The sequence below is a fragment of the Endozoicomonas sp. Mp262 genome, assembly GCF_025643335.1.
Classification (GTDB): Bacteria; Pseudomonadota; Gammaproteobacteria; order Pseudomonadales; family Endozoicomonadaceae; genus Endonucleibacter.
Window position 1 is genome coordinate 3,049,901 of the sequence record NZ_CP092489.1, and the last position, 461,373, is coordinate 3,511,273.

At 46.2% G+C, this 461,373-nt stretch carries 375 protein-coding genes, 2 tRNA genes, 1 other RNA gene, 4 pseudogenes and 1 CRISPR repeat array (2 of these 383 only partly in view); of the genes and pseudogenes, 221 read left to right on the forward strand and 161 right to left on the reverse strand.

The window, feature by feature from the left end; all coding sequences use genetic code 11:
* The 4 genes from MJ595_RS13385 to MJ595_RS13400 all read left to right on the forward strand — a co-directional run.
* Nucleotides 1-436: the end of a U32 family peptidase gene (locus MJ595_RS13385; protein WP_263078432.1), read on the forward strand. It extends 560 nt beyond the left edge of the window; the window shows 436 of its 996 coding nt (coding positions 561-996); the start codon falls outside the window, past its left edge; it ends in the stop codon at nt 434-436.
* Nucleotides 437-448: 12 nt separating this feature from the next.
* Nucleotides 449-1,339, forward strand: coding sequence for a U32 family peptidase (locus tag MJ595_RS13390; RefSeq protein ID WP_263078433.1), 891 nt, complete (start codon nt 449-451; stop codon nt 1,337-1,339).
* Between the two features lie 164 nt (nt 1,340-1,503).
* On the forward strand, nt 1,504-2,658 hold the full coding sequence (locus MJ595_RS13395) for a hypothetical protein (RefSeq protein WP_263078435.1): 1,155 nt from the start codon (nt 1,504-1,506) through the stop codon (nt 2,656-2,658).
* Between the two features lie 105 nt (nt 2,659-2,763).
* Nucleotides 2,764-3,021 (forward strand): hypothetical protein, encoded by a 258-nt coding sequence (locus tag MJ595_RS13400; protein ID WP_263078436.1) that lies wholly within the window; start codon nt 2,764-2,766, stop codon nt 3,019-3,021.
* Between the two features lie 78 nt (nt 3,022-3,099).
* Here MJ595_RS13400 and MJ595_RS13405 read toward each other — a convergent pair whose 3' ends face one another.
* On the reverse strand, nt 3,100-3,582 hold the full coding sequence (locus tag MJ595_RS13405; protein WP_263078437.1) for an SCP2 sterol-binding domain-containing protein: 483 nt from the start codon (nt 3,580-3,582) through the stop codon (nt 3,100-3,102).
* Between the two features lie 9 nt (nt 3,583-3,591).
* Nucleotides 3,592-4,428, reverse strand: coding sequence for a hydroxyethylthiazole kinase (gene thiM / locus MJ595_RS13410; RefSeq protein ID WP_263078438.1), 837 nt, complete (start codon nt 4,426-4,428; stop codon nt 3,592-3,594).
* Between the two features lie 332 nt (nt 4,429-4,760).
* Between thiM and MJ595_RS13415 the strand changes: the two genes are divergently transcribed.
* The 5 genes from MJ595_RS13415 (at nt 4,761) to MJ595_RS13435 (ending at nt 8,794) form a co-directional block, all read left to right on the forward strand.
* Nucleotides 4,761-5,213 carry an L-alanine exporter AlaE gene (locus tag MJ595_RS13415; RefSeq protein WP_263078440.1) on the forward strand — a complete coding sequence of 151 codons (453 nt, stop codon included), beginning with the start codon at nt 4,761-4,763 and terminating at the stop codon, nt 5,211-5,213.
* 122 nt (nt 5,214-5,335) lie between these two features.
* Nucleotides 5,336-6,511, forward strand: coding sequence for a glycosyltransferase 87 family protein (locus MJ595_RS13420; protein ID WP_263078441.1), 1,176 nt, complete (start codon nt 5,336-5,338; stop codon nt 6,509-6,511).
* Between the two features lie 89 nt (nt 6,512-6,600).
* On the forward strand, nt 6,601-7,194 hold the full coding sequence (gene hemG, locus MJ595_RS13425) for a menaquinone-dependent protoporphyrinogen IX dehydrogenase (RefSeq protein ID WP_263078442.1): 594 nt from the start codon (nt 6,601-6,603) through the stop codon (nt 7,192-7,194).
* A 420-nt stretch (nt 7,195-7,614) separates the two neighbouring features.
* A complete protein-coding gene (locus tag MJ595_RS13430; RefSeq protein ID WP_263078443.1) occupies nt 7,615-8,043 on the forward strand; it encodes a hypothetical protein in 429 nt (142 codons plus the stop codon).
* On the forward strand, nt 8,018-8,794 hold the full coding sequence (locus MJ595_RS13435) for a hypothetical protein (protein ID WP_263078444.1): 777 nt from the start codon (nt 8,018-8,020) through the stop codon (nt 8,792-8,794). Before MJ595_RS13430 ends, MJ595_RS13435 begins: the two co-directional genes overlap by 26 nt.
* A 22-nt stretch (nt 8,795-8,816) precedes the next feature.
* On the opposite strand, the gene MJ595_RS13440 is transcribed toward MJ595_RS13435, so the two are convergent.
* Nucleotides 8,817-10,172 carry a TolC family outer membrane protein gene (locus MJ595_RS13440; RefSeq protein WP_263078445.1) on the reverse strand — a complete coding sequence of 452 codons (1,356 nt, stop codon included), beginning with the start codon at nt 10,170-10,172 and terminating at the stop codon, nt 8,817-8,819.
* 164 nt (nt 10,173-10,336) lie between these two features.
* Between MJ595_RS13440 and MJ595_RS13445 the strand changes: the two genes are divergently transcribed.
* Nucleotides 10,337-11,176: a M23 family metallopeptidase gene (locus MJ595_RS13445; protein WP_263078446.1), complete on the forward strand. Its 840-nt coding sequence runs from the start codon at nt 10,337-10,339 to the stop codon at nt 11,174-11,176.
* Nucleotides 11,177-11,554: 378 nt separating this feature from the next.
* Complete coding sequence (msrA, locus tag MJ595_RS13450; protein ID WP_263078447.1) at nt 11,555-12,190, forward strand: peptide-methionine (S)-S-oxide reductase MsrA; 636 nt, start codon at nt 11,555-11,557, stop codon at nt 12,188-12,190.
* Between the two features lie 153 nt (nt 12,191-12,343).
* On the opposite strand, the gene mnmC is transcribed toward msrA, so the two are convergent.
* A complete protein-coding gene (mnmC, locus tag MJ595_RS13455) occupies nt 12,344-14,368 on the reverse strand; it encodes a bifunctional tRNA (5-methylaminomethyl-2-thiouridine)(34)-methyltransferase MnmD/FAD-dependent 5-carboxymethylaminomethyl-2-thiouridine(34) oxidoreductase MnmC (RefSeq protein WP_263078448.1) in 2,025 nt (674 codons plus the stop codon).
* Between the two features lie 20 nt (nt 14,369-14,388).
* Complete coding sequence (locus MJ595_RS13460) at nt 14,389-15,369, reverse strand: tRNA-dihydrouridine synthase (RefSeq protein ID WP_263078449.1); 981 nt, start codon at nt 15,367-15,369, stop codon at nt 14,389-14,391.
* Nucleotides 15,370-15,495: 126 nt separating this feature from the next.
* Here MJ595_RS13460 and MJ595_RS13465 point away from each other — a divergent pair, with 126 nt between their 5' ends.
* Nucleotides 15,496-16,902 carry a metallophosphoesterase gene (locus MJ595_RS13465; RefSeq protein WP_263078450.1) on the forward strand — a complete coding sequence of 469 codons (1,407 nt, stop codon included), beginning with the start codon at nt 15,496-15,498 and terminating at the stop codon, nt 16,900-16,902.
* 97 nt (nt 16,903-16,999) lie between these two features.
* Here the strand turns inward: MJ595_RS13465 and MJ595_RS13470 are convergent, their stop codons facing one another.
* Nucleotides 17,000-18,592, reverse strand: a complete 1,593-nt coding sequence (locus MJ595_RS13470; protein WP_263078451.1) for a hypothetical protein — start codon at nt 18,590-18,592, stop codon at nt 17,000-17,002.
* A 157-nt stretch (nt 18,593-18,749) separates the two neighbouring features.
* On the opposite strand from MJ595_RS13470, the gene MJ595_RS13475 reads away from it, so the two are divergent.
* From MJ595_RS13475 to MJ595_RS13490, 4 genes are read left to right on the forward strand one after another with little or no spacing between them, the layout of a single operon-like run.
* Nucleotides 18,750-18,983 carry an OadG family transporter subunit gene (locus MJ595_RS13475; RefSeq protein WP_263322507.1) on the forward strand — a complete coding sequence of 78 codons (234 nt, stop codon included), beginning with the start codon at nt 18,750-18,752 and terminating at the stop codon, nt 18,981-18,983.
* Nucleotides 18,984-19,009: 26 nt separating this feature from the next.
* Entirely contained in the window at nt 19,010-20,791 is a 1,782-nt protein-coding gene (oadA, locus tag MJ595_RS13480) for a sodium-extruding oxaloacetate decarboxylase subunit alpha (protein ID WP_263078452.1), read from the forward strand.
* Between the two features lie 17 nt (nt 20,792-20,808).
* A complete protein-coding gene (locus MJ595_RS13485) occupies nt 20,809-22,113 on the forward strand; it encodes a sodium ion-translocating decarboxylase subunit beta (protein WP_263078453.1) in 1,305 nt (434 codons plus the stop codon).
* A gap of 22 nt (nt 22,114-22,135) precedes the next feature.
* On the forward strand, nt 22,136-22,759 hold the full coding sequence (locus MJ595_RS13490; RefSeq protein WP_263078454.1) for a LysE family translocator: 624 nt from the start codon (nt 22,136-22,138) through the stop codon (nt 22,757-22,759).
* Between the two features lie 219 nt (nt 22,760-22,978).
* On the opposite strand, the gene MJ595_RS13495 is transcribed toward MJ595_RS13490, so the two are convergent.
* On the reverse strand, nt 22,979-23,347 hold the full coding sequence (locus MJ595_RS13495; RefSeq protein WP_263078455.1) for a hypothetical protein: 369 nt from the start codon (nt 23,345-23,347) through the stop codon (nt 22,979-22,981).
* Between the two features lie 735 nt (nt 23,348-24,082).
* Here MJ595_RS13495 and pflB point away from each other — a divergent pair.
* The 3 genes from pflB (at nt 24,083) to MJ595_RS13510 (ending at nt 29,608) form a co-directional block, all read left to right on the forward strand.
* On the forward strand, nt 24,083-26,365 hold the full coding sequence (gene pflB, locus MJ595_RS13500) for a formate C-acetyltransferase (RefSeq protein WP_263078456.1): 2,283 nt from the start codon (nt 24,083-24,085) through the stop codon (nt 26,363-26,365).
* Between the two features lie 440 nt (nt 26,366-26,805).
* Nucleotides 26,806-27,537 carry a pyruvate formate-lyase-activating protein gene (gene pflA / locus MJ595_RS13505; RefSeq protein WP_263078457.1) on the forward strand — a complete coding sequence of 244 codons (732 nt, stop codon included), beginning with the start codon at nt 26,806-26,808 and terminating at the stop codon, nt 27,535-27,537.
* Nucleotides 27,538-27,832: 295 nt separating this feature from the next.
* Entirely contained in the window at nt 27,833-29,608 is a 1,776-nt protein-coding gene (locus tag MJ595_RS13510) for a hypothetical protein (protein WP_263078458.1), read from the forward strand.
* A gap of 74 nt (nt 29,609-29,682) precedes the next feature.
* Here the strand turns inward: MJ595_RS13510 and MJ595_RS13515 are convergent, their stop codons facing one another.
* The 3 genes from MJ595_RS13515 to MJ595_RS13525 all read right to left on the reverse strand — a co-directional run bounded on the left by MJ595_RS13515 (nt 29,683) and on the right by MJ595_RS13525 (nt 32,146).
* Entirely contained in the window at nt 29,683-30,720 is a 1,038-nt protein-coding gene (locus tag MJ595_RS13515; protein ID WP_263078459.1) for a GMP reductase, read from the reverse strand.
* A gap of 352 nt (nt 30,721-31,072) precedes the next feature.
* Entirely contained in the window at nt 31,073-31,693 is a 621-nt protein-coding gene (udk, locus tag MJ595_RS13520; RefSeq protein WP_263078460.1) for a uridine kinase, read from the reverse strand.
* 75 nt (nt 31,694-31,768) lie between these two features.
* Nucleotides 31,769-32,146: an acyl-CoA thioesterase gene (locus MJ595_RS13525; protein ID WP_263078461.1), complete on the reverse strand. Its 378-nt coding sequence runs from the start codon at nt 32,144-32,146 to the stop codon at nt 31,769-31,771.
* Nucleotides 32,147-32,312: 166 nt separating this feature from the next.
* Here MJ595_RS13525 and MJ595_RS13530 point away from each other — a divergent pair, with 166 nt between their 5' ends.
* Both MJ595_RS13530 and MJ595_RS13535 read left to right on the forward strand, forming a co-directional pair.
* On the forward strand, nt 32,313-33,386 hold the full coding sequence (locus tag MJ595_RS13530; protein WP_263078462.1) for a class I SAM-dependent methyltransferase: 1,074 nt from the start codon (nt 32,313-32,315) through the stop codon (nt 33,384-33,386).
* 244 nt (nt 33,387-33,630) lie between these two features.
* Entirely contained in the window at nt 33,631-35,205 is a 1,575-nt protein-coding gene (locus tag MJ595_RS13535; RefSeq protein WP_263078463.1) for a hypothetical protein, read from the forward strand.
* Nucleotides 35,206-35,339: 134 nt separating this feature from the next.
* On the opposite strand, the gene MJ595_RS13540 is transcribed toward MJ595_RS13535, so the two are convergent.
* Nucleotides 35,340-36,053 (reverse strand): methyltransferase, encoded by a 714-nt coding sequence (locus tag MJ595_RS13540; protein WP_263078464.1) that lies wholly within the window; start codon nt 36,051-36,053, stop codon nt 35,340-35,342.
* Nucleotides 36,054-36,123: 70 nt separating this feature from the next.
* A complete protein-coding gene (locus tag MJ595_RS13545) occupies nt 36,124-36,810 on the reverse strand; it encodes an OmpA family protein (protein WP_263078465.1) in 687 nt (228 codons plus the stop codon).
* Nucleotides 36,811-37,075: 265 nt separating this feature from the next.
* Between MJ595_RS13545 and MJ595_RS13550 the strand changes: the two genes are divergently transcribed.
* On the forward strand, nt 37,076-38,443 hold the full coding sequence (locus MJ595_RS13550) for a transposase (RefSeq protein ID WP_263078002.1): 1,368 nt from the start codon (nt 37,076-37,078) through the stop codon (nt 38,441-38,443).
* Between the two features lie 339 nt (nt 38,444-38,782).
* On the forward strand, nt 38,783-39,832 hold the full coding sequence (dusA, locus tag MJ595_RS13555) for a tRNA dihydrouridine(20/20a) synthase DusA (protein WP_263078466.1): 1,050 nt from the start codon (nt 38,783-38,785) through the stop codon (nt 39,830-39,832).
* Here dusA and MJ595_RS13560 read toward each other — a convergent pair.
* From MJ595_RS13560 to MJ595_RS13570, 3 genes are all read right to left on the reverse strand, one after another.
* Nucleotides 39,829-40,374 carry an STAS domain-containing protein gene (locus tag MJ595_RS13560; protein ID WP_263078467.1) on the reverse strand — a complete coding sequence of 182 codons (546 nt, stop codon included), beginning with the start codon at nt 40,372-40,374 and terminating at the stop codon, nt 39,829-39,831. The genes dusA and MJ595_RS13560 overlap by 4 nt on opposite strands.
* A gap of 2 nt (nt 40,375-40,376) precedes the next feature.
* On the reverse strand, nt 40,377-41,555 hold the full coding sequence (locus MJ595_RS13565; RefSeq protein WP_263078468.1) for a response regulator: 1,179 nt from the start codon (nt 41,553-41,555) through the stop codon (nt 40,377-40,379).
* Nucleotides 41,556-41,655: 100 nt separating this feature from the next.
* Nucleotides 41,656-42,366: a VacJ family lipoprotein gene (locus MJ595_RS13570; RefSeq protein ID WP_263078469.1), complete on the reverse strand. Its 711-nt coding sequence runs from the start codon at nt 42,364-42,366 to the stop codon at nt 41,656-41,658.
* Nucleotides 42,367-42,839: 473 nt separating this feature from the next.
* On the opposite strand from MJ595_RS13570, the gene MJ595_RS13575 reads away from it, so the two are divergent.
* Both MJ595_RS13575 and MJ595_RS13580 read left to right on the forward strand, forming a co-directional pair.
* A complete protein-coding gene (locus tag MJ595_RS13575; RefSeq protein WP_263078470.1) occupies nt 42,840-43,049 on the forward strand; it encodes a hypothetical protein in 210 nt (69 codons plus the stop codon).
* 89 nt (nt 43,050-43,138) lie between these two features.
* Nucleotides 43,139-43,215 (forward strand) — tRNA-Arg (locus MJ595_RS13580).
* Nucleotides 43,216-43,619: 404 nt separating this feature from the next.
* Here the strand turns inward: MJ595_RS13580 and MJ595_RS13585 are convergent.
* Nucleotides 43,620-44,240 (reverse strand): RecQ family ATP-dependent DNA helicase, encoded by a 621-nt coding sequence (locus MJ595_RS13585; RefSeq protein WP_263078471.1) that lies wholly within the window; start codon nt 44,238-44,240, stop codon nt 43,620-43,622.
* 451 nt (nt 44,241-44,691) lie between these two features.
* Here MJ595_RS13585 and MJ595_RS13590 point away from each other — a divergent pair, with 451 nt between their 5' ends.
* From MJ595_RS13590 to MJ595_RS13600, 3 genes are all read left to right on the forward strand, one after another.
* The gene (locus tag MJ595_RS13590; protein WP_263078472.1) at nt 44,692-44,949 is read left to right on the forward strand and encodes a hypothetical protein; all 258 of its coding nucleotides are present in this window, start codon (nt 44,692-44,694) and stop codon (nt 44,947-44,949) included.
* 160 nt (nt 44,950-45,109) lie between these two features.
* The gene (locus MJ595_RS13595; protein ID WP_263078037.1) at nt 45,110-45,583 is read left to right on the forward strand and encodes a helix-turn-helix domain-containing protein; all 474 of its coding nucleotides are present in this window, start codon (nt 45,110-45,112) and stop codon (nt 45,581-45,583) included.
* The gene (locus tag MJ595_RS13600) at nt 45,505-46,158 is read left to right on the forward strand and encodes an IS630 family transposase (RefSeq protein WP_263322427.1); all 654 of its coding nucleotides are present in this window, start codon (nt 45,505-45,507) and stop codon (nt 46,156-46,158) included. The genes MJ595_RS13595 and MJ595_RS13600 overlap by 79 nt, the downstream gene beginning before the upstream one ends.
* 27 nt (nt 46,159-46,185) lie before the next feature.
* Here the strand turns inward: MJ595_RS13600 and MJ595_RS13605 are convergent, their stop codons facing one another.
* Nucleotides 46,186-47,112, reverse strand: coding sequence for an IS30 family transposase (locus MJ595_RS13605; protein WP_263078473.1), 927 nt, complete (start codon nt 47,110-47,112; stop codon nt 46,186-46,188).
* A gap of 209 nt (nt 47,113-47,321) precedes the next feature.
* Between MJ595_RS13605 and MJ595_RS13610 the strand changes: the two genes are divergently transcribed.
* The 3 genes from MJ595_RS13610 (at nt 47,322) to MJ595_RS13620 (ending at nt 50,738) form a co-directional block, all read left to right on the forward strand.
* Nucleotides 47,322-47,690, forward strand: a complete 369-nt coding sequence (locus tag MJ595_RS13610; RefSeq protein ID WP_263078474.1) for a hypothetical protein — start codon at nt 47,322-47,324, stop codon at nt 47,688-47,690.
* Between the two features lie 173 nt (nt 47,691-47,863).
* On the forward strand, nt 47,864-50,029 hold the full coding sequence (locus MJ595_RS13615) for an ATP-dependent RecD-like DNA helicase (RefSeq protein ID WP_263078475.1): 2,166 nt from the start codon (nt 47,864-47,866) through the stop codon (nt 50,027-50,029).
* Between the two features lie 115 nt (nt 50,030-50,144).
* Complete coding sequence (locus tag MJ595_RS13620) at nt 50,145-50,738, forward strand: hypothetical protein (RefSeq protein WP_263078476.1); 594 nt, start codon at nt 50,145-50,147, stop codon at nt 50,736-50,738.
* A gap of 164 nt (nt 50,739-50,902) precedes the next feature.
* Here the strand turns inward: MJ595_RS13620 and MJ595_RS13625 are convergent, their stop codons facing one another.
* A complete protein-coding gene (locus MJ595_RS13625; RefSeq protein ID WP_263078477.1) occupies nt 50,903-51,403 on the reverse strand; it encodes a hypothetical protein in 501 nt (166 codons plus the stop codon).
* A gap of 236 nt (nt 51,404-51,639) precedes the next feature.
* On the opposite strand from MJ595_RS13625, the gene MJ595_RS13630 reads away from it, so the two are divergent.
* The 4 genes from MJ595_RS13630 (at nt 51,640) to MJ595_RS13645 (ending at nt 56,896) form a co-directional block, all read left to right on the forward strand.
* The gene (locus tag MJ595_RS13630) at nt 51,640-53,505 is read left to right on the forward strand and encodes a hypothetical protein (protein ID WP_263078479.1); all 1,866 of its coding nucleotides are present in this window, start codon (nt 51,640-51,642) and stop codon (nt 53,503-53,505) included.
* Nucleotides 53,506-53,807: 302 nt separating this feature from the next.
* Nucleotides 53,808-53,948 carry a hypothetical protein gene (locus tag MJ595_RS13635; RefSeq protein WP_263078480.1) on the forward strand — a complete coding sequence of 47 codons (141 nt, stop codon included), beginning with the start codon at nt 53,808-53,810 and terminating at the stop codon, nt 53,946-53,948.
* Between the two features lie 511 nt (nt 53,949-54,459).
* A complete protein-coding gene (gene clcA / locus MJ595_RS13640) occupies nt 54,460-55,836 on the forward strand; it encodes a H(+)/Cl(-) exchange transporter ClcA (RefSeq protein ID WP_263078482.1) in 1,377 nt (458 codons plus the stop codon).
* 517 nt (nt 55,837-56,353) lie between these two features.
* On the forward strand, nt 56,354-56,896 hold the full coding sequence (locus MJ595_RS13645) for a hypothetical protein (RefSeq protein ID WP_263078483.1): 543 nt from the start codon (nt 56,354-56,356) through the stop codon (nt 56,894-56,896).
* A 501-nt stretch (nt 56,897-57,397) separates the two neighbouring features.
* On the opposite strand, the gene MJ595_RS13650 is transcribed toward MJ595_RS13645, so the two are convergent.
* Nucleotides 57,398-58,642: a saccharopine dehydrogenase NADP-binding domain-containing protein gene (locus MJ595_RS13650; RefSeq protein ID WP_263078484.1), complete on the reverse strand. Its 1,245-nt coding sequence runs from the start codon at nt 58,640-58,642 to the stop codon at nt 57,398-57,400.
* Nucleotides 58,643-59,335: 693 nt separating this feature from the next.
* Here MJ595_RS13650 and MJ595_RS13655 point away from each other — a divergent pair.
* On the forward strand, nt 59,336-59,596 hold the full coding sequence (locus MJ595_RS13655; RefSeq protein ID WP_263078485.1) for a hypothetical protein: 261 nt from the start codon (nt 59,336-59,338) through the stop codon (nt 59,594-59,596).
* A gap of 37 nt (nt 59,597-59,633) precedes the next feature.
* On the opposite strand, the gene MJ595_RS13660 is transcribed toward MJ595_RS13655, so the two are convergent.
* The gene (locus MJ595_RS13660) at nt 59,634-61,307 is read right to left on the reverse strand and encodes a transposase (RefSeq protein ID WP_263078486.1); all 1,674 of its coding nucleotides are present in this window, start codon (nt 61,305-61,307) and stop codon (nt 59,634-59,636) included.
* 82 nt (nt 61,308-61,389) lie between these two features.
* On the opposite strand from MJ595_RS13660, the gene MJ595_RS13665 reads away from it, so the two are divergent.
* Nucleotides 61,390-61,734, forward strand: a complete 345-nt coding sequence (locus tag MJ595_RS13665; RefSeq protein WP_263078487.1) for a hypothetical protein — start codon at nt 61,390-61,392, stop codon at nt 61,732-61,734.
* Between the two features lie 212 nt (nt 61,735-61,946).
* Here MJ595_RS13665 and MJ595_RS13670 read toward each other — a convergent pair whose 3' ends face one another.
* Nucleotides 61,947-62,879, reverse strand: a complete 933-nt coding sequence (locus tag MJ595_RS13670; protein WP_263322508.1) for an endonuclease/exonuclease/phosphatase family protein — start codon at nt 62,877-62,879, stop codon at nt 61,947-61,949.
* 223 nt (nt 62,880-63,102) lie between these two features.
* Between MJ595_RS13670 and MJ595_RS13675 the strand changes: the two genes are divergently transcribed.
* Nucleotides 63,103-63,678, forward strand: a complete 576-nt coding sequence (locus MJ595_RS13675; RefSeq protein WP_263078488.1) for an HNH endonuclease — start codon at nt 63,103-63,105, stop codon at nt 63,676-63,678.
* 28 nt (nt 63,679-63,706) lie between these two features.
* Nucleotides 63,707-63,973 (forward strand): hypothetical protein, encoded by a 267-nt coding sequence (locus MJ595_RS13680; protein ID WP_263078489.1) that lies wholly within the window; start codon nt 63,707-63,709, stop codon nt 63,971-63,973.
* A gap of 75 nt (nt 63,974-64,048) precedes the next feature.
* On the opposite strand, the gene MJ595_RS13685 is transcribed toward MJ595_RS13680, so the two are convergent.
* Nucleotides 64,049-64,927 (reverse strand): IS982 family transposase, encoded by an 879-nt coding sequence (locus tag MJ595_RS13685; protein ID WP_263078216.1) that lies wholly within the window; start codon nt 64,925-64,927, stop codon nt 64,049-64,051.
* A 72-nt stretch (nt 64,928-64,999) separates the two neighbouring features.
* On the reverse strand, nt 65,000-66,193 hold the full coding sequence (locus MJ595_RS13690; RefSeq protein WP_263078490.1) for a lytic murein transglycosylase: 1,194 nt from the start codon (nt 66,191-66,193) through the stop codon (nt 65,000-65,002).
* Nucleotides 66,194-66,916: 723 nt separating this feature from the next.
* Between MJ595_RS13690 and MJ595_RS13695 the strand changes: the two genes are divergently transcribed.
* Complete coding sequence (locus MJ595_RS13695) at nt 66,917-67,468, forward strand: hypothetical protein (RefSeq protein ID WP_263078491.1); 552 nt, start codon at nt 66,917-66,919, stop codon at nt 67,466-67,468.
* A gap of 740 nt (nt 67,469-68,208) precedes the next feature.
* Here the strand turns inward: MJ595_RS13695 and MJ595_RS13700 are convergent.
* Nucleotides 68,209-69,534, reverse strand: coding sequence for a transposase (locus tag MJ595_RS13700; RefSeq protein ID WP_263078492.1), 1,326 nt, complete (start codon nt 69,532-69,534; stop codon nt 68,209-68,211).
* Between the two features lie 107 nt (nt 69,535-69,641).
* On the opposite strand from MJ595_RS13700, the gene MJ595_RS13705 reads away from it, so the two are divergent.
* Nucleotides 69,642-69,980, forward strand: coding sequence for a hypothetical protein (locus MJ595_RS13705; RefSeq protein ID WP_263078493.1), 339 nt, complete (start codon nt 69,642-69,644; stop codon nt 69,978-69,980).
* 23 nt (nt 69,981-70,003) lie between these two features.
* Here the strand turns inward: MJ595_RS13705 and MJ595_RS13710 are convergent, their stop codons facing one another.
* Together MJ595_RS13710 and MJ595_RS13715 are read right to left on the reverse strand one after the other, a co-directional pair.
* Complete coding sequence (locus MJ595_RS13710) at nt 70,004-70,657, reverse strand: IS630 family transposase (RefSeq protein ID WP_263322427.1); 654 nt, start codon at nt 70,655-70,657, stop codon at nt 70,004-70,006.
* Nucleotides 70,579-71,052, reverse strand: a complete 474-nt coding sequence (locus tag MJ595_RS13715; protein WP_263078037.1) for a helix-turn-helix domain-containing protein — start codon at nt 71,050-71,052, stop codon at nt 70,579-70,581. Before MJ595_RS13715 ends, MJ595_RS13710 begins: the two co-directional genes overlap by 79 nt.
* A 119-nt stretch (nt 71,053-71,171) precedes the next feature.
* Between MJ595_RS13715 and MJ595_RS13720 the strand changes: the two genes are divergently transcribed.
* The 6 genes from MJ595_RS13720 (at nt 71,172) to MJ595_RS13745 (ending at nt 77,921) form a co-directional block, all read left to right on the forward strand.
* Nucleotides 71,172-72,962, forward strand: a complete 1,791-nt coding sequence (locus tag MJ595_RS13720) for a hypothetical protein (RefSeq protein WP_263078494.1) — start codon at nt 71,172-71,174, stop codon at nt 72,960-72,962.
* Nucleotides 72,963-73,042: 80 nt separating this feature from the next.
* Entirely contained in the window at nt 73,043-74,383 is a 1,341-nt protein-coding gene (locus MJ595_RS13725) for a YihY/virulence factor BrkB family protein (RefSeq protein WP_263078495.1), read from the forward strand.
* Nucleotides 74,384-74,544: 161 nt separating this feature from the next.
* Nucleotides 74,545-75,177: a hypothetical protein gene (locus tag MJ595_RS13730; RefSeq protein WP_263078496.1), complete on the forward strand. Its 633-nt coding sequence runs from the start codon at nt 74,545-74,547 to the stop codon at nt 75,175-75,177.
* Nucleotides 75,178-75,475: 298 nt separating this feature from the next.
* Nucleotides 75,476-75,964 (forward strand): NYN domain-containing protein, encoded by a 489-nt coding sequence (locus tag MJ595_RS13735; RefSeq protein WP_263078497.1) that lies wholly within the window; start codon nt 75,476-75,478, stop codon nt 75,962-75,964.
* A gap of 130 nt (nt 75,965-76,094) precedes the next feature.
* Nucleotides 76,095-76,391 carry a hypothetical protein gene (locus tag MJ595_RS13740; protein WP_263078498.1) on the forward strand — a complete coding sequence of 99 codons (297 nt, stop codon included), beginning with the start codon at nt 76,095-76,097 and terminating at the stop codon, nt 76,389-76,391.
* Nucleotides 76,392-76,583: 192 nt separating this feature from the next.
* A complete protein-coding gene (locus MJ595_RS13745) occupies nt 76,584-77,921 on the forward strand; it encodes an IS1380 family transposase (RefSeq protein ID WP_263078015.1) in 1,338 nt (445 codons plus the stop codon).
* 234 nt (nt 77,922-78,155) lie between these two features.
* On the opposite strand, the gene MJ595_RS13750 is transcribed toward MJ595_RS13745, so the two are convergent.
* Both MJ595_RS13750 and MJ595_RS13755 read right to left on the reverse strand, forming a co-directional pair.
* The gene (locus MJ595_RS13750; RefSeq protein WP_263078499.1) at nt 78,156-85,289 is read right to left on the reverse strand and encodes an autotransporter domain-containing protein; all 7,134 of its coding nucleotides are present in this window, start codon (nt 85,287-85,289) and stop codon (nt 78,156-78,158) included.
* A 59-nt stretch (nt 85,290-85,348) separates the two neighbouring features.
* Nucleotides 85,349-86,173, reverse strand: a complete 825-nt coding sequence (locus MJ595_RS13755) for a hypothetical protein (protein WP_263078500.1) — start codon at nt 86,171-86,173, stop codon at nt 85,349-85,351.
* A 341-nt stretch (nt 86,174-86,514) separates the two neighbouring features.
* Between MJ595_RS13755 and MJ595_RS13760 the strand changes: the two genes are divergently transcribed.
* From MJ595_RS13760 to MJ595_RS13780, 5 genes are all read left to right on the forward strand, one after another.
* Nucleotides 86,515-87,096: a thymidine kinase gene (locus tag MJ595_RS13760; RefSeq protein ID WP_263078501.1), complete on the forward strand. Its 582-nt coding sequence runs from the start codon at nt 86,515-86,517 to the stop codon at nt 87,094-87,096.
* A 244-nt stretch (nt 87,097-87,340) separates the two neighbouring features.
* Nucleotides 87,341-88,063: a sulfite exporter TauE/SafE family protein gene (locus MJ595_RS13765; RefSeq protein ID WP_263078502.1), complete on the forward strand. Its 723-nt coding sequence runs from the start codon at nt 87,341-87,343 to the stop codon at nt 88,061-88,063.
* A 269-nt stretch (nt 88,064-88,332) separates the two neighbouring features.
* The gene (locus MJ595_RS13770; RefSeq protein ID WP_263078503.1) at nt 88,333-89,364 is read left to right on the forward strand and encodes a methionine ABC transporter ATP-binding protein; all 1,032 of its coding nucleotides are present in this window, start codon (nt 88,333-88,335) and stop codon (nt 89,362-89,364) included.
* Nucleotides 89,354-90,007 (forward strand): ABC transporter permease, encoded by a 654-nt coding sequence (locus MJ595_RS13775; RefSeq protein WP_263078505.1) that lies wholly within the window; start codon nt 89,354-89,356, stop codon nt 90,005-90,007. Before MJ595_RS13770 ends, MJ595_RS13775 begins: the two co-directional genes overlap by 11 nt.
* Nucleotides 90,008-90,061: 54 nt before the next feature.
* Nucleotides 90,062-90,889, forward strand: a complete 828-nt coding sequence (locus MJ595_RS13780) for a MetQ/NlpA family ABC transporter substrate-binding protein (protein WP_263078506.1) — start codon at nt 90,062-90,064, stop codon at nt 90,887-90,889.
* Between the two features lie 102 nt (nt 90,890-90,991).
* On the opposite strand, the gene MJ595_RS13785 is transcribed toward MJ595_RS13780, so the two are convergent.
* Entirely contained in the window at nt 90,992-92,317 is a 1,326-nt protein-coding gene (locus MJ595_RS13785; protein ID WP_263078507.1) for an anaerobic C4-dicarboxylate transporter, read from the reverse strand.
* 460 nt (nt 92,318-92,777) lie between these two features.
* Here MJ595_RS13785 and MJ595_RS13790 point away from each other — a divergent pair, with 460 nt between their 5' ends.
* The 3 genes from MJ595_RS13790 to MJ595_RS13800 all read left to right on the forward strand — a co-directional run bounded on the left by MJ595_RS13790 (nt 92,778) and on the right by MJ595_RS13800 (nt 95,344).
* The gene (locus MJ595_RS13790; protein ID WP_263078508.1) at nt 92,778-93,407 is read left to right on the forward strand and encodes a glutathione S-transferase N-terminal domain-containing protein; all 630 of its coding nucleotides are present in this window, start codon (nt 92,778-92,780) and stop codon (nt 93,405-93,407) included.
* Nucleotides 93,408-93,493: 86 nt separating this feature from the next.
* Nucleotides 93,494-93,913: a ClpXP protease specificity-enhancing factor gene (locus MJ595_RS13795; protein WP_263322509.1), complete on the forward strand. Its 420-nt coding sequence runs from the start codon at nt 93,494-93,496 to the stop codon at nt 93,911-93,913.
* Nucleotides 93,914-94,228: 315 nt separating this feature from the next.
* Entirely contained in the window at nt 94,229-95,344 is a 1,116-nt protein-coding gene (locus MJ595_RS13800; RefSeq protein WP_263078509.1) for a hypothetical protein, read from the forward strand.
* 125 nt (nt 95,345-95,469) lie between these two features.
* Here the strand turns inward: MJ595_RS13800 and grcA are convergent, their stop codons facing one another.
* From grcA to MJ595_RS13830, 6 genes are all read right to left on the reverse strand, one after another.
* A complete protein-coding gene (grcA, locus tag MJ595_RS13805) occupies nt 95,470-95,853 on the reverse strand; it encodes an autonomous glycyl radical cofactor GrcA (protein WP_263078510.1) in 384 nt (127 codons plus the stop codon).
* A gap of 612 nt (nt 95,854-96,465) precedes the next feature.
* Entirely contained in the window at nt 96,466-97,038 is a 573-nt protein-coding gene (locus MJ595_RS13810) for a BON domain-containing protein (protein ID WP_263078511.1), read from the reverse strand.
* 44 nt (nt 97,039-97,082) lie between these two features.
* Nucleotides 97,083-97,667 carry a phosphoheptose isomerase gene (locus MJ595_RS13815; RefSeq protein WP_263078512.1) on the reverse strand — a complete coding sequence of 195 codons (585 nt, stop codon included), beginning with the start codon at nt 97,665-97,667 and terminating at the stop codon, nt 97,083-97,085.
* Between the two features lie 55 nt (nt 97,668-97,722).
* Nucleotides 97,723-98,097: a YraN family protein gene (locus MJ595_RS13820; RefSeq protein WP_263078513.1), complete on the reverse strand. Its 375-nt coding sequence runs from the start codon at nt 98,095-98,097 to the stop codon at nt 97,723-97,725.
* Entirely contained in the window at nt 98,066-99,955 is a 1,890-nt protein-coding gene (locus MJ595_RS13825; protein WP_263078514.1) for a penicillin-binding protein activator, read from the reverse strand. The genes MJ595_RS13820 and MJ595_RS13825 overlap by 32 nt, the downstream gene beginning before the upstream one ends.
* Nucleotides 99,956-100,129: 174 nt before the next feature.
* On the reverse strand, nt 100,130-101,701 hold the full coding sequence (locus MJ595_RS13830; protein WP_263078515.1) for a hypothetical protein: 1,572 nt from the start codon (nt 101,699-101,701) through the stop codon (nt 100,130-100,132).
* A 245-nt stretch (nt 101,702-101,946) separates the two neighbouring features.
* Between MJ595_RS13830 and rsmI the strand changes: the two genes are divergently transcribed.
* The 22 genes from rsmI (at nt 101,947) to MJ595_RS13940 (ending at nt 128,875) form a co-directional block, all read left to right on the forward strand.
* Nucleotides 101,947-102,789, forward strand: coding sequence for a 16S rRNA (cytidine(1402)-2'-O)-methyltransferase (gene rsmI, locus MJ595_RS13835; protein WP_263078516.1), 843 nt, complete (start codon nt 101,947-101,949; stop codon nt 102,787-102,789).
* Between the two features lie 34 nt (nt 102,790-102,823).
* Nucleotides 102,824-103,203: RNase P RNA component class A (gene rnpB, locus MJ595_RS13840), an RNA gene on the forward strand.
* A gap of 311 nt (nt 103,204-103,514) precedes the next feature.
* A complete protein-coding gene (gene mraZ / locus MJ595_RS13845; RefSeq protein WP_263078517.1) occupies nt 103,515-103,970 on the forward strand; it encodes a division/cell wall cluster transcriptional repressor MraZ in 456 nt (151 codons plus the stop codon).
* 3 nt (nt 103,971-103,973) lie between these two features.
* A complete protein-coding gene (rsmH, locus tag MJ595_RS13850) occupies nt 103,974-104,897 on the forward strand; it encodes a 16S rRNA (cytosine(1402)-N(4))-methyltransferase RsmH (RefSeq protein ID WP_263322510.1) in 924 nt (307 codons plus the stop codon).
* A gap of 3 nt (nt 104,898-104,900) precedes the next feature.
* Nucleotides 104,901-105,197 carry a cell division protein FtsL gene (gene ftsL / locus MJ595_RS13855; protein ID WP_263078518.1) on the forward strand — a complete coding sequence of 99 codons (297 nt, stop codon included), beginning with the start codon at nt 104,901-104,903 and terminating at the stop codon, nt 105,195-105,197.
* On the forward strand, nt 105,194-106,921 hold the full coding sequence (locus MJ595_RS13860; protein WP_263078520.1) for a penicillin-binding transpeptidase domain-containing protein: 1,728 nt from the start codon (nt 105,194-105,196) through the stop codon (nt 106,919-106,921). Before ftsL ends, MJ595_RS13860 begins: the two co-directional genes overlap by 4 nt.
* 218 nt (nt 106,922-107,139) lie before the next feature.
* A complete protein-coding gene (locus tag MJ595_RS13865; protein ID WP_263078521.1) occupies nt 107,140-108,645 on the forward strand; it encodes a UDP-N-acetylmuramoyl-L-alanyl-D-glutamate--2,6-diaminopimelate ligase in 1,506 nt (501 codons plus the stop codon).
* On the forward strand, nt 108,642-110,048 hold the full coding sequence (gene murF / locus MJ595_RS13870; protein ID WP_263078522.1) for a UDP-N-acetylmuramoyl-tripeptide--D-alanyl-D-alanine ligase: 1,407 nt from the start codon (nt 108,642-108,644) through the stop codon (nt 110,046-110,048). The genes MJ595_RS13865 and murF overlap by 4 nt, the downstream gene beginning before the upstream one ends.
* Nucleotides 110,049-111,131, forward strand: coding sequence for a phospho-N-acetylmuramoyl-pentapeptide-transferase (gene mraY / locus MJ595_RS13875; protein WP_263078523.1), 1,083 nt, complete (start codon nt 110,049-110,051; stop codon nt 111,129-111,131).
* Nucleotides 111,132-111,166: 35 nt separating this feature from the next.
* Entirely contained in the window at nt 111,167-112,540 is a 1,374-nt protein-coding gene (gene murD / locus MJ595_RS13880) for a UDP-N-acetylmuramoyl-L-alanine--D-glutamate ligase (RefSeq protein ID WP_263078524.1), read from the forward strand.
* Nucleotides 112,534-113,712 (forward strand): putative lipid II flippase FtsW, encoded by a 1,179-nt coding sequence (gene ftsW / locus MJ595_RS13885; protein ID WP_263078526.1) that lies wholly within the window; start codon nt 112,534-112,536, stop codon nt 113,710-113,712. The genes murD and ftsW overlap by 7 nt, the downstream gene beginning before the upstream one ends.
* Nucleotides 113,699-114,802: an undecaprenyldiphospho-muramoylpentapeptide beta-N-acetylglucosaminyltransferase gene (murG, locus tag MJ595_RS13890; RefSeq protein WP_263078527.1), complete on the forward strand. Its 1,104-nt coding sequence runs from the start codon at nt 113,699-113,701 to the stop codon at nt 114,800-114,802. Before ftsW ends, murG begins: the two co-directional genes overlap by 14 nt.
* The gene (gene murC / locus MJ595_RS13895; RefSeq protein WP_263078529.1) at nt 114,795-116,231 is read left to right on the forward strand and encodes a UDP-N-acetylmuramate--L-alanine ligase; all 1,437 of its coding nucleotides are present in this window, start codon (nt 114,795-114,797) and stop codon (nt 116,229-116,231) included. The genes murG and murC overlap by 8 nt, the downstream gene beginning before the upstream one ends.
* 11 nt (nt 116,232-116,242) lie before the next feature.
* Nucleotides 116,243-117,217, forward strand: coding sequence for a D-alanine--D-alanine ligase (locus tag MJ595_RS13900; protein ID WP_263078530.1), 975 nt, complete (start codon nt 116,243-116,245; stop codon nt 117,215-117,217).
* Nucleotides 117,218-117,402: 185 nt separating this feature from the next.
* Nucleotides 117,403-118,071: a cell division protein FtsQ/DivIB gene (locus MJ595_RS13905; RefSeq protein WP_263078532.1), complete on the forward strand. Its 669-nt coding sequence runs from the start codon at nt 117,403-117,405 to the stop codon at nt 118,069-118,071.
* Between the two features lie 60 nt (nt 118,072-118,131).
* On the forward strand, nt 118,132-119,367 hold the full coding sequence (gene ftsA / locus MJ595_RS13910) for a cell division protein FtsA (protein WP_263078534.1): 1,236 nt from the start codon (nt 118,132-118,134) through the stop codon (nt 119,365-119,367).
* Nucleotides 119,368-119,690: 323 nt separating this feature from the next.
* A complete protein-coding gene (gene ftsZ, locus MJ595_RS13915) occupies nt 119,691-120,878 on the forward strand; it encodes a cell division protein FtsZ (protein WP_263078535.1) in 1,188 nt (395 codons plus the stop codon).
* Nucleotides 120,879-120,984: 106 nt separating this feature from the next.
* Complete coding sequence (gene lpxC, locus MJ595_RS13920) at nt 120,985-121,899, forward strand: UDP-3-O-acyl-N-acetylglucosamine deacetylase (RefSeq protein ID WP_263078537.1); 915 nt, start codon at nt 120,985-120,987, stop codon at nt 121,897-121,899.
* A 168-nt stretch (nt 121,900-122,067) separates the two neighbouring features.
* Nucleotides 122,068-123,066 carry a M23 family metallopeptidase gene (locus tag MJ595_RS13925; RefSeq protein ID WP_263078538.1) on the forward strand — a complete coding sequence of 333 codons (999 nt, stop codon included), beginning with the start codon at nt 122,068-122,070 and terminating at the stop codon, nt 123,064-123,066.
* Between the two features lie 549 nt (nt 123,067-123,615).
* On the forward strand, nt 123,616-126,360 hold the full coding sequence (secA, locus tag MJ595_RS13930; protein WP_263078540.1) for a preprotein translocase subunit SecA: 2,745 nt from the start codon (nt 123,616-123,618) through the stop codon (nt 126,358-126,360).
* Nucleotides 126,361-126,729: 369 nt separating this feature from the next.
* The gene (locus MJ595_RS13935; RefSeq protein WP_263078543.1) at nt 126,730-127,686 is read left to right on the forward strand and encodes a Nudix family hydrolase; all 957 of its coding nucleotides are present in this window, start codon (nt 126,730-126,732) and stop codon (nt 127,684-127,686) included.
* Between the two features lie 22 nt (nt 127,687-127,708).
* Complete coding sequence (locus tag MJ595_RS13940; RefSeq protein WP_263078544.1) at nt 127,709-128,875, forward strand: hypothetical protein; 1,167 nt, start codon at nt 127,709-127,711, stop codon at nt 128,873-128,875.
* On the opposite strand, the gene yacG is transcribed toward MJ595_RS13940, so the two are convergent.
* The 3 genes from yacG to MJ595_RS13955 all read right to left on the reverse strand — a co-directional run bounded on the left by yacG (nt 128,856) and on the right by MJ595_RS13955 (nt 130,318).
* Entirely contained in the window at nt 128,856-129,059 is a 204-nt protein-coding gene (gene yacG, locus MJ595_RS13945) for a DNA gyrase inhibitor YacG (protein ID WP_263078545.1), read from the reverse strand. The two genes, MJ595_RS13940 and yacG, sit on opposite strands and share 20 nt — an antisense overlap.
* A 181-nt stretch (nt 129,060-129,240) precedes the next feature.
* Complete coding sequence (locus MJ595_RS13950) at nt 129,241-130,122, reverse strand: outer membrane protein assembly factor BamD (RefSeq protein ID WP_263078547.1); 882 nt, start codon at nt 130,120-130,122, stop codon at nt 129,241-129,243.
* Nucleotides 130,088-130,318: a hypothetical protein gene (locus MJ595_RS13955; protein WP_263078548.1), complete on the reverse strand. Its 231-nt coding sequence runs from the start codon at nt 130,316-130,318 to the stop codon at nt 130,088-130,090. Before MJ595_RS13955 ends, MJ595_RS13950 begins: the two co-directional genes overlap by 35 nt.
* Before the next feature lie 152 nt (nt 130,319-130,470).
* Here MJ595_RS13955 and rluD point away from each other — a divergent pair, with 152 nt between their 5' ends.
* The 8 genes from rluD (at nt 130,471) to MJ595_RS13995 (ending at nt 139,237) form a co-directional block, all read left to right on the forward strand.
* On the forward strand, nt 130,471-131,442 hold the full coding sequence (gene rluD / locus MJ595_RS13960; RefSeq protein ID WP_263078549.1) for a 23S rRNA pseudouridine(1911/1915/1917) synthase RluD: 972 nt from the start codon (nt 130,471-130,473) through the stop codon (nt 131,440-131,442).
* Nucleotides 131,426-132,181, forward strand: coding sequence for a peptidoglycan editing factor PgeF (gene pgeF / locus MJ595_RS13965; protein ID WP_263078550.1), 756 nt, complete (start codon nt 131,426-131,428; stop codon nt 132,179-132,181). The genes rluD and pgeF overlap by 17 nt, the downstream gene beginning before the upstream one ends.
* A 267-nt stretch (nt 132,182-132,448) precedes the next feature.
* On the forward strand, nt 132,449-132,979 hold the full coding sequence (locus MJ595_RS13970) for a hypothetical protein (RefSeq protein WP_263078551.1): 531 nt from the start codon (nt 132,449-132,451) through the stop codon (nt 132,977-132,979).
* A gap of 383 nt (nt 132,980-133,362) precedes the next feature.
* Nucleotides 133,363-135,951: an ATP-dependent chaperone ClpB gene (gene clpB, locus MJ595_RS13975; protein ID WP_263078552.1), complete on the forward strand. Its 2,589-nt coding sequence runs from the start codon at nt 133,363-133,365 to the stop codon at nt 135,949-135,951.
* 259 nt (nt 135,952-136,210) lie between these two features.
* Nucleotides 136,211-136,843: a DUF480 domain-containing protein gene (locus MJ595_RS13980; RefSeq protein ID WP_263078555.1), complete on the forward strand. Its 633-nt coding sequence runs from the start codon at nt 136,211-136,213 to the stop codon at nt 136,841-136,843.
* 133 nt (nt 136,844-136,976) lie between these two features.
* Entirely contained in the window at nt 136,977-137,777 is an 801-nt protein-coding gene (locus MJ595_RS13985; RefSeq protein ID WP_263078556.1) for a Cof-type HAD-IIB family hydrolase, read from the forward strand.
* Nucleotides 137,778-137,957: 180 nt separating this feature from the next.
* Nucleotides 137,958-138,221: a helix-turn-helix domain-containing protein gene (locus MJ595_RS13990; RefSeq protein ID WP_263078558.1), complete on the forward strand. Its 264-nt coding sequence runs from the start codon at nt 137,958-137,960 to the stop codon at nt 138,219-138,221.
* A gap of 23 nt (nt 138,222-138,244) precedes the next feature.
* Nucleotides 138,245-139,237, forward strand: coding sequence for an IS630 family transposase (locus MJ595_RS13995; RefSeq protein WP_263322511.1), 993 nt, complete (start codon nt 138,245-138,247; stop codon nt 139,235-139,237).
* Here MJ595_RS13995 and rnt read toward each other — a convergent pair.
* Nucleotides 139,154-139,753 (reverse strand): ribonuclease T, encoded by a 600-nt coding sequence (gene rnt, locus MJ595_RS14000; RefSeq protein ID WP_263078559.1) that lies wholly within the window; start codon nt 139,751-139,753, stop codon nt 139,154-139,156. The two genes, MJ595_RS13995 and rnt, sit on opposite strands and share 84 nt — an antisense overlap.
* 33 nt (nt 139,754-139,786) lie before the next feature.
* Nucleotides 139,787-140,827 (reverse strand): dihydroorotase, encoded by a 1,041-nt coding sequence (gene pyrC / locus MJ595_RS14005; protein ID WP_263078560.1) that lies wholly within the window; start codon nt 140,825-140,827, stop codon nt 139,787-139,789.
* 364 nt (nt 140,828-141,191) lie between these two features.
* On the opposite strand from pyrC, the gene MJ595_RS14010 reads away from it, so the two are divergent.
* A complete protein-coding gene (locus MJ595_RS14010) occupies nt 141,192-142,403 on the forward strand; it encodes an argininosuccinate synthase (RefSeq protein ID WP_263078561.1) in 1,212 nt (403 codons plus the stop codon).
* 67 nt (nt 142,404-142,470) lie between these two features.
* Here MJ595_RS14010 and MJ595_RS14015 read toward each other — a convergent pair whose 3' ends face one another.
* Both MJ595_RS14015 and MJ595_RS14020 read right to left on the reverse strand, forming a co-directional pair.
* The gene (locus MJ595_RS14015) at nt 142,471-143,874 is read right to left on the reverse strand and encodes a ubiquitin carboxyl-terminal hydrolase (protein ID WP_263078562.1); all 1,404 of its coding nucleotides are present in this window, start codon (nt 143,872-143,874) and stop codon (nt 142,471-142,473) included.
* A gap of 225 nt (nt 143,875-144,099) precedes the next feature.
* Nucleotides 144,100-144,687, reverse strand: coding sequence for a YIP1 family protein (locus MJ595_RS14020; RefSeq protein WP_263078563.1), 588 nt, complete (start codon nt 144,685-144,687; stop codon nt 144,100-144,102).
* Nucleotides 144,688-144,989: 302 nt separating this feature from the next.
* Between MJ595_RS14020 and MJ595_RS14025 the strand changes: the two genes are divergently transcribed.
* Complete coding sequence (locus MJ595_RS14025; protein WP_263078564.1) at nt 144,990-145,835, forward strand: glucosaminidase domain-containing protein; 846 nt, start codon at nt 144,990-144,992, stop codon at nt 145,833-145,835.
* Nucleotides 145,836-145,921: 86 nt separating this feature from the next.
* Here the strand turns inward: MJ595_RS14025 and ttcA are convergent, their stop codons facing one another.
* On the reverse strand, nt 145,922-146,860 hold the full coding sequence (gene ttcA, locus MJ595_RS14030; protein WP_263078566.1) for a tRNA 2-thiocytidine(32) synthetase TtcA: 939 nt from the start codon (nt 146,858-146,860) through the stop codon (nt 145,922-145,924).
* Between the two features lie 375 nt (nt 146,861-147,235).
* Here ttcA and MJ595_RS14035 point away from each other — a divergent pair, with 375 nt between their 5' ends.
* A complete protein-coding gene (locus tag MJ595_RS14035) occupies nt 147,236-147,565 on the forward strand; it encodes a TraR/DksA family transcriptional regulator (RefSeq protein WP_263078567.1) in 330 nt (109 codons plus the stop codon).
* A gap of 54 nt (nt 147,566-147,619) precedes the next feature.
* On the opposite strand, the gene MJ595_RS14040 is transcribed toward MJ595_RS14035, so the two are convergent.
* From MJ595_RS14040 to ccoG, 9 genes are all read right to left on the reverse strand, one after another.
* On the reverse strand, nt 147,620-148,120 hold the full coding sequence (locus MJ595_RS14040; RefSeq protein ID WP_263078568.1) for a hypothetical protein: 501 nt from the start codon (nt 148,118-148,120) through the stop codon (nt 147,620-147,622).
* Between the two features lie 88 nt (nt 148,121-148,208).
* Complete coding sequence (locus MJ595_RS14045; protein ID WP_263078570.1) at nt 148,209-148,751, reverse strand: adenine phosphoribosyltransferase; 543 nt, start codon at nt 148,749-148,751, stop codon at nt 148,209-148,211.
* Nucleotides 148,752-148,882: 131 nt separating this feature from the next.
* A complete protein-coding gene (gene fnr, locus MJ595_RS14050; protein ID WP_263078571.1) occupies nt 148,883-149,644 on the reverse strand; it encodes a fumarate/nitrate reduction transcriptional regulator Fnr in 762 nt (253 codons plus the stop codon).
* 217 nt (nt 149,645-149,861) lie between these two features.
* Entirely contained in the window at nt 149,862-151,253 is a 1,392-nt protein-coding gene (hemN, locus tag MJ595_RS14055) for an oxygen-independent coproporphyrinogen III oxidase (RefSeq protein ID WP_263078572.1), read from the reverse strand.
* 396 nt (nt 151,254-151,649) lie between these two features.
* Nucleotides 151,650-152,351, reverse strand: coding sequence for a sulfite exporter TauE/SafE family protein (locus MJ595_RS14060; protein WP_263078573.1), 702 nt, complete (start codon nt 152,349-152,351; stop codon nt 151,650-151,652).
* On the reverse strand, nt 152,344-152,532 hold the full coding sequence (gene ccoS / locus MJ595_RS14065; protein ID WP_263078574.1) for a cbb3-type cytochrome oxidase assembly protein CcoS: 189 nt from the start codon (nt 152,530-152,532) through the stop codon (nt 152,344-152,346). Before ccoS ends, MJ595_RS14060 begins: the two co-directional genes overlap by 8 nt.
* Nucleotides 152,533-152,534: 2 nt before the next feature.
* The gene (locus tag MJ595_RS14070) at nt 152,535-154,985 is read right to left on the reverse strand and encodes a heavy metal translocating P-type ATPase (RefSeq protein ID WP_263078576.1); all 2,451 of its coding nucleotides are present in this window, start codon (nt 154,983-154,985) and stop codon (nt 152,535-152,537) included.
* Nucleotides 154,986-155,029: 44 nt separating this feature from the next.
* Nucleotides 155,030-155,575 (reverse strand): FixH family protein, encoded by a 546-nt coding sequence (locus tag MJ595_RS14075; protein WP_263078577.1) that lies wholly within the window; start codon nt 155,573-155,575, stop codon nt 155,030-155,032.
* Nucleotides 155,575-157,017, reverse strand: coding sequence for a cytochrome c oxidase accessory protein CcoG (gene ccoG, locus MJ595_RS14080; protein ID WP_263078579.1), 1,443 nt, complete (start codon nt 157,015-157,017; stop codon nt 155,575-155,577). Before ccoG ends, MJ595_RS14075 begins: the two co-directional genes overlap by 1 nt.
* A 327-nt stretch (nt 157,018-157,344) precedes the next feature.
* On the opposite strand from ccoG, the gene MJ595_RS14085 reads away from it, so the two are divergent.
* Nucleotides 157,345-158,544 (forward strand): baculoviral IAP repeat-containing protein, encoded by a 1,200-nt coding sequence (locus tag MJ595_RS14085; protein WP_263078580.1) that lies wholly within the window; start codon nt 157,345-157,347, stop codon nt 158,542-158,544.
* 18 nt (nt 158,545-158,562) lie between these two features.
* Here the strand turns inward: MJ595_RS14085 and MJ595_RS14090 are convergent, their stop codons facing one another.
* Complete coding sequence (locus MJ595_RS14090) at nt 158,563-159,198, reverse strand: arylesterase (RefSeq protein WP_263078581.1); 636 nt, start codon at nt 159,196-159,198, stop codon at nt 158,563-158,565.
* Between the two features lie 37 nt (nt 159,199-159,235).
* Here MJ595_RS14090 and MJ595_RS14095 point away from each other — a divergent pair, with 37 nt between their 5' ends.
* Together MJ595_RS14095 and MJ595_RS14100 are read left to right on the forward strand one after the other, a co-directional pair.
* Nucleotides 159,236-159,934, forward strand: coding sequence for an ABC transporter ATP-binding protein (locus MJ595_RS14095; protein WP_263078583.1), 699 nt, complete (start codon nt 159,236-159,238; stop codon nt 159,932-159,934).
* The gene (locus MJ595_RS14100) at nt 159,931-162,435 is read left to right on the forward strand and encodes a hypothetical protein (RefSeq protein ID WP_263078584.1); all 2,505 of its coding nucleotides are present in this window, start codon (nt 159,931-159,933) and stop codon (nt 162,433-162,435) included. The genes MJ595_RS14095 and MJ595_RS14100 overlap by 4 nt, the downstream gene beginning before the upstream one ends.
* 137 nt (nt 162,436-162,572) lie before the next feature.
* On the opposite strand, the gene ccoP is transcribed toward MJ595_RS14100, so the two are convergent.
* From ccoP to MJ595_RS14130, 6 genes are all read right to left on the reverse strand, one after another.
* Entirely contained in the window at nt 162,573-163,478 is a 906-nt protein-coding gene (ccoP, locus tag MJ595_RS14105) for a cytochrome-c oxidase, cbb3-type subunit III (RefSeq protein WP_263078585.1), read from the reverse strand.
* Complete coding sequence (locus MJ595_RS14110; RefSeq protein ID WP_263078586.1) at nt 163,475-163,687, reverse strand: cbb3-type cytochrome c oxidase subunit 3; 213 nt, start codon at nt 163,685-163,687, stop codon at nt 163,475-163,477. Before MJ595_RS14110 ends, ccoP begins: the two co-directional genes overlap by 4 nt.
* Nucleotides 163,687-164,298, reverse strand: coding sequence for a cytochrome-c oxidase, cbb3-type subunit II (ccoO, locus tag MJ595_RS14115; protein ID WP_263078587.1), 612 nt, complete (start codon nt 164,296-164,298; stop codon nt 163,687-163,689). The genes MJ595_RS14110 and ccoO overlap by 1 nt, the downstream gene beginning before the upstream one ends.
* Before the next feature lie 18 nt (nt 164,299-164,316).
* Nucleotides 164,317-165,762, reverse strand: a complete 1,446-nt coding sequence (gene ccoN / locus MJ595_RS14120; RefSeq protein ID WP_263078589.1) for a cytochrome-c oxidase, cbb3-type subunit I — start codon at nt 165,760-165,762, stop codon at nt 164,317-164,319.
* Nucleotides 165,763-166,367: 605 nt separating this feature from the next.
* Nucleotides 166,368-167,294: a Dyp-type peroxidase gene (locus MJ595_RS14125; RefSeq protein WP_263078590.1), complete on the reverse strand. Its 927-nt coding sequence runs from the start codon at nt 167,292-167,294 to the stop codon at nt 166,368-166,370.
* 82 nt (nt 167,295-167,376) lie between these two features.
* Complete coding sequence (locus MJ595_RS14130) at nt 167,377-168,453, reverse strand: C45 family peptidase (protein ID WP_263078591.1); 1,077 nt, start codon at nt 168,451-168,453, stop codon at nt 167,377-167,379.
* Between the two features lie 80 nt (nt 168,454-168,533).
* Here MJ595_RS14130 and MJ595_RS14135 point away from each other — a divergent pair, with 80 nt between their 5' ends.
* On the forward strand, nt 168,534-169,184 hold the full coding sequence (locus tag MJ595_RS14135) for an alpha/beta hydrolase (protein ID WP_263078592.1): 651 nt from the start codon (nt 168,534-168,536) through the stop codon (nt 169,182-169,184).
* Nucleotides 169,185-169,278: 94 nt separating this feature from the next.
* Here the strand turns inward: MJ595_RS14135 and brnQ are convergent, their stop codons facing one another.
* On the reverse strand, nt 169,279-170,667 hold the full coding sequence (gene brnQ / locus MJ595_RS14140; protein ID WP_263078593.1) for a branched-chain amino acid transport system II carrier protein: 1,389 nt from the start codon (nt 170,665-170,667) through the stop codon (nt 169,279-169,281).
* A 348-nt stretch (nt 170,668-171,015) separates the two neighbouring features.
* Between brnQ and MJ595_RS14145 the strand changes: the two genes are divergently transcribed.
* The 4 genes from MJ595_RS14145 to tusA all read left to right on the forward strand — a co-directional run bounded on the left by MJ595_RS14145 (nt 171,016) and on the right by tusA (nt 174,122).
* Nucleotides 171,016-171,765 carry a hypothetical protein gene (locus MJ595_RS14145; RefSeq protein WP_263078594.1) on the forward strand — a complete coding sequence of 250 codons (750 nt, stop codon included), beginning with the start codon at nt 171,016-171,018 and terminating at the stop codon, nt 171,763-171,765.
* Between the two features lie 304 nt (nt 171,766-172,069).
* Nucleotides 172,070-172,417, forward strand: a complete 348-nt coding sequence (locus tag MJ595_RS14150) for a hypothetical protein (RefSeq protein WP_263078595.1) — start codon at nt 172,070-172,072, stop codon at nt 172,415-172,417.
* A 121-nt stretch (nt 172,418-172,538) separates the two neighbouring features.
* Complete coding sequence (locus MJ595_RS14155) at nt 172,539-173,870, forward strand: MATE family efflux transporter (protein ID WP_263078596.1); 1,332 nt, start codon at nt 172,539-172,541, stop codon at nt 173,868-173,870.
* 3 nt (nt 173,871-173,873) lie between these two features.
* Entirely contained in the window at nt 173,874-174,122 is a 249-nt protein-coding gene (gene tusA / locus MJ595_RS14160) for a sulfurtransferase TusA (RefSeq protein WP_263078598.1), read from the forward strand.
* Here the strand turns inward: tusA and MJ595_RS14165 are convergent.
* From MJ595_RS14165 to MJ595_RS14175, 3 genes are all read right to left on the reverse strand, one after another.
* Nucleotides 174,119-174,808 carry a hypothetical protein gene (locus tag MJ595_RS14165; RefSeq protein WP_263078599.1) on the reverse strand — a complete coding sequence of 230 codons (690 nt, stop codon included), beginning with the start codon at nt 174,806-174,808 and terminating at the stop codon, nt 174,119-174,121. The two genes, tusA and MJ595_RS14165, sit on opposite strands and share 4 nt — an antisense overlap.
* Before the next feature lie 163 nt (nt 174,809-174,971).
* Nucleotides 174,972-177,068: a protein-disulfide reductase DsbD family protein gene (locus MJ595_RS14170; protein WP_263078600.1), complete on the reverse strand. Its 2,097-nt coding sequence runs from the start codon at nt 177,066-177,068 to the stop codon at nt 174,972-174,974.
* A 75-nt stretch (nt 177,069-177,143) separates the two neighbouring features.
* Entirely contained in the window at nt 177,144-177,665 is a 522-nt protein-coding gene (locus MJ595_RS14175; RefSeq protein WP_263078601.1) for a hypothetical protein, read from the reverse strand.
* Between the two features lie 46 nt (nt 177,666-177,711).
* On the opposite strand from MJ595_RS14175, the gene pdxB reads away from it, so the two are divergent.
* A complete protein-coding gene (gene pdxB, locus MJ595_RS14180) occupies nt 177,712-178,860 on the forward strand; it encodes a 4-phosphoerythronate dehydrogenase PdxB (protein ID WP_263078602.1) in 1,149 nt (382 codons plus the stop codon).
* A gap of 103 nt (nt 178,861-178,963) precedes the next feature.
* On the opposite strand, the gene MJ595_RS14185 is transcribed toward pdxB, so the two are convergent.
* Nucleotides 178,964-180,499: a hypothetical protein gene (locus MJ595_RS14185; RefSeq protein ID WP_263078604.1), complete on the reverse strand. Its 1,536-nt coding sequence runs from the start codon at nt 180,497-180,499 to the stop codon at nt 178,964-178,966.
* 996 nt (nt 180,500-181,495) lie between these two features.
* Entirely contained in the window at nt 181,496-182,569 is a 1,074-nt protein-coding gene (locus MJ595_RS14190; RefSeq protein WP_263078605.1) for a YdcF family protein, read from the reverse strand.
* 417 nt (nt 182,570-182,986) lie between these two features.
* On the opposite strand from MJ595_RS14190, the gene MJ595_RS14195 reads away from it, so the two are divergent.
* Nucleotides 182,987-183,847, forward strand: coding sequence for a serine protein kinase RIO (locus tag MJ595_RS14195; RefSeq protein WP_263078606.1), 861 nt, complete (start codon nt 182,987-182,989; stop codon nt 183,845-183,847).
* Between the two features lie 290 nt (nt 183,848-184,137).
* On the opposite strand, the gene MJ595_RS14200 is transcribed toward MJ595_RS14195, so the two are convergent.
* The gene (locus MJ595_RS14200) at nt 184,138-185,505 is read right to left on the reverse strand and encodes a transposase (RefSeq protein ID WP_263078607.1); all 1,368 of its coding nucleotides are present in this window, start codon (nt 185,503-185,505) and stop codon (nt 184,138-184,140) included.
* Between the two features lie 621 nt (nt 185,506-186,126).
* On the opposite strand from MJ595_RS14200, the pseudogene MJ595_RS14205 reads away from it, so the two are divergent.
* Nucleotides 186,127-186,732, forward strand: a pseudogene (locus MJ595_RS14205) (SulP family inorganic anion transporter); the annotation flags it as partial.
* 151 nt (nt 186,733-186,883) lie between these two features.
* Here MJ595_RS14205 and MJ595_RS14210 read toward each other — a convergent pair.
* Both MJ595_RS14210 and MJ595_RS14215 read right to left on the reverse strand, forming a co-directional pair.
* Nucleotides 186,884-188,218 (reverse strand): transposase, encoded by a 1,335-nt coding sequence (locus tag MJ595_RS14210; RefSeq protein ID WP_263078000.1) that lies wholly within the window; start codon nt 188,216-188,218, stop codon nt 186,884-186,886.
* Nucleotides 188,219-188,273: 55 nt separating this feature from the next.
* On the reverse strand, nt 188,274-188,396 hold the full coding sequence (locus MJ595_RS14215) for a hypothetical protein (protein WP_263322573.1): 123 nt from the start codon (nt 188,394-188,396) through the stop codon (nt 188,274-188,276).
* Between MJ595_RS14215 and MJ595_RS14220 the strand changes: the two are divergent.
* Nucleotides 188,339-189,235: pseudogene (locus MJ595_RS14220) on the forward strand (SulP family inorganic anion transporter); the annotation flags it as partial. The gene MJ595_RS14215 and the pseudogene MJ595_RS14220 overlap by 58 nt on opposite strands.
* A 92-nt stretch (nt 189,236-189,327) precedes the next feature.
* Here the strand turns inward: MJ595_RS14220 and MJ595_RS14225 are convergent.
* Both MJ595_RS14225 and MJ595_RS14230 read right to left on the reverse strand, forming a co-directional pair.
* On the reverse strand, nt 189,328-190,536 hold the full coding sequence (locus tag MJ595_RS14225) for an IS256 family transposase (RefSeq protein WP_263078608.1): 1,209 nt from the start codon (nt 190,534-190,536) through the stop codon (nt 189,328-189,330).
* A 69-nt stretch (nt 190,537-190,605) separates the two neighbouring features.
* On the reverse strand, nt 190,606-191,736 hold the full coding sequence (locus MJ595_RS14230; RefSeq protein ID WP_263078609.1) for a hypothetical protein: 1,131 nt from the start codon (nt 191,734-191,736) through the stop codon (nt 190,606-190,608).
* 61 nt (nt 191,737-191,797) lie between these two features.
* On the opposite strand from MJ595_RS14230, the gene MJ595_RS14235 reads away from it, so the two are divergent.
* Nucleotides 191,798-193,135, forward strand: coding sequence for an IS1380 family transposase (locus MJ595_RS14235; protein WP_263078015.1), 1,338 nt, complete (start codon nt 191,798-191,800; stop codon nt 193,133-193,135).
* Nucleotides 193,136-193,355: 220 nt separating this feature from the next.
* On the opposite strand, the gene MJ595_RS14240 is transcribed toward MJ595_RS14235, so the two are convergent.
* From MJ595_RS14240 to MJ595_RS14250, 3 genes are all read right to left on the reverse strand, one after another.
* Nucleotides 193,356-195,149 carry a hypothetical protein gene (locus MJ595_RS14240; protein WP_263078610.1) on the reverse strand — a complete coding sequence of 598 codons (1,794 nt, stop codon included), beginning with the start codon at nt 195,147-195,149 and terminating at the stop codon, nt 193,356-193,358.
* Between the two features lie 556 nt (nt 195,150-195,705).
* Nucleotides 195,706-196,278, reverse strand: a complete 573-nt coding sequence (gene ddpX, locus MJ595_RS14245) for a D-alanyl-D-alanine dipeptidase (RefSeq protein WP_263078611.1) — start codon at nt 196,276-196,278, stop codon at nt 195,706-195,708.
* A gap of 98 nt (nt 196,279-196,376) precedes the next feature.
* On the reverse strand, nt 196,377-197,099 hold the full coding sequence (locus tag MJ595_RS14250; protein WP_263078613.1) for a TerC family protein: 723 nt from the start codon (nt 197,097-197,099) through the stop codon (nt 196,377-196,379).
* Nucleotides 197,100-197,314: 215 nt separating this feature from the next.
* Here MJ595_RS14250 and MJ595_RS14255 point away from each other — a divergent pair, with 215 nt between their 5' ends.
* Nucleotides 197,315-197,677: a hypothetical protein gene (locus MJ595_RS14255; RefSeq protein ID WP_263078614.1), complete on the forward strand. Its 363-nt coding sequence runs from the start codon at nt 197,315-197,317 to the stop codon at nt 197,675-197,677.
* Between the two features lie 21 nt (nt 197,678-197,698).
* On the opposite strand, the gene gltA is transcribed toward MJ595_RS14255, so the two are convergent.
* On the reverse strand, nt 197,699-198,988 hold the full coding sequence (gene gltA, locus MJ595_RS14260; protein ID WP_263078616.1) for a citrate synthase: 1,290 nt from the start codon (nt 198,986-198,988) through the stop codon (nt 197,699-197,701).
* A 386-nt stretch (nt 198,989-199,374) separates the two neighbouring features.
* On the opposite strand from gltA, the gene sdhC reads away from it, so the two are divergent.
* From sdhC to MJ595_RS14310, 10 genes are all read left to right on the forward strand, one after another.
* Complete coding sequence (sdhC, locus tag MJ595_RS14265) at nt 199,375-199,749, forward strand: succinate dehydrogenase, cytochrome b556 subunit (protein WP_263078617.1); 375 nt, start codon at nt 199,375-199,377, stop codon at nt 199,747-199,749.
* On the forward strand, nt 199,743-200,111 hold the full coding sequence (gene sdhD, locus MJ595_RS14270) for a succinate dehydrogenase, hydrophobic membrane anchor protein (RefSeq protein ID WP_263078618.1): 369 nt from the start codon (nt 199,743-199,745) through the stop codon (nt 200,109-200,111). Before sdhC ends, sdhD begins: the two co-directional genes overlap by 7 nt.
* A 3-nt stretch (nt 200,112-200,114) precedes the next feature.
* Nucleotides 200,115-201,887, forward strand: coding sequence for a succinate dehydrogenase flavoprotein subunit (sdhA, locus tag MJ595_RS14275; protein ID WP_263078619.1), 1,773 nt, complete (start codon nt 200,115-200,117; stop codon nt 201,885-201,887).
* 7 nt (nt 201,888-201,894) lie between these two features.
* Complete coding sequence (locus tag MJ595_RS14280; RefSeq protein WP_263078620.1) at nt 201,895-202,608, forward strand: succinate dehydrogenase iron-sulfur subunit; 714 nt, start codon at nt 201,895-201,897, stop codon at nt 202,606-202,608.
* 128 nt (nt 202,609-202,736) lie between these two features.
* Complete coding sequence (locus MJ595_RS14285) at nt 202,737-205,568, forward strand: 2-oxoglutarate dehydrogenase E1 component (protein WP_263078621.1); 2,832 nt, start codon at nt 202,737-202,739, stop codon at nt 205,566-205,568.
* Between the two features lie 52 nt (nt 205,569-205,620).
* Nucleotides 205,621-206,838: a 2-oxoglutarate dehydrogenase complex dihydrolipoyllysine-residue succinyltransferase gene (gene odhB / locus MJ595_RS14290; protein ID WP_263078622.1), complete on the forward strand. Its 1,218-nt coding sequence runs from the start codon at nt 205,621-205,623 to the stop codon at nt 206,836-206,838.
* Nucleotides 206,839-206,896: 58 nt separating this feature from the next.
* Entirely contained in the window at nt 206,897-208,336 is a 1,440-nt protein-coding gene (gene lpdA, locus MJ595_RS14295; protein WP_263078623.1) for a dihydrolipoyl dehydrogenase, read from the forward strand.
* A 234-nt stretch (nt 208,337-208,570) separates the two neighbouring features.
* Entirely contained in the window at nt 208,571-209,737 is a 1,167-nt protein-coding gene (gene sucC / locus MJ595_RS14300; protein ID WP_263078624.1) for an ADP-forming succinate--CoA ligase subunit beta, read from the forward strand.
* Complete coding sequence (gene sucD, locus MJ595_RS14305) at nt 209,737-210,609, forward strand: succinate--CoA ligase subunit alpha (RefSeq protein ID WP_263078625.1); 873 nt, start codon at nt 209,737-209,739, stop codon at nt 210,607-210,609. Before sucC ends, sucD begins: the two co-directional genes overlap by 1 nt.
* A gap of 252 nt (nt 210,610-210,861) precedes the next feature.
* Nucleotides 210,862-211,737, forward strand: a complete 876-nt coding sequence (locus tag MJ595_RS14310; protein ID WP_263078627.1) for a prenyltransferase — start codon at nt 210,862-210,864, stop codon at nt 211,735-211,737.
* Between the two features lie 82 nt (nt 211,738-211,819).
* On the opposite strand, the gene gspD is transcribed toward MJ595_RS14310, so the two are convergent.
* On the reverse strand, nt 211,820-213,889 hold the full coding sequence (gspD, locus tag MJ595_RS14315) for a type II secretion system secretin GspD (protein ID WP_263322512.1): 2,070 nt from the start codon (nt 213,887-213,889) through the stop codon (nt 211,820-211,822).
* A gap of 34 nt (nt 213,890-213,923) precedes the next feature.
* Nucleotides 213,924-214,574, reverse strand: a complete 651-nt coding sequence (locus MJ595_RS14320) for a hypothetical protein (protein WP_263078629.1) — start codon at nt 214,572-214,574, stop codon at nt 213,924-213,926.
* A 320-nt stretch (nt 214,575-214,894) separates the two neighbouring features.
* Between MJ595_RS14320 and gspE the strand changes: the two genes are divergently transcribed.
* The 15 genes from gspE (at nt 214,895) to MJ595_RS14395 (ending at nt 227,423) form a co-directional block, all read left to right on the forward strand.
* On the forward strand, nt 214,895-216,364 hold the full coding sequence (gspE, locus tag MJ595_RS14325; protein WP_263322513.1) for a type II secretion system ATPase GspE: 1,470 nt from the start codon (nt 214,895-214,897) through the stop codon (nt 216,362-216,364).
* Nucleotides 216,365-216,392: 28 nt separating this feature from the next.
* The gene (gene gspF / locus MJ595_RS14330) at nt 216,393-217,613 is read left to right on the forward strand and encodes a type II secretion system inner membrane protein GspF (protein WP_263078631.1); all 1,221 of its coding nucleotides are present in this window, start codon (nt 216,393-216,395) and stop codon (nt 217,611-217,613) included.
* 118 nt (nt 217,614-217,731) lie between these two features.
* Nucleotides 217,732-218,190, forward strand: a complete 459-nt coding sequence (gene gspG / locus MJ595_RS14335) for a type II secretion system major pseudopilin GspG (protein WP_263322514.1) — start codon at nt 217,732-217,734, stop codon at nt 218,188-218,190.
* 60 nt (nt 218,191-218,250) lie between these two features.
* Nucleotides 218,251-218,781 (forward strand): type II secretion system minor pseudopilin GspH, encoded by a 531-nt coding sequence (gene gspH, locus MJ595_RS14340; protein WP_263078633.1) that lies wholly within the window; start codon nt 218,251-218,253, stop codon nt 218,779-218,781.
* A 116-nt stretch (nt 218,782-218,897) separates the two neighbouring features.
* On the forward strand, nt 218,898-219,329 hold the full coding sequence (gene gspI, locus MJ595_RS14345; protein ID WP_263078634.1) for a type II secretion system minor pseudopilin GspI: 432 nt from the start codon (nt 218,898-218,900) through the stop codon (nt 219,327-219,329).
* Nucleotides 219,326-220,063, forward strand: a complete 738-nt coding sequence (gene gspJ, locus MJ595_RS14350; RefSeq protein WP_263078635.1) for a type II secretion system minor pseudopilin GspJ — start codon at nt 219,326-219,328, stop codon at nt 220,061-220,063. The genes gspI and gspJ overlap by 4 nt, the downstream gene beginning before the upstream one ends.
* Nucleotides 220,060-221,055, forward strand: coding sequence for a type II secretion system minor pseudopilin GspK (gspK, locus tag MJ595_RS14355; protein ID WP_263078636.1), 996 nt, complete (start codon nt 220,060-220,062; stop codon nt 221,053-221,055). The genes gspJ and gspK overlap by 4 nt, the downstream gene beginning before the upstream one ends.
* Before the next feature lie 9 nt (nt 221,056-221,064).
* Nucleotides 221,065-222,468: a type II secretion system protein GspL gene (gene gspL / locus MJ595_RS14360; RefSeq protein WP_263078637.1), complete on the forward strand. Its 1,404-nt coding sequence runs from the start codon at nt 221,065-221,067 to the stop codon at nt 222,466-222,468.
* A gap of 4 nt (nt 222,469-222,472) precedes the next feature.
* Complete coding sequence (locus MJ595_RS14365) at nt 222,473-222,988, forward strand: type II secretion system protein M (protein ID WP_263078638.1); 516 nt, start codon at nt 222,473-222,475, stop codon at nt 222,986-222,988.
* Between the two features lie 125 nt (nt 222,989-223,113).
* Nucleotides 223,114-223,992 carry an IS982 family transposase gene (locus MJ595_RS14370; protein ID WP_263078216.1) on the forward strand — a complete coding sequence of 293 codons (879 nt, stop codon included), beginning with the start codon at nt 223,114-223,116 and terminating at the stop codon, nt 223,990-223,992.
* Nucleotides 223,993-224,039: 47 nt separating this feature from the next.
* Nucleotides 224,040-224,753, forward strand: a complete 714-nt coding sequence (locus MJ595_RS14375; protein WP_263078639.1) for a DUF637 domain-containing protein — start codon at nt 224,040-224,042, stop codon at nt 224,751-224,753.
* A 35-nt stretch (nt 224,754-224,788) separates the two neighbouring features.
* On the forward strand, nt 224,789-225,286 hold the full coding sequence (locus MJ595_RS14380) for a hypothetical protein (RefSeq protein ID WP_263078640.1): 498 nt from the start codon (nt 224,789-224,791) through the stop codon (nt 225,284-225,286).
* 218 nt (nt 225,287-225,504) lie between these two features.
* Entirely contained in the window at nt 225,505-226,488 is a 984-nt protein-coding gene (locus MJ595_RS14385; RefSeq protein WP_263078642.1) for a transposase, read from the forward strand.
* A 67-nt stretch (nt 226,489-226,555) separates the two neighbouring features.
* Nucleotides 226,556-226,906, forward strand: a complete 351-nt coding sequence (locus tag MJ595_RS14390; protein WP_263078643.1) for a hypothetical protein — start codon at nt 226,556-226,558, stop codon at nt 226,904-226,906.
* A 199-nt stretch (nt 226,907-227,105) separates the two neighbouring features.
* Nucleotides 227,106-227,423: a DUF1778 domain-containing protein gene (locus tag MJ595_RS14395; RefSeq protein WP_263078645.1), complete on the forward strand. Its 318-nt coding sequence runs from the start codon at nt 227,106-227,108 to the stop codon at nt 227,421-227,423.
* A 205-nt stretch (nt 227,424-227,628) separates the two neighbouring features.
* Here MJ595_RS14395 and MJ595_RS14400 read toward each other — a convergent pair whose 3' ends face one another.
* On the reverse strand, nt 227,629-228,621 hold the full coding sequence (locus MJ595_RS14400) for an IS30 family transposase (protein WP_263078067.1): 993 nt from the start codon (nt 228,619-228,621) through the stop codon (nt 227,629-227,631).
* A 165-nt stretch (nt 228,622-228,786) separates the two neighbouring features.
* On the opposite strand from MJ595_RS14400, the gene MJ595_RS14405 reads away from it, so the two are divergent.
* The 3 genes from MJ595_RS14405 to MJ595_RS14415 all read left to right on the forward strand — a co-directional run bounded on the left by MJ595_RS14405 (nt 228,787) and on the right by MJ595_RS14415 (nt 231,038).
* Nucleotides 228,787-229,080, forward strand: a complete 294-nt coding sequence (locus MJ595_RS14405; RefSeq protein ID WP_263078646.1) for a GNAT family N-acetyltransferase — start codon at nt 228,787-228,789, stop codon at nt 229,078-229,080.
* A gap of 377 nt (nt 229,081-229,457) precedes the next feature.
* Complete coding sequence (locus MJ595_RS14410) at nt 229,458-230,576, forward strand: ETS domain-containing protein (RefSeq protein WP_263078647.1); 1,119 nt, start codon at nt 229,458-229,460, stop codon at nt 230,574-230,576.
* A gap of 138 nt (nt 230,577-230,714) precedes the next feature.
* Complete coding sequence (locus tag MJ595_RS14415; RefSeq protein ID WP_263078648.1) at nt 230,715-231,038, forward strand: hypothetical protein; 324 nt, start codon at nt 230,715-230,717, stop codon at nt 231,036-231,038.
* Between the two features lie 16 nt (nt 231,039-231,054).
* Here MJ595_RS14415 and MJ595_RS14420 read toward each other — a convergent pair whose 3' ends face one another.
* Nucleotides 231,055-231,552 (reverse strand): hypothetical protein, encoded by a 498-nt coding sequence (locus MJ595_RS14420; protein ID WP_263078649.1) that lies wholly within the window; start codon nt 231,550-231,552, stop codon nt 231,055-231,057.
* Between the two features lie 368 nt (nt 231,553-231,920).
* Between MJ595_RS14420 and MJ595_RS14425 the strand changes: the two genes are divergently transcribed.
* Nucleotides 231,921-232,634 (forward strand): SapC family protein, encoded by a 714-nt coding sequence (locus MJ595_RS14425; RefSeq protein WP_263078650.1) that lies wholly within the window; start codon nt 231,921-231,923, stop codon nt 232,632-232,634.
* A 19-nt stretch (nt 232,635-232,653) separates the two neighbouring features.
* Here MJ595_RS14425 and MJ595_RS14430 read toward each other — a convergent pair whose 3' ends face one another.
* A complete protein-coding gene (locus MJ595_RS14430) occupies nt 232,654-233,346 on the reverse strand; it encodes an RNA pseudouridine synthase (protein ID WP_263078651.1) in 693 nt (230 codons plus the stop codon).
* Between the two features lie 304 nt (nt 233,347-233,650).
* On the opposite strand from MJ595_RS14430, the gene MJ595_RS14435 reads away from it, so the two are divergent.
* Nucleotides 233,651-234,865 carry a cytochrome P450 gene (locus tag MJ595_RS14435; RefSeq protein WP_263078652.1) on the forward strand — a complete coding sequence of 405 codons (1,215 nt, stop codon included), beginning with the start codon at nt 233,651-233,653 and terminating at the stop codon, nt 234,863-234,865.
* Nucleotides 234,866-234,908: 43 nt separating this feature from the next.
* Here the strand turns inward: MJ595_RS14435 and MJ595_RS14440 are convergent, their stop codons facing one another.
* Nucleotides 234,909-235,442, reverse strand: coding sequence for an NAD(P)H-dependent oxidoreductase (locus tag MJ595_RS14440; protein WP_263078653.1), 534 nt, complete (start codon nt 235,440-235,442; stop codon nt 234,909-234,911).
* Between the two features lie 181 nt (nt 235,443-235,623).
* Between MJ595_RS14440 and MJ595_RS14445 the strand changes: the two genes are divergently transcribed.
* Entirely contained in the window at nt 235,624-236,997 is a 1,374-nt protein-coding gene (locus MJ595_RS14445) for a L,D-transpeptidase family protein (RefSeq protein ID WP_263078654.1), read from the forward strand.
* A 374-nt stretch (nt 236,998-237,371) separates the two neighbouring features.
* On the opposite strand, the gene MJ595_RS14450 is transcribed toward MJ595_RS14445, so the two are convergent.
* Entirely contained in the window at nt 237,372-239,627 is a 2,256-nt protein-coding gene (locus MJ595_RS14450) for a carboxy terminal-processing peptidase (RefSeq protein ID WP_263078656.1), read from the reverse strand.
* A gap of 904 nt (nt 239,628-240,531) precedes the next feature.
* The gene (locus MJ595_RS14455) at nt 240,532-241,824 is read right to left on the reverse strand and encodes a M18 family aminopeptidase (protein WP_263078657.1); all 1,293 of its coding nucleotides are present in this window, start codon (nt 241,822-241,824) and stop codon (nt 240,532-240,534) included.
* A 145-nt stretch (nt 241,825-241,969) separates the two neighbouring features.
* Between MJ595_RS14455 and MJ595_RS14460 the strand changes: the two genes are divergently transcribed.
* Entirely contained in the window at nt 241,970-243,292 is a 1,323-nt protein-coding gene (locus MJ595_RS14460) for a TRZ/ATZ family hydrolase (RefSeq protein ID WP_263078658.1), read from the forward strand.
* A gap of 17 nt (nt 243,293-243,309) precedes the next feature.
* Here the strand turns inward: MJ595_RS14460 and MJ595_RS14465 are convergent, their stop codons facing one another.
* The 3 genes from MJ595_RS14465 to yedF are packed head-to-tail and all read right to left on the reverse strand — an operon-like array spanning nt 243,310 to nt 245,029.
* Nucleotides 243,310-243,528, reverse strand: a complete 219-nt coding sequence (locus tag MJ595_RS14465; RefSeq protein WP_263078659.1) for a DUF3343 domain-containing protein — start codon at nt 243,526-243,528, stop codon at nt 243,310-243,312.
* Nucleotides 243,529-243,563: 35 nt separating this feature from the next.
* Nucleotides 243,564-244,679: an aminotransferase class V-fold PLP-dependent enzyme gene (locus MJ595_RS14470; protein WP_263078660.1), complete on the reverse strand. Its 1,116-nt coding sequence runs from the start codon at nt 244,677-244,679 to the stop codon at nt 243,564-243,566.
* A complete protein-coding gene (gene yedF / locus MJ595_RS14475) occupies nt 244,679-245,029 on the reverse strand; it encodes a sulfurtransferase-like selenium metabolism protein YedF (protein ID WP_263078661.1) in 351 nt (116 codons plus the stop codon). Before yedF ends, MJ595_RS14470 begins: the two co-directional genes overlap by 1 nt.
* Nucleotides 245,030-245,235: 206 nt before the next feature.
* On the opposite strand from yedF, the gene MJ595_RS14480 reads away from it, so the two are divergent.
* The 4 genes from MJ595_RS14480 (at nt 245,236) to melA (ending at nt 249,495) form a co-directional block, all read left to right on the forward strand.
* The gene (locus MJ595_RS14480) at nt 245,236-246,234 is read left to right on the forward strand and encodes a substrate-binding domain-containing protein (RefSeq protein ID WP_263078662.1); all 999 of its coding nucleotides are present in this window, start codon (nt 245,236-245,238) and stop codon (nt 246,232-246,234) included.
* A gap of 2 nt (nt 246,235-246,236) precedes the next feature.
* Nucleotides 246,237-247,010 carry an ATP-binding cassette domain-containing protein gene (locus MJ595_RS14485; RefSeq protein ID WP_263078663.1) on the forward strand — a complete coding sequence of 258 codons (774 nt, stop codon included), beginning with the start codon at nt 246,237-246,239 and terminating at the stop codon, nt 247,008-247,010.
* Complete coding sequence (locus MJ595_RS14490; protein ID WP_263078664.1) at nt 247,007-248,029, forward strand: ABC transporter permease; 1,023 nt, start codon at nt 247,007-247,009, stop codon at nt 248,027-248,029. The genes MJ595_RS14485 and MJ595_RS14490 overlap by 4 nt, the downstream gene beginning before the upstream one ends.
* A gap of 98 nt (nt 248,030-248,127) precedes the next feature.
* Nucleotides 248,128-249,495, forward strand: coding sequence for an alpha-galactosidase (gene melA, locus MJ595_RS14495; protein WP_263078665.1), 1,368 nt, complete (start codon nt 248,128-248,130; stop codon nt 249,493-249,495).
* Nucleotides 249,496-249,844: 349 nt separating this feature from the next.
* Here the strand turns inward: melA and MJ595_RS14500 are convergent, their stop codons facing one another.
* From MJ595_RS14500 to minC, 5 genes are all read right to left on the reverse strand, one after another.
* Nucleotides 249,845-252,943 carry an efflux RND transporter permease subunit gene (locus tag MJ595_RS14500; protein WP_263078666.1) on the reverse strand — a complete coding sequence of 1,033 codons (3,099 nt, stop codon included), beginning with the start codon at nt 252,941-252,943 and terminating at the stop codon, nt 249,845-249,847.
* Nucleotides 252,940-254,022, reverse strand: coding sequence for an efflux RND transporter periplasmic adaptor subunit (locus MJ595_RS14505; protein ID WP_263078668.1), 1,083 nt, complete (start codon nt 254,020-254,022; stop codon nt 252,940-252,942). The genes MJ595_RS14500 and MJ595_RS14505 overlap by 4 nt, the downstream gene beginning before the upstream one ends.
* 239 nt (nt 254,023-254,261) lie before the next feature.
* Nucleotides 254,262-254,528 carry a cell division topological specificity factor MinE gene (gene minE, locus MJ595_RS14510; protein WP_263078670.1) on the reverse strand — a complete coding sequence of 89 codons (267 nt, stop codon included), beginning with the start codon at nt 254,526-254,528 and terminating at the stop codon, nt 254,262-254,264.
* Nucleotides 254,525-255,340 (reverse strand): septum site-determining protein MinD, encoded by an 816-nt coding sequence (minD, locus tag MJ595_RS14515; RefSeq protein WP_263078671.1) that lies wholly within the window; start codon nt 255,338-255,340, stop codon nt 254,525-254,527. Before minD ends, minE begins: the two co-directional genes overlap by 4 nt.
* Nucleotides 255,341-255,388: 48 nt before the next feature.
* Nucleotides 255,389-256,141, reverse strand: coding sequence for a septum site-determining protein MinC (minC, locus tag MJ595_RS14520; RefSeq protein WP_263078672.1), 753 nt, complete (start codon nt 256,139-256,141; stop codon nt 255,389-255,391).
* A 34-nt stretch (nt 256,142-256,175) separates the two neighbouring features.
* Between minC and lpxL the strand changes: the two genes are divergently transcribed.
* From lpxL to MJ595_RS14535, 3 genes are all read left to right on the forward strand, one after another.
* Nucleotides 256,176-257,195, forward strand: coding sequence for an LpxL/LpxP family Kdo(2)-lipid IV(A) lauroyl/palmitoleoyl acyltransferase (gene lpxL / locus MJ595_RS14525; protein ID WP_263078673.1), 1,020 nt, complete (start codon nt 256,176-256,178; stop codon nt 257,193-257,195).
* Nucleotides 257,196-257,358: 163 nt separating this feature from the next.
* Nucleotides 257,359-260,985 carry a hypothetical protein gene (locus tag MJ595_RS14530; RefSeq protein WP_263078674.1) on the forward strand — a complete coding sequence of 1,209 codons (3,627 nt, stop codon included), beginning with the start codon at nt 257,359-257,361 and terminating at the stop codon, nt 260,983-260,985.
* 423 nt (nt 260,986-261,408) lie between these two features.
* Nucleotides 261,409-263,550, forward strand: a complete 2,142-nt coding sequence (locus MJ595_RS14535; protein ID WP_263078675.1) for a C2H2-type zinc finger protein — start codon at nt 261,409-261,411, stop codon at nt 263,548-263,550.
* A gap of 129 nt (nt 263,551-263,679) precedes the next feature.
* Nucleotides 263,680-263,887: a CRISPR direct-repeat array (repeat unit 28 nt; unit sequence TTTCTAAGCTGCCTGTGCGGCAGTGAAC).
* A gap of 152 nt (nt 263,888-264,039) precedes the next feature.
* Here the strand turns inward: MJ595_RS14535 and cas1f are convergent.
* The 9 genes from cas1f to MJ595_RS14580 form a co-directional block, all read right to left on the reverse strand.
* On the reverse strand, nt 264,040-264,996 hold the full coding sequence (cas1f, locus tag MJ595_RS14540; RefSeq protein ID WP_263078676.1) for a type I-F CRISPR-associated endonuclease Cas1f: 957 nt from the start codon (nt 264,994-264,996) through the stop codon (nt 264,040-264,042).
* Nucleotides 264,997-265,183: 187 nt separating this feature from the next.
* The gene (locus tag MJ595_RS14545) at nt 265,184-266,626 is read right to left on the reverse strand and encodes a hypothetical protein (RefSeq protein ID WP_263078677.1); all 1,443 of its coding nucleotides are present in this window, start codon (nt 266,624-266,626) and stop codon (nt 265,184-265,186) included.
* Nucleotides 266,627-267,148: 522 nt separating this feature from the next.
* Nucleotides 267,149-270,034 (reverse strand): RNA polymerase-associated protein RapA, encoded by a 2,886-nt coding sequence (gene rapA, locus MJ595_RS14550; RefSeq protein ID WP_263078678.1) that lies wholly within the window; start codon nt 270,032-270,034, stop codon nt 267,149-267,151.
* 269 nt (nt 270,035-270,303) lie between these two features.
* Nucleotides 270,304-270,594, reverse strand: a complete 291-nt coding sequence (locus MJ595_RS14555) for a YebG family protein (RefSeq protein ID WP_263078679.1) — start codon at nt 270,592-270,594, stop codon at nt 270,304-270,306.
* 554 nt (nt 270,595-271,148) lie between these two features.
* Nucleotides 271,149-272,108, reverse strand: coding sequence for a 23S rRNA pseudouridine(2605) synthase RluB (rluB, locus tag MJ595_RS14560; RefSeq protein WP_263078680.1), 960 nt, complete (start codon nt 272,106-272,108; stop codon nt 271,149-271,151).
* Nucleotides 272,109-272,188: 80 nt separating this feature from the next.
* Entirely contained in the window at nt 272,189-273,019 is an 831-nt protein-coding gene (gene scpB, locus MJ595_RS14565) for an SMC-Scp complex subunit ScpB (RefSeq protein ID WP_263078681.1), read from the reverse strand.
* A gap of 30 nt (nt 273,020-273,049) precedes the next feature.
* Nucleotides 273,050-273,877: a segregation/condensation protein A gene (locus MJ595_RS14570; RefSeq protein ID WP_263078683.1), complete on the reverse strand. Its 828-nt coding sequence runs from the start codon at nt 273,875-273,877 to the stop codon at nt 273,050-273,052.
* Nucleotides 273,874-275,088, reverse strand: a complete 1,215-nt coding sequence (locus MJ595_RS14575; RefSeq protein ID WP_263078684.1) for a tryptophan--tRNA ligase — start codon at nt 275,086-275,088, stop codon at nt 273,874-273,876. Before MJ595_RS14575 ends, MJ595_RS14570 begins: the two co-directional genes overlap by 4 nt.
* A gap of 129 nt (nt 275,089-275,217) precedes the next feature.
* Nucleotides 275,218-275,838 carry an L-threonylcarbamoyladenylate synthase gene (locus tag MJ595_RS14580; protein WP_263078685.1) on the reverse strand — a complete coding sequence of 207 codons (621 nt, stop codon included), beginning with the start codon at nt 275,836-275,838 and terminating at the stop codon, nt 275,218-275,220.
* A gap of 612 nt (nt 275,839-276,450) precedes the next feature.
* Between MJ595_RS14580 and MJ595_RS14585 the strand changes: the two genes are divergently transcribed.
* On the forward strand, nt 276,451-278,019 hold the full coding sequence (locus MJ595_RS14585) for a hypothetical protein (RefSeq protein ID WP_263078686.1): 1,569 nt from the start codon (nt 276,451-276,453) through the stop codon (nt 278,017-278,019).
* Nucleotides 278,020-278,080: 61 nt separating this feature from the next.
* Here the strand turns inward: MJ595_RS14585 and MJ595_RS14590 are convergent, their stop codons facing one another.
* From MJ595_RS14590 to MJ595_RS14600, 3 genes are all read right to left on the reverse strand, one after another.
* Nucleotides 278,081-279,571, reverse strand: a complete 1,491-nt coding sequence (locus MJ595_RS14590; RefSeq protein WP_263078688.1) for an autotransporter outer membrane beta-barrel domain-containing protein — start codon at nt 279,569-279,571, stop codon at nt 278,081-278,083.
* 124 nt (nt 279,572-279,695) lie between these two features.
* Nucleotides 279,696-280,472: a hypothetical protein gene (locus MJ595_RS14595; protein WP_263078689.1), complete on the reverse strand. Its 777-nt coding sequence runs from the start codon at nt 280,470-280,472 to the stop codon at nt 279,696-279,698.
* A gap of 133 nt (nt 280,473-280,605) precedes the next feature.
* Nucleotides 280,606-281,493, reverse strand: coding sequence for a PHP domain-containing protein (locus tag MJ595_RS14600; RefSeq protein WP_263078690.1), 888 nt, complete (start codon nt 281,491-281,493; stop codon nt 280,606-280,608).
* A 211-nt stretch (nt 281,494-281,704) separates the two neighbouring features.
* Here MJ595_RS14600 and ispZ point away from each other — a divergent pair, with 211 nt between their 5' ends.
* From ispZ to MJ595_RS14620, 4 genes are all read left to right on the forward strand, one after another.
* Nucleotides 281,705-282,280 (forward strand): septation protein IspZ, encoded by a 576-nt coding sequence (gene ispZ, locus MJ595_RS14605; protein ID WP_263078691.1) that lies wholly within the window; start codon nt 281,705-281,707, stop codon nt 282,278-282,280.
* A 3-nt stretch (nt 282,281-282,283) separates the two neighbouring features.
* Nucleotides 282,284-282,583: a YciI family protein gene (locus MJ595_RS14610; protein ID WP_263078692.1), complete on the forward strand. Its 300-nt coding sequence runs from the start codon at nt 282,284-282,286 to the stop codon at nt 282,581-282,583.
* Nucleotides 282,580-283,257 (forward strand): TIGR04211 family SH3 domain-containing protein, encoded by a 678-nt coding sequence (locus MJ595_RS14615; RefSeq protein WP_263078693.1) that lies wholly within the window; start codon nt 282,580-282,582, stop codon nt 283,255-283,257. The genes MJ595_RS14610 and MJ595_RS14615 overlap by 4 nt, the downstream gene beginning before the upstream one ends.
* 256 nt (nt 283,258-283,513) lie before the next feature.
* Entirely contained in the window at nt 283,514-284,149 is a 636-nt protein-coding gene (locus tag MJ595_RS14620) for an O-methyltransferase (protein WP_263078694.1), read from the forward strand.
* Between the two features lie 68 nt (nt 284,150-284,217).
* Here MJ595_RS14620 and MJ595_RS14625 read toward each other — a convergent pair whose 3' ends face one another.
* The 3 genes from MJ595_RS14625 to MJ595_RS14635 form a co-directional block, all read right to left on the reverse strand.
* Nucleotides 284,218-284,397 carry a hypothetical protein gene (locus MJ595_RS14625; protein ID WP_263078695.1) on the reverse strand — a complete coding sequence of 60 codons (180 nt, stop codon included), beginning with the start codon at nt 284,395-284,397 and terminating at the stop codon, nt 284,218-284,220.
* 54 nt (nt 284,398-284,451) lie between these two features.
* Entirely contained in the window at nt 284,452-284,766 is a 315-nt protein-coding gene (locus MJ595_RS14630; RefSeq protein ID WP_263078696.1) for a BolA/IbaG family iron-sulfur metabolism protein, read from the reverse strand.
* 75 nt (nt 284,767-284,841) lie between these two features.
* Nucleotides 284,842-285,402, reverse strand: coding sequence for a 2Fe-2S iron-sulfur cluster-binding protein (locus tag MJ595_RS14635; protein ID WP_263078697.1), 561 nt, complete (start codon nt 285,400-285,402; stop codon nt 284,842-284,844).
* Between the two features lie 249 nt (nt 285,403-285,651).
* Between MJ595_RS14635 and MJ595_RS14640 the strand changes: the two genes are divergently transcribed.
* Complete coding sequence (locus MJ595_RS14640; protein ID WP_263078698.1) at nt 285,652-287,169, forward strand: fumarate hydratase; 1,518 nt, start codon at nt 285,652-285,654, stop codon at nt 287,167-287,169.
* Nucleotides 287,170-287,243: 74 nt separating this feature from the next.
* Here the strand turns inward: MJ595_RS14640 and MJ595_RS14645 are convergent, their stop codons facing one another.
* Together MJ595_RS14645 and MJ595_RS14650 are read right to left on the reverse strand one after the other, a co-directional pair.
* Nucleotides 287,244-293,681, reverse strand: a complete 6,438-nt coding sequence (locus MJ595_RS14645) for a hypothetical protein (RefSeq protein WP_263078699.1) — start codon at nt 293,679-293,681, stop codon at nt 287,244-287,246.
* Nucleotides 293,682-294,165: 484 nt separating this feature from the next.
* A complete protein-coding gene (locus MJ595_RS14650) occupies nt 294,166-297,021 on the reverse strand; it encodes a valine--tRNA ligase (protein ID WP_263078701.1) in 2,856 nt (951 codons plus the stop codon).
* Nucleotides 297,022-297,421: 400 nt separating this feature from the next.
* Between MJ595_RS14650 and MJ595_RS14655 the strand changes: the two genes are divergently transcribed.
* Nucleotides 297,422-299,224, forward strand: coding sequence for a hypothetical protein (locus MJ595_RS14655; protein ID WP_263078702.1), 1,803 nt, complete (start codon nt 297,422-297,424; stop codon nt 299,222-299,224).
* 51 nt (nt 299,225-299,275) lie between these two features.
* Here MJ595_RS14655 and MJ595_RS14660 read toward each other — a convergent pair whose 3' ends face one another.
* Nucleotides 299,276-299,707 (reverse strand): DNA polymerase III subunit chi, encoded by a 432-nt coding sequence (locus MJ595_RS14660; protein ID WP_263078703.1) that lies wholly within the window; start codon nt 299,705-299,707, stop codon nt 299,276-299,278.
* A gap of 102 nt (nt 299,708-299,809) precedes the next feature.
* Nucleotides 299,810-301,300, reverse strand: coding sequence for a leucyl aminopeptidase (locus MJ595_RS14665; protein ID WP_263078704.1), 1,491 nt, complete (start codon nt 301,298-301,300; stop codon nt 299,810-299,812).
* 219 nt (nt 301,301-301,519) lie between these two features.
* Here MJ595_RS14665 and lptF point away from each other — a divergent pair, with 219 nt between their 5' ends.
* From lptF to MJ595_RS14685, 4 genes and pseudogenes are all read left to right on the forward strand, one after another.
* The gene (gene lptF, locus MJ595_RS14670) at nt 301,520-302,638 is read left to right on the forward strand and encodes an LPS export ABC transporter permease LptF (RefSeq protein WP_263078706.1); all 1,119 of its coding nucleotides are present in this window, start codon (nt 301,520-301,522) and stop codon (nt 302,636-302,638) included.
* Complete coding sequence (gene lptG / locus MJ595_RS14675) at nt 302,625-303,683, forward strand: LPS export ABC transporter permease LptG (RefSeq protein WP_263078708.1); 1,059 nt, start codon at nt 302,625-302,627, stop codon at nt 303,681-303,683. The genes lptF and lptG overlap by 14 nt, the downstream gene beginning before the upstream one ends.
* Nucleotides 303,684-304,360: 677 nt before the next feature.
* Entirely contained in the window at nt 304,361-304,543 is a 183-nt protein-coding gene (locus tag MJ595_RS14680) for a hypothetical protein (protein WP_263078709.1), read from the forward strand.
* 197 nt (nt 304,544-304,740) lie between these two features.
* Nucleotides 304,741-305,484 (forward strand): annotated as a pseudogene (locus MJ595_RS14685) (tryptophanase); the annotation flags it as partial.
* A gap of 24 nt (nt 305,485-305,508) precedes the next feature.
* Here the strand turns inward: MJ595_RS14685 and MJ595_RS14690 are convergent.
* A complete protein-coding gene (locus MJ595_RS14690) occupies nt 305,509-305,979 on the reverse strand; it encodes an RDD family protein (RefSeq protein WP_263078710.1) in 471 nt (156 codons plus the stop codon).
* Between the two features lie 207 nt (nt 305,980-306,186).
* On the opposite strand from MJ595_RS14690, the gene gspM reads away from it, so the two are divergent.
* The 3 genes from gspM to tilS all read left to right on the forward strand — a co-directional run bounded on the left by gspM (nt 306,187) and on the right by tilS (nt 309,178).
* The gene (gspM, locus tag MJ595_RS14695) at nt 306,187-306,639 is read left to right on the forward strand and encodes a type II secretion system protein GspM (RefSeq protein ID WP_263078711.1); all 453 of its coding nucleotides are present in this window, start codon (nt 306,187-306,189) and stop codon (nt 306,637-306,639) included.
* 199 nt (nt 306,640-306,838) lie between these two features.
* On the forward strand, nt 306,839-307,792 hold the full coding sequence (locus tag MJ595_RS14700; protein WP_263322515.1) for an acetyl-CoA carboxylase carboxyltransferase subunit alpha: 954 nt from the start codon (nt 306,839-306,841) through the stop codon (nt 307,790-307,792).
* Nucleotides 307,793-307,795: 3 nt separating this feature from the next.
* Nucleotides 307,796-309,178, forward strand: coding sequence for a tRNA lysidine(34) synthetase TilS (gene tilS, locus MJ595_RS14705; RefSeq protein ID WP_263078712.1), 1,383 nt, complete (start codon nt 307,796-307,798; stop codon nt 309,176-309,178).
* 21 nt (nt 309,179-309,199) lie between these two features.
* On the opposite strand, the gene MJ595_RS14710 is transcribed toward tilS, so the two are convergent.
* Both MJ595_RS14710 and MJ595_RS14715 read right to left on the reverse strand, forming a co-directional pair.
* The gene (locus tag MJ595_RS14710; RefSeq protein ID WP_263078713.1) at nt 309,200-310,879 is read right to left on the reverse strand and encodes a hypothetical protein; all 1,680 of its coding nucleotides are present in this window, start codon (nt 310,877-310,879) and stop codon (nt 309,200-309,202) included.
* 198 nt (nt 310,880-311,077) lie between these two features.
* A complete protein-coding gene (locus MJ595_RS14715) occupies nt 311,078-311,911 on the reverse strand; it encodes an SDR family oxidoreductase (protein WP_263078714.1) in 834 nt (277 codons plus the stop codon).
* A 196-nt stretch (nt 311,912-312,107) separates the two neighbouring features.
* Between MJ595_RS14715 and MJ595_RS14720 the strand changes: the two genes are divergently transcribed.
* From MJ595_RS14720 to rpoS, 12 genes are all read left to right on the forward strand, one after another.
* A complete protein-coding gene (locus tag MJ595_RS14720; protein WP_263078716.1) occupies nt 312,108-313,259 on the forward strand; it encodes a hypothetical protein in 1,152 nt (383 codons plus the stop codon).
* Between the two features lie 275 nt (nt 313,260-313,534).
* Nucleotides 313,535-315,163: a CTP synthase gene (locus tag MJ595_RS14725; protein ID WP_263078717.1), complete on the forward strand. Its 1,629-nt coding sequence runs from the start codon at nt 313,535-313,537 to the stop codon at nt 315,161-315,163.
* 123 nt (nt 315,164-315,286) lie between these two features.
* On the forward strand, nt 315,287-316,141 hold the full coding sequence (gene kdsA / locus MJ595_RS14730; protein ID WP_263078718.1) for a 3-deoxy-8-phosphooctulonate synthase: 855 nt from the start codon (nt 315,287-315,289) through the stop codon (nt 316,139-316,141).
* Between the two features lie 381 nt (nt 316,142-316,522).
* On the forward strand, nt 316,523-317,815 hold the full coding sequence (gene eno, locus MJ595_RS14735; RefSeq protein ID WP_263078719.1) for a phosphopyruvate hydratase: 1,293 nt from the start codon (nt 316,523-316,525) through the stop codon (nt 317,813-317,815).
* A gap of 233 nt (nt 317,816-318,048) precedes the next feature.
* Complete coding sequence (locus tag MJ595_RS14740; protein ID WP_263078720.1) at nt 318,049-318,321, forward strand: septum formation initiator family protein; 273 nt, start codon at nt 318,049-318,051, stop codon at nt 318,319-318,321.
* Between the two features lie 9 nt (nt 318,322-318,330).
* Nucleotides 318,331-319,065 (forward strand): 2-C-methyl-D-erythritol 4-phosphate cytidylyltransferase, encoded by a 735-nt coding sequence (gene ispD, locus MJ595_RS14745; protein WP_263078721.1) that lies wholly within the window; start codon nt 318,331-318,333, stop codon nt 319,063-319,065.
* Nucleotides 319,065-319,535, forward strand: coding sequence for a 2-C-methyl-D-erythritol 2,4-cyclodiphosphate synthase (gene ispF, locus MJ595_RS14750; protein WP_263078722.1), 471 nt, complete (start codon nt 319,065-319,067; stop codon nt 319,533-319,535). Before ispD ends, ispF begins: the two co-directional genes overlap by 1 nt.
* Nucleotides 319,536-319,880: 345 nt before the next feature.
* Nucleotides 319,881-320,942, forward strand: a complete 1,062-nt coding sequence (gene truD, locus MJ595_RS14755) for a tRNA pseudouridine(13) synthase TruD (protein WP_263078723.1) — start codon at nt 319,881-319,883, stop codon at nt 320,940-320,942.
* Complete coding sequence (surE, locus tag MJ595_RS14760; protein WP_263078724.1) at nt 320,920-321,669, forward strand: 5'/3'-nucleotidase SurE; 750 nt, start codon at nt 320,920-320,922, stop codon at nt 321,667-321,669. Before truD ends, surE begins: the two co-directional genes overlap by 23 nt.
* Nucleotides 321,666-322,340, forward strand: coding sequence for a protein-L-isoaspartate(D-aspartate) O-methyltransferase (locus MJ595_RS14765; RefSeq protein WP_263078725.1), 675 nt, complete (start codon nt 321,666-321,668; stop codon nt 322,338-322,340). Before surE ends, MJ595_RS14765 begins: the two co-directional genes overlap by 4 nt.
* A gap of 292 nt (nt 322,341-322,632) precedes the next feature.
* Nucleotides 322,633-323,364: a peptidoglycan DD-metalloendopeptidase family protein gene (locus MJ595_RS14770; RefSeq protein WP_263078726.1), complete on the forward strand. Its 732-nt coding sequence runs from the start codon at nt 322,633-322,635 to the stop codon at nt 323,362-323,364.
* A 97-nt stretch (nt 323,365-323,461) separates the two neighbouring features.
* Nucleotides 323,462-324,496, forward strand: coding sequence for an RNA polymerase sigma factor RpoS (gene rpoS / locus MJ595_RS14775; protein ID WP_263078727.1), 1,035 nt, complete (start codon nt 323,462-323,464; stop codon nt 324,494-324,496).
* A gap of 89 nt (nt 324,497-324,585) precedes the next feature.
* On the opposite strand, the gene MJ595_RS14780 is transcribed toward rpoS, so the two are convergent.
* The 3 genes from MJ595_RS14780 to MJ595_RS14790 all read right to left on the reverse strand — a co-directional run bounded on the left by MJ595_RS14780 (nt 324,586) and on the right by MJ595_RS14790 (nt 333,086).
* Nucleotides 324,586-324,909, reverse strand: a complete 324-nt coding sequence (locus MJ595_RS14780; RefSeq protein WP_263078728.1) for a ferredoxin family protein — start codon at nt 324,907-324,909, stop codon at nt 324,586-324,588.
* A 438-nt stretch (nt 324,910-325,347) separates the two neighbouring features.
* Nucleotides 325,348-327,918: a DNA mismatch repair protein MutS gene (gene mutS / locus MJ595_RS14785; protein WP_263078729.1), complete on the reverse strand. Its 2,571-nt coding sequence runs from the start codon at nt 327,916-327,918 to the stop codon at nt 325,348-325,350.
* Nucleotides 327,919-328,226: 308 nt separating this feature from the next.
* Entirely contained in the window at nt 328,227-333,086 is a 4,860-nt protein-coding gene (locus MJ595_RS14790) for a hypothetical protein (protein ID WP_263078730.1), read from the reverse strand.
* Between the two features lie 497 nt (nt 333,087-333,583).
* Between MJ595_RS14790 and MJ595_RS14795 the strand changes: the two genes are divergently transcribed.
* From MJ595_RS14795 to MJ595_RS14805, 3 genes are all read left to right on the forward strand, one after another.
* The gene (locus MJ595_RS14795; RefSeq protein WP_263078731.1) at nt 333,584-334,825 is read left to right on the forward strand and encodes a hypothetical protein; all 1,242 of its coding nucleotides are present in this window, start codon (nt 333,584-333,586) and stop codon (nt 334,823-334,825) included.
* A 101-nt stretch (nt 334,826-334,926) separates the two neighbouring features.
* Nucleotides 334,927-336,147, forward strand: a complete 1,221-nt coding sequence (locus MJ595_RS14800; RefSeq protein ID WP_263078733.1) for a hypothetical protein — start codon at nt 334,927-334,929, stop codon at nt 336,145-336,147.
* Nucleotides 336,148-336,409: 262 nt separating this feature from the next.
* On the forward strand, nt 336,410-339,826 hold the full coding sequence (locus tag MJ595_RS14805; protein WP_263078735.1) for a PAS domain S-box protein: 3,417 nt from the start codon (nt 336,410-336,412) through the stop codon (nt 339,824-339,826).
* 53 nt (nt 339,827-339,879) lie between these two features.
* Here the strand turns inward: MJ595_RS14805 and thrC are convergent, their stop codons facing one another.
* From thrC to rpsP, 7 genes are all read right to left on the reverse strand, one after another.
* Entirely contained in the window at nt 339,880-341,274 is a 1,395-nt protein-coding gene (thrC, locus tag MJ595_RS14810) for a threonine synthase (protein ID WP_263078736.1), read from the reverse strand.
* A 134-nt stretch (nt 341,275-341,408) separates the two neighbouring features.
* Nucleotides 341,409-342,713, reverse strand: a complete 1,305-nt coding sequence (locus MJ595_RS14815) for a homoserine dehydrogenase (RefSeq protein WP_263078738.1) — start codon at nt 342,711-342,713, stop codon at nt 341,409-341,411.
* 126 nt (nt 342,714-342,839) lie between these two features.
* A complete protein-coding gene (locus tag MJ595_RS14820; RefSeq protein WP_263078740.1) occupies nt 342,840-343,775 on the reverse strand; it encodes a DsbC family protein in 936 nt (311 codons plus the stop codon).
* Between the two features lie 272 nt (nt 343,776-344,047).
* Nucleotides 344,048-344,401, reverse strand: a complete 354-nt coding sequence (rplS, locus tag MJ595_RS14825) for a 50S ribosomal protein L19 (protein ID WP_263078741.1) — start codon at nt 344,399-344,401, stop codon at nt 344,048-344,050.
* A gap of 99 nt (nt 344,402-344,500) precedes the next feature.
* Nucleotides 344,501-345,292, reverse strand: coding sequence for a tRNA (guanosine(37)-N1)-methyltransferase TrmD (gene trmD, locus MJ595_RS14830; protein WP_263078743.1), 792 nt, complete (start codon nt 345,290-345,292; stop codon nt 344,501-344,503).
* 5 nt (nt 345,293-345,297) lie between these two features.
* On the reverse strand, nt 345,298-345,852 hold the full coding sequence (rimM, locus tag MJ595_RS14835) for a ribosome maturation factor RimM (protein WP_263078744.1): 555 nt from the start codon (nt 345,850-345,852) through the stop codon (nt 345,298-345,300).
* 25 nt (nt 345,853-345,877) lie between these two features.
* Nucleotides 345,878-346,120 carry a 30S ribosomal protein S16 gene (gene rpsP, locus MJ595_RS14840; RefSeq protein ID WP_263078745.1) on the reverse strand — a complete coding sequence of 81 codons (243 nt, stop codon included), beginning with the start codon at nt 346,118-346,120 and terminating at the stop codon, nt 345,878-345,880.
* A 433-nt stretch (nt 346,121-346,553) separates the two neighbouring features.
* On the opposite strand from rpsP, the gene MJ595_RS14845 reads away from it, so the two are divergent.
* Complete coding sequence (locus MJ595_RS14845) at nt 346,554-346,952, forward strand: hypothetical protein (protein ID WP_263078746.1); 399 nt, start codon at nt 346,554-346,556, stop codon at nt 346,950-346,952.
* 78 nt (nt 346,953-347,030) lie between these two features.
* Here MJ595_RS14845 and ffh read toward each other — a convergent pair whose 3' ends face one another.
* Nucleotides 347,031-348,446 carry a signal recognition particle protein gene (ffh, locus tag MJ595_RS14850; protein ID WP_263078748.1) on the reverse strand — a complete coding sequence of 472 codons (1,416 nt, stop codon included), beginning with the start codon at nt 348,444-348,446 and terminating at the stop codon, nt 347,031-347,033.
* Nucleotides 348,447-348,997: 551 nt separating this feature from the next.
* On the opposite strand from ffh, the gene ccsA reads away from it, so the two are divergent.
* Together ccsA and MJ595_RS14860 are read left to right on the forward strand one after the other, a co-directional pair.
* A complete protein-coding gene (gene ccsA / locus MJ595_RS14855; protein WP_263078749.1) occupies nt 348,998-349,789 on the forward strand; it encodes a cytochrome c biogenesis protein CcsA in 792 nt (263 codons plus the stop codon).
* A 54-nt stretch (nt 349,790-349,843) separates the two neighbouring features.
* Entirely contained in the window at nt 349,844-351,100 is a 1,257-nt protein-coding gene (locus tag MJ595_RS14860; protein WP_263078750.1) for an HlyC/CorC family transporter, read from the forward strand.
* 7 nt (nt 351,101-351,107) lie between these two features.
* Here the strand turns inward: MJ595_RS14860 and MJ595_RS14865 are convergent, their stop codons facing one another.
* Both MJ595_RS14865 and MJ595_RS14870 read right to left on the reverse strand, forming a co-directional pair.
* Nucleotides 351,108-351,725: a CoA pyrophosphatase gene (locus MJ595_RS14865; RefSeq protein WP_263078751.1), complete on the reverse strand. Its 618-nt coding sequence runs from the start codon at nt 351,723-351,725 to the stop codon at nt 351,108-351,110.
* Nucleotides 351,726-351,921: 196 nt separating this feature from the next.
* Nucleotides 351,922-353,085 carry a 1-acyl-sn-glycerol-3-phosphate acyltransferase gene (locus MJ595_RS14870; protein WP_263078752.1) on the reverse strand — a complete coding sequence of 388 codons (1,164 nt, stop codon included), beginning with the start codon at nt 353,083-353,085 and terminating at the stop codon, nt 351,922-351,924.
* A 268-nt stretch (nt 353,086-353,353) separates the two neighbouring features.
* Here MJ595_RS14870 and MJ595_RS14875 point away from each other — a divergent pair, with 268 nt between their 5' ends.
* Together MJ595_RS14875 and MJ595_RS14880 are read left to right on the forward strand one after the other, a co-directional pair.
* Nucleotides 353,354-353,926, forward strand: a complete 573-nt coding sequence (locus MJ595_RS14875) for a hypothetical protein (protein ID WP_263078753.1) — start codon at nt 353,354-353,356, stop codon at nt 353,924-353,926.
* A 264-nt stretch (nt 353,927-354,190) separates the two neighbouring features.
* On the forward strand, nt 354,191-357,520 hold the full coding sequence (locus MJ595_RS14880) for a PAS domain S-box protein (RefSeq protein WP_263078754.1): 3,330 nt from the start codon (nt 354,191-354,193) through the stop codon (nt 357,518-357,520).
* Nucleotides 357,521-357,602: 82 nt separating this feature from the next.
* Here MJ595_RS14880 and MJ595_RS14885 read toward each other — a convergent pair whose 3' ends face one another.
* Both MJ595_RS14885 and MJ595_RS14890 read right to left on the reverse strand, forming a co-directional pair.
* On the reverse strand, nt 357,603-358,100 hold the full coding sequence (locus tag MJ595_RS14885) for a YchJ family protein (RefSeq protein ID WP_263078755.1): 498 nt from the start codon (nt 358,098-358,100) through the stop codon (nt 357,603-357,605).
* A 4-nt stretch (nt 358,101-358,104) separates the two neighbouring features.
* Entirely contained in the window at nt 358,105-358,803 is a 699-nt protein-coding gene (locus MJ595_RS14890) for a 7-cyano-7-deazaguanine/7-aminomethyl-7-deazaguanine transporter (protein ID WP_263078756.1), read from the reverse strand.
* Between the two features lie 165 nt (nt 358,804-358,968).
* On the opposite strand from MJ595_RS14890, the gene MJ595_RS14895 reads away from it, so the two are divergent.
* Complete coding sequence (locus MJ595_RS14895; protein ID WP_263078757.1) at nt 358,969-359,268, forward strand: DUF1145 domain-containing protein; 300 nt, start codon at nt 358,969-358,971, stop codon at nt 359,266-359,268.
* Nucleotides 359,246-361,414, forward strand: coding sequence for an ATP-dependent DNA helicase DinG (gene dinG / locus MJ595_RS14900; RefSeq protein ID WP_263078758.1), 2,169 nt, complete (start codon nt 359,246-359,248; stop codon nt 361,412-361,414). The genes MJ595_RS14895 and dinG overlap by 23 nt, the downstream gene beginning before the upstream one ends.
* Nucleotides 361,415-361,525: 111 nt before the next feature.
* Here the strand turns inward: dinG and MJ595_RS14905 are convergent, their stop codons facing one another.
* Both MJ595_RS14905 and MJ595_RS14910 read right to left on the reverse strand, forming a co-directional pair.
* Nucleotides 361,526-362,782 carry a hypothetical protein gene (locus MJ595_RS14905; RefSeq protein WP_263078759.1) on the reverse strand — a complete coding sequence of 419 codons (1,257 nt, stop codon included), beginning with the start codon at nt 362,780-362,782 and terminating at the stop codon, nt 361,526-361,528.
* Between the two features lie 362 nt (nt 362,783-363,144).
* Nucleotides 363,145-363,429: a hypothetical protein gene (locus MJ595_RS14910; protein WP_263078760.1), complete on the reverse strand. Its 285-nt coding sequence runs from the start codon at nt 363,427-363,429 to the stop codon at nt 363,145-363,147.
* A 211-nt stretch (nt 363,430-363,640) separates the two neighbouring features.
* Between MJ595_RS14910 and prfB the strand changes: the two genes are divergently transcribed.
* From prfB to ung, 4 genes are all read left to right on the forward strand, one after another.
* Nucleotides 363,641-364,739 (forward strand): peptide chain release factor 2 gene (gene prfB, locus MJ595_RS14915; protein WP_263078761.1). Its coding sequence is split into 2 segments (ribosomal slippage): nt 363,641-363,715 and nt 363,717-364,739, totalling 1,098 coding nucleotides; the frame shifts between segments, so codons are not numbered across the junction.
* A 105-nt stretch (nt 364,740-364,844) separates the two neighbouring features.
* Complete coding sequence (lysS, locus tag MJ595_RS14920) at nt 364,845-366,338, forward strand: lysine--tRNA ligase (RefSeq protein WP_263078762.1); 1,494 nt, start codon at nt 364,845-364,847, stop codon at nt 366,336-366,338.
* Nucleotides 366,339-366,746: 408 nt separating this feature from the next.
* Nucleotides 366,747-367,439 (forward strand): TetR family transcriptional regulator, encoded by a 693-nt coding sequence (locus MJ595_RS14925; protein ID WP_263078763.1) that lies wholly within the window; start codon nt 366,747-366,749, stop codon nt 367,437-367,439.
* A gap of 177 nt (nt 367,440-367,616) precedes the next feature.
* Nucleotides 367,617-368,303: a uracil-DNA glycosylase gene (gene ung / locus MJ595_RS14930; protein ID WP_263078764.1), complete on the forward strand. Its 687-nt coding sequence runs from the start codon at nt 367,617-367,619 to the stop codon at nt 368,301-368,303.
* 171 nt (nt 368,304-368,474) lie between these two features.
* Here ung and ansA read toward each other — a convergent pair whose 3' ends face one another.
* Together ansA and nhaC are read right to left on the reverse strand one after the other, a co-directional pair.
* Nucleotides 368,475-369,488, reverse strand: coding sequence for an asparaginase (ansA, locus tag MJ595_RS14935; RefSeq protein ID WP_263078765.1), 1,014 nt, complete (start codon nt 369,486-369,488; stop codon nt 368,475-368,477).
* Nucleotides 369,489-369,675: 187 nt separating this feature from the next.
* Nucleotides 369,676-371,130, reverse strand: a complete 1,455-nt coding sequence (gene nhaC, locus MJ595_RS14940; protein WP_263078766.1) for a Na+/H+ antiporter NhaC — start codon at nt 371,128-371,130, stop codon at nt 369,676-369,678.
* Between the two features lie 584 nt (nt 371,131-371,714).
* Here nhaC and MJ595_RS14945 point away from each other — a divergent pair.
* Complete coding sequence (locus MJ595_RS14945; protein WP_263078767.1) at nt 371,715-372,386, forward strand: hypothetical protein; 672 nt, start codon at nt 371,715-371,717, stop codon at nt 372,384-372,386.
* 41 nt (nt 372,387-372,427) lie between these two features.
* Here the strand turns inward: MJ595_RS14945 and recD are convergent, their stop codons facing one another.
* Genes recD through MJ595_RS14965 form a run of 4 tightly spaced genes read right to left on the reverse strand, consistent with a single transcriptional unit; the run spans nt 372,428 to nt 381,792 of the window.
* Complete coding sequence (gene recD, locus MJ595_RS14950; RefSeq protein ID WP_263078768.1) at nt 372,428-374,443, reverse strand: exodeoxyribonuclease V subunit alpha; 2,016 nt, start codon at nt 374,441-374,443, stop codon at nt 372,428-372,430.
* The gene (recB, locus tag MJ595_RS14955) at nt 374,428-378,141 is read right to left on the reverse strand and encodes an exodeoxyribonuclease V subunit beta (protein WP_263078769.1); all 3,714 of its coding nucleotides are present in this window, start codon (nt 378,139-378,141) and stop codon (nt 374,428-374,430) included. Before recB ends, recD begins: the two co-directional genes overlap by 16 nt.
* A complete protein-coding gene (recC, locus tag MJ595_RS14960) occupies nt 378,141-381,455 on the reverse strand; it encodes an exodeoxyribonuclease V subunit gamma (protein WP_263078770.1) in 3,315 nt (1,104 codons plus the stop codon). The genes recB and recC overlap by 1 nt, the downstream gene beginning before the upstream one ends.
* Nucleotides 381,456-381,504: 49 nt before the next feature.
* Nucleotides 381,505-381,792: a hypothetical protein gene (locus MJ595_RS14965; protein WP_263078771.1), complete on the reverse strand. Its 288-nt coding sequence runs from the start codon at nt 381,790-381,792 to the stop codon at nt 381,505-381,507.
* A gap of 232 nt (nt 381,793-382,024) precedes the next feature.
* Here MJ595_RS14965 and MJ595_RS14970 point away from each other — a divergent pair, with 232 nt between their 5' ends.
* Complete coding sequence (locus MJ595_RS14970; protein WP_263078772.1) at nt 382,025-384,469, forward strand: transporter substrate-binding domain-containing protein; 2,445 nt, start codon at nt 382,025-382,027, stop codon at nt 384,467-384,469.
* Nucleotides 384,470-384,674: 205 nt separating this feature from the next.
* Here MJ595_RS14970 and MJ595_RS14975 read toward each other — a convergent pair whose 3' ends face one another.
* Complete coding sequence (locus MJ595_RS14975) at nt 384,675-386,075, reverse strand: IS1380 family transposase (protein ID WP_263078773.1); 1,401 nt, start codon at nt 386,073-386,075, stop codon at nt 384,675-384,677.
* Nucleotides 386,076-386,253: 178 nt separating this feature from the next.
* Between MJ595_RS14975 and MJ595_RS14980 the strand changes: the two genes are divergently transcribed.
* Entirely contained in the window at nt 386,254-389,613 is a 3,360-nt protein-coding gene (locus MJ595_RS14980; protein WP_263078775.1) for a response regulator, read from the forward strand.
* A 135-nt stretch (nt 389,614-389,748) separates the two neighbouring features.
* On the opposite strand, the gene MJ595_RS14985 is transcribed toward MJ595_RS14980, so the two are convergent.
* Nucleotides 389,749-390,792 carry a hypothetical protein gene (locus tag MJ595_RS14985; RefSeq protein WP_263078777.1) on the reverse strand — a complete coding sequence of 348 codons (1,044 nt, stop codon included), beginning with the start codon at nt 390,790-390,792 and terminating at the stop codon, nt 389,749-389,751.
* Between the two features lie 184 nt (nt 390,793-390,976).
* On the opposite strand from MJ595_RS14985, the gene MJ595_RS14990 reads away from it, so the two are divergent.
* Nucleotides 390,977-391,246: a succinate dehydrogenase assembly factor 2 gene (locus MJ595_RS14990; RefSeq protein ID WP_263078778.1), complete on the forward strand. Its 270-nt coding sequence runs from the start codon at nt 390,977-390,979 to the stop codon at nt 391,244-391,246.
* Nucleotides 391,227-391,691: a hypothetical protein gene (locus tag MJ595_RS14995; RefSeq protein ID WP_263078779.1), complete on the forward strand. Its 465-nt coding sequence runs from the start codon at nt 391,227-391,229 to the stop codon at nt 391,689-391,691. Before MJ595_RS14990 ends, MJ595_RS14995 begins: the two co-directional genes overlap by 20 nt.
* A gap of 47 nt (nt 391,692-391,738) precedes the next feature.
* Here MJ595_RS14995 and nadB read toward each other — a convergent pair whose 3' ends face one another.
* Nucleotides 391,739-393,364 carry an L-aspartate oxidase gene (gene nadB, locus MJ595_RS15000; protein ID WP_263078780.1) on the reverse strand — a complete coding sequence of 542 codons (1,626 nt, stop codon included), beginning with the start codon at nt 393,362-393,364 and terminating at the stop codon, nt 391,739-391,741.
* A 511-nt stretch (nt 393,365-393,875) separates the two neighbouring features.
* On the opposite strand from nadB, the gene rpoE reads away from it, so the two are divergent.
* From rpoE to acpS, 13 genes are all read left to right on the forward strand, one after another.
* Nucleotides 393,876-394,463, forward strand: a complete 588-nt coding sequence (gene rpoE, locus MJ595_RS15005) for an RNA polymerase sigma factor RpoE (protein WP_263078782.1) — start codon at nt 393,876-393,878, stop codon at nt 394,461-394,463.
* A gap of 85 nt (nt 394,464-394,548) precedes the next feature.
* On the forward strand, nt 394,549-395,232 hold the full coding sequence (locus tag MJ595_RS15010; RefSeq protein ID WP_263078783.1) for a sigma-E factor negative regulatory protein: 684 nt from the start codon (nt 394,549-394,551) through the stop codon (nt 395,230-395,232).
* Nucleotides 395,233-395,267: 35 nt separating this feature from the next.
* Complete coding sequence (locus MJ595_RS15015; protein WP_263078784.1) at nt 395,268-396,272, forward strand: MucB/RseB C-terminal domain-containing protein; 1,005 nt, start codon at nt 395,268-395,270, stop codon at nt 396,270-396,272.
* A 7-nt stretch (nt 396,273-396,279) separates the two neighbouring features.
* Nucleotides 396,280-396,750, forward strand: coding sequence for a SoxR reducing system RseC family protein (locus MJ595_RS15020; RefSeq protein ID WP_263078785.1), 471 nt, complete (start codon nt 396,280-396,282; stop codon nt 396,748-396,750).
* A 119-nt stretch (nt 396,751-396,869) separates the two neighbouring features.
* Nucleotides 396,870-398,282, forward strand: a complete 1,413-nt coding sequence (locus MJ595_RS15025) for a DegQ family serine endoprotease (RefSeq protein WP_263078786.1) — start codon at nt 396,870-396,872, stop codon at nt 398,280-398,282.
* A gap of 186 nt (nt 398,283-398,468) precedes the next feature.
* Nucleotides 398,469-400,286, forward strand: a complete 1,818-nt coding sequence (lepA, locus tag MJ595_RS15030; protein ID WP_263078787.1) for a translation elongation factor 4 — start codon at nt 398,469-398,471, stop codon at nt 400,284-400,286.
* A 129-nt stretch (nt 400,287-400,415) separates the two neighbouring features.
* Nucleotides 400,416-401,231, forward strand: a complete 816-nt coding sequence (lepB, locus tag MJ595_RS15035; protein WP_263078788.1) for a signal peptidase I — start codon at nt 400,416-400,418, stop codon at nt 401,229-401,231.
* Nucleotides 401,232-401,347: 116 nt separating this feature from the next.
* Complete coding sequence (locus MJ595_RS15040; RefSeq protein ID WP_263078789.1) at nt 401,348-401,716, forward strand: DUF4845 domain-containing protein; 369 nt, start codon at nt 401,348-401,350, stop codon at nt 401,714-401,716.
* Nucleotides 401,713-402,399 (forward strand): ribonuclease III, encoded by a 687-nt coding sequence (gene rnc, locus MJ595_RS15045; RefSeq protein WP_263078790.1) that lies wholly within the window; start codon nt 401,713-401,715, stop codon nt 402,397-402,399. The genes MJ595_RS15040 and rnc overlap by 4 nt, the downstream gene beginning before the upstream one ends.
* Nucleotides 402,396-403,418 carry a GTPase Era gene (era, locus tag MJ595_RS15050; protein WP_263078791.1) on the forward strand — a complete coding sequence of 341 codons (1,023 nt, stop codon included), beginning with the start codon at nt 402,396-402,398 and terminating at the stop codon, nt 403,416-403,418. The genes rnc and era overlap by 4 nt, the downstream gene beginning before the upstream one ends.
* 26 nt (nt 403,419-403,444) lie before the next feature.
* Nucleotides 403,445-404,149: a DNA repair protein RecO gene (gene recO / locus MJ595_RS15055; RefSeq protein WP_263078792.1), complete on the forward strand. Its 705-nt coding sequence runs from the start codon at nt 403,445-403,447 to the stop codon at nt 404,147-404,149.
* Nucleotides 404,150-404,167: 18 nt separating this feature from the next.
* A complete protein-coding gene (gene pdxJ, locus MJ595_RS15060) occupies nt 404,168-404,914 on the forward strand; it encodes a pyridoxine 5'-phosphate synthase (protein ID WP_263078793.1) in 747 nt (248 codons plus the stop codon).
* Entirely contained in the window at nt 404,911-405,291 is a 381-nt protein-coding gene (gene acpS / locus MJ595_RS15065; RefSeq protein WP_263078794.1) for a holo-ACP synthase, read from the forward strand. The genes pdxJ and acpS overlap by 4 nt, the downstream gene beginning before the upstream one ends.
* 61 nt (nt 405,292-405,352) lie before the next feature.
* Here acpS and MJ595_RS15070 read toward each other — a convergent pair whose 3' ends face one another.
* A complete protein-coding gene (locus MJ595_RS15070; RefSeq protein ID WP_263078795.1) occupies nt 405,353-406,375 on the reverse strand; it encodes a hypothetical protein in 1,023 nt (340 codons plus the stop codon).
* A gap of 549 nt (nt 406,376-406,924) precedes the next feature.
* Here MJ595_RS15070 and rlmD point away from each other — a divergent pair.
* The 3 genes from rlmD to mazG all read left to right on the forward strand — a co-directional run bounded on the left by rlmD (nt 406,925) and on the right by mazG (nt 411,404).
* Complete coding sequence (rlmD, locus tag MJ595_RS15075) at nt 406,925-408,250, forward strand: 23S rRNA (uracil(1939)-C(5))-methyltransferase RlmD (RefSeq protein WP_263078796.1); 1,326 nt, start codon at nt 406,925-406,927, stop codon at nt 408,248-408,250.
* A 69-nt stretch (nt 408,251-408,319) separates the two neighbouring features.
* Complete coding sequence (gene relA / locus MJ595_RS15080; RefSeq protein WP_263078797.1) at nt 408,320-410,575, forward strand: GTP diphosphokinase; 2,256 nt, start codon at nt 408,320-408,322, stop codon at nt 410,573-410,575.
* Between the two features lie 19 nt (nt 410,576-410,594).
* Nucleotides 410,595-411,404 carry a nucleoside triphosphate pyrophosphohydrolase gene (gene mazG, locus MJ595_RS15085; protein WP_263322516.1) on the forward strand — a complete coding sequence of 270 codons (810 nt, stop codon included), beginning with the start codon at nt 410,595-410,597 and terminating at the stop codon, nt 411,402-411,404.
* A gap of 155 nt (nt 411,405-411,559) precedes the next feature.
* On the opposite strand, the gene MJ595_RS15090 is transcribed toward mazG, so the two are convergent.
* From MJ595_RS15090 to MJ595_RS15135, 10 genes are all read right to left on the reverse strand, one after another.
* Nucleotides 411,560-412,231: a hypothetical protein gene (locus tag MJ595_RS15090; RefSeq protein WP_263078798.1), complete on the reverse strand. Its 672-nt coding sequence runs from the start codon at nt 412,229-412,231 to the stop codon at nt 411,560-411,562.
* A 114-nt stretch (nt 412,232-412,345) separates the two neighbouring features.
* Nucleotides 412,346-413,680, reverse strand: coding sequence for a transposase (locus MJ595_RS15095; protein ID WP_263078000.1), 1,335 nt, complete (start codon nt 413,678-413,680; stop codon nt 412,346-412,348).
* A 55-nt stretch (nt 413,681-413,735) separates the two neighbouring features.
* Nucleotides 413,736-414,101 carry a hypothetical protein gene (locus tag MJ595_RS15100; RefSeq protein ID WP_263078799.1) on the reverse strand — a complete coding sequence of 122 codons (366 nt, stop codon included), beginning with the start codon at nt 414,099-414,101 and terminating at the stop codon, nt 413,736-413,738.
* Nucleotides 414,102-414,486: 385 nt separating this feature from the next.
* Nucleotides 414,487-415,032: an oligopeptide:H+ symporter gene (locus tag MJ595_RS15105; RefSeq protein ID WP_263322517.1), complete on the reverse strand. Its 546-nt coding sequence runs from the start codon at nt 415,030-415,032 to the stop codon at nt 414,487-414,489.
* Nucleotides 415,033-415,046: 14 nt separating this feature from the next.
* Complete coding sequence (locus MJ595_RS15110; RefSeq protein WP_263322427.1) at nt 415,047-415,700, reverse strand: IS630 family transposase; 654 nt, start codon at nt 415,698-415,700, stop codon at nt 415,047-415,049.
* The gene (locus MJ595_RS15115; RefSeq protein WP_263078037.1) at nt 415,622-416,095 is read right to left on the reverse strand and encodes a helix-turn-helix domain-containing protein; all 474 of its coding nucleotides are present in this window, start codon (nt 416,093-416,095) and stop codon (nt 415,622-415,624) included. The genes MJ595_RS15110 and MJ595_RS15115 overlap by 79 nt, the downstream gene beginning before the upstream one ends.
* 137 nt (nt 416,096-416,232) lie before the next feature.
* On the reverse strand, nt 416,233-417,186 hold the full coding sequence (locus MJ595_RS15120) for an oligopeptide:H+ symporter (protein WP_263078800.1): 954 nt from the start codon (nt 417,184-417,186) through the stop codon (nt 416,233-416,235).
* A gap of 150 nt (nt 417,187-417,336) precedes the next feature.
* Nucleotides 417,337-419,196 carry a DUF3858 domain-containing protein gene (locus MJ595_RS15125; RefSeq protein WP_263078801.1) on the reverse strand — a complete coding sequence of 620 codons (1,860 nt, stop codon included), beginning with the start codon at nt 419,194-419,196 and terminating at the stop codon, nt 417,337-417,339.
* Nucleotides 419,197-419,424: 228 nt separating this feature from the next.
* Complete coding sequence (gene trmJ / locus MJ595_RS15130) at nt 419,425-420,159, reverse strand: tRNA (cytosine(32)/uridine(32)-2'-O)-methyltransferase TrmJ (protein WP_263078802.1); 735 nt, start codon at nt 420,157-420,159, stop codon at nt 419,425-419,427.
* 124 nt (nt 420,160-420,283) lie between these two features.
* The gene (locus tag MJ595_RS15135) at nt 420,284-421,459 is read right to left on the reverse strand and encodes a flagellin (RefSeq protein ID WP_263078803.1); all 1,176 of its coding nucleotides are present in this window, start codon (nt 421,457-421,459) and stop codon (nt 420,284-420,286) included.
* 773 nt (nt 421,460-422,232) lie between these two features.
* Here MJ595_RS15135 and MJ595_RS15140 point away from each other — a divergent pair.
* The 3 genes and pseudogenes from MJ595_RS15140 to MJ595_RS15150 all read left to right on the forward strand — a co-directional run.
* Nucleotides 422,233-422,706 (forward strand): annotated as a pseudogene (locus tag MJ595_RS15140) (flagellin); the annotation flags it as partial.
* A gap of 54 nt (nt 422,707-422,760) precedes the next feature.
* Nucleotides 422,761-423,405, forward strand: a complete 645-nt coding sequence (locus MJ595_RS15145) for a flagellin (protein WP_263322518.1) — start codon at nt 422,761-422,763, stop codon at nt 423,403-423,405.
* Between the two features lie 233 nt (nt 423,406-423,638).
* Nucleotides 423,639-425,312 (forward strand): transposase, encoded by a 1,674-nt coding sequence (locus MJ595_RS15150; RefSeq protein WP_263078486.1) that lies wholly within the window; start codon nt 423,639-423,641, stop codon nt 425,310-425,312.
* Here MJ595_RS15150 and MJ595_RS15155 read toward each other — a convergent pair.
* Nucleotides 425,295-427,082, reverse strand: coding sequence for a hypothetical protein (locus MJ595_RS15155; protein WP_263078804.1), 1,788 nt, complete (start codon nt 427,080-427,082; stop codon nt 425,295-425,297). The two genes, MJ595_RS15150 and MJ595_RS15155, sit on opposite strands and share 18 nt — an antisense overlap.
* Before the next feature lie 29 nt (nt 427,083-427,111).
* On the reverse strand, nt 427,112-429,178 hold the full coding sequence (locus MJ595_RS15160) for a hypothetical protein (protein WP_263078805.1): 2,067 nt from the start codon (nt 429,176-429,178) through the stop codon (nt 427,112-427,114).
* Nucleotides 429,179-429,438: 260 nt separating this feature from the next.
* On the opposite strand from MJ595_RS15160, the gene cydD reads away from it, so the two are divergent.
* The 3 genes from cydD (at nt 429,439) to MJ595_RS15175 (ending at nt 434,000) form a co-directional block, all read left to right on the forward strand.
* Nucleotides 429,439-431,226 carry a cysteine/glutathione ABC transporter permease/ATP-binding protein CydD gene (cydD, locus tag MJ595_RS15165; RefSeq protein WP_263078806.1) on the forward strand — a complete coding sequence of 596 codons (1,788 nt, stop codon included), beginning with the start codon at nt 429,439-429,441 and terminating at the stop codon, nt 431,224-431,226.
* The gene (gene cydC / locus MJ595_RS15170; RefSeq protein ID WP_263078808.1) at nt 431,219-432,940 is read left to right on the forward strand and encodes a cysteine/glutathione ABC transporter ATP-binding protein/permease CydC; all 1,722 of its coding nucleotides are present in this window, start codon (nt 431,219-431,221) and stop codon (nt 432,938-432,940) included. Before cydD ends, cydC begins: the two co-directional genes overlap by 8 nt.
* A 79-nt stretch (nt 432,941-433,019) precedes the next feature.
* Entirely contained in the window at nt 433,020-434,000 is a 981-nt protein-coding gene (locus MJ595_RS15175; protein WP_263078809.1) for a Tim44-like domain-containing protein, read from the forward strand.
* Nucleotides 434,001-434,558: 558 nt separating this feature from the next.
* On the opposite strand, the gene MJ595_RS15180 is transcribed toward MJ595_RS15175, so the two are convergent.
* Together MJ595_RS15180 and MJ595_RS15185 are read right to left on the reverse strand one after the other, a co-directional pair.
* The gene (locus MJ595_RS15180; protein WP_263078810.1) at nt 434,559-436,034 is read right to left on the reverse strand and encodes a hypothetical protein; all 1,476 of its coding nucleotides are present in this window, start codon (nt 436,032-436,034) and stop codon (nt 434,559-434,561) included.
* Nucleotides 436,035-436,118: 84 nt separating this feature from the next.
* Nucleotides 436,119-436,241, reverse strand: coding sequence for a hypothetical protein (locus tag MJ595_RS15185; RefSeq protein WP_263078811.1), 123 nt, complete (start codon nt 436,239-436,241; stop codon nt 436,119-436,121).
* A gap of 155 nt (nt 436,242-436,396) precedes the next feature.
* On the opposite strand from MJ595_RS15185, the gene MJ595_RS15190 reads away from it, so the two are divergent.
* Nucleotides 436,397-436,870, forward strand: a complete 474-nt coding sequence (locus MJ595_RS15190) for a helix-turn-helix domain-containing protein (RefSeq protein ID WP_263078037.1) — start codon at nt 436,397-436,399, stop codon at nt 436,868-436,870.
* Nucleotides 436,792-437,445, forward strand: a complete 654-nt coding sequence (locus MJ595_RS15195) for an IS630 family transposase (protein WP_263322427.1) — start codon at nt 436,792-436,794, stop codon at nt 437,443-437,445. The genes MJ595_RS15190 and MJ595_RS15195 overlap by 79 nt, the downstream gene beginning before the upstream one ends.
* 23 nt (nt 437,446-437,468) lie before the next feature.
* Here the strand turns inward: MJ595_RS15195 and MJ595_RS15200 are convergent, their stop codons facing one another.
* Nucleotides 437,469-437,621 carry a hypothetical protein gene (locus MJ595_RS15200; RefSeq protein WP_263078812.1) on the reverse strand — a complete coding sequence of 51 codons (153 nt, stop codon included), beginning with the start codon at nt 437,619-437,621 and terminating at the stop codon, nt 437,469-437,471.
* A gap of 287 nt (nt 437,622-437,908) precedes the next feature.
* A complete protein-coding gene (locus MJ595_RS15205) occupies nt 437,909-441,868 on the reverse strand; it encodes an AsmA family protein (RefSeq protein WP_263078813.1) in 3,960 nt (1,319 codons plus the stop codon).
* A gap of 426 nt (nt 441,869-442,294) precedes the next feature.
* Between MJ595_RS15205 and MJ595_RS15210 the strand changes: the two genes are divergently transcribed.
* From MJ595_RS15210 to MJ595_RS15220, 3 genes are all read left to right on the forward strand, one after another.
* Nucleotides 442,295-442,468, forward strand: coding sequence for a hypothetical protein (locus MJ595_RS15210; protein WP_263078814.1), 174 nt, complete (start codon nt 442,295-442,297; stop codon nt 442,466-442,468).
* Nucleotides 442,469-442,569: 101 nt separating this feature from the next.
* Complete coding sequence (locus tag MJ595_RS15215; RefSeq protein WP_263078002.1) at nt 442,570-443,937, forward strand: transposase; 1,368 nt, start codon at nt 442,570-442,572, stop codon at nt 443,935-443,937.
* Between the two features lie 173 nt (nt 443,938-444,110).
* Nucleotides 444,111-444,860 (forward strand): DMT family transporter, encoded by a 750-nt coding sequence (locus tag MJ595_RS15220; protein ID WP_263078816.1) that lies wholly within the window; start codon nt 444,111-444,113, stop codon nt 444,858-444,860.
* A gap of 235 nt (nt 444,861-445,095) precedes the next feature.
* Here MJ595_RS15220 and MJ595_RS15225 read toward each other — a convergent pair whose 3' ends face one another.
* From MJ595_RS15225 to MJ595_RS15240, 4 genes are all read right to left on the reverse strand, one after another.
* Nucleotides 445,096-446,088 (reverse strand): IS30 family transposase, encoded by a 993-nt coding sequence (locus MJ595_RS15225; RefSeq protein WP_263078067.1) that lies wholly within the window; start codon nt 446,086-446,088, stop codon nt 445,096-445,098.
* 103 nt (nt 446,089-446,191) lie between these two features.
* The gene (locus MJ595_RS15230; RefSeq protein WP_263078817.1) at nt 446,192-446,482 is read right to left on the reverse strand and encodes a hypothetical protein; all 291 of its coding nucleotides are present in this window, start codon (nt 446,480-446,482) and stop codon (nt 446,192-446,194) included.
* Between the two features lie 173 nt (nt 446,483-446,655).
* Nucleotides 446,656-448,926: a hypothetical protein gene (locus MJ595_RS15235; protein ID WP_263078818.1), complete on the reverse strand. Its 2,271-nt coding sequence runs from the start codon at nt 448,924-448,926 to the stop codon at nt 446,656-446,658.
* Nucleotides 448,927-453,033, reverse strand: a complete 4,107-nt coding sequence (locus MJ595_RS15240) for a hypothetical protein (RefSeq protein WP_263078819.1) — start codon at nt 453,031-453,033, stop codon at nt 448,927-448,929. It abuts the gene before it with no gap.
* 301 nt (nt 453,034-453,334) lie between these two features.
* Here MJ595_RS15240 and MJ595_RS15245 point away from each other — a divergent pair, with 301 nt between their 5' ends.
* On the forward strand, nt 453,335-453,571 hold the full coding sequence (locus MJ595_RS15245; RefSeq protein ID WP_263078820.1) for a type II toxin-antitoxin system Phd/YefM family antitoxin: 237 nt from the start codon (nt 453,335-453,337) through the stop codon (nt 453,569-453,571).
* Between the two features lie 5 nt (nt 453,572-453,576).
* A complete protein-coding gene (locus MJ595_RS15250; protein WP_263078821.1) occupies nt 453,577-453,795 on the forward strand; it encodes a hypothetical protein in 219 nt (72 codons plus the stop codon).
* Nucleotides 453,796-454,220: 425 nt separating this feature from the next.
* On the opposite strand, the gene MJ595_RS15255 is transcribed toward MJ595_RS15250, so the two are convergent.
* Nucleotides 454,221-454,307 (reverse strand) — tRNA-Leu (locus tag MJ595_RS15255).
* A gap of 298 nt (nt 454,308-454,605) precedes the next feature.
* Here MJ595_RS15255 and MJ595_RS15260 point away from each other — a divergent pair.
* The 6 genes from MJ595_RS15260 (at nt 454,606) to secF (ending at nt 460,847) form a co-directional block, all read left to right on the forward strand.
* Nucleotides 454,606-454,956 (forward strand): hypothetical protein, encoded by a 351-nt coding sequence (locus MJ595_RS15260; protein WP_263078822.1) that lies wholly within the window; start codon nt 454,606-454,608, stop codon nt 454,954-454,956.
* A 149-nt stretch (nt 454,957-455,105) separates the two neighbouring features.
* Nucleotides 455,106-456,131, forward strand: a complete 1,026-nt coding sequence (gene queA, locus MJ595_RS15265; protein WP_263078823.1) for a tRNA preQ1(34) S-adenosylmethionine ribosyltransferase-isomerase QueA — start codon at nt 455,106-455,108, stop codon at nt 456,129-456,131.
* Between the two features lie 105 nt (nt 456,132-456,236).
* Nucleotides 456,237-457,358, forward strand: coding sequence for a tRNA guanosine(34) transglycosylase Tgt (gene tgt, locus MJ595_RS15270; protein WP_263078824.1), 1,122 nt, complete (start codon nt 456,237-456,239; stop codon nt 457,356-457,358).
* Nucleotides 457,359-457,536: 178 nt separating this feature from the next.
* Nucleotides 457,537-457,872 (forward strand): preprotein translocase subunit YajC, encoded by a 336-nt coding sequence (gene yajC / locus MJ595_RS15275; protein WP_263078825.1) that lies wholly within the window; start codon nt 457,537-457,539, stop codon nt 457,870-457,872.
* A gap of 109 nt (nt 457,873-457,981) precedes the next feature.
* Nucleotides 457,982-459,850 (forward strand): protein translocase subunit SecD, encoded by a 1,869-nt coding sequence (gene secD, locus MJ595_RS15280; protein ID WP_263078826.1) that lies wholly within the window; start codon nt 457,982-457,984, stop codon nt 459,848-459,850.
* 28 nt (nt 459,851-459,878) lie between these two features.
* Complete coding sequence (gene secF / locus MJ595_RS15285) at nt 459,879-460,847, forward strand: protein translocase subunit SecF (protein WP_263078827.1); 969 nt, start codon at nt 459,879-459,881, stop codon at nt 460,845-460,847.
* Nucleotides 460,848-460,943: 96 nt separating this feature from the next.
* On the opposite strand, the gene MJ595_RS15290 is transcribed toward secF, so the two are convergent.
* On the reverse strand, nt 460,944-461,373 hold the 3' portion of the coding sequence (locus MJ595_RS15290) for an inositol monophosphatase (RefSeq protein ID WP_263078828.1). The gene runs 389 nt beyond the window's last position; 430 of the gene's 819 nt are visible here — the last part of the coding sequence; the start codon falls outside the window, past its right edge; the stop codon is at nt 460,944-460,946.

Consider the following 461,373-nt stretch of genomic DNA (forward strand, 5'->3'; position numbering starts at 1 on the left):
CAATACTTCCGGTGCCTGCTCTCCTGCTTCTGCTGTACGCTGGCAGGAAACCCCACAGGGAATGGAAACCCGTCTGGGTGGTAAGTTAATTGACCGGTTTCATCAAGATGAACAGGCAGGATACCCCACTCTCTGTAAAGGGCGCTTCAGAGTGGAAAATCGCGTTGGCCATGCCCTGGAAGAACCAACCAGTCTGAATACACTTGACCTGATACCGCAGCTTGCTCAAATGGGAATCAGCGCCGTTAAAATTGAAGGCCGTCAAAGAAGCCCGGCCTATGTGGCAGAAGTAACCCGAGTTTGGCGGCAGGCTTTGGACAGCTACCAAAAAAGCCCAGCCAGCTATAGACCAAAACCGAACTGGGAACAGAGCCTGGAAAAACTTTCTGAAGGCTCTCAGACAACACTGGGCGCATACAGCAGGCCCTGGCAATAACCGGAGAGACGCATGAAACTGGCACTGGGTCCGTTGCTTTATTTTTGGCCGAAAGAAGACGTTTTATCCTTTTATAACAGCGTGGCTGATTCTGTCTTTGACCGAGTCTATTTAGGAGAGGTGGTGTGTTCGAAGCGCAGGCAACTTCGTTTTAATGACTGGATGGGCATTGCCTGTCAATTGCAGGAGGCGGGAAAGGAGGTGATCCTTTCATCCATGACATTGCTGGAGTCAGAGTCAGATTTTGCCCAGGTCACCAAGGTCAGTGAAAACAGCCAGTTCCATATTGAAGCCAATGATATGTCGGCAGTTCAGCTGTTAGTTTCAAAAGGGTTACCTTTTTATACAGGCCCATCGGTGAATATCTATAACGGCCATACCCTGAGGCTATTATTTGAACTGGGTCTCAAAGGTTGGGTACTGCCACTGGAGCTATCCGGTAATAATTTAACTGAAATTCTTCACCAGGCTGAAGCCTTGGGAGTCCGCGGCCTGGAAACAGAAGTGTTCAGCTATGGCTATATGCCATTGGCCTATTCTGCCCGCTGTTTTACTGCAAGAGCCAATGGCCTGGCTAAAGATCAATGTGAATTTTCCTGTATACGATCACCGGCAGGTATTCCCCTGGCCACTCAGGAAGATGAACAGCTGTTTACCATTAATGGTATTCAAACCATGTCGGGACAGTGCCTCGATTTATTGGATCAGTGGCAAGTCATGAAAGATAAAGGGGTATCGGTTATGCGCTTATCAGCGCATTCTGATGATATATTTACTGCTGCTGACCGTCTTTCTCAGAGCATGCAGTTAAGGACGGTGCCAGAACACCCTATACAAGATAGCTATTGCAGCGGTTATTGGTATGGAGATGCGGGTATAAAATCCGGTTCTGGCATTGTCTAAACCGCCCCGAATCTTGCGCAGGATTTTGCTGCTCTTGGTAGCTACTCCTGCGCGGCCTTTCTGCAGTCGTACGGTATCAGAAAACGGGTGTAATATTTCATCAGCAAATTTTCCTCGAGGGTAGTGCTAATATTGTTTGAAGGTCTTTGTAGCAAGAATTAGTTATGTCTTATTATGGGATGATTAGATTTTTTTTCTTATGTTGCTTCCTTGTTTTTAGTCAGCCTGTGTTAGCTGGTAAGAACAGTTCAAAATTTTTGTTGGGAAGCCAAAGTACTGAAATCTATGGCGATAATATAATTGATTCCAGAAATCATCTTATTAGAAGTGGAGGTGGTCCCAGTGAAGGTTTGGACGAGGATGATGAATATATTTCTTGTCGAAAAGGTATTGGAAAGGTAAAAAAATTTTATCATTTGGGTGAATTTTCAAAGGCTATTGAATGGTTGAAAAAAATTGAAAGAAATGAATGCATATCATCACTTAAGATTGAAATTAGAAAAGAGTATTATGAATGGTGTTATAAAAATTTTGAAAAGCTAGGGTGGCATTATTTTTGTGAAGAAAGATATGCTGACTCTGCTGGTTGTTACGATGAGGCTTATCTGTACTTGATGACAATAAAGAAATCTAAATATAAAACTGAGGACGATATTTTATGGAGAGAAGCAAGGCTTCTTCATAAGCGATTTTTGGCTTCCGAAAAACGATGGGGAATAGGAACAGCGATAGTACGTGAACTGGAAAATATAAAATTAAGAGCAATAGAGGTTTTTTATAAGTATGGGCTTTATGAGTTTAATTGTTTTGATAGTTTACATGGGTTACATAAGTTACATGATTTTTTGTTGTCGGGATCATATGAATCCAAAGCATTAACTTTGTATCAACAATATCCGGAGTTTTTTAGAAACTTCTATCCGGCTATTTCGGATATATTTATGGATCTTTCTATTGTTGCCACAGATGCTGAAGACAAAACCCATTATGGACTTTCTGCTATTGCATTTATTAATCTGGCCTATCTTTTTTATACTCACAACTATTGTTATAGTTATGATTCTGCTTTTTATGAGGCGTTTAACCTGGCTGTTAGAAGAGCTGAGTTATTATATTGTTTTGTTTCTCGGGTTATTTCTGAATCGGGCTTAAACAAAGAAAATTCTCGTTTATGTGATGGGTTGAGGGGTTCTGCTTATGACTGTTTAATACATTATGCTAACCAGGATGAGCGACTTCATGCTTTTGATGAGAATGCCTCCAAGACCTTTAAGAATGCTTGTGACATGTTAGACTCTGTTGTGCATATGTTAAAATAACCGATTCTTTAACCCTAGCATCATAGAAGGGCATTTTTAATATTGATGATTTTCCTGATGCTGATTATCCTTGAAGAAAGACCTTGAGAATCGGGTATCAGGGATATGACAAAAATTAAGACAACCCAGGCTATTGTTGATGGCACAGAGTTTGCGCTTTCTATCTTCTATGACCCTGAAGATGGTGTGCTGACAATAGCTGGAAAGGATGGTATTTCTGATGATGCGGAGGTTGAAGTGTCATTGGCTGATATTATTGCCATAGATCCTTCCATGGAGGGGATTGAAACCCTTCCCAGGGACTGGCAGGCCATAAGGAAAACGGCAGGTGATGCCTGGTCTATTGGCCCGGTCAGTGATTAGCCCCGTTGGCCGGGAGTGATCCCGGTTTCCTTACAAGGTCGTTGCAAGAATACAAGCCCTTTTTATCGCACCTTATCCTTAGTGAATCAATTTACTCAGGCCAGATTGGACTTTATTGCTTAAAGTGAGTATTGCCCGGATTTCAGCGGGAAGCTGCTCCATCTCGAGGCTATCCAGCAGGTTTTTAATTCCCAGACCCAGCTCGGTATCGCCTTCAATCATTAATTTTCTCTGGAAAAACAGAGTGTCAGGGTCTTCCTTACGGGTAGCCAGTGATATAAAGGCAGGAATGGTTCCCCTGAACTCAACATCACAGGGACGGGGTTCCACAATGTTAAGCCGGGTTCCATCAAATCCCAAATGAATATTAAAGTTAATATCACTGAAATGTATCTTTAGCCAGCGATCTTCGAGAAAATCAAAGTCACCTTCTTCTACAGGAACCTTGAACAAGCGGTTAATCAGGCGCTCAATGGGTGCCGCAATAACAGTTGTTGGCAGTAGCTTGATTGGTAAACCAAGAATGGATGGGTCTGGAACCGGTGGAAGCATTTTGACCATATTGACTCCTTAGTATTCTAATTTTAGATATTGCTCAATTTTTTCCTGACTCAGGCCATAAAGCTGATCCAGTAAGTTAACCTGAAGTGAACCTGGCCCCTTACTCTCTTTAGCTGCCAGTTCACCGGCAATGCCAAGGCAGGCAAGGGCTGATACTGACGCCTGCCAGGGCGATGGGCAGGTAGCCAAAAAGGCGCCTATCAATGCTGTTGCAGTACATCCGGTGCCTGTGACCCGAGCCATCATCGGGTGACCATTTTTGATACGGGCTAACCGCTTACCATCAGCAATCAGATCGGTTTTTCCGGTGACAGCAATGGTGAGATTGTACTCGCCTGCCTTTTCATTCAAAAACTGGAGCGTTGATTCGCTGGATATACTGCTATCCACGCCCTTGCCACCGGATTGGCCGGAAAATAATGCCATAATTTCGGAGGCATTGCCTCTGACTACGGAGGGTTTCAATCCAAGTAAGCGCTGGTTTGACTCGAGGCGAAAAGGGGTGGCACCGGCACCCACAGGATCCAGAATCCAGGGTTTATTTTGCACGCTGGCAGTATTTGCAGCAGCTAACATGCTTTCCAATCGGGTTGCAGTGATCGTGCCTGTGTTAATCACAAGACTGCCTGCCAGTCTAACCATATCGCTGACTTCTTCAATGGCATGGGCCATTACCGGGGAGGCTCCAATAGCCAGTAAAGCATTGGCAGTGGAGTTTTTAACTACCTGATTGGTAATGTTATGAACAAGTGGCTGTATAGACCTTAATTGCTCAAGGCTATTGGAAATCTCACTATGCATAAGCCTACTGTGAATTTTCATCATTAATTGAAGAAGCTTCAACATACACGCCTTGTTGCTGTATGCAAGTGAAAAGTGGTTTGAGCTGAGCCTGTAGCTTTTGAGGGCAGAATAACGGGAGCGCTGATAAAACGCTACTGCCAGCTATCCAGCTAATTTCTAACAATAAATAACAATAAGTGACTTTTATTTTCTGGGGTTAATAACTGTATTATGTTTATTTTCTGGTTTATAAGTCTGTGTTATTTAAAATAATAAGAGCTTAAAACTGTTGAAATGTTCCTTGAATAGTTATATTTTTTGCACGCTTTTTATCTATTGTATCTCAATAAATCAAGACCAGCAGGCTCACTGAAATGAAGTGGCCATAGGTATGTATGGCTGTTTCCGAGGGTAATATGGCGATCAAAAGGGAAGTGCTGGCAGATATATTTGCCTTGATAACATTCAGCCTGGTGACAGGTTTATTTATAGAAATCATGATAGCAGGGCTTAGTATTGAGCAATCAATGATGTCACGTCTGCTCAGCATCCCTGTCAACCTTATGATTGCCCGACCCTATGGCTTGTACCGGGACTGGATTATGTGCAAAGGTAGAGCGAGTGGGGCAAGCCAGCTGCGTTTAACCTTTTTGGATGTTATTGCCTATGTTACCTTCCAGTTGCCAGTCTATGCAGGACTGGTTGCCAGTGCAGGTGCTTCTGTTGACCAGATTGTAGTGGCTTGTGCCATGCAGGTGGGGGGATTTGTTTTACTTGCCCGCCCTTATGGTCTTTACTTGCAGGGTTGTCGTAACTGGATGTTGAGGGCTTTTTTGCAGCCAGTATGAGGTCAAAATATCCAGGTTAGAAAAAATGGTTATAGCTTTGCTATAACCGTTTTTTATTTAATTATAATTTTCATGGATAATACTGATAACTTTAACTTAGCAACACATTCAAGATGTCTCATATGCCACTGATACAACCTGTGTCAAAGGGGTGGAGCACCCTTAGCAAAGCGGAAAAGTTTACCTGGCTATTCTGGGGGCTGGTCACAGCTTTTATTTTTTATAAATGTATTAGTGACCCTTCTGGAAGGACGGTGGTCAATAATTACCTGGAAGCTGCCCGGTTCTGGATTGCGGGGGAACCCGTTTATTTTGGCAATCATGGTTTTCTTTACCTGCCCCAGTTTGCTTTTCTGGTGTCTTTTATCGCAGAGTTGCCACGATGGCTGGCGGAGGTGATTGAGCGGATGGTTCAGCTTCCCCTGTTACTGGCAGGGTTGTTTACCTTTTGTCGCTTTATCGCCAGGGAGAAGGAGAAAAGCTTTTTCCCCCTGATGACCCTGGTTGTTTTTCTTATCAGCTTTTCAAGCTTCAGGAATGGCCAAACCAATATAGCCACCCTGGGATTGATGCTGTTGTCTATAGTGGCCTTAACCTCCAGCCAGTGGAATAGGGCCGCTGTATTTATGACCTTGGGAATAGTCTTCAAGCCCACATTTATTGTGTTCTATTTACTGTCCGGTGCTCTTCATCGGCCCATGTACTGGCGATTACCCTTGGGGCTGCTGGTGGCATTTTTGCTGCCAATGCTTTTTGCAAGTCCCGGGTATGTCATTGATCAGCATCTGGGGTTCATACAAACCCTGGTGGATGCGGTGGAGCTGGGTGTCCATAAAGCGGACTGGGCCAGTTTCTTTGGCATTTTTCCCCAGGTAATGGGGGTCTTTGTTCCTGAAAAGTTTCAAACGGTGGTTCGACTGATACTGGCTCCTGTCACCTTATGGCTGGCCTGGTATGCCAAAAAACACTACAAACCGGAAATGGCTGCTTACTATATGTATGCGCTGCCAGCCTGTTACCTGATGCTATTTAATCCCCGCAATGAAAACAATGACTATGCCATTTTGTCGGCGGCCATTGGCTTTTGGTTGGCGGCAGCCACCCATCGCTATGGTAGTGGTGTCTTGAAAGGTTTTTCCTGGTTCATTTTATTGGGAATTATCGGTGCCTATGAAATTTCAGTGCGCTTGACTCCCGGTATGGATGCCTGGGTATCACCGATAATGGGGACAGTGTTTACTCTCTTTCTGCTAATGCGCCTTTTTCTGGGGCGGGATGAACGCTTGCCTGGAAAATGAACAGTTCCGGCTTGATCTGCGTAATCGTTTTTATAGGACAGTTTTTTGATAGACTGTCCACTTGTTTCCGGGATGGAGTGATTGTAAACATGTCTCGTATAGCGCTGTTATATATGAGCCGTGAAGGCCAGACAAAGAAAATTTCTGAAAAAGTAGCCCTCTGCCTTCGGCAAGCGGGACATGGGGTTGAAGTATACTCAATAGATAGCATGACCGGGTCTTTTGCATGGGATGAGTTTGATGCAATAGTTTTGGGGTGTTCCATTCGTTATGGTAAGCACCATGCGCCTTTTAGAAAATTTGTTGATCAATATGCACGGCAGTTAAATAGCAAGCCCAGCTTTTTTTTCTCTGTAAACCTCACCGCAAGAAAGCCCGAACGGGCACAGCCATACAATAATCTGTATTTGAAGAAATACCTTGAGTCTATCCAATGGCAGCCTGATAAGGTAGAGGTCTTTGCGGGTGCTTTGCTGTATTCGCAATATGATTTTTTTAATAAAGGTATGATCCGATTGATCATGAAAATGACCGGAGGACCCACGGATACAAGTGTTGATACGGAATTCACGGACTGGAGTCGTGTGATAAGTTTTGCCCGTGATATAGATATTTTTCTTAGCCGGTCTTCTGACGCTATGGATGAAGATTATAACCATTTACACCGCAGGGTTGCTTCTTAAGTCACTGCTTTATACTGGTAATAAAGAGCTTGCCCAGCGGCCAGGACGCTGGGCATTATAGAAAAACACTATTTTTCAGGGGAGAGTGTGATACCCAGTAAAAGTGCCATGCCATAGCATGTGGGGATAATTAATGAGATGGCCAGAATGATATAGTCTATAGCCATGCTATTTCTCCTGGTTTTTATTGTTGTTTGTATATGACTCGTTTTAAACCTGTGATCAGATCTTATATGAGCATGCGTGACTACTTATACCATGAATTCACGTAAAAAATACACTTCTTGCTTTTGAATAATGGACTCTCTCAATAGGGCTTTAAAATGTGCGATTGATATTACTATAAATTGAATGGCTTAATGATCTGTTAACTACAATCATATGATTTGCATATCTGATCTTGTGTTCAAGGAGGCCGTCATGTTTAAGCGAGTGAAGGCTGTTATCTGTATTTTTTTTCTTGGTTTCACATTATCAATGGGCATTACATTTGCTGGAGCACCTATTAAACTGGATCAGTTTGGGGACTTGGGAGAGATCATCGGCCTCGAATTTTATAATGAGAATTATATATTTCTTATTTCCCGGAAAAAACTTTTTGTTTTTATCAGAGAAAATAATGAAAGCGATATTTTTCCAGCTCATCAGTATAGATATTATGAATTGAGTGATGATGCTATCAGGGCTGAGTTTTCCAGGAAAAAACAGCGAATAATGATCATTCATAAAAACGCAAGCTACACAGTCTGTCCTGTGGATGAAGAAAAAGGAGTGCTAGAAGATGCTTTCGAAACACTTGAAATTGAAGTTGGGAGAGGTATAGGTGATATTAAAGAAAGCCAGTGTTGATGCATATAGTGGTGTAATTATAGTGCCAGGAGTAGGCCCTGATACCCTTTTAATCAGGGATTATGATTGCAATTCCATCACTGAGTGTAAGATTGGTTTTGTTCCACAGGAGGGTAGTTCGATTTATATGACCCCAAACTATCGGCAGTTGCTTCATATCCAAGGAGAGGTGTTTCATGTATGGGGGAACCATCGGTTAAGGCGTCGATTGTATCTCTGGGAATACGAATATGGGGGTAAATTATTTGGTTTAAAATTTAGAAATAAACCTATTAAATGCTCAACAGTAAGTGAGAATAAGGATCGGGTAGCTTTATCATTAGATGATGGTCAAGTGTTAATATTTCAAAGAAATATCTCGAATGCAGGGTGGTCAACGACCGGTCACTTGTGTGGTACGATGCCAGATAATCCTGTAGCAAGCTTCAGGCATCCAGGGGAAGGTAAGATTAATTTTGCGAAGTTTGGTCATAAAGATCAACATTTGCCGACATTGCAACAACATATTGAAGCGAGTAAAAGTACAGCCTATATCTGGCGAAGGCAACATAAACATGAATTGAATCCCATTAAAGGGAATCCGGGAGGGAAGATACTTTATCCGGTAGAGGAGTATCCATGGTTAACAGACACTTCTACTGTTTTGAATTTTGACGTGCCAATGCTTCAAGCTGCATTAAGTCCATGTGGTCGTTATGTAGTAACGGTTTCTACCGCAGAGCTTCAAATCTGGAGAGTTCCACAGGAGTAGGGTGTATAAACGTCAACAGCCCCTAATTATTGCTATTATAAATTCCTTTGACATGCCAGCTTGTTGGAATATGCAGTTTTAGCTTATTCAGAATCTGCCCCATACAGGCGAGAACATCAAACTGTGCCGCGAGTACCTGATATTGTGCCTGGGTGTACTGGCCTTCTGCCTGATAACTTTCGCTCTCACTGTTGAGCAGGTCAATCAGGCTGCGTCTGCCAATATCGTATTGTTTTTTGTAGGAGTCAGCGGTTTTTTGGCTGGCATCCTGATACTTTGCCAGGTGAGGTTCCTGCTCCAGGGTTAGCTGAAGCCTTGCCCAGGCGTGACGGAGTCGAACCAGGATATCCCGGTGTGTTTCCTGTTGGTTGGCCCTGCTTTCTTCGGCTCGGTAGGCGGCTGCCTGACGTTTTGCCGAGTGGGCACCACCGCTAAACAGGTTGTAGGATAATGATACGACGGCCATGGTATCGTCATGCCGCCCTTCCATGCCATTGACATTTTTATCCCAGCGTTTGGTGACAGACAGGTTGACGGAAGGCAGGAAAAGGCTGCGGCTCTGGTCATAGGCGGCCTCTGATGACTTCACCTCATGGCCCATGGCGAGGAGTGCCGGGTGTTCACTGACGGTAATCTTAATGGCTTCATCCAGACTTTCAGGCAGATAGGCGTATTCGAAAGAAGGGGGCGTCAGTTCGCCAGGAAACTGGTTGGTTAACTTGATATAGCTGCTTTCAGCATCTTTCAGGTGATGAGTGGTTTTAATCAGTTCTGCCTGTGCACGGGCAAGTCGTCCATCAATCTGATAAAGCTCGGACTCGTTACTAATGCCCTGTACTGATCGATGCAGTATAAAACGATGTATGCGTTGATGAACTTCCAGATTTTTTTGGGCTATCTCTACTTGTTTTCTTGAGTTGAGTACATCGAAGTAAACCTCACTGACTTTTTGGGCCAGTGATTCAGCTGTGACCCTTAGTTTTTCCTGGTCGGCATACTTTTGTTCTTTCGACTTCTCAAGCTCATGGGTTGTAGAGAAACCGTGAAAAAGGTTTTGGTTAATGGAAAGTGAGTTTTGGTGAACCTTGAAATTGTGCTGGTTGAGGGGTGGCTTATCGCCTCTGTCACGGGTTAAGGGGCTATCCAGTCGTTGGTAGCCAATGCCGGTGTGGATATCTACCGTGGGCAGATAACCGCTTCGTGCTTCATTCACTGCCGTTGCGCTGGCCTGGAAACGGTTGAGGGATGCCTGGGCCTGGGGGTTATTCTCAAGGGTTGTGTTTATAGCTTCTTGCAGGGTTTCAGCCCATGCAGTATCAGATTCAAATAGCAATATCATCAAAAGCGTGACTATCGAAGTAGACAATTTTTTATTCATTGAGAGTAAAGCCTGCTATGAATTTGATATATCCGGTTATGACATCTGGGGGTTTGCTTTTAATCTATGGCTGTATGAGGCTAGCACAAATGTAGTATTTGTCAGGAAGGAAGTGATTTAGGAATATTGTAATAAATAAAATAAAGAAATAAGGATGTAAAAAAATGAGAATTTTAAGCTATAAAAAATTATTGATCACAGGATTTTTGGCGTTAGTGGCTATGGCTGTCAGGGCTTCACCGGTTCTGGATGAGCGTGGACTCAGCTCTGAGCTGGTTCCAGGAGGGATTTACATTGGCCATGCCGAGCCGGGAACCCAGATATTCTATGAAGGAGAGGCGGTTAGAGTTTCAAAACAGGGGTGGTTTATACTGGGATTTGGTCGTAATGCTGAACTGGTACAACACTATCAACAGGTTTTACCCGGTAAGCCCCCTGAAGAGGTCGAGCTAAAACTGCAACCCAGGGAATATAAAATTCAAAGGATTAATGGCGTAGCAAAAAAGTATATTCAGCCAGCCAAGGCTGTACTTGCCCGAATTCAACTTGAAAATGGTCTTGTTAAAGAGGCAAGAACCCTTGATTCCGGTTATACCGATTTTTTTGAAGGGTTTAGCTGGCCATTAACAGGGCCTGTAACCGGTGTTTACGGGAGTCAGCGATACTTTAATGGCAAGCCTCGCAGACCCCATTATGGTGTGGATGTTGCGGCTCCGGTGGGTACGCCAGTGGTTGCTCCTGCTGATGGTGTAGTCACTCTGGCAGAGTCAGATTTATATTTTTCCGGGGGAACGGTGATTATGGATCATGGCTTTGGCCTCTCTTCCAGTTTTTTGCATCTTAGCCGGGTATCTGTGGCCAGGGGGCAGGTGGTTAAAAGGGGGGATACGATTGGTCTGGTTGGAGCGACAGGTCGAGTTACCGGGGCACACCTGGACTGGCGTATAAACTGGTTTGATAAGCGCCTTGATCCCCAATTGCTGGCAGGGGCGCAGAATCGTTAATAAGTAGTTAGGGACTGTTGACGTTTGATCGTGAACTCAGTGGCTCGTAAAGCGGTTTTCCGCAATACCCAATGGGGCACGCCGGGCGGACTGGTGCAGGCATAGTTGTTCTACGTCAAGCCAGTCCAACGCAGTCGGAAAGCCGCTTTACGAGCCACCCGAAGGGCCAAAACCAGCGATTCCGTGCCGTCGTTGCAGTAGCTTGAAAGACGTGAGTATTCCTGCGCTACTGCGTCTAGCCACGAAACCGCTGGTTTTGGCTGAGCTCACGATCAAACGTCAACAGTCCCTAGCAGTAGCGCTAATATCCTTAAACAGGCAGTAGGGAATGGGAGGTCAGTATTCCCCACTCTCTACTCCAGTATCAGGTTAATTGAAATGGCTGTTTTTGATAAACAACGACTGCCTTCGGCAGAAGAGGCGCTGCCAGGCCGGTCAACCCCTGTTTCTGTGCCATCAAGACACTTTATTAACGGGCACTCATTAGCACCTCCCTTTCCTGATAATATTGAATTGATTTATCTGGGAATGGGGTGCTTTTGGGGGGCAGAAAGGCTCTTTTGGCAGCAGGGAGGTGTTTGGACAACGGCTGTGGGTTATATGGGAGGGTATACAGCCAACCCCATCTATGAAGAGGTGTGTTCAGGGCTGACGGGGCATGTTGAGGTTGTGCTGGTGGGATATGATCCACAGATCATTGCCACCGATAGTGTTATCCGGCTCTTTTGGGAAACTCATGACCCCACCCAGGGCATGAGACAGGGGAATGATAAGGGCTCCCAATACCGGTCAGCAATCTTTGTGACCTCCCCGGTGCAGCATGAGCTGGCCATAAGATCGCTGGAGCGGTATCAGAAAGCTCTCAGTACGCAGGAAGGTGGCAAAATAACCACTGCTATCGAGCAGGCTGGCACGTTTTACTATGCGGAGGAGTACCATCAGCAGTATCTGGGAAAAAATCCAGGAGGTTACTGCGGTATTGGGGGAACTGGAGTCTGTTTGCCTAACGAATAAAAAAAGCGGGTAACCCGGGAAATAGATACAGGCTACCCGAACGCAGTTTGCTGAGTTAAAACCCTTCAGAATTTAAATGAACATGCCACTTAAGATAGTCGTGTTCTTCAAGTTTTCCGTAAGTGAATATCCGTAATTTGTTGTGAATAATTCTTATTTTGGCTGAGTGGTGGTTGCCGGGGGCTCATTTCTGGATAACCCCCTGACAAGGTATCTGACAGGGTTAAGGTGAGCCAGTATATCCTGTGGAACCGGACTGGGGTCCCCATTGATCATTGCTGCCAGAATTTCTCCTGCTAACGGGCAGGTGATCAGTCCCCTGGAGCCATGCCCTGCGGTTATATAGAGTCCACTGAGAAATTCAGGGGCCTTGCTAAAGGGGTGCTTTCGGTTTTTTCTTAGTGGTGCAAAGTCATTCAAAAAGACTTTCCTGTCAACAATGGGGCCAACAAGAGGGAGATAGTCGGGGGTTGTGGAACGGAATCCTGCTTTTCCTCCTTCTATCTGACAACGGCCTTCATCAAGAGCCTGGGTAAATGACGGTAGCCATGCTGATTGCATGGTTAGGTTTCGTTCATGATCAGCATCACTGACCGACAGGTCGTCCGAGTGAAAATCAAAGGTGGCTCCCAGGGTATGGGCCTGTTGCCAGGCCGGTGCCACATAACCCTCACCACAGACTACGCTGCCAAGCTTGCTGCTGTGTTCAGTGGCTTTAACCCGGGTGACCTGTCCGCGAATTCCCTTGATGGGTAAGTGGGATAACTGGGGCAATTGTATGCTGGATAATCCGCCAGCGATAATCACGGTATTCGCTGTCATGAATGGCTGTTCCTGGCTTTTTAATAGCCAGTTATTAGTGGTTTTAATCAGCTCATCAATAGCCACCCCGGTTTTGACCGTAATATGGGGATGGTCAACCAGGGCCTGGCAAACAGAGGGAGGACTGACCCAGCCGGCTTCAGGAAAATACAGCCCGTTATGCTCAATAGGCAAGCCGGCGATGCTGGAGAGTTGCTTTTTATTCAGTAACTGCAGAACCTCATCCGGTAACTGATAGTGCAACTGTTGATAGCGGCGAGTGATTGATTCAGAGGTACATAGCTGGATGACCCCACAGGGATGTTGCAGGCCGGGATGCTGTTTCTCCAATTGCCTTAACCGGTTGAGTGTAAAGCTATAGCCCTGTAATACCAGTTGGCTTAGCGGAGTGTTATTTGCCGATAGCTTGGCGTAGAGGATGCCCTGGGGGTTGCCGGAGGCTTCAGTGGCTAACTGCGGGTGCCGTTCCAGTAGCGTGACCTTCCAGCCCCGTTCAGCAAGGGAGCGTGCACAACTGGTGCCTGCCAGGCCACCACCGATAACAACTGCACTCCGGTCAGGGGAATGGTGACTGGGTATTTGGTTCCATACTGCCTGAGGTACTGCTTGTTCTGGCATTTGCTGAAGTTGGCCGCAAATCATATGGCGCTTTCGACCAAACCCCGGGGTTTTCTCAATAGAAAATCCGGCTTGCTGGAGACCATTCCTTACCATTCTGGCAGCGGTAAACGTGGCATAAGTGGCATTTTCAGCACTTTTCTCAGCCAGGGTTCTGAATAATCCGGGTTGCCACATACCCGGATTTTTGGAAGGGGCAAAACCATCAAGAAACCAGGCGTTAACTTTGGCTTCAATGCCGGGAAGGGTGTTCAGCGCGTCTCCCACAAGCAGGGTCAGGCGGATGCGACCTTCGGCAAATATCAGGTGGTGGAATCCCTGGCAAGCAGGCATATAGGCCTCAAGGAGCAAATGGCTGTATGTGGCAAGCTCGGGCCATAGTGATAAGGCTTTTTTCAGGTCACGGGTGCTTAGTGGGTACTTCTCTGTGGAAATAAAGTGCAGCTGGCCTGTTGCTGGCGCATGTTGTTCAAACAATTGCCAGGCGCATAAAAAGTTCAGGCCGGTGCCAAAACCTGTTTCCCCGATTACAAAGGTTTGATTAGGGGTCTTTGCCCTGTGTAGTTGGCTAAAGCGCTCTTGAAGTTTGTTGTGGTCCAGAAAAACATAACGGGTTTCTTCAATGCCTGAGACTTTGGAGAAATAGACATCGTCAAACTGGCTCGACACGGGCTGACCGTTATCATCCCATTCCAGGGTGGCGTTCATAGTGGCATGGGTAGAAGAGCTATTAGGCATTATTCAGGTCTTCCGGATTCTCAGGAGGTGAAAAGTCTATCTGAAATGGCTTGGGAACAGTTTAGTCGCTTTATTTGCTGGAATAGAGCCATAGCCTGTTCAGAGTTTTTACTCATCATGCCCAGCCACTGCTTGAGGCGGCCGGTGATATAGCGGTTGGTGTCGGTAATAAAGTAAGGATGCTCTTGCGCAGGATAATGGCTGAAATCCATTACTTTTTTGACAAATCCTTGCAGCAGGGGCAGAGCCTGGCTCCAGAGATGGTCTTGGGACAGGCCTGCCTGGTCAGTTTTGATCTGTAGGGCCAATAACGGGTTTCTTAAAATTCCCCGCCCTATCATGATCCGGTGACAACCCGAAACTTTCTGGATTTGCCGGGCGTCTTCCACCGTCCAGATATCACCATTGGCAATCACCGGGATACCAATGCTTTCCCTGATACGGGCAAGCCACTGCCAGTGGGCGGGTGGACGGTAAGCCTGGACTTTGGTTCTGGCATGAACCGCCAGTGCGGAGGCGCCAGCGCTGGCGATGGCGTGGGCATTTTCCAGGGCCAAATCCGTATTATCATAACCCAGGCGCATTTTTGCAGTGACCGGGACTGATTCAGGTACTTGTTGCCGGATGGTTTTGACAATGCGGTGAATCAGCTCTGGTTCTTTCAACAGGACAGCACCCCCTTTATGTTTATTAACAGTGCGAGCCGGACAGCCGAAATTTAAATCAACACCCAAAGCTCCCATTTTGGCCGCTTTTTCTGCGTTGAGAGCCATCATTTCCGGGTTATTGCCCAGCAATTGAATATGAACCGGAGTTTGATTTCTGGTGGTGCAACCATGACGAAGCTCCGGACAAAGCCGGTAAAAGGTGGAGGATGGGAGTCTGGTATTGGTAATACGGACAAATTCTGTGACGCAGAGGTCAAGGCCGCCTGCCTCTGACAGAAGTTCCCTCATCAAATAATCAACGACGCCCTCCATTGGGGCGAGGGTTATATGCATGCTGTAAACGGGTATTCTGAAAATGGGAAAATTTAGCAGAAGTGCCGGTGTCAGGGAATGAGGAGTAATGCGACTCCCCTCCCTATTTGTGATTTGCCAGAAAGTAAGGTAACAATGAATGAATCAATGAATAAAAAAATAATACACTTCCCCATGAATTTTAACCTGTTCTTTAGTGCCCGGCGGTATGCCACCACATTTTTATTGATGATCTGTTGCCTGTCTCTACAGGCTGAAACCATTGTCAGCTGCCCCCGGGGAATGCAATACCAGTCCGCCACCTGTTATTCCGTTTGTCCGGAAAATTATGATCAGGAAGGGGTTTATTGCAGGGCGCAATGCCGGGATGGTTACAGTTATAATAACCTGACCAGCCAATGTTCAAAGGGCTTCTTTGGTGCTTTTTATACGCCGGATCGAAAACAGCGGAGCATTGCTTACCCCAGTACCTGTGAGTCCACGAGTTTTACCCGGGCAGTGGATACCCGTGCTGATCCGGAGGTTTTTACTTTGCTGATAGCCTCTGATACCCAGTTACCCTGGGGTCCTCCCGGTCGTCGTAGTTCAGCAGATTCAGAGCTGGTGTTTGGGAAAAAAAGCAATCACCAGCAAGTGGAGGCAATGAATGCCATTCAGCAGGTGGCTCACACCCATGGCGGTACCAATATTACCGGTCAGTGGCCAAATACATCCTACGTTACCAGGGGGGGAGGCGCTGTTACTAAACCGCTTGGTTTGATTTTGAATGGTGATTTGACCGCCTACTGGCATGACTGGCAGGTGGATCTCTATAAACAGTATTACCATACAGCGGCCACTGATGAGCCAGGTGTTGCCAATTTAAAACTAAAGTTATTTCCGGGGCTGGGTAACCATGACTATGCCAATAACCTGAATAGGGGGGGGCAGGGTTGCTGGTGGAACCGTAACCTGGAATATATGGCCCTTGGTTATAATGGCTGTGCTAAAAATGCCACCCATTATATTAAGACTATGGTGAGTTGTAATGGCGTACCTAACTTTGAAAGCAACAGGGTTACCAGTTTTGATGAGGGGAGTTTGGCTTACTCTTTTGATATCGGGCGTTATCATTTTATCCAGTTGAATAATCATCCCGCCTATACCGCTTCAGAAATAGGTATCACCGATGCTTTTGAATGGCTGCGACGGGATCTGGATAGTGCCTCACGGGCTGGTAAATATATCGTGATCAATTTCCATGATTATGGCGAGCATATGGGAATTTATAATCCCCAGTTTGTTAATTTGATGGCATCAAATACTAAAAATGTTATTGCGGTGTTTGTTGGTCATGTGCATCAGGTCTGGGGGCATACATACACAGTACCCCGCACCAATATACCGGTCTTTAGAAGTGGTGCTGCGGAGTATAATACGTTCTTGTTGGTCCAGTTTGGTAAGGACTATATGAATGTGGGGGTGGTTAGCAGTTTGCTGGGCACTCCCAGGTTTCTTAACCATAGTAGTCAGAGAAACTTAAAGACCTGGGAGTATTCAGATATTCTCAATTGAGCAAGCCTGACAACAGCCCCTATGGTGAAAGGAAAACATTTTGCACCATGAAAAACGGAGGAGCAAAATGTTTTTCCCAACAGAGTGGGAGAAGGCTTTATGAGTTATCCTGTGAGACGTTCTCCAGTAACTTTGCGGAATCAGCAGTGCTACAACCGGTAAAGCTGATATCCTGTAGCGTTACTGGTGCGGCGGGAGAAAAACCTTCTTTTCCTGTATCAAGCAAAATAGTTTCATCATCCACAGGTGCAAGTTGCTCGGGAAGGCTTTTTATTTTTTCCCATGTTTTTCTTTGGTCTGTGGGTACTTCAAGAGCTGTGTCGAGGGTTCGTATAATCTTGTCATAGTTTTTCTTCTGTGTGCTATCTGATAGTGCCTCTTTTTTCTCTGTGGCCATGCCTTTTAATGTTTTAATCTGTTCAAGGGTTAAAGGTGTTTTTTTGACCAGTGCGGCAAAGGTATTGGCATGACCCCTGTGACAAGCCCAGTGGAGAGCGTGCGCAGGTTTTTCTTTGGTATCTGTGTCCCTCGGCATGTTTTCATCAGGGTGTAGCGGGTCTGCCCCTGCTTCCAAATGAAGTGTTACCTGTTTTATGTCTGGTTCAGAGCCTTCTTTTTTGCACAGTTCACACAGCTGGTTAGAGCAGTTTTCCATACTGTCCTTCATCTGTTCCAGGGTTTTATGAATGGCAGCCTGCCCTTCTATTAAAAGGCTATGGTCAAGTGGTTTAATGGTATGTAATAACGTCTTTATTGTTGCCAGGCTTGGGTAGTTACCTTTTTCTTCTGCTGCTTTTAGCATGATTTTAAAGCTCTTTACATCACCCATACGGCATATTTGTAATAGCGGGGCATTACCCCCATCTGCGGAATCAGAGTGAACAAGCATAAAGGGATCAGCCCCTTTTTCGAGATGTTTTTTTATGGCTTTGTGGTGTGGCCCAGGGTTACTTTGTAGAGTCTCCAATAATTTTTTGGTTTCTTCCTCTGCCTTATTGTAACGCCATGCCTGGATTCCCATTCTTAGCCCCTGAATGTCAAGCCAGAGTGATTTAAGCTTGCTAATGTACTGACCTTCTTCGGCTCTATTGTTTTTTATTGCCAGTGCTATTTTATTGTAATCTTTCATTAGGCGTTTAAGCTGAAGCAGTGCTTTGGCTTCAGGGTTGGCAATTAAATAGTATGCAGACCGGCATAATCCAAGCAGTGCTCCAACCCCGGCACCGGCAATACCGCCAATACCCGCAAACATCAGGCCGGGGCCAATAAGTCCTGCAATGAATCCTCCCGGGCCAATGGTGGCACCAGCACCCAGGCCTCCAACAACACCCAGTGCCAGGCCAGTACCACCACCAATAGCCGCTCCTGTTAAGGCACCCCACTTGGCATGATGTTTGACATTGGCCTTTATTTCGCTGGCTCCTTCCTTGAGTCGCTCCCAGGCGGAACCTTCGCTGGAGAAAATAGTATCAATATTGACCGCCTCTGCCTTTCTCTCATCAAGGGATGCATCGAATAGAGGGTCTTTATCCGTAAGCAATCTGGCAGCATCTGCCAAAATAGCACCAAGAGGGTCGTGTTTGCGTAACCGACGTGATCGCCAGCGGTGAGAAATAGCCTGTCCAATCTTTGATTGTGTGACTCGATGAAAAAAGTGACGCTGGGAGGGCGATGTGCCAAGAGTAGGCAATTTATACCTCCTTGTATAATAAAAGCCTGAATTAATTGTTTCTATAGCTGGTTTGGGTAAAATAACGGTTAAACAGACCGTACTCCATCTCAGTTATCAATTTGTACGTCATCTATTAAATATAAATAACAAATGCCTTAATTGGTACATGGATTTGATGATTATGCCAGATAGCATTACAGAGGGACTTTATCTTCTTGGGATGGGAATGGGTGTTGTCTTTTTATTTTTGACATTGCTGGTTATTTTAACCGGACTGATGTCAAAAATGGTCGGTTATTTCTATCCTGAGCCTGCCGCTAATACCGGGAAAGTTAATAAGGATGCTGATAATGAAGTCATAGTGGCCATTAGTGCAGCCATTCATCAGCACCGCAAGCTAAAAAAATAACAAAAACAAATGGAGCTACACGCTATATGTCAGAGGCAACCCGTCCTTTAGGGATCACTGATGTGGTTTTTCGAGATGCACATCAGTCGCTGTTTGCAACTCGCTTGCGGTTGGAGGATATGTTACCTGTCGCAGAACAGCTGGATGATATAGGTTTCTGGTCCCTGGAAACCTGGGGCGGAGCTACCTTTGATGCCTGTATCCGTTTTTTGGGCGAAGATCCCTGGGAGCGCCTTAGGGAGCTGAAAAAGGTGATGCCGAAAACCCGCCAGCAGATGCTGCTCAGGGGACAAAACCTCCTGGGATACCGGCATTATGCGGATGATATGGTGGATAAATTTGTTGAAAGGGCGGTAGCCAATGGCATGGATGTTTTCAGGGTTTTTGATGCCATGAATGATCCACGAAATCTGGATCGGGCAATGAGGGCGGTTAAAAAACAGGGAGCACACGCTCAGGGAACCCTATCCTATACGACAAGCCCTGTGCACACCCTGGATAGCTGGATAGATTTGGCCTGTGAAATTGAAAGCCTTGGCGCTGATTCGCTTTGCATTAAAGATATGGCGGGTATTATGACGCCCTATGATGCCTATGAGCTGGTTTCAAAATTAAAGCAATCTACCAGCCTGGAAATTCAGCTACATTGTCATGCCACTTCTGGCCTTTCATCCATGACAATTCTAAAGGCAGTCGAAGCCGGTGTGGATCGAGTGGATACTGCAATCTCATCCATGTCCATGACCTATGGCCATTCCCCGACAGAGTCAATTATCGCCACATTAAAAGGTACAGAAAGGGATACAGGACTGGACTTAAAGCCTCTCGAGGCTATTGCATCCCATTTTCGCGGTGTTCGAAAAAAATATGCAGGATTTGAAGGGGCCCTTAAGGGGATTGATTCCCGTATATTAACTGCCCAGGTTCCCGGGGGAATGTTAACTAATCTTGAAAGTCAGTTAAGGGAGCAGGGAGCCAGTGACCGGTTTGATGAGGTGCTTAACGAGATTCCACGGGTCAGGGAAGACCTTGGGTTTATTCCACTGGTCACCCCCACATCACAGATTGTTGGAACCCAGGCTGTTTTGAATGTATTGACCGGGCAGCGCTATCAGACAATATCAAAGGAAACCCGGGGAATATTAAAAGGTGAGTATGGTGCAGCGCCCGCACCTTTCAACCAGGAATTACAGGCACAAGTATTGAATGGTAATAAACCGGTTACCTGCCGTCCCGCCGACTTGCTTGATAATGAAATGGATAAGATCACGGCCGAGCTTCAGGGTATTGCTAATGATAAGGGGGTTAGCCTGGCCGCTGACAGGGAAGATGATGTTTTAACCTATGCCATGTTCCCACAGGTGGGCTTGAAGTTTTTGGAAAATCGCAATAATACCGCTGCCTTTGAGCCTGCACCTGATATTAAAACAACGGCAGTGACTGCTTCGTCCGGTCATGACTCAGAGTCATCTGAACCGGGTATTTACACGGTGAAAGTTAATGGCAATGCCTATCTGGTTGAAGTCATGGAAGGGGGGGAGTTAACCCGGGTTGAAAATCAAGTCGTGGCCGCTTCTCCACAGAATGCCTCGGGTGCTGAGGTATTGCCAGCACCTTTAGCGGGTAATATCTGGAAAATTTTGGTGAAGGCCGGAGATACAGTTAGTGAAGGTGATGTGCTGTTAATTCTGGAGGCCATGAAAATGGAGACAGAGGTAAAAGCTCCCAGGGCAGGCCAAATTACCAGTGTTAATGTGAAAGAAGGTGCCAGTGTTGCCGTGGGTGATTCTCTACTTTCGCTTTCATAAACAGGGAATGGGTTGAAATGGAAAAGCTGTTAAATCTTTGGTATGGCTCTGGATTATACAACCTGACCGGTGGTCAGTTAATAATGATTGTGGTTGGGATATTGCTGCTCTATTTGGCCATTCACAAGAAATTTGAGCCTTTGCTGCTTGTGCCAATAGGGTTTGGGGGGATTCTGGCCAATATTCCCGAGGCAGGCTTGGCTCTCTCTGCTGTTGAGCAGGCGGTTTATCAGGGTTCTCAGGCTCTTATGCTGGAAATTGGCTCATTGCTTGGTGTTAGCTCTCTGTCGCCCGGGGATTTGTTGACGGGCTATTCTGAAGCTCCCTTTTCTATACGGGAGGCTGTGGATGGCATCGTTGAGGATTATGGCTTTAGTCATGGAATTCTATATCAGTTCTATAATGTTGCAATTGCCAGTGGTGTGGCACCTTTATTGATTTTTATGGGAGTGGGGGCAATGACCGATTTTGGCCCTTTACTGGCTAATCCGAAAACCTTATTGTTAGGGGCGGCGGCACAATTCGGAATTTTTGCTACAGTCTTGGGAGCCTTATTGCTCAATACTTCCGGAGTCATGTCATTCGGCCTTGCTGATGCTGCGGCTGTAGGAATTATTGGTGGAGCGGATGGTCCTACCGCCATTTATGTTTCCAGTGTTCTGGCACCACATTTACTCGGCGCTATTGCTGTTGCAGCTTATTCCTATATGGCGCTGGTACCGCTTATTCAGCCTCCTATTATGCGACTGCTGACTACAGAGGCGGAGCGTCAGATTATCATGAGTCAACTCAGGCCGGTGAGTCGTCTTGAGAAAATAATTTTCCCGTTGCTGTTATTATTGCTGGTTGCCATGCTGTTACCTGATGCGGTGCCGTTATTAGGTATGTTCTGTTTTGGCAATTTAATGCGAGAGTGTGGGGTGGTGGATAGATTATCAGACACAGCTCAAAATGCACTGATTAATAGTGTGACTATTTTTTTGGGGTTATCTGTAGGTTCAAAGCTGGTTGCTGACAAATTTTTGCAAATAGAAACTTTGGGTATTCTTATGTTGGGAGTGGTTGCCTTTTGTATAGGAACGGCTTCAGGCATTCTGATGGCAAAGGGGATGAACAAAGTGAGTCGCAGCAAAGTCAATCCTTTAATTGGCTCGGCGGGGGTTTCTGCTGTGCCTATGGCTGCAAGGGTATCTAATAAGGTTGGGCTGGAAGCAAATCCCCACAACTATCTTTTAATGCATGCAATGGGACCTAATGTGGCCGGGGTTATTGGATCAGCGGTGGCAGCTGGTGTGATGATCAGGTATATAACAGCATCATAAGCACCAGAGAATAAGGGCTGCTATGGTAGACTTGTCGGTTTTAGTGTTATTTATTCCTACATTTTTTCTGGTATCGGTGACGCCGGGGATGTGTATGATGCTGGCAATGACAATGGGGATGACAATAGGTATACGTCAAACCCTATGGATGATGCTGGGAGAGCTTACCGGTGTGGCACTAGTGGCTGTATCTGCGGTGATTGGTATAGCAGCCGTCATGTTGGCTTATCCATCGGTTTTTACAGTATTAAAGTGGCTTGGGGGTTGCTATCTGGTCTTTTTGGGGATACAGATGTGGCTATCCAGGGGGCGGATGTCGATTCCTCAGGGTCAGGAAAAAAGTCAGGCCGTTTCAGCTAAGGAATTGGCAGTGCAGGGGTTTGTAACCGCTGTCGTTAACCCTAAAGGCTGGGCTTTTTTTATTGCTTTGTTACCTCCGTTTATACGTGCTGACTATGCCCTGGTTCCACAGCTTGTGGTCTTGATTAGCCTGATACTGCTTTTAGAGTCAATATGTTTGTTGATCTATGCCAGCGGGGGTAAAACCCTGGGATATCTGCTACAAAAAAGTTCCCATGTTCGGGTAATGAATCGCGTTGCCGGAAGTTTGATGCTGCTGGTTGGCTTGTGGTTAATACTTGGCTAATGCTGTTAGGTAAGAAGGGATATTTCATAATAATTAAATGTGTTAATAAAGGTTTGTTTACTTTGGATATGGATAAATAAGAACCTTTCGTAAAACAAGTGACGTAAGGTTAATGAAAAATACTTACCTTAATAAGCAAACCCGTAGAAACACTTTATGGATATAATGAAAAAATGCTTTTTAAAGCATTGTTATGAAATATCCAGGTGGTATGCACGCTTAGTTCAATGTTTCGCTCTGCATATTTGACAGATTATAGTGGCGACGTTTTTTATAAGTTACCTTAGGTGTGTGGTGAGGGTTATGATGTGAATGACTACTTTCATCTAACCTGCTGCTAGTATCAGGGTTTCTTGACTGAGAAGTTCTAAAAATTGACCTTGGCTGATGATCGGTGGCTTCAAATGATTTTTCTGGCTGTTCCCCCAGATTATTTTCCAGGTTTGGTTGAGCTTCATCCTGCATATTTAACCGCATTCTATAAGGGTGACCATAGCCCCTTCTTCTTCGTGGCTTGCTGGTTTTGGGTTCGGGTGGCTTTAATCCAGTAAATTCTTCATAAACTGTTGTATATGAGTATTTGCTCATGGGTGCCTCCAGGCTAAATGCATTCCACTATAATGTTGTTGAATTATTACTTTGATAGTAGACAATAGCATCAGATCCATGAATAGGTAACAGTACCTAAAGAGATTTGAAAGATGCAATTGTTCTATTTGCCAAATTAAACGGTTAATTCGATCAACTAATGACCATCGTTGAGGTATAAGCTTTCCTCTTTGTAAGCTACTGGAAAATACTGAGGAATTCTGGGGTAATACTGTCTCCCCTTCTTTTGCTATTCTTGTATTTCATGGTTTTTGGTTAGTTACTGCATAGCATAGCAGTATAGATTCTAATTAATATGTATGTTTCATAATATTTTTGAATGTAGGTTGTGTAGTAATAACTAATTCGTTGTTTATGAAAAATTTGGGGAAAAAACTTATCAAGCGTCTTTTTTTAAGATTTTCTGTCTGACAGTTGACGTGTGTATTTATTGAATAACAGGGGGAGGATAGATTTTAATACCAAGTTAAGTATTAGCACTAATAGTGGAATAACCGTACATAAGATAATGTTTTTGGTGTACTGGAGCGCGCTGGGTTCTCTAACAATAGCTGTGTACGAGCAGTAATATCTCGAGTTGATATAGTTCAACAATACTTCAATGACTGCTTTCATGTTTTGACATGAGTCAAGCAGTTGTGTGCTCGACATCGGCTGAAAAAAGAGTAATTTTCGGCACTCCCAAGGATTTCTCAAAAACGAGGAGCCAATCAAATGAGCATTCAAGGTACCGATCTGCCAGCAGGTTGGGAAGGTTTTAAACTGGGTGACTGGGCAGAAGAAATCAATGTCCGGGACTTTATCCAGAAGAACTACACTCCCTTTGAAGGGGACCATTCATTCCTGGCTGGTGCCACTGACGCAACCACAACCCTGTGGGCTGATGTCATGGAGGGCATCAAGGAAGAGAATCGTACCCACGCACCTGTTGATTTTGATACAGACCTGCCTTCTACTGTTAATTCCCATGATGCTGGATACATTCGTCAGGATCTGGAGAAAATTGTTGGTCTGCAAACCGATAAGCCCCTGAAGCGTGCTATTATCGCTAACGGTGGTATCCGTATGGTTGAGACTTCTTGCGAAGTGTATGGCAAGAAGCTTGATCCCCAGGTTAAGAAAATCTTCACTGAATACCGCAAGACCCACAATGCGGGTGTATTTGATGCCTATACACCTTCCATTCGTGCTTGCCGTAAGTCCGGTGTTATCACTGGTCTGCCTGATGCTTATGGCCGTGGTCGTATTATTGGTGACTACCGTCGTGTAGCCCTGTACGGTATTGACCATCTGATCGCTGACAAGAAAAAGCAGCACGCTAGCCTGGACGCGGTTCTGGAAACCGGTGAAAACCTGGAAGATACCATCAAGCTGCGTGAAGAGATCATGGAGCAGATCCGTGCCCTGATGCAGATGAAAGATATGGCAGGCAAGTATGGCTGCGATATCAGCAAGCCTGCCACCAATGCACAGGAAGCTGTTCAGTGGACTTACTTCGGTTACCTGGCGGCTGTTAAATCCCAGAATGGCGCTGCCATGTCTCTGGGTCGTGTAGCCAGCTTCCTGGATATATACATTGAGCGTGACCTGAAAGCCGGTCATATTACAGAAACCGATGCTCAGGAAATGATCGACCACTTCGTCATGAAGCTGCGTATGGTTCGCTTCCTGCGTACTCCGGAATACGATCAGCTGTTCTCCGGTGATCCAATCTGGGCAACAGAATCCATTGGTGGTATGGGTCTGGACGGCCGCACACTGGTTACCAAGAACAGCTTCCGTTTCCTGAACACCATGTACACCATGGGTCCATCTCCTGAGCCTAACATCACTGTACTGTGGTCTGAGCAACTGCCTCAAGGCTTCAAGGAATACTGTGCCAAGGTTTCCATTGACACCAGCTCCATCCAGTATGAAAACGACGACCTGATGCGTCCGGATATGAGCAGTGATGACTACGCCATTGCCTGCTGTGTATCGCCAATGGTTGTTGGTAAGCAGATGCAGTTCTTCGGTGCCCGTGCAAACCTGGCCAAGACCCTGCTGTACGCCATCAATGGTGGTATTGATGAGAAGCTGAAGATTCAGGTTGGTCCTAAAGAAGCGCCAATTACTGATGAAGTGCTGGATTACGATACTGTCTACGCGCGTCTGGATAAACTGATGGACTGGCTGGCAACTCAGTATGTCACCGCCCTGAACTGCATCCACTACATGCACGACAAGTACTCCTATGAAGCGGCTCAGCTGGCTCTGCATGACCGTGATGTATTCCGCACTATGGCTTGTGGTATTGCGGGTCTGTCCGTTGCTGCTGACTCCCTGTCTGCGATCAAGTATGCCAAGGTTAAGCCTGTACGTGATGAAGACGGTGTTGCTATCGACTTCGAAATCGAGGGTGATTATCCGAAGTTCGGTAACAACGAAGAGCGTGTTGATACCATTGCCTGTGAGCTGGTTGAAACCTTCATGAAGAAGGTGGCATCTCACAAGATGTACCGCAATGCCAAGCCAACCCAGTCTATCCTGACCATTACCTCTAACGTGGTATACGGTAAGAAGACCGGTACGACTCCAGACGGACGTCGTGCAGGCCAGCCTTTTGGCCCGGGTGCTAACCCAATGCACGGTCGTGACACCAGTGGTGCGGTTGCATCCCTGAGTTCTGTGGCCAAGCTGCCATTTGCCTATGCAAAAGACGGTATTTCCTACACCTTCTCCATCGTGCCTAAGGCACTGGGTAAGGATGATGACGGTCGTCGCAAGAACCTGGTAGGCCTGATGGACGGTTACTTCCACCATGAAGTGGATCGTGAAGGTGGCCAGCACCTGAACGTTAACGTCCTGAACCGTGAAATGCTGGAAGATGCAGTAGAGCATCCAGAGAAGTATCCTTCCCTGACTATCCGGGTATCCGGCTACGCTGTACGTTTCAACTCTCTGACACCAGAGCAGCAGCGTGACGTTATCACCCGTACCTTTACTTCTGCCCTGTAATTGCCTCAGCGTAGACAGTAAATCGAGAAGGCCGGCTTAGCCCGGCCTTCTGCTATTTATAGAAATACCATCAGTGTTATTTCTTTTGGGTTGGATTAGGGGTTGTTGATGTTTGCTCGTGTACTCAGCCAAAACCAGCGGTTTCGTGGCTAGACGCAGTAGCGCAGGAACACTTACGTCTTTCAAGCTACTGCAACGACGGCACGGAATCGCTGGTTTTGGCCCTTCGGGTGGCTCGTAAAGCGGCTTTCCGACTGCGTTGGACTGGCTTGACGTAGAACAACTATGCCTGCACCAGCCCTCCTTGCGGAAAACCGCTTTACGAGCCACTGAGCTCACGATCAAATGTCAACAGCCCCTAAAAGAAATAACTATTGTATGAAATACTGTGGATGCCTCATGAGAGGTGTCCCGCTTTCTTTGTATTCAGGAGATGAATCATGGCTTTGGGACGTGTCCATTCCATGGATTCCTTTGGCACTGTTGATGGGCCGGGTATTCGTTACGTTGTCTTTATGCAGGGCTGTCTGATGCGCTGCCGCTATTGTCACAACCGGGATACCTGGGATCTTCGTGAGGGTGGGGAAATCATGTCCCATGAAGAGGTACTGGATAAGATTCTAAAGGTGCGCACCTTCTTAAGTGGCGGCGTGACGGTAACCGGTGGTGAGCCTCTTTTACAGGCAGAGTTTGTGGCTGACCTTTTTGATGCCTGTCGCAAAGAGGGAATTCATACCTGTCTGGATACTAATGGCTTTACCAAGTCCATTACCCCCCAGGTGGTGCGTCTTTTGGATAACAGTGATATGGTGATGCTGGATATCAAGCATATGGATGAAGAACTCCATAAAAAGCTCACCTATGTGACCAGTCACCATACCAAGCACTTTGCCCAGTATCTTCACGAAATCAATAAACCCACATGGATTCGCTATGTGGTGGTGGATGGCTACACTGTTGATCCGAAATACGCCCGAATGCTGGCCGAGTTTATTGAGCCGATGAAAAATGTAGAAAAGGTTGAGATTCTGCCTTATCACAGTCTGGGTGTGCATAAATGGGATGTGTTAAATGATTCCTACGATCTGGAAAGTGTAAAGCCACCGTCTAATGAGCAGTTGGATGCAATTAAGGCGGAGTTTGAGCGATTGGGGATTAATGCACAGTATTGATGGGTATTGTTGTATTTATTTGAACGTGTGAATCTTTAGGCGGACATTCTATGAATTTTAATAGGTATGAATGTTCAGCCTTTTTTGAATAAATAATGAAGTTAAAAAATAGTTGTAGTTGTATTTTTGGTCTATATTTCGAAAGCTTGATATAAATAATAATTAAAGAAAATAATTTTTTATACTGGGTAGGCTTTTTTGGCGTGAATAGCCGGTTTTTGGGAAAGTGAAAATGCAGCGGTCGAAGCTATATTTTATTGTTTTTTTGATAGGGTTTTGTTCTTCGGTTTTAGCAATGCCTCAGAAAGAAAAAGAGGGGGGGGATGTTAAGTCTATTGAGGAGGGGGTTGGACAGCTGTTGATTGGAAGTCAGGAAAAAACGGATGATAAAGCTGGGTATGTAAGGTATGAAGTTGGTTTGGATGATGATTATGCCAGCACTGAAAATGGGAGTATGGATTTAAAAAGAATCTCAAAAAAAACCGTTTATTCAGTTCAGCAGCGCTTAGCTGATTTGCCTGATAGCTTTAAAATGAGCTTTGCAGATGTTGCGTATAATGAAAGGGTAGCTGCCGAGTTTATTGATCTGCTTAGTCGGGAAGATTTTGGTGATCGTATTTTAAAGTTGATCAGGCTGGAACCCAGGCAGTTGATTTTAGTTTATGCATATACGTTTGAAAAATCCAAGAGGTATAGGGGAAGGCGGTTTTCCCAGAAGGTTTTAAGTATTACAAACTATAATGAAAACCCTGATGCGGTTATTGAGCAGAGGATTCACCGTTTCTTTGATGAAAGTTCACGTATTGAGTTGATGCTTAAAATAGCTATCGCTTTTGGCGTGAGTTTTGCCGAAATCTCATTAATTGAGGCTCTGGGAAATTTAGGAGGAACTATTGGTGTTTATGAGGGAAAAGTAGGAGCCTGCAAACATATTAATGACCAGATTTATGTGATGGGGGAACCTGAGGCTCAGTTTCGAGATTATATTGCAGAGACATTTCATGGAACACGATTTTTAACAAAGTCTGGTGTGCAGTTTTGTGTTGCTTTTTTATACCCCTTTATTGATTATCTAGGTGACTGGTGTTATCAAAAATTAGAAAGAAAGTGTGCAGGTATGCCTGGTTTGCTTTCCTGTAAGTCGGCATATAAAAAGCAGCTTGAAAGGCGTGATGAAGAGATAAAGAGGTTGAATCTTATACGCTATATCTGTGCTGTTGGTCGTGCAGAGGAACTAAGTCAAATACAGGGTGCTGAAGGAGGTGTAGGGCTGTATGGAGAAAATGGGAGGGACAGCAAAAAACGCTATAACTTGAATGATGACCAGTTGGATAAGCTGTATGCTCTTGCAAAAAAGAATGAAGTTGTGGATGGCGTGGTGGTCAGTGGAGAGGAATTTTTTATTGATGCTTCTAATAATTTCACAGTGAATTTTATTTCTACTGGTTTGCTGGATATGACTACTGGGGATATAGAAGAGATTCTTGACTTTGCTGAAAATAATCCTGATATAGAGAAATTGGAGTGTGCGTTGGAGCTTGATGATGAGGACTTTATTTTTAATGAATCACAATTTAAGGTTTCCAATTATACTATTGTTGAAAGGATTGATCAGAGGCTGAGAGATAGAAATACAAGGAAGTGGGCGAGAATTGTAACTCGTTATGGCCAGACATATCTTTTAGCTAGTCTTCTTTTTGTTGGTTTGGAAATGCCAATGCAGGCTGTTTTTAATTTGTCAGTTATGAAGTGGGGTATGGCTCTTATCAAATATAGCCCTGAAAGAAACGGGCTTAACTGTTCTTTTTTTGATGGCACTATACCTTTTACCAATGAAAGTTATCATAGGATGAAAGCGGTGACTGGAGAGGAGAAATTCATTGTTCGTGGTGAGGTTGAGGAGATTTCTCAAAATGAGTATTTAAAAACAGCCGAGACTATTTTTAATGGCTTGAGTATTACCTCTTATGGTTTATGGTGTGATTACTTTCAAAAAAAATATCAAAAGGAAAGGGTTGTGAAAAAATTAAGGTCGGTTGTGCCAAGGGTATTTATGAGAGAGTTAAAATAACAGTGCTATCTGATGATTTAAGCCCCATAGATTTAATCTATGGGGTATGTTGTTTTGTTATTATTTGATTTTGCTTAATTAAATACCCGGTTTTCTTGCTCTTGCACTCGAATAAAAGTGGTGCGCTTGGTCAGCTCTTTTAGCTTGGCAGCACCAACATACGTGCAGGTAGAACGAATTCCACCCAGAATATCCTGTACGGTTTCTGCCACGGGGCCACGGTAAGGAACTTTAACGGTTTTGCCTTCAGAAGCGCGATAGTTGGCGACACCGCCTGCATGTTTGCCCATGGCGGTTTCAGAACTCATGCCATAGAATAGGCGAAATTGCTTGCCATCTTGTTCGATAGTTTCGCCACCGGATTCATCATGACCAGCAAACATGCCGCCAATCATCACAAAGTCGGCACCGCCACCAAAGGCTTTGGAAACATCCCCGGCACAGGTGCAGCCGCCGTCAGAGACTATTTGGCCGCCAACGCCATGAGCGGCATCTGCACATTCAATAACTGCGGAAAGCTGGGGGTATCCGACACCGGTCTTTACTCGTGTAGTGCAGACGGATCCAGGGCCAATGCCGACTTTGACAATATCTGCGCCTTTGAGAATTAACTCCTCCACCATTTCTCCGGTGACAACATTACCCGCCATAATGACTTTGTCAGGGTGTTGCTGGCGGACTTTGGCAACAAACTTTACGAAATGCTCGGAATAACCGTTAGCAACATCAATGCAAATAAAACGCAGCCTGTCGTTTGTAGTTAAAATATCATTGAGTTTAGAGAAGTCGCTATCGGATGTGCCGCAGCTCACCATTATATATTCTTCAATGCCTTCCGGGGCGTTATCCAGAAAAGCTTTCCATTCATCAGTGGTGTAATGCTTATGAACAGCTGTCAGCATTTTGCACTCAGCTAGCGCCAATGCCATGGAAAAGGTGCCAACGGTGTCCATATTGGCAGCGATGACTGGGACTCCTGTCCATTCAGTATTAGTGTGAACAAAGCGGAAAGTTCGTTCCAGGCTGACCTGGGAGCGACTTTTCAGGGTTGAGCGCTTGGGCTTGAACAGAACATCCTTAAAACCCAGCTTGATATCGGCTTCAACGCGCATAACGTTCTCGTACACTCTCTTGAGAGTTTATTAACAGCCAAAAAAACACCCTGCTTCATTGCTTCTGCAGATTAAGAAGGATGAATGGCAGAGTATTGATGTAACCTTTTGTGTACAAGCTACAGGCTTGATTGTTATGGGCAGCCTGGAAGCGCCTGGAGGGGCGATTGACGCTTATACCGGTCGAGTATACATAATCGTTTGGAGGGGGGCAATTTTGCTTTTTACAGCGGCAGGTTGATGATTTATGGGTGTTTTATTGTATTTGCTACCTTCCATGGTAGCCAATAGGTGAGCGTATTTTCAGAAAAATACAGGGTGGACAGTCCTAAACAACTATCACTTCCTGTTGTTAGTGGATCAGATCCAGAACTTTCGTTTTAATCAGGTCGATGGCAATGCGGTTCTTGCCCCCATGGGGAATAATCAGGTCAGCATGCTGGCGGGAAGGCTCAATAAACTGGAGGTACATGGGCCTGACGGTTTCCAGGTATTGTTTGATGACAGAGTCAACATCTCTGCCCCGGTTAAGGATATCCCTTTTCATCCGGCGGATCAGACAGATATCCAGAGGGGTGTCCATGAAAAAGCGCAGGTCAAAGGCATTACGGATCTCCGGGTTGGTAAACAGCAGTATCCCTTCAAAAATAACAACCCGTGCCGGGTTAATATGACGCGTTTCCTTTGACCGGTTGTGCTGGGTGTAGTCGTATATGGGTACTTCAATGGACTGATCTTTCCGGAGGGTTTTCATGTGCTCCAGTAGCAAGTCATGATCCATGGATTCCGGGTGGTCATAGTTGGTCCGGATGCGATCTTCCATGCTCAGTTCAGTCTGGTCTTTGTAGTAAGAGTCTTCTGAGATAACGCACAGGTGCTCGGACTGTAGCTCTTCAACCAGGGTTTCTGCCAGTAAGCTTTTTCCGGATGCAGAGGCGCCGGCAATGCCGACCAGGATGGTTTTCTGTTTCATGAAGCTATTCCACTACGTACAGGTGTATACCTGCAATGCTATTCAGGTGGTTTGATATTGGATTGATGGAAAGGGTTAGCGGTCTACAGGTATGGGGCGACCTTTGTCGTCAATGGCGACAAAAGTGAACACACCTTCTGTAACCTTGATTCTTGTCTTTTCATAGGGGAAGGATTTGATCCAGACTTCCAGTTTAATACGCATGGAAGTAGTGCCGACCTTTAAAAACTCTGCGTAGCAGCAAATCACGTCACCTACTTTCACGGGGTGATGGAAACTCATGGATTCAATCGCTACAGTGGAAACCCGGCTGTTACATCGTTGTTTGGCAGCCAGGCCTCCGGCAATATCCATCTGCGACAGCAACCAGCCGCCAAAAATATCGCCGTTAGGGTTAGTATCTGCAGGCATAGCCAAGGTTCGTAGAACCTGCTCACCTTTTGGTTGATCCATGGGGTGGTCTCCAGACTGGGGTGGCGGGCAATGCTAAGAGCCAAACGGTGGCTTGTAAATTGGTAGTTACTCTTTATCATGCAAAAATACCGTAATTATCCAGTTTTCTTACTGGAGTGATTCCGGTATAAGGGGAGCATTTTTTTATTTGGTTAATACACTATCTATGATTTCTGAGGTTTTGTCTAACTCTTCCCAGCTTGTGTTGCGAAATGCCGAGTCTCTCCATTGTAAGCGGTTGTTGATGGTGGGAATGCCGGCGGATGGTTTGGCGGCTACCCTGCTGGCTGATGATAGGGTGTCAGAGCTACAGGGTTTGACCCGGGATTTTTCTGTATTTCGTACATTGAAATCTGCCTGGGCAGATGCTGGAGATCGCCAGCACCTGTGCTTTGGTAGTGTGCTAGAAGGCATTCAAAAGACATCTTATGATGGCGTATTGATATTTCTTCAGAAAAGTAAGCCATTAATGGATTTTTGGCTCGATATGGCGCTTTCTGTATTGGATTCAAGCGGCTGCATTTGGCTGGTGGGTGAGAATAAAGAAGGTATTAAATCCTGGAGAAAGCGATTAAAACACTACTTTGGTGATGTCAGAAGTCTGGATAGCGCCCGTCATTGTGGTTTGCTGGAAGGGTCACAGCCAGTAAAATCGGTTGATAACTTTAATCGTCAGGATTACTTTCAGGGCTACGCTGTTCAGTTAGCTGATAAAACAATAAAGGTATCCACTCTACCGGGTGTCTTTAGTCACGGTCGGCTGGATCGGGGAACAGATGTACTTTTGGATACCTTTAAAGGTATTGCTAAAAAGAACAGGGTGCTGGATTTTGGTTGCGGAGCAGGTGTTGTGGCGACTGCCCTGGCTTCAGTCTTCCCTGAAGCTGATTTTACATTAATTGATTGTGATGCCCTGGCTTTGGAAAGCAGTCGTAAAACATTGCAGGACAACGGGGTAGGCCAGTTTAAGGTGTTAGCCAGTGACGGGCTTTCTGAAGTGACCGGTCAGTTTGACCTGATTGTCTCTAACCCTCCTTTTCATCAGGGGGTGAAAACCCATTATGAGGTGACTGAGCAGTTTTTGGTTGAGTCTCGCCGACACCTGACTGTTGGTGGCGAGCTAAGAATTGTGGCCAATAGTTTCCTTCGCTATCAACCCATTATCAAAAAAGCTTTTGGCCACTGTGAAACCCTGGTCACTCGGGATGGTTTTTCTGTATATAGTGCCAGACGTTGCTAGCAGTCGCATTAATTTATTGGCTGCTTGTTGTTTTGCACTCGTGGGGGTAAAAGAGGGTTGGAAAAAATCGGGAGGGCTTATTCGGTAGGTTAAGTCTTTTTTGTTTTGGCAGGAGGGAGATGGTTAAATCAATCTCTCCTGTCAAAGAGTTGACATAAATGTTATATAAATTCCAAATTTTACTTTGTTTTTTTATCTATAATAAGCATTAAATATGTGAATACTTCATCATGGAGCAGATGATATGCCTAACCCAATTAAAAGATCCCTGGGTAATGTATTAAGGTTTCAGGCACCAAGACTTTTTAATGCGGCATCAACAATTAAATATAAGTTTTTGAGTTGGGGCGTCAAAAGGCATGTAGTGACTGCTTTTGCTTTTTTGGGTAGAAAAGCAAAAGGATTTTATCTTGAGGTGAAAGTTGGATTTAAACAATTAAGATCAAGAACCGCAAGGCCCATTGTCGTGGCTAAGAAAGAAGGTTCCTATGTTATGGCTAAAATAGCCAGTGGTAAGCGTTTGTCCAGTATGAGTAAGACGGATGGTATTCCTTTAAAAGAGGTGGGGCAATTATCTGATCGTACCAAAGAGGCGGTCTTCTGGAATGTCAATCACGATCTTATTCTGGGCATGGATCCTTCATATGAAAAAAACGTGGAAAAAGAGTATAAGGATGCCTTTGTTAGATGTCGCAGAGCACAGCAATCTAAAAGTGAAGCGATGTCGAGCAGGGATAAACATTTAATTGAAGAGGCTCAGAGAGAGCTTGATGATGCGAGAGATGCCCTGGAGGAGGCTGCGCGTTTAGCTGGAGAAGCGGCGGCTATTCTAGCTAGAATTGAGGTGGCGAATGATGCACGGAATCGTTTAACCGATAGCTATGATGTTAACCTGGCGTTATCAGGTATTCGCGCAGCTGCCGCAGGACAAGCCATGACTTACGGTCTTCATCAGGTAGCAAGAAATAAACTTAAGATCAAGGAGCAGGGCCAGCAAATACTTGATGAATATAACAGGCTGGTAAGAAGAGCCAGAGTGAAAAATACAAGAGATATGGTTGCTTTTATGGATAGCCATGAAGCTAAAGCGGCCATTCTTGATCAGTCTGCCAGGATGTTTTTTGCTGGTACCAGGGGATTAGCTTCTTTCTTTAAAGAGAAGGGACTTCCCGGTGATATGATGGTTCACGGGCTTGATTTCTATGTTTTAAAAGCAAAAGAAATGAAGATTCCCAGGGATCTTCAAGTTAAAAAGGCTATGGAAATGCAATGTGAAGACCTGGAATATTTGTATCCAATGGTTAAGAAAGAAATGGATACTATCCTCGAAGAGTCTGAAGGGGATGAAGATGTATTTGATTTTAGTAAGAGTGAACGTATGCACTACTGTTTAGCATTTGAAAAAATGGCAAAAAATGCCCAGATGTTATTTGGAGAAGGGCAAACAGAAGAGGGGATAAGTTTAGATGACCTTATTGAGTCCAATGGTAGTCATATTGGTCGAGGTCTTGGTATTGGAGATGATTTTGATGCCAAGGTTAGGCAGAAATATAATATAGGGTCAGGAAAGACTCCTGTTACTTTAAAAGAAAGAACAGAGGGTGGTGAATTAAAGTGGCCTGATGATTTAGAGGATGATGGCTCATTTAAAGATGCACTGGATTCGCTGCCTTCTGATATGGGCTATAGTTCAGGTAAGAGTTCCAGGCGTTCACCTTCAGATTACACAGCAACATCAGAAAATGATGGTATCAAACCTCAAAGGAAAAGAAGTGATCCTGGAGAGACTGGTAATTTGGTTGATGTTGATTTAAATTAGAAATAATTTATCATCAGCGGCGAGCGAATATATCAAGTATGTTCGTTCTAGAATCAATAGTCAGGTTTTAAATGTTTCTAATTTAAGATTAATAGATTAAAGCCTCCACCGATTTGGAGGCTTTTTATTGTTGGCTAGAAAAATAGATAGTAGGGATTTAATAAGTGGCTAAAACCATCACTGTATTGAGGGTGCTGTTTATAAATACTCAGTACTTCATCAATAGCCACATCACAGGACTTCCCAATCACAGTGATATGCCTATGGGGTTTGTGTTGATCAGAAGAACGTACGCTGATTATTTTGTTTGGCTTTAACCCATACCTGTTGGCCGCTTCTGCAAATAGATGGCTAAAATCCACCGGGAGCATGACCCAGGCTAGCCCTGTATCCCTCAGCAGCTTACTGATTGCACTTGCCAGTTCTTCAAAAGTGAGTGTATCCGTATGTCGTGCCTGGGATCGTCGTTTTTCGGATGCTTTATAGCAGTTATGGAAAAAGGGAGGATTACAGATAATACAGTCAAACCGTTGAGTGGCAGTCGCCGCAAAATCCTGTATAGTGCTGTTAATGACGGTGAGCTGGTTTGGCCAGGGACTATTATCAAAATTCTCTGAGGCTTGCTGACAGGCTTGGGGATCAAGTTCTACGGCAGTGATGTTTGCTTGAGAACGCTGGGCTGCCATCAGACTGAGAAGCCCGGTACCTGCACCAATATCAAGAATACTTCCAGTATTTTCTACTTCTGTTATGGCGCCAAGTAAACAGGCGTCGGTGGTTACCTTCATGGCACACTGTCCCTGTTCAATCCTGAACTGTTTAAACTGAAAGTAGCTGTTTTTTGCCATTCGGCGCTCCTAGGGGCATAGTAACTGGAGCGCCATGCTATCGATTTGCCTGATGGGCTGCCAGCTTAATTTACTGGCTTGCAGGTGGATCCGTTGGATCCTCATCTGCATGGGTGCCAATAATATTTACCCTTCGGTTTTGAGCGCGATCTTGTTTTGTTTCATTATCCCGCTCTATTACTCCACCGGCACCCATAATAATTTGAACTCTGGGCAGCTTGAGGGTTTCCCTGAGATAGAGTTTGACAGAGCGGGCTCGACGCCTGGCCAGGTCTTTGTTGTAAATCACTGACCCTGTACTGTCCGTAAAACCATTCAGGACTATCTTCATATCTTTTTCTTTGCGAGCGGTTTCAGCCACTTGCTTCAATTTCTCTTTATATTCCGGACTCAATTTGTCAGAGTCAAAGGCAAACAGGACATATCCCAAATGCTCAGTAACCGGTGGCAGTTTGGGGGGCTCTTCAACCACCACCACCACTTCTTCCTGTTTGGGTTGGGCCGATACGGTCTTCGCTTCTTTCTCCCCGGACATGGCACATATAATCCCGCCTATAATAGCTCCGCCAGCGGCACTGATGGGGCCGGCGACACTGCCGTTAGCTGCTCCGGCAATACCGCCCAGCCCTCCGGCAATACCGCCTCCAGCAAGTGCGCACTGACCCCATCGGGGTAGGCCGCTATCTTTTGCGCAGCCGGAAATGATCAAGCTGAGCAGTACCAGAACTGCTACTTTTCCTGTTAGTTGAAATCGCATGGGCTGAACTCCAAGGATGAGGTTAAAACGGTTTTTTTTTGAGAAACGGTATCAATCATGCGTCATTAGGATGATGCCTTTTCTGAAAATGTCGCTAAATGGCAGAAGTATAGGTCAATATTTGACGATGCTATGGGGGCAGCTATTCCCGTGACATCAATTAAATCACTGCAACAGCAAGGCTTACAGTAAATTCCAAATGGAGTGATTTCGCACAAAATAACGTCTACTTTTGATAGGGATACTTTATCAATGGCTGTCTCTCATGGCTTATCCATTCCAAAAAAGTCGTAAGCATCTTTGTGCAAACAGTTTAATTACTACGATTTCTGAAAGTTATGAGCAAATTCCAGATGTCCGACCAAACAAGGATTCCAGAAAAATAACAATACATGATGCCTCCATGTCCGCTTTTGCCATGATGCATCTCAAGTACCCATCGCTCCTCTCGTTTGAGCGTGATAAAACAGAGCAAGAAGTAAGGCATAACCTTGAGCACCTGTATCAGATAAAAAAACGTGCTCCCTGTGATACCAGTATGCGGGAAATCCTGGATCCAATAGATCCCGTAGAGTTCAAAAAGCCTTTTAAGACATTGCTGTCTAACGTCCAAAGGGGCGGATTACTGAAGGCATTCGAATTTCACTGCGGGAACTTGAAAAATCACTACTTGCTCCCGATCGATGGAACTGGGCTATTTTACTCCTGCAATAATAAAAAACCTTGTCAGGAGTGCTGTACTAAAAATAAGGGAAAGGCCAACGAAGCTCACTACCACCAGTTAATGGCAGCATGCATTGCTCACCCGGATCAAAAAACAGTCTTGCCATTGGCACCGGAAGCCATAGTTTGCCAGGACGGTTCGACCAAAAATGACTGTGAAAAAAATGCCATTAAACGGTTGTTTGCCACCATACGAGAGCATCACCCACGTCTAAAGTTCGTTATTCTTCTGGACAGTCTTTATGCTGACAACCCCACTGTCCAACTGATTAAGAGTTATGGCTGGCATTACATCATTGTCGCGAAAGATGGCAACCATGCCTCGCTGGTTGAAGCGATGGATGAGCTGGATAAAGAAGGAAAAGTTCACCGTGCTGAAAAAGTTAATGAAGAGACTGGAATTAAGTGGTGGTTTCGCTATGCCAATGACGTCAGGCTGAACAAGGCAAAATATGCAGAACAGGTTAATGTGCTTGATTTTGTCGAAACCGATAAAAAAGGTAAACAGCATATCTGGTGCTGGGTGACTGATATTCCGCTTAACGAAGAAACCATAGAACCCGTCATGAAAGGAGGGCGCTGCCGATGGCATATTGAGAACCAGACGTTTAACACCCTGAAAAATCAAGGCTACGATCTCGAACATAACTACGGTCACGGTGAGAAGCACTTAGCCACAAATCTGGCCTATCTGACGATGCTTGCTTTTCTCGTAGATCAAATACAGGAACTGTGCTGTCCCCAGTTTCAGGAAGCTTTAAGAACCCGCTCAAAAGGAGTCCGTATAGCATTATGGAAATGGATACAGGGCTATTTTTTGCATTGGCTGATAAAAACGTGGGAGGGGCTTTTTTACACAGTAACTCATGGTATTGAAGAGAAAAGGGTGATTCCATTCGATACATCATAACCGGCCATATCGTAGCTACGTTCAGGGGTGACATTTTTTCTTTAAAGCTCCGCTTTGTTAATTGGCGGCTCAGTTTTGATCGGCTTCATTATTTTTGCTGCCTTATTGTCAATACCAACGATCATCGACGTTCATCATGCGGGAATAGCTGCTATGGGGGATAACTGCTGAATAATAAATAGCCCCGGGATTATGGCACCACTTGAGAACACTCGCTGGGTAGGGAAGAGTGTTAGTATTGCGGTATACACAGCTTAACGAATAAGCTTTTTCGTTTTAGTATGTTTTCTTTTCATTGTTTTGGCGCAGGGCTGCTTAGGGTGTCATTACAGTGGCTCGATGTTGTTCTGGATTTACGGGTTGAATTTTTTGACAGGTACAGAAAAAAACGGGAAATCGCTTAACAGGGCCTTTTCAGTGGCACCGATGCTGGATTGGACGGACAAACATTGCCGGTACTTTCATCGGATTTTGTCCAAACATGCAGTGCTTTACACAGAGATGGTCACTACAGGTGCATTGATTCATGGTCATAGGGATCGCTTTCTGGAGCATGATGCCTTTGAATATCCCCTGGCATTACAGTTGGGAGGCCACGATCCGGTTGATTTGTCTGCCTGTGCCCGCATGGCTGAGGAACGGGGCTATCAGGAAGTGAACCTGAATGTGGGTTGTCCCAGTGATCGGGTTCAAAATGGCCGTATTGGTGCTTGCTTGATGGCTGAGCCACAGACAGTGGCTGAGGCTATTAAGGCAATGAGGGATAGTGTTGATATTCCGGTAACGGTGAAACACCGCATTGGTATTAATGGACGTGAATCCTACGGGGAATTAACAGACTTTATTGGGCAGGTTGCCGAGGCAGGTTGCCAGACCTTTATTGTTCATGCCCGGATTGCCATTCTTGAGGGACTGTCCCCTAAACAAAACAGGGAGGTGCCACCACTGAAGCCTGAATGGGTCTATCAGGTAAAAGAGGATTTTCCTGAGCTTGAAATTACCATTAACGGTGGTATAGCCTCCTTTGACGAGATTGCTATCCATAGGGAGAAGCTGGATGGGGTCATGGTTGGGCGGGAGGCTTATCAAAATCCCTATATGCTGGCTAAGGTGGACCAGCAGCTTTATGGCTGTGATCGTCCGATAAAGCAACGGTTCGAGGTTATTGAAGAAATGGTGCCTTATATTGAGGCCCAGCTGAGACAAGGTGTTTACTTAAGTCATATCACCCGCCATATGCTGGGTCTGTACCAGGGCGTACCCGGAGCCCGGCGTTTTCGCCGACATATTAGCGAAAACGCCCATCGACAGGGGGCAGGTGCAGATGTGCTGATTGATGCGGCCCGGCAAGTAGAACAGCTTATGAGAAATATAGAAGAGGCGGTTTAACCTGTGCCTGATTTCTTCAGGGGCTTTTTGAACTGATCACAGTTGATGCCGCCGTATTGCTCGAGTTGTTTGACCAGTTCACTGAATGCCTGGCGGTTTTCATCGCTTAAGTTCATCAGTACCCGGTGGGCATCCAGCACCTGGGCGTGGGTAGCCTGCTCATTACTGCTGGTGCCTTCACAGGGTATCTCTTTCATCACAACGGGGATGGGATCTTTTAACGTTTGAACAATAATAAAGACCTTCTCAAACCCCATGCTGAGCAATATTTTGGTGATATCTCCTTGAGGGGAGATAAGTATCGGAGTTTGTCCCAGTTTTTGGTTTACCCTGATTGAGAGCTTTGCCAAAAGTCCCAGCGATGTGCTGTCAATGGTATCCGTTTCCGAGAGATCAATAATGATACAACCAAAACCGGGTTCATTCAGTACCCTGTCAAGGAAAGCTTCCAGAGTAGGGCATAGGGTCAAACGAACTTCGCCGAGAAGCTTTAGCAGGTAGGTACCTTCGCTTTCGGCAAATTGAATTTTTCCTGGATTCATTCTCAGCTCCGGGCCAGCATCAGGATGGCGATATCGTCAGGCGCTTCGCTTAAATTGCGTAAGCCAAGCTTTTCTGTCAGCGCATCGACGGTGTTGGCTCCTTCTCTGATTACAGATAATAGGTGATTTTCTTTATCCTGGAGGCTTTTTTGAGGCAACACTTCCAGGATGCCGTCGGAGAAGATAGTTAAAGTAAAGCGGGAGGGCAAGTCAATGGTAGTGTCTTCGAAGCTGGCATCTTCAAAAAGTCCCAGGGGCAGACCGCGCCCTTCTATGAAGTGAGCCTTGTTGTCATACGCCAGAATAGGTAAAGGGTAGTGCCCGCCAAATGAATAAGTCAGTGTTTGTTCCTGTATATCAACAATCCCGCCAAAGACCGTCACATGCTTGCCAAGATCCGTTTGTAGCAGGTTTTTGTTAATATAATTGAGCACATGAGAGGGTTTGACCTTGATCTTGCTTCCGTGGGACTGATAATCCTGTAGCAGGCTAATGGACATATGTTTCAGTAGAACTGTGACAAAGGCAGAGGACGCACCATGGCCGGAAACATCAGCCAGGTAGAAGGCGATCCGGTTTTTGTCCAGGAGAAAATAGTCTACAAAGTCGCCGCTTAGATACAGGGATGGAATGATCTGGTGATCAATTTTAAAGCCGCAATATTCCAGAGCAGAATGAGGCAGCATTTTCATCTGCACCTTACGGCCTGCTTTTTGGTCTTCTCTTAGTAAATGAAGGCTGCTTTCAAGGGAGCGGATGGCATTTTCCAGGCTCTCCCGGTAGCGCTTGTTTTCTTCAGCCAACTGGGCATTTTCCAGGGCCCGGTTGATGGCATATTCCAGAACTTCCAGGTCAGGGATGGGTTTAGTGATAAAGTCGTTGGCACCGAGCCGGAGGGCTTCGACGACATCGGCCATAACCCCGGCTCCTGACACGACAATAAAAGGGGTATCAGGAGATGCTTCACGAACCTCTCTGAGCACAGATAGCCCATCCTTCTGAGGCATCCTTAGATCGCAAAGGATGAGATCAGGGTGGCATTCATGAAAAGTGGCAAGCCCCTGGTTACCATTCTCTGCTTCAAGGATGTTGAAGCCACTGACTTTTAGATAGGCCACGATACTCTCTCTGACGACAGTGTCATCGTCAATGACCAGAATCGTGTTGCTGGCCACACTCATAGAATTTGCTAGCTCCTGACTGGATAGCGGTTGTCGATTCAGCCGAAAGTGAACCGTGGACTCAAGAATGATCCAGAGGTGGCATAAAGTCAAACTGCCCCTAAAAGTCATCTTCAGGAATTTCACCGGTAATAAGATACTCCCGACGTTGCAGGTAAGCATCACGAATAAACGAATAGCGGTCTCCCATAATCAGGTCTTCGGCATCCAGGAGAGAAGACCGGGTGTTAATAATATTAACGCCCAGTGCTGACCAGCGGTCACTGTCATGTTTAACGAAATTCAGAGGGTTGACATAGGCATCAGGTAAAATACCCGTACTACTCCTGAGCGTTCGGGAACCCAAAAAGGGAATAACAACATAAGGGCCAGACGGGATGCCCCATTGGGCCAGTGTTAAGCCAAAGTCCTCGTATTTTTGTTCGATACCAAGAGGTGAGGCAACATCAATAAGACCCAGCATGCCAATGGTGGAATTAACGGCAAATCGCCCGAAGGATATCATAGCCTTAGAGCCTTTAAGCTGTAGCAGGGAATTGACCGTATTACGGACTTCACCCAGGTTATTGAAGAAGTTAGTGACAAGCCCCTGCACAGGCTTGGGGGTTACCGTATTATAGCCCCTGGCAACAGGCTTGAGAGCATAACGGTCAAGGGTATCGTTAAACGTAAAGATGGTTCTGTTCACGGGTTCCCAAGGATCATCATAGGATACTGGCTTGCCTGTGGGCGCTGCAGAGGCACTGCAAATAAAGCAAGTGAGCAGTAGAAATGCAGCATGGCGGGCATAGTCTATTAATGAATTATACAAAATCCGATCCTCATCATTCCCTGCTTTATAGCAGCACTGGCCGCAATGGTGATAACAGTTGATTAAACTATTCTATATTATCGGCGCTTATAAAGTTGAGCTTATAGACAGTCGTTACAAAAATAATAGAGCTAACTACTCACAGCTGCAGGCAGTGTAAGCCACTCTATCCTATAAACTGAACTAATAACCACGGTTAAAGGGTGTTGAATGCAGGTTGCGATAGATTCCGGCTAATTAGTGCGTGAATCCAGCCGATGAATGAATCATGGCTGAAAAATATCATCCCGGACTATTGTGGCAATTCTATAATCAAAATAATTTGTTGATTGTTATAATGAGAAAGAACTGATATCTCGTCATTCTGTTCAGATACTAACTATCAGCCAGGGTAATATTGCTTAACCAATTTAGAATAAAGAAAGTATCAGGGTTTATGATGCCCGGGTATTTGCTGACGGAGTCAGGATAGTATGAAAGAACCATCTGAGCCTGAATATCAGCCAAAGGATACAGTGGTCGTTGAAGCGGCAGAAGAGCGATTCAGGTTAATGAGAGAAGCCTATCTTGAGGGGCGGCTTACCGTTGACAGCCGTCGGTTGGCAGAAAAAATAATGAATTTTGAGCGTCGGTTGTCTGAGGGAAATGGCTCAACCCAAAGAAAAAGTGGAAAATCCCCTTAATACCGATGAGCAGTTGTTGGAATACAGGAAAAATTTCGTTAGAATGCATCCACGCCAGCACGGACAGACTCTCCAAAGCTGGCTGTAAAGCTCCCGTGGCACAGCTGGATAGCGCGATCCCCTCCTAAGGGATAGGTCACAGGTTCGAATCCTGTCGGGAGCGCCAGTAAAATCAAAGGCTTACGTAAAAGTAGGTCTTTTTTTATGCCCTGTAAAAAGCCTGTGCTATCACGGTGCTATCATTGAATCCTACATTGCACCCTACTTTTGATAACGTGTGCAAAGATACAATAAGTCAAACTTTTTGATCTTTTCTGATTTTATGGAAGCTCCTTCATATCTTACTAACCACTCGTCAAGTTATGATGCTGGAAGGGTTTATGCGCCTGCTATGTACGAGACAAAACATATAGCAAATCCCCAAACAATACCTGATCGCTTTTTGAATACATTGAAGTGTTTTATAATCGCCAGAGAAAGCACTCAACTAACGGCTACCTGGCTCCGTTCAAGTATGAACAGGAGCTTGCCAAGGCAGCCTAAAAAAGTGTCCGGAAAACTCTTGCCAGATCAGAAGAGGTTGGTCCGGTTAAAGCTGGCGATAAAGGCATTGGCATCGGACATGTGCAGGATGTTTTTTATATCCTGTTGTACCCGTGGCGTTGCGGTGGCCGTGAGTGCTACACAGACCGCATCAGGGTACTGTTGACGTACATGGGCAAGCTGCCGGTACTCTGGTCGAAAGTCATGCCCCCATTCCGAGATGCAGTGAGCTTCATCAATGGTCAGACAGTCGATGTTGACCGTACCCAGTAGTTGTTGGGTACGCTCTAGCATGAGGGTTTCCGGTGCCATATAAAGCAGCTTAACGGAACCACTGTGCACCTTGCTCAGGGTATCATTATACTCTGCAGCGCTTAATGTACTGTTAAGCAGTGCCGCAGAAACACCCAGGGCTGTTAATTGATTCACCTGATCTTCCATCAGTGAAATCAGGGGTGAAATCACCAGTGTCAGGCCGGGAAACAGCAGGGCAGGAATCTGGTAGCAAATGGATTTGCCACCGCCGGTGGGCATAATTGCCAGGGTATCGTTCCTGCGTAAAACATTCTCGATGATGGCCTGCTGGTGGATGCGGAATTCATCATAACCAAAGACCGAGTGCAGTATTTGTAGCGCTTGTTCAGACATAGTCAACGGCTGCTTGAGGTTTTTCACCGCATTATTATTGATTGATGAGCATAGTGTAAACCGGGCCGGTCAACCAGTGTCCCTCCAAAATTATGGTTTGTCTGGCGTTCCCTGCTTCACCATCCAGAACTCCGTAGCCCCAAGCCTTCCGCCCCTTTTGGATCGAAAGAGAAGCTGTTGAATTTCAATGCTACTTAACACTTTTGTTCAATATTAAAGTCGATTGTACTTATTGTATTCACTTAAAACGCAGTGAGAAAATAGCTGGAGATTTATTCTGCTGATATGGATTGATGTGTTTTTGGCGGCTAATTTTGTGTTTGGTTTTCAAATTATGTTGACAGTATCGTTTATATGCTCTTTTGCAAAAAATACCAATCAGTTTGCTATTTGATGCTTGAGCTTGGATTGATGATTATTGAAAGGCAGCTGCATTTAGCGGGGTAAAGTAATGAAACGACACGGTAGTTTCATATTTTATATTATTTTTTTACTGTTTTTTTTCCTGGATGGGGCGGAAAAAAACTGCAATGATAATTCTCATGATTTATCCAGGGATGTAATAAAATTACTGATTCAGAGTGAAATCACCAGTCCTCAAGATGAACTTGCCACGTATGTAGAAAATAGTATTGACCTGCAAATAAATAACCTGAATTCAAGTCATAAATGCATAACCCATGACTTTTCTTGCATTCACTCCAGTTAACTCTTTGAATGCCTCATAAGTAGGTCATAGTTTGGTTTCAAATAAACTGGATGTTCGGCCAGTACGAGAAATCTACTTCTTGATCTAACGATCAGATAGCTATTGAATGATACATTTACTCTATTATAAAGAGAGTACTGGTCTTTAAATCCCTCTCCCTATGAAGTACGTCACTACAATCACTGATGAAGCTGTTTTATTAACTTTGAAATTCGCCAAACACTACGGACCTCTGAGATGTATAAGGGAAAGAGCCCATAGCCTTTTATTGAGCAATCGTGGCTTTACCCTTGAGCAAATTGCCGAAATACTTGAAATTAGATATCAAACTGCTTCTCAGTGGATTGATGATTGGGAAGAATATGGTATTCGTGCCTTGTACAAGGGGCATGGTGGCGGTAGGCCGTGCATATATGACGAATCCGAAGTGCAACGCATAAAAGAATTAGTGGCTGAAGAGCCTCGTCGCTTATCGTATGTCAAATCCAAGATCGAGGATGAAACCGGTAAATCTTCATCAAAAATTACTCTGGCAAACATTGTAAAAAAGCAGGGCTGGTTTACAAAAGACTCCGTAAATCATGCAAACATAAACGGGACGAAGAGCAATTCCATGACTGTAAAACTGCTCTGAAAGATGCCCAGGAAGCCGAGAGCAAAGGGTTAATCAATTTATTTTATTTTGATGAGTCCGGCTTTACCCAGGAACCTTGTGTGCCATACGGTTGGCAGGAAAAAGGAAAGCAGCTCAGAATACCATCAGTCAAAAGTAAACGCATCAACGTACTGGGGTTTATGAACCGAAGCTGTGAGCTATTTCATTATCCTGTTGTGGGTTCAGTGAATAGCGATACGGTGATTGCGGCCTTTGATGACTTTGCAGAGAAAATGGCAGATGAAAAATACAGCTCAAATGATCGTTACACGGTAGTTATGGTGGATAATGCCAGCATTCACACCAGCAAAAAGTTTTGTGCCAGAATTGATGACTGGATGATTGAAAAGAAATTGCTGGTCTGCTTTCTGCCAACATATTCACCTGAGCTCAACCTGATTGAAATCCTGTGGAGGAAAATAAAGTATGAATGGCTCAACCTCTTGTCAATCAAGAGCTTTGCGGAATTTGAAAAAGAAGTTGAACGGGTGCTTTTTTCATTTGGAGAGGAGTATATGATCTCATTTTCTAATACTGTCCGACTGGATGGTTAAATTATTCGAAAGCAATCTATACACTACTTATGGTGTTTTGTAACCGAGGCATTTCCTGGGCCTGCTGTTCAGCTTGTCTACCGCAATGATAACGTCTCTTTCTTTGACGTTATGAAGCTCCATTGATTTGGGAAAGTACTGCCTGAGCAGCCCATTGGCATTCTCATTCTGGCCTCTCTCCCAAGAGTGGTAGGGCACAGCAAAGTAGCTGTCGCAGCTCAAGGCTTTGTTGATTGCTTCATGCTGAGCAAATTCCTTACCGTTGTCGTAAGTGATCGTTTTAACAAACCTTTTCAGGGGCTTGAGTGTATCAATCACTGCCTGTTTAACCGCTTTTGCTTTCTTTCCTGGCAGCGGAACAGCAAGGCGCAGTTTAGTCTTTCGCTCATCCAGTGTGGCAATGGCACCCTTATGGTTTTTGCCGATTACGGTATCCGCCTCCCAGTCACCAACACGCCCCCTGTTGTTGACGATCTCCGGGCGCTCTTCAATACCTACCCGGTTAGGTATGCCTGTTCGGTTATGAGCTGAACCATATCGCTTTCGGTACGTTTTTTTCTGATGGCGCAAGTGTTTATACAGGGTACCGTCAGTGCGCTTATCATCCTCTATGAACTGGTAAATCGTCTCATGATGCAACTTGATTATCCCTTCTTTTTCAAGCCTTCCAGCCACTTGCTCAGGACTCCAGTCAGCCCGGATATCTTGAGCAATCCGTCGCTTAATATCTTCCGTCAACTTCACCGCCTTGGGTTTTTCCTTATGACGCTGTTGAGCCTTACGATGAGCCTGCTGGTGCCTGTAACCACGCTGCCCTGTGTTGCGTCCTAACTCCCGTGACAGCGAACTCTGTGAACGCCCGAGTTTTTCTGCAATTTTATTTTGAGAAGTCCCATTTTTCAGTTCGATTTCGATATAATGTCTCTCTTCAGAGCTAAGGTGCTTAAAGGCCATCCTTGGCGTCCTCTGTTTGGTTTGGTTGCTTAACAGAGTACCCCTGAGTTCTGATTCACTTCAAAGGCTCTGTAACAACCCTCTGGTTACAGAGGTTATGCATTTATGATACAAATTCAGGTAATGTAAATATCTTCACGGCTACAAAAAAAGGAATAGTTGATGTTGATAGAAAAGACCCTTATGGCTATCAGCAGTTGATAGGGGCCTTGAAGAAAAATGATATTCGGTCTATTGAGACCATTCACTATTTTACAAAACACAATATTGCCATTATCGGCAGGCTAACAGATACGGATTATTATAGAAAGCTTCGTTTTTGTGATGTGCTGAGTGAGAAAGGGTGGACAAAAGCTATTAACATTCAATGGCTGCAAAATATTGCGAGCCATCATCAATGGGTCTATGTTGCATCTCCATTGAATATTAAAAATATTTTCACCATGGATGATCAAAATAATAACATTACTTTTTTTGCTGTGGAGTTGAGCTTTTTAATAAAATCAGGTTATAAGATATTGGGGAACTGGCTTATACCCGTAAAACCTTATGAGCCTGTTATAAATGCGACTGGCTGAACGAAAGTATACAGCTGAGCATGGCCACTAAACTGCTGGCTGTGGCTGAGTATATGATCAAAAGAATATTCCCACTTTTTTCTGCCATTTGCTCTGTTATGATCGGGTATTTCTCCTTGTTGTAATAGACTGCTATGTATCAAACCAATTCCCCTCCACAAAAACGTGCGACGATGACTGATCATCAACCGATATTACGGTTAGAGGGAGCAGTGGAGCGAGTTACTTTTCATAGTGAAGAATCCGGTTTTTTTGTGATTCGGGTCAAGTGTAAGGGGCAACGGGATCTGGTAACCATGACCGGGAGTACACCGTCCATTACCGCGGGGGAATATGTAGAGACCACGGGAATATGGTTTAACGATCCCCGTCACGGTGTGCAGTTTAAGGTTCAGCAGATTAAAACAGTGACCCCAACCACCATTGAAGGGATTGAGAAATACCTGGGATCAGGAATGGTGAAGGGTATTGGCCCTCATTTTGCCAAACGGCTTGTGAAAGCCTTTGGTGAACAGGTGTTCGATATTATTGAGGAGGCACCTGACCGGTTAATGGAGTTGGAGGGTATCGGTAAAAAAAGGCGGGAGAAAATCACTTCAGCCTGGTCTGAGCAAAAGGTGGTGCGGGAGATCATGGTGTTTCTCCAGTCTCATGGTGTGGGTACGGCCAGGGCTGTTCGAATATATAAAACCTATGGCGATCAAGCGGTGGCAAAAGTTCGGGAAAATCCGTATCGGCTGGCACTGGATATTCACGGTATTGGTTTTAAGACCGCGGATCAGCTGGCCATGCAACTGGGCATTGACCGGGTGTCATTGATTCGTGCCCAGGCTGGTGTTCGCCATGTGCTTCAGGAATTTTCCGGGGAGGGGCATTGCGCCCAGTTTTTTCAGAAGCTGGTGGATTCATCGGTTAAGCTACTGGAAATCCCTGAAGAAACCATTAAGGATGCCATTCAGGCCGAGATCAAAGAAGGGCATTTAACGCCGGAAACCATTAATGAAGAACCCTGTGTGTTTCTGACGCCTTTACATCGGGCGGAACTGGGTGTTGCCAATCATGTTACCCGGTTGCTAAAAGGAAAATCAGCCTGGTGTGATATTGATCTGGAAAAAGCCGTTCCCTGGGTGGAAAAGAAAAATACCATTCAATTATCCGCTTCCCAAAAAGAAGCGGTTGAGCAGGCTGTGCGTAAAAAGTTCTGTATTATTACCGGTGGCCCTGGTGTGGGTAAGACCACTGTTGTTAACAGTATTTTAAAAATTATTGTGGCCAAGCGTGCCCATGTCACCTTGTGTGCCCCAACAGGACGGGCGGCTAAACGGTTGTCCGAATCTACCGGGCAGGAAGCAACCACCATTCACCGGCTGCTGGAGTTCGATCCATCCACATTTGACTTTAAAAAGAATGCAGAGAACCCATTGGAAACGGATCTGCTGGTGGTGGATGAATCCTCTATGGTGGATGTGGTGCTGATGAATCAGCTATTGCGGGCGGTGCCTGATAATGCCGCTGTATTGCTGGTGGGTGATGTGGATCAGCTGCCATCGGTGGGGCCAGGGGCGGTGCTTAGTGATTTAATTGATTCTGATAAGGTGCCTGTTGCTCGATTGACAGAAATTTTCCGCCAGGCAGCCACTTCCCGGATTATTACCGGAGCCCATGCTATAAACCGGGGGCAGGCTCCCCGTCAATCAAAAAAAGGGGAGGAAACGGACTTTTTCTATATTACCGGTGATGAACCAGAAGAGTTATTTGCCAAACTGATGTCTGTTGTCACTAAACGCTTGCCGGAAAAGTTTGGCTTTGATCCGGTAAAAGATATTCAGGTGCTGGCCCCTATGAACCGGGGAGGATTGGGGGCAAGAAGTCTGAATATTGCCTTGCAGGAAGTATTGAATGCTGACGCCCATCCTAAAGTCACCCGTTTTGGCTGGACTTTTGCTCCCGGTGATAAAGTGATCCAGACCGTTAATAACTACGATAAGGAAGTCTTTAATGGTGATATTGGCACGGTGTCGGCCATCGATGTGGAAGAAGGTGAGCTGATGATTAGTTTTGAAGGCCGGGAGGTGAACTATCAGGTGAGTGAGCTGGATGAGGTTTCTCTGGCTTATGCCACCACCATCCATAAAAGTCAGGGGTCTGAATATCCCTGTGTGGTGATTCCTATGGCCATGCAGCACTTTACCCTGCTGGAGCGAAACCTGCTTTATACGGGTGTTACCCGGGGTAAACAGCTTGTGGTGCTGATCGGGCAAGCCAAGGCTGTAGGTATGGCAGCCCGTAATGTTAAATCGGCCCGGCGGTTGACGAATTTACAGGAGCGACTGGGTTAAGGCGGCTTTTGAAGGGTTGTTGTAGAGGATGTTAGTAAAACGAACAGGGTTGTTATGAACTCTTTTGCTGAAACGGCTTACTGTGGTGTGATTTTTCAACCAAGCAGGAACCGTTATGTTACCCAATACAACGAACAGTCAGAATGCAGCATTAATCAACTCGATTTCAGGAGAGACCCAAGCTCCTGCGAGAGCTACCTTAAGGTCTGCCAAAAGGCGTCTGTTTACTCCCGATGATGATGCACAGGGAACCCAGGGTCTCGGTGGTGTTATAGATCCGTTACGCTCAAACCCTTCTAATCAAATACTGTCAGCAAGAGTGACTCAAGTTATCAGTACCGATTGCAGGGGAGCCAGCTCCTTAAACCCTTCTGCTGGTGAGCCAGAGCCTAAAAAAGCACGGATTGAAGCAGCGGCTGATGTCTTTGTTATCAGTGGAGATAAAACCGAAGACTCACCCTTTAAACCCATAAGTCCCAAAAAATCGGTGATAACTTTAACTGTAGTGAAGCCTCAATTAAGAGCAGGAAAGGAAGGGGGCTGTAGGGATAGCTCACCAATTAAAGAAAACGTTTCAAGTCAACCTGGCCGGAGGGTTTCACCCAGAAAGAAACATAAGGTTTCAGGTCCCAGAGCGGATATACACCCAGAGACAGCGAGTCCAAAAGCATTCGTTAAATACGGTATCGGAAAAAAAACGATTAACTAAGACATCGTCTTAAAAGTCTGAATCTAAACCGCGCCCAGTTAGAGAACTGGAATTTGATAGAGCTGTGATGGGCGTGCTTTAGTAATCGCTTCGCTTGATGATAATAGACTAAAAGAAACAATGGAGCCTGCGGCAGTCCGGCTGCTGCAGGCGTTATTGCTATATCAGGCAGCACTCTTTAGTGTCTGTGCTACCCACTGTCCGAACTCGACACCATCCATTTTTAGCTCATCTCCGCCCATGAGGTCGGCCTGGATGCGGAAGAAGTTGACATACAATGTGTTACCCTTAAGGTAGAAGTCATCCATGTGCAGAGGCAGAGTTACCACTTCATAATCACCCTCTAAACCCGGATCTTTAAATGACATGACTTTCAGGGGGGCCATCATAGCCTCCATCAGCCCCATATCCTCCATGGCCCACATATTGTTATTCCAGAAACGTGATTCACACTTGTGATCAGCGCTGAATCTTTCCCGGTTACTGATGGCGCTCAAAGCCCGGCGTACAGACTCGGATGTAAACTGTTCGGTGTATACCGGCTGCATTAACTCATGATCCGCAATGGACATGATGAATTCTTCCCCAACCTTATCCCTGTCACTGGTAGCCTGCCAGAAGTAATAAACCAGCTCCATAACTTCCATATTCATTTTGATCGCCATGACTGCTCCTTACTAGTGCTCTCGTCCGTGGCATAACTGCTTATTGGCTATGCCTCCCCAGACTCATTTAAGGGTTATGCCTATCACTCTTTCAAGTTACGGTGCCGTTACTCTTTAGAACTGACTCAATATCGGACAGAAGGAGTGATTGGTATAAGTACGGCAGTTATCCTAAACCTAATAGATGCTCTATTTTTATGATGGAAGGCAATAAAAGGTGAATAAAAATACACTGATTGAGTCTGTTAGCAGGGAAATCAACTATCAGCTTAGTAAAGCTGGATGATCTGTCTTTGAATCAGGTGATACCTATCCATAAAAAGTATAGATTGGCTATAGGGTTAAATGGATTAACTCTATACTCTATAAATTATTCTGTAGAAGTGTGGATAAGTTTTATGATCACAAACTTACCGCAGGTAAAAAATAAAATAGCAACCACGATTATCAGCCTATTAATTTTTTTCAATTCTTTAGCATTTAGCTGTGAAAAACACCCTGATGCGAAAATTATAGAAAAAAGCGATGGCTCGGGATATATCTGTGAGGTGTGTTATCAAGAGTCTTTAAAACAGTCCAATAGTGTTTTGGATTATAAGCCCCAAGGTAAACCCATTGGTGATTCAGCTCATGTTTCAGATGTCTTTAGTAATATGGCGACATGGAAAAATGATATAGTAGAAATATACCCAGAGAGCAGTACTGAAAAAGCACCTTCTGATCATGCGCTTAGGTCATTTTCACAAAAAACAGAAGTATGGGAGGAATGGGGAGATGCAGTGCAATATGTAGGCTATAGCCCTGAAGGTATATCAACTGGTTTACAGTGTACAGGGGTTGATGAAAATGCAATCTCGCTTATACATGACTGCCTTTTTAGTATTGGCCTGCACTTCAATAGCTCTGTAAAAGATGTGGCCTATCTAGAGACAAGGATGAACTTGCTAGAAGATTATTTTGATTTGTTGGGCAGGCGATATTTATATGGAGATATCAATGTTGGGGGTAAATCGGTGAGGCTACAACATCTTGATGTGCCGGTAAAAGGAGCAGGGGTAGGAATGTTACCGGAATTTGATCAGATTGTAGAAAGGTTATCAGATGAAAAATGTGCAATTTTAGAGATTAAAATAGAGCGTACATCTTGTTATTTTTTAATGGTTGTAGATCTGCCTGAGGAAGCGGTTTATCTATTGAATAGGAGAAAGTCTGTTGCTGTTGCAATGGGTAAAGATTTAATTGAAGGGTTGGAGACATTATATTTTGACGTTAATGTTTATAATATAGAACCTGTTGCCAATACAGTTTTTTTTAGGAAAAACCTTCTAAAATCAGGTGAACTGGCTAAAAATAGTAGAATGCCTGTTGGTCAAACAGATGATGATAAAGCGGACTATCAGTCTGTAATCGATATGTTTGGCAGGTTGAGTTTGAGTGAGGAGTCTGGAAAACATCATCGGTTATTAAAAAAAATTGCCAGAGGAATAAATGGAAAAAGAAAAACATTTGAGCTTTCAAAGCCTTGTAAATTTGAAGCTATACCATTGAACTCATTATTAAGTCAGGCATTTTCTGTAGAACCTCCGCTAGTAAATCCCGAGGTTGGAATTATCAGGTTTGCTCTTGAATGTCCTTATTTTTGCAGGTTTGAGATGAATGGGGATACTTATATGAAGCAGTGTGAGAAGAATAATAAACAAAACTTTATTGGTTATGTTACCACGTTAATGGGCGATACGCTTGAAGGTCGGAAAGAGGGTGTTTTATGTGATTTTGTTGAGGAGGTAAAAATAAATAAAAAGAAAAGCTGGCTACTGAAAGCTCATGGAATGACTCCTGATGAAGTGATGCTTGAAGTTTTTATTGTACGGATACGGGATGGAAAGTGGAATATTATTCAGCCATTTACAGGCTACTGGACTATTCCTGATGATAAACGTCACTTAACCGATGTTTATAAGGTTTTAACTATTTTATTTGAAGATAACTCTCCTATTGAGTTTTATGATGTTACTCATATGTCAAACCCCCATACCAAAGGCCTGGAGGCTCAAGGAAGTAGCTATGACTCTTTACCCGAACTGGTTAGCGATTCAGATTAGTTAAAAAGTCAAGCCATATATTTTCCTGTTATGCGGGTTGTGCAATACCAAAAATTCTCCCGCCATTACTTTGATCGCTATTTATCCTCAGGATTAGATAATCTGGAATACTGTGTTTATATACAGTATTATTCCGTTGGGATATACTTTTACCACTGTGAGAATAGCCTATAGCTACACGAGCACTCCCCATGATGGGTGCTTTATTCCAAAAATTTTACAGAACAAGAAAAGAGGTTGTCCTTAACTCCCTGTTGGGGTCAGGTCAAAGGGCAGGCAGAAGAGATACGAGGAACACTCTTATGAGCCGTGAAATCTATCATATGTCCATTTATCGTGCGATACGCCAATTATCTGTTGCCCAGTTAACCACTCTTTTTGCGGATAATCCGCCTCTGCTGGCTGCGGTGGTGAGGGCGCATGTCAGGGCGAGGATAGGGTGATATTTATTGGCTGGAGAGGGCTGTATGATGGCCGTGGATAGAAGCTGGGGGTGGTTCTGTCTTTTTGGGTGAAGTGTCAAGGGTTTTTCAGCTATAGAAAATAGAGTGCGCATGGTTATGATATTCAAACGTTATTTCTGTGCTTTCATAGTGACTGGATAGTTCTTGACAAAAATTTCATTTGGTATAGTTCTTATCCGTACCATCCGCTATTGTCGCAACCTGATAATCAGGTTATCTTCAATTGAAAACGGCAACAATGATCGGCTCCTTCTGGCAAGGCCAGGTAGGTTTCTGCTGGTTAGATACCCTTAAACTATAGCTATGCCGTACGGTTCTTTTTTTCAGGTCAAAAGAACATAACCCCGGATGCTTGATATCCGGGGTGAACTATTGTCTTCGCACCCAAACTCCAATATTTAACAACCATATTCGTATGCTGCTACAGGACCAGTCTGTAAATGGCCAGCGCTGTAGTGTGCGTTATTTTTTACGAGGGCATTGAATTTCTATGCAGCGACAAAGGATGCGGCCAGAAAATAGCAAAAAGAACTTCTCTTTTAATCCGGTAAGAGAGCGGTCACCTGCATTATTTATCATGGCATTGTTGGCCGGATTGATTGGTGGAGCTTTTGCCGGAATGTATGCCTGGGTGGAGTCCTGGCTAACGGAGTTTCGGATAATATTAGCCAGTAGTGGTGAGACTAGCGAAGTGGTGCTGGTATTTGGCGCTGGATTGCTGGCAGGGTTTGGCTTTTGGCTGGTGTTTCGGTTTGCTCCTGTGGCTGGGGGCAGTGGCATTCCAGAGGTAGAAGGTGCCCTTGAGGATATTCGTCCGGCACCCTGGAAACGGGTTCTGCCTGTGAAGTTTATTGCGGGTATCTGTACTATGGCCAGTGGCATGATTCTCGGTCGGGAAGGACCTTCGGTTCAAATGGGGGCCTATTCCGGAAAAATGATTGCTGATTTGTTTCGGCTCAGCAATAACAGCAGTCATATACTATTAGCCACTGGCGCAGCCGCAGGACTGGCTGCCGCTTTTAATGCACCTCTGGCGGGTATTTTATTTGTTATCGAAGAGATGCGTCTGCAGTTCCGTTATGGCTTTACCTCTGTGAAAGCGGTGTTTATCGGTACCATTGCCGGAGCCTTGGTAGTACAAATGTGGATGGATCAATCACCAGCCCTGTCCATGCCCGTGTTCCATGAGCAGCCGCTTCAATCTCTTTGGTTGTACCTCGGTCTGGGAACTTTGTTTGGTTTTCTGGGAATTTTCTTTAACAAAGTATTGCTGGTGGTTTTGGATGGTTATGCCAAGCTAGTCGCTGGCAGTGTGTATCGCTTTGTGATTCTGGGCTGTTTGCTGGGTATGCTGGCGGCTGGCTTAAGTATTACAACACCAGAGCTGACCGGTGGTGGACTGGAAGTTATTAATGATGTTGTTCAAACACCGCTTTCGCTCTTCACATTATTTAGCCTGTTTATATTGCGATTTGCCTTGACCATGGTCTTCTATGGTTCAGGTGCTCCCGGAGGTATTTTTGCGCCTATGCTGGCTCTGGGAACCCTGGCTGGCTTGTTTTTTGGTTATATAGCGAACGCCCTGGTTCCTGAGTTGGTGACAAGCCCGGGTGTCTTTGCCATTGCCGGTATGGGAGCGCTATTTGCTGCAACCGTCCGGGCACCATTAACCGGCACTGTGCTGGTACTTGAAATGACGGATAATTATTCACTGATATTACCTATGATTATTACGTGTCTGGGAGCTACACTGGTTGCCCAGTGGTTGGGTGGTCGTCCAATCTATAGTCAACTACTTGAACGAACCCTGCGTATCAAGGCAGAAAAAGAGCGGAGCGAAGCGGTAAATCCAGTGCTTGGGATATAATCCAATCCATGAATATTACTGTATTTCGCGCCTTCAACAGCCCCTAGAGGCTGTTTGACAGTAGACTGCCCTACTGTAGTCATAGTACAAGGTATTTTATACCAGGCAGAGGTACGGAGGTTTATATTTGGAGAATATAAAAATTTTGTATTTCCAGAGCCTCCGTCGTGATGAAAAGACACCTTTCCACTGCTCTTGTGGATAAGCCATTGGAAAAGCACTGAGTTAGTTTCTGCAAGACGGTAAAAAAAGCATTAAACAGATTAGGTTGTTTTTTGATCGATTATTGATAGAAGACGATGCCCTATTTATAAAAAACAGTTAATTCTACGAGATTGCTAGGGTGTTTAGGCAATATGTGATAATAATTTGAAGGGAGGGAGCCACTGAGCTCACGATCAAACGTCAACAGCCCCTAGGCATTTTACCCGGAATATTCGGGTTGACGAGTGGAGTGCTTTCAGGAATAGCGCACTGAAGGGGATATCCGGTGGCAGCAGGGAATAAGGACAATAAGATGAGCATGCATGAAAAAATATGGAGCAAGCTTCCAGAAAAGTTTAATTTTGTCGTATGGGATGAGGGTGGATTCAGTGGCTTTTGTCAGCGACCTGTTTTTGATCGGGAGGCCAACTGCTGGATCTCGGGAAATTCAAAACAGCCTGATTGGCAGGATATACGCTGCAGTGCGTTACCACGACCTTTTCAGAGGTTAAGCCGATTGAGTGCCAGAGTGGCCATATTGCAAAGGCCGTCATCATGGGATGGTGAATTAAGGGCAGGCGATGCCGTAAAGGTAAGGCGGGTCGACCATATGTTTACCGTCAATGGTTTCTTTAATAATGAAAAAATATGGCTTGAAAGTTCTCAAACCAGCAAAATAACGATTACTGCACTGGATAAGATCGTTCTGGTTAATGGAATGGGAGCAAAAGGAAAGTTATTTGCCCGGGTTGAGATAGCAGATGATCACCCTGGCCTTCCTCCTGAGGTTTATAATAATGCTGTCGTAGATGCTGATAAAGCTATGGATATATTAAGAAGAATGTGTCGGAACTAGATACATTAAAAGACTCTTTTTTTACTTAAATAAAGGCATCAGGCCGAGCATTATGCTTCCAACAATGACTTTTGTATTCTATACAGACCTGTTTTGCGGCCAGAATGCCTGTGGGAATTCTATTACTTTTCTTATCCTGTCAGATAACACCAGTCACTCATTCTAACCACAGTTTATGCAACTGTTATGGGTGATTGGCATTAATCATTCGCAACAGTGAATAAATTTTCAGGGCTGGTGTGAATAAAATCCTTCCTATTTCCTATATTGACTAATTTCAGTGGTTTATCCAAGGGTGTCTAAAAAATAGACAGTTTTGTTTTATACGATAATTTACGTTATTTTTGTTGCAACTAACGGGTTACCCAATGCTTTATCCACAAAATCTGTGACTCGTGTATAACCGTGTGAATATCCATTGAATAAAACCACGCCCAGTTGGGGAGCTGCTGTTTGATAGGTCAGGGCAAGGCGTGGTTTATAAAAATAGGTTTTTTCAATTTAATCGCTGTTAGCCATAATCTGGAAAGTCAGTCCTGCATACTCCGTTAAGCGATCAATCAGTTTGTGGCCAAACAAGGTGGCCGGCGTCCAGAAACCACCTGGTTGATCACTCTTTGCTATGTCGTAGGCAAGACAAATGGCAGCTTGACCCAGTATTTTTGCTGTTGATCCATACCCGGGATCCCGGTCACCTGTTACGCGTGTGTAGACTGTTTTGCCACTTTCAGTTGAGCCAAGGAAATGCAGGTCATAAAAGCCTTTAGCTTGCTTCCTTGGGGATGGGCCTTCTCCGGGCTTGGGGAGTATGAACTTTTTGAGTGCCCAGCGGCTGGGTTTTATTGCTGCGCCTACCATAAGTGCTGTCAGTCCTGTCGTTAATAGTGCTGCATTTTTTTTGCCTCTGAGTCCCCTGCCTGTCAGCATGGCCTCATCGTATTTGAAATTACCGCCATAAAGGTTATTGGCCAGGGCGTTGGAGCGGTGAACGATGCGGGTATTAATGCCAGACATGATGAATGGTGCTGACCAGGATTTAAAGTCATCATCGTAACGGGGGGATTTAATATTGAATTGCATGGCGCTATAGCGGTGTCCTTCGGGGCATAGCACAAAAGGATTGGCCAGGTCTTTTCTGAGCTGGGGGCTTTTGCTTGCTTCTTTTACGATGTTAACAATACTGGCGGCAGTCCCCCCGGAAAACCCTCCTTTTAATTTTTTTACCCGCATCTTGATAGTGGTACAGGGTTCCTTAAAAGCATTGAGTGCATATTGCTGTAAAAAATAGACGCCCAGGTCCGAGGGCACAGAGTCAAAACCACAGCAGTGAACAATCCGGGCACCAGACTCTTTTGCTTCACCTTGATAAAACTCAATCATCTGCTTGATCCACTGTACTTCACCGGTCAGGTCGCAGTAGTCTGTACCGGTTTCAACACACGCTTTTATCAAAGGTTCTCCGTATAGGGCATAGGGGCCGACAGTGGATATGATAACACGGGTTTGGTTACAAAGTGCTTTTAGGGATGTTTCATCCTTTGCATCAGCGATCAAGATAGGCAGTTCTTTCGCGGAGTCACCTAGTTTTCGTTTGAGCTTTTCAAGCTTGTCTTGGGATCGTCCGGCAATGGCCCATTTGCAGTTATCAGAACCGTTACTAAAGTATTCGAGTAAATACCGGGTCAGAATTTTTCCAACAAAGCTGGTGGCGCCAAAGACCACGAGATCATAGTTTGAGCTGTTCAAAAGTTGTCCTTTGTTATAGTGCTGACAAATTCACTGACAGCTAGGCAGCTAACTTTAGCAGGCTGTGAATTGTCTAAGGTTATTGTGGGATTCAGCTGCTACGTATTGTGTAAAAAACGACATTCGTCGGCAAGTATATTGCTTGTTGAAGATGATAAACTGTGGTGCTGTTTCTGTTCGTGACAGTCATCGACCCCAACTACCCGAAATCACCTATGGTGATTTTTGAGGGTTACTCCCTCAGGCGTTGATAATGGGGAGGTTTATAAAGTTGGCACAATGTGTGCTTTTAATAAACTGCAAATCAGGCATATGGCTTTATGGATGAAGCCCCGCAAGGAAGCAAAACTATAAGAAACGGAGTGCCTGGTCTGGCTTTATCGATAGCATCTTGCAAGGATGCGTTGAAAAAAACAACAATAAGGACGACCTGGAAACAAGATATTATCGATAGAGAGTGCATGGATGCCTCGCTCATAACAAGGATAGGCGTTTAAGTGGCCCCTGGTTCCGTTGACCGGAAGGGGGCTTTTTTTTGTTTTTCTAAAATAGCCATAAAGTAGCTCTGGAAAATAGCATGAAAAAAGATTTTCTGTTTCTTTGTCATAGGTGTAAATGTAGAAAAGCTTAATCATCGATGGGAGATGAAAATACGCTATAATCGGTCTTTGTAACTAGAAAATTGAAATAAAAATGCAAAAGATATTTTTATTTGTTTTAGTTTTATTTTCTTCAGCTTGCCTGGCTGGTAACTATGATGGTTTAGAACAATTAATAGCCGATATGGATGTTGTTGGAGTCCAAAGCTTTATAGACCAGGTTGAAGATAAAGCAGACTTAAAAAAATATTTTAATAGAATAGAGCAGCCTATTCTAGAATATTTCTTTTCATTACCCTCTATGGGGGGAAAAAACGGTGGAGATGCTTTCGATTTTGTTATTCTATGGGGCTGATCCAAATGCTTTCTTAATAAATGATGATCGTAAGTTCTCAATAACTGCTGGTTAACCCACACGAAAAGTCGCTGGATGCTTGTTCTATCAGGTCGGGCAACCAGGGAAAACTGCCACTGCCCATGATTCGATCTTTCAGATAATGCCAAAACGATAAACCGTACAACCGGCAAGTTTTTTTCAGGCTGGCAAACGTATCCCGGCACTTTCTTCCCGCTTTGCTTTTTGTGCCGCCGCTGATTTTTCGTCGTTTCACGTATTCCCGTATTTGGCTTTCGCTCAGGTTGTTATGGAGCGGAAGGCTTGGAGCATCGAGTACCTGTAGCAATTCCTTCTCTATAACGACCAGCCCTGACAGTGCGTCCTGTAAATCAGGAAAGTCTACCTGGGTATTAGTCAGGGCCTTGAAATCGCGACGTATGTTTTGAGCTTTACTTTTATCGGGGCTGGCCTTGAAGACTTTTAAATCGTTGTAGATAGCCCAGAACCATGTACGACACCAGTACTGTGCACTGGCTTGCTGCTCATTGACCGGGTGGACTTTAGCCAATCCCCGCTCCGCATGAACCCAGCATTGAGCATGGTTGAATACGTTGAACTGCTGAGCACCATCACTGAATGTGGTCAGGTGTCCCATACCATGAGCCATTAAGCTGCTGTAAATAAGCGCTTCTGCTGCTTGCTTGCGCCGGGTCTTTCCCGTTAGCCCATGGTCGTTAAGGGCTGCTTCCCAGGCTTCCCGGTTTAAAAACGTAACGCCCATGTATTGCCTGATGATGCTTAGCCACTTCTCCGGGTAATCAAATTTTTCCAGATAGTCCAAGGCGTCCTGCGTGACGGAATAAGTCTTCCAGGGGCGATGCAAGAGGCTCAGGAAGTTTTCCCTACTCTTACTGCCTGTGCTCTCAAACCAGGCAAATAGCTCATTGTTGATAATGGTACAGTAGCCATTTTGTCCTTTATGCCTAGCTCCGGTGTCATCGGTCTGGATGTAGCGGGAGCATTTGAACCCTGTTGCCAGCAAAGCGTCTTTTTCTTCATGAAAGTCAGTATGACCTTCAGTGAGTAGCCGATGAAGTTCTCCCGCGGACATTGAGATTCCTATATCCCACAACCAGTCCAACAGCTGCGGCTGAGTCACCGAGCAACCGTGATGCTGGTACAACAAATAGGACTGGAGTTGTGGTCCATAGTGATGTCCATGCAGGCTTTCGGGAGGTTTTGCTGTGATGGTTTGTCCGTCGGGCGTCTGCCATTGCTCCAAATGATACTCGACCGTGAACGCCTGAATAGTCAGCTCTTGTACAGAAAAAGAGCTAAATCCGTTTGGTGTCGAACCAGACGGGACATCAGATACTTCTACGGTGATGATTTTTTCTGTTGCTGGCTTATCAGGCTGTTGGCGATTTTTTCGTGTTCGTTCGCCAGGCTTCTCAACCTTACGTTTCCCTGAATTATCAGGCGGTTCGTTGTCATCACCGGGACCATTATCACCCTTTTTACCATCATCTTTTGGTTTTGTATTGGGTCTGATATCAGGCTTTGGCGGCAGTTTTTTAAGACGACGAATCTGCGCTTGCAGTGCCTCAACAAGCGCTTGAAGCTTCGCTATCTGCTCTTGCTGCTGAGTAATCTGCCCTTGCTGCTGAGCAACAAGATTCAGTAATCTCGCAGGTGAGTACACTTGCTCTTGATTGATTGGGGGTTGCATGAGGGAAGGATAGATGTATATCAGAATTTTGCAGCTATCCAGCAGTTATTGAGAACTTACTGATGATCATTATTATCATATTTTGAGCTATGCTCAGAAAGTTGATGAAATACTAATTTTATTAATTTATGGTGCGGATGATACGGTACATTTCAGTTGGGAGTATTCTGATGCTCTGGTAAATGAAAGATATACGCACATAGTTTTATATAATGTATTTAGAAAATTTCACTTCCGTGAAAAACTAGCCTGGTTAAAAAAATATGGAAGGCCAGTAAAAAATAAAGAGCTTAAGGTCATTAAGGAGGATTTTCCCTTGCGGGAAATAGATGAGTTGGAAAAGTTTATGCAATCTAACAGGCCTTTCTGTGAAATGGCGGAAAAGTTAAGGCTGTTTATGGGAGAATATGGTGTTCCTGTAGATTAGTTAGAATATTTTAAATAAAAACTCCTTTTTCATAATAAAAAGGAGCTTTTTTGGCATTATCAATTAGAGCTTTAAATCAACCCAAACCATCCTATGGTCTGAGGCGACTTCTTTCCCATAACAATTTTTTTCCATGGGATTCTTGCAGTCCTGTTTTTTGACCAGATAGTGATAGGGTTCATCTGATGCAGGCCAGAATACGCCTGAGCCGGTTACGCTAAGGCCGGAAGAGGGTAAAACATGGTCCAGATGGAGGTTGCTGGTATTGGTGATGCTTTCCGGATAAACAGCTTGCGGCTATCTACGCCCAGCTGAACATACTCAACGGCTCCCGAGGAGGTTGGAATATTACCTGAGCTGATTTGCTGATTAATTCGCTCATGGTTTAGCAGGTTGTTTATAGGGCCTTTATCGCCATCCCCCACATAAGCATCGGCATTCATATCCCCGGCAATTACAAAAGAGGCATTGGGCATCAAGCCGCCGTTAGTGCCTTTGTCATCATAGATATAGATGCTGTCGGCAGGGTTCCCGGATATATAGTCAACCCAGAATTTGACTTCATCCGCATTACGCAATGTATTGTGCTTGATGGGGTTATCAGAAATAGGGGGAGCAGGGTGGGATACCAGGAAGTGTACAGTCTTGTTATTGGGAAGTTTGACTGGCAGGTCAACATGGTTTTTTGATGAGAGCGGCAGGTTGTTCCACTCTTCCTCGGTATACCAGGCGTTACCGATATTTTTCAGGCAATAGTTATAGATTGGACCATTGTCTTTTTTATCCCTGGCGGCATTGCAGCTTTCTTTATCTGCTATTACCGGGTTGGTTGCGCGGATATCTTTCCATTTAAAATTCTGGAATGTCCGCATGTTGTCCGTATCCAGAGGGTAGCGTGACAATACGGTAAATGCATATTGGCCATGGTATTGGCCAAAGCCTATGGCATCATCGGGGCTACCGACTTTGCCATCCTTATCCAGATCCATACCGGTTATTTGTTTACCGGTATTGGTGGCAAAGTTATAGGTATAGGGATAATCAATAGGGGTTGATCCATTCTGGGCTACTGCCAGGTAATTTTTGCGGAAACCGTCAATGGCTTGCATATCGGAACCGGTTCCATCATTGTTGAATTCATTCAGACAGTCTTGTTACTTAAGCCAGTAAATTTGCCATTATATTTTTGCTGCGATAAAAAAACACTGATGCTGATCATGATTTGATCAATAAATAACAGGTTTAAACTGGCCTGAATTTTCGGTACAACTAGAGAAAGTAGGTCGAGGTTTTGTTGGTATTACAAGCTTATGTTAACAGAGCACGGTATCTGCAAAAAAATCGTTATGGAAAACGGAAGTCGTACTTATGCATATTCTCCGGCTAAATAAAGCCGGGCAACCTATTGACTGGTTGACCTGGCAGGAAGCGGTCTGTTTATATTCGAGAGATCTTGTCTGTTGGAGTATGGGGGATATTATTTACCGTATTCGTGGAGGTACTAATCGCATCAGTGGCTATAAAACAGTGATTGAGTTACCCAGTATCATTGCCTGTGGTGGTGCAAAATTGGTGCGTCCCCGTGATAACCCGGCGCTGAGTAATCCGGCGTTGTTTGAGAGGGATGGTTACCATTGTATGTACTGTGGCAAGCCATTTCATCGCAGTATGCTGACTCGTGATCATATTATTCCCAGTTCCAGGGGAGGGCGGGATGTTTGGGAAAACGTGGTGGCAGCCTGCAAACGGTGTAATCAGCACAAGGATAATCATTTGCTGGAGGAGACGGGGATGTCCCTGATTGCGTTGCCATATCGCCCAAATACTGCGGAATACCTGGCTTTGGTCAATAGTCGAAGAATTCTACCGGATCAGGCTGACTTTCTCAGTCGGCAGTTTTCTTCCAACTGTCGTTGGAAAAGGTCCGGAGCATGGCTTCAATAAACTTGCCGGTTAAATAATGGGGAAGCCTATGAAGCTGTTGATTAAGTTATTTTGTGGGGCAGCCTTTGCTATTTTGATTTGGCAAATGTCTCCGTATGTCTCATGGGATGGCTCTGCCGCTACCTTTGCCATTGATGGCAACTCTTCAGGGAATGGTAGTAGTCGACAAAAAATGCTAATTATCCTGTTTAGTCCGGTAACTATTATTGGGTTAACCTTCGCGATGATGGGGTGTTTTATCTCTACTGTAGCGGAAATCTATAAGTGGGCAAGCCGACCATCAATAAAAGCCTAGGGAGTGTTTTATCCTGTGCTCTTTGTGTTTCTGTGGTGAATCAAAACACCTCTTGACCTGAGTTCGACATAACGGTTAAGCAACCAACTCAACCAGCCCCGTATGCTGAATGCTCAGAGAAGGCTTCTTTTTTTGAAACGTATAGGCTATAAGCCCTGCCAGCAAGTTCACCATAAAATTGAACTTTGAGCGGTGGCGGGTGTGCTCTATCTGAGAGATATTTTTCAACTGATCGTTGACCGTCTCAATGATTGCACGCCCTCTCAGCAGTACTTTATCAAAAGCAGGCAGGTTCTGAGGTTTCATGTTTTTCCTGCGCGTCGTAATCAGGTCAACATCGTATTTTTCTTTTAAAAGCTGGGCTTTGGCCTTGGATATATAGCCTTTGTCGCCGAACAGCTTACCAAACAAGTGGCAGCACATATCTTCAAGAACAGCACGATCATCGGTATTACCTGATGTACACTTAACCGCCAGCAACTCACCGGTATCATTGATAATCAGGTGAAGCTTAAAGCCGTAATACCAGTGTGTAGAAGACTTACCCCAGCCTGCTTCATCTTTAAACACTTTATGGCGCAGAGCCCGACTTTTTTCACAGACAGCGATGCCGGTTGAATCTATATAAGAAATGCCAGACACCTTGCCATATCGTGTCTGCAAGAAAGCTGAGAGTACCATAAGCGCTTGTGGCATCAGCTCAACAAACCGATTGTAGCTGACTAGCCCGTGAAAGTGCTTATGCCAGTATTTACAGACATGATTAATATAGAAGTGCTTCAGACAACGATAGCCTTTAGCATGAAATAGGATGACGATCGTTGCCACTTCGCTGATTGATAGAGACTGTTTACGAATGCGCTTGCGGCCACAATGCTCGATCAGATACTGGTTTAGCTTTGGTTCAAATTGCTTGCAAAAATCGTCTACCCTGCAAAATACCTTGGTCAGCACAGCACTACTCCACCCCTAATCAGCGTGGTAGCTATGCTATATAAAATCAGTTCCTTATGTCGAACTCAGGTCCTAGAGATTTAGCTTTATTCCCAGTGCTTCAAAGACTTCTTTTCCTGGATAGCCATCGGCAATCATGTTCCGTGATAGCTGGAACTTAGCAATTGCTTGGTGGGTTGCAGCACCTGTTAAGCCATCGACTTTGCCACAATTAAAGCCTATGGCATTTAGTTTGGTTTGCAGGGCTAGAATGTGGGATTTGCTTAAGGTGAGTTCTGGTTTTGGAGGACTGCTTAGAGGACGGTGGCCATTAAGCCTGTCAGCCAGATAACCAATGCCAATGGCATATAGAATGGAACGGTTCCATTTCATGATAATTTCAAAATTGGGATAGACCAGAAAGGCCGTGTTTTGGTGCCCGGCAGGGATAAGAAGTGATGCGGACACATCATGGGGAGGAATGGGGCCATTAAACACTGTTCGAACACCTAACTGCTGCCACTCACCCAATGTTTTTTTATGGTTCAGGCCGGTCAGGCTGAAATTGAAATTCTGAGGAATATTAATCTCTCGTCCCCATTTCCAGCCTCTTTGCCAACCTAGCTGGTTGAGAAAATAAGCGGCGGAAGTCAAGGCGTCGGGAATGCTTCCCCAGAGGTCTGGGGGAGAGCCATTATCTTTGGCTGCTATGGCATATCGCAGATAGTTTGATGGCAGAAATTGGGTATGACCGATAGCCCCAGCCCAGGAGCCTATCAGTTCTTCCCGGCTAAAACCGTATTGATCCATCAACCTTAAAGCAGCTATAAGCTCAGAGGTAAAAAATGCACTACGCCGGTTGTCGCATGCCAGGGTAGTAAGGGAATCAATGATGTTGAAATGTCCCATATTTTGACCAAAGTTGGATTCGAGTCCCCAAAATGCAATCAGTGTATGGGGAGGAATGCCGTATTGTTCCCTCAGTTTGTTGAGCAGAGTTTGGTACTTGCTTAACATTCGCTTTCCCGTTGCCAGGCGTTCATCTGATACTGCGATTTCCAAATAACCGGAAAGCGTTTTATTAAACTCAGGTTGATAGCGGTCAAGTCGAATGACTTCAGACAAGAATTTAGCTTCGGTGAGGCCTTCCCTTATCGTTTTTTCCGAGATACCCGACTGGCTGGCCTGTTGCTTAAGCCTGGATAGGCATTGATTAAATTCGTTCGCATGTAAACGGTTATTTGCCCCTAATAATAAAGCCAGAATTAGAACTATAAACAGCTTCATCGCTAAGTATCTCAAACGGTAGAAAGTTTTGAGCAAGACAGTATCTTATGACAGCTGACTCTTTGAAATAGTTAATAGAATGATAGTCGTTCATCACAGGTACTTCCTGTTTGTCCATTGAGCCGGAATACTGACTATATATTTATAATAAAAAATTATTTGATAGATTTATTTAATGCTTATAAGTTATATTTAAACGACAATGTTCCATAAAATGCTCTCTCAGGCTTTCGGGATATATAATATATCTTTTCTTATATGTCAGGAGGAGTAATTATTACAATTACTGTGGTTTGATCTTTCTGTCTTTTTTGGGGTAATTTTTGCGTGATTTGCGGGTAGAACTGGGCCAACCCTATCATTTGCTTTCATGTTGAGGTGAGAGCTGGATCTAATATTCAGGTAAGAAGGTTTGGGACGTGGAGGCGGTTGCCAATTTTCATATCACTTTGGGATCTGGTATCATACAGAATGACCGTGCAGGAAAGTATCCGGCTATTCTGCCAGTGATGGGGAAGTGAGTAGGCTTACTATGAGTTTATTCATGGTTGTTGCTGCTTGTTTTAATGGATATTGGAATATAAAGAGGAGCAGGAACCTGCTGATGAATCTGTGCTACAAGCAGAAAATTATCCTTATCTAATAAAATGTGCCAAATTCTGATTGAAATAAGGGGCTGTACACGGATATTATGATAACGTCTAGTAAAAAACAGAGTTATAAGTGAAATACGCAGAACTGGATTTTCGTTTTATCAGGGATCTACTGTCTAATCTGAATGAGATCAGCCCATATCAGTTTTACATTGATCGCCGGGATAACAAAACATTTGAAATTAACCTTGCTGGGTCTACAGTCGCTGTTGAAGATGCTGAATCAGCATTAATATCGATTATGTTTTCAGCAAAACGTTTAGGTCTTGAAAATGATACCAAGCGTTTTATGAACGGTTACCGTAATCGAAAAGGGTTGACTTTATCTTTGGCGGATATTGGCAGCCTGGAGCGCTTGTTACATATTTCTCCTGGCCGCAGTCAAGAGGAGGAGCCTGTATGGGAGCAGCCGCAGCGTCGTAGACAAACAAGGTATGCTAATAACCGCTCATCGCGAAATGATCGCTATCATGGAGGGCGGCAGACTCGTTATGGGGGGCAATATGATCAACGTTCCCGGAGTAGCCAAAACAGGACTCCAGAAAAGCCTGACAGTCCCTTTACCAGAGAGTTTGATGATGCTGATAAGCAGCTTCAGGATGCTTTGAGCTTGTTGGGGTGAAGTTTGATAATCAGGGATGTTTTATTCAGGGTGTAGACTGATTTCAAACGTATCAAAATAAGCGTCTCAAGCGAGTCAACGGTGTGATTGCTTTTTAAATATATTGGCAGCTAATTATGTGAATAGAGTTGATAACCGTGTCAGTCTTTCTAGCAGAAAAGGACTTTATTCTTTGTTGGGTGGTCATGCATTATATTATTGATAATGGCATGAGGCTATGTTGTGTTAGAAGGAGTGGATCCTGAAGGCGAAAGTGTGTTTAGAGGGACTGGCTCGGATACTTATGAAGAGAGTAGATGAAAAGCATGTCTCTCGTTACGCTATGTGAGTCTTGGTGATTTGAATGACTGTTTGCCTGGTTAAAAGAACTATTGTGGTATATATCGCGGTTTTTATATTTTAGCCAAGTATTTTTCATTTCTTATTCTGTTTTTGTAAGTGTAGGAAGTGATAGTACAATTACTGCATATTTTGTTTGCTACCACTATTTAATTGACGGAAAAATTAAGGGTGGTTATACGGCAAAGTATTTTTAAAAATGAGCGGGCAGTTATGTATTTTGTTACAGTATGTGCATCTATAGGCTATATTTGTTTTTCTTACAGGTGTTAAAAGTATCTTAACTTTAGAGTTAGTATGACATGAACGTTTGGTTATATTTTAAAAATTGTGTGCAAAAATACATCCAAACGTTTTTTCAGATTCGGTATTATTCTTGATTATTGCGTTGTTGCCGCTATTTATGCCGCTTTTTTCTTTTCTTTGACTATTCCGTCAGTCAAACTATTAAAATTGAACTCATATTTTTGGCTATATCGGTTCCAGCCCTCACGAATAGGTAATCTGGGGATAATTCCTGCGAGTGCAAATCTTAGCATGCCAGCGGTGGTTGTATCCTGATCCCGCCAAGGAATCCTTGAAATGCCCACGCTTGCTTGATTTTTACAGACGGTCAACAGTTGCAATAATGCGTATCCAGCCATCTTCAGATGCATCCACCGCAACAGAGTTCTCAGCTTTTGCTGCCATAACTGGCGGCAACCAAATGAATGTTTAATTTGCTGAAACATGGGTTCAACCGGCCATCTTTTCGCATAAATACGAAGGATGTCTATACCTTCAAGTCCAGTATTGGTTGCAATGAATATACGGCTTTCTGTCAGTCCTTTATCATTTTCAAACCGACCCCAGACAACCCGAACCTTGCGGCCTTTCAGGAAGCGAGCCCGACATACCCGGGTGCGATAACGTATCTTTCGAAATCTGCCGTATATTCTTACGGTTGTTTGATATTCCGGTAGCTTCTCCACTTCCGGGGGCGTCATTTTGATGCCATACTTTTTGGGTCGCCCACGTTTTTTTGCAGTGGACTCCAACGGTAAGGCATACAATGCCCGGTTTAACGGGATTTGCCCTACTACTTCATAGCCCATTTCCAGAACGGGTTGCATTAGCGTCCAGTTCATATACCAACAGTCTGTCAGCAAGCGCAGTCCTTGCACCTTCACCTCTTGCCTCACTACTTTTAGCATGGCAACAGCGATTTTTAGCTTACTGGCATTGCCTGAAGCAGGAGATGGAAAGGAAAGCACAGGGATGGCAGTAAATACTTCATCTTTAGCCCGCTCAAATACAACAGCCAGGGATACCCAGCATTGTCCCCAGATATACGTTGGCCGGTTCCTTTTTTTACTGTGCTGGTGATGGGTTCGGCAAGCGGGAGCCTTGTCAGAAAAACGCTCCACCACCCAATCATCAAGACCAATGTTGATAAGTTCACCCCGTGGTACTTTTGAGCATACCAGCTGAATGAGCCGGCATGCGAGGCTCCTCCACCGCCACTTGCCTTGAGAGAGCCAATGGTGGTAACTGCTCCATACGCATTGAAAGTTATTAATAGATAACAGCGCCTGAGTGACAAAGCCTTGCCCGGATAGCATGCAGCCAAAAAGAAGTTCGCAGAACGTAGGTACTGCTGTTGGGGATAGCGCTGAAGCAAGAAACGTTGTATATAAGGCAAGCTCCCGGAGGATCTCTTTATGATCTGAAGTGAGCATAGCAACCATCTTTGTATTTTGTTTGGAGATGGTTGCTATTAACCGATTTCAGATGAAAATCGTACTATTGTTCTTTGGTAACTCTAAAGTCGAGAAAAGTATGAATGCTGGTTGTTATGTTATTCAAATATTGGGTATTAAACTATTATTTAAATGCTTTGTTGTTTCTGGCATTGGTAATGATTGCGCTCACTCCTTGTAAGAGTAAGGCTATGGGTGAGGAGGAGTTGGAGGGTGAATTAAAAAATATCCCTTTTTTTCAATATGATCTTCCAGATAAAGGCGAAGAAGATCTTATGGTGAAAGTTATTATTATCTCAAATCCTAGATTATATAGTTTATATGAGATTGGTATAAAAAAAGAGAGGCGGATACAGTTTCAAACTTCTTGTTTACGTTGTGAAGAGCAATTAATGGTGCCTGTAGAGGGTGGGGTTTTTGTTTATAATAAGTAGTGTATAGATTGCTTTCGAATAATTTAACCATCCAGTCGGACAGTATTAGAAAATGAGATCATATACTCCTCTCCAAATGAAAAAAGCACCCGTTCAACTTCTTTTTCAAATTCCGCAAAGCTCTTGATTGACAAGAGGTTGAGCCATTCATACTTTATTTTCCTCCACAGGATTTCAATCAGGTTGAGCTCAGGTGAATATGTTGGCAGAAAGCAGACCAGCAATTTCTTTTCAATCATCCAGTCATCAATTCTGGCACAAAACTTTTTGCTGGTGTGAATGCTGGCATTATCCACCATAACTACCGTGTAACGATCATTTGAGCTGTATTTTTCATCTGCCATTTTCTCTGCAAAGTCATCAAAGGCCGCAATCACCGTATCGCTATTCACTGAACCCACAACAGGATAATGAAATAGCTCACAGCTTCGGTTCATAAACCCCAGTACGTTGATGCGTTTACTTTTGACTGATGGTATTCTGAGCTGCTTTCCTTTTTCCTGCCAACCGTATGGCACACAAGGTTCCTGGGTAAAGCCGGACTCATCAAAATAAAATAAATTGATTAACCCTTTGCTCTCGGCTTCCTGGGCATCTTTCAGAGCAGTTTTACAGTCATGGAATTGCTCTTCGTCCCGTTTATGTTTGCATGATTTACGGAGTCTTTTGTAAACCAGCCCTGCTTTTTTACAATGTTTGCCAGAGTAATTTTTGATGAAGATTTACCGGTTTCATCCTCGATCTTGGATTTGACATACGATAAGCGACGAGGCTCTTCAGCCACTAATTCTTTTATGCGTTGCACTTCGGATTCGTCATATATGCACGGCCTACCGCCACCATGCCCCTTGTACAAGGCACGAATACCATATTCTTCCCAATCATCAATCCACTGAGAAGCAGTTTGATATCTAATTTCAAGTATTTCGGCAATTTGCTCAAGGGTAAAGCCACGATTGCTCAATAAAAGGCTATGGGCTCTTTCCCTTATACATCTCAGAGGTCCGTAGTGTTTGGCGAATTTCAAAGTTAATAAAACAGCTTCATCAGTGATTGTAGTGACGTACTTCATAGGGAGAGGGATTTAAAGACCAGTACTCTCTTTATAATAGAGTAAATGTATCATTCAATAGCTATCTGATCGTTAGATCAAGAAGTAGATTTCTCGTACTGGCCGAACATCCAGTTTATTTGAAACCAAACTATGACCTACTTAGAGTGTTTTCAGGAAAGAAAAAAGATGATAGCAAAACCAGGAAAGAGGTCTATTTTGTCTTCTATCATGATCGTATAACTGAGGTTCCGAGAATTAAAAAATTGCTTGATAAGAGTATGAGGAAAGGGATTTCTGTCGATGGTAAGGGTGAGATTGATAAAGGAGTTCAAAATAAAGTTTTTAAGTTTTTAAGTAATAACGGTTGTGAAAAAGTTGGATTTCAGGTGCTTCTTTTTCCAAAGGAAATGAGTGTTACTGCTAGAGATGAGGTGAAAGTAAGAGAGTTTAGTATTCCATTTGAAAATACAGAGCTTTGGGGAGAGCGATTGTTTGATTTTATGTTGAAGTGTGCACCTGAAAATATAATAAATCGTAGTGAAAGAAAAGATTATACAGAGCCTGGAAAAGATGTTGATGAAATAGATGATACAAATGATATGGGGAAATTGACTCGTCAGTTTTCTGTTAAAGCACAGTTTTCAGAGAATAAATTTGCCGATAGAAAAGAGGTGGCTAAGAATAGTTATAGGATTTATAAGATGAAAGAGCTACTTTATATGTGTTATCAAAAAAGGCATGTTGAGTTTTATGGTAAGCTACTGCCAGATTATGAAGAGATGGCCAAAATAAGTGGAGAGAGTATTACTGTTGATCGAAGATATACAGTTTCACCTAAGGTTGATCTTTTTTTGAGTCACTGCTTTGTAGGCTGGAGTGGACCACTGCATAATTTAATGGTGCTCTATTCTTCATCACCAAAAACGATTAGTATTGCTTTTAGGCCTGATGAGCCTCTTCATTATGCCAGATGTGAAAAAGGGTTTGAAGAGGGTTTTCATGATGGTATTTGGAGTGAGGTTGTTGATTCCTATTGGAATGATTGCTTGGTTAACAGATTTAAGACTGCTATTCAAAATAGCCCTTCAGAGGAAGTTGTTGAATCAGTTAAAATTCAAGATAAGAAAAGTCAGGTAGCTATTATGAACTCTACTTCAGAAAAGCAGTCTGATTTAATAAAAGTAAAGAAAGGGGCTGCATTATCTGGTTCAAAGGTTCCAGTTAAAAGAATAAATCCTGAAGCTAAAGTGATCTCTGAGGCAGATTCATCGGTTAAATTGCAGGTGAGCAAAGAGAGTGAGAAAAAAGTTACTGTACTAAAACAAGTTAAATTTAAAAAAAATGCCCAATCATCAAACGTTGATAGAGTCCTGCTACAACCTGTATCTCCGGTTACTACTTCTTCTGAGAAATCTACTGTATGTGTATATTGTGAAAAGCAAAAAAAAGATAGTGAACAATTGAATAAGTCATTAAAATTAGAAGTAGAGCGATTGAAAGTAAACAGCAATATGGCCAGGGCTGATGCTAAACGTGCAGAAAATAAGAAAAAAGAATTGAGTGAAAAGTTGAGGCAGGCTCACTTGGAAAAGCAGGAACTGATTAATGAAAAAAATAAATTGACTGCGCAACTGGCGGCGAGTGAAAATAAAGTAGTAGCAGAAAATAAAAATTTTACGGATATGCAAGCTAAATATATTAATCTTCAAGACACATTGCTTAAAGCAAGAGAGGAGGTTTCTAAGGAAAAGATTACTGTAGAAAGATATAAACGTACAATTAATCAGCTTCGGAAAAAAGAAGACAAAGAGGGTCATGAGGGTAATAAACGTGCCAGGAAGGATGAACAGGAGGGTATTCCAGTTTATGCAAAAGGTTTAGTTCCACAACAGAAAATGAACTACTACACTCCTCGTGAAAATCATTGACTCTCTTGTTATTGCTGACGGAAGAGGGCTTTAGTTGTTAAGGTATTAGCATAAATAGTTAGTGGTAATGCCAGAAATCTATGAAACTTGCCAACCCCCATGAGTTAGCAGCTCAGCTAAACCAGTGGCTCTGGGAAACAGACTTAACCAGAAAACACAGGCCTCAGCGATTATTATTGTATACTTTGCGTATTATTTATGCAGTAAGCCGAGATCTGACTAATGGCCAGCTCAGCCTGCGGGCAATGAGCCTGGTGTATACCACCATCATTTCTTTGGTGCCTTTGTTGGCACTTAGTTTTTCAGTCCTGAAAGGTTTTGGGGTCCATAACCAAATTGAACCTGCTCTTAATAACTTGTTGGGGCCGTTGGGAGAGAAGCGGTTTGATGTGGTCTCTAACATTATTGGCTTTGTTGATAACATCAAGGTAGGGGTTTTAGGTGCTGTAGGTCTTGGTCTGTTGCTATATAGTGTTATAGCCATGATGCAGAAAATCGAGGGGTCATTTAATTATACCTGGCAGATTCGGCGGGGGCGGACCTTTTCCCAGCGGTTTAGTGACTACCTGAGTGTCATACTGATAGGCCCTTTATTAATCTTTCTTTCTATTGGTATTACGGCAACGGTAAGAAGTCATGCCGTGGTAGAATACATAGCCGCTTTGCCATTAATGGGTAACCTGATAGCCTTTGCAGGTTTTTTGGTTCCGTGGTTTTTGATGGCCTTTGCTTTTGCCTTTATCTATTTTTATATCCCTAATACCAAAGTCAACATTGGTTCTGCCTTTATTGGCGGTCTGGTGACTGCTATTGCCTGGAAAATGATGGGGCTGATATTTTCTACTTTTATTGCCAGCTCCAGCAACCAGACGGCCATTTATTCGGCTTTTGCTTCTGCTATTGTCTTTATGGTATGGCTTTATCTTGGCTGGCTGATGCTGCTGGTAGGAGCCAGTATTGCCTTCTATCACCAAAATCCGCAGAACCAGCTAATTCGCAAAGATGAATTTCGCTTGAGTCCGGCACAGGACGAACGGTTGCTGCTGACAATCAGCTATCTGGTGGCCAAACGTTTTGTCTCTGGAGAAATGGGCTGGAGCGCCAGGGAGCTGTCCCGGCATTTAAATCTACCGGCAGATTTAATGGAAGACTGTTTTGATAAATTAATGAATATTGGCTTCCTGATACGTACTGTAGACAAAGTACCTCGCTGCCAGCCAGCAAGGCCCTTGAATCAGTTAATGGTTAATGAGGTAGCCAGTCAAATTCATCAGTTATGTCCCTTTGGAGCCAGGGGGCTTGAAAGTGAGGGGGGTGAAGAGAGTATTGAAAGCTATCTCCGAGAGAGAGAGCAGGTGTTGAACAGCCGGTTTGGTGATATCAGTTATGATCAGTTAGTCCAGCAAGTAGATAATAAATAGAGGAAAAAATGCATTTTCTAAGCAAACAGCTATTTTTGCGCTTTTCCTGTAAAGTAAACTCTGGAGCTAAGGATTAATTCGGGTTTGGGCTCTAGATCTCGAGCCTGTCTGATACAAAAACAATAAGCAGCCTTATAAAGCTGCTTCTAAAGGGGATAGTGGTGGAAAAGGTAAAGATTACGGTGTTTAAATGGGCCGGATCCTGGGGGCCTTTTACTATTAAAATCCCCTGCGGTGAATGTGCCCTGACAAAAGATGTTATTCAGGACACCCTTGACAATGAACTATCGGGCATACCGGTTGAGCTGGATATGCGTGACTGGCTCTGTGAATGGTGGAAGCCCCTGAAAAAGGGAGGGTGGCATGCCCCCATTATTATGGTTGAAGACAGGGTTATTTCCCAAGGGGCAGCGCTAAACCGGGGGGTGCTGACCCAGGCAGTGATCGAGCATTATAGCCGATCCTCAGCCATTGAGGGGAATCATGTTTTTGGCAAGGAAAACTGTCCTCACTGTATCAGGGCAAAGCAGTCCATGGATGAAGCAGGTATTGAGTACCAGTACCATGATGTGATCCGTGACCCCAGGGCGCTGTATGAAATGTTGGCCAGGGTAAAACCTATTATTGGCACCAAAACCCCGGTGACTGTTCCCCAGATTTGGATCGATGGTCATTATATTGGTGGAGCAGATGAGCTTGGCAAGATTGTTAATAAGGAAGTAGAACCCAACTTCGACCGGGGGCAGTGCTCTATTTCTCCTCCCGGGAGATTGGAACCGAAAACTGATAGCTAGGGGCTGTTGAGGTTTTATCATGTGCTCAGCCAAAGCCAGCGGTTTCGTGGCTAGGCGCAGCAGCGCAGGAATACTAATGTCTTTCAAGCTGCTGTAACGACGGCACAGAAGCGCTGGCTTTGGCCCTTCGGGTGATTCGTAAAGCGGCCTTTCGGCTGTGTTGAACTGGCTTGGCGTAGAATAACTACGCGCTGCGCCAGTTCGCCTTGCGTAAGGCCGCTTTACGAACCACTGAGCGCATGATAAAACCTCAACAGCCCCTAATACACCATTACTTTTATGAATTGGAGAAGTGCCATTGCCCGATAAAATCAGTGTGTTTGTAGATGTTCAAAATATTTATTACACCACCCGGCAGGCTTATGGTGCCCATTTTGATTACAATGCATTCTGGGCAAAGATTACTCAGGGAAGAGAAGTGATTAATGCCTACGCCTACGCGATTGACAGGCAGGATGAAAAACAGAGGCAATTTCAGAATATATTGAGAGCGATTGGTTTTACGGTAAAACTCAAGCCTTATATTCAGCGCAGTGATGGTTCCAGCAAGGGAGACTGGGATGTGGGTATTACCATTGATATGCTCGAGTGTGCTTCGGAATCTGATGTTATCGTTTTGGCCTCTGGCGATGGGGATTTTGACATACTGGTACACACTTTGAGGCAGAAGCATCAAGTGGGTGTTGAAGTGTATGGGGTGCCTATGTTTTCGGCCACCTCACTGATTAACGCCGCTAGCCGGTTTATGCCTATTGAGCAGCCATTACTGATACAACCCCGTGGCTAGGAGCCTTACCGGGAATAGACAGAGTAGCAGTAAAAACTCCATACTGTAGGAAAAACCCCGGAAATAACTGGAAGGATGGATGGCTTTCCTCTGTTTCCGGTTTCTATTAAACCACGTTTGAGTTGACTCCATGGCGTCCTGCAAGCCTTTTGAGGTTCAGTTTTCCATTGAAGCGGAATCCTTGTACCATAAAATTTCAGATTTGATGGATAAAAATAATGGTCAGATGTCCGGGGATCCGTCAGCGGGTTCTTTTATTGTTCCCGTGTCGTCCTTTGGTCGTGTAGAGGGGGAGTACTCTATTAGTGGCAGTTCTATCCGCCTAACCATTACTAAACGGCCAAGGTTGTTACCCTGCAATATGATTGAGTCCTTTTTCAGGAAGAATCTTCCGCGGTTGGAAGTATCGGACACCAGAGTGGATTAGGGACATTGACCTTTGAATGTATGATAGATAAGGCAAAGAAATAAAAAGGCCCGGTATAACCGGGCCTTCGGTGGTTTACAGCAACCTGAATCCGTGAGTTCACTGTAGCCCAACTCCTCTGGATCAACCACAAAACGTAAGTTCCAAGTTAAAATGCACCCACTCTAATTTTCACCACCTGGGTGCATTTTTGTGAAACTGAAAATTGAACAATCACAGACGGAATTTTATACACCGGTCGCAGGGCTTTATTTCGTTGGTCATGCACTCAACAAAAAGACAGCGTTAAGCAAATCCCTGCGCAAAATAAAAAAAAGGCACCGTATCACTCATATCGACCTGATCAGAGCTTACTGCGGCCAACTGGCTCAGGGTAAAAGTGATTTTGATAATGTTGATAATAACCGGGATAACGACTGGTTCCGGTTGGCAATGGGCATTAAACAAATGCCTTCAGCCAGCCGCTTAAGACAGCGTTTCAATGAAGATGCCGCCCAACTGATTCCTTTCATCGAGGACAGCCTTACCGATGTCCTGGTTAATCTTCAGGTGCCCGTCACACCCCTTCCGAAAAAACTCGATAAGAAGCAGCACATACCACTGGATATCGACGTATTCCCTATGGATAACAGCAATACCAAAAAGGAGGGGGTCGAGTACACGTATAAAAAATTCTTTGGTTATGCCCCTATTGCCGCTTACTTTGGCTGCGAAGGCTGGTGCCTGGGATGTGAATTACGCCCAGGCTCTCAGCACTCCCAGAATGATTTTATTGGCTTTTTACAAGCAGTGCTGCACCGCAGCCGACGTTTGACCCGAGCGCCTATTCTGGTTCGCCTTGATAGTGGCCACGATGCTGAGGAATCGCGCCGGGAAATCGCCGGGTTCAAAGGTGTGAATCACATTATCAAGCTCAACCCAAGAAAGTATCACACCAAGGAACACTGGCTCCCCATTTTTGAAGAAAAGCAAGTCAAATGGGAGGAGTCGCGTCCAGGAAAGAGTTATGCGACACTCTCAACCGTCTATGAAACCAACTATGGTAACCAGCGTCTGATTATTCGCATTATCAAGCGTACCACTGATACTGTAGGGCAGAGATTTCTGACACCCGATTATGAGCTGGAAGGATGGTGGACAACACTCAGCGAAGCTGACTACAGCGATGATCAGATCATTAATCTTTATGAGGATCATGCGACCAGCGAGCAGTTTCACAGTGAGTTGAAGACTGATATGGATTTAGAGCGCCTGCCTTCAGGCAAGTTTGACACCAACGACCTGGTGATGTGTTTGGGTGCACTGGTCTATAACATTCTGCGCTACATGGGGCAGAGTTGCTTGCTCGGGCCAGATGCGCCGGTACGTCATAAAGCCAAACGACGCCGGTTAAAAACCGTGATACAGGAACTCATCTACCTGGCTGCCCGTCTTCTGAAAAAAGGACATCAATACCGGCTACGCTTTGGTCGTTACTGTCCTGGTTTCAGGTCTTTCCATCAATTAATAAGCCAGCATGCACTTTGTTGATTGAATAGCGAGATAGAAAAAAATGCCATAAATGAGAAAGTACTGTATTGATAACGGTAGGGCTTCTTTCAACCTGTCTTCAAGTTTGATGATATTTTGATCAGCATTTATGCTTAAAAACGACATAAAAACACTTCAATCAATAACCCGAGTTATTTTCAAAGGAAAAAATTAATCAGCACATTTTCAAAACTGCCGGGCAAATCAAGAAATCACGGATTCAGGAGCAAGTTATCAGAACTTCTTTTCATAGGTCAGCTGAAGGCTGTTGCTTCGGCTGCGTTGGCTCAGATTCCCGGAGAAATCAAGCTTGAAGTTTGAGGTATCCGAGAGTAATCGGGTGATACCCAGCCCATAATAAACACCATTGTCATGAACGCGTGGCGTTGTATATGGGTTATTTGAGGCATGTTCAGCGGAACTTTGATAATAATCATAAGTGCCACTGTGCTCATTCATCACCTGGCGCTGAAGCCCAAGACTGACGTTTATTTCAGTGGGTTTTTCCAGGTCAGGCAGTAAATAAGTGAGTTCTGCACCTGCCCGCGTCGTTACCTGATAACGTTTGCGAGAACGGTTCTTGATAGCCTGTGGGCTGTTACCTTTTTCCTTAAGACCCTTAATCTCACTGTTATAGTATAAAACACTGAATGTAGGTGTCAGGGTTAAGCCAGGTACTGTATCATCCAGGTGGATATCGTAGCCAACACCCAGATAGGTACTCCAGTCCATACCACTCACGTCATCTTTTAGCTTGTTGCCCAGGGCATCCTGGCGTTCGATAGCATAGTTGTTTTGAATAATTGTCAAAGCGCCATCAATATGCCAGTTGTCTTTTGACCATGAGGCAAAGGGGCCAAATATGATGCTATCAATTTTTGTTTTGGCTGAACTTCTCTCCATGCTGATATTCGTTGTTCGGTTGCCAAGCATGATGCCTGCCATCCAATGCTCATCCAGCTCCCTGAAGAGACCAACAGTCAGTCCGTAACCTGTAAATGACTGTCCGGGAAGGTTTTGCTGCTGTCTCCAGGATCCCTTGGTGCCATTAACCTGAATAAAGGTATGCCAGTTGCCGGGTCCTTTATTAAAGGCAGGGTCATGGCTAGTTATACTTCTCGAGGCCATCAGTTCTTCAGTGGACAGATTGTCAAGACTCAGGGATTTGGAAGCGAGTCGAGGTAAATAGCTTTTACCCTGTATAATATGCAGCGCAGCCAAAGGACCCAGGTCAAGGGTTCCCTGAAGCAGTTTAGACTGTGTCAGGCTGATAGCCCCAAACTGCTCCATAAAGTCTTTATCAGGTCGTTCCAGCTTTGCTTTTGCCTCTGCTATATGAGACTTATATCGATCTACAGCTTCAGTCTGGTCTGCATCCCTGTCTGACACCAGGTCAGCAGCACACTGGCCAGGATTGGACCCTTTAAAGCACATTTGAAGCTCTTTAAAGAATTCGCCGTAATGCATGGCAAGAGCAGTATTACCACCACTTGTCTGGTTGGGGTGGATTTTTGATGCGACTTGTCGCCAAACCCATCTAACCGTGTTTTTATCGGTTGAGATCAGCCACTGGAACTGCTCTTTATTAAATACACTAAGGTCATATTTACTCAAATCAAAGTCGGCCCTGTTGAACTGTGGCTGTGGCGGAATGGGCGTTGTGCCATTATCAACAAACACGTTTTTATAGGGAACCAATGCCGTTGTGCCTTTGTACTCAGGTTTTGGTGTTACTCCATGATCAACAAGCCAGTCTTTGTGGCGAACCAGTGCTGTTGTGCCTTGGTATCCTGGTTCAGGTGGCACAATAACATTGATATCGTCCACAGACTTCCCGTTAAGTTGAGCCAACAATTGAGCCCGTTCTTTCCTATCTTTTGTATAGGCATCCTGACAGGCTGCTTTATTATCATCTGAGCAGCGGGCAGGGTGATTTTTTTCAGCTTTCTTTTTAAAGTACTCCTTTACACTCTTTTTCAAATACTCCCTATCCATGATAGAGGTTGCCTTTTTTGAAAGATTGAGCAGATTCTGACCGGCCTCCCAGGCTTCTTTCTGGCGCTGTTCTTGTTGCTGGCGTTTGCGCTTATCTTCCTGGTGGGTGTCGTCCATTGGCTTTGGGGGTTCAGGTGGCACAATGACATTGATGTCATCCACAGATTTCCCATTAAGTTGAGCCAACAGTTGAGCCCGCTCTTTCCTATCTTTTGTATAGGCATCCTGACAGGCTGCTTTATTATCATCTGAGCAGCGGGCAGGGTGATTTTTTTCAGCTTTCTTTTTAAAGTACTCCTTTACACTCTTTTTCAAATACTCCCTATCCATAATAGAGGTTGCCTTTTTTGAAAGATTGAGCAGATTCTGACCTGCCTCCCAGGCTTCTTTTTGGTGCTGTTCTTTCAGCTCGAGGGCCTTGCGCTTTTCTTCAGCCAGTCGGTTCTGCTCGGCAATGCGTTGCTGTTCGTCGATTAGCGCCTGCTTTTTCAGCTGACGGTTGCGCTCACCTGCCTGATGGATATCCAGGATCTCTTTCTGGACTTCCTTTTGGGTTTTCTGGCGTTTCTCCCAGGCGTCTTGCTGGCGTTGTTCTTCCAGTTGCTGAGCCAGTTCAAGAGCCTTGCGCTGTTCTTCAGCCAGTCGGTTCTGCTCGGCAATGCGTTGCTGTTCGTCGATTAGCGCTTGCTTTTTCAGCTGACGGTTGCGCTCACCTGCCTGATGGATATCCAGGATCTCTTTCTGGACCTCCTTTTGGGTTTTCTGGCGTTTCTCCCAGGCGTCTTGCTGGCGTTGTTCTTCCAGTTGCTGAGCCAGCTCAAGAGCCTTGCGCTGTTCTTCAGCCAGTCGGTTCTGCTCGGCAATGCGTTGCTGTTCGTCGATTAGCGCCTGCTTTTTCAGCTGACGGTTGCGCTCACCTGCCTGATGGATATCCAGGATCTCTTTCTGGACTTCCTTTTGGGTTTTCTGGCGTTTCTCCCAGGCGTCTTGCTGGCGTTGTTCTTCCAGTTGCTGAGCCAGCTCAAGAGCCTTGCGCTGTTCTTCAGCCAGTCGGTTCTGCTCGGCAATGCGTTGCTGTTCGTCGATTAGCGCCTGCTTTTTCAGCTGACGGTTGCGCTCACCTGCCTGATGGATATCCAGGATCTCTTTCTGGACCTCCTTTTGGGTTTTCTGGCGTTTCTCCCAGGCGTCTTGCTGGCGTTGTTCTTCCAGTTGCTGAGCCAGCTCAAGAGCCTTGCGCTGTTCTTCAGCCAGTCGGTTCTGCTCGGCAATGCGTTGCTGTTCGTCGATTAGCGCCTGCTTTTTCAGCTGACGGTTGCGCTCACCTGCCTGATGGATATCCAGGATCTCTTTCTGGACTTCCTTTTGGGTTTTCTGGCGTTTCTCCCAGGCGTCTTGCTGGCGTTGTTCTTCCAGTTGCTGAGCCAGCTCAAGAGCCTTGCGCTGTTCTTCAGCCAGTCGGTTCTGCTCGGCAATGCGTTGCTGTTCGTCGATTAGCGCCTGCTTTTTCAGCTGACGGTTGCGCTCACCTGCCTGATGGATATCCAGGATCTCTTTCTGGACCTCCTTTTGGGTTTTCTGGCGTTTCTCCCAGGCGTCTTGCTGGCGTTGTTCTTCCAGTTGCTGAGCCAGTTCAAGAGCCTTGCGCTGTTCTTCAGCCAGTCGGTTCTGCTCGGCAATGCGTTGCTGTTCGTCGATTAGCGCCTGCTTTTTCAGCTGACGGTTGCGCTCACCTGCCTGATGGATATCCAGGATCTCTTTCTGGACTTCCTTTTGGGTTTTCTGGCGTTTCTTCCAGGCGTTTCGCTGGCGTTGTTCTTCCAGTTGCTGAGCCAGTTCAAGAGCCTTGCGCTGCTCTTCAACCGTATTAATGGCAGTAGTAACTGTCTGAATGCTTTGACTCAGTAGTGAGTGAATGTCCCCTTTAGGGTCAGTTACCTGGTTGCCATGTGCAGTGATGTCTTGGTCGAGTTGCTCCAGGTTGAGTTGGGGGTCGTTCTGCATTGTTGTCCAAAGCGCTTCAGCCTGTCGGGCTATGTCTTCAGGTGTTTGATCCTTGATGTTAGAAAAATCAAGGTTATAGTGGGTTTTCAGGTGCGTAGTAACCCCTTCAATATCCTTGGTGAGGGTCTTCTGTCTTTCCCTGGCCTTGGAGAGCAGGGTGTTATCCAGTGTTATGCGCTGGTTTTCAGCGAGTTTATTATTGTTATGCTCAATGGTTTTCCAGGCACTATCATGGGTTGAAAGTTCATTTTCAGTGGTAACTAGGCGTTGGTTAAAGCCATCTAAATCACCATTAACCTGAATGACCTTTTGATTGATTAGCTCCTGAGTCTGAGCAATAGTCTGCTGTAACTCTTTTAAGGTTTGCTGCTCCAGGTCTTTATCGACAGTTGTTATCAACTCAGCTTGTTTGCTCTTTTGCTCTTGAGCTGTAGTGATTAGGGATTTAAAGTTTTTGTTAATTTCTTTTGTATTCTTTATATGGATATTTATCTCATCAATAAGTTTTTCTGTTGTGGAAATTAATGTTTTCCACTCTCTGTTAAAGCTATTGACTTTATCCATTTTCTCTATGCTTTCTTTTAAATCACTGCTTTTTTTAGATAGGTTATTTATTTTATCTTTTATGCTGGTAGTTAGCGCTTTATTATCTATATTGTCTGTAAGTTCTTTTGTTTTCTTGAAAAGTGAAAACAAAGGACTCAGCCGGGTTCCCTTTTTACTGTCAGCTTCTCTTTTTTCATCTTTTAGCGTTTTTAGCTGTTGTGTCAGGGATTCTTTCAGGTCGTTTAAGTCCTCTATTTTTTTACTGGTTGCCGGTTCTTGTAAGGTGGCACTTTCCAGTATTGTGTCCAGACGACTGTCATCATCCATTATCTGTTTTTTTAGTTGCTGTATTTCGCTACTGGATAATGTTTTGTTAGAGCTGATAATGCATGGTATCCATCCATCACACTGGTGCATTTCACTGCTTGTTTTAGAGCTGGCAGTTAATGTTTTTTGTAATTCTTGATGCTCATTTTTCAGTTTGTTGTAGCCTTCTAATGCCTCTTCATTTATTTTTTCAAGGTCTTTGATATTTTCAGTTGTTTTTATATAGTTGGTTCGAGTATTTTTTTGAGCATTGTTGAAGAATTCTCTAGCCTCTGAATAAATAGATGCTATATCTGAAATCTCATACTGGGATGCTTTTTTATTGTATTGCTCCAGGGTTTCAATAATGTGGATTACATCGTTATTATCATTTAAAAAGTTTGTGATAATACCATTTTCCGAAGCCACTGCAGTCTCATGAGCGCTGAGTTTCTGTTGTAGTGATTCCAGGTTGAACCGGGAATCTTTTTGCAGGCTCTGCAAGAGGTCATTGGCCTTCCGGGTGATGTTGCTATGGTCAGTGCCCTTAAGCCCCGACAGTTTGCTACTATAGTGGGTTTTCAGGTGCGTGGTAATCCCCTCAATATCCTTGGCAAGAACATTCTGTCTATTCCAGGCTTCAGAGAGAGGTGTTTTATCCAGGTCGGTGCGCTGGTCTTTGGGTAGCTGGCTGTTGCCCTGCTCGATAATTTGCCAGGCCTGATTATGGTTTAACAGGCTGCTGCGGGTATCAGTCAGGCGCTTATTGAATGCCGCCATGATATCCCCGAGTTTATCCACTTCTATCTGGAGAGTGTTGATACTAGTGTGAGCTTGTTGCTGCTCAATTAGCGCTTGTTCTGCCTTAGCCTTGCGCTGTTCCTCAGCCAATCGGTTCTGTTCGGCAACCCGTTGCTGTTCGGTAATCAGCTGGCGGTGATATCTGGAGCGCTCTTTATTTTTGATATCCCGTGTGATGCGGTTTTCACGACGTTGTTGCTCAGCCAGTGCCTGACGGTTTTGGTTGTCGATGATGGTAGCGATCGGTTGATTGCTTTCATCCAGCCAGTGCCGGATCGCCCCTTCCTGAGCACTCACTGCGGTCTCATGAGCGGTGAGCTTTTGTTGCAATGACTCCAGGTTTAACCGGGGATCCTTTTGCAGCTGCTGCAAGAGGGTATCCACCTGTGTATGGTCAGTGCCTTTTAGCTCATGAAGCTTGTTGCCATAGAGAGCCTGAAGGTGTGTACTGATCTCTTTGCTATCCTCAGTCAGGGATTTCTGTGTTGCTCTGGCTTTGGACAGTGGAGTACTGTCAAGATGGGTGCGCTGGTCTTCAGGCAACTGGTTATTACTTTGCTCAATGATTTTCCATGCCTGGTCATGGTTAGACAGGTGGCTATTGGTGCCAGTCAGGCGATCATTGAAAGCTTTTATGACTGCCTGGATTTTGTTGACCTCCTCCTGTAGCTTATCGATAGATTTATTTGTTAACTGTGTATCCAGAGCCATTTTCTGGTCTGTGGTAAGCTGATTCTGGTCTATGGTGGAGGTTTGTACTTGCCTGTCAAAAACTGAGGAGGTAGTTGATGGCGGTTTTATAGTTAGTAGTTCCCCGGAATCGTCGAACATGAAACTATCATCATCTTTATGTAAGTTTTCTGGAGCCATATAGTTGTACTCCATCGTTTTATACAGGCTTTTTAGCGCATCTAAAAAATAATTGAATATACGGTTAATAAGGCTTTGGTTTTCAGTGTTGCCAGAATTAGGATAATTTTTACATTGTTTAGGGTTCTTTAGGCAGTAAGCACGACTCATTATTGAGTTTTTCATTTTTAAATCAATATGCATGACCATGTTTTTCAGAAAACTGTATTGTAGCTGCTTGCTATCCAGGGTATCAGTATTTTTGCTGGTTTTGCTATTATGATGGTACTTAACCAGGTTAAAATATTTTGATCCTTTGCCTAGTATTTTCCGCGTTTTTCTTTCGAGGTCTTTTGTTATAGTGTTTTGCTGAGTATTGATATTCGGATTTTCTTTTGCTGCCCTCTCTAATTCAATTTCCTTTTCGGCTGCCTTATCTATTTGGGCAAGGATGTCATTTATCTCTTTCTCACTGATAGTTAATAGGTGAAAGAGTCTGTCATCACCCAGTTCATTAAAAAGGTTTTGTAACTCAGTATTGTCCAAGTCGCTTATTTTTTTTCCTAGGTCACGGTCGCCGACTTCTTTAAGTAGTTCATCCAAGGATAGGGTTCTTAGTTTATCAATATCGGTTTCTGTGATTATATTACGGCATAGCCAGCTAAATGCTACATTATTTCCAAGACTCCAGCCAAAAGCACCACGACATCCTGCATTAACTGCTTTACTAGCTCCATTAAGAACTGGGTTGTTTTTAGGTGACCAGCCTTCTTCAGACCACACATTTTCAGTAATAGTCAGCAAACTTAGTATAGAGATGAATAACAATTTCGGTAAGATCGTTGCTTTTCTCTTGACTGTTTTCATGGTTAAACTCCTTTTTATTGGGCAGTGCAATAGACACCGCCCTTTTTTATGATTTAGAACTATTCACTTGTATCCATCGTTCCATTAGCTGGATCTGGATTATCAGATGTGTGGTGGATTGGTTGCTCTGGGTCGATATAATTAGGTGCTTCATGGGTCTTTATTGTACGACCAGCCCAAACCGTTCCTACGGTAAGGCTACCCCATGCAACACCTTGTGCTAACATGCTGGGAAGGCCACCAAACACGCAAAAGGGAATAAAACCTGTTAGAAAGCGGCGTCCTGCTTTCCAGCGCATGGTTGATAGTGCCTGTTTGTTTTCAAGCTCTTTACTGTGGCGTGTTGTTTTTGTTAATTGCTGGTTTAGTTCATCTCTTTCTTTTTCTAATTTTTCAACCTCGTTTTCTAAACCATTTAGCTCATTATCCAAATCTTCTATCTGTTTTGTTAAATCTTCTTTTTCTCTCTCGGAAATTTCTTTGTTTTCTAATTGTGAGCGGAGGTCAGCAAGAGCTTCTTCTGTATCTTTTATTTTTTTGTTTTTTATTTCTAATTCTTCATTTTTATTTTTTAACTCTTTGTTCTTGCGCTTTTCGTTTAACTCTTCTTTCCTGGCAGTTTCAATTTTTTTAGCTTCTGATCGAAAATGATCAAACTCGGTTTGTTTTCCAAGATAAGGTTTTTTTCCTCTGGTATTTTTAGCAGGTGTCGGGTGTTTTTGAATGCCACCTTTCACGAGGCTATGTAGATTCGTATCTGCATGACTAACCTGTTGCCCACGTCTGCTTTTTCCTATATTTTTAGGCGTGTCCGGGGCAGTGCTTCCACCTGTACTTGTACTTGGTTGTGGTGAGCTTTGTCGATTGGTTTGAATTGCTGGCATAGTAACCTCCATTACATGTTGTGCTATTTACCTAATCCTCCATGATTAGTGTCCTGATAATGGCGTTATCAAAAAGTAAGGATTAGATCTGTTTTTAAACCACCTGGAAAGGTGTCCTTTGCTGCATAACTACGGCCCTGTTTATACAGGGAAATTTTTATGCTGTACTGTTTTGACTGGAGGAACAGGGTTTAGTTTTAAAGTTGTTATTGCTGCTTGCATTTTTGTTAGTTGGACAAACAAACAGCTGTTTCGGGAACCCCCATAGATTGAGGTGCCGGGTTTCTATAAGCTAGGAGGCTTTATAAAGTACGGTGAGTCACCGCAAGACTGGACGAACGATGGCATCTCTCTATTTTTATTATTCCTCCATGGATTCAGGAAAAAGCACCTATCTGTTACAGGCTGCCCACAACTATCGCAGTGCCGGTAAGCGGGTACTGCTGTTGACGCCTTTTATTGATGATCGCTTTGGTGTGGGGAAAATCACTTCCCGTATTGGTTTGCAAAGCGACGCGGCAGCCATTAGTGAAAGTGATAACCTGTTTCACCAAGCAGGCCGTGAACATGCAGAGGCAAAGCTGTCCTGCATTATGGTGGATGAAGCCCAGTTTCTCACCAGTGAGCAGGTGTGGCAGCTTTCTGATGTGGTGGATCATCTGAAAATCCCAGTGCTGTGTTTTGGCTTGCGGACAGACGCTTTTGGCCAGCCTTTTCCAGGCAGCCAGACATTGTTGGCAATTGCCGATGAGATGACAGAGCTTAAAAGCATCTGCAAAAAATGTGAAAAGAAAGCCAATATGGTGCTGAGGCTGGATGAAACCGGTGAGCCTGTGCGTTCCGGTGGTCAGGTGCAGATAGGTGGGAATGACAGCTATCTATCGGTGTGCAGGAAGCATTATAAAGAGATGTTAGGGATTTGATTCTTGCTCGGGAATGGTGAATGGGGAATGGTTATTTCTTGTTCCCGTTATCCTGCCAGGAAGCCATTGCTGAGATGTAAAGACTCGTTACAACTCGAATATTTCTTCAACGATTCCCTATTGCCCCATTCCCTATTCCCGATTACTAACAATAGTGGAACTACAGCTCTATTTTTATATTCTAAAAATATATAATTGGATTCCAAAAAAATATATCTGACTATTAGGTCGTGGAATCCTCCCCATGGAACTCTCTGCTGTAGAACTACTTTTAGCCATAGCTGCGGTTGCTGCTGGATCTCTGGTTCAGGGATCCATCGGTTTTGGACTGGCTGTGGTGGCTGCACCCATTCTTTATGCCATTAATCCGGTACTGATACCGGGGCCGATTATTGTGACTGCCTTATTCATTGGCAGTTTGACCACGCACCGTTATATCAGTGCATTGCGTATTCAGGATATTCGCTATGCCATTGTTGGCCGGATACCGGGTTCAGTCCTTGGGGGGCTGCTGTTATCCCTGGTGTCAGCGCGATCCATGAGTTTGCTGCTGGGAGGCTCCGTTCTTATAGCCGTGGCTGCCAGCCTGACACCGTTTAAGTTTCAGGCAAATCCACGCTCACTGTTTACTGCCGGTGTGTTATCCGGTGTCATGGGAACTGCATCATCCATTGGTGGTCCCCCCATGGCACTGGTGATGCAAAATGAGCAGGGGGATCGTATTCGAGCCAATTTGTCAGCCTTTTTTGTGGTGAGCTGTATTATTTCCCTGGTGGTATTATGGGCTGGAGGAATGTTTGGCATTCAGCATTTGTTGTATGGTTTGTCCATGGTGCCGGGGGTGTTTATTGGCAACTGGCTGGCGGGAATGGTTGCTCCCAGGGTTAACCGAACCGTTATGAAGCGGGCTTTGTTATTTTTATGCAGCTTTTCCGGGGTCAGTGCCATTTGGGCAGCGCTTCATTAATATTTGCCTGTTAAAGAGATAAATACAGAGTTAATTGTTTTGAATCATGGGAAAAATGGACTTTTATAATGGTTGACAGCCTCCATGCTTTTGGGTAGGTTGTTTTTTGCGCTGATTTGACTTCGGATTGCGGGCGCTTAACAAATGTTGCTAAAAGAAGGGTTTTCAGGATAAAAATTTCGGAAAAACCACTCTGATTAGCACAGAGTGGTTTTTTTTTGCCCGCCCGAAATCGATTAAGATGGGTTGGAGTGGCAGCCGGAGTACCAATGATTGAATTAAATAATCTGAATAAAGTGTTTACCTCGGGTGGGGTGAAGGTAAAAGCGCTGGATGGAATCAGCCTGAAAGTGCCTGAAGGTAGTATCTATGGGGTTATTGGCTCCAGTGGCGCGGGAAAAAGTACCCTGATTCGTTGTGTCAATCTGCTGGAAAAACCTTCATCGGGTAAAGTGATCGTTGATGGCAGGGATTTGACCCGCTTATCCGATAAAGAGCTACGCCAGGCCCGTCACAATATGGGAATGATCTTTCAGCACTTTAATCTGTTGTCCAGCCGTACGGTTTATAACAATATTGCCCTGCCTCTGGAGTTGGCAGGGGCCAGTGCCCGGGAAATAGAATCGGCCGTTATGCCGCTGCTGGAGCTGACCGGGCTGAAGGAAAAGCGTGACAGTTATCCTTCCCGGTTATCCGGTGGTCAAAAACAGCGGGTTGCCATTGCCAGGGCACTCGCCAGCAAACCCAAAGTATTATTGTGTGATGAGGCCACTTCCGCGCTTGATCCTCAAACCACAAGGGCCATTCTGGATCTGTTAAAAGACATTAACCGTACACTGAAAATCACTATTTTAATGATTACCCATGAGATGGATGTGGTGAAATCTATCTGTGACCGGGTGGCAATTTTAAGCCATGGCCAGCTCATTGAAGAAAATTCCGTGGAATCTTTTTTTGTTAATCCGGAAACAGAGTTGGCAAGGTCATTTGTGCGCAGTGCTACCCATGAAAAACCCGTGGCTGAAATTGAAAGCCGGTTTCAGCGGCAGCCGGAGCCGGGTGCCAGGCCGGTGGTCAGGATCACTTTTGTGGGTCAGCGGGTTGTAGAACCGCTGATTACTCAGGCTTCCCGGCACTATGAGGTTGACTTTGTTATCTTGCAGGCAGATATAGAAACAGTGGGCGGTAAGCCTATGGGCTTTTTAATGGTGGAAGTGGCAGGGGATGATACCGCCATTGCCGCGTCCCTGGCTTTTCTTGAGGAGCGTGTAAAGGTGGAGGTGCTGGGTTATGTCAGCTAATGCCTGGATGCTGTTATTACAGTCCCTTTGGGAAACCTGCTATATGGTGGCCATTTCCGGTGGCTTAAGTTTTCTTCTGGGTATTCCCCTGGGCGTTCTTCTATATACCACACGTCAGGGACGGATTAATGAAAGCCCTCTGGCTAATCAGTTACTGGGAGGAATTGTTAACGCGGGTCGTTCAGTACCCTTTATTATCCTGATGGTTGCCATTATCCCTTTGACCCGTTTGTTGACCGGAACTTCCATAGGTACTACCGCTGCCATTGTCCCCTTGACTGTGGCTGCCATTCCGTTTGTGGCACGTATTGCAGAAAGTGCCTTAAATGAAGTGCCTTCAGGTCTTGTTGAAGCCGCCCAGTCCATGGGAGCCAGTTCCTGGCAAATTATTACCCGGGTTTTATTGCCGGAAGCACGGGGCGGACTGGTTAACGGGATGACCATTACCTTGGTGACGCTAGTGAGTTACTCTGCCATGGCGGGCGCTATTGGCGGCGGCGGACTGGGGGACCTGGGCATCCGCTATGGCTATCAGCGCTTTGATGGCGTAATTATGCTGGCCACTGTGGTGGTGCTGATTATTCTGGTTCAGTTGATCCAGATGGCAGGTGATTATTTGCAGCGGCATTATGACAAACGTTAGTAATCTTCCCTGAATGGACACTGATGTGGAAAAAAGGGTGGATGAGGAGATTTTATGGACTATTTGACATCGGTTAAGACGTTGAAAGCCCTGGCCGGTTCGTTGTTGGTTGCCACTGTGGTACTGATGGCTGGCTGCGGCGACAGGAAGGCAGAAGATAATGTATTGAAGGTGGGTGTGATAGCCGGGCCCGAAGCGGATGTGATGCAGGTGGCTGCTGATACCCTGAAGAACGAAAAGGGTATCGACGTTAAGCTGGTTGAGTTTTCTGATTATGTGTCACCCAATATTGCTCTCTCGGATGGCAGTATTGATGTGAATGCTTTTCAGCATCGCCCCTATCTGGACAGTATGGTGCAGGATCGGGGATTTAAGCTGGTGGCTGTGGGCAATACCTTTATTTACCCTATTGGAGGCTATTCCAAAAAAATCACCCATATAGACCAATTGAAGGAAGGGGCTAAAGTTGCCATTCCCAATGATCCCAGCAATGAAGGTCGGACGCTTATTCTGCTCCATAATCGGGGGCTTATCACCTTAAAGGATATTAATAACCTTGAGGCAACCCCGGCTGATATTGTCGAGAATCCAAAAGGACTCAAGTTTATTGAGCTGGATGCAGCCCAGCTACCCCGTTCCCTGGACGATGTGGATCTGGCATTTATTAATTCAACCTATTCTGTTCCAGCAGGTCTTTTGCCCAGTAGGGATGCATTAATTATTGAAGGTAAGGAATCACCTTACGTCAATATTATTGTATCCCGTGAAGATAATCAGGCGGACCCTAAGGTTACAGCCTTGGTAAAGGCCTATCAGACAGAAGCCGTGGAGAAACTGGCCGCTGAATTATTTAAAGGAAGTGCCATGGCGGGCTGGAAATAATACTTTTTTATTAATGCGTTTTTTTTGAATCCTGTCGTTTAAATGGGTTTTTTTAGTCTGACTGCTGCATCCAGGGATGCAGCAAACAGTTTATGCTATTGACTAGAAAATAAAACCTGCCAATCCGTAGCCGAAAATACAGGCCGTAACAACACCAATCATCCCGGGAACCATAAAGCTGTGATTAAAATAGTATTTCCCGATTTTAGTGGTACCGGTGGTATCAAAGTTGCAGGTTGCGATATCTGAAGGGTAGTTGGGGATAAAGAAGTAACCGTAACAGGAAGGCATAATGCCTACCAGTAATTGCGGTGGCAGACCCATTCCCAGAGCCACAGGTAACATCATACGACAGGTGGCTGCCTGGCTGTTAATGACCACAGATACAACAAACATGGCCAGGGCAAAGCTCCAGGGATAGGTGCCCACCATCTCCAGAATGCCAGCCTTGAATTCGGGCATGGCATACTGGAAGTAGGTATCACTCATCCAGGCAATACCAAAGATGGCGATGGCTGCGGTCAGGCCTGATTTAAAGACAACCCCTTCGGTGATTTTGGCCACCTGTACTTTACTGGCCAGCATAATAATGCCGCCAAAAGCCAGCATCATCATTTGAATCACAACGGACATGCCAATGGGTTTGCTGCCTTCCGCTATGGTTCGAATTTCTGGCGTCATGGCAATGGCGACAATGGATACCAGGGCGAGGATAAAAAGCAGAACCGAGTTTCTTGCTGATGTGGGCAGCTTTTCATCAAGGCTGGTGGCCGTGGTAGAGAGGATTTTTTCTTTCCAGAGAGGGTCTTGGAGGCGGCGTTGATATTCAGGATCATCCTCCAGTTCAACACCCCGGCGCATGCTATATAAAGCAATGGCGATGGTGCCAATGAGGGTAGAGGGGATGGTGACACCAATAATATGTATCAGGCTGATGGTGTGATCCAATCCTCCCAGCTGGGTCAGGTAGTAGACCACGGCAGCAGAGATAGGGCTGGCTGTAATGGATAGCTGTGAAGCTACTGAGGCCGCGGCCATGGGGCGCTCAGGCCTGATTTTATTTTTTAGGGCAACATCTCCGATAATGGGCATGATGGAGTAGACAGCGTGACCGGTACCTAAAAGGAAGGTCATGGCGTAGGTAACCAGCGGTGCAATCAATGTGACGCGCCTGGGGTTTTTCCGGAGAATTTTTTCAGCAATTTGCAGCATGTATTTCAGGCCGCCAGCGGTTTCCAATATGGCAGCGCATGTGACCACCGCCATAATGATCAACATGACGGTTACCGGGGGTGAGGTGGGAGGCATTTTGAACAGAAATACTTCAATTACCAGGCCAAGCCCTGATATGACCCCCAGGCCGATGCCACCAAAGCGGCTACCGGTATAAAGCATCAGCAGTAAAAACATAAACTGAAGAATGAGCACAGAGTCCTCCCATGCCAGTGAATAAAAAAAACAGTGGTTGCCAGGTTTTATATAGCCTTATAGCTCTGACTGAACAGGAAATAGGGGGTGCTGTGGGGGGGATAGTATGAGGGGCTAATTTCCCCCCAATCCATATCAACTGTGTAGATGGAAATCTGGCAATACTAGCCTGGAGATTGTACATCTTACTTGGATTGACCGTATTGATGGTGATCAATGGTTGGTATTAGCCTGGTTAATACGGCTCAATAGGTGTTCAAAATAGGCGGGTGAGTTCCTGTGATTCATGGTGAAATTTAAAAATTAATGGCAGTTAGTGGTAGCGGGCTGTCCTATCAGGTGAAAAATTTGCTAATATAATCCGTTATTTCGTTAGGCGGCTTGCTTCTCTCTGTGGTTTAGTCCCAGGAGAGGATATTGCCGAAATCTCTCAACCTTTGCATGAAGGCGGGGGTACTTCATGGCCGTAGTTGCCAAAAAGTCATCCATGATCTTTTTCTCGGACCCGGCAGATCATTACTGTCACAGGGTTCGTATTGTTCTGGCAGAAAAAGGGGTTGCGGTAGACGTACAAAACGTCAATCCGGAAAATCTTCCCCAGGAGCTTTCTGACCTGAATCCCTATAATAGCCTACCCACCCTGGTGGACAGGGACCTGGTTCTATATGAACCCAATGTGATGATGGAATATCTGGATGAGCGTTTCCCTCATCCACCATTATTGCCTGTTTATCCTGTGAGTCGGGCTCAGAGTCGGTTGATGATGCATCGAATCCAGAAGGACTGGTGTGCACTTGTCGATACTATTCTGGATCCAAAAACCAAGGAAACTCCGGCTAATCGCGCCCGTAAAGAGCTGCGTGAGAGCCTGATGGCCATTGCGCCCATCTTTGCTGAAAAGCCATTCTTTATGAGTGATGAGTTTACCTTGGTAGACTGTTGTGTCGGACCGATATTATGGCGTTTGCCTGCCATGGGTATTGAATTGCCTAAGCAGGGTAAGGCCATTTTACAGTATGGCGATCGACTGTTTGAGCGCGACTCTTTCCAGGAAAGTCTCTCGGAAGTAGAAAGAGAAATGCGCGAATAAAGTCCGGGGCACCTGAAGCCTGAAATATTGCCGGTTTGGAATAAACAGGGTGTGCAGGTGCTCTTGGTCTGGAGAAAACAATGAGTATGACTAGCAGTCGTCCTTACATCGCTCGTGCGTTGTATGACTGGATTCTTGATAATGACTGTACACCTTATATTCTGGTGGATGCCAATAGGGAGGGTGTTGCAGTTCCTGGTGAATATGTGCAGGATGGCCAGATCGTCCTGAATATTTCTCCAGTGGCTGTCCGCGCCCTTGATATAGGCAATGATGCATTGACCTTTGATGGTCGTTTTGGTGGTGAAGCACTCACCATTTATGTGCCAGTAGAGGCGCTAATGGCGATTTATGCTCGTGAAAATGGGCAGGGCATGGTGTTTGAAGTAGAAACTGCCGCTGTCCATGGAGAGGGTGAAGTGATAGAAGAGCCGGAAGCGCCCACTCCACCTAAACCACCCAGGCCTCCAAAGCCGGGAAGGCCCAGTTTGAAGGTGGTGAAATAAATCATTATTTCATACAGGAAAAAAGCTGCCGTTTCTGGCGGCTTTTTTTATATAAATAATAATTGTTTTTATAAGCGACATTTTCTGTCTACGTATTAATAATATTTTTATTTTAGTGTTGTTTTATTTTTGTACGTCATTGCTTTTGTTTTTATTGTTATTTTATTGACTTTATTATTCTTTTGGTTAATTTTAAGGCTGTATTTTTTAATTAAAAAGATAATTTTTGTTTATATAAATTATGGAAAATATTTTTATTTTTAGTTTTGTGGAGAGATTTAAGATCGACTGTAATCTGGGTGAGAGGTTGTAGAAATGAATAAGGTTTTTAGCTCTATTTTTGTGCTGTTTGTAAGTTGTTTTTTAGTTTTTTTTTCTTCATGTCTGAGGGCATTGCTTATGGAGGAAGTGGATGAGCCGGTGGTTTTTGAAGCGCCTGATAGGTTGAATGAAAAGATTGATGATCATCTTGATGGTGGTGCGCATTATGTTTTAAATGCTGATCACCTGAATGGTGAGATGCATTATCTTTTAAGTGATGAGTATCGGGAGGTTATTGAAAAATATGATTCGGATTTAAGTTTGGCTAAAACCGTTTCCTTGATGGATCAATACCATAAAGGTACGCTAACTTTTATAAGGTTTTATGATAATAGAAAAGACTCGGAGCAAGTGGGGGGAGGGCTCCATTTGATATTGAGAAAAATGGGGCGATATGAAGAATACTTTATACTCTCCAAGTTTGAATTAATTAAACCGGTTAAACCTTATAGTCATGGTCATGTTCACGATACAGTAAAGCTATATGTAGGAGATCCATCAGAATTGCTTGATTCTGATATGATAGAAAGGTGGCGAGCCATTACTTATGTGATTAATGGTGCCATGAATAAAGCCCATATTATTGATCAACACATGATGTCGAAAACATACCCTGGCACTGAGTCTCATGGGGATTCTGTAGAGGTTCTGTTGCCAAGAGGTGAGTGGGTTATTAACTCGCGAACTTATGATGGCGATGGAAAGCCAAGATACGGGCGTTTTGATCCTGGTATAAGTAGTTTTCTTTATAAACGCAGCTTTTTCTACGACTACGTATTCCAGTCGTTTGCTGATTATTTTCGTGGCAGTCTACTGGAGACGCTTGTAACAAGTCGCTTGGTACAGATACCTGTGCTTTCAGCAATGTTAAGTAAGCCAAAGATTTCTCTTGCGGCTACCTGTTACCTAGGAAAGACTTTGTGGGTTGCTGGTCGGAGTGGAGGTAAGATGGGTGCGGATTTTTTGCACAAAGTGGCAGTGGAATCTGGAGCTGCTCCAGCTGTAATGAATGCGATGACCGCTGTAATATCTCTTCTATCCCGGCAGTTAATTGGGATGGAGCATTATTCCAGTAGATATTTGTTGAAGTCTTTGACGAGAGGTGGATGAGCTTCTTTTTTCTGGTATTGACCGTGACAGGTCTACTGTGGGTGTTACTGAATAGTACTGAAGAGGGTATTGTATTGATAGGGCGTGGAAGTGCCTGTCAGGAAAACAGGCACACATGCCGATGATTACATCTGCTGGGTAAAGGTGCGGGTGATAACGTCGCGCTGCTGCTCAGGAGTCAGGGAATTGAAGCGCACGGCATAACCGGATACGCGGATAGTCAGGGATGGGTACTTCTCTGGATTGGCTGCTGCATCTTCCAGCATTTCGCGGGACAGAACATTTACATTCAGATGCTGACCGCCTTCACGAACGGTTTTTTCTTCTGTAGCCAGTTCCAGTTCACGATACTCGAACTGACCCAGTTGATCCATGGCAACAACCTGGTCTTGTTCAAACTGACCTGTCTTACCACATACCAGGCGAGCTTCTTTAGCCGCCTCATCCAGTAGCCAGATGGAGTTTACCAGGGCTTCATTGGAGGATGTGGTGATCTGGATACCTTTCATATCAGTAACCTTTTTCTCTGTACTGTTATTGATCGACTCATCATACCAAGGCGCACTGCTTATAAAACTAAGTAATATCCGAGTAAGTGGCATTTTTTATATAAAAAATGCTTTGACCTGGCTCAAAATAAAGAGGTGTGGTGGTTGCGGCTTTTAACTAGTTGTGGGGGCGTTTGTTGTTGCTTTGCCGTACTAAAGTGCGCCCGGTTAGAGAGCCATAATTTGATAGAGCTGTGATGGGCGTGCTTTAGTAATCGCTTCGCTTAATGAATAAGTCAGGAATATCCGGTTTTCAAACGAGTTTTGGTTTAGCCACGAAACCGCTGGTTTTGGCTGAGCACACGAGTAAACGTCAACAGCCCCTAATGCGTTTGACGTGTTCAATCTGATCGGGAGGTTTTCCTCTCGTTCCCAGTGTCCTGAGGGTGTCGCGAAAGTCTGAATTTTCTCCGTCGTCATCCCGTACAAGGACTGTACAGGGTGACGGCATTGAGTCTATTTCAGACTTTCGCGACACCCTCTCCTCGCTGGGAATGCATATGGGAGTTTCTGACTTTTACGGCTTGAAGAGGTATGCATTTCCAGGCTGGAGAGCGGTATGCCCTTTGTAAATCAGGGTGTATATTCAAACACCTTGACAATTTTCTGAACCCCATGGGTATTGCGAACAACGCTAACGGCTGCCTGAGCTTCTTTCGGGCTGACAATTCCCATCAGGTATACAGTGCCTTTTTCTGTGTTTATCTTAATGCGGTCTGCTGACACGCGTTTTTCTGAAATCAGGCTGGTTTTTATTTTGGTGGTGAGCCAGGAGTCATTGCTCTGTACCAGCAGATCTGCTGCCGGGCTAACCGTGAGTTCGTTGTAGACCTGCTTGACATGGTCAAGGTTTTTAACGGTTTCTCCTGCCAGGTTTTTTAACTCGGGACTGGGTACCTGTCCAATAATCAGTAAGGTGCCATTGAAGCTGACCACCTTGATGCGGGCTTGTTTTAATAAGGGGTCTGCTTTCTGGATATTGACTGTCGCAACGGTTTCCAGGGTCTGGTCATCCAGCCAACTGCCCCAGGTTCTTTCGGCAGGGTCAATTTTGATGGGATCTTCATTGATACTGCCAACAATGGTGGAGCAGCCGGATAAAAAGATGACCATTCCGGCCAGAATCCATGTAATCACTCGTTTCATTAATGAACTTTCCTTAGGCTCTGCCTTAGCAACCTGACAGTGAATTACTCACCTGAAAACAGGTATTCATCAATAAGGTCACACAAACAATGGATAACCACTGTATGAACCTCCTGGATGCGTGGAGGAATGGCAGAGGGTACCCTTATTTCTACATCTTCAGGGTGTAGCAGTCGAGCCATATCACCACCGTCTTTACCGGTCAGGGCTATGATTTGTATATCCCGGTCATGGGCAGCCTGAATAGCCTGAACGATATTGGGGCAGTTGCCTGTGGTAGAGATGGTTAATAAAATATCCCCCTGCTGGCCTAGCGCTCGAATCTGTTTGGAAAATACTTCGTTGTAACTGGAGTCCGAGGCAATGGAGCTAATGGTCAGGCTGTCAGCGCAAAGGGACAGTGCGGGCAGTGCAGGTCGCTCCCGTTCATAGCGATTGAGTAGCTCGGAGACAAAATGTTGGGCATCACCCGCAGAACCGCCATTGCCGCAGGCAAGAATTTTTCCTTCATTTAGCAGTGACTGAACCATCAGTTCTGAAGCCTCAGCAATATGGGGCGGTAAGGTATCTGCCGCCCTGATTTTAGCGTCAATGCTATCTGAGAAGTGACGGGTTATACGGTCGTGCATATAAAATGTCCTGACTATTCTAAAACGACCTGTTCTCTGCCGTTTCTAATCCTGCTTAAAAAGCACCCTGAATCCATTCTAAGCGATTTTGCCTGCTGCCGTCATCGGTTGAAATCGCAACCACATCGTAACGGCACTCCCTGTAGGCGTGTTTCTTATGGTGCTGAAGAAAACACGCTGCTGATTTTTTTATTTTATTGACTTTTTGTGGAGTGATGCTGCTTTTGGCATCAACCATCTGGTGTGCTGAACGGAAGCGAACCTCAATAAAGGTCAGGACATCTGCATCCAGCATGACCAGATCCAGTTCACCCAGTGGACAGGCAAAATTGCGGGCAACCAGCCTAAGGCCCTGCTTTTTTAAATAATGCAGGGCGGATTTTTCTGCCTGTGCACCTTTATGACTGAGTTTTTTTAGCTGCCACGGCATCAAAATGACTCTTTTTAGGTTGTTTGACGGGCAGTGGAACTAACCGGCCGTTTTTAAAGATTTGCCATGTCAGTTCCCGGTCAACCCTGCGTCCGGCGTTAATGCTGAGCCAGCCGGTGAGTCCTTCCACCTGGCTTCCTGGCAGGTTTTGTAACTGCTGGAGTTTAGGGTAAAGCTTATAGGCATCAGCCCCTAAGGCATACAGGGTTCCATAGGGTCCCCTGGCCTGTGGCCAGGCTTTTGTTATATCAAGCTCAAGCTGGGATGTGGTGCCAGGCACCGACCATGGCATGATAGGTACCCTGATGCTGTCCATATCCTGATCCCGGGTGGCATAGGTTTTACCGGAAAATACCGTGGATGTGGCATAGACCGGAATGTCACCCGCAAACTGGTATGACAGGGCAGGTTTGATTTGTCGTGCTTCTGCCGGGCTTGATGCAATAAAGATCATATCAATATCTTGTCGCCGCCGGGCCTGAAAGCCAAGGGACTCCCTTAATAAACGGGTGAGTTTGCGGGTTCTTTCATGGCTTTTGTCAACATGAAGCAGTTTGCCGGTGAGCTGGCTGAATTCGGCATTTTTTTCGTACTCGGCCTGAATAGCCACTTCACCACCTCCATGATCCCAGGTTTGCTGGAATGCCTGAGCGACTTTTTTACCCCAGGAGGTCTTTGGGGTTAATACCATGGCGCGTTTATGCCCATCCAGCCTTGCCCGGGCTGCAACCATTCGGGCTTCGTCTTCGGTGGACAGGCCAAACTGGAAGAGGGTGGCAGAGGCATGGTTGATACTGCTGTCCTTGTCCTCCAGATAGTTCAGGGCCAGTATCGGGATTCTGGCAGCGATATCGCTATTGATTCGGGCAACATTATTTTTATCCAGTGGCCCGATAATTAATTTGGCGCCTTGCCCTATGGCGTGTTCCGCCAGTTGGTTAATGTCTTTATTGTAGGTATCAAGGATAATCAGTTCCGGTGTTTTTTTCTGCTGCCGGAACTCCTCATAGCTGGCTGCCATAATGCCATCCCTGATAGATATACCCACTTTTGCCAGGTTGCCGGTCAAGGGAAGCAGTACGGCAATTTTTTCTGGCCTGATACTGGAGCTGCTTTTGATCTGGTTAAAATTATCAGGAATGTAGACATTACCCGGGTGAGTTGGCCAGCTTTTGACCCACTGTTGCAGTCCTGTCAATTGTTGGTCAAGGGGGGCGCCTGGTTGATAAAGGGAGGCCAGCTGGAGCCAGCCCTTTATATCGCCCTCAGGTGTTTGGTTCGCCAGATTATCAAGGCGTGATTTTGGAGCATGGAGCAAGGTTTGCCAAAACTCTTTCTGGTAGAGGGCCTGTTGTTGCCTGGAAAGCAGGGGTATGGCGCCCAGCCATTCATCCAGGGCCGCTGGATATTCCCCGAAACGGTTATAGGCCTTTGCCCGGAGGGCATGGGCTTTGGCAACGGTTGCCGGATCTGCACTATTGATAATGGCTTCCCGGTCCAGCCATTCAAATACTTCCCAGTTTTGCCCGGTTTGTTCGGCAATACTGGCCTGTTGCATTGCCAGGGTTTCTTTCAGGTGGGTGGGTAGGTCATCGTAAATGATGGGTTCCAGAATACTTTTGGCACGGGTGATGTCGGTGTCCATCAATATATCGGATGCCTGTATGATCAGTGCTGCATTTTCTGGAAAAGGAGAATTGGCAGCCCTGGTTAGCAGTTGATCAGCGGTTTTTTGCCCCTTAACCGGTACGCTGGGTAAAGAATCCGTGCGTATCCTGGCAGGACCCGAGCAACCAGTGACGAGAACAGCCAGGGAGATTGTAACCAGAACGTGGCGTATGATGTGTTTTTGCCTCATAAATGGCTTCATTGCTCAGGGAGTATTAAGTTGTCTGGAATGCTAAGTATATAGCGATATCATTGTTGCGAAAACAGGAAGGTAATAAAGTCATCCTTCCGTCAAAGGAGTCTTATTGAAATATCAGCAAAATTCAGTATGAAGAGTCCTTTTTCACGATAGTATGAAAGTTAATCAGGACTTTGGTTTGTTTTGTATACTTGTCTTTATGTCCTGCATGTCCTTGCTTAGTTGCTCAATTTGTTTTTTAGTACTTTCTTTTTCAGCGAGTTTTCGTTTTTGTGTTTCATTTTCCTTCTGGACTTCTGTTAGTCGCTCTGTCAGTTTTTGGGTTTTAGTTTGCTCGGCAGTTTGGTACCACAGCTGATAATGAGGAGTGCTTACATAGAGTTTGGGAGAGGGTCTGGTTAGCTGTTCTTGCAGAAGGGTAAACTCGGGTGAAACGGGGGTTATGGCATATGCAGACCGTGCCCGTTCCATGATGAACTGCCACCAGGTAGAGGAAGCTGTTATTCTAAAATATATTCTGACAGGGGTTTGTTGTTCTTGAGCATCAATAATGATGTGCTGATATTCAGAGTCTTTTATTTGTACTGTATGAAAGCATGGGTATTGCCCGCTATGGCTTTGAATGAATTCCCGGGACAAAATTCGAAAGCCACGATGTTCAGGTATTATGTCTTTGCCTCTAGAGGTTGATAGAATGCTAATGGCGGTAGCATCTATTCTTGAAGGGTAATCATGACCCCATGTTTCTGTTACAAAGATTCTTTTTTTAAGTGTTTCTGGATTACCTGAAGCCATTACGGTGAGTTCTGTAATAAAGGTATAGCCTTCAGTTTCTCCGGTTACTCCCGGAATAAAACTAACGTGAATCCGGGGGAAAAAACTGTCAGGGTGAACTGATGACTCAGCTTTTCGGCTGTTTTTTTCACTATCTTCATCTTCACTTTCCTCTTCTTCCTCCTCGTCTGAACCCATATCACTTTCTTCAGTTTCCCATAAACTAATAGGTAATTCGGTTTTGGAGATAGGTAAGAATTCTATTGTGGTTGGTGAGCTGTCTTCTTCGTACCTTTCGTTCGCTTTTTGTTTTATGGGAGCGCATCCAGTACTGAAATAGACAAGGTTGTGATTAATTAATTCCTTTCTTTGAACAGTGAATCCATTATCTTGTTGTTTTTCTTGTATGTCTCCTAGCTCAAGTCTGGCCACTTTCGAGCTTTCGGAGTCTCTTGGAAAACAGAAAAAGACATCGGTTTTTTGTTCGGTTTTTTTTAAAAATACGAATTTGGACGCTTTTTCCTCACCCGTCTCCTTTTGTGTTGTCTTAAGTTCGCCTATTGTCCAGGCAGTTGCCAGGGGTACAGGGACCTCACCACCAGTCTGTTCAATTCTGATGGGTTCGGTGCTCGCCAGGTCAGGCACTTCAACCACGAATACAGTGGCTTTGTGCCATTGGGATTTGCAGTTGGCTATGGTTTTAAAATGAACCGTCTCTCCAGAGGGATTGTCGTGCCCTGGGATCTTGTTGTATGAAATTTTTAGTGAAGCATCTGCTGGCAGTGACCTGCTGGAATCTATAGAGGTGCTACGAATGGCCACAGGCTTATTGTCAGTAGTGAAAATAATGACCATATCCTGGCTGAAAAAATAAGGGAACCTGGCGGCCATTGCGGTTAGCGGGAGTAGAAATAATAGAAAACAGACTGTTTCTAAACACCGTTTAATAAGAAGATGCTTCATGTTCTTTCTCCTTACACAAGCCAGGTGTTGTCAGTGTTAGTTGATTGGAAAAGCTGTCAGTATGGGTGAATTTCTATAGGGTAATAATGGTCGATTATTAGCAGGCTGTTATATCAATACACAGTATCTTGACCCCTTTTAAAAACGATTGTAATGATGTGACAGATTATTAATCTGCCACCCATTTTCGGCGGTATGTTAAACTGGCAAATCTTCTTTGTTGAGCTGGTTTGTTAGGGACCCTAATGTCTGAAGCTGTATTATATGTTGTTGCTACCCCCATCGGGAATTTGGGGGATATGACTCCAAGGGCAATAGAAGTGCTTAAACAGGTTGAAGTGATTGCCGCAGAAGATACCCGCCATAGCAGGCGGCTTCTTAACCATTTTGGTATTGGTACACCACTGCTATCCTGTCATGAGCATAATGAACGCCAGCAAGCGGAAAAATTGCTGGCGCGTTTGCAGCAGGGAGACTCGGTAGCATTGATCAGCGATGCCGGAACACCGCTGATTTCTGATCCCGGCTATTTTCTCGTACGCACAGTGCGCGAGGCTGGCGTTAAAGTGGTTCCTGTGCCCGGAGCTTCGGCTATTATTGCGGCACTATCCGTCAGCGGCCTGGCCACAGACCGGTTCTTTTTTGAGGGATTTTTACCGGCAAAGTCCTCCGGTCGTAAGAAAAGGTTGGCGGAGCTGGCTGATTTTTCCTGTACCTGGGCGTGTTATGAATCTACTCATCGTATCAGTGATAGCCTTAAGGACTTCGCAGAGGTGCTAGGTGGGAGTCGATATATTGTTTTGGCCCGTGAAATGACCAAAACCTTTGAAACGGTTTTGGCGGGTACAATAAGTGAAGTGATGGCCTGTCTGGAAGACGACTCCAATCAATGCAAAGGGGAATTCGTATTGCTTGTTGAGGGGAAAAGGGAAGAGACGGGGCAGCTCATCGATAAAACAACCAGGGAGTTGTTGGCGCGTTTGTTACAAGAGTTGCCCATTAAAAAAGCGGCGGCAGTGGTGGCCGATTTATCCGGGCATCGTAAAAAAGAGTTGTACGATCTGGCATTAACATTAAAAGACAGTTGAATAACAGTTGAATGGCCGGTATTATTCGTCGCCGCAAGTTGGCCGGGCAGCCGCTGTTTGATTATCCTGCTGGATAATCAGAGGGAGGAAAGTCCGGGCTCCATAGGGTAGGACGCCAGGTAACGCCTGGGGGGCGAAAGCCTACGGAAAGTGCCGCAGAGAGTAGACCGCCTACGTCAGAGTTTTCTGGCCGGTAAGGGTGAAAGGGTGCGGTAAGAGCGCACCGCATGGTTGGCAACAGTCCATGGCAGGGTAAACCCCGTCCGGAGCAAGACCAAATAGGAATTCAATGGCGTGACCCGCGCTGAATTCGGGTAGGTTGCTTGAGGTGTGTGGTGACATGCATCCCAGATGAATGGCTGCTGTACCTGCCTTGCAGGTAGACAGAACCCGGCTTACAGGCCAACTTGCATTTCTTTTTATCTTTCTTTGAAATAAAAATTAAATTTTTGCTTCCATATTGTTTTTAAAGTTTCTGCTTATATCACATCAGCAATACGGTATCTTATTATCTAGTTTATTAATTTATAACGATAATTAACTGTTGTTCTGTGGGCTTTTCCTTATTTTCCATCTGTTAACAAAATAACCGTTCAGGTAGAAGCTACGCTTGACGTGGGTTTTGCACATTCCTATAGTGTCTTTGAGTGGTGTAATGTGGGTAATAGTGGGTTTAACTGGGTTGGACAGCAAAAAGGATTCAGGTATTCCAGGGAGCGTGGCACTTGTTTCGCGGAGTCAATGCAATCAATCTTGATGCTAAAGGACGGATGGCAATACCTACCCGTTATCGGCAGATATTGCATGATCGTTGCAATGGCTCCCTTGTTGCAACCATTGATACAGATGAGTCCTGTTTATTAATTTACCCGCTGGATGAATGGGAAACCATTCAGGGGAAAATCGAAGCATTACCCAGTTTTCATCCGATGACTCGCCGGATTCAGCGTCTTCTCATAGGCCATGCCACCGATCTTGATATGGATGGTAGTGGCCGAATTCTTGTGCCTCCACTTTTAAGAGATTATGCCGGGCTGGAAAAGCGCTGCATCCTGTTGGGGCAGGGTAAGAAATTTGAGCTTTGGAATGAGACAGCCTGGGATGAGTGTCGGGATCAATATTTACTAGAGGCCAGCGCTTCCGGGGAAACTCCTGAAGAGTTGCAGTCATTGTCGTTATAAATGATGAAATTAGCTGAGTTGCATAAAACTGTACTATTGACCGAAGCCGTGGACGCTTTGCTAACAGATCCAGAGGGGGTCTATATCGATGGCACTTTTGGTCGAGGGGGGCACAGTCGTGCAATTCTGGATGGCCTTGCGGATAAAGGACAACTTTTTGGTATCGACAAAGATCCTTCAGCCATTACCGTTGGAAAAGATTTGGCTGGGGATGACCACCGGTTTGTGATTTATCATGGCTCATTTACTGAATTGAATGAGTTACCGGCTACGGGTGGTGTTGATGGCATTTTGTTGGACTTGGGTGTGTCCTCGCCACAGCTGGATTGCCCGGAACGGGGTTTCAGCTTTTTGAATGATGGCCCACTGGATATGCGTATGAACCACGCCCAGGGTGAGAGTGCCGCAGAGTGGCTGGCCAGGGCTGAGGAACAGGAAATTAGCCGGGTACTCTGGGAATACGGTGAAGAGCGGTTTTCACGACGTATGGCTCGGGCCATTGTTCGGGAGCGGGAGATTGAGCCGATTGTCACCACGGCCCGGTTAGCCAGCATTATTGCAGGGGCCTGCCCTAAAAAGGAGAAGGGCAAGCATCCGGCCACACGGGCCTTTCAGGCCATCCGAATTCATATTAACAGGGAGCTGGATGACCTGATTGAATGTCTGGATAAGGCACTGGAACTGCTGAAGCCGGGAGGGCGACTGGTGGTGATCAGCTTCCACTCCCTGGAAGACCGGATTGCCAAACGGTTTATTCGTAAGCATGAAAAGGGTGATCCTTTGCCTAGCTGGTTGCCGGTTAGGGAAGATCAGTTAAACAAGCGGTTGAAAGCATTGGGTAAAGCCATAAAACCCTCTGAAACAGAGGTTAGGGAAAACCCCAGGGCAAGGAGTGCCATTATGCGTGTTGCCGAGAAACTGGCCTAGGTTATGGATATATCACCACTGCGTGCGTTATGCAGTAAAAAGAATCTTTCAGTAGGTGTACTGTTGATGGCAGTAGTGGTTTCAGCTTTTGGCGTGAGTTATAGCGCCTACGAGAATCGTCGTTTACACAATCAGCTGCAACAGGAGCTGGAAAATCGAAACAGAGCCCAGGTTGAGTGGGGACGGTTGCTGCTGGAACACAGCACCTTAACCTCCCCGGGGCGGGTCGAGCAGGTGGCCGTCGAGCAACTCGGTATGGAAGTCCCAAAGGCCGGTGATATTGAAATGGTGATGCAATGAATCATAAAAACAAGCTCACCTCCGGGAAACCCTCTAATCGGTGGCGATTGGCTGTCCTCAAGTCAATCATCCTGCTTGCCGGATTGACCATTGTTTACCGGGTTGTTGATCTCCAGCTACTGGACAGACATTTTCTACAAAATGAAGGCGATAAACGCTCCGTTCGTTATGAAAAAATCCCTGCTCACAGGGGTGTTATTTTCGATCGAAATGGTAAGCCGCTTGCAGTTAGTACCCCTGTTATCACTGTTTGGGCTGATCCCAGTGATTTGTTAGCTGTTAAGGAGCGATGGGGAGAGTTGGCCAGGCAGTTAAAAATGAACAAGTCCACTCTGGCCAAGCGGATCACTGAAAATCAGTCAAAGGAATTTATTTACCTGAAACGCCACCTGACCCCTGAGCAGGGCCAGCAACTTATGGCTCTTAAGGTACCTGGTTTGCAAATAATGGAGGAACATCGCCGTTATTATCCTGCCGGAGAGGTGACAGCCCATCTTGTAGGGTTTACCGATATTGATGAGACCGGGCAAGAAGGCATTGAACTGGGATATAACAAATGGCTCAAGGGGACACCGGGTAAGGTTCGGTATTTGAAAGATCGCCGGGGGAATCTTGCCAAGCAGGGTGAGTTGGTTGAGAGTGCCCAACCGGGTAAAGAATTGATGCTGAGCATAGATCTTGGGCTTCAGTACATGGCTTATCGGGAGCTGAAGAGAGCTGTGGGCCATCACAAGGCACGCGCAGGATCTCTGGTTATGCTGGATGTGGAAACCGGTGAAGTACTGGCAATGGTCAACCAGCCATCCTATAACCCGAATAACCGTGCTGAAATGAAAGCGTACCGGATGCGCAACAGGGTTGTAACGGATGTCCTTGAACCGGGTTCTACGCTTAAGCCCTTCACTGTAGCAGCGGCCCTTGAGTCGGGTAAATATGAAAAAGATACACCCGTGAATACCACACCCGGATATATGCGAATAGGGCATGATACGGTGCGGGATATACGCAATTATGGGCAGTTGGATGTTACCTCGGTATTAACCAAGTCCAGTAACATTGGTGTCACTAAAATGGCCATGGATATCGGGGTGGATAATTTGCTTGATATGTTAAGGCGCGTTGGCATAGGTCAGGCAACAGGTGTCGGCTTCCCGGGGGAAAGCACCGGCTATCTGCCTTATCGTGATCGCTGGAGCAATATTGAAGTGGCAACCCTGTCCTTTGGCTATGGCTTGACCGTGACACCTTTACAGTTGGCCCAGGCATACAGTGTGCTGGGTTCCAAGGGGATAATGAGGCCGATTTCCTTAATTAAGCGTGATGTGACCCCGAAAGGTGTTCGGGTCATGGACAGGCAGGTGGCTAAGGATGTTCTGGAAATGCTTGTTACTGTAGTTCAGTCTGGCTCAGGGCGACGGGCAAAGGTGCAGTCCTACCAGGTGGGTGGTAAGACCGGTACTGCCAGAAAGGTGGGCAGCAATGGTTATTCGAACAGTCGTCATATTGGTGTTTTTGCCGGGTTGGCGCCTATTGATAATCCACGCCTGGCAACGGTCATTGTTATTGATGAACCCACCGAAGGCGGTTATTACGGTGGGCTAACTGCCGCGCCTGTGTTTTCGAAGGTCAATGCCCGTGCTCTAAGAATGTTAGGGGTTACCCCTGACCAGAAGGAGGTACTGACAGCCCGGCGTGATGATGAAAAGTTGGGTGGAGCAGGCTAGCCCGGATATTTCATAAACTGCCCCGAGCATTGCGCAGGGCTTTGTGGTTCTAAGGAATTTTGTGAAGGAGTGCCGTACCAGGGAGTACGGTCGACTGAACAAAACTTTCTTAGAACCGCAAAGGACAAGTAAGGCCGGGAGCATGTTTATGAAATATCCGGGCTAGGGGCTGTTGAAACGTGCCGGGATGTTTTCATCAAATATGATTGGACTATGTGATGAGTGAAAAGCCAATAGTAACCCTGAATGATGTACTGCGGACGTTAGGCCTGCCGTGTGTAGAGCCTGACCTGCCTGTTTCAGGGCTGGCCATTGATAGCCGTAAAGTTAAGGGGGGAGAGCTGTTTTTTGCTATCCCCGGCTTTTCATCCGATGGCAGGGATTATATTTCACAGGCTTTTAACAACGGAGCCTGTGCGGTTCTTGCTGAGTCAGGGCGTGAGCACGAGTTCAGACACCTGGCGGGTAAGCGGGAAACGCCTCTTATTTTTGTGGATGACTTACAGGATCAAGTGGGAGTTATCGCTAGTCGTTATTATCGGCCAGATACTGACAAAGTAAAGGTGGTTGGAGTAACGGGTACAAACGGTAAAACCTCCTGTTGCTGGTTTCTTTCCCGGCTTCTGGAGGGGTTGGATAGCCCCTGTGCCCTGATGGGAACGCTGGGAAAAGGCATGCCGGGAGCGCTTGAGCAAACACTTAATACCACGTCAGATGTGATATCCACCCACCAGTTTATTGCAGGATTGGGTGATCAGAATACCCCCGCCTTAGCCATGGAAGTGTCATCCCATGGTCTGGAACAGGGGCGGGTTGATGGGGTGCATTTTGATGTGGGCGTATTTACCAATCTTAGTCGTGATCATCTGGATTCTTACAATAGCCTTGATGATTATGCCTTTGCCAAGTCAATGTTGTTTTCCAACTGCCGCTTGGGAGCGGCGGTTATCAACATGGATGATGATTACAGCGAAATGATGCTGGCTGCTTGCCCGGATGAGATACCGGTGATTACCTGGTCACAAACAAACCCTGCCGCGGATGTCTACGGGGCAGATATCCGTCTGTTGCCCCATGGTATTGCGGCCACTGTTCATACTCCCTGGGGAGCATACCCCATTGAAGCGCCATTAATGGGGCGGTTCAACCTGGAAAATCTATTAACTGTTCTGGCTGTTCTTGGTGCTCAGGGATACTGTCTTGACCGGGTGGTGCCCCTGATCTCCAGGCTAACCACCGTTCCTGGCCGTATGCAGCGGCTAGGGGGGAATAATAAACCATTGGTTCTGGTGGATTATGCCCATACGCCGGATGCCCTGAAAAATGCCCTTGAGGCTCTGCGGGAGCATGGTGCCAGCAAGTTAACCTGCGTATTTGGCTGCGGGGGAGACCGTGACCGGGGCAAGCGGCCTTTAATGGCAGAAGCGGCTATTGCCGGGGCGGATGAAGTGATTGTAACCAGCGATAACCCCCGTACCGAAAAGCCTGAAGCCATCATCGCAGACATTCTTGAGGGAATTGCTCCGCAAGACCAGGAGCGGGTTTCCACAGTGACGGATAGGGCGTCCGCCATTGCCGGTGCTATTGCCGCGGCCAGCGTTGAAGAGATCGTTTTAATAGCTGGCAAAGGGCATGAGAGTTATCAGGAAGTGAACGGGATAAGGCACGCCTTTGATGACTGTGAGCAGGTTCAGAAAGCACTTGATAACTGGAGTCGCAAATGATCAGGCCTTTTACCCTGAAGGAAATTGCAGAATGTTTGAATGGGCAGGTTGCCGGGGAAAGTCAGTCGGTGGCGATTGACAGGGTAAGTATTGATACCCGTTCTTTAACGGGTGGCGAGTTGTTTGTTGCCATAAAAGGCCCTCACTTTGATGGGCATGACTTTCTTCCTCAAGCGGAACAGGCTGGCGCGGCGGCTGTGGTGGTTGAAGTTCTGGCAGAGAACTGCAGGCTTCCCCAAATCAGGGTGGCTGATACCTTTAAGACGCTGGGACAGCTGGGAAAGCTTAACCGTGATCAGTTTCAGGGCCTGGTGACCGCTATCACCGGTTCTTGCGGTAAAACCTCGGTGAAGGAAATGTTGGCTGCTGTATTGGCTGAGCAGTCAGAAGTGTGGTCAACCCGCGGTAATCTTAATAATGGCTATGGTGTGCCCTTAACATTGCTGGAAATAAGTGAGAAGCACCATAAGGCTGTTATTGAGCTGGGTACAAGTTCTCCCGGGGAGATTGAATATATTGCCCAACTGGCAAAACCGGATATCTCTGTAATAACCAATGCTGCTGAGGCTCACCTTGAAGAGCTAGGGTCTGTGGCCGGTGTTGCCCATGAAAAGGGGTATATCCTGGATTCTCTGGATAGCGGTGGTATTGCGGTATTAAACCGGGATGATGCATTTTACCAGGAGTGGTATGACCGGGTATTGAAAGTTCAGGGCAGAAGCGTCATGAGTTTCAGCGTGGAAAGCACGGAGGCTGACGTTTTTGCCTCTGAGATAGAGACCACAGAGCAGGGCATGCGTTTTAAGCTCAACGCCCAGGGACAGGTTGTACCTGTGACCCTTGCCTTTTGGGGGCGGCACCAGGTTCTTAATGCCTGTTGTGCAGCGGCGGCAGCCTTGGCCGGTGGAACAATGCTGGACATTGTTGTCCGTGGATTGGAAAATGCCCGGCCTTATCAAAGAAGAGGCCTTCGCTATCAAGTGAGCCGGGGTGGACGTAAACTCATGATTTTCGATGAGACCTACAATGCCAACCCCAAGGCAACCCTGGCAGCGATTGAGCATCTGTCCGGCTACAACGGTCTGAAAATCATGGCGTTTGGCGATATGCTGGAACTGGGTTCAGTGGCTGAAGCCCGGCACCGTGATATGGGTTTATACGCTAAAGAAGTGGGTATTGATTATTTTGCCGGCTTTGGGACGCTGGCGAACCTTGCGTGTCAGGCATTTGGTAAGGGAGGGTGTCACTTTGAGGACAAGACTGCACTGACGGAGTGGATTGGGGACCTTATCAACAAAGGTTCTGATGAGGTTGTGTCAGTGCTTGTTAAGGGTTCAAGGGGCATGGGCATGTTGGATGTTGTTAGGTCTCTGGTGGGACCGGAATACAAGGGAGAGCGCTAGATGCTGCTCTGGTTGGCAGATTTTTTATCCCAATATTATCATGGGTTTACAATTTTTAATTACCTTACGCTCAGGGCAATCTTCGGGGTGTTGACGGCTCTGGGTATAAGTTTGTGGCTGGGTCCCCATATGATTCGGCGTCTTAGCTACCATCAGATTGGACAGAGTGTCCGGGATGACGGACCCAAAAGCCATTTAAGTAAGGCAGGCACCCCGACCATGGGTGGCGCTTTGATACTGGTTTCAATTGCTATCAGCACTGTGCTGTGGGGGAATCTGAATAATAAGTACATTTGGGTTGTGATGCTGGTCACGGCAGTGTTCGGCGTGGTTGGCTGGGTTGATGATTATCGTAAGGTTGTTGAGAAAAACTCCAGGGGCTTACCGGCCAGGTGGAAGTTTTTCTGGCAATCCATGGCTGGGGCAGGCGCTGCCCTCTTTTTGTTTTATACCGCGCAGGATCCGGTAGAAACATCGCTGATTGTTCCTTTCTTTAAAAGTGTTTCCATTCAGCTCGGCCCGTTTTTTATGCTGCTGACTTACCTGACTATCGTGGGAACCAGTAATGCGGTGAACCTGACGGACGGACTGGATGGCCTGGCTATTATGCCCACGGTATTGGTGAGTTCGGCACTGGGAGTATTCGCCTATGTCAGTGGGCATGCCAGTTTTGCCCAATACCTGCTGATTCCGGCTATACCCGGGGCGGGTGAACTGGTTATATTCTGTGGTGCCATTGCCGGTGCTGGACTGGGTTTTCTCTGGTTTAACACTTACCCGGCCCAGGTGTTTATGGGGGATGTTGGCGCCCTGGCTTTGGGGGCTGCCCTTGGCGTGGTGGCTGTGATTGTCAGGCAGGAAATCGTGCTGGTAATCATGGGCGGTGTCTTTGTTATGGAAACGGTGTCTGTGATTCTTCAGGTGGCCTCTTTTAAGCTTACCGGTCGTCGTATTTTCAGAATGGCGCCTTTACATCATCACTTTGAATTGAAAGGCTGGCCTGAACCCCGGGTTATTGTCCGGTTCTGGATTATTACATTAGTCCTGGTTCTGATTGGTCTGGCGACCCTGAAAATACGCTGAGTTGTTATGGTTTTGATCTGGGAATGGAGAGAATAGTGGCTTTGATTAGCTCAAGTTGCAGGCGGGTTGTTGTTGGTCTTGGCAAGACCGGTATGTCCTGTGTCCGCTATCTTGCCCGTAAGGGATTGCCATTCTCAGTGGTGGATAGCCGCCAGCATCCTCCGGGTCTTGATGAACTGTCCAGTGACTATCCCCGTGTGCCTGTATTTGCAGGTGGCTTTAAGCAGGATATTCTCAATGGGGCAGATGAGCTGATCATTAGTCCCGGGGTTGCCCTGGCCCAGCCGGAAATTGCCGAAGCCATTGCCGGTGGCGTGAAAGTAGCCGGAGATATTGAACTGTTTTTCCGTGCTGTGGGTGATACACCTGTCGTTGCCATAACGGGTTCAAACGGAAAAAGCACCGTCACCACGCTACTTGGGCTTATGGCGGAGGAGGCCGGAATTAATGTTGCCGTCGGTGGCAATATAGGAATACCGGCTTTGGAGTTATTAGCGCAAAAAGCGGATCTTTATATTCTTGAGCTTTCCAGTTTTCAGCTGGAAACCACGGATTCAATGCAGGCGGCGGCAGCGACTGTTTTGAATATGAGTCCTGATCATATGGACCGATACCCATCCCCGGTTGAATACCATGCCGCTAAGCAGCGGGTTTATAAAGGGTGCAAGGTGGCCGTTCACAATCTCGATGATCCCTTGACGGCTCCCCTGTTACCTGCCTCTACACCTGCAATAACTTTTTCTGGCCGAATGCCGGATATTGGCCAGTATGGGCTGGAGGTTGATAAAGAGTCAGGATGCTGTTGGTTAGTAAAGGGAACAACACGGCTGCTTGATACATCAGAAATGCTTATGGTGGGGCAGCACAACTATATGAATGCCCTGGCAGCCCTGGCGCTGGGTGAGGCGGTGGGGTTGGAGCTGGAACCTATGTTGAATGCCTTGCGCCGGTTTCCCGGCTTGCCACACCGCTGTCAGTGGGTTGCACAGCGGAATCAGGTTAATTGGTTTAATGATTCCAAAGCAACCAATGTGGGGGCATGTACGGCAGCTATTAATGGTTTGGGAACCAGTATCGCAGGTAAAATTGTACTGATAGCCGGTGGTGATGGTAAGGGAGCGGATTTTTCTGAATTGTGCCAGCCGGTGAGCCGTTATGTCCGTCGACTGGTCTTGATTGGCAGGGATGCATCGATTATTGAGAGCCAGCTTAGTGGCTCTGTGGCAATCAGCCGTGCCCGGACATTAGCAGATGCTGTGGCTATAGGCGAGCATGAAAGCCAGCCTGGCGATGCCGTCCTGCTGGCGCCAGCCTGCGCCAGTTTTGATATGTTTAAAAGTTTTGAACACCGGGGGGATGAGTTTTGCAAGCTGGTTGTTAACCGGCTTAAGGAGAGTGCCCCATGCTGACTCAACAGACGGCATTGGGTGTTGATAGTGCTGATTCGAAGCATATAGACTTTACGCTGATTGCGGCATTGCTGCTGCTTATCTTTACCGGCCTGGTGATGGCCAGTTCTGCATCCCTGGATATTTCCAATAATCTTTTTTCCAATCCTTTCCGAATTTTGCTGAAACAGGGCATGTTCGTGTGTGCCGGACTCGGTATCATCGGTGTGATGCTACTGGTGCCTATTGCAACCATTGAGCGGTATAGCTGGTCACTGTTATTCCTGGCTTTTGCCTTATTGATTCTTGTACTGGTTGTTGGGCGGGAGGTTAATGGCAGCGTTCGCTGGATACCGCTGGGTATCTTTAATTTGCAGGCATCGGAGGCAGCCAAGCTTTGTATTGTTATCTATCTTGCCGCCTATTTGGTGAGGCGGTTGGATGAGGTAAGGAATCAGTGGAGTGGATTCCTTAAGCCTATGGCTGTACTGGGGCTTTCGGCAGCCCTGTTGCTGCTGGAGCCGGACTTCGGCTCACTGGTTGTACTGATGGGTGCCTCCCTGGGTATGATTTTTATGGCGGGAGCCAGGGTGCTGCCTTTCATCCTGCTTATTATTTGTATGTGCGCACTGATTGTTCTGCTGATTGTGGTAGAACCTTACAGAATGGCAAGGCTGGCCTCCTATATGGATCCCTGGGCCCATGCCTTTGATAGCGGCTATCAGTTAACCCAGTCCCTGATTGCCTTTGGTCGGGGCGAGCTGCTGGGAGAGGGGCTTGGTAATAGTATTCAGAAGCTGTTTTACCTGCCAGAGGCGCATACTGATTTTGTTTATGCAGTACTGGCTGAAGAGTTTGGTGTCATAGGCAGCCTCGGCATTTTATCACTATTGATTTTTGTGGCCTGGCGGTCATTACAGATTGGTTTCAGGGCTGAGCGATTGGGACTGCTTTTTCATGGCTTTGTGGCCTATGGCATATCCCTTCTGTTTATCAGTCAGGCGCTTATTAATATTGGTGTAAATACTGGCCTATTGCCCACTAAAGGATTGGCGTTGCCTTTGATAAGCTACGGAGGCAGTAGTTTATTAATTAACTGCCTTGCGTTTGGAATTATTATTCGAGTTGATTATGAGCGAAGGCTGGAAAAAGCAAGACAAAAGTACAAAAAGGAAAAAGATGGTGCCACATGACAGTGGTCCTGTGATTGTTGTTATGGCAGGAGGAACGGGAGGGCATATTTTCCCTGCCCTGGCTACGGCAGCAGAGCTTGAATCCCGTGGTTATCGAGTGCACTGGCTGGGAACACCAGGGAGTATGGAGGCTGACCTGGTACCACGACACGGGTTTGAGATTAGCTTTATACCTATAACCGGGGTGAGAGGCAAAAAGATGCTGTACTGGCTGAAAGCACCCTGGCTTATTGGTAAATCCATCCTTAAGGCAATGGCTTTATTGAGAGAACAAAAACCTGTCTGTGTGCTTGGTATGGGCGGTTATGTGACCGGGCCAGGAGGTGTTGCGGCAAAATTGCTGGGTATCCCTCTGGTTATTCATGAGCAGAATGCCATACCGGGGTTGACCAATAAATTGCTCTCCAGCTTGGCTACAAAGGTTTTGGAAGCTTTCCCGGGAACCTTTTCCGGAAAAAAATTCAAGAAAGTGAAAAGAAAGCTGTTTACCACAGGAAATCCGGTAAGATCGTCTATCGCTTCAGAAAATGATTATCATGCAGGCAAGTCACTGAAATTGCTGGTGATTGGAGGCAGTCGGGGCGCTGTGGCTATTAATAAGCTGATACCCCAGCTATTGGCACGTTATAAAGGTGGGCTGGATATTTGGCATCAAACCGGGAAGAATAATATTGATGACTGCCTTTCTGACTACCGGAAATTGGAAGCCGACGATATAAAATCCTATAAGGTTGAGCCGTTTATTGATGACATGGCTCAGGCTTATGAATGGGCGGATATAGTACTATGTCGCTCAGGTGCCCTGACAGTGTCTGAGTTGGCGGTTGCTGGCCGGCCAGCCATTCTTGTACCTTTCCCTTATGCTGTTGACGATCATCAAACAGCCAATGGTCGCTATTTGACTGATAATGGGGCGGCGGTGATGATTCAGCAAGATCAATTGGACGAAGAAGCTTTGACAACGTTATTGATGAGTTTGGGACGCGACCCGGCTCGCCTGCAATCCATGGCAGCTGCGGCAAAATCCGTTGGACGCTCCCGGGCAACCCGTGAAGTGGCAGACCATTGTCTGGAGGTTTGTCATGGGTGATTTAAAACGAAATATCCCTATTGTTGCTGTACCTGAAATGAGACGGATCAAGCGGATTCATTTTGTCGGTATTGGCGGTTCCGGTATGTGTGGTATTGCCGAGGTTCTTCACAATCAGGGCTACCAGATTTCCGGCTCTGATTTAAAAGTCTCTGCGGTTACAGAAAGACTGAAAAGCCTGGGTATTAAAATCTATCCCGGTCATCAACGTGAAAATGTTGCAGAGACAGATGTTGTGGTTACTTCCACGGCAGTTTCCGGGGATAACCCCGAAGTGCTTGAAGCCAGGGAAAGACGACTGCCTGTGGTACCCCGTGCAGAAATGCTGGCTGAATTGATGCGATACCGGCATGGTATTGCGGTTGCTGGCACCCACGGTAAAACAACCACTACCAGCCTGATCTCATCAGTGCTGGGTTACAGTGGTATGGATCCCACCTTTGTTATTGGTGGGCGGCTTAATTCTGCCGGTACTAATGCCAAACTGGGGGGAAGCCGGTATCTGGTTGCGGAAGCTGACGAGTCGGATGCCTCCTTTTTGCACCTGCAACCTATGGTGACTGTGGTTACTAATATTGATGCTGACCATATGTCAACCTATGATGGTGACTTTGAGAAGCTGAAAAAGACATTTATAGAGTTTATCCATAACCTGCCATTTTATGGTGTAGCCATCCTCTGTGTTGATTGTCCTGTAGTTAGGGAGCTTCTGCCTGAAATTAAGCGACACATCATCACCTATGGTTTTAGTGAAGAGGCAGACTACCGGGCTGTTAACGTAACGCAGAAAGGGATGCAGACCTGTTTTGAGCTTGAGAGAAAAGGCTGCCACAGGCGCCTGCCTGTAGAAATTAATATTCCCGGTTCTCATAATGTACTCAATGCATTAGCGGCTTTTGCGGTGGCAGCTGATGAAGGATTGCCAGATGAAGTCATTGCAGAGGGATTGAGTCAGTTTGAAGGCGTCGGCCGACGTTTTCAGGTTTATGGTCAACTGCCATGGACTTCCAGTAACGTGATGCTGGTGGATGACTATGGTCATCATCCCACCGAGGTTGCAGCCACAGTGAAGGCGGTTCGTTCAGGGTGGTCTGACAAACGGCTGGTTATGGTTTACCAGCCCCACCGATATTCCAGAACCCGTGACCTTTATGAGGACTTTGTGGATGTCCTGTCCAGGGTTGATGTGTTGTTATTAATGGAAGTCTTCCCGGCTGGTGAATCTGTGATTGCCGGGGCAGACAGTAGAAGCCTTTGCCGCAGCATTCGCCAAAGAGGCAGTCTTGATCCAATTTTTGTTAATAGCCCGGAAGATGTAAAGGGCATACTGACCAATGTGCTCAGGGATGGTGATTTATTGTTAACCCAGGGGGCAGGTGATATTGGTGCTCTTGCCGTACAGCTGGGAAGCATGGAATCGGGTCTTTAAAGGGGAAAATAATGAAGTATGAGCAGAGAGCGGATCACTATGAGGCCAAGGCATTTGGCAAGGTTGCCGTATTATTTGGAGGCCGGTCTGCCGAGAGGGAGGTGAGCCTGGCTTCTGGCGATAGAGTATACGCGGCGCTGCAAAAACTGGGTGTTGACTGCCAGCTTATTGATGCCGCTGAAAACCTGGTGGAGCGGCTTCTGGAATATGCACCGGATCGGGCCTTTATTGCCCTTCATGGAACGGGAGGCGAAGATGGTACAATCCAGGGATTGCTTGAACATATGGGTATTCCTTATTCTGGCAGTGATGTGATGTCGTCCGCACTGGCTATGGATAAATATCGAAGTAAACTGCTTTGGCAGTCTGTTGGTTTACCTACCCCGGCTTTTCAAATTGTGAATAATGCCTCTGAGCTGGAACATTGTGTTACCCTGTTGCCGGCTTTTGTCAAGCCCAGCCAGGAAGGTTCCAGTGTGGGCGTTACCAGGGTTAACAGGGAACAGGACTTGAAAGATGCCTGGGAAAAGGCGCAGGGGCATCATGGGCCGGTATTGGTTGAGCAGTTTATTGACGGGCCTGAATATACCGTGGCTATTGTTAACGGCCAGGTGATGCCAGCGGTCAGAATTGATGCCGAGGGTGCTTTCTATGATTATGAGGCCAAGTATCTTTCCGAGCATACCTGTTACACCGTACCCTGTGGTTTGACTAAAGCGAAAGAGCAGGAGATGCAGGCTATTGCCCTGACCGCTTTTGAGGTGTTGGGCTGTTCTGGCTGGGGTCGGGTTGACTTTATGCAGGATGAAAATGGGCGCTTCTGGTTGCTTGAAGTCAATACCATTCCGGGCATGACGGATCATAGTCTTGTTCCCATGGCGGCCAAAGAAGTTGGCCTGGATTTTGACCAGCTGGTAGTAGAGATTCTGGCAGGTACAGGTGATGTGGTTCCATGTCATGGGAAGGCTTTGGAGCTTTCTGTTTAGGCAGGTTTCAGATTAACCATGAATACCTCTTGGTGGTTGAAGGCTTTTAGTTAAAACGTATGGTAAAGAGCACCAGGGCAGTAAGGGGTAGAGAAAATTATCGAGATGGTTTGATAAAACAGGCTGGCTTATTCCGTAAAGGTAAGCATAATAAACGGCCTCTTTCCATCAAAAGAAAGGGACAGTTGCTGTTTTCACTGCTTCTTTTACTGGTGCTGGTTTTTGCCTGGCCAAAACTATTGCTTTGGTTGAACCAGCCGATAAAACGTGTGGAAGTCCATGCCCCATTCAGGTTTTTACATAAGGATCGGGTGGAGTCCGTGCTTAAGCCTTTTTTAAGGCAGCACTTTTTCCAGCTTGACCTGAAAGGGCTGCAAGAGGCCTTGCTTGAGGAAGCCTGGGTCAAAGAGGTGTCATTTAGTAAGGATTGGCCAGACAGGCTAACTGTTTCTCTGGAGGAGAAAGAGCCGGTAGCAAGGTGGTATGAACGACAGTTGATCACTGGGGATGGTGATATTTTTTCACCATCGGATGTGGGACACTTTAGTGAATTACCAGTGCTCAAAGGCCCGCAAAGTCAGGCGCAGGCGGTGATGCTCCAATATTTGGCCATTAGCCAGCTATTGCGACCTCTGGGGCTGTCAGTGAGTGAACTGGAGCTGGGGCGTACAGGTGCCTGGCAATTTAATATTGGTGATATTCAGGTCTATCTTGGCCGGGATGAAAGAATGGAGCGGCTGCAAAGGTTTGTCCGCCTTTACCATGCCCGGCTGGAGTCAGAGTGGCACTCTGTTAAGCGTATTGATCTGCGGTATAGCAATGGGGCAGCAGTCGCTTGGAGAGGCAGTAAATGATATCTCCGGGAATGTACATCGTGACAATGACTGTTTTTGTGGTTTAGGAAAATTGATGCCATGACATCAGCTGATAATGGAAGCATGATTGTTGGATTAGACATTGGTACCTCTAAAGTGGTGGCCATTGTCGGTGAAATTACCTCCGAGGGTGATATTGAAATCATCGGTATTGGCTCGCACGCGTCAAAAGGCTTGAAGCGGGGCGTCGTTGTCAATATTGATTCAACCGTTCATGCAATAAAAAGAGCGGTAGAAGAAGCGGAGTTGATGGCAGGCTGCCAGATTCATTCTGTTTATGCGGGCATTGCCGGAAACCATATCAGAAGCCTTAATTCCCACGGAATTGTGGCTATCCGGGAGCGGGAGGTGACAGCTGCTGATATCGAGCGAGTGATCGATGCAGCGCAGGCAGTGGCTATTCCCGCAGACCAAAGGATTCTTCATATATTACCTCAGGAGTATGTTATTGATACCCAGGAAGGGGTTAAAGAGCCTTTGGGCATGTCCGGGGTTCGTCTCGAAGCCAAGGTTCACCTGGTTACCTGTGCTGTTAATGCGGCCCAGAATATCGAAAACTGTATACGGCGTTGTGGTCTGGAGGTGGATGATATTATTCTGGAACAGTTGGCATCCAGTTATTCCGTATTATCCGAGGATGAAAAGGAGTTGGGTGTCTGCATGGTGGATATTGGTGGTGGAACCACGGATATTGCTGTGTTTACAGACGGGGCTATCAGACATACGGCGGTTATCCCCATTGCGGGCGATCAAGTCACCAATGATATTGCCATGGCCCTGAGAACACCCACTCAAAATGCTGAAGATATTAAGATCAAGTATGCCTGCGCGTTGGCCCAGCTGGCCGGTGCGGATGAAATGGTGAAGGTGCCCAGTGTGGGCGACCGGGCACCAAGAGAATTGTCCAGGCAGGCTCTGGCGGAGGTGGTTGAGCCAAGGTATGAAGAGCTGTTTACGCTTATTCATGCGGAAGTCAGGAGGAGCGGATTTGAAGATTTAATTCCGGCAGGTGTCGTACTCACTGGTGGCACTTCCAAAATGGAGGGAGTGGTAGAGCTTGCTGAGGAAATATTCCATATGCCTGTGAGGCTTGGGTTTCCACAGGATGTTAAGGGGCTTAATGATGTTGTACATAACCCTATTTATTCTACCGGTGTAGGTTTGCTGCATTATGGTCGTAACGCGCAAAAAGAGGGACGCCGGGAAGCAGTGTATGGCAACCAGGGTAATACCCTGATGGGTCGAATCAAGACGTGGTTTCAAGGTCAGTTCTGATTAGGGGCTGTTGACGTTTGATCGTGAGCTCAGTGGCTCGTAAAGCGGTTTTCCGCAAGACGGACTGGTGCAGGCATAGTTATTCTACGTCAAGCCAGTCCAACGCAGTCGGAAAGCCGCTTTACGAGCCACCCGAAGGGCCAAAAACAGCGATTCCGTGCCGTCGTTGCAGTAGCTTGAAAGACGTGAGTCTTCCTGCGCTACTGCGTCTAGCCACGAAACCGCTGATTTTGGCTGAGCACACGAGCAAACGTCAACAGCCCCTAAGCACCCTTTGAATTTTTTTAAAAATGTGTAGTTTAAGGTGATAAAAGGAGAGAGCCATGTTTGAGCTGGTGGATAATATACCGCAGGAAGCGGTCATCAAGGTAATAGGGGTCGGAGGTGGCGGCGGTAATGCGGTTTGCCATATGCTTAACAGTCAGCTGGAAGGTGTTGAGTTTGTTTGTGCCAACACAGATGCCCAGGCTTTGAAAAAGCAGCATCTGCAGGCCCATACCCACTTACAGCTGGGAGCTTCTATTACCCGTGGTCTGGGCGCCGGCGCGAACCCTGAAGTGGGGCGTGAGGCAGCAATGGAGGATCGTGACCGGATTGCAGAAATTCTGTCAGGTTCTGACATGGTCTTTATCACTGCCGGAATGGGTGGCGGTACCGGAACGGGAGCGGCTCCGGTTGTTGCGCAGGTGGCCAGGGATATGGGTGCATTAACGGTTGCGGTGGTAACCAAGCCTTTCTCCTTTGAAGGACGTCGCCGTATGCAGGTGGCTGAAGAAGGGATGAAGGAGCTGCAGGATAGTGTTGACTCCCTGATTACCATCCCTAATGAAAAACTTCTGCCGGTTCTGGGGCGCGATGTTAGCCTGCTGAATGCCTTTGGTGCAGCCAATGATGTGTTGCTGGGAGCTGTCCAGGGCATTTCCGAGCTGATCACCAGGGACGGCTTGATTAACGTGGACTTTGCAGATGTCAGGACGGTGATGTCCGAGATGGGTATGGCCATGATGGGTACGGGTTCTGCCACAGGTTCCAACAGGGCTATTGAGGCGGCAGAGAAAGCCATTCGCAGTCCGCTGTTGGAAGATGTCAACCTGCAGGGTGCCAGGGGCGTACTGGTTAATATTACCGCAGGGCTGGATCTGTCTGTTGGTGAGTTCCATGAAGTGGGGGATACTGTTAGGGAATTTGCCTCAGATAATGCGACTACTGTAGTAGGTACGGTTATTGACCCTGAAATGACCGATGAGTTGAGGGTTACTGTGGTAGCCACAGGTTTAGGGGCTGCCACTAACAAGCAAGACCTTAAAATGGTTGAGGGAAGCAAAGCCAAGGCCACCAAGCCGGACGGGTCTCTCGATGTTAATACACTGGATATCCCTACTGTTATCCGAAATAAAGACGCTGGAGACAAGAAATCGGAGCGAGAGGCTTCTGACAAGAGGGCAACCCCGTCATCTGATAATGTTGACTATCTCGATATACCGGCTTTTCTCCGTCGGCAAGCTGATTAAATGGGAAGTTTAGTGGTGGCACGGCTTGTGTCGTGTGTAACTTTTGTTACAATGTGGTGTTGCATCCAAATAATAGGGGCCTATAAGGTCGCGGAATAGCGTTATCATGATCAGACAGCGTACTCTGAAAAACATTATTCGTGCTACAGGGGTCGGCCTGCACTCAGGAGAGAAGGTCTATTTGACCCTCAAACCGGCCCCGGTAAACACAGGTATCATTTTCTGTCGAACAGACCTGGAGCCAGTGGTTGAAATTCCGGCTCATGCCCTGAATGTGGGGCAAACCACGCTTTGTACCTCTCTTCAAAAGGACGGTACGCGTATCGATACGGTTGAACACCTGCTTTCAGCATTGGCTGGATTGGGTATTGACAATGCCTATGTGGAAGTCAGTGCCCATGAAGTGCCTATTATGGACGGTAGTGCAGGTCCTTTTGTGTTCCTTATTCAATCTGCGGGTATTCAGGAGCAGGAAGCAGCGAAAAAATTCATCCGGATAAAAAAAGAAATTTCTGTTTCTGACGATGATAAAACGGCCACATTCAAGCCCTACAATGGCTTTAAGGTGGGCTTTACCATTGACTTTGATCACCCTGTATTTCAAAGTCGCTCCCAATCGGCATCCATTGATTTTTCCAGCACCTCCTTTGTTAAAGAAGTCAGTCGTGCCAGAACCTTTGGTTTTATGAGAGAGGTTGAATATCTGCGTTCCCAAAACCTGGCATTAGGTGGGAGTGTGGATAATGCCGTAGTGGTTGATGATTACCGGATTCTGAATGAAGATGGCCTCAGGTATCATGATGAGTTTGTGAAGCATAAAATGCTGGATGCCATTGGTGACCTGTATTTGCTGGGACATAGCTTAATTGGTCAGTTTGTTGGTCATAAGTCCGGTCATGAGCTGAATAACCGACTGGTTAGAGATCTCTTGGCAAATGAAAGTGCATGGGAAGTGGTCACCTTCGATCAAATGGAATCTGCGCCGATTTCCTATCTCAAGCCTGCCGCAGTGTCAATCTAGCTGTTACTCGAACCTGTCCTGAACCAGGTGACAGGTTGCTGGATAAATAAGGGGTCGCTTATGCGACCTTTTGTTTTTCTAAATAGCATCCGGCCTGAAAATTTCCCGAATCGTTGCTAGCGTAGTCAATATACCTTACTAAAATATAGAGTTAGTCAAGGACTCTCTATGTTTTGGGGTTCTTTATTCGCTTTTGCTGTTAATAGGTTGTTCGGGCTTTATATGAAAGTGATTGTTGTTAGAAGTGGTCACTCGAAAAGTCATAGTATTCAATTGACTGGATATAGAATCCTGCTGATCGCCATAATGCTGGTGTTGCTCATGGGAGTCAGTGTTGGAGTGAGTGTGTGTCTCTGGACAGACAAGGCCACTGACAATTTATTGACCCATGAAGGCCTGCAAAACTGGCAGGATGCTATTGGGGGGCAAAGGCAGGATCTCGAATCTGTAAAGCGCAATACAGAAATGCAGCTGGATGCATTAACATTACGCCTTGCTGAGTTACAGGGGCGAATCACCCGGCTGGATGCCCTGGGTGAACGGCTGATGGTTCGAACAAGGCTTGATGATGGCGAGTTTGATTTTAGTCAGTCTCCTCCCTTGGGAGGGCCTGAAGAGTCCTCTATCGAAGGAGGGCTATCCTCTGTCAGGCCTGCTTTAATGGACGCCATTGATCAGCTGGCAGTCCAGATTGATAATCGGGAGCAACAGCTGGAGCTTCTCGAATCCCTTCTTTCCAGCCGTACACTATACAATGAAGCTTTTGTGGCAGGCCTGCCCGTTAGAAAAGGTTGGCTTTCTTCAAGGTTTGGGCGCAGAACTGATCCTTTTACGGGTAGGGCCGCGTGGCATAGCGGTGTCGATTTTGCCGGTAAACGGGGTTCTGAAATTCTTGCAATGGCTGCCGGGGTGGTGACCTGGGCCGGTGATCGAAGTGGCTATGGCCTGCTGGTAGAGGTTAATCACGGTAACGGCTATATCACACGCTATGCCCACAATGAGGCCCTGGATGTTAAAGCCGGGGATATCGTTAAGCGGGGGCAGTCTATTGCCAGGATGGGTTCTTCCGGCCGTTCCACCGGTGATCATGTCCATGTGGAAGTACTGGAGAAGGGTAAAAAGGTGGATCCTGCCAGATATATTTATCGGGATATGGAAACCCATTGATTGCGCGTGAAATGCCTGCTAGGGGCTGTTGACGTTTGCTCGTGTGCTCAGCCAAAACCAGCGGTTTCGTGGCTAGACGCAGTAGCGCAGGAATACTCGCGTCTTTCAAGCTACTGCAACGACGGCACGGAATCGCTGGTTTTGGCCCTTCGGGTGGCTCGTAAAGCGGCTTTCCGACTGCGTTGGACTGGCTTGACGTAGAATAACTATGCCTGCACCAGTCCGCCTTGCGGAAAACCGCTTTACGAGCCACTGAGCTCACGATCAAACGTCAACAGCCCCTAGGGTTTCTTCACGGAATAGACTTTGATTGATTTCTTTCTTTGACTTATATCATTCACCCAGTCCCTGAATTTTATGGGAAACTGTAGAACCAACCTTTAAAGCTACTATTATCCCGCCTGACCCAAGAAATAGAGCTAATATGGGTGAGACTTTGCTGCGATTATCATAGAATGTTGGGCTATTGTGCGCTTGTCTGCCCCGGCGGCCCGGGTTTGTCGGCAGGAAAGACGGCCCGGAAATTGAGTGTGGGACTATATCCAACTTATGTTTGCTTCTTTAATCAAGAAAATTGTAGGTAGCCGAAATGACCGGCAGCTTAAACGAATGGGTAAGCTGGTCAAGGCTGTTAACGCCTTTGAGGACGAAATCTCTGGTCTGGACGATACTCAGCTGAAAGGTAAAACAGCTGAGTTCAGGGCGCGTTTTGCCAAGGGGGAATCCCTTGACGATTTGTTGCCGGAAGCCTTTGCTGTTGTTCGGGAGGCTGGTAAGCGTGTCATGGGAATGCGCCACTTTGATGTCCAGATGATTGGTGGTATTACCCTGCACGAGGGGCGTATAGCAGAAATGCGGACCGGGGAAGGTAAAACCCTGGTGGCTACCTTACCTGCTTACCTTAATGCCATTCCCGGGGAAGGGGTTCATGTGGTCACTGTGAATGACTATCTGGCCCGGCGTGATGCCAATTGGATGCGTCCACTCTATGAATATCTGGGAATGACTGTTGGTATTGTCGTTCCACAGCAGGACCCGGATGAAAAGCGTCAGGCCTATGCCGCTGACATTACCTACGGAACCAACAATGAGTTTGGTTTCGACTACCTTCGGGATAACATGGCCTTCAGAAAAGAAGACAAATCCCAACGGACCCTTTATTTCTCTATTGTCGATGAAGTGGACTCCATTCTTATCGATGAGGCCAGAACACCGCTGATTATTTCCGGCCCTGCGGAAGATTCCTCTGAACTGTATAAGCAGATGAATCGCCTGGTGCCGCTGCTTAAGCGCCAGGAAGAAGAGAATAAAGGTGAGGTGGCTGTTCCTGGTCACTATACCGTGGATGAAAAGAGTCGCCAGGTTGAACTGACAGAAGACGGCCATCAGTACATAGAAGAGCTGCTTCAGAAAGAAGGCCAGCTTCCTGAAGGTGAAAGCCTCTATTCAGCTCAAAACCTTAATTTGCTCCACCATGTTAACGCCGCTTTACGGGCTCACGTGCTGTTTATTCGCAATGTTGAGTACATCGTTCAAGGGGGAGAGGTTCTGCTGGTTGACGAACATACTGGCCGAACCATGCCCGGCCGTCGCCTTTCTGAAGGTCTGCACCAGGCGCTTGAAGCCAAGGAAGGGTTGCAAATCCAGTCAGAAAGCCAGACGCTGGCTTCTACAACCTTCCAGAACTACTTCAGAAATTACACGAAACTGTCCGGTATGACCGGTACGGCGGATACGGAAGCCTTTGAATTTCGGCAAATCTATGGCCTTGATGTGGTGGTTATACCCACCCACAAGCCCATGGCTCGTAAGGATCATAATGACCTGGTCTATCTCACCATTGAAGAGAAGTACGAGGCCATTATTGGCGATATCAAGGAGACGGTTGCTGCCGGGCGTCCGGTGCTGGTGGGTACGGCGTCCATTGAATCTTCCGAGCTATTGTCTAATGCGCTGAATAAGGCTGACCTTAGCCATCAGGTGCTGAATGCCAAATTCCATGAGAAGGAAGCGGAGATCATTGCCCAGGCGGGCAAGCCGGGAACCATTACCCTGGCTACCAATATGGCGGGTCGTGGTACGGATATTACCCTGGGAGGTAACTGGGAGGCGGACGTAGCTGAGTTGGATAATCCTTCCCAGGATGAGATAGATCGTATCAAGGTCGAGTGGCAGAAACGCCATGACCAGGTACTTGAGGCTGGTGGATTGCATATTATTGCGACAGAACGCCATGAGTCCCGTCGGATTGATAATCAGCTCAGGGGACGTGCCGGTCGTCAGGGTGACCCGGGTTCTTCCCGCTTCTACCTGTCCCTGGAAGATAACCTGATGAGGATTTTTGCCTCGGATCGGGTGAAAAATATCATGAAATCCCTGGGAATGGAGAAGGGTGAAGCCATTGAACACCGTATGGTGAGTAATGCCATTGAAAAAGCCCAGCGCAAGGTGGAAGGTCGCAACTTTGATATTCGTAAGCAACTGCTGGAATACGATGATGTTGCTAACGATCAGCGTAAGGTGATTTATAACCAGCGGGATGAACTGCTGAATGCTGATGATGTTTCATCCAGTATTGATGCACTTAGAGAAGATGTTGTTAACAATCTGGTGAGTGAATACATTCCTCCGCAAAGCCTGGAAGAACAGTGGAATGTCAAGGGATTGGAAGATGCCTTAGCCACTGAAATGAATCAGGGGATGCCGGTGCAGGAATGGCTGGATGCTGATGACCGGCTTGATGAAGATGCCTTGCGCCAGAAAATTCTGGATGAGGTTATTTCCGCTTATCGTCAGAAAGAAGAACTGGCGGGCAGTGAAGTTCTCAGGAATTTTGAAAAGCATATTCTGCTACGTATTCTTGATGACAAGTGGAAAGAGCATCTTGCCACCATGGATCATTTGCGCCAGGGAATCCACTTAAGGGGATATGCCCAGAAAAATCCAAAGCAGGAATACAAACGGGAAGCTTTTGAGTTATTCCAGCAAATGCTGGAAGAAATCAAGCACGATACCATCAGGATCCTGTCCCATGTACAGGTTCAGCAGGATGATCAGACTGAAGAACTGGAGCGCCAGCGTCGGGAAGAGTTAGCCCGTCGTATGCAATTCCAGCATGAAGCAGCAAAGGCAGCGGCAGATGAGTCTGGTAATCCTGAAGGCACCGGGGATGAAGGCAACTCCCTTGAACCCGTGCAACCGTTTGTCCGCGAGGGGCGTAAGGTGGGTAGAAATGAACCTTGCCCCTGTGGTTCCGGTAAAAAATTCAAGCAGTGTCACGGTAAGATTACTTAACAATAGTTAGGGGCTCTTGACGTTTGATCGTGAGCTCAGTGGCTCGTAAAGCGGTTTTCCGCAATACCCAATGGGGCACGCCGGGCGGACTGGTGCAGGCATAGTTATTCTACGTCAAGCCAGTCCAACGCAGTCGGAAAGCCGCTTTACGAGCCACCCGAAGGGCCAAAACCAGCGATTCCGTGCCGTCGTTGCAGTAGCTTGAAAGACATGAGTCTTCCTGCGCTACTGCGTCTAGCCACGAAACCGCTGGTTTTGGCTGAGCACACGAGCAAACGTCAACAGCCCCTAGGGGCTGAAAAAAAGCGAATGGCTATGCGGCTGTTCGCTTTTTTATTTTTTGGTGATCGCAAAACGGGTAAATTGATAATGAATGATATAGCTGGCCAGAATCGAAAGAGAGTTCACGTTGCTGTTGCGGTGATTCAAAATAGTGAGGGAAAAGTGCTACTGGCTAAGCGTCCTATTGATAAGCATATGGGAGGGAAATGGGAGTTTCCAGGAGGAAAGGTTGAGCCGGGGGAAAATGTGCAAGAGGCCCTGGTGAGGGAGCTAAAGGAAGAGGTGGGTATTGATGCGATGGCTTTTCAGCCCTTGATTCAAATAAAACATGATTACCCTGATAAGTCGGTATTATTGGATACCTGGATTATTGATGGTTTCAGGGGAGAGGCTGAGGGGTTGGAGGGGCAGGAAGTGGCATGGGTATCAGCAGAGAAATTATCCGGGCTGGATTTTCCTGAGGCCAATAAACCGATCATTACTGCCTTGAAGCTGACAAGGCATTATATGATAACGGGGCTATTCCAGGATCCATCCGAGCTGTTTAACAAGGTTTCTGAAGCCCTGGGGAATGGTCTGAAACTGATCCATTTTCGTGCTCCCTGGTTAGGGGAGAAAGAATATATTGAGCTTGCCAGACCATTGAGTCAGCTTGTCCGTGAGCGGGGGGGCAGGTTAATGTTAAAGGGGTCTGCGGAGCTCCTTGAAGAGTCATGGTGCCACGGTATTCACCTGAGGGCAGGGCAACTGGGGGAATGGAGTGATAACCGGCAAGATGGACAGCTGTTGGCTGCCTCCTGTCATAGTGAGGAGGAGATATCGCTGGCATTGTCGCTGGGGGTTGACTTTATTACGGTATCCCCTGTTAAGCCCACCCGGACTCATCCCGGAAAAGCCCCGCTGGGGGAAGTTCGGGCTAAGGAGTTAACTCAAGGTGCTCCGGTTCCTGTTTACTGGCTGGGTGGCCTGACGGAGCAGGATATGGACTGGGTCGTTAAAAATGGAGCTCAGGGTGTTGCTGCCATAAGATGCTTTTGGGAGTAACTATTTCTGATAACAATCACGGATGATTGCTATGAAGCCTGATCCTTTAAGAAGAGCTGGAGTCTCGCTATGGTCTAAATTACCCCGAAAAACCCTTGGCCGTTGGGGTGGGCGCGTGGTCAGGGGATGTGGTGAGGTTGCCAGCTATATTGCCAACCCTTTAGGCACAGTTATTGATCGCTGCAGGAAAACGCTGGCACTCTGGCAGCGGACTGTAAGGAAAAAAGCTGGGAGTACATCGCCACACCGGCTTGCTATCAACGGTGATATGCCCTTTAGTGAATTTTGGAAAGAGGATGAGCATTCAAGAAACTATACGGATACCGTGGATCATAAAGTGATGATGGTATCAGAGAGGGCAAGGGGAAAAACCGGAATTGATGGCAAGTGGCATGTCAAAGGGCCGGGAAAGGAAAGCCGGGGAACCCGGTTAAAACGCTCTTTTCAGCGATTTTTATATTTTTTTACCGGGCAATTATATAAAGGATTATATTATATTGATTCACAATTACTAATACAGAAGGAAGTGGTTGCTACGAATTTATACAGAGCTGCCAAGCTGGCTTCGGACACGAGTTTTGGTGAGCGCTATCAATCGTATTATACCTACGATAAGGAACAAAAGAGGCATTATGGTGCATTTAAGCACCTTGATCATTTTAAAGAGGCTAAAGATATAGCGAGAGGGTCTCAATTCAGTGAATGCCACAATCCGGCAACGGAGCTGGTTTTGAGACGTTTTTTCCTGGGGGATGAAGATTACCTGAAACTGGATAACTATATGTATGCTCCCTCTCAAGACGGCCCGCTTGATGTTTATTCCATTGATTTTGGTATGGCGCTGTTTAACAAGTTTAATTTGCCCGGGAACTGTACTTTTGAGGCATTTAAAAAGCGCCTGTTAAGACCCTCCAAAAAGCATCGACTGCAATACCGGAATAGCAAAACCCTGTTGACCTTGCTGGGTAGTAATGTTGACGAGGGGTTAAAGAAAGGGTTGGCTATGATTGCCAACCTGTCAGACAGTGATATTCAGCGACAGTGTCAGACTATTGGGAGGCATGATGTCAGAGAGTCGCTGATCGAAATTATGAAATGGCGACGTAACCAGGCAAGGTTTATCTCCGGGTTTTCAGGTGAGTGGCCCCCACGGCTTATTACAACCCGTACTATGAACCGTTTGGTTTAAATTCGTCACTGGAGTCTGACATATAATCATCAAACTCCGGGTTTCCTGCAATGACATGCTCCTCTTTTGCCCAGGCACCGAAATCAATGAGCTTACAGCGTTCGGAGCAGAAAGGGCGGAATCTGTTTTCGGGTTTCCATTCGATAGCTTTGCCGCAGTGTGGGCACTTGACTTTTGTGGTCATCAGTCTTTTTCCAGATGGCTTTCTACCAATTATTCCTCTCGCTTGGAATGCATACGGATGTCTCTAATAGTTACAGCTTGGAGAGGTATACACTCCCGGGCTGGAACCCGGGAACGAGTCTAACGTCTTGAAGCGATGCACTGGCCATTAAAACCATCAATGAACGGCTTCTGAAATGGTCTTACTCAACTACCTGAGGGGGTGTTGGAGCGTCCTCCGGTAAGGCGGGTTCAGCCTTTACCTTTTTACTGCCGGAGCTACCCAGCAGTCCAAATGTGAGCGTGTTGAGTATGGATGGGTCAACATCATCAAAGACTTTATAACCGACAAAGTTACCCTGCTTATCCAGTGATGAGTGGCCAGGATAGTTGAGTCTCAGGGTTTGCAGGGCTTCATTGGCCGGCTCTACCAGCCCGAGATGCTGGTATCCTTCAACCATAATAGCCAGGGCTTCCGGTACGGCGGGGGTTTCCTGCATGTTTTCCACCACGTACTGGCTCCTGTTCACTGCGGCAACATAGGCCTTGCGCTTAAGGTAGTAGTTGGCGGCATGAAGTTCATAAGTTGCCAGGCGGTTACGTAATGCGACCATGCGCTGGCGGGCGTCAGGGGCGTACTGGCTCTCGGGGTAGCGGCTGAGCAACTCGGCAAATTCATTGAATGATTGCCTGGCCTGGCCCGGATCTCGCCGGGTCATATCAAGGGGAAGATAACGTTCAATAAGGCTCACGGAGGCGGTATTGGAGGCTAGTCCTTTAATATAAAAGGCATAGTCGGCACTGGTGCTTTGCGGGTGCAGGCGAATAAATCTGTCGGCTGCCGCCCGGGCTGCTTCAGGCTCGGAATTCATATAATAGGCGTAGATAATATCCAACTGTGCCTGTTCCGCAAATGCCCCAAAGGGGTAGCGCGATTCAAGGGTCCGAAGGGACTTGATGGCTTCGGAGTAGTTTTCCTTGTTCAGATTTTTGTTGGCCAGTTGGTAAATTTCCGCTTCCGACAGGGATTCGGGCAATTTGTCCTTATCACTATTGGATGCGCAGCCCGCCATGATCGTAGCCATAAACAGGAGGATCAGCAGGCGTGTCAGTCTGGGTTTCAATGTTGTCATGGCGTTGATTGGTTTCCGTACTCCGGCACTCTATATTAACAGGGCTAACGGCACGCCCCAGTTTGTTTACCTGTATGGTAAACTTCCCGGTAGCCTGTAACTGGGAAATGGCTTGAGGGTAAGTTTGACAGGCTTTAAGGTATTCCACCTAATAGCTTCAGGGCAGAATACTGATAGTGTACCCAGTGATTATGGGTTCAGCCACTAATTTAAACATAGTCTGCTGAAAAACGAAAAACACCGGCTTAATGTACAGGGTGCCTGGCACAAAAGAGTGCTATTGATTTTGGGAAAAAGTAAATGAGTGAAGTCATCAGGAAAGAGAGTCAGGTGCCAGATGATCTGGGTGGGCGAAGATTTGACCAGGTTGCTGCCGGGTGCTTTCCAGAGTATTCCAGGGCCAGGCTGCAAGGTTGGATCAAACAGGGAGTGCTCCAGGTTGACGGGCAGGTTCGTAAGCCTAAAGAGAAAGTGTTTGGCGGCGAGACCCTGATCCTGGATGTCGAGGTGGTTCTCGAAGACCGTTGGCAGCCTGAAAATATTCCTCTGGATTGTATCTATGAGGATGATGATATTGTTGTGATTAACAAGCCGGCAGGGTTGGTGGTTCATCCAGCGGCGGGTAACTATTCGGGGACTTTGTTAAACGGCTTGTTATTCCGCTACCCGGAGCTGGCGGCTGTGCCCAGGGCAGGTATTGTACACAGGCTGGATAAAGACACCACCGGCTTGATGGTTGTGGCAAAGAACCTGGTGGCACAGGCGGATCTGGTGGCCCAGCTTCAGGATAGATCGGTGAGCCGGGAATATGAGGCTATAGCGGCAGGGGTCATGACCGCAGGCGGCTGTGTTGATCAACCCATTGCCCGGCATCCGGTAAATCGGCTGAAGATGGCGGTTGTGGCCGGAGGCAAGCCCTCTGTTACTCATTATCGTGTCTTGCACCGGTTTAAGGCACATACCCATCTTCGGCTTAAACTGGAAACGGGGCGAACCCACCAGATCAGGGTGCATATGGCCCACCTTCGTCATGCTCTGGTGGGGGATGAACTCTATGCCGGTCGGCTGAGACTTCCAAAGGGGTGCAGTCCGGAACTGGCAGATCGGTTGAGAGGGTTTGGCAGGCAGGCACTACACGCCAGAAAACTGGGTCTGATTCACCCTGTCAGTGGTGAGCCTATGGCGTGGGAAATCCCACTTCCAGCAGATTTTAATCACCTATTGGAAACCCTGAAATATGACCAGGAGGCGGTGAATGAGTCAGCTAGCTGAACGCTATATCTCTGTGGACTGGCCGGCGCCACCATCCATCAGGGCATTTGCGACAACGCGCAAGGGTGGCAAGAGTTCTGGCAGCTATAGCAGCTTTAACCTGGGAGGGAGATCTGGTGATGATCTGAAAAATATACAGGATAATCGCCAGTTTCTCACTGATGACTGGGGCTGGCCTGCAAACCCTTGCTGGCTTAAGCAGGTACATGGCTCCAACGTGGTCCATGCCATGGACTGTGACCCGGAACCTGAAGCGGATGCATCCTTTGCCACAGAAGCAGGAGTACCCTGTCTGGTACTCACGGCAGACTGTCTTCCTGTACTGTTCTGTCATCAGTCCGGCCACTGTGTAGCCGCAGCCCATGCTGGCTGGAAGGGGCTTATATCCGGAGTTCTGGAACGAACGGTGGCGGCTATGAAGTGTCAACCTTCAGAGATCATGGCCTGGTTAGGGCCAGCGATCAGTCAATCCCATTTTGAAGTAGGCCCTGAGGTTCGGGATGCTTTTTTGCAGGGAGAACCGGGTGCTTCATCAGCGTTTATGGCCGGTGTCGGTGACCGCTGGATGGCAGATTTGTATCTATTGGCAAGGCAGCGCCTTGAGCGTGCTGGTGTTCACCAGATCTATGGAGGTGACTATTGCACCTACCAGCAGAGTGATTTGTTCTTCTCCTATCGGCGGGATGGCAAGGCGAGTGGGCGGATGGCTTCCGCCATATGGATAGAGCAAGCCCGTTAATTTAACAATGCGAGGTGCGCTTCTGGTAGTGGCTATTGAGGATGTCAAGATCCATAGGACATAGGCCATCAGAATATCATGGTTCATGATCATATAAATAATTATTCTTTTGGTACTTTTGCCTAGGGGCTATTTTTAGCTTCAGCGTTCGTTATTTTATCTTAAATCTTGGATAGTGTGTTTATTACATGCGTGAGGCAAATATTGGCACTTTACAGGGTGGAGATAAAAGCGCTTGGTAACCTCTTGCACTATAGGTAAATTATCATGAAGTTAGTAAAAAGTTACGTAGGTTACGTCGTATATACTCTCTTTGCTTTCTCACTTGGGTCACTATCTTTAATAGTTCTGGCAGACAAGGGTAATCCAGGCCTTACCCCTATTATTTCTCAAGGGGGGTCGGCTAATGAAACATTTCATATACCTGAAGGTCGTCATGTTATCATTTCGGCATCCGGAATAACTTCGGGTACACAAAAAGTGGCTGTTTATGACCCAGAAGGCACGGTTATTGAGGAAATGAGTTATGACTGCGAGACTAAGCCTATAGGTGAATCTTCCCAGGTTGGGGGCGTGCAGTTTGCTTTTAAAACAACTAAAACCGGAGATTACAGAATAGAATTCGCAGGTATGACTAGAATGGTAACAAAAGTAGTTGATGTTATACCTCAAACGAGGATAGATCGACAAACAGTTGACCACAAAAACGTACGTCTATATTTTTGTGGGCATGGGCAGGACGGCGATTATAACGATATGATGACGTCGGTGACAATTTGTGAAGAGGGTGCTTATTGATTTCGAGACTGTTTGAATTAGTTGGTATTACTACATTGAACTGTAGTAGTTCAAAGCTGACCTGACAGGTGTCGATTTTTAGAGGGTGCCTGTCAGGTCAAATTTAAGCTACAAACTTTTCCTTCTTTGGGCTGACCTCCATGATACAGCCTGTCTCTCTAACTCCAGAACAATTCAAAGAAGAGTATCCCGCTTCCCAGGGAACAAAACAACTTATATCCACTGTTACCCCTGTACCCTCCATTACCGTAAACTGTGGGAAATAGAAATCCATAGCACTCTATTTCTAATGCTTGAAAACAAAATATCTGCCGCCATATGTAGTGTATAAGCCGTTGAGAACCGCTGTTATCAACCGGCAGCAACTAGCGGGAGAGTGAGTGATGAGAGCAGACAGACTGACCAGTAAACTTCAGTCAGCCCTGGCCGATGCGCAGTCCCTGGCGGTGGGCAGGGATCATAATCAAATGGAGCCAGTTCATCTGTTGCTGGCGTTGCTCGACCAGCAAGGTGGATCCGTCAAACCTCTGTTGATGCAAGTAGGGTTTGATGTTCAGGCATTGCATAGTGAATTAACCCGGCTACTCGATAATGTCCCTGTTATTAAAGACCCCACCGGTGATGTTGCCCCTTCGCAACACTTGATCCGGTTGTTAAACCTGGCCGATAAAAAAGCCCAGCAATCCGGTGACCAGTTTATTTCCAGTGAAACGGTTCTGTCGGCCATGATGGATGATAAAGGGGCGCTGGGACAGCTTCTAAATAGCCAGGGCGTCAGCAAACAGGCTCTTGATACTGCCATTAAAAACCTTCGTGGTGGCGAGTCCGTCAATGACCCCAACGCGGAAGATGCCAGAAATGCCCTGAACACCTACACCATTGACCTGACAGAAAGGGCAGAACAGGGCAAGCTGGATCCGGTGATTGGTCGTGATGATGAAATTCGACGCACCGTTCAGGTGTTGCAGCGAAGAACCAAGAATAATCCAGTACTCATTGGTGAACCGGGTGTGGGTAAAACTGCCATTGTTGAAGGGCTGGCCCAGCGGATTGTTAATGGGGAAATCCCGGAAGGCTTAAAAGGCAAAAGGTTGCTCTCTCTGGATATGGGAGCGCTGATTGCAGGTGCCAAGTTCAGGGGCGAGTTTGAAGAGCGCCTGAAGGCGGTGCTCAATGAGCTGGCTAAACAGGAAGGGCAAGTGATCCTGTTTATTGATGAAATTCATACCATGGTGGGGGCGGGGAAAGCCGATGGTGCCATGGATGCCGGTAATATGTTGAAGCCAGCGCTGGCCCGGGGTGAATTGCACTGTGTGGGGGCCACAACACTGGATGAGTACCGGCAGTATATTGAAAAGGATGCGGCCCTGGAGCGGCGTTTTCAGAAAGTGCAGGTGGATGAACCCACCGAAGAGGATGCCATTGCGATTCTGCGAGGTTTGAAAGAGCGCTATGAGGTCCATCACGGGGTGGATATTACCGACCCGGCCATTGTTGCCGCGGCCAAGTTATCCCAGCGCTATATTACCGATAGGCAGTTGCCTGACAAGGCCATTGACCTGATTGATGAGGCGGCCAGTCGTATCCGCATGGAAATGGATTCCAAGCCGGAAGAGATGGACCGGCTGGAAAGACGGCTGATACAGCTTAAGATTGAGCAGGAAGCGTTGAAAAAAGAGCAGGATGAGGCGTCCAGGGAGCGTCTTGAACGGCTTAAGGATCAGGTGGTTGGCCTGGAAAAGGAGTATGCCGACCTGGAAGAAATCTGGAAATCAGAAAAGGCGGTTTTGCAGGGGTCGCAGAAAATCCGGGAAGAAAAAGAGCAGTTGCTGATTGAACTTGAGGCTGCCCATCGTTCTGGTGATTTGGCAAAAATGTCAGAGATTCAGTACGGTCGCCTGCCGGAGCTGGAGAAGCAGTTGGCCCAGGCTGACCGGCAGAATGGCTCTGCCGGAGAGGTTGCCAGTCAGGGCACCCAGCTTTTGCGAAACCGGGTCACTGACGAGGAAATTGCGGAAGTGGTTTCCAAGTGGACCGGTATCCCTGTGGCGAAAATGCTGGAAGGGGAGCGGGCGAAGCTATTGAGAATGGAAGAGGCTCTTCATAACCGGGTGATTGGCCAGGACGAGGCTGTGGTGGCTGTTGCCAATGCGGTTCGGCGCTCCCGGGCAGGATTGGCAGACCCTAACCGTCCCAATGGTTCCTTTATGTTTCTTGGGCCTACGGGGGTGGGTAAAACCGAGTTATGTAAAGCACTGGCAGAGTTCCTGTTTGATACTGAAGATGCGGTGGTTCGCATTGATATGTCTGAATTTATGGAGAAACACTCAGTATCTCGCCTGCTTGGTGCTCCTCCCGGTTATGTAGGCTATGAAGAGGGCGGATACCTCACTGAAGCGGTGCGCCGGAAGCCTTATTCTGTGGTACTGATGGATGAAGTGGAAAAAGCCCATCCCGATGTGTTCAATATTTTGCTGCAAGTACTTGAAGATGGACGTTTAACCGATGGACAGGGCCGGACAGTGGATTTCAGAAACACTGTGATTGTTATGACCTCCAACCTGGGTTCAGATATTATCCAGACTTTGCAAGGTGAAGACTTTGATTCAATGAAACAAACACTGATGGAAGTGGTTGGTACCCATTTCCGTCCCGAGTTTGTGAACCGGATTGACGAGCTGGTGGTTTTCCATCCGTTAACAGCCAGCCAGATAGAAGGCATTGCCTTGATTCAATTGGATCGCTTGCGTAAGCGGCTGGCTGAAAATAACCTGTCCCTGGATATTTCCGAGGATGCCATGAAACTGCTGGCTGAAGCGGGCTTTGATCCAGTATATGGTGCCAGGCCTTTGAAAAGGGCCATCCAGCGGAGTGTTGAAAACCCTCTGGCCCAGGCTATTCTGTCAGGCCAGTATAGTCCGGGGGACAGGATTCTCGCCCGTGTGGAAAATGGGGAGATTCAATTCAGCTAGAAATAAGCAGCAAGGGGTATGATATCTACCCCTCCTGCCCCTTGTTCCCGGCGTTTAGAGGGTGTCGCAAACCGGGAGCGAGAGGAAGCGGTAAGTTTTTATTATTTCTGGCACCTTTGGTTTCGAAAGGCGTAAGAAATCTATGAAATCAGATAGATTTTAACCCGTTTTTGATTGAGGGCATTTCTACTGCCAACCAATGGTGTATTCTTGCGGATTTTGAGGGAAGTTGTTTTCAGACATTGCAAGGAGTTCGATTGTGGACGTTTGTTTGACCTTGAATGAAACCCGTATTATTGGTTGTTTGCTGGAAAAGGAAACCACCACTCCAGACCAGTATCCTTTAACGCTGAATTCCCTGGTGAGTGCCAGCAATCAGAAGAGCAATAGAGAGCCTGTGCTGTCCTTAAGCGCTCAGGAGGTTCTTGAAACGCTCGGGCGTTTAGTTAAAGAGCGCCTGGTGAGTGAAGAGGCGGGAGCAAGGGTGAGTAAATACCGGCATCGTTTCTGCAATACTGAATTTAGCAATCTACAGTTTACGGATCAGCAGCGGGCAGTAATTTGTGTCCTTTTTCTGCGGGGGGCACAGACTCCAGGAGAAATTCGCAGCCGCACCAACCGTATGGCACAGTTTTCCAGTGTTAAAGAAGTGGAAGAAGTGCTTGGGGATATGGTGAAGCAAGAGTGGGTGGTGCAACTGCCCCGCGAAGCTGGCAAAAGGGAGTCCCGTTATGCCCATCTTTTTTCCGGGGATATAGACCTTGCCTGTGTCCCTGATCCGGAAAGCCGTGCTGATGACAAGGTACGGATAAAAGAGCTTGAACATCAAGTCATGGTACTTCAAGCGGAAATAGAGCGCTTGAATGGGGAGCTTGATAGAAGAACTGAGTGAGAGTGCCGCTCAGCCTATATTTTTACAGTCAGCATTGAACAGGGGGAAATAGAAAAGCGTTCCGTCAAACTATTCCCCGTTTACCATTTCCTATTCTCTGGGGCTGTTTTTACTCTATTGATAGAGGTATTGAATGTATCCTGTTGTTGTATCTGACCTGGATGGAACCCTGTTAAATGATAGCCATGAATTGAGTGACCGCTCCCGTGAAATTATCCAGAACCTGAGCGCTAAAGGCATTAAATTTATTTTTGCCACCGGTCGGCACTATCTGGATGTGGATCAGATTCGTGCCCAGCTGGGAATTGATATGTACCTGATTACCTCCAACGGTGCCCGTGTCCATAGCCCCGGAGGAGAAGAAATTATCCGCCATGATATTTTTCCTGAATATGTGAATCCCCTGATAGAGTTGGGTCGTAAATATCAACAGAGCGTTTTCACCAGTGTTTATCAGGGCAGCCATTGGTATGTAGAGCAGGAGCACGAAAAGTTACTGGAGTACCATAAGGACTCCGGTTTTAGTTATACCCACTGTGATCTTGATGGTATTGAAACCACAGGGGTGCAGAAAATTTTCTTTAACACTGAATCCCATGAGGATCTTTTGCCATTAGCCGAAGAGACGATGACTCTTTATGGTGATAAGCTGTCGATGACATACTCTCTTCCCACCTGCTTTGAAGTGATGGCGCCGGGTGTTTGTAAAGGGGTGGCTTTGGCCGAGGTTTTAAAACTCAAGGGCTACGAATTTAGGGATGCCATTGCCTTTGGTGATGGCCTGAATGATTTTGAAATGTTGCAGGAAGTGGGTAAAGGGATCTTGATGGGCGGTGCAGACAAGAAGCTTCGTGCAAAGTTGCCGGATAATGAGGTGATTGGTCTGGCTAACGATAATGCTGTTGCTGAGTATCTGAACAATCTTTATAACTGAAAGATATTGGGAATAGGGAATAGTAAATGGGAGCTAAACCGCGCCCATTTAGAAAACCGTAGTTTGATAGATCAGTGTAAGGGCGCGCTTTAGTATAAAAAGTATGTCATTCTATCTCGATAAATACGACCTGTCAGTCAAGTTAAAATCAGTAATATAGCGCTTTTTGCCTGCTTGACCATGGTATTGAAAGTCTCTCCAGAAAAGTGGAATCAAACCAGGGATTGCCTGCTTCAGCAATCCATACATGCTTCTCATCCCCGTACACGTGAGCGTTTTTCGGCGCTTTATCAAGTTTCTCAGGGAGACTCAGCCTCTAACGTCGCTAAGCAACTGGGGCGTCGCCTTGATACCGTCACGAACTGGATTCACCTCTACCATGATAGCGGGCCTGAAGCCATGACTTATAAACGGACAGGTGGCCGCCCCCCTTTTGCCAAATAATCAGTAAAGCAGCCGCAGGCCTGATTGACAGAAATTTAGAAAAAGCTGCTTCTCAGGAATACTCTCCCATCCGCCCTCGCTGGACTTTAAAGTATCTGGTTCAGTGGTGCTGGGATCAATTTCAGGTACGGTGTTGTCGTGAGACCATACGACAAGCACTCAAACGACTGGGATATTCATGGAAGAAAGCCAAAAAACTGCTTAATAAAGCCGATACCGGCAAGCGGGCTGATTTTTTGGAAACATTGAAACCACTGCTATCGAAAGCCATGTTCCAGAAACGCCTACTGGTTTACATTGATGAGGCTCATATACATCAGGAGACGGACATTGGATATGGCTGGTCTCGCAAAGGCGAACGCTTCTGGGTCAGCTCTCACTCGCCAAAACTGGCTGATAAGATTACGTTCTATGGTATTTATTACTACAACCTGGGACAGGTTAGAATCTGGCCTTATCCCTGTGGACGAAAAGAGCACACAGTCAATGTACTGGAACGCATCAGGCAAGAACATCCTGACAGGGAGATTGATATTGTTTGGGATGGTGCCTCCTGGCACACCACTCATGTTGTGAGAGGTGCAGGGCTTCGCCTCAACCTGAATATTATCCAGATGCCGGCGTATAGCCCCGACTTTATGCCTGTGGAAGCACTGTGGCGCTGGTTACGAGAAGATATCACTTATCACCATTGCCACAAAACGGCAGAAGACTTACTTAAGGCAGTCAATAGCTTCACTCACCGTATCAATCAGAACCCTGAAGAAATTGCTGATAGATTATGGGTCAAAGACAGCCTGAATGATGAGGAAGAGTCCATGAGGTCAGCCAGGCTGTCAGCCGTCTCACAAAAGTCCGGTTTTCTAAATGGTTGGGGTTTAGAAGCATATACTGCTCCCATTCCCCATTCCCCAGATAGAGAGAGGCTGGTGTTATATCCAGCCTCCCAGATCTTTCCAGCGATTTACGATATTACAAAACAGTTCTGCTGTTTTTTCCGTATCATAGCGAGCTGAATGGGCTTCAGACTTGTCAAAGTCAATCCCTGACTCATCACAGGCTTTAGCCAGCACGGTTTGTCCATAAGCCAGTCCTGCCAGAGTTGCAGTATCAAAACATGAAAAAGGATGAAAGGGGTTACGCTTCACCTTACAGCGTTCTGCGGCAGCCATCACAAAGCCCAGATCAAATGCAGCATTATGGCCAACCAACACTGCCCGGCTGCACCCCTGGCCCTTGACGGATTTACGAACACTGCGGAAGATTTTATTGATGGCATCCTCTTCTGAATGGGCAATTCGCAGTGGGTGAAAAGGATCGATACCGATAAACTCCACTGCTGAGGGCTCAATATTGGCTCCTTCAAATGGTTTGATATGGAAGGATATTAATTCACCAGGATGAACATAGCCTCCTTCATCCATTTCGATGGGGATAGCTGCGATTTCCAGCAGGGCATCAGTGGTGGCATTGAAGCCACCCGTCTCTACGTCTACCACCACAGGCAGAAAACTTCTGAAACGATCTGCCATTGTGTGGCCATTATCAACCCTCACGGAATCTCCTTAATCAGATTTCAGGCGCCAGCGAAGTGTTTCGCCAGCTTTCAGGGGGATGACACGGTCATCCCCAAATGGAATAAATTCAGGCATTTGCCATGCCTCTTTCACCAGAGTGACATGGTCCTGGTTGCGGGGCAGGCCATAGAAGTCAGGACCAAAATGGCTTGCGAAGTTTTCCAGTTTATCGAGACTGCCCATCATTTCAAAGGCTTCTGCGTATATTTCCAATGCGGCAGGGGCGGTATAACAGCCTGCGCAACCACAGGCGGACTCTTTGGCTCCCTGCTGGTGCGGTGCGGAATCAGTACCTAGAAAGAAACTGGGATTGCCGCTGGTTGCCGCTTCCAGCAAGGCGTGCTGATGACTGTTGCGCTTGAGAATGGGCAGGCAATAGTAGTGGGGGCGAATGCCTCCTGCCAGCATATGATTTCTGTTATAAAGCAAATGATGTGCGGTAATGGTTGCGGCAATAGTGTCCCTGCTGCTTCTGACAAACTGAACGGCATCTGTCGTTGTAATATGTTCCATGACAATTTTTAGTTCTGGAAAGCGTTGTGACAGAGGCAATAAGTGGCGATCAATAAACACTTTTTCCCGATCAAAAATATCAATATCCGGATCAGTCACCTCGCCGTGGACAAGCAGGGGGAGATTGCATTCAGCCATAGCTTCCAGTGCATCATAAATGCAAGATAGCCGGGTAACACCAGATCTTGAGTTGGTGGTTGCACCGGCTGGGTAGAGCTTTAATGCATAAATATCGCCGCTGTTCTTTGCTTCATGAATCAGTTCCGGGGTGGTGTTATCTGTCAGGTATAGGGTCATCAAAGGCTTGAATAACCGGTTCCCGGTAACATGTTGCTGAATTCGGGACTTATAGGCCCTGGCATCCTCTGGCGTAAGCACCGGAGGTTGAAGATTGGGCATGATAATGGCCCGGCCAAAAGAGCGGGATGCCGAGGCTACGGTTTCTTCAAGGGCGAGGCCATCGCGAAGATGGAGATGCCAGTCGTCGGGTCGGGTTATTGTCAGTGAATGATTCATGAATGTGGGTTACCTGTGCCGGTTCAGTACCTCAATTTATTGCCCCCAGATGAATCTATTGGCTTGAGGTAGCAGATAGAATAAACCGGAACAGAATCGTAACGAAAAACCACTGAACATGATATAGCGATTATTAATGTTTACTGCCATACATCACCAAAAAAATAACGGGATGCTGTTCAATAGTCTATTTTTGAATTATTATCGTTTTTAACTGAATTTTTATTGGTATCGAGTGCGGAAGCGAATTATGCAGTTTTTTTACCGATGAAGCTCCACAGCGAGTCATGGCCGTAAAGGCTATGAATAATCTGTTTGTAATAAATATAAATAATGATAAATAGTCATGCATCGGAGTCACTCGATGAGCAAGATCAATAAAGTGGTACTGGCCTATTCCGGAGGCCTGGATACATCAGTTATCGCTAAATGGCTGGAAGATGCCTATCACTGTGAAGTGGTCACTTTTACTGCGGACCTTGGTCAAAGGGAAGAGATTGAGCAGGCCCGTATCAAAGCAGAAGCAATGGGTATCAGTGAGATATATGTGGAGGACTTGCGCGAAGAGTTCGTGCGTGACTACGTCTTTCCAATGTTTCGTGCCAATACGGTTTATGAAGGGGAATACCTGTTAGGAACCTCCATCGCCCGCCCCCTGATTGCCAAGCGTCTCGTTGAAATTGCCAATGAAACAGGGGCAGACGCCATTGCCCACGGTGCTACAGGCAAAGGTAATGACCAAGTGAGATTTGAACTGGGTGCCTATGCCCTGAAGCCCGATATTAAAGTGATTGCTCCCTGGCGGACATGGGATCTTAATTCCCGGGAAAAATTGCTGGCCTACTGCGACCATCATGGTATCGACGTTGAAAGGCAGGATGGTAAGTCACCCTATTCCATGGATGCTAATATGCTGCACATCTCCTATGAAGGCGGTGGCCTGGAGTCTCCCTGGACTGAGGCGGAAGAGTCCATGTGGCGGTGGACGGCATCACCGGAGCAAGCCCCTGATAAGCCGGTCTGTATTGACCTGACCTATAGTCAGGGGGATATTGTCGCGATTAACGGTAAGGACTTATCCCCTGCGGGAGTTCTTAATTATCTGAACCAGGTGGGTGCTGAGCATGGCATCGGTCGGGCCGATATTGTTGAAAACCGCTATGTGGGAATGAAAAGCCGTGGTTGTTATGAAACCCCGGGTGGTACCATTATGTTGAAAGCGCACCGGGCCATAGAATCCATTACCCTGGATCGGGAGGTAATGCATCTTAAGGATGAGCTGATGCCTCGCTATGCCAAAATGATTTATAACGGCTACTGGTGGTCTCCAGAGCGAAAAATGCTTCAAACCATGATTGATGAAAGCCAGAAAAGTGTGAACGGTCTTGTGCGGCTGAAGCTCTATAAGGGAAATGTTATGGTGGTGGGGCGGGATTCGGATCAATCCCTCTTTGATCCTCAGGTAGCCACCTTCGAGGATGATGCGGGTGCCTATGATCAGCAGGATGCAGAAGGGTTTATTAAATTGAATGCTTTGCGGCTTAAGATGAGTGCCGGTAAAGAGTTTTTTAAGTGATTAAGTAAGGAGGAAGAACCGGTTGTAGTCTTTATGATTAAAGTACAGCCGGTTTTTGTAATATTCGTTACTGGTCATTCTCCATAAGCTCATAGACATTAATGTAATGAACAAGGGTAGGGTCATCGTCAAACTCATTGAGCTTTCCTGGTCCGGTAACTGCTTCATCATTAAATTGATGCCAGTGATTTCCATCGCCAGTCCTTACAAAAGCCTTGTAGTGTCCAGCATTAAGTGTTGGCCCTGTATGAGCAACAACAGACCTTAGTCTGAATTTAACTTGTTTTGGTTGTGGTTCGTCGTGCCTTTTAGTGTCCAAGTCTAATATAGTAATGGTAATAGTATCGCTTGTATCATAGTTATTTGCCTGCTCCAATACCTTTTTGGATAACTTGGTCTGTGCATTGGTATAGGGGCGTAGCACCACCATGATATATCTTAAGTCATTGAGATGGGCTGCAAGCTTTTGCTCTACTCTAGTGATTGGAGTCACAGGGCCGTTCTTTAACGCATCGTAAACTGGATCGGTAAGGGGGGGGCGATCCTCAAATGCTTTTTTTTCCATTTCTTCATGAAATCGTTGTTCATTAATACGAATTCTATTCTCAACAGACAGTGTTTCAATATTGTTTAGAAAAGCATCCAGTGTTCCTGGTATAGTTGGGTTGTCGGTATTAATGTTAACGATTACCGGGAGGAAAAGTTCATCTCGCATTGTGGTAAAGTCGCACTTGTCAGAACCTTCTAGGTCAGAGAAGTCATAATGTGAGAATGACCTTAAATAGGTTTTTATATTTTTCCCATTACTACTTTTATCATCTATTCCCAATATCTCAAATAGAACCTGAATAAACTCATGTGCATCTTGTTGGACATGGTTGAATTTGACGGGAGTTTGATTTCGTAGTTCTACAAAAGCATTAAAGTCTTTCTGGAAACTGGAAGCTGTGCTATTGAGTAACGCCCCTAAATTATTTAGACCTTGAACGACATCTTCAGAGAAGTAAGTTGCAAAGTCAGTCAAGTGAGTTATTAAATTTTTATGATGCTGTCCCATATTTTCTATGCCAGAAGGTAAGACAGTTATAAAGCCATCATGATGTAAGCCTCCCATAAGTGCCGCAGTTGAGGCATTGAAGAAACAAGTGTTACCAAAATTTTTTATTCCCTTCATTGTTTGTATTGTATAAGTCTCTTTCGGTGCTAGTTTTGGTGTTGGTGTTGGTGTTGGTGTTGGTGTTGTTGTTGTTTTAATATCGGTTCTGGTTTTTTTTAACGATGGTGTTTCTACGGAGTAGGTATCGGGTTTTTCTGGAAGTCGAACACGTTTTCTTGCATTTTCGAGGAGTTCATGAAAGCTTATCCCTTTGGAGTTTAAAGGGATAATAGATATGAATGATAATGCCAAAATAATAAAATACTTGAGGTGATTTTTTCTTCGTTGCGATGAAAGAGGGTAATAGTACATCATGATCTTGATTTGTTTCTGTTACTAAATATTCTATTTATTAAAGGAAGATTCTAGAATATTCAGTCTAGTTAACTTTCGAGAAGATGTGCAGAAATTTATTAAATATATTGAGGGGGCGTATACCTGTTAAAGTACTCCATTATAATTTTTTGAGGAAGCTATGGGTTGCTAGCTAAATTGTAATGGAGTGCTGGCTGTGGATTGTTACTCTTTTGTACTTTAGTTTTATTTAATCACTGAAATGTATTCAGGGCCAATACCCATGCCCCAGAAAATAACTGTGGTAATCATTAGGGCTACCAATACTACCAGGCCGATACACAAGATTGAACTGGCATAAATAAATCCCTGTTCTTTGGGAATATTCATAAATGTAGGCAGACCTGTATACAGTAACCAGGCTGAAGCTGAAGCTGCCAGTGTTCCAGCTATCAGGGCTAGCCATAGAGAAGGATAGAGCCCACAGATTCCAGCAAGAAATAGCGGGAATGCCGTATAACAACTAAAGGCGGTGCTTTGGGTCAGATTAGGTTTGGTTCCAAAGGTTTGGCTCATCCACTGTACGGCCCAGCCCATTACTCCGACGCCTGCCAGCATGGCCAACCATGCCAGTCCTGCCATCCATGCGGCACTTTCAGGGGTGAGCTTCACTATCTCGCTGCTGCCAGGCAAACTCCAGCCAACCTGGGTAGTGCCATAATAAGTTCCCAAGGCAGGTATGGCGGCAAGCCAGATAATTTGTCCAAGGTAGAGTTGCAGTATCCCCGGGGGCTTTTCCCGGATCAGGTTCCATTCAGTCTCTGGCTTCGTCATGAGCCCCCAGACATGACTTAAAATCATAAATAAGCTCTCCATGCAAACAGCCTGCATTGGGCTGCCACCACGTCCTTGCATTATTTTCAGCTATGTATATGTGACAGTGTATGCCCCTGAACATAAAAGGATGCAGGCAGATACAGATACAAGCGTTTCGTTGTTTTTTGTTATTATTCCAGTGTCAGCTTTGGATGGGATGTCCTTGTTGACCAGCATAGTTTGCACATACTTTTTGGGGCTTGTAAAGCTCTGTTTGTAGAGTTGGCAGGGGTGGATAACAAGGTTATAGAGAGAATTAAATGCTTAAAAAAATAGACTTTATCATGCTGTCGGTTTTGGGAGGGAGTATTGTGGCATCAGGCTATATTAATACTTCCTCGGACTGGTCTGCATCATCAGTGTTCGTGGTAACGGCACCTCATCAGGAAGTGGCTTTATCCCGGGATGCTGGTGAAACGGTAAAACCCGCTGAGGCATTACCTGATTTTAGTGTTATCAGGGATGTTCATCAGAAAAAACAGGCGTTTTTCGATTATATGAAACCTTTGGTTGAGCAGGAGAACCAGAAGGTGCGGGTTCTCAGGGGACAGATTTTAGGGCTAAAGGAAAAGCCTGAAATGACAGTCTCTGAGAAACAGTGGTTAATGGATATGGCTGGGAAATACCGAATTGATGTGGGGGATCAATTTGATAGGACTCTGTTTAGAGCTGTATTGGCCCGGGTAGATATTATTCCTGTTTCCCTGGCTCTGGCACAATCTGCCAATGAGTCTGCCTGGGGAACCTCCCGGTTTGCAGTGGAAGGCCATAACCTCTTTGGTCAATGGTGCTTCAGTAAGGGGTGTGGCCTGGTTCCCAGTGGCCGTCCTGCTGGTGCCAGTTATGAGGTCAGAAGGTTTGCAACGGTTTCTGACTCAGTGCGAGCCTATATCCACAATTTGAATACCCATCCGAACTATCAGGAGATGAGGGATATTCGTCTGGAAAGACGCTTACTCAAGGAGCCTGTCACGGGTCCAAGCCTGGCTGAGGGGCTGCATGCCTACTCCATTAGGGGGGAGGACTATGTCAATGAGCTAACAGGCATGATTGCTAGTAATGGGCTGCTCAAATATGACCTGAAAGGTCAGGCACCGAGTACCTGATAGTATTTATGGAGGGGAAATGGTTAATGGGGAGGAGCGAATAGTTGACCCAAAAGGATCGAAACCCCATTAACCATTTAACCCTTCTAAATATTGACGATATTAACCATTTCCGCAGTATTCGACGGACTTTTTTCTTCCTGATACTCTTCATCCCGATAGGCGATGGGCAGATCTACCGGATCAAATGCAGTATCGCCGTTTTCGTTGGGAGAGCCATCACTCTTGAGGTTTTTAAAGTCAAACAGTTCGGCATCAGCAAGGTGTGAAGGGGCCACATTACGAAGGGCCCTGAACATGCTTTCAATCCTTCCCGGGAATCGCTTGTCCCATTCATTCAGCATGGCCTTAACGGCCTTACGCTGAAGATTTTCCTGGGAACCGCACAGGTTGCAGGGAATAATGGGAAAGGCTTTATGTTCGGCAAACTGGATAATATCCTTTTCCCGGCAATAGGCCAGCGGCCTGATCACCATATGTTTGCCGTCATCACTGACCAGCTTGGGTGGCATGGCTTTCATTTTGCCGCCATAAAACATGTTCAGAAATAAGGTTTCCAGCAAATCATCCCGGTGATGGCCTAAGGCTATTTTGGTCGCCTTAAGCTCGGTTGCCGTCCGGTAAAGAATGCCTCGCCTTAGTCTGGAGCACAGGGCGCAGGTGGTTTTTCCTTCCGGTACTTTTTCTTTGACAATACTGTAGGTGTCTTCCTCAATGATTCGGTACTCCACACCGATGCTTGCGAGGTAGTCCGGCAGTACGTGCTCTGGAAAACCGGGTTGTTTTTGATCGAGGTTGACAGCGATAACGTCAAAATTTACGGGAGCGTTATGCTTGAGATTGAGCAGAATTTCCAGCATGGTGTAGCTGTCTTTGCCGCCTGAGAGACAGCACATAATACGGTCTCCCTCCTCGATCATCCGATAGTCGGCAATAGCCTGTCCAACCTGGCGGCGCAGGCGTTTTTGGAGTTTATTGAAGTTGACTTTATCAGCTTTCATTTTTTGGGAAAGAGGGGTCTGCATACCTTTGTATAATCCGGCAATATAGACGCTATCTGAATAGTAAATAGCTATCTAATCCCGGAGCCGTCACCAATATAATCAGTCACGTCATCCGAGGGCAAAAACAGAGTAGTATAATCAAAGGTTTTATTATGGAAAGTAAGGAATATACGTTTAGGGGCTGTCGGGATTTATGATTGATAGCGGATTGAGAGAGGGGTGGTTGCATGCTCCTTGCTGCCTGTTCCCTCTTTGTAAGGTGGGGTAATTATGCCCGTGAGTGTTTGCTATTGTGTTAAGCTATGGGGTGTTCTTTGGGTTAGTGGACACGCGATATGGCCGCATAAGGCTGTGCAATAAGGTGAAATAATTAAGGTATCTGATCAGGGGCGTATTATGGTAAATCATGAGCAGTTAAAAGCATTGCTTCTTTCCCGCAGGGAGGAGCTGACTGATCGTCTCGGTAAAATCAAACAGGGTATGACTCGTAAGTCGAGCGCTGACTGGTCTGAGCAGGCTCAAGAGCGTGAGAATGACGAAGTGATTGATGCCTTGGGTAATGAAGCCACCATTGAGCTGAATCAAATAAATAAAGCGCTGGACAGGATTACTGAAGGGGAATACGGCTACTGCTCTGTCTGTGGTGATGAAATCGCCGATGGGCGCTTGATGGCTATGCCATATACTGACCTGTGCATTCGCTGCGCTGAAGCCCGTGATCAATAAACGCATTTTATCAATGCTCATATTTTTTAACTTTTTGCAATCTGCACCTGCCGGTTATAGGGTTGTCTCAGGTACTGAAATAAGCTGATGATAACAGCTGACGAAGTATTGAGGGGAGCTTGGGCGGTGATGGTTATGGAAGTATTTATGCCAGAGCTTGCCCAGACCCAAGATATCACCGGGGGTTATTTTTTTCACATTGCAGCCTGTGCGATAGTAGATTAACCAGGCGATGACGCTGGAATAGGACAGGTTGGTGACCAGCTCGTAATGAGGGTGAGCCAGAAACTCCCTTTGACTTGCCAACCCTCTTACCTTGCTGGAAAGCTCCGGTTGGGGGGCAAGGAAGTTATCCCATATGTTTTTATGCATTTTGGGCGAAATTTGATAGAGCCCCAGGGATTGGTGGTTTTGGAATTTGATGTGGGTTCCCAGTCCCGATTCGCAGGCAGCAGTGCCCAGCAGCAGGTTTTCTCCCGCCAGGCTCCACATACCTATATGTTTCAGGCTGGGGCGAATAATATAGTGGCGCAGTTCACCCGAACACATTCCCATAGAATACCCTGCCCGTAATAAATGGGCTTTATAGGGTTATCGTTGGGTGATGTTCTGTCTGAAGAAAAAGTACCGGCGGTCTGTCGGTTTACTCCCCGCTAAACGAACAGAGGGGGAAGGTGGGGATGCCTGCTTCCTGCAGTTTGGTAGAACCGCCAAGATCGGGAAGATCTATAATGGCTGCCGCTTCGATGGTTGTTGCTCCGGATTGTCTGATGAGTGCATCGGCAGCCAGAAGGGTACCTCCGGTGGCAATAAGGTCATCTATGAGTAGTACTCTGTCTCCCTGAGAAAAAGAATCCGTCTTTACTTCCAGCGTGGCTGTGCCGTATTCCAATTGATAATCCTGGGCTAAGGTGTCTGGTGGCAACTTTCCTTTCTTCCTGAAAAGAATCAGGGGCTTATGCAGTGCGTAAGCCAGGGTGGAACCCAGCAGAAAGCCACGGGCATCAAGGGCTGCGATATGACTGATATTCTGGTTGATATAACGATGGATAAAGCTGTCAATAACCATCCGGCTCACCCTGGGATTTTCAAACACAGAGGTAATATCCCGGAAGGTAATGCCATCTTTAGGCCAGTCCTGAATAGCTCGGATTTGTGATTTCAGATAATTTTCATCAATTCTCATAAGGTGCCATGAAGGGAGGGCTGATTAATAGGATGCTATGCAAAATATCAAGCGCCATTTTTATGGGGATGACGCTTGTGGGCTTGGCAGAAAAGGTGTTTTCCCGATCCATTCCTGATGGAGTGACAGTGCTAGCTCGCTGCTGTAAGTACATGGGTATTGTCTACTGACTTCCCTCCCGCTAGGGTGCATAGCTCTACAGGCTTACGTATTTCAATTTCCTTGCCTACGGCAGAAATTAAACCGTTTTTCTGGAAGCGGGTAAAAACCCTGCTTACGGTTTCAACAGCCAGACCCAGGTAATTACCCATTTCGTTCCTGGACATGGAGAGTCTGAAGGACTGTGATGAGAAACCCCGGCGACGGAAGCGGCTGGCAAGGTTAATGAGGAATGTTGCTATGCGCTCATCCGCATTCTTTTTTGAAAGCAGCATCATCATCTGTTGGTCTTCGCGGATTTTTTTACTCATCAGTCGCATCAGATGCCTGCGAAGCTCGGGAAAATCATCAGAAAGACTTTCAAGCTGTTCAAAGGGGATTTCGCAGACCATAGTGGTTTCCATTGCTTGGGCGGAAACAGGATAGGTATCCGTATCCATACCGCTAAGGCCAAGGATTTCACTGGGAAGGTAGAAGGAGGTGATCTGCTCTTCACCCTCATTAGTGGCTGTGTAGGTCTTTATCGCGCCTGAGCGTACCGCATAGACGCTAGCGAATGGGTCGCCTTCAAGAAACAGGTGCTCTCCTTTTTTCAGAGGGCGTCCCCGTTTGATGATTCGATCCAGTTGATCAATATCTTTTATACTCAAGGCAAGTGGCAGGCATAGAGAGCTTAGACTGCAATCTCTGCAGGCCACATGGCTGGGCTGTCGGACGTTGGGCTTGGACGTCATTGAGTGGCCTCAAGGTCGTATTGGCAAAAACGCCCCTATTTTATGGAAAATATGGCCAGAATTTAAGTGTTATATGCACGGAATCGCTTAGTGGAAGGCGTATGGCAGACGGAATTTTATAGTAATTATGACTTTTATTAAAAGAAAACCATATGCCTTCTGGTATATAGTGGTAGTAAGTACTTGCTTATCAATGTTTGTTGTTTAGCTGATATTATTAGATTACCTTTGAGTATAGAGGTTGATCTGTTGTTTTTTTAAGGTATTTATCAAAAATCATGCAAACATTGCGAATAAGTAACCGGCCTTTTGGTTGTATTGTGATCGATTGAGCGTTGTCGTCTACCAGGAGTAGCCCGTCTTTTTGCATGTCTGCCACCCGAGCCATTTCCCGGGAGAAGTAATCCTGAAAATGGATTTGATATTGCTGCTCTATTTTTCCCATATCGAGGTGAAAATGACAGATAAGCTGGTTGATGATGGCTTGCCTGATTTCATCATCCTGGCTCATTGTCAGCCCTCGATAATGAGGAATGATGTCCTGCTCAATACAGCTGGCATAGGCTTTTTCATCAACCTGGTTTTGTGTGTAGACCGAGCCTATCTTGCTGATAGAGGAAACGCCCATGCCGACGAGATCGCAGTGACTGTGGGTGGTATAGCCCTGAAAGTTGCGGTGCAGTGTCCCGGCATCCTGGGCAATGGCCAAGTCATCCTCGGGTAAGGCAAAATGATCCATGCCGATATAGGTATAGCCTCGTTTTAGCAGTTTTTCAATGGATTGCTCCAGTATTGCCAGCTTTGTCTCTGCTGAAGGGAGATCCTGGGGGTTAATCCGGCGTTGTGGTTTAAACCGGTGGGGAAGGTGTGCGTAGTTAAATAGTGACAGGCGATCCGGCGCCATCTCGATGATGCGGTCAAGGGTTGAGCTAAAGGATTCAGTGCTTTGATGAGGTAGCCCATAAATTAAATCCATATGAATGGACTTGAATGTCATGGTTCTGGCAGCGTCCAGTACAGAGAGAATTTGCTGCTCACTTTGAACCCGGTTCACTGCTTTTTGAACCACGGGATTGAGATCCTGAACACCAATACTGATCCGGTTAAAGCCTAAATCGCTGAGCAGTGACATTTTTGGCCAGTCCACTTCCCGTGGGTCAAGCTCAATGGAATAGTCAACACTGTCACCTCGCATCAGTCCAAAATGCTGATCTATTTTGTCCACTAATGCCGATAGCTGTTCATTACTAAGAAAGGTGGGTGTTCCTCCGCCAAAATGCATTTGCTCAACGGGCTGACGGATATCAAAGAATTCTGACTGTAACTCTATTTCCCGGAAGAGGTGTTTCAGGTAGCTTGTGGACCTGGTTTTATGCTTGGTCACAATTTTGTTGCATGCGCAGTAATAGCATACATGGGTGCAAAACGGGATATGAAAATACAGGGACAGTGGTTTTGCTGTAATGGCACTGCGCCAGGCGTTGGACTGATAACTTTGGCGATCGAAATCTTCGGTAAATTGAACCGCTGTAGGATAAGAGGTATAGCGGGGACCAGACAGGTTGTAGTGTGATATCAGTTCCGAGTCCCAGATGGGGGCGTCTCTCATAATGAATCTCTAGTATTCTTTGCGTAGGTATAAATTTACCGAAAAGGCGACATCTCTTATCAGTAGCTTCTGAAAACAATACGGAGTTTTAAGAGCATCGTTAATATTTTTTCGCTTTTCTAGCGCATGTAAATCGCATTTACACGATAAACCATAATTTTAGTTTAAATAACCTGTTAATAGTATTCTTTGATATATGTCAATCGTGTGCTTTACTTGAATTTTTTAAGTTTGCTGGGTGGTTTTACTTACTTTTCTATCTCGGGAATGCTGCTGACTAGTTCTAATTGATGTATAGACTAGCTCATTATAGAGAGTATTGATGAGCGGTGAGGGAAATAATGAAGATTTATTGACTTCGATTATGTATCTTCATCAGCACCTGGGGGGGCATTGCTAGATATGACCGGAAAGGATGCCCATGATCGTCTTTTGATGAGGCCCGGGCAGCGTCCATATACCTAATGCAATGATCACTATTGATGCCAGGTTTCTGGTTAGTTGTGCCTGGATGATCGCTTTAAGCTGTTTGGCGAATAAGCCGGTTAATAGAACGGAAGGTAAGGTGCCTAATCCAAACGTAGCCATTAACAGCGCAGAGCTTAGTGGGTTGGCATGGCTTGCTGACCAGCTCAGGGTGCTGTAAACCATACCGCAGGGCAGCCATCCCCAGAGTGAACCAAGGGCATAAGCACCATAAAAACTTTGAATGGGTAGCAGTCGGGTGGCAATGGGCTGGATTCGTTGCCACAGCAGACCGCCAGCCTGTTCAAAGGCGGTAAGGCCCTTCCAGAGGCCTGACAAATATAGCCCCATGGCTATCAGCATCCCTCCGGCAAACCAGCGTAGGGCAAGTTGCATTGATTCATTGATATCTCCAAGAAACCAGCCAAGGCTTCCGAAAATAAATCCGGCCATGGCATAGCTTCCAATCCTGCCCAGGTGATAACCCAGCAGAATTATTGCTGATGAATGTCTGCCGTTATCTTTGATGGATAGGCTTAATGCCGAGGTAATACCGCCACACATACCGATACAGTGAGCACTACCAAGCAGTCCAATCATAAGGGCGGATAGATAGGGGGTTATGTTAGTCATCTTTGACTTTTGTCCCGGTTGGTAGCGTTTTTTCAACGGCAGGGTCATCGTCAAACAGGATGCTGTGTGCCGGACCTTCAAGGTCATCAAACTGACCATTGTCCACTGCCCAGAAAAATACCCTGATAGCAATGGCGACTAAAATCAGGGCCAGGGGAATAAGGATAAACAGGCTTTCCATGGTCAGGTTTCCTGATAATCAAGTGGTGTGGACTGTTGTTTGCTTCCTGCTTTTAATCTGGGCCTGTCAAGGCGTAATGCGTTAGCTACCACTATCAATGAACTCAGGGTCATGCCCAATGCGGCCATCCAGGGAGCGATCATACCCGAAGCAGCCAAAGGCAGGGCGGTCAGGTTATAGGCTAATGCCCAGGTCAGATTTTGGTGAATTACCCTTAGGGTTTGCTGAGTGAGCCTGAAAGCATCAGGCAGCTGTTGTAGGTTTTGGGAGATCAGGATGGCATCAGCACTGGTGCGGGCAAGGTCAGAGGCATTGCCCATGGCCAGGGAAATATCAGCGCCGGCCAAGACCGGGATATCATTAATGCCATCGCCAATCATCAGTACCCTGTCACCTTGTTGCTGGCAATGCCGGATAAAAGCCAGTTTGTCATCGGGGCTAGCCTCACCTTGCCAGTGGTTAATTCCCAGGGTTTTAGCGGTAGAGGCGACCACGGTTGAACGGTCACCACTTAGCAGGGTGACTTTCTTTCCGGTAGCCATTAGCTGTCTGATGGTTTCTTTTGCTTCTGGCTTAAGACTGTCAGAAATTCGGAACCAGCATAAAGGGGTATTGTCTGAGGCTAATAACAGCCACTGTCTGTTATCGGGGGGGGAGCATTGTCCTGAAGCAAAATCGGGCTTGCCTATGCGGTAGAGCCTATTATTTACCAGACCTTCAATACCCTGACCAATATGGGATTTTACATTATGTGCCTGAAGCCTTGCTCCAGGCACATTGTCAAAGGCTTTGGCGATGGGGTGTTCTGAATGGGCTTCCAGGGCTGATGCAATAGCGAGTAACGCCTCGGTACTGTCTTTGCAGCCTGGAACGGGTCGGGTTTCTGCCAGGTTGAGTTTGCCCCGGGTCAGAGTTCCGGTTTTATCAAAAATAATATGGTTAACCTGGTTAAGTCCTTCGAGGACATGGCTCCGGGTGATCATAAAACCCAGTTTATGCAGATGCCCCGTTGCTGCGGTGAGCGCCGTAGGGGTCGCCAGAGATAAGGCGCAGGGACAGGTTACCACCAATACTGACAGGGTGATCCAGAAGGCATCGCCGGGGGCGTAATGGAACCAGAAACTATAAACGACAGTTGATATCAGTAGTACTGCGCTGACAAACCAGCCTGATACCCTATCGGCAATATGGGCAATAGCCGGTTTTTCCTGCTGGGCCCTGCGCAGTAATTTAACAATACCTGCAATACGGGTTTGGTTGCCGGTATGGGTAATCCTGATATCAATGGCATTATCAATATTCATACTGCCACCCAGAACGGTTTGCCCTTTTTGTCTTGTTACGGGCATAAACTCACCGGTGAGCATGGATTCGTCTACAGTACTGTTGCCTGAAATGATAATGCCATCGGCAGGAATACTGTCACCAGGTAATATCCGGGCTATGTCGTTATTTGTGAGATGGTTGACCGGAACGCGCTGCCAGCTGTCCTGATTTTTTTTCAGGCAGCTGGTGGGTAGCCAATGAGTGAGTGTCCTGGCGGCCCTGGATGTACTGTGTCTGGCCTTTAATTCCAGATAGCGGCCTGTCAGCAGAAAAAAGGTAAACATACAGACCGAATCGAAATAGACCTCATTCCCACCCGTGTATGTTGCCCACAGGCTGGCAAGATAGGCACCGCCAATAGCCAGGGAAACAGGGACATCCATCCCGGGATGCCTGATGCGAATATCTCGCAGTGCACCCTTAAAAAAAGGCCAGGCTGAATAAAAGACGACAGGGGTTGCCACAATCATACTGATAGTGCGAATAAAATCCCGATAAGACTCGCTCATATCATTACTGATAGCGCCTGAGTAAAGGGCAATGGCATACATCATGACCTGCATGGCACCGATACCGGCAACTGCCAGCCGTCTGATAAAACGGCGGTTTTCCTCCTGAAACAGGGATTCCTGCTGGTCAGCATGCCATGGCAGGGTTTTGTAACCGATGCGGGTAATTTCCAGCATGATGGTGCTGAGTTTGATTTGTCCGGTATCCCAGGTGACCTGGGCTTCATGGGTGCTTAGATTGACATGGGCCGCTGTTACGCCGGGCAGGGAACCCAGGTGTTTTTCGAGCAGCCAGATACAGGCGGCGCAAGTAATGCCATCAATTAGCAAATTGGCCTGGAAAGAATGGTTGTTTATCTGCTGGACAAAATCCTGTTGAATACCGGGCTGGTCATAGATAAGTAGTTCTTCCCTGAGTCGTTCACTGATTGCTGTCGCCTGTTTACCAGAGTCTGTTCTATGCTGGTAGTAACGGGTTAATCCTCCCGCTATGATAGCCTCCGTTACCGCTTTACAGCCAGGACAGCACATGGGTTGCTGAGTGCCCTCCACTTCGGCATAGAATAAAGGCGTTCCTTTAACGGGGAGTTGGCAGTGATAGCATTGGGTTTCAGTCATACAGCAGTGCTCTTGTTAATACAGCGTTGAGCATGTATGGAATATCAGGTTCCGGACTTGTTTTGCAATGAGATCTCACTATCAGGGTTAACATCCGTTTTTCTGCTGATTCGCCAGCCGGTTTCGTAGCCCACTTCCGGGATCAGGTGATCCAGGGTTTCCAGCTGAACGTAATAACGGCCAGGCGTGAACTTTTCCAATTGACCAACGTAGTCTCCGGATACCGTGCGCCGAAGGGTTACGGTGGTATCTTTATCCGAAAATAGAGGGGATAGCAGGCTGAGCTTCAGGGTTTCAGGGAAGTGGTGGAGTTGCCCTGACACTTTGGCCCGCACTTCTCCGGACATATCATCTATAAGAATGGATGCATTAATGGCCAGCTGAAGTGCGTTTTGATCCCGGGTAAGGTCAATATTGATGGCCTTGCCGCTTTTGTAGTAATCATCCACCACCACACTGTCCGCTTTTTGCAGTGCGATCACTAACTGGATGGTTCCCCAGGTGATAGAGATCACAATAATGCTGATAATAAACCAGGGCCAGGGTTCTTTATACCAGGGTGAATGGGTGGACGTTGGCTGTTTATTCATTACTGATTACTTCCTGTATTTGTCTTAGGCTGTATTGTTCTTGGTGCCATAAACCGGCTTTCTGAGCGGAGTGGCTTTATGGTGGTGTCCGAGGTGGTGATGTTGAATGTGATTGGACGTGAGGTTGCTACTCCCTGTTCTGCCGGTGCTGTGATCCGGATAATATGCTCTGCCACTTCCCCGGCACTGACTGAAAAGGGGCTGTGGTCGTGTAGTTTAAGATTTTTGATGCCGGAGACTGCAATGTTGATATCCAGGTCTTTCTGGCTTTTGTTGGCTACTTTTACCATATAGATATTTTCAATGGCGTTGTCCCGGGTCATACGGAACAATGTATTGCGGTCACGAATGACCTCAAGTTCAAGGGGGATTCTGTCAGCCAGGGTCCAGGCAAACAGGCCGATGATGGTCAGCAGTGCCAGGATATAACCAGCGAGCCGGGGTCTTAGTGTTCGGGTTTTTCCTCCCGTTAATTCTGTGTCAGTGGTATAGCGAATCAATCCTTTCTCATAACCCATTTTATCCATAATGGTGTCGCAGGCATCCACACAGGCTGCGCAACCAATGCACTGATATTGCAGCCCATCACGGATATCTATACCGGTGGGGCAAACCTGTACGCAAACCGTACAGTCAATACAGTCTCCCAGCCCAAGCTCTTTGGGATTGGCGCTGCGCTTCCTTGGTTCCCGTTGTTCGCCCCGCTGCTTATCATAGGCGACCACGAGCGTATCATTATCAAACATTACACTCTGGAAGCGGGCATAAGGACACATATAGAGGCAGACCTGTTCCCTGAGCCAGCCCGCATTGCCATAGGTTGCCAGGGTGAAGAAACTCAGCCAGAAGTAGGTCCAGCTGCCCGCCAGTCCATTAAGAATCAGGCTTGGCAGTTCTTTCACCGGGGTGAAGTAACCCACAAAGGTAAATGCCGTAGCAAAGGCTATGGTGAGCCAGAGCAGGTGTTTGGTCAGTTTTTTTAGTGCTTTCGACAGGGTCAGGGACTGTTTGTCCAGCTTAATCCGGCGATTTCTTTCTCCCTCAGTGAAACGCTCCACCCACATAAAGACCCAGGTAAACACACTTTGTGGACAGGTATAGCCACACCATATCCGTCCGGCAAATACGGTGATGGTGAACAGGCCAAAGGCACAAATAATCAGAATCCAGGAGAGCAGGATAAAATCCTGGGGCCAGAAGGTGGCACCAAAAATATGAAATTGCCGGGCAGGTAAGTCAAAAAGCACTGCCTGGCGTTCTCCCCAGCTAAGCCAGCAGGTACCGAAAAAAAGCAGAAACAGGAAAGTGCCGCCTGCCAGTCTCAGGTTACGAAAGAACCCGGTAAAGCTGCGGGTATAGATTTTTTCCGGTTTTTGGTAAAGGTCTATCAGCTCAGGTTCTGGTTGTCGGTCAGACTGAGGCTGCTTATCAGTGGCACTCATGCATTGTTATCTCATTGTTATAGAGTCTGTTTATGTGTTATCGCCCTCCGTGGACATCCCAAAAGCAGGATTGGCTTGAATTTTACTGGTTACTGGTGGCTGTAGCAACGAGAGGTTGCTGACAATCACGTGATTTCAATTTCAAGTGAAGTGGCTTGATAGCTGTTAGATTGAACTCAGGTCAAACGGAAAACACTGCCCCATTATTTTATATCCAGCCGCTAGTTGCTAGCCGAAGAGGTATTTTAGGTTACCAGAAAATATTAGGTGGTAGAAAACTAGCTATACTGTGTTTTTGGTGTTGTTTTTGACAAAGATTGCAGTAGGGTGAGAGAAGATTATGCTGCTGAAAAACGACAGACAACGCGTACTCTTTTTAAACGGGGTGCGGCTGTGAAAGCAGGTATCGAGAATGAACGAAAAGCCTGCGGCTGGAGCGAGGCTCATATGATTAAAGTGCTTGGACTAGTTGATTTTTTTGTTAAAATTATTCATTTTTTATTTTTGGGTGTCACCCTGATCTTCTTTTCATACGCCCATTGCCAAGATTATTTTGAATCCGATGTGTTCAGGCAATATGTAACTAACCTCAAATTATCTCATTGTGGTAAATTTTTCCCATCAGATTGTCTCTGTACTGAAGAGCAATTTGAATGTCAAATTATGGCAATATTGATTCCTCGTCTGGTTAGTTGTGAAAAGTGGCAACAAATACGCACCAATTCGTGTCAGGGAAATAAATTATGCCTGTTGCCCAGCGCATATCCCAACCGCAAAGAGCTATTATTCCATAGCATGAAAGAGTGTTTAAAAAATAGCACGTTATGTGACTATATGAGGTGCTTAAGAAACTCGTCTGAAGATTATTTACAAAAAATATATGCATGTATAGAAACTCATTTTTATTATCAACAACCACAAGATGTTATCTATCGGTTAAGAAATGTAGCTCAACAACCAGATCACAGGCAATATAACAAGCCTATCAGACAAGGATTAAAAACAGAGAGCAAAGAGCAAACAATAATTAATATAAAAGCGAGCGATATGAGACACCCAGACTATAAAGATGCTGAAAAGCGTTCGGAAAGTTTTGAGTGTTGGCCTGAAGACAAACCAAAGATAGAGTGCATGGTAGAATCGGGTTTCTTTTATGTAGGGGTTGGTGATTTTGTTCGATGTTTTTGCTGTGGTGGTGGGCTGAGAAACTGGTATTTGGATGATGACCCTGATTTGCAGCACTGCAGGGTGTATCAAGCTTGTGCTTTTATGAAGGCGCGGAAAGGAGAGGCATATATGGAAGAAGCTAAAAAACAGCAAGAGGAGCATATAAAATTTGTAAAAGCAAAAAAACAAAATCAAATGGATGTTTTTATATCCGATACTTTGATTCCAAGACTTAAAGAAATGGGATTTAATGATAAGTGGATAAATGAAAGCGAAAAAGAATTTAAAGAATATTGTAAAGATTCTGAAGAGTTGGAAAAACAATTTCAGGAATGGCTATCAGAAAAGGTTTCTTCTTAAGTTTCTGGCAGGCACTAACTATCCGGAATACCCTATTGATTTCATTTTTGTGCCCTCAGATTTCACCTGAGCTTCACTTAACCGAGGCTCCAGATAGAACCAGACATTATTCATCAGCCGGGGCTGTGCCTGTTCGTTGAGGTGGATGCCGTCAGGCTGGTTGAGGGATGGGATTCCGGCCACACCTTCCAGGAAGAAGGGGAGTAGTAAAATATTATGGGACTGGGCAACCTGTTGGAATATTTCTCTGAAGCGGGAAGTATAAGCCGGCCCATAATTGGGCGGAATTCGCATTTCAAATAGCAGGGTATCGATCCCTTGTTGTTTAGTGAGCTGAACCATATCGGCAATATTTTTTTCTATTTGTTGCAAGGGTGTTCCCCGAAGGCCGTCATTAGCACCCAACTCCAGCAATACCAGGTCAGGGGAGTGATTCTGCAACGCCTTGGGTAACCGGCTATGGCCACCGGCTGTTGTTTCACCACTGATACTGGCGTTGATCACCCGCCATTGAGGATGGCTTTCTGCCATTTTTTCCTGTAGCAAATTGACCCAGCCCTTGCGAGAATCCATACCATAAGCAGCGCTGAGGCTATCACCAAATACCAGCAATGTTTTTTTATCAGGTGATGAAGCATCAGCCTGTGCTGTCATTATCAGTAAACAGCATAATAACAAACCGGATGATCGAATGAGTGATAATAAGCTGACGACGGAAGTCATAGTCGAAGCACGATCCCTTGGTAAGCAGGTAGAAAGCCCCGGAGGCGGTTACCTGGATATACTCTCTGAGGTTTCCCTGGAAATCAAGACGGCTGAAACCCTTGCCATTACGGGAGCCTCTGGCAGCGGCAAATCCACATTACTGGGCCTACTGGCAGGATTGGATCAACCCACTTCCGGAGCCGTTTATCTGGCAGGACAATCCCTTGAGGGAATGGATGAGGATGAGCGAGCCAGGTTGCGGGGGCAGGTGGCTGGCTTTGTCTTTCAAAGCTTCCATTTATTGCCCTCTTTAACGGCCCTGGAAAATGTCATGCTGCCGCTGGAGCTGGCGGGTCATAAAAAAGCCAGGATTATGGCAAAGCAGTCACTGGAGCGAGTGGGACTGTCTGACCGTACCCGACACTATCCCGGTAAGTTGTCCGGTGGTGAGCAGCAGCGGGTAGCCATTGCCCGGGCATTTGTGACCCATCCCCGGATTCTGTTTGCTGATGAGCCCACCGGAAACCTTGACCAGCAAACAGGTAGCCGGGTCAGTGATTTATTATTCGAGATGAACAGGGAACATGGCACAACCCTGGTGCTGGTAACCCATGACCTCAATTTAGCAGGTCGTTGCAGCCGATCAGTCATCATTGCCAATGGTCGGCTGAGGGCTGAAGTATGAGCATTCAGTCATTATTGGTCACTGCCTGGCGACAGACAGGACGAGATTTAAAAAGTGGTGAGTTGAGTTTATTGGCGGTTGCCCTGCTGCTGGCAGTGACTATCAGTACCGCTATAGGCCTGTTTGGTAATCGCCTTGAGAAAGGAATGGGACGACAGGTGGCAGCAGTATTGGGGGCTGACCTGGTTGTTCAGGGTTCCCAATCACCGGAACCAGAATTAAAGAAAAAAGCGGAAGAACTTGGACTGGATCAGAGCAGGACTATTGAATTTCCCAGTGTGATTTTAGCGGGTGACCGCTTGCAAATGGTTTCAGTTAAGGGGGTTGAGAATGGTTACCCCCTTCGTGGAGCCGTTCGCACTGCTGACCAGCCATTTGCTGAAGACAAACTGGCAAAAAGTGTACCTCAATCAGGAGAAGTCTGGCTGGAACCCCGACTGTTTCCTTTGCTGGATATTAAGGTAGGCGACACTATCACCCTTGGCGCAAAAAGCCTGCGTGTAACCCAGGTCATAACTCTGGAGAGTGACAGGGGAAAAGGTTTTTACAGTTTTTCTCCCAGGCTGATGTTTAATATTGCCGATCTTGGGCAGACGCAATTGGTTCAGCCAGGCAGCCGGGTTGTATGGCGTAATCTATACGCCGGGCCGGAGCAGGCTGTGGATCAGTTCCGGTTGTGGCTTAAAGATAACCTTACCAGTCAATACCAGGTGCTGGATTTGACCGATGGCAACCGGGGGTTGAGCCGAAGTTTAACCCGGGTCACCGGTTTTCTTTCCCTGGCAGCACAATTGGCAATCCTTTTGTCTGGTATCGCCATTGCCATGGCCAGCCGTCGTTTTGCCCAGCGCCATTATGATGCTGTTGCCATATTACGTTGCCTGGGTGCCAGCCGACGGGAAACCATCGTGATGGTTTGTCTCCAGTTGTTGTTTATTCTACCGCTGATCATGCCTTTGGCATTGATATTGGGCGGGCTGCTTTCGGAAGGGGTTGTTCATTTATTGTCAGATTTGTTACCCGTCTGGCTACCTGCCGCTGATAGCGTGCCGCTGGTGGAGGGTGCTGTAACGGGAATTATTGTATTATTTGGTTTTGCCCTGCCACCCCTGCTTAAACTGAACAGTGTTACCCCTGTATGGGTGCTAAAGAAAGAGCAGGCTCCGGTCACACCGATTTCTGTCTGGTTAATCTATGGACTGGCGCTGGTTAGTCTGGTTTGTCTTTCCTGGTTTGTGACTGACAATCTGTCCCTGACCCTGTCCATTACCCTGGGGGCAGCGGTGCTATTGCCCTTCATAGGTGTGGCCATATCCGCTGTTTTGTGGTTTTGCACCCGGTTGCTATCCAGGCAAAGAGTTAACGTCTTATGGCGTACGGCCTTAAGTCGTTTATCCCGGCAGCGGCTGTTGACTCTTGCCCAGCTTTTGGCCTTCTCTCTAACATTGCTGGTGATGGCTGTGGCGCTGAAAGTGCGCACTGATTTACTGGATCACTGGCAGGAACAGTTGCCGGATAATATTCCTAATTTTTTCAGCTTAAATATCCAATCATATGATATTGGGCCTTTGACTGAGTTTATGGAAACCCGAAAGATCAGCGCAAGCCAAATGTACCCTGTTTTGAGGGGGCGGCTTATAGCAATCAATGAGCAGCCTTTGGATAACGTCCTGAATAGCGATCAGTTAAAGGATAGGGCGGTTAACCGGGAACTCAATCTCACCTGGTCAAATCAACTGCCAGAAATGAATACCTTGATTAAGGGGCGTTGGTGGTCCACTGATGAAATCCCGGAGGTGTCAGTGGAGTCTGGTTTGGCTGTGCGGCTTGGTTTGGATTTAGGTGATACGCTGACGTTTAATATTGCAGGACAACAGCTAACGGCCACCATTACCAGCCTTCGCCATGTGGAATGGGAAAACTTTCGCCCCAATTTTTATATGGTAATGCCTGAATGGGCGCTGGGAGGTTATCCGGCCAGTTGGTTAAATAGCTTTTATTTATCAGCGGAGCAGCGATTTTTATTAAACGAGATGATTCAGAGGTTTCCATCTTTGACGCTGATTGATATGGATTCAGTGATTAATCAGGCCCGGCAAATGATTCAGCAAGGTGTTCTGGCCCTTGAAGCTATGTTGGTTGTGTTATTTCTGGCAGGGCTGTTGGTGTTGTGGGCCAGTATTGCCACCAGTCAGGATGAACGAATCCGTGAGAGTGCACTGTTAAAGGCATTAGGGGCAAGCAGAAGTCAGTTGCAATGGTTACAAACAGGGGAGTTTATCCTGTTGGGAGGATTGGCGGGTCTGTTTGCTGCCCTGGGCTCAGAACTCACCACCTGGCTGGTGTTTACCCGTGTTCTGGATCTGTCCTGGACGTTAAGCCCATTGATGTGGTTTGCCCTGCCTGTGCTTGGGGCGTTATTAGTGGGAGGTGCCGGTTATCTGGGGACTTTTAAGCTGATCCGGCGCTCACCGCTTCAGTTGCTAAATGATGGGGGATAAGCGGTATATAAAAGTCGGTTTCTTTTATTCTTTTTTCACCATAGAGGCGCAGAGAACACAGAGGTTTCATTGTTCTTGAAAATAATTCTCTGTGCCCTCTGCGCCTCTGTGGAGGTTGGGAGCGAGCCTGTTAACCACTACTCTTCGTTTTTAGCCTTATGGGAAAGGCTATAAACATAAGCGGCCACAAGGTGGACTTTCTCCTCCCCAAGAATATCTTTCCAGGCGGGCATCACACCATTTCGCCCACTACGGATGGTGTAAGCGATCTGCTCATGGCTGGAGCCATACAGCCAGGTATTATTGGTGAGGTTGGGTGCCCCCAGGGCCTGGTTGCCAGTGCCATCCGGGGCGTGACAGACAGAGCAGGTGGTGTCATAGATGGCTTTTCCAGCCGCCAGGGTTTCATTACTGGCCCTGGTTTCCAGTCTGCTCAAGGTTCGCACATAGTGTGTCACCTGATTTACGCCCTTCTCCCCAATAATAGCTACCCAGGCTGGCATCTGGCCCTGTCTTCCCATTAATAGTGTTGTTTTTATGGCATCCGGGGTACCGCCATATAGCCAGTCATTGTCTGTTAAATTAGGAAAGCCAAAAGTACCCCGGGCGTCACTGGTGTGGCAAAGGGCGCAGTTATTCATATAAATACGCTGTCCCATCTTTAATGCCCTGGGATTGTTAATCAGTTCCTCTATGGGGGTTGCGGCATAGCGGGCAAACTCCGGGGCATACCGACGGCTATGTTTGAGTTCATGGCGTTCCAGTTCACCAGTGGAGGTCCAGCCAAAGAACCCCTCCCACTTGCCCAGGCCAGGATAAAGTAACAGGTAACCAGCACCAAACACCAAAGTGGCCACAAACATCAAAAACCACCAATGGGGAAGGGGGTTGTCCAGTTCTTCAATACCGTCGTAATGGTGACCGGTGGTTTCTTCCGTCAGATCCGGGCGCTGTGTTTTTCGGGTGGAGAATAAAACCCAAATCACCAGTGCCAGACAAGTCAGGGTAAGGAAAATGATCCACCCGCTCCAGAAACTGCTCATGGTGTTTCGGCTCCTTTATTATTGTTGGAATGGCTATTATTCTGCTGGCCTTTTTTTTGTGGCTCTGTGGGTATTTCATCCGCAAAGGGGAGATTGGCCGCTTCTTCAAAATCGGCTTTGCGACGACTGCCGTAGGCCCAGAAACAGATAGCAAGAAAGGCAATGGCAGCAAAGACCGTTGCCAGACCTCTCAGGGTATTAATATCCATTAGCGGCCTCCCTTGATGGTTGTTCCCAGGGATTGCAGGTAGCTCACCAGGGCATCCAGTTCAGTATGTCCTTTAACTGCCTCCCGGGCACCGGCAATGTCATCATCGGTATAGGGAACTCCCACCTGGCGCAAGGCACTCATTTTTTTACCGGTGAGCTTACCGTCAAGGGTATTATCTGCAAGCCAGGGATAGGCAGGCATAATGGATTCGGGAACAACATCCCGTGGGTTAATTAAGTGCGCCCTGTGCCAGTCATCGGAATAGCGCCCACCAACCCTTGCCAGATCCGGCCCTGTTCGCTTGGAACCCCAGAGGAAGGGGTGTTCGTATACTGATTCGCCAGCCACAGAATAATGACCGTAGCGTTCCACTTCCGCGCGGAGGGGACGGATCATTTGGGAATGGCAACCCAGGCAGCCTTCGCGGATATAGATATCCCGTCCTTCCAGTTGCAGGGCAGTATACGGCTTCAGTCCTTTAACAGGCTCGGTGGTCTCCTTCTGGAAAAATAGTGGCACAATCTCCACCAGTCCACCAAAGCTGATGGCTACAACAATCAGGGCTACCATCAGCGCTATATTTTTTTCTACCACATCATGTTTTTTCATGGTTATCCCACTCCCGGATCAGGCCGCCTCAGGACCGGCTGATGGTATTTCTTTTGCTTTTGTCATTGTGGTGGTGCGATAAACGTTATAGGCCATTATCAACATGCCCAGGACAAAGAAACCTCCCCCCACTGCCCGGACAATATAGCCAAAGCCACTGGCTGTGACGGACTCAATAAAGCTATAGGTGAGTGTGCCGTCTGCATTCACGGCGCGCCACATTAAACCCTGGGTTATACCGTTAACCCAAAGGGCAACGATATAAAGCACCGTACCAATGGTGGATAGCCAGAAGTGGGCATTGATCAGGGGGGTACTGTACATTTCCTTATGGCCACAGACCTTGGGGATCATATGGTAAAGAGCACCAAAAGAGACCATGGCAACCCAGCCCAGGGCACCGGAATGCACATGACCAATAGTCCAGTCGGTATAGTGGGAAAGGGCGTTGACGGTTTTGATGGACATCATGGGTCCTTCAAAGGTGGACATGCCATAAAAGGACAGGGAAACCACCAGGAAACGCAAAATAGGGTCTGTCCGTAATTTATGCCAGGCACCGGACAAAGTCATAATGCCGTTAATCATTCCTCCCCAGGAAGGGGCCAGCAGAATCAGGGACATTACCATGCCAAGGCTTTGAGCCCAGTCGGGCAGTGCCGTGTAGTGCAGGTGATGGGGACCGGCCCAGATGTAGATAGCTATCAGCGCCCAGAAGTGAACAATGGATAAACGGTAAGAGTAAACCGGGCGTTCTGCCTGCTTAGGGACAAAATAATACATGATGCCCAGGAAACCAGCCGTCAGGAAGAAGCCCACCGCATTATGGCCATACCACCACTGAATCATGGCATCCATGGCACCGGCATAGACAGAGTAGGACTTGGTCAGACTGACAGGAATGGCAGCACTGTTCACAACATGCAGGACAGCCACTGTAATGATAAAGGCGCCAAAAAACCAGTTGGCCACATAAATATGCCGTGCAGATCGCTTTCTGATGGTGGCAAAAAAGACCACGGCGTAAGATACCCAGACAAGGGTGATTAATATATCAATGGGCCACTCAAGCTCGGCATACTCTTTGGCGGCAGTATAACCCAGGGGTAAGCTAATGGCGGCCAGCACAATCACCAGTTGCCAGCCCCAGAAAGTAAATGCTGCCAGCCAGGGTAGGGCCAGGGTGGTCTGACAGGTTCTTTGAACCACATAGTAGGATGTGGCAAACAGGACGCAGCCGCCAAAGGCAAAAATAACGGCGTTGGTATGCAGTGGCCTTAAACGGCCAAAACTGGTCCAGGGTAAATTAAAATTGAGTTCAGGAAAGACCATTTGCGAGGCAATCAGGAGACCAACGGCCATGCCCACAACGCCCCATACCACTGCCATCACGGAAAACTGCCGGACAACCTTGTAGTTATAATCCGTTGGGGTGCGGATTGGTTGTATTTTTTCTGTACTCATGCTCCATGCCACCTTCGGTTTGTATTTGTTGTTTCTTTTGATTTTGGTTAAACAATACTTTAAATATTTTGATATTTGTCAATGGCAGACTGATTAGTTCACTGTGATTCCGGAGGAATTAACGGATAAGCGGCGGGTGTTTTTTAAACCATTGGTACTGCATTTTTGATCACTCCCCATAAAGACTGTATCTGCTATGATCATTTTTTTTACAGAATCTTTACTTTTTTTGGTCAATCATACAGAACTGGCCTTAATAGTGCTATTGCTTTTTGGGGCTAAAACGCGGCCATTGCTGGGTGGATCTAGACTCGTAGACTCGTTCCCAGGCTCCTGAGGTTGTCGCAAAAGTTATTTTTATTAACCACGGAGACACAAAGGCACGGAGATTTATAGTTTAAAGATACAAAAACTCTGTGCCTCTGTGCCTCTGTGTCTCCGTGGTTAAAAAAGAGTAAAAACCCTACTTTTTATCTACAGAATTGAGTTTCGCGACAGTCTCTCCTGCCTGGGAACGTATACCTCCGCAAGCCGTAAGCCTGATATTAGCTAGAAATATTCGTATGCATTCCCAGCGGGGACGCTGGGAACGAGAGGTGCAGGTATTAGAGGACAGAGCCTGAAAGAAATTCAATGGAAGGGGCAAAAAAAGCGCAGCCTGTGACAGCATCGGAGTAGTCCATTAAGTGGTCATAATGACCATGGCTGTCAGCCATTATCATTTTCTCGAGCATAAGCTCAAAATGCAGGGGCGTTTTGCCATAGGCTATAAAAAATAACCCGGCCTCTTTACTGTTGCCATAGGGCATGCTGTGACGAAGGATTTCCATGCCCTTGCCTTGATCATCCTTGATGTTGACGCGTTTAATATGGGCATGGGGCGCTTTTTGTTCGGCACTGAACTCAATATTATCGGTTTTGGTTCGACCAATAATTTCTTCTTGATGAGCGATGGGTTGCTGGTTCCACTTTGTCAGTTTATGAATATAACGCTGACAGTGGATGTAGCTGCCTCCGGCAAAAGTAGCGTCTTCGCTGCCTACCAGGGCAACCTGTGCGCGGTTTTCTCCTGTCGGGTTCTCTGTGCCGTCAACAAATCCGGTGAGGTCACGGCTGTCTAGATAGCGAAATCCGCAGATATCTTCTTCAACCAGAACGCTGTCACCAAACCTCTCCAGAGTGTCGTGCATTAAGGCAAAGTTAAGGTCCTTTCGGTTCGAGCGGATATGGAGCAGCAAGTGGCCTGGTGTGGCTGGAGCTTCACGATGACCGCTTTTGAAAGGTTTAAACGGGTGAAGCTGTTCTGGCTTTTTGTGAGGGTATAAACAGTCCCATGCTTCGCTGCCAATACTGATTGTTGATGTGAGTCGTGCATCTGGATATTGGTTGGCCAGGTTACTGGTTATGACGGGTATTTCTGCGCAAACCTTTTTTATGGTATCCAGATTCGTCTGGTCCTGATTAATCAGCAAGGTCAGGAACAGGGCATCGGTGTTAGCTTCGGCGGTGATACCGGACTGGGGTATTGGCATCGTTTACAGCCTTGTGAGATAAAGGGAGACTAAATTGTATAGGGGGATACTATTTAGTCCATGTTTAAAATCAATTAATCCCCTAAAATGTTAATGTTTGCCATTCGCCCTGATCCGCGGGTCCCCGGCAAGCATGAAGCTCGCCCTTTGCCATATCGGCAATCATACAGGCATTGGTGGCCGCATAACTCTTATCTTCCGGGTAACGGTTGATACTGTTGGCTCCATCATCCCGGTTGGCTAAAATTGTTTTGATGGTTTCAATCGTGATGGAGCGGGTATTGATTAGCTCTTGAAGGCGTTCCAGACGGGTCAGGCTGGACGCTGACGGTTGTTCATATTCCTCTGCCTGATGGCGTGGGTTCAAACAGTGATTAGTCCAGCCAATGGGCGCTTTTTCCAGACTTTGTTGGTCATGGCTGAATCCGGTGACTTCGAACCTTACGCCCTGATGCGGGTCAGCAAGCCAATAGGTATGGGCGCCGGATTTAGGCGCTTCAGCCAATATTCTGCTGGCTTCTTCCAGTGTATTACACCGTAATGAGCGGTGAATAAGGTTCAAATAGCCAATGCCCGGTTTGGAACCCCAGGTTTTTAAATTGGTGGTGCCCACAGCCAGGCCCTGGCTGTTCATTCCCATTAAACTTAAACAGCCTGCCAGTTTGACACTCCAGCGGGCTGGCCCTTTATTGGGGACACAATGAGCCGCAATGACGTAGTCAATATCTTCAGGGTTTAAGTCCCAGGTTTGGCCGGCCAGGACGCTGCCTGATTGGCTATGTTCCGGGGGAATCATCAGGGCAGAGCAACCTTCTGCATCAGGCTTTGAACCCGCAAGCATATAGGCATCCCGGACATCGGTATAATTGGTAATGGTATAAAGGTCGGCAGCATCCACATGGGCGGCCCGGGCAATGGCATTATGTTCCTCAAACCCTTCAGGGTCCCAAGTCTCGAAAATTTTCCAGCAGGCTTTTCCTGTGTTTCTAAGGCCATCAATGAGAGAATCGTCTTTAATGCCCTGCTCACGAAAATACCTGACCGCTGCATCCATTCGAACCTGGACAAATCCCTGGATGGTGCTTCTGAGTTCTTCGCCATGGCCATGCCCAATCTGTTCAGGGGTGCCTTGAAACTGGTAGGTTTTCAGTTTGATCATAGTTACGCCTGTGTAGAATAGAGTCCTTTCGTGTCCCTAAAATTATTATTGGCAGTTTTATATAGTAGCGGAGTCTATTAATGGAAGATAATTTTATCTGGAATGATGCGGGTGAAGATGCACCTGTACTGATTTTGGCTCATGGTGCAGGGGCTGGAATGGATAGTGACTTTATGGAAAAGATGGCCGGGCTGTTATGTGAATGGGGGGTGACTACTGTTCGCTTTGAATTTCCCTATATGCAGCAGCGCAGGGCTTCCGGTAAGAAACGTCCGCCAGACCGGCAGCCTGTGTTGCTGGAGCATTGGCAAAAGGTGCTTGATAAGGTTGTGGTAATGACCTCCGCTCCTGTTTTTATTGGCGGAAAATCCATGGGAGGAAGAATGGCCACGTTATTGTTGTCAGAACATTCAGGGAAAAGTGCTGTTTCTGGAGTGGTTTGCCTGGGTTATCCTTTTTATGCCATCGGAAAAAAAGAGCGCCCTCGAGTTGATCATCTGAAAGAGTTGGCAAAACCTGTTCTTATTTTGCAGGGAGAACGGGATACCATGGGAGATGAAAATACCGTTAGCCAGTATATTCTGGGTGATATGGTCAATATTCATTGGCTCGAAGATGGCAATCATGACCTGAAACCGAGAAAGTTATCCGGATTTTCTCATGACCAGCATTTAGGGACTGCCGCCAGTGCTGTGGCAAATTTTATGAGCGCGCGGCAAGTCAGAGAGTGAGTTGTACAGTAACAGAGGCATTGATTGATGTAAGAGGCTGTTTTTCAAGCAGCCTCTAAGGGGGATTTCGTAAGGTTATAATAGTCCCTATTGCTTACACACCTTTAACCAGTCCAACCTGCCCTTTGAGGCTGGTAAGCCATGAGAGACCCAGAGCTATAGCAAACGGCGCAATCCAGCCAAGTCCCTGATCAAACAATGGTAACCACTGTTCCATCTGAAGTTTGATGGTTTCAGGTAATAAGCTGGCGGCATTGAGTCCATCTATCAGGGCAAAAATAGAAACCACAGGAATCGTCAGGGTGAAAATTCTGGAGGCGGTCGGCATTTTATTCCGTAGCAGATTCATCACCACTAGGGCAATAGCCAGTGGGTAGATAGCCACAATAACCGGAACAGAAATACTGATCAGTTGTGTTAAGCCAATATTGGCTACCAGGGCAGAAAGAGACATGATGACAACCAGCATTTTTTTATAGCCGATTTTATTGCCGGACAGCTCACTGAAGTAATCAGCACATGCGGTGCTTACACCAATGGCAGTGGTCAGACAGGCCAGGGTAATAACGCCGGTTAAGGCAATTTTACCGGGCAAGCCAAACAGGGCGGATACATAAAGGGCAAGGATTTTTCCACCGTTTTCGGCACCGCTGGCAATGCTGGTGCTGGTTGCCCCCAGATACATCAGCATGACATAAACCAGTCCAAGGCCGGCAGCTGCGATAAGACCCGCCTGGATGGTGCATTTGGCGATTTCTTTCGGGTTGGTAATGCCTAACTGACGGATAGCCTGACCAATCACTGCACCGAAGCCCAGGGCACCCAAACAGTCCATGGTCATATAACCCTGGATTAAGCCCTCAGGGAATGGAGTGCTGGCATAGGTGCTCACCGGAGCCTGAATGATATCCTGAGGGTTGACCATTACGCCTATTCCGATAATAGCCAGTAACAGCAGTAGTGCCGGTGTCATATATTTCCCGATGGTGCCCACCAGTGAACCGGGGTTAAAGGCGAGAGCGAGGGCAATGGCAAAGAAACCCAGGGTATATAAGGCTAGGTGCCAGTTTTGGGGGTCTGATAAAAAGGAAACGGCTCCCAATTCATAGGCGACAACCGCCGTTCTTGGGATGGCAAAGGCAGGGCCAATAACAATAAAAAGGGCTGTCCAGAACAGGGTGCTCCAGCGTTTTGGCAACAGCCGGGTCATTCCCTGAGGTCCGCCTGCATGAGCCATGGAGACCAGGGTGACCAGAGGCAGGCCCACTGCCGTTAGCAGGAAGCCGATAGCGGCAAAGGCCAGCTCATAACCAGCCTGTTGCCCTAGCATAGGGGGGTAAATCACGTTGCCAGCCCCAAGAAAAAGGGCAAAGGTCATAAAACCGAGGGCGATACGGTCTTGTCGTCGCATTAATGACTCCATCTTTGTGCAGCGGGTGGAGCCGAACTGCCCGGGAAACAGAAAGCTGCCTGAATAAGGCATGACTTCTTTACCCTTGCAGGCCGACAAAGGCCGTCAACTCTTTAGAGGTTGCTGAGATTTTATCGTGAACTCAACAATCCCCAGCGGAGCAGTCGGGACAGCCATGATGTGTTCCCGGGCTTTGAAAACCAGTCTCAGATCACATCAATTTATAGAAGTTTTTCTATATAACTAAAAGTCAAAATAAAAGTTTTTTAAATAAACGTCAGTGCGTAAAAACACCTATCTTTCAGTGGGGTTTGTTGTTTTTTTATCTTTGGGTCGAGGTTTTTATGGTTTGGTCCTATTCTTTTAGAGAAATTTTTGGTTGCGGGGTGTTGTTTATACTTTGAGGGTACTGAGATTATTGTGAAGTTTTATTATCAAAATATCACCTGGCTTCATGGAGTGATAAAAGAGGTTTTTTTGAGATTTTTGAATTTCATTTTTTTTGTTATTTACTCTGCTTTTGCTTTTTCCTTCGGTGAGGGGCGGTGGTTTGTTTTAATGAAAGATATTGATATTCATTCAACTAAATATTTACCACCAAAAAGCTTGGTTTGGACTGGAGAAGAATATGAAGAGGGCGCACCTTTTTTTATAGTGCATGGAGATTGTTTTGGTGAACCTGAATTTGATTGTTTTTATCAGCATGTAGGTGATGAAATCAAAAGCTGGCGGACTTTATATCAAAAAAACATCACATCTTATTTAGTTAAAGGTTGTGAAAAGTATATCCTTGCAAGGCAAGCCGTAGAACTTTTGGATGTTTATATAAGAGAACATGGTCTTAGCTCAAAAAATTGTGTATTTTCCTTTTCTCATGAAGGCAGGCTTATATCATTTACTCAATATGAAAAATTCGATTTTTTAGGGAAAATAAATATTTTAAGATGCGTGTCAGCACCAGAAAATGTGTTATCTGAGCGACCAAAATACAAGCGGGCAAACTTGGCTGTTAATATTTCGATTTTTCATTATGCCTATAATCATGGGTTTCAGGAAATAACAATAACCCCGGTTACTCCTCCTTCAAAATACCAAGCAGTTTTTTTAGGGTTTAAACCTAAGGAATATCTGTGGCTGCTACAAATATCGGGCAAAAATTCAGGGCGCTGATGCCAGAAGTCTACTGGGTAAGCAAAAGCCTCCAGCTTACGAGTAACAGAATACACTTCGTTGGCGGTGGTATGATCGCTTTGATAGTGGCTGGGAAAAAACGGACTATTTTCCATGAGTTAAAATAATAAGCTGTGAAGACTAAACTGCGTCCAGTTAGAAAATGATCATTTGACAGATCTGCGTGGGGCGCGCTTTAGAAGTGGCTCTGCTAGATAAGCAGGCTACAACTATCTGGTTTTCAAACGGGTTATGGTGTAGTGAAATTATGAAGAAAGTCATTTTTTTATTGTTGTTGATTACTGTGAATCTGGTTTTTTCTGCTGCTTATGCAGATGTTGTTGCAGCAGAGCGTGTTGCTTTGAAAGCCCTGGTAATGGCTTCCAGGCAGATGCCAAACTATTCGAATGATCAGCTGGTTGAGTTAGGTGAGTCATTAATTTCTTTGTTAAAAGGCACTTATAACGGATTTGAAGGAAATAGAAAAATACAGGACGTTGTTAATAATAAAAAAAGTATAACTATCAATTTTACTGCGAATGCCTATGGAAAAGGGCTGCTGCGAGCCCTTTTTGCAAAGGTTATAGATAGGGAAGGAGGTTCAGTTGTTTTAGTGCAGCAACTCTCAGAGAGCGAAGCATTTATTTATTGACTGATGTTTCATATGAACAGGTATCGTCAGCTTCCAGTGCTGCTAAGTGCTGATACCCATACCCTTTTTGCCAATCACCAACTAAAATTTTGCCACTGTTTTAACCCCGGGGGAGTCACGTTTGGCATCCAGCAACGCTATTTATCGCCGGGTCTGGGATTTTGCCTGGCCTGCCATTATTTCCAATATTTCTGTTCCCCTGCTGGGGCTGGTGGATTCAGCCGTTCTTGGCCATTTGCCCTCATCTGAATACCTGGGAGGCGTGGCCATAGGTGCGACGATTTTCAGCTTTCTATTTTGGGCATTTGGCTTTCTGCGCATGGGCACAACGGGGCTGGTAGCCCAGGCTTGTGGCCGCAGGGACAGTGAGGCCATTCGGCGCTGGCTGTTACAGTCAATGGCCCTGGCAGGAATGATTGGCCTGTTGATCATGGCATTTTCTCCCCTGATTATCAGGTATGCACTGCCCTTTTTTGACGCCAGTCCTGCGGTTTCGGCACAGGCACGCATCTATTTTGAAACCCGGATATTTTCTGCTCCGGCGGTATTATGCAACTATGCCCTGGTGGGCTGGTTGCTGGGCATGCAAAAACCCCGGGGACCCTTGATGATGCTGGTGATAGCCAATGCCACCAATATCGTGCTGGATCTGTTGTTTGTCCTGGGGCTGGGTTGGGCAACCGAAGGGGCGGCGATGGCAACAGTCATTGCTGACTATCTGAGTCTGGCACTGGGTCTGATTTGGGTGCGCAGAGTATTGGGGACTGGGAAAAATACGTTTGACTGGTGGGTACTTCTTAATTTCAGCGCTTTCAAGCAGCTGATCATGCTAAATCGGCATTTATTTGTGAGAACCCTGTGCCTTTTATTTACCCAGGCCTTTTTTACCTCAAGGGGCGCACAGATTGGCGATGAGGTGCTGGCGGCTAATGCTCTGTTATTAAACCTGCTCATGTTGATATCCAATGGCCTGGATGGTTTTGCCCATGCCGCTGAGGCTCTGGCGGGAGAGGCGTTGGGCCAGAGACAGCTGGATCGCTTTAAAGGCGTGGTGCGAGTGACCGGTTACTGTTCCTTAGTCTGTGGGCTGATGTTTATGCTAGCCTTCGCCCTTGGCGGGGACCTGCTACTCAATGTGTTAACAGATATTCCTGAAGTGGCCTCGGTTGCCAGTGAATATATGCCCTGGCTGGTGATGATGCCGTTGGTAGCTGTTTGGTGTTACTGGCTTGATGGCGTATTTATAGGTGCAGTGAAGACGGATATGATGCAGCATACCACCCTGCTGGCTACAGTGGGGGCTTTTTTGCCCTGCTGGTATATAACCCAATCTATGGGAAATCACGGGTTATGGCTTGCCTATACAACGTTTATGCTGGTCAGAAGCCTGGGCCTGGCGGTGGCATATCGCAGGATTAGCATTAACAATGGTTGGTTGATAAGGGGTATTTAAAGAGTGGTTTTAGAGGAACAAATTGAAATCAGTCATGAGCTGGATACCTGTGGCCTTTTCTGCCCGGAGCCGGTCATGATGTTACACAACGCCGTCAGGGATATGGCGCCTGGGGAAGTGGTTCGGGTGGTGGCAACGGACCCTTCAACCTGCCGGGATATTCCGAAGTTCTGTAATTTTTTGGATCATGAGCTGCTGGAAAATGAAGAGCGGGAAAATCGCTACTACTATCTAATCCGTAAAACGGGCTAGCCTTCTATCAGGTTAGAGAACGCAGCAATGGCCTCCGGGTCACCATGCTTGATTTTATTGGCAATAATATGGTGGAAAAAGTAGCGGAAATCCTGGTGCTCCTGGGCGGGAAAAAGACATTCATCTCCTGTCAGTACCGGTGTTGTATCCACTTTTTTTTCATCTGCCAACATGGCGAGCAAACGGCCATCGTTGTATAGGCGCCAGCTGGTGACATGAACCAGAATGATGCTTTTAAACTGGTCTTCGGTTAATACTGCATGGGTGCCAATACCGTCAGTGATTTCCTGAATAACCAGATCCGCATCGTCCGATGGAGGGTTGAAATAGGACGCAGCGGTTTCAAGCTCAGTCACTTTGTGAAAAGGGGGCTCGAAGAAGGCCTGGTCGTGGTAACTGTCATAATAACCTTCCCAGTGCCCGTTTAAGGGGTCATTCAGCTCTCTGGCGGGTACCACCTTGTTAAGCCATGGAATCAGTGCATCCACTTCGCCATTTTTCATCAAGGCCCAGCATAGAATCTTCATACTGAATAGCTTGTCGGGATTGGCATCATTGCTATACAGCATTTCAAGGCCGTCCTGCTCGGGAGCCAGTCTGATAATTTTACTGGCGCTGTTGTCATCCACAGGTTTGCGGGTAAACATGTCGATAACATTTCCGGTGTCCACAGGCTTTTTATCCATGCATAACCATTCCAGTACAGGGGTTTGATCAGGGCTCTACCGGGTAGAAGCCATTGGGCTTAATGGGGAGTATCGGCGGGTATGGAGGGAAGTTAACTTGGTTAGGAGTGCTGTAAAAAAGGCAGATCATAAGGATCTGCCTTTAATGGTAACGGGTAAATTGCTAATTACTGGCGTTGTTAATAGCCTCGATTACGGCATCCTTGGTTAAGATAACCGGTAAAGGAATACCTTCAGGTGCACCAGGGCCGTATACAATATTAAAGGGTACGCCAAAGCGGCCATGAGCCTGCAAAAATGCCGTTACTGTTTCAGAGGGCTTGGTCCAGTCACCTTGCATCCTGACCATATTGCTTTCCTGAAGTTTGGAGTAAACCGGTTCTTGCAGGATGACGCCTGCCTTGTTTGCCTTACAGGTAATGCACCAGTCTGCCGTCACATCCACAAATACAGTCTTTCCCTGATCCACCGACTGGCGGATCAACGCCCTATTGAGTGATTGCCACTTCAATTCGGGAGGAAGGGGAGATGCACTCTTTCCTGTGATAAAACTGGCCAGAAGGATGGCGGCGATACTTAATGAAAGGGTAGCAAGTACCAGAATCACAGATCGTGGCCCTTTAATCAGCCAAAGGCGCCAAAGCAGAAGTGAAAGACCCGCAGCAGCTATGATTGCCGTGACCGGTAAGCCTAAAAAGCCTGTCATCAAACTGAGTAACCAAAGGCTGGAAGCCAACATCATCAGCCCGAATAACCACTTAATGCCATTCATCCAGCCACCGGGTTTCGGTAATAGATTGGCAAGCCCTGGAAAGGCGGCAACCAGTAGCCAGGGGGCTGCCATACCAATAGCTAAAGCGGTAAAGGTGATCCAGAGAGTGATTAAATCCGCTCCCAGGGCAAAGGCTACCGCTGTACCCAGGAAAGGTGCACTGCAAGGTGTGGCCAGCAAGGTGGCAAACATACCCTGGATAAAGTGCCCCACAGTGGAGTGGTGATCGCCTTTCGTTGCCAGCCAGGTGCTTATGCTACTGGGGAGCTGTATCTCAAACAGCCCCAGCATATTGGCGGCAAAGAGTCCGGTAATCAGCACCATTACCCCAATAAAGTAAGGGTTTTGGAATTGCACACCCCAACCCAGGGTTTGACCAGAAAGCTTCAGAACAGCCAGAAATCCGGCCAATAGCCAAAAGGACGTGAGAATACCGGCAGCGGATGCCAGGAATTGACTGCGTATCTGGCGCTTTTCCAATCCCTTGGCGCTGATGACTGTGCTGAGTTTCATGCCAAGAACCGGTAGTACACAGGGCATAATATTCAGGATCAGGCCACCCAGTAATGCAATGCCAATAGCAATCAACAGGTGAATGGTAGCTTTCTGCTCTGTAACCCCGGTAGTTAATGGGGCAGAGAGTTTGGCGGCCAGGTTTTGGTCACTGATCACCAGTGACAATGTTTTATTCTCCAGTTGCGGGGCCTCAAGCCAGCTGCTGGCTTTTAGGGTGGCAGTGAGAAGATTGCCATCAATGGTGATATGGGGACGGTGGAAGGTCGTATCACTCAGGTCGCCGTCACCAGCATCAACAAAAATATCCGGTGTCTGCCAGCCATTGGGGTTATCAAGCTTGAGCAGTACCGTTTCCTGATTTTGACTCCAGAGTGCTTGTTCCAGCTTTATGGGTGATACGGACTTTGGCAGGGTGCTGATTCCCTGGTTATAGAGATGCATGGCTTCCGGTATTGGCTGGAGCTGTTCAGGGGCGAAGTTCAGCTGGATTTGATAATCAGTCAGTACGCAAATGGTGGTGCAGGATGACAGCGTCAGTGTTCCATTCAGTCTGACCAGCTGACCTATATCTTCCAGGTGAAGCGTCATGGGGAAAAGGACATGTCCCTTGTACCCCATGGTTTCTACTCCCATAACCTGGTAGCGGTGAGGTACAGGCCAGTGCCAGTCTACCTTGTTAAGGTTTTCGGATGGACTCCAGTCAAGGGTGGGAGCAATGCCTCCTTCGCCAGGGGTATGCCAGTAAGTTTTCCAATCCTGCTCCAGCTTAATTTCCAGTACACCTTCAACAGTTTTTGTGATGGGTTCTACCTGCCCGGTTAACATAAACCGCACGGATACCGGTGGGTGGTCAGGGTTGACCATCCAGCCTGTGCTATGGGACTCGGCCCGGGCATTCAGGGGAGATAAAGCCGTCAATAATGTGCTAACGAATAATAAAAGCGCAGCAATAGAGTAAGTCGGTTTTCTCAAGTGGGGTTCTCCGGAATAAATACATACAGGTTGCTCGTGCAGCCTCTGAAAAAATCAGGTTAATAACCGATGTATCTATTCTTTGAACACGCACAGCACCAGATGCTGCCTGCGACCGGGAGGGATGGGTTCAGTGAATGCCGGGGTGGAAGGCGTACCGGATGTCAGCCAGGCCAAAATCAAAAAGATAACGGGAAGGTAGGCAACCCAAAAGACCAGGGTCTGGAGCTGGGATTGCAGAAGATGATCGCTCAATTCGCAGGGTTCTTCATCCAGTGCATCCACGACGGAGCTGTGTAGTAGTTCCGCCTGGTTGATAGCCTTTGCCGAAAGTGGGCAACGGGTAACAAAGCCTGCGCGCTGAAGCAAACAGACTGCCAGTACAATAAAGACCAGAATAATGGATGACCGGGCAATGGTCTTAGGCTTAAACCTGTTAAACATACCGACAGGCATTTCTTCCTGAGTGCCAATGGTTATAGGAAGCGGGAAATTGCTTTTGCCTGACATTATGAAGACTTGCCTTGCAAACAACAACCCTCCGGAATCCTTCTGGCGGCTGGGATCTAATGATTGATAATAGTCAGTTCCGGGCATAGGATGGATGCTTTAACTGATTACCACTAAGGCTATTAAACCTGGTATGAAAATTGTTGCTGACGAAAATATTCCTTTAATTAATGAATGCTTTGGCTCTATGGGGGAAATTATCCGGCTGCCAGGCAGGGCAATCACTTCCGGGGATGTTAAACAGGCGGATGCATTACTGGTGCGTTCGGTTACTCGGGTGGATGAAGCGCTGGTGGCGGGATCCAGTCTGAAATTTGTAGGCACGGCTACAGCAGGCGTTGACCATATTGATCAATCGGCGCTGGCTGACAGGGGAATAGGCTTTGTCAGTGCACCGGGATGTAATGCTACCGCCGTCAGTGAGTATGTGCTCTGTGCCCTTGATATTCTGGCAGAGAGATACCGCTTTAATCTGGAACAGCGAACCTTTGGCATTGTTGGTAAGGGGCAGGTGGGCAGTCGGTTGATGCGAACCTTGCAGGGGCTTGGTTATCGGGTATTGGTTAATGACCCTTTATGTGAAAGGGTAGAAGGGGTTGAATTTGTTGAACTGGATCAACTGATCCAGTGCTGTGATGTGCTTTCCCTTCATACTCCCCTGACCACGGATGGGCCATTTCCCACCCATCATCTGATTAATGACCAGAGGATCAAGGCGATGAAGCCGGGCACTGTATTGGTGAGTGCCGGGCGTGGTGCGGTGGTGGATAATGATGCCTTAAGAAACTGCCTGAAACAGGGGCAGGATCTAAAGGTGGTGATGGATGTATGGGAACACGAACCTTCGGTTGACCACGAATTACTCGGGCTGGTGGATTTGGCGTCTCCTCATATTGCCGGTTACAGCCTGGATGGTAAGGTGACAGGTACAGAAATGATCTATAAGGCATTTTGCCAATACTTCGGCCTGCCTGCCCGGGTACGCACTGCGGCCATAACACCTATGGCACCACTGAGAATGATCAGTTTTACTGAAAACTCCACCGTAGCCAGTGCGGCTTCTACCGCTCTTCGTGCTATCTACGATATACGACGGGATGATGCCTGGATGCGCCGACTGCCGGAACTGGAAAAAGAGGCTGCCAGGCTGGAGTTTGACCGGATGCGCAAGAGTTATCCCGTTCGCAGGGAACTGAGCACCCTGAAAGTTCGACTAAAGCACTGTGGCGAGGAAATGGCAGGATATTTGGCTGCTTTAGGTTTGGTGGTTGTGATGGATTAGCAACATCATCGTAAACCCTCGTCCATCCGGGTGGGGATATAAGAATTTTCTTGAATAGGCCATTTCTCAAAAAGCTTTTCTTCTGGTAAATGGCCGAAACATATCAATCAACTAATTCAATGCCCGGTTGAGGGTTGCCGTGAACCAGTGGATAATGCTTACCGGGATTTAGTGGAATCCCTTGAGCTTTTGCTTGTTCTGTCATAGTGTCCGCCAAGTCAGGAGCTGTGTGATAAAAATGATGAACTAAGTGGTTAAGTCCGTTGCTCATTGATGGTCCACCTTTTATAAATGTTCCTGCCAGCGATGCCATTCCAACGCCAACTTTTAACCAGGCAGGTGGTGAGATCCATCCCAGGCATTGGCTGAGATAGGTAGATTGAAGGGCGGGATAGTAAGTGCCAGCTATATTCCACAAGTATCCCACTAGAAAGCCTGACATAAGAGTGAGGCCTGCTACATCAAATACCTGCTCTGCTATTGGCCGACTGAAGAAAATGGCTCTGGACTCTGGATCTTTTAAAATATGATACAGCCGTACGCCATCACGAATTGTTTTGACAAGGATAATAGTGGTTCCAGCTCCTTGGGCAAGGTAGCTGGTGGTAGCCCATGTACCACCCAGCAACAGGGTTGAGTAATCTTCGGGAGTCAGTATTAATAGAGTGCGTCTCGACGCTGCATCACATAACTGAGAAATGGTTCCATTCAGTGCAGTATAGGAAATTTCTGTACCATTAATGCCTATGCCAAGGGTTTCGGCCATTTTTATATAGGCCTGCGAACTAAAAATTGACGCCATGGAGACGGCTGCAAAAGCTGTGTATCCCATGATGGCTAACCCCTGCAATGTGTTTTTCCGTGCAGGTATGCAGCAGGGGTGCGCTTGTTTTTTAGTGCCTTGTTTTCTTAAGTGGTTATAGATGTCAATTTCATCAAGGGTGCTTCCATCAAGTTTGGATTCTTTCAAAATAGCATTAAATTTTTCTCTATCTATTTCTTGTTGTTTTGCTGTTATATTGCGTAGCTTTTGTGAAACCTTTTTTACCTCTTTTTTATGGATATCTTCGTTGCGGGAACAGAAGGTGTTTTCGCATAGTCTCCATACTTCTTCAGCTGCATAATAACCGGTGGCTCCAGTACAGAGAGCATTACCAGCTATTCCAACAACAAATCCGGCGGTGCCCCAGCCAAGGCAGTCTAGCGCAATGCCCGCATTATAAGCATCGTATGAGGCATAGAGTGCTGCAAAAAAAAGTTTAAAAAGGGTTTTGGGAATAGAGGAACACTTATTTGAAGGACTGTCGTATTTTTCTATAGTGAGTGTGGGGTCAGAGCTTCCCCACTTTGCAGCAGCGTCATTTAACTCTTTAGTTACAAGCCTGGACTCCACATCAGAAAGAAGGGTGACATTGACAAGCTTATCATCATCTTTTTTCTGGGATCCGTTTTGAATGGCTTGAGATTGGGCTAGCATTGTGCAACATTTTTTCGGAAATAGTTTTTTGGCATCTAAGGTAACCGTTTTCAGAGTATCTGCGGTAAATGGAGCTGTTCCGAACATGGCCCAAAGCTTTAACCAAAAGTCATCACTTTGGGTAAAGTTGCCACAGGCACCATCCTCATAGTGAATGGCCATTAAATTGGCACTGCCAAAAAACGTTGCAATTGAGATCCAGATTGTGCCACCAACAGCTAGACCTGCCGTTTTGCCAATGGTTGCCGCTTTTTCTCTCAGGGTTCCATACCTTATCTTATAGTAAACCGTTTGATCAGGGTTTCTGACTAATTGACCATCCTGTATCAGTTGTTTGATTCGGTCGGCCGTTTTTGTTCGAATCAAACCATCAGGGTCATCCAAGGTTAAAGCGACGGTATACTTTGTATCTTGATCAGGTTGTGTAGACCCTTTTGGGGAAGGAAAAAAAGGGGGGGCACCGGTTTCTAATGGGAATACTTTACCTGATAGGGTGCTTTCTGAAGGGTGTTTCCATGAAAGTAAAGGGTCCTCATCAGTTTTTTTTGAAAACTTGTTTTTTGATCCAAGTATTGAACCTTTCAGGCTAGAAAGACTGTCTGACGTGGTTTGACCAAGACGTCTCATGCTTTCAAAGTTAAAACTGGATCCATTACTTTGATCAACACCGCTATCTTCCGTGATTGTTCTTTTCCTCTTGTTGCCACCTTCTGTTAAATGTCTTTTTCGCTCATGGGCTGTTTCTCTGCTTTCCCGCAAAGTTCCACTACCTGACAGGTTGGGTAGGCTTTTACATTTTCGTTTCTCACCATTTACACCACCATAGGTGGCAATGGTTATGGATATTGAAGATAAAAGAAGTAATATATTGATCAGAAATTTCATGCTGGAGAAAACCGCTTGTCGACCCATAAAGCGACCTGCTTATATAGTTCTGAGATGGAAAAGTGGTGAGTGCACTAAATAAAATGATCTGAAAATAGAAGTGTAGACTATTCGAAAAAATGGGTATTTTGATGGGGCGAATAATAAATATAATTTAACCAGGCAGTTTATTACAATGTATTTAAGACTACGGATTAGTTTTGTTATGGAGGTGAGCCTCTTAATTACCAGCCCTGCGACACAGGGCTGGTAATGAAGTTACTTGTTGTGTGCTTAAATCTGAATCCCGGGATAAGCCCAAAGTCCTGATGCCCGCATCATATCCCGATAGATCACCAGCTTTTCATTGGTGGATACCTGCATAGCCTGATCCATGGAGTCAAAGTCCATGGCAACCAGGTTATCAAATGTTATGTCCAGGTTATTTTGTTGGGCAGTTTCTTCAAAAACCAGCAAAGCCCGGCGCATATGGCTGGCAGAGCTGATCAGGGTGACATGTCGGGTTCCCAGGTCAGCCATAATGTCGGTGGAGTAAATAGCGTTACCCACCGTATCCCTGGCTTTATCATCCAAATAGATTCGTTCGGGTGCTACCCCCTGTTTAATTAACCACTGTTGCATAACATAGGCTTCGGTTACGCCTTGATGGGGAACGCCGCCGCTAACAATAATGGAAGCCTTGGGGTTTAGCCTGGCAGCAGCCAGCCCTTGCTCCAGACGATTAACTAATGGTGGGCGCATGGAGCCATCTTTCGCCAGGGCATAGCCAAGGATAACAATGGAATGATGCGGGTTATTAATGGCCTGTGCCTGCGTATTGAGTTTAATGGTCTGAATTTGTTCAGCCTGGTCAAACTTTTCCAGATATTCCCGGGTTTGTTTTGGATGGTTTTCTTTTAAGCTGGCAATGGCTTCGCTGTAGATATCATTATTACCTGATACTTTTGCATAAGCGGCGTGGAGAATCCCTGCATCAAAATTATCCGGATCCTGGGACAGAATATCGAGATAAATGTGCTGGGCACTGTCAATATCTTTCTTGATAATCTGGGTTGAAGCGAGGCTAAAACGAAGATCCAAACGCTCCGGTGCTAGCTGGCTGGCTTCAGCAAATGAGGCTGCCACCACATCATAGTCACCCTTCAGGGTGATCCCTTTGAAGAATTCCTGCTCAACCTTTTTCAGGTCACCGCCATGCCAGTAGTAGTGAAGGCCGGTTTGCACCAGCTCGTTGACTTGCTTTTGATTTTGGTAATCGATGGCTTGTTTGGAGGATAGGGATGAACAGCCAGTGACAGCAAGAACCGAGGCTAGAGACAGGCCAAAAAACAGGGGTTTAAGTTTCATGGGGCAATACAGTAAAGAGAGTCGAATAAGGTGGGCAAATCCTAATCAATTACCTCATTTGTTTATTGATTCAGATCATACGTAAAGAAAAATCATGCTAACGTTAAGAGATTGTGGAAAAACAGGCTGCCATGCTGTGACTGTTATTTGTCAAACAGTTACGAAAAAATAATAGTGAACTCTAACATTGGCGGTTTAAATATCAATATTATATTTTCGGTTAAAAGGTGTTGTTTTATTTGTCAATCTTAATAAGTCACAGATGGAATTCGGACTCTCACTTGATTAAAGCGTAATAAACAGTATTACTCCTGTCTGTCTATATGTGCTCCCATAATTTATGTTTTTTTTCTTATCTAAGTATCCGTTTTCTTGAAACTATATACTCATGGGTTCAAATCATGTAAAAGAGGTATCATGAAAATTCCAAAACGAATTCAGCCGTTAGTTGAAGCAGGCCTGGTGGATGAAGTTGTTCGCCGATTGATGAGCGGTAAAGAAGCCGATGTTTATGTGGTGCGGTGTGGGGCGGAGATTCGCTGTGCCAAGGTTTATAAAGAGGCCGCCAAGCGCAGTTTCAAGAAAGCTGTGCAATACCAGGAAGGGCGAAAGGTTCGTAATAGTCGCCGTGCCCGTGCCATGGAAAAAGGTTCAAAGTTTGGGCGCAGGCAGCAAGAAGAGATCTGGCAGAATGCTGAAGTGGATGCGCTCTATAAGTTGGCTAATGCGGGGGTTCGCGTTCCCCAGCCCTATGTCTGCCTTGAGGGTGTCTTGCTTATGGAGTTGGTGACTGATGATGAGGGTGATGTAGCACCTCGCCTGAGTGATGTGTCGATGTCAGCGGAGCAGGCCCGGGAAGATTTTACTGTCGTCATGACATACGTCATACGCATGCTCTGTGCCGGGGTGATTCATGGTGACTTGTCAGAATTTAATGTGCTGGTAGATGAGTTTGGCCCCGTTATTATTGACCTACCCCAGGCGGTGGATGCGGCGGCTAATAATAATGCTTTTAGAATGCTGGCACGGGATGTTGCCAACATGTCTGGCTATTATGGGCAGTATGCTCCTGAGCTGCTGGACAATAACTATGCCAGGGAGATTTGGGCGTTGTATGAAGAGGGAAAACTGGGGCCAGACACCCAATTGACCGGGTTGTTCGAGGAAAGTGCTGAAGAGGCTGATGTGGACTCCGTGCTGGAAGAAATCAAGGCAGTGCTGGCTGAAGAGCAAAACCGTCAAGCGCGTATGAATGATTCTGACGATAGACTGAAGTAGTTTTCAAAACAGTTGTTTCTGACTTTTTGAGCAGTCATTTTCGGCTGCTTTTCTGTCTGTCCTGCATGGCAACTCTCAATTTTACAAAGCATTTATTAAACCTGTTAGCTGCAGATGGGTTGTATTTGAAGGGGTGTTTACAGCTATTCCCGTATGATGAACGTCGATGGTCGTTGATGTTGGCAATAAGGTAGAAAAATAATGAAACCGACGAGAACTAAGCCGCCAATTAGCGAAGCGGAACTTTAAAGAAATATTGTCACCCCTGAACGTAGCTACGATCTGGCCGGTTATGATGTATCGAATGGAATCACCCTTTTCTCTTCAATACCATGAGTTACTGTGTAAAAAAGCCCCTCCCACGTTTTTATCAGCCAATGCAAAAAATAGCCCTGTATCCATTTCCATAATGCTATACGGACTCCTTTTGAGCGGGTTCTTAAAGCTTCCTGAAACTGGGGACAGCACAGTTCCTGTATTTGATCTACGAGAAAAGCAAGCATCGTCAGATAGGCCAGATTTGTGGCTAAGTGCTTCTCACCGTGACCGTAATTATGTTCGAGATCGTAGCCTTGATTTTTCAGGGTGTTAAACGTCTGGTTCTCAATATGCCATCGGCAGCGCCCTCCTTTCATGACGGACTCTATGGTTTCACCATTAAGCGGGATATCAGTCACCCAGCACCAGATATGCTGTTTACCTTTTTTATCGGTTTCGACAAAATCAAGCACATTAACCTGTTCTGCATATTTTGCCTTGTTCAGCCTGACGTCATTGGCATAGCGAAACCACCACTTAATTCCAGTCTCTTCATTAACTTTTTCAGCACGGTGAACTTTTCCCTCTTTATCCAGCTCATCCATCGCTTCAACCAGCGAAGCATGGTTTCCGTCTTTCGCTACAATGATGTAATGCCAGCCATAACTCTTAATCAGCTGGACAGTGGGGTTGTCAGCATAAAGACTGTCCAGAAGAATAACGAACTTTAAACGTGGGTGATGCTCTCGTATGGTGGCAAATAACCGTTTGATGGCATTTTTTTCACAGTCATTTTTGGTCGAACCATCCTGGCAAACTATGGCTTCCGGTGCCAATGGCAAGACTGTTTTTTGATCCGGGTGAGCAATGCATGCTGCCATTAACTGGTGGTAGTGAGCTTCGTTGACCTTTCCCTTATTTTTAGTACAGCACTCCTGACAAGGTTTTTTATTATTGCAGGAGTAAAATAGCCCAGTTCCATCGATCGGGAGCAAGTAGTGATTTTTCAAGTTCCCGCAGTGAAATTCGAATGCCTTCAGTAATCCGCCCCTTTGGACGTTAGACAGCAATGTCTTAAAAGGCTTTTTGAACTCTACGGGATCTATTGGATCCAGGATTTCCCGCATACTGGTATCACAGGGAGCACGTTTTTTTATCTGATACAGGTGCTCAAGGTTATGCCTTACTTCTTGCTCTGTTTTATCACGCTCAAACGAGAGGAGCGATGGGTACTTGAGATGCATCATGGCAAAAGCGGACATGGAGGCATCATGTATTGTTATTTTTCTGGAATCCTTGTTTGGTCGGACATCTGGAATTTTCTCAAAACTTTCAGAAATCGTAGTAATCAAACTGCTTGCACAAAGATGCTTACGACTTTTTTGGAATGGATAAGCCATGAGAGACAGCCATTGATAAAGTATCCCTATCAAAAGTAGACGTTATTTTGTGCGAAATCACTCCATTTGGAATTTACTGTAAGCCTTGCTGTTGCAGTGATTTAATTGATGTCACGGGAATAGCTGGGGTGTTTACCTCCTTATTTGCAAGAGGTAAAGATTGTTCAGTTTGTTTTCCATCTGTATCTTGCTGTTAGTTTAATTAAATTGTGGAATTCTTTAAAAAAACAAGTACAATGCGCCGCCATATCCTACATATGTCCATGTGATTTGTCTTATGTCGAATACTCCGCCTTAGATCCCTCTTTGAAAAATTTATGATTCCGGTATTAGCCTGGCTGGTATATAGGTCTTGCTATAAGACGGTTTCTGTCAACCTGTCCTATCAAAAAACACTTAAAATCTATTTTCATACTATTGTTTGTAAGCAAACTATTTCAGATGCCTGAGTAAAAGGTGGTGCTGTGCGTAATCTTTAACGGCTGTGATACTGAATGGGTATTGTTTAACTGATGCTGAGAAGAATAGTTTGGAAATGATAAGTACTTGCTGTTGTTTGTCGCTAAAGCCTTGTTGTCAGGGTTAGATTCTGCTGCATCAATTGGAACAAAGAGATACTGAATGATCGGGAAAATTAAAGAAGATTGGTTGTTTAATGTTAAAGGAGACTTGTTATCAGGTATCGTTGTTGCGCTGGCATTAATTCCTGAGGCGATTGCATTTTCAGTCATCGCAGGTGTGGATCCAAAAGTCGGTTTATATGCTTCTTTTTGTATTTGTGTTGTTACCGCATTTACGGGTGGTCGATCCGGAATGGTATCTGGTGCAACGGGAGCAATGGCCTTGCTTATGATAGGCCTGGTTAAGGACTACGGCCTTGAATACCTTCTGGCAGCATCGTTATTTGCAGGTGTTATACAAATAGTTATTGGCTATTTGAGACTGGCGGATTTGATGAGATTTATTTCCCGTTCAGTGGTGACAGGGTTTGTTAACGCATTAGCTATTTTGATTTTTATGGCGCAATTGCCAGAGCTAACAGGTGTTACCTGGCATGTCTATGCAATGACCCTGGTTGGCTTGGGAATTATTTATCTATTTCCTTATATCCCTAAATTGGGAGAAATGCTGCCTTCACCTCTTGTTTGTATTTTAATTTTAACAACCGTATCTATGATTCTTGGTCTGGATATTCGAACAGTGGGTGATATGGGGGATCTTCCTGATGCTCAGCAATTCCCGCAAACCAGATTCCGGCTGGCACATTTTCAGTTAATTAAAAATGATTTTATCGCGGATGAACAGAGCCAGACTGCTGCTATATCGGCAGTCGGTTTTAATGACAGGTAACACAGGTCACAGGGCTAACATCAACGCTCTATGTCGTATCGACAGTCAGCAACTTCAAGCTCACACTTCGCCCTTCAATGATAGCTGTAAATACGTCTGTCCAGTTATCAATGCAGAACCAGTCAAACAGCCCTCGTATGGCATGCCAGAATGCCTTTTTAGACTTTTTTATCTTGAGCGCTTCCTGGAAGAGCTTGCAAGACAGTTGTTCTATCTGGTTGATGAGGAAGGCCGTAAAAGTCAGGCATGCCAGATTGCTGGCCAGATGCTGCTTTCCGTGCCCGTAATTGTGTTCGAGATGGTAGCCCTGTGTTTTCAGTGTATTGAACGTTTCGTTTTCAATTTTCCATTTAGCGCGTGCTCCTCGCATGAATTTATTCACGTTCTCGGCTGAAAGCTCAATGTCCGTGACCCAGGTGTTGACGTACTTCTTGTTGCCCTCTGGATCAATTTCTATATATTCGAGAAAGTTAACCAGCACATCCGGGTGTGACTTGTTAATGGGGGCACCATTCACAAACCGGAACCAGTGCGTAAACCCTTTATCATCGGTATATTCATAGCGCACCACTTTGTCTGCACAATCCAGCTCATCGACGGCCTGGTATAACGACTCATGGGTTGAATCCTTTGCCACCATAATGAAGCTATAGCCAAAGGACTTTACCAACTTGATGGTCGGTCCATCTGAGTACAGGTCATCAAAAGTCAGAACCAGTGGCAGGTGCGGATGCTCTCTGGATAAATTCGCCAATAGCCGCTTGAGCGCTACCTTCTCACAATCATTCTTTGACGCATCAACTTGTTTGATGATGGGTTCAGGCATTAAAGGTAATACTTCTTTCTTGCCCGGCTTTACCAGACAGCAGGCCAGTAACTGATGGTAGTATTGCGGATTTTTGCTGCCTGGCTTTTTTACACAACACTCAGGACAACTAATCTTCCCTGAGCAAAAGTGCCCCGTACCATCGATAGGCGCAAGATACCCTTCCTCAAAATAAGTGAACTGCTTAAGCCGCCCAGATCGTTGCACAAAGGCAAACAGGCGGGTAAAGAACTTCCTTAAATAGCGTGTTTCGATAGGGTCAATCAGATCCCTCAGATAGGTATCACTGGGGACACAGCTGACATTGTACATCGACTTTAAGTTCTTGAGCCTATCTGGGTTATTGACACAATCCTGATCAAAAGCCAGTAATGAAGGGTATTTCAGGTGCATGACTGCCAGGCCACTCATGACCGCATCATGAAGGACAATTTTGTCATGTTGGCTTTTCTTGCGAAAGTCTGGAATTTGACCCGCTTCATCAGAGACTATTTTGAGCAGTTTTTCAGCAATGGTTCTTGGTTTCGTTAGCGGCACAACATGAGCATCGTTATTATTATTGTGGTGAAATTCTACCGGATAGTCTGCGATTTTAGCAAGAGGCTACCAAGCTACAGCCCTTGTTATTAAGGGCTTTAATCAAGTCTGCGGGAATTGCTGCCTGATGCTCTGCCTGTCTTTTTATTGCCAAACGTGCCAGTTGCTTTTGAAACATTAAAGATTATTTTTCCATACTCTTTAGCCTTGGCTCTTGTGGGACTCCTTGAGTCAATGATGACGGCAACGATTGTTGATGATCTGACACATACTGCCAGTGATAAAAACAGGGAGTGTAAAGGTCAGGGTATTGCCAATATTGTATCAAGTCTGATGGGCGGTATGGCGGGCTGTGCGATGATTGGGCAGTCAATGATTAATATTAAGTCAGGTGGTCGTGGCAGGCTGTCAACACTGTCAGCGGGAGTATTTCTTCTGGTTATGGTGGTATTCCTGAGTGACTGGTTGAAACAAATTCCGATGGCAGCGCTGGTTGCAGTTATGATTATGGTGTCGATTGGTACTTTCTCATGGGATTCAATTAGAAACCTGAAAGAACATCCGTTGACCACTAATATTGTGATGATTGCTACAGTTTTAGTGGTGGTATTTACGCATAATTTGGCACTGGGTGTTATTACTGGAGTCTTGTTGGCGTCCTTGTTTTTTGCAAATGAAATCAGACAATTTACATCTGTCCGGTGTGAGAAAAGTAATGATTTATCTGGCTACACTTACACTGTAACCGGGCAGGTTTTTTTCGCCTCATCTGATCAGTTTATGCATTCATTTGATTTTAAGGAAGATGTTGAGAAGATTGTCATTGATCTGACGCATGCACATTTTTGGGATATTACTGCCGTTACTGCATTGGATAAGGTGGTTATCAAGTATCGTAACAAGGGTATTTGTGTTGATGTTATCGGTATGAATGAAGCAAGTTCAACCATTATTGGTAAGTTTGGTTTGCATCATAATCAGGATGGCCCAATAGATATGCAGATTGGGGGGCACTAGCGCCGCTAATCGTTAATCTTCTTACTGCTCATGCTGAGCTTGTTGAAGTGTGTTGAGCCTGTAAATAATTTTGTGTAAACGCCACTTTTTATTTACGCCTTGATCCGGTCTGGAAACATAATTTCAAACCGGTTCATGGCGGCTTTCCAATCCCTGATCGGCATAGTCCATTTGGCTGAAGCTTTTTCCGTAGCCAGATAAATCACCTTCAGAACCGACTGGTCAGTGGGGAATATCTTCCGGTTTTTTATAGCTTTACGGATCACGCTGTTCAACGACTCTATTGCGTTGGTCGTGTAAATTGCTTTCCTGATCTCTTTAGGATAGTCGAATAGGGTAATCAGGTTATCCCAGTGCTTGCGCCAGGATTTCCCTATAGACGGGAATTTCTCACCCCAGGTCTGCTCAAAGGCGGTCAGCTCTCTTTCAGCCTCTTCTTCGGTAGCTGATTGGTATATCCTCTTAAGGTCGCTGGCAATGGCTTTGCGGTCTTTGTAAGAGACGTATTTCAGTGAGTTCCTTACCTGATGAACAATACAAAGCTGCACCTGAGCTTGAGGAAAGGCCGTGTTGATGGCCTCCGGAAAGCCTGTCAGCCCATCAACACAGGCAATAAAAACATCCTCAACACCCCGGTTCTGAAGCTCTGTCAGAACCGATAACCAGAATGTAGCGCCTTCTGTTTCGGCAAGCCAGAGACCTAAAAGTTCCTTTTGACCTTCAGTATTAACACCCAGGGCCACATAAACCGTTTTCTTGATAACCCGCTTATCCTGATGGACTTTGACGACGATGCCATCCAGATAACGTATTGGGTACAGGCTTTCCAATGGCCTGTTCTGCCAAGTCTTTACCTTATCGAGCACAGCATCCGTCACCTTGGATATCAAGGTTTGGGAGATGTCAGCGCCATACATTTCCTGAAGGGCATCGGCAATATCTCGGGTAGTCATTCCGCGTGCATACAGGGAAAGGATTTGTTGATCCAGTTTATTGGTCCGGGTTGACCCTTTGGCAATCAGCTGAGGTTCAAACTCCCCGTTACGGTCTCTGGGGGTATTGATTTCCAGTTCGCCAAAGTCACCTTTGAGGGTTTTCTTGCTATGGCCATTGCGACTATTGCCGGAGTTGCGGCCTTCGGGAGAGTGCTTTGAGTAACCAAGATGGTCTTCTAGCTCAGCGGCTAAAACCCTCTCCATAGCCACTTTAAGAAGCTGGCGACTGAGATCAGCAAGATCGTCTTGAGTTTTAACTTGCTCAACGATCTGGTCAACCAGGTTGTTATCGAGTTCAACGCTCATTGTTATTCTCCTCTTTGGAGTATTAACGACAAGCGTTTACACAAATTAAATTACAACCTCCGGCCATACTCAATTATCTTCACAGAACTTCTGCTTTATTTTTTTCGTGTCCCTGGCGACCTTATCAAGCTCATTAATCGCTTTATCCAATGCCTCGAACTGTTGGTCAAAGTTTAAGTCGGGCATATCTTCGCTAGCTATATCAGAACGTCTACGCTGTCTGCATTTTCGTTTTTTTGGCCGGGTTCCTTCCTCGAGCTGCCGTTTTCTGCTTTCCAGCTGTTTGCAATAGACTGTTTCCCGAGATACTGGCTTTGGTTCAGCTGTTTGTAGTAAAAGGATCATGTTTTTTCTAATATGATAAACACTAATGAGATTATCCAGTCCCTCTTTAGCCAGGGTACGAAGGTGTTTTGCCATTTTATTTTCTTGCCGAATGATGGCTAATAGTATTTCTGCCTCCTCTCTATAACACTGATGATCTCCTTCTTCAATAACAATATGCTCAAGGTCTTTCATGGCATTGCATTGGTGTATAACGACAGGGTCTATGGCGGGAATGATAATGCCTGTGTCATCAAAAAGCCCTTGAGCGAGTTTGTTAAGTTGATCTTTGCCAATAGGAACATGGGTTTTATCCTTTTCTGCTTTTTTTGCACAGTCATGATGCCTTGAAATAGTTTTTGTTTTTTTAACTAATGCGTTTTTAACGATTAGCACGGGATGAAATGCACAATCTGCCAGTGCAGAATGGGTTTGAGCCTGTTCCATTAATGTTGGGGATTGGGCCAGTGATTGCTCAAAATAATCTTTAGCTTGATCAATGGCTTGTTGGTTAAAGGCCTCAGTTCCCTTTTGGTAAAAATAATGCCAGTCCTTGATTAAAGTCTGCTGTTGAGGTGATTCATTTAATAAATCGGGTGTTTGTTGATGGCTTGTTGGTGGCTGGGCTAGTTGCTGCTTGGGTTGAATGTGTTTTCTCTTTTTCTTTTTATCCCTTTGACTGCGAAGTTTTTCCAATTGTTGATGCTCTTTTGATAGCAATTCAAGTAGCTCGGCTTGATTTTTTTCGGCTTTGGCCTGTTGTAATGCCAATGCTTTTTCCCTGGATGCGGCACGAGCCTTTAATTCAATCAGTCTCTGCTTTTTCCATCCTGAATCCGTGAGTTCACTGTAGCCCAACTCCTCTGGATCAACCACAAAACGTAAGTTCCAAGTTAAAATGCACCCACTCTAATTTTCACCACCTGGGTGCATTTTTGTGAAACTGAAAATTGAACAATCACAGACGGAATTTTATACACCGGTCGCAGGGCTTTATTTCGTTGGTCATGCACTCAACAAAAAGACAGCGTTAAGCAAATCCCTGCGCAAAATAAAAAAAAGGCACCGTATCACTCATATCGACCTGATCAGAGCTTACTGCGGCCAACTGGCTCAGGGTAAAAGTGATTTTGATAATGTTGATAATAACCGGGATAACGACTGGTTCCGGTTGGCAATGGGCATTAAACAAATGCCTTCAGCCAGCCGCTTAAGACAGCGTTTCAATGAAGATGCCGCCCAACTGATTCCTTTCATCGAGGACAGCCTTACCGATGTCCTGGTTAATCTTCAGGTGCCCGTCACACCCCTTCCGAAAAAACTCGATAAGAAGCAGCACATACCACTGGATATCGACGTATTCCCTATGGATAACAGCAATACCAAAAAGGAGGGGGTCGAGTACACGTATAAAAAATTCTTTGGTTATGCCCCTATTGCCGCTTACTTTGGCTGCGAAGGCTGGTGCCTGGGATGTGAATTACGCCCAGGCTCTCAGCACTCCCAGAATGATTTTATTGGCTTTTTACAAGCAGTGCTGCACCGCAGCCGACGTTTGACCCGAGCGCCTATTCTGGTTCGCCTTGATAGTGGCCACGATGCTGAGGAATCGCGCCGGGAAATCGCCGGGTTCAAAGGTGTGAATCACATTATCAAGCTCAACCCAAGAAAGTATCACACCAAGGAACACTGGCTCCCCATTTTTGAAGAAAAGCAAGTCAAATGGGAGGAGTCGCGTCCAGGAAAGAGTTATGCGACACTCTCAACCGTCTATGAAACCAACTATGGTAACCAGCGTCTGATTATTCGCATTATCAAGCGTACCACTGATACTGTAGGGCAGAGATTTCTGACACCCGATTATGAGCTGGAAGGATGGTGGACAACACTCAGCGAAGCTGACTACAGCGATGATCAGATCATTAATCTTTATGAGGATCATGCGACCAGCGAGCAGTTTCACAGTGAGTTGAAGACTGATATGGATTTAGAGCGCCTGCCTTCAGGCAAGTTTGACACCAACGACCTGGTGATGTGTTTGGGTGCACTGGTCTATAACATTCTGCGCTACATGGGGCAGAGTTGCTTGCTCGGGCCAGATGCGCCGGTACGTCATAAAGCCAAACGACGCCGGTTAAAAACCGTGATACAGGAACTCATCTACCTGGCTGCCCGTCTTCTGAAAAAAGGACATCAATACCGGCTACGCTTTGGTCGTTACTGTCCTGGTTTCAGGTCTTTCCATCAATTAATAAGCCAGCATGCACTTTGTTGATTGAATAGCGAGATAGAAAAAAATGCCATAAATGAGAAAGTACTGTATTGATAACGGTAGGGCTTCTTTCAACCTGTCTTCAAGTTTGATGATATTTTGATCAGCATTTATGCTTAAAAACGACATAAAAACACTTCAATCAATAACCCGAGTTATTTTCAAAGGAAAAAATTAATCAGCACATTTTCAAAACTGCCGGGCAAATCAAGAAATCACGGATTCAGGTCCATTGTAAAAGCTGTTGCTGCCATGGGCTTACATCCCAAAAATCCAGTGCTTTGGCTCCTTGTATGAGCATGGTAACAGCATCTAGATTAATAGGTTTTGAGTAAATGGTAGCTGTTAATTGTTGTTGATGTGCCTGAAATAATTGCCAGCCATTATTGAATATAGATACAATGAATTCTTTTTTCTCAGCGATGAGCGATTTTTTTCTTTCATGGTTAAATGAATCTGGTAAATAGGGTAAAATCTTAATATAGGCATTAATATCGTTATAAATTATTGCCGTATTTAAAAAAATTAATAGGGTGGAGAGATTAGATTTGCCCGGCAGAATATATTTGATGTGTTTTATTGCGCTGACAAATAATTGGCTGAACTCACGCCAAAAAGGCTCATTAAAGTTATCTGCGTTGTGGCGATCATTATGAATTGAGTCTAATAATTTAGCTAAGAATAATCTTAAACTATGGTAAATAGGCTGCCTTTCATGCATTGCTATACTTGCATCGATGACACCAGGCTGAAAAAGTTTTGAAATTACACTTAAATGTTCTGAAGGTATGTAACGTCTTTGAATATCTTTGTTAGGCGATTGTTGCTCTGTAAGGGATATAGGCGTAGCTAGGTTTAAATCTTCGTAAGTATCCAGTAAACCTCTTGCTTTGCTTATTATTTTCTGACGATTTTCTTCATTGATATGGGGTATTTTTTGGGTGTTTTTAGCAGCCCATATGTCTTTTTCTTCACTGTCCAGCTTGTTATAAAGTGCTTCATCCCATTCAATGGCATGATTGCCATTACTTTTAGGTAAAAGCAATGAATCAGTATTTGTGTACCCTGTAGAGAAAGATTTTTCTGCACATTCTAAGCTCGCAGCCATGTATTTCTCGGTGTCATCCTGTTCAGGCAGCTCCTCGGTTTGATTAGGTGGTTGTTCTGCATTCTGTTTTATGTGATTGCTTTCATCGTCTGGGGGGGGGGGACTACCGGTTATATCACTGGGATCTGTCAGTGACTCTGTGGGGGCAGTGATCATTAGCTCTGAGAGGGCTGTTAGGGTTGAGGGCAGTGGCGGTGGCTCTTTGACTGTCATTGCATCGTACCCGTGATGCCGGGTGAGTTCAGATCGCTGAAATAACCAGAATTGCGTAACAAATTTTTCCAAAGCATCAGCAGTATCATCAATCGGTTGGTAATAGGCGATTAAGCCTGTGTCTATAGGTAGAGAGGAATGATTATGACTTATACTTGGCATCTGGGCGGTAGCTCCGGGTGCCGGATTGATAAAATGGGTGACACCATTGGAATAAATATAACTCTGCTCAAATTGTATCTCGATACTGGCTTCTAAAGGTATTACCAGGTAAGATTTAGACGTCACCTGGGAAAGGTGGATGAGAATATGCCAGCACATGTTATTGCAACTATTGATGAAAAATACATCAATCACTCCGGGAATAGTTCCTACCGGTTGATCAGTATTGTGGTTGTCAGCAACTCGTATGACAAAATGTAATGTATCGGCTTCATGGCTGACCATAGGATTGTTATCCAGTTGATCACTAAGGGATGGATAAATGACCAGTGTATGCTGGCGTGGACAGACTGGCGTTCGCTGGAGGCTGCCATATGCTGCCTGTGATGGGTGTCCATCAAAAGGCATTTGTTTTATAACAGACTTTTTATCAAAAATAATATCCCAAGAATCAATATAGTCACTACCGGCTATTTGAATATGCCCTATTTCAGTATTTAATGAATAGATTGAATACATAGAAAATTCTGGCATGTATTCAATCACCTGAGAATGAACAAAGCCCTCATGGCTATTCTTTATGAAAATGGGGGAATGTGGTTTGTTGTTGCTAGTGCAAATTTTTAAACTCCAGCATCCCATCTGGGATGAGGCGTTTAAGGGTTTGATAGCCAGGGAAAAAAATATTAGTACTATAAATAAATACCTTGCTGATATGGTTCTTTTTATCATAATAGGTGCTGCTAGTGAGTATACATTTATGCAGCTCATGCATAATACCTATCGTACACTAGATTAATCAGGAACTATTTTTCACGTTGAGCATAAAATAAAAATGATCATCTGCTGTCTCCCTATGAGACAAGTTATGTGCTTTTATCTTTGATTGGTCGTCAATACTAAGTGGTAGTCAATGAATAAACCATCGCATACCAACTATAGCTCAAGCGGTATTTTTTGCCTCTTCAGAGGATAATAGGGGGCAGGTGGTCAATGCTTGTGCCTTTTCGAGTCTTGGAGGTTCTCTCGGTAGCATAGCTTTATGGCTGATTTGAAAGGGTGGAAAGTAAAGGAGGTAATGGAGTGTATTTCACAGAGCTATTATCCCTGTTCGAATATCCGCCTCTTTTAGTAAAGGGTAATTATTGGCATCAGGGAGTTGATAATGCCACCACTCAGTATCAAAGGTGTCGAAGCCGGCAATATTCATGACACCTGCAAGCAGTAGCCTGTTTTTTTGGGCTTCTCTTGAAATCTGGTTATTGCCGTGGTGAGCCAGGGGCCTGAAGTCATCAAATGCTGTTCCCATAATAAGCTCTTTGCCGTATTGGTCTGTCAGGGTCAGGTCAATGGCAATACCCCGGCAGTGGGGGCAGGGGCTGACTGCTGGATCTCCGACATAAATAGGGTTTGGGGTGTGCTCGAACAGCATTTTCTGGGCTTCCACGGGGCGAAAGGCATCCCATATTTTAAGTCTTAGTCCCAGGGGAGTGATGGTTTCCACTGCTCTTGATAGCCGCTTTGCGGCTTCCTTGTGTAACAGGCAAACCGGTTTTTGATAAATAGGTTCTCCTGTGAAATTATCACGGGTTGCATAGGCAATTTCTAGCAATACGTTATGACTTTCTGGCGAGATGGTCACAAGATTGTGGCTGTTATGCATGGCGATTCCCGGTTGAATGTGAATGCAAAGATGTTTATGACAACTTTAGCAGTATAGGTGCAAACTGGCCGGATAGATCACCGGGTTTAATCTCGCATCTAAAGGGTTTTCCGGTGTCGCAGTTTGATATTCAGGGCTTCAACCATCAGTGAAAATGCCATGGCAAAGTAGATGTATCCTTTGGGAATATGGAAGTCTAGCCCCTCGGCAATCAGGGAAACACCAATGAGTATCAGAAAGCTCAGGGCCAGCATTTTCAGTGTCGGGTGTTTGCTGACAAAGTCTCCTATCGGGCCTGCTGCAATCATCATAATGAAAACAGCGATGATAATAGCGGTCACCATAACCCAGATCTGATTGGCCAGGCCTACTGCGGTTATGACTGAGTCCAGGGAAAATATAATATCTATCAGGGCAATTTGTATTAGCACCAGGCCGAAGCCTCCTGCCAGTTTTTTTATTGAGCTGGCGTTTTCCGCCTCTTCTCCAGTTTCCAGGGAGCCGTGGATTTCATGGGTGGATTTGGCAATAAGGAATAACCCTCCTCCCAAAAGAATAAGGTCTCGACCTGAAATACTATGATCAAACAGGGTCAGAAGGGGGGTGGTCAGTTGCATTACCCAGGTTAAAGAAAGCAGCAGGCCGATTCTGGTGAGCATGGCCAGACTTAGCCCCAGTGTTCTGGCTCGCGGGCGCTGGTGGGCTGGCAGGCGATCCACAAGGATTGTGATAAATATAATATTATCGATGCCCAGGACGATTTCCAGGGAGGTCAGGGTGACCAGCGCTATCAGGGCTTCAGTGGTAAACAGGTGTTCCATTTTACCCTCTGGGTAATTTTTATATTTTACTTAACAGGGAATAGGGACTATTTGATATAAGTCCATCAATTCCTCTGTGTCAATAGTTCCTGACTTCTATAAGCGAGGCCAGTCATGGATAAAATTTGGAAATATCTGGTGTTTCCGGTACTGCTGATGGGAAGTGGCGTATGGGGAGCAACCGTTGAACCGGTTTTGCCAGTCGCTGCCAGGTTATGAAGAAAGCCAATGTTATCCATCAGGGGGCTCCGGTGCCCTGTGAGCGCTTAAGAGTAGTAAAGTTCAGTTATAGGGATTTTGATGAAAAATTTCACAATGACGGTGAGGTGGTTGTCATGGATGCTGTTGCCCATCATGTGGCTGATATTTTTGATACCCTGTTAAAGAGCCGGTATCCACTTCATCAGGCAAAAGGGATGGAGCATTTTAATGGCAATGATGATGACTATGCCTATTGGATTAAGGAAAATCTGAAAGGGACGTCACTGTTGGCTATTTATGGCAGTAACCCAAAGGGGCTTGAGGCGCTGATTGAAAAACCGGTCAGAGCCTCACCTATGTGTGTCAGGGGGCATTAATTTGCCCCTGACACTCCGGGTTTATCGTTTATCCAGTGCTATAAAATCCCGTTTAACCGGCCCAGTGTAGAGTTGGCGTGGGCGACCAATGCGATATTCGCCACTGATCATTTCGTGCCAATGGGCAATCCAGCCAGGCGTCCGGCCTGTGGCAAAGATAACAGTGAACATCTCGGTGGGAATGCCCAGCGCCTTCAGGATGATGCCAGAATAGAAATCCACATTGGGATAGAGTTTCTTCTTGATGAAGTACTCATCCTCCAATGCAATTTTCTCCAGGCGTTTGGCGATCTTGAACAGTGGATCGTCATGCAGCCCCAGTTCGTTAAGCACTTCGTCACAGGTTTGTTTCATAACCTTGGCCCGAGGGTCAAAGTTCTTGTAGACCCGGTGACCGAATCCCATCAGTCTGAAGGGGTCATCCTTATCTTTTGCCTTGGCAATAAATGTATCGATGTTTTTGGCATCACCGATTTCAGCCAGCATATTAAGCACAGCTTCATTGGCTCCCCCGTGGGCAGGCCCCCAAAGTGCGGCAATGCCTGCGGCAATACAGGCAAATGGGTTGGCACCGCTGGAACCGGCCAGTCGAACGGTGGATGTTGAGGCATTTTGCTCATGGTCAGCATGGAGCAAAAAGATTCTATCCATGGCCTTTGCAAGAACCGGGTTAACCTCGTAATCCTCGCAGGGAGTGGCGAACATCATATGCAGGAAATTGCCGGAGTAGCCAAGGTCATTTCTGGGGTAGATAAAAGGTTGGCCAATGGAATATTTATAGGCCATGGAGGCCAGTGTGGGCATTTTTGAGATCAGCCGATAGGCTGCCACTTCCCGGTGCCTTTCATTGGTGATATCCAGGGAGTCATGATAGAAGGCGGAGAGCGCGCCTACGACACCGCACATAATGGCCATGGGATGGGCATCTCGCCGGAAGCCACTGAAAAACTCTATCATTTGCTCGTGGACCATGGTGTGATCCGTGATGGTTTTTTCAAAGTGCTTCTTTTCCTTTTTATTCGGTAGCTCGCCATAAAGCAAGAGATAGCAGGTCTCAAGGTAGTCAGAATGTTCTGCTAACTGCTCAATAGGGTAGCCACGGTGAAGGAGAGTGCCCTTGCCTCCATCAATAAAAGTAATTTTTGATTCGCAGGATGCCGTGGATACAAAACCAGGGTCGTATGTGAACAGACCATTGGCAGTCAGGCTTTGAACATTGACAACATCCGGCCCCATGGAGCCGGAGTATATTGGTAGCTCCAAAGCCGGTTCTTTATCATTGAGGGAAAGGGTTGCTTTCTTTTCAGCCATGTATGGGCTCCTGTCACGCTGCTTCGTCTGGTTATAGTTCGTGGGACCCTGTTGAGGGTAGTTATTTTTAGGATGGGTCCAATTGTTGCAGTTTGCCCACTATAGAATGATAAAAGTTTTTGTCAAACGTGGTTTTTTGTTAGAGGGGGTATAGGTATTTTGTGTTGTGTTATTTGTATGTTGTCTTATGAGTTAGTGTGATTGTAATGATGTTTGGGAGTATATATACTGGGAAGTCGAAGTCGTAGAGGTTTATGAGGGGAAACGGGCTGTTAATTTCTGTGACTTTGGAGTGTTCGTATCCGCTTTCATGAAATCCCGGGGAGCGGTCCTGTAGGTTGCTCTTCTGCTGTAGTGTGCGCCGTTCAGGCGTTGGAGCGAATCAAGTGAATAACAAAAGACCAGTCAATCTCGATATAACCACGATCAAGTTGCCGTTACCGGCCTATACCTCAATCCTTCACAGGGTTGCCGGTGTGTTGCTTTTTTTCGGTGTCGGCATTTTTCTGTATGGACTGGAGCTGTCGCTGGTTTCTGAAGAATCGTTCGAATTGTTGAAAGGGCTTATGGCCAGCATGCCGGTAAAGCTCTCAATATGGATTGTTATTTCAGCACTGATTTACCATTTTGTCGCGGGTATAAAACACTTGTTGATGGATGTTGATATCGGTGATGGCAAGCAGTCCGGCAAAGTTGGTGCAGTGATTACACTGTTAGTGTCTGCTGTACTGATTATTCTTGCGGGGGTGTGGATATGGTAACCAATATTACCAACTTGTCCCGAAGTGGACTCTATGACTGGATGCTGCAGAGACTGACGGCCATCATCCTGGGTGTCTACTCGATCTTTCTGGTGGGGTATATCCTTCTTAACCCTGATATGGAGTACAGTCAGTGGAAGGGGTTATTTGACCACCTTGCCATGAAAATATTCACCTTACTCTCCATTCTATCCGTGGTGGCGCACGCCTGGATTGGCATGTGGACGATTACCACTGACTACCTGAATGAGCGGGCATTTGGCAGTAAGTCCGTGTTGATTCGATTTCCCATACAACTTTTCTGCTTTATAGCCCTGTTCTGTTATATCGTCTGGGGCGCACATATTCTCTGGGGGCTTTGATTCATGGTTGCACTTCGTACCCTTACCTATGATGCGATCGTTATAGGTGGAGGCGGCGCCGGTATGCGTGCTGCACTGCAGTTGACGGAAGCAGGGATCAAAACCGCCTGTGTGACCAAGGTGTTTCCAACCCGCTCCCATACAGTTTCTGCCCAGGGTGGGATAACCTGTGCTATCGCCAGTGATGATCCCCAGGATGACTGGCGCTGGCATATGTATGATACGGTGAAGGGGTCTGATTATATCGGTGATCAGGATGCCATTGAGTATATGTGCTCCGTTGGTCCGCAAGCCGTTTTTGAGCTGGAGCACATGGGGCTGCCATTTTCCAGAACAGAGGAGGGGCGTATTTATCAGCGTCCCTTCGGTGGTCAGTCAAAAGATTTTGGCAAAGGGGGACAGGCTGCCAGAACCTGTGCGGCAGCCGATCGTACCGGACATGCTTTATTGCACACGCTTTACCAGGCTAATTTGAAAGGCGGAACCACCTTTTTAAATGAATGGTACGCCGTTGATCTGGTAAAAAATCAGAAAGGCCAGGTGGCCGGTGTTATTGCCCTCTGTATTGAGACGGGAGAGACCGCCTATATCAAGAGTAAGGCGACGGTACTGGCCACCGGTGGATCCGGCCGTATTTACGCCTCTACCACCAACGCCCTGATCAATACCGGTGATGGTATCGGCATGGCATTGAGGGCGGGTTATCCCATGCAGGATATGGAAATGTGGCAATTCCACCCCACCGGCATTCATGGTGCGGGAACCCTGGTGACAGAGGGGTGCCGGGGTGAAGGGGGCTATTTAATTAATAGTGAGGGTGAGCGTTTTATGGAACGCTATGCCCCGAATGCCAAAGATCTGGCTGGCCGGGATGTGGTTGCCCGTTCCATGATTATAGAAATTCTGGAAGGCCGGGGATGTGGTCCTAATAAAGATCATGTTTTATTGAAGCTTGATCACTTGGGGGCTGAAACCCTTCACCTGCGTTTACCGGGTATTTGTGAGCTGTCCAGCACATTTGCCCATGTTGATCCGGTTGAGGCGCCGATTCCGGTGATTCCAACCTGTCATTACATGATGGGCGGGGTGCCTACCAATGTGGGTGGCCAGGCCCTGCGTCAGGATGCCAGCGGTAATGACGAAGTGATTGAAGGGCTTTATGCCTGTGGTGAGGCGGCCTGTGTTTCTGTGCATGGAGCCAATAGACTGGGTGGTAATTCATTGCTTGACCTGGTGGTGTTCGGACGGGCTGCGGGCCTTCAGATAGAAAAGAGCCTGAAAGAAGGTTTTGACTCTGTGGATGCTTCAGACAGCGATATTGATGCAGCACTGTCCCGTTTGAATCGATTGAACCAAACGAGTCAGGGAGAGAAAGTGGTAGAGGTTCGCAGGGATCTCCAGAACACCATGCAGCTTTATTTCGGTGTATTCCGCGAAGGGGAGAGCATGCAAACGGGGCTTAAAAAGCTGGATGAAATCCGTGAGCGCATCAACGCCCTTCACCTGGAAGATAAAAGCCTGGCATTTAATACGGCACGTATTGAGGCTCTGGAGCTTGAGAATCTCTATGAAGTGGCTCATGCCACGGCCGTTGCTGCCGAAGAGCGTAAAGAGTCCAGGGGAGCCCATGCCCGGAATGATTATACGGAGCGGGATGATACAAACTGGTTGGCGCATTCCCTGTATTGCCCAACAACCAAACGAGTGACCAAACGCAAGGTTAATTTTGCTCCCAAAACCATGGAGGCATTTCCACCCAAGGCCAGAACTTATTAAGAGAGGCATGAGAACTATGAAGGTAAGTGTCTATCGTTACAATCCTGAGACCGATGCCAAGCCCTATATGCAGGACTTTAGCGTTGAAATCCCGGAGGGTAAGGATTTAATGGTCCTGGATGTTTTACATTTGATCAAGGAGCAAGATCCGGGGCTCGCCTATCGTCGCTCCTGTCGTGAGGGCGTTTGTGGCTCTGATGGAATCAGTATTTCCGGAAATAATGGCTTGGCTTGTATTACACCCCTTTCAGAGGTTGTGAAAGGCAACAGGCTGGTATTGAGGCCTTTACCGGGGCTTCCGGTGATTCGGGACCTGGTGGTTGATATGGGGCTATTTTATAAACAGTACGAAAAAATAAAGCCCTATCTGATTAATGAAGAACCGGTTCCTGCTATTGAGCGGCTCCAGTCGCCGGAAGACAGGGCTAAGCTGGATGGGCTTTATGAATGTATCCTTTGTGCCTGTTGCTCCACTGCCTGCCCCTCTTTCTGGTGGAATCCTGATAAGTTTGTAGGTCCTTCGGGCTTGCTCCAGGCTTACCGTTTCCTGGCAGATAGCCGGGATACAGCTACAGAGGAGCGACTGGCTGACCTGGATGACCCATTCAGTGTCTTTCGCTGTCGGGGCATTATGAACTGTGTCAGTGTTTGTCCAAAGGGGTTGAATCCTACCCGGGCTATCGGGCATATAAGACAAATGTTGTTTAAGAGTGCCACTTGATATTGAACCATACCATCTTAGTCAATAGCATCTATGTTTTTGGAATTGTTCACAGGTTGATCTGGTGATAAGGAGAGGCCTGTGTTTAACTTGAAATTGCCTACAGTTTATCCATTGGGGTACTAACCATGCAAGAAGGTGTGATGCAGCGGATGTGGAATACTGGCCACATTGCCGGGGGGAATGCTGCATACGTCGAGGAACTCTATGAGCGCTACTTGAGGGAACCCAATGGTGTGCCGCAGGAGTGGCGGGATTATTTCGAAAAACTGCCTTCGGTCAATGGCAGCAGCCCGGATGTCCCTCACTCCACTGTTCGGGAACATTTTCTGTTGTTGGCGCAACAGCGTCAGAGTTCAAGACCGGTTCAGGCCGGTGTCGTTGCCAGTGACCATGAACGTAAACAGGTTCAGGTACTCAGGCTTATCAGTGCTTTCCGTATTCGGGGTCATCAAAAGGCCACCATCGACCCTCTAGGTATTATGAAGAGACATTCTGTTCCGGATTTATCGCTGGAATACCATGGTCTCAGTGAAGCGGACCTGGATACGGAATTTCAGGCTACCACGCTGTTTATTGGCAAAGAATATGCCTCTTTGAGGGAAATTAGGGACGCGCTGACAGCAACCTATTGTGGCTCTGTTGGTGGGGAGTTTATGCATATTTCCAATACCGAAGAGCGGCGCTGGTTCCAGAGTCGGATGGAAAGTGTCAGGGGGCAGCCGGATATCGGGGTGTCAGCAAAGCAGCATTTGCTGGAGCGCCTGACTGCCGCGGAAGGGCTGGAAAAATACCTGGGTACCAAATTTCCAGGCACCAAGCGGTTTGGCCTTGAGGGCGGGGAGTCCCTGATTCCCATGCTGGATGAAACTATTCAGCGGGCAGGCTCCTATGGTGCCAAAGAAATCGTGATCGCTATGGCTCACCGGGGGCGTCTGAATGTACTGGTCAATATTTTGGGCAAGAACCCGGCGGAGCTGTTTGAAGAGTTTGAAGGGAAAAAGCAGGTAGACATGGGTTCTGGTGATGTTAAGTACCACCAGGGATTCTCATCTAACGTCATGACACCGGGTGGCGAAGTGCACCTGGCTTTGGCCTTTAATCCTTCACACCTGGAAATTGTAACACCCGTGGCTGAAGGCTCTGTCAGGGCCCGGCAGGATCGTCGTTCAGACGTGTCGGGCAAGATGGTAGTCCCTGTTGCTATTCACGGTGATGCGGCCTTTGCCGGGCAGGGCGTGGTGATGGAAACCATGCAGATGTCCCAGACCCGGGCATACAAGACCGGCGGTACTATCCACATCGTCATCAATAATCAGGTGGGCTTTACCACCAGTCGTCGTGAGGATGTCCGTTCCACAGAGTACTGTACTGATGTTGCCAAGATAGTCGGTGCTCCGATTCTTCATGTTAATGGTGATGATCCTGATGCGGTTCAGTTTGTCACTAAGTTGGCTCTCGACTATCGCATGGAATTTGGCAAGGACGTTGTCATTGACCTGGTTTGTTATCGTCGGCGGGGACACAATGAGGCCGATGAGCCTTCGGCAACCCAGCCCATGATGTATCAGGTCATCAAAGGCCATATCACCACCCGTGACCTGTATGCCGCCAAATTGTTAGAGCAGGGGGCATTGACGGCGGAGGAGGATAAGCGGCAGATTGATGCCTACCGGGAGGCGCTTGATAATGGCGAGCATGTGGTTAAGTCCTTGGTCAAGGAACCCAATAAAGAACTGTTTGTTGACTGGACTCCTTATTTAGGACACGAATGGACGGCCCGCCATGATACCCGGGTGGCTCTGGGCACATTGCGGGAGCTTGGGCAAAAGCTGGGTGAGTTTCCCGAAGGCTTTATACTGCAGCGACAGGTGAGCAAGATCGTTGATGACCGCCGTAAAATGGTGGCGGGTGCCCAGCCTCTTAATTGGGGGTGTGCTGAAGTGCTGGCCTACGCCACACTGTTGATGGAAGGGCATCCGGTCAGAATCACCGGCCAGGATGTGGGTAGGGGAACCTTTTCCCACCGCCATGCGGTATTCCACAACCAGAAAGACGGCACCTCCATTGCCCCACTGGCGCACCTGGCTGAGGATCAGCCTCGCTTCCAGCTCTGGGACTCTCTTCTGTCAGAGGAAGCAGTGCTGGCGTTCGAATACGGTTACTCAACAACAACACCCAGTGCCCTGGTGGTCTGGGAAGCCCAGTTTGGTGACTTTGCCAATGGTGCCCAAGTGGTCATCGACCAGTTTATTACCAGTGGTGAGCATAAATGGGGACGTTTGTGCGGTTTGACCATGCTGCTTCCCCACGGCTACGAAGGGCAAGGGCCTGAACATTCATCCGCCCGGCTTGAGCGTTATTTGCAGTTATGTGCCCAGCATAATGTCCAGGTGTGCGTACCAACCACACCCGCCCAGGTTTTTCATATGCTGCGCAGGCAGGTTTTGCGCCCTCTGCGAAAACCATTAGTTGCATTTACTCCCAAAAGCCTGCTGCGTCATAAACTGGCAGTGTCTACCCTGGAAGAACTGTCAGAAGGTGGGTTCCAAACTATTATTCCCGAGATCGATGAGCATGATCCATCTGCCATTCGTCGTCTGATTATGTGCAGTGGTAAGGTTTATTACGACCTTTTGGATAAAAAACGCTCGGAACTTATCGAAGATACCGTTATTATTCGCATCGAACAACTCTATCCTTTTCCACAGGATGACCTGGATAACCTGATAAAGCGTTATCAAAATCTTGAGCATGTGGTCTGGTGCCAGGAAGAGCCCATGAATCAGGGGGCCTGGTATTGTAGCCAGCATCACTTGCGAAGGTCTGTTGCTGTTCACCCCAAATCCCTGCTGCTGAATTATGCGGGAAGGGAGGGGTCGGCAGCACCCGCTTGCGGTTATATGTCGATGCATGTTGAAGAACAGCAAAAGCTGGTGGACGACGCGTTTACTGTTTAGTCAGGTATATCTCTTCGTGCACCCTGTATAAAAGTATGGTTAAGGAACAATAATGGCCACTGAAATCAAAGCACCTACTTTTCCTGAGTCTGTCGCTGATGGCACTGTTGCTACCTGGCATAAAAAACCAGGTGAGTCCTGCAGCCGGGACGAGTTATTGGTGGATATCGAAACAGACAAGGTTGTTCTTGAGGTGGTGGCGCCAGCAGATGGACAGCTGAGCGAAATAGTGAAGGATGAGGGGGATGTGGTTCAAAGTGGTGAACTGATCGCCCGGTTTGAAGAGGGCGCTGTTGCAGCACCTGCCCAGGCCAAGCCTGAGGCCAGTGCGCCTGCTGCAGCAGGAGGAAATGAACCTGTTTTAAGTCCTGCGGCTCGCCGCATGGCTGATGAACAGGGTATAGATCCAGCAGCGCTTACAGGAACCGGCAAAGGTGGTCGTATAACAAAAGAAGATGTTATGCGTCATATCGAACAGTCAGGTCAAACACAGACCAGTGATGCCAAGTTTGCACCACAGCCGGTTGTTGCTGCTCCTGAGGCAATAGCTGTACCTTTATCTGAAGGTGATAGAGCTGAAAAACGGGTGCCCATGACACGGCTTCGCGCCCGTGTTGCCCAGCGGTTGGTAGAGGCTCAGCAAACAGCCGCCATGTTGACGACATTTAACGAAGTTAACATGAAGCCTGTTATGGAATTAAGGACTCGTTACAAGGATCAGTTTGAGAAACAGCACGGCGTTCGCCTTGGCTTCATGTCTTTCTTTGTCAAGGCATGTACTGAAGCCCTGAAGCGTAGTCCGGCGGTCAACGCATCCATTGATGGCAATGACATCGTCTATCATGGTTATCAGGATGTGGGGGTTGCCGTTTCCAGTGACAGGGGATTGGTTGTTCCGGTACTGCGGAACGCCGAGCATATGAGCCTTGCTGATGTTGAGAATCGAATACGGGAGTATGGACTTAAAGCCAAAGAAGGAAAGCTGTCCATCGATGATATGACGGGTGGCACCTTTACTATCTCCAATGGCGGGGTATTTGGCTCACTGCTTTCAACACCTATTCTGAACCCTCCCCAGTCCGCTATTTTGGGTATGCATAAAATTCAGGAGCGGCCAATGGCTGTGAGTGGCAAGATTGAGATCTTGCCCATGATGTATTTGGCGTTATCCTACGATCACCGCTTACTTGATGGTAAAGAAGCCGTAACGTTCCTGGTTACCATTAAGGAATTGCTGGAAGATCCTGCAAGAATTCTGCTGGAATTATAGGTTTTTTATCAGGTGGCGTTTTGTAGCCACCATTTACCCTTTGTTTGGATGAGAACTTATGTCAAATCAGTTCGACGTGGTAGTCATCGGTGCCGGCCCTGCAGGTTATGTCTGTGCCATTCGCGCAGCTCAACTGGGACTGAAAACTGCCTGCATCGAGAAGTGGTCCGATGACAAGGGCAACCCTTCCCTGGGGGGAACCTGCCTTAATGTAGGCTGTATTCCTTCCAAAGCATTGCTCGATAGTTCACACAAGTTTATTGAAGCGCAGGAAGATTTTGCACTCCATGGCATCAACCACAGTGGTGTTGAGATGGATGTGCCACAGATGATTGCTCGTAAAAACAAGATTGTTAAGACCTTGACCACGGGCGTAGCCGGTCTGTTTAAGGCTAACGGGGTAACCCTGCTTCAGGGTGCTGGTAAAGTCCTGGCAGGCAAGAAGGTGGAACTGACCAAGGTGGACGGCTCCGTAGAAATTATTGAAACAGAAAACACAGTGATTGCCACGGGCTCCCGTCCCGTTGAAATTCCACCGACACCGCTGACTGAGGGTGTGATTGTGGATTCCACCGGAGCCCTGGAGTTTCAGGAAGTGCCCAAGCGTCTCGGTGTTATTGGTGCGGGTGTTATTGGCCTGGAACTGGGCAGTGTCTGGGGACGGCTGGGTGCCGAGGTTATTGTGCTGGAAGCTATGGATCGGTTCCTGGCAGCTGCTGACCAGCAAATCGCCAAGGAATCCATGAAGATCTTTAAGAAGCAGGGACTGGATATTCGCCTGGGTTCCCGTGTGACGGCTTCTGAAGTTAAGGGCAAAGAAGTTGAAGTTACTTATGTGGATGCTGATAGCAACGAGCATAAAGTGACCTTTGACAAATTAATTGTTGCAGTGGGTCGCCGCCCATACACAGAAGGCTTGCTGGCCCCTGACAGTGGTGTCAATCTGGATGAGCGTGGTTTCATCTTTGTGGATGAGCATTGTCGTACAGATGTGCCTGGTGTCTATGCCATCGGTGATGTAGTTCGTGGCCCTATGCTGGCGCATAAAGGCAGTGAAGAAGGTATCGTGGTTGCTGAACTGATTGCTGGTCAAAAGGCACAGATGAACTATGAACTGATTCCATCCGTTATTTATACCCATCCGGAAATTGCCTGGGTCGGCAAGACTGAGGAAGAAGTCAAAGCCAGCGGTGATGAGTATAAGGTGGGTACTTTCCCATTTGCCGCCAGCGGACGGGCGCTGGCTGCCAATGAGAGTCATGGTATTGTCAAGGTTATTGCTGACAAGGCCACTGATCGTATCCTGGGTGTTCATGTGGTTGGACCCAGTGCCGCAGAACTGGTTCAGCAAGGCGTTATTGCCATGGAATTTGCTGCCAGCAGTGAAGACCTGGCTTTGACTATTTTCTCTCACCCAACGCTCAGTGAAGCACTGCATGAAGCTGTACTGGCCGTTGATGGTCATGCTATTCACATTGCAAACCGTAAGCGTCGCTAAGCACGCGCAGTAAAACGAAGCCGGGTGCGGCTTCATTGCACGCAAGGCATAATGATTTGCCGTTATGTCTTGCGGCGTTCTCTGGTATAGGGTTTCAGTAGCGCTGTTCCGTTTAGCTAAAGCAAATGGTTTTATAAAAAAGTTCAGGCGACAGTACCCCTGGTTAAAACCCTTTACCACTCGAAGGATGTGAATTAAGCAGTTAATTTTAACAACAAAAATGGTGGCGTCAGTATGAATCTTCATGAATACCAGGCCAAACAACTGTTTGCAGAATATGGTCTGCCTGTGTCCCTTGGTGTTGCAGCCGATACTGCCAAAGAAGCGGCAGAAGCTGCTGATAAAATTGGCGGGAATCAATGGGTGGTAAAGGCTCAGGTTCACGCAGGTGGTCGAGGTAAGGCTGGAGGGGTTAAGCTTGTTACTAGCAAGGATGAGATAAAAGCCTTTGCCAAGCAGTGGCTGGGCAAAAATCTTGTCACCTACCAAACCGATGAAAATGGCCAGCCCGTTAGTAAAATTCTGGTGGAGAGTTGCACAGAAATAGCGCAGGAACTCTACCTGGGAGCCGTTGTTGATCGATCCAGCCGTAAAATTGTTTTTATGGCTTCTACGGAAGGTGGGGTTGAAATTGAAAAGGTAGCCGAAGAAACTCCCGAAAAGATTATCAAGGCGGTTATTGATCCCTTAACAGGCGCACAGCCTTATCAGGGACGTGAACTTGCCTTTAAGTTAGGTCTTGAAGGTAAACAGATAAAACAGTTTACCAATATTTTTGTCAATCTGGCCCGGCTCTTTCAGGATTGCGACCTCGCCCTTATGGAAATAAATCCGCTGGTTATTACCAAAGAGGGCGACCTTCACTGCCTTGATGCCAAAATTAATATTGACAGTAACGCGCTTTATCGCCAACCCAAGCTAAAGGCGATGCATGATCCTTCCCAGGAAGATGCCCGGGAAGCCCACGCCGCTCAGTGGGAGTTAAATTATGTGGCCCTGGAAGGCAATATAGGCTGTATGGTTAATGGGGCTGGGCTGGCTATGGGAACCATGGATATTGTCAAGCTTCATGGTGGTGCGCCTGCTAACTTTCTTGATGTTGGCGGAGGGGCCACCCAGGAACGTGTTACGGAAGCCTTTAAAATTATTTTATCCGACGAAAGTGTTCAGGCCGTCCTGGTGAATATTTTTGGCGGGATTGTGCGGTGTGATCTGATTGCAGACGGTATTATTGGTGCAGTCAAGGAAGTGGGTGTCACTGTTCCCGTTGTTGTCAGGTTGGAAGGCAATAATGCGGATCTGGGGGGAGAAAAACTGGCCGATAGTGGTCTGGATATTATAGCTGCCAGTACTCTGACAGAAGCGGCTCAGCAGGTGGTTAAAGCTGCGGGGGGAAAATAATGAGCATTCTTATTGATAAAAATACTAAAGTTATCTGTCAGGGATTTACGGGGTCACAGGGTACCTTTCACTCCGAGCAGGCCATTGCCTATGGCACTAAAATGGTGGGCGGTGTTACCCCGGGCAAAGGTGGGCAAACCCACTTGGAATTACCTGTGTTCAATACGGTTGGGGAAGCCGTTGATAAAACCGGAGCCGATGCTTCTGTCATTTATGTTCCGGCACCTTTTTGTAAGGACTCCATTCTGGAGGCAGCTAATTCTGGTATTAAACTGATTGTTTGTATCACTGAGGGCATTCCTACCCTGGATATGCTGGAGTGTAAGGTGAAGTGTGATGAGTTGGGTGTCAGGCTGATTGGCCCGAACTGTCCGGGGGTGATTACGCCGGGACAGTGCAAAATAGGCATTATGCCTGGCCATATTCATTTACCGGGCAAGGTGGGTATTGTCTCCCGATCCGGCACATTAACTTATGAAGCTGTGAAACAGACAACCGACTTTGGTTTTGGCCAGTCTACCTGTGTGGGGATTGGTGGTGATCCTATTCCAGGATCGAATTTTATCGATATCCTTAAGCTCTTTGAACAAGATACAAAAACGGAAGCCATTGTAATGATTGGTGAGATCGGCGGTTCAGCAGAAGAAGAGGCCGCCGCTTTTATCAAAGACAATGTTTCAAAGCCGGTGGTATCTTATATTGCGGGTGTTACGGCGCCTCCTGGCAAGCGAATGGGGCATGCAGGTGCCATTATTTCTGGAGGTAAAGGGACAGCTGAAGAAAAATTTACTGCACTTGAGTCGGCTGGCGTTAAAACGGTGAGAAGTCTGGCAGATATTGGTGAGGCGCTAAAAGAGGCCACCGGCTGGTAATCCTGTTTTTGCAAGTTTTTCCTTATTCCCTGCAACTGGCTCTTTTGCTCAATGTAAAAGAGCTTTTCTTTATCAACTGCCATTTTAGACAGTGTGGGTACTGTTGAGGTGTTATCCTAAATCCATCCATCAGCCCCTAGTAGTTTCCGCAAATTAAATGCTTTTTTGTATGCCAGTATGCGGAATGTCGCTATGGCTGATTTCTGCCGGTTTCTAATAGTCTTTCCATCTTTTTAGCTAAGGAGCCCGCCTATGGATGCCCCTCATCCGAATCCAGATAAATACCGGCTAATCAGAGCTCTTCGGCCCTTTTCTTACTCTGTAGCATTGGTGACCTGTGGGCTGGGTGTTGTCCTGGCCTATGTACATAACCAGGGTAATGTCTCCCGAGCAGCTCTGGTTATTATTGCTGGTGTTTTGTTGCAGGCAGCATCCAACCTGGCTAATGATCATGCGGACTTGCTATTTTGGAAGCAGCGAACCGGCCACTTGGCAAATGAGGTGATTAAGCAAATAAAACTGAATTGTTTGATTGCCGTAGTCGTGACCATAATTGGCTGTTTAATAGGTATTTGGCTGACAGTGGAGGTGGGCTGGCCTCTTATGCTATTGGGATTGGTTGGTGTTATTGGAGGATACAGCTATACAGGTGATCCCATTAACTATAAGCAAATGGGATTGGGAGTTCCTGCCGTTTTTCTGTTTACCGGTGTGCTGATGGTCTCGGGTGCTTATTATGCAGTTACAGGTCAATGGGATAATCAGGTGATTTGGACCGCCATACCTGTGAGTCTGCTGTCGTCGGCGTTGCTACTGTCAAATGAGATCAGGGATTATCTTGATGACCGTAGTAATTCCATACGCACATTAACCGTACGCACAGGTATGGGGCCTGCAAAAGTCATTTATGGATTATTACTGTTTCTGGTGTATCCCGTTAGCTTTTATCTTTTCTGGAAAGGGTTTTTAAATAATCCGCTTTATTTATTGCCCTCTTTATTATTTGTCTGGCAACCCATAAAGCTGCTTTCCAGTAATGCAGGGGATATTCAACTGGTCAGACTTCCTCCACTAACCGGACGTTTTTTTCTGGTATTTGGTGTTGGCTATATATTAAGTGTGCTTTAGCAAAATCGTCGTAAACCCTCGCCCAATCGGGCGAGGATATAAGTGGAATGCTTAATAGGGAGGGCGTTCGCCCCTCCTTTTTTTAATTTGTCCAGGCTGGTTTACCCTGTTCTCTTAAATCAACCGCTTCGGGTAAAAATAAGTCATCAGGCGAAGCGGGGAAGTGGTCAGATGGAGCTTCTTTACTATTTTTTTGCAAAAGTTTTAATTTGCTAAAGCGATTCTGGGAAGCATTAGCAAGGGTTTCTGAGTTGCGCATAATGGTTGGGCGTACAAATAACATGAGATTACGCTTTGTGGTGCGATGATTATCGTATTTAAACAGGTTGCCCAAAATGGGGATATCACCGAGTAATGGCACTTTATTTTTACTTTTTGATCTATCATCTTGAAGCAAGCCACCAATGACGATGGTTTGGCCATCATCAACAATAATAGTTGTTTTAAGCGTTCGGTTATCATAAATAATATCATCAGTGCTTTTTTCACTGGAGCGGCGGGTTGATATTTCTTGCTCCAGCTCCAGCCTTAAACTGTTTTTCTCACTTAAATGAGGGGTTATCTTGAGCTTGATACCAATATCCTTTCGTTCAGTCGTAGTGAATGGGTTGGTGCTGTCTTTTTGGCTTGATGTTTGATACGAACCGGTCTTAATGGGAATGTTTTCACCAACAAGGAATTCAGCTTCCTGGTTGTCCAGGGTCAGGAGACTGGGTGTTGAAAGAATGTTGTTATTGGTTTTCGTACTCAGGGCATGAACCAATACACCAAAATTCTTGTCTCGTAATGCTAAAGTCCCCAGATTGAGGGATGTATTTTTAACAATCTCCCCTGTTATAGAGCTGAGGCTGCCGCTGCCAATTTGATCATCGGTGCCGCCACGATTGGCTTTGGTGTTCCTGCCGTCAATGCCCCATTGAATGCCTAATGCGTCGTTAATACCGCCAGTGACTTCAACAATAGCTGCCTCAAGCAGAACCTGTGCCCTGGGCCTGTCTAGCTGACGGACAATCTGCTCCATAGTCTTAAGCGTGTCCGGGTCCGCAATCATGACCAGGGCATTTTGGGTTTCATCGGCTTTAACAAATATATTTTTGGCAAGTTTGCTGCCTTTGCCATCCGTTTTTGTCTGGGATTGTTTTCCCTGGCTTCTTGATGAAGTGGGAGGTTGTGGCTGACTGGGGGGTTGTCCCTGCCCCTTTTTGGCCTGGGTATCCTGGATGGTGTCGGATGCCTCTGAAAGAATTTCGGCCAGGTTTTTGGCATCTCCATAACTTAGAAACATGACTTTGGTGGTGGATTTACGGATACCTTCCCGGTCGAGGGTTTCAACCAGCTTGCGAACCCTGGCTCGCTTGCTGGCATTACCTTTTACCACAAGGCGGTTACTCAGCTCATCGGCAATGACCTGAAGTCCGGCGGGTAATTGACCTTTTCCAGTGATCAGGGTGTCCTGGATGATTTTGGCCACATCACCCACCCAGGCATGTTTTAGCTGGAGTACTTCATAATCGTTATTGCTGGCTTCATCCAGTTCTTTCACCAGTTTGCTGATCCGTTCAACATTATCAGCAAGATCGCTGACAATCACAGCATTGCTTGATGCCGATGCAGCTGCATGCCCGTATTGTGCAATCAATGGTCTGATAATGGGAATGACTTCCACAGAAGAAACGCTATGAAGCTCAATGACTTTTGTTGTCATGATGGCATCACGAGGTTTTTCCTGTCCGTGGCCGCTGGAGGTTTTTGCGGTAGTGCTTGGAACGATATTCATAATACGTCCCTTGGGGATTACGGTATAGCCGTTAGCAGTCAGTACTTCCAGAAAAACATCATAAACCTGATCCCTGGTCAGGGGCTTGCTGGAAATGACGGTAACGGTGTTGCCTCCTTTTATTCTGGGATCAATGACAAAGGTTTCTTCCGTGATTTTTGCTATTTGAGCTATAAATTCACGAATATCTGCATTTTGCTGATTCAAGGCCCACCGCTTTTCTGTGCTGGCTTGGGCCTTAGCATTTTGAGGTATAGCAGCCGTGGCTGGAGCGGCAGCTTCTGCAAAGGCATGCCCACAAATTATCAGGGAAAGCATGGCCGAGTGAAATAGCTGTTTGTAGACTGTTCTGGCTGTCAAAGGGCTGGTAGTCATCACAAAACCATTGAGTGAAAGAGTTTTAATTCTTTTATGGGCTTCCTTGATTAGCCTGCTGTAGTTGCTCTCTGAGCTTTCGCATCCGCTCTTCAAGTGAGTCACCGTCCGGCTGTTTAGTATAGTCGTCTCTTGGCTTTGTATCGGACTGAGGTTTGTGCGAAGGTGCATGATATGCATTAATCCCTTTTGATTCTTTTGCTGCATCAGGGAAAGGCAGTATCTCCAGTTGCCCGTTTCTCATCAGAACCACATGATCTGAATGAATTTCTGAAAGTGTTGCCCCTCCGGGAAGGCTGTCGCCTACCTGGTAAAGCTTATCCTGGTTGCCACCTTCGATAATGGCACTGCTTCCCGGTTGTTCCAGCAATCCTGATAAAGCGCCATGCAGAGTCAGATTAAGCCTTGTTTTAGGGATATCGGCGGTTTTAGGCTGAGCTTCAGGCCGTTCATTGGAGCCAAACAGTAATTGAAAGTCGTTGGGCTTAAGTTGCTGTCGGGTATTATCTTTTGCCTGGATATTGTTCTGCGGGAAGCCTCTGGTTGCGGTAGTTGCTGTTGTATAGGCTTCATATCCTTTGTAACTTAAACTGACGGACATGACAGAAAGCAAAAGCAAAGTGATGAGCTGGCGGTTATGCCTGTGTCCCCATTTGAAGCAGGATGCTATCACTTTATTTTTCATAATAATCTCTTATCAGGAGGTAAAAGATGGCTGGTGAGCTATTATCTTTAGTACAACTAATAAAAGCATAAGAGTGCTTTTTTTTAAAGAAATGGCTGACCTGTTAGAAGATAACAACTAGGTTTTTTTTAATAAACATAATGTTGTATCTGGTGAATAATCATTTTCTTAAATATCAGACAGAATTTCTTGTGCAATCAGCTTTAGTAGTACACGCGTATTATTATTTGCAACGATTGTCATGTCCAAGTTAGGAGAATATCTTGTCTAACTCTGTATCCAGCTCTGACCTGGCTTCTGATTCCGAGGACAGTACAGTAGTGCAGAATCAACGGCTTCCATTTACTTTTGCCAAGAGACATGGTGTTGTGCTGCGATGGGAAGAAGAAAAGCCTTTACTGTATTTCCATATCACGCCTTCAGCCGAAATTTTTTCCGAAGCCAACCGGTTTGCAGGGGCGAGTCTGATTTACAAGGCGGTTAATGCCGAAACATTTAATGAGATTCTTTCAGAGTGCTATCACACCAATAGTAGTGAATCATTGCAGGATGCCGCGGGGTTAAGTGGCGATCTTGATTTGAGCAGCATTGCGGAAGCTGTGCCTGTAACAGAGGACTTGCTGGAACAAAGTGATGATGCACCGGTTATACGACTAATCAATGCGTTACTAACCGAGGGTATAAAAGAAGGGGCCTCGGATATTCATATTGAAACCTTTGAGAGTCATTTAATTGTCAGGATACGGGTTGATGGCATTTTAAGAGAAGTGCTTCGATTACAGCGAATGCTTGCCTCGCTGCTGGTATCAAGAATCAAGGTTATGGCCCGGTTGGATATTGCCGAAAAACGCATTCCCCAGGATGGCAGGATTTCATTGAAAGTGGCAGGCAAAGAAGTTGATGTCAGGGTTTCGACGCTACCATCCAGTAACGGTGAGAGAGTAGTACTGAGATTGCTGGATAAGGCTGCTGGCCGCTTGCAGTTAGGTCATCTTGGGATGAGTGAGAGGAATAAACGCGGTATTGAGGAGCTCCTGGGCAAACCCTATGGAATCATTCTTGTAACTGGCCCAACGGGATCGGGAAAAACCACCTCCCTTTATGCCTGCCTCACTTCTCTGAATGATAAGTGCCGGAATATTCTGACCGTTGAGGATCCTATTGAATATAACCTGGAGGGTATAGGGCAAACCCAGGTGAATACCAAGGTGGATATGACCTTTGCCAGAGGGTTGAGGGCAATATTGCGTCAGGATCCTGATGTGGTGATGGTTGGTGAGATCCGTGATACCGAGACCGCGGAAATTGCTGTTCAGGCCAGTTTAACGGGCCACCTGGTTTTATCTACATTGCATACCAATACGGCAGTAGGAGCCCTGACCCGACTACAGGATATGGGTGTTGAGCCATTTTTACTGTCATCCAGCTTGCTGGGTGTTGTTGCTCAACGGCTGGTGCGGGTGCTGTGTGAACACTGCAAGGAACCTTGTATGCCGGATGAGGCTGAGTGTGAGCAACTGGGTGTAAGCCCTGTCAGTGCTGAGGCAATATACAGGGCCAGAGGGTGTAAGGAATGCAATTTTTCTGGCTATCGCGGGAGAACAGGGATTTATGAGGTTGTTCAGGTGGATGAAAATATCCGCAGGATGATTCATGCAGGTAAGGGAGAGCAGGATATCATGGATTACGTCCGTGAAAATGCATCCAGTATCAGAGAGGATGGCAGTAGAAAAGTGCTTGCAGGAGTGACTACCCTTGAAGAAGTCCTCAGGGTCACACAAAAAGACTGATTCACTGGAGGTTAGATAAACAGGGGCTATGGCTGCATTTGAATACGTTGCCCTCGATCAGCAGGGCAAACAACAGAGGGGAACCCTTGAAGCTGACAGTGGCCGGCAGGTACGGCAGCTTCTCCGTGATAAGGCCTGGACTCCTCTTTCGGTGAATACTGTTAAGGAGCAGCGGCAAAAAAGTGCTGGTTTTTTATCTGGCTTGTTTCAACGGGGTATTTCAACCATTGAGTTGGCGAGTATAACACGGCAGCTGGCTACGTTGATTCATGCTGCGATGCCTGTGGAAGAGGCGCTTCAGGGGGTTATTGCCCAGCAGGAAAAACGCCGTTTGAAAAATATGCTGATTGCTATCCGCTCAAGAGTTCTTGAGGGCTTTACTCTTGCCCAGAGCCTTGAGGCATTTCCCCATGCATTTCCCCAGATGTACCGTGCTACAGTGGCGGCTGGTGAGCATGCGGGGTACCTTGATAAGGTCTTGAATCGCTTGGCGGACTACACTGAAGCAAGGATGCAGTCTGCCCAGAAGGTTCAGCAGGCTTTGCTCTATCCCGTTATTCTGATTATTGCGGCACTGGGTATTGTCAGTTTTTTACTGGGGTATGTGGTACCGGATGTGGTGAAGGTCTTTGTTGATACAGGACAGGATCTGCCTATTATTACCCTGATTCTTATTGCCATCAGTGAAGGGTTCCAGCGCTGGTGGCCAGCCATTTTTGCATTAATTCTGATTATTACCGGTGGTTTAAGGTATATCCTGCAACGTCCGGAAATCAGGTTTGCATGGCATCAGACCTTATTGAAACTGCCGATTGCAGGACGTTTTAGTAGAACCTTAAATGCAGCGCGCTTTGCCAGTACTTTAAGCATATTGACCCGTAGTGGCGTTTCTTTAGTAGAGGCACTGGTTATTGCTGGTCAGGTTATCAGCAATGATGCAATACGCAAGGGCGTTCAGGATGTCGCTAAAAGAGTGAGTGAAGGCGCCAGCCTCCATCATTCCCTCGCTGAAACTGGATACTTTCCCCCGCTGATGCTGCATATGATTGCCAGTGGTGAGTCAACCGGTGAGCTGGATAGTATGCTGGACAAAACAGCCCAGAATCAGCAGCAAGAGCTGGATAGCCGGATTTCAATGATATTGGGACTTTTTGAGCCTTTAATGCTGGTGGTTATGGGAGGCGTTGTGATGGTGATTGTCTTGGCTATATTGTTGCCTATTCTTAACATGAATCAGCTGCTGAATTGACCTGAAAGCGTTGGGCAGTCTTACAGAAGAAGTACTGGACAGCATAACCGGGTTTAACGTTAATAAAATAAAGATTCTGTATAAAAAGGATCTTAGACAGAGGGTGACCTTAATGAGAATGCGACTCGAAAGGGGTTTTACCCTGATTGAAATAATGGTTGTGGTAGTTATTTTGGGGATACTGGCAGCAATGGTGGCGCCTAAAATACTTAACCGTCCGGATCAGGCCAAGATTACCGTAGCTAAATCAGATATTGAAACCATCTCCCAGGCACTGGAGCTGTATCGTCTGGATAATGGTTTTTACCCTTCCACTGATCAAGGGCTGGAAGCATTGGTTCGAAAGCCTACCATGAGTCCTGAACCCAGAAGCTGGAATCCGGAAGGGTATCTGAAAAAAGCGCCTGTTGACCCCTGGGGTAATCCCTATTTGTATATTCAGCCCGGTAACCATGGAAAGTATGATCTTTATTCGTTGGGAGCTGATGGCCGTGAGGGCGGTGAAGGGATGAATGCAATGATTAAGAATTGGGAAGAAGAAGCAGACCAAAGGCGTAATCGTGCTGCTGGAGGCTAATAAACTCTAATTATGCGTAATGATTATGGTTTTTATTGAGTAAACAGGTTTTTGTAGGTCATGCATAAAGCGCGGGGACAAACACTAAATGGATTTACCTTAGTTGAGTTGTTGATTGTTCTTTTGATTATCGGTGTGTTGCTGGGAATAACCTTATTAACCTCTATTTCCGGCACTCATAAGAAGGTCAAAGAACAGGCGACCCGACTTCAGACACTTTTTTCTCAGGCTCGTGATAAGGCTTTACTTGAAAATGTAGAATATGGGTTTTCCATAGACAGTTCCGGTGGTTATCAGTGGTGGGTGCTTCCTGTGGAAAGTAAGGAATGGGAGCAGCTGGTGGACAAACCGTTTCAGCCGTACCAAATGCCAGAGGGGTTTACTGTCCAGCTTGAGACTGACGAGAGTGAAAATGCTGTCAGGGCGGTGAGTCAGGCAGAGGATAAACCAACGCTGGTCTTCTATTCGGATAGGGAGTCTACCCCGTTTGGCTTGTCTATCATTCCAGCTGGGGATCAGAAGCAGTCGATTGTGTTACAGACTGATGGGTTATCGGAAGTGGAACAATTCCGCAACCCGGATACTTCATAAACAGCTTTGAACCTTGTGTATGACTCCTGTGTAACCCAGGGTGTCAGGGAACAGGTAAAACGGGAGCCCGAGTATGAAATACCCGAACTAGGTAAGGTGCATTGATAACAGCTCCCATGAAAACAATGAAAAGCTTCAAATCATTTAATGCTTATTCTGTCATTTATCGTAAAGAATCAGGCTTTACTCTGATAGAGGTAATGGTAGCCCTTGCTATATTTGCAGTGGCTGCGTCCATGTTGATGCTGTCGGGTGGAAACAGTATTCGCCAAACCAGTTATATGCAGGAGAAGATTCTCTCAGCCCAGGTAGCAGATCAATATCTTAATAAACTCTATGTGGATCAGCGTTGGCCCGAAAAAGGGACAAGGGGACGGGTTCAGGTTTATGCCGGGTACGATTGGTATGTCAGGGAAGTGGTTCGGGAGACTAAAGTTCAGGATTTTAGACAGATTGTCACAGAGGTTTTTCCCGGAGCCATGCGTCCAGATAAAAATAAGATGCCTCTTGCCTCTCTGACCTCCTATTTGAGGAGGCCAAAAAAATGAATGTTCAGAAAGGGTTTACTCTGCTTGAGTTGATGATTGCTATTCTTATCTTTGCGATGATCAGTACAGCGGCTTATAAATTGTTTGAATCTGTAACGAAAGCCCAGCAGGTTACCGATGGGTTGCTGGATAGCCTGGATGAAATACAACGAACCCAGATCACTATTGAAAAAGATTTGATGCAAATGTCAGCAAGATCAATCAGAAATGAGTTTGGTGACAAAGAGCCAGCGGTCTTTGGGCCAACAAAAGAGGGGGATCTTCTGGTATTTACCCGGACTGGCTGGCGAAACCCATTGAATTCCACCAGAAGTGATTTGCAAAGGGTTGCCTACGCATTTGAAGAAGGTGAGTTGGTACGATATTACTGGCCAGTATTGGATCGGGCCCCTGATCCGGTTGTCATTAGACAGACCTTATTAAGTGATGTAAGGGCAGTGCAGGTTAGGTTTATGGATGAAAAAAAATTATGGAAGCCTGCCTGGCCACCCTTTAAGGAAGCGAAAGAGTCCGGCAAAAAAGAAGAGCGTGAGTCGGCCGTAATGCCTGTGGCTGTTGAAGTGGCTGTACAGCATGAGTATTACGGACTATTGGAAGCGACGATTCCTCTTATGACATTTAAAGAAAAAGAGCTTCAGGGGAAAGATGAAGAAAAAGGCGAAGGAAGTGGTTCCAAGAGACGGCAGAAAAAGCGAAATTTTGATGAAGAAGAGTTTGAGGAGGATGAACGTTGAATCAATTCCTGAACTCCCGTTATTCCGGACAACAAAAAGGCGTGGCATTGCTGTATGTACTGCTGCTTTTTTCGATGATTACCCTGATGGCCTCGCAAATTGTTACCAACTTGCTTTTACATACAGAGAAAAATTCCCGTTTTCTTGAAAGAACCCAGGCAAAGCATTATGCATTGGGAGCTGAACAGTATGTGGCTTATTTGCTGGAAGAAGATTTTATAGAAGATAAAAAAAATAAAAAACAGGTTGATCATGAAAGTAAACGATGGAACATAAAAAATGTGGATTATGCCGTTGAGCAGGGCTACATTGAAATAGCTGTGGTGGATGAGCAGAGCCGGTTTAATATTAACTGGCTGACAGCTGAGGGTACTGAAGGGAAAAAGTTTTTAAAAATGTTTCAAAACCTTTTGGTAACCCAGGCCATAGATATCGATCTCGCCAGTCGCATTCAGGAGTGGCTTGGAGCAGCGCCTGATTCAGCCAAGGGAGTGGCAGCAGACAATAAGTATTTGGTGATGGAGCCTCCTCGCAGGGCTGCTAACACGGAAATGGTCTCAATATCAGAGCTTCGGTTGATAGAAGGTCTGACCGATAAGGATTTTGAACTACTGTCACCACTGGTGACTGCTTTACCTTTGGGTTCAAAAATTAATCTGAATACAGCGCAGCCTGAAGTCATCAGGTCTATATCTGATAAGCTTACAGAAGGTGATGCTATGGCAATTATTGATGGCAGAGGCAATGAAGGATTCACCAAAATAGAGGAACTGGGGAACATCGCTGCCATTAAAGATAAAATGGCAGATATAAAAGCAGCTCCAGTCAGCGTTTTTAGCCAGTATTTTTCGACATATATTAAAGCCACTTACCGTGATACGACGTTTTATCTGAAAACGTTATTGGTTAGAACCGGTGAAGGGCGTGTGCAGATTGCTGGAAGGGAAATTGGCCCTAATAGCTACTGGGTTAATAGTACTAAGGACTCCTGAGGCTCACTGATGAAAAACACCCTGCTGATTCGAATACCCCCCCTTGTCTCAACATGTGATGATGAAACAGCTGTGCAGTGGGCGACTTTCTCCGGGGGAGGAGAACTATTGGGGGATGTACATGTTTCTGAAATCGGACAGATAAAAGAGCAATGGTTTACCTTGCAGGATGAGGAAGAAGAAGCGGATAGAACCGGTGAAAGGACGATACAGGATAAACTGGTATTATTATTGCCCGGAAATCTCGTTATATGTCGCCGCCTTGAACTGAATAGTGGCCAGCGTAAACATATTCAGTCGGCTTTACCCTATTTGATTGAAGATGACCTTGCGCAGGATATTGAGTCTTTTCATATTGCCCACTATCTTCATCGCAAAAACAGTGAAGTCACACTGACAGCTATTCCTCATGCCAGTATTCAAGAAATTTTGTCTGTTTTTGAGAGAAGCGGTCTTTCAATTAATAACATTTATGCTGAATGCCAGTTGCTAAGTGCTGCCCCTGAAACCGCACTTCTGATTCTGGACTCCGCTATGGTTATGATGGCAACACCTGGCAGTGAAGCCCTTGCTATTGATTATGAGGCTGTCCCTTTTGCTTTAAAACAGCGTGCCACTGAGATTGAAGAGAAAGCTGTGCTTTTACAAACAGAAACTGCAGGCAGAGTATCCCGGGTCAAACTGGCTTACGCATCTGGAGCCATGCCAACACCTGACAATAAAATTGATTCTGTCAGGCAAGATTTAGCCCAGCAGGGATGGCTGCTCGAAGAAGAAGCATTTAATGGTTCAATCTTTGAATGGTTTGCCCAGAGTTATTTTGAAATACGAAAGTCATCAAGGTTAGTTGATCTCAGACAAGGTTCTTACCGGTGCCCTAAAAAGGCCCGTCGCCAAATTAAGCAATGGCGTCCCCTGATTGCTTTGGCCGCTTGTTGGCTGGTGCTTGAAATTGGCTTAATGATCGGGAAAGGAATTTATTTTGGACAGAAAGCTGATGAGCTTTGGGGGCAAAATGCCGAGAGTTATTTAAGCGTGTTTCCGCAGGATCGGCAGGTTAAAGATGCCAAGTCAAGAGGGTTGCGAACATTTGACTTACAGAAGTGGATGCAGAATCGACTGAAAAATATGGGGCAGAATCCCGAGGGAGAACCCTTTTTGCCATTACTGCAAAAAATTTCAGTGGTCGCCTCTACCCAAGGAGAGGAGGCTGATCTGGTGCCACAGGCAATGGATTTTAATGATTCATCAGGGCATCTGGTTTTTGAATTTCAGGCTGCAAATCTGGAAGTGGTGAATAAGTTTATGGATGAATTAAGGGCTGGAGGGCTGCAAACACGACTGGATAGTGCCAACCAGGATAAGGGTGGAGTGATTGCCAGAATGACTGTGGCCAGGGAATCCCGGGGATAATATTATGGAAAAACTCACTTTACTTCTTGAGCAGCACCCCTTGTGGCAGCAGGCCAAAGATTGGTATGAACGACTTGCCAGCAAGGATCGCAATGCGCTGTTAGCGTTGACTGTTTTTATAACTGTTACGCTGTTTTATCTATTGGCTTGGGAGCCTCTTGATGACTGGTCCGGCAGGCAGCAAGAAGATTACAGCCAACAATTGGAAACCATGAACTGGATGCAGCAGCATCTTGATAAAGCCAGGGAGCTGGAGAAAAAGAAAAAGTCAGGTGCCGGGCAAAAAGAGTTGTCGTCGATTGTAACAACCCAGGCCCGGCAGACCGGTGTTATTATCAGCCGAATTCAACCGGATCAAAAAGGCGTTGCTGTCTGGGTTGAAGATGCAGCCTATCAGAAATTGCTGGCCTGGCTGGTGATACTAAAGAACAGGCATTTTGTTAATGTACAGCAAATCAAGATTGACCGGCTAAAAGAAGAAGGCCGGGTTAAGGGATATGTGCACCTTGGTACGAGATAAAGTTATTGACATGTTTATCAGCTGCCATATAATCACCACCCATATCTTCTTGAGACCTGAGTTCGACATAAGGAACTGATTTTATATAGCATAGCTACCACGCTGATTAGGGGTGGAGTAGTGCTGTGCTGACCAAGGTATTTTGCAGGGTAGACGATTTTTGCAAGCAATTTGAACCAAAGCTAAACCAGTATCTGATCGAGCATTGTGGCCGCAAGCGCATTCGTAAACAGTCTCTATCAATCAGCGAAGTGGCAACGATCGTCATCCTATTTCATGCTAAAGGCTATCGTTGTCTGAAGCACTTCTATATTAATCATGTCTGTAAATACTGGCATAAGCACTTTCACGGGCTAGTCAGCTACAATCGGTTTGTTGAGCTGATGCCACAAGCGCTTATGGTACTCTCAGCTTTCTTGCAGACACGATATGGCAAGGTGTCTGGCATTTCTTATATAGATTCAACCGGCATCGCTGTCTGTGAAAAAAGTCGGGCTCTGCGCCATAAAGTGTTTAAAGATGAAGCAGGCTGGGGTAAGTCTTCTACACACTGGTATTACGGCTTTAAGCTTCACCTGATTATCAATGATACCGGTGAGTTGCTGGCGGTTAAGTGTACATCAGGTAATACCGATGATCGTGCTGTTCTTGAAGATATGTGCTGCCACTTGTTTGGTAAGCTGTTCGGCGACAAAGGCTATATATCCAAGGCCAAAGCCCAGCTTTTAAAAGAAAAATACGATGTTGACCTGATTACGACGCGCAGGAAAAACATGAAACCTCAGAACCTGCCTGCTTTTGATAAAGTACTGCTGAGAGGGCGTGCAATCATTGAGACGGTCAACGATCAGTTGAAAAATATCTCTCAGATAGAGCACACCCGCCACCGCTCAAAGTTCAATTTTATGGTGAACTTGCTGGCAGGGCTTATAGCCTATACGTTTCAAAAAAAGAAGCCTTCTCTGAGCATTCAGCATACGGGGCTGGTTGAGTTGGTTGCTTAACCGTTATGTCGAACTCAGGTCACGGGGCGAAAGCGGTAGCACATGGGATGGCCGGTGGCGTTATGTCGGTGCTTAATGGTGGAAAGTTTGGTGATGGGTTTTGGTCTGCGGGGTTAACGCAGTTGGCGGCGCCGGGTATTGATCTTATCGATCAAGGCTCCGATTTTAGCGCTGGCCGGGTGTTTGCTGCGGCAGTTGTGGGAGGAACTGCTTCGGAAATCACTGGTGGGAAGTTTGCTAATGGGGCGGTGACTGGGGCTTTTTCGAGGGCGTTTAATGATGAGATGCATGCCAAGGAAGCTAGGCAGTATAGGGATAGAATAAGTCAGTTAGACCCTAAAGTTGTTATGGACAGAGCATCTATAGCAGGGCATGCTACTGCTCTCGGTTATTTTGAGACGCTGGATGATGCAGCATTCCTTGTTAGATCTCCAGGTCAAGCGAGTATTTATCGGGATCTGATGATTGATAACTTGAATAGGGACTATGAGGGGGGAGCGCTTGAACAGGCCATGGATATGGCAAAGGGTAACGTGACGGTTGCTGGAGATCCAGCAGGTACAACTCTTTCAGTAGTTGGAACGGTATTTAGTCGTGTTGGTATTTTAGCGGACTTAAAGACCCTAAATGGTTTCCTTGGCACTACTACACAGTTTCGAGACTTTATGTCGTCATCACCCACTTATGAGCAAAAGTTGATTCAGGTTGAGTTAAATAGCGGCCGATACTATGCGGACAATTGTGGAAGATTAAAATGCTAAAGCGAATACTCACCGTTATTATAATAATCAGTAATATGGTTTTGCCCTACTCAATGGGTGATGAAACGATATATGCTGTTGGAGATACTTCTGCTGAAAAATTCGCTGATACTCAAGGTTTTTTATATGAGGATATTGGGTTAGGTATTAAAGTTTATGTTTTAAAAGGTAACAAAGAATTTTCGGAAACCCTGCTGGAAGGAAGAAAGCTAATATTATTGACTTACCCTAAGAGTAAACAAGAAGTTTCATTTTTTGAAATGTCGCAAGACATGGGGCTAAATTTTGCTAGGGAAAATGGGTTTGAAAAACTGTTAAAAATTTTGAGCAATTTGGATGGTAAGGGTGATTCATCCCTATCGGAAGAAGATAAACTTTTAATGACCTCGTATTTCTCCCCGAGTTCAGTCAAGAAGATTGAGTTATTTATCTCAACCGATAACAGTTACATTATATCCTCTTACAGTAATGGCTCTGTAAAAGTAGCTTATCGGATGGATAGTAATAAAGTTCTTTTTTCTTATTTTTTTTAGGAAATAGTTATGAGACCACTAATAGACGGGACTATGGGACTATAGGACAGCCACCAATTTGACTCTTAGGCCAGGGCGTCTACTTTTTACTCAGTTGTAGTAATTTCAGGCTGAGGGGTAGGGGACTATAGGACTATAGGACAGCCACCAATTTGACTCTTAGGCCAGGGCGTCTACTTTTTACTCAGTTGTAGTAATTTCAGGCTGAGGGGTAGGGTATGACTCGGGCGCGTAGGCAGTTGGTGGATTTGGGTAGTACGCCGTACTACCACTGTATGGCGCGGTGCGTTCGGCGGGCATTTCTATGTGGTGAGGATCATCTGACGGGGAAAAGCTTTGAGCACCGTAAAGCCTGGGTAGTTGATCGGCTCAAGGTGCTGGCAGGTGTCTTTACTATTGAAGTATGCGCCTATGCGGTGATGTCCAATCACTACCATGTGGTGCTGTTTGTGAATGAGGCGGCGGGTAAAGCGTTGACGACTCGTGAAGTGCTTGAACGCTGGACGCAATTGTTTGCGGGGCCTTTGCTGGTTCAACGTTACCTGGCAAGGGACAAGCTGAGCAAAGCAGAATATCAGCGGGTGGAGCAGTTTGCTGATGATTATCGCAACCGTCTGCTGGATATTAGCTGGTTTATGCGTTGTCTGAATGAACATCTGGCTCGGGAGGCCAACCTGGAAGATGGCTGTAAAGGCCGTTTCTGGGAGGGTCGCTTTAAAAGTCAGGCGTTGCTTGATGAGGCAGCGGTGTTGACCTGTATGGCCTATGTTGACCTTAACCCGGTACGGGCAGGACAGGCAAAGATGCCAGAGTCCTCTGATTTTTCGTCGATTCAGGATCGGATAAGGCAGTGGCAGCAAAATAGCGGGAAAAAACAGTGTAATCACTTAAAGCCATTGCAGTGGAAAGGTATCACGGCTGATAAATCGGTGCCTTTTTCCTTACTGGATTATTTTTATCTGATTGACTGGACCGGTCGTTCTGTGAGGCCAGACAAAAAAGGTGTTATTCCTGCTGACCTGCCTCCTTTACTGGTGCGTCTGGGTATTGATAGCCAAGAGTGGTTGAAGACTATGCAACCTGAGGGTAACCGTTTCCAGCGAGCGGCAGGAACCATTGCCTCGCTACGGCAATACTCAAAACAGATTGGTCAGCGCTGGGTGAAAGGACTGGTCATAAGTAAGTGGATTTATTCAGGTTGATGACTGATAGCCATGGTTGTTTATTTTTTGAAAAATGTTATGTAAGACCAAAAGGTGTAAAGAAAACATGCGATTGATTTTAGGATTATTGCTAACATTGGTTTGTAGCGCCAGTTTTGCAGCAAATAGTTGGGAAGGTCCCTTCACCATCAAAAAAGTTTCTGCCTTTATGGAAGATGGTATGCACATTGTCTCAGTAACTACTAATGACGTCATCAATAGCAGTTGTACCATTGCGGATAAAAAAAAGGTGGCAGGCTATTGGTCTACTGCACTTAGTTTTCAGCACACTCAGGGCTTGTCCGTATTACTTAGTGCTCAGGCACAGAATAAACCGGTAATGCTCTATGTCGATTTGAAAAGGTGTGAGAACAAATTTGCCACACCTTTCTATGGTGTTGAGGTGGCTAGTGAATAGCGAGTTTACAAGACACCCACCAATTTGACTCTATTCCTAGTTCACAGGATAGCCGCCAATTTGTGACGTGGTTATAGTTCTCCGGACACACCAACTCAGGTAATATCACCCCCACTTAAGGTGTGTCCAGCAAACGATAACCACTTTATCCGCCATCTTTCCGTACAGTTTGACATTGCCTTCAAGAGTACTAAGCTAAATGTACGGACTATTTCTGTACAATAAAGATGGGTTCTGGAGGCAAATGATGGCAACAACAAGGCTGGATCTTCGGCTGAGTGAAGAAATAAAGGCAAAAGCAGAAAAGGCATCGGCTTTACTGGGGCTAAAAAGCCTCACTGAGTATGTGGTTCAATTGATGAATGAAGATGCTACACGTGTGATCGCGGAGCATGAAACACTGGTGCTTGAGGGGGACCGGTTTGATCAGTTTATGTCAGCCTGCGATAAGGCGGGCAAACCTAGCAGCAAAATGCAGGCAGCATTGAAGCATACGAAAGAGCAGGGTTTTGAATGAGCGGGTCAAACCAGTTTGTAGAGTTGGATAAATCTCTGCATGACAGGGCTGGCTTTTGCTGCGGTGAGAATGAGCTTGATGTGTTTATTCAAACCAGAGCGCTAAAACATATGCATTCTGGCATTAGCCGAACGATGGTATTGCCTGCGAACTATCCTTTCCCTGATGGTAAACGTTCTATTTGCGCTTTTTATACTACCTGAATTCAAGTCATAAATGCATAACCCATGACTTTTCTTGCATTCACTCCAGTTAACTCTTTGAATGCCTCATATGGTGTTTTGTAACCGAGGCATTTCCTGGGCCTGCTGTTCAGCTTGTCTACCGCAATGATAACGTCTCTTTCTTTGACGTTATGAAGCTCCATTGATTTGGGAAAGTACTGCCTGAGCAGCCCATTGGCATTCTCATTCTGGCCTCTCTCCCAAGAGTGGTAGGGCACAGCAAAGTAGCTGTCGCAGCTCAAGGCTTTGTTGATTGCTTCATGCTGAGCAAATTCCTTACCGTTGTCGTAAGTGATCGTTTTAACAAACCTTTTCAGGGGCTTGAGTGTATCAATCACTGCCTGTTTAACCGCTTTTGCTTTCTTTCCTGGCAGCGGAACAGCAAGGCGCAGTTTAGTCTTTCGCTCATCCAGTGTGGCAATGGCACCCTTATGGTTTTTGCCGATTACGGTATCCGCCTCCCAGTCACCAACACGCCCCCTGTTGTTGACGATCTCCGGGCGCTCTTCAATACCTACCCGGTTAGGTATGCCTGTTCGGTTATGAGCTGAACCATATCGCTTTCGGTACGTTTTTTTCTGATGGCGCAAGTGTTTATACAGGGTACCGTCAGTGCGCTTATCATCCTCTATGAACTGGTAAATCGTCTCATGATGCAACTTGATTATCCCTTCTTTTTCAAGCCTTCCAGCCACTTGCTCAGGACTCCAGTCAGCCCGGATATCTTGAGCAATCCGTCGCTTAATATCTTCCGTCAACTTCACCGCCTTGGGTTTTTCCTTATGACGCTGTTGAGCCTTACGATGAGCCTGCTGGTGCCTGTAACCACGCTGCCCTGTGTTGCGTCCTAACTCCCGTGACAGCGAACTCTGTGAACGCCCGAGTTTTTCTGCAATTTTATTTTGAGAAGTCCCATTTTTCAGTTCGATTTCGATATAATGTCTCTCTTCAGAGCTAAGGTGCTTAAAGGCCATCCTTGGCGTCCTCTGTTTGGTTTGGTTGCTTAACAGAGTACCCCTGAGTTCTGATTCACTTCAAAGGCTCTGTAACAACCCTCTGGTTACAGAGGTTATGCATTTATGATACAAATTCAGGCTATTACACCCTGCTCGGTCTCCAGAAAAACGTTACCTGAAAAGTTGGCTAAAAAGCTACCGAGCTATCCAGTTCCCGTATTTCTTATTGCTCAATTGGCGGTACATCAGGAGTGTAAAGGAAAGGGTTTAGGCAAGGTTACATTGATCAAGGCATTAGAACACCTCTACGAAATCAATAAGCATATGCGAGCATATGCTGTGGTAGTAGACTGCTTAAATAAGGAAGTTGCCGCTTTTTATCAGCAATATGGTTTTGAGTTATTGATTCACTACGAAGGCCGTGATCGTTTGTTTTTACCCATGAAAACAGTCAAAGAATTATTTGATAAAAAATAAAAACTATAGTACTAAGTAAGCCGTTCTCAAAAAAGTTCGCAGTGGGTATCGCCCCCACCGCCACTCTTTAAAGCCCACGCAATGAACCATTGCGTGGGCTTTTTTCTTATTAGCCCTGTATTTACGGAGTATTTTGCTACTGTGCGAAGACTGGGAAAAACGGTTGCTAGCTTGACAGATTCTACGGTCAGCTTGACTGCCGATTTTTTAAGCTTGGCGGTATAATATTTTATTTTCTTTCCTGATTTTTGGACACACCTTAATTACGGGTGATATTCCTCATGTTTTTGTGTCCGGAGAACTGCAGTCACTTTATTAAATGATTTGTATATGATTACAGTTAAACCCATAAACCTTTCTTGGTTTTTTAGTTTATATTGGTTGGTGTTGTAGTTTTTATAGAGGTTGATAGGGTGTTTATACTTTTTCGTACGGTGTTGTTCTTGGTTTTTATTGTGATTTCAAGTTCTTTAAATGCATCTGGCTTTTCTAATCACTATTTGATTTTGATTGATATTAATGGAAAACTTGAAATAGTAGGGGGATTAAGAAAAGATCGTGTGGATGTTCCTGATTATATTTCGCCAGTTACAGTTTATCTATTTCCAGATGAACGATTGCAAAAGATAGATCAGCATAAACTTATAAAGCAACAATTATTGAATGAGTATATTAATTTTCTTAGGTCTCACGATTTTATAATAAGATATAATGTTTCGAGTAAGAGGTTAAAGAGTAGTACTGAAGCATATGTTAGGTTATTTCATGATAAAACTTCTTTGGATTTATTTAAAACAAAAATAAGAGAAGGTTGTGAGATGCGCGTGGTGGTTTTTCTTGGTACAGGTTATCGCTTAAACGAATTTAGGTACCCTGATTTTCTTATATTGCCATTTCCTTATTATTTTATAGCTGTAAATGATTTTAAATTACAACCAGGAGTTAGTTTTCCAGTTGTTCATGTAAATGAGGTGGTGGTAGATAATAATGGGGATGTGGTTTTGAAATGTAGATATCAAAGAGAAAATGATTGCATTGTTATTCACAAAGTGAGAGAGGGGATATGTGATGAAGTTTATATTGTAACCCCTGAAATTAAGCTGATATTAAAAAGCTATGATCGAATTGATTCTGATGATGGATGGAAGCAAATTCTTGCTAATATTTCCCCTGAATTGCAGACGGTAATAATACAAGAGCAGTCTCATACAGGATTGAAGAAAGTAAGCAGGAATACGGATAAGCATAGTCCCTTAATTAATTTTCTGAAAAAACAACTGGCACAAGGAAGTGATTTGGTTGATTGGGTGGATGAAAATGAAGGGGAGTTTCATATTACTAATATGAAAGAAATTTATCGGTTATGGCGTGGTGAAAAGTATGATAAAAATAAACCTTATGATTTTTTTGCAAAATCTCTACACTCACTCGTAAAGAAAGAGTTGTTAATGAAAACAGGAGGGTGGGGGTGCTATCAATATAGATTTACAAAATAAAAATAGTGGTTTTTTTGATGTGCTGGATTTTGTGTGTAATAAAAATGCGCTCTAAGTTTGATATGGGCTGCTGATTGAACTATTTATTGGTTATACTGGTCTACTATCAAAGTGTAAGCTGCAATGATGGGAAAATGTATGTCAGGGCGTCTTGTCGTATTAATAACTTGTCTGAGCCTCCTGTTAGGGAGTGGTTGTGCAGGTCAGCGTGAAAATCTGTGGGCTCAGACAACTGCAAGTATAGTTCCCTTTATTGATCCAGATGGCGAACCGGGTTTTACAATTATTTATGATGCTCCTGAAAGTACAGCTATTAATGCAGAAGGGCAGGCTATAAAGGGGCCGATAGAACAACATGTTGTTAAAAGACAGGCTCAAGTAGAGGAGCAAAAAATTAAGATACGCTACTTACGTGATGAACCTGTCATATTTGAGTATATAACTCTGCCTAAAGAGAAGTAATACCCATACTATGCCGTTAAAACTCATCTTGATGTGGCTGTAATTCATCATATTTATTGGAGTTTTCATTAAGTTTATCCTTTAGAATCCAGTCAATAAGTTCGCATGTATGTACAGTGCTTTCACCACATAATCGATAGTTTATTATTCTACTGTTATCTGCTTTAACTGCTCTACAAAGGACTGCCAGACTCTTTCTTGCTACTATATCTATTTTTCTTGAATGATTAATAGGAATAAGTATCATTACATTATTTGTTTCAGCAAATAAATAATGTTGTTTATTCGATTTCTCAAAGCCAATAAGAATACGAGAAAAGAAGCTATCGCCGTCGAGTTCGTCAATTGATGGGTCAATATCTAAGAGAGAGAGGTGGTCAAATAACTGACCATCTTCTAACAAAGTGATGACTTCTAAATCTGATTGGCTTTCATCAATGGAATATTCGGAAAAGGTAAAATGGGATAAAAAATATAAATAAAAAAAGCAAAGCCAGTAAGTACTTCGTTTCATGAGTTAAACACTTTAATGACAAAATAGGGTTATTTTATAAGTATTATATGGTTCTTGAGAAGTGAAATATAAACTTTTTAGAAGGCTGAGGTTTGGTGGGAAATTAAGTATAAAGCCCTTGGGATATCTATCATTATCGATTTATTGTGTGTAAATATATTTTGGACTACTTGTGAAGTGGATGAATTAATAAGAACTATATGTTATGAAATATTATTTTATAATTTCTAAAAATTTTTAAAAAAGTAAGCGGAGTTGATTTTTATGGGCATAATTATTAGGGGCGTTTTGTATGCTCTACTCGCGAAAAGAAGTATGCGGGACGATAAGATTTTCTGTAATATAACTTAAAACAGGATGCCGCTTAAGTGGGTGCTTTACCTTTATATAATGACTTGGCTCTTCTTTGCAGGGATAGTCATCAATCGCTTCACTTCACTGATAAAGCTGATAACTATTCTTTCACGGAAAATATGACTTCCGTTCCTGTTACGGGGGTGGAGTTCTTTCAAGCAGGCAAAGAGTTTCCAGTACTTTTTATTAAAAATGATAAGGGTAACTTCTTTCCGGTTGCTTTGTTATCCCTTGATCAGGAAAGAAATCAGCAAATTGGTATGGAGGGGAGCTGGCAAGGTCAGTATGTTCCTGCATTTATTCGGCGTTACCCTTTTGCACTTTCCGATTGTGGTCAAGTGTGCTTTGACAGGCAGGCACCTCACTTCATAAAGGAAAAAGGGAGTCGGCTATTTGATGATAAAGGTGAAAATACCGAAGCGCTTGATAGTATTATTCAATTTCTCATAGGTTATGATCAGGAGTATGAAAAGACTGGCAGGTATTGTAAGGTACTTGAGGAAAAGAATATGCTTGTCCCCTATCAGGCAAGTATCATGCTAGATAACGCACCCTCATTGAAATTGGAGGGGTTTTATATTCTGGATGAGGTTAAATTTAAGCAGCTAAAGGAGAAAGATGTTGTTGATTGGTTCCAGTCTGAATGGTTATTCTGGAGCTATTCTCATTTGAATTCACTTCAGGCATTTGAATCGCTGGCTAAGTCTTGCCCAACCAGAGAATTGTAGTTTGATAGACAGATGCTATTTAAACAGCATTAAAAAGCTCTATCCGCTCTTCATCTGTAAGATGGCGGTACACATTAGACGACAGGTTATCAAGTTTTAGATTCATCAGACGAATGCGTTGCAGGTCAGTGACTGTGTACCCAAGCGCTTTGCACATATGTCGAATCTGACGATTTAGCCCCTGAGTTAACGTTATTTTAAAACTGCTTTTGCTGATTTGGTTGATCTGGCAGGGTCTTGTTTTTACCTTTTTATAGGAAACGCCTTTTGCCATGGCCTGACAAAATAGCGGGTCAATGGGTCGATCAACAGTAACTTTATACTCTTTCTCATGATGGTGGTCAGGATGGAGAACACGATGGCATAGGTCACCATCATTGGTGAGCAGCATGAGTCCATGGGAGTCTTTGTCCAGCCGTCCTACCGGAAATATTCTGTGCTTGAACTTAATTTGATGGACAATACTGGCTGCGTTGTTCAGATCACAAACGCAGTCTATACCGGCTGGCTTGTTATACAGTAGATAAGTTTTTCCCCCTGTTGTAGGGCAAAGCGGCTCCCCATCAATGAAAATCTGATCCTGATGGTTGACTTTCATAGTATGACCTGCTGGCTTGCCGTTAACCCATACTATGCCTGATTCAATCAAACGACAGGCGGCTCTGCGGGAACAATAACCTGATGAAGCAATAAATTTGGCAAGACGTATCATTGTTTAAATGGAAAGCAGTCATTCAGTTTAATAAGTGAGGTAGCAATGGTGAAGAAAAACAAGGCATCTTGCAAATTATTTGGGTAAAAGAATTTATGTTTGCAAATGAGTGTTATTTCATTTTATAGCTATTGTAGTTAACCGCTATTGGGCTATGATGGGTTACTAAAATAAAACCTGTTTGCAAACCATTCCTGACTTGTTGATTAAGCGAAGCGATTACTAAAGTGCGTCCTTCACAGTTCCATCAAATTACGGTTCTCTGACTGGGTACGGTTTAGACAATAAAAAGGTATTGCATAGTATGACAAGCAACTCCATGACTGTTACTGATCCAGCCCATTTTGACAATCCTTTCCCTGTCTATAAAACCCTGAGGGAACAGGCTCCGGTCTATTTTGAGCCGACTATGGGGTTTCATATTGTGACAGGCTACCAAAATGTCAAGAAGCTATTGACTCATTCCGGAGTCAGCTCCAATCGTCAGGCTATGTTACAGGAGCTTGAGGGCAAGCTGAAACCTGGAAGCATAGAGACTTATATGGAAAATGCCAAGGTTTCGATGATTCAGTTAGATCCCCCTGAACATACTCGATTGCGCGCACTGGCCTCATCTTTTTTCCATAAAGGCACTGTGCAGGAGTGGGTTCCTGTTATGGAGGCTAACTTTCACAGGCTGATAAAAAATGAAAAGCAGAAAGGACGACTGAATTTAGGTAATGTTGCGCGCCATTATCCGGCAGATGTAATATGCGATATTTTTGGAATGCCTCATTACTGTCGTGAGTCTTATATTAAAAATGCAGGAAAAGTAGCTAAACTATTCGGAGCGCCTATAGATAATGAGTTACAGACGGTGGCATCGGAGGCTAATCAGGCCAGCATTGATAATGCCCGTTTGATAGCGGGCTTTATTGAAGAGCGAGTGGATAAGCCTTGCAATGACCTGCTTGGCCATATGGCAAAATCCTATGGCGACGGTGAGTTGACCATGAGAGAAACAACCACTCTCTGTGGTTTACTGCTAACGGCAGGGCATATTACAACCACTGAGCTTCTTTGTAATGGTGTCTACCAGCTACTTTCCCATCCTGAACAATGGGTGTGGCTGCAAAAAAATCCTGAGCGTGTTCCGGATGCTATTGAGGAAATAATGCGCTTTGATACCTCTGTACCTTTTACTATCAGGGTAATTAAGGAAAAAATAAGTTTGGATGGGGGAGATCTGGAGCCTGGTGATGTGGTTGCTGTGGGATTGTCAGCAGCCAATCACGATCCTGAATTTTGTGAAAGGCCTGATGAGTTTGATATTACCCGGGGGCGAACAAGGCACCTGGCTTTTGCTGCTGGCCCCCATGTTTGTTTGGGGGCCTTGATGGCAAGGGAGGAGCTGCGAGTGGCACTCGACCACTTGTTGAAGAGTTGTCCTGACTTAAGATTTGATCCTGATAACCTTCCTCAGAGGCGGTGTGATTCATTGATGTTTAGAGGGTTTAAAACATTTCATCTTCAGTATTGAATTGTTGAGAATATTTTTGTGACCATTCGGCTATGGTGTGAAATTATTCGTCTAAGAGGCAGTTTACAGTAGCCTCAAGTTGCTGTTGAAGGTCTTTGTTTTTAAGACACCTTTTTTCCGGGTCAAAGTTTTCGTAAAAACTGGGAATGGATAAAGACGCCTTTACCTGGGCGCCAAATCTGGGCATAGTCTTGGTGGCTATTTCCATAACCATTGCACCACCGCGCGCTCCCGGCGATGTGGAGAGCAGGATTACGGGTTTGCTATCGAACACCTTTGGGGTGATGCGGGAGCACCAGTCAAAAATATTTTTATAGGCGACACTATAGGAACCATTGTGCTCAGCAAAGGAGGTTATGACAGCATCGCTATTACTGATTTTTGATAAAAAAGAGTGTGCCAGCTCGGGTTGTCCAAGCTCTTTTTCTTTATCCTCACTGAATAACGGTAGCTCAAAGTCATTCAAATCAAGCACTTCTATCTGGCAGGTTTTCCCAAGTAAGCTGGCAGCGTAAGTGACCAGCTGCTTGTTAATTGAGTGAGTACTATTGCTGGCGGCAAAAGCTAATAATTTCATGAAGACCTTTGGTGTTTTTGTGGTTGTTTTTCAAGCAGCCCATGAGCAGGATATATTATCAACAGCCCTGGTACATATTCTATGTACCATTTTTAATTATTGTCTTCAAACTATCCATTCCTGAAAGATTAACTACTATTAATTTTATAACGGATAAAACATTCAAAATGGAGTTGATGTTTTGTTGTATCGGCTTATCTTCGTGATCATTCTTCTGACACCCTCACTGCTATTTTCTGATGAAAAGACGCTCAAAAGTCAGATAGTTGACTTTTTTGGAAGTATTGATTCCCATGGACTTTCAGTGAATCCAAAAGACTGGGAAGCTTTGTTTAAGGCATCTTCTGAGCAGGAAATCAGGCTTCTCTATCTTAAGTATTTGAGATACCTAGATCAGGGTCGTGTTAAAAAAACACTTTTTCATAGTGGCTGGAGTATCCCCGAAAAAAAGCATCCGTTACTGGAAAGCACTGAACTACCTAAACAAAATGATTTTAATTCTAAGATTCCTGAGTACCATCTTTTGAAGTCTACCCTGAATAAACTGAAGGGGTGGAGGGATAATGCAGAAAAGATATTTGATGACAATCTTGTTTTGTTTAAAGGTGATCAGGGGGGCGAAGTTGAGCAGTTGAATCAATGGTTACTGGATATTGATTTGATGGATAATAATCCCGGGAGTACATACTCTCAGGATCACTTGGATACACTGACTGATATTCAGCTGCGTTTTCACTTAGTACCTGATGGTCGCTTAGGGGTGTCAACCCGGCAAGCTCTTCTGGCATTGACAAATCAGAGAATTAAACGACTACAGGCTAATTTGGAACGACTTCGCTGGCTCCCGCATCAATTAACCTATCCCTATTTATGGGTTGATATTGCAGGATTTGAAGTGGCATGGGTGACCAGTGACAATGACAGGGAACGCTACAGGGCTATTGTGGGCACAAAAAATAAGCAAACACCTGTTTTTCTGGGGTCGGTGGATTCTGTTAACGTAAACCCGGTGTGGAAAGTGCCCCATAAAATAGCGGCGGGTTATTTATTGAACAATGAAAAAAGGCAGCCAGGCATACTAAAGAAAGAAGGCTTTCGGGTTTATGAAAGCTGGGATGATGATGCCAAGCGGTTAAGTCTTGATAATATTGATTGGAAACAGTTGAATAAGAGTTCATTCAGGTACCGCCTGGAACAGCAGCCGGGTCCGAAAAATCGGCTGGGTCGCTATAAATTAAATATGCTCAACAAGCATGGTGTCTATTTACATGATACGGATAAACCTGATTTATTTGAAAAGAACAGTCGTTTTTTAAGCTCTGGCTGTGCCAGGGTGGAGGGGATTGAGCTTTTAATTGAGCGTATTCTTGAGCATCAGGAAATGAGTATTGCTTTACCTGTTTATAAGGAAGGTTATAGCACTGAAAAAATCGTATTGAATAAACCCATCCCCGTTTATTTTGTCTACTTCACCGCGTGGCCTGATAAATCGGGTCGTGTCCGCTTCAGGGATGATATTTATAAACTTGATCGGGCATTAGTTAGCTGGTTTTAAACCTCTTTATCATGAAGAAGTGGAAAAGTTGAGAACTTCCCCCCACATCTAAACTGCGCCGGTCAAAGGACTAGAAAATATGCACTTTCTATGTTGGCGTAGTTGCGCCTCGTTCCCAGCGTCCCGAGACTGTCGCAAAAGTTATTTTTATTAACCACGGAGACACGGAGGCACGGAGATTTATAGTTTAAAGATATAAAAACTCTGTGCCTCTGTGTCTCCGTGGTTAAAAAAAGAGAATCAATCTCGTTTTGTGTACGCTGCATTTAGTTTCGCGACACCCTCAGGACACAGGGAACGAGGCTGTATGTCAAAGGCATTGTAGGAGTGGGATCAATATTAGGCTGTTCTACCACAGCCTAATATTCATTTATTCAGCCGCCCATATGGGATTTTTTAGTGAGGGCATTGCTTGTGGTTGCTTTTTCTGTGGTAATCAGGTCGCTGATAATCATGCCAGCCTCATTGAGAAATGCATCAGGTTTGTCATCCTCCTTTTTCTTATCTGTTTCTTGCTGAATGTCCTCAAGCTCGTCCAAATTGTTGAGTAATGATTTGCCTTGAGCCTTGCGCAGCCTATTTTCAATGGCCAGACGTTGACTCCGCATTTTTCCTAGCTCCAGCTTACGCTTTTCTTCATTAAGGGAGACCTTATCCTGATTCTCGTACTGGTCAAAATAGGCTTTCATTTCATTCAGATAGATGAAGTCAGGGTCTTTGGCTGTGCGTTCATCATGCTTTTTCTTTAACAGGGGTAAATAGGGGCTGAAATCACCGTAAGTACGATAGGATACGGGGGAAATGGTATCCCAGGGCAGGGCATCTGGCAGGGTGCTTTCACCAATATCCCGGCCATCATAGAAGGAAGGGAATTCTATATCAGGAAGAACGCCCTGGTTTTGGGTACTCTTGCCGGATATGCGATAAAATTTAGCCAGTGTCAGTTTAAGCTGGCCGTGATTTAGTGGCTGAATGCTCTGTACGGTGCCTTTGCCATAGCTTTGGCTACCAATAACCAGGGCTCGCCGATAATCCTGCATGGCTCCTGCAAAAATTTCTGAGGCAGACGCACTCAGCCTGTCAATCATGACCGCCATAGGCCCTTTATAGAACTGGCCCGCATCAGAGTCTTGCTGTTTTTCAGTCCGGCCCCGGCTGTCACGGACAATCACCGTGGGGCCGTGGTCTATGAAGAGGCCGGTGAGGTCGTTGGCTTCCTGAAGGGAACCCCCTCCATTCCCCCTCAGGTCTACAATCAGGCCATCAATCTTTTCTTTTTGTAATTCAATCAATAGCCTTCGGACATCCCGGGTGGTACTTTTGTAATTGACGTCTCCTGCCTGGGCAGCCTTGAAATCAATATAAAAGGTGGGGAGCTCAATGACACCAATGCGTTTTTTTTGTCCATTTGATACCACTTCAATAACCTTGCTACTGGCATCCTGCTCTTCCAGTTTGACTTTGTCCCTTACAATTTTGTAGGTTGCTGTACGGCCGTCTTTATTAGTGGCGGGAATCACCTCTAGCCAGACGGGGGTATCTTTTTTCCCCCTGATGAGTTTTACGGTGTCATCCAGGCGCATGCCAACAACATCTTCAAACTTGCCAGGCTCGCTTTTTCTTTTGTCAGCCTGTTGGGCAACAGCGACTATTTTATCACCGGGCTTTAAATTTCCCGTCTTCTCTGCCGGGCCGCCGGTGACAACACTGACCACTTTGGTATATTCGTCCTCTGCTTGAAGGACAGCACCAATGCCTTCCAGGGACAGACTCATGTTGATATCAAAGTTTTCGGCGGTTTGTGGGGAAAAATACTGTGTATGGGGGTCGTAAATCCCTGTATAGGAGTTGATATAGCTCTGGAAAGCATCTTCGCTTTTGCTTTGATGGAGGCGTCGCAGCAGGTTTTTATTGCGACGAACCAGCTGGCTGATCACTTCCTCATCGGTTTTGTTGTTGAGTCTGAGGCTTAAGATACTGTCTTTTAATTGCTTATGCCAAAGCGTCAGTTGCTCATGCTGATTTTTTAGCCAGGGTTCATTTTTCCGGTTCACCAATAGCTCTTCGTCTTGGCTAAAGTCAAATGAACGGGCGATGAAGTCCAGTTGCTTCAGTGTTAATGTGCATTTTTCCAGTTTTTCCTGGCAGAACTTCCGGAGAGCGGCTTGCCTGGCATCGGGGCGGCTTTTGGTATTTAGGATTTCAACGCCGGATTCCAGTTGAATCAGCATAAATCGGGCACGCTCTTCAGCCCGTTTCCGGTAGCGGTTAAAAATGTTAAAGGCAGGCTTCAGGTCTCCGCTTTCCAGCGCGTTGTTCAGGCGTTCCCGGTAAGGGGAAAACTCTGCGATATCTTGCTGCAGAAAGAAGCTGCGGTTGGGGTCCAGGCGTTCAAGGTACCGTTCAAAAATCTTTTCAGAGCTTTTTAGCCCCATGTTTATCTTTCGATAATGATTCCGGTCGAGCATCTGGAAGACATTGACACTGGCAATAGCCTGCTGCAAGTTGGGTTTTAACTCCGGTACAGGCTTATTGATGTCCTGGTCAACGGCAAAGACTGAGGTGATTTGACATAAAAGTAAAAGCAGTACCAGGGCAATATTTTTGGCTGGCTGCAGAGGCGATATCATGGATAGTGAAGCTCCGTGTCATATTGTCTTGTTAAGAGGCTGTTTAAAGATAGACTGCCCTGCTGCGACCTTCCTGGCGAGTGCTAGATTTCAAACAGACTCAAAGCCCGTTGTGGGGAACTTGTATAACCCCCCAGGCATACGGTCTTTGCACTTCATTCCAATACTGTGATCCGGGCGCCCGTCAATATAATCAGGCCGGGTTAATAAGTGTATCGGCTGAAAGCGCTTAATGTCCTCTAATGGGCATCATACAGTTTAAATGAAGTCGCAGCCAACTGTGACCTTTATCAAGTTAACAGGCTTTTCCGGTTGACAATAGAGGCAGGTTTGTTTTTTTCCGTGTAACGCCATACAGGTTTCGGGGGAGGGGATAGCCTGAGTTTCTGTTGCACAAAGCCCGGGCCTGCAAGCAAAACCTGAATAATAGCGTGTGGTTAAGAGATATAGGCTATGAATATGGACATAACATGTTGATATTCAGGTGGTAAGGACTCTGGGCTAATTGTACCCGAGAACGAAACATCGTTGGTCCGGTTTCGGCAGTGATGAATGGACTTCACTGGAGCCTTTTAGTAATGGCTTTAAAGGGGAAGAGAGGTGTTCAGCCGTGGATTCCGGTCCATCAATTCGCTGGGTGCGGACGGGTTTACAGAAGGCTGGCCTTGGGTGACTTGTCATAAAAAAATCCTGTTATGAGGTGTTGTTTGGGCGAGAGAGTAGCAAGGTAAACAGGCAGTAGGGAGTCTGAAGTTGTACTTACGTACTTTTTCTTATAATGGAAAGCGTTTTGAGAGCGGTTAATGGGGCGTTGAATTTCCCCATTAACCTGATCAACAGTCCCTGGCAGTAGGTCAGAGCTAAGTCCCACAGGCTACTAGTGCTCAATCCGGCATGGAAAGGGTTAACAAGGCAGCTCGGTCAGTTCAAAAAACAGGTTCAGTACTTCAGCCAGCTGGCAGGCATCTTTTGTTCCGGCTAACTCACGGATAGAGTGCATGCCGAAGGTTGGCAGGCCGATATCCAGGGTGCGCAGACCCAGTTCTCCCTCAGTCAGTGGGCCAATGGTGCTGCCACAGGCCAGGTCGGTTCGGGTAACAAAGTACTGGACACCCGCCCCCACCTGCCTGCTCAGCATTTTATAAATGCTCGCTGTTTCATCGCTGGTGGCGTAGCGATGGTTAGCATTAATCTTGAGCACGGGCCCCTGGTTAATTTGAGGCTGATGGTTGCCATCATGACGGTCACTGAAATTAGGGTGAATGGCATGGGCATTATCGGCAGAGATAATCATGGACTGGCTCATGGCCCTGGTCAGAGCTTCCCCCGGGCCTGCGATTCGTTCAAGTATATTTTTCAGCAGCGGTCCCTGGGCGCCGGTGGCTGAATTGCTGCCTATTTCTTCGTGATCATTGCACACCATCAGGGCGGTTGTTTCGCTTTCTTTATGGTTAATCAGGGATTGTAAGCCCACAAAGCAGCTCAGCAGGTTGTCCAGTCGGGCGCTGGCAATAAATTCATCCCGCATACCAATAATGGCAGGTCGCTGGGTATCGTAGAAGGACAGGTCAAATTCCATCACTTCCTGGCAATCCGTATGGCCTTCACTGATCAGGTGCTCTTTCAATAATGCCCTGAAATCCGCTTTCTCGTCTTTGCCCAGCTGGAAAAGTACGGGTGGGATATCAGTCTGTGGGTTAATAGAACGCTGCTTATTGGCTTCCCGGTCAAGGTGTATGGCCAGACTGGGGACAGTGGCAATGGCTTTTTCGAAGTTGATCAGCTGGCTGGTGAGGCGGTTATCGGTGGTGATGTATTGCACCCGGCCTGCCAGGGAGAGATCACGGTCAAACCATGGGTTAAGCAGGGCGCCACCATAAACTTCTACGCCCAGCTGCAGGTAGCCGTTCCTGGTTAATTCCGGCGTTGGCTTTACTTTCAGGCAGGGGAAGTCGGTATGGGCACCCACCATGCGGAAGCCTTTATCGGCCTTTCCCATAACAAAGGCGACAATGGATGAGTCATTACGGGTGACATAATAACGGCCGCCGGTGGTCAGGGACCAGCTATCGGATTCAGATAGCTTTTGAAATCCATGGGCCTCAAGCTTCTCACCCATATTTTTTACCGCATGGTAAGGGGTGGGAGAAGCATGAAGAAAATCGAGTAACTGCTGGTTGAAATCGTGCTGGTTCATTAATACTTCCTGAACGGACAGCTGTTATTGGATAAAATTCTGGCCGCATTTTTACACTTCGACTGTAGTATGTTCAACAATCCCTTTTGTCTGAGGTCAATATTAGTGGTAATTTGAATGAGCTATAAAAAAATAAGAATAAATAATGCATAAAAAACAAGCAGTTGATTTGCTGGTTACTGCCAGCTGGGTTATCCCCGTTATTCCTGAAGGCCAGGTTTATAAAGATTACGCTATTGCCATTAATCAGCAGAAGATTGTTGGTTTAAGCCCTCAGTCAGAGGTCGGGCAGAAGTATCATTATTCAGAAAGAGTAGATTTGCCTGGACAGGTGGTGATGCCCGGGTTAATCAATGCCCATGGTCATATACCCATGTCGCTATTTAGAGGAATGGCCGACGACTATGAATTGATGACCTGGCTTGAACAGCATATCTGGCCAGCGGAACAGAAATGGTTGGGTGAAGCATTTGTTCATGACGGTGCTGAATTGGCGATGGCCGAGATGCTGTTATCGGGTAGTACCTGTTTTCAAGATATGTATTTATTTCCTGAGGTAACGGCGCGTATTGCGGGTAAGGTGGGAATGCGTTCGCAGATTAGCCCGGTCATTTTTGACTTTCCGTCTGCATGGGGTAAAGGGCCTGATGACTACATTGAAAAAATACTGGACCTGTATAGTGCTTATAAAGACAGCTCGCTTGTAACCATTGGCCTGGGGCCGCATGCACCCTATACCGTAGGGGACAGGACGCTGGAGCGTGTGGCAGCCATTGCTGAAACATTCAATATGCCGGTGCAAATGCATGTGCATGAGACCGCTGATGAGGTTGCTTCTGCCATAGAGGAAACAGGAATGCGACCTTTGCAGCGGCTGGAAAAGCTGGGGTTGCTTTCACCCAGGTTTCAGGCAGTGCATATGACCCAGATTGATAAGACAGATATAGCATTGCTGGTGGATAGTGGCAGTCATGTGATTCATTGTCCAGAGTCAAACCTGAAGCTGGCTAGCGGTTTTTGCCCAAGCCATCAGTTGATCACGGCAGGTGTCAATGTGGCCCTGGGATCAGATGGGGCGGCCAGTAATAATGACCTTGACTTATTTGGAGAGTTGAAGACGGCGGCATTGATCGCGAAAGCGGTAGCCAGTGATGCCACTGCCGTTGATGCCCATAAAGCCCTGGCAATAGCCACAATAAATGGTGCAGCAGCATTGGGTATGAGTGATAAGGTGGGGTCGATTGAACCGGGCAAAGAGGCTGACCTGATTGCAGTGAATCTATCTCATGTGTCCAGTCAGCCGGTTTATGACCCGGCTTCTTTGCTGGTCTATGGCAATTGTGGACACAAAGTAAGCCATGTCTGGATTGCCGGTCAGTGCCAGGTAAAAGAGGGCAAGCTCACTCAGTTTGATTGGGCTGACCTCTGTAATAGAGCAGAATCATGGCAATTAAAAATTGCTACATAAGCAAACCTCAACAGCCTTTAATCTAACGCTACAATTGTACTCGGCAAGGCAAGGGCCTTAATTTTTTCCAATTGAGGCTCTTTTACCGGAGGTGTGATCTCCAGGCACATTCCGCATTCCGATGATATGGCACGGGGCACTGGCATGACCCGGCAAGGTATGTTCAGTTCCTTAAGGTGGTTTTCAGCCTGTATAACAGCTCGAGTATTTTCCAGAAGAAGAAATTGTCTTGCCATAAAACGATACCTGTATTTTTTTATTGGTGATGAGCTCAAGCCAACTCTTGAAAGGCTTCAAGCAAGTAACCCAGGTCATCTGCCGTATGGTAGGGCGATAGTGATATACGGCAGGTTCCTGATGGTGCCGTGCCCAGGTGTTGATGAGCCAGAGGCGCGCAGTGGAGTCCTGAACGGGTCTCTATGCCAAACAGGGAGTCCAGTTTCCAGGCCAGTTCACCGCTATCCATGCTCTCGTGTGTCAGGGAAAACAGGCTGCCTTGCTGCCTGGGGTTGGTGGCAGCATAGAGTTGAAAGGCAGGAATATCTCTAATGGCAGCCAGCAGTTCATGCAGGTTACTTTGGGTATAAGCTTGCTCTGGCTTGTTGGCAAGGGCTGCTTCAAGGCCGAATAAGCCGGCAATATTGGGTGTACCAGCTTCAAATCGATCTGGCAGGCTATCCGGCATGGACAGGTGCTCGCTGTTGCTGCCGGTTCCGCCCAGTAGTAAAGGGCTGATCCGCTCGGGATTTTTTGCCCAGAACCCTCCAGTTCCCGTTGGTCCCATTAAACCTTTATGGCCTGTAAATACGACAAAATCCAGCCCCCATTGCTCGGCCAGGAAGTTATGCTTGCCCAGGGATTGAGAGGCATCAATCATGACGGGTGCTGAATGAATGGTTTTCCGGAGTGTTTCAAGGGGCTGGGTAACACCATTGACATTGCTTTGATGATTGATGATAACCAGGCGGGTATCCTCAGGTACATGAATCCGGTCACAGTCTATGGTGCCATCGGGATGGGCTGGCAGTGGTTCCACTGTGATCTTTCCAGCCAGGCGCAGGGCTTCCAGGGGACGGGCAATGGCATTGTGTTCCATGGGTGAAATCAATACCCGGCCACCCTCAAGGTCAAGTCCGTTGATCACAGTATTGGCGGCCTGGGTGGCATTGGCCGTGAATCCGATATTTTCTGCCTGGCTGACACCCAGCTCTTGTGCCAGGGCATCACGACATTGCTCGATTGTTCGGGCTACGGTAAAGGTCCGGGTATTGGCAGAGCGACCGTAGCTGCCACCAATCTCGGTGAGATAATGACTAATGGCAGCGGCCACGGCTGGAGGTTTGGGAAAACTGGTGGCGCTATTATCGAAATAGGTGAGCCGTTTCATCAGGGGTAAACCACGTGACTGGCTTGGGCCAGGGTTTCGGAAATTGTGTACATATTGGAGATTTCACCCGCAGCCAGCTTTGCTTTTAATTCAAAGTGATTAACACAGGTGCCGCATAGTAGCAGTTTAATGCCCTGGCTTTCCAACGCTGCCAGGCTTTCTTCTACACCGCTGCCATAGGTGGCCAGTTTAACGCCGCCGTTGTAAAACACCAGGGTAGAGGGTTTATTGTTCAACTCCAGCAATGAGTTGATATAAGCCTTGATCAACGTGGCTCCCAGCTCATCGCTGCCACTTCCCATTTGATCTCTTTTGAAGGCAATTACATAGCCGTCACCAGATTCGATCATAATAATACCTCCATTTATTTTGCGATTACTTGCTGGTTTCAGCAGATTTAAAATACAGATGAGGAATCATCCATTAACCAGCCAGTTTTTTGCAGTGACGTGTATCAATGTTTACTCGGGTTAAGTGATTTCCGAGCTAGTGGCTCAAGGCTTTGTGAAGATAAAATGCCGCTTTTAACCCTATTGAACGGTTTTAAGGATACTTTGTGAAACTATCCAAAGTACTGGCTGGTGCTATTCTGGCAGTCAGTTCTCTCTCTGCGACTTATTCCATTGCAGATAACTCCCCGACTAAAAGTGGCACAGGCATGGATATCTGGTTTGATACCGGTGGTCCTGTGGGTGGTGCCTATAACACCGTTGTGCAAAATGGCGCGCAACAGGCCTGTATTGACCTGGGCTGTAATATCCGGTTTCTGTATTCAGACTGGAGTCCTCAAAAAATGATTGAGAACTTCAGTAAGGCATTGGGTTCAAAACCGGATGGTATTGTGGTGATGGGGCATCCCGGAGACGATGCTTTTGCCAGGCTGATTAAAGAGGCCCGGGACAGTGGCATTCAGGTAACCTCCAGTGATACCGAGCTGCCCCGTATAATGAGCGAGTACCGCAGCGAAGGCTTTGGTTATGCCGGGACGGATAATAGAACCAGGGGTACGATGCTTGCCAGTGAAACACTACGCCGTTTTTCATTAAAGGCGGGTGACCGCGCCCTGGTCTGGGGACTGAAAAGCAAGCCCAATCGGGGGCTGTCTACCCAGGGTATGCTGGATACTTTGAAGGAAGCGGGCTTGAGCGTTGACTATATGGAAATCAGTGCCGAGCTTGATAAGGACCCAACCCTGGGGATGCCACTGATGACAGCTTACCTGTCCCGTCACCCGGATACCAAACTGATTATGATTGACCATGGCGCCCTGACCGGTCAGTTAGAGAACTTCTTACGTGCCGCCGGTGTTCAGCCGGATAAGATCATTACCGCAGGTTTCAGCCTGTCACCTGCTACGGCAGCTGCCGTGAAGCGGGGCTATGTTGACCTGGTGGGGGATGGTCAGCCTTTCCTTCAAGGGTATTTGCCGGTCATCCAGCTGGTGTTGAGCAAGCGGTTCGGGTTCTCTGGCCTGGAGGTGGATACCGGTGGCGGCTTCATTTCCCGTGACAATATTGATGTGATTGCGCCTTTGGCGAAAAAAGGACTTCGTTAAACATGGGTGCCCTGCTTGAACTGCAGGGCGTGAACAAGTGGTTTAGCGGTGTTCATGCCCTTCGAAATATTAATTTTCGCCTGAATAAAGGTGAAGTAGTCGCAATTCTTGGTGATAACGGTGCCGGTAAATCAACCTTAATCAAGGTGATTTCAGGCCTTCACCGTCCCGAGTCCGGTAAGCTGCGTGTTCGCGGAAAACCCGTCAGTTGGCAGCAGTATGATGTTAACAGGGCAAGAGCCCTGGGTGTTGAGACCGTCTACCAGGAGCGTTCCCTGGCAGAAAAGCAACCGGTTTGGCGTAACCTGTTTGTGGGGAGACACTTGCGTAACCGGTTTGGCTTTATTGATATGGCTAAAGAGAAGCGGATTACCGCCAGGCTGCTGAAGCAAATTGGACTTCGGGGTGTGGGCATTTCACCGGATTCGCCCGTTAGTGTGCTATCCGGCGGTGAACGACAGGGACTGGCTATTGGCCGGGCCATGCACTTTGACGCTGATATTATTATTCTTGATGAACCCACCAATGCCCTTTCTCTGGGAGAAACCAGTAAAGTCCTGTCATTTATTCGACAAATACGGGATTCAGGCCGATCCTGTATCCTGATTTGCCACACGATGGCCCACGTGTATGAAGTGGCGGATCGTTATGTTTTTGTGGACCGTGGTGAGGTCTGTTATGAGTGCAATGCTGATGAGGTGACCCTGGAATCCCTGGGTCAGCAGCTGATAGCCATTGCCAGGGGTGAATATACGCACAAGGAGCGCACCCAATGAGTCAGCCTCCAGCCGTTGCGGCACTGCCACAACCCGTGGCTTCCGGTAACAATACGCCGTTCTGGCATAAACTTTACCCCTACCGCCACAAACTGGGCACATTATCCCTGCTGGTGATTTTGTGGCTGTTGTTTCTGGTTATGAGTCCGGAGACTTTCGGCTCTTCAAGGATTTATCTGTCCCTGATGACCAGTATTCCCTTCCCGGCAATACTGGCATTAGCGCTTACCCTGATGGTGGTTGCGGGGGAAGTGGATATGTCCTTTCCTGCCATCATGGCATTTTCCAGCTATATTTTTGCAGTGACCTTCGAGGCAACGGGAGTGGCTGGTCTGGGACTGGTTGCAGCCCTGGTGGTAGGCGGCGGTGCAGGGTTATTGAATGCCTTGCTGGTGGTGCGACTGGGGGTGCCTTCCATTATTGCTACTATAGGTGCGCAGTTTTTCTGGTACGGGCTGGCTACGTTATTGGCTAATGGCATTGCCATCAGCATGGTGGAAATCCGCGAGACCCTGCTAAACAGCATTCTTACCGGTCGCCTGTTTGGCTGGCTGCCTATGCAGGCTGTCTGGTGCCTGATCCTGGCCGTTGCCGGTTCACTGCTGCTCCACCGGCATCACTTTGGTGACAATATTCGTTTTATTGGCGATAACCAGGAAACCGCTAGAATGATGGGGGTTGCCACAGATAAAACCCGTACCGGCCTGTTTGTTCTGGTGGGTGCCGTGAGTGCGCTGGTAGGTGTCATGGTTTGCAATGAAATGGGTTCATGGTGGCCAACCCAGGGTGAGGGCTACATGCTGCTGGTTTTTGCTTCGGTGTTTATTGGTGGCACTTCTGTCTTTGGTGGAGAGGGCACCCTGTCTGGCACCCTGATTGGCGCTATTGTTATTGGCATGATTGAAGCCGGCATTATTGCTGGTGGCTTATCCGGTTTTTGGACTCGCATGGTTTACGGCCTGATTATTATCGCTTCGGTATCCGGTTACGCCGTGATATTTAAAAAGCAGGGTCAATAACCCGGTATTTAATTCAAAAAATAATACGAATAATAGATCCATACCCGGTAATAAAAGCCTGCCTGGTATGGATTAATCAGAGAGGTTTAAAACAATTAATGAAAAAATTAACCATTATTGGTGCGGGTAGTATTATGTTTACCCGACAACTGTTGTCGGCGTTATTTGCCTGTGAAGCACTGCCCCCCTTAACCATCGTTCTTGAAGATTTAAATCCGCAGAAGTTGAAGGAAACATACCGGCTTATTGGCCTTATGGTTGAACAGGCGGGCGTGCCTGTGACGCTGGTCATGACCACCAACCAAAAAGAGGCACTGGGCGGCGCAGACTTTGTCATCAGTGCCATTCAGGTGGGCGGTCTTGAACCCTGGCGCCTGGAAGTGGATATTCCCAAAAAATACGGGGTTGATCAGGAAGTGGGGGATACCCTGGGATCCGGGGGTATTTTCAGGGCATTGCGGCAGATTCCGCCGACACTCTCGGTTGCACGGGATATGGAAGGGCTGTGTCCCAATGCCTTACTGCTGAATTATGCGAATCCATTGGCACCTCTAACCTGGGCTGTTAATAAAGCGACATCTATCCGCTGCATCGGGCTGTGCTACGGGGTTCGCTATACTGCCGCCCAACTGGCGGGTTACCTTGGCCTGGGGGTCTGGGTGGAGCATCCGCACAGTCCTGAAGCCTGGCAGGCATTAATGTACCATGATGTACCGGAAGGCTTTGAATACACCTTTGGTGGTATCAACCATATGACCTGGTTGTTGGATGTCCGTTATCAGGGACAGGATCTTTATCCGGCCATTCGGGCATTACCCGATAATAAAAAAGCCTATGCCAGTGACGGGATACGGTGTGAAGTGCTCAAGATGTTTAACCACTGGTGTACAGAAAACCACTGGCATATGTCAGATTATGTGCCCTGGTTCCGGAAAAATCAGGCCATGATCAACAAATTTCTGCCCCAGCGCTGGAATTTGCTGGAACTGGAGGAAAAAGTCCATGCCAGTGCCAGATATGAAGTAGAGTGTCAGTTAGCGGGGGATCAACCCTTTCGAATTCAGAGAAATATGCTGAATGCCCCTAAATTAATTGAAGCCATGCTCACCGGTGAGCGGGTACGAATTAATGGTAACTTACCTAACCAGACTGATGACGGTTTGCTGATTGCTAACCTGCCCGCAGAATGTATGGTTGAAGTACCCATTTATGTGGACGCTGATGGGTTGCACCCTGTTAAAGTAGGTGCATTGCCAACAGCCTGTGCCGCCCTGAATAAAACCAATATCAATGTGCAGGAGCTGGTGGTTGAAGCGGCTTTAACCGGTAATCTTTCATCAGCTAAACAGGCATTGGCTATGGACCCGGTCACAGGAATGGCCTGCACCTTAGAACAGTGCCATGCCATGTTTGATGAGTTGCTTGCAGCCCAGAAACCCTGGTTGACTGCCTGGTATCAATATTAGCCTGATGCGGCTAAGTATTAATGTCTATCCGCTCGTTCCCGGGCTCCAGCCTGGGAATGCATACCTCCCCAGGCTTATAACAGTTGGAGGTATCCGTATGCATTCCCAGCGAGGAGAGGGTGTCGCGAAACTAAATGCAACATGCACAAAACGAGATTGATTCTCTTTTTTTTAACCACGGAGATACGGAGGCACAGAGTTTTTATATCTTTAAACTATAAAACTCCGTGCCTCCGTGTCTCCGTGGTTAATAAAAATAATTTTTGCGACACCCTCAGGACGCTGGGAACGAGGTTAGGTTAGAACCCATGGTTATCACAGTGACCATGGGTTATTAACAGTACTATTTCTATTGGACAGTCGTTGCTGATAGCTGATTTTCAAGTTTTCGCGAAATAAACTCCGGCGACTGCGTGTTACCTGCAATCAGTGCATAAATAGAAGGCACTACGATAAGTGTCAGCAGGCTTGCCAGCAGAACCCCTGAAAATACCACCACACCAATGGCAAACCGGGATTCCGCACCAGCTCCATGGGCCATTAGCAGTGGAATGGAACCAGCGACGGTGGTCAGTGCCGTCATTAAAATGGGACGCAGTCGTTTTTGAGCTCCGGCAATAACAGCCTCCTGAAATGCAAGCCCCTTATCCCTAAGCTGGTTAATAAACTCCACAATTAAAATACCGTTTTTGGTGGTCAGGCCAATCAGCATAATCATGGCAAGCTGGGAGTAGATATTGAGTGTTTCCCCGGTAACCAAGAGGCCAAACAATGCGCCAGCCAATCCCAGCGGTACGGTGACCATAACCACCAGTGGGTGAATAAAGCTTTCAAACTGGGCAGCTAATACCAGGAATACAATCACCATGGCCAGGCCAAATACCGCATAAATGGAACTTTGGTTAGAGCGGTAATCCAGAGATTCATCTTTGTAGTCAATAATAGCCTGTGCCGGTAGCAGTTCTACAGCCTGCTGGTCAAGATAGTCCAAAGCCTCGCCCAATGAGTAGCCATTGGTCAGGTTTGCAGAAATAGTGATACTTCTGTTGCGGTTATAGTGAGGCAGCCGTGCGGCCTGACCAACCTCCTCGGTCTTGACCAGGTTATCCAGTCTGATTAGCTGTCCCGTGGTACTTGAGCGCACGTAGAGTGCTGCCACATCTTTCGGTGAGATCAAACGACCCGTGGTGGCTTTAAGGTAAACGTCATATTCCTCTCCTCTTTCCATAAACGTCGTGGTGGTTTTGCCTGCCAGCATAATTTCCAGGGTATTACCGATAGCTTCTGCCGAAACACCCAGCTCTGCCGCCCTGACTTTATCAATGGTCAGTTCCACCTGGGGTTGGGTTTCGTTGTAGTCAATGTCAATATCAGTGAGTCCCGGGTTGATTCGCGCTTTTTCTATCAGGATGTCAGCCCATTGCTGTACCTGATCGAAGGAACCGCCACCCACCACAAACTGCACGGGGGATTTTGTTCGGCCACCAATGGATGATCGTAAGACCGGGAAAACGGTAACATTGGGAATGCTGGCCAGTTTTTTGCGTAGCTGGGCTGAAAGCTCAAAAGCGCTTTGCTCCCGATCCTTCCAGTCTTTCAGGTTAAGCACCAGAAAACCGGAGTTATCGCCCATACTCCGAAAGCCCGGGGCAATTACCGTAATATTGTTCACTGGACCATCATTAATATAAGAAAGCAGGCGTTGTTCTATAAGTTCCATGCTTTCTTCCATACTTTCAAAGCTGGCCCCTTCAGCTCCACGTACCAGGATAAAAATCGAGCCATTGTCTTCTTTAGGGGTAAAAGACTGTGGTATCAGAGGGTAAAGCAATGCGGTCAAACCCAGTGACGTGGCCAGGAGGCTGACGCCAATCCATTTGCGCTTCACCGTTAAGTTGAGTAATACACCGTAGCCTTTTTCCAGGCCTGCTATCAGGGTATTTAGTTTTTTACTGAGTCTGGATTCTTTAGTATCAAGCCTCAGCAGCTTTGATCCCATCATGGGGGACAGGGTCAAGGCAATCAGGCTGGAAAAGCAGACGGCTCCGGCAAGGGTGAGGGCATATTCTGAAAAGAGTCGGCCAATAGTACCGTCCAGAAAAATAATGGGGACAAAGGTCATTACCAGTACCAGTGTCGTTGCGATCACCGCAAAGCCTACTTCCCTTGCTCCCCGATAGGCCGCTATTAATGGTTTCTCTCCCGTTTCCAGACGACGATGAATATTTTCAAGTACGACAATGGCATCATCCACAACCAGGCCGATTGCCAGCACCAGGGCTAACAAGGTTAAAAGATTGATAGAATAGCCCAAAGCGTAGATAGCAATAAAAGCCGAGATCAGGGAAACAGGTACAGTGACTGCGGGAATTAAAGTGGCTCTTAGATTACCCAGAAAGCAATAGATAACCAGGACCACCAGTCCAACCGTAATGGCCAGAGTGGCATACACTTCATTAATGGCGCTATTGATAAAAGTTGAGGCATCGTAAGTCCAGTTGATCTCTGTGCCCTCTGGAAGGAAAGGCCGGAACTGCTCTATCTCTTCCTTTACCTTTTCGATCACGTCCAGTGGGTTGGCCTGGCTCATGGGGACAATAGCCAGTCCCACGGTATTAAAGCCATTGGCTTTAAACAGCTGTTTGGCTTCTTTGGCGCCGGTGCGGATGGTGGCGATATCCTCTAGGTAAACTGTACCACTGCCATCCTGTTGGATAACCAGACGACGAAAGTCATCCACTGTATTGTAATCACGGCGCAGGCGAATCTGCAGTGTGCGCTGGCTGCCATCAAACTCACCAGCGGGCAGTTCTACGTTATCTTTTTTCAGGGCCGCTTCCACATCGGGAGCTGTGATTCCCCTGGCTGCCATGGCAACAGGATCAAGCTCGATCCGCATGACGTATTCCCGTGCTCCCATCAGGTCAGCGGAGCTGACGCCATCCACCAGGCTCAGCCGGTCTTTAAGGGTTCTGTCAGCATAGTCAGTGAGTTCCACCGGGGACATGGTTTCACTTTTTAGCATGACATAAAGAATGGCATCGCCATTGCCGCTGTCTTTCCAGACGATGGGGTCATCGGCTTCATCTGGCAAGCGTCGGGAAACCCTGGATATAGCTTCACGGACATCATTGGCAGCATTATCCATATCTCGATCAGGATAAAATTCGATTTGAATCCGGGAACTGCCATTGGAGCTTGTACTATCTATAAATTTGATCCCCTCAATACCCGAGAGCTGGCCTTCAATGGGGTCGGTGATTTTTGACTCAATTACATTAGCGGAAGCTCCACTATAACTGGTAACAATGGTGACTTTGGGGGAGGAAACATCCGGCAGTTCCCGTAGTGGCAGCATCAGGAATGTAACCATGCCAAAGGTCACCAGTAGCAGGCTGACCACTGTTGCGAAAACAGGCCGTTTCACCGACAGATCTGACAGTATCATGAACGGCTGTCTCCCTCGCTGTCCGGTCTGGCGGCAACAACTTCATCCAGGTTTTTTACTGGATAGCCATCCCTGACTTTAACAACGCCCTGGTCAACAATGGTTTCACCGGGGGTGAGACCTTTGGTAATGGTAATCTGGTCTCCAAGGGTTAAATCGGTTTCGATAAAACGCTTTTCTGCGATGTTGTTCTCACCCACAACATAAACATAACGACTATTGCCCTGGAAAAGCACGCTTCTGGAGGGTACTGCAATGGCTTCTGTTGCAGGACGCTGGACATTAATTGTCATCAACATACCTGGCCTTAGTTGCCTTTTGCTGTTATCCAGGATGGCCCTGACCTTAAAAGTGAGGTTCTGTGGGTTGATGCGGGGGTTGATGCTGGTGATTGTTCCTGTGAATGTGGTATCAGGCCAGGCTCGGGCATATGCAGTGAGCGAGGTGCCAGGCTTCACTTCATCCAGTGCCGCTTCAGGAAGTTCAATATCCAGTTTGACTGAGCTGATATCATCCAGGGTAGTGAGAGTTGTACCGCTATTAATGAATGCGCCGAGTCCGGTGTTATTAAATCCCAGTACCCCATCAAAAGGTGCTACCAGGGTGTAGTGATCCAGCCTGGCTTTTTCTGCGAGCAATGTGGCCTGCAGCAGGTTTACCTGGGCTTGTTGTGCTTCCAGCTCATCTTTTGAAACCGCTTTTCGCTGGAAAAGGGTGTTCATATAAGACAGTTTTCTTTGCTGATCTGCCAGAGAGACTTTAGTTTCTTTTACTTTGGCAGTTTGTTCCCGGTGATCAAGACTGACAAGCAGATCACCCCTTTTTATCTTCTTACCATCATTAAGATTCAATGCAGTGACCCGGCCACTGACCTGGGGAGTAATATCAATGGATTGGTTTGCACTGAGTGTTCCTATGGCCTCAATGGGGCGCTCAATTAAAGCCAGTTCAGCTTTAGTGGTTGTAATAATTGAGTGGTATTGCAGATTATTAGTATTGGCATAAATTACCGGACTGGTTAGTGACAGCGACGTAACCAATAATAATGGTATTGCATAGAGGCGGTATTTTTGGAACATATAGATCTGAAGTTGGCTATATTAAGGTGTCAGAGTTAGGTGTCAGCAGTTGCCCAAATGAAAAATCAAGCCTACTGGAAAAACCCCTTAGTGTAACTGGCTGGAATCAATATTACTGAATATAACGTGAGGATACTGAGGCTGGTGTGTAAGTGATTTATAAAGATTGGACAAAGAGCCTTGCAGGCTCTTTGTTATTAGGGGCTGTTAACGTGTGCTCAGCCCCTGAGGGCTTTCAGTCATTCTTTCTCAGGCAGTTGGACATTGACTTCCAGGATTGAGCAATCACCTTCATTATCCAGTCGTATATTGATATTTTCTTGGTTAACTTCAATATACTTTCTGACCACTTTGAGGATGTCTTTTTGCATGGCTGGTAGAAAATCATGGCTACCGCTGCGACTTAACCTTTCGTGGGCAACAAGAATCTGTAGCCGCTCCTTGGCAACCGACGCACTTTTTTTTTCTTTAGTATTTGACATGCGGAAAAGTTGCATCAGGCTCATGTCCGCCCTCCAAACATTCTTTGTAACAGGCCTTTTTTAGCAGGTTCCAAAAAGCGATGGGGCTTCTGCTCGCCAAGGTATCTGCATACCATGTCACTATAGGCCTGGCCGGCATCGGTATCAGTCTTGTGAATCACGGGTATACCCTGATTGGATGCTTTCAATACACAGCTGGATTCCGGAATAACGCCAAGTAATGGAATGGCAAGAATTTCTTCAACATCGCTGACATTTAACATATCGCCCCGTTCAACCCGGTCAGGGTCATATCGGGTTAACAGCAGATGCTCTTTTACCGGCTCCATTTTTCTCTCTGCACGCTTGGATTTGCTTTGCAGGATACCCAGTATCCGGTCTGAATCACGAACGGAGGATACTTCCGGGTTTGTGGTAATAATGGCTTCATCTGCAAAATACAGTGCCATTTGAGCACCGTGCTCAATGCCTGCCGGTGAGTCGCAAATGATATAGTCAAAATCCTTGGCTAACTCTTTCAGGACATTTTCAACACCTTCCTGGGTTAAGGCATCCTTATCCCTTGTTTGAGATGCTGGCAGTATGCAAAGGTTCTCGACGTGTTTATCTCGTATTAGCGCCTGGTGCAGTGCAGCTTCGCCATTTATAACATTGATAAGATCGTAGACCACCCTGCGTTCACAGCCCATGATGAGGTCAAGGTTACGTAAACCTACGTCAAAGTCGATGACAACTGTTGGGTGTCCCTGCATGGCAAGACCTGATGCAAAAGATGCGCTGGTCGTGGTTTTACCGACGCCACCTTTACCTGAGGTCACTACGATAATATGTGCCAAGTTACTACCTGCCTATTTTAACTGAACTTTCGTATGGGGCAGTATTTCTTAAAGTTTGGCCATGTGCAAGCACTGGTCATTGAGACTAATCAAAACGCTTTGACTCCAGTATGACTGGTCAGAATGTGCAGGTAACTTATACTGGCCACAAATAGAAATCAGCTCTGCCTCGAAATTGCGGCAAAAAATTCGGGCATCCTTATTACCATTAACCCCAGCCAGTGCCCGCCCTCTCAAGGGACCATAGACGTGTATATGGCCACCGGCCAATAGCTCGGAGCCGGTACTGACAGGCCCCAGTACCACAAGGTCGCCAGGGGCATAGACTTGCTGACCTGATCTGACGGGTCTATCAATGATTCGGGTGCCGATATCAACCTGCTTCGGTTGTTCAGGTATTTCGTTATTTTGTTCCACCGGATTATCGCATTGCTTTATCATGACGACTTTTTGGGTGTTTTCCGGTTTTTTAGGCTTGGCTGGATCCTCAGGTTTGGTCTTATTAGCAGGAAGCCAGGCAATGCCATTTATTGTGGCTTCTTTTTTATCAAGGTTTGTCCCACCCTGGATGGCAATGAAAATCATGCCAAATTCATGCAGCATACGCCTTAGCGCTGAGAGATCGACACGTTTCTGCTCAGGGTCAAGCTTTCCAAAATCTATTACTACAGGTGTTTGTTGGAAAAAATTGGGTGCTTTACGTGTCATATTTTGCAGCTGCGCCCTGATAAGAGCTATATCTGCTGCATGCAATTCAAGGGTAGTCAGTGTATAAAGGCCTCCTTTCATTTGAAAGGCCATAACAGAACTGTTTGATTGCAGGTCTGGATTCATTGTGACACCGGCTCTACTCAGCTGTGAAATAATAGAGCCTAGAGAAGTCACAACCGATACACAAGCATTGATATTAAATATGTCAGCAGATCGCCAAAGAAAAACAGAAGCGGACCAGTTTCAATGGTCTTTCCTTAAACCCCGATACTGGCTAACCTGGCTGGGACTTGGCTTGAGCATCCTGCCTACGCTTTTGCCTTATTCATGGATTCTTGCCATTGGCAGAGGCCTGGGCAGGCTTTTTTACCGTTGGGCAAAGTCACGGGTGCATATTGCCAGGGTTAACCTGAAACACTGCTTTCCTGAAATGCCGGACTATGAACGGGAAGCATTGTTAAAAGCTAATTTTGAGTCTGTGGGAATTGGCTTGATGGAAGTGGCGATGGCCTGGTGGTGGCCTAAAACAAGACTGGAAAACAAGGTACGGTTTGAGGGGCTTGAGCAACTCCAGGCACAGAATGGCCAAGGGACCATTCTACTTATTCTTCATTTCACCACCATTGAAATTGCCGGTGCGATGATAGCGTTGCGCCATAGCCTGGATGCCACGTACCGGGAGCATAAGAATCCTGTTTTTGAATATATGCAGAGGAAGCAAAGGATGCGTTATGACAAAAACAGCAATTTGCTGGGGCGCAGGGATGTGAGAGGCATGTTGCGGGTTTTGAGGGTCGGGGGCACTGTCTGGTATTCGCCTGATCAGGATTATGGGCCGAAACAAAGTGTATTTGCATCATTTTTTGATAGGCAGACAGCCACGGTAACCGGTACCTCCCGGTTGGCAAAGATGGGTAAGGCCAGAATTGTCCCTATGATAGTAACCAGAAAACCGGGTTCTGAAGGCTATGTATTAAAACTATACAAAGCCTGGGAGTCTTTTCCTTCAGGTGATGACCAGGCGGATGCCGAACAGGTTAATCGCTTTGTTGAGCACCGGGTTCGGGAGCATCCGGAGCAATATATGTGGTTGCACCGTCGTTTCAAAACCCGTCCGGAAGGAGAGGCTTCCCTGTATAAATAATCAACTGTCAAAAATATGACAATAGGAGCTGAAAGGGAAGCTGGTTATTTTTAAAAGCACCGTTAACAAGTGCTATTTAAAGAGATGAGAGGCTCTTCCTGATTGGCAGGTTGATTTAGTTCTACTCTTAATAAAGGAAAGGGACATTTGTGTAGGAGAGGCTATGGAAGGGCCTAAGTCTGGCAGTAATAATAAGTCGGGTCATTACCCGGTGGATAAGCCTGTGGAGCCGGAAAACAGTAATGAAGGTGAAACAGGAAATCATAAGGTCAGTCGATCCGGTAAACTGGAGAGGCAGGTGTCCGGCTTGAGCACCGACTCGGTTTATAGTGCGACCACTGACGAAGCTTCCGGTATTGGTGAACGGGAGGTGGATTTCGATCTAAACGCCAAATCAAAATTGCGGATAAAGCCCAGGCTCGAAAGGCAGCTGTCCGATCCAATAAAAAGTTTGCTAAAAGATAAAATGGATCTGGGGTTTGATGACCCCCGGTTTGTGGAGCCGTTCCCGGAAGATGATGTGCCAGATGTTGATAGTATGACAGACCCTTCAGAAGCACACAGGGTTCCAGCCGGTAATGAGAGAGAGGAGTCTTTGCCATTATCGCCATCACACAGGCCCGGGCAAAAAGAAGCTTCTTTATCTAACCCTGTTGTTGAAAATATCACTGTACAGGACAAAAAGAATATACAGCAGATGGTGGATCAGCTGCTGAAAAAAACCAAAGACCTGCTTCCTAAACACGCTGAGTACATTGATATAGTGATGAGACCCATTCTGAAGAGTTTTGAGGCTGGAGGTCATTCCGAGGATGCTGAGAATCTTTATGAAGCCTTGCATAGATTTTCAGCGAAACTTAAACAGGGCATGCAGCTGAATAATGGGACTTGTCGGGGGGAAGAGTATCGAGCATTGATTAACGCCTATGGACTACTTGGCGATCTTGTTGAGGATGATTTTAATGGCAGAATGGTGCTTGAATGCAAAGCCAGGCTTAGAAAGGTTTTTGGTTGCTATCAGAACCCCAGTGAAGAGTCTTTTTTAAGGGCAAGAGCCCAGCTGGGATTGGATGTGAATGTTGCCAAAGTGGATGGTGGCTATGAGGTTTCATCGCAAATTGTGGGTTGTGATGATACAAAGATAAGGGTATTTCTCAACCAAAAACTCTCTTTGCGGGTAACGGCCGGTAATGACATTGCAAAGGGCTATGCGGCAGGTGTCATAGGAAGAATTGATGGCAAGGTGTTTAACAATCTGGATGAGTTTATTGATTTCTATGCAGACAATGTATTGCTTAGCTTACATAAGCCAAGGCCCGGTCGGGGGGTTAAAAGAGCAACGTACACCGCAGTAAAAGATAAAAAACACCGTGAAAAGGTGATTGCAGAATTGCCCTTATTGGAGAAAACCTTTCGGGAATTAAAATTACCCATCCTGGATAGGGAGCACTCCCATTTAAAATACGGTTCTGAAGGAAAAAATATCCCTCTGAAAATTAAGCGGGATGTCTCCGAGGCACATGCAGGAGCAAGAATTTATAAAGTGGCTGGCATTGACAGGACAGCCATTAAGTGGGGGAACACCTTTACAAAAAAACTACCCTTGCTTCAACAATTGGAAAATCATCCTGAATGGCTGTCTGATTATCAAAATAGATGTTTCAATATGTCGATATCAGAAGATCTGAAAAAAACATGTATAAAACATATCAATAATTACTATCCGGATATTGAAGATGATGACCATTGCCCAGCAGAGGTGATTCTTCCGCTTATGAGCAGAAGGCTTGCAGTGGTTGAAGATGTTGCCTTTCAAAAACATAGAAAAGGTATTCCCCTGAATGAGGGCGAAGATGCTATTACCGGTGAGTTAAAAGCTTTCAGGGAGAGTGCGGGGAAGTTACTTAAAGAAAACTATCAGGAATATAAAGACTATTGCCGGGATGTGAATATTTGCCGTTCTGATACCTCAAGCTCCAGTGAAAAGGCTGAGGCCAGAAAAAGAAAGGCTTCAAAGGAGCAGCAAAGGGGGGCCAAAGGTTCGGCAGATATGCTGAAAATGATGATAGTCACCCATGCAAGACTGAAAGATATGCATCAACGCTCTGCCCGGGCATTAGGTGAAGAGACAGGGCTTGCTGATGATTGGCTGGAGGATATTGGCCTTGATATGTCTGTGCCGGATATTCATGTGTCTGAAAAGGATCGTGAACAGCACTTGATGCTAAAGAAAGAGGCAAAAGGATCTATACAGTTTAATGACAGAATTGCCAAATTGGCATTAGGGCCTTTTGAGGGGCTGGTGGATGTCCGATATATCAAAAACAGGGATGAGCCTAACCCGGACTCGGATGGAGATTATCTCTATATAGCACTCAGAGGGAGTATGGTGGGTACTGCTTCTCTGGCAGAAAGCTCAATTCAGGCCGCGCTAACAAAATTAATGGGCACTTTGCCACCGGTTGATGGGGAGGCAGGCATACTGATTGATCCCGCTGCGGGAGTGGATACCGTTTTGCAAGGGTTGAAGCACCTGAAAATGGAGCTCTTTTTTGTAAAGGGAGAGGATGGCAATTATCACCTTCAGTATAAAAGGCGCTTAACCGGTGAGGAGGTTGCCGCAAAAGCAGGTGGTAAAGTACCTGTTACCGGAGCTGTTTCGATTTCAGGCCAGGTTGCTGCAGATCGATACGACTATCACTTTAAAGGGGAGGATATTGGTACTAATACCATGACTTATGTAATGACCCGCTATAACGGCTGGATGGTTGGCGGTAAGCCTGAAAGTTGGAAGGCATTTACCAGTGACAAGGATAATCGTCTGAGGTTGGCAAAGATCATGGTCAATATGGCAAAAGAGAGTGAAAATGCTGGCAAGGAATTAAAGGGTGCATTGGAAGGTGTTCGTTCTTACTATCAAGGCAGGGCTGTAGAAATCAGTGAACAGGCGTTTGAAGATGCCAAGGCATTTCTAAAACAGTGTGAAAGTAATAATCTGGCTGAATTGAAAGACATTGAAGAGAAAAAAAATCAGGCAAGGAGAACCATCGCCTTGTATCATCAGCATAAAGGGGAGGGGATTAACAAGGAGGATCAGGCAAAGGCCAGGGCAATTATGGAGCAGTCTGCCCAAGGTGGCTCTTGGGAAAAGAGCTTTGATGCTTTGAAGAAGCAATATGAAATGTATATGGCGGGTACTGGCCAATCTACACCGGGAGTGCTTGATAAGGTTGAAAGGGTATTCAATCATTTTATTGCAGGTATAACTAAATTTAAAAATGCTCTGGATCAGGATGCCATATCTCCAGAAGAACTGGAAATGATCCTTAAGGATATCCATGGGCATATTACAGAAGCAACAGCCAGGCTGGACACTGATAAGGAAATCATAGATCATCATCAGATTGCGGCTATGGAGCATCAAATTGGCGAAATGAAAAAAATCGAGTTAGAGCTGCGTAACTTTATCCTGGAACAGACTCGATGGCAGAAGCTTTCAGAAAAAGTAAGCCGTGCAGGGAAAAAAGAGACTGTGCAGGATTTACTATCTACGTCACTGGAAAAATTAACGAAAGCATCAGAAAAATATAAAGCACTTTATGCGGAAACAGGAGGAATCGGCGGGGAAAGAACCGCACTGGAGAGTCTAGTCAGGACAAATACATTCGATGTTGCCCTGCATTCATTTAATCAGTTGCTTGCTGCTAACTACCCCACCTATCTTCAAGATGCGGATGGACGTTTTACCGATATTAATCCGAATAAACCGCTGCCTTTTGGAAGAGCTTAGAGTGCTTTTATTTTAAAAAAAACTCTCTGTGTTCGATATTTTCTCGCAATTGATATATTTACCTTTTGCTTAACCATAGTGAAAAGTCAAGGTTGCTAAGGTAAGCAGGTTTTCCAAGTTTATCAAGGCATTTGCTAAGTGTATATTGCTCTATTTTAGGGTAAAAAATGCATTTGTGGTTATTTTAGTATTTCTTTCTATTTTACTTCTAAAAGATATAAGTCACAGGCTATTGAATAAGATAGTGAGTACTAAAATTGAATTTTAGTGATGTATCTGCACTTGAATTTCTTTAGTCTATAACTTATTTTGGTGCATTTTACTGTGCTTTTTTTCAGGTTTTTTATTTTCTTTTTATATGTAACAGGTTGTGTCCTCGGTATTATTGAGAGGGGATATGGCGCTAAAGGAGAGGGGTGTTTTTTGAGTACTCATGCCTGTAGAGCAGAGGTGAAGTATGAAGGAGGGGTAGTGGATGGAGTTGTAGTTGATTTTGAAAAAGAACATGGCGATGATGACGGTTTAAATGCTTGTAGTGAGAATCTCGGTAGCTGCTCTCTACCCAAAAAATGTTGTTTTGATAATTTTAGGATACATCCTTTAAAAATAGATTTTGCCAGTGATCATTCAGGAAGAGTTGAGGCGAGCTGGAAGATAACCTGTTTTGACGCTGGTATAGAAGGAGGGTTGTATTTGACCTCTGGTCTAATCGCCGGGTTTGTTGTTTGCTGGTGTAAAGAGTATTTTAAAAAGCCGGGGTATATGCAAGGCGTTAATCTTTGTCTGATTTTTCAAGAGAATACGCTTTATGGTGTCGTAAAAGATAGTGATTGTACCCATAGGTTTATGGGGTTTGCAGAACGGTCTTTCAGTAGTGAAAAACTTAAGGTATGGGCCTTTGATGCGCAGGCATGCGGTGAAAATAAATATGAATCGGGAAATGATAAAAACAGGCAGTTTATAATAAATCACAGATTTGTTAAAGATAAGGTTGGTGATTTGTTTAAACAAAATTATGGCTATTGTGTAACTGCAAATGGTTTTAGTGCTGGTGTTCTAAAGGGTAAGAAAATACCGGATTACTGGTGCCTTGAGGGCCATATTTCAGAAAATAATAGTTTAACACTATCGATAGTGACAGAGTGGAGTAGGGGAAAGAGTATAAAAAAAAGTGGGGGAGATAATCATAGGCATGAGGCTGACCCGGTTAGTTATTATACCCAGGTGAATAATATTGATAGCACATGTGATAACATTGGTGATGATGAGCCTCCCTCTTTGCTTGGTATTAATGATCCAGTTATCGGTGCTCCCCCATTGGCCAAGGTAAGCATTAACCCGGAAATTGACTGGTTTTGGCTAAAAAGACAGAGGGATGAGATGGCTGGAATTATGAAGAAGAGTGGTTGTTTTGCAAAAATGGCAGGATTGGGAATTAGGGTTAGAAAAAGTAAACTTCCTATTGCTGGAAATGGTCCTTTTGCAACAAAGTTTATAAAGAAAAAGTCATTAATTAGTTTTTATGGAGGGCCTTTGAAAGAGGTATCAGAAAAAGACAGGGCGGGATATAAGGAACGCTTTAAGAGTCGATCCACCCATATTGTCAGCCTTTCTCGCCATCGCGTCATTGATGGATTAAAAGATGTCAGATATGGGGATTATATTGCGAGCATGGTTAATGATATTTCCTTTGAAAAATATGTTACCCCGGGTATAAAAAAGAAAAAGTTAAAGGTGAATGCTGCTTTTAAACAGAGTGAATTTAATATGGCTCTTTATGCTGTTGAAGATATTGAGGTGGGGGATGAAATATATACAAAATACAGTCCTGGTCATATAGAAAACGCTATTAACTGTGGTGATATGTTACCTCTTAAAGATATGGCTCGCTTGTGGGAAAGTGGTTTTTTTTGTGATGAGTGTGGGGAACGTTTTAACACAAAATGGAATTTAGAAAAACATCAGATTTTTAAACATAATCATCAAGAGCTTTATCCTTGCCTTAAGTGTGGAGTGATATGCTATCTTGATTATATTTTAAAAGCGCACCAGGAAAATCATAAACCGTTTCTGAGGAAGCGCTATATTCCAAGAAAAAAAAGCTCATGTACTTATGAGTGCTACTTATGTGAAAAGGAGTTGTCCAGTCTTCAGAGTCTTGAAAGCCATTTTTACGCTATTCATGCAAAAAGTAAATATTTCTTATGTTGTTATTGTGGGGAAATTTTAAATAGTAGACAGAGTTATTCAGACCATAGAAAAAAAGATTGTCAGAGCTATAAACCTGTACAATGTCAGGTTTGTCAGAAAGTATTTTCAACCGTTGCAACATTGAAAATACATGATAAAAATAAACATCGACCCTATGAGGAAAGAAAGTTCCCTTGTGACCACTGTTCTTATAGGTTTAATCAGAAATCTGTGCTTCGTAATCATATTAATGAAACACATAAAAAGTTAAAGCCATTTGAATGTGGCCAGTGCCATAAATGTTTTTCTAGAAAATTAACTCGTGACAGGCATGTTGATAGAAATAAGTGTAAAAGAAAAAGTCAGGCTAAATAGTGAGTTCAAGATTTTTTATATTAATTCGATGCTTATGTGCCAACCCCGGAACCAGGGGTTGGCTTGTTAGAAAAAACTCGGTTAACAGAGTGGTGTATCAGACGGCTTCAGCCATAACCAGGCCATCAGATTCTAAGCTGCCTGTGCGGCAGTGAACGTAGGTACTCAGATGTATAACCGGGAAGAGATTTTCTAAGCTGCCTGTGCGGCAGTGAACCAGATTAACCGGGGTCGGTTTGACCGGTTCCGTTTCTAAGCTGCCTGTGCGGCAGTGAACTCAGCAGCTTGATCCCATCACAGAGGCCCAGCTTTCTAAGCTGCCTGTGCGGCAGTGAACGGAAGACCAGCTTAGCTTTTTAACTGCATTCAAGCCATCCTGAGTAATAAGGGTCTGCCAAACGTTATCACCAATGCGGTTGGCAAAGGCATCCAGTACCCGTCGGGTTTTCTTCAGGGCGTTCTTTTCGCACTGGGAGACAAAGGTGACCATCATGGCAATTTATCCTCTGCCATATTCAAAGCTACGGATTTTACCTGGTTAAACATAAAGTCCAGGGCCTTATGGTCGGTAAAGGCCTGCAAGCATTGCTGGCGAAATTCCTGCTCAGTGGCGTTTTCTTTGGCGCAAATAAAGGCCCAGGGGAGGATCAGGCTATCCTTGATCAGGTCAGCAACATCAAATACCAGTGCGCCCCGACGGGTTTTGCCATGCATTACTGCAAAACCGTGGGGAATACCCAGCACCCATAGGGTTGTAGCGGCCAGGTCATAGGCTAAATAGTTGCCGTGGTTTAGAAAGGTATTGGCAAGGTCTTCACTTTCCCGGGTTCGGGTAAAGTCACCGTACTTTGTCTTGCGTGCCGCAATTTTATAGAGGTGTTTCGTTAGCAGGGCTTCAGTTTGTAATAAGTCTCTCACCTTTTTTGCCTGACTGATTTGTGATTCAAAACCACTCAGTGCCCGGCCGATATCCGCATCATCGGCGTGAAATCCTTCTACCTGCAAGTCTCGGTCTTTGCTCCAGGTGTGTCGCAGGTAGTCAATCCTGGCCAGCTGGAACATCTGAGCCGCTTTTAATCGTTGATGATCATTGAACCAGAATGATAACCAGCCTTGCAGATATTCTGTGGGACGGTATTCACTTTGGGGTGTCAGCCACTCCACTTCACTGGCCATCAATAAAGGTGTGCCGCCACCGCCACAGAAGCCCACCAGTACTCCGGCTGAAGCCAGCATCCTCATGGCGGCCTGGGTAATAGATGTACCTGTCCCCAGCAGTAGACAGGTGGTGTTGGCGATAGGAATATTCCAGTACTGGTTTTCCTTTTTGGCCTCTGTCAGGTAGAGCACCCGGCCATCTTTTTGCATTACCCGGCATTTTTCCAGGTAATAAATATTGGCCCGTTTGGAATGGAGAATAGCTTTCAGGTCTGTTAATGCATCCATAATTTATTATTGCTTTGCATTCAGTTTTATTGCCGTTCAGTTATTTGCTAAAAACTGCAACAGCTTTCGAGGCGGGTATTGTAGTAGATTTTGAAGGGATGATCCCCCACGCAGGAGCATGGGGGCAGAGGGGGGCAACCTCAGGATGATGGAAGCCAGAGGTTGGGTTGTTAAACAGGGAGATCTATCAGACTGCTTCGGCTAGAACCAGTCCTTCAGATTTCTCCAGCGCTTCTGCCTTGTTAAGCATGTTGCGAATCAGTAGGGAGGAGGCCAGGGCAATAACTACCATAGCCACGGCAGCCATGGTCAGCATGGAGAAATAGTCACCGTAAACTGTCTGTACGAACTGCTGGGTTACTTCCTGACCCTTTTCCATAGCGACCATACTGGAGATAACCGCGCCAATGATGCCGGACAACGCCATGGCAACGGAGAACAGACTGACAGAGAATCCTTCGATATGCTTGGGAGTAACGGACAAAATAAAGGCAACCACCAGACTGCCAACAATCACCTCACCAAAGGCCAGGAAGGCGTGGATAATCAAGAATACATCAGGGCTGATGATGACATCTTCGCCAATGCCCTTCACCGCCATGGTCAGGATACCAAAGGCAGCCACAGCAAGAACGAAGGAGATGGCGATCTTGGTAGCTGTGGACAGATTGATGCCACGCTTTTCCAGGGCGGTGAATATACCCGTGATAACAGGACCGGCAACGATACACCACAATGGGTTCATAGCCATGGAGGCTTCAGGTGCCAGAGGGATGAAGCCAAGCAGGTCACCGCGCATGGTATTGATGGTTACCATGGTCATGGAGGTCATCATTTGACCATAGTATACAAAGAAGGCAGTGGTCAGCAGGCTCATAATCAGGATAGTACCCATCTTCAGTGCATCGGCTTTGCTGGCCTTAAACATCAGACTGATGAAGTATAAAACGGCACCCGCACCAATGGCGTATACGATGTACTTACCGGTTTCCATGTCAGAAAACATGAAGAATACCATGCCGATCATGGCGGCGGAGAGGATCAGGAAGATCACTTTGTTTTTTGCGCTTACAGGAGCCTGATCGATATCTGCACCGATTTCCACCAGAGGTTTGTGGAAGATAATAAGTACGGCAGCAGCCAGTGCAGCCATGATGGCGGATAAGGTGAAGCCACCGTTAAATCCAATCACAAGAACTAACATTGGGTACAGGTATTGGCCCAGCAGTGCACCCACGTTGTTTACGGAGTAGTTAATGGGGTAGCAGTTCTCAAAATCCTCCTTCGTCTTGAACGTACGCTTGTACAAGCTTGGATAAGAGGGTGACATCAGACCTCTGGCATAGGAGGCCAGTGCGATACCGCAAAGTGACAGGGGAACACTCAGGGCGGAAGCACCCATGACCAACAGGGCATAACCGGTTGCGAAAGCTATGTAAGCCAGGGTGAGGGAGCGTTTGGAACCCAGGAATTTATCGGAAATAAAGCCGCCGGCAATGGCAAATAGGGGGCCAATGGAGGAAAAGGCACCCACAACCATCATGGTGTCGGCTTCACTGTAGTTTAACTTTTCCAGAAAAAAACGGGTCAGGACAATCATGACACCGTAGAAAGATAGGCCAAACATCATTTGGCAGAACATCATCGACCGGTTCAGTCTATTCCACATAAAGGCTCCGTTATGTTATTTAACAAGCAGGATGTAATACATTTGACCTCTGTAGATAAACTGTAGTCATTGCGTGCATGATTCAGCCGACAGGAGACAAGTATATTGAATCCGCAAGTTATAAATTAGATAACTGGATTTTGTGGATGTTTTATAACAAAACCTATCGGTTAAAATGCTATCTTTAAGCGCTTTTTTAATAAAAAAAAAACGTCTAAATGCGTATTTTAGCGAAATTTAATGTATTTATTCTTATTTTTGGTTTTTGGTTAGGGTATAAGTCCTTAATGGTGGTGTGGTCAAGCAAGTGGGTTTGGAGGGAGCCTATTGCTGGGGAACTCACAGAGGATAACAATGGATGTTTTCTCTTTTCAGCATCGATATAGAGGTGTTTCCAGGGGGGGGCATATTTTGCAGTCAGGGAGTATTCGCATTCCCAGGGGGTGAACCCTGGGAACGGGAATTGAAGTCAGGAGAGGGTGGTTAGCCAACAACCACCAGACGGATGGCGTCCAATCTCAGCATGGCTTTCTGAAGGCTTTGGTGTCCCTTTGCAGCACGCAACTTAAGGTGTTCAATCTCTTCATCACGAACATTAGGGTTTACGGCTTTCAGGGCAGCCAGACGCTTGATTTCTTCTGTGACCTCGGCCAGTAAATCCTGACAGGCTTTGTTTACGATGGTCTGAACACTGGTTTTGGCGGATTTCTCTGCCCCTGCCAGCATTTTCAGCACCGGTTCACGTTGTGCCTGGACCAGTTTTTTGGCAACCCCTTTCTTGAGCGGCTGAAGCTGGGCGTTCAGGGTGTCGAAAGCCACTTTTTCTGCCAGGTTGTTCATGGTGGGGTCAATGAGACAGCGTATGGGCGTTACCGGTAGATAGCGATCCAATTGCAGGGTCTTGTCACCACTGGCTTCGACCACATAAATGGCTTCCAGCAACATAGTGCCGGGTTTCAGGGCCTTGTTTTTTAACAGGGCCACTGAGGTGTTACCCATATCAGTGGTTAATACCAGATCCATGCTTTCGCTAACCATGGGGTGCTCCCAGGTGAGAAAATGCATGTCTTCTCTGGAAAGTGCCATATCCCGGTCAAAGGTGACAGTCATGCCATCAGCGGGAAGGCTGGGGAAAGCTGTAATCATATGGCTGCCAGGACGAACGATCAGGCAGTGCTTGGAATGATCTTCAGCTTCTACACCAAAGCCTTCAAACAGCTTCTCCATGTAACGCTTCAGCTGACGAGGCTCTTCCTGTTCCTCAATGACATTAATCATGTCTTCATTGGAAACCAGACCGCGGGAGTTCAGCTCCAGCAAACGGTCCCTGCCATTATGCATCTGTGCCTTCAGTTCCTGGTTCATACTGGCGGCCTTGTCAACCAGAGGCTGTATGTCTGCCAGCTTGATGCCGGAACCAGGCTTCAGGGCTGGCTCAAGTTCAGGATAAAGTTCCTGGTACACAGTGCTGCCAGCAGGGCAGGTGTCAGCAAAGGCATTGAGTCCATGTTCATACCAATGGAAAAGGGCTTCCTGCCCGGTGCCTTCGATATAGGGAGCATGGATTTTAATGGCTTCGGTCTGACCAATACGATCCAGGCGGCCAATACGCTGTTCAAGCAGATCAGGGCGAGCAGGCAAGTCGAAAAGTACCAGGTGGTGAGCAAACTGGAAATTACGGCCTTCACTGCCGATTTCCGAGCACACCATAATTTGCGCACCGTACTCTTCGTCAGCAAACCAGGCCGCTGCCCGGTCACGCTCAATAATGCTCATGTTTTCATGGAAAACAGCCGTTGGAATGCCGGACAGAATCCGCATGGCATCCTCAAGGTCGAGCGCTGTATTGGCGTGGGCACAGATTACCAGAACTTTTTGCTTTTTCAGTAGCTTGACCAGATTGATCAGCCACTCGACCCGGGGGTCGACTTTCCACCAGGGATCCATATCATCAACTTTGATATGAGTCTGATAGGCAAGCTCAGGGTATACGTTGTGCTTTATAGAGGGCGCTTCCAGTTCCGCTTCCTCTTCCAGGGCAATCTGGTACAGCTCTGGCAGAGCCTGAGGATAGCCCTGGGCAACCCTTCCCGGAAAACCGCCCACAGAGTTACGGGTATTTCTGAATAAGACCCGTCCTGTGCCATGACGGTCGAGAAGCTGACGAAGCAGCTGCTCTTTGGCATTGACCTTGCCTGTGGGTGAACCCTGCTCATAGGTATCAATAACCGGTTTGCACGCTTCTCCCAAGAAGCTCAGAAGATGCTGCTTGGCCTGTTCCGATAACTGGTCATGATCCAGCAGATCCTGAACAGCATTGGCTACGGGTTCATAGGAGCTTTCTTCTTCCTGGAATGTTGCCAGATTATGGAAACGGTCAGGGTCTAACAGTCTCAAGCGAGCAAAGTGGCTTTCAATACCCATTTGCTCAGGTGTGGCTGTCAGCAGAAGCAAGCCCGGAATCTGGTTAGCCAGTCGCTCGATACAGAGGTATTCATTGCTGGCTTCCTGTTCAGACCACACCAGGTGATGGGCCTCGTCAACGATCATCAGATCCCAGTCTGCCTCCAGGGCCTGTTGCAAACGACGTTCATCCTTGCACAGGAAATCAAGGCTACAGAGTATCAGTTGTTCGCTGAGGAAAGGGTTGTCATCACTGATGGTGCGACAGCGTTCCTCGTCAAAAAGACTGAAGTGCAGGTTAAAACGCCGGAGCATCTCAACCAGCCACTGGTGCTGAAGACTTTCAGGAACCACAATCAGGGTTCGCCCTGCACGACCACTGATAAGCTGTTGATGGAGGATTAATCCTGCCTCAATGGTTTTACCCATACCCACTTCGTCCGCCAGCATCACCCTTGGCGCATAGCGGGCAGATACTTCTCTGGCGATATGGAGCTGATGGGGAATCAGACTTGTTCTGGGACCCACAAGGCCACGAACAGCCGATTGTCGCAGCCGATGATTGTGCAACAGGGTTTTATAGCGCAGGGAGTAATTGCTGTTCTGGTCAATTTGACCGGCCAGCATTCTGTCCTGGGGCTTGTTAAAACGAATAAAATTACCGAGATCGGTTTCAGGCAGCTCTTTGGGCTGGCCATCATCCAATACACCTAAATATGTCAGAATATTTGCATGTTCGATCACTTCGGTGACTGTCATGACCCAGCCTTCATGACTTTCTACTTTATCACCGGGGTTGAACTGCACCCGGGTTAGGGGGCAGTTGTTGATGGAATATAGCCGCGTTTCTCCAGTTGCGGGAAACAGGAGGGTAACCATACGGCCGTCTAGGGTGAGTACGGTACCCAACCCTTGTTCAGTTTCTGTGTCGCTGATCCAGCGTTGTCCAGGAACGAAACTCGTCATGCGTGACTACTGACCTTGCCAGACAAAAGGGCGCTATATTAGCGGAATTCCCTGAAATTGCACTACAGGGAAGACCGAAATCTTAAGTTCTGTGGATTATAGCGGGATTGGTCTGTGGAGGGTATGGTTAGTGTTACTTGTTTTGTTTGAACTTTAGGGGGGAATAGGGAATGGTAAATGGGGAATAGTAGTTCGTACTATTTCTCTATTCCCCATATTTTTCTATCAGTTCCAGTATGTCGGTTTTTTAGACTTGCTGGTGCAAGGGATTAGGCAGCTACTGGCTTGACAGGAGAAGTGGTTTCTTCAGCTTCCTTTTCTTCCCCGATGGTCAGGATAAGGTCAGGCTTGCCTTTGAAGGCTTTGGCCAGGGTTTCCTTGTTTCGGGCAAGTAGCAAACCGATTTCCTCGGCCAGCTTTTCCTCGATGGTCAGGTTAGATTCCAGCAGGCTGGACAGGTTGTCTGCCAGCTCCAGCATCTTATCGTGTTCTTCAGCCGCTTTTTTATCGGTAAACATGCTTCCGTCCCGGTCTACTCGCCACATGGGGGTGATGGACATTGCCCTCTCCTGATAAGGTTTTGGGTTTTATAAGGTACTGTATAAAAAAACAGTATTTTAGTCTGGAATCCGTCATAGAATAAAGTGCTTTGTAGTTATTTGTTCTATCAACAATGCCAAACAGTGAATAAGTCCGCCAGCCATAAAAGACCAGCGGGTTGTTCTCACCTCGTTCCCAGCGTCCCGAGGGTGTCGCAAAAGTATGCTTTGTTTTAACCACAAAGATACAGAGGCACAAAGTTTTCTTGTTTTGTCCCTTATCAGGAGCAAAAATGATAAAAAAAAACGCTTTTCTCTGTGTCTTTGTGTCTCCGTGGTTAATAAAAATAACTTTTGCGACAACCTCTCCCTGTTGGGAATGCATACGGATGTTCCAACTTATATCAGACCTACTGCATGAGGAGGTATGCATTCCCAGGCAGGAGCCTGGGAACGAGTCTAAGGAGTCTTTTGGGGAGTGCCATCTTCAGAGCGTGGAAACGTGCCTTTTGGAATTTCACGACACTATCGAAATAGTATGAGTTGCTATTCCCATTCCCCATTCCCCGATACAGTCAGTGACGTTTCCCTGAAGCTCGCCTGGTGTTTCTCTGAGAAGGCCGTTTTTTGGAAAAATCAGGTTTTTGAGTTTGCCATTCGGAGCCTTCGGTTTTGCGGGCCGTTTTTTTGTAGATTTTTGGACGAGCTGGCTGTTTAGCTGCCCGCTCGGAGGGCGTCTTTACATAAGCCTTCGCGGGCTCAAGATCAACCAGTGCTGCCAGCTCATCAATGTGTGGTTTGCCCAGCTCTTGCCACTGACCTACACGCAACCCCTCTGGCATAATGGTGCTGCCAAAGCGAACCCGTTTCAGTCGGCTTACGGTGAGTTCCTGGGATTCCCAGAGACGGCGTACTTCACGGTTACGTCCCTCAAGAATACAGACATGGAACCAGTGGTTTATACCAGAGCCACCGGAATCAACAATATCGGTAAAGCGGGCCGGGCCATCCTCCAGCTCTACACCATCGTAAAGGCGCTTTACTTTTTCAGGGGTCACATTACCCATGACCCGTACCGCATATTCCCGTTCAATGGTATGGGATGGATGCATTAACCGGCTGGCCAGTTCGCCGTCATTGGTGAACAGTAAGAGGCCGGAAGTATTCAGGTCCAGTCGTCCAATGGCGATCCAGCGTTCGCCTTTGAGTTTTGGTAGTCTGTTGAAAACCGTAGGACGGCCTTCGGGATCAGAACGGGTGCAAACCTCACCTTCAGGCTTGTTATAGGCAATAACCCTGCGGATACCTGAGGTATAGGCCTCCAGTTTTACGGGCCTGCCGTCCACAGCAATGGTGTCACGGGGTGTTGCCCGGTCACCCAGCTGGGCAACCTGATTGTTAACAGTAATGCGGCCATTACTGATCCAGCGTTCCATTTCCCGACGGGAACCCAGACCTGCGCCTGCCAGTATTTTCTGGAGTTTTTCACCTTGTGGCTGGGGAGGAGTAGAGGGGATAGTTATTTCAGTGCTCATGAATACAGGCTACCAGGTGGCATTGCCACCGTGAGGGTCAAAAGAACGGGCAATTATAATACCAATTGCAGCGATTGGTATTATTCTCTTTCCTGAATAGGGGTGGAAGGGGCTGTTTCCGGAGGTGTTTCTTCGGTATCCGGCATTTCTGGTTCTGGAGACTCCTCCAGAGCCAGCTCCTCTACCTTTTGTTTTTTAATCAGGTCATCAAAGTTTTCCGGAAGGTCTGCTTCCATTTCATCCAGTTCAGCAAACAGTGTTTCCGCGGAAATTTCATCACTTTCTGTGGTTTCTTCAGCCTCAGCGGCTGGAGTCTCTTCCTGATCAATGGTTTCCAGCATATCTACCTGCTGGTTTTCCAGTGCCTTGGCGGCTTCTTCCAGATCCTTGATTTCTGACAGGGAGGGTAGCTCATTGAGGTTTTCCAGATTAAAGTAATCCAGAAACTGGCGGGTGGTGGCGAACATGGCGGGGCGCCCGGGAACGTCCCGGTGACCAACCACCCGAACCCATTCCCGTTCCTGAAGGGTGCGAATGATATTGCTGCTGACACTGACACCCCGAACCTCTTCTATTTCCCCCCGGGTAATGGGTTGCCGGTAGGCAATAAGTGCCAGGGTTTCCAGTAAGGCCCGGGTGTAGCGCTGGGGTTTCTCTTCCCATAGCCTGCTCACCCAGGGAGCCAGCTCCTGTTTTACCTGAAATCGAAAGCCGGAGGCCACCTGCTTAAGCTCAACGCCGCGATTTTCACAGGCATGGGAGAGTGTCACCAGCGCTTCCTGGACAGCACTGGCCTCGGGGCGTTGTTCTTCGGGGAACAGCGCCACCAGTTGATCAATGCTTAGGGTTTTATCGCTGGCCATCAAAATACCTTCCAGTATCAGATGCAGTTCAGGCTGTTCATTATTCATAGGGTTTTGGTTTTCGATGTCACTCTTCTCTTATTCAATACGGGCCTTTACATGAATGGGACCAAAGGCTTCACTTTGTACCAGTTCGATCAGTGATTCCTTGATCAGTTCCATAATGGCCATAAAGGTAACCACCACCCCCAGGCGTCCCTCTTCAACGCGATAAAGAGCCACAAACGGGGTAAACCGCTCTGCGGACAGAAGGGAGAGCACTTCACTCATACGTTCCCGGACAGAAAGTGCTTCCTCTTCAACCTGGTGATGTTCAAACATATCAGCCCGGCGCATCACTTCTGCCATGGCCAGCAGGATTTCCTTGAGGTCTACATCGGGCTGGGCGCGGATTAATTCGAAGTCTGGTGCTTCAGCCCCGGCAGGGTGAATATCCCGATTCATGCGAGGTAATTCATCGAGATCTTCGGCTGCCTGCTTAAATCGCTCATATTCCTGCAAACGGCGAACCAGTTCGGCCCGGGGATCCTCTTCGTCCTCTTCGCAGTCTTCGGAGCGTGGCAGCAGCATTCTGGATTTTATTTCTGCCAGGGTGGCGGCCATCACCAGATACTCGGCAGCCAGTTCGAACTGGTTGCTGTGCATCAATTCAACATAATCCATGTATTGACGTGTAATTTCTGCAACCTGGATATCCAGAATATCCATATTGTTGCGCTTTATCAGGTAAAGCAGCAGATCCAGAGGCCCTTCAAATGCCTCGAGGAAAACCTCAAGGGCTTCCGGAGGGATATAAAGATCATCAGGCAGTTTGGTTAAAGGTTCCCCCCTAACCAAGGCCATGGCCAGTTGAGCTGATTCTTCCTGTTTGACTTCTGGTTCTGCAACCGCTTCTGTGGTGGTCATCGGTAGTCAAGCCCCATCGCTTCCCTGACTTCCCTCAGTGTTTCCTGTGCTTCATCACGGGCGGCTTCGCAGCCATCGGCGATGATGCTTTTTACCACATCCGGATTGTTTTCCAACTCCACTGCTTCAATCCTGATAGGGTCCAGTTCCGCCTGAACAGCATCAATCAGTGGTCGTTTACAATCCAGGCAGCCTATACCTGCACTTTTACAGCCTTGTTGTACCCACTGCTGTCTCTCTTTGTCGGTATAGATTTTATGCAGTTGCCATACCGGGCATTTTTCCGGATCTCCCGGGTCATTGCGGCGGCACCGGGCCGGGTCAGTGGGCATACGCTTTAGTTTGGTGGCCACGGCGTCCGGTGTATCCCGAAGCTCTATAGCGTTATTATATGATTTGGACATTTTTTGTCCATCAAGACCTGGCACTTTAGGGGTTGATGTCAGCAGCGCCTGGGGTTCCGGAAGTATCATTTTACCTGTGCCTTCGAGGTAACCAAATAATCGCTCCTGGTCCCCGAGGGTGATATTGCTTTGCTCTTTCAGTAGTGCCCTGGCAGTATCAAGGGCTTCTTCGTTGCCTTTTTCCAGATAGCTCCGGCGCAGTTTGCGATAAAGGGTTGCGGCCTTTTTGCCCATTTTACCAATGGCTGCCTCGGCATGGGTTTCGAACCCGGGTTCCCTGCCATAAACATGGTTGAAGCGGCGGGCGATTTCACGGGTGATTTCTACATGGGCTTCCTGGTCGGCCCCCACAGGAACCTGTCCAGCCCGGTAGGCAAGAATATCCGCTGTTTGTAGAAGGGGGTAGCCAAGAAATCCGTAAGTGGACAGATCCTTTTCCCTGAGTTTTTCCTGCTGGTCTTTATAGGTGGGCACTCTTTCCAGCCATGACAAAGGCGTTATCATTGACAGAAGTAAATGGAGCTCTGCCTGCTCGGGAACTCTCGACTGAATGAACAGCGTGGCAGAACCAGGGTTTATACCCGCTGCCAGCCAGTCAATGGCCATGTCATAGATATGTTCTTCGAGGTTGTGAGTGTCTTCATAGTGTGTGGTGAGTGCATGCCAGTCAGCTATACAGAAAAAGCAGTCAAACTCATGTTGTAACTCTATCCAGTTTTTTAAAACGCCATGATAATGACCGAGGTGAAGTCGGCCGGTGGGTCGCATGCCAGACAGTACACGCGACTGGGGATCTACAGCACTCAATGGGTTCTCCCTGGGTTGGTTGGCGGTGCAGGTAAGGCGCTGTTCTGGCTCATTGTGGCGCGTACCTGCGTCTTAGGGACAGAGTACGATAGATTGTTGGTATAGGAAAGGGTTCCCGGAATGTTTGTGCTAGAAAAAGGAGGCCGTTGCTCCTTTGCCCGTTCTTATGACTTCTGGTATGTCATCAAGCAGACTAATCACTGTTGTGGGTTCCATGCCGCAGAACCCGCCATCGATCACCAGGTCCAGCTGATTTTCCAGGGTTTGGCGAATGTCATAGGGGTCAAGCAGTGGGTATTCGTCGCCAGGCAGGAGCAGGGTTGTACTCATGATAGGTGCATCCAGCTCAGCCAGTAATGCCTGGGTAATAGGGCATTCCGGGACGCGGATACCAATCGTTTTTCGTTTTGGGTGCATCAGCCGCCTTGGAACTTCCCTGGAACCTTTGAGGATAAAAGTATAAGGGCCGGGCGTATGGGCTTTTAACAGTCGGTATTGACTGTTGTTGACCTGGGCATAAATGGCCAGCTCCGAGAGATCGCGGCAAACCAGGGTGAAATTGTGCTTGTCTGTCACCTGGCGGATACGGCGGATGCGGTCGACGGCCTTTTTATCGCCAATCAGGCAGCCCAGGGCATAGGCGGAATCTGTGGGGTAGGCGATGACCCCACCGGACCGGATGATTTCAACAGCTTGGCGAATCAGCCTGAGCTGAGGGTTTTCGGGATGAATTTGAAAAAACTGGCTCATTGCGGTTCTTGGTGTGGGCCTTCTTTAATGCGTTATCATTGCTGTATGATGGTTAGGGGCTGTTGACGTTTGATCGTGTGCTCAGCCAAAACCAGCAGTTTCGTGGCTAGACGCAGTAGCGCAGGAATAACCTAAAGGTCACGCGGACTCATGTCTTTCAAGCTACTGCAACGATGGCACGGAATCGCTGGTTTTGGCCCTCCGGGTGGCTCGTAAAGCGGCTTTCCGACTGCGTTGGACTGGCTTGACGTAGAATAAACTATGCCTGCACCAGTCCGTCTTGCGGAAAACCGCTTTACGAGCCACTGAGCTCACGATCAAACGTCAACAGCCCCTAAGCCCTGAGGGTAAAAAGTTTGGATAAACTAGCAATCAGCAATTTAGCTAGTACCAGTTTGCTATGATTGTGGACAGGTTGAATAGGGTTGAAGGGTTCAACCTGTCCGCTCAAGATAGCCTTCCAATGTTATCACTAATCGCTAAAATCGCCTATCATAGTAGTTCATGCCTGTGGATCAATGCGTCGTAATTTTGTGGGTTCTGGAAATAATCTATTTCTGTCTTGGTTATTGGCAATAAGTTTTAATTGCCTTATTTTTCCTGGTTATGATTATGTGTATTGCATTCTGTTATAGAATATATTTTTTTTTATGCGTGGCTTGTTGTTGTACTGGCGTAATCGCTGTTAATGGAGGAGGCGGAGAAACATCCACTAAGCAGAGTGATGAACCTGCATCTCATGAACAAGGTATGGATTCATCTGTTGATAAAACGGCTCCTCATAATTTTACTGTTTTTGTTCCTTGTTATCTTCAAACCTATCCGGATTCGTCAATGTTTGGTGTTGCGGGTAAGCGTTCAACGCTAGGTTATATTCCTGCTGATCCACTTGGGAATAAAGCTGATAGAGAAAGGTTTTTTAAATTAATGAAATTGATACGCCCAAGGGTGGAAATGGGGGGTGAAGAAGATGATGTTAAAAATAATTTACCCTTTATAGGGCCATTTAGAATACTTTTTCTTGCAGTTGTTAGCGAAAAACCATTGTCAGGATTGAGAGCGAGTAGTTTTTATCAAGGGAGGGGGTGGGTTGAAATATCTGAAACCATTCTTTTTGACTTTATACATTCTTTTAGGGATAGGCTGACAGGAGATTATGATAGGCGTGTTGCAGATAGAAAAATATACTACAGGGATGATGGTCGTGTGATTAGCCTGAGTAATGAAGAACAGGAAGAATTAAAGTGTGAATATTCAAGGTTTTTATATTTCATTAAAAAGGTTGTAGGTAGTCAAGACTATCCGGGAGATGCGAAATTTTTAGATCATCTGTTGTACTTTAAAGATCTGGTTATGAGGGATGATCAAGTGAGGAAACCACCACCAGAACAAGCAAAATTACTATTTGAATGGTTGCTGGTTTATTTTTATGATTTATTGCTGTGGAGTGATAAAAATGAATTTGAAAGGGACGTGGCTAGATTTATTACCCTATTGAATTTCATTGAGCCATTTTCAATATTTTACAGGGAAACAGCTGAAAGTCTGGTGCAACTATTGTTTTGGGCTCATGGTAAAGATCTGTTTGATTTTGAGGTAAAGCAGGGTGTTACGCTGGACTCAATTTATAGTAAATCGAAATTGGAGGGTTTATTAGATCAGAACACTGTTAGTTTATCTGAATATCTGGGTACGGCGGATTCGACACCCCTAACTATTCCCAGTGCGATAAATAAGCCGTTTCGAGCATTCTCTTTTTTAAAGGTTTTTAGTTCGCTCAGAAAACTAAAAAGCCGCTCAAGCAGTGAACTGGATAAGAAAGGAAAAGGAGAGTTTTTGGGGGGGGAAAATAAAACAAACTCTTTGGAAAGAGAGACGCCTTATCGAATAGAGGTGTGGAAAAAAGGAAATAATTTATTGCATAGGTCTTCGAAGGGGAGCCGGGTTGTTGAGTTACCCGAATTATTGAAGAAAAGATTGAATATCTCGAGAGACAGGCGCAAATCTGTTTCTCTGACGGCCCTGGATAAAATGACCGAGACATCGTCACAAATGGATGTTTCTCCATGCTCAGATACTTCTTCGGACTCGGATGTTTTTCCTTTACCAGGTACACAAGGAAGCCAGGGAAATAATATACCAGCAATAATAATTACTCCCGCTGAAGTGGAGTGTAGCTGAGCAGCCACTGGCAGGAGTTACCGGATTAAACTCCTGCCAGATAGCTGTCAGCCCGGAGCCCCTAATATCTGTATTTAACCCCCATAAAATAATTGTTACTGGCAGATCCGCTACTTTCCATATGTTCGTAACCCACCAGAAACTCGATATTGTTATTTTTTTGATAGGACAGCATTGCTATAGCCTGCCAGTTGTTTTTTTCAGGGTCTGCACCTTTGCTGGTGAATGTGGGGCCTGACACAAACTGGAGGTCTGTTTCAACCTGCTGGTTTTTAAAGTCATGCCATCCCATTAACTGAATCTGTGGGGTCAATATCCCGCTGGATAACTCAAATGACCGGCTTGCAATCAGCCCAAGGCCCAGCTCGATGCGCTGGTATGTTTGTTTTTTTGCTGTCAGGCCAATACTTTTTTCTTCGTACGATGGGGTTTCTATCCTGGAGTAACTAAAACCCAGGGTGGGCTGCAAATAGTAATCATTATAAATGTACTTCATACCTGATAGCACCTGAAGGCCATACAGGTTAGATATAAAGTCGGATTTGATAGGGTCCAGATTTGCGCCATCAATGAAACGGGTGCGTTCGTGAAAGCTTCTGCCAACATTTAAAATGACATCTGAGAACCACTGTTCATTTTCCCATGACCCATATAGGCTGACTTGATAGTTTGCAAGTTCAGAATGATCTCGAGAATCCTTTTTATCAACCCGGGTATTGGCAAACGTTACTGCCCCTCCAAGGGTGAGTCCCTCATTTTCCTGGTCATAACCCAGGGTTATTCCTTCAGAAGTGGCATCATAGCCGAGCAACTTGCCTCCCTGGTCATTTGTACGATTTTTCTGGCTGCTGTCGGCTAATAAGGCCTGCATCCAAAGACCATGACTGGAACCGTTATCACCATAGTTAGCGCCCTTTTTGTTGCCGGGAGCGGGGAGTGTTGTTGTACTCGATGTTCCTGAGCTGCTGGGAATCCGGGTTGAGCTGGATGCCCCTATGCTGCTTGGTAGGCGCGTTGAGTTAATGTGGCGGGTTACTTGTGTGACCGCCATTGTTTGTAAGGCACTGTTCACTTCCTGGGTGACCCCTGCATTATTGACCCGCAGTTCCTCACCCGCATTTGCTATCGCGGCACCACTAGGGAGCTCGGCAATATGTTCATAGATTTTCTTGACGTCTTCTTTTACTGCTGAATGACCAACCAATATGCGGTCAAGAAATGCCTTTACTGTATCTTGAGCGCTTTTTCCTCCACCATTTTGTTTAATGGTGTCAGCTACCTGGTCTGGAGTCTCTGGGGTTACTGTTGCTTCTATTGTTGCATCATTGTCTGGTACATAAGTGATGCCGAGAAGTGGAGGAGGGTTTAATGTAAGGCTTGATTCGGTTGTAATACCGCTGGCAGCCTGAAGAATGGAAAGTAAAGTAGGGGTCTGTCCACTGAAAAACTCCAGATCTGGATTGAGCTGGATTTTAGAACTGTCTGTGAATGTAACAGTACCTGATACATTTATTGCGGGTGTTGTGGGGTTGTTTCCTATAGGTATGACCATCAGCGCAGTGGAAGATGCGCTCAGGTCACCAGTGATTTGCTTTTGCCCTTGCTTGGTAAACTCGACAGGTCCGTTGATCGTCAGTGTACCTGTTCCAGAACTATCGCTTAGATCAATGTCTCCATTAATAATGGTTGTTGCTCCCCCCCCCCAGGTTTAAAGTGTTAACGTCGATAATGTCTCCCTGCACTATCGAGCCATCAATAATTGTAAGAGTATCATTGTGGTTTGAGGCACCAAGAATATCTCCAGTAATTTGACCACCTTCAACCAACATCCTTAAGCCTGATTGTGCCTGGCTAAAATCGATAGCTGTATCCTGGTTGCTGGAAACTGTTCCATAGATAACGAAGTTTGCCAGAGGATTCATCAGGCCTGCGCTGGAAAATTCAATTGCGGCATCATTGATGGAGTGCATGGTGCTGCCACGGTGCAAGGTCAGTATACCTTTCATGGTGTCTTCAACAAGCAGTACCTGATTGTTGGATGTCAGGGTAGTGGCCCTTTTGCTGCCTATGGCACTACTGCCGATATCAATGGCGACGCTGGATGGATCACTGTTGCTTAGATGAATTAATGGTGCATTCAGGGTTGTAAGCGCTCCATCTATTGAAAAAGAAAAATTATCGGTTTGGCGGTCATAGCGGATAAATGTGGTATCAGCGAGAGACCTGGCATTCATATCTAAAGCAAGTGAGCCATCGTTGGTATTAACGACATATATTTCTGGATTATTGGTTAATACTTCTATATCGGTATCTATTTGGTATAGATAGTCTAGGGGGGCATTGAGTATTGTTGGATTTGATCCATTAATATTGGCCAATGCTGGACTTGAGGTATTAACAGATAAAGCAATAATACTGCCTATGGCAGCTGCTAGCGCTTTTTTGGTAATCATTCTCACATCCTTGTGATTTATTTATTTCCCGCCGTTGGCGGCGAGGTTAAAGGGCATTAAACTTCTTGGGTACAAATATTAAGTATTACTTTATTTTGCGTTCAAGCTCAATGGCAGGTGGTCCATTAAGCCATTACCAGTCCTCCCAAACATAGCTAATGCTATCGGGTGTTTTTGGCAGTCGTCCCAGCTCAATCCAGGGATTATCCGGGGAGTGAAAGTCACTGCCCTGAGAAGCCTTTAGCTGAAATTCATGGCAGAAACCAGCCAGTTGCTGTATCTGGCTGGCCGGGGTATTACCACTGGCAATCTCCAGGGCATGACCTCCGGCTAATTTAAAATCTTTTATTAATGCCCTGAGTTTGGTTCTGGTCATTCCATATTTGCCCGGGTGGGCAAGTACGGCGGTGCCCCCTAAAGCCCGGACCCAGGCCACAGCCTGGCTGGTGGCAGGCCAAAAGGCCCGAAGGTTTCCCAGTTTTGAATTGCCAAGCAGTTTTTTAAAGGCTTCCTGTTCACTCTTTACATAACCTTCCTGCTGTAACCACCGGGCAAAATGAGGGCGGCCTGTTTGTATGAGTTCTGTGGGGAGATGAAAGTCATCAGTACCAGAAATAAAGGTTGATTTAGCCAGTGCTGTTACCCCGTGTATGATGTCATCCTGTGTCAGGCCACTGTTAAGGTGGCGAGCCAGCCGTTTGGCTATATGAAGTGAACGTTGATGTCGAGCCTGGCTTTGGCGTTGGACTATTTGGTTTAGGTCAGGGGTGTTGAGAGGGAAGTTTAATCCGACAATATGGATTTCCACACCGGACCAGGCAGTGGATAGTTCGATACCGGTAATCAGCCTGGGGCCGTCAGGAAGGTGGGTGTTGAGTAAAAACTCACAGGCAGCTACGGTATCGTGATCAGTGATAGCCAATGTCGTGACACCCTTTTTATGGGCTCGCTGGTAAAGTTCCAGGGGACTAAGGGTGCCATCTGATGCAGTGGTGTGGCAGTGTAGGTCAATCTGGTTCAAAATGAGCCTGTGCTGGATGTTATGTACAATGAAGCTAATTATACCCATGGTTGAAAATTTGTTTTAATCAGCTTCTTCAATGGGTACCCTTTGCCTTGGCTCTGTGAGCATATATGCTTCACATAGGTGTATTATCCGGCCCGGAACTGAACGTGGGTTTACTCTGGATCCTCTGATCAAGATCAGTATTGTTCACTCTTATTGGCTAATTATGAAACAGTTTATTGATTTTATTCCCCTGATTGTCTTTTTGCTGGTCTATAAAATGGACCCACGGGTTATCAGCCTGTTCGGGAACGAGTTTGAGCTTGGAGGGCCTTTTAGTGCCACAATGGTGCTGATGCTGGCCTCAGCGGTGGTTTATGGGGGCTTTTATCTCAAGGAGCGTACCCTGGAAAAAAGTCAGGCTATTACCTTGGTGGCTGTTATGGCCTTTGGAGGCCTGACACTGGCTTTTCACAATGAGTCTTTTTTAAAGTGGAAGGCACCCATTGTGAACTGGATTTTTGCGGGTGCATTTCTGGCTAGCCAGTTTGTAGGTAAAAAACCACTGATTCAAAGAATGCTTGATCATGCCTTGACGTTACCTGACTCTGTTTGGTTGCGCATGAATTTGAGTTGGGTGGTGTTCTTTATTTTCCTTGGAGCTGCCAATTTGTTTGTGGCATTTACTTTCCACAGCATTTGGGTGGACTTCAAGGTGTTCGGTAGCCTGATACTGACCTTTCTCTTTGTTATTATTCAGTTTCTTTTTATATCCCGGCATATACGTACAGAGGAAAAGTAACGGATGATTTATGCCATTATTAGCGATGATGTTGAAAACAGCCTGCCACTGCGAAAGCAGGCTCGAGCGGCTCACCTGGCCAGGCTTAAGGTACTGAAAGCTGAAGGGCGGCTGGTGTTGGCTGGGCCGTGCCCGGCTATTGACAGCAATGATCCGGGCGAAGCAGGTTTTACCGGTAGCCTGGTGGTGGCTGAATTTGAAAGTCTGGAAGCGGCTCAGGTCTGGGCTGATGCTGATCCTTATATAGAGGCTGGTGTTTACCGCCGTGTTATTGTCAAGCCATTCAAGAAAGTGTTGCCGTGAAGTTGATTAAAAAAACAGTGACAGCCCTGCTTTGCAGCTTGCTGTTTGTGGGTTCAGCTGTGGCTGAGAGTCGCTATATTACTGATGTTATTTATGTGCCCATGCGGGCGGGCCCGGGTAATCAGTATAAGATCGTTCACCATGGCCTTAAAACAGGCACTGAAATGAATGTGCTGGAATTGGATGCGGGTAATGAGTTCAGCAAGGTAGTCACCCCCTCTGGTCTGGAGGGTTATGTTCGTACCCAGTATCTGCTGAAAAGGCCCCCTGCCAGAATGTTGCTCCCTGAGGCACTGGCGCGTGCAGATAAAGCGGATAAAGACCGTGAACAGCTGTTACGGCAATTGAAGGCCAAGGAAAGCGAACTGGCTACGCTGGAAACCAAAGTCAAGACAACCAATAAGGATCTGGAAGCGCGGCAGGTGGAACTCAAGCGAGTGCTGGATATCAGTTCTGATACATTGGCTATTGACCAGCGCAATAAACAGCTGGTTGAAGAAAACCAGAGGCTTAAAAATCGGGTTCAAATACTGGGGGCGGACAATGACCAGTTACAGCAGGAGAGCAGTTATCGTTGGTTCCTGTACGGTGGAGGTACTATTCTCATAGGCATTATCCTTGGCCTGTTGCTGCCAAGAATCAGGGTCAGGAAAAAGACAGCTGACTGGGTGTAGCTTTCTGGTAAATCCCTGGTTATGGCATTGAGTTTTTTGCCACTGCTCCGGGAGTGGAGTCTGTCTGCTGAAGCTTGTGCTACTCTCAAAATGGGAGTTGTTGTACCCGGGGTAAGGAGGCGGGCGAGCCTTCTCCCGGGTTGCTCCCGCCGCTAATTTGAAGACTTTCTTTTTCTACTGTTTCCTGTGACATAACTCTTTCCTGTTGATTCTGTTTCTGCAAGTTACCCTATTCTGTTGATCTAAGAGACTATTTATGGACTGTTTGGTTAATCCATCTATAGAGCAATACTGTGAATTAATGACCGGCGGTGAGTCTGATGTGTTACAGGCATTAGCTCAGGCCACCCGTGAGCGAACCCGTTACCCTGACAATATGTCTGGTCGGCTGGTGGGACAAACCCTGAAATTGCTGGCTGCCATCAGCAATAGCAAGTCAGTTCTGGAAATAGGCATGTTTACGGGGTATGCCGCCTTATCCCTGGCGGAAGGAGTGCCTGAAGAGGGGATTGTTTATTGTTGCGAATCCAACCCCCGGGTCATTGAAATTGCCCGGGAATTCTTTGATCGCTCTCACCATGGCCATAAAATCCAGGTGCTGTTCGGCAAGGCCCGGGATACCATTGCCAAGATTAGCTGTGAGCTGGATATGGTATTTATTGATGCCGATAAAAAGGCTTACGCTGATTATTTTGAAATAGTATTGCCGATGTTACGAAAAGGTGGGCTCATCATTATTGATGATGCACTTTGGAGGGGTGGGGTGCTTGAACCCAGGGATGAGAGAGATCAGATTATAGCCGATTTAAATAAACATATTTTCAAACGAGAGGATGTTGAAAATGTCATATTGCCAGTCAGACATGGACTTAACATTGTCAGAAAGTTATAGCCTGACTCCTGGCTAACGGCTATTCGCAGGGGACAGACAGAATATGGATGTTGTTTAGGCGAGCAAGCTTATGCTGATGGCGGCATAATAAGCCTTGGCCAGCGGTTATTTTTATGATTGCTGTGAGTGCAGGTTTCTGTAACCACATAGATCCGTAGAAACGGGTTATCCGTAGCGATCAGACCCTGGATAAACTGGCCGGGTTCCAGAAGGTGCCAAACGCTGTTGCCAAGGCTGTCTTTTTCCATAACACCTCCACACATCGTTTAATAAGCCCTTAAGACACCTGGCACAGGGATGTCTCAGTGGTTGCTTCCTCCCTTGCAGTCAGGTGTGTCCGGTGCTTTTTTTAATCGGTCGTGCCATTCACTTTCAGTATAGGTATGCAGAGCCAGGGCATGGATATCCTGCCTTATTTCATTGGCAAGAATGCCATAAACCAGCTGATGCCGCTTGACGGGCATTTTGCCAATAAACTCGTCACTCACCAGAATGACTTTAAAGTGTGATTCGGAGCCGGGTGGAACATTGTGCAAATGGCTTTCATTTATGACTTCCACGTGGCTGAGTCTAATAGATGATTGCAGTTTCCTGCTAATGTGCTCTTTCATACTCATTACATCTCCTTTCCGGGTTAATACTGGCAACAGCCCCTAGCCTAGCAGGAAATATAAAGTGAGAAAATCCTGGGATCAGTCATTGCTATTTTCGATGATTTTGATCATTAGTTGGACGCCGGGTGTTGCATGTTCGTATATCCAGGCACTCAGGGGGTCTCCGGCTTTTCTTTCCAGGGCTATTTTTATCTCATTACTCTCACCGGATACGCTTTCCACAGGGAAGTGACCAGTGAGGTTGTCAGCAAAGCACAGGCTAAGCAACAGGGAAGAGGATAAGGTATCAGTGGCGACAGGAAAGCGGGTGGTTAAAGTCAACAGTATGCGGGTGGGGGTTAACATTTCCTTTGCAATAATTGTGGCAGGCATCTCATCCCGTTGAATATATTCGATATCAAGATTTTCTGACACGGTACTTTGGCAGGCAAGAATATACCCTTTTTTTATTTGCAGAGGGGTTAAGGAACGCTGGCTTCCTTCAGGAGGCAGGCCGCTTTTCAATTTAAGCAGGCAGGAGTGGCAGACACCGGCGCGACAGGAGTAGGGAATCCTTATTCCCTGTCTTAACAGGCCATCGAGAAGGTTTTCATCCTTATCAAGCTGGCAGGAATGACCAAAGATATTAATATAGGGCATATTCAAATGGGTTCCATAACTTGTTTTTTTATCCTGTCATAGATGAAGAGTTACGAAATTTGTTGTTTATCAATGTTTCCCCCTGAAACGGTTGGTATAATTTCAGGCTGGAAGGGCTTGAAGAAAAGAAGTACTCATTTCATCATTCCGGGTGATAAACAGGCTATGTTTAAAAAGCCCTTAAGTTGTCTTTAAGCTTATAATCAGAAATAAGGTTGGCGTCAATACCATGGGTGAAGGAATACGTTGATGAATGTAATTCGTGAAGAAGATGTTGTTCAGAGTGTAGCGGAAGCGCTTCAGTTTATCTCCTATTATCATCCTGTTGATTTTATCCAGGCTGTTCATAAGGCATGGGAAAACGAACCCTCGAAAGCGGCTAAGGATGCCATGGCCCAGATTCTGATTAACTCCAGGATGTGTGCCATGGGCAAGCGCCCGGTTTGTCAGGATACGGGCATTGTCACTGCTTTTCTCCGAATTGGTATGAATGCCCGCTTTGAAACAGACAGAACCATTGATGAGCTGATTAATGAAGGGGTTCGCCAGGCCTATACCCATCCAGACAATGTTCTCAGGGCTTCCATTCTTGCTGATCCGGCGGGTGCCAGAAAAAATACCAGGGATAACACGCCAGCGGTGATTCATATCAGTATGGTACCGGGTGATAAAGTAGAAGTTGATATTGCGGCTAAAGGGGGAGGCTCCGAGAATAAATCCAAGCTGGCTATGCTTAATCCCTCTGACAATATTGTGGATTGGGTCAGGAAAACTGTCCCGACAATGGGAGCAGGCTGGTGCCCTCCAGGTATGCTGGGCATTGGTATTGGAGGCACGGCTGAAAAGGCTGCGATTCTGGCAAAAGAGTCATTGATGGATCCTGTGGATATCCATGAGTTAAGGGATCGTGGCCCGGATAATAGAATCGAGGAGCTGCGCCTGGAAATTTTTGATGCAGTGAACAGTCTGGGTATTGGTGCCCAGGGATTGGGTGGCCTGACTACGGTGCTGGATGTAAAAATCAAGGATTATCCAACCCATGCCGCCTCTTTGCCGGTTGCCATGATTCCGAACTGTGCCGCTACCCGCCATATCCACTTTACCCTGGATGGCTCAGGCCCTGCGGTATTAACGCCCCCCCTGTTAGAGGATTATCCCCAGATCGTTCAGGAGGTGGATGATAGTGTCCTGAAAGTCAATCTGGATACCGTTACCCATGATGAAATAAAAAGCTGGAAGCCCGGCGATACTATTTTACTGTCCGGTAAACTGTTGACCGGTCGGGATGCAGCCCATAAGCGTATTATTGATATGCTGGCCAAAGGAGAAGAGCTGCCTGTGGATCTTAAAGGCCGCTTTATCTACTACGTAGGGCCGGTTGACCCGGTTCGTGATGAAGTGGTTGGTCCTGCGGGTCCAACCACCTCTACTCGAATGGATAAGTTTACCCGCACCTTGCTGGAAGAAACCGGCCTGTCCGGTATGATTGGCAAGGCTGAACGTGGGCCAGCGGCCATTGAGGCCATCCGTGATAATGAGTCAGTCTATCTGATTGCTGTGGGCGGTGCAGCCTACCTGGTTTCCCAGGCCGTTAAAAAAGCGGATGTGGTGGCTTTCCCTGAACTGGGAATGGAAGCCATCTACGAGTTTGATGTGGAAGATATGCCCGTAACGGTAGCGGTTGATCATACCGGGGATTCAGTACATATCACCGGACCGCAGATTTGGAAGAAGAAGATTGAGGCAGAGGCTTTAAGAATTAAGTAAAAAAATCCCTACTCTTCAAGGTAAGAGTAGGGGAAGTGTTTTTATTGGTAACTTAGGTTATTTTTAGCTTCATACTAATCTTGATGTGGCTTTGTATTTCCTGAAAGTACTTTTACAGCGGGTTGCGCCATAAAATAGCTCATAAATCCGCCTTTATACTGATCCAGTTGGAGTAATAGCGGAAATACTTCTACCAGGGTACTTCTTTTTCTAAGGTTTATATTTGATAAAGAGCTAATCCTTTTTTCGACTTCCGCTTGATCTGCACGGGTTTGGGAAAGTGTTTGAGTGATGGAAAGAGGCTCTAAATCACCATGGCTATTGATACTGTGTAAATTTTCGTTTCTACAAGGGTTGTGGTGGATCTGTATCAAACCCTGAGTACGTTCTTTAAGCTGCCAGGCTAGAAACTGATGGTGAGCTTGATGACTGGTTAGATGTTTCTTGGCATTTCGCCAGTCTTTCATAAGGTTTTGTTCTTCAAGCATCAGGTGGGCATCTATGAACTCTGCAAGTTGGATAAGACCACCAGAAGCGCATAAGCCAATTTTTTCCTTCATAATTTTAAGGTATTGATCTGCGGGGTTTTTACTTTGTCGTAGCGCACTATAAAAGCTGGCTTCTACCATTTTAAGTCCGGTTTGTCGTGCTGGAGGGGGTGTGTTTAGCATATTTAAATGGCTTTGCTGGGAATTTCCAGCATCAACAACAAACCCTTCTACAGCATCAACGCCACCTGCAAATGTCATTTTTGCAGGATCACCAGATTTTATTTGAGACCTGTTCCAGGGGCCTGTGACGCCATTTTTTAAATTGCCTAATGTTGTTTGTGTATTATTTCCTGGATGAGAAGCACGTTTTGATCCAGCTAGCCTGGAAGACTTTGAAAAGCAAAAGATGGATGAATTGGCTGGTATTTTTTCTTTGACGGTTCTATCGCTAATGTCAACAGTTTTTAGTTCTTGATCGTAGGCATTACGACCAGCAGCCCATCCAGATCTATTAAAGGCCTTTATTCCTTTTTTTAGTGGCTTACAAAATACATTATCAATTCCCAATACTGCTTGTTGAACAGAATACCCCAAGCCTAATGATCCCAGGCCACAACAGAGACAGCTCATGGTTTTATCACATGATCGATAGGGTATAGGAGTAATATCCTGTCCTTTAGATAAATAGCATGCTGGTTGCGTCCCATAAAATTTTTGTATACAGCTTAGGTCAGCAGCATTAAATCTTTCAGGCGAATAAATTTTTGAGATGGCTCGACTGCTTGAATCATGTTTTTCTTCAGCATTGGATTGAACTATAAATTTTGAAATTTCACCTACAGCTATCACACCATCTAAAAAAAGTGCGGCAAAACGGCCAAATTTTGCGTAGTTGGAATCCTCTACACAAGTATTTAGGGTTTCTTTAAATGTATTATAAGGAACCGTCCGGGTTCCAGTACCAATAGATCTTCCCGCAGCTCCCACCATTCTACCAATTACTGCCTCTATATATTGGTGAGGATTATAGCCAATGGCTGCTTCAAATGGAGAGAGACACACTCCTCCGCAGCAGCAATAAGCTATGGCTGATGCACTGTTTCTTGCACATGGAGATTGATTTAAATCACAGCATTTACTAAAGCATGCTTCAGTGAGACGGTTAGGGTATGATGCAATGCATGACACCGCATCATGAACCCGGTTCCAGGTGTCATAGCATGAGTCAGTACAGGCTTTTTGGCTTAACTGCCCGTCTGTACGACATTGGCATCCACAGGTTTGTTTATAGATTGATTTTGCGCCTGTCTCCATTTTTAAATAATGTTCACAATGAAGCGCTGGAAGAGTACCGGTTATTAAACCCAGTTTCTCCAATCGCAGCGTTTTTTCCATAATGGACAATTGGTCACCAAACCACCCTGCACTTTGTATGAGTCCTGTAACAGTCGCAAGCGTGGTAGAACCAATATTTAATCTAATGATGCCATTGGCATTTGCGCCAAATGAACCGTGGTTTTCTTCAGATATCTGGTGCAGTTCAGTATGTATTGCATGGCTTTGATTTGCCCACTGGGTAACCGATGCTAATGGATTAAATGTACCCGCATCATTAATGATGCGAGGAAGGGTGGTATTTATTCCGGCAGCTGCCTCTAAAGCCATAACCGTTTCTGCTGATCTTGTACTGTTTGCTAAGTCACTAGCTCTTGTTTCTAATTGATGTGTTTGATCCAGTATCAGGTTCCCATCCTGTATATAAAGTCCTGTCAGTATGCTCCAGGTCAAGTACACAGGTAAAACAATCTTATCTTGTTCGGCAGACCAATCAACAGTATGTCTGACCATATTGGCTATTTTTTCCCAGTAATAATCCAGTCCCCCCCTGGAAAGGACTGCTTTCATCTTCAATAAAACCTTCTCTCGCTTAACTGGAGAAGACATGTTATTTCTATATTCAGAATAGATTTCTTGAAGTTTTATAAATGACTCAGGTCTTTGTATTTTTTTAATTTGCTCATCTAATGTGTCTGGGACATGTTGATTTTTTGCCTGGGTCATCAGGTGACCAAGATGAGTTCCTGTGGCATTGACATAATCGGAAAATAGTTTAGAGGACAACTCAAATAGCACTTGGTTGTAACGGTTAGGTAATAGAGCTGTTTTTGTTGCTGAAACCAGCGTATGCCAGGGTAATCGGCATTCTGTTAGCGGTGTCATAACCCAGCGGCGCAATCTACTTTGTGTTGGCTCGAGAGTTGTGGGAGATGCTAGCCAAGTAAAGCGAGCATCTTCTATTTCAGGGGCTGGGATAGAGGGTAAAGATAAGATATTAACAACAAAACTATTTTCTTCGAATGTATGTAATGTTGTACTTTTGACATAGTCACAGGTAGCAACGGCAAGAAAGCACTCTCTTAGCAGTTTGTAGCCACTGAAAAAAGTTGTTAGCTCGGGCTTGGTGACATCACTTGGATCAAATGCTCTGAGATTGGGTGCTTCAACCAGATCAAGGTCATAATTCGAAAAGTAATTTGTAATTACAGCTTTCCATGCATCAGATGATGCGCTGTCAATGACCTCAAATAAGCGTTCTTTTATTTTGTGTTGTCTGACAGTTGCATCAATTAGTAATTTTACAATATCAGATGGGTATAGTTGTTTCTTGTTGCTATGTTCATACTGATAGTGGTCGGCTCGACTCAAATTATGGAAGTGATTTCTGTAGTTAAAAGTAGTACTATAATGCGCCTTCAGTTTTCCTGTAACTGGACATGCTCCTGTTGGATCTGGACTATCAGCGATAAGTTTTTGCCATACGGATTCGATATGCTGTAAATGCCTTTTATTATCATCATCTGTATTGCTAAGAGACTCCGTTGTAGTTTGAATACAAAGAGCTATAGCCATTTCAGTTAAAAACTGAATATGATTAATCGTTTTTGGAGTGACAACCATACTATTGCAAGTTGGAATGGTTTCCACACCCTTGTTAGAGTGCTGTTCTCGACCTAGCGACAAAGGATGTGTGAAATTGTCATAAAGTTTAAGCCATCCAGATGCATTAACAAAATGAACGATATCAGGTTTACTCCATTCTAATACAGGTCGTTCCCATCCTTGCCAGCTCCAGTCTTTACAAGGCCACTGTAGTTTTTTCCAGAAAATGGCTTCACTGAATGATTTTAGCTTGCCTAAAAGCTTTTGTGGCAAACTGATAACAATCTTTGCTAAAACGGGTGAATGAAGCTTTTGTTTTGCAAGCTGTTGATCTACAGGCCAGTACCGTTCTTCCCTTTTTTCAGCAAAGGCCTCTCTTTTTTTAAGATCAACAGCTGCCTTTATAAATTTTAATATGTAGTGCAAATGGCCGAAATTACTGTGCTGTCCATTTTTACTAATATAATCGCAAAGTGCAGCTAATGGATTGAGAGCGCTTTTCTCTATTATTTGTGATCTTGAGTTATGTAATCTTTGATAAGTATTATCTAAAAGTTCATTTAAATCCCTAAGAGAGTCAGTGACGTGATCGCTATTAAAAAGAGGGTTTGAATGTACTAACATTTCTTGATTAATGATTTGAGAAGAAATCGCTAGTGCTTCCATGTTTAGTATTGGATTAAATTGAAATTCACGATCAATATGATTAATCCAATGGGTTATTTGATAAAGGGTATTGGCTATTGTACTTAGTTGTGATACCCAGAGGGGAAAAGGACGTTGAGGGTTGAGGTCTGTCGTGATGATGTTTTTTAGATGGCATAGAGTATTATTTAATGAATCCAGGCCATTATTGTAATTTATGATATGACTATTTTCCAATTCAGTTAGCGCTATGGCTATTAGGTTAAAATAATAAGAAATTATTGAGTTTTGTAACAATAATTGGAGAAAATTGCGTTTGTCACAGTTTTGTTGGATAAGGTGTTCATAGTCGTCAGCGATCGCTAAATATTTTGGGTTTAGGTTGGATCTTGCTGGTAGAGCTTCTTTTGTATTCTTGAGTATGTATTTTAAGTGATGTTTTAGGTTACTTTGGTCTATGTAGGAGTCAACTAGTTTGCTGTCTCCTTGATGAATGATCGCCACCATAATGTATGAGATAAATTCTTGAAAGTCATGGTTAGGTTCGAAGTGACCCCTTAGTTCATTAGCGAGTAAATTCCATAATTCATCTAATAATTTTGAAGGATTTTCTGCATTTCTTAGAGCTCTTTTGAATTCTTCTTCTTTTAATGATGGCAAATGCCTTGCCGTAGAAACTTCTACAGACTCTGGTATGAAGTTTTCTTTAATATATTTTACGTATTCTTGAAACGTATTAGTGATGAATTTTTTTTTAGGTGGTCTGGCCAAATGTTTTTTTAGTCTTTGATTCTCCCATTTTAAGGCAATGTTTGTTAATCCTTTTTGGAGGTGAACGCACCACTCATTACCTATTTTTCTTAGTACTCTCATATGGTGGGAGCTAATGATATATGGAGACATTAGCATTTCTGTAATTAAGTCGTTTATTTCGTATTTAGCCAAATTGGTCTGTGTACGGGTATCCCATGAATGATATAGGGGGGGGTGGCAGGCTCTTTTGCAGGTGTTATGGAGGGCTGTTAGGCATATTTCTTTTTTCTCGAGTGCCTCTTCGTTAAGAAGGTTGAATAAATTTCGAATAAAATTAATGTGATGTTTAAATTTATCTTTTTTTGTAGGTGTTGCACGAACTAGTATATCACTTAGTCTTGTTATTAACTTTGCTGATGTTCCTTCAAAATCATATAAATCAAAATATTTATCATCACTGGAAGTCAAGGTTTCTTGATGATCTTTATGCAAAAAATAGCGTGTTTTATGATTGGTTGAGGTTTTTGTTATTGCTGCATCAGGTATTATTGTCTGTTTTGAGGGGGAAAAGTATAAGCTGTAAAACCAAAGCATCTGTGGCAATAATCTTTTTTCCTGACAAAAATCAAGCAATATTTTTTGAGTCTGGGATAGTTCCTTATCTTGATGGGCTTCACATATGGTTTCGAGAACCCAATGACTATAATTTCCTTGTTGAATAGTGAACACATCAACACTTTTTCGGATTTTATCCTCCAATTGTAAAAATAAATCAGGCCATTCGCAATAGTCATATTCTACATAGTTCTGAGGTTGAGTTGCTTCTTGTTGTTGTTTATATAAATGCAAGGCATCTTTTTGAAACCGCGTATATATTTTTTCAGGTAATTTGTAAGCTATGGTCAGTTCCGGTGGTATCTCTCTTTGTAAAAGTCCTGGGACTGGATGTAGAGGTCTTTTCCAAAAGTCCCATGCAAACTGATTGTGTAAAGAGCCAGTTAAAATAGCAGGTTGTCCAATATTACCTTGTACTATAATGGGCAATATTTCACCCGATTTTAACGGTGTGACAACAAGAACTGGAGGGGTTCTTGGTGGTTTTTTTGTGAGGGCTTTTGTTGTTCTTGAACTCACTCTGATATAATTTGCAGAGGGTTTGTATTTTTCAGAAAAGTGTTGTATTAATGCATCTGGCATTGATTCAGCATGTATGAAAAAATAATAATCTGCTGTTTTATTACTGCCTTTTGTTTTGATTAAAATCTTACAGTTTTCATAATCTAAAGGTTTGTTAAGGAAAATTTTTCCTTTAAGGGTTGTAGGTTTAAAAGAAATGCTTTTTGAATTGGTTTGTAGGCTATCTTCAACTAGCTCTATTCCGGTATGTGCGCTTTGGGTATATAATAAAGTTTCCTCAGTTGTGTCAATATCAGAGAATGCAAGTGTGGTACTTACTATACTAGCTTTTAACTCCTCGGTAATTTCCCATTCAAAAAACCAATCGTTTTTTTGTATGCTAGGATCTTTCAAGCTTTTTGATTGCATTGGGATTGTGATTGCAGGTGCATTCTCTTGAAATTCAATAATGGAAATAGAGTCAACTAGCAGTGCTATTGTATTTTTGCTTATTAGTAAAGATACGAGGAAAATTGCAAGTAGAATATTTTTATTTACATTTCCCATGGTATTGCCATATAGCTGTAGGGTGAATGATGTTTTTTGATAAATAATTTGGTGGTGGGTATGATCTGCTATTATTGAATAGAACTTAAGCCTTAAGTGCTATTCAGTTAAACAGGTTGAACGCTACGCTGGTCTAATTTATCTTTAGCTGGCTAGGAGTTTAGAATGACTACCTAGAGGTAAAATCTATAAATCCTGTTATGTAAAAACATTTATCTTCTGGTTTTGCTCTCTCTCTAAAAAAATTAATTATGAATAACGGATTTTCTTAGAAAATAAACTTTACGTGATTTTTTCTCACTGCTGTTTTTGATATCTTTCATAGTGCTATCAATACTTAGGTAGTATGTGAATATCTTCTATGATACTAGATTAATTTAAATTTGTAATTGTTTTTTTAGTAATTATATGAGATAAAAAATATTTTTTTAAAATAGCCGATAAAATCGGCTATTTTAAATTGTTAGTCAAATGCCTTTTAGCGTTAAAGCGCACTAATCGCTTCTAGTTGCTGCTCTAACGTAGCTTTAGCGGATTTGGCATCCTCCAGCTTGGCTTTTTCTTTCTCCACAACATTGGCAGGAGCCTTGCTGATAAAACGCTCATTATTCAGCTTGCCTTCGAAGCGCAGCACTTCTTTGGCCAGCTTTTCTACTTCCTTGGTCAGGCGCTTGATTTCAGCATCCTTATCAATCAGCCCAGCCATAGGTACCAGCACTTCCATTTCACCGACCAGCTGGGTGGTGGACATAGGTGCTTCTTCCCCTTCACCCAAAATCCTGATACTGGCCAGCTTTGCCAGGGACATCAGGAAAGTGCGGTTCTGCTCAAGACGGCTTTGGTCGTCTTTGGAGGTGTTACGCAGGATTACGTCTAATTGTTTAGCCGGGCCAATGTTGAGCTCGCCACGGATATTACGAATGCCCACAATAAAGCCTTTCAGCCATTCAATATCCTGTTCAGCCTGTTCGTCTATCTGGCTCTGGGTTGCCTGAGGGAAGGCTTGCAGCATCAGGGTTTCACCTTCAACGCCAGCCAGTTCCTTGATGTTTTGCCAGATCTCTTCAGTGATATAAGGCATAAAAGGATGTGCCAGGCGCATAATGCTTTCCAGAACACGAACCAGTGTCTGGCGGGTGCCCCGTTTGCGTGCTTCTGGTGCGCTTTCATCCCAGATTACCGGTTTGGACAGCTCCAGATACCAGGCGCAGTATTCATTCCAGATAAAGTCGTACAGATTCTGGGAGGCATGGTCGAGCCGGAACTCACTCATGTTCTTTTCAATCTGGGCTGTGGTCCGTTGCAGCTTGGAAAGAATCCAGCGGTCTGCCAGGGTGAGTTCGATGTCACCGCCGTTTTGACCGCAATCCTGGCCCTGGGTGTTCATCAGTACATAGTTACCGGCATTCAAGATTTTGTTACAGAAATTACGGTAACCCTCCAGACGCTTCATATCCCAGTTGATATCACGGCCGGTGGAGGCCAGGGAGTACAGGGTATAACGCAAGGCATCGGTGCCGTGGGCGGTAATGCCCTCAGGGAAGGTCTTGCGGGTGTTTTTTTCGATTTTGGCAGCCATCTGGGGCTGCATCATATTACCGGTGCGCTTGGTGACCAGGCTTTCTAGATCGATGCCGTCAATCATATCCAGCGGATCAAGGACGTTGCCCTTGGACTTGGACATTTTCTGACCCTGTTCATCACGAATCAGACCAGTAACATAGACATGCTTGAACGGTACCTGGGGTTGACCGTCTTCGTCTTTCATAAAGTGCATGGTCATCATAATCATCCGGGCAACCCAGAAGAAGATGATATCAAAGCCGGTGACCAGTACATCAGTGGGATGGAAGGTTTTCAGGCGCTCGGTGGCCTCTGGCCAGCCCAGGGTTCCGAAGGTCCATAGTGCAGAAGAGAACCAGGTGTCCAGAACGTCGTTGTCCTGTTTCAATGCTATGTCTTCGGCCAGGCTGTGTTTAGCCCGGACTTCTTCTTCATTACGGCCAACATAGACATTGCCTTCCGCATCATACCAGGCAGGAATACGGTGACCCCACCAGAGCTGACGGGAAATACACCAGTCCTGGATATCACGCATCCAGGAGTAGTACATATTCTCGTATTGCTGGGGAACGAATTTTATACGACCATCTTCAACCGCTTCCAGAGCCGGTTCAGCCAGGGGCTTGGCACGCACAAACCATTGGTCGGTGAGCAGCGGTTCAATAACCACGCCGGAACGGTCACCGTAGGGCACGGTCAGGTCATGATCCTTAATCTCTTCCAGCAGCCCGGCGGCTTCAAAGTCAGCCACAATCTGCTTACGGGCAGCAAAGCGTTCCAGCCCCTGGTATTTTTCAGGAATGGTGGTATCTACGCTGGTATTGGGCGTACCGTCCATATTGAATGCCTGGCCCTGATTGCAGATATCGCCATTCAGGGTCATCACGTTGATCATGGGTAAGCCGCAGCGTTTGCCCACTTCATTATCGTTAAAGTCGTGTGCGGGTGTTATTTTTACGCAGCCAGTGCCTTTTTCCATATCCGCATGCTCATCGGCAACGATAGGAATACGGCGATTAACCAGGGGCAGCATAATGTCTTTGCCAATCAGGGCCTGGTATCTTGGGTCTTCCGGATTAACGGCAACACCGGTGTCACCCAGCATGGTTTCCGGACGGGTGGTGGCAACAACAATATAGTCTTTGCCTTCAGCGGTTTTCTCACCGTCAGCCAGTGGGTAACGCAGGTGCCACATATGGCCCTTAACGTCTTTATTCTCTACTTCCAAATCGGAGATGGCGGTGTGAAGCTTGGGATCCCAGTTAACCAGGCGCTTGCCACGATAAATCAGGTTATCCTCGTACAGTCTGACAAAGACTTCCTGGACGGCTTTGTAGAAGCCTTCGTCCATGGTGAAGCGTTCACTGTCCCAGTCAACAGAGTTACCTAAACGGCGCATCTGCTGGGTAATGTGGTCACCGGATTGCTCCTTCCATTCCCAGACTTTTTCCAGGAACTTCTCCCTGCCCAGATCATGACGGGATTTGTTTTCCTCCGCAGCCAGTTTCCGCTCCACCACCATCTGGGTGGCAATGCCAGCGTGGTCAGTACCCACCTGCCATAAGGTATTCTTGCCTTTCATGCGCTGGTAGCGGGTCATGGCGTCCATAATGGAGTGCTGAAAAGCATGGCCCATATGCAGGCTGCCGGTGACATTGGGAGGCGGAATCATAATGGTGTAGGGGGAACCTTCACCGGAAGGGGCGAAATAGCCTTTTTCTTCCCAGGTCTGATACCGGGCGCGTTCGATGGAGTGGGGTTTGAACGTCTTTTCCATAATTCCAGAAGTCTTGTGGATAAGGGGATAAGTAAACCGGGCATTATACACTTATCAGTGGGCTAATGGCTAAGTGGTAAATCAAAATAGGGGTAAGATTGGGTTTTTCAGGTGAGAAAACCGCGATATCCTGTTGAGCTAAATCACGTCCAGTCAGAAAGCCGTAATTTTATAAATTAGTGTAGGAACGCTTTAGAAATAGCTTCGCTGGATAAGCAAGCTATAACTATCCGGTTTTCAAACGGGTTACGGTTTAGATACTGCAATAATGAATCGAACAGTATTATTGGCAACTTTGAATAATAAGAAATTGCTACAGTTCGAAATGATATGATGATTAAAGAATGAGGGTTTAGACTATCTGGGCTTCTATTGATTTACCGCTATTGGAGGTTTATTAATGTTGTTCAGGAATGCGGGTATTGGATTATCTATTGTTTTTAATAAAATGATTTTATTTGCTGTGATAGCAGGCTGCTGCTTTTCAGTTTATGCACAGAGGGTTTATATCTATTTTGATAATTTGGAACAGCGAGCTACTGATGGGCAAAGAATAAAGGTTGTTAGAATGGAAGTTAAGTCTGGTGAAGATGATGATTCTGCTTCGACTTCTGATATGGCTAATAAGGGAGATGAATTAAAATTATTAAAGCGAAAATGTAAGAAAAATAAAAGCAGGGTGGTTATTCCAGAAAAACGTGCCAGGACGAAGTCGTCCAATAGTGAGGAGTCTACCAATAACCTGGCGGCAATATGGCCGGGTGTCATCAATAAGATACTGAAGGCCAGTGCTGAAAATGGTAAGAACTCTGGTGATGATTGGGTTAGTTCAGTGTCTTTAAAGGAGGGGGAGTTCAGTAGAAGTAAAAGTGGTGAATATGGATATGTCTTTGTGAGTAAGCCCTTGATGGGGGATGACGTATTGGATATGGCTCAGCGGCAGTCTGTGTTTTTAACGCCCAGGCAGGGCGTGTGTAATCTTTGCAAGGTTGCTTTTTGGGATGAAGATTCTAAAACAATTCATATTATGAAGGAAGGAGGAGAAAGTGGTGATTATCAATTGTGTTCAGTGTGTATAGACAGGACATTCCCAAATGTCAGCAATTTTGTCCCTCCTTGCTTGTTTGAGCCGATAGTGGCATTGGATTACATATGGGAGGGTGTATGGCTTAAAGAAACGGATAAAGTAGAGCTTGCCAAGGTAAAGGAGAGTGTTCGAGAGAAGAGGAAGCGGGCTATGGAAAGCAGAATTCACTCTATTTATGACTGGAATGGTTTGATCCGTCCTCATATTTTTATTATGAAACATCTAATGTTTTCTGATTTGTTGCCAGTATCAATTTCTAAAAAAATAAAAAAGCATTTGGATTTCTTTATGAAGTATTTGAATGATTATGATCGGAAGGATGACGTATTATATTATGTAAAAAAAGGGGGGGGTGATCACCCGTTTTCTTGCTCTTTTATAAATGATATAGGTGTTTTTGATTGTGGCGTATTTGATCATTCTTTTGGTTTGGAAGGTTTTGGTATTGAAAAGGAAATAGAATATTCAATTATGGAAAAACGATCTGTTTATGAAAATATAAAAAAAGAATTGATGAAATTGGGTGCTAAAGATTATAAAAAATTAGTTGAGTTAATAAACCTTTATTTTTTTGCCAGTGCCAGTGGAACTTTCAGGATTGACATGATTCCAGCGGATTCCTGGCCATGCATGCAGTGTGGGACCTATATGGGGCTTGATCCGGATAATCGAGGATGTGGAGAACCTCTTGGTGGTTGCACGGGAGGGTGTGGAAATAATGGTTGTCTGTTCTGTTTTCGGGGAACAGTCAATCTGTCATCGTTAATGGGAGAGGGTGCCAGGGTAGTAATAAACGGGTTGTGGCCAGAAGGCTGCCTGGCGCATCAGGATGGTCGAAAAGTTCGCTGCGGTGAAATGATTGGTTGCTTAAAGGCCATAGAGAAACAAAAAGGTATTTGTATTCCTTCGGGCGTTAGGGGAAATAAGCTGAAGGAAAGTTTAGAACATTACAGAAGTGGCGTCTTAGAGCATATAGGTGAGTTTTCAGATACCTATTTACCTAGCTTTAGTGAGAATGCCAAGAGGCGCATTCTAATGTGGTTACATAATGCAAGTGTACCAGTTATGTCACAACCTGAGCTTAAAGACGATGAAATAGTAGGCGCTACATACTGACCACGTGCTATTTATTGTGTAGGGCTATTATTATCATCAGGCTCAGGGAGGTTACATCTTATAAGTCTTTGGCTTAATGCCGGCCTGCTGGTACATGCGGAATTTTTTTCGTGAAAGCTCAGTGCTATTGGCATCCTGGGTTACAATCTCGCATATCCGCTGAAACTGGTGATAGAAGCGGGGGAGGGTTGTAGCCATATTGATCAGCATTCCTGAGGTTTGTTCGTCTGGCTGTGCGTCATGACCAATGGTTATGGGGGCTGCTTTTTGATGGGCTGAGTCTTCGGAGAGGATAGCGTGAGGTAGAAAGCTGTCCTCGCGCCAACTCCACAATAATTTATCCATTTGCTTACTGGCTATTGAATCGTCCATTTGAAGATGGACAGAATAGCCTTCATGCCAGGCTTTATCCGCCAACCGGCAGGCAAAGAGGTCTGCTGTCATGGCATCAGAGGAGAGTAAATAAAATATAACTTGAGGCATAGCGGTAATTCTATCATAGCCTTTGGGCAGCTTATAGACGGTGGTTAAATAGCCGGAATAGAAAGCTGTCAGTTATTTAACTGACAGCCTTTTGCTGTAAAACTACTTCAGCTTATTGAGTAAATACTGAACCAGCATAGGTACAGGACGCCCGGAAGCCCCTTTGTTTTTACCGGAAGCCCAGGCGGTGCCGGCTATATCCAGATGTGCCCAGGGGTAGCTTTCTGCATAGCGGGAAAGGAAGCAGGCGGCAGTAATAGTGCCACCAGGACGGCCACCAATATTCGCCATGTCGGCAAAATTGCTGTCCAGCTGTTCCTGATACTCTTCTCCCATGGGCAGCTGCCAGGCTTTATCGGCAGCCTGGTTAGAAGCACTCAGGAGTTCTTCTGCCAGCTCGTCATTATTACTGAGTACACCCGTAGTGTGATGGCCCAGGGCTATCACACAGGCTCCAGTGAGTGTTGCCACATCAATCACGGCTTCAGGCTTGTAGCGCTCGGCATAGGTCAGGGCATCGCACAGTACCAGGCGGCCTTCCGCGTCAGTGTTAAGAATTTCAATGGTCTTGCCAGACATGGACTTGACAATATCGCCCGGACGGGTGGCCTTGCTACCCGGCATATTCTCAGCGGCAGCAACCATGCCAATAACATTCAACGGCAGGTCCATTTCAACAATGGCATTCATAACGCCGAAAATACTGGCGGCACCACACATGTCAAATTTCATTTCATCCATGCCTGCACCAGGCTTCAGGGATATACCACCGGTGTCAAAGGTAACGCCTTTACCGAGCAGTACCAGAGGCTTGGCACCACGCTTGCCGTTTTTGAACTCCATCATGATCAGCTTGGCTTCCTGTGCTGATCCGGCACTGACGGAAAGTAGTGAATGCATACCCAGGTCATGCATCTGTTTTTCGTTGAGTACCTTGGTGGTCAGTTTTGCATGGGTTTTAGCCAGTGCCTTGGCTTCATCGGCAAGATAGGTGGGATGGCAGATATTACCAGGCAGGTTGCCCAGGGTTCTGGCTACATTCCTGCCTTTGCCAATCGCCTGGCCTTGTGCCACGGCCTCTTTTACGGCATTAACCGTTTTGCGGTCAGTTAACAGGGTGATTTTCTTCAGTACGTCAGCACTTTTTTTCGGTTTATCGCTCTTGTAGTCATCAAAACGATAGAGACTATGTTCTATCACTTCCACAAACTGTCGGGCGATCCAGGATAATTCCTGGCCCTTCACCTTAAAATCATCAATGGCAATCACTGCATCTTTAACATTGGCTGACTTTAAAGTACTGATGACATGCCCTACCAGTTTTTGGTATTGACTAACCGTCAGTGGTTTATCGTCTTCCCCTGTGGCAACCATCAGCAACCTTTCGCTGAGCGCCTCCGGGACATGCTGAAGCAGGAGTGAATGGCCGGGCTTGAAGGTGATATCCCCTCGTTTAATAAGGCCGGTAAGGTATCCATTACTCAGTGTATCCATAGCCTGCATAGCAGGGAGTTGGGACGTCTTCTGGACACCAACAATCAGGCAGGCTGTCTTCTGTTTTTCAGCGGCACCACTTTTTACAACAAATTCCATGATTGCTCCAGGAGGACAACTTGTCCGTATTAAGAGATAATAGTTGCAGGATTACGTTGAACTCGTTATTTCACCAGAGCTCAGGACGGATGTGAATGCTTTTTATCGTCTTTTTTTAATATATAGTAAAAAATAACTTGATCCTGGCTTGATCAGGCTATTACATCCGGACAACCATTTTGTTTTGTTGATTATTGACCCTTATGATGGCGCTTAAGCATGCCCTTTATCATATTTAAATACCTTACCAAGCAGATACTGCAGGTTTTGTTTGCAGTGTCGTCTGTTGTGCTGCTGATATTAATGAGTGGCCGCTTTGTCAGCTACCTGGCCCAGGCTGCAAGTGGCACCTTAAAAGCGGATTTTATTTTGGCCATCATGGGGTATCGTATGCCCGAATTCCTGGTGATGATCATTCCTTTGGGACTGTTTCTTGGCATTATACTGGCCTATGGGCGGCTCTATGTTGAAAGTGAGATGAGTGTGTTGAGTGCCTGTGGCTTGAGCCAGAATCAGTTGCTGGGCCTTACCATGATTCCGGCTGTGGTTGTGATGATCCTTGTGGGACTGCTGAGTTTGTATATAGCCCCAATGGGGATTCAAAAGGTGGAAACCATTCTTGCCACCCAAGATGGCCTCACTGAGTTTGACACAATGGTGCCTGGCCGTTTCCAGTCCATAGATGGGGGTAGCAGGGCAACCTATTCTGAATCACTGAGTGATGACCGTCAGAAAATGGAAAAGGTATTTATTGCTCACCGTAATACCCGTTCTGAAAATACCGCAGGAATCACCCTGGTTCTCGCAGATCATGCCAGGCTTGCAAAACGTGAGGAAGGACAGTCACGTTATCTGATTTTAGAGGATGGCTACCGGTATGATTTGACCCCCGGGCAGCCAGAAGTCAGGGCGATTAACTATAAAAGCTATGGCATACAAATGCCTGAAAATGACGTTAAGGAAGAAATCACCAAAGAGCAGGCCATGCCCACCCGGAAACTTATGGAGAATGGCGGGGCGGATCATATGGCAGAACTTCAGTGGCGCATTTCATTACCGCTTCTGGTGCCTATTATTGTGCTGCTGGCTATTCCCCTGGCCCAGGTTAACCCCCGCCAGGGACGATTCGCAAAATTATTGCCGGGAATACTGATGTATCTGTTCTATATCATGCTGCTGATCAGTTGCCGGGGAGCTATTAATGATGGTCGTTTACCTCCGGAGTTAGGGATGTGGTGGGTTCATGCCCTGTACCTGGCGATAGCACTGGGTTTTTACTGCTATCGGCCGTTGAAGTTGAGGGTTGCCCACAGGAGAAGTGCACGTGCGCAAGCTTGATCGTTATATCGCTATCAATGTCCTGGGAGCAATGGCCGTTGTGCTCATTGGCCTGGTGGTATTGGAGTCATTATTTGCTTTTTTGGCCCAGCTGGATGATATGCGGGCCAATTATCAGGTGCTTGATGTATTTATCTATACCGTTCTATTAATGCCAAAAAAAATCTATGGCTTTATTCCTGCCGCCGCACTGATCGGTTGTTTGGTGGGGCTGGGAAGTATGGCATCAAGCAGTGAGCTGGTGGTGATGAGAGCGGCAGGTGTTTCCTTATGGCGAATGGTTTGGGCGGCCATCAAGCCCGCCTTGGTGCTTGTGTTCATAGGTATTCTTTTAGGTGAATATTTAGCGCCGGTTTCAGAACAGGTTGCTGAAACGCGAAGGACTATCGCACGATCATCAGAAGGGGTTTACTCTGGCGAGGGCTTCTGGCACAGGGAAGGTAATCAGTTTATGTACTTCAATGCCGTTGAGCCCAATGGTGTGCTTTATGGCGTGAGTGTTTATAAATTTGATGACGAGATGCATTTGCAAGAGTCTGTTTTTGCCAGGCGAGCTATTTTTCAGCAAGACCACTGGTTGATGGAAAATGTAAAACACAGCCGGTTTGATGGTGAACGGTTTATTACTGAAGAGAAGCTGGTGGAATCCTGGAATACCCGTTTGACAACCACTCTATTAAAAGTGGTCGTTGTCAAGCCGGAAGGCTTATCCATTACAGGGTTGCAAGCCTATATCCGTTATCTTGAGCACCAGGGACTTGATACTGGTGAGTATGACCTGGCCTTCTGGACCAAAGCACTGCAACCCTTTTCAATCATTGCCCTGGTTTTGGTGGGTATTTCCTTTGTTTTTGGGCCCTTGCGCTCGGTCAGTATGGGGCTTAGGGTTTTTGCCGGTGTCATCACCGGGGTAGTGTTTATGATCATACAAAACCTGCTGGGTCCTTCCAGCCTGGTCTTTGGTTTTCCGCCTGTGCTTGCGGTATTAGCCCCGGTGATTATTTGTGCCTGTTTGGGGGGCTATCTTCTCAAAAAAGCGGCTTAAGTTGTTTTTTAACATTGAACAAATGGGGGAATAGGGAGTCGTTAACGGGGGAATATCACCCTATACTATTATTCCCTATTCCCTATTCTTCCCAATGCCTTTTTGACTGGTTTTGATGTCTGGCTTGTGATCTATGCTGTGGTTTAATTGAATTGTAGGCGACGTCAGTCGTTGGAGATGAGATTGGTATTGCTTTTAGTGCTTGTTTCAGTAAGTTTAAAGCGTGTTGTATTAGCAAAATATTCATAGTGGCGCCTTTCTGAAAGTATTAATTAACAGTCACTGCTATATTCAGTTTTGCCTGTAGCCTGCTTTGCCGAGGGGGGCTAAAATTGCAGAGATACAACAGCATGCCGAATTTTAGCTGATAATAGGTATTAATACCAATAGGTATTTCGGGTTTTCTTTATTGTGGTAATGAGAGGAGCGGCAGGTTTTTTGGCGAGTTCTATTGGGCTCCAAAGTTATTTCTATGGAGGATTGAATATTGATTTACATCATATCCATTTTTGTCAGAGTAGATATGATTTTCCCTCTATCTGACGTTAGTTTCTTTTAATTTTTGTTTCATCAGCGTTCGTCAATTCTCAGAATAGCGTTAAATTAAACGACACTGTATGTGTTTTCTCTGCATATTGATGAATTAATAACAATAGCTTCGATTCAGGATACTCAGTATGAAACGAATTCCAGAACCTTTCCGCATCAAAATGGTTGAACCCATTCGTATGACCACGGAAGAAGATCGCAAAAAAGCCCTGGTGGAAGCGGGGTACAACCCTTTTTTGCTCAAAAGTAGAGATGTTTATATCGATTTGCTCACTGACTCTGGAACCGGTGCCATGAGTGATGTTCAGTAGGCCGGATTGATGATGGGAGATGAGTCCTATGCAGGCAGCCGGAATTATTACAACCTCAGTGAAGCGGTAAAAGATATTTTCAATTATGACCTGACGGTTCCCACTCATCAGGGCCGTGGAGCCGAACAAATCTTATTTCCCTGCTTGATTGAGCGGATGAGAAAGGTCAGGGGCGGGGATACACCGGTCTTTATTTCCAAATTGATTCTGCCCGGTATTGCGAGAATGCCTATTTTATCAAGCAACGCGAACCCGGCTATGGAGATAAACCGATTCTGGACATCATTCGGGAAATGTACAGTTACGGTGACATGCTTACCATGTCTGCCAAAAAAGACCCTATGGTGAATATTGGCGGCCTTTGCTGTATTCGCAACCATGAGGAACTCTTTCAGGCTGTGCGTACCCGGTGTGTTCCAATGGAAGGGTTTGTCACTTATGGTGGCTTGGCTGGCCGGGATATGGAAGCTCTGGCCAGGGGGCTGTACGAAGGGGCAGATGAAAGCTTCCTGCATTATCGAATCGGTCAGGTGAAATACCTGGGTGAGCGGCTCCGTGAAGGCGGTGTTCCTATCCAATATCCCACCGGAGGGCATGCGGTATTTGTGGATGCCAGAAAAATGCTTCCCCATATTCCGGGAGAACAGTTCCCGGCCCATGCCCTTTGTAATGAACTCTATCTGGAGTCCGGGGTTCGTGCAGTGGAGATTGGCTCCCTTTTGCTTGGCAGAGATCCCGAGACAGGGCGGCAAAAAGAGTCTCCCCTTGAGCTGATGCGCCTGACCATTCCCCGTCGGGTCTATACCAATGATCATATGGATTATATAGCGGATGCCCTTATTGCCGTTCAGAAACGGGCAGATACCATCCGGGGATTGACATTTGACTATGAACCTCCGGTTCTCAGGCACTTTACTGCCCGGTTGAAACCGGTGGTGTAAGGCAGTAATAGCCTCTTGATTGGGTTATTTATCCAGTATTGTGATTGATCTTGATAGCCGGTCTTGCCAGCTTTTTTTGTCGGGATCGGCTTTCATCCAGAATATGCCAATACCTATAAGAAGTAAGGAGGGTATGGCAATGATAAATCTTAGCAGGCTTTGCCTGAAGGTAATAAATTGCCCATTGTTATTGATGATTTTGATTTTCCATGCCTGCATGCCCAAAGTTTGCCCTTTTTTAGTCCAGCAATAGGTAAAAAAAACGAACATTGTTAAAAGAAGGGCAATATAAAAAACAGGGCCGTCAAGAGAGGACCCCTGGCTGGTCATTTGGCGAAGCTCTGCTTCACCATAAATTATCATTTGAATGCCAAGGTTGATAAAACCCACTGCAAATAATAAGGCAATCACCAGAAACATGTCATAAAGAATGGCTGCCAGTCGCCTCCAAAGAGGTGCTGGAATAAATGAGTGCGACGTTTTTATTGGCTTCATGGCGTCTCCTTGACAGGCTTGGTACGAAGGGTATGGCGATTGACGCTTAGCGGCACTGGTTGAGTCTATCACTATGCCAGGCCAGGCATGAAGCGATGCACGGTCTTTTTTATAGGGTCATTAAAAGGTGGCTACTGATTGTCAATGCCATTTAACTTCTGTAGCCTGTTTGACCCAGGCATAGATAAAAGGTGTTCCCGTTAGACCATGATAAAAAAAACGGCAGTTATTTTGCTGCTCTTGCTGTTGATGGTTGTCCTGGCCATCATTCTATTGCCAAGAGTGCCCGTTGAGCCTGAGCCGGATCACGGTTTTCAGGATTTTTTTAGTACTTATGAAAAGTATGTTGAAGAAATAAAAGGTGAGCGTGGGGAAAGAGAAATTACCGGTGGTAATGGCTGCTCTTTGGCAGATATCGTTAATGCCTCGGTAAGGCAATACGGTGTTTCTGTACAGATTCGAGGAAAAACCGGAGAATCTATTGAACTCGAAATAGCACAGGTCAAGAAAAAACAGCTATTAGAGTGGCTGGCCAGCCTAAGGGTGGATCACGGGTTATATATAGGCAGTATCAAAGTACTTAAAAGCGGATATCCAGGTGAGGTGGCGGTGAGTCAGTTGGTATTAGTGAAAGCTTCTACCTCATCTATAATCCAGTGATATAGCCTCTTTACTGATTAGCGCTTACTCTATATCTATTCTTTTTACCATTACTTACCCTTTTTTACTCGACTTTAGGGGACTGTTTCCGTATTTTTCCATATTTTATATGCCCTTTTCGTTGCCGGAGCCTGTGGGATCTGAATATTGCCTGGCTTAACACACTGGTATATTGAAACGGCCTGATCAAGTGGACTTTATGAACCCTAACTACCTGGATTTTGAACAACCCATAGCCGAGCTTGAGGCAAAAATTGAAGAGTTGCGGCTGGTTGGCAGTGATGCTGAGCTTAATATTTCTGAAGAAATAAATACGCTTCAGGAGAAATGCCGTAGTCTGACCGAATCCATTTTCTCCAAATTATCACCCTGGCAGATCGCTCAGCTGGCCAGGCATCCCCGTCGACCTTATACACTGGACTATGTGAAGCATATCTTTACCGAGTTTGATGAGCTTCATGGCGATCGCCATTTTGCTGATGATCTCTCTATTGTCGGTGGTATGGCCAGGCTGGATGGCAAACCGGTGATGATTATAGGTCATCAGAAAGGACGGGAAATAGAGGATAAAGTCAGGCGGAATTTTGGTATGCCCAAGCCTGAAGGATATAGAAAGGCGTGTCGGCTAATGGAAATGGCTGAGCGCTACAAAATGCCGGTATTCACCTTTATTGATACCCCGGGTGCTTACCCTGGAATCGGAGCAGAAGAGCGGGGGCAAAGTGAGGCCATTGCCTGGAACCTGGGTTTAATGTCAAGGCTCAAGACGCCCATTATATCCACCGTTATTGGTGAAGGTGGATCTGGGGGCGCCCTGGCAATAGGTGTCTGTGACCAGTTGGTGATGATGGGCTACTCCACTTACTCCGTTATTTCTCCGGAAGGTTGCGCCTCTATTCTGTGGAAAAAGGCGGAGTATGCGTCAACGGCGGCTGAAGCGATGGGTGTCACAGCCGAACGTTTGAAGGAGCTTGGGTTGGTTGACCGTTTGGTTAAAGAACCCCTGGGTGGCGCCCATCGAGATATGGAAGAAGCCGCTGGCCGATTGAGGTCCGTCTTACTTGAGGAACTGGATATCCTGTCAACAATGGATACGGATGCTCTGGTTGAACGGCGATACGCCAAGATACGAAATTATGGAGCCTTGTCCTGAGACATGGGATATCCGGCTGATTTGACTGAAATAGCTGGCAGGGAGCTTAGCCCCTGGCTTAACAGCCCCATTGTGGTGGCCTTTAGTGGAGGGGTGGACTCCACCGTTTTACTTCACCTGCTGGTTGAACTCAAAAAATGCCAGAAAATCAAGAGCCTTCGTGCAGTTCATGTTAATCATGGCCTGAGTCCCAATGCCAGGTACTGGGTTGAGCATTGCCAGAAAATCTGCTGCGAGTGGGGTGTCCCTTTTCATGTGGAAGAGGTAAAGGTCAAAAATAATGGAGGGCAAGGTCTGGAGCAAGCTGCCAGGGCTGCCCGGTATGAGATTTTTGAGCGTTTATTGTCATCGGGGGACTGCCTGGTTCAGGGGCATCATCAGAATGACCAGGCAGAAACATTATTGTTCCGGTTATTCAGGGGGACGGGGATTGATGGCATGACAGGGATTCCCCGGTCACGGCCTTTAGGCAGGTCGGTATTGGTCAGGCCCCTGTTATCTGTTTCCCGCGACCAGATCGAATGTTATGCCAGTAAGCATAACCTGCCTCACATTGAGGATGAGTCAAACCACGACCAGCATTTTTCCCGTAATTATCTGCGTCACTCTCTGCTACCTGCGGTGGAGAAGCGGTGGCCGGGAGCTTCGGTCAGACTGTCGGCACTTGCCGATGAAATGGTCTCAATGAATGAACAGCTGGCTGATTATATTGCCGAGTTAACCCGTTCGGTGCTTCAGACCCGCCCTGAGTGGTTGCTGGGAAATCAGCCGCTGGTGGATTGTGTAAAACTTCAGGGTTTCAAGCCGGCTACTCAAAAACAGATTATCCGGTTCTGGCTTAAGAGTCAGGAGCTGCCCGTGCCGGGGCGAGAGCTGCTGGACAATCTGTTTACTCAGGCTGTCAATGCCCGTGTTGATGCCACTCCGCTGTTCTGTTGGCCAGGTTGTCAGCTGAGGCGCTACCAAGGATTGCTGGTTGCAGCCCGGCCAAGTCCCGAGAGCAAGCCTGTTGGTAATGTGTATTGGGATTGGTCAGCACAGCCGGATTTTTTTCATGAAACGTTGGGTATTTTGCGAGTCAGGGCAAGGCAGATAGATGACCTTGGGGTACAAGGTGTTAACTTGCCTGTCCGGATTCTTGAAATTCGAACCCGGGAAAAGATTGATCCATCAATGAAGATTTCCGTGGCAGGAAGGGCGGGACGAAAGACACTAAAGCGCTGGTTACAGGCGTTTAATATTCCTCCCTGGCTAAGAAACCGGATTCCATTTTTATTTTTTAAGGATGAGATGGTAGCAGCTCCAGGGTTGTGGGTATGTGACAACTATAGGGCACAAGGGGAGGAGGGATACCAGATAATATGGAGTGCTCCCGCCATTGACTGAGGCCTTCTAAATCAAAGTCCCCTATTCAAACACAGGAACTATCTCGAAGCCTTGAAAGGGTGTGTTGTCTGGAAGGTTTGGCAATGGAATATATTCTGCCTGGAGTGGCAAGAGGGGATAAAGCACTTTATCTTCGTGAATCGCTTGGCTATATCTTTGATAGTGATGATCCTTTACTGTTGCCGAGCCTAAACAGGGGGTATGGTATTTTTCAATCCGGCCCGCTCCTGGTTCACAGAATAAGGGATTGCCCCTTGGCGATAAGGCAATTAAATCGAAGCCTGTTCCTACGCCTTGCTCGTCATATAGGGATGCAGGAAGGGTAATACCACTATAAACGACTATTTCAGGAATGATCATTGTCCGGGCGGAATGACTATTTTTTACTGACACCATTTGGACATCAATTCCTGTATACTCCTCGTTTTCATCGCGTTTCGCTGAACGCCATTTCAAAGGTGTGTCAGCGCCTGTTGGCTCTCCGCCATTAAGTTGTACAAGTTTACTGTGATAGCTTCTCAATAAAAGCGGGTAGTTTATGTTATCTTCAGTAATCAGGCTTTCCGGAGATTTACCCGTTTTTATTTCTTCCATGAAAAGCATCGGAATATTTGATGCCAGTTGAGCCCAGTCGGCTTTCATTGTTCTGGTGAAGCCTATTCTCTCGTGATCACCGTCTTCGCGAACACTCAATGTTTTAACGATTTCCCTTCCTCTTGCTACCTGGGGTCGAGTATCTGGCGTGGGGTCAGAGGCAACGCTACCATCCGGGTTTAAGGGTACCTGTAACCAGAAAGGTGCGGTATAGGGATACGTGTTTTCATTGGGGTGTCTGGTGTTTGCAATGATATCAAGGAAGAGTTGTGGTTCTCCTCTCTTATTCTTCCCGTTCTTCCCGTAGTTGATATTTAAGGCGGTTGCTTTGTAGAAGGTAGGCTTATGGCTATCCGTGTTCAAAGGATCTTCTGCCACAAAATCATCCAGTGTATAAAACTCCTGATTGAATAGTTTGAGAGAACCCTCTTTGTACCCAAATTGAATGACCTGCAGCTGGCCGTATTGAACCACATAGAGATAACCTGGCGTTTTTATGGAGGAAGCAGCAAAGGCCGCACACTCAGCTTTCCAGAATGTTAGCGCTAAATTGGCATGGATCCAGTAAAGCAGAGGTAATTTGAAGCCTGATATATTTCCAATGGGGGATGTCTTCCGGCCCCAGCCCAGCCCTGTGGCTGATGATGAAATTTTCAGGGCAGTTTCGAAGCTCACAGGAAGTGGGTTCATATCTGCACCAGGATCAGCGACTTCCCTTAACAGATAAATAGCTCCATCGTCAGAGGCAATGGCTGTCAGTCTCTCTGGAGTGCCATCAGTTCTTTGAACAAAAACATTAGTGAAATTGCCAAATTGTTCATCGGCTTTTTTACCAAATATTGATTTAGAGGGGCTATGGCTGTTGTATAAGCCGGAAACCGGGTACCCGTGAATCTGTTTGGGTGGGGTCCGCGTCTTATTGAAGTGGGCGTCGTATTCCACAATGTTTATTTCAAGTTCACCTGTATCTGGATGAATAGCATAGGTTCGCGCTTCGAAGCCTTTCCAGTGAACATCGGTGCCAGCAAATCTGTATGTCCTGGCTGTTGCGGTTGGCGCAAGCGCTATTAACAGCAGGCTAATCAGCAAAACCGCTCGTTTTTTCATTGTAGCCCTGGTTACCTTTTATCATTTTTAGTCTGTTGAAGGTATTGATAGAGAGGATCTTATCAAGTCATGAAAAAGTAGCTTGTTTTTCAGATTCTGCAAGTGAAGGTAAGTAGCAATACGGGTATTTGTGGCTCTTGATGGTGCAGAGCCACAAGGTCTGATATGGAAAATGGTGGTTAGAATGGGAGGTTGGTATTAAGTACCCGGCTGCTCCCGGGAAGGTCCATGCCCCTTAAAATCATCCATGCTGCTATAAATGCGAAGCAACTTGCCCCCAATAAAATCAAAGGCCCTGGCAGGCATGATTCCCCGGAAAAAGGGTAGCAGTCCAACAATCTTGGGTGCCCTGACATAAACTTTGCCTTGTTTCATTCCCTGCCATGTTAATTCAGCCATTTTCTCTGGCTTGATGATGGGTACCAAAAAAGGGGCTTTCACACCGTCAAACATGCCTGTATCAATATAGCTGGGTGTTACTGTGGTTACTTTTACATCGTGTCCGCCTTTTTCCATTTCCAGCCGGAGGGATTCAGACCAACCAATAACCGCCCATTTACTGGCAGCATACACTGACATTTTAGGATTGGGGAGTAGCCCGGCAGCCGAGGCAATATTAATGATACGGGCGCCACCGCTGCGGATCATGCCGTGTAAAAAGGCATTGGTAACATGCATGGGGCCTGCTGAATTAATCGCCAGTGTTTTATCAATATCGCTACTGGAGTGTTCTGAAAAATTCTTGCCTACCACAATGCCGGCATTGTTGAAAAGTATGTCAATGTCGCCCACATCATTTTGAACCTGTTCGGCTGCCCTGTGAATGGATTCGGCACAGGATACATCCACCGTATAGGTACGAACCTGCCCCCCTTGTTTGCGAAGTTCTTCTGCCGTTCGATTGAGGCCGACTTCGTTGATGTCCCATAGAATAATATGGGCTCCCTCCTGAACGCCTTTCTCGGCGAATAGACGACCCATCCCCTGGGCTCCCCCGGTGATCAGGATTTTTTTTGACTGCGTTGTTAACATAGGTTACAGCTGCCTTTGTTGTGGTTCTGATACTGTATTTTTAAAATTAATCCAAGACTGCAGTAGTATTGATATTCTGATTGCAGTGGTCATCTTATCAGCTTTTTATATTAAACGACAAAATCTTTATAACACAACGGCTATTGATTGCCTATAATTTCTGGAGTGATTTAATTAGTGAATGGGTAGATAGATTGTGGCTGTATTTTTCTATTTTAAGTTATTAATTATTTTTATTATTGTTTCTTCTGTTTCATTTGAAGGGGTAGCTGATTTATATTCAGTTTTCGACTATGTTCAAAACCGGGATATTGAAAGTTTGAATAGCTTAAAGGTAGAGCATGAAGAAGCCTTGAGAAATGTATTTACTTTGTTTAAACCGCATTTCTATGATAGTGGCAATAAAGAAATTATAGATAATGTTGAAGATAACCCTCATCAAGTGAGTAGAATAGAGGGTATTCTTGTCTTTATAGATACTTTTGCCACAATGCGTTGTGCCTGTGCAGACGTTCGCGAAAATATACCTTCTATTGAAGCTGATCTCAGGGGGTTGTTGGGCGTACTTCTTAAAGGAAACATTAGTGCAATAGTACGGGAAGAACAACCCGCTATGTTAACTGAGCTCAATAGTACCCGGCATGACAAGGTTGTTGAGGATCTAGGTCAAGGGAGGTGGTCTTATATGGCCATGGCCCCAGAGACCTGGGGTGATAATGAAAAAAAATTGAATAAGTTTTTAAGGGCGGTTCTTGATTTAGGCGAAGAGGGTCGTCCTAAAGTTAATGTCAAGTTTGTTGATGGTATTGAATTATGGCTTAATCCCTTTTTAGTGCCTCTTTTTTTTGATGACAAAGATCTGTTGGAGTACGTCATTAAAAATGATGCACTGTATGATATTAATGAAAAGAAAAACCTGTCTTATATGATAAAAAGGTGTGTCGATATTGATCAATATCGCTATGCTATGTCAAAAGCAAATGCCTCCCCAATGTTTTTATTAGGTACTGAAGTCACGTTTCCCAGACAGCTTTTTTTATGCAATCGTTTTTTTTACAAACATTATGAAATGGCTTTTCTGTTAGGAGAGGGGCGAAATGACTTGCGCTACGGTAATCCGTTTATTCGTCTTCAGGATGACGATTTGACTTGCTGTGGTCTAGGGTTCCTGCTTGACCGGTTGTGTTTTGGACAAAAGCAACAGGCTATGGAGGATTATCCGGCCACATATAGTGCCTGGCGAAAGGGTCATACGGTTTTTTTGATTGATTCTTTTAATCGTGAAAATGCGGTTGGAGACTCTGTTGATCGTTTGAGGAGCCGGTTAAAGCCTGGGGGCTATCAATAGCGATGCCCCGAAGGGACAGTGTTATTAACTCGGCCTTACTTTGTGTGACTACCGACCTTTATTAAAGTATGAAAACAGTCCGGTTTTACGTTTGGCCACTCTTTTGGTATCCTGATCTCCCATCTTGAGTGTCCCTTTTTCTTAACTCTCCTAAAACAGCCATGAACAGAAAGACAGATTATCTGTGACTCCCGTGGTTGTTGTGTATTGGACCGTTTTTGCCCTCTCTGACGGCAAAGGCGATATATAGTTTGCCAAAATTTCAGTAGGTAATAATGACGCGTTATATTTTTGTCACAGGCGGTGTTGTTTCTTCTTTGGGTAAAGGCATCGCTTCTGCATCACTGGCTGCGATCCTGGAAGCCCGTGGTCTGAAAGTGACTATGCTCAAGCTGGATCCTTATATCAATGTTGACCCGGGTACCATGAGTCCTTTCCAGCATGGGGAGGTCTTTGTCACTGAGGATGGCGCAGAAACTGATCTGGACCTTGGTCATTATGAACGGTTTATCCGAACCACCATGAGACAGGGTAACAACTTTACCACGGGTCGGGTCTATCAGGATGTGCTGCGTAAGGAGCGACGCGGTGACTACCTGGGGGGAACGGTTCAGGTAATTCCCCATATTACTGATGAAATCAAACGCCGGGTTGTTCAGGGAGCCGGTGATGCGGATATCGCCCTGGTTGAAATCGGAGGCACTGTGGGAGATATCGAATCCCAGCCTTTCCTGGAAGCGATTAGGCAGTTGAAAGTAGAACTCGGCTATCAGCGGGCCATGCTGATGCACCTGACCCTGGTTCCTTATATCAAGACTGCCGGTGAGACTAAGACCAAGCCTACCCAGCACTCGGTAAAGGAGCTGCGCTCTATAGGCTTGCAGCCGGATATTCTGGTATGCCGTAGCGAAAAGCATATTGATGCCTCTGCCCGCCGCAAGATTTCCCTGTTCACCAACGTTGAAGAGCGGGCGGTTATTTCCCTGGAAGATGCCGATACCATTTACCGTATCCCTCGGATGCTGACAGATCAGGCGCTTGACCGGATTGTTGTTGACCGGTTCGGCCTGGAGTGCCCGGCGGCAGACTTGAGCGAGTGGGATGATGTTCTGGAGCGTGAGCTGAATCCCGAGCAGGAAGTCACCATTGCCATGGTGGGCAAATATATGGAACTGCTGGATGCCTATAAATCACTGATTGAGGCAGTTAAGCACGCAGGGCTGAAAAACCGGGCCAAGGTCAGGATTCGCTATATTGACTCTGAAACCATTGAACAGCAAGGTGTTGGCTGTCTGGAGGGAGTCAGTGCTATTCTTGTTCCGGGAGGCTTTGGCAACCGGGGTGTTGAAGGCAAAATTGAAGCCGTTCGCCATGCCCGTGAGAACAGGATTCCTTTCCTGGGCATTTGTCTGGGGATGCAGGTGGCTGTTATTGAGTATGCCAGAAATGTAGCTGGGCTTGAGGGTGCTAACAGTACCGAGTTTGACCGCCAGACCCATCATCCGGTGGTTGGCCTGATCACTGAATGGAAAGACTCGGAAGGCCAGCTTGAACAACGTACGGAAGCATCGGATCTGGGTGGAACCATGCGACTGGGTGCGCAAAAATGCCGTTTGGCAGAAGGCTCTCATGCTTTCAAGGCTTATGGTGCAAAGGAAGTTTCTGAACGTCACCGTCACCGCTATGAGGTTAATAATAACTATATTGAGTCGCTCAAGAAGGCGGGTTTAAACATTACCGGTCGGTCAGAGGATAACTCTCTGGTTGAAATAGTAGAGGTTGAAAATCACCCCTGGTTTGTAGCCTGTCAGTTCCATCCGGAATTCACCTCTACGCCCCGTGATGGACATGGGCTGTTCTCTGCCTATATTGCTGAAGCGCTGAAATATAGCAAAGAAGCCTGAGGCTTGTTTATCCCATGCGCGGTGGTCACAGGCGATCGACGTATGGGGGTATCTGTGGAGCAGCTATTTAAGGCTGCCTTTACAGCTTTTTCAGTGTCTTATATAACAAAAGCGGAATAGAAAATGATACCGAGTAAAACAGTAGCTATCGGTGATATTCAGCTGGCTAATGACAAGCCATTTGTGCTTTTTGGCGGTATGAATGTACTGGAATCCAGGGATTTGGCTCTGGCCATTGCTGAAAGTTATGTCAAGGTAACGGAGAGGCTGGGCATTCCCTATGTCTTTAAAGCCTCTTTTGACAAAGCCAATCGATCCTCCATTCATTCCTACCGTGGTCCAGGGCTGGAAGAGGGGCTGAAAATTTTTGAGGAAATCAAAAAGGCCTTCGGAATCCCTGTTATCACTGACGTTCATGAGCCTGAGCAATGTCAGCCAGTGGCGGATGTGGTTGATGTTATCCAGCTACCCGCCTTTTTGGCGCGTCAGACCGACCTGGTTGAGGCAATGGCTAAAACCGGTGCCGTGATTAATGTTAAAAAGCCCCAGTTTTTAAGTCCTCCGCAAATGGGCAATATCGTTGATAAGTTCCGTGAGTGCGGTAATGAACAGATTGTTCTCTGTGAACGTGGCAGCTGTATGGGATACGACAATCTGGTGGTTGATATGCTGGGTTTCCATACCATGAAAGACGTCAGTGGTGGCATGCCGGTGATTTTTGATGTGACCCACTCCCTCCAGTGTCGTGATCCCATGGGCGCAGCCTCAGGTGGTCGCCGCCATCAGGTCACAGAGCTGGCGCGTTCAGGCATGGCTGTTGGCCTGGCAGGACTATTCCTGGAAGCCCATCCTGACCCTGATAATGCCCGCTGCGATGGCCCTTCTGCATTGCGTTTATCGACGCTGGAGCCATTCCTCAAGCAGGTCAAGGCGGTTGATGACCTGGTCAAGTCCTTTACACCCATTAATACGCAATAAAGGCAGAGGGAGAAAAGCTTCAGGCAAAAGTCTGTGGTTTTTCCAGAGATCCACAAAAATTAGTTTTCTGATAATCTTCTATTATTGTGAGAAAACTGCCTGTTTTTCAGGCAGTTTTCCCGTTTGATAACATCCTCTCTACAGCTTCTAACATAAGCTGTCATGATGTACTCAACCCTAGTGTTCATGCGGCTGGTGCTGGCTAGCTAGCCCTTTGACACTGCATTTGTCGATGGTATAGTTGCCGCTCCCGCAACCGATGATAACCGTCAGTGCAAGGGTATTTTATCCTGACTGCCCTGCTGTGAATCCATCGTGATGGTGCGGGTATCCTCTCATTTTTGTAATGATGTTTCCGAATTCTTTATCCCGGAGTAACACATGACCGCTATCAAGGAAATCAAGGCTCGTGAAGTTCTCGACTCCCGTGGTAACCCCACCGTCGAAGCTGATGTCATCCTGGAATCCGGTGCCATGGGCCGTGCCTGTGCACCCAGTGGCGCATCCACCGGTTCTCGTGAGGCTCTGGAACTCCGTGACGGCGACAAGTCCCGTTACCTGGGCAAAGGCGTACTGAAAGCTATTGCCAATATCAATGGTTCCATCCGTGATGCGCTGATCGGTTTTGATGCCGAAGACCAGCGTGGCCTGGATCAGAAGATGATTGATCTGGACGGCACTGACAACAAGTCCAAGCTGGGTGCCAATGCTATCCTGGCAGTATCCCTGGCTAGCGCCAAAGCGGCAGCTGCGGATAAAAATATTCCTCTGTACCAGCATATTGCTGACCTGAACGGTACTTCCGGCCAGTTCACCATGCCTGTACCCATGATGAATATTCTGAATGGCGGTGAGCATGCTGACAACAACGTCGACATCCAGGAATTCATGGTTCAGCCTGTTGGCGCCAAGACTTTTGCTGAAGCCCTGCGTATGGGTGCTGAAATCTTCCACGCCCTGAAAAAAGTACTGTCTGGCAAGGGCCTGAACACCGCTGTGGGTGATGAAGGTGGCTTTGCTCCAAACCTGGCATCCAATGCTGAAGCCCTGGCTGTTATTAAGGAAGCCGTGGCTGCCGCTGGTTACAAGTTGGGTGAAGAAGTGACCCTGGCTATGGACTGCGCCGCTTCCGAATTTTATGTTGACGGACAGTACAACATGAAAGGTGAAGGCAAGATATTCTCCTCCAATGAATTCTCCGATTACCTGGCCAAGCTCACGGAAGAGTTCCCTATCATCTCCATTGAAGATGGTCTGGACGAATCTGACTGGGATGGTTTTGCTTACCAGACCAAGATCCTGGGTGACAAGATCCAGATCGTGGGTGATGACCTGTTTGTTACCAATACCAAGATCCTGAAGGAAGGTATTGATAAGGGTATTGCTAACTCCATCCTGATCAAGTTCAACCAGATTGGCTCCCTGACCGAGACTCTGGAAGCCATCAAGATGGCTAAGGATGCGGGTTACACTGCCGTGATTTCCCACCGTTCCGGTGAGACTGAAGACGCCACTATTGCTGACCTGGCTGTGGGTACCTGCGCTGGCCAGATCAAGACCGGTTCCCTGTGCCGTTCTGACCGTGTTTCCAAGTACAACCAGCTGCTGCGTATTGAAGAAGAGCTGGGTGCCCAGGCACCATACCGCGGCATGGCTGAATTCAAGCGCGGATAATTTATATTGGTACTTTGTAGGTGCTAATAGGCATAGAAAGGGGCTTCGGCCCCTTTTTTCATGATCGATTGACGGTGCCCCGGGATATCCATATAACAGGCATTGGTGGTTGAGAATGGCGCCTCATACCCTGAACCATTTTTAATGCTCTACTGCCATCAAGGATGTTACTATCTATAGTTTTTACAGTTGTCGTCTGTTAAACGGTGAGTTTTACTGCCAGGGTTAGGTCAATGCGCAGACTATTTATTGGCATCCTCTTGATCGTACTGGTTTATTTGCAGTTCCGGCTTTGGAGCGGAGAGGGCAGTGTGGCAGAAATCATATCGCTGAAAGAAAAAATCATGCTTCAGCAAAGGGAAAATGGCCGTTTATACCAACGCAATAATTTACTGACTAATGAGATCATTGAGTTACAGAATGGGTTGCAAACCGTTGAAGAGGAAGCCCGTCAAGAACTGGGTATGATTAAACGGGATGAAACCTTTTATCTGATTTATGACTAAGGTGTAAATGTGGCTGTTTCAGATCAACCTATGGCGCCAAAATTCTGGGCGATTATTCCGGCTGCCGGTGTCGGAAGAAGAATGAACGTCGATATTCCCAAGCAGTACCTTGAAATCAGGGGGAAAACCCTGATAGAGCACACGCTTGAACGGCTCATAGATTTTCCCACTCTTGAAAAAATTGTTGTGGTGCTGGGAGCCGGTGATGAGTACGCCAGGGACATTGACCTGCTTGATCATCAGAAAATTCTGCTGGCAGAAGGGGGTAAAGAGCGCAGTCACTCAGTTATGAACGGGATGGAAGCACTTAAGTCCCATGCCCTACCTGAAGATTGGGTGCTTGTTCATGATGCCGCCCGTCCCTGTATTCGAAGGGCTGACCTTGACTGGCTGGTGGAGTGTCTCAAAGATCATGAGGTGGGAGGTCTTCTGGGGACTCCGGTAAGGGATACAATGAAGCGCACGGGCCCTGATGATTCCGTGATTGAAACAGTTGAACGTTGCTCATTATGGCATGCATTCACTCCTCAAATGTTTAGATTTGCTATTTTAGAAAAAGCACTTGCCACGGCGGTAAGAAATCAGGTGCCGATCACTGATGAGGCCAGTGCAATAGAGTATGCGGGTTTCAAGCCCATGATGGTAGAAGGTCATACGGATAATATTAAAGTGACCTCTGGGCCGGATTTGGCCTTGGCATCACTGCATATTGAACAACAATCCAAATTGATTGAGAGCTTGTAATGCGTATTGGTCATGGCTTTGATGTCCATCGTTTTGGTGAAGGTGATCACATTATTCTGGGTGGGGTTGAAATCCCTTATGAACAGGGGCTGATAGCGCATTCTGATGGAGATGTATTGCTGCATGCCATTTGTGATGCCTTGCTGGGTGCTGCCGGGCTAGGTGATATCGGTGGCCATTTTCCTGATACGGATGAACGGTTCTCAGGGATTGATAGCCGTAAACTGCTACGCCATGTTGTTGCTTTGCTCAGGGAAAATAATCTGGTTCCGGGTAATATTGACAGCACCATTGTTGCCCAGGCACCCAGAATGGCAGCCTATATAGAGGCTATGCGTAGCAATATCGCTGAAGATCTGGGGATTGCCTGTAGCCGTGTTAATGTGAAAGCCACAACCACTGAAAAGCTGGGATATACCGGCCGTAAAGAAGGCATTGCTGTTCACGCAGTGGCGCTGGTTTTTGAATAGAGCGCAGATTCGTTCTGAGTTATCATATTAAGCCACCTATAGGTGGCTTTTTCTTGGATAGATAATGAGCGTGTATGCCCGTTGATAATCTATCAATTTCAGTCGTACATATCAGTACCGGCGATAGCAACCCGCATTACTTCCGGGTAATATAATGGCCTCTGTGATTGACCACGCTATCGCATATCCGTCTAAGTAACGCATCAGGCTAAAGACGAAATCCAGCAGTAATTGGTATGATTACCCTGAAGCAGTCCTAAGCAACTCGCATAGGGCCTAAAGGCAGGAATCTGGGTAGACTGCTTCCAATTAGAATCCGCTATCTTGACCATAAGTTGATATTGCATGAATCAAAATTCCTTTTCCCTGGACTGGCACCATGCCTGGGGTGGCCCACTGGGGCATTGCCAGTTTAAAAGTATTCCTGAAGATTTTATTGTGGATGAAGAGCTACCCTTTGAGCCAGAGGGTGAAGGCGAGCATCTGTTATTGCGCATCGAAAAAACAGGCCACAATACTGATTGGGTGGCTGGGCAGCTGGCCCGGCATATTGGCGTTAAACGCTCCTCAATCAGCTATGCCGGGAGAAAAGACCGCCAGGGAATAACCCGTCAGTGGTTTTGTGTATCCTTGCCTGGGTTGCCAGATCCTGACTGGCAAGGGTTTGAGACAGAATCACTGCAAATTATCACAAGCGTGAGGCACCGTAAAAAATTACGGACAGGGGCGTTAAAATCCAATCGCTTTAAAATTACCCTAAGACAGGTCGATGGAAAGCAGGCTGAACTGGAAAAACGTTTGTGCCAAATTTCGGCCAAAGGGGTCCCTAACTATTTTGGGCATCAGCGGTTTGGCAGGAATGGGAATAATCTGGAAAAAGCGTCGTTACTCTTTGAGGGTAGCCTGAGGGTTCAGCGAAATAAGCGTTCCATGTATCTGTCTGCTGCCCGTTCCTGGCTATTTAACCAGGTGCTCAGTGAGAGGGTTGCTCTGAATAACTGGAATGATTGGGTTGCGGGTGATGTCCTGGGCTTTCAGGATAATAATAGCCTGATATTTGATGAACTGGATGAGTCGTTAAAGGCGCGTCTTGAACAGAATCAAGTGACACCCACAGGCCCTTTATGGGGGAGAGGAACCCTGTTGTCAGGTATCGCCTGTAAACAGTTAGAAGAAACGGTATGCGGTCGATATCAATTACTGTGTGAGGGCTTGGAAACGCAAGGCTTGCAGCAGGAGCGCAGGGCCTTGAGATTGATGCCTGGCGAGATGTCATGGCAATGGTGTGATAGTGCTACGTTAACCCTAGAATTCCGTTTGCCCAAAGGCTGTTTTGCCACATCGGTGCTTAGGGAGTTACTTGTTTGTAATGAAGGAGTGCCAGGTGAAAATACTGTTGTCGAATGATGATGGCTTTGCAGCAGCGGGACTGTCTGAGTTATATCAGCACATTAGCACTATGGCTGATTGTGTTGTGGTGGCACCTGACCGGGATTGCTCAGGGCTGAGCAGTTCCATAACGCTGGATCGGCCGCTGCGTGTGACCGAGCATGATAATGGCTTTATCAGTATTGATGGTACACCGGCAGACTGTGTGCATTTAGCACTGAATGGTTTGATGGATAAGCTTCCCGATCGTGTTATCTCAGGCATTAATCTGGGTGCCAATTTAGGTGATGATGTATTGTATTCAGGAACGGTTGGAGCTGCCATGGAAGGGCGGTTTATGTCGAAATGTGCTCTTGCCCTGTCTGTATGTGGACGGGACAAAAGTAATCTTGAGTCGGCTGGTCGCGTTGTTAAAAGGTTGTTTTCAGTACTGGATCGCCTTGATGTGCCAAAAGGGACTGTGTTAAATATCAATATACCGGCCTGTGACTTTGGGGATATCCGAGGTATGAAAGTAACCCGTTTAGGCCATCGTGAAAGACCCGCCCCGCCAGTGAAGGTGGTTGATCCAAGAGGCAAGGCAGCATACTGGGTTGCCAAGGTTGGACGTGAGCTGGATGCGGGAGAAGGAACGGATTTTCATGCTATTGCCAATAATTACATCTCTATCACGCCATTACAGTATGACCAGACCCATCACGGAACCCTGTCTCAGGTAGGAAAGTGGCTGGGGGTCAATTTATGAGGGCGATGAATATCGATGGAATAGGGATGACTTCCCAGCGTACCCGGGAACGATTAATCCGGCGTTTAATAGCACAAGGCATTAAATCAAGAGGTGTTCTTGATGCTATTCGTACGACCCCTCGCCATATTTTTGTGGATGAGGCACTCTCTCACAGAGCCTATGAAGATACTGCCCTCCCCATAGGCCATAACCAGACCTTGTCACAGCCCTATATTGTTGCCCGGATGACAGAAGCTTTACTGGGTGGCGGAAGCCTAAACAACGTACTGGAAATCGGGACAGGCTCCGGTTATCAGACTGCTATTTTAGCCAAGCTGGTGAAGAGGGTTTACTCCATTGAACGAATCAAGTCGCTTCAGGACAAGGCCAGGGAAAGGCTCAGGCTTTTATCTGTATTTAATACCCAATTCAAGATGAGTGATGGTTCTACCGGATGGGCCAGTACAGCCCCCTTTGATGGAATTTTGGTAGCAGCAGCACCGACAAAACTGCCGGTTGACCTGCTTTCACAGTTATCGCCTGAGGGGGGACGAATGGTGATCCCGGTGGGAGAAGCAGATCATCAGGAGCTGGTGTTGGTGATCCGGGATGGAGAGCGGTTTCGACAAAAAAAACTTGAACCTGTCCGCTTCGTTCCCATGTTAAGTGGAGTGATTAGGGACTGTTAGAGAAAGTTGCCAAAAACAGGCTCTCATTTTCTTATATGGGAGCTCACACTCTTCACCATCAACCATCAACCATCAACCATCAACCATCAACTATATATACTCCTTGAATGACTCCAGCGTCCATTCAAATCATGCTTGATGATTTGTTATAATTTTTTCTAATTAACTATATTTTTTTATTTCTATTGTTGATTACAAGGCAGTTTTTTTGAGGAATGCCTTTTTGATCAGAGGGGTATAAATGGTAAGAAAGCGGCCAGTCTATTATTTGAACGTTTGCTCTAAAATATTAATGATTTCTTTCTTAGCCTATTTATTAGCCGGATGCGCCCATGACCCGGCAAGTGTCCAGGTTACAGAACTGAGACACCCCCCTAAAGTTACCAGGGGGGTGCATACTGTAAAAAAGGGGGAGTCTCTGTACTCCATTGCCTGGCTATATGGAAGGGATTTTAATGAGTTGGCTGACAGTAATGGTATTAAAGTACCGTACGTCATTTACCCTGGCCAGAATATTAATCTGGAGATAGAGGGAGGTCGTAAAACATCCAAAAAGTATCCTGTAACTGCATCAAAAAAAGACAGCCATAAATCATCCGTGGTTAAAAAAAATACAGTTAATTTTAAAAAGAAAGAGCAGCTTGTATCAGGGGGAATTCATTGGCAATGGCCAGCCTTTGGTCGAGTTATTGAAATATTTTCCAGTTATGGGCGAGTGAATAAGGGTATTGATATCGAAGGCAATTTGGGGGACTCTGTAATGGCGGCCGCTTCTGGCGAAGTTGTTTATGCTGGAAGTGAACTCAGTGGGTATGGCCGATTAATTATTCTAAAACATAATAATAGCTATCTGAGTGCATACGCTCACAATAGGGAGCTGCATGTGCGGGAAGGAGACTTGGTTAAAGCGGGCCAGAAGATAGCCGAAATAGGTTCTACAGGAGCGACGGAGCCTAAGCTGCATTTTGAGATTCGGCGAAATGGTAAACCGGTCGACCCTATGGGATATCTGCCGATGCGTTGAGCTGAGAAGTGTAGTGGTAGCAGAGGGATCTCACGGGTGTCGACGCAGCTTTGGGTTGCTCGGCAGAGAGTGGGGCTTTCGGATAGGACTGACTCTTATGGCACCGAAGAGGGATAACTCAGAGTTAAGCAGTTATGCTGAGGACAAGATCCAGGGAGAGGATCAGGAATTTGACACTGATGGTAGTATTGATGTGTCTGAAGGGCCAGCCTTGGTAGAGGCCAGGCCCAAGGCTCAAGGGGCTTCCGCTGCTATCGGCTCAGGCCGCAAGCGCGAAGACGATGCCTTTTACAAGTCTGTGGATGCAACGCAGCTTTATCTCAATGAAATCGGCTTTTCGCCCCTTCTGACACCAGAGGAAGAGGTGCATTATGCACGGCTTGCGAGAAAGGGTGTTGAAGCTGGGCGGCGTCGTATGATTGAGAGTAATTTGCGGCTTGTGGTGAAAATTTCCCGCCGCTATGTCAATCGGGGATTGACCCTTCTGGATCTTATTGAGGAAGGAAATCTGGGGCTTATCAGGGCTGTAGAGAAATTTGACCCGGAGCGGGGTTTCAGATTTTCTACCTATGCTACCTGGTGGATCCGGCAAACCATTGAGCGAGCCATTATGAACCAGACTCGCACGATTCGCTTGCCTATTCATGTGGTGAAGGAACTTAATGTGTACCTTCGTGCTGCGAGAGAGCTGACTCAAAAGCTTGATCATGACCCCACTCCGGAAGAAATAGCGCAACTACTTGACAAGCCAGTGGCTGATGTCAAGAGAATGCTGGGATTGAATGAGCGTGTCACATCGGTTGATACCCCATTAGGCCCTGATTCGGATAAATCGATTCTTGACACGATCTCTGATGAGAAAGAGTCTGATCCTGCGCACTTGTTGCAGAATCTTGACCTTAATGACAGCCTCGATCGCTGGCTTGGAGAGTTGTCAGAGAAGCAAAGGGAAGTGGTGACTCGACGTTTCGGCTTAAGAGGGTATGAAACAAGCACTCTTGAGGAGGTGGGAAAAGAAATAGGCCTTACCCGTGAAAGGGTGCGCCAGATTCAGGTTGAGGCGCTTAAGCGCTTGAGGAGTATTCTTGAAAAGCAGGGGCTATCCGGCGAATCGCTCTTTAGCGGACAGTAGTAGACATATCCCTGTAAGGTAACAAAGGCCATATAGTATTTCTATATGGCCTTTGTTGTTTTTCTGGTTAAGGTTATATGAGAAAAACCTTAGCGCTCAAGCTGTGCCAGTTTCCCTTGAACACCATCCCACTCTTCAGCATCGGGGAGAGGGTCTTTTTTCTCTGTAATATTGGTCCAGATTTCAGCCAGTTCAGCATTAAGCTCGATGAATGCTTGCTGGTCCTCAGGAACCTCATCCTCGGAAAAAATAGCATTGGCAGGACACTCGGGTTCGCACAGGGCGCAGTCTATGCATTCATCAGGATGAATAACGAGAAAGTTGGGTCCTTCATAGAAGCAGTCCACAGGACAAACTTCGACGCAATCGGTGTATTTGCACTTGATGCAGTTTTCACCCACTATGAAAGCCATGGTGTTTAAACTCCATTTGTTCAGGCTAATAAGTTACAGGACAGGGTATCAGGAAAGTGTCTGGAGCCGTTGCAGGGAGTTTCATAAGCTCTCTTCTCAGTTGTAGAAGCTGTCGCCTGAAAAGTAGGCACACACGCTTATTTGTGGATCAACACAGTCTTTCTGATTGTAAGGCAAAATGGCGGGAACCAACGTGAAAGACTCCTGTAAAACATATTGCCTTAAACTGGATAACCGCTCCAGTGATTAAAAAGTCGCATTGATATAGGACTATTTTAGAGTATTCTTCCTGAAATTACTGTACCCCGGTTTCTGTTGGCATAAACTTGCGAGTACACGATTTTATGCCTGGGAGCACCAGCTATTTTGTTGATAGCTGGTGGGGTATAAAGTCAGGGGATGATTCTATCAGTTAAGTATTATAGGTCATAGTCATCTTCACATTAGATGCTTGAGTTGATAAAGCAACTCTAATGCCTGACGTGGGCTGATATCATCCGGGTTAATGGTTTCCAGCATGTCCACGGCAGGGTGTGGCTGTGGTTCAGAGAATAAATCGGACTGGACGGGGGAGCTGGCAGTGGCAGGTACTTGGGATGAAGGTGAGTCCTCCTGCTCAAGCTGTGCCAATTTTAGTTGAGCCTGATTGATCACATGTCGGGGTACACCCGCTAGCTGAGCTACCTGTAAACCGTAACTTTGGCTGGCAGGCCCCTCCTGCACTGCATGGAGGAATACAATACGATCATCATGTTCGGTGGCATTTAAATGAACATTGGTAACATTATTGCATTGCTCCGGTAATTGGGTCAGTTCGAAATAATGGGTGGCAAACAGGGTAAATGCCTTGACGGATTCAGCAAGATAATGAGCACAAGCCCATGCCAGGGATAAACCATCAAAAGTACTGGTTCCCCGGCCTACCTCGTCCATGAGCACCAAACTATACTCGGTTGCATTATGAAGGATATTGGCGGTTTCGGTCATCTCCACCATAAAGGTGGAGCGACCGCCTGCCAGGTCATCGGATGAGCCTATTCGAGTAAATATGCGATCCACCAGGCCAATCTTTGCTTCACTGGCGGGTACAAAGCTGCCTATATGCGCCAATAAGACAATCAGGGCGGTTTGTCGCATATAGGTGGATTTACCCCCCATATTGGGGCCGGTAATCACTAGCATGCGTCGGCCACTATGGAGTGATGTACTGTTGGCGACAAAGGGAGAGTCCAGCACTTGCTCCACAACAGGATGACGCCCTTCTTTTATTTCAATGCCTGGTGCCTGAACCAGGTCTGGTGGAGAAAAGTGCAGGGTTTCTGCGCGCTCGGCAAGATTGTTAAGTACATCAAGTTCTGAAAGACAGAGGGCGCACTCTTGCAGAGGAGCAAGATGTCCGAGTAACTGTTCCAGAAGGCTGTCGTATAATGCTTTTTCCCTCGCTAATGCACGGCTTTTACTGGATAAGGCCTTATCTTCAAACTCCTTAAGTTCCGGGGTAATAAAGCGTTCGGTATTTTTTAGGGTTTGCCTGCGGATATAGTCAACAGGAGCATCTTCAGATTCCCGTCGGCTGAGTTCAATATAATAGCCGTGTACTCGATTAAAGCCGACTTTCAGGGAAGATAATTGAGTTCGTTCCCGTTCCCTTTGTTCAAGCTGAACAAGGTAGTCGCCAGCATTCTGGCTAATGGAGCGAAGCTCATCCAGTTCGGGGTCATAGCCTTCTGCGATAACGCCACCATCCCGGATAACCACCGGTGGATTTTCTATGATGGCTTTTTGCAGCAACTCTGCCAGTTCGGGGTGTTCACTGACGCCTTCAGCAAGGACGTGTATTGGCTGACTATCAATAGTGGCCAGGGATTGCTGTAGTTCAGGTAACAGGTGAAGGGCATCCCTGAGTCGGGCCAGGTCTCTGGGACGCGCTGACTTCAAGGCCACCCGGGCAAGGATACGTTCAATGTCGCCGATGCCTTTCAGTATGTGATGGATAGCCTCAAAGTGATAGCCATTTTTGATGGCGGCAATACTGGATTGTCTGTCCTGCAGTTTTTTCAGGTTGCGAATAGGCCGATTCAGCCAGCGTGCCAGTAGTCGGCTGCCCATAGCAGTGGCGGTGTTGTCCATTACCTCAGTCAGAGTGTGTTCACGGCCGCCGGAAAGGTTAATGGTGAGCTCCAGGTTACGTCTGCTGGCGGCATCAAGTACCACGCTTTCTTCGCGGTTTTCCTGACTCAGCTGGCGGATGTGGGGAAGGGCTGTACGTTGGGTTTCTTTCGCGTACTGTATCAAACAACCAGCGGACTCAAGAGCCGTATGAAGGTGGGCACAGCCAAAGCCTTCCAGATCCTTTGTCTGGAATTGGCGGGTTAATTGCTCTATGGCCGTTTGCAGTTCAAAGTCCCAGGGTGGCCGTCTGCAAAAACCATGGCGTTGTGTCAGTGGAATAGGCCATTCGTGGTTTTCGTTGCACAGTACTTCGGCTGGGTTCAGTCGCTCTACCTCCGATAGCATGGCTTCCTCACCACTCACTTCAAGGACAGAAAAGCGGCCACTGGTGATATCCAGAACAGCAATGCCAAAAAGTGTCTCATGGCGGGTTACGGCCATAAGCAGGTTGTCCTGGCGTTCATCCAGTAACGCTTCATCACTGATGGTTCCCGGAGTTAAAATGCGGGCTACTTGTCTTTCAACGGGGCCTTTTGATGTGGCCGGATCACCTACCTGTTCACAGATGGCCACCGATTGACCGCTGCGCAGGAGTTTGGCAAGGTAACCCTCCACAGAATGATAGGGAATCCCGGCCATGGGTATGGGTTCTCCAGCAGACTGGCCCCTGGCTGTCAGGGTAATGTCCAGTAACCGGGCCGCTTTTTTGGCATCCTCATAGAATAACTCATAGAAGTCCCCCATCCGATAAAACACCATATGATCTCGGTGTTGTTGCTTGATGCGAAGGTATTGCTGCATCATCGGGGTATGCTTGGAGAGGTCTGTATTTTTCATTTAAGTCAATAGGTTGAGGATTTGTATAGGTTGTTTGGGGCACTTTTGGAGCAATAGGGTATATTATCATGTGTTAATTATTACTGGCATAAACATTCCTGTTGCGACCTGTAATACCGATTTGCTTTTTTAATCTCGTCATTGTGCTGGCAAGTTAAATATTTGTTCTGTGTTGGAACTACAGGTAATATCCCTGAGGTATGCCAAAGCTAGTTATAATCCTTGGCCCTATTTAGGGGGTATCCCTTAACTATGTTGAGAAGTGCCGGTGTAGAATAATGGTCTGAACAATGAGCGAACCGGCATAGTTAATGTGTATATGGCTCCGATAATCGACGGGCTGATTTATAGTTCCAGGATGAACTTTTTCCGGGAGCTTCTGAGCCATCGTATGGGCGTTCTCGGTAATGATTATAATGAAGTAATGGCTGCTTCTCCCAGGGAGCCGGCTTAAGGAAAGGCGAAATATTTTTTTGTTCCATACCTGTTGACTGTGGATGGCAGCAACGTATGTGGGTATGAAGCTCCCTGGAATATGTGAAACTATTGAAACAATAAATGCAGTGGTATTTTAATCCTTTATCTTTTACTGTGTTTGACCTGTGAAGACAGGTATGGGCCCTTAAGTGAGTATCACAGAAATATACTTTGTGGCACTGGAGGCAGCGCAGACCCCTTTCATTATAAGCAGTGGGGATGCTAGTTAATTCAGGGCAAATACAGTAACTCTCATTCTCATCTATGGCAAAGGAGCAGTTGCCGCAATACGTTTTTGCAGTGTGCCGTAAGAGATGGTCTTTTGCAGAAATTTCATTGCTTGATGGATGCATGCATAGACAGCAAACCGGTATTGGGGGGGATCTGAGGTCTTTAGAGAAGTCTGGTAGGAAGCTTTTTATTACTTGATGAAGGGAAGATTCTTGTTGCCCATTAGCACTTAAGTCACCGGAAGAGTTAATAATCTGGTTGATTGTATTCATTAATAATAAAAATAAAGTACCACTTACAATAGATATTGAGCATAGTGAGTCCGATGTTGCTATTACCATTGGTAGATAATCACGAATAACTGGCAATAGGTTGCCAGTATCAATAACATGGTTTGTTAAAATTAGTGCTTGATACAGAAGTTTATGGCATTCTCTAATAATATCCCAAGATTTACTTTCAGAGTGCAAAGAAAGGTCTGGACAGGTGAGGCGAGTTATAATATCAGTAAATCCAAGAGAATAGTCTGATTTTGAAAATCTTGATGAAAAGAATTGCGTATATCTACTATGGCTTTGGGGTAATGCTAAAAGAAACTGTTGTATATTTTGTTGTATTGATACCTGGTCTGGCTCTGTCGGAGTGATATTGGATATAGCATAGGCGATTAAAACAGTTGCTAAACATGAGGTTTTTTTATTCATTTTAAGAGAGTTGATAAAATGGGGTAAATCAATATTGGTCACAAGGTCATAAATATTTTTATTTGAGATAAAAGCTGAATTTAGATGAGCTGTACTTCTTATAGTATTAATTATATCGATATAGTAAGTCATATGAGGAATCCAATAATACAATTGATCAGGTTTTTTTGAATAATGAGTATTATTACTGTTTGAAAAAATAGGTTCAAATGATTGAGGGCATAGATTAGAAAGAAGGGATATATCTGTGGTATCCACTGTGCTTGTTGGAGACAAGTTGAAAGCTTCTGCTATATTATCGGCTCTTAATTCTTCTGAACCCTCGAGCATAGCCCGGTGATCATTATTATCCGGGCTTTTTGGTATTGAAGAACTGTATGAATTGTCCCAGCTAGCAGAACGGCCAATTAATAATGGGTTTGACTGGGGTTCTGGAACAGGCTGGCCAGTCACTTCCATTTTTATGGGTGAAGGGCTGGTGAATTCACCCTTGAACATAAATTGACTATTACCCGGGATATTTCTATGTGTAGATAAATTATTGTCGGCTTCTAGTGTTACTAGAACAAAAATTCGTGTATTTTCATTGTTTAATGTGATTTTCAGATGTTCAATGGTCAACTCAGGTGTGAGTTGGGTAAAATAAAGGTTATTGTAAGTTCCAGAATCAGTATAAAGGGAAAAGGTGGATTTTACGTCTTCATCGTGGTTGTGGAATAAAAAGGAGAGATCAATAATAACTATATGATTTGCTCGGTGTTGTGATGATCTTGTATATTTTTGTGATGACAGACGGGTGCAGTGAGCTAATGGTTCAAGATAATCAGCAGGAAATAGGCTGAAATTTATATAACTGCTTCTATATCTCTTTATGTCATGAAGATAACTTAAGAAGAGCGCAGAAGGTCGTTTTAACCTCCCAGCAGTATCCAGCCAGGACATTTCGCGATAAGATAGCTCGATGGTTCTTAGGAATCCAGCATTAGGATGTCGGCGGGTAGGATGAAAATTTTCACCCAAAGCCCATTTTGGAAGAGCATGCCATGGAGGGCGGGGTTGAGTAGAAGGATCAACTTGCACTGGAATAGCATGAGTACGAAAAAAGGTTTTAATTAATGGGAGCATATGATCCGATATGTTACGGATTTTATGTGGTTCTATAAAAGGACTATTTCCAGATATTGTTTTGATGGCATAAGGCGGATAGTATTTAGAAGCTTGGTTTAATGCATAGGTTAAGTCTGGATCTTTTATATCATCTGAATCGGTTGTATTGTTAAAAACAATGTTAGATAAGCCTCTGCTAACATCGTGTAAAAAATCTTCTTGAGAGCTTGTTGTATGTTGTAATGGGTGAACGACCATTGTAGGTTTTGAGGCCCCGCTTTGGAAGGGTGTAGCCTCTTTTGGGGAGCACTGATCGAGCTGTTCAAAATAAGACGTGGTTTCTTCTGCATCTAAAAAATGACTAGGGTAATCCTCATCGCTATCCATGGGAGTCTCTGCATTTTCGTTGGCATCAGCTGCCATAAGAGGCGATGATGTGGGAACGTTTGATTCGGGTTGACCTTCATTGGTAATGGATGTTGAGCAGGATGATTCTGCTGGAGGTAATAAAGAAGTTGTTGCAAGAACCTCTTTATTATTAAAGTTATCTTCTTGGTCAGTTATATCCTCCTGATCAGTTGAATCTTCCCAGTCAGTAATATCCTCCTGCCCGCAATTATTCAGTGAAAGCTCTGTTACAGTGTCAACCTTATCACCCCGTTGTAGTCGCATTTCCTTGATTTGTTCTATCAGGCTAGCCGTTAAAACTTCCAGACACCTTTTAGGTGGTTGATTAAAAGAAACCACTGCTTTTCTATTTTCCTGAGGAACATCTGCCAGTGTTAAAAGATGACTGAGGTATTTATGGAATTGGGGTGGATTGTCCATAGGATGAGAGGTTATGTTATACGGTAAAACAGGTGCTTCTTCAAGGAAAAAACCAATTTCTTGCCTTACCCAGTCTTTTTCAACGGCAAAATCCAGGGCAAGTTGAGTCATACTGTTTTCACAGGGATCATCCATAAAATAACAAAAGGCTTTCAAATATTTATTATTATCATCCTTTGGTATATGGTATTTATTTAAGTAGTGCTCAGCATCACCTGCATCCATAAATATTTTTGCAATGATATAGCAGATTTGAGCCAGTACTTCATATAAACTTCTGGTGATGGTGACCCAGGGTTGACTGTTATCAGGTCCGTTGAGTTCTTTATAGCATTGTGTAAGGTTACCGGAGTATTCTAGCTGGGGAGGAGAGAAATCAATAACACCAAGCTCTTCTCTATCATCCAGTGCAGCATTTTTCCAGTTGGCATCAAATCCAAGCCTTAGCCACTCCCCAGGCATTGCTGATTTGAAATAACGGAATTGCTGTATTATTTGCAGAAAGCCATTAATTATTTTTCTTGTGCCTTTGTTATAATCTATATCAGTTGATTGTGACTGCTCTTTATTGCTTTTATTTAGTTTTGTTAAAATGATATGGGCAAACTTTTCTTCAGGAATTCTTTTTTGTACTGAAAAAAAAACGAATTCAGTTGTATTATCAGGTAAATCAACTTGAAAGAAATCAGTTTTTGATCGAAATAAATTTATACCTGCATGGATGTGAAGCAGTTCTGCAATTATATATTGGTTGAGAATGTACTCTGCTGCTCTTTTAGTTAAAGCAACGCGTTTGAAAATTTTCAATACATAATTATTCATTAGTCGGTGAAGTTCCTCCGCAGAGGAAATTCCAGTAGCATACAATAATTTTTTTAATGCACGCCTGTAGGTATACTCAGTTCTTGACTCAGGGGATATAAGACCATGAGCATGACATGTCCAGCCGATACCTAGCGTTGGCATTATTGCTTCTACGGTTTTATGCTTAGGGTCACGTCCTACCTCTCGACGTTCTGTGGTCAAAATCCAGTGTGCAATTTTTCTATAATTATCTATATCATGGCGAGATTCTGTCAATTCTATTTCATCGAACATTTCATTATCCATTTGATGAAGTGACATTGAGATAGGAGGTTTATGTATCACAGTTGCCGTATGAAAACTACCATGTTTTGATTTAATGGTTTCTGTTAAAACAAGTTCTTCAGGAAAAAGTGATGGCTTAATATTTTTACTTATTCGATCAGCCTTTCGTATATACATACGACCTTTTTTAAATCCTAGCAATTCAGTAGCAGGCCCTGTGATACGGAACTGTGCAACTTCTGGAGGGATTTCTACTTTTCTACCATCACTGATGTCCAGGCATTGTACTTGTGTACTTAATGGTTTCTGAAAAGGTGAAAGAGGATACTCTATAATGTCATGCATAGGTGGCAGGGGAGAGTTTTGATAACATGATGGTGTTGAAGGTATTGGCCCATCAATTTCAGCTTCTCGACGGACTAGAAAAGCATTACCATATTTGTAAACTTCATGCCACTTATTATCTGTTAAGAATGAAAATACGGATGACTCAACTTCCTTACAAAAACTGCTTCGCACTTCAATCATTTCTTTAATATAGGTAACCCAGTTATGAGTAAAGCCATATGGATGATATAGCAAAGAGAAAGAAGCAGAGGTGAGTTGAAGTGTTAATATGAGATTTTTATGATTATAAAAATAAGATATTATAAAAAATAAGATTTTTATTAAATGACAGGTGATTAATAATATCTTATTAATTATGTGGTGATTATGTGGTCTTACTATCATAAAGTATGCAAAGAAGATGTTCGACACAGTGGAAAAAGTTTATCAGGAATGTGGAGTTTAAGTTCACGATAATGTATGGCTTTGATGATAAAAGTAGCATTATAGCATATGCTGATCTTGGGTGATTATAAGTAACTGGGCTAAATGTTTTGTTTTTTGCCTCAGATGTGGGATATTTGTTAATGATTTAGAAGTTACAGATTTTTATTCTAATGTGATCCTGTATTACATTAGGATAAAGTTTTTAGGGGCAGTTGTTTTTTTGCTATAAAGGTTTTTCGCATTATGACAATACTTTTAAAGCAGTGGTCTTGGTGAATAATGAAATAAACTTGTGGTTGAATATTCCTTAATTATACAGCTATTTTCTAAATCTATTCTAATATGTCTAGAGGTTGTTATTTAAGGGTTTGTAATTGTATTGTACTTGTTTGATAAAGGGTTTTTGTTTTTTATCTTTTTTCTAAGTCAAAGTATGGCGGGTTGTTGAGATGGTTATGTTTGCTTATAAATCAATCCTTACTGGTATATGGCGTTGCTTTTTATTATGCTCAATGATTTCAATCCAGGCATATGCAGGAAATGACAAGCTCACTGATGAAGAGGTGGGCTTTTTGGTGGAGGTTGCTGTAGAGGCTGGTAAGCGAATTCAGAAAAACTGGTTAGAAAATCGATTGTTAGACGAAAAAGATAGGAGTAAATATAGATACCAAGAACCAGATAAGGAAAATGAACAGCTAAAGCCAGATGGTTCATCGGTTACTTCTGCTGATAAAGAGTCAGATGATTATATTAATAAATTATTATCTGAATCTAAGCATAGAAGGCTGCGTGATCTACCAAGAATTTCGGAGGAATCTAAATATCCATCATTAGATAAAAGAAAAAAGTATGAGCGTTATATTTTGATAGATCCCCTTGATGGTACGAGTAAGTTTAAAAAAGGAGAAGTTGAGAAAGTCAGTGTTTTTATTGTTGTTTTAGATAAAGTCGATGATGACAGGGGGGGGGCAAAACCTATTTTTTCAATTCTTCACAGACCTTTTGAAAGGAGCAGCGGAGATGTTGGCGAAGGTTTAATGGTAGAGGATGGGGTAACCCTATATGGCGGTGAAGACTATGGTATTAAGGTCAGGTATTCAGGTGAAGAAAAATATACCTTGGATAAAGATGAAGTACCTGTTACGCATCTGGGGCAGTTGTGTTCAGTTACTGTGACCGAATCAACATTGAATTCCAGGCTGTCACACTATTTGCAAAAATTGGGATGTGAGGTTGATAGTCCAGAGGAGCTATCTGGTGAGCTATTTACAGTTGATGGGTTTTCAGTGGAACCTGAACTGAAGCGGCTTCCAAGTGTTTCAAAGTTTTTTGCCATGATTGGGATGACAGAACGAGGACAGCATAGAATTGTTAGACAGGCCACTGAAAATATCCATGCACATATTTGCTTAGGTATTTCTGAAGATAAAGAGAGTGATCAAACCCAGAAATCATGGGCTCCTGAGGAGGTTGATGTGGCTGTAATGCATGCACTAGGTATACCTTTAGGTATTCATTTTTATGATATAAATGGTGATGAATTACGATATAATAAACGGAAACATTTAAAGATGGGGCATCATATAGGACTAGCAGTTAAAGCTGATGGGTTTCGAGAGCTTTTTCCAAAAGAACTATGGTCAGAAGAGGTTGTTGAAGGAAAAGGTCTGGAGGATAATGGTAATGATTCGGAATAAAAGAAATTGAATGTTTAATAAAAAGATGATCTTTAATGATGTGAGATTAGGTTCGTTGTACGCGTAAAAAATAACAGTAAAGGGGGTATAATACGAGGATTTTGATGATGCTGTTCTTTAATTATTTTTTTTGCAGCCTGTTTTTACGATTTGGAATTTATTTTTTGATGCTTTTGTTATTTGTTCCAAATTATTCTTTTGCGGCGATTTCCGAATATACGGCAGGTATGGGGGTTTTATTCAAAACGAAAGATGATGGTAGAAAATATGCATTATTTGTGACAAGTGATTGTCGTATATTTTCTGACGGTAAGCATAAAAAAGAAGATGGAGGATATGATGATCTAAAGCCTTTTGAAATGCTTAATACTACAGGAGGGTACTCATTTGATAGTGATGAAAAGGAATATAAAGATATTTTAAAAGATAAAGTTGGAAGTAAAAAGGTTGGAATTATTGAGAAATGGTTTGAAGAGCAGATGGAGAGAGAGGAAGTTTATTTTGATATTAAATATGGTCAGGTTTGTTATGATGGAACAACCTTGAAAAGTCAGGAGGCTAAAGAAAATATACGAAAAAGAGCTTGGTCGGGATTAAAAGAGTTGTCTGAAGAAACAGGATTTGGTGCTGAAAAACTTTTTTGTCAAAATTGTGGTGAAATGCACGGATGTGCAGAATTAAAGTTGGTCAAGGTTTTTCCATCTCGGGATAAAACTGGGTTATTAAAAAAAGATGATAGTGGAACAGATAAGCCTGCCTACCATACTTATTTTTTCAATTTAGAAATAGAGATAGAATCCGTTGAACAGTTGAAGCAGTTTGTGAATGGTGAAAATCACTTATTTATTCAGTGTGGAGAGGAGGCTCAACACGTTGATGTATTGAAATTGAAAGAGCCATCAGCCCTTTTACCCAGGGATGATGCTTTTTTATTGGTAGTTGTTCGTATTGATGATGCTGACCACTTTGAAGAGGTGAAATATACTAAAGATAAATTTGATAAAACATGTGCAATTACTGGTGAAAGTGAAATTGTCATAGTTAAAACTAAAGAACATATGCGTTTTTTGGAAATGGACTGGGTTAAGAATAAAAAGTGTACTGAGTTACAACATCAATACTTTGAGTGGCTGGATGTAAAAATGAAGCAACCTGAAGGCTGTTTTACTGGTTTGTCATATGTTGTACCAGATATTTCATCATCTAAATATTTTCAGCTTAAATTACAAGGGTCTGAAGCCCTTTATGATGGGCTAAGAAATGCAGTAGTGGGATTCAAGGTTTGTCCGAGGAGTAGCAATTCACTGATATGGGGTCAATGATTTATAACTGCTTTATGATTCACTGTATTTCTCAAATTCATCGAGGTGATGTACTGAGGGGGTAATAGTCTAAAATATGTACTCAATTTTTACTATAATCATCACGTTATCAGGATGATACTAGAAATAACTATGGTTCTAGTACTTAAGTACTGATTCTGATTTTTATCATTTAATAACTGTTGAGTATATTTGGTTTAATGTGGTCAAGTATCTTTTATCACTGTTTGCAGTATCATTGTCTTCTATAAGGCAAAAAATCATGTTGGCTGTATTGTTGCCAGCGATTCTTTTTTACTTACTTATGACCCTGGTTTGCCTTTACTTTTCTTTTTACTCAGTATCAACAGAGGTTCGTAGCCGTCATATACAGGAAGCGCTATATACCGGGGCGATTATAGATACCAATATTAGAGAACTAATGTTGATTGGGCGTTCACTTATCCAAGAAGTTACCAGGAATGAAAATGAAAATATTTCTCAAGGTGTTATTTTGAGTGCCTTAAATATGCTTATTAGAAATAATAAGACGATCTTTGGTTTCGGGATTGTCCATTATAACGGGGATAATAAAAAGCAATCGTACTGGTCGTATGATGGATATTCTATCCATGAAAAGGTATATGGCACCCATGTATCCTCAGCTATAAGTGGAAGTGTTGATCAGCTGGTAGAAAGTAACAGTAAATATTTGCAGTGGGTTACTGACCCGAACCCAAAAAATATTAATGAGTTTCACTCAAGTTTGTTAATTCCTATATCTGCCGGACATAATCATTATGTTATTCACATTGATGTGGATGGAGATAAGCTGAGTTCCCATAATGAACTGAATTATGGTGATTTATATAAAGGTATAATAAAAAAAAAACCAGAGGGTGATAGTCGTGTAAACTTTAGTCGATATTTTACTCTGAGGGATGATAAGGGTGTAACAATTTTTACAAGAGGAAAGTCAGCTAAGCACTATAGGGTTTTAGCTGATCAGGTTTTAAAGATGGAACCCATTGATGGGGCAAGTGATTTTTTTAGCTATGAAGACTTGGAGAATAAAAATTTAATTAGTTTTATTTTAAAGAATAGAATAAAGCGTTTAGATCGTGATGTTCCTAATAGTTTATTTCTGGATTTATTAGAGTATGTTTGTCGCTATGGTGAGATAATACATTTCCGCTTCTCTATTCGAGGGTTGAAGCTTTGGTGTACAGCCATTCCCATTAAGTCTTCTGGCTGGATGTTGACAGCTTATATGCGTGAACAAACAATAATGCAGCCTATATATGATCAATTTATAGTGTGCCTGATGCTTAGCATTTCTGCTGTTCTGGTAGTCATTATTTCTTTATGGATTGTTGCAGGGCGAATTGCTGATCCCATAAAGAGGCTGAAGAAAAATGTAAACCTTTATGTGAAAGCGATTGAACCAGAAGCGCTTTTTGAGGAGTCGATAAATGAAGTTGATAGTTTAAGATATAGCTTTAATACACTTACTAATTGTCTTGATGATAGGAGTAAAGCTCTATACGAAGCAAGGGTTAATAATATTAGTCATCTTGCTAACCAGCTTCATGGTCGATATTTTTATTTTAATTTGGATTGTGATGGATATATTACTCATGTTAGTCCATCGATAAAGTCTGTTCTTGGATATGATGTTTTTGAGTTTGAGGGGAAGTTTGAAAATTATCTGGTAGCTGAGTCAGTTAAAAACTCTTTTCAAAACAAGCTTTATGATATTTTTGAGGGTGAGTGGCACGATACGTTTGAAACGAAGATGCAACGTTCTGATGGTTCTATATGTTGTATAGAATTATTTCTATGTTTGATGCCGGGGATAAAAACAAAACAAAAAGCTATTGAAGGTATGGCTAATGATATCACTGAAAGAGTTGTTGATACTGAGAAGTTTAAGTCCCTTTTAGCATCAGCTCCTGATGCTGTTGTTATTTCTAATGAGTGCGGCATTATTAGTCTTATTAATAATAAAGTCTCAGAGCTATTTGGATTTATGCCTGATGAACTTATTAATATGCCATTTGATATTATTTTTCCTGAAAGTAGTCGGGCCTCTCTCTCTTTTCTTAAAACTCTTGCTACTAATAAGTCTGAATATCATAATCTCGAAAGATATGAGTGTTTTGCACTCAAAAAAAATGGAGGTGTTTTTCCTGTTGAAATTTCCAGTAGCGTTATTAGCACTGAGCATGGTTATCTGGTTTCAATTGTAGTAAGGGATATTTCTGAAAGGAAATTAATTGAGCGTGAGCTGATTAAGGCGAAAGAAAATGCTGAAAATTCTGATAAGGCCAAAACATTATTTCTTTCTAATATGAGTCATGAATTAAAAACGCCTTTGAACGGTGTTTTAGGGTACTCACAGATTTTGATTAATGATGGCAGTCTTTCTGAATTTCATAAAAACAAAGTAAAATCCATGGAGGAGTGTGGTAGGCATTTATTGAAACTTATCAATAATGTCTTGGATATGGCAAAGTTAGAGAATGACAAGGTTCAGGTTGAGAAGAAACCATTTAATTTAACTGCCGTGATTGATGAGGTGCGGTTGATAGTTATTAATTTGGTTAGAAATAAAGGTCTAAGCTTTCAAGTGGATATTGATAATAATGTGCCTGCTTATATCGTTGGAGATAAGCTTAAAATACGTCAAATTTTAATTAACCTTATTGTTAATGCTGTTAAGTTTACTGATAGTGGTTTTGTGTCTATTTCTCTTGTAAATGATAATGGCTTTATAAAATTTTCTGTGGAAGATTCAGGTATTGGTATCAATGATGAAGATAAGGATAAGCTTTTTGTTTCTTTTTCCCAGTTAGCGGCAGGCAGAAAGAAGGGTGGAGCTGGTTTAGGTTTGGCAATTAGTTATAATCTTGTTAAAATCATGGGCGGTGAATTAAATATTAAAAGTAAGGTGGGTGAAGGGAGCTGTTTTTGTTTTAGCCTTCCTTGTATGATTCCTACTGATGAAGGGCCATCCGGTTATAAATTTGATAGTTGTAAACAGTTATCTGGTAATTTAGATGAAGAAATATCCTTGTTAGTCGTTGAAAGCTGTGTTTCAAGCAGGGAGGTGGCTGTTAATACTCTTTCGAGTGCCGGGTTTAAAGTTTATCAGGCAGCTGATGGTAGTCAGGCACTAAATTTGTGTCGTAAGTATAACTTTGATCTTGTCTTAATAGATGTAAAAATGCCAGGGCTTGATGGGGTGTCAGCCACTAAGCTTATACGAAAATTACCGGGTAAATCTGATCAAAAGGTTATTGCTATTACAGGATTTGGAAATAGTAATAGTATTAAGGGGTATGATGAAGCGGGTTTTTGTGATTATTTGGAAAAACCACTTGACCTGGATGACTTGATTGTAAAAATATGTGGGCATCTTGATTATGATGCTAAATTAATTGAGAAATCTACGGTAGCATCCTGCTCTGGTAAAGTAGTCATTGATCATAGTGTTAAACCATCAACTTTGCGTGAAATAGTAAAGCAGGTTGGTGAAATGCTAGAGATAGGTGATGTTGATGCAATTGCTAATCTAGCAATGAATTGGCAAAAAGTGGATAACTATGGAAATTATCCTGAGATTATTTTAGGGTACTGTGAAAATTATGATATTAATTCCTTAGAGGTATTTGTAAAGGATTTTCAAAAAAAATCATAGAATGAAGAAAGTATTTGCATAATAAAAGGTGCCATAATGACACCTTTTTATTGTCAGGTTAATGTAATAATTATTTTTTTTAAATTATCCAGGTTTTTTGGGATTATATTGTATTTTTCTTGTTTGGTCAGTAATTCCCGCATGGATTGAGGTGGTTTAGGGGCTGTTAGTTGTGCATCTACAATAGCTTGTTGGAATTTTATTGGGTGAGCCGTGGCAAGTGAAACTTGAGGTGTTAATGGTAGAGAGTCCATGCTTTTAAGCGCATGAATACCTGTGGCAGTATGGGGATCTAATAAATAGCTTGTTTCATTATATGTTTTTTTCATGGTATCACAAATGTCACTATCTTGAGCGCTATAACTGCTAAAATATTGTTTTATTTCTAACCATATGCTCTTCTTTATAGTGAGTTTATTACTGTCATGAAATTGAGACATGAGTTCTTTTATTGCTGAGGCATCCTGTTGGTAGGCATCAAACAGAAGTCGTTCAAAATTGCTGGATACCATTATATCCATGCTGGGAGATAATGTTTGGTATAAGGTTTTGCGACTATAATCATTGTTCTGAAAAAAACGATGTAAAATGTCATTTTTATTTGTAGCTACAACCAGCTTGCTGATAGGTAGCCCCATGCGTTTGGCAATATAGCCTGCATAGATGTCGCCAAAATTGCCAGTGGGTACAGAGAAAACTATTTCCCTTTCAGATCCTCCCAGTTGCACAGAAGCATAAAAATAATAGACGATTTGTGCCATAATTCTGGCCCAGTTAATAGAATTTACGGCAACAAGATTTATATTTTTTGGTAAAAAGGACTGGTCTATCAAGCATTGTTTTACCAGCTCCTGACAATCATCAAAATTGCCATCAATGGCAAAATTGTGGACATTGCTGGCAAGCACTGTTGTCATCTGCCGCCGCTGAATTTCAGATACGCGCTTATGGGGGTGAAGAATGATAATGTCCAGGTTTTTGCTATGCCGACAACCTTCTATAGCAGCTGACCCTGTATCTCCTGATGTAGCACCAAGAACAATGGCGCGCCTGCCCTCTTGCTCCAGGGCATAGTCTAACAACCTGCCCAGTATCTGTAAGGCAAAATCCTTGAATGCCAATGTTGGGCCGTGGAAAAGTTCTAAAACCCACACATTACTATAAAGTGGGTAAAGTGGAGCTACGCAAGAATGATCAAATGTTCCATAACTATTGCCGATGATTTCTTTAAGTACTTCGTCTGGAATACAATCGCCTGTAAAAGGTTTTATGATCTCAAAGGCAATATCGTTATAAGCTAGTCCCTTCAGGGACGAGATTTTTTCTGGAGAAAAACGGGGGAGTTCTTTAGGAACGTAGAGACCACCATCCTCAGGCATTCCTTTCAGGAGAACTTCCATAAAACTGTAGTCTGCGCTATCTGTTCCTCTGGTACTAATATATCTCAATGTATTTCCTTTTTTATTTGCTGAGCCTGCTGTTTAATGGCTATCTTTTATAAATCCCCTGGCTTGATAACTGGCAGGTAAATTGCCATCAATGCCCTGGTTACATAAGGGAACCAAGGCATTGATTGATGGGGCTAAACCATAGGTTCTATGCGAATACGGGTAATGGGTGACGCTATATCTGATAATTGCTCAATGTCCCTGATGGCTTTGTTGATCACAGACTCCTGCACTTGTTGGGTAAGGATAACGATATCAGCATAGACCTCATTCTTTCTACTGGCCTTTTGGGTCATAGCATTAATGTTAATATTATTAAGACTAAGAATATGAGTAATGGCGTTCATGACTCCGGGATGGTCTTCAGCCTGAAGGCGGAGATAATAACCGGATTTAATTTCATTAATAGGGAGTATGGAGGGGGAGCTATATGTTATGTCAGGGGACCAGCCTAGTGAGAAAACAGGGTGTGTGTTTGATGATAAAGAACGGGCAATATCAATAATATCTGCAACAACAGATGATGCGGTAGGTTCTGAGCCAGCTCCTGCTCCTGTATACATGGTTTGACCCACGGCATCTGCATCTACGACAATAGTATTTAATACGCCGTTGATATTGGCTATGGGTTGGTTAGCGGGAATAAGAGCGGGATTAACTCTTAGCTCAATACCTTTAGCCTGTTGGCGAGCTATCCCCAAGTGTTTGATGCGATACCCGAGTTCTTCTGCATACTGAATATCGGTAGGAGTGATTTTACCGATACCCTCAGTGTAGGCTTTGTGGAATTGCAGCGGAATACCAAAGGCAATGGATGCCATAATGGTCAGTTTGTGGCAGGCATCTGTCCCCTCAATGTCCAGTGTTGGGTCTGCTTCTGCAAACCCAAGAGCCTGTGCTTCTTCCAGCACTTCATTGAATGAACGGTTTTTGTCCCCCATTTCTGACAGGATATAGTTACCTGTGCCATTGATGATGCCCGCCAGCCAGTTGATGCGATTCCCCGACAAGCCTTCCCTGAGGCATTTTATGATTGGGATTCCTCCTCCCACTGAAGCTTCGTAGGCAATAACCACGCCCCTCTCTTTTGCCGCAGTGAATAGAGTGCTGCCATGTTCCGCAATAAGTGCCTTGTTGGCCGTTACAACATGCTTACCCTGTTCGATTGCTGTTAAGACAAGTTCCCTGGCAGTGTCACAGCCTCCGATGCTTTCAACAAGGATGTCAATATCGGGGTCGTATGCAACCTGAAAAATATCTTCACTGAACTTTATTTCCCTGGTGTTGCATAAGTAGGGATTACTTCGGGCCCCGATATGAGCTATAGAAATAGGGCGACCTGTATGTGCTGCAATCATATCGTGATTTCTTGATAACACGTTAAAGGTCCCGCTACCTACTGTACCAAGCCCACAGATACCTACATTGACTGGTTTCAAAAAGCTACTCCACAGACGTTTTTTTAATGATTTTTAGTGCTGAGGCTGAATTATAGCCATATATTTATTCTCATATCGAGACGTCTGCAAATAAATAAGTTTATCTGCCTTGATTTTCAACAACCACTAAGCTGCCGGAGCAACCTGTACTTTATTTTCTGGAATGTGTTTGGGTATTGGAATGTTTCGTTCTTGGTCTGGTGTTTTTGGCGGCGTGTTGTTCATGTCAGTTAGAGGTGGGCTGATTTTCATGATCTTTGCCAGATCTTTGGCTGGACGGTATCCGGGAATGCTGCGACCATCTTCAAGAAAAAGAGCGGGTGTTCCGGATACTCCCAGCTTTGCACCCAGTTCAAGCTGGGTATCCACAGGGTTATTAGGGCAGGTTTTTTCAGGGATATTGACGCTGTTTGAAAGGTTTGATATCGCCATTTTTCTATCTTCAGCGCACCAGACTGACACCATTTTTGAATAGGACGGGGCTTGCTTTCCTCCTCTCGGGTAGGCCAGATACCTTAACTCAATACCCAGCGCATTCATTTCGGCAATTTCCTGGTGTAATTTCCGGCAGTAGCCGCACTCAATATCGGTAAAGGCATAGACGACCCCCTTTGTTTCACCTTTAGGCGAAAAAACGATCATATCATTGACAGGGACTTTACTCAGTTGCTCGGCAATATTTTTATTGCGACTCTTGCTGGTCAGGTTGATGATTTTTCCATCATCAATTTCTAGCATATCACCACGGATAAGATGGCGACCGTCCGGACTGGCGTATAGCGTTCGACCCCCTTTAATATTAACTGAGTAGAGTCCGTTAATAGGCGTGATGTCAATACTTTCGATAGGAATATCTGGATCCAGCTTTCTTAATTGCTTCTGTATGGCTTCCTTGGCGGCTCCCAGGTCATCATTCTTGATCTTGGTGAATTGAGGAGTTAGTTTCGGGTCTTCAGCAGGCTGGCTCTCTCCAATGGCTAATCGGAAGGGGTGACCTATCAGGAGAAACATCACAATAACTAGCAGGCTGTGGTGCATAATCTTTCCTCTTGGCTTGTCCATAGCCCAGGTTGCGGTTAGCGTCTTGTAGTGGGTAAGTGTAGACCGGATTTATGGGAAGAAGTTTCAATACCGGATTTATTTATCAGGCTTCCAGGCTGGGCTGTTGTACGAGGGTTTTCTGAAGGACTTTGAGTAAGGATGAGAAGAGGGGTAAGAGAGGATAAAGAAAAAGCGACCTGGGTCGCTTTTTGGTCTGAAAGGACCGGAAAACCCTTTCAGGAACAGTTGCCGGAAAAGTAAAACAAGTAGATAGCTGCTGAAAAAGGCCGCTATTAGTTGAGCTTTTCCTTGATACGTGCCGCCTTGCCGCTACGCTCACGCAGGTAGTATAGCTTGGCTTGACGAACGTCACCGCGACGCTTAACGTTGATGGAGGCGATCAGCGGGCTGTATGCCTGAAAAGTACGCTCAACGCCAACACCGCTGGAGATCTTGCGAACGGTGAAGGAAGAGTTCAGTCCACGGTTACGCTTACCGATGACAACACCTTCGAACGCCTGCAGACGCTCACGGTTGCCTTCTTTAACTTTAACTTGGACAACTACGGTGTCACCCGGGCCAAAAGCCGGGATTTCCTTGCCCATCTGCTCATTTTCGAGCTGCTGGATAATCTTGTGTTTGCTCATTGGTTTTGCTCCCAGTCAGTCAATTTGTTCCACTCAGTCGGCTGCTTACTAATAAGCTCCGTGCTGCAATTTTGCTATGGTGTCAAGCTATCCTGTCACTCAAACCGGGTTTGAGTGATATTCCCGGATAAACTCTGCCAGCAGTGTTTCTTCCTCGTTGGACAGTGTTCTGCCCTGCAGCAGATCAGGACGTCGCAACCAGGTTCTGCCCAGGGACTGTTTTAGCCGCCAGCTGTTGATCAGCCCATGGTGGCCAGAAAGCAGTACCTCCGGTACCTTCTGTCCTTCAAAGACTTCAGGCCGGGTAAAGTGGGGGCAGTCAAGAAGACCATCTGCAAAGGAATCTTCCTGAGCGGAATCCTTATGACCAAGGGTGCCCGGTACAAAGCGTGAAACTGCATCAATCAGTGTCATGGCAGCGAGTTCGCCACCGGTTAACACATAGTCACCAATCGACCATTCCTCGTCGACTTCGGACTGTATTAGTCGCTCATCAATGCCTTCATAGCGCCCCGCGACCAGGATCAACCGCTTGGATGCGGCTAGACTCTCTACCCCCGGCTGATCAAGCAGGCGTCCCTGGGGGGAAAGATAGATCACTTTGGCCTCGGCCCCTGCAGCTGCTTTAGCTGCATGGATGGCATCACGCAGAGGTTGAATTTTCATCAACATGCCGGGACCACCGCCATAAGGTCGGTCATCCACAGTTCGGTGCCGGTCATGGGTAAAATCCCTGGGATTCCAGGTATCCACTCCAATCAGTCCTTCTTTTACAGCGCGCCCGGTAATCCCGTGCTCTGTAACAGCCCGGAACATGTCCGGAAAAAGGCTGATGACACCGAACCATAATGCAGTGTTCATGGCGTTCTTTTGGGTTTTTGAAGAATCCATGGACACTAGAACTCCGGATCCCAGTCGACCCGGATAAACCCTTTCTCAGGGTTTACTTCCAGCACAACCTGATTAATTAGCCAGGGCACCAGGCGCTCCCGTTTATCCATGCTGCCCTTTGAAGGGCGGATAACAAGAACATCATTGGCTCCGGTTTCCATCAGGTGGCTGACTTTGCCCAGCAGAATATTGTCTCCGGCACTATTGCGGGAGAAAACATCCAGGCCTTCTAACTGATGCCAGTAGATTTCGTCATCATCGATAGAGGGCATTTCATCGGCACTGATCACGATCTGGCTGTTGCAATAACTGCGAGCCTTTTCCCGATCATCACAGCCGACGATATGGGCGATCAGGCCCTTGCCATGACGGCGACCCTGATCAATTTCAACGGTCTCGGTGTGACCGTTGTGGTCTATAATCCAGTGTCTGTAGTTGAGAATATTTTCCATGGGATGGGTATGGGAATAGATCTTGACCCATCCCTTGACACCGTAAACAGCAGAGATACTGCCCAGGGTGATGCGCTTCGTTGCGCTCTCAACTGTATTCTCTTTCATTGCAAGAGCCACCGGATCAAAAACCTCAGGCCTTGGCTTCTTTCAGAAGCTGGGCAACGCGGTCAGACATGCCAGCGCCCAGGCCTACCCAGTGTGCTACACGCTCGTTATCAACACGCAGACGCTCTTCCTGACCACGCGCTTGTGGGTTGAAGAAGCCTACACGCTCGATAAAACGACCACCACGAGCATTGCGGCTGTCAGCAACGGTCAGATGGTAGAAAGGGCGCTTTTTGGAACCGCCGCGAGCCAGACGAATTGTTACCATGGACTGGTTTTCCTGTAGTTGGTTTCCGGCAACTGTATGTGTTGAGGTGCTGAAATCAGCCGTACAACACGAGGGTCGACCAGGGCCGACCACAAAGGGCGCATATTCTAAGGAATAATGGTGGCTATGACAACTGGCCAGGCCGCTGGTTTCGGTCATCCGCATTGTGAGTAAGGAGTAATAGATTATGGTTAGCCTTTTTATAATCAGTCAGAGGTATGCTTTGAAGGCTGGAGCCTGGCTGATTTTAACCCTACTGTATTTTTCTTTTCCGCCGGTATTTTCTAATGAGCTGCTCGTTTCACGGTCATATAAAGTGGAATCTTCGTGGAGATTGGGGAAGTCGCTTGATTGTTATTTGAATAATTTGATTTGGAGGTGTGAATTAACATGCGGTAGCGAAATTCCATTTGTTGTGCTTCCCAGCTCATATATGTTCATTGATGATAGCCTTGATGAATATTCGGCAAGCAGGTTTATGTTGAGATTATTTATATACAGGAGTGTGATACCAATAAACTGGGGTATCGTTGATGTTGATAAAAGAGATAACTGTATCTGTTTTTCTCCTGGGGTGTTGCCGGATCAAATCAGTGTTACGTTATGGAAGAAGTTGGTGAAGGGGGAGTTTGAGAGTAGATTGCAAGATGCCAAGTTTCTTTTTGATGGATTGGGTGCAATGATTCTATCCTGGTTACAAATCTATCAGTGGATAACCTTTGAAGAGATAGCTGTTGAAAGCTTGCCAGAACATCTGCGGCTCAGCCTTGCCAAGAATCCATTTTGTACAATTAGAAGACGAGTGGAGAGCTTGAAAAGAAAAAACGCGTAGAGGTGTGTTTTTTCAGCAGTGGGTATTCCCAAATGGAGTTGAGAACACCCTTAGCCGTTTTGACAATAGAATGAAACCTTAGAAAGGAAACTTCTTGCCACCTCCCGGAGGCATCATTCCACCCATGCCTCCCATACCACCGGGAAGTTGGCCTTTCATGCCACCCAGACCGCGCATCAGTTTGGCCATGCCACCTTTTTTGGTGACTTTCTTCATCATCTTGCTCATCTGTTTGTGTTGTTTGATGAGCCGGTTAATGTCCTGAATCTGGGTGCCGGAACCCGCTGCAATCCTTTTTTTACGGGAGCCGTTCATAATGTCTGGATTGGCGCGTTCTTTAGGGGTCATGGAGTTAATGATGGCTTCCATCTGGACAAAGATTTTGTTGTCCATCTGGCCCTGCACCTGCTGGCTCATGCCGGTCATGCCCGGCAGTTTGTCCATGACACCGCTGAGCCCGCCCATTTTCTTCATTTGCTGAAGCTGGTCACGGAAGTCTTCCAGGTCAAAGCCTTTGCCTTTCTTCAGTTTGCTGGCCAGCTTGTCGGCTTTTTTCCTATCGAGCTTCATCTCAGCTTCTTCGATAAGGGAAAGCACGTCACCCATACCGAGGATTCGGGATGCTATCCGGTCTGGATGGAAAGGCTCCAGGGCATCCGTTTTCTCACCAACACCAATAAATTTGATGGGCTTACCGGTAATATGACGAACAGACAAGGCAGCACCACCCCGGGCATCACCATCAGCCTTGGTGAGAACCACACCGGTCAGCGGCAAGGCTTCATTGAAGGCTTTGGCGGTGTTAGCGGCATCCTGACCTGTCATGGCATCAACCACAAACAGGGTTTCTATGGGGGTGATGGCACTGTGCAGGGTCTTGATTTCATCCATCATACCCTCATCGATATGAAGGCGACCGGCGGTATCCACAATCAGCACATCGGCATGCTTGATTTTGGCTTCCTGTATGGCAGCATTAGCGATATCAACCGGCTTTTGTTCTGTGGAAGAGGGGAAGAAATGTAACCCCACTTCACTGGCAAGGGTTTCCAGCTGTTTGATGGCCGCAGGACGATAGACGTCAGCACTGACCACCATCACCGATTTTTTATGGCGTTCTTTGAGCCACTTACCCAGTTTGGCTACAGATGTGGTTTTACCGGCACCCTGAAGACCTGCCATCAGGATGATCGCAGGTGGCTGGGTGGCCAGATTTAGCTCATCATTGGTGGCACCCATCACATCGATCAGTTCTTTCTGAACGATTTTGACAAAGGCCTGGCCCGGGTTCAGGCTGGCCTGAACCTCCTGCCCAACCGCGCGCTCTTTTATTCGGTTGACAAACTCACGGACTACGGGCAGGGCGACATCGGCTTCCAGTAAAGCCATGCGCACTTCACGCAGGGTGTCTTTAATGTTGTCTTCGGTTAGCTTGGCTTTGCCTGTCACGCTTTTTAGTGTGTGTGACAGGCGTTCTGTTAAATTCTCGAACATTCGAATAGGCCTATGGAACGGTATATCTGCTCATTTTAATGGCATTATATAGGATTAGTTGTTGTTAACATAAGTTTGTCTATTAATCGGTTGGAGTTGCGTCCCGGGTTATGACACACTCTTTAAGGGGCTGCTGGTATCCAACTGCCTTTTATCAATACCGGGAGAATAGCTATCCATACTATGCGCTATTAACTATTCTCCTTTCAGCTTGGGCAGTAGGGTTATTAGCGCACTCTGACACTAGTACATTATTTCAATATGTTTGACGTGTTCAGTGGCTCGTAAAGCAGCTATACGCAAGGCGGACTTGTGCAGGAATACCGGGCGTCTTTCAAGCAAGTCCAACGCAGTCGGATGGCTGCTTTACGAGCCACCCTTCGGGCCTGAGCGAGAGCTTCTGTGACTGCGTTGCAAGCACTTGAAAGACACCCGGTATTCCTGCGTGCTTGCGCCTTGTCACAAAAGCTCTCGCTCAGGCTGAACACGTCAAACATATTGAAATGATGTACTAGTACATCCTGAATCGGGTTGAGGTTACAGCAAAATCAATGAACGTCATGTTAGCCAGCTTGGGTGCCTTGGGCTGCTATTGGGTGGGGGTACTTGGCCAGTGGTTCCGTATTCGGGGTGGCCCTGTACGTAAAGAGTGGGTGCTTGGGGTGACAGCACTGGGTGCTGTTTGTCAAACCCTGGCGTTGTATTGGGTGATTCATACGTCCCGTGGCATCAATCTGGGGGTGTTGACCATTGCCTCATTAACCATGCTGATGGTGACACTCATCGTTCTGTTAAGTAGTGTAAAGAAACCGGCGGATAGTCTGCTGATCCTTATTGTACCGGTAACTATGCTTTCGGTAATGGCGGCCTGGCTGATGCCAATAGAGCATATTGTCTGGCGTCCCCCTTCGGCGATGGTGGCTCATGTCCTTATTTCGGTATTGGCCTATGGTATTTTAATGGTGGTGGCGTTTCAGTCTCTCTTGCTGGCTTATCAGGAGTACCAATTAAGAAACCATCAGCAAAAGCGAATCATCAAGGCATTACCACCACTCCAGACCATGGAGCGGTTAATGTTTGAGTTCCTGGTGGTGGGGGTTATTTTGCTGACGCTGTCCCTGGCCACCGGTTTTCTATTTCTGGAGAACATGTTTGCCCAGCACCTGATTCATAAGACGATGCTGTCTATAGTGGCCTGGTGTATTTTTACCCTGCTATTAATTGGTCACTGGCTGTGGGGGTGGCGGGGCTTAATGGCCATGCGCTGGATTGTTGCCGGTTTCCTGTTGCTGGTTATCTCCTACTTTGGCTGGCGACTGGCTATTGATCTTCTGGTGCGATGAATCTGATAATAGCCCAATATCATTGAATCCTATGGTCAAGAGGCGAGTTTACCTTTGAGCCAAGCTCCTACCAGTGTTCTTTTGGGCACGTTGTTTGTTCTATTATTTTTCTCTGCTTTTTTCTCCAGTTCAGAAACGGGCATGATGGCCATTAACCGCTATCGGCTGCGTCACCTGGCCAGAAAAGGGCATCGTGGGGCAAGGCGTACGGTAAGCCTGTTGGAACGTCCTGACCGTTTAATTGGTGTCATTCTCATTGGCAATAACTTTGTTAATATCCTGGCATCCGCCCTGGCTACGATTATTGCGGTGAGACTTTGGGGGGATAACGGGATCGCCATTGCCACTATAGGGTTAACAGTGGTTGTCCTTATTTTTGGTGAAGTAACGCCTAAAACCATCGCTGCCATATACCCTGAACGGATCGCCTTTCCTTCATCCTGGGTGCTGTATCCGTTATTAAAGCTACTGTACCCGCTGGTAGTGGTTTTAAACGGAGTCTGTGGTTTTCTAATGAGGCCTTTTGGCATAAAGCCGGGTGACGGCAGTAGCGACCAGCTCAGTGCCGAGGAGCTGCGAACCCTGGTTAATGAATCGGGCTTGCGGCTGCCACAAAAAAGAAAAGGGATGCTGTTGGGAATACTGGACCTGGAGAAGGTCAGTGTTGATGATATTCTTATTCCCCGAAACGACATTGTCGGCATTGATATAGAGGATGATATCAAAGAGATACTTGACCAGCTCAGGGATTGTCAGCATACCCGTGTGCCAGTCTATAAGGGCGATATCAATAATCTTATCGGTATGCTCCACATGCGCAAAATAGCCCGGCTGTTAAGCCTTGAGGAAGTTAATAAGGCGACGTTATTACAGGAAACGGTAGAGCCTTACTATACGCCAGAAAGTACGCCTTTGCATACTCAGCTGTTTAATTTCCAGAAAGCCAAGGAACGAACCGCCATTGTTGTTGATGAGTATGGTGATATTTTAGGGTTGGTAACCCTTGAGGATATTCTTGAAGAAATTGTCGGTGATTTTACCACGGATGTCTCGGATACCAGTCACGATATTACTCCCCAGGATGATGGCAGCTATATCATTGATGGCTCTGCGTCCATTAGGGATATAAACAGGATACTTGGCTGGGATTTACCGGTGGAAGATGCCAGAACCGTGAGCGGACTTATTACAGAAGTCATGGAGTTTATCCCGGAGTCCAGCGTTTGTCTCCAGCTGGGACGCTATCGCTTTGAGATTTTACAGGTCAAGGATAACCGGGTGAGAACCGTGAAAGTGTGTCTGGCTCCTTAACCATAGGTCAGCCCTGTATGAAACCGTGCTCCCGGCTTGAGGACTCGGAGAACTGGGGAACATCAAGGGGAATGTCTGTCTCAAGGGTGATGTTTAAAAATTCCACGAGGATAATAGCGGTCAGCCCCCAGATTAGATGATTTTCAAATTGATAGGCGGGCATGGAGTAGTTTTTATGGGCGATCCTGAATTGGTCAACGCGTAAATTTTCGGGTTCCAGAAAGAAGCTTAAAGGCACTTTGAAGATGACATCCAGTTCCTCTGTATTGGGAATCAGGGTTGTATTGTCCGCTACGATCCCAACAAAGGGGGTGACCTCCAGGCCAAACCTGGAGATAACAGATCCGGTTCTTCCTAATATTTTTACCGCCTCTGGAGCAAGATTAATCTCTTCATGGGATTCACGTAAGGCTGTGATTTCAAGGCTTGTATCTTCCCTGTCTCTTTTGCCACCCGGAAAGGCAATCTCCCCTCCATGGGTAGAAAGATGAACAGCCCTGCGAGTGAAAATCAGCTCAGGTCTGGATGTATCTATTATTGGAATTAAAACAGCGGCTTCAGGAAGTTGGGAGTTTATGGTTCTGGGGTGATGATGTAATAAATTTTGTTCTATACGCTCTAACATTACCGATAGCCTTTTTCCACTTCTTATATTTATCTATATTGATGCACCTTTGACTCATTGCCAAGAACTAATGGCGCATCTGTAAGTGCTTGTTCACTACCGCTAAGTCTTTATATTTATAAAGTTGACCTTGAATAGAGAGGAATAGAGTCTCAGACTATTCCCTATTCCCCAGCTATTGAAAGCTAACCAAAGACTAGGAAAGCAAGCCTTTTTGACGGTAATGGTTAATCACCGGCATGGCATACATTTTTAGCAACAAGGGGTGGTGCTCTTTGGGACAGCGATGTAACCGCTGTTTGAATTCCACTCTCTTTGCTGAAAGCACAGAACTCGGTATTAGTGTTTCAATGGCAGGAATGCGGGAAGAGTCATATTCTGATTTCATCAGATCCCAGGCAATGTAGTTAGAAGGATGCAGGGTGTAGTGCGCATGGATATGATTATTAGCTGCCGTGGCTACCTCGGTGGCGCTATGATAGTTGCCGGTCAATGGTGCTCCAAAGGCTATATGAACATGTCCCTTAAAACCCTCTATACCCGCAGCGATACTTAACATATCCTCATTATCCGCCTTATGGTATTGCCCATGCTGCTCGGTGTTATATAGTTCTTTGGCCTTACTGCAGTCGCAGGGGTCATACTCATAGGAAATGGCGACGGGAACAATATTAAGCGTTCGTATGCTGTCGGCAAAAGAAAGGTCTTTGCCTCTTTTACTCATGTTGAGCATTTTAATGATCGCCGTATCGGTCTGGTCATTGCCGTCTTTGGCACGCCCTTCGCTTTGGGCTATCCAGATTGAATGCCCGGTTTCTATGGAGTGGTGTATATAGGCAGATAGTGTCAGGTATGTTTTCAGCTTTTCCTTACGGCCACTGATGGATCGTTTAACAATAAAACTCTTGTTAAGGCGCATCAGGTCACTGACAAAAGGGCGGCTTAGCAAGTTATCACCAATGGCCAGGCGAGGGGTTTCCATGTCATTTTTATAGAGGCCATAATTGACAAAGGCGGGGTCAAGAACAATATCACGATGGTTGGATAGAAAAAGATAAGGCTTTCCTTTTTCCAGATGTTCCAGCCCCGAGTAACTGACCCGGGAGGTGGTTTTGTCAATCACTTTACTGAGAAAGGGCTCAACAATGCTTTGGAATCCGCGAACGTCGTTGATATTTCTGAGCTTCCGGCGGACAATCACACCTGTCAGCCATTCCATAAGAGGCCCGCAGTTTTCTGTGAGTGCAGGGTAGTTGTGTCGGGCCAGTATATTAAGAAAAGAGCTGTCGGCTACCAGCCGGTTTAATGTTGGTCGAACCTCTTCATCGTGGTAAGGCCTTATTTCGTCAAAATGTTCCATCAGGGCGTAATCAATCTTTACTGAATCTAAAAGGATTATATCTATCCGGGGACTCCGTTTCTGTATAGGCAATGTCGCGCTTTGTAACGATCATCGGGGTATACTCGGGAGCCAGGAGAGGGGTATGCTACTACGGTGGTGAAAATAGGTCTAAAAAGTCTTTGTATACGCAAAAAAAATAAGGCAAGTCGAGCTGGCTCACAAATGCTTACGTGGTGGTAATGCTCTTTTACGACGTCTGTTGTGTGCTGCTTCTAGGGGGCATATTATGTTATTAAATACAGTGAAGTATCGGGGCTGGCTGGGTGCAGTATTAATACTATTGGCTACTCCCTTGTGGGCTATATCTCCTCTCGGGCGAGATTATCAAAAACTATCCACCGTAAACTCTAGTGATAATTTGGCGATTGCTATCGAGTTGTTACAGGGGCATGGGGATCCATCCCTTTCAGGTAAAGCCGCAGATTTGCTTTTGCCCTTGGTAGAAAAGGGGAGTGTTCAGGCGACGCTTTGGCTTGGCAGGGCTTATCGGGATGGCCTGGGAGGGGTAGAAAAAAACACAGAAAAAGCTTTCGGTTATTTTATGCAAGCTGCAGGGCGAAGTGGTAAAAATGCTGAAGCCCAATATGAACTGGGGCGGGCTTATTATCTGGGGGAAGGCACTGACCGGAATTTAATCTCGGCATATATATGGACAACGCTTAGTCTGCAGCAGCCTTCCTCTGTCACTGAGCAGGCAGCGAAGCAAAAGGAGGCGCTGGCAGAGTTGCTGAATAGTGAGCAAATAAAGACAGCAAAGGCGCTGGTGGATCAAATGATAGGCATTTATCTGGTGCAATAACGAAAATATGAGTCCCCTGCCTTTTAGCTGAGCTATCCTTAGACTTCATATGGGTATTCAAATTTTTTAGGGCTAGAAAATAAATGAATATAGAAAGTGCTAAAGGCTATATGACTCGGTGTCACTATGGTCATTTAATCCGGCTATTCTTGTTGTGTGGTTGTTAAAATGCCGCTTTTTGGCACGTAAGTTTATATCAATAAAAACCTGACTGCAGAATACAAAATTACTTGATTCGCTTATTGACTTGCTTGGAGATATCAGGTGCTTGGTACAATACGCTGGAAGATAATCCTATATTCCGTGGTGCCGGTAACCTTACTCTATAATCTTATTTTTTGTATTTATTTTTATATGACCTATGAGGATATCACCGGGGAGGTTGAGGCACGTATTCAGCATGATGTCATGAGTTTCTCAAGAGCCATTGATTCAGAAATCAGTAATATTATGCAGCTTGCGGGTATTATTGCCCAGCAATACCAGGAAATGAGTTCACCCTATGAAAAACCGGTTCTGGATGCCATTGCCGGTGCAAAGCTTCTTCGTAATCCTTTAATCTCCAGTGTGGTGCTCTATGAATTGCAGCCTGACTCACAGGAATTAAAGGGGCAAGGTTATTTTCTGCGTCAGGGTAAGAGGTTGCAATGGAGTGGGTTGCTTGAAGAGACAAACCCCATTAGCAAAATGATAAGGCAGCCCGTTAAAAACCTGCCAGGTATTAGTTCCTGGACGCCGTTGTATAAAGATAGCCTCACTGGCTATAAAGTAACCAGCTGTTTACTGGCTATTATGGTGAGTGGTCAGCTGTGGGGCTACCTGTCTTTTGATATTAATATCCAGCAGCTTGTGGAAAAGGTGCTGGATAGGCACCCGGTGGGGGACTATGCAATATCAGATATTGGGGCTTTAAACCTGGTGGATCGGCAGGGGCGCTATCTCTATACCACGGATAAAAAAGCGGTTCAGTTTGGTTATAGAAACCTTTCCGAGACAAGTCATGCCTATCGTATTCAGGGGTTGGGTGGCGACATTGGCAGGCTGATTGATAAGGGCGAATCTGTACGTTATGTCATGTTTACCGAGTCAGGGTTTAAGAGGGAGTATTGGTTTTTTGGCTCTCCCGTCAAGGCCACTGACTGGTGGCTTTTTGCTTATATCAGTCGTGACCAGGCATTGAGCTCAGGTTATTCATCCATCCTCTCCAATGCAATTATTCTTGCGATATCCTTACTTTTAATCACTGCCTGTAGCTGGTTTGCCTCATTGAAAATTACGCAGCCTGTCCTTGCATTAAAGAGAGCTATGGATGTTTTCACCTATAAAAATAAAGTGCCTGAAATTTCAGTGAATAGCAGTGATGAAATTGGCAGCCTGGCGGATAGTTTTCAACAATTACTGGAAAAGCTTAATGATAGAGATCAGGCATTGCATGCAGCACGAACCAATAACATTGGTCATCTGGTCCAAAAGCTGGGTGGAACCTATTTCTACTTCAACCTGGACCGTGATGGCTGTATTACCCATGTGAGCTTATCCATAGAGGCTATTTTAGGCTATACGGTGGCGGAATTTTGCCGACCGTTCTCCCGCTTTATCTCAGGCTCTCAGAATTTGGATCGCTATAACAAACAGATCCATAGTGTGTTATCGGGAGAATGGTCTGAGCCGTTTGAGCTGGATTTGTGTCATAAAGATGGTTCCAGTCGTCGGGTAGAAATTTTCTGGAGTCATATGGGGGGGACTAATGGTAACTATTCTACCATAGAAGGGTTGGCCAATGATGTGACTGAGCGGGTAAGTGATACAGAAAAGTTTAAAGGCCTGCTTGATTCCGGGCCTGATGCAACAATTATAGCAACAACGGAAGGGATTATTAGTCTGGTAAATAGCAGAGCGGAAGAACTTTTTGGCTACGGTCGTGAGGAGCTGGTTAATATGCCCTTGCGACTATTGGCTCCGGTGGATATCCGGGAGCTTCACCCATTATTAGGGGATCTGGCAACCGCATCCTGGGCTGAACTTTGTTTAGCGGAGTATGAGTCAAGGGGAATTGATGCCAACGGCAGGGTTTTTCCACTGGAAATCACCAGTAACCCCCTGGAAACCAATGAAGGCCTGTTAATATCAATTGTTGCAAGAGATATTACCAGTCGAAAGAAAATTGAACAGGAGCTTCGTTCTGCCAAAGAGCAGGCAGAAAAAGCCAGTATGGCGAAGGGGATGTTTCTTTCCAATATGAGCCATGAATTAAGAACACCGCTGAATGGCGTGCTGGGATATACCCAGGTGTTGTTAAGGGACGGGGAAATGCCTGTCAAGCATCACAAATGGTTAAAGGCTATAGAATCCAGTGGTTACCATCTGTTATCTGTTATCAATGATATTCTGGATTTGACCAAGATTGAGTTGGGTGAGGTGGAACTTCATATGCACCCCTGCAACTTGAAACAGATGTTGCGGGATGTTCAGGCGATGCTTGTGGAAAGGGCAGACAGCAAAGGGCTTGAGCTGGAGGTGAACTATTTGCTGGATTTGCCGGAAGTGATCATTGTGGATGAGATAAAGGTTCGCCAAGTGTTGCTTAATTTATTAAGTAATGCCGTGAAATACACCTTAAATGGTTGGGTAAGACTCTCAGTGAGCAATAAAGGGAAACATCTGTTGTTTTTAATAGAAGACAGTGGTGTTGGGATTGCAGAGGAAGATCTTGAGCGTATTTTTGAACCTTTCAGGCAATTGAAACCGGGGCTTGAAGGGGGAGGGACAGGCTTGGGGCTGTCAATAAGCCGCTGGCTGGTGGCTTGCATGGGCGGGTGCCTGACAGTTACAAGTCAGGTAGGTAAGGGAACAACCTTTTCATTCGATTTACCCTTGAAAACCGTTAAGGCAGATACTAACGTCATAAAAAATCGGCGATTGTCCGGATATCAGCATCTTGAAATTCAGGATTCGGAAGAAGCACCCTTGATATTAGTGGTTGATGATATTGAAAGTAACCGGGATATGATGGCGGGTCTGCTATCGGGTGCAGGGTTCAGGGTTGAAATGGCTTGTAATGGATTGGAGGCAGTAACTGCCGTGAGCTCCGGTTATTATGACCTGGTTCTGATGGATATCAAAATGCCGGTACTTAATGGTGTGGAAGCGATAAAAAAAATACGTGGAATGGAATCAGGGCAAGATTTGCCTGTTATTGCTGTGACAGCAAGTGTCAGTGAGGAAACGAAAAAGAAGCTGTTGGCTCAGGGCTTTAATGGCTATGTGGGTAAGCCTTTTGATGCCAATCATCTGTTTGAGTTAATTGAACAGCATTTGGATATTACCTTTGCAGAGCGTAGTAGTAGTGATAGTGCTTATGTTGACGAATGCGAGTGCTCTGCTCTTATTGATGGGCTTAAAGGTAACCAAAAAGCAGCACTGGCTGCTATTTTGTCAGAGGCTTTGGAGTTAGGGGATCTTGAATTATTGGAGAACAAGCTGGCGATGGTTAGTTCAGGACCCCGGTCAGCACCATTAATCAAGTTGATTATGAATCTGTGCCTGGATATGAATCTGGAAAAGCTCGAGGAGATGACTCGCAAACTGTCCTGATCACCCGATGCCAATTTCTGTCATTTTCCTTATGGGAAATAGTGCTGGGAGGGAGGCGCTTATCTTGTATGTACTCGCTGCTCTACATGCAGCACTTTTTGTATTTTCGGCCACTTCCGCAGGGACAAGGGTCGTTACGCTCCGGCTTTCTTTCTTTCATGGCAGGGGCTCGGGTAAGGGCAGGGTGAATATAATACCACTGACCATTTTCCCTGATAAATTCTGAAGTCTCGTGCATCACTTGCTCATGGCTGGCAGGCAGGTCTTTATACCATGCCTTAAACTCAACGATACCGGTATGATCTTCGGGTTGGCCTGCTTCAGTGCCAAGTACCTCTAGCCTTAACCAGTTTGTGGAATCCTGTTGCAGGTGATTTCTATCTTGCTCCAGTTGTGGTTGTTGACAACGCCAGGTGGTCTTGATGATGTAATCAATGTTTTTTAATGCATAGGCACTGTATCTGGAGCGCATTAAGGTTTCAGCGGTTGGGGCAGGGCTGCCTGAATGGTAAAGCCCGCAACAGGCAGAATAGGCTTTGTTTGATCCACAGGGACAAGAGGTTATATGTGCTTCAGTCATTGGATTACTTGATGCTAGGGGCAGAACCCGCAGGATATTGCAGTGTGATATAACGCTGTATTACAGCTAGCAAAACACCGTAGAGAGGCAAGGCAAAAACGATACCGATGAGATTCTTAAAAAGATAATCCAGGGTGCCTATCTCAACCCAGTGGCTTGCCATAAAGGGGTCACTGCTTTTAAAAAATGCAACCCAATAAAATACCAGGGTGTCCAGTCCGTTACCAACAATAGAAGAAGCAGCTGGAGCTAACCACCATTGCCTTTTTTTGCGCAAGTGGTTAAACACGGTAACATCCAGAAACTGGCCTGCCACATAGGCAGAAAAACTGGCAAAGGCAATTCTGGCCACTTCCAGGCTAAAGGTAGTTATTGACTGGATTCCCTGAAACTGCCCAGTTTGGAACATAACTGACACAGTGTATGAAGCAACCAGTGCCGGAAACATAACCCGGGCAATAATGCGTCTGGCCAGTGATGAACCGTAAATTCTCACGGTCAGGTCGGTAGCCATATAAACAAGTGGAAAGCTGAAGGTCCCCCAGGTGTTATGATATCCGGCAATGTCAACAGGAATCTGTACAAGGTAGTTGCTGAGGGTTATGACTGCAATGTGAAAGCTGACAAGAACCCAAAGGGTTTGGGGAGGCGCTGTGTTTAATGCGGCCGACCATGTGCTGTTTAGAGAGGCTGGAAAAGGCATGTTTCTTCCTGTTTATGGAGCAAACGTCAACAGCCCCTGGGGGGAAGGATGCTAATAGATTCTTATTTATTGGGCAATAGCCCCTAACTGCCTGATAAGTATAAACTAGTGCTTTTTCCTGGGAGTGGTTTGGTTAAAATCCCAGTTTTTTCCGGACGTTGATATATGTTGTATTTTGGCAAAGGGTTAACCCTGTTGTTCTGGCTGGCTGCTATTTATAATACGCTGGTTCCCCAGACCAGTCCGCTTGGTAATCTGCTTAACTGGGTTGCACCGGCTGTATTAGTTATCCATAGTATCGAAATGGTGTTTTTTTCATGGCGTTTTGCGGCTGTGGGAAGAAGGCTTCCCATGCTGGATCGTGTGCAAATTGTACTGTTTGGAGGGTTTTACTTAATGCGGTTATTCAAGAAAGAACAGGCAGTTAAACAGATCAGTATGGGTGATAGTAACAGTGCCTCTTGATGATGCCCAAAAACAGGCCATACAAAAGGCCTATAGCGCGTTTCTGGGTAATAAGTCCCTTAGGGCGCGTCCTGGCCAGAAGCAGATGATTGCTGAAATTGCACGGACCTTGGGTGCCATTCAGGAGGATGGTGAAGGGCGGCGGGTTTCAGATCCAGCGGTCATTGCCATTGAAGCAGGTACGGGAACAGGGAAAACCGTCGGTTATTTGATTCCCAGTGTGGTGATGGCGCAATCCACGGAAAAAACACTGGTTATATCCACGGCGACGGTGACCTTGCAGGAGCAGGTTATCAGTAAGGATTTACCGGATATCCTGAAAAATACCGGACTTAAATTTTCCTATGTCCTGACTAAAGGGCGGGGACGTTATGCCTGTCTCACTAAACTGGATCGGCTTTTACAGGAGGAGAAGGCCAATGCTTCTCTGGTAGAGTTGTTTGCCGAAGAGGGGTTTAGCATTGGCCAGGACAGCTCTGCCAGGGCCCTGTATCAGGACATGCTGGAAAAGTTTGCTGCATCCCGGTGGTCGGGGGATCGTGACAGCTGGCCTGATGCACTGGAAGATCAGCAGTGGCGCTTAATTACTACCGACCATGCCCAGTGCAGTGGTCGGCGTTGTGGTTATTTTAACCAGTGTCCCTTTTATAAGGCCCGGGCCGACCTTGAACAGGCCGATGTAGTGGTGACCAACCATGATTTGGTTATGGCTGACCTGGTATTGGGAGGTGGTGCTATTTTACCACCACCGAAAGACGCTATTTATATTTTTGATGAAGGTCATCATTTACCGGATAAAGCCATTAATCATTTTGCCTGTCATTCCCGGTTGAAAGGTACAGCCAATTGGTTGGAAAAGGCAGCAAAGCATTTGCAAAAGGTGCTTTCCCAGCAGGCACTGCCCGGGGAGCTGGGTGAGCGGCTTGAAAAAGTTCAGCCAGAGTTTGACGCCCTGATCAATGCTATAGGTTTTACCCGGGAGCTGCTGCATTCCGGGGCGCAGTTCGAGCCTCGTATACAGGGTGACAGCCAGGTGGCTGTTTATCGTTTTCCTGGTGGCGTGGTCTCTGATCCGGTTAAGGCGCAAGCCCAGGTGCTGAAAGTGGGCTTTAGCAAAGCGGCAACCTTGCTGGAAAAAGTCTGTAAAGACCTTAATGATGCCATGGATGGTGAGATTCAGGGAATCGACCGGTGGCAGGCTGAGCAGTTGTACCCTGAAGTGGGTGCCATGCTGGTACGTTTGCAGAATCAATGCCAGCTCTGGCAAACCTATACCGTCACCGACTCTGAAGATGAACCCCCTGTGGCTCGCTGGCTCAAGTGGACAGAAGGGCCATTTGGTGAGGAACTGGAAGTCTTTAGCAGTCCCATCCTTTCTGCCAGCACCCTGAGTACCAGCTTGTGGTATCAGTGCTATGGTGCAGTGGTGACATCGGCCACCCTGGCATCACTAGGGAACTTTAACCGGTTTCGAATGCGCTCAGGGATTCCGGCAGAATCCCGTTGTGTTGTGGTTCCCAGTCCCTTTATTCACCGAGACGCTGCCTCTCTGGTGGTGCCGGCGATGGACGCTGATCCCCGCCAGGCCGATGAGCATACTGATGCCCTTATTGAGTTGATTCCTGAATTGTTACAGCAGCAACAGGGGACGTTAACGCTGTTTTCATCCCGGCGGCAAATGCAGGATGTGTATGCCGGATTACCCACATCCATACAGGAAAATATTCTGGTTCAGGATGATTATTCCCGTCAGGAACTGTTGAAGCGGCACAGGGAGGCCATTGATGAGGGTAAGTCCAGCGCTCTATTTGGCCTTGCCAGTCTGGCAGAAGGCATTGATCTGCCGGGTAATTACTGTGAGCATGTGATTATTGCCCGAATTCCCTTTGCGGTACCTGATGATCCGGTGGAGGCAGCCCTGGCTGAGTGGTTGGAAAAGCAGGGACGGAACCCTTTTATGGAAATGACTGTTCCCGATGCAGCCACCCGGCTGATACAAGCCTGTGGTCGTTTATTAAGGACAGAAAAGGATACCGGGCAAATCACCCTGCTGGATCGCAGGGTGGTGACACAGCGGTATGGGCAGATGATTCTGGACTCCTTGCCGCCGTTTGCCCGGCGGATTGAGCATTATTTGGGAGTTTAATTCTGCCGGACTGATTTATAGACTGTTAACGCTTGTTTTATACCACACTGTTTGCTTATGTCCAGTGTGGTATGAAAAAGTTGTTTTATTGAAATCAAGAATAGTTTATTGCTATTTCTTTCCTAAGAAATTAGTCAGAGCTTCATGAATATTGCCCAGTAAATTCTCAGAAGTATCTGCAAAATTCGCTACAGCGGGGTTATCGCTCTGCCTTAGAGCACTAAAAAAATCTCCTACTGTTTCTAATCCTGACTGTATCTGAAGTTGTGGAGATGCTTTATTTTTTCCTCTTACTTCATCAGGTATATCTTTCGTAACAATATCATCATGGGACGCTGTCATTAAAGGCGGTTTTGAATTGGCAATACCCAAAAAGTACCCTTGATTATAGGGTTTTGTATCTTGTTTGCCTCGGGTATTAACAACAGTTCCAAACATATAACGCCCATTATCCTTGCTTCCGGTTCCTGCTCCGTGTTTAAACATATTTTTTTTCATGAGCTGTAAACAAACAAAGTTGGTTAATGGGTGAAAATTAGTGTTGCTGTAGCGATAATTGGGAGTAACAAAGTGAGACCAGCAAGGAATAAAATTTCCCAATTCATCACAATAAGGGTTTATCTGCACATTTTGTTCTGTAAGGTAAAATTGACTGGTTAAAGGTATTGGGTCGGCATCTATTTGGCCCAGCTTAATGCAAGGTTTGACCTTATAAGCCCCTGCTATTGTTGTATCAAAACCACTGCCTGTGGCCGCAGAAGCTGTATCAACTGGCAGCCCTGATACGGGGTCAATCAGGGATAATATTTCAGCATCCCATGTTAACCAGAAGGGAGAACTTTGAAGTTCTGATAGGGAGTTAACACCAAAAACGTGTTCCCAAAGCTCTTCTCTCTTGGTTTCATTGGGATCTGTCCAGGTATTCCAGTAAAAAAAATGGAGGTCCCTAGGAGTTGTGTCAGTTGTTTTTGGCAAGTGCTTGTCAATTTTTAGAGCATCTTCCTCAGCAGAAAGCCAAATGAATTTATTGTGTTTTAACTTTGTATCAGCAGTTTCTAGTACGCAAACACAGTTATTTTCTGATTTTTTTACAACCCCGAAAATATATGGAGAAGCTTCAAATGCTAATCTGCCTTTTTTTGGGGAAGGAGGCTCCTCAAGGGCACTGGATCCCGCTTGAGCTGGATCAGTAGTATCTTGCTTGGTAGACATGATGCAGAAAGGTGAAGTGGTACTATCAAGTAGCTGATACTGGTGGGGAGGGTTCTCCCAGGACTTCCAGATGGCAGAAGGTGGCGCTGCGTTGGTAAAAAAAGAGAGTAATGCAGCATTAGCAGCTAAGTAGTAAAGAGCAAACTTATTTTTCATAGTGTGATAGTTATTCGAATTGAAGAGTAGGAGTAGTATTTATAGTAAATTTTTGGAAATGAATGTATGGTTGTTTGCAATTAGAGAACTGGTTTTATAGAAGATTATAATTAGTTATTATATTACATGCTCGCTCTTACTGATTGTTAAGATATTTATTAAATGGTGCCTAATTGGAAAGCCGGAGTTTGATAAATCGGTGGGTGATACATTTTAGAAATAGCCTGTATGGGTAAGCAAGATATAGCTATCTGATTTTCCAGCTAACTAGCTGAATTGAGTTTAAATTGAAATTTGCGCCCTTGGGTGTAATAAAATCTCACTTAGGGCGCGATGTGAATAAGTCTATTGCTCTCCGAAGGTTATTTAATTTGTTCATCTTCATCTTCATCTTCATCTTCATCTATCTCATCATGGTTGAGTTGAGATAAAGACAAAGCGCTCTTTTTTTCTTCCTTTGGCTTAGCGTCCTCTTCTTTCTTTTCCGTATCATCCTGGGTATTTAATGGATCGATAGTGGGGATCTCATGGCCTTCTTCATTCTGTGAAAGCGTATTGTTTTCATCAGCATGAACAGCAATGGCGACAAAGGTCAGGGGAATGGCAACGGCCAGGGCCAGTAGGGTACGCATAGTATGAAATAACATAAAAACCTCTCAATGTTATTTTTACGGTTATTTGTATGTTTTCCAGTCTGACCTTTTGACCGGAATAGTCTTGATAGGTTCCCGGTTCCCTTATTCCATTGCTGCATTTCAGTCAATAAATCCGGAAAAGACAGCGGCTAGCAACGATTCCAAGCCTCTTCTACATAAGGTAGAATGGCTCGTTTGGTTAAATCTGTGAGTAATTTGGGCGATGCTTGAAGTTAATCCCATCAAGGAACGTATCAAAGACCTGAGCGCACGAACTGACGTGCTTAGGGGGTATCTTTGACTACGCTCACAAAAGTGAGCGTCTGCAGGAAGTAGAGCGGGAGCTGGAAGACCCGGAAGTCTGGAATAATCCGGACAATGCCCAGGCCCTTGGCCGGGAGCGGGCGCAGCTGGAATCAGTGGTGCAAACCATTGATGAGTTGACCCAGGGGCTGCAGGATGCCGATGAATTGCTGGATATGTCTGTGGAAGAGGCAGATGAAGACGGCATTCAGGGTGTGGTGGATGAGTTGGATCTATTGGCTGAGAAACTGGAGCTGCTGGAGTTCCGGCGGATGTTCTCTGGTGAAATGGATGCCAATAATGCCTATCTGGACATTCAGGCGGGTTCCGGCGGTACTGAAGCCCAGGACTGGGCCAATATGATGTTGCGGATGTACCTCCGTTGGGGTGAAGCCCGGGGATTTAAAACGGAGCTTATTGAAGTGTCCGACGGTGAAGTTGCCGGGATTAAGTCCGCTACCGTTCAGTTCACGGGTGAGTATGCCTTTGGCTGGTTAAGAACAGAGACCGGTGTGCACCGTCTGGTAAGAAAGTCTCCCTTTGACTCCGGTAATCGTCGTCATACCTCCTTTGCCTCTGTCTTTGTATCTCCCGAGATTGATGACAATATTGAGGTTGAGATTAACCCGGCGGATCTGCGGGTGGATACTTATCGCTCCAGTGGTGCCGGTGGGCAGCACGTTAACACCACAGATTCCGCCATCCGGATTACCCATGCCCCCTCCGGTATCGTGGTACAGTGCCAGAACCAGCGCTCCCAGCATCAGAACAGGGATAAGGCCATGCAGCAGCTGAAAGCCAAGCTGTATGAGCTGGAGATGCAAAAAAGGACCGCTGAAGCCCAGGCCCTTGAAGACAGTAAGTCTGATATTGGCTGGGGAAGCCAGATTCGTTCCTATGTGCTGGATGACTCCAGAATCAAAGACCTTCGCACAGGTGTTGAAGTTCGCAATACCCAGGCTGTGCTGGATGGTGGTCTGGATAAGTTTATCGAAGCAAGTTTGAAGAAAGGGTTGTAATCCTGGCGAATACCTTCTTCTGGCAATGTCTTTGTCCAGTGCCCGTTTTTTCGAAGCCTGGGTGAAGGCAGTCAGCGATGGTCATTTACAGAAATAGAGTGATTTATGTCTGATCAAGAACAGAATATCGAAGCGCAGGAAGAGAACAGGCTGGTTGCCCTGCGTCGGGAAAAATTGGCAGCTATCCGCTCCCGGCGTGTGGCTTTTCCCAACAAATTCCGCAGGGACTCCCTGGCGGGCGATCTGCAGGAGCAGTATAAAGAGGCCTCCAAAGACGGGTTAAGCGAAGCGGGCATTCGGGTCAGTGTTGCGGGCCGCATTATGCTTAACCGTGGTGCCTTTATGGAACTGCAGGATATGTCCGGCCGTATCCAGCTTTATGTTAACCGTAAAGCCCTCGATAAAGAGACCCTGGCGGAAATCAAAACCTGGGATTTGGGCGACATTATCGGTGTAGAGGGTACCCTGCAGCGTTCCGGCAAAGGGGATCTTTATGTGGATATGGCGCAGGTTCAGCTGCTCACCAAATCCCTGCGCCCGCTGCCTGAAAAGCATAAAGGGTTGACCGATACGGAAATGCGTTATCGCCAGCGTTATGTGGACCTGATTACCAGTGAGCAGTCCCGGGATGTTTTCCGTACCCGCTCCAGAATCATTGATGGCATCCGTGAATACTTCCGCAAGCAGGACTATATGGAAGTTGAAACCCCCATGCTTCAGGTAATTCCTGGTGGTGCCACTGCCCGTCCTTTTATTACCCATCATAATGCCCTTGATATTGATATGTACCTGCGGATTGCTCCGGAGCTGTACCTGAAGCGAGTGGTTGTGGGTGGTTTTGAGCGGGTTTACGAAATTAACCGTAACTTCCGCAATGAAGGTCTGTCTACCCGTCATAATCCTGAGTTCACTATGCTTGAGTTCTATCAGGCCTATGCGGATTACAATGATATGATGGACCACACGGAAGCCATGCTGAAGGGGCTGGCTGAAGATGTGATGGGTAAAACAGCCTTTGAATACCAGGGAAAAACCATTGACTTCGGCAAGCCGTTTGCTCGTATGTCCGTGTTTGATTCTATCCTGCATTTCAACCCTGAGCTGAAGGCAGAAGATATTGATAATATGGATGCTGCCTGTAAAGTGGCTGAAAACCTGGATATTGAAGTCAAGGCTATTTGGGGACTGGGTAAGGTTCAAATTGAGATCTTTGAGAAGACCGTTGAACACCGTTTGCTGGACCCAACCTTTATTACCGATTACCCAACCGAGGTCTCTCCCCTGTCCCGTCGTAATGATGAAAATCCGTTTGTCACCGAGCGCTTTGAGTTCTTTGTTGCAGGCCGGGAGATTGCCAACGGTTTCTCAGAGTTAAATGATGCGGAAGATCAGGCTGAGCGTTTCCGTCAGCAGGTAGCAGAAAAAGATGCCGGTGATGACGAAGCCATGCACTACGATGCGGATTATATCAACGCCCTGGAGTATGGTCTGCCACCTACTGCCGGAGAGGGGATTGGTATTGACCGTCTGGTAATGCTGTTTACCGACTCTCCATCCATCAGGGATGTGCTGTTGTTCCCTCATATGCGTCCGCAATAGATTCTCATCGGGCTTTTCCTTTGCACCTCATTCCCAGCATCTCGCTGGGAATCCGAGCGCCAGCTCCGTTTTATCCTGTTAACTCCCCTCTTTAAATCATAGCCATCCATAAATAATCCCTATTTGTGACTGGCAGACCTGTAAACTCCTGCTAATTTTTAGTTTGGCATTTTGGACAGCCGTTTGTTGATAGCTTTTGCCAGTGACAAAAGCACTTGCTGGTGATTGTGTGAAGCAGGGTTGACAAGTACCGGGTTGCTATAGACAAGGAGTAGCGGTGAATCTTTTGCTAAAAAGTACTCGTTGATAACTGCCTGACGGCTGACTATCCCGGAAACGGGCTATGCCACTTTGATTATAAAACTGTATTTCCATGATCTATAACATTCAGGCAAAAGGCATTCCACTATGGACGCAACAAAAAGTGCTCAAATTAAAGCATCAGACTTGAAGTACCAGGGTCGAAAGGCCAGTCGGGCCAATAGTGAGCAACGTCGGCGTTGTATACTGGAAGCGGCATTGAGAATCGTGGTCAGGGAGGGGGTCAGGGGTGTTCGACACCGGGCGGTGGCAAAGGAGGCTGAAGTGCCTCTTTCTGCAACCACTTACTACTTTAAAGATATCTCGGATCTTATTACTGATGCTTTCACTTTATTTGTTGAAATGGGCGCAGAAAAATTTAATGCCTTTTGGGAGGAGTCGGATTCCAGGCTTCAGGAAGCGCTGGGTTCTCTGGATGGTTCTGTCCAGTCGAAACAGCTTTTTGCGGAAAATATGACAGAACTGGCCTTTAGCTATGTTCAGTTCCAACTCAGGGAACACCGGGATTATCTGATTGTGGAGCGCTCTTTTCAGCTGGAGTGTCTTCGTAATGAAAATTTGAAGCCAGTGGCTTTTCGTCATCAGCGATACCTTCTGGATAGTCTGGAACATTTTTTTGGTCGCCTTGGTTCCAATGAGGCACAAGTGGATGCCCGGCTATTCATTGCAGTGATCATGCAGGCAGAGTATGAGGCCCTGGTGATTGGAGAAGATCACTGTGCCGCCATGATTAAGGCCATGTTAAGCCGACAAATCAAGGTGATGTTAAAAGTGAGCTAAAACTGGCCAGGTTGGAAAACCGTCATTTGACAGTTCTGTGCAGGGTACGCTTTAGAAACCGGTTTGTTGACCAGACAGATATAAAGTTCCGGGTTTTTAAGCGGGTTGTGGTTTGGGGACTTTTGATGTGCTGGCTGAACGGTATAATTCCCATAATCTATAAATGGGAGTTACAGTATGCCGGACATCAGGCTTGAATCATCCTGGAAGAGCCATATCCAGGATGAGTTCAGTAAAGAATACATGCAGGCCCTCAAGGCATTTCTGGTTCAGGAAAAACAGCATGGGAAAATGATCTACCCCTGTGGTAGTGAATACTTCAGGGCTATGGATCTTACTCCCTTCGAACAGGTGAAAGTGGTTGTTTTGGGACAGGATCCTTACCATGGGCCAGGCCAGGCCCATGGTCTTAGCTTTTCAGTGAAACCGGATGTGAGGATTCCTCCCTCACTGGTCAATATGTATAAAGAGCTGCAGGATGACCTTGGTATAGCACCCGCCCGTCACGGGTTTCTTGAATATTGGGCAAAACAGGGGGTTCTGCTGCTAAACAGTGTCCTGACTGTAGAACATAAGCAGGCGGCTTCCCATCAGGGTAGAGGCTGGGAGCGTTTTACTGACAGGATGATTGCCGAGCTCAATGAGAAACGGGATAACCTGGTCTTTATCCTGTGGGGTAGTTATGCCCAGAAAAAAGGGCAGTATATTGATGAGTCAAGGCACCTGGTATTAAAGTCCGTCCATCCATCACCACTGTCGGCACATAGAGGTTTTTTTGGAAGCAAACCATTTTCCCAAACCAATGATTATCTGGCCAGTCATGGCATTGCTCCCATAGACTGGCAGCTTCCCGAACAGGTATAACAGCCGTTAGAGTGGCTAAGAGAAAGCAAGGGAAGCTAATGGGGAATAGAGGCCCAGGCTCCTCACCTTTCGGTGCTGCAGCAGGTGTTTTGATTCACCACAGAGGCACAGAGAACACAGAGGCTTATTGCTGCTATTCTTGAGGGAGCCTGGCTGAACTCATTTCAGAATTTACTGGGATAGCTCACCGCAGAGATTGATACCTATCTGTTCCCTTACCTGTTTCGGAGACATTCCCATGGAGAATAAATGGTGGAGTTTGCAGAACAGGGCTTCCGGTGTGGCATCATAGCCGCTCACCATACCGGTGCGGGCAAGGGCTGACCCTGCCGCATAACTGCCCTGGCGAACGGTGCCGCGGTGGCACTGGGTCTGATTGACAATAACCTTGCCTTTGGCGCTGGCGTCTGTCAGTACTTTCAGCAGTTCCTGATCCTGGTCGGGGCCATTACCTGTTCCATAGGTGCGTAATATAAAGGCAGAGTAGGGTTGCTGGAAGGCGGTTTCCAGCCATTGGGCTGTGATACCGGGGAACAGACACAGGGGCAATACATGGGGATCAGAATCACAGTCCAGTAAGAACGTTTCTTTTCCCTGAGACTGCCATAACAGTTGCTCATTCAGTTCTATATGAATATCTGCCCGACCCAGCCACGGGTAGTTTGGGCTATCAAAGGCATCAAACCAGTAAGCATTGAGTTTTCTGCTGCGGTTACCCCTCATTAGTCGTCCATTGAAGTACAGGCACACTTCCTTGATACGATCGTCAGTGGCAACAGAGAGTGCGCCAACAAAGTTTTCAAGGCCATCGGTGCGCGCTTCACAAAGAGGGATTTGAGAACCGGTGAAGATGACTGGCTTGTTCAGGTTCTGTAGCATAAACGACATCATTGAACAGGAATAAGCCATGGTATCGGTACCATGCAGTACAACAAAACCGTCATAGTCCTCATAGCGGGCAGCAATATCCGAGGCAATTTGCTTCCAGTTATCGGGACGGATATTGCTGGAATCAATGAGCTGTTCATATTCAAACAGCTCAAACTCAGGCAGGCTTTTCATCACATCCGCTGGCAGCTTTTCACTGAGCAGAGCCATTAGGTTGTCACCCGGAGCATAGCCTGAATCGGTTGGCTTCATACCAATGGTTCCGCCGGTATAAGCGACGTAGATTCTTTTTGCCATCAATATCTCTCTTAAACAGCTGTTGGAAAGTGTCGTCTAAGCAAGGCTGTTGCTATTTTTCACAACACTCTTTTCCATAAGATTGTCATTAGGGGCTGGATTATAACGATTTTTTATAGTTATCACTAAAAAAACGCCCTATGCCGGTTGGCGGCACAGAGCGTTTTTTAATAAATCAAATTAACGGTTAAGCGGCTGCATAATCGCCAAGGTTTTCCTGACTTTTTACATACTTGTTATCATTTGGCCGGAATTTACCCAGGTAAGCAAACAGAATAACCAGGCCAATGCTGATAAAGCTCATCCACATATAGGGGATATAGGCAAAGGTGGACACACCCAGCAGGCCTGCCATAAAGATACCGTTATCACTCCATGGCACCATTCCGGAAGTCAGGGTTCCACCAAACTCAGCACTACGGGATAACATACGGCGGTCAGCGCCCAGGCGGTCGTAGTTTTTAGCCATAATTTTAGGTGTCAAAATAAGTGATACGTACATGGCGCTACCAAACACATTGGCCAGGAAAGCGGTGATCACTGTATAGACGGTCAGATTACCTTCATTGGTGACTTTCTTTTCGAACTGTTTGGCTATGGTTTCAAGGATGCCAACCTTATCCAGCAAGCCACCAAAGCCTAGGCCAAAAATAATCACGGCAACAGAGCCCAGCATGTTAGACATGCCACCACGGTTTAGAATGCTGTCAATAAATGCATTGCCTGAGTCAATGGTCAGTGGTGCCCAAATGGCACTCATGGCTTCCACCGGAGAACGATCCTGGAGGATGATAGCCCAGAGCATGCCCATGGCAGCACCAAATGCCAGCACCGGATAAGAGGGTAGCTTTTTGGATAGTAAGAAAAGGACAATGGCAACAGGAATAAAGGCCAATGGAGAGATTGTGAAATTCGCGTCCATTGCCGTCATAACCGCCTGCACCTGAGCCAGGTCGGCATTGCCACCGTAGCTGAAACCGGCAATAGTAAAGGCAATACCCGTTAAAACGTAAGCCGTCAGACTGATGGGAAGCATTCCTTTAATGTGGTCAACAATTTCCACTTCAGACATGGAGGATGCCAGGATAACGCTATCAGAAAGAGGGGATAGTTTGTCACCAAAATAGACGCCCGACAGTACTGCACCGGCAGTCATAGGCGCTGGGATTCCCAGACCCTGGCCAATACCCATCATGGCAATACCTGCCGTTCCGGCAGCTCCCCAGGATGTCCCTGTAGCCAGTGCAGTCATTGAGCAGATCACCATGGTGGCCAGGAGGAATACGGAAGGGTGAATGGTCATCAGCCCATAATAAATAATACTGGGTACGATACCGCCGGCGATCCAGGTGCCAACCAGTGCACCTACCGCGATCAGGATCAGTATGGCACCCATCCCCTTAAAAATACCTTCTGAAGCAGCCGCTTCCAGGTCTTTGTATTTATAGCCCAGCTTGATTCCCAGGCCCATTACCAGAAACCAGCCGATGAACAGTGCCAGCTGAATGGGGAGATTCAACTTGGCGGTAAATGAAAAGGCCAGTGCCAGGAAGGTTCCGAGAACAAGGGCAGCTTGTCCCATGGAAGGCAATGAAAGCTTCTGCTCCATCCAAACAATCTCCGTACTTCTTGACCATGGCATGTCTTTATCATCGCTGACTTATATACGTCAGTGTCTGTTAGTGTTGCCATGGTTGTTGTGAATAGATGTTAACGCGGACTGTATGCTAATCATTCAGGCTGGCGTTTTTTTGATCTAAGTCAGAAAATTGACCGAATCGATAGTCTGAGCAATAAAAATCTGACTTGGATCATTTAAGGCGAATAAAAATTGATTGATTAGTTGCCTGTTATCATTAAATTATGACTTAGTAATAATTTTTATTGTTAATAATAACTGGTTTGGCTTTTATTTTTGGATGGATTTGCTAAATCAATACTTTTCTATGCTGCTTATATGGTGAGTATTACTTTTAAGGCTGCGGCTGACCGAGAGGGTTGGCGTGATTGCGAAAGGTAAAAATAAAATAGAATAAAGGTGATCATCGGGTGGAACCAGGCCAAAAAACTCAGAATAATAGCCCGCTAGCCCAGCCTCAGCCTAAAACTGATAATAAAGCTCAACGCAGAGGGCGTTTGGGGTATAGGCGTGTTCGTTGGTGGAGGTCAGCAGGGCGGTTACAAAAATTAGCCGAGATAGCCGAGCGAATCCCGTTGCTGGGGAGGATGATCGTACTCACAAGGCAGGTCACCTCCATAAGAAAAAAGGATCCGGATCTTAAGGAGGGGGATTTTTGGGTTGAGGAGGAACTTCCTGTTGATATCAACAAGCTTCAGGGCATTGTAGAGGATTCGGCCATTGCCCAGCTACCCTATGATCTAAACTGGGATCGTGTCCGGGAGGCTGAAACCTCGCTCAACAGGAGTTCAGTGAATGCGCCAGGAGGGCAGGGCTTAAGGCTAACCAGGCACCAGCCGGAATCAGGTATTTTTCATATGCTGATGGATATGAAAAGCAGAGAGGACGCTGAAGTTAAGGATAAATTATTTAAAGGATTGAGGTTATCACCATCGGGTGTGCTGTTTGATGAAACAACGGGATTGTCAGCATTAATGGTAAGATCCCGGAATGATAATCAGTTGAAGGTTCATAATTTTCTGGTGGAAAATGATCCCGTGAATACCCCTAAAGGCTATAAGTTATTTCATAAGCAGTTCAAGTTGGGCCTTATTGGTAAGCGAACGATTATTAAAGGGCAGAAGGAAACGGGAAAGAATAGTTTATACGGGCGTCACTCCTGGTCCCATCTACATTATGTTGCGGCAGTGAAAAAGCGTTACAGGCAGTTGCCTGAGCCACAGAAACCGTTTCCAAACCGGCCGTTTGATAAGGAATAGCACCTGATGCCATTCCTCCTGGTGTCCGATGGACTGTTAAATTAAAGCCGCTCTTTGAGTCCTGATACCCGTTCGGTGGGCATTTTGATGGCCTTTGTTAAAATGGTGCTGCTGCAAAATAGATCCAGCTTTTTCTTGGCCCGGGTAATGCCGGTATAAACCAGTTCCCTTGTGACCACCGGATTAAACTGTTCTGGAAGCACCATTACTGTATGCTCAAATTCTGATCCCTGGCTTTTATGAACGGTCATGGCAAAAACGGTTTCGTGCTCCGGAAGCCTGCTGGGAATCAAGTGCTTAAGAGTGCCATCGGGAAGTTCAAAAACAACCCTGAGTCGTCCGTCAGAATCTTTAAGGGTAATACCAATGTCGCCGTTAAATAAACCGAGGGCATAGTCATTACGACTGATAAGTACAGGCCGGCCCGGATACCAGATACCCTCCGCATCAACCAACTGGTGATAGGCCAGTGCTGAACGAATGGCCTGGTTTAGGCCGACTACGCCATACCGTCCTTCCCTCAAGGCGCAGAGCAGCTGGAAGCGATTAAAGGCTTTCAGAATGTTCCTATCCTGCTCACCGGCCTGAATCAGGGATAAGTACTGTTGATAGCCTCTAACACAGAGATTGATAAGGTGCGGGTAACCTGTTTTGTCATTATCCATGGGATGCAGGGTGATATCTGAAAAGCCCCGGGACAGGGTTCGTTTCAGGTCAGTCAGGTTACCGGTATTGACGGCATTAGCCAAACTACCAATACCTGACCGTGCGTCAAAGCGATAACTTTTTTGTAGCAGGCAGAGGCTATTATGAATAGCTTTTCCATCCTGCTGACTGTGCTCTGACAGATCAAACCCTGTCAGTTGCTCCAGAACCCGGGTTTGATCAGGGGAGTATCCCCCTCCGGCGGCAGCGCAAATATCACCCAGTACACTCCCGGCCTCCACGGATGCCAACTGATCTCTATCGCCTATTAAAATTAAACGTGCATGGCTTGGTAATGCTTCAAGCAGACGGCTCATAAGTGGCAAGTCGATCATCGAAGCTTCATCTATAACAAGAATATCCAAATGCAGGGGATTATTCCGGTTATGCTTAAAGCCCGGACGCCCTGGCAGAACACCCAGCAGGCGATGAAGCGTACCGGCCTCCGCAGGAATGGTATTTTTTACCTCTGCCGTACAGTCCAGTTGCAGGCGGGCACTGCCAATAGACTCCGTGAGCCGTGCGGCAGCCTTGCCGGTAGGGGCAACCAGCTTAATGATGGGGGTACTGTCTTTGGCTTGGCTCAGCTCCACTAACAGGGCGAGTAGCCGGGTGACGGTTGTGGTTTTGCCTGTACCGGGACCACCGCTGATTACCGAGAAGTTTCGGGTTGTGGCAAGGGCGGCAGAGATCTTTTGCCAGTTGAGGCAGCAGTGGCCGGGAATGTGTTTATCCAGTGCCTTCAGGTCTGAGCCACTATTGGCAACGCTGATGCAGTTAACAACAGACTCCCAGTTGATGACGCTGACTTTTGTGTCTTCAATATCAAGCCATTTTATCAATGCCTGTTGAATGGCTTCGGAATTTTGCAGGGATTGGCACTGGCCTAAAATAAAGTGGTAATCCCTTCGAAACAGTCGATCAAGTATCAGGCTGGCGGCTGGTATTTCGACCTTGATACTATTGCGGCTGTTAAGGTAGTGGGCCACTTGGGTTTCGTATTGCCAGTAGCGATAAAGATAGAGGCGCTGATTGTCAATCACCAGCGGGGTTGGCTGGCTACCCTCTCCCACCTCGGGTAACTGCTGCAAATAGTCTGACCACTGGGGTATATCAACATCAATATTTGCTGCCAGCTGAAGGCTAAGGTCTTTATTGAGTCCAAATAAACGATCATGACTGATTTGTTTCAGGGACAGGCAGACATTTCCCAGTCCCAGTTGATGGCTCACCAGGGCGCTGGCCAGGGTCAGGACTTTATCGTTGTTCAAGCTATTGATAAAACGGGCAAACTGGTAATCCAGTGGGCGAATCTGGCGGTCATGGGCCAGCTGTTTCAAAAGCTCAAGCATGCCTGTACTCCTGCAAACTGTTGATCTAATGTGCCTGAAAACAGGGCATCCAGCTTTTCAATAAACTGTTTGTGAGGTCGGTGTTGATAAATGCCATGGCGTTCGGGGTCATCGGTGCGGACACCCCGAAGAAACAGATAAAAGACACCGCCAAAATGGTTGTCATAGTGGTAATCAGGCAACCGCTGTTTCAAGAGTCGGTGCAGAGCCAGAGAGTAGAGCTGGTATTGCAGGTCATAGCGATGGTCAATCATGGCCTGTGCCATATGGGTCTGGGAGTAGTCGTCAGTGCAGTCGCCCAGCCAGTTAGACTTGTAATCCAGTACATACCACTTGCCCTGGTACTCAAAAGTCAGGTCGATAAAGCCTTTCAGCATGCCCTTAACCTGCTGGAAATCCAGTTTACATGCCTGGGCGCTTAAGGGATCGTGTTGGGTCATCAGCTGGTTCAGGGCACTGGCCTGTAGCTGGTGGATGGGCAGAAAGAACTCCATTTCCACTTTACGGTGATGTTCCGGAATATCAGCCAGCTTCATATTTATTCCATCAAGGGATGATTGCAGGCAATTTTCCAGCATCGTCACCAGGACGGGGCTCCAGTGTTCCTCAAATCCCTCTTTTAACAGCATTTCCTGAACCTGGGTATCCAGTTTGTCCTTATCGGTTTCACTGAAATCCACTGTTTCAAACAGTGTGTGAAGAAAGGTGCCGGGTCGGGCGCCTTTAGGGAAATTAAACAGATTCAGTTTATCACCCTGACTTAAGGGAGCTGCCTGGCTTGACTGAGGCTCCAGATACACCTCCATATCATGGCCTGCCGCCTCCTGGCTGGCATCAGGGTCCACAGTTTCTGATGGAAGCACGGTGATTTCCGGGTGTGAATGGGCGGTGGCATGTTTAGAAAGGGCCGAATAACTGGTAACCCACCAATCTTTTTCAATATGGCCTGTAAACGCCCTGGCCTGAAGGTTGGGCTGCTGATCCCCTGAGGGTTGATATCTTGGCAGTGGGGTGGCTGGCGGAGTACTGATGGCAAAAGCCGGGTTGCCTTCAGTGAGTTGTTCGAGAATGGTGCCTAAATCGGAGGCTTCAATTTCCTGACCGTTTGCCAGCAACCGGCCCAGTGCTGACCGATGAAGGTCGGTGGGGTTGTTTCTGCCACCGGCCTTGACGGGAGCCAAGCCGATATAGCAGGTGTGTACGGAACGGGTGAGAGCAACATATAAAAGACGAAGGTCTTCTGCCAGGCGTTCTTTTTCCGCATATTCCCTAGCCTGGTCAGGAGAAGAAAGGTCAAGAATAGCCTGGCGGCTTTTCTCATCGTGATAGAGCGGTTGTCTTTCTTTCTGCCATAAGCAGGGAAAGGGCAAGAAAACCACATTGTATTCCAGCCCTTTGGACTTATGGATAGTGACGATTTTTACCAGGTTTCTTTCACTTTCCAAATGAAGTTGCTGTTCGGCCGCATCTTTATTGGGTGACTCAATGGCTTCGGTAAACCAGCGTAACAGCCCATGCTGGCTTTCCTGTTCAAGAGCTGCTGCGGCCAGCAGCTCACCCAAATGAAGCAGGTCGGTGAGGCGACGCTCACCCAATTCATCGGCCAGCAGGTTCTCGGCAACTTTCCGCTGGTGGATCAGCCTTCGTAGCATGGGCAGAACACCACGTTCCATCCAGAGTTGCTGATAGCCCGTGAATTCTTCTACAGTATGTTCCCAGACCTGCTCGTCATGGTTGAGCCGGTCAAGACTGGCTGCATCCAGTGCCAGTAGTGGCGTAGCCAGGGCAGCCCTGAGGGCTCTTTCATCGGTTGGCATCAGGCAGGCCAATAATAGCCTTTGAATATCCACGGCTTCCTGGCAGGCAAAGACGGAGTCACTGTTACTCATATAAACACTGGCAATACCCTGTTGCGCCAGGCTTTCGCGGATACGCTGGCCTTCTGCTTTTTTGCGTACCAGTACAGCAATATCACCCGCTTGCAGCGGACGGCTGTGTCCGTCTTCCATGATGAGGCAGTTATTATGATTGGCTAACGTCAGTAATCGGTTAATTTCCGTTGCTGTGGCCAGGCTCATGGTATCCTGGTATTCCGTATTGCCCACCACATCATCTCTGTCCATGAACCAGAGTTGTCCGGCGGGTAAAGGCTGACCATTAATTAACAGGGATTTATGCTGTCCCTTTTCTGAGGCAGCAACGGGATGAAAGGGAATATCATCTTCATAGATAAAGGGTGCTTTCGCTTGCTGGAAGATGCGGTTAACCGCTGCAATCATGACACTGGAGGAACGCCAGTTGGTGTCCAGGGTATAGTGAGCGTTAACCTGTTCACGGGCGGCCATATAGGTGAATATATCGGCACCCCGAAAAGCATAGATGGCCTGTTTGGGGTCACCGATCATAAACAGGCCGGCTTTGGTGTCCTGGCTATGGCCATTTTTGTTTTGGCTATCAATATAAATGGTTTTAAAAATGGTGTACTGCAGGGGATCGGTATCCTGAAACTCATCAATCATTGCCACGGGAAACTGCTTTAAAATGGCCTCGGCTAGCAGTCGATCCGGATCATTTTCAAGGGCAGTGGCCAGATTATTCAGTAAATCGTCAAAGGAGAATACATGGCGGGCCGCTTTCAGCTGGGCTCGCTGCTGCTGGATGCTAATCAGGGCGTTGTTAAGGACTAAGCCCTTAAATGCCTCTTTGACCGTGGCAGGGTTATTCAGCAGTTCATCAATTTTTGCGAAGACCGGATGGTCAGGCAGGGTTCCCGACTTTGTCAGGGCTTTCTTCAGGCTGGCAGTACCATAGATCTCCCAGCTTTCTGTTGATTTATCATTGAGACTGGGAACCAGTTCGCTACCCCGAACAAAGGCCTCCATTTTTTCAAGCCGGGTAACAGGCTTGCTGTTGCCTTTCAGGCCTGCTGCCTTAAGTTGTTTGTGAATGTCTTCCATGTTTTCCAGCCATAGTTTTTTAACAGCGAGGGCTGGCTCTATATAGTGTTTATAAAATGACGTGATGGAGTCTGGCAGGGTGCTGGCATTGACCTGTAGGTTTGGTTTATTCAGCCAGGGGCGAACCGCCGCCAGAAGTTTCCCCGGGGAAGGCCACAATTTTCTTGCCAGGGCAATCAGGGGTTTATCCAGGGGATAGAGGGTGCGTCGCCAGAAATCCGCGGCACTGATTTCCAGTAACATGTTTTCGTCGGAAACCAGCTCGCTGGAGAACAGGGTACCACTTTCAAAGGCATGCTGTTTCAGCATACGCTGGCAAAAACCATGGATGGTAAAAATGGCAGCTTCATCCATCTGGCGTTCAGCAGCCAGCAGGAGTTCAATACGCTCAGGGTGACGGTCCAGATCGTTAATCAGGTCCTGGATAAAGGGGTCATCACTTTTTCCTTCGATAAACGCCATGCGGGTATCGTGTATTCGTGCCCGGATGCGATCCCTTAACTCACCAGTGGCGGCTTCGGTGAAGGTTACTACCAGAATCTGGTCAACGCCCAGTGCCCGGGAGTGGCCGCTGGCCTCTCCCTGCTTATGGGTTTCACCGTGACCCAGTACCAGCCTTAAATAGAGATTGGCAATGGTATAGGTTTTCCCTGTGCCCGCGCTGGCTTCTATAAGGCGAATGCCGTGTAGGGGAAAGTTGCGGGCATTGAGCGGGGAGACAGAACCTGTTGTATTATTCATTATTGCCCCTCTACCTGGTGCTGTAGGGCGGGAAATAGCACTTCCCTGGCCAGAGTCGTCATTTCAGAAAAACTGTCCTCAAAGCTTGGATAGATGCGGGCAATATAAGGGTCTGAACCTTCAGCAAACGAACCTTTGCTGTATTGATTGCCTTCAAAACACAAGCGAGCTTTGTCCTTGGCCTTATCAGGATCGCTCTGATCCAGCCAGGCCATCGCCGTTTCTGTAAACAAGGGTAAGGGGTGCTGTAATCCTTCCTTATAAACAGTAATGACCTTTTCAAGGTATTGGCCTGCCTGTTTTGTGGACAGATTTTCGAAGATAATTTGCTGGTACTCCTCCTTCTTCTGTTGGAGGCCAACTATGCGGGTAACACCTTGCTGGCCCATTGAGCAGTAACAAAGGTGTTCAATCCAGCCCAGCAGAATATCCCTGGCTTTAATGGAAGCCGGGCGATAGCGAATGAGTCCCCCTTCAAAATGCCCACTTAACCAGCCTGAAATCTCCATACCCGCCAAGGTGATAGTAACGTCGATATCCTGCTTCGGTGTTGATAGTAAAGGAGTGAGAAAGGCGGCAATACAGGTCGTGGCCTTGACCTGTTCATCCAGCAAGAGCTCTCCAAAAGCCCCATAGGGGAGGGCTCCCCTGGCACTTTGGTGCTTTAGCACCGTATTCGGGCTGTCACCACGGATAAGCGTATCGAGTAACTCTTGCTTTAGGTGGTAACGCTCCAGAGTATCCAGCTCGAAAGGCTCATTTTCCTCCAGCGCCTGCTCATCCTGGTCAAAGAATACCTTGAGCCGGGTGTTACAGAAATGTTTGCACGGGCTGCGATAGAAACGTAGCAGTTCGCTTAACTCCAGTTCGTTAGCCGTTTCCATCACCTGCAAAGGTCGGCCCATAAAAGCTGCTGGTTTTTCACCCTGATGGTTGGCGGCAGGCAGCCATTCTCGGGCATAACTGAATACCTTGCCATTGTGATCCTGATTTTCAGGTGGAAATGATCGGGGGCTGAATGCCTGTAGCGAGTGTTCCCTGACAAGATGATCCTTTAGTGTTTTTCCTGCTATTTCAAAGCCCTGTTCGCAATAGTTAATGAGTTCTGTTACCAGAACGGAGGGCGCCCGTAGGGAGTTGTCCAGAATGCTGCGCCCGGCATAGCTGATATAGAATCGGTCCTGTGCCGAGAGCAAGGCTTCCAGAAACAGGTAACGGTCATCCTCCCGGCGAGAGCGGTCGCCCCGGCGACTGTGCTTGGCGATAAGGTCAAACCCTGCCGGTGCGATGCTTCTCGGGTAAGCACCATCATTCATGCCCAGCAGGCAGACCACTTTGAAGGGAATGGAACGCATGGGCATGAGTGTGCAGAAATTAAGCTTTCCTGCGAGAAAGCGCTGGCTGCTTCGTTCATTGCTAATGCGTTCATTCAGATAGCTAACCAGAATAGCTTTTGATAGAGGTTCCCGATGGTCAGCATCCTGAAGTTGTTCATGAAGGTGGTCAAGGGCATCCCGTACGGATTTCAGTGCATACTCGTCCGATTCATCCGGGGTAAAAAACTGTTCCAGTAGCTGGTTGATATAGCGTATCCACTCATCAATTTGGCGTTCTGTATCCAGTGTTTCCGATAACCATTGGATTTGCTCAATAAAATCAGCCAGCTGACCGCTCAAACTGGCGTTAATACCCTGGACGGAATCAAAGGGCAGAATATGGCTATGAATACCACTCTCTTCAGGCATGGCATAGCCCAGCAGCATCCGTCGCAGGCCAAATGCCCAGGTGTTCACGGGCATGGAGGGTAATTCAAAATGCTGTTGCTGTTTTTGGTCCAACCCCCAGCGGACACCCACCTCATGGACCCAGCCCCGGAGGGTTTCCAGGCCATTCTGGTCAATATCAAACCGTCGCTGTAATGCGGGAATTTCCAGCAGTTCAAGCAGTTCCGGAGCAGAGCATCGGCTGTTGTTGAGTTCCAGGAGCTTAAGAATGCCCAGTAACACGGGGTGCTCATTACGGGCACTGCGATCGGAAATAGAATAGGGAATGTAGCGGCGGTCATGCTTGTCCAGGCTGCCAAATACCGCCTGAATCCAGGGCGTGTAGGTGTCCACATCGGGGAGCATCACTACGATATCTTTGGGGGACAGTGCCGGGTTATGGTCAAACAGATCCAGTAAATGATCATGCAGGACTTCCACCTCCCTTAGTCCTGAATGACAGCTGTGAATCTCTATGGAGCAGTCTGTTCCTGGTATCGGTTTTTTTGAGTCTTGGCTGGAGCTGTCAATCAGCTCCAGTATATCTTCCTGGATTTGTTGGAGGAGTGTACCGGGGTTGATATCAACAAAGGCGTCAATATCCCCGGCTTCCATTTCATGGATTTGATAGAGATAGTCCCGTCCTAACTTGCCCATGGAGGCCAGTAGTGGATTACTGGTTTCCTGACTATCAGGTTGCGATTTGATAAACGATGTTTGACGTTCTTGCCCGGTAATATCTCCTGCTATATGCAGTGAAAAATTTCGTGATTTAAGTTTTGCCAGGTATTTCGGGTCTTTGATATCGCCCCAGAAATAGCGGCAGGGGTTAGTGACCATCAGGTGAATGTCGGTTTGCTGTCCCAGAGCCTGTAAGGATTCCACAAAGTGGGGGGGCAGGGCGGAAATACCAAAAACAAAGAGCCGTTCGGGAAGTTTGTCTTTGAATGTCCCTTCCGTCATTAATTGATTAAACTGTTCATGCATATTGGCCCGGTGCCAGTGGGACTGCCCCATATCGCTGGTTTTTTTTACCAGGGCACGCCACAGTTCAGGTTGCCAGGGGTGATTCGCCGTGATGTCGGAAATATTATCATGGGCCTCCCAGCGCAAGATCCAGTCAGGCCGGTAGACCAGGTACTGGTCAAAAATGTCGGCTATTTTCCCTGCCAGCTGGTAGCTTTTTAAGTGGCCCTGGTCATCAGCAAGGTAGTTTCTTAAGGCAGCAAAACTTTCATTGTCCAGCAGTTGATTGACCAGGGTCATGATTTTCCAGGTCATGGCCTCTTTATTAAATGCTGAACGTTTGGGTACCTCGGGTAAAACCTGTACGTACATCTGCCAGAGAAAACTGGCGGGCAGGGGGAAGTTAATGGATGCAGCTATACCCAGTCCTTCAGCCAGTTGTAGTCGCAACCACTGGGCCATACCGGGACTTTGTACAAGAATCTGCTCATCTGCCAGGGGATTGGCTGGCGGGTTTTTGGCAATCAGTGCAACAAGAAGATCTTTCAGGACATCCAGACGGTTTGAATGATAAATCGTTAACACGGTGGTGGAATCCGTTACAAAACAGTAGTTGTATACAGCCTGGATAGGATTATGCCATACCTTTTCTTCTCATGGCCTGTATCAGATTGGTCTTTTTCTTTTTTCGAGAGGTGGGGGTTGATGTGCTTGGGCTGTAATGGGTGAGTATTGCATGTTCTGCTTGCTGAAGCAGTGCTTTATTAGGTTTGGTATTCTGTATGTAGCGAGCACCACAGCCCTCCTTAATATGCAGCTTGTTTTTCAGGCTGGATACAGCCTCCATAAGAGACAGGGCTTCCTGGACTTTATTTTTACTGATATCCAGTTGTTTTTTTGCTGATTCTTCTACTATATCCATTAAGTGATCTACCTATTAGGGTGGGGGAATCAATAGGCTCATAAAAAGTAAGTTTAGTACATGAAACAGTGATGCGTATGGGCTGCAAGGAGGGGGTTCTGTAGAAAAATTCAATATTAACAGGGGTATATGACCATCATTTAAGGTTAGAATAGGGAGGACTGTCAGAGGGTGCGATTGGGTACTTTTTCGTCATAGCTATTAATCTGTTGCTAATGCTGTTTGGGCCGCCATGCTGTACGCCTTAAAATGTGATTTTTATTTCCTTTCCCGTAAAGTGCCCTGTGCTTTAAGGCTCTTCATACTCTTTTTGCTGGTAGTGCTTCCTGCCAGCGTTCTTGCCAAGGCAGCTGACGTAGATTTATCCCCTGGCTTACCATCGATCTCTGATAAAAATGTGATAACCCAGCCCTTTAAAATTGGTTATTATCACGATGATGCTCCCTGGATGTATACCAATGATGCGGGCAAGCCTGACGGGATGGTTCTTGATCTTTGGAAGGAATGGTCAGCAAAGTCCGGGATTCCCATTACCTTTTTGGCGGTGTCAAAGAATAAGGCGCTCAGTAGGTTGGAACGGTCTGATATTGATGCTATCGCTCTGATTGGTCCTGAAGCCCAGGATGATTCATTCCCTATGACAGAGGCAGTCCTTCTTGAGGGAAAGCCGGTTTTATTTGTAGAAAAATTACATGCCAGGGGTTCTCTGGATGAAGTCTTTAAAGTAGCCAGGGTTGGCTTTCTTCGTTCAGAAGGTCTGGAAAGATCATTAAGGCAGCGATACCCCCATGCTCGCCTGGTACCCTTTCGCTCTCACAGGGCACTTATTGATGCCGCTTCAGAACAGGAGATTGATGCGGTTATTGGTGGGGAATATGCTCTCCGCTATCATTTAAATAGCAGGGGGATTATTAACGATTATAAAGCTCTGGAAACAGATTTTGACAGTATCAAAATATCGGCTGGCATTGCCCGTAGCCGGGTTGATATAAAAGAGAAAGTAGAGTCAGGTATGGCCAGTCTTAGCCCTGGGGTTGCTTCGGCTATTGTTAAAAAATGGCTTGGCTTCGATCCCGGGAATCAAGAAAGCCTGGTGATTGCCCTGAATGCTTCCCTTGCCCCGCTTTCATTTATTAACGCCCTTGGTAAGCCAGCTGGCCTGATTGTTGATATCTGGAAATTATGGTCAGAAAAAACAGGTAAGCCCATCCGCTTCCGTGCCAGTAGTTTGCCAGAGTCTCTTTTGGCTCTTCGGGAGGGGAAGGTGGATGTTCATGCTGCGCTGTCTCCTTCTTCCGGGCGCCATCAATGGTTACAGGTTTCTAACCCATATTATGGCTCAAGCTATCGAATCTATTATCGAGCCGGTTTGCGTTCCGATGATCCGGGAACAAATCTTGATAATCGGCTTTTGGGGATTGTGGCAAGTTCCAGTCATGTTGACTTTGTAAAACGCTGGTTACCAGGCGCAAAGATTCAGGTGAGGGATAATATCCAGGGGCTGATACAGTCGCTCTTTAAAGGCGAAATTGATGCCTTTATTGCTGAGCCTGTGGTGGTGCAATCGGCATTAAACCGCCTGGATCTGGTGGGTGAAGTGGTTTGTAGTAAGTACTTTAACCTTAATGAGGCTGTCAGTGCCGGGGTGCTTGCTGAACGGGGACCTCAGCTGTTGCCCTTGATCAATGAAGGGTTTAGTGCCATATCTCTGGATGAGTTCAGAAAACTGGAAGAGCGCTGGATTGTTAATAGTAATAACCGTTATTTCCATAAGTCAGGTATTAACATCCCCCTAACGGATGAAGAGCGTCGCTGGATAGCAAGAAACCCTGTTATCAGCATGATTTTGGAAAAAGATGCCCCTCCTTTTTCTTTTCTGGATGATCAGGGGGAACTCCAGGGGATTGCCATCGATTATCTCAAATTGATCGAAGAGCGTTTGGGTATCACCTTTCAGATTAGTATGGATTATAACTGGCCTGAAGGGTTGAGCATGGCCTATCGCCATGAGGTGGATGGCATTGGCTTGATACACAAAACCGATGAGCGAGCCAGGTATCTGGACTTTACTCGCCCTTTACTGAAAGTCCCAACCGTTATTATTGTTAGAAACTCGGACAAAAGTATTCGTTCAACCAGAAACCTGGGTGGCAAGAATGTGGGCTATGTGCCTGGCTATACCATCTATGACCAGTTCAGGAAAAAGTACCCTGCCATACGGTTTAAACAGGTAGCCTCCATTGCCAGCGGGCTAAACCGGGTTTCCAGTGGAAATCTGGATGCCATGATTGTCAATCTGGCATCAGCCAGCCATGAAATAGACCGCCTTAAAATAACCAATCTACAGATTATTGGCGAGGCGGGGTTTGATTATGAGTTTCGTTTAGGCAACCGAAATGACAAACCGGTATTAGCCGCCATTCTCGAAAAAGCGGTAGAGAGTATTTCTCCTGAAGATAAGGAAGAAATTGAAAGTAGCTGGATCTCTATCCATCCCGGTAGCTGGAAACCGAATAAAGAACTATTCATCGGATTGTTACTGGTTCTTGTTACCCTGATTCTGATTATTTACTGGAACCGCAGGCTAACCCTGGAAATTGCTGAAAGGGAGAAAGTAGAGGAAGAGCTAAAGTCACGTTCCGAGCTGGATCGTTTGCTTAGCCCGGATATTTCATAAAGCAGCAGAAACACCACCCCAGACCACTCAATTTTGACTTTGCTGTGGGGCTGCTGCTTTATTTTCTGTGACAAAAGCTCTTCAGGCTCCGACTCGGCTCCAATCTGAATAATTATCAGTCAATTTGGCTTTTTCAGGACAAATGAATACCCCAAACTACTCTCGTCTGGTCACCATTTGATTAGATTGGGCGTTATTAAGAGTACTATCCGGGCCGAGGCAGCGGCATTAGATAAAAGACCTCCGTTACATGCTGTAAAAGCTTCTTGAACGGGCAGCAGCGGGGTAGGTGTAGTTTGATTCGGTCTTTGTACTCAACCACTTTGACCGCTACTTTGCAGAGCTTTGTTATCACCGTTGATGGCTGGGCTTTCTCCAGCTCTGTTCCTTTCAGAGCCTTGATTCTTAACTCGTAGTGCAAGACGTAAGCCGCACAGGCATAAAATAGCCTCAGGTGATTTGCCAGAAAGCGTTGATCCGACAACCTGTCACCGGACAGGTCGCTTTTCAGGTGCTTAATGAAATTCTCATCCTGCCCCCTTGGGCAGTACAAATCTTCATAAATCACCTCAGAGGAAGCCTCTTTGATCGATGTGACAATAAAGCGGGGATTGTCGCCTTTCTGGTTAACCTCGGCCTTATAGATTATCCGGGTATCCAGCCCCTTCCAGCTTTTAGCCTGATAGTCGGCCTCTCCGTACAGCCTGAGTCGCTCAGGCTCTGGCATATCGTTCAACTTTGCCAGCGCCGTTTTGGTCTTGAGAGCCTGACGAGCCTCACCCAGCAGCTCTTTGGCTTTGGGGCGTAAGGCTGTTTTATGACCAGCACCCTTGCCCAGCACATAATCAGAATGCTTGTTAGCCTGAACAATATGCATTAATTCAGGTTGGGCAAAATGACTGTCACCACGTACCAGCAAATGGGTTTTCGGCCACCGTTTACGGATGAGCGTGATGATGCGCTTGAGAATAGCAGCGTTTTCCTTGCCTGTCGGGGTCTTGCCCGGACGCAGGATAGCCGTGATCAGCTTGCCACTGAGCCCTTCAAAAACCAGTAAAGGCAGGTAACAATAATCCTGATATTTTGCGTTAAACAGATTCATTTGCTGACCACCATGAGTAATGGCGGGCGTGTGATCAAGATCAATCACAATAGCCATGGGCGGCACGTCGTAACTGGCGATAAAATGGTGAACAAACGCCTCGGCCATCCGATAAATATCCTTGCGCCGCATGGACTGCCCCAGTCGTGTGTAGGTGGGGGAAGACGCCATATGGTTATCCTCATCCAAAGGATTTTTTCCGACAGCCAGCTTGAGCATTGGGTCTTTGCGCAGGCGGTTGCTGTCGTTAGCATCCTCATAACCACAAGCCATTTGCAAGATTCGCTGAACCAGAAGGTCTTGCAGGGAGTGGTCAATGTAGGCTGGGTGGCGCTTGTCATCAATGCTCTGGCTCAGCCTGGAAATAAGTCCGCTATGCAGCAGGGTTTCCCGTAACAAAAGCGCACCAAAATCTGAAGATAACGCCCCGCCATTGAAGTCGGCACGGACAGTTTTGCCATTTGAGGGGTGAAAACGAAGCTGTTCTTGTGTAGATTGAGTCATGGCAAGTTCCGGTTTGCTTTTTCCGAAGCATTTTTTTGGTCGACCCAATCATATCAAGTGGTTGGGCGGAACTTGCCTTTATTTATGAAATATCCGGGTTAGTAATTTATCCAGGCAATTTATTGATAAACCCTTTGGGGAGACTATTGAGTTCTTTTTAAAAGAACTCGCTGAATATATGCAGGCTGAGACTGCATTTATTGTGTCATGGGATAATCCGCCGACAATAGAGGCATTCTGGAGTGTGCTGCCTGATATGGGACCGGATACCCTGCTGCCTATTCTTGAGCATGATATCAAGAAAATGGGTAAGGGGATCCAGCGTGGCTGTATCATTACCCAGGAAAACCTCAGGGAAGCGGGTAATGCCAAAGGTGTTGCAGCAATGCAAGGTGTTGGTATCGATAATGCCATCTATACCCCGATGATTCTATTTGGCGATACCGCTGGGGGAATAGGGTTACTTAACCGGCCCAATGCCCGGGAGATTCTGGATGATGAAATTGATCTCTTGAGACGGGTGGGGGAATTGTTGGCTGTGGCCAGGGCAAGGCAAAAGTCAGATGATGCTTTGCGTCAAAGTGAAGAGCGCTATCAGCTGGCTATGGATGCTGCATCCGATGGGCTTTGGGACTGGGATGTGGCAGGGGATAAAATTTATTTCAGTCCTCGATACCAGACAATACTCGGATTCCAGCCAGGGGAATTATTGAATACCCCCAGTGCCTGGCGACGAATGATTCATCCTCAGGACAAAAGCAAAACTGTGGCATTTTATGAGGAGATGTTTGCCTCCTGTGACGCCGCATTCCAGTCTGTTTTCCGGGCCCGGAGAAAGGATGGCAGCTATGCTACGGTCCGAACCAAAGGAAAGGTGGTTTTTCGGGGAGAAAATGGTGAGCCCCTGAGGGCTCTTGGCACGTTGGTAGATATTACGGAGCAGCGGGAGAGGGAAAGAGAGCTTTCAATGTCCCGCTTTTCACTGGATAGTGCGGCAGATTATATTCACTGGTTCCGGAAAGATGGCAGTCATAAGTATGCTAACGAATCGGCTTGTAAGGCTCTTGGCTATTCCCTGGGCGAGCTGATGAAAAAAACCATTATGGATATTAATCCGGCGGTTACAGTAACATCCTGGGCTCGCCTCTGGGATCAGCTGACCCGGCAAAGGGATATGACCTATGAAACCCTGAGAATGACAGCGGATGGTCGAGTGTTTCCGGTGGAAGTTACCGCCAACTATATGGAGTATGAAGGGGAGGGCTACCTGTTTGCCAGTGGCAGGAATATAACAGATAGAAAACAGGCTGAGGATGCCCTCCATAAGGCCAAGGAAGCTGCTGACCAGGCTAACCAGGCGAAGAGTAACTTTCTCGCTAACATGAGCCATGAGATCCGTACGCCAATGAATGCCATTATTGGTTTAAGCCATCTTGTCCAGAAAACGGAGTTGAGCAACAGGCAGCTGGATTACATTAACAAAATTCAGTCTTCTGCCCATGCCTTACTGGGGATTATTAATGATATCCTCGACTTTTCCAGAATTGAGGCAGGTAAACTCAATATGGAGTCCATTGAATTTGACCTCGGTGAAGTTTTCGATAATCTGTACAGCCTGAGCAGTATCAAGGCTGAAGAAAAAGGTATTTACCTGGTTTATGATATCGCCTCAGATGTACCACGACACCTGAAAGGGGATCCCTTAAGGCTGGGGCAGGTGCTGATTAATCTGACCCATAACGCGCTTAAATTCACCCACGAAGGGGAGGTGAGCATTCAGGTGCGCCTGCTGAGTAAGGACAAGGGTGGGCATGCCGCCACACTGGAATTTAAAGTCTCTGACACAGGCATTGGTATTAGCCACGAACATCAGTCTAGATTATTTGATTCGTTTTCCCAGGTTGATGGCTCAACAACGCGGAAATTTGGTGGAACAGGTCTGGGATTAGCCATTAGCCGTAGCCTGGTCAATATGATGGGTGGAGATATTGCGGTTAATTCGCAGCTGAACAAGGGAAGTGAGTTCCGGTTTACCGTTAATTTAGGGATTGCAAGGCAGCTTTCTATCACCCGGAAGGCGCTTAAAGGGGTGAATGCACTGGTTGTTGATGATAACCCGGAGGCTCGGGAGTTTTTAATCAGTCAGCTAAAAGACTTCGGTTGCCATGCCCTCGAAGCAGAGAATAGTAGTCAGGCGTTGCATCTTCTAAAGAAATGGAATGCACCGGAACAGGAAAATAAACCGATTTCAGTGGCCTTGCTGGATTGGCGGATGCCGGATACGGACGGTATTGAACTGGCTAAAAAAATCAAGAACATGCCGTTAAAGCAGGAGCCAGCTCTGATTATGGTGTCTGCCTATGGAAGGGAGGAGGTTATTGCCCGGGCCTCCGGCAAGGTGGATGCTTTCCTGATTAAGCCGGTCACCAGTTCCATTTTGATAGAGACTATCCTTCGGACACTGAATAGTCAAAGCGAGCAAACCAGGAATACACAGTCAACAGGGGCTACCAGGAATAAGATGTATTCAGGGAAGTTGCTGTTGGTTGAGGATAATGAAATTAACCGGCAGGTGGCTAGAGAACTGCTGGAGGCCTTGGGAATCCGTACTGAGCTGGCTGTGAATGGTCGGGAAGCGGTGGAAAGGGTTCAGCAGGAAGACTTTAGCCTGGTCTTTATGGATATACAAATGCCTGAGATGGATGGTTATCAGGCTACCCGGTTGATTAGAAATAAGTTGGGTAAAAAGACACTGCCAATTATAGCCATGACAGCTCATGCAATGACGGGAGATCGAGAGCGTTGTCTGGAGGCAGGGATGAATGATCATCTTGCCAAGCCCCTTGATCCCAACAAGCTCCGGGAAGTGGTGGAGCGATGGCTTGGTAATATAGCGTTAACCCACGATAAAGGTCAGCTGGCTGAAACAACTGATGCTGTTACAAATAATAAGGATCTTCCCGGGGTTAATCAGGTTGATGGACTGGGCCGGGTGAGAAACAAGAGTGAGTTATATAACCGGTTATTGGTGAGCTTTTATCATGATCATCAGGATGATGTAAATAAACTGCAGAAAGCCCTGGCTGAAGGCAGCTGGCAGTCAGCGCGGTTTATTGCCCATACCATTAAAGGTACAGCAGGCAACCTGGGAGCAGACAGGCTCTATGAAGCGGCTGCCAGAGTGGAAAATGCGGTAAGAACTCATTTCACCTTGCCTGATGAGGCCATGATCAGTGAGTTTGTTCGGGCTTTTGATGAAGTCATGGAAGGGCTGCATAGTCTGGCAGAAAATGATAGTGAAAATATTTTTGGTGAGGGATTGGTTGAAATCGGTAAAGTCAACTTCTTGCTTGATTCTGTGCGCAGGCGATTACAGGAGGGTGATGCCGGGGTGGTGGATTCTATCCCGGATCTTCTTAAGGGCCTGGGAGATAAAGTTGACAGGACTCAGCTTAAGGCGTTTTATAAAACGGTTAAATCCTATGATTTTGAGGAAGCTGTTGCTCAATTGAATGAAATTCAGAAGTGTATGGGTTGAAACCAAACCGCGCCCAACCAGATAACCGGAATTTGACAGATCTGTGCAGGGCGCGCTTTAAAGACAGTCTTAAAAGCAGCTTCGCTTAAGAGGCAGGATATAACTATCCGGCACAATGAACCGGCTTTTATAAAACTACTGCTGTAATTCCGCCCGTGGATCAATGGGGTAAGGAATGGGCGATACTTGAATAGTGCGGGTCTTGCTTTCCGTTAATATAACATCGTTGCTTTCAGCGGCTTCAATTCTGATGACTGCCAGTGCGTGACAGGAATTGCTATTGATGCTGGAGACGGATTCAAGAATTTCCCCTATAACCTGCCCTTTGCCGTTTTCCAGCTTTGCTCCGGGAAGAACGTTATCGGTGCCGGTGCATACCAGGGAGTATGTTCTGCTCTTTTGTTGTCCCAGATTCTGCATTCGGGCAATAATTTCCTGGCCGGTATAGCACCCCTTTCGAAAGCTGACATAACCGATAGAAGGATAGTTAAGGTGTTGGGGAATGTATTTTTCATTGTATTCAGGGCGAACCTGGGGAATGACTGCCTGGATCATTTTTCTTTGCCAATAAGATTCTGGGGCAGCTTGTAGCTGTGTTGTCAGTTTTGTCCACCACTGCGGCAGATGTTCCTCTGGCAGCCAGAGTTCATAGGTATTATCCATGCCCGGTGCTTTGATTAAAAAACTGTTGTCAATGGCCATGGCATCCTGGTTTTCGGGGAGTATGGGTAATTGACCGGAAAGTACATCGGTGACATGTGTTCCTGACAGCCCAAGGCACATCATTGGGGTATCGGGTTGGCTGATTTTACTTTTATAAAAAACCGCATATTTTTCAAGGTGCTGGATAAATGTCCCGACAATTCCCCGATGCATTTTAAGTAAGTAGCCTGAGCCGGTATTAATCAGGGTGAAGCTGGAATACATTCTTCCCTTTGGTGTACAGGCTACACCTGTAGCCCACTGTTCTGGCTTGGGCGTCTCCATGTTGCAAGAGAGCTGGCCCTGCAAAAAACGCTGGCTGTCAGGGCCACTGATTGCCACAATAGCCTGACTCTCAAGGGGGCAAACCACTGCTTCTTTGCTCAATACGGCCTGTTGCTGAAAGTCGGTAATTTGTCCATCCTTAGAAAAGGTTGCACCCTGGCTTGCCAGGTAGGTTTTCCACTCTATGCTCATCTCTATGCCTTAAAGCGATCTTTTGATAGTTGCACATAATAGAGAATAGGAAGTAAGTACTCCATCCTGCTAACGAAGGTTTTGTCTGGAATTATCGGTTCTGGAATAATGTCTGAACCCGTGGCAAAGTGAAATCAACCGGTTTTTTTGCACACTGTTTTTATGTAACAACAAAGGAGTTTTTATGGGGTTTTCTGAGGATGATGTCAAGCGGCTGCAGTGGCGTAGCAGACGAGGTATGTTGGAGCTGGACTTTTTACTTGAGCCATTTACCCGGGAAGCATTTTGCTCATTGTCGGAGGATGAACAGGTGGTTTATTCCCGCCTTTTAGAGTGTGAAGACCCTGATTTATTCAGTTGGTTCATGAGTGACCAGAAGCCTGCCGATCCCGAACTGGCTAAAATGGTTCAGAAAGTCTTGCAGCGTGGTCGCTATGGCGAAGGAGCTGCTTGAGGTTAATCTCGGCACATCGGTTATACATCTGGTAGCGTATGCTTTGATTCATTGCGCTGCCTTGTTGATGCTGTCTCTTTCAGCGCTGACCTGGCCCTGGGTTTTGTTATTGTTCCTGTTTCAGTGTGTATTCGCTTATTTTTACAGCAAGCGGCATATCTTTCGCTTAAATCCGGCGTCTATTTCTGCCGTAAGGTATTATGATGGCCAGTGGCGGATTAACCGGGGGGGAAACTGGATTTTAGCCTGGCCGTACCGACAGGCATTCGTTAGCCCGTTGTTGATATGTTTTAATGTCAGGCTGTACAGGGAAAACAGTAACCAGATAGCCTCTGTTATTATTTTTCCTGATAGCGCGAACCCCATACAGATCCACGCTCTCAGACTTCAGCTGTTGATTGATGGCTTTATGGTAGCGTCCGAAAATCAAAACAGATACAGCTAAGCGCTACTATCTGGTAAATACGGCATATAACCCCACACTGCATACCATCAACCGTCACTGAATCTTTTGATGGGTTCGGGTACAAGGATTGAGTCCTCAGCTTGTTTATTGCAGTAGGGATAATCCAGAGAGTAGTGTAACCCCCTCGATTCCTTACGCGACATCGCGCACCGTATAATGAGTTCTGAAACTTTAGCGAGATTTCTGAGTTCAATTAAGTCACTGCTGACCTTATAGTTGCTATAAAATTCATGAATTTCAGCCTGTAACAGGGTTATTCTGTTTAGGGCTCGCTGGAGTCGCTTGTCGGTTCTGACGATGCCAACATAGTTCCACATGAAGCGACGTAGCTCATCCCAGTTATGGGATATAACAACATCTTCATCGGAATCAGTCACCCGGCTTTCATCCCATTGGGGAATGGATGGTGCCTGGCTCAGCGAACCGGGCTGCCGCTCTATGGTTTTTGCAGCGCTTTGGGCCATAACAAGACACTCCAGCAATGAGTTGCTGGCCAGTCTGTTTGCACCATGCAAACCCGTAAAGGCACACTCGCCTACGGCAAATAGGTTGTTGAGGTCAGTTGCCCCGTTACATTGTGTAACAATGCCACCGCAGGTGTAGTGGGCAGCGGGAACAATAGGAATAGGTTCCCGGCTGATATCAATGCCAAAACTCAGGCAGCGCTCAAAGATGGTGGGGAAATGTGACTTGATAAAACTGTCAGGCTTATGGCTGATATCCAGGAACAGGCAGTCTGCACCTAATCGCTTCATTTCGTGGTCGATGGCGCGGGCAACAATATCTCTGGGAGCCAACTCTGCCCGTTGATCAAATGAGGGCATGAAACGTTGACCGTTTGGCAGAAGTAACCGTCCTCCCTCTCCCCGAACAGCCTCTGAGATAAGAAAGGACTTGGCATTTGGATGATAGAGACAGGTGGGGTGAAACTGGTTGAATTCCATATTAGCTACTCTGCAACCAGCACGCCATGCCATGGCAATACCATCACCGGTAGCACCATCGGTATTGCTGGTATAGAGATAAGCCTTACTGGCACCTCCCGAGGCCAAAATAGTGTCACCAGACAAGAAGTTGTGAATATTGCCTGTCTTGCAGTCAAGGGCATAGGCTCCCAGGCAGCTGTTATTGCTGACGCCAAATTTTCCGGAAGTGATTAAATCAATGGCTATATGGTGCTCATAAATATCAATGTTATGCTGTTTTCGGACGCTTTGAACCAGTGTGTCAGAAATGGCTTTACCCGTTGCATCGGCTGCATGAATGATGCGTCTGGCACTGTGTCCCCCTTCTTTGGTCAGGTGGTATTCCTTTTCGGATGAGGTGGCCTGCTTATTGGCTGTAAATGGTACGCCTTGATCAATCAGCCAGTGAATGCTTTCCTGGCCATTTTTTACGATATAGTCAACTGCCTGCTTTTTGCATAACCCGGCTCCTGCAATGAGAGTATCTTCTGTATGCTGTTCAAAACTGTCTTCAATCTCATTGAGAACAGCGGCCACTCCTCCCTGGGCCCCATAAGTGGAACCCGCTGAAAGGGAGTCTTTGCTGAGCAGTGCAATGCGGTAGCGGGAGGGTAGATGAAGTGCCAGGGTCAGGCCTGCGGCTCCACTGCCGATGATAACAACATCATATAGGTAGGATTTTTGCATGAGTCACTCTGGGGTTGTTTATTAGGTTTTAATTGTTGAGTCAGGGGACTGTATTTATTCTCGGGTAGGCTCCTGGTATATCCTGTTAAAGCCATTAGCCGAAAAGCCGACCAATAGAATAAGTGGAAATACACGTAATCAGGCTGAAAGAGAGAATGGGGTGAATACTAACAGTAGCCCGGAGCCGTGTATAAAAAGTCTGATTGTGAAGACAACTCTTTGAAAAAGCTATAGCCTGGTTAAAGTGGTGTAGTGTTGTTCGATAAGGCTGCATCACTGAGGCTGCTTTCAGGTAAAGTTCATGTCAAACCTGTTAATAGTATATGGAAATAATAGCCACCACTATAGTAGGCTGTTATTGAGGCATATCAGCGATCTATGCATACTGGAAAAATTTTTAATGGAGCCTGGAACTTTTGGGTTGGGCAATGGTCTATATAAACGCAGGGGATGTCTGCTTGAAAGTGAATAGGAACACGTGCTGTGATGCTGCATGGTCGGGGTTTTCTGAATGATAGATCCCAATCAAGCCGATCAACAGCTGATTGAGCGTGTTCAAAAGGGTGACAAGCGTGCATTTGATATGCTGGTGGTCAAGTATCAGCATCGTATTCTTGGACTCATTGGCAGTTATGTCCATGATTTTCAGGAGGTGCAAGATGTTGCGCAGGAAGCATTTATCAAGGCTTATCGGGCTCTCGATAAGTTCAGGGGAGACAGTTCTTTTTATACCTGGCTATATCGTATCGCTGTTAATACCGCCAAGAATCACCTTGTTTCCAAAGGACGTAAGCCGCCGGAATCAGATATCGATGTACATGACTCTGATTTTCTGGAGTCAGCATCCTCGCTGCGGGTGGTTGATAGCCCGGAGCACAATCTGTACCGTGACGAAATTGAACAGGTGATTCATGGCGCTATCAGGAAGTTACCCGATGAGCTGCGAACGGCAGTGATGCTCAGGGAGTTTGATGGCCTGAGTTATGATGAAATAGCCGAGGTGATGGAGTGTCCGGTGGGAACCGTGCGTTCAAGGATTTTCCGGGCAAGAGAAGCGATAGATCGGGAAGTGGAACCTCTATTGCGTCGGGATAAATAGTCCTGGTTATAGCCCTTTAGCCAAACCAGATTTGAGTGAAATGTTATGTTAACGACCAATGCCCCCATGTCTGCCGGAGGTTTTTATGAGTGACAAGAACTCAGAAAGTCATGCCAGGGAAAGACTGAACGAAGCATTGTCTGCATCAATGGATGGCCAGGCCAGTGAACTGGAACTCCACAGGGTTCTGGATACCTTTGCTGATGACGGGCAACTGCGGAATAAGGCCCGGCGCTATCAACTGATTGGCGATTCGGTTCGCAGGGATGTTAATGAATTTGCCAGTATTGATTTGTCCAAGGGGGTCATGGCCTCCCTTGAGCAAGAAGAGTCACTGTCATCTTTTGACTCCGGGTCACAACGGACAAAACCGGCATGGTTTGCAGGCATTATTGATAACTGGGCTGGTGCATTTGGCAGGGTGGCAGTAGCGGCATCGGTTGTCTTTGCAGTTGTGCTGGGGGTTCATAACCAAAACACAGAGCAGGATGTGGCTATGGTAGCAGACTCATCTTCCCCGGCAACCCTCAATCAGCCAGTACAAATCAGTACCAATGATTATGGTGCCTCTGGCATTCTTGCCGGATATAGCTCAAAACAGCATGACAGTATCTCACCTGAACAGTTGGCTTATGCCCAGAGTATTGCTGACCGGGCCACCCGTGAGCGTTTCAGGGCTTATGCGCTTCAGCATGCTGAACTTTCAGTGATGAGTACGGGTCAGGGGGTATTACCTTTTGCAAGATTAACGAGTTTTGATGTGCAATGATTTTGAAAGGAAGATCTTTTATCAAAGGGAGTTTATTGGCGCTTTTAGTCATAATTCCTGTGTCTATTTATGCCAAACAGGCTAATCCACAGCAATATGGCTACCAGCAACCTCCCCAGTTCTGGCTTGAAAAAATGTCGGCCGCCTTCAGAGAGCAGTCTTACAGAGGCGTCTTTGTTTATCAGGAAGGAAACCGTCTTGAAACCCTGGCTGTGACGCAACAAGCTGCGAATGGCAAAACTCGGGAACGTATTTTATACCTTGATGGCTTGCCAAGAGAGATGGTTAGAAGTGGAGACCAGTTGACATATACATCATTGGATAAAGGGGTGACCCGTTTTAATCATGGCTCCCTGATGCCAATGGTGCCTAAATTTTCTGATTCGCCGGTTGGTAGTTACTATAAGGTGAGCTACAGCCCGAGGCAGATAGACCGGATTGCCGGTCGTGAAGCGGTTGTCCTGTCTGTTATTCCTGTTGATCATTACCGGTATGGCTACCAGCTTTGGCTTGATGCGCAGTTTGGACTGTTATTGAAGTCAGTGATGATTGATAGTCATGGAAAGATAATGGAACGATTGCAGTTTACCCATATCGAACCCGGTGTTGAGTTAAGTTCACCGGAATTAGCTGCAATGGATAAATCAAATGTAACCTATGACCAGAGTATAGACATACATAAAGTGCCGGATAAAGAGGGTATCTGGAATTGGGAGTCAGGTTGGTTGCCGGAGGGCTTTAGTGTTAAAAGCTATAGTCAGAGACCTTCTCCGGTCAGTGAGCATAAAACCGATACGGTTATATATTCTGATGGCTTGGCCAGTTTTTCAGTGTTTGTTGAGCCCGATGAAACCAAGGTATTGAGTCAGGCATCTGAAAATATTGGGGCCTTGGCTGCCGTGTCAAAAGTATTCAGGAATGGTGAGACTTACTTTCATGTAACGGTGGTTGGCGAGGTACCTCTGGGGACTGCGGAGAGAGTGGCGGTATCTGTCAGGCCTAAACGTGCTGGAAGTAAGCCGGGTGTGAGTGAGGAGTAGTTCTTGCATGATTGAGGAACACGCTGAGGTTGTCGCTGTTAACGACCAGTGGGCCTGGTTGGAGACTGCCAGAAAAAGTGCCTGTGACGGCTGCAATGCCAAAAGTGGTTGTGGCAAGCACCTTGCTGAAAAGTTCCAGCGCCGAAGTAATAAGCACTATCTTCGCATTGATAATGACCGAACCCTATCTGAGGGTGATCGCGTTATTATCGGTATTTCTGAAGGGGCGTTGCTTGAAGCTTCGGTTCTTGTTTATTTTGTGCCCTTACTTTTTTTAATGGCCGCTATCTGGTTGGCGTCTTTTATGGGGCTATCTGATAGTTTTACCCTGTTGACCGGTGCCTCAGGGTTGTTTGTAGGGTTTGTTCTTGTCAGGCTGTTAAGTCGAAGAACCAGTGATCTTTGTCATATTAAGGTGTTGGGTATTATTCCTGTAAACCTTGACCATTCGGATACTCACGTCGCTAAATTTTCTTAATGATGCAGAAGCGTCCAACAGGGATTACTTGTTGTATGAAACCGGGTGTTGGAGAAGTCCAGTTTATGAATAAGGTTAGTCATTGTATAAAAAGCACTATATGCTTCCTTTTGTTTTCTTTGTTTATTACTCAAACCAGCTTTGCGAGGGATATTGCGAGGGATATAAAGCCGGATGATCCTGTACCACAGGTGGCAGTACCCGATTTTACCCGGCTGTTTAAAGAGGCATCGCCAGCGGTGGTCAATATCAGTACCCTGGCAAAACCCAAAAGCAGGGCTTCAATTTATGGGCCTGGTGGGGAGGAGTTGCCAGAGATTTTTCGTCGGTACTTTGGTATTCCCCTTCCGGATGCGCCTTCTTCCAGCACTCCCCAACCCATGTCTCTGGGGTCTGGTTTTATTATCTCCAGTGATGGTTTTATCTTGACCAACAACCATGTGGTGGAAGGGGCTGATGAGATTATCGTTAAATTGAGCGATCGAAGTGAGACCCGGGCAGAGCTGGTGGGGTCAGATAAACGTTCTGATCTGGCTGTGTTAAAAATCGACAGTAAAAGACCCTTGCCTGTGGTCAGGCTTGGTGATTCTGACAAGGCTGAGCCAGGACAGTGGGTGGCAGCGATTGGATCACCCTTTAATTTTGAATATTCAATCACCAAAGGGATTGTGAGTGCACTGAACAGAAGCCTGCCCAATGACTCCTATGTGCCTTTTATCCAGACTGATGTGCCTATCAATCCGGGAAACTCCGGTGGGCCGCTGTTTAATATGAAAGGAGAGGTTATTGGTATTAATTCCCAGATATTCACCCGCTCTGGTGGATTTATGGGGCTCTCCTTTGCTATTCCGATTGATCATGCCATGTGGGCAGTGGAACAGATCAAGAGTAAGGGCTATGTCACCCGTGGCTGGCTGGGTGTTGCCATTCAGGAAGTGGATCGGGAACTGGCTGAATCCTTCGGCCTGGAGAAACCCATGGGCGCCCTGATTAATCAAGTGGTGCCTGGTGGTCCGGCGGATAAGGCAAAACTGCACCCTGGTGATATTATTACCCGCTTTAACGACCGCGCTATTTATCACTCAGGCTCTTTACCCATGAGAGTGGGGGTTGTGGCACCCGGTGATAAGGCGAGCGTTGAGTTTATCCGTAACGGCAAGCGTATGACCACCCGTGTTGAAGTGGGTCAACTACCTGATGAGAACGCTGAGCGAGGTGGCCGCCCTGCCCGCAAGGAATCAGCGGAAAATCGCCTGGGTATTCAAGTGGCAGAACTGGACAGTGATTATCGCAGTAAGCTTCGGCTTGATAAGGATATTTCCGGCCTGGTGGTCACTAATGTGGTCTCTGGTGTGGCAAGGGCAATAGGTGTACGTCAGGGTGATGTTATTACTGACATCAATAAAGTGCGGGTGGACTCTGTTGCGGTATTTGAAAAAACAGTGAAAAAATTACCTGTTAACCGCTCGATTTCCATGCGTGTGATCCGACAGGGTCAACCGGGCTATATTACCTTTCGACTGACTGAATGAGTTTTAGGGGTTAATTTAACAAGGCTCTCCGGGTTTTCCCGAGGGCCTGTTTTGCAAAGCAGTTAGCGTTTGCGTCTATCACACCTTGCCCTATATAGTTATACTAAGCCGATTCCTTCTATGATGTCTGATACGCAGTTGCGGCAATAAACGTTTCCCCTGTGTACCCTTTATTTAAAGCGATGTATGACTAAACCTTTAAACTCCAGCAATCTAGAGCATATACGCAACTTCTCTATTATTGCCCATATAGATCATGGTAAATCAACACTGGCTGACCGGTTTATCCAAACCTGTGGTGGGCTGAGTGATCGTGAAATGCAGGCCCAGGTTCTTGACTCCATGGAGTTGGAGCGGGAGCGGGGCATCACCATCAAGGCCCAGAGTGTGACCCTTGATTACACTGCAAATGATGGCAAAACGTACCAGCTTAATTTTATTGATACGCCGGGCCATGTGGATTTTTCCTATGAAGTCTCCCGCTCCCTGGCAGCCTGTGAAGGGGCCTTGCTGGTGGTTGATGCCGCCCAGGGCGTAGAAGCACAGTCCGTAGCCAACTGTTATACCGCTATTGAGCAGGGACTGGAAGTGATGCCGGTTCTGAACAAGATGGATCTGCCCCAGGCTGAGCCTGATCGTGTGGCCCAGGAGATAGAAGAAATTATTGGCATTGATGCCACAGAGGCTGTCCGCTGTTCTGCCAAAAGTGGCCTGGGTATCCAGGAGGTGCTGGAAGAACTGGTGAGTACCATTCCTGCGCCTGAGGGTGATATTAATGCACCGCTCCAGGCTTTGATTATTGATTCCTGGTTTGATAACTATCTGGGTGTTGTCTCTCTGGTACGGGTCAAGAATGGTATTCTGCGTAAAGGTGAAAAAATTCTGGTTAAATCCACGGGCCAGGCCCATGGCGTGGATGATATTGGCATTTATACACCCAAGCGTAAGCAGACAGGCGAGTTGAAAGCGGGTGAAGTGGGCTATGTGGTTGCCGGTATCAAGGATATTCAGGGAGCTCCGGTTGGTGATACCCTGACCCATGCCAAAACCCCCCAGGTTGACTCCATGCCAGGCTTTAAAACGGTCAAACCGCAGGTGTATGCCGGGCTGTTTCCGGTCAGTTCGGATGATTTTGAGGCGTTTCGTGAAGCCCTGGAAAAACTGAGCCTGAATGATGCGTCCCTGTTTTATGAGCCGGAAAGCAGTGACGCCCTTGGCTTTGGTTTCCGCTGTGGCTTTCTTGGCATGCTGCACATGGAAATTATTCAGGAACGCCTTGAGCGGGAATACAACCTGGATCTGATTACCACGGCACCGACGGTTATCTATGAAGTGGAAATGAAAAACGGTGACGTTGTCGAGGTTGATAACCCGTCCAGGCTGCCTGACCCGGCAGGGGTTGAGGAGATTCGCGAGCCAATTTCCCAGGTGAGTATTCTGGTACCGCAGGATTATCTTGGTAATGTGATTACCCTTTGTGTGGAGCGAAGGGGCGTGCAAAGGGATATGCAATTTATGGGAGGACAGGTTTCTCTCAGCTATGATATCCCCATGAATGAGGTGGTTCTGGACTTTTTTGACCGGCTGAAATCAGTCAGTCGAGGGTTTGCTTCCCTTGATTACACCTTCGATCGTTTTGAAGCTGCTAAAATGGTTCGGGTGGATATTCTGATCAATGGTGAAAAAGTGGATGCATTAGCAGTGATCGTCCATAAGGATCATGCCCAGTCAAGGGGGCGTCTGTTAACGGAAAAAATGAAAGAGATTATTCCAAGACAGATGTTCGATGTGGCCATTCAGGCAGCTATTGGGGGGCAGATCATTGCCCGCACCACAGTCAAGGCGTTGCGTAAAAATGTGACAGCCAAATGCTATGGTGGTGATGTTTCCCGAAAAAGAAAGCTGCTTGAAAAGCAGAAGGCCGGGAAAAAGCGAATGAAGCAGGTGGGCCGTGTGGAAATTCCACAAGAGGCATTCCTGGCAGTGCTTAAGGTAGATAAGTAATTCGAGGGACCCTTTATGTATACCTGCCTCTGCAGTCTCTGGTTATGACTCTGGAGACTGCAGAAATGGTGGGTTGCATTTAAAGGGTCTGTTACTGAATAGATAATAAGTAGCAGAGAACAAACAATCATGGATATCAATTTTCCGCTGCTGTTAGTACTGGCGGTTTTTATTACAGGCATTGTTGCGCTGATTGACAGGTTTCTGCTTCAGCCCAGGCGGCAGCAGGCTGTTGATAACTATCGTGAAACGGCAGGTAACGAACCCGACTTGAGTGTTATAGAGGCTCTGGAGAAAGAGCCGGGCATTGTTGACACCTGCAAATCCATTTTCCCAGTGCTGACACTGGTTCTAGTGTTACGCTCCTTTCTGTTTGAGCCTTTCCAGATTCCCTCCGGGTCAATGATTCCAACCCTTGAAGTGGGTGATTTTATTCTGGTCAACAAATACACCTATGGCCTGCGCCTGCCTGTTGTGGGCACGAAAATATTACCTGTGAATGATCCTAAAAGAGGGGATGTGATGGTTTTTAAGGAACCAAAAAACCCTAACATCAATTTTATCAAGCGAGTTATTGGGTTGCCGGGTGATAAGGTAACTTACCGCAATAAAAAGCTGTTTATTAATGATAACCCTGTGCCACAGAACTTTGTTGCCCAATTAAGTGACAGCGATTCATTTTACCGCTTATACGACGAAACCATTGAAGGAAAGACTCACCAAATCAGAAAAGAACCCGCCATGCCGGATCTTGGCGAAGGTAGCTGGGTTGTACCCGAGGGTCACTACTTTATGATGGGGGATAATCGGGACAGGAGTAATGACAGCCGTTACTGGGGCTATGTACCACAACAGAATATTGTAGGTAAGGCTGTTTATATCTGGATGCACTGGCCTAAGTGGACAGACCTTCCCAATTTTAAAAATAATGGCGCGATTGAGTAATGATGGGCAGGGTTCTCCCCCTGTCCATCATTATCAGTACAAAGCAGGGTCTGAAACAGGAAGAGTCCGCGGTAAAATGGTAATATAAGCTGTTAAGCAGCAATTGGAGATGGATTATGCCAGGGAAAAGGCAAGCAGGTGCAGGGGTTCTAAACCTATTTATCATCATAGCCTTGATTTTGTTCTCGGCTATGCAGGGAATCAAACTGTTTCCTTATTATCTGGATGACTATGCCATAGGTAGAGTCCTGGCGTCCCTGGATAAGGAAGGTACGGGTTCCATCACAACGCCCCTGGAAGCCAGTGAATGGCTTGAACGAGGGTTGCAAAGTAACAATGTTGAACTCGGCGGTGATGAGTTCAGGGTAAGCGGTCATGGTGACGGACTAAGTGTTGATATCAATTATGAGCGCCGTGTCCATTTCATCTACAATATTGATTTTGTATTAAATTTTGAACACGTTTGGAAAGTTAAATCTAAGTGAAGTCTGAAAAAATTGCCCACCTGGAGCGCAGGTTGGGCTACGAATTTTCCGATAAGGGCCAGCTAGCGTTGGCCCTTACTCATCGTAGTTGTGGCAGTCGCAATAATGAGCGCCTGGAGTTTTTAGGAGACTCTATTGTTAATTTTATTATTGCTGAAGCATTGTATGAACAGTTTCCGGATGCCCGTGAAGGGCAGCTGAGCCGCCTGCGGGCAAGAATGGTTCGGGGGGCAACCCTGGCAGAGCTGGGTCGGGAGTTTGAACTGGGGGATTTCCTCAGGCTGGGTTCCGGTGAGCTTAAAAGCGGTGGTTATCGTCGTGAATCCATCCTTGCGGATGCCGTTGAGGCGATTATTGGTGCGATTTACCTTGATGCGGGAATGGAAACCTGTCGATCCCGTGTCCGTAGCTGGTTTGAGCAGCGGCTGGCTGTCCTCTCAACCACTGACCAGCAAAATAAAGACCCTAAAACCCGATTGCAGGAATTTCTGCAGGCAAGGCAAAAATCCTTACCTCTTTATCGGGTTTCCAGTATCACAGGAGAAGCCCATGATCAGGTTTTTACTGTGGTGTGTGAACTGGATTGCCTGGACCAGGATACCCTTGGTGAAGGACCAAGCCGCCGTGGAGCTGAGCAGCAAGCTGCCAGGAAAGCCTTGAAGTTGTTGGGAATTACACCATGAATACAAACACCTCTCGCTCTGCCGAAGGTTCTTTTTTCGCTGAAGGCTCTCTTCCCGCTGAAGGCTCTCTTCCCGCCGAAGAACTACTTCAGGCCGGTGAAAATGATGCAATAACCGGAGGGGATCGTTGTGGTTATGTGGCCATTGTAGGTCGACCTAATGTGGGTAAGTCGACACTGCTGAACCACATTTTGGGGCAGAAACTGTCTATCACCTCCCGCCGTCCCCAGACTACCCGGCATCAGGTGCTGGGAATCAAAACAGAAAAGGGAGTGCAGACCGTTTATGTGGACACACCCGGTATGCACAAGGTTCAGAAAAAAGCCATTAACCGCTATATGAACCGGGCGGCAAGTAGTGCCCTGGCAGACGTGGATGCGATTGTTTTTGTTGTTGACCGGTTAACCTGGACCGATGAAGACCAGATGGTTCTGAACAAGATCAGGGATGCTCGTTGCCCCGTGATCCTGGCAGTGAATAAGGTGGATCGTATCAAGGATAAGGAAACCCTGTTTCCCCATCTTGAACTGCTCGCCCGGAAAGCCGATTTTAAAGCCATTATTCCTCTTTCAGCCCAGCATGGACACAACCTGGAACAGCTGGAGGAACAGGTGGCTGATTTGATGCCGGACAGCATACACTTTTTCCCTGAGGATCAAATTACTGATAGAAGCTCCCGTTTCCTGGCAGCGGAACTGGTAAGGGAGAAAGTCATGCGGCAGCTGGGGGATGAAATTCCCTATGAAATTGCTGTAGAAATTGAGGAGTTCCGTCAGGAGCAGAGACCAAAAGGACCTTTGTTAACCATCAGTGCGCTGATTCTTGTGGAGCGTCCTGGCCAGAAAGCCATTGTAATTGGTGATAAGGGTGCCCGACTGAAAAAAATCGGTCAAGAGTCCCGTTATGACATGGAACGTATGTTTGATTCAAAAATTATGCTAAACCTGTGGGTCAAGGTGAAAGGGGGCTGGTCTGATGATGAGCGAGCCCTTAAGAGCCTGGGTTATGAACATCAGTAAACGCCGCTATGAATTGTGAGCTGAGTATGGCCTGGCTGCTTCATCGCCGGCCTTACAAGGAAAGCTCCGTGATTGCCGATTTTCTGGTGGAAAATCATGGCCGGGTGGCGATGGTGGTGAAAGGAGCCAGAAAGGGGCGCTCATTACGCAGCACGCTATTGCAGCCTTTTAGCCAGGTGGCGATAAACTGGCGAGGTAAAGGTGAGCTTAAAACCCTGACCACTATTGAGTCCGTACAAGGCTATCGGCTGGATGGTGATGGCCTGTTATGTGGCTTTTACCTGAATGAGTTGTTGTTACGGGCTGTATTACAGGGACAGCCGGATGAAGGCATAGCAGCACTTTATGCTACAGTTATTGAGCAGTTGGCCAGTGGGCAACTGCTTGAGCCAGCACTCAGGTTTTTCGAACTGGAATTATTGGATCTGCTGGGATACCTGCCCTCGTTAACCCATGAGGCTGATACGGGAAGACCATTGAGTGCTAAAAAAAATTATTGTTTCCAGGCTGGTGTGGGACTCGTTCCGTTGGATGACTCAGCTGGAATACCGGATTCCCGTTATGGTTATCAGGTAGCTGCCCTCAAGGCGCTGGATGCCCGTGATTTTACCGACAGTGCCTTTTATCCGGTATTCAAACGCTTTACCCGTCAGGCCTTAACGATGGTTATTGGTGACCGTCCCTTGAAGAGCCGTGAATTGTTTATTCGGTCTAACAAGGGCACAACATGATGATAAGGAAGATGTAATATGGTACCACATCAACGAATACTGTTAGGCGTCAATATTGACCATGTTGCCACGTTACGCCAGGCCAGGGGTATTCGTTATCCGGATCCGGTGCAGGCGGCCATAGACGCAGAGGAGGCCGGGGCAGATGGTATTACCGTACATTTAAGGGAAGACCGTCGTCATATCCAGGATCGTGATGTCAAGCTAATCAGGGACGTTCTGCAAACGCGAATGAATCTGGAAATGGCGGTCACCGAAGAGATGCTGGGTATTGCTGAAGAGATTTGTCCTGAAAACGTGTGTCTTGTTCCTGAGAAGAGGCAAGAGCTGACAACAGAGGGCGGCCTGGATGTTGCCGGAAATATTGGGTCTGTCAAAGATGCCTGTCGTCGTCTGGCTGCAAAGGGAATAGAGGTTTCGCTGTTTATTGATCCTGAAGCTGTGCAAATTTCAGCAGCGGCCGAATGTGGAGCGCCAGTCATAGAATTGCATACCGGAGCTTACGCTGATGCCGACAGCCCCCAGGCCATGAAAGCCGAGCTGGAGCGCCTCCAGGGAGCGGTTGATTATGCCTTGGAAAAAGGGCTGGTTGTTAATGCCGGCCACGGTCTTAACTATCAGAATGTTGAGCCGGTGGCTGCCATTCCAGGGATTAATGAGTTGAACATTGGCCACTCAATTATTTCACGGGCACTCTTTTCCGGGTTGAAAGACGCGGTCAGGGAAATGAAAAAATTGATGCTCAGGGCTGCCCTGCATAAATGATTGCCGGAATTGGTACAGATATCATTCGAGTGAGCAGTATAAAGGCCATCATTGAGCGTCATGGTGAACGATTTGCCCGCCGCATTTTACTTGATCCGGAACTCGCAGCCTATAGAAAAGCAGCTAACCCGGCGGCTTTTCTTGCCAAGCGCTTTGCTGCCAAAGAGGCGGCAGCAAAAGCACTGGGTACAGGCATCGGCAAAGTTTCCTTTCAGCATCTTGAAGTCAGCAATGATGAGAAAGGTGCTCCCCTGTTGACGCTCCATGGCTACGCAGCGGAGTTGCAAAAAGCCCGTGGCATTACCCGCTGCCATCTGACCTTATCCGATGAAACTGATAATGCAGTGGCTTTTGTGGTACTTGAAACGGCAGGCTGACAGTTGCCTGCCGGATTGTGGCATTTGGCTGAGCATACGAGCAAACGTCAACAGCCCCTAATTATTCGTCCCCATCCATGAAAAAGGGATAGTTTAGTATCTCCTTAAGGGGGCGGCTGCTGTCACTGAGCATTTCCATCAGCGCCCCTTGTGCGTCTGGAGGAATGCCCGTATCATTTTCAATGTTGCCAAGCCGTCCCTGGGAAAAATCATCATTCATATCCTTAGGCAGGGATCCTGAAAGTAAACCATACATGAAAGAGGCAACGGATCGTAAGTCATCCAGTTTATTCCTGGCTTCTATCGTCATTGATGTTTCATCTACCTCTGGAAAGCCCATGGGTGACTTTTTTGCATCCGGAAACAGTATTGAGTCTTTTTTATCCAGCTGTTTATAGGGGTTAAGGCCAAGCCTGCCATCCGGAGCAATAAAAATATCCTCTAGCCTTTTGCAATAGCCGTATTGACCCTGGTCATGAAGGTGCTGCACCCGATTGATTAACTGGCGTGCTAGATGGCGAACTTCAGGTTTGGTAAACGGTTGGAACGTTATCCAGTCTCCAGCAGTGTTCATTGCATTACACAGGTCGTGGAATTTATCCTCCAGTGTTAACAGATCATGGACTTCTTTATGTAACGATGGTTTCACCTGGTGCTTTTTTGCCACCTTATCCCAGACCTTGTGAGCACTCATATGTGTTAGCTGGGGAAGGTCAGATAGCAGAACTTGCCACTCTTCTTTGGTCGAAGGAGGGGGTGGCGGCTGTGGTAATCCACTGTATGGGCCGGAGGAAGTATCATCACCTGGACTGGGTTTCCAGTGATCCCCCGTCAGCTTGTTTGCTATCACTTTCACAACCTTCCTTACTTCAAGGTACGCGATCAATCTTTCCACAAGGGGAAGTTTTCGTATAAATGCAAAAAATCTATCCCTTTTGGAATAAGGTTTGACTTCTGGTTGCTGATGACACTGCCAGGCCGCAAATTTTGCAATGGGCTTATCACCGGGGGTGTTGTCCTGACCTGCAAGGGATTCTGGAGGCTGTTGTAGTCCAGAAGTAACTGGTGCTCTTGGAGAGTCCATTGGCTTCCTTCCGTGGTAGCGGCTTTTAAATAAGAATGACTTCTTTATTTGTATCTATAGCATGTATTCTAGGGGCTGTTGACGTTTGATCGTGGGCTCAGTGGCTCGTAAAGCGGTTTTCCGCAAGACGGACTGGTGCAGGCATAGTTATTCTACGTCAAGCCAGTCCAACGCAGTCGGAAAGCCGCTTTACGAGCCACCCGAAGGGCCAAAACCAGCGATTCCGTGCCGTCGTTGCAGTAGCTTGAAAGACGTGAGTCTTCCTGCGCTACTGCGTCTAGCCACGAAACCGCTGGTTTTGGCTGCGCACATGATCAAACGTCAACAGCCCCTAGGATAACTTTAGCCGGGAATTTCTGCATCCTGCTACACAGCTATTTACATAAACCTTGAGAAAGGTCTCCTGCGAATATTTCTCTTTCACGGTAAAATGATCATTTCTATTCGGACTTCGACCGCAGTAGAACAGACTTAAGTCCGACAGGCTCCTAGATAGCCTTTGGCAGAAGCAGATAGGAAAAGGCAATATTTTTGTTAAGGAATCAGTCTATGAATTTTTCTCGTGCCCCCTCTCGAACGTACTGGAAAAAAGAAGAGGAGGTGCAGATCACTGGTCTTTCCCATGATGGCAGGGGATTAGCCAGATATCAGGGTAAAACTATTTTTGTGGAAGGGGCTCTGGAACAGGAAACGGTTACTATTCAACCCATTAAAGCCCATAGAAAGTTTATGGATGCCAGGGTCAGGCAAGTACTGGCCGAATCCACTGAGCGTTGCCAGGTGGATTGTCCACATTTTGGCCAATGTGGTGGTTGCAGTTTGCAATACTGGTCCCACGAAGGACAGTTAAAAGGAAAGCAGCGTATTGTCCTCGATCAGCTCAATCGTTTTGGCGGAATTGCACCTGTTGATATCACAGAACCTCTGGTGTCAGAGCCCTATGGTTACCGGCATCGCTGCAGATTGGCCATTCGTTGGCAAAAGGGACAACTGCAACTGGGCTTCAGGGCATCACAAAGCCAGTCTATTTGTGATATTAATGTATGTCCGGTATTAGCCGAACCCCTACAGGCTTTGCCTGAATTATTGCGAAATACGCTGCCTACCCTGAAGGGCAAACGGTCTATTAGTCATGCCGAATTATTTCTGGCAGATAACGGCAGGGCTATTTTACTCAGGCATATCAAACCGCTGTCTGACCATGACAGGAATATTTTAAGTGTGTGTGCAGAGCGTCATCAGTTGCATTTATTCTTGCAGGATAATGATCGGCAGATTCACTGTCTTTATGCGGCAGATGGTGATGATAAGCTCTACTACAGTCTGCCTGAAAGCGGGTTAAAAATGGCTTTTCAGCCATCTGATTTCACCCAGGTGAATGGGCAGATCAACCGAAAAATGGTAGCTCAGGCAATAGAATGGCTTGATATTGATGAAAAAGACCAAATACTGGACTTGTACTGCGGGTTAGGTAATTTTTCCCTGGCCATGGCAAAAAAAGCCGGTACGGTGGTGGGTGTAGAAGGCGGAGCCGGTGCTGTAGCCCGGGCCAGGGAAAATGCCGGTATTAACCAGTTAACCCATTGTGAGTTTTTTGTTGTGGACCTTTCTGGTGAAATAACTCATCAAGAATGGGCCAACAGGCAATATGATGCCGTTGTGCTTGATCCCCCAAGAGTCGGAGCTCAAGAGGTTATAGAGCAACTGGGCAGCCAGCTGCCAGGCAAGGTGTTGTATATTTCCTGTAATCCGGCAACCCTTGCCAGGGATGCCGGGCTGTTAAAGGCAGCGGGATTCCAGCTTCAACGATTTGGGGTAATGGACATGTTCCCCCAAACCGCTCATATTGAGTCTATGGCCTTATTTGTGCGCTAGCTCCAGTTTGCGGCCTGGGCCTCTCAGGCAAAATACAGAGGCATATGTTAAAAAAACGGAAAATGATTCATGGTCAAGGTAAGAGAAGATCACCCTGTTCGCTATGACGGTACTATCGATCTGGATGCCTGGCTGAGCCGGTTGGCTGGAAGCTTTGGTAGTAGTGAGGCCGGACGTTTGCGGGAAGCCTGTGAAATGAGCCGCCAGGTTGACCAGGAGGCCCGGCTGCAGATTTCTGACACAGCATGGCCTGCGGGGGCGGGCTGTTTCAGGACAGGCCTGGAGATGGTTGAAATTCTCGCTGAACTGAAACTGGATATGGACTCCATGGTGGCAGCGGTGCTTTACCGTGCTGTCCGGGAGAAAAAGCTGCCCATAAAAAAGGTAGAGGAGTCCTTTGGCCATTCAGTGGCAGGCCTGATCAAGGATGTTCAGGGCATGGCAATTATCAGTGCGGTGCTTAATCCAGCCAGGAAACAGGTGCTCGACCAGCGGCAGGACCAGCTGGATAAAGTCCGTAAAATGCTGGTGTCCATCATTGATGATGTCCGGGTTGCCCTGATCAAGCTGGCAGAACGAACCTGTGCCATCCGTGCTGTTAAGGATGCCGATAAGGAAAAACGCCAGCGGGTGGCCCGTGAAGTTTTTGAAATCTATGCGCCTTTGGCTCATCGTCTGGGTATTGGTTATATCAAGTGGGAGTTGGAAGACCTTTCTTTCCGTTATTTGAAGCCCCAGGACTATAAGAAGATAGCGCGATTGCTGGATGAGAAACGGCTTGATCGGGAACAGTACATAGAAGATGTCGTTAGTTCACTACAGCAGGCGCTGGGTGATGCCAGGATTGAGGCTGAGGTATTTGGCCGGGTTAAGCATATTTATAGCATCTGGCGCAAAATGAACCGTAAGGGCCTTGATTTCCGGGAATTGTATGATATCCGAGCGGTGAGAATTTTGACCAATGAGGTTCGGGACTGCTATGCCTCCCTTGGGATTGTTCACTCATTATGGAACCATATTCCTCAGGAGTTCGATGACTATATTGCAACACCCAAGGAAAACGGGTATCGCTCACTGCATACCGCGGTATTTGGGCCTGCCGGTAAAACCCTTGAGGTACAAATCCGAACCCATGGTATGCACGAAGAAGCGGAGCTGGGAGTCTGTGCCCACTGGAAATACAAAGGTACGGACGTTAATAGCCAGAGTGACAGCTACGAAGAAAAGATTGCCTGGCTCCGTCAGGTGATGGAGTGGCATGAGGAACTGGGGGATCTTGATGGCCTGGGGGATCAATGGCGGGCTGATGTTGAGCCGGATCGTATCTATGTGTTCACTAAAGACGGCCACGTTGTGGATCTGTCACTGGGGGCTACGCCCATCGATTTTGCTTACCGCATCCATACGGAAGTGGGCAATAAATGCCGGGGAGCAAAAGTGGCAGGACGTATAGTGCCGCTGAATCACACCTTGAAGACCGGGGATCAGGTTGAAATTCTCACTGCATCCAATGGTCATCCCAGTAAAGACTGGTTAAATCCGGATCTTGCTTATGTCACCACCACCCGGGCCCGGGCAAAAATCACTAACTGGTTCAAGAAGCAGGATCGGGATTCCAATATTATTGATGGCCGTGGCCTGCTGGAAGGAGAACTTCGTCGTTTAGCGCTCAACGGTGTGAAAATGCTCGACCTGGCCGTTGCTGCCAATTGCCATACCGTTGATGATCTGTATGCCGGGGTGGGAGCGGGTGACATTAAATTGGCCCATGTGGTGGGTTTGGCTCAACGACAGGTGGAGCCGGAAGAGCAAAAAACATTTGAGTTGCGTACCCGACCCCATCGGCAGAAAGTCTCGGACAAGGGTATCAATATTGATGGCGTGGGTAATTTACTCACCCAAATGGCTAACTGCTGCCAGCCTGTTCCAGGTGATCCGATTATTGGCTATATCACAGTGGGGCGTGGTGTCACCATTCATCGCCAGGATTGTACCAATGCCTTGTATCTCCATGAAAAGGAGCCGGAGCGGCTGATTGAGGTGAACTGGGGGGATGCCCCTGAATATGCCTATCCCGTGGAAATTATGATTGTGGCCTATGACCGGCCCGGACTATTGAGAGATATTACGGTGGTTCTAGCTAATGACAAAGTGAATGTCGTGGCACTGGATACCCGCACCAGTAAAGAGGAACATCTTGCCAATATGTTGCTGACGGTGGAAGTGAGCAGCATTCAAAAACTGGGTCGGGTGCTGGCAAAGGTGGCACAGCTGCCCAATATCATCGAAGCGGTTCGTTACCGGAAACCGGGTTCAGAAAAATAGAGGATACTCCGTGGCAGATATGAATGATCTGCTGAATCTAATGGCCAGGCTCAGGGATCCGCAGTCCGGATGTCCCTGGGATCTGGAACAGAGTTTCAGCACCATAGCGCCCTATACCCTTGAAGAAGCCTGTGAAGTGGTGGAAGCCATTACCCGGAAAGATTTTGATAACCTCCGGGAAGAGCTGGGTGACTTATTGTTTCAGGTGGTCTTCCATGCCCGGATGGCAGAGGAAGAAGACCGTTTTGACTTTAATACAGTGGTCAGTGAGCTGGTGGAGAAACTGATCCGCAGGCATCCCCATGTGTTTCCTGAGGGTGCTCTGGCTGAGCCTGTTCAGGCAAATAACAACATAAGTCCTGAGGAGGTAAAAAAACGTTGGCAGGACATCAAGGTAAAAGAGAAGGAAAAAGCCACGCATAAAAAAGAATCCGCATCAGCCTTACCGGATAACTTACCTGCCACTTTACCGGCCTTGAAAAAAGCCGAAAAAATCCAGCAGGCGGCAGCCCGGGTTGGCTTTGACTGGGAGGATGCCAGTGGAGCCGAGGCGAAAATCAGGGAAGAACTGGATGAAATAAAGGAAGCTCAGGCTCATGATGGTAAAGAACAGATTGAAGAGGAGGTGGGTGACTTGTTCTTTGCCTGTGTTAACTATGCCCGCCATTTAGGGGTAGATCCGGAAATGGCATTGCGGAAAGCCACCCTGAAATTTGATGGCCGCTTTCGTACTATGGAATCGAAAATGCTGGAGGATAAGAAAAATTTTTCTGATTTGTCTCTGGAGGCTATGGAGGGGTACTGGCAGAATGCTAAGGTGGATTCTTAGCCATATCACCTTTGTCAAACCTGGAAAACTTATAGGACATCGACCGAACAGGTTGTGATTTGCAACGGAAATTTTATGGATGTCCTATGCTTTAATGCTTTAGATCCTTTAAAATAGCTGGTTTTTTCAATGCTGGGCTTGAATGCCCTTTCGTTTTAATTACTCTGAGATAGACCCCCTCCAATAACAGGTACTTCACAATCGCATGAGCCATTTAATTTGCATCTACGCTTGTGTTGTAGCCAAAGATCGCATCTGTCTTTATCACTAACATCAAACGTCACCATTAAGGATTGAAAAGGTATCCCTGACCAGTTATCAGGAATCTGCTGTTGTAAATTGTGGCATCGTTTGAAAGCCAGTTCGATACTGCCATGATTCAAAAAATCATTAGAAAATGGGCAGTTGAGAGGGAGTTCCCTTAATCCATCACAATCTTCAATTACTACAAGATAGGCATGTATTTGTTTCGGGAGATTTACTAATTGATGGCATTCTGAGACGTTGATACTAATGCCATTCATGCCTTCTGGGAGGCTACTTAGTTTACTGCATTTTTTAATATTAATACTCCTCGCTCTCACAGAGTGGGGCAGCTTTAACAGGTTGTTCCCGGTTATAAAAAAGTTAAGCCCGGCATCAATACTTACGTTTTCCAGCAAAGATGAGTGTTCTTCAGTGAGTATAGATTCATCATGCCTGTTTATAACGAGACTTCCACTTACGAATATCCTTTTAGGGTATTTTGTTATCCGCCCTAGCAGATTTAGATCACCTTTAACGTGTAACTCATCAGCAATTCCCGCAAACCAGATTCCGGCTGGCACATTTTCAGTTAATTAAAAATGATTTTATCGCGGATGAACAGAGCCAGACTGCTGCTATATCGGCAGTCGGTTTTAATGACAGGTAACACAGGTCACAGGGCTAACATCAACGCTCTATGTCGTATCGACAGTCAGCAACTTCAAGCTCACACTTCGCCCTTCAATGATAGCTGTAAATACGTCTGTCCAGTTATCAATGCAGAACCAGTCAAACAGCCCTCGTATGGCATGCCAGAATGCCTTTTTAGACTTTTTTATCTTGAGCGCTTCCTGGAAGAGCTTGCAAGACAGTTGTTCTATCTGGTTGATGAGGAAGGCCGTAAAAGTCAGGCATGCCAGATTGCTGGCCAGATGCTGCTTTCCGTGCCCGTAATTGTGTTCGAGATGGTAGCCCTGTGTTTTCAGTGTATTGAACGTTTCGTTTTCAATTTTCCATTTAGCGCGTGCTCCTCGCATGAATTTATTCACGTTCTCGGCTGAAAGCTCAATGTCCGTGACCCAGGTGTTGACGTACTTCTTGTTGCCCTCTGGATCAATTTCTATATATTCGAGAAAGTTAACCAGCACATCCGGGTGTGACTTGTTAATGGGGGCACCATTCACAAACCGGAACCAGTGCGTAAACCCTTTATCATCGGTATATTCATAGCGCACCACTTTGTCTGCACAATCCAGCTCATCGACGGCCTGGTATAACGACTCATGGGTTGAATCCTTTGCCACCATAATGAAGCTATAGCCAAAGGACTTTACCAACTTGATGGTCGGTCCATCTGAGTACAGGTCATCAAAAGTCAGAACCAGTGGCAGGTGCGGATGCTCTCTGGATAAATTCGCCAATAGCCGCTTGAGCGCTACCTTCTCACAATCATTCTTTGACGCATCAACTTGTTTGATGATGGGTTCAGGCATTAAAGGTAATACTTCTTTCTTGCCCGGCTTTACCAGACAGCAGGCCAGTAACTGATGGTAGTATTGCGGATTTTTGCTGCCTGGCTTTTTTACACAACACTCAGGACAACTAATCTTCCCTGAGCAAAAGTGCCCCGTACCATCGATAGGCGCAAGATACCCTTCCTCAAAATAAGTGAACTGCTTAAGCCGCCCAGATCGTTGCACAAAGGCAAACAGGCGGGTAAAGAACTTCCTTAAATAGCGTGTTTCGATAGGGTCAATCAGATCCCTCAGATAGGTATCACTGGGGACACAGCTGACATTGTACATCGACTTTAAGTTCTTGAGCCTATCTGGGTTATTGACACAATCCTGATCAAAAGCCAGTAATGAAGGGTATTTCAGGTGCATGACTGCCAGGCCACTCATGACCGCATCATGAAGGACAATTTTGTCATGTTGGCTTTTCTTGCGAAAGTCTGGAATTTGACCCGCTTCATCAGAGACTATTTTGAGCAGTTTTTCAGCAATGGTTCTTGGTTTCGTTAGCGGCACAACATGAGCATCGTTATTATTATTGTGGTGAAATTCTACCGGATAGTCTGCGATTTTAGCAAGAGGCTACCAAGCTACAGCCCTTGTTATTAAGGGCTTTAATCAAGTCTGCGGGAATTGCTGGTAACTCATCTATCTCACCTAATTCTTTGTCATGTAATACACTGGTTTTTTCATCTAAATTAGCAAAAGGACCAGCTTGTACTATATCAACATTACTGGATATGGCTATTTTGTGTGGAAAGGGACACTCTATTCGAGACTCTAAAACTTGTTTAAATTCCATAGGGGTATATAAAACCATGCCTTCTTCCGTCGCTGAAGTGGGAAAAGAAATAAGTAATTCTAGAAAGAATAAATAAAAAAATATATTTGTTCTTTTTCTCACTATTGATTGATACACTTTTATAAAACTAAACATAAGATCAATCCGGTATTGGAAAAACCTTTGTAGTAGTATAAGAAAAATATAACTCTAACAAATATTTTCTAGCTATATGGCATCAAGAGCTATATCGCTATATTGCCCTGAACCGGGTTAGTGATAATTTCGAGAAGGTATCCAGTTTTGCATTATTTATTGGTAACGCGGATAAATAAGGCTCCCTTGCCCATTGCGTGATGCCTGTCCTTTTGTTGCGCCAGAAAAACTGTCTCGACAACTGTTATTCTAACGCAAGGCCATAAGGACAGGCTCTCTGAGTGTCTTTCTGTTTTTTAATCGAGCAGTAGTACGTTAATATCCAGAGCTAACATCCTACCACTTTTGAAACAGCCTTTTAGGCGTGTTTCTAACTCAAAAGCTATCAGACATGAGCCAGTTTCATTTCTCCATCCTTATCTTTACCAGACATCATCTGATTTAGCTTGGGAATAGTTATCAGCATCAATACCGCAACGATGGTGGTGGCAATACCAATTTTTCCAAATGTTCCGGTGTAAATGGGGAGTGTTTTTAAGGGGTCAGTGACACCTTCTGGAGCGGCAGTGAATGTCGCAATCCAGCCACCGATGATAAAAGAAGCTGCTGAAGTTAAAAACCATGCACCCATAATAAAGCCTGTTAGCCTCTGTGGTACCAGTGCCGCAACCATTGCCAGGCCAAGACCGGAAATCATTAGCTCACCAATGGATTGAAACATGTAGATAAAGACTAGCCACCAGGCGCTCACCATTCCGGTTGGAGTATGGAAAAAGGTAGGTAAGTAGGCAAGCCAGAAGCCAGCGGCACATAGAAACATGCCGATGGTGAATTTAGTGGGCATGGTCAGGTTATCGCCCACTTTGTTGTATAATGCTGCCAGTAATGGACTGCACAGAACAATCCAGAAAGGATTAAGTAGTGTATAGATTGCTTTCGAATAATTTAACCATCCAGTCGGACAGTATTAGAAAATGAGATCATATACTCCTCTCCAAATGAAAAAAGCACCCGTTCAACTTCTTTTTCAAATTCCGCAAAGCTCTTGATTGACAAGAGGTTGAGCCATTCATACTTTATTTTCCTCCACAGGATTTCAATCAGGTTGAGCTCAGGTGAATATGTTGGCAGAAAGCAGACCAGCAATTTCTTTTCAATCATCCAGTCATCAATTCTGGCACAAAACTTTTTGCTGGTGTGAATGCTGGCATTATCCACCATAACTACCGTGTAACGATCATTTGAGCTGTATTTTTCATCTGCCATTTTCTCTGCAAAGTCATCAAAGGCCGCAATCACCGTATCGCTATTCACTGAACCCACAACAGGATAATGAAATAGCTCACAGCTTCGGTTCATAAACCCCAGTACGTTGATGCGTTTACTTTTGACTGATGGTATTCTGAGCTGCTTTCCTTTTTCCTGCCAACCGTATGGCACACAAGGTTCCTGGGTAAAGCCGGACTCATCAAAATAAAATAAATTGATTAACCCTTTGCTCTCGGCTTCCTGGGCATCTTTCAGAGCAGTTTTACAGTCATGGAATTGCTCTTCGTCCCGTTTATGTTTGCATGATTTACGGAGTCTTTTGTAAACCAGCCCTGCTTTTTTACAATGTTTGCCAGAGTAATTTTTGATGAAGATTTACCGGTTTCATCCTCGATCTTGGATTTGACATACGATAAGCGACGAGGCTCTTCAGCCACTAATTCTTTTATGCGTTGCACTTCGGATTCGTCATATATGCACGGCCTACCGCCACCATGCCCCTTGTACAAGGCACGAATACCATATTCTTCCCAATCATCAATCCACTGAGAAGCAGTTTGATATCTAATTTCAAGTATTTCGGCAATTTGCTCAAGGGTAAAGCCACGATTGCTCAATAAAAGGCTATGGGCTCTTTCCCTTATACATCTCAGAGGTCCGTAGTGTTTGGCGAATTTCAAAGTTAATAAAACAGCTTCATCAGTGATTGTAGTGACGTACTTCATAGGGAGAGGGATTTAAAGACCAGTACTCTCTTTATAATAGAGTAAATGTATCATTCAATAGCTATCTGATCGTTAGATCAAGAAGTAGATTTCTCGTACTGGCCGAACATCCAGTTTATTTGAAACCAAACTATGACCTACTTAAGAGCCTGGAAACTCACCGGGTTCATATTGAAGCCCAGCAGGTGGGTATCAACATTATTAATGGCAAAGAAATTAAGAGAGGTTGGCATTTGGGCATATAGACAGAAAAATACAATGGCTTCTATCATCAAAATAAAGGCAACAATCATTTTATTGCGTTCTACACCCTGAAGCTGAAAAGTCTCTTTAAAGAATATACAAACAACTACCAGAGAAATCAGGGCTATTGTTATGTTTGTTATAAATACGTGACGTAATAACCAGGCACAGATAAACGCAGCGATCACAGTTCCAATCAAAACATACAGTAAATGACGTTTGTTTAGTGGTTGAGCATCTGCAGGTGAACCAATATTCTGAACACAGGTGCGAAAGTGGTAATAACTGTACAAGCATGCTAACAGGCCTATCGCACATATAATAAACATGGTTGTATAGCCAAAGTTATCTGAGATGACCGGAGCCAGCGATAGGGCAATAAAAGAGCCAATATTGACGGACATGTAATAGAGGGTAAAGCCACCATCCATGCGCGAATCATTCTGGTCGTAGCACTTTGCTAACAGGCTGGAAGGGTTTGCCTTGAACAGTCCGTTACCTACTGAAATAAAGCCAAGGGATAGAAATACCAGGTTTGGATAAATAATCGAAACCCCCATCAATGCGTAACCAAAGGCTAGTACTATTGCTCCCAGTATAATTGTACGCTTGGTTCCCAGTACTTTATCTCCAATTTTACCACCAATAGAAACCAGGCCATAAACCAGGGCAGCAAAAGCACCAAAAGTAACAAAACTGTCAGCTTCAGAAAACCCGAGCTGCTTCACAAAGTAAACGGCTAATACGCCCTGAAGTGCGTAATAACCAAAACGTTCCCACAGCTCCACAAAGAAAATCATATAAAAGGGGCGAGGCTGATTCAGCATGCCAACAGATTCATACTTCATAACATCATTCTCTTTATTTTTTGATATTAACGCAGTTATGTTACTTTTTATTGTTATTTGTGGCTTGATCTGTGGCAAAGGAAGGTAACTAATAGTTCCCTTCCTGAGGGAAGGAGAATGTCGTTTCTTTTAAATTTGTAAGGGATTTGTTCAATTGAATGGCAGGTGAGTGTTGTTGTTAGTTTTTATCCCGATAACAGCTCTGGCATCATTGATTGCGGCATAGGCAAGTTCTGCAAAATCAGGGTATTCGTGGGCTTCATAGATATTCTTCTTGATTATGATACGTCGGGTGATGTGTAGTTGATTATCAGATGCTGAGTAGGTGCTGATAAAATCCCCTGCCTTGTTTGAAAGTGTCTGGTTATCTGGCATAAAAGCGACTTTATAGTGGCTGGGTAATTTTAGGGTATTAGTCCACTGAAAATCCCTGGGGCCTACCTGAAAGGGAAACTGGCGTTTTTTTTCTACCAGAAATGAGCGCAGGGCCTGTGCATCTTTAACGCCTAATCCGCTGGGTGCAGTAATAAAGATAAAGCCATTCCGGTTGATGGTATAAGCCTTGGGGCTGTGCCATTCCCCACGGTATTCTGCCAGAAGGTTCTGGTCGAAGGGGGGGATGCTCTCTGTAATGGTGCCAAACCCCCCTGTAACCGTACCGGATAATATATTATTGGCTTTCCATTCAAAGCTTCCCTGGGCTGCCAGCATCTCCCGTATCTGGGCATCAATAATACCTGTGCCCATCACGTTGGTAGTGCCTTTAAGGTTGCCATCAGCTTGCAGTTCACTATGGTTTTCTATCCGGTAACTATGGGTTGCTGGCGAAAAACCGGGAAGTGTTCTGACGTCTCCATCGGCACTGGCCAGAACTGCGCGCTTATTGGTCAGGCTGTCCTCCAGTATACCGAATGGCATAAAGGCTGAGACGGGATTCAGATAAATATCCAGCTCCGGAATATAGAGCATGACATGGTTGAATTGCATGGAGGTGGCTACAGGAAAATCTTGATAGCTATCCCCCCAGTTAACCAGGGCAGGGACTGAGTCGACCCCCTTGGCTTTGAGTAGCGTTTGTAATAGCAGGGTCTGGTCTTTACAGTCCCCGTAGCCATGACGAAGAATATCCTCCACTTTGTTGGGAACCATGCCGTCATCAAAGTTAAAGCGGATAGAAAGGTAATTAATGTTTTCAGTTACCCAGCGGCTAATCTTTTTTACCTTTTCAAGGCTGGGCTCGGAGTCTTTGGTTATTTGGTGGGCAAGTGCCTGGATGTCCGGGCTTTGGGTATGGCGATCCTGGCTGGCGTTATAATAGATTCTGCCCACCTCTTCCCAATTTTGTATTGACGTCAAGGCAAACAGGGGCAGCACATCGTCCGGGCTGACCATGTTGATTTCCGGTTCTAGATAATAGGGCGCTTTTTCCAGGCTGACATGGAGAGTTTTCCGGTTATCCTTTATTTCCTCCTTGATGGTGAAGCCATTACGCTGCCCCCATTTCAGGGGGGTGTTTTCAGGCAGCCGGAATGTGCTGGTAATCGCTTTTTGTTCGATGCCCAGTTCAGGGGACATGGCCAGGTTTAACCCTGTGGGTCCCAGCTTATGGATATGGTAGCGAAATCTCAGTAGTAGCTGACAGCCAGGCGTTAAGCGGGAAAAAATAACAATCTTTTGCATGGCCCGGCGTTTGTTATCCCGTCCCCCTAAATCCTGATCGAATATATTATCTTCTTCTACGGGAATGACCTTGCCTTTTGGCTCAGTAATGGTGGCTTCCAGTATCTCAAGGGTTTCATTTTCCGAGAAAAAGCCCAGGGAGTGCTTTTGCAGTATTTCAGCACCTACCGGGGTTAAAACAGTGTATTTGAGGGTGGTTTCTTTGGTATAGGTTAGATCGTCATTAATAGTGAAATCAGTATGGGACAGATCAAGATGGTAATTATGGACAGGGCTATGACGCGCTTCGGCTTGCCAGATAAAAAACGGATTTAGCAGACAGATCAACAATACAATAGATCGAAAGTACATTCTGGCTAGCTCGGCTGGGTATAGTCAGTGTTATTGATGAACCATTGACAGTTTTTTTGACAGAGAGTTCATCCAGAGTTAAAGCTAGCACAGGAAAGGTGGTCAGGCTGGCCGATTATTAAAAGATATCTGTAACAGACCCGGTATTTTCGGGTATGGCCTGGCTATTTTGAAGCTAATGACAGAGGTGTGGCCTCCGGTGAGATTTCATCGGGTGCCTGATTTTTTCTGGGCAGCACTGAGAATGCCTCTTAGCATTTGCAATTCTTTGGCTTCAGGACGAGCCCGGTTAAACAGGCGCCTTAGCCGGGGCATTACCAGACCCGGATGCTGGCGAATGATAAAGCCAATGTCATCCAGCGTTGTTTCCAGGTGCTCATAAAAACGCTCCAGTTGTTGTACCTGTGGGTATGGTTGTTCTTCAGGCTGCTGATCTTTCTCCATGGCATACGAGACTTGTTGGCTGGCCTGAAAGATTTCATAACAGAGAATCTGAACCGCTGCGGATACGTTTAATACCGGGTATTCAGGGTTGGCAGGGATAGCGACATGATAATGGCACTTTAACAGTTCTTCATTGGTCATGCCCATGGTTTCCTGGCCAAAAATCAGGGCAACTTTACTTTGTTGGGCTTCACTCACCAGCTTTTCACCACAGCCGGTTGGTTCCAGCATAGGAATGGACATATTACGACTACGGGCACTGGTACCAATAACAAGAGAGCAGTCAGCGATGGCTTCGTCCAGGGAATTGACGACCCGGGCGCCGGCCAGAACATCCTGGGCTCCTGCCGCCATGCTTTCTGCCTCCGGTGCAGGAAAACGCTGTGGTTTTACCAGACACAGGTCACTGAGGCCCATGGTTTTCATGGCCCTGGCGGTGGAGCCAATATTACCGGGGTGGAAGGTATTGATCAGGATGACGCGGATATTATCAAGCATGGAAGGTCTGCTATAAGATTCGGGCTTGGGTAAAAGATCCGGATCTTATAACAGATGGTGTGTTTTGTCTTGAAATAACGGGATTGTGTCATGACAACAATCCCGTTATGGAGGTCTCGGAATGTTACAACAGGGAGAGTGCGATCTGAGGGCTGGTATTGGCCTGGCTCAGAATGGCAGCACCGGACTGTTGCAGAATCTGGAACTTGGTGAGGCTGGCTGTTTCTGCGGCGAAATCAGCATCAATGATCCGGCTTCGGGAGGCGGATACACTCTCACGTACGTTCGAGAGGTTGTTTATGGTGGAGGTCAGGCGGTTTTGAACCGCACCCAGGGTTGAACGCTGGGAGTCAATGGCCGCTATGGCCTGGTCAATAATGGCAATGGAGCTTTGGGCTCCAGACTGGGTTGTCACCGTGATGGTACTCAGCGCACCGCCGATACTGTCAGAGTCGGCGGCTCCCAAGGTTACAGTGTTCGATCCGCCAGCAGAACTAAAGACACCGGCATCACCGGCTATACTACTGCTGACATCCACCTGGGTTACCGTATTTTCTGCCACCATCTTGATATCCCCGCCGCTGATTTCGGCATACACACCATGTTGATTCAGGGCAGCGTTAACGTTTTCTGTGAGTTCTGTAAATCCGTCACCAAGAGCTACAGCAACATCAACCGAGTGTGTTCCTGTATCGTTGGTTATAGCAAACGTCAGTGTTTCAGCGGCAGCACCCACAACGGTGTTGTCATATCCGGCAGCACTCAGATCCATTGACTTACCTGTGGTTGTTCCCAGAGATGTGGCCCGAAGATCCGACAAAGTCATGCTAACGGTCTGGTTAGCATAGGCACCTACCTGGAATGACAGGGTACTGGTGGAGCCATCCAGCAGGTTTTTGGTACCGTAAGTAGTGGTATTGGCGATACGGGTCACTTCATCCCGCATTTCGGTGACTTCCGCCTGGAGCGCCGTACGGTCTGCGGCATCGTTAGATCCGTTAGCAGACTGTAGTGCCAGCTCACGCACACGCTGCAGAATATTGGTCACTTCCTGCATGGCACCTTCAGCGGTTTGAGCCAGGGAGATACCGTCATTGGCGTTTCGGATGGCCACTCCCAGTCCCTTGATCTGTGAGTTCAGGCGGTTGGATATCTGCAAGCCGGCCGCATCATCCTTGGCACTGTTGATACGCAAGCCCGAAGACAAGCGTGTCATGGCTGTTTGCAGTCCTGACTGGGTGGTCATCATGTTCCTCTGGGCATTGATAGAGGCAACGTTAGTATTTACAGTTAATGCCATTTTTTTACTCCATTAATGGTTGGCCTTTTATAATGCTTCAGGCCTCTATGCCCAGGGCAATAGATTCCTTACTGCTTATTTAATGCTTTTTAAAAAGCAAGCCTCCTAAAAAAATATTGGTGTGGCTATTTATAAGGGTAGCTATTAGTTTTTGTTATTCCCTTTTTTTTTGTTTTTTCAATAGAATAAAGTCACTCAAGGGAGAAAATAAGAAAATTATTTGAACGGGTTGTTATTGTTTTTTTTCTTTTTTAAAAGATGGGCGATAAAATGGCACTCTTGAATAAGTGAATGGATGGAGATGACGACTTTTTTTTTATTTTGAAGAAAAGAATTTTAAAAATGTTGTTTTTTTGTCACTGGTTTTTGTATATAAAAGAATGGTGAGTTGTTGTGGTTTGATATTTTAATAAAATTTTATTTTTTCGTGGATTTTTTTAATAAGTAGGCGATATTAAATAACTGTCAATGATGCTTAAGAAGTTCTTTTGTTTTTAATGGGGTTTTTTCTTTTGAGGGGTGTTATTTTATTTATCTTTGTTGTCTGGTGTTAATGATTTTTTTTTAAATTATTTTCTTTAGATTTGCTTCTTTCTTACGAGATAAATGTAAGGTGGTTAAAAAATATATTTTACTGGCGCTTTTGAGTTTATATTGATTTTTTTTATTTAAAACGAATTTGGTTAAATGCAGTAATGCCGTAATGATTTAAAAAGTTGTTTAAACGATATTCAGGAATACCTAAATAGCTATAAATAAACCGGAGAAGAAAAATGGCATTAACTGTAAATACTAACGTTGCCTCTATCAATGCCCAGAGGAACATGATAACCACTCAGGCAGGGCTGCAAACCGCCATGACACGCTTGTCTTCGGGCTTGCGTATCAACAGTGCCAAGGATGATGCGGCCGGCTTGCAGATATCCAACCGCCTGAACTCACAGATCAAGGGACTGGGAGTAGCCATTCGAAATGCCAATGACGGTATCTCCCTGGCTCAAACCGCTGAAGGGGCCATGCAGGAAGTCACCAATATTTTACAACGTATCCGCGAATTGGCGCTACAGTCTGCTAATGGTTCTAACGACGCCGCAGACCGTACGGCCCTGCAGGCAGAAGTCACCGAAATGCGGGATGAAGTTTCCCGTATCGCGGACACCACAACCTACGGTACCAAGAAGTTGCTGGATGGTTCCACTACCATCCTGTCATTTCAGGTGGGTGCCTATGCCAACCAAACGGTAAGTATGAGTTTATCAGACCTGAGGGCCACATCCCTGGGGACAACCACAGGTAAGTCAATGGATCTGAGTGCTGCCGGATATGACAATGCCGTTGTGGGTGCTGTGGCTGAAACACTGACATTTGCTGTAACCAATGATACAGGCACACATACCGTTGATGTTGCTGTAGCCCTTGGTGATGGCTTTACAGAACTGACTGAGAATATAAATGCTGCCCTGAACCAGTATGGCGTTTACGCAGAAATTAACGCGGGTGATATTAAGCTGGTGGCAGAAAATACGGTGACTCAAGTAGATGTTAACAGTAGTGTTGCGGGTGATGCTGGCATTTTCAATACGGCGGTGACCAGTATGACCCTGGGCGCTGCTGATTCTGATAATATTGGTGGTGCACTGAGTACCATCACGGTGACAACCCAGTCTGGAGCCCAAAGCTCCATTGCCATTATTGACCAGGCTATAGCGTCTATTGACTCCCAGCGCTCAACCCTGGGTGCCGTGCAGAATCGTCTTGCTGCCGCTATTAATAACCTTTCTAATGTACGTGAGAGTGTCACAGCTTCCCGAAGCCGGATCATGGATTCTGACTTTGCCGCAGAGACCGCGAATCTTACCAAGTTCCAGATCCTGCAACAGTCTGGTGCTGCCATTCTGAGCCAGGCTAATACCAGCCCCCAGATTGCGCTTTCCCTGTTGCAGTAACTTGGGGACGTATAAATTAAAGGAAGATAAAATGAAGTTTGGTAAGGTGTTGCTGGATCGTAGATCCTACACAATTCAGCACTCGATGAAGTTCTTTGACAAATATATGGTTATATATTTGAAAATAAAACAGCCTCGATATAATGCTGAAGCATAAAAATAGCTAATCTGAGGTAAGTTCTCAATAACTGCTGGATAGCTGCAAAATTCTGATATACATCTATCCTTCCCTCATGCAACCCCCAATCAATCAAGAGCAAGTGTACTCACCTGCGAGATTACTGAATCTTGTTGCTCAGCAGCAAGGGCAGATTACTCAGCAGCAAGAGCAGATAGCGAAGCTTCAAGCGCTTGTTGAGGCACTGCAAGCGCAGATTCGTCGTCTTAAAAAACTGCCGCCAAAGCCTGATATCAGACCCAATACAAAACCAAAAGATGATGGTAAAAAGGGTGATAATGGTCCCGGTGATGACAACGAACCGCCTGATAATTCAGGGAAACGTAAGGTTGAGAAGCCTGGCGAACGAACACGAAAAAATCGCCAACAGCCTGATAAGCCAGCAACAGAAAAAATCATCACCGTAGAAGTATCTGATGTCCCGTCTGGTTCGACACCAAACGGATTTAGCTCTTTTTCTGTACAAGAGCTGACTATTCAGGCGTTCACGGTCGAGTATCATTTGGAGCAATGGCAGACGCCCGACGGACAAACCATCACAGCAAAACCTCCCGAAAGCCTGCATGGACATCACTATGGACCACAACTCCAGTCCTATTTGTTGTACCAGCATCACGGTTGCTCGGTGACTCAGCCGCAGCTGTTGGACTGGTTGTGGGATATAGGAATCTCAATGTCCGCGGGAGAACTTCATCGGCTACTCACTGAAGGTCATACTGACTTTCATGAAGAAAAAGACGCTTTGCTGGCAACAGGGTTCAAATGCTCCCGCTACATCCAGACCGATGACACCGGAGCTAGGCATAAAGGACAAAATGGCTACTGTACCATTATCAACAATGAGCTATTTGCCTGGTTTGAGAGCACAGGCAGTAAGAGTAGGGAAAACTTCCTGAGCCTCTTGCATCGCCCCTGGAAGACTTATTCCGTCACGCAGGACGCCTTGGACTATCTGGAAAAATTTGATTACCCGGAGAAGTGGCTAAGCATCATCAGGCAATACATGGGCGTTACGTTTTTAAACCGGGAAGCCTGGGAAGCAGCCCTTAACGACCATGGGCTAACGGGAAAGACCCGGCGCAAGCAAGCAGCAGAAGCGCTTATTTACAGCAGCTTAATGGCTCATGGTATGGGACACCTGACCACATTCAGTGATGGTGCTCAGCAGTTCAACGTATTCAACCATGCTCAATGCTGGGTTCATGCGGAGCGGGGATTGGCTAAAGTCCACCCGGTCAATGAGCAGCAAGCCAGTGCACAGTACTGGTGTCGTACATGGTTCTGGGCTATCTACAACGATTTAAAAGTCTTCAAGGCCAGCCCCGATAAAAGTAAAGCTCAAAACATACGTCGCGATTTCAAGGCCCTGACTAATACCCAGGTAGACTTTCCTGATTTACAGGACGCACTGTCAGGGCTGGTCGTTATAGAGAAGGAATTGCTACAGGTACTCGATGCTCCAAGCCTTCCGCTCCATAACAACCTGAGCGAAAGCCAAATACGGGAATACGTGAAACGACGAAAAATCAGCGGCGGCACAAAAAGCAAAGCGGGAAGAAAGTGCCGGGATACGTTTGCCAGCCTGAAAAAAACTTGCCGGTTGTACGGTTTATCGTTTTGGCATTATCTGAAAGATCGAATCATGGGCAGTGGCAGTTTTCCCTGGTTGCCCGACCTGATAGAACAAGCATCCAGCGACTTTTCGTGTGGGTTAACCAGCAGTTATTGAGAACTTACAATCTGAGGTGTTTCCGCTTAATTTAGTGTCAGGATTTAAATCATTAAGTGATTTCGATTTTGCTAAAGGGGGTTGTTGGGAGACATTGCTATCTTCTTCAATGGTGTCTAAACCGTATTGGGATTCGAAAAGATTTTCATCTTCTTTAAGCTTATCTAAGCTACCTTTGTTTTTCATGCGCTTCATGGCGCTTCTTTTAATTGTTTTAGATTTGGTGTTTCCCCTATGTGTTTCAGGATTTTCAAATGGTGGGGGTTCCATCGTTTCTGCGCTGTTATAACTTAATTCTTCCAGTTTTTCACCCACATCTTTCATGCACTCCAAGTAATCATTTTCTCTTTCTTCTAAATAATTACGCAATTCCTCTTTTATCAGAATTACATCCTTCTTGGAGGACAGTGATTCTGTCTTGATTGAAAGTTTTTTTAATTCATTGAATGCTGTTTGTAATAAAAGATGACCTGCTTCTTGCTCCTTGCTAAGTAGGTGAAGTGTTAATTGTTCAGGTGTCTTAGGATTCATAACTTCTGGCAGGGTATGTATGTGGACTTCAGATTCTTCTGTATAACGACCCATGAACCATGCAGTGGTTCTGCTGAAAGGTTTAAACTGGTTAAGATTAGCGCCGGTATATCTGGTTTTTTTAGCTTGTTCAATATGTACGTGCAACATTTCTTTTCCTGTAGGGGGGGTGTTAAATTTGATATCTTCAGAATAAACAGTTCTATTAGCTATTTTTTCAGTGACGGTTATACAGGAATTATTTACTAACGGATTATCATTAGAGTCAATCCATACAGCATTTATGCGTTTGGTATGTAAGTCAATAATGGCAAATTTATGATGTTCTTGATTTTGCCGCTGAACTGATTCTTTAAATAGGTCTGTTGTAATAAAACTTTTTAATTTTTCAGGAAGAAGATCTGAGTGATTTGCTGACTCTGGATGTTCGGTAAATTGAGAGACAGGTAATAAAACCGCTTCAGATCCGGGTATATTATCCATTGTACATAGACCTATATGATTAGGAGTCATCATATCAAATAAAGTTTTTGCTTCAGGGCATTCAATGACCGTTAATTCTGTGGGCAATACACTAAAGATCATTTTGGGATTTTCTGAAAAGTAAACTGTAGTTATCTGTAATGCAGCTTCGCTTTTGGTGATCTGGATCAGTCTTTTATCATGCATTGGCGTTTTATCCGCTTTTTGAACAGGATATGATCCTGGTGTTTTCAGGGGCGGAGGGATAAAACCGGGAGTGACAGGGGCTGTATCCGTTTGTGGATAGGTTATTACAACACTTGATTCGGGGATTGCCACAAAGGGAATTTTAGACAGTTCTTGAAATTCATTGCGATATAAAATGCAAGGGTGCAGTCCACCCTCAGTATCCCGAGGTATGTTTACATGTATGGCAAATACAAAATGCGGCTCTAGTTCTCCGTTTTCCTGTTCATAGTAGGTTGAGTTGAATGATACGGGAAACTTGTTAAAGTCCGGGGTGTCAGGGCGCACATAACCCAGTATTGATGCATAATCATCTATTCGAATCTGGAGTTTTGGATTGCATTGATTCTCTGAAAAAGGTGTGGGGAGCCTGTACACACTGTGAAGTGTTCCTTCAACACTAATATAGAGTCGATATGAGATAACTGCATAACCAAGGGGTGATAGAAAAAAAGAAAACAAGAGCAATAAGGTGGAGTATCCAAGAGCAGATTTGGTAGTATATTTCATAATAAGTGAATGATTAAGCATAAAAAATCAGGGATGAATATCTGTCAGTATTAATTCGAGTGTGCGCCATCTTCAGAAGCATAATTAGCGGCTCCTGACAATTCTTCTGGAGAAATAGAGGTGGTACGTCTTCTTTGTCTTCTTTGTTGCTGATTTTCTCTTTTTGAGTCACTAGGTTCTTTTTCTTCTGTTAGTGAAGACGACATTGAAAGGCTATTTTTTTCACCCAGCACAACTATTGCTGAAGGAGATGAGGGAGGTGTGGTTTTAGGTTGATTATCGTCAAGTGCTTTTTGATCTTTCAATGGATGATCTTGAGAGTGTTGTGATGTATTAAATTTTTGCTGTAGTTCCTGTATAACCCTTTCTGATTCTACTGTTCTTTGCTCACCAAATGAACGTCTTGTTTTTAGCAGGTTTATTTTTTGATCAACCTTTGACTCCAGGTTATTAAGTTCCTTCTTTAATTCTTCTAGGTTTGATTCTTTCTGTTGTTTCTGTATTTTTTTTAATTCTTCGATTTTAGATTCTAATTCAATTGCTTTTTCTTTTAATTTATTGCTGGTGATTTCTAGTTTTTTTTGTTGTTTCTCCTGTTCAGTTCGTGATGCAGTGTTGTTGATTTTTTCACTTAATTGCTGTATTTCAAGTTGGACGGACTCAAGCTTTTTTTCAAGGATTTCGACTGATTCTAATTTATCACTGTTATCCTCTTGCTTTATTCTTATGGCTTTGAGTTCATTTTCTAGTTGAGTGATCTGTTGTTGATCGGAAGAGGTTTTTTGTATGACGAATAACCGGATTCGATGAAAAAAATCTGAGGATTCCTCTAAATCACTTGTATCACTATCAGATTCGATACCTATAGGGGGAGACCAGGAGGGTGTTTTTTTTCCTGTTATTTCATACCATGACTTGAAGGGATTAAACCAGCTACATTCTGGCGAGAAAGTTTCATCAGTACAATACTCAAAGTCCTGTTGGTAAGGAGTATCTTCAACTTTGAATAGTCGCATTTTGGAGAACTCTTCAGATAGTATAGGTGGTGTAACTAAATATTTTGAGAATTCCTTCTCATCAGAGCCTTTTCTTCGGGTGTAAATATTGATTTCAGTGGAGCCATGATTCTCAGATAAACTTTGTTGAATGGCTAATTGCATGGTTTCTCCCGGAAGAAAAATAACTTTCGCAACATCTGCCTCCCTCTCAGTGCTATCCATATATTGTTCAAATAATTGAACAGGATCATTTCCTGTTATTTTTTTGGCTGATTCTTTTTGTTGGTAATGTACTTGCCTGATAGGTTTACTGGTTGATTTAAATTCGGTGTATAAAGTGCCATCCGGAGTATCAGTCATTAAGGTATCTAGTGAATCATTTTGAGGTGGAGTTGATGTGAAGACAAGCGTTGTGTAGGTATCTGGTTCCAGAAATGAGATGGATGCTTGTTGAGAGACTGTGCCATGCTTTATTAATGTTTGTAACTGATCTGTTTGGGATAATTTCCTGGCTTTATGACAAGAGCCTGAAGCGTATTGAAAGTCAGCTGTTCTTGGTCGATGGATAGCTAATAATTGGGAGGAAGTTGGATTATCCTCTGTAGCTGTCGGTATTTGTTCAATAATAAGCCCCGGTTTAGGCATCCAGCGATGAAATTTTTGATCGGTAATATCTTTAAGAGCAATGTACTGGCTTCCATTAAAGATATGAGGATCAACCCTCACTACATCATCTGCCGGTATGTCAATATGCAGGGTGTGTAATTGAACCCTTTCCATTATGGGAGACTCTGAGTCTGAAGCCGACTTTAATTGTGAATAACAAAGGCCTGTTTTCATTTTTAATCCTTTGTATGGAGCTGATCTTCTCAGAGTGCCTGTCATTGAGTCAAGATCTGTAACATTGACAGTAATATTGGGGGAGGGGGTAAAGTTTGCGTTATTTATTTTAGATGAATGAAGGTTATAAATCCCTATTAGTGTTACATCATCGTCTGTAGTTGTTGTTAATACCAGTTGGTGGAAGACGAGGGTAGCATATGAGGGACTGGTCGTCATAATCAGGGAATAAAAGAATAGTAGCAGGTGGCTGATAATCGCCATGGGTGAATGTTTCATGGTGAGTTTGCTTAAGAAGTCTGAGAGGGTGATACGAAGATTTGATTAAAGATTAGTTCATAAGTAAAAAAAGGGTTGGAATTTTTAATAAGGAGGCTATTGCTATTTATATCCATAGGGAAATAAAGGCCACCTTTAGAATTTAAGGCTATTGATAGGATTTGAGTTATTTATTATCTCATCCCTGGCTATCCCCTTGGCGTGTCCCAGTCACTCGGTTAAAATGCCGCCTCCCCAAACCAAGCGGTATTCCTTAGCTGATGAGTCGTAACCGAGACATTCCCCCAGAAAAACAGGCTTACCGATGGCTGATGACACGGGTTCGTCCTGCCCGGAATTGGCTGACCCTTTCTATTCTTTTGGGCCTGCTCAATGGTGTTTTATTGCTGGTTCAGGCCAGTTTGCTGGCTGATATAGTTCATAAGCTGATTATGGAAGGCATTCCCCGGGATAGGCTGGCCACTGACTTTCTTCTGTCTATTGCTGTGGTTCTATCCAGGGCCAGCTGTGCCTGGGGGCGGGAGCAATGTGGCTTTAAGGCGGGTGTCCAGGTAAGAAGAGCGATTAGAAAAGCCGTTTTGGATAAGCTTCAGCGCCTGGGACCCTTAGCGGTTTCCCGACAGACGGTAGGTGGTTGGACAACGGTGGTTGTTGAGCAGATCGAGGAACTACAGGAGTTTGTGGCCCGGTATTTGCCCCAAATGGCACTGGCCGTTCTGGTACCACTGGTGATGCTGGTGGTGGTGTTTCCTAAAAACTGGACTGTAGGGTTGATATTTTTTGGGACTGCACCGTTAATTCCCCTGTTTATGGCATTGGTGGGTATCAAGGCGGCAGAAGCCAACCGGAGAAACTTCAAGGCCCTTGAGCGGCTGGGCGGTTTTTTTCTGGATCGCTTGCAGGGGATGGAAGCCTTGCGATTATTTCGCAGGACGGCAGCCACTCAGCGGGAATTAGGTGAGGCTAGTGAAGATTTCCGACGGAAAACCATGGAAGTGCTTCGGTTGGCCTTTCTATCGTCAACGGTGCTGGAGTTTTTTGCCTCAGTCTCCATTGCCCTGACAGCGGTTTATCTGGGCATGAACTTCCTGGGATATATCAATTTTGGCGATTACGGTAATGGCGTCACACTGTATACGGCACTGTTCTTATTGTTATTGGCGCCCGAGTTTTACCAGCCATTGCGGGAGCTTGGCACCTTTTATCATGCCAAGGCCAAGGCGGTAGGGGCGGCAGAATCTGTTCTGGACATTATGGCGCAGCCTGAACCTGAGGAGCACCAGGGGTGTCGCTGCTTTGAGGACAGGGGGGCAGTATCTATTGAGGCCAGGCAGTTGTCGGTGCTTTCCCGGACCTCGGATAAGCCATTGCTGGATGATCTGGATTTTTCTATAGCTGCCGGTAGTCGTGTGGCAGTGATAGGCCCCAGTGGTGCCGGTAAAACCACATTAATTAACACCTTAATGGGGTTTTACCCCTTTAAGGGCAGGTTACTGGTGAGTGGCCAGCCATTATCTGGTCTTGATCTTTCCAGCTGGCGGGACGGTTTGGCCTGGCTGGGACAGCTGCCCTTAATTATTGAAGGCTCGGTCAGGGAGAATGTTGCCTATGGACGTGATTTAAGCCGGGATCAGGTCATCGATGCCCTGACCAGGGCTCAGGGTATCGATATTCTGGATGGTTTGCCAGGCTGGCTGGATAGTCCACTGAGGGAGCAGGGGGGGAATTTGTCAGTGGGACAGGCTCAGCGAATTGCCCTGGCGCGGGCTATCGCTACCCCAGTGAGCCTTTTGATTCTTGATGAACCCACCGCGAGCCTTGATCTTGAAAGTGAAAAAAGGGTTTTGGCGGCTCTGGATAAAGTTTCCAGAGATACAACGGTTATTACGGTGACTCACCGAATCAACCAGATTATGGCCATGGACCAGGTGTTAATGATAGACGGTGGTCGCCTGGTGGCAGTGGGAAATCCTCAACAATTAATACGGGTGGATGGTCCCTTTAAAACATTTATTGAGGGGCAGGGCAGGAGTCTCGACAATGCGTGATTTATGGCTGTTTCTGAAGCTGTATGGCCGTCACCGGTTGTTGCTGTTGCTGGGTATATTACTTGCTGTGGTGACGCTGGCGGCCAGCTTGGGGTTGTTAGCCCTGTCAGGGTGGTTTATTACGGCATCCAGTATTGCCGGGTTATCCGTTGCCAGCGCCAAGTTATTTAATTTTTTCACGCCGGGAGCCGGGGTCAGGGGCTTTTCTATCTTAAGAACGGCCAGCCGGTATTTTGAACGACTGGTAAGCCATGATGCCACCTTTCGTTTACTGGCCTGGTTGAGGGAATGGTTTTTCAGTAAGTTAACACCTTTATCCCTGGGGCAAATCAGCCGCTATCGAAAGGGCGACCTGCTAAACCGTTTGGTGGCTGATGTGGATGCCCTGGATCAGCTTTACTTGCGGTTATTAAGTCCAATGGTATCAGCGGTAATGATCAGTGTATTGCTTGCTGCATTTTTGGCGTGGTTCAGTCCGGTTCTGGCGCTGTTTTCGCTGATGGTTATGGTGTCCTGGATTTTGCTGATGCCAGTTCTGTTCTATCGGTTGGGTAGTAAAACAGGGGCTTCTTTGGGAAACCGGCAAAGGGATCTTCGGCAGCAGGTGCTGGATCATCTACAAGGGATGGCTGAAGGATTGATTTATGGCTATCACCATAAAAGCCGGTCATTGTTACACAAAACCGAAGCAGCCATGCAGGATGATCAGCAACGAATGGCCCGATTAGAGGGGTTCGGGTCATTTCTGTTTGTTGGTGGGGCAGGGTGCGCAGCGGTGGGAATGTTGTGGCTGGCCAGTGGCGAGTACCAGCTCCAGCATATTTCAGGCCCGGTCATGGCGCTAATGGTATTTGCCATGCTGGCAGGTTTTGAAGCATTGATGCCCCTGCCTGGTGCCTTTCAATTTTTGAGCTATACCCGGCAAGCTGCGGTGAGACTCAGGGAGGTGATTGATGAGAAACCCATGGTGTTTCCGGAACAGGAGGAGCGCTTTAACCTCAAGGGACATGTGCGTTTTGAGGAAGTCAGTTTTGCCTATCAACAGGAGCATCCAGGTAAGCGGCAGATTGTTTCTAATTTATGCCTGGATATACTGCCGGGCGAGCATGTGGCTCTGCTTGGAAAAACCGGCTGTGGCAAATCCACATTAATACGGTTGCTAAATCGGGGAGTAGAGCCTGACTCCGGTGATATTTTGCTGGATGGACGACTTATCCAATCATTTACCGAAAAGACACTCTATAAATCGGTTACTTTCATTCCCCAGCGGACACATGTTTATAGCGCCAGTTTCAGGGATAACCTGTTATTGGCAGCCCCGGATGCCAGTGACCGGCAGCTGGTTGATGTGATCATCAAAACAGGGTTGGAAAAGCTGGGTGGTGGCGCTTATGAAAATACTGCGGATCTTCTGGATTTATGGGTTGGCCATGGTGGATTAAGCCTTTCCGGTGGGGAACAGCGTCGGTTAGCGGCTGCTCGCGCCTTGTTAAAACCGGCACCGGTTTTGATCATGGATGAACCTACTGAAGGGTTGGATACAGACAGTGAGCAGGCATTGATGAGAACGGTACTGAAATCATTTAGGGACAGTGCAGTCATTATGATCACCCATAAGAAAGTAGTACTGGAACAGATGGATACAATCTACCAAATGGATGGTGGCAAGGTTGAGTGTGTCAGTTATGAGCGCATGTCTGAAAATAGTGCTTGAAAAATAGTCATTTGCCCATAGGATGAAAGGTAAATGATAAGTAGCAAAATACAGGTATATGAAAAAATTTAGTACGCTAATGAGCTTGGCAGTTGCTGTTGCCCTGGTGTTTGCCCCAGCCGCTGATGCCAAAAGGATGGGCGGCAAGAAAATGGGGCGGACTTATAAAACCGCCCCCGCACCCGCAAAAAAACAACCGCAGTCTGGTAATACTCTTAAGGAAAGCAGTTCAGCTTCCGGGCAAAAAGCAACGGATCATACACGGCAGTCATCCCAACAAACCATGAATCAGGGAACCCGGGCACAGCCGCAGAAATCATCTCGCTGGGGGATGCTGGGTGGTGCTTTGGCCGGTTTGGCAGCTGGTGGCCTGCTGGCTTCACTGTTCGGTGGTGGTGCCTTTAGTGGCTTTCAGGGACTTGACTTCCTTGTATTGATACTGCTGGCTGCCGGTGCCTTCTTCCTGTTCCGTAAATTTAAACAGAAAGGAGTATCAACGACGGGAACAGGGTATCACCCTCAGAATGATGTCAAAAAATCATTTTCCCATGACTATCCAGCGAAAGAACCTGTATTGCAATCCAGTAACGGGTTAGATACAGGCGTTTTGGAAGAAAGGCTACAGGAGCCTTCTGTACCACAATCTACCAGCGGGATTATTGGCGGGGGTGATGTACCTCTGAATTTACCGGGTGGCTTTGATCAGGAGGCTTTCCTTAAGGGTGCCCGTGATCATTATCACCGGTTGCAGCGGGCCTGGAATGACAATGACCTGGGTATTATGAAAGAGTACCTGGCGGCAGACCTGTACGAGCAATTGGCGGCTGAACGGAGTCAGCTGAAAGGAAAGCAGCATACAGAAGTGCTATATATCGATGCCAGCCTTGTGAGGGCGGATTATACTGCAAGGGTTGCGCAGGTCAGTATCAGGTACACCGGCCGTTATCGGGATGAGGTTGAGGGTGTTGAAGAGGGCATTAATGATATATGGCACCTTGAGCGAGATATCACTGAGGCAAATGCACCCTGGTATATTGTCGGAATGGAAAATGCTTCCTAAACTAAAACTCGTTTGAAAACCGGATATTTCTGACCTGTGCATTAAGCGAAGCGATTACTAAAGCGCGCCCATCACAGTGCTATCAAATTGGGCGCGGCTTAGCCCGGATATTTTATAAACACACTCCCGGCCTTTGCAGCTCCCGGCAACGCAAGTGCAGTTTTCAAGAGCCATAAAGCCCGGCGTAATTTTGAGGGCAGTTTTGCAATATCCGGACTACGTATATCTCCAGGGAAAGGGGCTTGTAATTGTCCGGTATTGCTTATTCCCGGATACTTTTTGTGGGGTTGGTAAGATGGCCCAAACGGTTCCTAGCTTTTCTTGTACATGAATTAAATCTGCTTTTCTGCCATACCGTAAGTAACATTCCATATAGATGGATGCATTATTTAAATTGGCCCAGGCAGTGAATATTTCATGGAGTTTATTATAGCGCAAAGACCATCGGTCACTAATAGCAATCCAGCGGTTGTAAATTATATCATGGTCTTTACTAAATGCCGGTTCCCAGTTTTTTTTCTTGAATTTGATAGGGTGAAAGTCTCATATTGACCACAACTAAACACTGCCACCTTTCTCTGGGAATGGTATGACATTGCTTGTAGCAGCCTTGGTGACTTTCCCGCAATAAGTTGCAGCAAATAACTTCCAGCCATTTTCAAACCAGTGGCTCTGAACTAATGACCGAAGCGTCAATACGCCCTGACCACCCGGATTTCGCCAGCGCATACCTGAGCACTTCATCCGCTGGGTAACCAAGGTTTTACAGGCTGCCTCTACCACACCAGAGCCGATCGGAAGGTTATTCGACAAGTGTTCAGCATAGCGCATACGCTGGCGATTTTTTCTGAAATACTCCAGCTCGGTCTTTAATTTTGAGCGGCGCGGATGCTTTTTATGCTGATAAGCCAGGGCTTTAATAATGCGCTCAACCCCATCGAGTTCCTCTTTTAGGACGTGTCGGTAAGTGACAAACTTTTCTTTGGACTTGATGCTGTTTTCTCCATAAGCCTGGTCAAATGCTTTCTTCAGGTGATCGGCTGCGTGGTAGTAATCAATAACCTCAACACCCGCTGGTAGTTCCCGGGAAAGGTATGACCAGTTGTCCTTGGCGCCATCAGCGACTTTGACCAGTGACAGCTGTGGCTTTTGTCGCAACGCTTCTTGCAATAGTGCTGACAAAGACTGCTTGAGTGTGAGTTTTTTAGTTTCTGGCATTCGTCCTATGCGGACTGTTGATAAACGCTCCCCCTGTTGATCGTAAAACGACAAAGTTCCGCAACTGGCCTCCTTGCAACCTGTTGGCCCTTGAGTCCGTTTGCCTTCAGAAGCGCTCCTGGCTCGCTTTTCTACTCGTTTGCCATCTTTCATGGGCAGCATAACGCCATCCAGGGAGGCGGCTACTGTGACCGCATTGGTGGGCACGTTAAGTTTCTCAATAAGCATCTCTTCAAAAGGCTCACGGTGCTGTTCCCACTGAGTATTAAATTGCCTGGGGAAACGAGCAAGACTGCTTTCTGAGGGAGACATACCTCCCATGAGATCAAGGAGGCTTTTTGCTTCACCGGGAGACATTTGAGCAACAACCCAGGCAGCTTGCTTTGCAGCCCGAGGCGTCCAGAAGCCTTCCACGATCCCGGCTTTCAACTCCATGGGCACGATACACGGCTCTTTGCCGTTACGGTAAAGTGTTCGCATAACCCGGACTGAACCAACCGCTGTCTGGTAGGTTTTATAACTGCGCAACACCTGCTTATAAGTGATCCCGCTGACCTCAATAGCTGGGGTATCAATATCAAGCTCAGCCAGCGCCTCTGCTAAAAAATCTTGCTGAGCTTGATTAAAGAGAGCATTAACGGTCTGCTCAAACTCTTCAAAGTGCCTGATAGGATTGCCAGACTCTCGCAGAGCCTGCAATTGGTGGCCTAACCGTTGAATCGCATCACAAGAAATGGTGGCGGCTTCAGTCCGTAGCTGACATACTTCCATGGGGCGGCCTCTCACTGGCAAGGTGTTGTGTGCTATCAACATCATACCTGTGATTGGCTGCCTTCTGTTTAAGCATTGAAAAAATAGCTGCCTACTACTTTCCCCGGTTGGCAAGCTGAAGAAGCTCGGTCAATTTGAGACTTTCACCCATTTGATATAACTGCAGTAATCATCGGGAGAGTATTGTTGAAAGGCTTGAGCCAGCTTTTTAGTATGTTTCTCCAGTGCTTTAGACCATTCTTCTTCGGCCATTCTGGTTTCTTTAAGTAGGTCATAGTTTGGTTTCAAATAAACTGGATGTTCGGCCAGTACGAGAAATCTACTTCTTGATCTAACGATCAGATAGCTATTGAATGATACATTTACTCTATTATAAAGAGAGTACTGGTCTTTAAATCCCTCTCCCTATGAAGTACGTCACTACAATCACTGATGAAGCTGTTTTATTAACTTTGAAATTCGCCAAACACTACGGACCTCTGAGATGTATAAGGGAAAGAGCCCATAGCCTTTTATTGAGCAATCGTGGCTTTACCCTTGAGCAAATTGCCGAAATACTTGAAATTAGATATCAAACTGCTTCTCAGTGGATTGATGATTGGGAAGAATATGGTATTCGTGCCTTGTACAAGGGGCATGGTGGCGGTAGGCCGTGCATATATGACGAATCCGAAGTGCAACGCATAAAAGAATTAGTGGCTGAAGAGCCTCGTCGCTTATCGTATGTCAAATCCAAGATCGAGGATGAAACCGGTAAATCTTCATCAAAAATTACTCTGGCAAACATTGTAAAAAAGCAGGGCTGGTTTACAAAAGACTCCGTAAATCATGCAAACATAAACGGGACGAAGAGCAATTCCATGACTGTAAAACTGCTCTGAAAGATGCCCAGGAAGCCGAGAGCAAAGGGTTAATCAATTTATTTTATTTTGATGAGTCCGGCTTTACCCAGGAACCTTGTGTGCCATACGGTTGGCAGGAAAAAGGAAAGCAGCTCAGAATACCATCAGTCAAAAGTAAACGCATCAACGTACTGGGGTTTATGAACCGAAGCTGTGAGCTATTTCATTATCCTGTTGTGGGTTCAGTGAATAGCGATACGGTGATTGCGGCCTTTGATGACTTTGCAGAGAAAATGGCAGATGAAAAATACAGCTCAAATGATCGTTACACGGTAGTTATGGTGGATAATGCCAGCATTCACACCAGCAAAAAGTTTTGTGCCAGAATTGATGACTGGATGATTGAAAAGAAATTGCTGGTCTGCTTTCTGCCAACATATTCACCTGAGCTCAACCTGATTGAAATCCTGTGGAGGAAAATAAAGTATGAATGGCTCAACCTCTTGTCAATCAAGAGCTTTGCGGAATTTGAAAAAGAAGTTGAACGGGTGCTTTTTTCATTTGGAGAGGAGTATATGATCTCATTTTCTAATACTGTCCGACTGGATGGTTAAATTATTCGAAAGCAATCTATACACTACTTATCGGTCAAGACAACCTTGGTTTTACTTTCAATAAACGGGTGATTATTGGCGACACTGTTGGCAGGGAAAGAGAGAGTAAAAAACAGGGTGATAATACTGCTGATCAGTATTGTTGAAAGGCTTGCAGCGTGAGGCTTGTTATTCATGGATGAGGAGGCACATTGATAAGTGTATTAGCATCATGGTGCTCAAACTGTAAATCTGATTGGCTTGATTATCTATCGTGACTAGTAGCACAACTCACCCTACTAAACGCAGCGGCATTGTTTTTTATCCCTAGGTGCTATTACTGTTCATTGTAGGGGGATTTGCTCACTGTTAACTTTATTACTCCTCTCGTTCCCGATACCCCGAGGGTGTGACAGCCTCGGAACCCTGGGAACGAATCTAACGTTGCAGCCTGGAGAGATATGTTTTTTAGCCCATAGTGGTATTAAGCTTTCCCCTTCATTATTTGTTCGCAAAGCAGGCTCCCGTCTTTGTCCAATGGCGTTTCCAATAGCCAGCGTAGAGGTGATACCACCGGGCTGGTGGTGAACCGAACCGATGTTTTTAAAATGGCTGACAGGGGAACGTTAAGGCTGAAGTCCTCAAATTGACCGGTGACCTGAATTGGGGTTTGCAGGCTGAAAATCTGGGCCTTTTTTGATCTGGGGGTTAAGTAAACGTTCAGGGTTTTGTTGGCAAAGTCCGCCTCAACCTCGCCACCCACCTGAATTCTGGAGGTATCAAGCAAGACTTTTTTCTGTTGCATTTGGCCCTTTTTCATCACAAAAGATCCCGCTGTACAGTTCAGCAGGGATTGATTGTCCTGGTTGAAAGCAGGCATTACGGCATCCACCAGGCCGATGGCCCAAAGGTCGATAATGCCTGCCTCAAACTGTTTTGGCCAAACGGCAAACCTCAAATTTCCAGAGGCATTGTCCATTAAGGTATCCGGTGTCTCACTTCGACTGTTAACATCAACTGCCAGGCTGACCATGCCTTGCATATCGGAGTCCGGTTTGATCCTGCGCGCCAGAATGCCGTAGTCAAAGTGATCTGCCCCACCATTGAGGGCTATATCAAACTGGTGGTCAACGGCCTTAACCACACCGGCAAAGTCTATTTCCCCTCCAGGCAACATAACCTTCAGGGGTTCAACAGTCAGTTGCCCATCTTTCAACTGCCAATGGAGCTGGCCTGCGCCGAGCCAGTCATTACCGGAACGTACTTCATCCACATCAAGCTGGAAATTAGCATTCATAAGTTGCAGGCTGTCCGGGCTTAGAAAAGGTGCCGGCTTATTACTCTGTGCTAATTGTTTTTGATGCTCGTCGGGTTCAGATTGGTCTTCAGCAGGTAGCCAGGCCTGCCAATTCTCAACAGCAAAATCATCAATCTGTATAAAGGGTGCTTTCAACTTCAGGTTAAAGTTGGTTTTATCCTTATTGGACTTTCCGGGAATAATGCTTCCATTGCCGTTTAAATAGCTATGATTCACTTTAACCATAAGCTCTTTAAGCCGGTAGCCCTGACTGTCCATAGAGAGGTTTCCTGCCAGGGTTATAGGGCCGTAGGGTGGCAGATCCACTTTCATGAACCGGTTGAAACGACTGAGGTTGGGGGTGAATCCATGTATGGCAAGGTCGACCTGTTGCCTGTTAATGGGTAGGGCTATTGATGACTCGGCGTTAAAGATCATATCACCGAGCTTGATATCCAGGGTGACAGGGAACTTATTGCGTCCATCATTGGCTTCCGCCAGAGATATAGCGTCCAGGGTAATAGCCAGTGGTAAGGAGTCAACCTCTCCATTAATAATCAGCTGTGTTGCTGTTTCAGGCCCGGTGATAAATGATCCTCTGTTAATGGCAATAGGGAAACTTTTTCCGGTGTAACTTTCAAACAGGTTCCAGGTGCCGCCTGCCAGTTGTGCATCAATGGAAGCTTGATCCATCAATTCCTGCAAGGTTCGACCTTTCAGCTGAATGCCAATTTTTGCGGAATCCAGGGTCATGTCCAGATTATCAGTAACACCAAAGTTAGCCATCATCTGACCAATATCCGGTGTTGTGACAGAGAGGTTGAATCCAGCCTTGATCAGTCTGTCCCGGAGATCCAGTTGCATATTGCCCCGGTAGTTACCACCGGCATAATAAGCTGAAAAGGGAGACTGTTTGAGCCAGCCATCACGAATTTTCCCCTGGAGCTGAACCTCTTTTATTACCTGGTTGGACCAGTTAATGGTATCAATGCCAAAGTTTAAGTCAGCATCAGCAATGGCTATGCTGGAAGACAAAATGGGCAGATCCAGTTCTAATCCATGGGCTGCTATTTTAGAAGCATCAGATTGAGGATATTGGTCAGGACTGTTAGCAGGTGGTGAACCGACCCAATCGGCAATTTGCGTTAGATTTAACGTCTTAAACCGGGCGTCCATGAAGAGATACATTTTTTCCGGCTCAGGGCGCCAGCGAACGGTCAGTTTGCCTGTGCTATCCATTAATTGCATGGGCGCTATGGTAAGCAGGGCCTGCTCACCATCAGTGCTGAGCTTTCCTGTGAGTTTTAGTCTGCCTTGCTCTGCGCTGTTGGTTCCCAGCCAGGGATTCATTTTATGAATGTTCTGGCTGGTTACATCAAGATTAAACCAGCTGCCTTTTATCCAGCTGCCTGCTGCCAGCTCACCCTTGGCCTTAAGGGTGAGAGCTGGGCTGGAAAAGTCAATGGCCGTGTGCCAGGTTTTCTTTTGGATAAGTTCCAGTAAAGTGCCGGATGAAACCCTCAGACTGGCGGGCACTGACATGAGCTGGCCGGATACACTGATATCGGTATTTCTGGTCATACCCGCCTGAAAAGTGGCCTGGTCAATAGCCCATGATCCCTGTTCTCCCCATTTTAACCGGGTATCTTTCAGATTAAACTCCAGCTGACTATTACCAATCCATTCCTTAAGTTTGGTGCCCTGGGTTGACAGGCTTAACTTGGCCTTGTCAAGATGGCCGTGAGCCCCTTTTATGCCGCTAAGCCAGCTGGCCATGGTTCCCAATGGGGCATCATTGGCTTCAAGATCGATATTAACCGTTGATACCCAGCCCCGGCTGTCTATCCTTGCTTCACCTTTAAAAGGAACTTCAGCAATATCTGCTGTCATTGGTGCGGATAATAAACCCTGTTCCCCTTTGATATTGAGAGAAATATTATTGATATCAGTGCCGAGTCCCTTGATTTCATGGAGTTCCATGGCGATATGGGTTGAAGTGTTCACCAGCCATTTATCCAGGGCCATCTGTAGGGGGGATTTAACCCGGGGCGCTGCACCGAAGAAAACCGCCTTGGGTTTTGGCTGTGCAGCAGATTGAATCCATGGGCTGAAATCCACCTGTGGAATGGTGAGTTGTCCATCAATGGTATTGTGCTCTCCCAGCTGAAGGTCCAGCTTTCCGGATGCCTGTGCCATCGGGCTATTGAGCTGTAATTGTGAAACAGACAGGTTGTTTTTTCCCAACATTATCCGGCTTTTCAGCGATAGCGGAGCCATTGGTGCTACGTCAAGCCCCAGTAGCGCCTGTAATGGTTGGGTGTTTTCCCAGTTCAGGTTGATGCTTAGCTGACTGTTTCCCTGTTTAAAAGGCACGATATCTGTCTCGACCTGGAGTTGGGCACCTGCGAATTTTCCAGTCAGCTTCAACTCAGCGGAGCTATTATTGATGAGTTGGTCAATTCCACCGTAAACACTGAGATCATAGGGTTGCCCCATGACTTTTCCGTTTGCCTTTAATAGCCAGTCATGGTCTTTTTGTTGCAAATCCATAGTGGCCAGGGACCAGTCAAAGAAGGTACCGCTGGATTGATCCTGGAAGAGGAGTTGAATATTTTTTGCAGTAATGTCCTCTGATAGCACTAGCTTATAGGGAAGCAGGCCTTCATCAGAAGGTGGATTAGTTGTTTTTTGGGGCGTTTCATGGGTTGAAAAAAAGACCCAGTTGGCTTTTCCCTGACGACTCCTAAGAAGGTTAAGTCGGATATTTTCTAGTTTGGCAGAGTCTATTTTTAATGTTTTGGTGACCAGGGGGAGTACTGAAATTCTGGCTTCCACCGTACCCACCTCAGCCATAGGCTTCCATTCATAACCTTTCATATTAGCCAGCTTGATGCCGGAAAAATAAAAGGAGGGCGAGAATGAAAGGGTCAGTTTCATGTCACCTGCTATGGTGACATCCCTTTGCAGTGAGTGCGTGAGCCATTGTGTGATCCGGGTTCTATAGGGGCTTAAGTCCAGCTGGATACCGACAGTGAGAGTAACCACCAGGACAAAGACTACTCCCGATACACAGGTTAAAAGGGTTTTTGAAAAAGACGGCTTGGGCAGTCTTCTTTTAGAGGATTTCTGGGTAGGGGAGTCTGGCATAACAGCACGCTAGGCAGGGGTAACGGATGAAATTGAACGAAAGCTCAGTCATTTTATCCCTATCTTACCACAGGTGAAAAAGACATAGGCTTTTGGTATTGATCAATATAGTGCCGGTTTTATAAACCACCTGAAATCCCGGTCAGGCTTATTTGGGCAAAATCTCACGGTTTTTCAAGAAAATCCCAGGCAGCTTACACGGATGGTCACCACTTAACCGCATCGGATGAATCCTGTAACTCCGGCTGGGGCAATCTTGATTTTGGGGAAGGGGTTATTATCCTTTTTAGTTGTGGTTTCGGTATTTACTTACTTGCGTGCAATCTATTAACTGGTCAAAGATTGGAATTTCTATAGAGGCTGTTCTGGCCTGAGTTTGTTGTAAATATTAATTATTAAGCAGATTGTTTATTCAGGATTCAATCCATGTATAAGAAGCAGCTTTGCGGGTCATCTCTGGCACTGTTTTCTGCATCTACCTATGCCTTATTGCCGGTGTTTACCACCCGAGCCTTTGAAACAGGGCTTGAAATAAATACGCTGTTATTTATGCGATTTATTATTGCTGCATCATGCAGCTATTCCCGTGACATCAATTAAATCACTGCAACAGCAAGGCTTACAGTAAATTCCAAATGGAGTGATTTCGCACAAAATAACGTCTACTTTTGATAGGGATACTTTATCAATGGCTGTCTCTCATGGCTTATCCATTCCAAAAAAGTCGTAAGCATCTTTGTGCAAACAGTTTAATTACTACGATTTCTGAAAGTTATGAGCAAATTCCAGATGTCCGACCAAACAAGGATTCCAGAAAAATAACAATACATGATGCCTCCATGTCCGCTTTTGCCATGATGCATCTCAAGTACCCATCGCTCCTCTCGTTTGAGCGTGATAAAACAGAGCAAGAAGTAAGGCATAACCTTGAGCACCTGTATCAGATAAAAAAACGTGCTCCCTGTGATACCAGTATGCGGGAAATCCTGGATCCAATAGATCCCGTAGAGTTCAAAAAGCCTTTTAAGACATTGCTGTCTAACGTCCAAAGGGGCGGATTACTGAAGGCATTCGAATTTCACTGCGGGAACTTGAAAAATCACTACTTGCTCCCGATCGATGGAACTGGGCTATTTTACTCCTGCAATAATAAAAAACCTTGTCAGGAGTGCTGTACTAAAAATAAGGGAAAGGCCAACGAAGCTCACTACCACCAGTTAATGGCAGCATGCATTGCTCACCCGGATCAAAAAACAGTCTTGCCATTGGCACCGGAAGCCATAGTTTGCCAGGACGGTTCGACCAAAAATGACTGTGAAAAAAATGCCATTAAACGGTTGTTTGCCACCATACGAGAGCATCACCCACGTCTAAAGTTCGTTATTCTTCTGGACAGTCTTTATGCTGACAACCCCACTGTCCAACTGATTAAGAGTTATGGCTGGCATTACATCATTGTCGCGAAAGATGGCAACCATGCCTCGCTGGTTGAAGCGATGGATGAGCTGGATAAAGAAGGAAAAGTTCACCGTGCTGAAAAAGTTAATGAAGAGACTGGAATTAAGTGGTGGTTTCGCTATGCCAATGACGTCAGGCTGAACAAGGCAAAATATGCAGAACAGGTTAATGTGCTTGATTTTGTCGAAACCGATAAAAAAGGTAAACAGCATATCTGGTGCTGGGTGACTGATATTCCGCTTAACGAAGAAACCATAGAACCCGTCATGAAAGGAGGGCGCTGCCGATGGCATATTGAGAACCAGACGTTTAACACCCTGAAAAATCAAGGCTACGATCTCGAACATAACTACGGTCACGGTGAGAAGCACTTAGCCACAAATCTGGCCTATCTGACGATGCTTGCTTTTCTCGTAGATCAAATACAGGAACTGTGCTGTCCCCAGTTTCAGGAAGCTTTAAGAACCCGCTCAAAAGGAGTCCGTATAGCATTATGGAAATGGATACAGGGCTATTTTTTGCATTGGCTGATAAAAACGTGGGAGGGGCTTTTTTACACAGTAACTCATGGTATTGAAGAGAAAAGGGTGATTCCATTCGATACATCATAACCGGCCATATCGTAGCTACGTTCAGGGGTGACATTTTTTCTTTAAAGCTCCGCTTTGTTAATTGGCGGCTCAGTTTTGATCGGCTTCATTATTTTTGCTGCCTTATTGTCAATACCAACGATCATCGACGTTCATCATGCGGGAATAGCTGTGCATCATGCTTGTGGGTTATTGTGTGCTCAAAAAAAGCACAGTGGCGCCTTAATCGTGAGCAGGTGAAAATACTATTACCAGCAACGCTAATAGGATTCTGTGTTAATTGTACGGCATTTTTTTATGCCTATACGTTAATGTCGCCTTCTATGGCAACCATTCTTTTTTTTATGTATCCATTTTTTGTATTACTTTATGAAGTGGTTATACAAAAGCAGCCAGTTTTTATTTATAAAGTGCTGGCCTTGGCGTTGGCCTTTGCAGGCTTGATTTTTATCATTTGGGATGGAAATACCACGTTAAGTTTGATGGGGGTAGCCCTCAGCATGGGTGCAGGCATCTGTTATGCCGGTTTTTGCGGCAGCCTCACATCTCGCCCATTGCAAGCGGTGGACGCCTATGTGCTATCGGCCTGGGTGACTACCATATCGGCGGTCATATTTATGATAATGTGCCTGACTAAAGGACAGCCGCTGTTATCCAATCATGTGAAGGGGTGGTTTTATACTTCACTGATTGCCATTATTTGTACAGTGCTGGCCACCGTGTCTATTTATACCGCGATTCACTGGATAGGCGCCACCAACGCTTCCATTATTGCAACGGCAGAACCAGTTATTGTCTTTATCTTTGGTTTTATTTTCCTTGATGAAAAACTCACAGCCAGCATTGCTTTGGGAATTATGCTGGTGGTCTCCGGGTTATTAATTATGCAATGGCCGGATGTTAAAAAAGGATTTTTACGGAAAGCTCGCGGGCAGGCGATATAAAAGAGCGTACTCCCAGCACCACCGGCAGTAGGGAGGCTTTTTGCGAGCCGTAAGGCTATCAATTAACCGTCCTGGCTACGGTGTTGAAAGGGCGTTCGTAAAAAAATTATAAACGCGGCTGGAAAAAGTATGTCCCTTTTCTTGTGAACCAGTACAGCCGGTTTTTGAACACTATTAGTTCTTTCGCCGGTTTGCTGAATTAGTGACGTATGTATCTTTTTTATAAATCCTGAATTCAAGTCATAAATGCATAACCCATGACTTTTCTTGCATTCACTCCAGTTAACTCTTTGAATGCCTCATATGGTGTTTTGTAACCGAGGCATTTCCTGGGCCTGCTGTTCAGCTTGTCTACCGCAATGATAACGTCTCTTTCTTTGACGTTATGAAGCTCCATTGATTTGGGAAAGTACTGCCTGAGCAGCCCATTGGCATTCTCATTCTGGCCTCTCTCCCAAGAGTGGTAGGGCACAGCAAAGTAGCTGTCGCAGCTCAAGGCTTTGTTGATTGCTTCATGCTGAGCAAATTCCTTACCGTTGTCGTAAGTGATCGTTTTAACAAACCTTTTCAGGGGCTTGAGTGTATCAATCACTGCCTGTTTAACCGCTTTTGCTTTCTTTCCTGGCAGCGGAACAGCAAGGCGCAGTTTAGTCTTTCGCTCATCCAGTGTGGCAATGGCACCCTTATGGTTTTTGCCGATTACGGTATCCGCCTCCCAGTCACCAACACGCCCCCTGTTGTTGACGATCTCCGGGCGCTCTTCAATACCTACCCGGTTAGGTATGCCTGTTCGGTTATGAGCTGAACCATATCGCTTTCGGTACGTTTTTTTCTGATGGCGCAAGTGTTTATACAGGGTACCGTCAGTGCGCTTATCATCCTCTATGAACTGGTAAATCGTCTCATGATGCAACTTGATTATCCCTTCTTTTTCAAGCCTTCCAGCCACTTGCTCAGGACTCCAGTCAGCCCGGATATCTTGAGCAATCCGTCGCTTAATATCTTCCGTCAACTTCACCGCCTTGGGTTTTTCCTTATGACGCTGTTGAGCCTTACGATGAGCCTGCTGGTGCCTGTAACCACGCTGCCCTGTGTTGCGTCCTAACTCCCGTGACAGCGAACTCTGTGAACGCCCGAGTTTTTCTGCAATTTTATTTTGAGAAGTCCCATTTTTCAGTTCGATTTCGATATAATGTCTCTCTTCAGAGCTAAGGTGCTTAAAGGCCATCCTTGGCGTCCTCTGTTTGGTTTGGTTGCTTAACAGAGTACCCCTGAGTTCTGATTCACTTCAAAGGCTCTGTAACAACCCTCTGGTTACAGAGGTTATGCATTTATGATACAAATTCAGGAATATCGTCTACTGCTTGCGATAGTTTTACTGCTAACCCTGAAGCATGGCTGCTTTTACCGCTATTGATGAGCTCGGCTATCAATCGGAAAGTAGCAGAAAGCCCCAAAACCTGAAAATTATCACCGTATAAGGGGTTTTTAAACAAAATTCTAACGGGATCACCGCCATTGGGTACAGTTCCACCCAGTGTTTCTAAACCTTTTCGGGCGGCTGTACCGAGGGTTTTATAGACAGTAACCTGATTTCTGTTCTGGTCGATTACAAAATACATGTAAACTCGCTCTTGCTATGGTTTGCATTTATTGCTTGAATCCTGCTTTAAATAGTCTGCAAACAATACTTCTTGACACTTTCTGGTCTTGATTTCTGTCCCGGAGAGCCGGGGTGGCCATAGGGGAAAATCAGGTGTCACAAATCATAAGCTCTCTTTTCTTGCCCTGAGTGCTAATTTTCCATCAATGCCCTCGGAAATTTAATAAACAAACTGCTTCTCGCACTGTCATTTTCGTTGAGCAGCTCCCGATCAAAGCTATGTAAAAAGGCATCTGTCAATGCCTGCTCCATGGGATTACATGGGCAGCCTTTGAAGTCGATGACCAGCAGCCGGTAAACACGCCGCTGCTTGTCCATATTTTTCAGCGACTGCTTTCCTGATACAAATATCAGGCACTCCATGCCATTTTCCGGCTCGCGGTCGAGATGCATGATATACAAGTGCTCCCGCTGATTTGGTTGGTTACCAGCAGCTGGCATATTATTGTTCAGGTAAGGAAAAAGGTTGACATCAGGTTCAGCGCTTCGGGTTAAGCTTCCCTCCCTGCGCACTTGCTCAGGAATATCAACGCCCTCTCGGCCAGTTAACATGGGTACGGTGTTGTCGGTGTAGTAGATCAGCATTCTTTTGCTCGCTGAATCAATCAATATTCCGCTTCGATCAGGCAAAGACCAGATGATTTCAGTGGCAGCCTGCGCCTCTCCCAGTGCGTCCATTAGCTTAAGCTTGCTTGATAAGACTTGCTTTTTTTTAATGTGAATATTGTTATTGACAGCATGCAAACAGCACAGGGCAACCCGTCTGAATTCCGGCAGGTTGTTTTGATCGCTGGCTCGTTTAGTGCGGCCGTACATAGCAAAAACGGAACCCTCCATTAAGGCACCATAACGTTGCTGGTTATTGTCAGCTTGCTTGCGCTCCCGATTGGTTGCCAGGCCTAGCTGAGTCATTTGTCCACTCTGGTGCAGCGCACGCTTGACCGATAACTCTGTGCGTATTTTTCCCAGCTTGTGAACGAGCGATTCCTTGAATGACTTAATTTGAAGTTGAGCCTGTTTTTCCGGACCAAGTGAGGGGAAATCAAGCCCCTGAATTATTGGACAGGGGATGTCTTTCTCTATCTGCGCCAATAATTGGACTTTCAACCCTGAGTAGTAATCAGTAGATAACAGGCGATCGGCCTCTTTGTAGCGAATGAGTTCAAGAGTGTCCTTTGCGGAAAGTTCCTCCTCTTTGTCAACCTTATTCCTGACGACAACTTTCATGCTGCCACTGTCCTGCTTGCATTGATTCAATACCAGATAGGCAGTACCCTGCGCAAAGGAGCTAAGTTCAGGGTAGTGCGGGGGCTGCTGCACGCTGACCTTTGACCAGTAACCACTTTCTCGTATTGTCTGAATAGCCCAGTCCTTCAGGTCAGGCTGACCATCACCCAGGTTGTCGATCACAATCAGCGGTTGTTTTTTCTCTTCAGGCATCTGCGTGATAAAGTGATTCTGTTGCCACTGAGGCCTGAATATAAACTGCTTTACTTTAAAGCCACACTGAGTCAGCAGTTCCAGCAGTTTTCTGGCAATCAAATGTTGCCATGTATTAACTGTCCGCCTGATATCGCACATTCGTGTGGCCACCGTGTGCTCTCCATTATTCCAGGCGTGATGTCGTAACAGAGGCGTTTCTCCCTCCTGCAACTTTGGAGGAAAGAGTAGGTAATGGCGTTTATGGTAGCGACCATCAAGAAATCGGATAAAACGAAAACGGGCGGAACTGCCTACACTAACAATCTGCAATGCACTGCTTGAAGAGATATCAGGGTTCACCTCCATGATCTTATTGACCAGGAAAAAATTAAGTAGATTGGGCTTTTTCCAAGTCAGTTGCACATCCAGAGCGTGGAGTCTTGGGTGCTTCAGTTTCGGGTCGTCATCAAGAACCGTGTCCAGTAGGATTTTTGACTGGTAGCAGGTGGGGGTAAGCTTGTAGCCGTGGAGCCCGTCGTGAAGCATTTTACCCCACAATAGCAACCGAAGAATTTTCAGAAATAACCGGTCATAAGGGATCTGCAACCCATCCAGAGTATCGGTATTGGCTTGTCGCTGATATTCGGCGGGCAGCAGGTAGACATAGATATGGGTGTTCTCGACATCGCACCGGCACACCTTGTATTGAATTTTCTCTCGAGCCAGTCCGGCAGCTTCTTGTTCATCCAGTATTCGCTGTCCGATTTTTTCATATAACTGGCTGTAATACTCTTTCCAGGTGACGCCCCGGTCTCGCTCATAATTAATGACGCCCCAGAAAATTCGGAAAGGCAAACCGCTAAACGCTGGTCTTGCCAGTATGGCTTTAACCCGTTGTTGAAACTCCGACTCACTGAGTCCCTCAAGGTAAATGCCGGTGGTGTAGGCGCCGGGCAAAGCGTTATCTAGCGGCTCGATCATTTAGCGCTCTCCTGTCTGACAGAACTTCATGGCGTTTAACTGATCCAGCAGGGGCCGTTTGATCGTCATCAGTTTGTGAACACCGGAAAGATACCCCTGCTTGTCGGCTTTTTCGTAGTTGTGATAAGCCGGGAACACCTCAAACAAATTCATACACTGAACCACTTGCTCCCCATAATCAGTGAGTAGCTTAAAGCTTTCGGCCTCCAGCCAGTCACGGTTAGTTTCCAGAGTGGTGTTAAGCAAGATAACTGAACCAACGGTCAATCGGGTGTTAGCAAAGCACTCAGTTACGGCATGAAGCTTGGTGCGCAGATGCCTGATCAGTGTTTCGGAAGGTTCCTTTTTATCACCCCGGCACCAGTTCTTGACATCAATACAGGTGACAGACTGGTCGTGAAAGATGTAAAAATCAAATTGCTCATACGCCTGCGGCCCGAGCAGATCAAACATTTCATCGACACTCAGATATCTTACATTCAGCATCTGCAACAGCTGCCTGAACAAGCATTCGCCAATAGCCCCGCGCAGGTGCGGAATGATGCCCGGTAGGGGAAGGAGTTGCGAAAAATCCGGAGTCACCAGTTTCTGGCATTTGCGCAACAACAACCGCACCATCTGCTCCACGCTCACGCCGCTGGATAAAGGGTCATGAATTGACAGCGAGTTGGCAGGACTGTATTGCTCAACACCGCCGTCCATATCAGTCAATACATCGTGATTCTGATCGCTGTAACAGAAAACCATGTCTTTCGGTCCATAGTCCTTTACTAACAGGTAAATGGAGTCAATCAACGTCTGCCTGGCCTGAGAGTTGCGGGTATAAGGCAGGTTTTTCAGGGCCTTAATAGCAGCCGCTGGATTACTGAGCAGCTTGGGTGAACTCAGCTCATCCCGAAACCGGGCTGCCTGCTGGTCTCCTTTGCGGGCCTCATGGATGGCATTAGGAATCAGGTCTTTGACCAGGGTTTTAAGACGCATAGAGGCTGCCAGTGAATCAGCTTCCAGTGCTTCTCGACCACCCGGCTTGCACAACCAATCCTTTCGACGCTGGAGGCAGTACTCCATATAGGCCCGGTTGTTGACTGACATCTGCTCAAATACAGGCGTGTTGTCGTCTGTATTCAGATAGTTATAGGTCAGGCAATTTTGCCGAATAACATCCTCCGGAATCCACAGCTCACAAAGCATTTTGCAGTCTTTGCGCTCATTTCGCCCACGACTCTGGTTGTCTTCGCAGAGCAGGGAAATCAGGTGCTGTCTGTTCAGAAACTGACGCTGGTCAGGCCGCAGACAGTGAAAATTCCGATAATCACCAAGCCTTCTGTGGGTTCCTTCAGAGTCTTCCCGCCACAATAGCATTAGATTGTAAATGCTGGTCATGGTGCGCTCGCCATTGTGGGAGATGACGTGGCTCCAAAATGGACCGTTGATAAGCACCAACCGATCGAAATCGACCTCGTAGGGCTGGTCAACTCCTGCCAGCGAGTGCCTGTACCTTGGATAAAAACTGACCCCGGTGCCAGCGGCCGCACGATAAGACAGCATGGCGATGGTGGTGTCAGCGTCATCAAGAGTGAGCCACTCACGCAGTGCATCGGCTTTCTTGCCGAGGCTGGCGGTAAACAGGATGACGCGCAGTTTTCGATGATCGTTGAATGGCTTGATTTCAAAAACATGACGATCCTTGTCCAGAACCCTTACTCCCCCTAATGGTGTTGCTTGGGAGGTTTGTAAAAATGTAATGTGGTTTTGCATCGCTCGGACAAAACGCTGACTGATGCCCAAGGCAAAGGTGTGTTTTTGCTCGTAGCAGGCCAGCAACATAGCGCTGAGCTGTCGGCTCAGCTCCCGCTGCTGAAAGATATTCAGGTACTCACTGGGCTTGAGCAAGGCGCTATTCCAATAATCCATGAATACTGCTTCTACCTTGGGGGGTAGCTGGGCGATGGTGTCAGCACCCTCAGGAATTGAGTGAATTTCAGGTTGATGATAGGAGGCACGAAACTCTCTTAACGTAACCGCATCTCCTGTTGTCCTCCTCTCACGGATAGCGATGCCCAGATTGGCGGCAGGGTCTTGCCCGTATTTATACATAAAATGACGGTGATACTTATCCGCCTGATGTTGCTTAAGACCAGTGGTTGCCGACAATAGAAAGACGCGGTTGCGGGTGTTGTAGAGCATTCGAAACAAAGCGACCTCGGGACTCTCGCGAATCTGGCGAATGTGAAACCGAATGTTGATAAAAGACTCAGCGGCGTCGTAAGGGAAACGCAGCTTTTCTTCCGGTATCAGACTGAAAACAAGCTTGTAACAGAAGTGGACAAAGAACAGGTCGATGGGCTGGTCTGTGTCCACAACTCCGTCAAAAGCACCTTCAGAGTGCCGACCGGTTTCCCGAGCATGCTGAATCAACAGGCCTAGCGGGCTGTTTCTTGACGCTCCCAGAGATCGCCCGCTGAGATAGGCAATAAGCTGCCGGGGTTTCTCGTCAAATCGGCTGCCAGCACAAAGAATGCACAGCACTGTCTGATAGAACTGATGTAGATTGACCTCACCGGGAATATCCTCTTCACCATAGTATATTTCACAGACCCGATCACCACAGGCCTTTCGCAACCGTACCCTTTTCAACGCCTCATCATTCACAAAGGTACATCTGCCAATACGAAAAATGTCGCGGGTCAGGGCAACAATGCGGTCGGCACTGTTGCTGTTGACAATAATCTGATCGATATTGTCGGTGAACAGGCCCAGAACCTGATCGAACTCTTCCGGCTGCATAATTTTGGAATTATTCAGCACGGTTTCAATCTGATCGCAGAAAGAAGTTTTGGACGCAAGGTAGGGCGTTCTGCCAAGCTCGTCCTTGCTCACCGTTCTCACTTGTGCCCGAATGCTATTTACAGTAGCCAGTGCGTGCGCCAGATTCATGTCTTTATCGACCAGGGTATCGGTCGTGCTGTCTACGAAAATATTATGGGCTGCGTGCTCTTCATCCAGAATGATGTCAAACGCACAGTACTGTTTACGGAATATGTTGCTTTCGTCTGTTTTGTAAATGTCATCTTTAATGACTTGAAGCTGTTCTGGAAAAGTCTTTCTTGCTGCGCTGTATGATAGTGCGGCAACTCCTTGGTCAGAAAGATTGCCACTGACCACGCTATGGAAGCTGTTGCTTTTGAGATAAAGCTCTGCCCCATCACCATTATCCCCCTCCTCCATAGAGCCTTTTTTGATGGCGGGTGCAATAATGTTGCGGTCAAATTTTTTGGTAGTGGCCAGGATAATGGTCGGCCCAACCAGAACATGGGTCAGTGGCACCAGATGATCAAGCACCTCGGTAAACAACCGGTAGGGGCAGGCTCTCTTGCCTTCGACCAGGATCTGATTCTGAGACTCGTGGGCCTGGCGGTAGAGATCACGAAGCTGAGACAGGGTGGCTACCTTATCAAACACGGCTTTAGCCAGTTTGTTTAACGCCTTTTCTAAAGCCAGCAACTCCTGCCCCAGTATTCGCTCGTGCTCAGAGCAAATCTCATCGAGTCCGGCTTTTCTGGCGTAGGAGATCTGCTTCTCTGTATTTTCAACGCATTTTAATGCGTAGTCTAAATGAGTGAACTCATCGAGCCTGAACCGCTGTGGGATCCTTTTGCTCGCCCTGCACCAAGTTTTATATCGCTCCCGATTGGGGATGGCTCTATCTTCGGTGGTTGCCCAACGGATAAAGTCGGGGTTGCGCTTATCTTCTCTTGATAAAAAGCAAACTATCGCAATCCCGGCTTTTCGAATCTCGTTAATAACAAAAGGTGGAATCGCAATTTGAGCCTTTTGTGGCGTAGTAAAAACGAGGTGACGGTTCCGATCATCTGACGTGGACACATATTCTGTATAAGAAAGCAGTGTGCCTACCGTTTTTCCGAACCCGGTGCCCAGATTGTCAATAATAACAGCGGGCAATTCCTTCATTTTAAAATGCTCGGACAACCGTCGTTGAATCTCACGAACCTGGTCAATAATATACGGATCCACCAGATGCTGCCTGACTATTTCGCTGACAGGATCAAGACCTAATGAAAAGCTATTTGGTATTGAAGAAACCATGTGCATAGCTCCGCCAGACATCGGGCAAAGGTAGGGAGCCTGATGTCGTTAGAAAATCAAATATAAGTATTCAGTTTATAGAAAATAGTTTTTACATATGAAAACGCGAGCAATTTGCATCAGCAATTAAAAACTTAATCGGGTAAGAGCTGGCATCTCCCCAGCTCTTACCAAGCTACCCAGCATAATTCCGTGCCATGCGGTTTACTGAGGGGAGTGAACCTGATCTTCATTCCTGAGAGCCAGGGCTACATAGGGGAAACCGAGGTGGTTTTTGTACTAAATGACTATAGGCAATAATATGAAAAATGAAATTTCAAAATCTACGTTTAAAGCCCAGGCCCTAGAGGTGATGAGAGGTGTTGAGCAAAGCGGTGAAGCAGTTGTGATCACATCTCATGGTAAGCCTACCTTAGTAATTAAGCCATATAAGGGTTGCCCTGATAAAAGCCCTTTAGAGCTGCTTGAAGGCAGTGTTTTAGCCTTTGACGACCCAGCAGACCCAATGGGAGAAGATGACTGGGAGGCTGCCAATTGATAGTTTTGGATACTCATACACTGGTTTGGTGGGTTAATAAAAGTGACCGGCTCAGCAATACTGCACGATCACTCATTGAAAAGCAGATGGAAGATGGGCAAATTATTGTTTCGTCAATCACCGCTTGGGAAATATCTCTTTTGGTTTCCAAAGAAAGATTGAAGCTATCAATGGATGTTGATTCATGGCTGGGTGTTGTCAGCTCCATTGTTAACTGTCGATGAAAGAATACAAGCCTACCCATATGTGAAGGCTGTTTGGTGATAACTATTAAGATCGGGGGGAGTAATGATGAAAATACGCTGCTTTGATACTGGGTCGGATATTGAGGATTTAATCAGTCGTTGGAATAAAAAATAAGCTGACCCTTGACCTGCATATGACTGAGTGAAGAATAGTGAATAGCGGTTTTCAGAAACGATAAAAGGACGCTGTATGTCAACAAACAGGGCTAAAGAATCAGCTCGATGCTTTATTGGTCAGCAACCCCAAACCTTGTCTAGACCAGTAGTCACAAGCGGGTGGCACTGCTGAGTTCGATCCTTTTTAATGGTTTTTTTCAGGAGGCCAATATTCAGGTATGTTATTTCTAGTCATTCTTACAGACATAAAAAAACCGGAGCAAATATGCTCCGGTTTTTTCGATATTTGGTAGCCGAGGCCGGACTCGAACCGGCACGCTTTTAAAGGCAACGGATTTTGAATCCGTCGTGTCTACCAATTCCACCACTCGGCCAGTGACTGCGTATTATACGGAAGCATTGATGGTTTGCAAGTGCTGTTGGGACTGTTTGTGTATTTCGTTATTATGCGATTATGGTTGTCTAATGGCTGGGCGAAGGATTACGTGGAGCAGTGGTGTAGTGTCTTGTGGCAGTGAAGTTATAACCTACTATATATAAATGAACCTATCCGGTTAAAGAGGGTCAAATCAGGTTGTTGAATCGTCGATTGTTTTTTTCCGGTCTGGCTGGGGGCATTATTTCTGCATTGAACAGGACTTCCGGTTTCGACTATCAAGGTATAGGTGTCATATGAAGCGGGTTGTCGGGTGGTTTTTAATAATCCTGTTTTTAGTGCTGGCATGGCGTTTTTTTTCAGCAGATGTGTCTGTGTGGGTTAATGAGGAGCCAGTCATCGGGCCGTTGGCGGGTTTGGCCGGAGGTGGTATCTCCCTGATGGTCGCTTTCATGCTGCTGGGGGTGGCGCTGGCCGTACTGTTCCTGTTTGCCGGGATAGGCCTGTTCTTTTTTGCTGTTATGATTGCGGTGATTTTCCCCTGGTTACTGCCTTTATTGATTCCTGTGGGTATTGCCCTGGCTTTTCTCGGGTTGATCCGAAACCGTCAAAAGAAGATGGTAGGTCGTGAGTATAAATCTGCCTGATAGGGCGAGGGCTTCCAGGAGCGGTGTACTTGCCACCCTGTTCTCACGCCATGAAAAGATAAGGGTATCACCCCGCCTGACAGTCCTGGTCAGATGCAGTATCCTTCCCTCCTTTTTTATTACTCTTTGACGAAGGGTAACGAGTCTCGATGCAAGTCAGTGATTTTGATTTTGATCTGCCCGACGCGCAGATCGCACGATTCCCTGCGGAGGAAAGGACAGGCAGTCGCCTGTTATGCCTGGATGGTGCTTCTGGCAAGACCCGGCACAGGCAGTTTGCAGAGATTGAGGATTTGTTGCAGCCCGGCGATTTGCTGGTGCTGAATAATACCCGTGTTATTCCGGCCCGGCTCTATGGTCGCAAGGAGAGCGGCGGCAAGATAGAAATGCTGGTGGAGCGGGTGGTTGATGACCGGCGGGTACTGGCACACATTCGTTCCAGTAAAACGCCAAAGCCGGGAGCAACCCTGTATTTTGCGGATGATCAGGTGATAGCAACCCTGGAAGAGCGCCGTGGTGCTTTGTTTGTGCTGCATTTTGAACGGCCGGTGCTGCCCCAGTTGCAAGAGCATGGTCATATGCCATTGCCTCCTTATATTGACAGGGATGATGACCAGGCTGACAGGCTGAGGTATCAGACTGTTTTTGCCGAGCGTGATGGTGCGGTGGCGGCACCCACGGCCGGGCTGCATTTTGATGAGGCTTTATTGCAGCGGTTGGAGCAAAAAGGCATTCGTAAGGTGTTTGTCACCCTGCATGTGGGCTCCGGAACGTTTCAACCGGTACGGGTTGATAATATTGAAGACCATGTCATGCACTCTGAGTACATTGAAGTGCCAGAGGCCGTTTGCCAGGCGGTAAGGGAGACCCGGGCCAATGGTGGCCGGGTGGTGGCTGTGGGTACAACCAGCGTGCGTAGCCTGGAGTCGGCCTCCCTGGAAGGAGAAATCAAGCCCTTCCAGGGTGATACGGATATCTTTATTTATCCGGGTTATCAGTTCCGCAGTGTGGATGTGATGATCACCAACTTCCATCTACCCCAGTCAACCCTGTTGATGCTGGTGAGTGCATTTTCCGGGCAGGAAGCGGTTCTTGGTGCCTACCGGGAAGCAGTGGCTGAAGGTTATCGGTTTTTCAGTTATGGCGATGCCATGTGGCTGACGCGACAGCCCTGACGACACATTGGGTTCTTGAACAGGCTTCCAGGTGCAGTGGTTTAACTGCGCGGACATTATTAATAATTTCAGGCAATATTCAAACTCATGACGAGAGAATGCTTTATGCGGTTTGAGCAACTGGCCACTGATGGTCATGCTCGCCGTGGACGTTTGACGTTTCCCCGTGGTGTTGTTGAAACACCTTGCTTTATGCCAGTGGGCACCTATGGCACTGTTAAGGGGATGATGCCCAGGGATATCAAGGATATTGGTGCCCAGATTATCCTTGGTAACACCTTTCACCTGATGCTTCGTCCCGGTACTGAAGTGATTAAGGCTCATGGGGACCTTCATGATTTCAACCAGTGGGATGGGCCGATTCTCACCGACTCGGGTGGTTTTCAGGTATTCAGTTTGGGCGAGTTACGGAAAATTACCGAGGAGGGAGTGTCTTTCCGCTCGCCGGTGGATGGTTCCAAAGTGTTCCTGAGTCCGGAAATCTCCATGCAGGTTCAGCGGGGCCTGGGTTCTGATATTGTCATGATCTTTGACGAGTGTACGCCGGGGGATGCGGATGAAAAGCAGGCCCTTAAGTCCATGGAACTCTCCCTGCGCTGGGCGGCCCGTTCCAAGGCGGCCCATGGTGATAGTCCCTCTGCCTTATTTGGTATTGTTCAGGGTGGGATGTTTGAAAATCTGCGTGACCGCTCTCTGGAGGGCCTGGCAGAAATCGGTTTTGATGGCTATGCCATTGGTGGGCTGTCCGTGGGGGAAAGCAAGGAGGATATGATGCGTATCCTGTCCCATATCACCCCGCGGATTCCTGAAAATCACCCCCGTTACCTGATGGGCGTGGGCAAGCCGGAAGATATTGTTGAGGCGGTTTGCCGGGGGGTGGATATGTTCGACTGTGTGATGCCTACCCGTAATGCCCGTAATGGTCACCTGTTTACCGATGAGGGGGTGATTAAAATCCGTAATGCGGTGCATAAACGTGATGATCGTCCCCTGGAAGAGCATTGTGACTGCTATACTTGCCGCCATTTCAGTCGTTCTTATCTTAACCATCTGGACAAGTGCGGCGAGATTTTAGGCTCCATGCTAAACACGATCCATAACCTGCGTTATTATCAACGGGTGATGGCTGGATTGCGGGGAGCCATCGAACAGGGTAAATTGAGCGACTTTGTTGCAGAATTCTATCAGAAGCGGGGGCAGGCAGTGCCCACTTTTGGCCAGGAGTGATAATCTTCTGGGAGACCGACCGGGTGTGACCACTGTAACAGTGGTCGTTTTCCTGGTGGGGCTTGCAACCACCGCTGTCTGGATTTTTGCGGTAATAAAGGACTCGAAGGTGCTGCGGCATGTTGCCGTATCTTTGTAGTCGCTAACGGGACTAATTTTACAATCAGGAGTTTTTTGAATGTTGTCACTATTCAGTCTGGCTCACGCCGATGCAGCAGCTGCTCCGGCGGGACCGAGTATGGTAGGCCAGCTGATCATGCTGGGCGGCTTTGTTCTGATTTTCTGGCTGCTGATCTGGCGCCCCCAGAACAAGCGGTCAAAGCAGCATAAGAACTTGCTTGCTGGCCTGTCCAAGGGTGATGAGGTGGTTACCACCGGTGGGATTGTTGGCAAGGTGACGAATGTCACTGACGAATTCCTGACCCTGCAGGTGGCTGACAATATGGAGCTGAATTTCCAGAAAGCTTCTGTTGCAGCGGCACTGCCCAAAGGCACCATTAAGGCTATCAAATAACGATAGTGAAACAACCGGGGGCAGGAGACTGCCCTCGATTGTTTATGGCGAAACGGATTGTGCCTGGCCTGATCCAGGCATTTCACTTTTAACTCAGGACCGGTGAGCCATGCTCAATCGATACCCCCTGTGGAAGTACCTGCTTATTTTACTGGTTGTGGCCTGGGGCATCATTTATGCCCTGCCCAATTTCTATCCCGCTGATCCGGCTGTGCAGGTAACCGGAGTCAGTGCTTCTCACAAAATCACTGACTCAGTGCTGAAGCGTGCAGAGAAGGCACTGACAAAAGCGAATATTCATGTTAAGGCATCAGACCACAACGACGGCTCCCTGCTGATCCGCCTGAATCAGGCCGATCAGCAGCAGTTGGCCAAATCGCTGATTAAGGAAAGCCTGGGTGATGATTATGTGGTTGCCCTGAACCTGGCGCCCACGACCCCTGACTGGCTGACTGCCATCGGTGCCTATCCCATGAAACTGGGTCTGGATCTGTCCGGCGGTGTGCATTTTCTGTTAGAGGTAGATACCGCCAAAGCGGTGAAAACCAAGATGGATATTGCCAATGCGGAAATACGTTCCCTGCTGAGAAAGGAACGCCTGCGTTACAGAACATTGCCCGAGCGTCAGGATGGTGCCCGTCAGCTGGCATTTCTTGATGAAGACACCCGTGATAAGGCGGTGAAAAAAGTCGCAAGGGAATTTCCCGATTTTGTGGTGGAAGGCAGTGAGCTGAACGGTCGTTATGTTCTTTCCTACGGTTATACGGAAGCGGGTATTAAGGAAATTGAAGATTACGCGGTCCGCCAAAACCTGACCACTGTCCGCAACCGGGTGAATGAGTTGGGTGTTTCCGAACCCCTGGTTCAGAGGCAGGGTCGTAGTGGTATTATCGTGGAACTGCCGGGTGTTCAGGATACGGCGGAAGCCAAGCGTATCCTGGGTAAAACCGCTAACCTGGAATTCCGTCTTGAGGCAGGGGCCAAGGACTCCAGGGCCTCCACCGAAGAGTTTGAGTTCCGTGATTCCCGCAGGCCTCCGGCTGCCTTGGAAAGGGACATTATCATTACCGGTGACCAGGTATCCAGTGCCCAATCCAACTTTGATACCCAGACGGGGCAACCCCAGGTGAATATCAGTCTGGATAGCCACGGTGGCACACTCATGAACCGGGCCACCCGCCATAATATTGGCCGGGCTATGGCAGTGCTGTTTATCGAGCAAAAGCCTTATACCCGGACAGAAACCCGTGTGGAGAATGGCAAGGAAATCAAGGTCAAGGTTCCCGGTTTTAAGGAAGAGAAACATATTATCAGCCTGGCCACCATTCAGAGTGCCCTGGGTAATCAGTTCCGTATCACCGGCCTGGACTCTGTAGGTGAGGCCTCTGAGCTGGCCTTGCTGTTGCGGGCCGGTTCCCTGGCAGCCCCCATGTATTTTGCTGAAGAGCGTACCGTGGGTCCCAGCCTGGGGGCAGAAAATATTGCCATGGGCATTAACTCTACCCTGATTGGCCTGGCGCTGGTGGTGATGTTTATGGTGGTGGTGTACCGGGTTTTTGGTTTGATGGCCAATATTGCCCTGGCCTGCAACCTGATGTTGCTGACGGCAGCCATGAGTTTGTTTGGCGCTACCCTGACCATGCCTGGTATTGCCGGTATCGTGTTGACCCTGGGTATGGCCGTGGATGCCAATGTGTTGGTATTTTCCCGGATACGGGAAGAGATCAAGAATGGGCGGCCGATTCAGCGAGCCATTCATGATGGTTACGATCGTGCCTTTGTGTCCATTTTTGATGGTAATATCACCACCCTGCTGGTGGGTGTGATTCTGTTTGCAGTGGGAACAGGGCCTGTTAAGGGATTCGCTGTGACGCTGTCCATTGGTATTCTTACCTCCATGTTTACTGCCATTGTGGTAACCCGTTCACTGGTTAATCTGGTTTACGGTGGCCGCAATGTGAAAAAACTCTATATCTGAGGTGGGCAGTCATGAACAGGATAAGCGCATGAGTAAGAAAAAAAACATGACGCAAGCAAATGAAAATGCCGCGTCAGATGCAAGGCCTGATGAAAAAATCATAGGCTTTATGAAGCTGAGGACAATGGCAACGGTACTGTCACTGGTTCTCATTGTTGGCTCGCTGGTTTCCCTGGCTACCCGGGGAATAAGCTGGGGGCTGGATTTTACTGGTGGTACCCAGGTTGAGCTGTTTTATGAGAAGCCTGTCAATGTCTCTGATGTCAGGGAACAGTTGGCGGCGGACGGTCATCCGGACGCTATCGTCAAGGAATCCGGTTCCGCCAATAACATCCTTGTCACTATTGCCGGTGATGATGCCGCTCTGGGCAACCGTGTTGCCCAGATGCTGGATGCCAATTATGAGGGACGTGTTGAGGCCAAGCGGATAGAGTATGTGGGTCCCCAGGTGGGGGAAAAACTCAGGGAGCAGGGTGGCCTGGGTATGCTGATGGCGCTGGGGCTGGTTATGCTCTATATTGCCTTTCGCTTCCAGTTCAAGTTCTCTGTGGGTGCGGTAACCGCACTGGCCCATGACTCGATCATTGTGCTGGGTGTGTTCTCCCTGTTGGGCTTGCAGTTTGACCTGACAGTCATGGCGGCCATTCTGGCGGTGGTAGGTTATTCATTGAACGACACTATCATTGTTTATGACCGCATCCGTGAGAATTTCCGCAAGCGCCGCAAGGGTGGACCTACTGAAATTATTGATGTTTCCCTGACCCAGACGTTGGGACGGACATTGGCAACTTCCGGTACTACTTTAATGGTGCTGGTGGCATTGTTCCTGTTTGGTGGCGATATGATTCATAACTTTGCCACAGCATTGATTGTGGGCATCGGAGTGGGTACCTATTCCTCTATTTATATTGCCTCCAACTTGCTGCTGTATATGAAGATCAGTCGGGAAGACCTGGTGATTCCTGTTAAGCAGGATGAGGTGGATGAAAGACCCTGATGGCTTTTATCTGATGGCATTTGACATTAAAAAACCGGGCTAATGCCCGGTTTTTTAATGTCTTTTAAGTATGGTAATGATGGGTAGAACTCAGGCTTAATACCGTCCCATACCGTCAATGACAAAAGGGCGAATGCGCTGAAGCACTTCCTTGAAGCATTTGGGAGAACCGCAGACCACCTGTCCTTTATCAAGAAAGTCCGGGCCGCCTTTAAAGTCGCTGACCAGGCCGCCTGCTTCTTGAATCAGCAGGGCACCTGCTGCCATATCGTACTCTTTCAGGCCAATTTCCCAGAAGGCATCCAGGCGACCACAGGCTACATAGGCCAGGTCCAGGGATGCGGCACCTGCGCGACGGATACCGGCGGTATCGCCCAGCAATGAGCGCATCATATTCAGGTAATTGTCCAGGTGGGTGATACCGGGGCGCATAAAAGGAATGCCGGTTCCAATCAGGGCACCTTCCAGGCTCTTGCGATTACTCACGCGAATGCGCTTGCTGTTGCGGGTTGCGCCCTGGCCGCGG

Coding starts and splice junctions, on each gene's coding strand:
- odhB (WP_263078622.1), top strand. CDS start 205,621: ATGGCCACTGAAATCAAAGCACCTACTTTTCCTGAGTCTGTCGCTGAT.
- pyrC (WP_263078560.1), bottom strand. CDS start 140,827: ATGAATCATTCACTGACAATAACCCGACCCGACGACTGGCATCTCCAT.
- MJ595_RS13595 (WP_263078037.1), top strand. CDS start 45,110: ATGAAGTACGTCACTACAATCACTGATGAAGCTGTTTTATTAACTTTG.
- MJ595_RS13800 (WP_263078509.1), top strand. CDS start 94,229: ATGAATAAGGTTTTTAGCTCTATTTTTGTGCTGTTTGTAAGTTGTTTT.
- MJ595_RS13860 (WP_263078520.1), top strand. CDS start 105,194: ATGAATCATAAAAACAAGCTCACCTCCGGGAAACCCTCTAATCGGTGG.
- minE (WP_263078670.1), bottom strand. CDS start 254,528: ATGAGCCTGATGCAACTTTTCCGCATGTCAAATACTAAAGAAAAAAAA.
- MJ595_RS14225 (WP_263078608.1), bottom strand. CDS start 190,536: ATGAGCGTTGAACTCGATAACAACCTGGTTGACCAGATCGTTGAGCAA.
- rpoS (WP_263078727.1), top strand. CDS start 323,462: ATGGCACCGAAGAGGGATAACTCAGAGTTAAGCAGTTATGCTGAGGAC.
- recD (WP_263078768.1), bottom strand. CDS start 374,443: ATGCTTGAGCTTTTGAAACAGCTGGCCCATGACCGCCAGATTCGCCCA.
- queA (WP_263078823.1), top strand. CDS start 455,106: ATGCAAGTCAGTGATTTTGATTTTGATCTGCCCGACGCGCAGATCGCA.
- yacG (WP_263078545.1), bottom strand. CDS start 129,059: ATGACCACAAAAGTCAAGTGCCCACACTGCGGCAAAGCTATCGAATGG.
- MJ595_RS14570 (WP_263078683.1), bottom strand. CDS start 273,877: ATGACCACCACAGAAGCGGTTGCAGAACCAGAAGTCAAACAGGAAGAA.
- MJ595_RS14700 (WP_263322515.1), top strand. CDS start 306,839: ATGAACCCTAACTACCTGGATTTTGAACAACCCATAGCCGAGCTTGAG.
- MJ595_RS13440 (WP_263078445.1), bottom strand. CDS start 10,172: ATGAATAAAAAATTGTCTACTTCGATAGTCACGCTTTTGATGATATTG.
- MJ595_RS14715 (WP_263078714.1), bottom strand. CDS start 311,911: ATGTTAACAACGCAGTCAAAAAAAATCCTGATCACCGGGGGAGCCCAG.
- MJ595_RS14365 (WP_263078638.1), top strand. CDS start 222,473: ATGGAAAAACTCACTTTACTTCTTGAGCAGCACCCCTTGTGGCAGCAG.
- MJ595_RS14910 (WP_263078760.1), bottom strand. CDS start 363,429: ATGTTATTTCATACTATGCGTACCCTACTGGCCCTGGCCGTTGCCATT.
- MJ595_RS13615 (WP_263078475.1), top strand. CDS start 47,864: ATGACTGATCATCAACCGATATTACGGTTAGAGGGAGCAGTGGAGCGA.
- MJ595_RS15160 (WP_263078805.1), bottom strand. CDS start 429,178: ATGAAACATTCACCCATGGCGATTATCAGCCACCTGCTACTATTCTTT.
- MJ595_RS14020 (WP_263078563.1), bottom strand. CDS start 144,687: ATGACGAAGCCAGAGACTGAATGGAACCTGATCCGGGAAAAGCCCCCG.
- cas1f (WP_263078676.1), bottom strand. CDS start 264,996: ATGGATGCATTAACAGACCTGAAAGCTATTCTCCATTCCAAACGGGCC.
- MJ595_RS13545 (WP_263078465.1), bottom strand. CDS start 36,810: ATGCGATTTCAACTAACAGGAAAAGTAGCAGTTCTGGTACTGCTCAGC.
- MJ595_RS13655 (WP_263078485.1), top strand. CDS start 59,336: ATGCAAAAGATATTTTTATTTGTTTTAGTTTTATTTTCTTCAGCTTGC.
- MJ595_RS14895 (WP_263078757.1), top strand. CDS start 358,969: ATGTTGTATTTTGGCAAAGGGTTAACCCTGTTGTTCTGGCTGGCTGCT.
- nhaC (WP_263078766.1), bottom strand. CDS start 371,130: ATGCCATGGTCAAGAAGTACGGAGATTGTTTGGATGGAGCAGAAGCTT.
- MJ595_RS14845 (WP_263078746.1), top strand. CDS start 346,554: ATGTTCATTGATGATAGCCTTGATGAATATTCGGCAAGCAGGTTTATG.
- MJ595_RS15120 (WP_263078800.1), bottom strand. CDS start 417,186: ATGAAGTATGAATCTGTTGGCATGCTGAATCAGCCTCGCCCCTTTTAT.
- fnr (WP_263078571.1), bottom strand. CDS start 149,644: ATGACGTCCAAGCCCAACGTCCGACAGCCCAGCCATGTGGCCTGCAGA.
- grcA (WP_263078510.1), bottom strand. CDS start 95,853: ATGAAAGGTATCCAGATCACCACATCCTCCAATGAAGCCCTGGTAAAC.
- rsmH (WP_263322510.1), top strand. CDS start 103,974: ATGAAATTAGCTGAGTTGCATAAAACTGTACTATTGACCGAAGCCGTG.
- MJ595_RS14925 (WP_263078763.1), top strand. CDS start 366,747: ATGGACGCAACAAAAAGTGCTCAAATTAAAGCATCAGACTTGAAGTAC.
- MJ595_RS14890 (WP_263078756.1), bottom strand. CDS start 358,803: ATGCCTTTTCCAGCCTCTCTAAACAGCACATGGTCGGCCGCATTAAAC.
- rapA (WP_263078678.1), bottom strand. CDS start 270,034: ATGACGAGTTTCGTTCCTGGACAACGCTGGATCAGCGACACAGAAACT.
- MJ595_RS14095 (WP_263078583.1), top strand. CDS start 159,236: ATGAGTGATAATAAGCTGACGACGGAAGTCATAGTCGAAGCACGATCC.
- MJ595_RS13490 (WP_263078454.1), top strand. CDS start 22,136: ATGGTAGACTTGTCGGTTTTAGTGTTATTTATTCCTACATTTTTTCTG.
- MJ595_RS13755 (WP_263078500.1), bottom strand. CDS start 86,173: ATGCCAGCAATTCAAACCAATCGACAAAGCTCACCACAACCAAGTACA.
- recB (WP_263078769.1), bottom strand. CDS start 378,141: ATGAATAATACAACAGGTTCTGTCTCCCCGCTCAATGCCCGCAACTTT.
- MJ595_RS15100 (WP_263078799.1), bottom strand. CDS start 414,101: ATGTTTAGTTTTATAAAAGTGTATCAATCAATAGTGAGAAAAAGAACA.
- MJ595_RS13575 (WP_263078470.1), top strand. CDS start 42,840: ATGAAAGAACCATCTGAGCCTGAATATCAGCCAAAGGATACAGTGGTC.
- MJ595_RS14385 (WP_263078642.1), top strand. CDS start 225,505: ATGACTCGGGCGCGTAGGCAGTTGGTGGATTTGGGTAGTACGCCGTAC.
- trmJ (WP_263078802.1), bottom strand. CDS start 420,159: ATGCTTGATAATATCCGCGTCATCCTGATCAATACCTTCCACCCCGGT.
- MJ595_RS13780 (WP_263078506.1), top strand. CDS start 90,062: ATGGACTATTTGACATCGGTTAAGACGTTGAAAGCCCTGGCCGGTTCG.
- ccoO (WP_263078587.1), bottom strand. CDS start 164,298: ATGAAAAAACATGATGTGGTAGAAAAAAATATAGCGCTGATGGTAGCC.
- acpS (WP_263078794.1), top strand. CDS start 404,911: ATGATTGCCGGAATTGGTACAGATATCATTCGAGTGAGCAGTATAAAG.
- MJ595_RS14040 (WP_263078568.1), bottom strand. CDS start 148,120: ATGGGAATGTGTTCGGGTGAACTGCGCCACTATATTATTCGCCCCAGC.
- MJ595_RS14765 (WP_263078725.1), top strand. CDS start 321,666: ATGAGGGCGATGAATATCGATGGAATAGGGATGACTTCCCAGCGTACC.
- MJ595_RS13750 (WP_263078499.1), bottom strand. CDS start 85,289: ATGAAAACAGTCAAGAGAAAAGCAACGATCTTACCGAAATTGTTATTC.
- MJ595_RS14400 (WP_263078067.1), bottom strand. CDS start 228,621: ATGGCCTTTAAGCACCTTAGCTCTGAAGAGAGACATTATATCGAAATC.
- MJ595_RS15180 (WP_263078810.1), bottom strand. CDS start 436,034: ATGATGTTGATAGCACACAACACCTTGCCAGTGAGAGGCCGCCCCATG.
- msrA (WP_263078447.1), top strand. CDS start 11,555: ATGGCTGTTTTTGATAAACAACGACTGCCTTCGGCAGAAGAGGCGCTG.
- pdxJ (WP_263078793.1), top strand. CDS start 404,168: ATGGTACCACATCAACGAATACTGTTAGGCGTCAATATTGACCATGTT.
- MJ595_RS13675 (WP_263078488.1), top strand. CDS start 63,103: ATGCATATTCTCCGGCTAAATAAAGCCGGGCAACCTATTGACTGGTTG.
- MJ595_RS13970 (WP_263078551.1), top strand. CDS start 132,449: ATGAAGTTAGTAAAAAGTTACGTAGGTTACGTCGTATATACTCTCTTT.
- MJ595_RS13990 (WP_263078558.1), top strand. CDS start 137,958: ATGGTATTGAAAGTCTCTCCAGAAAAGTGGAATCAAACCAGGGATTGC.
- MJ595_RS14865 (WP_263078751.1), bottom strand. CDS start 351,725: ATGTTAGAGCGTATAGAACAAAATTTATTACATCATCACCCCAGAACC.
- MJ595_RS13770 (WP_263078503.1), top strand. CDS start 88,333: ATGATTGAATTAAATAATCTGAATAAAGTGTTTACCTCGGGTGGGGTG.
- MJ595_RS14195 (WP_263078606.1), top strand. CDS start 182,987: ATGAAAATTCCAAAACGAATTCAGCCGTTAGTTGAAGCAGGCCTGGTG.
- rplS (WP_263078741.1), bottom strand. CDS start 344,401: ATGAGCAAACACAAGATTATCCAGCAGCTCGAAAATGAGCAGATGGGC.
- MJ595_RS13475 (WP_263322507.1), top strand. CDS start 18,750: ATGATTATGCCAGATAGCATTACAGAGGGACTTTATCTTCTTGGGATG.
- MJ595_RS13530 (WP_263078462.1), top strand. CDS start 32,313: ATGATTTCTGAGGTTTTGTCTAACTCTTCCCAGCTTGTGTTGCGAAAT.
- MJ595_RS14165 (WP_263078599.1), bottom strand. CDS start 174,808: ATGGATAAAAAGCCTGTGGACACCGGAAATGTTATCGACATGTTTACC.
- MJ595_RS15175 (WP_263078809.1), top strand. CDS start 433,020: ATGAGCTTGGCAGTTGCTGTTGCCCTGGTGTTTGCCCCAGCCGCTGAT.
- MJ595_RS14505 (WP_263078668.1), bottom strand. CDS start 254,022: ATGTTCCAAAAATACCGCCTCTATGCAATACCATTATTATTGGTTACG.
- pflB (WP_263078456.1), top strand. CDS start 24,083: ATGAGCATTCAAGGTACCGATCTGCCAGCAGGTTGGGAAGGTTTTAAA.
- MJ595_RS15010 (WP_263078783.1), top strand. CDS start 394,549: ATGAGTGACAAGAACTCAGAAAGTCATGCCAGGGAAAGACTGAACGAA.
- rimM (WP_263078744.1), bottom strand. CDS start 345,852: ATGAAAGAGAATACAGTTGAGAGCGCAACGAAGCGCATCACCCTGGGC.
- MJ595_RS14595 (WP_263078689.1), bottom strand. CDS start 280,472: ATGATTACCAAAAAAGCGCTAGCAGCTGCCATAGGCAGTATTATTGCT.
- MJ595_RS13795 (WP_263322509.1), top strand. CDS start 93,494: ATGACTAGCAGTCGTCCTTACATCGCTCGTGCGTTGTATGACTGGATT.
- lepA (WP_263078787.1), top strand. CDS start 398,469: ATGACTAAACCTTTAAACTCCAGCAATCTAGAGCATATACGCAACTTC.
- MJ595_RS14380 (WP_263078640.1), top strand. CDS start 224,789: ATGGTTTTGCCCTACTCAATGGGTGATGAAACGATATATGCTGTTGGA.
- ansA (WP_263078765.1), bottom strand. CDS start 369,488: ATGGCAAAAAGAATCTACGTCGCTTATACCGGCGGAACCATTGGTATG.
- MJ595_RS14870 (WP_263078752.1), bottom strand. CDS start 353,085: ATGGAACATTTTGACGAAATAAGGCCTTACCACGATGAAGAGGTTCGA.
- MJ595_RS13525 (WP_263078461.1), bottom strand. CDS start 32,146: ATGGATCAACCAAAAGGTGAGCAGGTTCTACGAACCTTGGCTATGCCT.
- trmD (WP_263078743.1), bottom strand. CDS start 345,292: ATGGATTCTTCAAAAACCCAAAAGAACGCCATGAACACTGCATTATGG.
- sdhD (WP_263078618.1), top strand. CDS start 199,743: ATGGTAACCAATATTACCAACTTGTCCCGAAGTGGACTCTATGACTGG.
- rluB (WP_263078680.1), bottom strand. CDS start 272,108: ATGAGCACTGAAATAACTATCCCCTCTACTCCTCCCCAGCCACAAGGT.
- MJ595_RS14255 (WP_263078614.1), top strand. CDS start 197,315: ATGAAGAAAGCCAATGTTATCCATCAGGGGGCTCCGGTGCCCTGTGAG.
- tilS (WP_263078712.1), top strand. CDS start 307,796: ATGGGATATCCGGCTGATTTGACTGAAATAGCTGGCAGGGAGCTTAGC.
- MJ595_RS15040 (WP_263078789.1), top strand. CDS start 401,348: ATGCCAGGGAAAAGGCAAGCAGGTGCAGGGGTTCTAAACCTATTTATC.
- pdxB (WP_263078602.1), top strand. CDS start 177,712: ATGAAAATTGTTGCTGACGAAAATATTCCTTTAATTAATGAATGCTTT.
- MJ595_RS13830 (WP_263078515.1), bottom strand. CDS start 101,701: ATGAAGCATCTTCTTATTAAACGGTGTTTAGAAACAGTCTGTTTTCTA.
- MJ595_RS14435 (WP_263078652.1), top strand. CDS start 233,651: ATGACAAGCAACTCCATGACTGTTACTGATCCAGCCCATTTTGACAAT.
- MJ595_RS13775 (WP_263078505.1), top strand. CDS start 89,354: ATGTCAGCTAATGCCTGGATGCTGTTATTACAGTCCCTTTGGGAAACC.
- scpB (WP_263078681.1), bottom strand. CDS start 273,019: ATGAATAATGAACAGCCTGAACTGCATCTGATACTGGAAGGTATTTTG.
- MJ595_RS15190 (WP_263078037.1), top strand. CDS start 436,397: ATGAAGTACGTCACTACAATCACTGATGAAGCTGTTTTATTAACTTTG.
- clpB (WP_263078552.1), top strand. CDS start 133,363: ATGAGAGCAGACAGACTGACCAGTAAACTTCAGTCAGCCCTGGCCGAT.
- MJ595_RS14465 (WP_263078659.1), bottom strand. CDS start 243,528: ATGGCAAGACAATTTCTTCTTCTGGAAAATACTCGAGCTGTTATACAG.
- clcA (WP_263078482.1), top strand. CDS start 54,460: ATGCAGCGACAAAGGATGCGGCCAGAAAATAGCAAAAAGAACTTCTCT.
- MJ595_RS14015 (WP_263078562.1), bottom strand. CDS start 143,874: ATGATGTACTATTACCCTCTTTCATCGCAACGAAGAAAAAATCACCTC.
- ftsL (WP_263078518.1), top strand. CDS start 104,901: ATGGATATATCACCACTGCGTGCGTTATGCAGTAAAAAGAATCTTTCA.
- MJ595_RS13535 (WP_263078463.1), top strand. CDS start 33,631: ATGCCTAACCCAATTAAAAGATCCCTGGGTAATGTATTAAGGTTTCAG.
- mnmC (WP_263078448.1), bottom strand. CDS start 14,368: ATGCCTAATAGCTCTTCTACCCATGCCACTATGAACGCCACCCTGGAA.
- MJ595_RS14780 (WP_263078728.1), bottom strand. CDS start 324,909: ATGGCTTTCATAGTGGGTGAAAACTGCATCAAGTGCAAATACACCGAT.
- MJ595_RS15150 (WP_263078486.1), top strand. CDS start 423,639: ATGCAACCCCCAATCAATCAAGAGCAAGTGTACTCACCTGCGAGATTA.
- MJ595_RS14580 (WP_263078685.1), bottom strand. CDS start 275,838: ATGAGCCAGTTTTTTCAAATTCATCCCGAAAACCCTCAGCTCAGGCTG.
- MJ595_RS13810 (WP_263078511.1), bottom strand. CDS start 97,038: ATGAAACGAGTGATTACATGGATTCTGGCCGGAATGGTCATCTTTTTA.
- MJ595_RS15240 (WP_263078819.1), bottom strand. CDS start 453,033: ATGGTTTCTTCAATACCAAATAGCTTTTCATTAGGTCTTGATCCTGTC.
- sucD (WP_263078625.1), top strand. CDS start 209,737: ATGAGCATTCTTATTGATAAAAATACTAAAGTTATCTGTCAGGGATTT.
- mraY (WP_263078523.1), top strand. CDS start 110,049: ATGCTGCTCTGGTTGGCAGATTTTTTATCCCAATATTATCATGGGTTT.
- MJ595_RS14280 (WP_263078620.1), top strand. CDS start 201,895: ATGAGAACTATGAAGGTAAGTGTCTATCGTTACAATCCTGAGACCGAT.
- MJ595_RS14455 (WP_263078657.1), bottom strand. CDS start 241,824: ATGAACCAGCACGATTTCAACCAGCAGTTACTCGATTTTCTTCATGCT.
- MJ595_RS13680 (WP_263078489.1), top strand. CDS start 63,707: ATGAAGCTGTTGATTAAGTTATTTTGTGGGGCAGCCTTTGCTATTTTG.
- MJ595_RS14025 (WP_263078564.1), top strand. CDS start 144,990: ATGCTTAAAAAAATAGACTTTATCATGCTGTCGGTTTTGGGAGGGAGT.
- lpxC (WP_263078537.1), top strand. CDS start 120,985: ATGATCAGACAGCGTACTCTGAAAAACATTATTCGTGCTACAGGGGTC.
- MJ595_RS13925 (WP_263078538.1), top strand. CDS start 122,068: ATGTTTTGGGGTTCTTTATTCGCTTTTGCTGTTAATAGGTTGTTCGGG.
- MJ595_RS13725 (WP_263078495.1), top strand. CDS start 73,043: ATGAAACTTGCCAACCCCCATGAGTTAGCAGCTCAGCTAAACCAGTGG.
- MJ595_RS14010 (WP_263078561.1), top strand. CDS start 141,192: ATGAGCAAGATCAATAAAGTGGTACTGGCCTATTCCGGAGGCCTGGAT.
- MJ595_RS14530 (WP_263078674.1), top strand. CDS start 257,359: ATGGAAGGGCCTAAGTCTGGCAGTAATAATAAGTCGGGTCATTACCCG.
- ispF (WP_263078722.1), top strand. CDS start 319,065: ATGCGTATTGGTCATGGCTTTGATGTCCATCGTTTTGGTGAAGGTGAT.
- MJ595_RS13590 (WP_263078472.1), top strand. CDS start 44,692: ATGAAACGACACGGTAGTTTCATATTTTATATTATTTTTTTACTGTTT.
- MJ595_RS13400 (WP_263078436.1), top strand. CDS start 2,764: ATGACAAAAATTAAGACAACCCAGGCTATTGTTGATGGCACAGAGTTT.
- MJ595_RS13700 (WP_263078492.1), bottom strand. CDS start 69,534: ATGGTTGCTATGCTCACTTCAGATCATAAAGAGATCCTCCGGGAGCTT.
- MJ595_RS14985 (WP_263078777.1), bottom strand. CDS start 390,792: ATGAGCATAGAGTGGAAAACCTACCTGGCAAGCCAGGGTGCAACCTTT.
- MJ595_RS13420 (WP_263078441.1), top strand. CDS start 5,336: ATGCCACTGATACAACCTGTGTCAAAGGGGTGGAGCACCCTTAGCAAA.
- MJ595_RS14460 (WP_263078658.1), top strand. CDS start 241,970: ATGCATAAAAAACAAGCAGTTGATTTGCTGGTTACTGCCAGCTGGGTT.
- MJ595_RS14045 (WP_263078570.1), bottom strand. CDS start 148,751: ATGAGAATTGATGAAAATTATCTGAAATCACAAATCCGAGCTATTCAG.
- MJ595_RS14790 (WP_263078730.1), bottom strand. CDS start 333,086: ATGATAGTAAGACCACATAATCACCACATAATTAATAAGATATTATTA.
- rpsP (WP_263078745.1), bottom strand. CDS start 346,120: ATGGTAACAATTCGTCTGGCTCGCGGCGGTTCCAAAAAGCGCCCTTTC.
- MJ595_RS14965 (WP_263078771.1), bottom strand. CDS start 381,792: ATGGATATAGTAGAAGAATCAGCAAAAAAACAACTGGATATCAGTAAA.
- rluD (WP_263078549.1), top strand. CDS start 130,471: ATGAGTGAAGTCATCAGGAAAGAGAGTCAGGTGCCAGATGATCTGGGT.
- MJ595_RS13660 (WP_263078486.1), bottom strand. CDS start 61,307: ATGCAACCCCCAATCAATCAAGAGCAAGTGTACTCACCTGCGAGATTA.
- MJ595_RS13485 (WP_263078453.1), top strand. CDS start 20,809: ATGGAAAAGCTGTTAAATCTTTGGTATGGCTCTGGATTATACAACCTG.
- brnQ (WP_263078593.1), bottom strand. CDS start 170,667: ATGCCTTATTCAGGCAGCTTTCTGTTTCCCGGGCAGTTCGGCTCCACC.
- MJ595_RS14620 (WP_263078694.1), top strand. CDS start 283,514: ATGGACTGTTTGGTTAATCCATCTATAGAGCAATACTGTGAATTAATG.
- ddpX (WP_263078611.1), bottom strand. CDS start 196,278: ATGCATAACAGCCACAATCTTGTGACCATCTCGCCAGAAAGTCATAAC.
- secD (WP_263078826.1), top strand. CDS start 457,982: ATGCTCAATCGATACCCCCTGTGGAAGTACCTGCTTATTTTACTGGTT.
- MJ595_RS14130 (WP_263078591.1), bottom strand. CDS start 168,453: ATGATCAAACTGAAAACCTACCAGTTTCAAGGCACCCCTGAACAGATT.
- MJ595_RS13560 (WP_263078467.1), bottom strand. CDS start 40,374: ATGAATCCAGGAAAAATTCAATTTGCCGAAAGCGAAGGTACCTACCTG.
- MJ595_RS13940 (WP_263078544.1), top strand. CDS start 127,709: ATGATTGCTATGAAGCCTGATCCTTTAAGAAGAGCTGGAGTCTCGCTA.
- gspI (WP_263078634.1), top strand. CDS start 218,898: ATGAAAACAATGAAAAGCTTCAAATCATTTAATGCTTATTCTGTCATT.
- MJ595_RS14660 (WP_263078703.1), bottom strand. CDS start 299,707: ATGCCTCAAGTTATATTTTATTTACTCTCCTCTGATGCCATGACAGCA.
- pflA (WP_263078457.1), top strand. CDS start 26,806: ATGGCTTTGGGACGTGTCCATTCCATGGATTCCTTTGGCACTGTTGAT.
- gltA (WP_263078616.1), bottom strand. CDS start 198,988: ATGGCTGAAAAGAAAGCAACCCTTTCCCTCAATGATAAAGAACCGGCT.
- MJ595_RS14625 (WP_263078695.1), bottom strand. CDS start 284,397: ATGGAAAAAGACAGCCTTGGCAACAGCGTTTGGCACCTTCTGGAACCC.
- MJ595_RS14590 (WP_263078688.1), bottom strand. CDS start 279,571: ATGGTCATACCTATAGGAAACAACCCCACAACACCCGCAATAAATGTA.
- MJ595_RS14200 (WP_263078607.1), bottom strand. CDS start 185,505: ATGGCTTATCCATTCCAAAAAAGTCGTAAGCATCTTTGTGCAAGCAGT.
- MJ595_RS14060 (WP_263078573.1), bottom strand. CDS start 152,351: ATGACTAACATAACCCCCTATCTATCCGCCCTTATGATTGGACTGCTT.
- MJ595_RS14995 (WP_263078779.1), top strand. CDS start 391,227: ATGGCGAAGGAGCTGCTTGAGGTTAATCTCGGCACATCGGTTATACAT.
- MJ595_RS14110 (WP_263078586.1), bottom strand. CDS start 163,687: ATGGATATTAATACCCTGAGAGGTCTGGCAACGGTCTTTGCTGCCATT.
- MJ595_RS13620 (WP_263078476.1), top strand. CDS start 50,145: ATGTTACCCAATACAACGAACAGTCAGAATGCAGCATTAATCAACTCG.
- MJ595_RS14970 (WP_263078772.1), top strand. CDS start 382,025: ATGCTGTACGCCTTAAAATGTGATTTTTATTTCCTTTCCCGTAAAGTG.
- ccsA (WP_263078749.1), top strand. CDS start 348,998: ATGAACGTCATGTTAGCCAGCTTGGGTGCCTTGGGCTGCTATTGGGTG.
- MJ595_RS14415 (WP_263078648.1), top strand. CDS start 230,715: ATGTCAGGGCGTCTTGTCGTATTAATAACTTGTCTGAGCCTCCTGTTA.
- MJ595_RS13510 (WP_263078458.1), top strand. CDS start 27,833: ATGCCTCAGAAAGAAAAAGAGGGGGGGGATGTTAAGTCTATTGAGGAG.
- rsmI (WP_263078516.1), top strand. CDS start 101,947: ATGTCTGAAGCTGTATTATATGTTGTTGCTACCCCCATCGGGAATTTG.
- ftsA (WP_263078534.1), top strand. CDS start 118,132: ATGACATCAGCTGATAATGGAAGCATGATTGTTGGATTAGACATTGGT.
- MJ595_RS15115 (WP_263078037.1), bottom strand. CDS start 416,095: ATGAAGTACGTCACTACAATCACTGATGAAGCTGTTTTATTAACTTTG.
- MJ595_RS13715 (WP_263078037.1), bottom strand. CDS start 71,052: ATGAAGTACGTCACTACAATCACTGATGAAGCTGTTTTATTAACTTTG.
- thiM (WP_263078438.1), bottom strand. CDS start 4,428: ATGTTGAAGCTTCTTCAATTAATGATGAAAATTCACAGTAGGCTTATG.
- MJ595_RS15230 (WP_263078817.1), bottom strand. CDS start 446,482: ATGTATTTTGTAATCGACCAGAACAGAAATCAGGTTACTGTCTATAAA.
- MJ595_RS13690 (WP_263078490.1), bottom strand. CDS start 66,193: ATGAAGCTGTTTATAGTTCTAATTCTGGCTTTATTATTAGGGGCAAAT.
- MJ595_RS14820 (WP_263078740.1), bottom strand. CDS start 343,775: ATGGACAAGCCAAGAGGAAAGATTATGCACCACAGCCTGCTAGTTATT.
- MJ595_RS14100 (WP_263078584.1), top strand. CDS start 159,931: ATGAGCATTCAGTCATTATTGGTCACTGCCTGGCGACAGACAGGACGA.
- gspJ (WP_263078635.1), top strand. CDS start 219,326: ATGAATGTTCAGAAAGGGTTTACTCTGCTTGAGTTGATGATTGCTATT.
- lpdA (WP_263078623.1), top strand. CDS start 206,897: ATGTCAAATCAGTTCGACGTGGTAGTCATCGGTGCCGGCCCTGCAGGT.
- MJ595_RS14740 (WP_263078720.1), top strand. CDS start 318,049: ATGCGCAGACTATTTATTGGCATCCTCTTGATCGTACTGGTTTATTTG.
- MJ595_RS13985 (WP_263078556.1), top strand. CDS start 136,977: ATGTATCCTGTTGTTGTATCTGACCTGGATGGAACCCTGTTAAATGAT.
- MJ595_RS13605 (WP_263078473.1), bottom strand. CDS start 47,112: ATGGCCTTTAAGCACCTTAGCTCTGAAGAGAGACATTATATCGAAATC.
- MJ595_RS15215 (WP_263078002.1), top strand. CDS start 442,570: ATGGCTTATCCATTCCAAAAAAGTCGTAAGCATCTTTGTGCAAACAGT.
- murC (WP_263078529.1), top strand. CDS start 114,795: ATGGGTGATTTAAAACGAAATATCCCTATTGTTGCTGTACCTGAAATG.
- MJ595_RS13565 (WP_263078468.1), bottom strand. CDS start 41,555: ATGAGTGTGGCCAGCAACACGATTCTGGTCATTGACGATGACACTGTC.
- MJ595_RS14440 (WP_263078653.1), bottom strand. CDS start 235,442: ATGAAATTATTAGCTTTTGCCGCCAGCAATAGTACTCACTCAATTAAC.
- sdhA (WP_263078619.1), top strand. CDS start 200,115: ATGGTTGCACTTCGTACCCTTACCTATGATGCGATCGTTATAGGTGGA.
- MJ595_RS13825 (WP_263078514.1), bottom strand. CDS start 99,955: ATGAGGCAAAAACACATCATACGCCACGTTCTGGTTACAATCTCCCTG.
- MJ595_RS15235 (WP_263078818.1), bottom strand. CDS start 448,926: ATGATCGAGCCGCTAGATAACGCTTTGCCCGGCGCCTACACCACCGGC.
- tgt (WP_263078824.1), top strand. CDS start 456,237: ATGCGGTTTGAGCAACTGGCCACTGATGGTCATGCTCGCCGTGGACGT.
- MJ595_RS13900 (WP_263078530.1), top strand. CDS start 116,243: ATGAAGTATGAGCAGAGAGCGGATCACTATGAGGCCAAGGCATTTGGC.
- MJ595_RS13705 (WP_263078493.1), top strand. CDS start 69,642: ATGTTATTCAAATATTGGGTATTAAACTATTATTTAAATGCTTTGTTG.
- ffh (WP_263078748.1), bottom strand. CDS start 348,446: ATGTTCGAGAATTTAACAGAACGCCTGTCACACACACTAAAAAGCGTG.
- MJ595_RS13815 (WP_263078512.1), bottom strand. CDS start 97,667: ATGCACGACCGTATAACCCGTCACTTCTCAGATAGCATTGACGCTAAA.
- MJ595_RS13430 (WP_263078443.1), top strand. CDS start 7,615: ATGTTTAAGCGAGTGAAGGCTGTTATCTGTATTTTTTTTCTTGGTTTC.
- rpoE (WP_263078782.1), top strand. CDS start 393,876: ATGATAGATCCCAATCAAGCCGATCAACAGCTGATTGAGCGTGTTCAA.
- MJ595_RS13635 (WP_263078480.1), top strand. CDS start 53,808: ATGAGCCGTGAAATCTATCATATGTCCATTTATCGTGCGATACGCCAA.
- MJ595_RS14610 (WP_263078692.1), top strand. CDS start 282,284: ATGATTTATGCCATTATTAGCGATGATGTTGAAAACAGCCTGCCACTG.
- MJ595_RS14655 (WP_263078702.1), top strand. CDS start 297,422: ATGTTGTTCAGGAATGCGGGTATTGGATTATCTATTGTTTTTAATAAA.
- dusA (WP_263078466.1), top strand. CDS start 38,783: ATGTTGTTCTGGATTTACGGGTTGAATTTTTTGACAGGTACAGAAAAA.
- MJ595_RS14035 (WP_263078567.1), top strand. CDS start 147,236: ATGGTAAATCATGAGCAGTTAAAAGCATTGCTTCTTTCCCGCAGGGAG.
- MJ595_RS15155 (WP_263078804.1), bottom strand. CDS start 427,082: ATGCTTAATCATTCACTTATTATGAAATATACTACCAAATCTGCTCTT.
- MJ595_RS14795 (WP_263078731.1), top strand. CDS start 333,584: ATGTTTGCTTATAAATCAATCCTTACTGGTATATGGCGTTGCTTTTTA.
- MJ595_RS14310 (WP_263078627.1), top strand. CDS start 210,862: ATGGATGCCCCTCATCCGAATCCAGATAAATACCGGCTAATCAGAGCT.
- MJ595_RS13760 (WP_263078501.1), top strand. CDS start 86,515: ATGGCATCTCTCTATTTTTATTATTCCTCCATGGATTCAGGAAAAAGC.
- murF (WP_263078522.1), top strand. CDS start 108,642: ATGATCAGGCCTTTTACCCTGAAGGAAATTGCAGAATGTTTGAATGGG.
- MJ595_RS14725 (WP_263078717.1), top strand. CDS start 313,535: ATGACGCGTTATATTTTTGTCACAGGCGGTGTTGTTTCTTCTTTGGGT.
- lepB (WP_263078788.1), top strand. CDS start 400,416: ATGGATATCAATTTTCCGCTGCTGTTAGTACTGGCGGTTTTTATTACA.
- truD (WP_263078723.1), top strand. CDS start 319,881: ATGAATCAAAATTCCTTTTCCCTGGACTGGCACCATGCCTGGGGTGGC.
- gspG (WP_263322514.1), top strand. CDS start 217,732: ATGCGACTCGAAAGGGGTTTTACCCTGATTGAAATAATGGTTGTGGTA.
- MJ595_RS13495 (WP_263078455.1), bottom strand. CDS start 23,347: ATGAGCAAATACTCATATACAACAGTTTATGAAGAATTTACTGGATTA.
- MJ595_RS14975 (WP_263078773.1), bottom strand. CDS start 386,075: ATGACTCAATCTACACAAGAACAGCTTCGTTTTCACCCCTCAAATGGC.
- MJ595_RS13625 (WP_263078477.1), bottom strand. CDS start 51,403: ATGGCGATCAAAATGAATATGGAAGTTATGGAGCTGGTTTATTACTTC.
- MJ595_RS15145 (WP_263322518.1), top strand. CDS start 422,761: ATGGATCTGAGTGCTGCCGGATATGACAATGCCGTTGTGGGTGCTGTG.
- MJ595_RS14500 (WP_263078666.1), bottom strand. CDS start 252,943: ATGATACTGTCAGATCTGTCGGTGAAACGGCCTGTTTTCGCAACAGTG.
- MJ595_RS14635 (WP_263078697.1), bottom strand. CDS start 285,402: ATGCCCTATATTAATATCTTTGGTCATTCCTGCCAGCTTGATAAGGAT.
- hemG (WP_263078442.1), top strand. CDS start 6,601: ATGTCTCGTATAGCGCTGTTATATATGAGCCGTGAAGGCCAGACAAAG.
- sucC (WP_263078624.1), top strand. CDS start 208,571: ATGAATCTTCATGAATACCAGGCCAAACAACTGTTTGCAGAATATGGT.
- MJ595_RS14240 (WP_263078610.1), bottom strand. CDS start 195,149: ATGCCAGAATTTTCTATGTATTCAATCTATTCATTAAATACTGAAATA.
- cydD (WP_263078806.1), top strand. CDS start 429,439: ATGAGTCGTAACCGAGACATTCCCCCAGAAAAACAGGCTTACCGATGG.
- MJ595_RS14390 (WP_263078643.1), top strand. CDS start 226,556: ATGCGATTGATTTTAGGATTATTGCTAACATTGGTTTGTAGCGCCAGT.
- MJ595_RS15135 (WP_263078803.1), bottom strand. CDS start 421,459: ATGGCATTAACTGTAAATACTAACGTTGCCTCTATCAATGCCCAGAGG.
- ung (WP_263078764.1), top strand. CDS start 367,617: ATGCCGGACATCAGGCTTGAATCATCCTGGAAGAGCCATATCCAGGAT.
- gspL (WP_263078637.1), top strand. CDS start 221,065: ATGAAAAACACCCTGCTGATTCGAATACCCCCCCTTGTCTCAACATGT.
- MJ595_RS13460 (WP_263078449.1), bottom strand. CDS start 15,369: ATGCATATAACCCTCGCCCCAATGGAGGGCGTCGTTGATTATTTGATG.
- MJ595_RS14680 (WP_263078709.1), top strand. CDS start 304,361: ATGAAACGAATTCCAGAACCTTTCCGCATCAAAATGGTTGAACCCATT.
- MJ595_RS13515 (WP_263078459.1), bottom strand. CDS start 30,720: ATGCGCGTTGAAGCCGATATCAAGCTGGGTTTTAAGGATGTTCTGTTC.
- MJ595_RS15205 (WP_263078813.1), bottom strand. CDS start 441,868: ATGCCAGACTCCCCTACCCAGAAATCCTCTAAAAGAAGACTGCCCAAG.
- MJ595_RS14650 (WP_263078701.1), bottom strand. CDS start 297,021: ATGGAAAAGACGTTCAAACCCCACTCCATCGAACGCGCCCGGTATCAG.
- MJ595_RS14070 (WP_263078576.1), bottom strand. CDS start 154,985: ATGACTGAAACCCAATGCTATCACTGCCAACTCCCCGTTAAAGGAACG.
- MJ595_RS15210 (WP_263078814.1), top strand. CDS start 442,295: ATGTATAAGAAGCAGCTTTGCGGGTCATCTCTGGCACTGTTTTCTGCA.
- MJ595_RS14185 (WP_263078604.1), bottom strand. CDS start 180,499: ATGGCCATTCACTATGAGGATGGTGCCTGTGGCAACTTTACCCAAAGT.
- MJ595_RS14555 (WP_263078679.1), bottom strand. CDS start 270,594: ATGTCCATCACCCCCATGTGGCGAGTAGACCGGGACGGAAGCATGTTT.
- MJ595_RS14450 (WP_263078656.1), bottom strand. CDS start 239,627: ATGATATCGCCTCTGCAGCCAGCCAAAAATATTGCCCTGGTACTGCTT.
- ccoP (WP_263078585.1), bottom strand. CDS start 163,478: ATGAGCAGTTTCTGGAGCGGGTGGATCATTTTCCTTACCCTGACTTGT.
- ftsW (WP_263078526.1), top strand. CDS start 112,534: ATGCTGACTCAACAGACGGCATTGGGTGTTGATAGTGCTGATTCGAAG.
- ttcA (WP_263078566.1), bottom strand. CDS start 146,860: ATGCAGACCCCTCTTTCCCAAAAAATGAAAGCTGATAAAGTCAACTTC.
- MJ595_RS13550 (WP_263078002.1), top strand. CDS start 37,076: ATGGCTTATCCATTCCAAAAAAGTCGTAAGCATCTTTGTGCAAACAGT.
- MJ595_RS13390 (WP_263078433.1), top strand. CDS start 449: ATGAAACTGGCACTGGGTCCGTTGCTTTATTTTTGGCCGAAAGAAGAC.
- MJ595_RS14640 (WP_263078698.1), top strand. CDS start 285,652: ATGAATGTAATTCGTGAAGAAGATGTTGTTCAGAGTGTAGCGGAAGCG.
- recO (WP_263078792.1), top strand. CDS start 403,445: ATGGCCTGGCTGCTTCATCGCCGGCCTTACAAGGAAAGCTCCGTGATT.
- MJ595_RS13465 (WP_263078450.1), top strand. CDS start 15,496: ATGAATAAAAAAATAATACACTTCCCCATGAATTTTAACCTGTTCTTT.
- MJ595_RS14375 (WP_263078639.1), top strand. CDS start 224,040: ATGGCCGGTGGCGTTATGTCGGTGCTTAATGGTGGAAAGTTTGGTGAT.
- hemN (WP_263078572.1), bottom strand. CDS start 151,253: ATGAGAGACGCCCCCATCTGGGACTCGGAACTGATATCACACTACAAC.
- MJ595_RS14250 (WP_263078613.1), bottom strand. CDS start 197,099: ATGGAACACCTGTTTACCACTGAAGCCCTGATAGCGCTGGTCACCCTG.
- ftsZ (WP_263078535.1), top strand. CDS start 119,691: ATGTTTGAGCTGGTGGATAATATACCGCAGGAAGCGGTCATCAAGGTA.
- melA (WP_263078665.1), top strand. CDS start 248,128: ATGAAAAAATTAACCATTATTGGTGCGGGTAGTATTATGTTTACCCGA.
- rlmD (WP_263078796.1), top strand. CDS start 406,925: ATGAATTTTTCTCGTGCCCCCTCTCGAACGTACTGGAAAAAAGAAGAG.
- MJ595_RS13865 (WP_263078521.1), top strand. CDS start 107,140: ATGAGTGAAAAGCCAATAGTAACCCTGAATGATGTACTGCGGACGTTA.
- MJ595_RS13790 (WP_263078508.1), top strand. CDS start 92,778: ATGGCCGTAGTTGCCAAAAAGTCATCCATGATCTTTTTCTCGGACCCG.
- MJ595_RS14430 (WP_263078651.1), bottom strand. CDS start 233,346: ATGATACGTCTTGCCAAATTTATTGCTTCATCAGGTTATTGTTCCCGC.
- MJ595_RS14125 (WP_263078590.1), bottom strand. CDS start 167,294: ATGCCAATACCCCAGTCCGGTATCACCGCCGAAGCTAACACCGATGCC.
- ccoS (WP_263078574.1), bottom strand. CDS start 152,532: ATGGAAAGCCTGTTTATCCTTATTCCCCTGGCCCTGATTTTAGTCGCC.
- lptF (WP_263078706.1), top strand. CDS start 301,520: ATGCCCTTTATCATATTTAAATACCTTACCAAGCAGATACTGCAGGTT.
- MJ595_RS13765 (WP_263078502.1), top strand. CDS start 87,341: ATGGAACTCTCTGCTGTAGAACTACTTTTAGCCATAGCTGCGGTTGCT.
- MJ595_RS13935 (WP_263078543.1), top strand. CDS start 126,730: ATGAATGATATAGCTGGCCAGAATCGAAAGAGAGTTCACGTTGCTGTT.
- MJ595_RS13740 (WP_263078498.1), top strand. CDS start 76,095: ATGGCGTCCTGCAAGCCTTTTGAGGTTCAGTTTTCCATTGAAGCGGAA.
- MJ595_RS14490 (WP_263078664.1), top strand. CDS start 247,007: ATGAGTCAGCCTCCAGCCGTTGCGGCACTGCCACAACCCGTGGCTTCC.
- MJ595_RS14090 (WP_263078581.1), bottom strand. CDS start 159,198: ATGACAGCACAGGCTGATGCTTCATCACCTGATAAAAAAACATTGCTG.
- MJ595_RS14395 (WP_263078645.1), top strand. CDS start 227,106: ATGTACGGACTATTTCTGTACAATAAAGATGGGTTCTGGAGGCAAATG.
- MJ595_RS14285 (WP_263078621.1), top strand. CDS start 202,737: ATGCAAGAAGGTGTGATGCAGCGGATGTGGAATACTGGCCACATTGCC.
- MJ595_RS13445 (WP_263078446.1), top strand. CDS start 10,337: ATGAGAATTTTAAGCTATAAAAAATTATTGATCACAGGATTTTTGGCG.
- udk (WP_263078460.1), bottom strand. CDS start 31,693: ATGAAACAGAAAACCATCCTGGTCGGCATTGCCGGCGCCTCTGCATCC.
- MJ595_RS14545 (WP_263078677.1), bottom strand. CDS start 266,626: ATGATGTTTGGCCTATCTTTCTACGGTGTCATGATTGTCCTGACCCGT.
- MJ595_RS14690 (WP_263078710.1), bottom strand. CDS start 305,979: ATGAAGCCAATAAAAACGTCGCACTCATTTATTCCAGCACCTCTTTGG.
- MJ595_RS14990 (WP_263078778.1), top strand. CDS start 390,977: ATGGGGTTTTCTGAGGATGATGTCAAGCGGCTGCAGTGGCGTAGCAGA.
- MJ595_RS14770 (WP_263078726.1), top strand. CDS start 322,633: ATGATTTCTTTCTTAGCCTATTTATTAGCCGGATGCGCCCATGACCCG.
- MJ595_RS14645 (WP_263078699.1), bottom strand. CDS start 293,681: ATGGGAAATGTAAATAAAAATATTCTACTTGCAATTTTCCTCGTATCT.
- gspF (WP_263078631.1), top strand. CDS start 216,393: ATGGCTGCATTTGAATACGTTGCCCTCGATCAGCAGGGCAAACAACAG.
- MJ595_RS15070 (WP_263078795.1), bottom strand. CDS start 406,375: ATGGACTCTCCAAGAGCACCAGTTACTTCTGGACTACAACAGCCTCCA.
- MJ595_RS14945 (WP_263078767.1), top strand. CDS start 371,715: ATGATCGTACTCACAAGGCAGGTCACCTCCATAAGAAAAAAGGATCCG.
- MJ595_RS14190 (WP_263078605.1), bottom strand. CDS start 182,569: ATGAAACTTAAACCCCTGTTTTTTGGCCTGTCTCTAGCCTCGGTTCTT.
- nadB (WP_263078780.1), bottom strand. CDS start 393,364: ATGCAAAAATCCTACCTATATGATGTTGTTATCATCGGCAGTGGAGCC.
- MJ595_RS14630 (WP_263078696.1), bottom strand. CDS start 284,766: ATGAGTATGAAAGAGCACATTAGCAGGAAACTGCAATCATCTATTAGA.
- murG (WP_263078527.1), top strand. CDS start 113,699: ATGGTGCCACATGACAGTGGTCCTGTGATTGTTGTTATGGCAGGAGGA.
- era (WP_263078791.1), top strand. CDS start 402,396: ATGAATACAAACACCTCTCGCTCTGCCGAAGGTTCTTTTTTCGCTGAA.
- MJ595_RS14805 (WP_263078735.1), top strand. CDS start 336,410: ATGTTGGCTGTATTGTTGCCAGCGATTCTTTTTTACTTACTTATGACC.
- MJ595_RS15185 (WP_263078811.1), bottom strand. CDS start 436,241: ATGGCCGAAGAAGAATGGTCTAAAGCACTGGAGAAACATACTAAAAAG.
- MJ595_RS14875 (WP_263078753.1), top strand. CDS start 353,354: ATGTTATTAAATACAGTGAAGTATCGGGGCTGGCTGGGTGCAGTATTA.
- MJ595_RS14320 (WP_263078629.1), bottom strand. CDS start 214,574: ATGAAAAATAAAGTGATAGCATCCTGCTTCAAATGGGGACACAGGCAT.
- gspH (WP_263078633.1), top strand. CDS start 218,251: ATGCATAAAGCGCGGGGACAAACACTAAATGGATTTACCTTAGTTGAG.
- secA (WP_263078540.1), top strand. CDS start 123,616: ATGTTTGCTTCTTTAATCAAGAAAATTGTAGGTAGCCGAAATGACCGG.
- MJ595_RS14585 (WP_263078686.1), top strand. CDS start 276,451: ATGTGTATTGCATTCTGTTATAGAATATATTTTTTTTTATGCGTGGCT.
- secF (WP_263078827.1), top strand. CDS start 459,879: ATGAGTAAGAAAAAAAACATGACGCAAGCAAATGAAAATGCCGCGTCA.
- ccoN (WP_263078589.1), bottom strand. CDS start 165,762: ATGAGTACAGAAAAAATACAACCAATCCGCACCCCAACGGATTATAAC.
- MJ595_RS15225 (WP_263078067.1), bottom strand. CDS start 446,088: ATGGCCTTTAAGCACCTTAGCTCTGAAGAGAGACATTATATCGAAATC.
- MJ595_RS13820 (WP_263078513.1), bottom strand. CDS start 98,097: ATGCCGTGGCAGCTAAAAAAACTCAGTCATAAAGGTGCACAGGCAGAA.
- MJ595_RS15200 (WP_263078812.1), bottom strand. CDS start 437,621: ATGAATAACAAGCCTCACGCTGCAAGCCTTTCAACAATACTGATCAGC.
- ispZ (WP_263078691.1), top strand. CDS start 281,705: ATGAAACAGTTTATTGATTTTATTCCCCTGATTGTCTTTTTGCTGGTC.
- MJ595_RS14885 (WP_263078755.1), bottom strand. CDS start 358,100: ATGACTGAAGCACATATAACCTCTTGTCCCTGTGGATCAAACAAAGCC.
- relA (WP_263078797.1), top strand. CDS start 408,320: ATGGTCAAGGTAAGAGAAGATCACCCTGTTCGCTATGACGGTACTATC.
- rnt (WP_263078559.1), bottom strand. CDS start 139,753: ATGGCAGATCGTTTCAGAAGTTTTCTGCCTGTGGTGGTAGACGTAGAG.
- MJ595_RS14135 (WP_263078592.1), top strand. CDS start 168,534: ATGGAAGATAATTTTATCTGGAATGATGCGGGTGAAGATGCACCTGTA.
- pgeF (WP_263078550.1), top strand. CDS start 131,426: ATGAGTCAGCTAGCTGAACGCTATATCTCTGTGGACTGGCCGGCGCCA.
- MJ595_RS15020 (WP_263078785.1), top strand. CDS start 396,280: ATGATTGAGGAACACGCTGAGGTTGTCGCTGTTAACGACCAGTGGGCC.
- eno (WP_263078719.1), top strand. CDS start 316,523: ATGACCGCTATCAAGGAAATCAAGGCTCGTGAAGTTCTCGACTCCCGT.
- MJ595_RS14665 (WP_263078704.1), bottom strand. CDS start 301,300: ATGGAATTTGTTGTAAAAAGTGGTGCCGCTGAAAAACAGAAGACAGCC.
- MJ595_RS14485 (WP_263078663.1), top strand. CDS start 246,237: ATGGGTGCCCTGCTTGAACTGCAGGGCGTGAACAAGTGGTTTAGCGGT.
- oadA (WP_263078452.1), top strand. CDS start 19,010: ATGTCAGAGGCAACCCGTCCTTTAGGGATCACTGATGTGGTTTTTCGA.
- MJ595_RS13405 (WP_263078437.1), bottom strand. CDS start 3,582: ATGGTCAAAATGCTTCCACCGGTTCCAGACCCATCCATTCTTGGTTTA.
- MJ595_RS14420 (WP_263078649.1), bottom strand. CDS start 231,552: ATGAAACGAAGTACTTACTGGCTTTGCTTTTTTTATTTATATTTTTTA.
- yedF (WP_263078661.1), bottom strand. CDS start 245,029: ATGATCGAATCTGGTGACGGCTATGTAATTGCCTTCAAAAGAGATCAA.
- minC (WP_263078672.1), bottom strand. CDS start 256,141: ATGGCCTTTCAAATGAAAGGAGGCCTTTATACACTGACTACCCTTGAA.
- MJ595_RS15245 (WP_263078820.1), top strand. CDS start 453,335: ATGAAAAATGAAATTTCAAAATCTACGTTTAAAGCCCAGGCCCTAGAG.
- MJ595_RS15260 (WP_263078822.1), top strand. CDS start 454,606: ATGAAGCGGGTTGTCGGGTGGTTTTTAATAATCCTGTTTTTAGTGCTG.
- MJ595_RS14470 (WP_263078660.1), bottom strand. CDS start 244,679: ATGAAACGGCTCACCTATTTCGATAATAGCGCCACCAGTTTTCCCAAA.
- MJ595_RS14175 (WP_263078601.1), bottom strand. CDS start 177,665: ATGCCCGGAACTGACTATTATCAATCATTAGATCCCAGCCGCCAGAAG.
- mazG (WP_263322516.1), top strand. CDS start 410,595: ATGAATGATCTGCTGAATCTAATGGCCAGGCTCAGGGATCCGCAGTCC.
- MJ595_RS13395 (WP_263078435.1), top strand. CDS start 1,504: ATGTCTTATTATGGGATGATTAGATTTTTTTTCTTATGTTGCTTCCTT.
- gspM (WP_263078711.1), top strand. CDS start 306,187: ATGATAAAAAAAACGGCAGTTATTTTGCTGCTCTTGCTGTTGATGGTT.
- lysS (WP_263078762.1), top strand. CDS start 364,845: ATGTCTGATCAAGAACAGAATATCGAAGCGCAGGAAGAGAACAGGCTG.
- ccoG (WP_263078579.1), bottom strand. CDS start 157,017: ATGAGTGCCACTGATAAGCAGCCTCAGTCTGACCGACAACCAGAACCT.
- cydC (WP_263078808.1), top strand. CDS start 431,219: ATGCGTGATTTATGGCTGTTTCTGAAGCTGTATGGCCGTCACCGGTTG.
- MJ595_RS14075 (WP_263078577.1), bottom strand. CDS start 155,575: ATGAATAAACAGCCAACGTCCACCCATTCACCCTGGTATAAAGAACCC.
- MJ595_RS13585 (WP_263078471.1), bottom strand. CDS start 44,240: ATGTCTGAACAAGCGCTACAAATACTGCACTCGGTCTTTGGTTATGAT.
- MJ595_RS14905 (WP_263078759.1), bottom strand. CDS start 362,782: ATGAAAAATAAGTTTGCTCTTTACTACTTAGCTGCTAATGCTGCATTA.
- MJ595_RS13645 (WP_263078483.1), top strand. CDS start 56,354: ATGAGCATGCATGAAAAAATATGGAGCAAGCTTCCAGAAAAGTTTAAT.
- MJ595_RS14215 (WP_263322573.1), bottom strand. CDS start 188,396: ATGTTTCAAAAGCAACTGGCACGTTTGGCAATAAAAAGACAGGCAGAG.
- MJ595_RS14710 (WP_263078713.1), bottom strand. CDS start 310,879: ATGAAAAAACGAGCGGTTTTGCTGATTAGCCTGCTGTTAATAGCGCTT.
- kdsA (WP_263078718.1), top strand. CDS start 315,287: ATGATACCGAGTAAAACAGTAGCTATCGGTGATATTCAGCTGGCTAAT.
- MJ595_RS13415 (WP_263078440.1), top strand. CDS start 4,761: ATGGCTGTTTCCGAGGGTAATATGGCGATCAAAAGGGAAGTGCTGGCA.
- mutS (WP_263078729.1), bottom strand. CDS start 327,918: ATGAAAAATACAGACCTCTCCAAGCATACCCCGATGATGCAGCAATAC.
- yajC (WP_263078825.1), top strand. CDS start 457,537: ATGTTGTCACTATTCAGTCTGGCTCACGCCGATGCAGCAGCTGCTCCG.
- MJ595_RS13950 (WP_263078547.1), bottom strand. CDS start 130,122: ATGGCTACGATCATGGCGGGCTGCGCATCCAATAGTGATAAGGACAAA.
- gspD (WP_263322512.1), bottom strand. CDS start 213,889: ATGACTACCAGCCCTTTGACAGCCAGAACAGTCTACAAACAGCTATTT.
- MJ595_RS14980 (WP_263078775.1), top strand. CDS start 386,254: ATGCAGGCTGAGACTGCATTTATTGTGTCATGGGATAATCCGCCGACA.
- MJ595_RS13540 (WP_263078464.1), bottom strand. CDS start 36,053: ATGGCAAAAAACAGCTACTTTCAGTTTAAACAGTTCAGGATTGAACAG.